Raw genomic sequence first — 450,635 nt, 5'->3', positions numbered from 1 at the left:
ATCGTGCCGATGCCCGCGGCGAGCACCGCCTCGATCTGGTCGAGACGGTCGACCTCGACCTCGATGTGGGCGGTGTGGGGCAGACGCGTCTTGGCCTCGATGATCGCCTCGGTGACCGACAAGCCCGAGCGCGTGAGCACGGCGAGGTGGTTGTCCTTCGCCATCACGGCATCCGACAGCGAATGGCGGTGGTTGGCGCCGCCGCCGCTGCGGACGGCGTGCCGCTCGAAGGCGCGCAGGCCCGGTGTCGTCTTGCGGGTGTCGACGATGCGCACGCCGGTCCCGGCCACCACATCCACGTAGGCGGCGGTCACGGTCGCGATGCCCGACATCCGTTGGACGAAGTTCAGTCCGATCCGCTCCGCCGTCAGGATGGCGCGGGCGGGTCCCGTCACGACGGCGAGGACATCGCCGGGGGAGAAGCGGTCTCCGTCCGGCACCCGGAGATCCGTCTCGACACCGTGGTCGGTGAGGCTGAACGCCGCAGAGAACACGGCGCCGCCGCTGAACACGCCGGCTTCCCGCGCGACGAGTTCGGCCGTCGCGGTGGCGGATGCCGGGATCAGCGCTTCGCTCGTGATGTCACCCCACGGGGCGTCCTCGAGGAGGGCTGCGCGGACAGTGGTCTCGATGACGGCGGGCGAGAGCATCACGCAGCCCCTTCCAGGTCGGGTCGGATGCGCGCATCGGCGGAGGCCGGATCGTCCGTGCGCTGGTGGGAACCCACCGAGCCGGTCCGCGCGAGCGCGGCGGCGACCATGAGCTCCGCGACGAGCAGGAGGTTCGCGTCCTCGTGCTCCGGCAGGGTCACCGGCGGCGTGGCGGAGCCGCGCCACGCGGCGAGGGTGCGTGCCGCACGGCGAAGACCGCCGCCGTCGCGCGTCACGCCGGCATCCGCCCACATGAGCTCCTGCAAAGCGTGCCGGCTGAAGGGCGGGTGCGGGATGCCGTCGGCCGCCGTCTCGCCGACGGTCGGGGCGCCGGCGAGCACGGGCCACGCCGCACCGTCTGTGGCCGCGGCATGACCGGCACGGGCGCCGAAGACGGCGCCCTCGAGCAGGGAGTTCGACGCGAGACGATTCGCCCCGTGGACTCCGGTCCGCGCGACCTCGCCGACCGCGTACAGGCCCGGGACGTCGGTGCGGCCGTCGAGGTCGGTGACCACGCCGCCCATGAGGTAGTGGGCGGCCGGTGTGACGGGGATCGGCTCGCGCGCCCAATCGAGCCCGCGCGAGCGGACGGCGGCGTCGATGGTGGGGAACCGGGCGGCGAGGAACCGTGCTCGCTCGTCGGGGTCGGGGCTGTGGACCGCCGTGGCGTCGAGGAGGACGGGTCGTCCGCCCTGGCTTGCCATCGCGGCCGTGATCGCGCGGGCGACGACGTCGCGGGGCGCCAGTTCGGCGTCCGGGTGGACGTCGACGGCGAATCGGCGTCCGCTCTCGTCGCGGAGGACCGCGCCCTCACCGCGCACGGCCTCCGAGACGAGGAACGCGTCGCCCGTGGCGAGCACCGTGGGGTGGAACTGCACGAACTCGAGGTCCTGGACGGCAGCGCCCGCCCTGGCGGCGAGGGCGATGCCGTCACCGGTCGCCACGGCGGGGTTGGTCGAGTGGGCGAACAGCCGGCCTGCGCCACCCGTCGCGAGGATCACGGCGTCCGCCTCGATGCGCTCGCCGCCGAGGATGTCCACACCGACGACACGTCCGCCCCGGCGGACCAGGTCGGTCACGAAGCAGTGCTCGAGGACACGGATGCCGCTCCGGCGGATCTGCTCGACGAGCGCGCGCTCGATCTCGGCGCCGGTGGCATCGCCCCCGGCGTGCAGGATGCGGGGGAATGAGTGCGCGCCCTCGAGTCCCGCGCGGAGCGTGCCGTCAGCGTCCCGATCGAACTGCACGCCGGCGGCGATGAGGTCCCGGATGCGGTCCGGACCTTCCGTGACGAGGACGTCGACAGCGGCCGGGTCCGCCAGCCCCGCTCCGGCGACGAAGGTGTCGCGGGCGTGATCGGCCGTCCGGTCGGCGGGGGAGAGCGCGCCCGCGATGCCGCCCTGCGCGTACCGAGTGTTGGTTTCGACCAGCTCGCTCTTGGTGACGATGGTCACCGTCGAACTCCCGGCATCCGCGTGGAGGGCTGCGGTCAACCCGGCGATGCCCGAGCCGACCACGACGACGCTGGTCACGGCTTGGCCGCCAGCATTCGCTCGAGGGCGACGCGCGCCGGCTGGGCGACGTCGGCCGGCACCGTGATGCGGTTGCGAACCTCGCCGGCGACGAGCCCTTCGAGGATCCAGGCGAGGTAGCCCGGGTGGATCCGGTACATAGTCGAGCACGGGCAGACGACCGGGTCGAGGCAGAAGATCTCGTGTTGCGGGAACTGCGCCGCCAGACGCTGGACGAGGTTGATCTCGGTGCCGATCGCGAACGTCGTGGGCTCGGTGGCCGCGGCGATGGCCTTCCGGATGTAGTCGGTCGAGCCCGCTTCGTCCGCCGCGTCGACGACCTCCATCGGGCATTCGGGGTGCACGATCACCCGGACGCCCGGGTGATCCGTCCGCGCGGCGGCGATCTGGTCGACCGTGAACCGGCGGTGTACCGAGCAGAAGCCGTGCCAGAGGATGACGCGGGCGTCGGCGAGCTCGCTCTTCGTCGATCCGCCGAGCGCTTTTCGCGGATTCCACATCGGCATCTGCTCGAGGGGGACGCCCATGGCCTTCGCCGTGTTGCGGCCGAGGTGCTGATCGGGGAAGAAGAGCACACGACGTCCGCGGGCGAAGGCCCACTCGAGGACGGTCCGTGCATTCGACGAGGTGCAGACGATCCCGCCGTGGCGGCCGACGAAGCCCTTGATCGCGGCGGACGAGTTCATGTACGTCACGGGGATGACCGGGAGCAACCCCTCGGCATCCGGAGTGTCCATGTCGCCGTAGACATCGGCGAGCTGCTCCCAGCACTCCTCGACCTGGTCGATGTCGGCCATGTCGGCCATCGAGCAGCCTGCGGCGAGGTTGGGGAGGATGACCGCCTGTTCGGGGCGGGAGAGGAGATCGGCGGTCTCGGCCATGAAGTGCACGCCGCAGAAGACGATCGCCTCGGCGTCGGGGTGCTCGAGGGCGGCATTCGCGAGCTGGAAGCTGTCACCGACGTAGTCCGCGTGGGTGACGACCTCTTCGCGCTGGTAGAAGTGCCCGAGTACGACTACGCGCTCGCCGAGGGTCTGTTTCGCCGCGACGATGCGCGCGGCGAGCTCTGACTCGTCCGCCTCGCGGTACTCGGCGGGCAGCTGCCCCTGTCGGGGCGCGCCCGTGGGAATGACGTCGCCCATCGACGAGCCGGGTCCGTAGCCGGGGCGGGTGTCGAAGGTCCAGGGTCCGGCGGCGAGGTCGGTGTTGCACGTCTCGGCGGTGGTCTCGCCGGCGACGATCGCCTGGATCTCGTGATCGACGCTGGGATCTATGGGACGGGGATCGATCGGGCGGGGCTGCAGGGTGACGGGGGTGGCGCTCATGTCGGTTCGGGTCCTTCACTGCGGGAGCGGGCCGCGATCGGCCAACTCGACGTCCTGGTTGTAGCGGTAGAGGCGGGCGGGCCGGTGGCTGCCGGTGCGGAAGTCATCGGTGGGGATGAGGGTCCCCGAGCCCTCCACCTGGCGGCGGAAGTTCGCGGGGTCGAGACGCCGGCCGAGGATCGCCTCGTAGACCTCGCGGAGTTCGGCGAGGGTGAAGCGGTCGGGGAGGAAGCCGTGGGCGATGCGGCTGTAGCCCACCTTGTTCCGCAGCCGCCACAGGGCGTAGTCGACGATGTGGTTGTGGTCGAAGGCCAGCTCCGGCAGGGCCGTGGCGTCGAACCAGGCGACGTTGTGCTGTTGGGTCGCTTCGGTGACGTCCTCGCGCACGAGCGCCCAGTAGACGATCGACACGACGCGGCCGGGGGAGCGCCCGACGTCCCCGAAGGCGTACAGCTGTTCGAGGTAGCTCGGTGACAGTCCGGTCGTCTCCGCGAGGGTGCGGGATGCCGTCGCCTCGACGTTCTCGGCAGGATCGACCCACCCGCCCGGCAGAGCCCACTGGCCTTCATGCGGGTCGCGCGTCCGACGCACGAGCGGCAGCTCGATGCGCGCATCGTCGGCATCCCGCCGCAGGCGGAAGATGACCGTCGACACGGCGACGCCGATGGGGGAGGGAGGCAGTGTTCTTGTCATGATGACCTTAAGTGCTGCTCCGATCTTAGAGTCAAAGTGACAAGAACGGCAACACGAACCGACTTCCCAGGGGGCGCGTCCTACGCTGATCACGAGGAACCGCCGGCTCTCCCGGGCGGACTCGTCAAGGGAGGCCCGCCGTGCTCGTCGTCGACATCATCGTCGTGCTCGTGCTCATCGCGGCACTGTTCGGCGGGCTGCTGCGCGGCCTCGTCGCGACGGCGGGGACCCTCGTCGGCATCATCCTCGGCGCGGTGATCGCGGTCTGGCTCACGCCCGTCATCGCGCCCACCTTCGCCGGCTGGGAGTACCGCAGCCTCGTCCTCGCGATCATCGCCCTCGGGATCGTCGTCGTTCTCGCCTCGATCGGAACCGCCGTCGGCGCGCGCCTGCGCCGTGGGGTCGACCGCGCCAAGCTCGCGCCCCTCGATCGGATCCTCGGCGGGCTCGTGAACACGGTCGCCGCCGCCATCGTCCTCCTCCTCGCGAGCGGTGCGATCGTCGGGTCCGGGATGCCGGTGGTCGCTCCCGCCGTGGCGTCCTCCCGCGTGCTGGGCGCCATCGACGCGATCACCCCGCCCGCGGTCGATTCCGCGCTCGCCGAGCTCCGCGGCTTCATCGTCGACGAGGGCATCCCGCGCGTCGGCGACCTGCTGGCACCCGAGGTCGAGCCCACGGCGCCCCCGGTGTCGCTCGACGATCCGCAGCTCGAGCGGGCCGCGGCATCCGTCGCCCGCATCAGCGGCAACGCGTACGCCTGCGGAGCGTCGCTGACCGGGTCGGGGTTCGTCGTCGCGAACGACCTCGTCGTCACGAACGCCCACGTCGTGGCGGGCGTCGACACCCCGCTCGTCGAGCTCCCGGGTCGGGATGCCGAGGAGGGACGCGTCGTCTACTTCGATCCGATCGATGACATCGCCGTGATCAGCGTCGCCGGTCTCGACGCGCGGCCACTGCCCATCGTGGGCGACGTCGCGGCCGGCACGCCGGTCGCCGTCCAGGGCTACCCCCTCGGCGGACCCTTCACGAGCACCTCGGCGTACGTCCTCTCGGTGGGGAACGCGATCGTGTCGGACATCTACGAGGACAGCTCGCAGCCCCGTGAGATCTACGCGCTCGAGGCGGACGTGCGCCCGGGCAACTCCGGTGGCCCGCTGCTGACGGCGAAGGGCGAAGTGACCGGCCTCGTCTTCGCGCGGGGGCAGGACGACGCGACGCGCGGGTACGCCATGACGACGGAGGAACTCCAGCCTGCGCTCGAGGTCTCGGCCGACGCGGCGACCGTGTCGTCCGGGAAATGCGCGCGCTGAGGCCGTATCGGCGCTGCGGGGGCCGGTGATAGGCTCGCGCTCACAATCGCACACCGGACCATCGCGTCTGCTCGGGAGAAGCCCTCGTGGCTGCCGAAGGAGCAATCCCTCCCCGGAATCTCTCAGGCCCCCGTACCGAGCCGACATGGTCACTCTGAAAAGCGGCACCTTCGGGTGCCCGCCGACGGGGCAAGCGGGCACCGCCCGTGAAATCTCTCAGGCCGATGACAGAGGGGGAGGAACTCACCCGCATCCCGCTGCGCCGTCAGGAGTTCCGTTGTTCCCACCGTCACACCCACCCGCTCGCTCACCGCGATGACCCCGAGCATCGGCGTCTTCGACCTGTTCACCGTCGGTATCGGGCCCTCCAGCTCGCACACGGTGGGGCCGATGCGGGCCGCAGCGGACTACGTGTCGCGGATCGACGCTCGACGTGCTGCCCGGGTACAGGTCGACCTCTACGGTTCGCTCGCGGCGACCGGCCGCGGGCACGGGACGCTCACGGCCGTGCTCCTCGGGTTGGAGGGGCTCGAGCCCGAGGAGGTTCTGCCCGCTGAGGTGGAGGAGCGGACGGCGGCGATCGCTGACGAGCGTCGGGTTCGCCTCGGCGGTACCGGGGATGTGCCCCTCTGCGAGGACGACATCGTCCTGCATCCCCTCACGATCCTCCCCGGCCACACCAACGGCCTGCGACTGCAGGCGTGGGACGCCGACGGGCTGCTGCTGGACGAGGCCGTGTACTACTCGACCGGCGGTGGGTTCATCGTCCGCGACGGCGAGCAGGCGCAGGTGACGACGGCAACCGCAGTGCCGTTCCCCTTCGAGACGGCGGCCGAGCTCCTGGCCCATTGCGACAGCGAAGGGCTCTCCATGGCCGAGATCCAGCGCCGCAACGAGCTCGCCTCACGCGACGAGGTCGAGATCGAGACCGGCATCCTGCATCTCGCCGACGTCATGAGCGAGAGCGTCGCCTCCGGCGCCGCGCGGGAGGGGATGCTGCCGGGCGGCCTGCGGGTCCCGCGCCGCGCGCCCGCCTGGCGGAACCGGCTTCGCCTCGACGACCCGACGGGCGAGGACCCCGCGCTCTGGCAGGAGTGGGTGAACTTCGTCGCCCTCGCGGTGAACGAGGAGAATGCGTCCGGCGGACGGATCGTGACCGCACCGACGAACGGCGCCGCGGGGATCATCCCCGCCGTCCTGCACTACGCGACCCATTACGCGGCGAAGGGGCGATCTCGCGAGGCGGTCGTCATCCCCTTCCTGCTCACCGCCGCCGCGATCGGCGTCCTCTACAAGGCCCGCGCCTCGATCTCGGGCGCCGAGGTCGGCTGTCAGGGCGAGGTCGGCTCGGCATCCTCGATGGCGGCAGCGGGGCTCGCCGAGGTGCTCGGCGGAACACCGCGACAGGTTGAGAACGCCGCCGAGATCGCGATGGAGCACAACCTCGGCCTCACGTGCGACCCGATCGGCGGTCTCGTCCAGATCCCGTGCATCGAACGCAACGCGATCGCCGCGGCCAAGGCGATCAACGCCGCCAAGATGGCGCTGTGGGGCGACGGCACCCACCGCGTCTCCCTCGACGAGGTCATCGTGACCATGCGCGAGACGGGGCGGGACATGAGCAGCAAGTACAAGGAGACGGCGCTCGGCGGCCTCGCGGTCAGCGTCGTGGAATGTTGAGCGGAGACGGCATGACCGAGACCACGACCGAGCCGCGGCGATCGCCGCTGCACGAGCTGCACGAGCGGCTCGGCGCGTCCTTCACCGACTTCGGCGGCTGGCTCATGCCCGTCCGCTACACGTCGGACCTCGCGGAGCACCACGCCGTGCGGGGGAGCGCGGGACTGTTCGACATCTCGCACATGGCGGAGTTCCGCATCGAGGGTGCGGGGGCGGCGGACTTCCTCGACCGTGCCCTCGCGGGTCGGCTCTCGACGATGAAGGTGGGAAAGGCCAAGTACTCCCTCGTCCTTGCGGACGACGGCGGCATCGTCGACGACGTCATCGTGTACCGCATCACCGAGGACGAGTTCCTCGTCATCTCCAACGCGGGCAACCGTGCCGAGGTCGCGGCCGCCTTCGCCGCCGTCGAGGCCGGTGACGCGCGCATCGAGGACATCACCGACCGGATGTCGCTCATCGCCGTGCAGGGCCCGGCGGCCCGCGGCATCCTCGAAGCCACCGCGGGGATCGAGGACGTCGATCCCGCGTTCGCGGACATGACCTACTACTCCTGGGCGCTCGGGTCGTTCCAGGGTCGGAGCCTGTTCGTCGCCCGCACCGGGTACACCGGCGAGGACGGCTTCGAACTCATGGTGCCGAACGAGACCGCCGAGGGCCTCTGGCACGCCGTCTCCGAGGCGGGCGCCGCGCACGGGCTCGTGCCCGCGGGCCTCGCCGCCCGCGACACGCTCCGCCTGGAGGCGGGGATGCCGCTCTACGGCCACGAGCTCTCGCGGGACATCGCCCCCGCGCAGGCCGGGCTCGGCCGCGTCGTCGCCCTCGACAAGGAGGAGTTCGTCGGCAAGGACGGTCTCGCCACCCGCGACCTCGACGGCGCTTCCGTCCTCGTCGGTCTCGCCGCCGAGGGCCGCCGCGCCGGTCGTGCCGGCTACGCCGTGCTCTCCGGCGACGAGACCGTCGGCGAGATCACCTCGGGAGCCCTCAGCCCGACCCTCGGCCATCCCGTCGCGATGGCCCTCGTCCACCCCTCGGCATCCGCTGAGGGCACCGTCCTGACCATCGACGTCCGGGGGACCCGCATCCCCGCGACCGTCACCGCCCTCCCCTTCTACCGGAGACAGAAATGACCGACCTCACCGCCCTGTCCTACACCGCCGAGCACGAGTGGATCGCCTTCGACGGCGACGTCGCGACCGTCGGCATCACCGACTACGCCGCCGAGAAGCTCGGTGACGTCGTCTTCGTCGAGCTCCCCGCCGTGGGCACCGCTGTCACCGCCGGCGACACCTGCGGCGAGATCGAGTCGACCAAGTCCGTCGGCGAGCTCTACGCGCCGCTGACCGGCGAGGTCGTCGAGATCAACGACGCCGTCGTCGACGACCCGTCCTCGGTCAACGCCGGCGCGTTCGACGCCTGGCTCGTCAAGATCAAGGTCGACGGCGCGCCCACCGGAGACCTCCTCGACCGCGACGCCTACGTCGCGCTGACGGGCGGCGACGCGTGAGCTCGGCCTTCCAGAGCCGCCACATCGGCACGGACGCGGCCGCACAGGCCGAGATGCTCCGCGTCCTCGGGCGCGATTCCGTCGAGGCGCTCGTCGACACGGCCGTCCCCGACGCGATCCACGTCGCCGAGGGCGAGAGCATCATCCCGCCCGCCGCGACCGAGGCGGAGGCTCTTGCGGAGCTCCGCGACCTCGCGGCGCAGAACCGTTCGGCGCGCGCGATGATCGGCCTCGGCTACTACGACACGCTGACGCCGTCGGTCATCCAGCGGAACGTCCTCGAGAACCCGTCCTGGTACACGGCGTACACGCCGTACCAGCCCGAGATCTCGCAGGGCCGCCTCGAGGCGCTCATCAACTTCCAGACGATGGTGACCGACCTCACCGGGCTTGCGACGGCGAACGCGTCGATGCTCGACGAGTCCACGGCCGTCGTCGAGGGGATGCTGGTGGCCCGCCGCGCCTCGAAGGCCGCGTCGAACGTGTTCCTCGTCGACGCGGATGCGATGCCGCAGACGAAGGCGCTGCTGCACCACCGCGCCGCCGCCGTCGGGGTCGAGATCCTCGAGACCGACTTCACCGGGGCGCCCGAGGTGCCCGAGGCGTTCGGCGCCTTCGTGCAGTACCCCGGCGCGACCGGTCGGGTCTGGGACCCGTCCGAGGTCATCGCCGCCGTGCAGGCGCAGAAGGGGCTCGTCGTGGTGGCGGCCGACCTCCTCGCGCTCACGCTCCTCCGCTCGCCGGGGTCGATGGGCGCCGACGTCGCGGTCGGGACGACGCAGCGCTTCGGCGTGCCGATGGGCTTCGGCGGACCGCACGCCGGCTACATGGCGGTCCGCGCCGGTCTCGAGCGTCAGCTGCCGGGGCGCCTGGTCGGCGTGTCGATGGATGCCGCGGGTCAGCCCGCCTACCGCCTGTCGTTGCAGACCCGCGAACAGCACATCCGTCGCGAGAAGGCGACGTCGAACATCTGCACCGCCCAGGTGCTGCTGGCCGTCATGGCCGCGATGTACGCCGTCTACCACGGTCCCGACGGGCTCAAGCGGATCGCGGAGGAGACCACCGCGAAGGCATCGCTGCTGCGCGACTGGCTGGTCGGCTCCGGCGCGGACGTCCTGCACGACGCGTTCTTCGACACCCTCGTGGTCCGGACGCCGGGTCGCGCGGAGGACGTCATCGCCGATGCGCGTCGCCGCGGGTACCAGCTGTGGTTCCGCGACAGCGACTCCGTCGGGATCTCCGTCGACGAGACGACGACCGTCGCGGACCTCCAGGCCGTGGCATCCGTCTTCGGCGTCGACTCGTCGAAGGTGTTCGTCCCCCTGCGGGACCGGAACGCCCACCTGCCCGCGGCGCTCCGTCGCACGGACGAATACCTGACGCATCCCGTCTTCAACACGCACCGGTCCGAGACGGCCATGATGCGCTACCTGAAGCAGCTGGCCGACCGCGACTACGCGCTCGACCGGGGCATGATCCCGCTCGGGTCGTGCACGATGAAGCTGAACGCGGCGACCGAGATGGCGGCGGTGTCGTGGCCGGAGTTCGCGCGCGTGCACCCGTTCGCGCCGGCCGAGGACGTCGCGGGCTACCTCGTGATGATCGAGCAGCTCGAGGCGTGGCTCGCCGAGGTCACCGGGTACGACGCGGTCTCGCTGCAGCCGAACGCCGGCTCGCAGGGCGAGCTCGCAGGCCTGCTCGCCATCCGCGGGTACCACCACTCGCGGGGCGACCTGCACCGCGACGTCTGCCTCATCCCGTCGTCCGCGCACGGCACCAACGCGGCATCCGCCGTCCTCGCCGGGATGCGGGTCGTCGTCGTCGCGTGCGACGAGGCCGGCAACGTCGACCTGTCGGATCTGCGCGCCAAGGTCGAGACGCACGCCGACAGCCTCGCGGCGCTCATGATCACGTACCCGTCGACGCACGGCGTCTACGAGCACGACGTCATGGACATCACCGGCGCCGTGCACGCGGCCGGCGGGCAGGTGTACGTCGACGGAGCGAACCTCAACGCCCTGCTCGGGTTCGCACGGTTCGGCGACCTGGGCGGCGACGTGTCGCACCTGAACCTGCACAAGACGTTCGCGATCCCGCACGGCGGCGGCGGACCCGGTGTGGGTCCCGTCGCGGCGAAGGCGCACCTCGCGCCGTTCCTGCCGTCGCACCCGATGGCGCAGCGCGCCGAGCACGCGGGCGGTCATGTGTTCGACGGCGGGCCGGTCTCGGCCGCGCCCTACGGCTCGGCATCCATCCTGCCGATCTCGTGGGCGTACGTGCGGATGATGGGCGCCGAGGGACTCCGGCAGGCGACCGCCGCCGCGGTGCTCGCGGCGAACTACGTCGCGCGCCGGCTCGAGGGTGACTACCCGGTGCTGTACGCGGGGGAGGGCGGGCTCGTCGCGCACGAGTGCATCCTCGACCTGCGTCCGCTCAAGGAGGCCACCGGCATCACGGTCGACGACGTCGCGAAGCGGCTCATCGACTACGGCTTCCACGCCCCGACGATGTCGTTCCCGGTCGCGGGGACGCTCATGGTGGAGCCGACGGAGTCCGAGGACCTCGCCGAGCTCGACCGGTTCGTCGAGGCGATGATCGCGATCCGCGCCGAGGCTGACGCCGTGGCCGCCGGAGAGTGGCCGGCGAACGACAACCCGCTGGTGAACGCGCCGCACTCCGCGGCATCCGTCATCACCAGCGAGTGGGCACACCCGTACCCGCGCGAGACCGCGGTGTACCCCGTGCCCGGCATCGTGCGGACGAAGTACTGGCCGCCCGTCCGCCGCATCGACAACGCCTACGGCGACCGCAACCTCGTCTGCGCCTGCCCCCCGATCGAGGCTTTCGCCTGACGCTGGGCCGCGGTCCGCGAGACTGCACGTGGCCGCCGAGACTGTGGCTTCGGACACCGGTCTCGGCGCGTGCGTGCAGTCTCGCGGCGGGGCGGCATGCGCGGTGGGCAGTCGGACCGCGCGCCATGACCGGGTGCCGCCGCGCTCGCCCGACCTTCCGCGAGACTGCACGCGACGCATGAGACTGCGGGGTCAGACCCCGGTCTCGGCGCCGGCGTGCAGTCTCGGGACGGAGTGGCGCGGGGCGAGCGCGATTCGAGCGGTCGCGAGGCGATACGGGTCGGGAAGTGCGACGCGCGGGAGGCCTGCGCCACGGAGGATGCCGTCCAGCGCGTCGGGGTCGACGAGATCCGACCAGCCCCAGTGCGCGACTGAGCGGATGCCTCGCGACCGCAGACGATGATCCCGCTCGCGGCGCGCGCGCAGCAGAGACACGGGATCACCGAACCGGCCGTCGTACTTGAGGTCGCCGTCCGCCTCACCGGCGATCCCCGATCCTGGCCACCAGAAGTCGGTGCGATCGGTCACGGCTGGCCCGCTCCACTCGGTCTGCAGCTCCGGTTCCTCGTAGCCGAGCAACTCGATGATCGCCCGACTCGCGGACTCGAGAGTGGACTCCGCCTCAGCCCTGGCGCGATGCAGGGGCCACCGGGCGATGCGGCGCCCCGCGAACTCGGTCGCTGCTCGTTCTGTTCGACGAGCGATTCCACGGATGCCGCCGGATCCAGACGGAGCGCGGCATCGGCCGCGATGAGCCCCACGACCACATGGCGAGCCCTCGCGAGGTCGACGGCGCAGTCTGACGGCGCGACGGCGGCGAATCCGCCGAGGTCGAGGACGTCCCGCGCGCCCGTCGTCGTGTGCAGGCGGAGCCCGGCGTGCAGGCGTGCGGTGCGGGTCGGGTCGCCCAGGGCGTGGACGACGCCGGGGTCGCCGAGCACCGGCATCCCCCAGATCGCCGCGGCCGATTCGTGGCTCAGGACGAGTCCGGGGTGCGCGAGGATCGTGGCGTGGATGCGGGCCAGATAGCGGTCCCACGGGAGGAGTGGTCGCCACGACGCCGTCGGCGAGTAGACCCCGCGCACGACCGACACGAGCTCGCCTCGTGACGCGAGGCGGGCGGCGTGGGGCACGTCCCGCGCGCGCAGGAGGGGTACCGGGCAGGCGACGGGAGTGGGGCGGGCGACGGGCAGGAGGTCGGCGTTCGAGGGCATGGCCCCGAGGTTCGCGGCGAGCCGCCAGCCCGTGCACCATCGCACCCCGCCTGGTGGACTCCGCGCCCGACGCGCACGCGGTGGAGGAACCGTCGCCCGCACCGCCCCCACCGCGAGACAGCACGCGGCGCACGAGACCGCGGCGCCGCGCCGCAGCCTCGGCGCGCACGTGCAGTCTCGCGGGATCGGAGCCCGAAACCCGGCCCGCGCGTCCGGTTACGCCGGCGGGCCGAACACGCCGGGCCACCAGGCGGCGGCGAGGGGGTAGCCCACGAACGCGATGATGTCGATGAGCACGTGGGCGACGACGAGCGGCGTGACCCGGCCCCAACGGGAGTACACCCATCCGAAGACGACGCCCATCGCCATGTTCCCGATGAGCGGACCGAAACCCTGGTACGCGTGATACGCCCCGCGCAGCGCCGCCGTCGACAGGATGATCGTCCACGTGTTCCATCCGAGGAGTCGCAGGCGGTCGAAGAGGTAGCCCACCATGACGACCTCCTCCAGAAGGCCCGCGCGGAGTGCCGCGAGGAGGAGGAGCGGAATCGTCCACCAGGACGAATCGAGCGGCGAGGCATCCACCTGCACGGTGATGCCCAGAACGCGGCCGAGCGCATAGAGTCCCAGGCCGGGAACGCCGATGATCAGCACGAGGAGTGCGCCGCCGCCCAGGTTGCGTCCGAATCGTTCGAAAGTCAGGCCGATCTTCGCGAAGCCCGAACGTGCGGGCTCCCACAGCAGGTAGATCGCCAGCGCGACGGGCGCGAACGCGAAGAACGCGTCGAGGAACCGGCCGATGACGTCCCATACGGCCGAGGGCGCCGCCCCGGGGTTCAGGGATGTCTGCTGATCCCCGAGGGGTGCGCGTGTAAGCGCTTCGACGAGAGCGAGCACCGAATAGACCGCAGAACGCCCCAGCGAGAGCGCGAGGACGATTCCGATCTCCCACCACAGCCGCGCGCGGCGTGGGGCGGGGGAGTCCGCGAAAGCTGCCATCCGGTCAGGATGCCACGTCCAGCTCGGCCTCCGGTGCCGATACGCGTGAGCTATCAGACTGCTTTATCCAGAGCTCCCCAAGTAAAGGCTGTGTAACGGTCTTGTGAGGGATTTGTCGCATTGCGCTCAGCCTGCTTAGTGTGCTTCTCATCACGCCTGGGTCTGGAAGCCTCGACCCGGGCTTTCATTAGGTCTCTTGGAGGACACTTTGAAGCGCAACAAGATCGGCGTGGCGGGTCTCGCCCTGCTCGGTGCGACCAGCCTGGTTCTCGCCGGCTGCGCCAGCGGCGGTGGCGACACCAACACGGACGACAACAGCTCCAGCGGTACCACGACCGAGGTCATCTCGACCAACGGATCTGAGCCCCAGAACCCGCTGATCCCCACCAACACGAACGAGACCGGTGGTGGCAAGGTCGTCGACTCGATCTTCGCGGGCCTCATCTCCTACAAGGCGGACGGCGCAGTCGAGAACGACGTCGCCGAGTCGATCACCACCGACTCGCCCACTCAGCTCACGGTCAAGATCCGTGAGGGCCTGAAGTTCACCAACGACGAAGAGGTCACCGCTGACAGCTTCATCAACGCGTGGAACTACGGCGCCCTCGCGTCTAACAAGCAGAACTCCTCGTACTTCTTCGAGGACATCGAGGGCTTCAGCTACGACGAGGACTCGGAGCTGAGCGGTCTGAAGAAGATCGACGACTACACCTTCACCATCACGCTCAACAAGCCGGCCTCCGACTTCGCGCAGCGCCTGGGCTACTCGGCCTACGCTCCGCTTCCGTCGGTCGCGTTCGACGACATGAAGGCCTTCGGCGAGAACCCGATCGGCAACGGCCCCTACAAGCTGGCCGAGGAGGGCGCGTGGCAGCACGACGTCCGCATCGACTTGGTCCCCAACGAGGACTACGACGGGCCGCGTGCTGCAAAGAACGGTGGCCTCGACATCGTCTTCTACGCGACGCAGGATGCCGCGTACCAGGACCTGCAGGCCGGTAACCTCGACGTCCTCGACGCTATCCCCGAAAGCGCGCTCGAGACGTACGAGTCGGACCTGGACGGCCGTGCGGTCAACCAGCCCGCTGCCATCTTCCAGTCGATGACGATCCCCGAGTGGGTCGACGGTTTCCAGACGGACGAAGAGGGCAAGCTGCGTCGTGCGGCGATCTCTCACGCGATCAACCGCGACGAGATCACGAAGGTCATCTTCAAGGACACTCGTACCCCCGCGAAGGACTTCACGTCGCCGGTCATCGACGGCTGGAGCGACTCGGTCCCCGGAAACGAGGTCCTGGAGTACGACCCGGAGCTCGCCAAGGAACTTTGGGACCAGGCCGACGCGATCAAGCCCTACAGCGGTGAAGACTTCACCATCTCGTACAACGCCGACGGCAACCACCAGACGTGGGTCGACGCGGTGTCCAACTCGATCTCTGGTGTTCTCGGCATCAAGGCTGTCGGGAAGCCCTTCCCCGACTTCGCCACGTACCTCGACGCTCGTGACAACGAGAAGGTCGACGCGTTCCGCTCTGGCTGGCAGGCCGACTACCCCGGTCTGTACAACTTCCTCGGCCCGCTGTACGCGACCGGGGCAGGTTCGAACGACGGCAAGTACTCGGACGAAAAGTTCGATGAGCTGCTCGCGAAGGGCATCAGCGAAACGGACGAGGCCGCCCGTAACGCGACGCTCCTCGAGGCACAGTCGGTTCTCTTCGAGGACCTTCCCGCCATCCCGCTCTGGTACTCGAACGTGAACGGTGGCTGGGCTGAAGGCGTGAAGAACGTCGAATTCGGCTGGAACTCCGTGCCGCTGTACTACGAGATCACCAAGTAATCTGTCCACAGCATCACCTCACACGAGGCGGTGACGGTCACCCGTCACCGCCTCGTGGCGTGACCCGACCATCTCACCTTTCTCCCAGGAACGCGGGATGAGTATGGGAGCGTCAGGGGCGCCGCTTTGCGGGGCCCTTCTTCGTGCGTGAGCACCGATTACGTCTTTTCCCTGAAAGGGGGCCGAGGGTGGCCTACTACATCCTCCGACGGATCCTGCAGGTCATTCCGGTATTCATCGGTGCGACGCTGCTGATCTACTACATGGTCTTCGGACTACCTGGCGACCCGGTCGCCGCACTCTTCGGTGACAAGCAGCCGTCGCAGGCGGTCATCGATGCACTCAGAGACCAGTACAAGCTCAACGAGCCGTTCATCGTCCAGTACGCCAACTACCTGAGTGGGGTGCTGCGGTTCGACTTCGGCAACACCTTCTCCGGACAGAGCGTGAACGACGTGATGGCGCGGACGGTCCCCGTGACCATGCGCCTCGCGATCATGTCGGTTGCCATCGCCTTCGTCCTCGCGGTCGTCATCGGTGCGCTGTCGGCCGTGTGGAAGGGATCGATCTTCGACAACGGCGCGCTCGTGACCGCCCTCGTCTTCATCGCGATCCCTATCTTCGTCCTCTGCTTCCTCGCCCAGTACTTCCTCGGCGTCCAGCTGGGTTGGTTCCGTCCGACAGTGGGTGGACGCAACGACTGGGGTGACCTGTGGTTGCCCGCCATCGTCCTGGGGCTCAGCATCTACGCCTCGAGCATGCGTCTGACCCGCTCGTCGATGATCGAGTCGCTCGGTCAGGACTGGGTCCGTACCGCCTACTCGAAGGGTTTGTCGCGTCGCCGCGTCATCCCAGTCCACGTCCTGCGCAACTCGATGATCCCGATGGTGACCGACACGGCCACGCAGTTCGGTGTTCTGATGGTGGGCGCCACCGTCACCGAGGGCATCTTCAATGTGCCCGGCGTCGGCAACACCCTGTTCCAGGCCATCATCCGCCATGAGACCCCGACGGTCGTCTCCTTTGTCACGATCTTCGTCGTCATCTACGTGCTGGTGAATCTGGTCGTCGACCTCTTGTACGGCCTGCTCGACCCGAGGATCCGCTATGTCAAGTAATTCCAGTCACTACGTCGCACCGGTGAAGGCCGACGAGTTGGTCGTCGACCAGCTGCGGCTGAGCGAGAAGAAGAGCAACCTGTGGTTGGACGCCTGGCGTGATCTGCGGCGTCGTCCCATGTTCTGGGTCTCGATCGTTCTCTGCCTGTTCATCATCGTGATCGCGGTCGCTCCCAACCTCTTCACGTCGGTGGCGCCCTCCGGCGGCGCGTGCCAGCTCTCGAAGAGCAACGGCGGACCCGAGCCGGGTCACCCGCTCGGCTTCACGCTGCTCGGCTGCGACATCTGGTCCCGTGTCGTTCACGGAACGAGTGTGTCCATGTCGGTCGGTGTCCTGGCGACCGTCATCTCCACAGTGATCGGCCTGATCATGGGAGCCCTGGCCGGCTTCTACGGCGGCTTCCTCGACTCGCTGCTCTCGCGCGTCGGCGACATCTTCTTCACCATCCCCTACATCGTCGCCGCGGTCGTCGTCATGTCCGTTCTGGCGGAGCAGAAGAACGAGTTCGTCCTCGCCCTGGCGATCGGCGGCTTCTCGTGGGCAAGCACCGCGCGTATCGCTCGCGCAGAGGTCCTCCGCGTTAAGCAGTCGGACTACGTGACGGCGTCCATCGCAATCGGCCTGTCCCGGTTCCGCACCCTGATCACCCACGTCATCCCGAACTCAATGGCACCCGTCATCGTCGTGACCACGCTCGGCCTTGGCACCGCCATCGTCGCGGAGTCGACCCTGTCGTTCCTCGGCGTCGGGTTGGGCGGCGTCTCGTGGGGCGCGGACATCAGTCAGGCCCAGACGTCGATCCGGACGGCGCCGTTGTCGCTGTTCTGGCCGTCGCTCGCGCTGACGATCTCCGTGCTGGCGTTCATCACGCTCGGAGAGCTCCTGCGCGACGCGGTCGACCCCAAGTCGAGGGCGCAGCGATGACGAGCGAAAACGAGAACCTGACCAGCCGCGCGCGTCCGCGCAGCAGCCACAAGGAGAGCGCCGTGTCGCAGCCCCTCTTGCAGATCCGTGACCTGAGAGTCGCCTTCTCCGTCGGCAAGAAAGATCGAGAGGTCCTTCACGGCGTCGACCTCGACGTCTTCCCGGGTGAAACGGTCGCGATCGTCGGTGAGTCCGGATCCGGGAAGTCCACGACGGCAGCCGCCGTCATCGACCTCCTCCCGGGCACCGGCAAGGTGACCAGCGGCTCGATTCTCCTCGACGGCGTCGACCTCACTGCGGCGAACCGTCGTCAGATGGAATCGATTCGCGGGCGGGACATCGGGTACGTCCCGCAGGACCCGATGTCGAACCTGAACCCGGTCTGGTCGATCGGGTTTCAGGTCGAGGAGGCCGTCCGCGCGAACGGGTTGGCTTCCACGCGGAAGCAGACGCGAGAACGTGCGATCGAGGTGCTGAAGCAGGCGGGCCTGTCTGACGCTGAGCGTCGCATGCACCAGTTCCCGCACCAGTTCTCCGGCGGTATGCGCCAGCGGGCGCTGATCGGAATCGGTCTGGCGGCCGATCCGAAGCTTCTGATTGCCGACGAGCCGACCAGTGCGCTTGACGTAACGGTCCAGCGCGTGATCCTCGACCACCTGGCTTCCCTCACGCGAGAGAAGGGCACGTCCGTGCTCTTCATCACGCACGACCTCGGCCTGGCTGCGGAGCGCGCAGACCGCATCGTCGTGATGAACCAGGGCGAGATCGTCGAATCGGGACCGAGCCGAATCATCCTCGAGTCGCCTCAGCATCCGTATACCCAGCGCCTCGTGGCAGCCGCCCCGAGTATCGCCTCGCAGCGGATCCAGTCGGTCGTCGAGCGTCGTGGCCTTGAGCACGCGGATGAGGTGCTCGACGCGGAGCCGGTGGTCGAGGTCCGCGATCTCGTGAAGGACTACAAGATCCGTTCCGGGGGCTTCCGCAGCGAGCCGTTCCGTGCGGTCGACCAGGTCTCCTTCGCGATCCCGCGGGGCAAGACCCTCGCACTGGTGGGGGAGTCCGGCTCGGGGAAGTCCACGGTCGCCAAGATGGTCCTGCAGCTCGAGAAGCCGACTAGTGGTTCGGTTCTCGTGGACGGGGCGGATACCTCGGGCATGAGCCGCAAAGAGGTCTTCGACCTCCGCAGCCGCATGCAGCCGGTGTTCCAGGATCCCTACGGATCCCTCGATCCGCTCCGGAGCATCGGCGCCTTGATCGCGGAGCCGCTGCGTGTGCACGGAGTCGGTGACGAGAAGTCGCGCCGCGAGCGCGTGTTCGAGCTCCTCGAGCAGGTGTCGCTTCCTCGCGAGGTCGCCTGGCGGTACCCGAACGAGCTCTCGGGCGGTCAGCGTCAGCGCATCGCCATCGCGCGTGCGCTCGCACTCAAGCCGTCGATCGTCGTCCTCGACGAGGCGGTGTCGGCCCTCGACGTTCTCGTTCAGGATCAGATCCTCCGCCTGCTCGCCGACCTTCAGTCCGAACTCGACCTGACGTACCTCTTCATCACGCACGACCTCGCGGTCGTCCGTGTCGCCGCGGACATGGTCTGCGTCATGGAGCAGGGGCGCGTCGTCGAGCAGGGAACGGTGGACGAGATCTTCACCACGCCCGCTCAGGACTACACGAAGCGGCTCCTCGCGGCTATCCCCGGGGCGGACATCCCCCTGGGCGGGGCGCGGTGAGCAGCGGCCCTATGAACGGCGGGGCGCGTCCGGGTGATCCCCGGGCGGCCTCGCCGCGGGTCTTCCGGGCTCCCTCGGGGACCGTCGCCCTGATCCTGGCGTCCATCGTGACCCTGTTGCTCCTCGTCGATGCCGTGGTCCGCGCCGGGTGGGGCGAGATGCTCCTGCTGGCTCCCTGGATGCTGCTGGTCCTCTGGTTCATCTACGTCGCCACCTTCGTCTCTCATGTGGCGGTCGATGCCCGCGGTGCGACGGTGCAGAACCTCCTTCGCGTGGTCCGGATTCCGTGGGATCGGGTGAGCGACATCGGCATCCGCTATCAGGTGCGTTTCACACTGGATGACGGTCGTATCGTCAATGCCTTCGGCGGACCCGTCGCGGGGCGGCCGCCGCGGCCGGGTCTCCGGCCTGACCCGAGCCCTCGAGCGCGGATCCCTCCCGCGCTCCGCGATCTCGAGCTCATCCGGGAGCAGTGGCTGTCCGCCAGTGAAACCGGTTCCGGTGCGGGTCGTGTCATCCGTGGCTGGGATCTGCGCGCGATCTTCGCGCTGGTCGTGATCGTCGCCTGGGCACTGAGCGCGGTGATCATCAGCGGCGCCAAGGGCTGAGCGTACTGGCCAATTGCGCGGGGTGTTCACAGTCATTTTGCGAGCAAGTCACGCAATGTTACGTTCATACAAAGAGTTCTCCACACGGTCTTGTCAGCGTTGATGAGCGAGTTAGGGTCGTTGAGGCCGGATCCGGTTCCGGTGATCGAACGCAAACGCAAGAGCGCGTAAGCCCGAGAAAGAGCACCACCATGTCTGTGCCAGCGACCCGAACCACCGGGATTTCCCGGTGACGCTGTACGTCCTCCGCCGGTTCGTCAACTACGCGTTCCTGAGCCTGATCGCCACGTGCATGGCCTACGTCCTGGCCAGCTCGATCTTCCGGCCCGGAGACGCGTTCTACGGCAGGAACCCTCGTCCGCCGCAGGCATCGATCGATGCCTCCCTCGCCCAGCTGGGCCAGAGCCCCGACGTGCCGGTCATCGCCCGCCTGTGGCACTGGCTCGTCGGCCTCTTCACGCAGGGATCGCTCGGCATCACGATCGGCAAGCAGCCCGTCGTCGAGGAGATCATCGCCCGCTCCGGGGCGAGTCTGCGACTCCTCCTCATCGGATCGATCATCGGCGCGGTCATCGGCGTCCTGCTCGGAGTCTGGGGTGCAGTCCGCCAGTACCGCGCCAGCGACCAGATCGTCACGTACGGATCGTTCCTCATCTTCGCCACGCCGACGTTCGTGATCGGCGTTCTCCTGATGATCGGTGCGACGGCCCTCAACAACAGCCTGGGCGTACAACTGATCACCTTCACCGGCGAATACAGTGCCGGTATCAGTGGAAGCTGGTGGGATCTGACGCTCGACAGAGCGGTGCACCTCCTGCTGCCGACGTTGGCGCTCATCCTCATGAGCGCGGCGAGCTACTCGCGCTACCAGCGCAGCGTCATGCTCGACGTCCTGGGAGCCGACTACATCCGTACTGCTCGATCGAAGGGTCTCGAGCGCGGACCGGCGCTGTTCCGCCACGGTGTGCGGATCGCGCTCATCCCGATGTCGACCTTCTTCGCGTACAGCTTCGGCACACTCGTCGCGGGCTCCGCCATGCTCGAGATCGTCTTCAGCTGGCGCGGCATGGGCCAGTTCTTGCTGCAGGCCGTCAACACGAACGACGTCAACGCGGCAGCGGGGAGCACCCTGTTCGTCGCCATTCTCGTGCTGCTCTCCTCGACGTTCTCGGAGATCATCTACGCCGCCCTCGACCCCCGTGTGAGGAGCTGACATGGTTATCGCTCAGCAAGAAGCCGTAGAGGCGAGCCTCGACGACGAACAGACCATCACGAAGCAGCGCCGCCCGCTCTCCCGGAACGGTCTGGTCTGGCGTCGACTGCGCGGGATGCCGCGGTTCTGGGTCGGTGCCATCGCTTTCGCCACCATCGTGCTGTTGTCCATCGTCGGACCGTTCCTGACGCCGTGGTCGATCACCGATCGCGATGTCTACAACATGGGCATGGGGCCCACGCTCCGCCACTGGTTCGGCACCAACAGCATCGGGCAGGACATCTTCGCCCAGACGATGGCGGGGCTGCAGAAGTCCCTCATCATCGGTCTCGTCGCCGGCATCCTCGGGACGCTGCTCGCCGCCGTCATCGGCTCCGTCGCTGGCTACGTCGGGGGAGTGACCGACAAGGTCATCAGCTGGTTCACCCACCTGTTGCTCGTCGTGCCGTCGTTCTTCATCCTGGTGCTGCTCAGCCCGCTGTTCAAAAGCCTGTCGTGGATCGCGCTGACCTTCTTCCTTGCGATCTTCAGCTGGATGATCATGGCGCAGGTGGTCCGCAACCAGACGCGTTCGCTGCGCAATCGCGACTTCGTGCGGGCCGCACGGTACATGGGTCTGCCGACGCGGAAGATCCTGAGCCGCCATATCCTCCCGAACATCGCGTCCTTGCTCATCATCGACGTGACACTCGGGATCGTCTCGATGATCATGTCCGAGACGTCGCTGAGCTACTTCGGCTTCGGCGTGCAGAAGCCGGATGTCTCGCTCGGCACCCTGCTCGCGGACGGCACGTCGGCCGCGCTGACGCGCCCGTGGCTGTTCGTCTTCCCGGCGGGTGTCCTCATCGTCCTTCTATTCGCCATCAGTCTCATCGGCGACGCCCTGCGCGATGCGATCGACCCGACCTCGGGGGCCAACCGTGCCTGAATCCCTTCTCTCGTCGACGCAGTCCCGTCGCACGCCTCTTCTGTCAGTCCGCGACCTCAGCGTCACCTTCCCGCAGCGCGGTTCGGGCGACGTGCAGGCGGTCCGAGGCATCTCGTACGACGTCCACCCGGGGGAGTTCCTCGGCATCGTCGGCGAGTCCGGTTCAGGCAAGTCCGTGTCCTCGCTCGCCGTGATGGGCCTCCTCCCCAGCAACGCGCAGGTGACGGGCGCGATCGAGTTCGAGGGCAAGTCGCTCCTGGGCATGGACGACAAGAAGCTGTCCCGCATCCGCGGCAAGCAGCTGTCCATGGTCTTTCAGGACCCGCTGTCGGCGCTGACTCCGGTCTACACCGTCGGCGACCAGATCGCCGAGGCGCTGCGTCTCCACGATTCGAAGCTCTCGTCTCAGGCGGCGGCCGCGCGTGCCGTCGAATTGCTGAAGACGGTCGGCATACCCGACCCCGACCGGCGCGCCAAAGCCTTCCCGCACGAGTTCTCCGGCGGCATGCGGCAGCGAGCGATGATCGCCATGGCGATCGCGAACGACCCGAAGGTGATCATCGCGGACGAGCCCACGACGGCTCTCGACGTCACCATCCAGGCGCAGATCCTCGAAGTCCTCGAGAAGGCCAAGGAGATCACCGGCGCCGCGGTGGTCCTGATCACCCACGACCTCGGTGTCGTCGCGGGGCACGCCGACCGCGTGGGCGTCATGTACGCCGGCAAGCTCGTCGAACTCGGCACCACGGATCAGGTCTTCCACGAGCCGCAGATGCCGTACTCGATCGGTCTGCTGCGCTCGGTCCCGAACATGCTCACAGCCGGCATCCAGCGGCTCGTCCCTCTCGAGGGGCGCCCGCCGTCCCTCGCGTCGCTCCCCAAGGGATGCCCCTTTGCGGCGCGTTGCCCTATCGCGGTCGACGCGTGCCGCGACGTCGAGCCCGATCTGATCGCCCACGACCCGGCGTCCGGTCCCGAGCACGTCGCCGCCTGCATCCGTGGAGGCGAGATCGCCCGCGGTGAGATCGCGCGGAGCGAAGTCTTCACAGTCGCGGATCCGATCATCGACGGCGAGCTCGTGGATTCCGGTGCTGCGCCGGTCGTCGAGGTCACGGACCTGCGCCGTCACTTCCCCCTCATGAAGGGTGCGGTCTTCCCGCGCCGTGTGGGCACGGTGCGCGCCGTCGACGGCGTCTCCTTCTCGCTCAAGCCGGGCCGCACGATGGGTCTCGTGGGGGAGTCGGGCTGCGGCAAAACGACCACGATTCTCGAGATCATGGAGATGACCGCGCCGCAGTCCGGGTCGATCAAGATCAACGGCAAGGACGTCGGCTCGCTCAGCCCGCGCGAACGCCACGCACTTCGCCGCGACGTGCAGATCGTGTTCCAGGATCCGATGGGCGCCATCGACCCCCGTCTTCCGATCAGCGAGGTCATCACCGAGCCGCTCTGGGCGATCGGCGCCAAGAAGGCCGACCGCGACAAGCGCGCCCTCGAGCTGCTCGATCTCGTCGGTCTCGACCCGTCGATGGCTGACCGCTATCCGCACGAGTTCTCGGGTGGCCAGCGCCAGCGCATCGGCATCGCCCGAGCCCTCGCGACCAACCCGTCCGTCATCGTGCTCGACGAGCCGGTGTCAGCGCTCGACGTGTCGATCCAAGCCGGCGTCATCAACCTGCTCGAAGATCTCAAGGCTCAGCTGGGACTGTCATACCTTTTCGTCGCGCACGACCTCGCCGTCGTCCGTCAGATCGCCGACGACGTCGCCGTGATGTATCTCGGTTCCGTCGTGGAGCAGGGGCCGGTGTCCTCGGTATTCGACAACCCGCAGCATCCTTACACCAAGGCCCTCATCTCGGCGGCTCCGATCCCCGACCCGCGCATCGAGCGCGGGCGGGCGCGGGTGCTCCTGCAGGGAGATCTGCCGAGCCCGACGCAGGAGATCAGCGGATGCCGGTTCCGCACACGCTGTCCCCTGTACAAGCTCCTCGACGAGACGCGCCAGGACATGTGCCGTTCCGTCGAGCCGGAGTTGACGCCTCACGGCCGTGCGCGCGTCGCCTGCCACCACGTCGAGGACTCGACGCTGGTCGACGAGGTCGCGCTGTCGGCCGCGTCCTGAACCCCCTCCGGCGGGCGCACCATTCCGCCGGTGGTCACCAAAAGGTAAACGAGAGGAACAATCACATGAAGATTCGAGGTGCAAAGCCGTTCGGGTCTTTGGCGCTGCTCGGCGCCGCCGCACTCGTGATCTCTGGTTGTGCTGCCGGAAACACCGGTGCGCCCACCCAGAGCGAGTCGGCAGCCCCGGAGCTCCCCGCCACGGCGTGGACCCGTGCCGACGCGGCCCAGGTCAAGGACGGCGGCACGCTGACCCTCGCGGTCGGATCGCTGCCCGTGCAGTTCAACATCAACCAGGTCGACGGCAATGAGGCGGACACCGTCGACATCGTCGAGGGCACCACCGGAGGGCCCTTCAAGATCCAGGAAGACGGGACCCCCGTCGTCGACGAGAACTACGCGTCGTCGGCGGAGCTCACGAGCGATGACCCGCAGGTCGTCGAGATCAAGCTGAACCCGGACGCGAAGTGGGAGGACGGCACGCCCATCACGGCTGCCGATTACATCGCGTACTGGAAGGCGCAGAACGGCTCCAACAAGGAGTTCACCCCCGCCTCCACCGCCGGCTGGGAAGACATCTCTTCGGTCGAGCAGGGTGCGGACGAGTTCGACGTGAAGATCACGTTCTCGAGCATCTACGCGGACTGGCAGGGGCTGTTCACGGGCGGGCTGCTTCCGGCATCCATCTCGAGCGACCCCGCGGCGTACAACGACGGCTACCGCACCAAGGCCGTTCCGTCCTCCGGCCCGTTCAAGATCTCGAAGATCGACACGACCGGCCAGGTCGTCACCCTGGAGCGCAACCCGCAGTGGTGGGGTGCGACTCCGAAGCTCGAAACCGTCCTGTTCCGCGCGGTCAGCCAGGACCAGCAGGGCGCCTCGTTCGCCAACTCGGAGCTCGACGCCCTGTACATCTCGGCCAACGCCGACCTGTACCAGACGGCCAAGACCCGGTCCGACGCGAAGATCGAGACGTCCGGTGGCACCACATGGACGCACGTCACGATGAACGCCAAGGAAGGTCCTCTCTCCGACGTCAACGTCCGTAAGGCCGTCGCGTCGATCGTCAACCGCGAGCAGATCGCCGCCTCGGCGAACACGCCCGTCGACGCTCCTCCGATCACGCAGGGCGATTACATCTTCATGCCCGGCCAGAACGGCTACGAGGACAAGGCGCTCGAGCAGGACAACGCGAAGGCTGCGGAGTACCTCGAGGAAGCCGGCTACGAGGGCAGTGAAGGCGAGTCCTGGACGAAGGACGGCACCGAGCTCAAGCTCACCGTCACGGTTCCCGCCGACACGGCAACGAACATCCAGCGCTCGGAGCAGGTCCAGGCCGACCTGAACGCGTTCGGCATCCCCGTCGAGCTGGTCACGGTTCCCGCCGCGACCTACTTCAGCGACTACGTCATCCCCGGTAACTTCGAGATGGTGTCGTTCTCGTGGGTCGGCACCGCGTTCCCGATCTCCTCGTCGGAGGCGCTCTACTACCCGCTCGACTCCGAGTCGAACTTCACGGGTACGACGGACGACAAGCTGGGCGCTCTGTACGACCAGGCCAACGCCGAGCTCGACCCCGCTAAGCGCATCGAGATCGCCAAGGAGATCAACGATGTGATCTGGAACTACGTCCCCATGTTCCCGATCGCACCGCTCCCCAACGTCTACGCGGTCAAGGACGGTCTCGTGAACTGGGGCGCCACCCAGTTCGAGACCATCGACTGGACGATCGTCGGCTGGGCTGCCGAGTAAGCAGTCCGCACACACAGCACCGGCGGGGCGGGGACCGAAAGGTCCTCGCCCCGTCGGCGTGTCGCGACCTGCGGTAAAGTGGACTGCCGGCATCCCGGCATTACCCTCTCTGCAAGGAATCCCCTTCATGGCGCACGCCCTTCGTCCTGACCTCCGTAACGTCGCGATCGTCGCGCACGTCGACCACGGCAAGACGACGCTCGTCGACGCCATGCTCCGCCAGACCGGCTCGTTCGGTGAGCACGCGCACGTCGAAGAGCGCGCGATGGACTCGAACGACCTCGAGCGCGAAAAGGGCATCACGATCCTCGCGAAGAACACGACGATCACGTACGCCGGCGCCCACTCCGCCGAGCCCGTCACGATCAACGTGATCGACACCCCCGGCCACGCCGACTTCGGCGGCGAGGTCGAGCGCGGTCTGTCGATGGTCGACGGCGTCGTCCTCCTGGTGGATGCCTCCGAGGGCCCGCTCCCGCAGACGCGATTCGTCCTGCGCAAGGCGCTCGAGGCCAAGCTCCCGGTCATCCTGCTGGTGAACAAGACCGACCGTCCCGATGCCCGCATCGCCGAGGTCGAGGAAGAGGCGCACGACCTCCTTCTGGGTCTCGCCTCGGACCTCCAGGACGACGTGCCCGACCTCGACGTCGACGCGCTCCTCGACGTCCCCGTCGTCTACGCGTCCGGTCGCGCCGGTGCCGCCTCGCGCAACCGTCCCGACAACGGATCGCTCCCCGACAACGACGACCTCGAGCCGCTCTTCGGTGCGATCCTCGAGCACGTCCCGGCTCCGTCCTACGACGACGAGGCGCCCCTGCAGGCCTGGGTCACGAACCTCGACTCGTCGCCGTTCCTCGGTCGCCTCGCCCTGCTGCGCGTGTTCAACGGCACGCTGAAGAAGGGCCAGACGGTCGCCTGGGTCCGTGCCGACGGCACGACGAGCAACGCTCGCATCACCGAGCTCCTGAAGACCCGTGCGCTTGAGCGCTACCCGGCCGAGTCCGCCGGCCCCGGCGACATCGTCGCCATCGCCGGTTTCGAGAACATCACGATCGGCGAGACGATCGCCGACCCCGAGGACATCCGCCCGCTCCCGGCCATCACGGTCGACGACCCGGCGATCTCGATGACCATCGGCACGAACACGTCGCCCCTCATGGGCAAGGTCAAGGGTCACAAGCTGACCGCGCGCATGGTGAAGGACCGCCTCGACCGCGAGCTCATCGGCAACGTGTCGCTCAAGGTCGTCGACATCGGCCAGCCCGACGCGTGGGAGGTCCAGGGCCGCGGCGAGCTGGCTCTCGCGATCCTCGTCGAGAACATGCGTCGCGAGGGCTTCGAGCTCACGGTGGGCAAGCCGCAGGTCGTCACACGTCGTGACGAGAACGGCAAGCTCACCGAGCCGTTCGAGCACCTCACCATCGACGCTCCCGAGGAGCACCTCGGCGCGATCACGCAGCTGATGGCGAGCCGCAAGGGCCGTATGGAGACGATGACCAACCACGGCACCGGCTGGGTGCGCATGGAGTTCATCGTCCCGTCGCGCGGCCTCATCGGCTTCCGGAGCGAGTTCCTCACGATCACCCGCGGAACCGGCATCGCCAACGCTATCTCGCACGGCTACGACGAGTGGGCCGGCGCGATCTCGACGCGTCAGAACGGCTCGATCGTCGCCGACCGTTCGGGTGTCGTGACGCCGTTCGCGATGATCGCTCTGCAGGAGCGCATGAGCTTCTTCGTGCAGCCGACCGAAGAGGTCTACGAGGGCATGGTCATCGGCGAGAACTCGCGCGCCGACGACATGGACGTGAACATCACCAAGGAGAAGAAGCTCACGAACATGCGTTCGTCGACCTCCGACTCCTTCGAGTCGATGACGCCGCCGCGTGTGCTCACCCTCGAGGAGAGCCTCGAGTTCGCGCGCGACGACGAATGCGTCGAGGTCACGCCCGAGAAGGTCCGTATCCGCAAGGTCGTCCTCGACGCGACCGAGCGCGGCCGCACGGCATCCCGCCTGAAGCGCCAGGACGCCGGCTCCTGACGGTGACGGGGGAGCAGCCTCCGACTCGTCGGGCCTGGCGTGACTCCCTCGGGGTCGTGCTCGCGACGAGTGCCTACGGCATCTCGTTCGGCGCACTCGCGGTGACGTCGGGTCTCGACGTCTGGCAGACGTGCGTCCTCAGCCTCCTGATGTTCACCGGCGGATCGCAGTTCGCGTTCGTCGGTGTCATCGGGGGAGGCGGACTGCCGGGCGCGGCGATCGCTTCGGCGGGGCTCCTCGGCATCCGCAACGTCGCGTACGGGCTGCGGATGTCCCCGGTCATCGGCGACGGCTTCTGGCGCCGGGCCGCGGCCTCCCACTTCACGATCGACGAATCGACGGCTGTCGCCCTCGCGCAGCCGGATGCCGCGGCTCGCCGCGTCGGCTTCTGGGTGACCGGCATCGGCATCTACCTCGGCTGGAACGTGACGACCCTCGCGGGAGCCCTGCTGGGTGACGTGCTTGGCGACGTGAAGGCGTACGGATTGGATGCCGCGGCCGCCGCAGCCTTCCTCGCCCTGCTCTGGCCGCGCCTGCGTCGTCGTCAGGCGATCGCGGTGGGGGTCGCCGCCGCCGTGGTCGCCGCGGTTCTCACCCCGGCTCTCATGCCGGGCGTGCCGGTCCTGGTGGCCGCGCTGGTCGCCATCGTGGTCGGGTGGACGAACTGGTTCGCGTCGCGCAGCTCCTCGCCTGGAGCCGCCGCGTGACGCTCTGGCATTCCGTTCTCCTGGCCTCCATCGTCTGCGCGGCGCTGAAGACCGCCGGCTACCTGGTTCCGCCCGCCTGGTTCGAGGCGCCTCGGCCGTCGAGGACGATCGACCTGCTCACGGTCGCCCTCCTCTCCGCTCTCGTCGTCGTCCAGACGCTCGGGGTCGGTCAGGCGATCGTGGTGGACGCCCGAGTGCCGGCCGTCCTCGTCGCCGGTGGCCTCTTGGCGCTGCGGGCGCCCTTCCTGGTCGTGGTGCTGGCCGCGGCGGTCGTCGCCGCCCTCCTGCGGCTCCTGGGCCTCGCGGCCTGAGAGCACACAGGTCCCGCGCCTAGACTGTGCGGGTGAACGCCCTCCTCGCCCGCATCGCCACCTGGGTGCTCGCCGCCGTCATCGGCGTCGTCTACGGCGTGGCGGGGACGATCGGGCAGGCCGCCGTCTGGGGAGTCATCCCGGTGGGCCTTCTGGTCGCATCCATCGGCTTCATCGCCCTGCTCATCGCCGTTCGTACCCTCACGAGCGAGCGCACGTCCGCCCTCGCCTGCGGCATCGGTGCCATGCTCGCGACGCTCGTCTTCGCCAACGAGGGACCGGGCGGTTCGGTCGTGGTCCCCGCGCCGCCGGAGGGTGCGGCGATCACCCCCGGTCTCATCTGGACGTTCCTGGTCCCGCTGGCCGCTGCGCTCGTCGTCGCGTGGCCGACGGCATCCCGGCTCCGATCCACGAACTAGACTCGTCCTGTGACGTATGTGATCGCTCTCCCGTGCGTGGATGTGAAGGACCGAGCCTGCATCGACGAATGTCCCGTCGACTGCATCTACGAAGGCGAACGCTCTCTCTACATCCACCCCGATGAGTGCGTCGACTGCGGCGCCTGCGAACCGGTGTGCCCCGTCGAGGCCATCTACTACGAAGATGATCTCCCCGCCGAGTGGCAGGACTACTACACGGCGAACGTCGAGTTCTTCGAGGACCTCGGTTCGCCGGGTGGTGCCGCCAAGGTCGGCGTCATCGCCAAGGATCACCCCGTCATCGCCGGGCTGCCGCCGCAGGCGCACTGATCCGTCGATGAGCGTCCACGATCTCGCCGATTACCCGTGGGACGCCGTGGCCCCGTACGCGGAGCGCGCCCGGCAGCATCCCGACGGCATCGTCGACCTCTCGATCGGCTCGCCGGTCGATCCGACTCCGGCGGTCGTCGCCGACGCGCTGCGAAGCGCGACCGATGCGCACTCCTATCCGCAGACTGTCGGCACGCTCGCCCTGCGCGAGGCCATCGCCGGCTGGTACTCCCGCCGCCGAGGCGTCCCGGGGTTGACTTCGGCGCACGTCATCCCGACGGTGGGCTCGAAGGAGCTCGTGGCCCTGCTGCCGCTTCTTCTGGGCGTCGGAGCGGGCGGCACCGTCGTCCACCCGCGCGCCGCGTACCCGTCCTACGAGGTGGGGGCGCGCCTCGTCGGTGCGACCGCTCTCGCCTCGGACGATCCGGACGAGTGGCCGGAATCGACGCGTCTGGTGTGGCTGAACACGCCCGGGAACCCCGACGGCCGTGTCCTCGGCGTCGACGAGCTCCGTCGCGCGGCAGCCCGGGCGCGGGAGCTCGGTGCCGTGCTGGCCTCGGACGAGTGCTACGCCGAACTGGGATGGGAAGGTCCGTGGGCGGATGCTGCGGTCCCGAGCATCCTCGATCCGCGGGTCACCGACGGCGACCTGTCGGGCCTGCTGTCGGTCTACTCGCTGAGCAAGCAGTCGAACCTCGCCGGTTACCGTGCCGCCTTCCTCGCCGGCGATCCTGCGATCGTCGCGAGCCTCGTCACCGCGCGGAAGCACCTGGGGCTCATGGTCCCCGGTCCGGTGCAGGCCGCGATGATCGCGGCTCTCGGGGACGATGCGCACGTGGATCACCAGAAGGAGCTCTACCGCGCCCGTCGTGCCGTCCTCAAGCCGGCCGTCGAGGCCGCGGGGTTCCGGGTCGATCGGAGCGAGGGCGGTCTGTATCTCTGGGCCACGGCGGGGGAGGACGCGTGGGCGTCGCTCGGCAGGCTCGCCGAGCTCGGCATCCTGGCTGGCCCCGGACACTTCTACGGCGCCCATTTCCCCGAGCACATCCGCTTCTCTCTGACGGCGACCGACCATCGGATCGCGGAGGCCGCCGCACGATTGACGGCAGCCACGTCGTAGGTTTCCTCACACGGATCGCTCGATCCATTGGCGCCGTTCGGAGACGCGCTCACACCCCATTAGGCTGTAAAAACCGCCCCGACGACCGCAAGGAGGCTTCGTGACCAACGCGGACACCCCCCAGATGGCCACTGTGACCATCGGTGACAAGACCGCAGAGCTTCCGCTCGTCGCCGGCACCGAAGGCATCCCGAGCATCGACTTCTCGTCTTTCACGAAGCAGACCGGCCACACGTCGCTCGACTACGGCTTCGTGAACACGGCGTCGACGAAGTCTTCGATCACCTACATCGACGGCGATCAGGGCATCCTGCGCTATCGCGGATACCCGATCGAGCAGCTCGCGCAGCACAGCACGTACCTCGAGGTCGCCTGGCTCCTGCTCTACGGTGAGCTTCCCACGGCCGACGAGCTCGCCGGGTGGGACGAGAAGATCCGTCGCCACACGCTGCTGCACGAGGACCTCAAGCATTTCTTCTCCGCGCTCCCGCACACCGCGCACCCCATGTCGGTGCTGTCGGCGGCCACTGCGGCGCTCTCGACCTACTACGAGGGGCAGAGCGACCCGCACAACCCCGAGCACGTCGAGCTCAACACCATTCGCATGCTCGCGAAGCTCCCCGTCATCGCGGCGTATGCGCACAAGAAGAGCATCGGGCACGCCTTCCTCTACCCCGACAACTCGTTGAGCTTCGTGGACAACTTCCTCAAGCTGAACTTCGGCAACAACGCCGAGCCGTACGAGATCAACCCGGTCATGTCCCGCGCCCTTGAGCGACTGCTCATCCTGCACGCCGACCACGAGCAGAACGCGTCGACCTCGACGGTGCGCCTCGTCGGATCGACCGGAGCGAACCAGTTCTCTTCGATCTCCGCCGGGATCAACGCCCTGTACGGACCGCTCCACGGCGGTGCGAACGAAGCCGTCCTCGACATGCTGGGCCGCATCCGCGACTCCGGTGAGAGCGTGCAGCGCTTCGTCGAGCGGGTCAAGAACAAAGAGGACGGTGTGAAGCTCATGGGCTTCGGACACCGCGTCTACAAGAACTACGACCCGCGCGCGAAGCTCGTGAAGGAGTCCGCGGACGAGGTGCTCCGCGAGCTCGGTGTCGAGGACCCGCTCCTGGCCCTCGCGAACGAACTCGAAGAGATCGCGCTGAGCGACGACTACTTCAAGGAGCGTCGTCTCTACCCGAACGTCGACTTCTACACGGGCGTCATCTACAAGGCGATGGGCTTCCCCACGCGGATGTTCACTCCGCTGTTCGCGATCGGACGCCTGCCGGGCTGGCTCGCCCACTGGCGCGAGATGCAGAACGACCCGCAGACCAAGATCGGCCGCCCGCAGCAGCTGTACACGGGGGCCGCCGAGCGGGAGTACCCGATCTCCCGCTGATCCGCGCCTCGCCCGCTAGGGTGAGCCCATGATGGTCCATGGGGGAGTCGTCGATGCAGTCCGTTCCGCACCGGTGTTGCCGGTGCCGGACGAGGGGGACAGCGGGTTCTTCGATCCCGGGATGCCGGGGCCGGACATGGGTGCGGCCGGAGACGCGTTCGGTGCGGTGTTCGGGCTCGTGGTCGTCGTGATCATCGGCGTCGCCGTGTTCGGGATCGTCGTCGCGGTGCGCAAGCACCGGATTCTGAAGGATGCCGGCGTCGATCCGTTCACGGTGGATGCGGCGATCGCCGCGAAGGTCTTGCGGAGCAACGCGCTCTCCCCGGCGGCGCCCACCCCCGAAGAACCCCGGCCCGCGCCGACGATCGAGATGCGTCTCGCCGAGCTCGACGACCTCCGCTCCCGCGGCGTCATCACCGAGGACGAGCACCGCGACGCACGTGCGGCGGTGTTGCGGGGCTGAATCCCTCAGGCGTGCAGATCGGCGTTCAACGTGACGCCGACGCCGTCGCGGCGCACCGCCTCGACAGCGCCCGTGAGCGAGTTCCGCCGGAACAGGATGCCGTCCTGGCCGGAGAGCTCCGCGCCCTTCGCCGTCGGACGCGTGCCGTCATGGCGCGCGGACTCACCGGCCAGGATGATCTTGGTACCCGCGGTCACGTAGAGGCCCGCTTCGACGATGCAGTCGTCCCCGAGGGAGATGCCGATGCCGGCGTTCGCGCCGAGCAGCGTGCGCCGGCCGATCGAGACGCGGTGGTCACCGCCTCCGGATAGCGTCCCCATGATGGAGGCGCCCCCGCCGATGTCGCTGCCGTCGCCGACGACGACGCCCTGAGAGATCCGGCCCTCCACCATAGACGCGCCGAGGGTGCCGGCGTTGAAGTTCACGAAGCCCTCGTGCATCACCGTCGTGCCGGGTGCGAGGTGCGCGCCCAGGCGCACGCGGGAGGCATCCGCGATCCGAACTCCCGCCGGCACGACGTAGTCGGTGAGCCGGGGGAACTTGTCGAGACCGCTGACCTGGATCCCGGCGCGCTGCAGCCCTGGACGCAGACGCGTGAGGTCGTCGGGGTGGACGGGACCGGCGCTCGTCCAGGCGACGTTCGGCAGGTGACCGAAGATGCCGGTCAGGTTCAGCTCGTTCGGTGCCACCAGGAGGTGGGAGAGGGCGTGGAGACGCAGGTAGGCATCGGACGTGCCGGCGGGTGCGGCGTCGAGGTCGATCTCGACGATGACGACATCGACGGTGACGCCACGGCGGTCGTCCGGCCCGGCGAAGGCGGCGAGCTCACTCGTGTCGGCGTGGGAGGGGGCGCGGCCCGAGGCGGGAGCCGGGTACCACGTGTCGAGCACCGTGCCGTTCTCGCTCGTCGTCGCCAGACCGATACCCCATACCCACCGCGCGTCGCTCATGATTCCAGGCTATCGGCCCGTCGTTAGACTCGACGTCATGCCCCGGCTCGACCTCCGCTCCAGCGCCGTCGATCTGACGCGCACCATCTGCGACATCCCCAGCGTGTCCGACGATGAGACCGTCCTCGCCGACGCGATCTTCGAGGCCGTCTCGGCACTGCCGCACCTCGAGGTGCACCGCGACGGCGACACGATCGTCGCTCGCACCTCGCTCGGTCGCGCGCAGCGCGTGGCGATCGCCGGGCACATCGACACCGTGCCGATCAACGCGAACGTCCCGACCCGGGACATCGACATGGACGGCGAGGCGTTCCTGTGGGGCCGCGGCACCGTCGACATGAAGGCAGGCGTCGCGGTGCAACTGAAGCTCGCCGCGGAACTCACCGACCCCCGGGTCGACATCACCTGGATGTGGTACGACCACGAGGAGGTCGCGGCCGATCAGAACGGGCTGAACCGGCTCGCGGCATCCCGCCCCGACCTCTTCGAGGCGGACTTCGCGATCCTCGGCGAGCCCTCGAACGGCGAGGTCGAGGGCGGCTGCAACGGAACGCTCCGCGCCGTCGTGCGCACCTCCGGCGTCCGCGCGCACAGCGCCCGTGCCTGGATCGGTGAGAACGCGATCCACAAGGCCGCGCCCGTCCTCAGCCGGCTCGCGGAGTACCGGCCCCGCGAGATCGAGGTCGACGGGCTCCTGTACCGCGAGGGACTCAACGCCGTCGCGATCCGTGGGGGGATCGCGGGCAATGTGATCCCCGACGCGTGCGAGGTCGACGTCAACTACCGCTTCGCCCCGAACAAGGATGCCGCGGCCGCCGCTGCGCACGTGCGGGACGTCTTCGCCGGATTCGAGGTCGAGATCGTCGATCTCTCCGAGGGCGCCCGTCCGGGGCTCGACGCGCCGCTCGCGCAGGAATTCGTCGCCGCCGTCGGGGCGGTGCCGAAGCCGAAATACGGCTGGACCGACGTCGCCCGGTTCTCGGCGATGGGCGTGCCCGCCGTCAACTACGGCCCCGGTGACCCGTCCCTCGCCCACCACGACGAGGAGCGGGTGCCGCTCTCGCAGATCGAGGACGTCGAGCGGGGTCTGCGGGCATGGCTGAGCGGCGACTGAGGACCGCAGCCTCCGTCGCCGGCACGGTCGCCGCGATCTACGTCTCGGCGCGTCTGGTCACCACCCTCTTCTTCTGGACCGCCGCGGAGCTGTCGGGCCCGACCTCGCGATTCGGACCGGATGCCACGATCCCGTCGCTCGCTATGGGATGGGACTCCCAGTGGTACTGGGTCATCGCCGATCGCGGCTACCCGGCCCAGCTCCCGGTGTCGGACACCGGCCAGGTCACCGAGAACGCTTGGGCCTTCATGCCGCTGTACCCGTGGCTGGCGCGCGCCCTGGGCACGCTCCTCGGCGGCTACCCCGCGGGCGCCATCGCGCTGGCCGTCGTCGCGGGGTACGCGGCATCCGTCGTCTTGTTCCTCCTGCTCCGCGATCGCATCGGTGACGCGGCGGCTCTGTGGGCGGTGGTGTTCTTCGCCAACGGTCCGCTCGCCGCCCTGTTCCAGATGGGGTACGCGGAATCGCTCCTGTTGCTGTGGCTGTTCCTCGCCCTCTGGGCGCTCGTGCGCCGGCAGTTCGGGTGGATCTATCCGCTCATCGTCGTGATGGGCTTCACGCGGCCCGGGGTGCTGGCTTTCGCGCTGCTCCTCGGGCTGTACGGCATACACCGCTGGGTCCAGCGCAGGCAGGATCCGCTGCCGACGTCGCACATCGTCCACATCATCGCGCTGGGGGCGCTGGCCACCGTTGTCGGCTTCTCCTGGCAAGTGATCGCCGGTGTCGTGACGGGGGATCCCTCTGCATACCTCGACACCGAGCTCGCATGGCGCCGGAGCTGGGTGGGATCGGACGAGCACTTCCTACCCTTCGCGGGATTCGTCCAGGCAGCGGGCATCTGGTTCGGCATCTGGGGCATCCCCGCCCTGTGGGGGCCCGTCGTGCTCATCCTGCTCGTGGCAGGCGCCGCGGTGCTCCTCCTCCGGTCGCCGCAGGTTCGCAGGCTCGGGCCCGAGATCCGGCTGTGGGGGGCCAGCTATCTGGTGTACCTGCTGGCGGTGTTCTTCCCGCAGTCGAGCGTGTTCCGACTGCTCCTCCCGCTGACTCCCGTCGCGGCGGCCGTCGCGGTGCCCCGGGCGCGCTGGTGGCGGACCGGCGTTCTCGTGCTCTGCCTCGGTGCTCAGTGGATCTGGATCCACGAGATGCTCGCCCTCGGGGACACGTTCTTCCGGATTCCGTGACGATAAGCGTCCGCTGAGACGCGCGCGCGCCGAAGGCGTTCACCCCATTAGGTAGACTAATGGGGTAGGCCGAAGACGAAAGGGAGCCCCACAATGGCAGCCATGAAGCCGCGCACCGGAGACGGACCTATGGAGGCCGTCAAGGAGGGCCGTCTCATCATCGTGCGTGTTCCGCTCGAGGGGGGCGGTCGACTTGTCGTCTCGGTGAACGATGACGAAGCGAAAGAACTCCACAGCGTTCTCAGCGGGGTCGTCGGCGCCGCCTGACCCCGGTTCGATGCGAAAGGCCGGCCCTTCGGGCCGGCCTTTTCCGTCGTGATTCGACGGCGGATCAGTTCGGCTCGGCGACGGTAGTCAGCTGGAGCAGACCCTCACCGACGATCGAGAGTGCGCCGAGGACCGCGGGCGAGGCCTGCGTCTCCTGGATCAGCGACCGATACGCGCTTTCGATGGGTCCTCGCTTGACCGGGTCGGCGACCGCCCCGCCGGCGAGGACGCGCGGCACGAGGACGGTGCCCCCGGCGCGCGCGAGACGCAAGCCGTGCTCCACGTACTCGATGACCCCCTCGGGGTCGGCGTCGATGAGGACGATGTCGTACGACGCCTCGTTCATGCGGGGGAGGACGTCGGCGGCGCGACCGGTGATGAAGCGCACGCGAGCAGGCGGGACGCGGGCATCGGTGAACGCCTTCCGCGCGACCGCGAGGTGCTCGGGCTCCTTGTCGATGGTGGTGAGCGTCGCGCGTGGCGATCCGTGCAGCAACCACAGACCCGAGACGCCACCGCCGGTCCCGATCTCGACGATGTTCAGCGCGCGGCTGGTCGCGGCGATGACAGCGCACTGCGCGCCCACCTCGGGACTGATCGGGTTCGCGCCGATCTCGAGGGCGTGGGCGCGCGCCCGTGCGATGGCATCGGTCTCGACCGTCGCCTCGGCAGCGAACCGGCGTACCGCCTCGTGATCTCCCATGTCGTGAACCTCCACGCTCAGCCTAGGGGCGTGATCACCGCTGAACCCCCAGGCGCACGGGTAACCTGGGAACCATGTCATTCGGGCTCGATCTGGAGAAGATCCTCCTCATTGGGTTGATCGCCGCCCTCCTGCTCGGGCCCGAGCGTCTGCCTGGCTACGCCGCGTCGCTGGCGCGCCTCACGCGACGGGTCCGCGAATGGCTCGACGGTGCACGGACGCGCGTCAAAGAGGAGATGGGTGACGACTTCGACGAGATCGAATGGCGCAAGCTCGATCCTCGTCAGTACGACCCGCGGCGGATCATCCGCGAGGCCCTCATCGACGATGCCCCGGTGAAGCCGGTGTCGGCCTCGCCCGCCGCAGCCGTCGCGGTCGCCGAGCCGCTCGCCGGCGTCGAGGAGACGGATGCCGCGCCGGAGACGCCGTCGACGGTGCCGTTCGACTCTGAGGCGACCTGAGCCGACGCATCCGTTTCCGTCAGGTGCGCGACACCGGCAGAGACCGCCCCGCGAGCGAGCGCCGCGTCGACGTGATGGCGTCGGCGATCCTGGAGATCGCGAGGGCCGCGAGGTCGTCCGGTGCACCCACCACCACGGGGACCCCCGCATCTCCGCCGCGGCGGAGCGCGGGGCTGAGGGGGACCGATCCGAGAAGGGGGACGACGACGTCGTCTGTGGCGAGCGCCGCCGCGACGGCTGCACCGCCGCCCTCGCCGAAGAGGTCGACGACGGAGCCGTCGGGCAGAGTGAACGCCGCCATGTTCTCGATGACGCCGAGGATCGACTGACCGGTCTGACGGGCGACGACGCCGCTGCGGACGGCGACCTCGGCTGCGGCCGCCTGCGGCGTCGTCACCACGAGCACCTCCGCGTGCGGCAGCAGCTGTCCCACCGAGATCGCGACATCGCCGGTGCCGGGAGGCATGTCGATGAGCAGGACGTCGAGATCGCCGAAGTGCACGTCCGTGAGGAACTGCTGCACTGTGCGGTGGAGCATCGGTCCGCGCCACGCAACGGCGGGGGAGGCGTCCGGCGGAAGGAACATGCCGATGGAGATCGTCTTCACGCCGTGGGCGACGGGAGGCAGCATGAGGTCGTCGAGCCGCGTGGGCTGTGGTGGCCGACCGTCCGCGTCCGCGAGACCGAGGAGCCCCGGGATCGAGAACCCGTGGACGTCGGCGTCGATGAGGCCCACCGCGAGTCCGCGAGCGGCGAGGGCGACGGCGAGGTTCGCGGTCACGGTGGACTTGCCCACGCCGCCCTTGCCACTCGTGACCGCGATGACCCGGGTCAGGGAGTCGGCGGTGAACGCCATCCGCTTGGTGCCGCGGATGCGCTCGACGAGGGCCGAACGTTCCGCGGGCGTCATGACGCCGACCTCCACGGCGACGTCGCTCACGCCGGCGACGGATGCCGCGGCATCCCGGACGTCCTTCTCGATGCGATCAGCCGCGGGACACCCGACGATGGTCAGCGCGATGCCCACGTGAGCGACGGCACCGTCCACGACGACGTCCCGGACCATGTCGAGCTCGCCGATCGGGCGGCGCAGCTCGGGGTCGATGACCGCGGCCACCGCCCGGCGGACGTCTTCTGCGGCGACGGCGCTCACGAGGTCGGGGAGGCGTCGCCGCGGCGATCGGCGTCGCGCTCGTCGAGGCGGTCCAAGAGCGTTTTGAGCTCCTGGCGGAGGACATCGCGACTCACCACCTCGTTCTGCATGTCGGTGAGGGCCATGCGGAGGGCCACGACCTCGCGGGCGAGGTACTCGGTGTCGGCGAGGTTGCGCTCGGCCCGCTGGCGGTCCTGCTCGATCTGCACGCGGTCGCGGTCGTCCTGACGGTTCTGCGCGAGCAGGATGAGGGGAGCGGCGTACGACGCTTGGAGCGACAGCATGAGCGTGAGGGCCGTGAAGCCCAGGGCGGCGTCGTCGAAGCGGAGCTGATCGGGTGCGGCGGTGTTCCACACGATCCAGGCGACGCAGAACAGCGTGAGGATGAGCAGGAACGCGGGTGTCCCCATGGCCCGCGCGATCCACTCGGTGAAGCGCCCGAAGCGGTCGCGCGAGGGCTGCGGCGCGCGTGTCAGGACGCTCGCCCGCCGCCCGCGCGGAGCCTCGAATCCCGACTTCGGGGCCCGCGCCATCATCGCTGGGCCTCCGGGACGTCGCGGGGCGCATCCTGCGAGCGCCAGTCGTCGGGCAGGAGGTAATCGATGACGTCGTCGACCGTGACCGTGCCGACGAGGTGGCGGGCCTGGTCGACGACCGGCAGCGAGACGAGGTTGTAGCTCGCCAGCAGGCGCGCCACCTCGGCGGCGCTGGCGGCGGTCGTCACGGGCTCCACCGTGTCGTCGATGATCGCGCCGAGGCGCTCGTGAGGCGGGTAGCGCAGCATCCGCTGGAAGTGGACCACGCCGAGCAGGCGTCCGGTCGGTGTCTCGTAGGGCGGGAGGGTCACGAACACCGCGGCCGCGAGGGCCGGATGCAGCTCGTGGCGACGGATCAGGGCGAGCGCCTCGGCGACCGTCGCATCGGCGGACAGGACGATCGGCTCGCTCGTCATGAGACCGCCGGCCGTGTCGGGGCCGTGGACGAGGAGGGCTCGGACGTCCTCGGCCTCTTCTGGTTCCATGAGATCGAGCAGCTGCCCGGCGCGCGCGTCGGACAGCTGACCGAGCACGTCGGCGGCGTCGTCCGGCTCCATCGCGTCGAGGACGTCGGCGGCGCGCTCGTCGCCCAGGGCTTCGAGGATGTGCACCTGGTCGTCCTCGGGCATCTCCTCGAGCGCGTCCGCGAGGCGGTCGTCGGGAAGCTCCTCCGCCACCTCGAGCAGCCGCTCCTCGGGCAGGTCGAGGAGCGTGTTGGCGAGGTCTGCGGGCTTCAGTTCAGAGTACGAGGCGACCAGGAGCTCGGCGGATTGCGTCTGGCCGGCGACCTGCTCCTCGCGGACGTCGTCCCACTGCGCGAAGGTCGTGGGGCCCTTGGCGAACGGCGACGCGCTCGTCTTGGGGCGACGCAGGAACAGCTGACCGACGTGCCATTCGCCGAGACGGTCGCGTTCGATGGCGACGTCCTCGATGACGGCCCGACCCGATCCGTCGCTCAGGTGCACGTTCCGGCCGATGAGCTCGGTCATGACCCGGACCTCGCCGCCGCGCTGCTCGAAGCGGCGCACGTTGATGAGTCCCGTGGTGATGACCTGGCCGCTCGCGATCGAGGTGACCCTTCCGATGGAGAGGAAGACGTTGCGTCTGCCGGGGATCTCGACCACCAGGCCGACCACTCGCGGAGGATCGTCCTTGCGGTAGATGACGACCACGTCGCGGACCCGCCCGAGGCGGTCTCCCGACGGGTCGAAGACGGCGCACCCGGTCAGGCGCGCGACGAAGACCCGCTGCGTACTCACCCGACCAGCGTAGTCGGCGGATCCCTCGCGGTTCCTGCGCCGAGGCAAAGACCACCGTGCGAGACTGAGCGCATGAGCATGATGGGCGGAGCCCCCAAGGAACACGGCGCGACGGTCGCCGAGTACACGGCGTACGAGGCGGCGCAGAAGGCCGTCTCGACCCTGATCGCGGCCGACGTCCCGGCGCAGGACATCGCGATCGTCGGGCGTGGTCTGCGCTCGGTCGAGCGCGTGACCGGTCGTCTCGGCTACGCCACAGCGGCGCGTTCGGGCGCCATCAACGGCGTCCTGCTCGGGCTCCTGTTCGCGGCGATCTTCGTGCTCGGAAGCCCGGGAGCCGTCCTGCAGCTCTTCGTCGGCGTCATGCTCGTCGGTATCGCCCTCGGCATGCTGCTGAGCATCATCAGCTACTCGATCCTCCGGCGTCGGCGCGACTTCACCTCGGTGACCCAGGTGATCGCCGACCACTACGACGTCACCGTGCTGCCGCGCAGCATCGGCCGTGCGAAGCAGCTGCTCGGCGCACCCGCCGCTCCGTCGTCACCGCCGGCGCGGCCCGCCGATCCCTCCGAGCCGCCGCGGTACGGCGAGCGGGTCGATCCCGGCGCGCCGGTGCCGCAGGCGGGCGAACGCGTCGATCCGGCCCCGGCGCCCGTCGCGGGCGAGCGCGTCGACCCGGCGGAGCCGCCGCGGTACGGCGAGCGGGTCGATCCGGCACCGGCGCCGCCCGCGCTGCCTCCGCAGGAGGGCGCGAACCCCGCAGGTCCCGACCCGCAGCGATGATCCCGGTCTCCCTGCCCTCGGGCGGGGTCGAGCTCGACGCCTGGATCGATGAGGCCGCCGATCCGATCGCAGTGATCGCCCTCGCTCACGGCGCGGGTGCGGGCCACGAGCATCCCTTCCTCGAGGGCGTCGCGCACGCGTGGAGCGCAGCGGGCTTCATCACGGTCCGCTTCGACTTCCCCTATCGGCACGCCGGGCGACGGATGCCGGGTCCCGCCGCGCACGCGATCGAGACCTGGTCGGCTGTCGAGACCTACTGCCGAGGGCTGCGGCCCGGCATCCCGTTCGCGGCAGCAGGCAAGTCCTACGGCGGGCGCATGGCGTCGATGGCGGCCGCGGAGGGGAGGATCGGTCCCGAGGCGCTCGTCTACCTCGGCTATCCGCTGCACCCTCCCGGTCGCCCCGAGAACGCGCGCGCGGCGCATCTGCCGTCGGTGTCCGCACCGCAGCTGTTCCTCGCGGGCACGAAGGATCCGTTCCTGCAGCCCCTCGCCGACCTCGAGGCCGCTGTCGCGTCCTGTCAGGTCGCCGACATCGAATGGTTCGCGGGCGGGGGACACTCGTTCGAGGTCGCTGGGAGGAAACTGCCCGCCCACGACGTCGGTGCGTCCACGGCGCGCACCGCCGTCCCGTGGCTCTCAGCGCGGCTTCAGCGTCCCGCCGCGTAGCCATGCACGCCGCGCGGGTCGGCCGCGCCCCACAGGATGCCGGTGCCCCGGTCGACGCCGACCGCTGACAGCCGGCCGAGAGACCAGTCCCCGGCGCGCGTGACGCGGTGACCGCGCTGTGCCAGCCCGTCGAGGACGCTGTCGCCCAGACGGTCCTCGGCGGCGACCCCGGCCGGATCCCACGTCCGCGGCCAGAACGAATCCACCATCGCCGCCGTGTGCAGCGTGGGAGCGTCGATCGCCTGCTGCGCCGTGTACCCGCCGACGAACATGCGCAGCAGCATCGGCAGCTGCCACTGGTCCTGCTGGTCCCCGCCGGGAGTCCCCAGGGCGATCATCCTGTCACCGTCGTGGACGAGCGTCGGCGACAGCGTCGTCCGCGGACGGTGCCCGGGTCGAAGCGCCGCCGGCGACTGGTCGTCGAGCCAGCACATCTGCAGACGTGTACCGAGACAGAACCCGAGCGACGGGACCGTGGGGGAGGACTGCAGCCAGCCTCCTGACGGAGTGACCGAGACGATGTTGCCCCATCGGTCGACGACGTCGATGTGGCACGTGTCCCCACGGGTCTGGCCCGTCCGCGCGACGGTGGGCTCGCCGGTGCCGGCCGCAGCCGCGCCCTCCCGGCGCAGCGGCGGCCGCCAGGGGCGCATACCGGGAGGCTCCGCGGGACGCCACTGCGACGACGCGCGGGCTCCGATCTCGGCGCGTCGCGCCGTGACGACGGAGTCGGCGAGGAGGGGAGCGGCATCCGCACCCTCCCCGAAGTAGGCGTCACGGTCGGCGAGGACGAGCTTCAGAACCTCGATGAGCGTGTGTGCGCCGTCGGCGGTCGAAGGATCGAGCTGCACGTCCGGGAGCGGCTCGAGGATGCGCAGGGCCTCGAGAAGAGCGGGGCCCTGCGACCAGGCATCCGCTTTGAAGACCGTCCGGCCGCGGAAGCCCACGGACAGCGGAGCCTCGTACCGAGCCGGCGGGTCGACCAGATCGGCCGGGGCGAGGACGCCCGCGTGATCGGTGCCGCTGGAATGCCGGTGAGGACGGGCGAGGAACGCGCAGGCGTCGGCGAGAAGCCGCCGCCACTCCGTGCGCGCCGCGTCGATCCGCGCGGCGCGCACATCGGCGGGGTCGCCGGCGCCGGCGAGGCGGCGCAGGACACCGGCGTAGGCGGGGTTGCGGTGCAGGGAGCCTGCCGCAGGGACGTCGCCGCCGGGCAACCACAGGTCCGCCGAGGACGTCCAGTGGTCTCGGAACAGGTCGGCGACGCGGCCGATCGTCGCCGCGGCGGACGGGAGGAGCGGATGCCCTGCTTCGGCGTACTCGATCGCGTACGACACGACGTCGGCGACCGACCACGTGCCGTGGTCGCGGAGCAGGAGCAGCCACGCGTCGACGGCGGCGGGGATCGCCGCGGCCAACCCACCGGCGCCCGGCACGAGATCGAGACCTCGTCCGACGAAATGCTCGATCGTGGCGCCGGCGGGTGCTGCGCCCTGGCCCATGAGCACCGTCGGCGTCGCGGCATCCGCCGGCTGGAACAGCCCCACGAGGTCGCCGCCGGGGCCGTTCAGGTGCGGTTCGACGACGTGCAGCACGAATCCGCCGGCGCAGGCCGCGTCGAACGCGTTGCCGCCGCGCTCGAGGACGGCCTGCGCGACGGCGGTCGCCGTGGCATGGGTGGATGCCGCCATCCCGAACGTTCCCGTCAGTTGAGGGCGCGTCGTGAAGGCGAGCGGCGGCGTGTACCCCGACATCGTCATCGCCGCCCCCTCAGGCGCGGGCGCGTGCGATCCAGGCCTCGATCTCATCGGCGGTGCGGGGGATGTCGGCGGACAGGTTGACCGGACCGTCCTCCGTCATGAGGATGTCGTCCTCGATGCGGACGCCGATGCCGCGGTACTCCTCGGGGACCGTCAGATCGTCGATCTGGAAGTAGAGCCCCGGCTCGATCGTGAAGACCATGCCGGGCTCCAGTTCGCCGTCGTAGTACATCTCGCGACGCGCCTGCGCGCAGTCGTGGACGTCGATGCCGAGGTGGTGGCTCGTGCCGTGGACCATGTAGCGACGGTGCTGTCCGCCGCGGTCCGCGTCGAGCGCCTCCTCGGCGGTCACGGGGAGAAGGCCCCACTCGGCCGTCCGCGCCGCGATGACCTCCATCGCGGCTTCGTGGATCGTGCGGAACTTCACGCCCGGGCGTGCGGCGGCGAAGGCCGCATCGGCCGCATCGCGGACCGTCTCGTAGATCCGCCGCTGGACGGCGGAGAACGTACCCGACACGGGAAGGGTGCGCGTGATGTCGGCCGTGTAGAGACTGTCGACCTCGACGCCCGCGTCGATCAGGACGAGGTCGCCGGGGACGACCGCGCCGTCGTTGCGCGTCCAGTGCAGGTAGCAGGCGTGCGGCCCCGACGCGGCGATCGTGTCGTAGCCCTCGCCGTTGCCGTCTGTGCGTGCGCGGAGGTGGAACACCCCTTCGATCGCGCGCTCGCCACGCGGCGTGTCGATGATGCGGGGGAGTTCGGCGACGATGTCGTCGAACCCGCGTCCCGTCGCCTCGACGGCGAGACGCATCTGCGCGATCTCGTACGGATCCTTCACGAGACGCATCTCGGACACGAAGCGCGTCAGTTCGTCGTCGACCTCGACCGTCCTGTCGCGATCCGACTCCTGGAACGCATCGACGTGCGCGGTCGGGATGCCGAGCTCGGCGGACACCTCATCGAGCGAGGGACGGGGACCGATCCAGAACTCGCCGATCGCGGCATCCGCGTAGAACTCGGTCGTCGTCCGGTCCGCGCGCTCGCGGAGGTGCAGCGTGACCTCGTGGCCGCCGTCGACCGGGTCGAAGACGAGGACGGAGTCGGGGACCGCATCCGCGCCCCACCCGGTGAGGTGCGAGAACGCCGAGTGCGCGCGGAACGGGTAGTCGGTGTCGTTCGACCGCTGCTTGAACGAGCCGGCGGGGATGACCAGGCGCGAACCCGGGAAAGCGGCGGAGAGGGTCGCTCGGCGGGCGGCGGCGTAAGGTGCCTCGGCGCGCTCCGAGGGACGCGACCCGGGGCGTTCGGCCCAGCCCGTCGAGATCGAGTCGAGGAAGCCGGCGGGGAAGGGCTGCTTGCGATTGGTGGTCGCTGCAGCCGGGGTCTCAGGGGTCTCCGTTGCGATGGTGTCGCGCTCGTCGGTGGTCATCGTCTTAGTCTCGCACCGACCGCCTGAGACGTCAGCCCACCGGCTCCAACTGCACGATGACCGGACGGTGGTCGCTGCCCGACCCGTCGAGCGAGGTCACGACGACCGACCCCGTCGCGCGCCACGCGTCCGTCGCCATGACGTGGTCGATGGGAGCGCCCAGCAGAGCGGGCCAGTCGGTGTCCCACGTGCCGACGGCGCCGTTCCCCGTGACCGATGCCGCATCGTGGCAACGACCGAGCGTTCCGCCACCGGTGCCGAAGCGGCTCATATGGTCGACCGTGGCGTTGAAGTCGCCGGCGAGGATCACATCAGGGCTCGCGCACTGATCCGCGACCCACCGGAGGTCGCTGCGCCAGTGGTCCATGTCGTTCGGCCGCGGCGCGACGGCGTGCACGGCGACGATCGTCGGTCCCTTCCCGTTGACGGGCATCGCCACGACGCTGGGGACGACCGACGTGTTGCGCGTTCCGGAGGAGTCGGACGTCACGACGGCGTAATCGCCGAGCTCGGGGGAGATGAGGAGCGTCGTGTACGTGGCATCCCACCCCTGGTAGTTCTCCTCGTGGACCCACATTGGGTTTCCGCGTTCGCGCATCGCGACCGCGATCGCCTTGCCCGTCTCCTCCGTCGTCTCGGGGAGTGCGACGACGTCGACGTCCATCGCGATGGCCGTCTGCACGATCGCGTCGACGTCGGTCGCCGCCCCGGCGGTGTTCCACGTCATCACACGGATGCTGTCGGCGGTGGGTTCCGGGAGCCCCGGCGTCCCGACGCCGCGGAAGGCGAGGATGCCGACATTCGCCGCACAGGCGAGGATTCCGATCATCGCGATCCCCGCGCCGAAACCGCGGGTGCGGCGGCCGAGGCAGACGAGGAGGCCGAGCAGGGCGACGACGGCGAAGCCCACGGCGACGATGGGGCGGAGCGAGACGAGCTGGGCGATCGGGAAGGTCTGCTCGAGGCGGAAGAACTGCGGCCAGGTGAGGATGGCGGCACCGATGGCGGCGGCGATCGTGATGAGGATCCCCGTCAGTCGCAGCACACCACGACACTAAGCGGGCAGGCTGGGGAGTTTCTGCGCGCGGTACGCTCGTGACCATGTCCGCCGGGTCGCACGCTCCATCGGCCCCCCTCGGGCCGGGTGATCTGCACCTGCACTCGGACCACTCGGACGGGACGGAGCCTCCCGCCCGCGGTCATGGCGGCCGCGCATCGCCACGGCATCCGCACCGCCGCCCTCACCGACCACGACACGACGTCGGGGTGGGCCGAAGCCGCGGACGCGGCCGTCTCGCTCGGGATGTCCTTCCTCCCGGGCATGGAGCTGTCCGCGCGGCACGAGTGGCGCAGCGTCCACGTGCTCGCCTACCTCATCGACCCCGAGGATGCGGGTCTGCGCGCATTGACCGATCGCATCCGCGCCTCGCGTCTCACCCGTGCCCGAACCATGGCCGATCGCATCGGCCGCGACTACGACCTGACGTGGGAGGACATCGAGGAGCAGACCGCCGACGGGGCGACGGTGGGACGGCCGCACATCGCGGACGCACTCGTCGCGCGTGGACACGTCCGCGATCGGGGCGAGGCGTTCGGCGGCATCCTGTCACCCGCGAGCGAGTACTACGTCGCGCTGTACGCTCCTGATCCCGTGACGGCCGTCGCCGCGGTCGCGGGGGCCGGCGGCGTGCCCGATCATCGCGCATCCGGCGGGCCGCGCCGGACTGCTGCCCGGCCGGATCGTCCGGGGCATGCTCGACGCGGGCCTCGCTGGATTCGAACTCGGCCACCGTGAGAACGTGGAGCCCGCGCTGAGCGAGCTGCGGCGGCTCGTCGCCGAACGGGGGCTGATCGCCACCGGGTCGAGCGACTACCACGGACGCGGCAAGCCGAACGTGCCGGGGGAGAACACCACGTCCGACGAAGCGATCGCGCGGATCGTCTCCCTCGGGACGGGGAGTTCGCTGGTCACGCCCTCATAGGGCGCCCGACCTCAGGCGCCGGCGACCGGCGCGCCGGATCCCGACCCGCCGCGGCGGCGACGGCGCCGACGCGCGGGAGCGGGCTTGCCGTCGTGGTGCTCCTTGCCGGCGCCGTCGTGGGTGCCCGCGCCGTCGACGGCGCGGTCGGCGCTGTCGGATGCGGCGGGTGCGGCGTCGGCTGTCGACGACTCGCCGTCCGCAGCGAACGTCGAACCGACCTTCGCGTCCGTGCCGCCGGTGCGGCGACGACGGCGACGGCGGGTACCGGCATCCGTCGACTGTTCCGCGGCGGCGTCGGCCGCACGTGCGGGTGCCGCGCTGGTGCGTGCGGGTGCGGCCTTCGGCGCCGTCGCGATCCGACCCTTGGTGCCGACCGGGATGTCGAGGTCCTCGAACAGGTGCGGGCTCGACGAATACGTCTCGAGCGGCTCGGGCTGGCCGAAGTCGAGCGCGCGGTTGATGAGGGCCCACTTGTGCAGGTCGTCCCAGTCGACGAACGTCACCGCGATGCCGGTCTTGCCGGCACGGCCGGTGCGGCCGGCGCGGTGGAGGTACGTCTGCTCGTCGTCGGGGATCGTGTGGTTGATGACGTGGGTCACGTCGTCGACGTCGATGCCGCGGGCGGCGACGTCGGTCGCGATGAGCACGTCGCGCTTGCCCGCCTTGAAGGCGGCCATCGAACGCTCGCGCGCTTCCTGGCTCATGTCGCCGTGCACGGCGCCGGCGCTGAAGCCGCGGTCGCCGAGCTCGTCGACGAGTCGCTGCGCGGCGCGCTTGGTGCGCGTGAAGATGACGGTCTTGCCCCGGCCCTCGGCCTGCAGGATGCGGGCGATGACCTCGTCCTTGTCGAGCGAGTGCGCACGGTAGACCACGTGCTTGATGTTGGCCTGCGTGAGACCCTCGTCCGGGTCGCTCGCGCGGATGTGGATGGGGTTCGACATGAACCGTCGCGCGAGGGCGACGATCGGCCCTGGCATCGTCGCCGAGTAGAGCATGGTGTGACGGACGGGCGCGACCTTCTGGAAGATCTTCTCGATGTCGGGGAGGAAGCCGAGGTCGAGCATCTTGTCGGCCTCGTCGAGGACGACCTCGGTCGCGTGCGACAGGTCGAGCAGGCGCTGGTTGTTGAGGTCGATGAGCCGGCCCGGGGTGCCGACGACGATCTGCGCGCCGGCCTTCAGCTGGTCGATCTGTCCTTCGTAGGCCTTGCCGCCGTAGATGGCGACGACGCTCGTGGCGCGCCCCGAGGTCAGCATGTCCATGTCCTCGTAGACCTGGACGGCGAGCTCTCGCGTCGGGACGACGATGAGGGCCTTGACGCCGGGCTCGGGGTTCAGTCCGAGGCGTTGGACGACGGGGATGCCGAAGCCGAAGGTCTTGCCGGTACCGGTCTTCGCCTGGCCGATGATGTCCTGGCCGGGCAGGCCGAGGGGGATGGTCTGCTCCTGGATCGGGAACGTGTCGACGATCCCCTTGGCGGCGAGGGTGTCGACGATGTCCTGATCGACGCCGAGCTCTGCGAACGTGGTCATGCTTTTCCGTGCCTGTCTGGCGGTGAGATGCCGCCGTGATGAGGGTCCACGCCCTTCACTCAGCCCCAGGCGCGGGGTCCCGATCCGACGCCGGGACGGATCCACCCTACCGGAGGGGTGCCTCCCGCCCCGTAGGCTGGCCCCGTGGTGAGGTGGTTCTGGCAGCGACGGCGACCCCCCGTGGGCGCATCCTGCGGTTGCGGTCCCGCGATGAGGCGAGCGATGTTCGCCGTGTCGACTTCCAGCAGCTCGCTCCCGACGTGGCGACCTACCTCGGACAGGCGGCCTACCTCCAGCTCGGGTACGCCGAGACCCTGAGCTCGGTCATCGAGCGCAGCCCCGAGCTCTCGCACAAGGAATCGCTCTCCCGGGCGACCGGCGCGGCGCTGCTCAAGCATCAGGCGCTGGTCGAGCTCATCCGCGATCGGGGCGACGACCCGCTCGAGCTGATGCTCCCCTTCCGGGAACCGCTCGACGCCTTCCGGATGGCGACACACGGGGTTCGTCCGCTCGAGACGATGCTCACCGTGCACGTCACGGCGGGTCTCCTCGACGACTTCTATCTGTCCCTCTCGGGCAGCTACGGCGACACGGGCCGCCGTTCCGCAGCGATCCTCCGCGCGGATGCCGACCGCTCGCCGCTCGTTGCGATCGTCTCCGAGGCGATCGCGACTGACGACGAGCTGCGCTCACTGCTGAGCCTGTGGGGGCGGCGCCTGGTGGGCGACACGCTCCTGGTCGCGAGGGGCGCCCTGCGTTCGAGCACGACGGAGCGTCGCGGCGCTCTCGACCTCGACGACGAGAAGCAGGTCGAGCCCGTGTTCACCCAGCTCCTGGGGGCGCACTCCCGCCGGATGACGAGCATGGGGCTCGACGCCTGATCCGGCCGAGCCGTGCTCAGGCGATGCCGAGCTCGCGCTGCGTCCGAGCGTCGCGCGCGGCGCGGAGGCGGGAGACCACGAGCAGTGCGATCGGGACGACGATCACCGGGACCACGATGCTCAGGAGCCAGATCCAGCCGCTGCCGGGACCCATGCCGGCCCAGGTGAGCGCGGTCCACGTCCCGGTTCCGAGCAGGGCGCCGAGGATCGGTCCTACGGACGCGCCGCGCATCGAGCGGAGCGGAAGCGCGTAGTGCGCGGCTGCTCCGGCGATCGCTCCGAAGACGAGCGCCAGGACGACGAGCATGTCAGGCGACGAAGCCCACGCGGCGGGACTGGTCGGTGCCGACCTCGACGAAGGTGATGCCCGCGGTCGGGATGAGGTAGGTCGCGCCCTTCGCATCGGCGAGGGTCACGTAGTTCGCGCCGCTGTCGAGCGCGGCGCTGACCGTCTGCTTCACAGCCTCGGCGGTCTCGTTCGAATCGAAGCCGAGCTCGCGCGAGTTGGCGATGCCGATGCGGATCTCCACGGTGATGCCTGCCTTTCCGCGCCCGGGTCTCCGGGCGCGTCTCGAGCCTACGACACCGGCCGGGCGCGGGATGCGGGTGGCCGCTCGCTGTCGGCGAACGAACGCGGGCCCGACGCGCGGGGCGCCGCGCCACGGGTGTCCGCGGTGCCGATTAGCGTGGACGGCATGCCCGCTGTGCCTTCCCGACCCGACCCGGCGCAGCTGGCGGTGATCGCGCTTGACCACACCGCTTCCGGCGTCGTCATCGGGGCGCCCGGAACGGGGAAGACGGCGACCCTCGTGAACCGCGTCGTCACTCTCATCGACGGGGGGATGACGCCCGAGGAACTGCTCGTGCTGACCCCGACGCGGACGGCGGCGACCGGGTTGCGAGATCGCCTCGCGGTGGGTGTCGGCGTCGCGACGAGCGGTCCGCTCGCCCGGTCGGTGGCTGCCTTCGCCTATCAGGTGGTGCGCGCGCATGCCGTCCACACCAGTGATGAGCCCCCGCAACTCCTGACCGGGCCCGACGAGGACCGCATCATCGGCGACCTGCTCGCCGGTGACGCCGAGGACGAGCAGAACGGGCCGTCCCGGTGGCCGGAGTGGCTCGCCTCCGACATCCGCTCCACTCCGGGCCTGCGCGCGGAGATCCGGGCCTTCCTCGCGGAGATGACCACGCTCGGCATCGAACCCGGCCGGCTCGCCGCGCGCGCCGACGCGACGGACAGACCGGTGTGGGCGTCGCTGGCGTCGTTCGCAAGGGAGTATCGCGCCGTCCGCGCGCGCATGCGCGGTGCGCACCGGGATGCCGCCGGCCTCGTGCGTGAAGCGGTGGGGCTTCTTCGCGACGCCCCCGCGGGCTCACCCGCTCTGGGGTCGGTCGCCGGCCTCCGTGCGATCCTCGTCGACGACGCCCAGGAGCTGACTCTCGGTGGCGTCGAGCTGCTTGAGGCATGCCGGACGCGCGGCATCTCCGTCCTGGCCTTCGGCGACCCCGACGTCGGATCGGGGTCCTTCCGCGGCGCCCATCCCGAGAACTTCGCGCGACTCGCCACGACGACGCACGTCCTCGACCGCGTGCACCGCGGGACGGCGGCGCAGCGCGACCTCACTGCACAGGTCACCTCGCGCATCGGCGCGGCCGGCCTCGTGGCGCACCGGCATCCACCCGTCGGCGTCGATCCGGATGAGAGCGTCCGCGCATTCACGCTGCGATCGGGAGCCGAGGAGTTCGACGTGATCGCCCGACTCCTGCGGGAGCGCCACGTGCACGACGGGATCCGCTGGGAGGACTGCGCGGTCATCGCCCATGACTCTCGTCAGGTCACGACCCTCGAGGCGGAGCTGTCGGCGCGCGACGTCCCGACCGCGGCGGTCGGCCCCGCCCGTGCCCTCGCCGAGACGGTGATCGTCCGGGATCTCCTGCGCACCGTCGATCTCGCCGCGGTCGCATCGGCGGAACGTACGGACGACGACGTGCTCGACGCGCTGGTCGGCGGTGGCCTCGACCCGGTGGAACTGCGTCGCCTGCGGGCCGCACTCCGCCACGCGGAGCTCCGGAGCGGCGGCGAGCGGTCCGCCCGGGATCTGCTCGCGTCGGGGATGCGGCATCCGATCGAGTTCGACATGATCGACACCCCTGAAGCTCGCCGCGCCGCGCGCGTGGCCCGCACTCTCGCACACCTGGGAGAGCAGTTGCAGGCCGGTGCGACCGCCCACGAGCTCCTCTGGACCGTCTGGGAGCAGCGCGGCCTCGAACGTCAGTTGCGATCCCTGGCCGACGGTCAGGGATCTATGGCCGACGGAGCCCGTCGCGACCTCGATGCCGTCGTCGCCCTGTTCGAGGCGGCGAAGCGCCATGGGGAGCGCGAGGACGGCACGGCGCCGATCGACTATCTGCGCGCACTGCTGCACTCCGAGGTCGCCGAGGATCGCTTGCGGACCGGGACCGTGAGGAGCGGCGTCCAGATCTCCACGCCGGCTGCAGCCCTCGGCCTCGAGTTCGACACCGTGATCATCTCGGGTGTGCAGGACGGGGTGTGGCCGAACCTCCGACTGCGCGGCAGCCTCCTGGAGACCGCGCGGCTCGCCGAGGAGGACACCGACCGTGACACCGCGGACCGGCGCCGCGCGGTCCTGCACGACGAGCTCCGACTGTTCGCGCGTGCGGTGTCTCGGGCGCGGTCCCGCCTCGTGGTGACCGCGGTGGACGACGACGACTCCGGCCCTAGCGTCCTGTTCGAGCTGCTACCCCCCGCGATGTCCGCTCCGCGCTCGGCAGAGCATCCGCTGACGCTGCGCGGTCTCGTTGCGGCCCACCGTCGCACCCTCACGGATCCGCGCAGTGCGGAATCGGCACGAGCGGGGGCGGCGGGCCAGCTCGCTCTTCTCGCCGAGGCAGGCGTTCCCGGCGCGGATCCGGCGCAGTGGTACGGACTCGCCGAGCCGACCTCGACGTCTCCCATCCGGGACCTCGATGCTGCCCCGCTGCGCATCTCGCCGTCGCGCATCCATGCCCTCGAGCAGTGCCAGCTCGACTGGGTCATCGGCGATCTCGGTGGCGATCCAGGGACTGCGGTCGCGGGACTCGGAACCCTCCTGCACGCTGCGCTGGAACGTGCGGAGGCGGGGGATGCCGAGACGCTGTGGGCCTTCGTCGAGGAAGGCTGGTCGCAGCTCGAGTTCGACGCCGCGTGGATCGACGAGGCCGAGCGCCGTCGCGCCCGCGACCTCGTCGACAGACTCGCCGCCTATCTCCGCGACACGGAGCGGGACGGCACCACCCTCGTGGGCGCGGAGCCGCACTTCGAGGTCACGCTGCCGGTTCCCGATGCCGCGCATCCGGCGATCCTGTCGGGCTACATCGACCGGGTCGAGCGCACGCGGGACGGCCGCGTCGTCATCGTCGACCTGAAGACGGGTCGGTATGAGGCGACGGGGGACCAGGCCGCTGCGGAGAATCCGCAATTGGCTGCATACCAACTGGCCTTCGAGCGCGGAGCTATCCCCGAGGTGGCAGGTGCCGACGGGGGCGGGGCGAAGCTCCTGGTCCTGAAGGGGACGCGGAACGCTCCCTACGCACAGCCGAGGCAGGCACCGTTCGACGACGAGACGCGCGCGGCGTTCCTCTCCCGCGTCGAGGAGGCGGTCCGTGTGATGCGAGGAACCTCGTTCATCGCACCCTTCGAGGAGCACTGCCGCGACGACCACACCCGCGGGCTCTGCCGCATCCACACGATCGGCCCGGTGAGTTCTGCGTGAGTGCCCCGTTCGTCAGTCCTGAAGCCGTCGCGGCGGCCCTCGGCCAGTTCCCGCCGACGACCGAGCAGTCCGCGGTCATCTCCGCGCCCATGTCTCCCGCGCTCGTCGTCGCGGGAGCGGGGAGCGGTAAAACGGAGACGATGGCCGGCCGCGTCGTGTGGCTCGTCGCCAACGGCCTCGTCCGCCGCGACGAGGTGCTCGGACTCACCTTCACCCGCAAGGCCGCGGGCGAATTGGCGGAGCGCATCGGGTCGCGGCTTCGCCGGCTCGCCGAGTTCGAGCGACGAGGACTGCTCCCGCAGCTCGAACGACTCCACGCCGACGGTCGTCTCGCCGTGTTCGGGGAGCTCGAGCGCGCGGGCGCACCCGACTCGGCCCGCCGCGCCGCGCTCGACGCCCTCGCGCCCGATGGCGCCGCGCCGGATGCGGGCGACGCGCTGCTCGAGCGGCCCGCCGTCTCGACGTACAACAGCTTCGCGGATGCGATCGTGCGCGAGAACGCGGTCCGGATCGGTCGTGACGCCGAAGCGGTGGTGCTCAGCGAATCGGCGGCGTGGCTGCTGATGCGCCAGGTCGTGCTGTCCTCCGACGACCCCCGCCTGCCCGATCGCCCGGAGCGACCCTCGACGATCATCGACGCCGCTCTGCGGATCGCTCGGGACAGTGTCGACAACCTCGTCGCCCTCGCCGACCTCGAGGCCTTCGCGGGCGGGTTCCAGGACGTCCTCGACAGGCCGAGTCAGCGCGCCGGGACGACGGTCTATGCGGACGTGCGGACGGCGGCTGAGAAGGTGTCGGGGCTCACGGTCCTGACGGCTCTGGCGCGCACGTACGACGCCGAGAAGCGTCGCCGCGGCCTGATCGACTTCTCCGACCAAGTGGCCGGCGCTCTGCAGGTCGTCCGCGCACATCCGTCGGTGGCCGACGAGGTGAGGCAGCGCTATCGGGTCGTCCTCCTGGACGAGTACCAGGACACGTCCGTCGTGCAGACGGACCTGCTGGCCGCCCTGTTCCGCGGAACCGCGGTCATGGCCGTCGGCGACCCGCATCAGTCGATCTACGGGTGGCGCGGCGCGAGCGCGGGCAATCTCGGCGACTTCGCGCGATCCTTCGATCCGGATGCCGCGGCTCGCACGTACTCGCTCCTGACGAGTTGGCGCAACGGCATCGACGTCCTCCGCGCCGCCGGTGCCGTCCTCGAGCCGCTCGACGCACCCGTGGAGGTCGGAGCTCTCCGCCCTCGCCCGGGAGCCCCCGCCGGACGCGTCGACATCGCCGTCGAAGACGACGTCGACGCGGAGGCGGCCGCCGTGGCCGACTGGTTCCGCGGCGTCCGGGAGGAGCGTCAGCGCGCCGGTCGTCAGACGACGGCGGCCGTGCTCGTGCGGAGCAAGAAGCACATGGTCCGGTTCGCCGACGCGCTGGGGCGGCGCGGCATCCCGCATCGCATCCTCGGGCTGGGCGGTCTCCTCTCGACACCGGAGGTGGTCGACGTGGTGGCCGCGCTCAGAGTGATCAGCGATCCGCGAGCAGGATCCGCCCTCATCCGATTGCTCGCCGGGCCGAGGTGGTCGATCGGGCTCGCGGATCTGCGGGAGCTCGCCCAGGTGGCCTCCCGGCTGGTCCGTCACGACACCGCGCTCCAGCCACTCCCGCCCGAGCTCGCCGAGACGATCCGCTCCTCGGCCGGGGACGAGGGCGGCTCGCTCGTCGCGGCGCTCGACTTCGTCTCGCGGCAGAAGCCCGACCACGGATGGCTGGGCGGGTTCACCCCAGCGGCGCGGACCCGGTTGCGAGAGGCCGGTGCCGTGTTCGCGGGACTGCGCCGCGCATCGGCCCTTCCGATTCCGGAGCTCGTCCGGCTCATCGAGGCGGAACTGCGTCTGGACGTGGAACTGGCCGCGAACGAGTCGCGCGGCCCCGCCCGGACGGCCTCGGATCAGCTGCGCGCCTTCATCGACGAACTGCACGGCTTCCTGCAGACCGACGAACGCGGCTCGCTGCCGAGTCTGCTCGCCTGGTTGGACCGGGCGGAACGCATCGACGAGTTCGCCCCGCGCACGGAGCCCCCCGAGGAGGACGTGGTCCAGCTGCTGACGATCCACGGCTCGAAGGGTCTCGAGTGGGATGCCGTGGCGGTCGTCCGCGGCGTCGAAGAGGAGCTGCCGGCTCGGCTGCAGGACGCGAAGGGCTGGGTGGGGTTCGGGGTGCTGCCGTACTCCTTCCGAGGGGACAGGGATTGGCTCCCCGACCTGAGATGGCACGCGCACGACGCACCCACCCAACAGGACCTCAAGACCGCACTCGGGTTGTTCACCGAGGGGATCCGTGAGCGCCACCTGGCCGAGGAGCGGCGTCTCGCGTACGTCGCCGTCACCCGGGCCCGCGAGCACCTGCTGATCTCCGCCTCACCGTGGGCGGGCACCAAGAAGCCGCGCCGGGTGAGCAGATTCATCACCGAGATCGCCGCTGAGCTCGAGATCCCTCTCCCCGAGGTGGACGACACCGAGAACCCCTACGAGGGTGCGCGAGCCACCCTCGAGTGGCCCATCGACCCGCTCGGCGCACGCGGGCCGAGGGTCCGGGACGCTGCTGCGCGCGTGCGAGAGGCGATGGTTTCGGCCCCGGCGACACCGACCCGCGACCTCGAGCTATTGCTCGCCGAACGGACCGCCCGCGCGGCCGGTCAGAAACGCGCCGCGCCCACCCGCATCCCGGCGTCACGGTTCAAGGACTTCGTCGCCGACTACGACGCGGCAGCGACGGCTGTCGCGCGCCCGCTGCCGGAGCGGCCGTACCGGCAGACACGGCTCGGCACGCTGTTCCACTCCTGGGTCGAGCAGCGCTCCGGGCTCGTGGCGAGGTCCCGTTCCGCGGACGACGTGCTGTGGGACGACGACGAGGACGCCGGCTCGATGTCCTCCGCGGATGCCGACGCGCTGGACCGGCTGCGGGAGGCCTTCCTCGCGTCGGAGTGGGGCCCGCTGCAGCCGATCGAGGTGGAGACCGAGATCGACTTCGTCGACGTGGACGCCTTCGGTGACGGACGCGCGCACATCGTCATCTGCAAGCTCGATGCCGTCTACCGGCGCGGGGACCGCATCGAGATCGTCGACTGGAAGACCGGCCGCCCGCCACGCTCGGCAGCCGAACGGACTGAGCGGATGCTGCAGCTCGAACTGTACCGACGGGCGTACCACGCCAAGCACGGGGTGCCCCTGGAGATGATCGACGTCGCGCTCTTCTACGTCGCGGACGAGCTCATCCTCCGGGCCTGACCGCACGCGGGGCCAGCGGGCGGAAGGGTTCAGGCGGTTCCCGTCCAGCGGCGGAGCGCGTTCTTCGCGGCGTCGTCGGGGTCGCGCTCCTCGGCCGCCGGCGCGTCGTCGGTCCCGGGCCAGTCGCTGAACTCGATCGCTTCGGTCTCGTCGCCCTCTCGGGATTCCACCGGCTCAGGAGCCTCGTCCTCGTAGCCGTCCAGCATTCCGGGGTCGTAGGCGTCGGTCTGCATCGACGTGTCGATGGACTCGGTGGTCGTTGCAGGCACACGGCCGATCGCCGCGATGGCGTCGTCGATGCTCACCGTGCCCGAGCCGATCGGCGGCTCGTCGCGGACGCTCTCGTCGAGGGAGGTGAGCAGCGCGACGGCATCCGTCATCACCGAATCGGACGCGGATTCGTGTCCATGCACGAGCCACTTGGCGAATTCGAGCTCGGCGTGCAGGCGAGCGCGCTCGGCGAGCATCGTGTCGGGCGAGCGTCCCGCGGCCGCGGCATACGCGGCGATGACGTCGGGGGCGGCATCCGGAGCACTGGCGATCCAGCGGAGGTCCTCGGCGGGGTCGCCGACGCTCAGTCCGCCCCAGGCCAGCAAGCCGTCGACGGTCGGGACGCCGTCGACGTCGATCAGGGTGAAGGAGGCGGGGTCGATGCCGCCCAGGACGACCGTGGGCTCGACGTTCCACAGGCCGTCCAGCGCGATGGCGCGGCTCCACCGACGCAGGAGTCCGAACGGCAGACGCCCGGTGGGCTTCGGCGCGGTCGAGGAGGCGCTCGGTGTCGGAACGGACCTGCGCGGCCGTGCGGGACGGAAGGCCCGCGCTCTGGACGATCGAGGTCGGCAGATCGTGGACGCCGGCGATCGCCGTCGCAACGGCTGTCGCCACACCGCGGCCGGCCGGGATGTGCGCCGCGTCGACGCGGTATCCCGGCAGGTGCGTCTCGACACGGGCGGTGCGGCCGTCGATCCGCGCCTGGCCGAGGACCTCGGGGGCGCGGAACGGAAGCATGGTCCGGACACCGGCCGTCAGCGCAGCGAGCGCGGCAGCCTCCCGCGAGGCGTCCGTTTCGGCCTCGTCGCTCTCGGGCACCCGGACGACGAGCCGTGTGCCGTCGTCGAGGTGGACGAGCGCGCTGTCGTACCGTCCGCCGGCCCCTTCGCTCAGCCGTCCCGCTGCGGTGATGCTCGTGCGCACGCCCGAGGCTTGCGAGAGAGCTGCCGTCGCCGCCGCGGCTAGAGTGAGAGGAGAGCGTGCCATGCCCCCCAGGGTAGGCGGGGCCCGCCGCAGCGCATTCGCGCCACGCCCGCAAGAGAGGTCCTCGATGACGACGAAGGACGTCCCGCCGCCACTGGCTCGAGCGGTCATCGACCGTGCAGCCGAAGAGCGTCTCGACGAAGGTCTGCTCACCCGCATCCAGCAGGACGCCGGTACGCGTGTCCTGCTGCTGCACGGCGACCGTGCCCCGCTCGACCAGCATTCCGCCCTCCGGTGGCTCCGTCCGGACGCCGTCCCCGGTGACGCCGTCTGGGCCTTCCTCGGACGCGACGCCGGCCAGCATGCCGTCGCGCTGGCGGCTCTGCCCGCCGCGGCCCCCGAACCGGTCGTGGATGCGGCCGGCTGGGGCAGCCTGCGCGTGATCGGCGGAGAACTCGACCCCGACGACGCCGGACGCGTCGTCCAGGGGCTGAGCCTCGGGCGCTGGCTGATCGATGCGCCGTTCTGCCCGACCTGCGGAGGGTCGACGGAGATCCAGCAGGCCGGCTGGTCCCGGCGATGCGTCGTCTGCGGACGTCAGCACTTCCCCCGGACGGATCCCGCCGTCATCGTGGCTGTCGCGAGTGCGGACGGTGAACGACTCCTGCTCGGGCGCAACGCGGCGTGGGGAGACATCCCGGTGTACTCGACGTTCGCCGGATTCGTCGAGGCGGGGGAGTCCCTCGAGACCACCGTCGAACGCGAGGTCGCCGAGGAGGCGGGCGTGCGCCTGGACCGCATCGTCTATCGCGGTTCGCAGGCGTGGCCGTACCCGCGTTCGCTCATGCTCGGGTTCACCGCCTACGCCGTCGCCGATGACGAGGCGCGTCCCGACGGGGAGGAGATCCTCGACGTCCGTTGGTTCACGCGCGCCGAGATCCGCGAGGCTCTCGCAGGTCGCGGTGAGATCCGCCTCCCGGGGTCCGCGTCGATCGCACGCAGCCTGATCCTCCGGTGGGTGGGGGAGTGAGCTCGGACCCCCTCGCCGATCTCGACGACCGTCAGCGCGAAGCGGCGAGCACCCTCCGGGGTTACGTGTGCGTCCTCGCGGGTGCCGGTACCGGAAAGACGCGTGTCATCACACACCGGATCGCTCACGGCGTCGACACCGGCGCCTACTCGCCGCAGCGCGTCATGGCGGTCACGTTCACGACGAAGGCCGCGGGCGAGCTGCGCGGCCGACTCCGGTCGCTCGGCGTGGAGGGAGTCGCGGCGCGCACGTTCCACGCTGCAGCCCTCGCACAGCTGAACTTCTTCTGGCCCCAGGTCGCGGGAGACACCGCCCCGGCGATCGTCGACAGCAAGGTGCGCCTCCTCGCTCACGCCGCCGACGGGATCGGCCTGCGCCTCGATGCGTCGACGCTGCGTGACGTCGCCTCGCAGATCGAGTGGCGCAAGGTCACGATGCGATCGATCGAGGACTATGCGCAGGTGCGGCCCACCGGCATCCCGGGTCTCTCGATCGACCCCCTCGTCGGCCTGCAGCGCGCGTACGAGAAGCTGAAGGACGAGCGGCGTCAGCTCGACTTCGAGGACGTCCTGCTCGCGTGCGCCGGGATGATCGAGTCGGAGCCGCGCGTCGCGACGGCCGTCCATGAGCAGTACCGGCACTTCACCGTCGACGAGTATCAGGACGTCTCGCCGGTCCAGCACCGCCTGCTCCAGCTGTGGCTCGGCGACCGTAAGGATCTGTGCGTCGTCGGCGACGCGAGCCAGACGATCTACTCGTTCGCGGGTGCCGATCCGCGCTATCTCCTCGAGTTCGCCCAGCGCGACGAGGACGTCACCGTCGTGCGCCTGGAGCGGAACTACCGATCGGATGCCGCGGTCCTGGCCGTCGCGAACGAACTGATGCGCGGGCGGCCCGGGGCGCTCCAGCTCGTGACGCCGGCCCCCGCCGGTCCCGCGCCCGAGGTCACCTCCTACGAGGACGACGCCGCCGAGGCCGACGGCATCGCGGATCGAATCGCCGCGCAGCTGAAGACGGGTATCGACCCGCACGACATCGCGGTCCTCTACCGCTTGAACGCCCAGTCGGCGCCGTTGCTCGCCGCCCTCTCGTCGCGCGGCATCGCTGCGACCGTCCTCGGCGGCAAGAGATTCTGGGACCTGCCCGAGGTCCGCCAGGCGCTTCTCGCGCTTCGCGGTGCATCGGTCGCGCCGATGTCCGGGTCCTTCATCGCGACGGTCCGGGACGTGCTGCGGTCGCTCGGGTTGACGGACGAGGCTCCTCCCGCGGGGGGCGCGCTGCGCGATCAGTGGGAGGCGCGGGCTGCGGTTCTCCGCCTCGCCGAAGAGGCGCCGGAGGGTACGACCCTGCGGGCGTTCACCGACGAGCTGACGGCCCGCGCCAGGGCCCAGCACGAACCGGCGATGCGCACCGTGACCCTCGCGACCCTTCACGCGGCGAAGGGGTTGGAGTGGGCGCACGTGCATCTCATGGGATTGAGCGAGGGGCTGCTCCCGATCTCCTACGCGACGACGTTCGAGCAGGTCGACGAGGAACGCCGCCTGGCGTACGTCGGCGTCACGCGGGCCGCGCGAACGCTGTCACTGTCGTGGGCGCAGCGGTCGGGGAATCGGGAGCGTCAGCGATCCAGATTCCTTCAGGAGATCGGCAGAGGCACGCTCCGTGAGGCCGGTGCTCGCGGAGCTCGCGCCGGTCGTCCGTCGCGCTGACGACGATCGATCTCCCGGCGTCTCCGGTCCGGAGCATGCGCGCGGCGAGCGTCGCCGCCTCGACGAGGAGCAGCGGGTCCGTCGGGACCGACGGGCGGGCGAGCAGTTGAGCGGCGACGAGCGGCCACTCCGGATCACGCTCGCGTCGTTCGGCGTGCACGCACGCCAGGCAGGCGGTGGCGCCGGGGATCACGAGCGGGCCCACCACGACCCGATCGCCCGACAGCTCGATGGGAAGGTGCGGGATGTCGCTCGCCGTCAGGCGCGCAGCGCGATGCGGGTCGACCAGGCGAGCAGCCACGAGGACGATCGGCGCGTACCCCGATTGCAGCGCCCAGCGAGCGGTGTCCTCGACGGTCAGACCGGCGCCCGCCATACCCGCCAGCAGCGTCCGCTCCTCCTCCCGCGCGAGGTCCGCGGGGAGCTCGACGCGCACGGGAGGGCTCGCGATCTCATCGGTGACGAGGGAGTCCTGGATACGGCGGATGAAGGCGTCCGCCTCGGCATCGCTCGCGCCCAGTTCACGTGCGAGCGGACCGAGTCGCGCGTCCGGGATGCCGCTCACGAGTTCGTCGAGCAGTCGCTCCTGCCACGGGCGCAGTCCCGTCAGGGGAGTTTCGTCGTCGATCCCCAACTGGACGCTCGTGGGTGTCCGCCAGAGCGGAGGATGCGAGGGAGCGAGGCGCAGCATGCCGTGATTCTGTCGGCGACCGCCGCGCGGCGTGTGCCCCCTCCACAGCCGCCGCGATCACGATCCGCTGCGGGGCTTCTGTGGAGGAGGCTGTCGGCTCAGACCGGGCGCGGGCCCGTCGGGCCGTCGTCACCCGGCTCGTCGTCGTTCTTCGGGGTTTCTCCGGAGGCGTCGTCCGCCGCGGCTTCCTCGTCGAGCAGCGCCGCGAGGGCGTCGTCGAAGGCATCGCGCTCGGGCTCCTCGCCCCGCTGACGGGCCTGCAGACGGGCGATGAGACCGGCGGGGTCGTCGATGTCCTCTGCGGTGGGCATCAGGTCGGGATAGTCCCACAGCCCATCGCGGACAGCAGGACCGACGGCATCCGTGACGGCCCGCCACATCGCGGCGGCCTCGCGCAGGCGCCGCGGACGCAGCTCCAGACCCACGAGCGAGGCCATCGCCTGCTCGCCGGGTCCACCGACGGCGCGGCGGCGGCGTACCGCCTCGGCGATGCGATCGGCTGACGGGACGCGAGTCGTCGCGTCCGCGGTCACGACGTCGACCCACCCCTCGATCGTGGCGAGGAGGTTCTCGAGCCGGGTGAGAGCGGCGACCTGGGCTTCGGAGCGCTGGGGGAGGAGCGCGCCGCTCTCGATCGCTGACTTCAGCTCCTCGGGTGCCGACGGGTCGAAGCGCGACGCGAGCTCCTCGAGTGCATCCGTGTCCACGTGGACACCGCGCGCGAAGTCGGTCACCTGCGAGATGACGTGCAGGCGCAGCCACCGGGCGTGACGGAACAGGCGGGCGTGTGCCAGCTCGCGGGTCGCCAGGACGAGGGCGAGCTGGTCCTCCTCGATCTCGAGGTCGCGTCCGAAGTCGGCGAAGTTCTGCGGCAGGATCGCGGCGTCGCCCGTGGGCATGAGAGGGATGCCGACGTCACCACCGCTGACGACCTCGAGGGAGAGCTTCCCGATCACCGACCCGAGCTGCCCGGCGAAAAGCGCGCCGCCGACGCGGCGCATGAGGCGTCCCGCGCCCTGGATCGCCGGCCGCATCTCTTCGGGCGTCTGCGATTCGAGGGCCGCCATGAGAGCGTCGCTGATCGACGTGGCCACCGGCTCGGCGAGCTCCTGCCACACCGGGAGCGTGGCTTCGACCCACTGGCCGCGCGTGATGGGCTTCGGCTCCTGGGCGAGCTCGGCGATCGCGGTGACCTCGCTGAGCCAGAGCGAGGCGAGGGCGAACGCCTGATCGAACTCGGTTCGGGCACCGGAACTGATGCCCAGCCCGTCGCGGTTCGCGATGTGCAGCGCCTGCGTCTTCGCGGCGGACCAGTCGAGGCCGTCGTCGTCGCCGTCAGCGGACATCGCGGCCTGGAACTGCCGCATGATGTTCTGCATCATCGCCGGATCGATGCCCATGCTCGAGAGCTGACGGAGCTGCTCAGGGTCGATCCCGCCCTGCCCGCCGAGCATGCGCCGCAGCATCTCGGCGAGGTCGTCGTCACCGGGCAGATCGTCGTCTGCAGGATCGGTCATGTCAGGCGCCTTTCAGCAGGGGGGAGACGTCTCGTTCTACGCTAGTCGCAGGTTTTCTCCGCCCGGTCCGAGCGGGAGACGTCCCGTGTACGCCGGTCGCGAACGAGCACCGGAGGAAGGACCCGCGTGTCGTTCTTCACGCCTGTACCCGAGCGCGCCGAGCGTCGCTCCTCCACCCAATCGCGGCGGTTCGCGGCCGGCGTCTGGGCTCTCGTCGTCGCGCTCGTCGCCCTGCTCGTTCTGAGCTTCCTTCCGACCGGCTACGTCATCCAGCGACAGGGGCCGGTGGTCAACACGCTGGGGACGGCCGAGAACGCCGACGGCGAGGACGTCCCGCTGATCTCGGTGTCGGGTGCGCAGACGTACCCGACGGGAGGCGCGCTGGATCTGACGACGGTGCAGGTCCTGGGGAACCGCGAGCAGACCCCCTCGTGGTTCGAGCTCGCGCTCGCCTGGTTCGACCCCGCCGAAGCGGTCCTCCCGGTCGACAGCATCTTCCCCGCCGGGACGACGACGGAGCAGCGGAACGAGGAGAACGCGGCGCTCATGGTCGACTCCCAGAAGGAAGCGACCGCCGCCGCCCTCACCCAGCTCGGTTACACGGTGCGTGAGCACGTCGGGGTGGGCGCCCTCCCGAAGGACTCTCCCGCGACGGGGATCCTCCAGGTGGGCGATGAGATCGTCTCCGCCGGCGGCACGACGATCACAGACACGGCGCAGCTGCGGTCTGTCATCAATGACGGCGGAGGCGACCCCGTGGACCTCGTGATCCGTCGCGATGGCGAGGAGCGCCCGGTCACGATCACTCCGGCCCGCACCGAGTCGGAGGACGGACCGGTCTGGATCATCGGGATCACCACCGAGCGCGACTTCGACTTCCCGATCGACGTCACGATCCAGCTCGACAGGATCGGCGGCCCGAGTGCGGGTCAGATGTTCGCGCTGGGGATCATCGACACCCTGACACCCGGCGAGCTCAACGGCGGCGAGCAGGTCGCCGGGACGGGGACGATCGACGCGGCCGGCACGATCGGTCCGATCGGCGGCATCCGACAGAAGCTGTACGGTGCGCGGGATGCCGGAGCGAGCTACTTCCTCGCTCCGAAGGAGAACTGCGGTGAGGTCGTCGGACATGTCCCGAGCGGGCTCCGCGTGATCCCCGTCTCGACGCTCGACGACTCGCTGGGTGCGCTCGACGCGATCCGGACCGGCACGGGTGTCGACGAACTGCCCGTCTGCGCTGCGGGGTGAGCGCGCCACCCCTGCGATTCCGCCGAGAGCGCACGGGGGCGAGGCCGGGTCGCAACAGCCGCCGCCTAGGATGAGGGTGTGACCTCGACACCTGCCGGGCCGGCCACGTCCACCCCTCCGAATCCTGTCCGCCGCACGATCGCCATCACCGTTGGCGTGTTGGTTGTGCTGGTGATCGCGTTCTTCGCGTTCGCGAACCTGTACACGGATTGGCAGTGGTACCGGCAGCTCGGTTTCGACGGCGTCCTCGTGACGCAGTGGACCGCGCGGGTCGTCATGTTCGTCATCGGATTCGTGGCGATGGCCGTCCCCGTCTTCGCAGCCATCCAGCTGGCCTACCGCCTGCGTCCCGTGTACGCACGACTGAGCTCGCAGCTGGACCACTACCAGGAAGTCGTCGAGCCCCTGCGTCGCCTCGCGATGTGGGGGATCCCGGTGTTCTTCGGCTTCTTCGCCGGGTTCGCCGCGTCGGCGCAGTGGGAGACGGTGTGGCTTTGGGTCAACGGCGTCTCGACCGGCCAGAAGGACCCGGAGTTCGGTCTCGACACGGGCTTCTACCTGTTCCAGATGCCGTTCTACAGCATCGTGCTCGGCTTCGCGTCGGCGGTGCTCCTCATCTGCCTCCTCGTCACGGTGGTCGTCGCCTACCTCTACGGCTCGGTCCGGGTGGGTCAGCGTGAACTGCGCATCTCGAAGGCGGCTCGCATCCAGCTGGCGGTCGTCGCGGCGCTCTACCTGGCCGTGCAGGCGGTCAGCCTGTGGTTCGACCGCTACAAGACCCTCACGACGCAGGGCGACCGGTTCACGGGAGCCAGCTACGTCGACGTCAACGCCGTGATCCCGGGTCTCGCGATCGTCTCGATCGCCGCCGCCATCGTCGCGGCGCTGTTCATCGTGACGGCCATCATCGGCCGGTGGCGCTTCCCCCTCATCGGTACCGCACTCCTGATCGTCTCGTCCCTCGTGGTCGGTGTGGCCTACCCGTGGGCCGTCAGCCAGTTCCAGGTCGCACCGAACCTCGAGACGTACGAGGCGCCGTTCGTCGACCGCAACCTCGCCGCGACGAAGTTCGCCTACGGGATCAACGGACTCGAGAAGACCGACTACGAAGCGGTGACCACGGCCGAAGAGGGTCAGCTGCGGGCAGACGCCGACACGACCGCGTCGCTGCGCATCATGGACCCCGCCATCATCGGCCCCACCGTCCGTCAGCTCGAGCAGTACCGCTCGTACTACCAGTTCCAGAACCCGCTGGACGTCGATCGCTACGAGATCGAGGGCAAGACGCAGGATGCCGTGGTCTCGGTCCGTGAGCTGAACCTCGGCCAGTTGGGCAACGCGCAGTCCTGGTACAACAACACCCTCGTGTACACCCACGGCTACGGCGTCGTCGCTGCGAAGGGCAACGAGCGGACCGATGACGGCAACCCCGTCTTCATGGAGCGCGGCATCCCGACCTCGGGTGAGTTGACCAAGAGCGAGAACTACGAGCCGCGGATCTACTTCGGCGAATATTCGCCGCCGTATTCGATCGTCGGCGCCCCGAAGGGATCGGATCCCGTCGAGCTGGACTACCCGCGCGGCGAGGACGGGTCGGACCAGACGCGGACGACCTTCACCGGAAACGGCGGACCGGACATCGGCAACCCCTTCAACCGACTGCTGTACGCGCTGAAGTTCCAGTCCACCGACATCCTGTTCTCGGACGGGATCAACGACAGCTCGCAGATTCTGTACGACCGGAACCCGCGCGACCGTGTTCAGAAGGTCGCACCGTACCTCGAGCTCGACAGCGACCCGTACCCGAGCGTCGTGGACGGGCGCGTCGTGTGGATCATCGACGGATACACCCTGAGCAACAACTACCCGTACTCGTCGATCGTGAGCCTCCGGAATGCGATCTCCGACACGACGAACACGCAGCCGCGGGTGGCGCTCGATGACATCAACTACATCCGCAACTCCGTCAAGGCGACCGTCGATGCCTACGACGGTTCGGTGAAGCTGTATGCATGGGACGAGACCGACCCGCTGCTGCAGGCATGGCAGAAGGTCTACCCCTCGACGCTCCGTCCCATCAGCGAGATGTCGGGCGACCTCATGAGTCACGTGCGCTACCCGACGGACCTGTTCAAGGTGCAGCGCGCGATGCTCGGCACCTACCACGTCGACGATGCGCAGTCGTTCATCCGACGCGACAACGCCTGGCGGACCCCGCAGGACCCGGTGGACAACTCGAACCTGCAGCCCCCCTACTACCTGACGATGCAGATGCCCGGGCAGGACAATCCCTCGTTCTCGATGTTCACGTCGTTCATCCCCGCGTCGGAGGGTGACGGAGAGCGGAACGTCTTGCTCGGATACCTGGCCGTGGACTCCAATGCAGGGTCGGAGAAGGGGAAGAAGGGCGCCGACTACGGCAAGCTCCGCATGCTCGAGATCGGCGCTGACGTTTCGGTCCCGGGACCCGGTCAAGTGCAGAACGACTTCCGGTCGAATGCCACCGTGGCGCGGGAGGTCAACCTTCTGCAACAGGGTCAGTCCGATGTCCGTAACGGAAACCTGCTGACTCTCCCGGTCGGCGGCGGTCTGCTCTATGTCCAGCCGGTGTTCGTCCAGGCCTCGAGCGGGACGCAGCTCCCGCAGCTTCGGAAGATCCTGGTCTCGTTCGGTAAGGAGGTCGCCTTCGAGGACACGCTCCAAGAAGCGCTCGACCAGCTCTTCGGCGGCGACTCCGGTGCGACCGCGGGTGACGAAGGGACCACCCCGACGCCCTCGGGCTCGCCCGAGGCGACGCCGTCCCCCGAGGCGACCGACGGCACCGAGCCGCCGACCGCCGGCACCGGCGATGAGACCGCTCGGCTCCTCCAGGAGGCTCGCGACGTCATGATGGCGCGTGATGCCGCGATGCAGAAGGGTGACTGGGCGACCTACGGCCAGGAAGACGAGAAGCTCACCAACATCCTCGACCGGCTCATCCAGCTCGACGGGAACTGATCCCGCGATGACCCGGTGGGGGCTGTTCAGGACAGGAACAGCCCCCACCAGATCATCAGCAGCGTGACGACGAAGCCGGCGAACTGGTTGAGCCAGAGGAACCGGTCCCAGCCGCGGGTGGCGGACGCGGCATCCTCATCGCGAACCGAACGGTACGGCCACACCGTCGCGAGGTAGGGGAGAGCGACGATCGCCGCGAGGGGCCCAGGCCACGTGGTGCCGAGCATCGCGAGTCCCGCCGCCGCGTAGGCGACGAGCGAGAAGCGCACCGTCCAGGCGGCGCCGCGGACCGTCGCGATCGACGAGATCCCCGCTTCGCGGTCGGCGACGACGTCCTGCACCGCTCCGAATGCGTGCGAGGCCGCGCCCCACAGCGCGAACCCGACGATGATGAGGACGAGTTGCGGTGTCCACGTCGCCTCCGTCAGCACGAGCGCGTAGACCGCCGGCGAGAAGAAGTGCATGCTGCTGGTCACCGAGTCGGCGAAGGGCCGCTCCTTCAGACGGAGGGGCGGAGCGCTGTAGAAGACGACGGCGAGCAGGCTCACGAGAAGGACGAGCCAGGACAGCGGCGGACCGACGATCACCAGGAAGACCACGAACGGCGCGCACAGCAGTCCGGAGGCCCAGAGGGTCGGAGCGTGCAGGCTCTTCTCGAGGATGGCGCCGTGCGCGCCGCCCTTGCGGGGATTCCGCAGATCCGATTCGTAGTCGAAGACGTCGTTGATGCCGTACATCGCGACGTTGTACGGAACGAGGAAGAAGATCGTCCCCACCACCAGGACGAGGTCGATCTCCCGCGCACTCAGGAGGTATGCGGCCGCGAACGGGAACGCGGTGTTGATCCAGCTGACCGGTCGGGAGGACACGAAGAGCTGTCGGGCGAAGCGCACCGGTGTCACGCGGCATCCCTTCGTTCGGGAATCAGGGCCGAGATCGCGGGGAGGAGGAAGGCGACGCAGAGCGGATAGGCGAAGTCCTCGACAGGAGCGAGCCCGACGCGGATGCCGCTGATGTGCTCTTCGGGATACGTGAAGAGGTCCGCGGCGATCATGATGTTGTCGAAGATCGCGGTGAGGACGAAGAGAACGGCAGCCGTCCACGCTGAGGCGATCAGTCGTTCGCGACGGCCGGGGCGCCGGAGAGAGGCGAGCGTCACGGTGACCGTGATCACGAGGAACGGGACGACGATGAGCGGGTACGTCACGTCGTCTCCTGTCCGCGGGGCCGGCGTCGTGCGGCGCGGGCGCGCGTCACGCCGGCGTGGATCACGAGGGCGAGGTGACAGAGGAAAGCGAGGAAGACGGGTTCCTCGAGCGGCAGGTGCGGAGCGAGGTCGATCCCGATGAGGAGCGGGCTCTCGCCACGGACGAAGACGCCGGTCGCGATCCCGACGAGATCCCAGACGAGGAGGAATACGGTCCCGCAGAGGACGAGGACAGCGGTCCGTCGCGGGGCCTCTCCGAAAGCGAGTCGGTGACGCAGGTCGACGGCGAGCACGCCGAGCGCCGAGACGATCAGGGCGCCGAGGTAGAGACCCGGCATGGACCTCAGCGCTCCGAGGCGAGGGGCTCGGGGATCTGACCCGTGGAGATGTCGCCGTCGAGGAGTTTGACGACGAGTTCGGCGGAGATGAGGCACATCGGCAGACCGACGCCCGGCAGGACCGTCTGGCCGGCGTAGAGCAGCCCGTCCACCTTCGAGCGCAGACCCGGGCGGAACATGGCCGACTGCCGCAGGGTGTGGGCGAGGCCGAGCGCACCGCCCCGGAAGGAGCCGAAGTCGGCGGCGAAGTCGCCGGGCGAGATGGTGCGGCGCACGCGCACGCGGTCGGCGAGGTCGGCGACACCCGTCCAGGCGGCGATCTGGGCGATGACGGCGTCCGCGGCGGCCTCGATAGGGGCGTCGCCGGCGCCGTCGACGCCGCCGCGACCGAGCTCGGGAGCGGCCGGCATGGGGACGAGGACGAACAGGTTCTCGTGGCCGGCGGGTGCGACGTCGTCATCCGTGGCGCTCGGTCGGCACACGTACAGCGATGCGGGATCGGGGATCGCGCCGGTGGTGTCCTCGCCGAAGATCGCGTCGAAGTTCGCCTTCCAGTCCTTCGTGAACAGGAGGGTGTGGTGCTCGAGCTCGGGCAGTTCGCCTTCGACGCCGAGGAGGATCAGGAGGGCGCCGAACGAGGGGACGCGCTTGTCCCACCAGGCGTCGCTCCGCGAGCGGAGGTCGGGCTCGAGCAGCTCCGTCTCGGTGTGGTGCATGTCGGCCGTGGAGATGACGTGATCGGCTTCGACGCGGGTGCCGTCGGCGAGACGGATGCCGGTGGCCACGTCGCCGACGGTGATGATCCGATCGACTTTGCTCGAGGTCCGGATCACGGCACCGCGCTCCTCGGCCAGGCGGGCGATGGCGCGGATGATCTGCACGAAGCCGCCCCGCGGATACAGCACGCCGTCGTCGAGGTCGAGGTGGCTCATCAGGTGGTACAGGCTCGGAGCGTCGTACGGGGAGCCGCCCAGGAACACTGCCGGGTACCCGAGCACCTGCTGGAGGACCGGATCGGAGAACTGCTTCTCGACGTGGGTCGAGAGCGGGCGCAGCAGGAGCGGCAGGAGCGTCCCGAGCTTGCTGAGGACGTCGGGGTGGGCCAGTCCCTTCACGGAGACGTACGGGTCGTAGAGGAACCGCGAGACGGCGAGGTCGTAGATCTCGCCGGCGGAGTCGAGGTACGCGGCGAGCTTCGCACCGGCGCCGGGTTCGCGCGCCTCGAAGGCCGCGACGGCGGCATCCCGTCCCGACACGACGTCGAACGGCTCACGCTCGCCCTCGTGGTAGACGCGGTAGGCGGGGTCGAGCCGTACGAGGTCGAGCTGCTCCGCAGCAGTCGTGCCGAGGAGAGCGAAGAAGTGGTCGAAGACCTCGGGCATGAGGTACCAGCTGGGGCCCGTGTCGAAGCGGAAGCCGTCCTTCTCCCAGCTGCCGGCGCGACCGCCGACGTCGTCCATAGCCTCGAAAACGGTCACCTCATCCCCGCGGTCGGCGAGGAGCGCAGCGGTCGCGAGACCGGTGATCCCGCCTCCGATGATGGCGATGCGGCGGGTCATGCGGGGGACCTCCGTGAGGGTGCGGACCGTCGGGCGGGGAGCAGGGTGCGGTGCGCGACGGCGGCGCGCACCGCGATCGCGGCTTTGACGGGATTGGGCACGCGGATGCGCGTGTCGACATCCTCGGTGCGGTGCAGCCTCTCGGCGAGCGAGGCGAACAGCCCGTGCGCCGTCGCGACTGCGACACGGCAGTCCGCGGGAAGGAGCGGGATCGTCGCGGCTGCGGCATCCAGATCCGCGTCGATGCGTGCGAGGACGTCGGCGCGTCGCTCGGCGCCGACACCCACGCCGAGATAGTCCCGGCCGAGGCGACCCGCGTCGTCGGCGTGGTCGCGCAGGAAGTTGATGTCCTGGAACGCCGCTCCGAGTCGCCGGGCACCGGAGACGAGCTTCGCGTCGGGATCCCGCGGTGACGCGCTCCCCGCGTTGACGAAGACCTGCAGGCACATGAGGCCGACGACCTCCGCGGAGCCGTACACGTAGTCGTCGTGCGAGGCGTCGTCGTGCTCGGCCCGCTCGAGGTCGGTTCGCATCGACGCGAAGAACGGCTCGATGTGCACCCTCGCGATCCCGCTCTCCCTCGAGGTCCGCGCGAACGCATGCACGACGAGGTTGGCGCTGAAGCCGCGGTCGATCGCCGCGTAGGTCTCCGCCTCGAGTGCGTCGAGGACGCGTCGCTGCTCGTCCAGCGGGACGCCTGCGGCCTCGGCCGCACCGTCGACGATCTCGTCGGCGACCCGGACGAGCGCGTACACGTTCCGCACATGGCCCCGCACGCGCGGCCCGAGAAGAGTGGTGGCGAGTCCGAAGGACGTGGAGTAGGCGCGGATGACGGATGCCGCCGCTGCTGCTGCCGTCTCGTCGTACAGGGAGTCGCTCATCGAGGGATGCGGTCCTCCACGGCAGCCGCGAGGGAGGCGAGCAGAACGACGGCGTCGCGCGGGAGCGCGGCGTCGGCGGCATGGCTGCGTGCGGCGCGGAGCGTTTCGGCGATCATCTCGACAGCACGCTCCCGTGCGCCGCTGGCAGCGAGCTCCCGCTGAGCCTCGGCGATGGCGATGGGACCGGTCGGCGCCATGGCGAGGGCGGACGCGATCCGCGGCCACGCCTCGGTTTCGGCCGCCATGGCTATCAGAGGCGTCCGCTTCGACGCACGGAGATCGGCACCCGGCTCGCGCCCGGCCTCCGCCCGAGACCCGAAGGTGCCGATCAGGTCGTCGGCGAGTTGGAAGGCCACTCCGATCGCCGAGCCCCGCGGATTCGAGTGCCGCGCGCTCGTCGTCGCTGGCTCCCGCGAGGAGCGCACCGGCGGCGAGCGGGGCCTGGAAGGAGTAGAAGGCCGTCTTGTCGCGGGCGGTGCGGATCAGCGAATCGGTGGGCGGGAGGTCCGCGCCGATGGTCTGCTCGACGTCGGCGAGTTCGCCGGCGGCCGAGACCAGCAGGGCGTCGTCGAGGAGGACGAACAGCGCGGCGCGCTGCGGTGCGGTCACGGGCGCGGTGGCGATCAGGCGCGTCGCCTCGAAGAGCAGGAGATCGCCGGCGAGGACCGCCGCAGCGGCCCCGAGGAGGTTCGCGTCATCGGCATCCCCGCCGCGCGCCAGAGCGCGTTCGCGGAACCGTCCGACGACGTTCGGGATGCCGCGACGCTCGACGTCTCCGTCGATCAGGTCGTCGTGCACCACGAATGCGGCGTGCAGGAGCTCGAACGCTGCGGCGACGCGCCACAGTCCGGGGGAGTGGCCGATGTCGCCGCCGAAGGCCTGGAACGCCGCGACGACGAGCGCCGGTCGCAGCTGCTTCCCGCCCGTGGCGGAGGCGGCGGTGGCCTCGCCGAGGGCGGCCGATGCCTCGCCGAGGGCGGCGGAACGGATGCGGAGACGCTCGAGCGCGACCTGCAGGGCATCGTCGATCTCGCGTCGAGCGATTGCGGACAGGGCGATCATGAGGCCCTCCGGACGGACACCGGGTCTGCCAGATCGAACTGCTGCGCCTGGAGGACGAGCCACGGGCTGAACGCCCAGGGCGCCGCCGAGACCGAGGCGGCGAGGTCGGCAGGGTCGACCCATCGTGCTTCGGCGACTTCGTCCGGATTGAGCACCGGCTCCTCGTCCGTGTAGGCGACGTAGACGGGGCAGATCTCGTTCTCGACGATCCCGGATGCATCGACCGCGCGGTAGCGGAAGCCCGGGATGGTCGGCGTCACGTCGCGTACGGCCAACCCGACCTCGTGCGCGGCGCGCCGGTGGACGGCGTCGAGGACCGCTTCGCCCGGGCCGGGGTGACCGCAGAACGAGTTGGTCCATACTCCGGGCCACGCCGCCTTGCTGAGCGCTCGGCGCGTCACCAGGATCTGGCCTTGCGAGTTGTAGACGTGGCAGGAGAATGCGAAATGGAGTGCCGTGTCGGTACCGTGGACCGTTGCCTTGGGAGCCGTCCCGATGTCGCGGCCGTCATCATCCATCAAGACGACGTACTCGATGTCAGACACGATTCCTCCGTAAGTTGCTAGATTATCTAGCGATCATCCGTCATGCTACCTATCGACCCAGGAGGTGTCCAATGGTTGCAGAACCGTGGATCCCGACCACCGAGCGTGGCGCTGTCGTGATGAGTGCACTCGAGGCCGTCCGCGCGTTCTCGGACTCCCTGGATCGAATGTACGCGGGTCTGCGCGGTGACATGGACATGAACGCGACCGATCTCGCGGCGCTGCGGATGCTCATCATCCGGGAGCAGCACGGCGAGGTCGTGAAGCCGAACGACCTGGCGTCGCACCTCGCCATCTCGACGGCGTCGACCACGAAGCTGCTGGACCGGCTTACCGCGGACGGCTACCTGACTCGCATCCCGCATCCGCATGATCGTCGCGCTCGGATCGTGGTGCTGACGGACGAGGCGCGCACGACGTTCCGCCGTCACTTCGGCGACAGGCTGCGTCGGATGCGGACTGCCGCAGACGCCTACACGGACGCGGAGCTCCGCACGATCGTGCGCTTCCTGGCGGACATGGAGACGGCGATGCTGCCGGACTGACCCGCCCTGACACGCGAAGAAGGCGTCCCCTCCGGAGAGGGAACGCCTTCTTTTTTGTTGCGGGGACAGGATTTGAACCTGCGACCTCTGGGTTATGAGCCCAGCGAGCTACCGAACTGCTCCACCCCGCGGCACAAGAGAAAACACTAGCACGCGATTCGGGAGGACGCGAATCGGGGCGCAGACTGCGCCACGAATGGGCAGGATGAGGACATGCCTGCGCGAGACCCCGATGTCACTTCGGACGCCCAACCCGACGGTCGGGACGAGACGCAAGACGAGCGGGCGGACCGAAACTGGAGCGAGGTGCTGCAGGAGCTGCGCGTGCTCCAGACCGGGACCCAGATCCTCACAGGGTTCCTCCTCGCCCTCGCCTTCCAGCCCTCGTTCGGCGACCTGAACGCGACCCAGCGGGGGATGTACCTGGTGTTGGTGGTGCTGTCCGCGTTCAGCGCCGTCGTCGCGCTCGCTCCCGTATCGGTCCACCGGCTCCTCTTCGCGCGCCGTGCGAAGCCCGCGATCGTTCGCTTCGGTCACCTCTGCATGCTGGGCTCGCTCGGGCTGGTGTCCCTGCTCCTGATCGGCGTCGTGGTGTTCGTGTTCGACGTCGTCGTCGGTGGTGCGGCATCCTGGGTGGCGGGTGCCGGTCTCGCCGCCGTCATCGTGGGACTGTGGGTCGTCGCACCCGTGATCGCCCGTCGTCGTTCGGAGAGGACCTCATGACCGTCACGCCCCTCGGCGTCGCCGTGGCCCAGTTCGCTCCGACCGCCGATGAGTCGGCCAACCTCGACACCATCGCCGACCTGGTGGAGCGTGCACGCCGCCGCGGCGCCGACGTCGTGCTCTTCCCGGAGTACTCGAGCTACTTCGTCGACCCCTTCGACGCCTCTCTCGCAGAGCACGCACAGGGCCTCGACGGACCCTTCGTCCGCGCGCTCACCGCGCTGGCGGCGGCGCACGACGTGCACATCGTCGCGGGGCTGGTCGAACGGGCTGCGTCCCCGGGCCGAGTCCGGAACACCGTCGTCGCCGTGGATGCCGGTGGCATCGTCGCGCGGTACCGCAAGCTCCACCTGTACGACGCCTTCGGGCAGCGCGAATCGGACTGGGTCGAGCCGGGCGACATCGACGTCGCGGAGACGTTCGACACCGGCGGCATCCGGTTCGCTCTCATGACCTGCTACGACCTCCGCTTCCCGGAGGTCGCCCGCGTGCTCGCGGACACCGGCGCGCACGTCGTCCTCGTCGCGGCGGAATGGGTGCGGGGCCCCCTGAAAGAGGATCACTGGCGCACGCTGCTGCAGGCCCGCGCCATAGAGAACACCCTGTACGTCGCCGGCGCGGACCACCCGCCGCCGCTCGGCGTGGGGCACTCGGTCGTCATCGACCCGCAGGGCGTGCCGGTCGTGCACATCGGGACGGCCACCGATGTCGCCGTCGCCTTCGTCGACGTGCGTGCCGTCGAGCGGGTGCGCCGCGTCAATCCCGCCCTCGCCCTGCGCCGGTACACGGTCGCTCCGCGCGTGTGACGCGCGCGTCGCGCGTCAACGGGCGGATGCCGCCAACCGCCGCGCAGCCTCTGCGATGACGTCCGTCCGCTTGCAGGACGCGAAGCGGACGAGCGTTGCGTACTCCGCCCCGTGGCCGGGTGTCACGAACGCCGTCACGGGAATCGCCGCCACGCCGACGCGCTCGGAGAGCGCGCGGCAGAAGTCGGCGGCATCCTCCCCCTCGGCGAGCATCGAGCGGACGTCGGCGACCGTGAAGTACGAGCCCGCGGGGGTGCTCACCTCGAATCCCGCGGCGACGAGTCCGGCGCCCAGCAGGTCACGCCGTTCCCGCTGGGTCGCCGCCAGGTCCTCGAAGTATCGGTCGGGCAAGCCGAGGCCGACGGCGATCGCGGGCTGGAACGGTGCCCCGTTCACGTAGGTGAGGTACTGCTTGACGGCGAGGACGGCGTCCACGAGATCAGCGGGCCCGCTGATCCAGCCGACCTTCCATCCCGTCGTGCGGAACGTCTTCCCTCCGGACGAGATCGTGAGCGTCCGCTCGGCTGCGCCGGGCAGTGTCGCGATCGGTGTGTGGCTGCCCGACATCACCAGGTGCTCGTAGACCTCGTCGGTCACGATGAGCGCGTCGTGCAGATGCGCGAGCCGGACGATCTCCTCGCGGACCTCGGCGGAGAACATCGTTCCGGTCGGGTTGTGGGGATCGTTGACGAGGATGATCCGGGTCCGGTCGGTGACGGCCGTCCGGAGGTCGTCCACATCCGGCTCCAGGCCGGGCCACCGCAACGGGACCGGGACGAGGCGCGCCCCGGCGAGCGCGACCGCAGCCGCGTAGGAGTCGTAGAACGGTTCGAAGACGACGACCTCGTCATCGGAGCCGTCGAGGAGCGCGAGGATCGCGGCGGTCAGGGCCTCCGTCGCGCCGGCGGTGACGAGGACTTCGCGGTCGGGATCGAGGTCGACGCCGTAGAACCGGTGCTGGTGGTCCGCGATCGCCTCTCGGAGCACCGGCATACCGCGCCCCGGCGGGTACTGATTGACGCCGCTGCGGATCGCGCCCAGAGCTGCGTCGAGCACCTCGGTGGGCCCGTCCTCGTCGGGGAAGCCCTGGCCGAGATTGACGGCGTCGTGCCGGACGGCCGCCGCCGTGATCTCGGCGAAGATCGTGGGGGTCAGGTCGCCGTCGGGGGACAGGAGGCCCGCTCCGCGGGCTGCGCGTTGCCAGGCGCCGGATATGTGCAGCACGGGCCCAGCGTATCGCCGGGCGACCCGGATGCCCGGCGCACTCCCATAGGCTGATCGGAGGGGTGGCATAGCTGGTCCACAGACTCCGGGAGCACTCTGAAGTCGCCTCGAAAAAGGAGCAGTCCCATGAGCGATTCGAACACCCCCGACCCGAACACGTCCGGAGCGAATGTGCCCCCGCGTCCGCCGCTGCCTGAATCCGGTGCGCCCGGTCACCAGGGTGCCCCGGACGCCCAGGCCACGCCTGCGCATCACTCCGGCCAGGGGTGGTACGGGCACGCGCCCCACCCGCAGGGCGCCCAGGATGCCGGCCAGCACGCCCCGGGCGCGGCGTTCTCGACGCAGCCCCAGCCCGGTGAGCCGGCGGCGGAGCGGTCTCACGACGCGAAGGTCGGCTCGGGCAAGATCGTGGCGGTGCTCGTCGCCGCTGCCATCGTGGGCGCCGTGTCGGGCCTCGGCGGTGCAGCGATCGGGAACGACGTCTTCCAGCCACAGGCGGCCGCGGTCGCGCCCAAGGGGTCGACCCAGATCACGGTCAACGATCCGGACCAGGTCAACCAGACCACGGGCATCGCTACCAAGACGCTTCCCAGCGTCGTGACCATCAGCGCCACGTCGTCGAGCGGCGGCGGTACGGGATCCGGAGTCATCCTCAGCGAGGACGGCTACGTCGTCACCAACACGCATGTGGTGACCCTGGACGGAGCGAGCTCCGACGCGTCCCTCCGGGTCACGACCTCCGACGGCCGCGTCTTCAACGCGAAGATCGTGGGCACCGACCCGATCTACGACCTCGCCGTCATCAAGCTGACGGACGCGACAGACCTCACTCCCATCACCTTCGCCGACTCCGCCAAGCTCAATGTCGGGGACACGACCGTCGCTGTGGGCGCCCCGCTCGGCCTGTCCAACACGGTCACGACCGGCATCGTCAGCGCACTGAACCGCTCCATCCAGATCGCCTCCTCCGCCGTCCCCGACTCGGGCGAGCAGGAGCAGGGACAGGGCCAGAACGGCGAGTCGCCGTTCCAGTTCGATTTCGGCCAGGGCGAGCAGCGCGGTTCGGGTTCGTCGGGAACGATCTCGATCGCGGTCATCCAGACGGATGCCGCCATCAACCCGGGGAACTCGGGTGGCGCACTCGTCGACGATGAAGGCAATCTCATCGGCATCAACGTCGCGATCGCGACCGCGGGCGGCGGTTCGTCCTCCTCCAGCGAGGCGGGCTCCATCGGAGTCGGCTTCTCGATCCCGTCGAACGTGGTCAAGCGTGTTGCAGACGAGATCATCAAGGACGGCAAGGCCACCCACGGCCTGCTCGGCGCGATGGTCGGCAATGCCGCGGACGCGGAGAACAGCACCGTCGCCGGTGCGCTCATCAGCCAGGTGACCCCGGGCGGCGCAGCAGCGCAGGCGGGCCTGAAGGCGGGCGACGTCGTCACGGAATTCGACGGAGTCCCGGTCCGCGACGCCACCGACCTCACGGCCCAGGTCCGCGCTCTGGCGGCAGGCAGCTCGGCGAACCTCGTCTACGTCCGTGACGGCAGATCGCAGAGCGCTGACGTCACGCTCGGCACGCTGACCGACTGATCGCTCCAGCGCCCCCCCGAGGCGCGACCCCATCCCGCGATAGGCTCGCGGGATGGGGTCGTTCTCGTTCTCGTCGGGCAACGCGGCGCAGGTGCTGAGACTCCCGCTCCACGTGCTGGGCCTCGTTGCGACGCGGTTGATCCCGCGGTCCAGGGATCTGTGGGTGTTCGGTTCCGCCGCCGGAATCGGCGAGGGGGCGTGGGCGCTCTGGCAGGTCGCCGCGGCGAACGGGGAGCGCGCCGTCTGGCTGACGGGCTCCGAGAAGGATGCCGCTGCCGCCCGACGCGCCGGTGTGCCTTCTGTGCCGAAGGGCGGTGTGCGCGGGTTCTGGCTCACTGCCAGGGCCAGGGTGGTCGTCGTCACCCACGGCGCCGGCGATGTGAACCGGTACGGGACTGCGGGATCATTCCTCGTCCAGCTGTGGCATGGCATCCCCCTGAAGCGCCTCGGACTCGACTCGCCGGTCATCGCGAAAGCGCCGGTCAACCTGCCGGGACTCGCTCCTCTCCTGCGATACGCCTACCGGCGCACGCAACGACGCATCCGTCTGCTGCCCGCCGCATCCCACCTCGTTCGCGGTCGCCTGGAGTCGGCATTCGGGCTGAGTCACGACAGGATCCCGGTCACCGGTGAACCCCGTGTGGACGTGCTCGCCGACGGCTCGGCAGCAGACGCACGGGCTTCGGTCGAGGCGCTGGTCGGACCGACTTCCGGCGCGCACCTCGTGCTTTACGCACCCACGTGGCGGGACGGGGCGCCGGATCCCGCGATCCCGGGGCCGGCCGAATGGGCGACGATCGTCGAGGCGCTCGAATCGGCGAATGCCGTCCTCGTGATCCGCTCGCACCCCCTCGGCGCGGGGGAGTACGCGCCACCCCCCGGGGACGGACCGCGTCCGGCGGCTGGGAGCGGACCTCATCGCGGACGTCACACCGGTTCTCCCGGCGTTCGATGCATTGATCACCGACTACTCCTCCCTCATCTACGACACGGCGCTCATCCCGCTTCCCGTCGTGTTCTTCGCTCCGGACGAGCGTCGCTACGCCGTCGAACGGGGCTTCTACGGGAGATATCGCGACCTCGCGGGCGAGGATGCGGCGACCACGTGGGGCGAGGTCGCACGCCGACTCGCGATCGTTCTCCTCGACGACTCCGAGCGTGCCCGGCGGATCGCACGGGCACAGGACCTCAGTTCTCGCGTCCACGCCTACCGTGACGGCCGTAACGCCGAGCGCGTTTACCGCGCCATCCGGCGCCGTCTCGCCGCGTCGCGAACGACGAAAGGCAAGGAATGATCCAGGCCGCACTGGCGCCGGGCGATGCGCTCATCCTCGAGGGGGCGGGGCCGGCTCCTGCCGAGATCCGTCTCGAGGGTCCGCGCGCCCGTGTCGCGGGCTCCATCGCCGAAACGGATGCCGGGTGGCGGGCCACGGTCCCGCTGCGCGTCTCGCGGTGGGGCGGCCCGCTGCTCGCCCTCCCGAGCGGGACGTACCGCGTCGTGATGGACGGCCGCGAGGTCCACGCCGCAGATCTCGTGGCGTTCCCGCGGGCGGTGGGCGAGATGCTCGCCGTCGAGGTCCAGGGCGGACGGGTGATCGTCTCGCCCCCGCTGACGGACGCGGATGCCTCCGCCGGCGGCCAGTCCGCACTCGAGAGCACCTACGCCCGCGCATCGTCTCCGCTCGAGAACGCGGTGCTGTTCGAGAGCTTCTACGGCCGGAACGCGAGCTGCAACCCGCGAGCGATCGACGCGGAGCTCGCTCGCGTGGCTCCGGGGGTGGCGCGGTATTGGAGCGTGGCCGACCGCTCCGTCGAGGTACCGGACGGCGCTGTCCCCGTAGTCGAGGGTTCTCCCGAGTGGTGGCGGGTCCGGGGCGCGGCTCGTCTCCTCGTCGTCAACGATTGGCTCCGCAAGCGGTTCGTCCGTCGTCCCGGCCAGCGCGTCCTGCAGACGTGGCACGGTACGCCGCTGAAGCGTCTTGCTCTTCAGCGTCCGGGCTTCGACCCTCGTCGCGTCCTCGCCGTCATCCGCGAGAGCAGGCGATGGGATGTCCTGCTCGCACAGAACCCCTACGCGGCCGGCATCCTCGCCAAGGCGTATGCATTCGGTCGACGACCGATCTGGGTCGAGGGGTACCCGCGCAACGACGTCCTCGCGACGGGCGACAGGGATCGCATACGCCGGGGTCTCGGCGTCTCGCCGGAGGAGCGGGTCCTCCTCTACGCGCCGACGTGGCGGGACGACCGTGATCAGATGGTGGACTTCCTCGACCTCGAACGCCTGGCAGCCGACGCCGGGGCGGTGGTCCTCGTCCGGGGGCACTCGCGCACCCTCGTGCCGGGCACCGATTCGATCGGTTCGCGAGTGATCGACGTCACGGCCTACCCCGACACCTCCGCCCTCCTGCTCGCCGCGGATGCGCTCATCACGGACTACTCCTCGGTGATGTTCGATTTCACCGTCACCGGGAAACCCGTCTACTTCTTCGCTCCGGATCTCGACCACTACCGCGGCAAGCTACGGGGGTTCTACTTCGACCTGGCCGCGCGGGCGCCCGGCCCGCTGACCTCGACGCAGGAGGAGCTCACGGCGGCGCTCACCGACGCGAGCACGCCCGAGCGCTACGCCGAACGCTATGCATCGTGGGTCGCGCGATTCAACGCCCGCGACGACGGGCGGGCCGCCGAGCGCGTCGTGGCCAGGCTTCTCGACCAGGGCATGATCCTGCGCGACTGACAGGCGTCAGGGCAGAGGCGTGTTGCGGTCCAGGCGGGACGTGTCGACGGTGTCGTGAGCGCCTCTAAGGACTCCGATGAGGAAGCCTGCTCCCCACGCGAGGTGCATCGTGGGAAGCACCGCCGCGAGCCATGCGCGTTGAGCGAGGGTCCGTCCGGCGATCGCGCTGAACGCGAGCACTCCCAGGACGTAGAGCGCCACGGGAAGGTGGATGACGGAGAGGACCGCTGCGAAGAGTCCGCTCACGGTACCGGTGACCTGCAGGATGCCGAGGACGATGCTCATCGTGAAAGCGACGACGAGCGCCGGCGGCGCGAAGAAGCGCAGCGAGTTCTGGCGTCCGAACCGGCGGACGAGTTCTCCGCGCCACGTGCCCGTGGCGACGAACTGGCGGGCGAGACGCGCCCAGCTCTCGCGTGGCCAGTAGGTGACGGCGAGTTCCGGGTCGAACCACACACGGTAACCGGCCTGCCGGATGCGGAGATTGAGCTCCCAGTCCTCTCCGCGCCGAATCGACTCGTCGAAGAGCCCGACCTCCTCCAACACGCTCCGGCGCATGACGCCGAGGTATGCGGATTCGGCAGGTCCTTCCGGGGCGCCGCCGTGGTACGCGCCCCCGCCCAGGCCGGCCGGGGAGTTGTACGCGATCGCGACGGCTCGCTGGAACGGCGTGCGTCCGTCCGCACGCATCACACCGCCGACGTTGGCGGCGCGAACGCGGTCCAGGGTGGACAGTGCTCGACGCGTGTACCCCGGCGCGAGTTCGGAGTGGGCGTCGACGCGGACGATGGTGGGATGCCGCGCCGCGCGGATCGCCAGGTTCAGCGCCACGGGGATGTCGGCTCGCGGGTTGTCGACGAGGCGGATGCGCTCGTCGGCCGAGGCCAGCCGCTGTGCGAGCTCGGTCGTCCCGTCGGAAGACGGTCCGAGGGCGAGGATCAGCTCGGCGGGACCGTCGACGTCCTGCTGCAGGACCGTCTCGACCGCGCGTTCGAGGTAATCGCGCTCGTTGAGTACGGGCATCACGAACGTGACGCCGGCGTCGGGCGCCGGAACCGGCGCGTCGACCGTCACTGCGTGCCCGTGGCGTGGGGAGCGCGCACGGGCGCACCCCGCGGGATCAGCGCATCGAACTGCGAGAGCACCTCCGCGGTGTACGCCTCCACGTCGAGCGATGCCGGCGCGACCCGGCCCTCGAGGAATGCGGACATCCCCTCGGCGAGTGCCTCGTCGTCACGGTCGACGATGTGCATGTCATCGCCCGGCAGAGCGCCGCGCGCGGAGCCGAATGCCGTCGAGACGATGGGCAGCCCCAACTGGGCGGCTTCAATGAGGACCATCGGCTGCCCCTCGTAGTCGCTGGAGAGGACGAAGCAGTCGCACCGTCGCATGACGGACACCGGGTCCCGGAGCGGTCCGGTCAGGAAGACCCGTCCGGTCAGACCGGCATCCCGCACCTGCTGCTCGAGCTGCGCGCGCAACGGCCCGCCGCCGACGATGAAGAGCTGGCTGTCGGGAGCTTCCGATGCGAGGCGAGCGAACGCGCGGATGAGACGGGCATGGTTCTTCTCGGTCGACAGCCGGCCCACCGAGACGAACCTCCGGATGCCGGGGGCCGCGAGGGTGGCGTCGAGCACCTGTCCCAGGATCGCGTCGTCCTCGGGTTCGTCACCGTCTTCGTCGCGCTCGTCGACGGCCTCGGCGGAGACGAGATCCGGAAGGTTTCTGAGAGTGACGAAACTGTCCGGGCGGGCGTAGTCGGCGAGCTCGGCGCGATTGAGATCCGTGAGGGCAGGGGAGACGGACACGAGCTGGTCGTAGGCCCGGTACATCGCGAAGACCCGCCCCAGCGAACGCCGGAACGCCTGCTTGCCGTTGACGGTACGGTCGCGGTCGGCGGCCATCTCGTTGTGCAGCCAGATCGCGCGCACCGCGCGTGGCGAATGCAGCATCAGGTGCGCCCAGAACGGGCTGTATCCGCTGAAGTCCGCGACCCAGTCGAACTTGGCCGACCCGAAGATGCGTGTCCACTCGTCCCGCCACAGCGTGCGGTGCCCGAGGCGGCGGTGCGCGCGGAGCGGATCGGTGCTGACGTCCGCGACGCGTCGCATGATCTGACGCGCTTTCAGGCCGTTCATGCCGCCGACGCGGAAGACCTGTCGGATGTTCGGGTTCAGGCGGGTCTGGTTGTGACGGGTCGTCGCCCCCCGGGGGAAGGCCATGAGAGCCGTCACGTCGTAGCGCTCGGTGTCGAGCGAATTCAGGAGGTTCACGGCCGCGGTCGTGATGCCGTTCAGACGCATCCCGCCCAGGTAGAACAGCAGACGGGGACGGTCATCCCGCCGCACGGGGCGCACGCGGCGTCCCTCCTCGCGGCCACGGAACACGACGTCGATGACGCGGGCGGTCGCTCGACCGTCGTCGTACGGGACGAATCGTTCCGCCCATTCTGCGTACCGCGGGTGTGCCGCGGCATCCGGCCGCAGCAGGTCGGCGAGGTCGCGCCCGAGCGCCAGAGGATCGGTCTGCACCGGGCCGGGGAGTTCGTCCAGCGGCATGTAGGTGCCTCGATCGGCGGAGTACGCGTCGCCGTCGGGAACGAGGAAGCCGATGGGTCTGCCGGTCGCCAGGTAGTCGAAGAAGATCGAGGAGTAGTCCGTGACGAGCGCGTCGGCGAGGCCGAGGAGGACGTTCGTTGCGACGATGTTCGGCACGAGGACACGGCGCAGAGCCGGGATGCCGCTGGCCGCCCGGTGCACCACCTGGTGGGTCTTGAGGAGCACAGCGACCTCGTCGCCGAGCTCCCGCTGGAGTCCGGCGACCTGGTCGGCCAGGTGCGCGAGATCCGCATCCGGGGCCTGGAAGGAGTTGCCCCGCCAGGTCGGGGCGAACAGCACGATGCGTTTCCCGGTCAGCGACGTGCCCAACTGAGCGGCGAGCGCACCGACGCGCTGCTCCCGCTCCGCATCCGACATCCACTGCCGGTCGATACGCGGATAGCCCTCTTCGATGATCGCGCCGCGGTAGACGTTGCGGAGCTGGTACGCGTCCTCGTACATGGTCTCGGCCATGAACGGGTTGGCCGCGAGGAGGTAGTCGGCATTCAGGAGGTTGCGCAGGGTGTTGGCGGATTCGCGCGCACCTCCGGGCATGTCGAAGCCCATGAGCTTGAGAGGCGTCCCGTGCCAGGTGTTCAGGTAGACCTGGCCGACGCGCTTGCTGAACGCCGGGGGGAAGGTGGCGTTGTTGACGAGATATCCGGCTGTCGAGACGGCGCGCCAGTACGCGGCACTCCCGCGTGCAACGATGACGACATTGCGGGTGTCGGCGAACTCCGCGCGAAGTGCCGCCGCGGCATCCGGATCACTGATCGACCAGATGTGCGTCAGATCGGCGAACTCGGGGTCGGCGAGCAGCGATCGGAAGATCGCCTCGGGGTTGCAGAGCGCGCCGTTACCGGCGAAGGATTCGTAGACCACCGTCCGATGCCGGATCGGCCGGGACCTCGCCCAGGCGATCTGCTCCGACGTCGGGATGCGCTTCGCGCGGCTCAGCGCCGAGCGGACAGCACGGGTGACGGCGGGCGGAAGGGGCGAACGCATGTATGTGCTGTGCTCTCGTCGACGGCAGGTCAGGGCGCGACTTCACCGGCCCGGCGACGGGCTCGCGCCGCAACAGCTCGGTGGACGCGTCGCGCCGCCTTATGCATTCTAGCTTCGACAACCTCGTAGAACCCCCAGGCCACGAGCAGGCTGATCGGGATGCCGAGAAGGCCGACGAGCCCCCACGCCTCGGAACCGAAGGCGAAGGCGAGGGTCGCAAGCACGGGGACGTGCACGAGGTAGAGGCTGAAGGAGATCTTGCCGAGCCACTGGATCGGGCGCGTCTCGAACAGCCGGATCGCGGGTCCCCACGCGAGCGCGACGAGGACGATCCCCGCAGCGCCGGGGGCGGCGAAGGCCCACAGCACCTGGCTGAGGTCGGTGCCGCTCGGGACGATCGGGCGCGCGAGCCAGCTGCCGATGAGCATGAGGACGCTCACGAGCGTGAACAGCGGCATGAACCACCGAGGTCGCGGGCGTTCGACCCACGCCAGCAGATCGGGCATGCGCGCGGCCATGATCGTGCCGATCACGAAGACGGGGAAGTAGAGGAGTTCGCTCTGCTCGAAGAGGCGACCCGCCACGCTGAGCGCGCAGCAGAGGAGCACCGCGGCCAGGGCGTGCCGCCGGACGAGGAGCGCGAGAGCCGTGGCGAGCGGCAGGACGATGGAATACAGGAGCTCCCAGTGCAGCGACCAGAGGGGGTTGTTCAGGGAGTACTGACGCGGGACGAGGGATGCCTGCGCGAGGAACGACTGCCACGTGACGCTCTCGGCGTGCGTCTCGGCCATCCAGGACCCCGGGGGCATCGTTGACCGGTCGCGTGGAACGAGGAAGATCAGCAGGGCGCTCAGCCCCAGGGAGGCGATGACCGGCCCGTACAGACGGACGACTCGTGCCGAGAGGAATCCCATCCAGGAGAAGTTCTCGCGGAACACGGGCAGGACTACGACGAGCCCCGAGAGGACGAAGAAGACGAGGACCGCCTCGTTGCCGGCCGTGAGGAGCTTCACGGGAGACTCCGAGATCACCGCCCAGCTCACTGTGCCCTCGAGCAGCGGACGTGCAATCAGCAGCCAGTGGTGCAGGAGGACGACCAGAGCCGCGACCCCACGGAGGCCGTCGAGGCTTCGGATGCGGCCTGGCGGGTGCGTCGGGGGAGTCGTTACCACCCGACAACGCTAGTCAGTGTTGCGGGGTGGGCCGAACCACTTGCGCGCGCCCCGCGGGGTGTGCAGGCCGCGCGGGTCAGGTCCACGCGCCGGTCGCGGCGATGACCCCGGCGAGGATCGAGACCGCCGCGAGGATCACTGCCACCGCGATCAACACGGTGTGGACGACGAGGAAGCGGGTGGCGCGACCACGCTCGTCGCGCGAACGTTCGTCGCGCGCCACGCGTCGGTAGAAGGCAGGCCAGACGACGGCGTTGAAGACACCGTTGAGGATGAGCAGAGTGACGAGTACCGGGATCACCCGGCCACGCTACCCGTTGATCTCGTCGCCGTGCCGCGCGCGACGACGCGGTCCACGAAGACGCCGGGGCTTCTCAGCGTCGGGCGGCGTCACGGTCAGTTCCGCGGGGAACACCGGGGGAGGAGCGCCGAAGGCGCGCCGGGCACCCGTGACGACGCGTCGACCCAGGATGTGGTTGCCGCTGCCGCCGACGACGGCGCCGATCCCAAAGGGCAGCGCACGGCCGACCACCGAGACGCCGCCCTGTACGGCGAATCGGCGGATGAAAGCGGATTTCAGCCGGTCGAGGAGAGGTCCGACCATCGCTCGGGGCAATGACGTGGTGACCAGCTCGCCCCAGTAGGCCTGCCGGGGCTTTCCGCCGCCGCTGATCTGCCCGGCGAACTGGCTGACGAGCTCCACACCTTCGCGTCCGACCATCAGCGTGAGAACGAGTGCACGCGCCCGGTCGGGATCGGACAGGCGGATGCCGTGCACCTCTGCGAGTGACTGAGCGAACAGTGCCGTCGCTTCCAGGAATCCGACCGTCTCCGCCCCGGCGAGCGCGAGCGTCACCCCTGTTCCGATACCGGGGACGACCGCCGTGGCACCGACGGCGGCTCCACCGGTCGTGACCGTCGCGAGATAGCGGCGTTCGAGGATCCGGCAGATGTCGGCGGGTGCGGCATCCGGATGCCGCGCCCGGATGCCCCGGAGATGCGTCAAAACTGCCGGGCGCTGGGTGGCGAGGACGCGGTCCAGTATTCGGATGAGCCAGGGATGCTCCGATGACCCGACCGGCGGCAGTCCACCTGCCCAGGCCGAATCATCCGGCAGCGAATGGATGCGGGGGACGTTCGCTGTCACAGGGTTCACGGCGGGCTCCCCGGCTCCGCCTCGAGCGTCAGACGTAGAAGTTCGCCCGGTCGAGGTCCTCGGCGAAGTCCACCTCGACCGCGTAGAGGTCCGAGATGTCGAGGGGGCGCAACTTCAGCCCGTTCTCGGCGACGGCGAGTTCGAGGCCGCGCTCGAAGTAGTCCTGGTTGTCGACGTGGTTGAGCTGGGCGATCAGTGCCGACTTGTCCGCACGCGAGATGTAGTTGATGCCGACCGCTTCGCCGAGACCTCCAGCGACCGTCTTGGACAGCTCCGCGATGTTGCCGTCGGCGTCGACGGTGTACTTCACCTCTTCGTCGCTGACCTTCGAGGTGTTCACGGTGACGAAGGACTGCTCCGCCTCGATGAGGGCGATGGCGCGACCGAGCACACGCGGGTCGAAGACGACGTCGCCATTCATCCAGAGGACGCCGGACTTGCCCGTCGCCTTCAGCGCGCGCAGCAGGCTCTTCGAGGTGTTCGTCTGGTCGTAACGGTCGTTGTAGACGTAGTCGGCGTCGGGGAACGCCTCGACGATCGTCTCGGCGCGGTAGCCGACGACGGTCGTGATGGATGCCGCGGGACCGAAAGCGGCATGGATGTTGTCGTGCTGCTGGCCCATGATGCTGCGGCCGTCGCTCAGCGGCGTCAGCGGCTTGGGCAGGCTGCGGCCGAGCCGCGAGCCCATGCCGGCTGCGAGGATGACGATCTTGGTCACGGGGGTGCTCCTGACGATGTGGTCACTGTCCGTCCATCGGAAAGACACATCCTTGTGCCAGCTAAATGGTAGCCGGGGCGCCTGACAATGACCCGAATCCGCGTATGGCGTTGCGCATTCGTGATAACCGTGCTGCGGGTTACGAGGTCCCAGGAGACGGTGGTCACCCCTTGGTAGGTTTGACGAGTGACGCCTCCGAAGACACGACAGCCCCGCGGTAAGGCACGAGTGTCCGGCGCCGGCACCGCCCTCCCCCCTCCGCCTCCCTTGCCCGCTGATGTCGCCGCAGCCCGAGGGGCGAACGCCCCCGCTGACGAGGAGAAGGCGACCGTAGCCCTTCCGCCGAAGCCCGATCTGCCGGCATCCGTCGCCGCGGCGCAGTTCGAAGGCGCCCGCACAGACCTCGAGGTCCATGTCGGGGACGAAGGAGAGGCAGACACCGAGCGGCAGTCTGAGACCGAGCTGACGGTCGAGCCTGAGCCTGAGCCTGAGCCTGAGCCCGAGCCCGAGCCCACGGTCGAGCCGGTGCCTGTGCCTGAGCCTGAGCCTGAGCCTGAGCCTGAGCCTGAGCCTGAGCCTGAGCCTGAGCCTGAGCCTGAGCCTGAGCCTGAGCCTGAGCCTGAGCCTGAGCCGGACCCGGAGCCGGAGTTCATGGCCGAGCCGGACCCGGAGCCGGAGTTCATGGCCGAGCCGGAGCCCGAACTGGAGCCGGAGGACCCCGCGCCCGTCACGGCCGTGCTGCCCGCGACCGAGGAGGAAGACGTCACTCAGAGTGGCGCGGCACCTGCACTCCGGATGTCGAAGGTATCGAAGTCCTTCGGGCGGACTCTCGCCGTCGACGCCGTCGACCTCGAGATCCCGGCCGGCACGTTCTACGGCATCGTCGGACCGAACGGCGCCGGAAAGACCACGACGTTGTCGATGATCGCGGGTCTCCTGCGTCCCGACGGCGGCTCCATACAGGTCGGCGGCGTCGACCTTCGCCGCGATCCTCGAGGTGCGAAAGCGCTCATGGGGGTCCTCCCGGATCGTCTGCGCACGTTCGACCGTCTCACCGGTCGACAGCTCCTTCACTACTACGGGGTGCTGCGAGGGCTCCGCCCCGCCGTCGTCACCGAGCGCACGCAGGATCTGGCGCGCGCGTTCGACCTGATCGCCGCATTGGCGCGTCCGGTGTCCGACTATTCGGCGGGCATGACGAAGAAGATCATGCTGGCGGGCGCGATGATCCACGCTCCGAGGCTGCTCGTCCTCGACGAGCCGTTCGAAGCGGTGGATCCGGTCTCGAGCGCCGTCATCCTCGACATCCTGTCGGCGTACGTCGCGAGAGGCGGCACCGTCGTCCTCTCGAGTCACGGCATGGAGCTCGTCGAGCGGGTGTGCGACGGGGTCGCGGTCATCGTCGCCGGCCAGGTGCTCGCACAGGGCACGGTCGACGAGGTGCGCGGCGACAAGAGTCTCGCGGAGCGCTTCGTCCAGCTCTCCGGCGGTCTCAGTGATGTGGAAGGCCTGGAGTGGTTGCACACGTACTCCGACTGAGACTCGCCCTCCTCGTCGGCGCGCTGAATGCACGCCCTGCCGTCGTCGTGCGCCGGCTGGTCGCATTCGGCGTCTTGGCGGTGGCCGTCGCCGCCGTCTGCGTCGCCTTCGTCAGACTCGACCGCGTCCCGGCCGACGAAGCGGCGACACTGGCCGTGGTGGGAGGCGCAGCGCTGATCGCGGGCTTCCTGCTGATACCGCTGTTCACCGGGGCCGATGACCCTCTCGATCCGCGCCGCTTCGTCACGACGGGTGCCGAGCCCCGAACCGTCGCATGGACGGTCGCTGCCGCGTCGCCGCTGGGCGTCCCCGGTGTCGTCGTGCTGTCGATCGCCGTGGCGATGGCCGTCGCAGCGACCGGGCACGGTGCCCCGGTCTGGCAGGCCGTCCTCAGCGCCGCCCTCCTCGTCGCCACGACGGTGCTCGCGTCGCGGTGCGCCATGGCCGTGTCGGCCGTCGCCCTGCGAGACCGACGCTCGCCGCAGCTGACCGGGCTGATGGTGACGGCAGCGGGAGTCGTCGTGATCCCGGTGGCGGCTTTCGCGTTCTCCCTCGAGTGGTCGGGCGGACTTCCGTCGCCTCTGACGGAGGCGGCTCAGGTGCTCGCCGTCACTCCCTTCGGCGCGGCGCCCGCGATCGCCGTGCGGGCGGGCGGCCCGCTGGTCGCTTCTTTGCTGGTCGCCGTGGGAACGATCGTTCTTCTGGCCCTCGCGTGGTATCTGCTGGTCCAGCTGATGATGACTCGGACCGAGCGTCCTGTTCCCGTCCGCGAGCGTCGCGGCCTCGGATGGTTCGCCGTCATGCCCGGGCTGCCCGGCGGTGCGGTCGCTGCGCGCAGCATCGTCTACTGGTTCGGCGATGCCCGCTACCTCGCCAACGTGATCGTCGTTCCGATCGCCTCCGTCCTGATCGTGACACCGTTGCTCATCGTCGGCGTTCCGCTGCAGACCGTCGCGCTCATCCCTCCGCCGATCCTCGCGCTCTTCCTCGGATGGCTGATCCACAACGATCTGGCCTATGACTCGACCGGCGTCTGGCTCCACATCTCCGCGGGGGTGCGCGGTGTCGCAGACCGGATCGGGCGGCTCGTGCCCATCCTCATGATCGGCATCCCGCTCCTGGCGCTCATGATCACGGGGTCCATCTGGGTGCACGGCCGGTGGGCCGTGCTTCCGGCGCTCGTCGGTGTCTGCATCTCTCTGTTCGCGGCCGGCCTCGGGCTGGGGTCGATCGCGTCGGTCGCTGCGCCGTACGCCGTCTCGCGTCCTGGCGAGGGGCCGTTCGAGCAGCCGCAGCGGACGGGCGGCGGGGTGCCCCAGGCCGTCGTCCTCCTCGGCGCGATCGTCTTGTCGGCCCCGTCGCTCTGGTGGGGGTGGTTGGCACTGAGTGGCGACGAGGATGCCGCGTGGACGTCGTTCTGGTCCGGCCTCGGCGTCGGGGTCGGTGTCCTGGTCGTCGGCGTCGCCGTCGGCGGAGCGCTCTTCGAGCGTCGCACCGGACGCATCATGGAGTTCGCAGAAACCCTCTGACGCCCGGCCACAGCGGCCCCGACCCCAGTACACTCGGGGGAATGAGCACGCCGATCGACAGCCCTGATCAGGGCGGCCTCGCCACACTCGACCGCGAGCTCGAGGAGCTCATCCGCGAGGAGTCCATCGAGCCGGGCGACCATGAGCGTTTCTCGCACTACGTCAAGAAGGACAAGATCATGGAGTCCGCGATCACCGGCAAGCCGGTGCGCGCACTCTGCGGCAAGAAATGGACGCCGGGACGTGATCCCGAGAAGTTCCCGGTCTGCCCGACGTGCAAGGAGATCTACGCCTCGCTGACCTCGTAGACGGTCGGCAGAGCGGGATCGGCGCGGCTCAGCGCCAGCGCCGTCACGGGCAGTTCCTCGCGGACGCGCAGGTGGTGCGCGCGCGCCGCAGAGACGCCGTCGGGGCCGAGGTGCGCGGCATCCGTCTCGCCGTGATCGACGAGCACGGTCTGCAGCGGGCGGGCGTCGGGGTGGGCCGAGGGGGCGTCGAGCTCTTCGAAGCCGTCGGCGACGGCGATGACTTCAGCAGTCGCGACCCCGTCGGCACGGCGCCGGAATGCGGCCTTGCGACCGCCGATGGATGCCTTGGAGGTCGAGGCCTTCGCCACCGGCACCCAGCCGCCGTCCGAGCCCTGCCGGGCGACGAGCTTGTAGACCATTCCCGCCGTCGGGGTGCCGGATCCTGTGACGACGGAGGTTCCGACGCCGTACGCATCGACGGGGGATGCCGCCAGTGCCGCGATCGCGAACTCGTCGAGGTCGCTCGTCACGGTGATGCGTGTCGCCGTCGCGCCGAGCTCGTCGAGCTGCTGACGCACGGAAGCGGCCACGGTCGGGAGGTCGCCGGAGTCGAGCCGAACGCCGCCGAGCCCGGTGCCTGCGACCCGGACGGCCGTCTCGACGCCCTGGCGGATGTCGTACGTGTCGACGAGAAGTGTCGTTCCCGTGCCGAGGGCCTCGATCTGGCTGCGGAACGCGTCCTCCTCGGTGTCGTGGAGGAGCGTCCAGGCGTGTGCGGCGGTACCCATCGTGGGGATGCCCCACGAGCGTCCCGCTTCGAGATTGCTGGTCGCCGAGAAGCCCGCGATGTAGGCAGCGCGCGCGGCCGCGACGGCGGAGCGTTCCGCAGCGCGACGGGATCCCATCTCAGCGAGCGGACGGTCGCCGGCGGCGATGCTCATGCGGGCGGCGGCTGTCGCGACAGCAGAGTCGTGGTTGAGGATGCTGAGCGCCAGGGTTTCGAGGATGACCGCTTCGGCGAACGTGCCCTCGATCGTGAGGATGGGGGAGCCGGGGAAGTAGAGCTCGCCTTCTCGGTACCCGCTGATCGTCCCCGTGAACCGGTAGCCCTCGAGGTAGCCGACCGTCTCGGGACTGACGATGTCGTTGTCGCGCAGGTAGGCGAGCTCGGCCTTTTCGAAGCGAAAATCCGCGATCTCCGAAAGGAGGCGGCCGGTGCCGGCGACGACGCCGAAGCGGCGCCCGCCCGGAAGACGCCGTCCGAACAGTTCGAAGACGCACCGGCGATTCGCGGTGCCGTCGCGCAGGGCGGCATCCAGCATCGTGAGTTCGTAGCGGTCGGTCAGCAATGCCGTGGACGTGGCCATCCGGTCACTCTATCCAGGCGCGGAGTCGGGTCGGACCGAGACTAGGCTGGTCGATCGTGACGGACGCACCGATCGGGATCTTCGACTCCGGAGTGGGCGGGCTCACCGTGGCCCGTGCCGTCTCGCAGCTTCTCCCGCGCGAGTCGATCCTTTACATCGGCGACACCGCGCACTCCCCGTACGGGCCCAAGCCGATCGCCGACGTCCGCCGCTACGGGCTCGAGGTTCTGGACTCTCTCGTCGACCAGGGCGTGAAGATGCTCGTCATCGCGTGCAACACCGCCTCTGCCGCGCTGCTGCGCGACGCGCGAGAGCGCTACGACGTGCCCGTCGTCGAGGTCATCGGGCCGGCGGTCCGCACCGCCATCTCGACCACGCGCAACGGACGGATCGGCGTGATCGGGACGGCCGGCACCATCGGCTCAGGGGTGTATCAGGACATGCTCGGCGTCAACGAACGCCTCAGCGTCTTCGCGCAGGCGTGCCCGCGCTTCGTCGACTTCGTCGAAGCGGGAGTGACCGACACGACCGACGTCCTGCGCGTCGCGGAGGAGTACCTCGCACCGCTTCGCCACGCCGGCGTCGACACCGTCGTCCTGGGGTGCACCCACTACCCGTTCCTCGAAGGCGCCATCAGCTATGTGATGGGTCCGGATGTGTCGCTCGTATCGAGCGACACGGAAACAGCGAAGGACGTCTATCGGCAGCTCGTCTCCCGCGACCTGCTGGCAGGGCCGGACGCCACCCCGACCCACGTCTACGAGGCGACCGGCGATTCCGCCGACGACTTCATCCGACTCGCCGACCGACTGATGGGCCGCGGCGTCAGCGCCGTCCGGCTCGTGCAGACCGGCGCTATCGATCTACCCAAGGAGACCCCATGAGCGAGACCACCCGTGCCGACGGCCGCGTCGTCGACCAGCTGCGCCCCGTCACGATCGAACGCGGCTGGAGTGCCCATGCCGAGGGCTCCGCACTGATCTCCTTCGGCGGCACGAAGGTGCTGTGCACGGCATCCTTCACCAACGGCGTCCCGCGCTGGCTGACGGGCAAGGGCAAGGGCTGGGTCACCGCCGAGTACGCGATGCTCCCGCGCGCGACCAACTCCCGCAACGACCGCGAGTCGATCAAGGGCAAGGTCGGCGGGCGCACCCACGAGATCTCGCGCCTCATCGGCCGCGCGCTCCGGGCCGTCGTCGACACCAAGGCCCTCGGCGAGAACACGATCGTCATCGACTGCGACGTCCTGCAGGCCGACGGCGGCACCCGCACCGCGGCGATCACCGGTGCGTACGTCGCCCTGGCGGACGCGATCGAGTGGGGCCGTGCCAAGGGCTTCGTCGGCAAGAATGCGAAGGCGCTCCTCGACTCCGTCTCGGCGGTGTCGGTCGGCATCATCGACGGCGAGCCGATGCTCGACCTGGCCTACGTCGAGGACGTCCGCGCCGAGACCGACATGAACGTCGTGGTCACCGGCCGCGGGCTGTTCGTCGAGGTGCAGGGCACGGCGGAGGGTGCGCCGTTCGACAAGCGCGAGCTCGACGCCCTCCTCGAGCTCGGTGTCAACGGGTGCGGCGATCTCCGCGAGGCGCAGCTCGCCGCGTTGGCGCAGGAGCTCGCGTGACGACGCGCCGCATCGTCCTCGCCACCCACAACGCCCACAAGGTCGAGGAGTTCGGGGCGATCGTCGCCTCGACTCGTCCCGATCTAGAGGTCGTCGGTTACGACGGACCCGAGCCTGTCGAAGACGGCGTGACGTTCGCGCAGAACGCGCTCATCAAGGCGCGAGCCGCGGCCGCACACACCGGCCTTCCGGCGATGGCGGACGACTCCGGGATCGCCGTCGATGTGCTGGGCGGCTCGCCCGGGGTGTTCTCCGCCTACTGGGCGGGTCACAAGAAGGACGGCGTAGCGAACTACGAGCTGCTGCTCGATCAGCTGGCCGACATCGCCGATCCGCACCGGACGGCGCAGTTCGTCTCCACGATCGCTCTCGTCGTCCCCGGCGGCGAGGAGCACGTCGTGACCGGTGTCTGGCCCGGGCGTCTCGCGGAGGCGCCCGCGGGCGAGAACGGCTTCGGCTACGACCCCGTGTTTTTGCCGGACGACGCCGCGGGCCGTTCCGCGGCGGAGTTGACCTCGGCCGAGAAGAACGCGTCGTCGCACCGCGCGCGGGCATTCGCCTCGCTCGGACCCCTGCTCGCGACCCTCTGAGGATCCGCCCCCGCCCGCTGAGGCTGAGAATCGGACTCATTCCCGAGTTCGCCGATGGGGCCGGTCGGGGGGACGGCGGGTCCTACCCTCGTAGGTATGCACGATCACGCACCCGCCGGCATCCGGGGAGGACATCCGCGACGCCTGCTCGCGGTCTCCCTGGGGATTACGGCCACGGTGCTCATCGTTCAGCTCGTCGGGGCGATCCTGACCGGATCGCTGGCGCTGCTCGCGGACGCCGGCCACATGTTCACCGACAGCTCGGGGCTCGTCATCGCCCTCATCGCGGCGTCGGTCGCGGCGCGCCCCGCCGACGAACGTCAGACGTACGGATACCAGCGCGCCGAGGTGTTCGGCGCACTGCTCAACGCCGTGATCCTGATCGCCCTCGGAGCGTGGATCGCGGTCGAGGCCGTCGGGCGACTGATCCGCCCCGCTGAGGCCGAGGTGCAAGGTCTGCCGATGCTCGTCGTCGCCATCATCGGCCTGGTCGCCAACGGCGTGTCCCTCTACGTCCTGAGCGTCGCGCAGCGCACGAGCATCAACGTGCGCGGCGCGTACCTCGAGGTCCTCGGCGACCTGCTGGGGTCGGTCGTCGTGATCATCGCGGCGGGCGTGATCTGGCTGACGGGATGGATGCCGGCCGACGCCGTGGCCTCGCTCGTCATCGCCGCCCTCATCGTGCCGCGCGCCATCACCCTGCTGAGGGAGGTCTTCGCCGTGCTGGGGGAGCGGGCGCCGTCGGGGACGAAGGTCACCGACATCCGCGACCACATCCTCGGTACCGAGGGAGTCGTCGACGTGCACGACGTGCACGTCTGGCAGCTCACGCGCGGCGCGCCGGTGTTCACGGCGCACGTCGTCGTCGCGACGGACTACTTCGCCGACGACCGCGCGGGTCTGCTTCTGTCCCAACTGCAGTCCTGCCTCGCCCGCCATTTCGACGTGGAGCACTCGACGTTCCAGCTCGAGCCGGCGGGTCACGTCGAGCACGAGGCCCACGCGTGAGTCGCGCTGGAAAGGATCCCCGATGCCGGATTTCGCCGCTCCCAACCTGTCGTCCCGAGGGTTCGACGCCACTGTCGGGTTCTACGGAGCGCTCGGCTTCGATGTGGTCTACCGCGCCGAGGACTGGCTGATCCTGCGCCGGGAGCAGCTGCAGCTGGAGTTCTTCCCCGATCCGGTCCTCGACCCGGCGGCGAACACGGTCATGTGCTGCCTGCGGGTGGACGACCTCGACGCGTGGTACCGACGGATCTCCGACGCCGGTGTGCCCGAGCGAGCGACCGGCTTCCCGCGGCGGCATCCGCCGAAGACCGAGGCGTGGGGCGGGCGAGTCGCGTATCTCGTGGACCCGGACGGCACTCAGCTGACTCTCGTCCAGAACGGGTGACGGTCCTCGTCAGTCTTCGGTGCGCACGTCCGCGGGAGTCTTATCGGGGCGGAGTCCTCGCCAGCGGGCGTGACGGAGCGTTCCGCTCGGTGTCGCCTCGGCGTACTCCACCTCGCCGACGAGCTCCGGTCTGACCCACAGCGCGTCGGATGCCTCGGCACGGCCGATGTCGATGAAAGGGTTCTCGGCCGTGCGGAGCGGTGCGAATGCGGCATCCAGGCGGGCGAGCGTCGCCTCGCTGAAACCCGATCCGATGCGACCGATGTAGTGCAGACCTCCCTCGGCGGGCACTCCCATGAGCAGTGAACCGATCTCGCCGGTGCGGACGCCCTTGCCCGGTCGGATGCCGCCGATCACCACCTCCTGCATCAGAGTCAGCTTCACCTTGAGCCACTGCTCGCTGCGGACGCCACGACGGTAGACGGACGCGGGATCCTTCACGACCACGCCCTCGAGTCCGAGCATCCGCGCCGTCGCGAGGGCGTCCTCGATGTCGTCCGCGACGGGCGGCACGACGATCGGGCCGATCGTATGCTCGGCGACGCCCTCCAGCAGCTCACGCCGGTGCGAGAGCGGGAGTGGAGCGGCATCCGTTCCATCGACCTCGAGGACGTCGAAGAGCAGGAACTGGACGGGGATCCGCGCCGACTCGCGGTCGATCTCCCCGGCCTTCGTGAGATGCATCCTGTGCTGGAGCAACGAGAAGTTCGGCCGGTTCCGATCGTCGAGGGCGACGATCTCGCCGTCCACGACGCAGGGCGCGGCGCCGAACCCGGGATCGCCGCCGGTCAGCTCGGGATACCGCGCCGTGATGTCCGTTCCGCTGCGGGCGCGGAGGCGGAGCCGCACGCCGTCCCAGATCCCGAGGGCTCGCACCCCGTCCCACTTGAACTCGACCCACGGACCCCACCGGGTCGCCGCCTGCCCCGCGAGGGCTGCGTTCGAGGACGTCGCGAGCATCGGAGCCGGCGCCGAGGCCGGGGCGTCGGAGGGCGGATGTGGGACGGGGGGACCCGCGGCATCCGTCTTCATCCGATGCAGCAGCCACTGCGACTTCTCCCCGTCGCCGCTCGTTCGGATGAGAGCGAGCTTGACGGTACCGAGCGGGCCGTCGCCGCGTCCGGTCGCGGTGAAGATGACCTCGTCCTCGCGCCACTTCTCGAGCTCGAAGGTGCCGGTGTCCCAGATCGACATCGATCCGGCGCCGTACTCACCGGCGGGGATGTCTCCGGCGAAATCCAGGTACTCCATCGGATGCGGCTCGGTCATGACGGCGAGGTGGTTGGTCGAAGGCGACTCCGGGATGCCGCGCGGCACCGCCCAGCTGACGAGCACGCCGTCGTGCTCGAGTCGCAGGTCGTAGTGGAGCCGCCGCGCGTGATGCTCCTGGATGACGAACCGGGAGGATGCCGGGCGAGCGGAGCCGACGGGGGAGTCCGGTACCGGTTCCGGGGTCCTCGCCGCAGTGCGCTTGGCGATGTAGGACGTCAGCGGCCCCGTGCCTGTGGGCGCGAGCGGCGCAATCAGATCGCCGCCCGCAGCGACCCGGTCGAGGACCTCGTCGAAGAGGAGGTGTCGCAGCTCGGGATCGTCGAGCTCCGCCCACGTCCGCGGGGCGGCGACCGTGGGACGTTCACGACCCCGCAGTGAGTACGGCGCGATGGTGGTCTTCTTGCCGTTGTTCTGGCTCCAGTCGAGGAACACCTTCCCCGGCCGGGCGGCCTTGGACATCTGACTCACGACGAGGTCGGGATGATCCGCCTCGAGCGCTCGCGCGAGTTCCTTCGCGAAGGCGCTGATCTCGTCGCTCGTACGGCTGCCGTCGAGCGGGGCGTACAGATGGATGCCCTTGCTGCCGCTCGTGACGGGAAGGGGGTCCATGCCCAGGTCGACGAGGATCTCGCGGGACCACCGGGCGACGTCCGCGCACTCGGCGAGGCCGACACCGGGGCCGGGATCGAGGTCGAGCACGAGCCGGTCGGGGTTGCGTCTCACACCCTCGGCGTCGAAACGCCACTGCGGGACGTGCAGTTCGATCGACGCCACCTGCGCGAGGTAGACGAGGGTCGGGACACCGTCGACGAGCGGGTAGTCCTTCGCGCCGGTCGAATGCTCGATGGGTCTCCGGCTGACCCATGACGGCGCGCCCGCCTCGAGGTGCTTCGCGAAGAACGAGCCCTCGCCCGTGCCGTCGGGCCAGCGGATTCGGGTGACCGGCCGCGCATCGAGGTGGGGGAGGATTGCCGGAGCGATCCGCGTCAGATAGTCGATGACCTCGCCCTTCGTGGTCCCCGTCTCGGGGTACATCACCTTGTCGAGGTTCGTCAGCCGCAGTCGGCGTCCATCGACGACGACCTCCTGCGACGCGGCTGGCATGGGGCCAGATTAGTGCGCAACCCCCATTGGTCGTCGCGTCGGCGGGGTGTGTACTGAGGGCATGAGATCGATCTGGAAAGGCGCGCTGACCTTCGGACTCGTCAACGTGCCCGTCAAGGTGTACTCGGCGACGGAGGACCACGACGTGTCGCTGCACCAGGTGCACGCCGCCGACGGCGGCCGCATCCGCTACCAGCGCATCTGCGAGATCGACGGCGAAGTCGTGCCGTACTCCGACATCGACAAGGCCTACGACGACGGCGAGCGCACCGTCGTCCTGACCTCCGACGACTTCGCAGCGCTGCCGAGCGAGCGCAGCCGCGAGATCGAGGTCGTCGAGTTCGTCCCCACCGAGCAGATCGATCTGCTCACCCTCGACAAGGCGTACTACCTCGAACCCGACTCGAAGAGCCCGAAGGCGTACGTGCTCCTGCGTCAGACCCTCGAGCAGACCGACCGCACCGCGATCGTCCGGTTCGCGTTGCGGCAGAAGACGCGGCTCGCCGCTCTCCGAGTTCGAGGCGACGTGCTGGTTCTGCAGACGCTCCTCTGGGCGGACGAGGTGCGCGAGGCGTCCTTCCCGGTGCTCGATGAGCCGGTGAAGATCTCGAGCAAAGAGCTGGAGCTCTCGGCATCCCTCGTCGACAGCTTCTCGAGCGATTTCGACCCGAGTGAGTTCACCGACGAGTACCAGAAGGAACTGCGCACCCTCATCGACGCGAAACTCGAGAAGGGCGATGCGTTCGACACCGCCGAGACCTTCGGGGAGAAGGCGGATGCCGAGGGTGGCGAGGTCATCGATCTGATGGCGGCCCTGCGGGCCAGTGTCGAGAAGAGCCGGGCGGCGAGAACGGGCAAGGATGCCGGCGGGAAGACGAAGGCCGACGCCGACGGGACGTCGGCGCCGGCCACGAAGGAACCCGCGAAGAAGGCTCCGGTGAAGAAGGCTCCGGTGAAGAAGGCTCCTGCGAAGAAGAAGGCGTCCTGATCAGAGGCGCGGGGCGTCCCCGCCGCGACCGTCGGTCTTGTCGTCGAACGCCTCCGGCTCGAGGACGAGCTCCTGCGCCTCGGAGGCGTCCGTGAGCCCGTCGGGACCGGCAGCCATCTCGCGCTTGACCTTGCGTTTCTCGGCGAAGTAGTGCCAGACGATGAAGACGATGGTGCCCGCCACCGCGACCAGCAGGATGACGTCGATGTACTCGGCGACGAACTGACCGACGCCGGGAATGAGGCTGACGAGGTACCCGATGACGGTGAGGCCGAAGCCCCAGATGACCGCGCCGATCAGGTTGTACAGCGAGTACTTGTGCCAGGCCATCTTGCCGACGCCTGCCGCGACGGGGGCGAAGGTGCGGACGATCGGAACGAAGCGCGCGAGGATCACCGTCACACCGCCGTACCGTTCGAAGAACGCATTCGTGCGCTCGACGTTGCTGCGACTGAACAGTCCCGATTCCTTGCGCTCGAAGACGGCGGGTCCGCCCTTGCGCCCGATGAGGTAGCCCACCTCTCCGCCGAGGAAGGCGGCAAGACCGATGAGGAGACCGACGATCCAGACGTTCACGCCGAAGACGCCGTTCGGTGCATGCGTCACCGGGTTGGAGAGCAGGCCCGCCATGATCAGGAGGGTGTCGCCCGGGAGGAGGAAGCCGACAAGCAGTCCCGTCTCGGCGAAGACGATGAAGCAGACCACGACGAGCGCCCAAGGACCGGCCGCGTTGATGATGGTCTCGGGATCCAGCCAGGGGATCAAGGCGAAGGGGTGCACAGAGGTCCTTCAGATCGCGGCGGAGATCCGCCGACAGATGGGCGCAAGGTGTGAGGCACGTCAGTACCCCGTGCGGAAGGGGGGACTTGAACCCCCACGCCCGAAGGCACAGGAACCTAAATCCTGCGTGTCTGCCAATTTCACCACTCCCGCTGGTGGGTTCAGTCTAGAGCGCGCGGTGGGAGGGACCTGGGAGGGATAACCCCCGAATCAGGTGTGGATAACTCCGGCATCGGCTGCGGCAGGGTTGCGAGGATCCCAGGCCATGAGCTTCCCGCAGACCACGTCGACGACTCGAGGCCTGACCTCGATCGCCGAGCGCGTGCGCGAACGACTGCGGACCGAAGAAGTCGACCCGTCGCGGGACCCCGAGCGGGCGTCCTACATCGCCCGGGCCGAGGTGCGGCGTCACAATGATTTCGCCCTCGCGCGCGGCGTCGACGTCATCGAGGACGAAGCGGCATCCGTTCGAGACATCCTCTCAACGGTCTCCGGTTACGGTCCGCTTCAGGCGCTCCTGGACGATCCGGACGTGGAGGAGATCTGGATCAACGCGCCCGACAAGGTCTACATCGCTCGAGACGGACGCAGCGAACGGGCCCCGATCGTGCTCAGCGACACGGCGGTGCGGGACCTGGTGGAGCGCATGCTTCACGCCACCGGTCGACGGGTCGATCTGAGCCAGCCGTTCGTCGACGCCTCCCTGCCCGACGGATCCCGGCTGCACGTCCTACTGCGCAAACCGACAGTACGCAGGCGCGACCTCTAGACGGATCGGCGCGAAGCTGCGAAGGTCGCGGTATGGCAAGCGAGGGCGAGTCCGGGGCCCACACGGCGGGCGGTCTCATCACGCAGCGGATGGCCGCCGAACGAGGGCGGTTGCAGGCGATCAGCTACATGCTGTTCGGAGCTCTGATGTTCTTGCTCGGTGTGTCGGCGGGGGCGCCGTCCGGCGTAGCGAAGTGGTTGTACGTCGTCGCGGCTGTAGTTGTCGGTATCGGACTGATCGTCATGGGTGTCCTCAGCTTGCGTGCGCGTAAAAGACGTGTTGCCGACTTCGAGGCTCAGCACGGCGTGGGCGCGGGACGCCAGACTCCAGTCGGGCTGTGATCTTTGACCAATTCGCAGCGATGGGGCGGCCTCGCGCTTGGAGGCGTCTTCGTCTCCATCGGCTTCCTGCTCGGTGTGTCGAACAGCTGGAGTGGGGCGGCGGTGGTTTTGGTCATCGGGGGCCTAATCATCGCGGTCGTGCACGCGGTCATGCTGGCGAACGGTCACAGCCGGAGGTGAGCCCCGCCCACTGTCACTCGACAGGCCGAGTTCTCCGCTCCTCGCGTCTACGAGCAGAGTCGTTTTCGGCGAGCTCACCTTTTCGATCATCGAGTATGTACATCGCAGAGGCGGCACCGGTCAACAGGAAGACCCCAAGCCCCATCGCGATGGACCATCCTCCGGCGACGCCGGCCGCGAGTGCGCCGAAGTACGCTGCACTCCCGCTGCCCAGGCCGATCACGCATGTCCAGAACCAAGCCCAAGGCCGCGAGTACATGAGAGCACCCTATTGCCGAGCGATCGATCCCGAGGAGAGGAACCGGGATCTGAACGCACGTCGTGTTGCGCGAACGGATAGTACTCAATCTTCGCCTTGGATCTACTGATCCAACCGAACTCCGAGAGCAACGAGTTCGTCACACCAGGTCTGGACTAAGCGATTGCCTTCCTCTTTGAAGCGTTTGATCTCCAGAGCGAGCTCGGCGAGCTCGCGGAACTTAGCACCGAGATGGCGGCGAGTTTGCCAATGGTCGTGATTCCACCTGACCCCCGGCGTCATATATTTAGCGATCTGCGGCTGCGCCAATCGAACCCCGTCAATCAGAGTTCCCAACGCTGGTAGTACGTCCGGGACGTCGCGCGCCGCGCGTAGCGCGGCAATCACGAACGGATGCATTTCGATGGTGAGCGCGCTGTACGACTTTGCATTTTCGAGTTCGCGGTAGTCCAGCGGCAGGGTTTCCGTCACCATTCGGATTTCGATGGCGAGTCTCTGTCCAGGCTTGGAGCGACTCATGCGCTCCTGATACGCCACTTGGAGGGCCTGCGTCTGAGCCCGAAGCACCGGGTCGTCCTCGATCGCGTCCATCCAGGCTGCGATCCGACTATCGATTTCCGATAACGCTTCGGCCACGCCCCACTCGGCAGGCTCCGCCAATTGCATGGCGGCCTCCGACATCTCCGCCTCGGCTTGCCTCATCTCTTCCCGTCGTTGACTCAGCATCCCGACTACGTCACTGACGGCTCTGCGGTAGGGCTCGGAGTCAGGGTCTGCCAGACGAAGAGATGTCCAGTCGAAGTACTGGATCCGAGAACTGAGGGCGAGCAATTCGTCCGGGCTGGTTTCCTCGAGGCCTGGCACATGCGTGTAGAGAATCGGCATGATCAACTTGGTCAGGCCCCTACTTTGAGCCTGACCATAGAAGTCCATCAGCTCCCGACGGCACTCGGCTCGCTGGAAGTAGCGCGGCGTGAGTACGGGCACGAGGAAGGTGCTTGAATCCAGCGCTTCCTCGATTCGTTCTCGCCAGAGGTCCCCCCAGCGCAAGTTGTCTTCATCGACGAAGAGCTCGACGTCGGTGCCCTGGGTCAAAGAAAACTCAAGCCGGATGTGCTGGGCGAGTGCTAGGAGTCTTCCGCGGTCGCCCACATTGTCGGCGTGCGCGTAGCTCCAGAAGAGGGCAAGAGACATGGCGTCAGGCTAGCGGAGGAGAAGTCGCATCCTGATCGCGGCATGCTTCCCCGAGGTGGCGAGAGTCCGCTTCCACGTCGTCGTGCGCGAACCGGTATGACCCAAGCGACCACGCCCGTGTCCGAGTTGTCCTATAGATTCGGCCCGAAGCGCATCGTCTGGGGGAAACATGGCCGTCAAGTATCAAATCTTCGTCAGCTCGACCTACGAGGACCTCAAGGTTGAGCGAGACCGAGTGATCCAAGGCATTCTCGAGCTTGGCCATATTCCCGTCGGCATGGAGATGTTCAGTGCCGCAGACGAAGCGCAGTGGCAGATCATCGCCCGTCATATCCGAGAGAGTGACTACTACGTGGTGATCCTGGCGCATCGTTACGGTTCACGGGAAGGTGACATCAGTTTCACCCGGAAAGAGTACGAGTACGCAGTCGAGCAGGGCATTCCGACGATCGGATTTGTGCTTGACCCCGAGGCTTCCTGGCCTGGCGATCGGTATGAGAAGGATCCGGAGGCGGTCGCCTTGCTGGACGAATTTCGCGCCCTAGTGAAATCTAAACCAGTGGGGTTCTGGAGCAACGCTGACGATCTGTATGGCAAGGCGAATGTCGCGCTCGTAAAAGCCATGGCGTCGCAGCCGCGCGTGGGGTGGGTCAAAGCTTCTTCGGCGCTCGGGCCCGAGGTGACAGCCGAGATATCACGCCTTAGTTCCGAGAATGCCGAGCTGCGTAGGAAGATCTCCTCACTCGAAAAGACTGCTGAGCGTGAAGCAGCGCATGAGCTGACAGAGCTTTGGGCTCAGATGATGAAGAACGAGTGGGAGTACTCGGCACGGTTCTCCTCAGGGGGGGATTGGATCGCGGCAGACCCGATCACCTACTCGGTGCTGTTCCGGCTACTTGCTCCAAACATGGTCGCAGAGTCCTCCAGTGAGCACATCGACGACATCATCAGGGTGAACACCACCCGTGAGGGTGTCTCGGAAGATGAGCCTGGTCGCGAGAAGGCGATCGCCATCCCGATCAATACCCGGAACGCCATGCTGAGCAACTTCGTGATGCTCGGTCTGATCGAACCCTCGAAACGGCGACACCCAGTTGCGGACAAAGCCGTCTACTGGTCCCTAACGGAGGTGGGCCTCGAGATGCTGAAGCTACAACAGCGGCGAGACTTCGCTCGCGGCGATGTGTCGGAAGTGCGTGAAGGGCCGGAGGCCGCGTAACTGACGCTTAGGCGCTGGGGGCCCCGGGCCCGTGGCTCCGACGGGTGCTCGGTCGGTGCATGCCTCCCATGCGTGTGCGTCAACCGATAGAAGCCGCCCAGGTCGGGGTGATCACGACTCGGTCGCGCCACACCCCTGTGCCTTGCCGGACGGGCTTCACGATCCGCACCTCGTGGATGAGCGCTCGGAGCATGTTTCGGCGTTCGATGACGGTCAGGTCCGCCCAGTCGCTGGCGAGATCCGCGGCCACGCGCTGCGGGTCGATCTCGACGCGGGGGACCGGCGCCGCGCGTCGACGTCGGTCCTTGAGTGCTGCGAGGTCGGCGTCGAGCTGCTGTATGGATGCCGCGTAGGCCGCCTCGGGCAGGTCTCCGGATGACCAGCGGACGGTGATGCGTCCCATCCGGTCGGTGAGGTCGGCGATCTTCCGGTCGAGGGTGCCGATGTTGTCGAGCTGCACGACCTGCCGCTGCCGCTGCTTCGCGAGGCGTTCCATCGCCCCGTCGATGTCGCTCGCGATCTCCTCCACCCATTCGCGGACTCGCTGCTCGACGAGAGCCCGGGTCATGTACATCCCGGGGACGTCGCGGAACTGGCTCGCGCGGGAGCACTTGTAGTCCTTGAGTCCCTGGTTCCCGACGTGCATCGGTGCGCCGCAGTCACCGCACACGATGAGCCCGGTGAGGACGTACTTCGGTTCGACGACGGATGCCGGCTTCGGCGCGTCCATCCGGAGCGCGACGTACGCCTCCCACCCTGCCTCGGTGATGACGGGCGTCTGCGCCCCGGCGTGGAAGGTCGCCTCGCTGATCCGCCAGTCCCGCTTCCCTTGCGACGCGGGGCGCTGGATGATCTTGCCGGCCCCGAACCCAGCGTCGAGCAGGTGAGTGAGGGTGACGCGCGACCAGGTGCCGCCTCGGCGGGTGGTGTGCCCGGACTCGTTGAGCCACTTCACGATCCGGGTGAAGCCCTCGCCGCGGAGGTACCGCCGGTACATCTCGGCGAGGATCGGCGCGTGCGTCGGGTGCGGGTGGTACCAGCCATCGCGCTTCTCGTAGCCGTACCGCTCGCCACCATCTGACGGGAGGCCGAGGCGACGCCGCCGATCGTGTGTCTCTTTCCACTGCTCGCCGATGCGCTCGGACTCGAACGCGGCGAGCTCGGTCATCACACCTCGAGCGAAGCGTCCCGCGGCGGTCGCGTCGTTCGGCTCGGTCGCGGACTCGATGCTCCCTCCGGCGAGGTCGGCTCGGTCGGCCGCGAGCGCCCAGTCCTTCCGCGATCGCGAGAGGCGCGACCACCGCCAGAGGACCACGACGTCGGCGGATCCGTCGTCGATCATTCCCATCACGCGCTGCACCGCGGGGCGCTGCCACGTCCGACCGGAGATCCCCGGGTCGGCTTCCACCGCGATGACGTCGTATCCCTGCCGTGCGCAGTACTCCCGTCCGGCGGACTCCTGCAGCTCGAGCGAGATCGACTCTTCCCGATACGTCGACTGCCGCAGGTACAGGACCGCGCGACGACGGCTGAGGCGCGCGAGAGGGCGTCCGGCCATCTGTCACACCACCCAGCCCACAACGCACGGCAGCGAGGCGCACACAGCCGCGCAGGCGGTCATGCGACGTCCTCTCGGTGCGTCCACATCCCGGCGCCCATCTTCGGCTGCACGTAGACCGTGTCCCCGACCCGGAGCAGCACGCGCTGGTACGCCTCGATGATGCTCCGCACGACGTCGAGGTCGTGAGCGATCGCACCGGCGTGGCCATGGTGGATGGCTTCAGCCGCGGCGTAGTCCTCGTGCCGGATCAGTCGAAGCGCTGCCCACTCGTCCGCGCGCCGCTCTTGCTTCGCGTTCACCGGCCCGAACATGCTCGGCTCGTCCGCGAAGATCGCGTGCGCGCACTCGTGAGCGAGCACAGACCGGTGGAGTCGCCTCGCCATGCCGGCGCGAAGCCGGATCAGGCGCCGCTCGTGAACGTACTCGCCGTCGCGATCGGCAGGTAGGTCGCGGACGTGCTCTATGCGCACGCCCAGCGCGTTGAGGGCGTCATGAATCTGTCGGTCAGGTGTCATTGGTCCTCGCCGCGGTCCGGGTCGGCCTGACGGGCAGCGGCAGGGAGATCCTGACGCGAGGCTCCGACATCGCCTCGCGGACGCAGCTGCGTGACCGGCGCCGTGCCCTCTGCGGCGGCGCGCGTGAAGATTACCTCCGGCTCGACGCCGAGAGCAGCGGCGAGCTTCGCGATGTCGTCGGTGGTTAGGGCGGTCTCTCCGCGCATCTTCACGAAGAAGGTGTTGCGACGGAGTCCGGAGCGGGTGATCACCTCTGCGCGGGTGAGTCCACTTTCGTCGATGAGCTTCTCGATCTGTTCGATCACACGCCAGTTGAAGGTGCGGTTGGTCACGGGGGAGACGCTACCCAATTTCGGTACTTTGGGCAATAAGTACCGATTTCGGTTGTGGTTAAGTACGGATATCGGTACCGTCTCCCGCATGGCAAGCGAACTCACCCCCTTCTCGCTCCGCGTGGCAGGTGCTGTGAGGGCCGAACTGGCCCGCCACAACCTCCCGGGCGAAGTACTCATCCCCGTCCTCGGCATCGGCAAGAACGCCGTCTACGCACGTCTGCGTGGAGAGCGTTCCTTCGAGGTCGACGAGGTCGCGAAGATCGCGACGTTTCTCGGCATCGAGGTCAGCGCGCTCGTCAGCGCACCGGCCGCGATGGCGGTGGCGTCGTGACCCGCCCGACTCGCGAGGAGGCGATCGAGGCTGCGGCCGAGGTCTACCTCGAGGCGAAGCTCCGCATCGAGACCGAGAAGGCGATCGCTGAGGCGACCGAGGTTGTCGAGCACGAGGCCGCCGCATGAGCGCGCGCCGTGCCGCGGCTGCCGTCGCCGTCGCGACCGCCACCGTTCTTTGCGTCGAGCCGATGCTCACGCCTGGCGTCAACTCCGCCGACCTGGTCGTCATGGCCGGCCCCATCACTTTCGTCGCGCTGCTCTGGCCGCGACGCACGCCTCCCGCCGGGGACACCGTTTCCCCCATCGCCGCGACGACCTCCCCCCTCGTCGCTCACCCGGCGGGTTCTACGTCCCAGGAGCAGGACCGATGAGCCACCTTCAGACCGTCGCGGCGACGCTGCCGCGCATCGAGATCAATGTCTGGACCGCTCGCCACGTCCTGCATTACCTCGGCGACCACAACCGCGGCGTCGACGGCGGCCACTTCGTGAACCGGCTGCTCGCCACCGCATCCGCCGCCGACGAGGTGAACCGCGAGAAGCTGCGCGTCGCGTTCCCCGAGCTCGTCGTTGCGTACCTCGCGGCGCAGTACACGAGCTGGGGCCTCGACTGGCTGCGCGCCGTTGTCGGCCTCGACCTCGACGCCGAGTCCGTCGAGGTCGAGCTGCCCGACTCCGGCCACCTCCCCGCGGGGCACATGCAGGTCGGTCGTCACGGCGAGGTCGTGTCGATCCCGCCCGCTCGCGGCCGCCGGTACGTCATCACGGAGTGCTCGGCTGCTGGACCAGAGGGTCGTCACTGCACGCTGCCGCCGGCGCACGACGGTCCGCACTCCGCGACGGTGGGGCGGCGGTGGGCATGAACGCGCTCGACTTCGCTCTCTCGACGGCTACCGCGTTCGCCGCGATCGTGACGTTGGCCGTGCTCGTCCTCGGCCTGGCGGTGTTGTCGTGATCGTCCTCGGCTTCGACACATCCCTCACCGTCTCCGGCTGCGCCCGCGTCGACCTCGGAGTCGGCGAGTCCGGTCAGGTCGCGGCTCTGCACTGGGAGACGTGGCGCGCTCGCGCCTCCCAGCCGACGGACGACTCGGTGCTGGGGGAGCGTCGCCGGATCCGGCAGATGCTCCGCGAGATCCTCGCGCTCGTCCCCGAGCGGTTCGACCTCGCCGTCATCGAGGGCCCTGCGCCCGGTGGGAAGTTCAGCGGCAAGGCGGACGAGCGGTCCGGTCTGCGCTGGATGCTCATCGACCAGCTCTGCGCTCGAGGCGAGGTCGTGCTCGTCGACCCGCAGAGTCGCGCAGTACTCGGATCCGGCCGCGGAGTCCGCCGTCGGAAGAACGAGACCGCTGCTCAGGCGAAAGCGTTCGTGCTGAACGCCGTGCGCCTCCTCGTCCCGGACGCGAACGTCCCGGACCACAACGTCGGCGACGCCGTCGCGCTGGCTCATGCCGGCGCCGTCGCCCTTGGACTACGCGCCGACTACTCGGTCGCGCAGACAGAGGCTCACGCGAAGGTCGCGTGGCCCGTGATGGAAGGAATCCTCGCATGACCGACACCAAGCCCACCACCTTCAAGAACGGAGTCCCCGCCGAGCAGTCGAACGGTTTCTTCGGCCTCGAAGAGGAGCTCATGGCCGACCCGTCGAAGCAGGTCACGGCGGTCGTCACGTTCGAGGTCGACGACATCGTGCACAAGGAACTGACCGGCGACCGCTACCCCGTCGTGAAGATCAAGCACATCGAGCCGATCCGCGAGGAGAAGGCCGAGGCCTCCGTGCTGAAGGTACGCGACGCGGCCTACAAGAAGCGCACCGGCGAGAACGCGCTCGACCTGCCCGAGGTCGACGACTGATGGCCACCGCAGCTTCTACCCTCGCCGGTGTCAGCGCCGGTCGCTTCCGTCGCCGCAACTACGGCCGCAACCACGGCTACCTGCTCGACGGGCAGAAGATCATCTCCGTCACGAAGGCGCTGTCCCTCGGAATGCCGAAGCCGGCGCTCATCAACTGGGCGGCATCCCAGGCCGCGCAGATGGCGTGGGACAAGAAGGATGAGCTCGCGGCCGCGCCCTACTCCGAGTTCATCGCGACGGTCGCGAAGGCTCACGAGAAGGTGCGGAACACCGCCGCCGTGAAGGGCACCGCGGTGCACAACTTCGGGCAGCGACTCGTCCACGGTGAGCGCGTCGACGGCATCCCCGACGAGGTCGCGAAGAAGGTCGACCACTACGTCCGGTTCCTGAACGAGTGGCAGGTCGAGCCCCTCGCCGTCGAGCGCCCGGTGTGCAACCTGGCCGAGCCATACGGCGGGACCTTCGACCTGGTGTTCCGGACGCCGCTGTTCCCGGAGCGGGTGTTCCTCGGCGACATCAAGACGGCGAAGGGCGTCTACGGCGACAACGCGCTGCAGCTCGAGGGGTACGCGCGGGCTGACTTCTACATCGACGAGCACGAGTCCGAGGTGGAGATGTCGACGCTCGGGATCACCGACCACGTCGTGATCCACCTCGAGGACGCGGGTTATCACGTCGTCGAGATGGAGCGCGGGGATGCCGTGTTCGCGGCGTTCCAGAACGCGATCGCCACGGCCCGTCTGTTCGACGGGCCTCGCGGTGAGACCGAGTTGGACGCGCTCGTCGTCGGCGAGATCTTCAAGCCGGGGGAGGCGTGGCTGTGAGCGAACTCGCGACCCTGCCCACCACGGCGGATCCGAACCTCTGGTCGGACGATGAGAAGGCGCTGCTCGAGGCGGCGGGTCTCGTCATCCGGAAGTCGGGCAAGGCCCCCGAGCCGGCGCCCCGTCCGACGGTCGTCGCGTTCCTGGCGCACTGTCATCGGACCGGGCTCGACCCGATCGCGAAGCAGATCTACGCGATCAAGCGCGGCGCGAACTGGGGCATCCAGATCAGCATCGACGGGGCCCGTCTCGTCGCGCAGCGCTCGGGGCAGTACGCCGGGCAGACGCCGGTGCAGTGGACCGCTGACGGTCTGACCTGGGTCGACGTATGGCTGCAGGAGGGCTACCCGAAGGCGGCTCGCGTGGGCGTGCTTCGCCGCGGGTTCGAGCAGCCGCTGTACGCGGTGGCGCGCTGGGACTCGTACGTCGTGATGGACGACGAGTGGGCTGGTGAGTACCCGAACCGCAAGAAGACCGGCAACAAGACGGTCTCGGCGATGTGGGCGCAGATGCCGGACGTGATGCTCGCGAAGGTCGCGGAGATGCTGGCGCTTCGGAAGGCATTCCCACAGGACCTGTCCGGGCTGTACTCCGCGGAGGAGATGGACCAGGCGAACCCGCCGTCGGTCGACCCGGAGCCGCGGCCGCGCGCGGACGCCTCGCTGACGCCTGGCACCCGCTCGGCGCAGCGTGACCTATTCACCCACGACGACGCTGCGGACGCGGCAGCGAGCCCCACGGAGCCGGGCGATGCCGCTCCCGTCGAGATGACGCAGTGCGAGCGGTGCGGGGAGACCGGCGAGCACGACGGTCCGCTGTGCGACGTGTGTGTCGCCGAGGTCGAAGCGGAGATGAACGCGTGAGCGCCTCGACTCGCACCCTGACCTCGGTCCGTGCACGTGAGGTGAAGCCGGGCGACGTCACGCATTTCGGCGATGTGCCGTACACGGTGACCGAGGTCGTGCCCGGCGCGAATGGGCAGATCTACCTCATCATGCGGTCGGAGTCCGGTGGCGTGATCGTCCCTGAGCGGGACCCGGGCGAGATCGCGAGCGTCTGGCGATGACGCGCATCTACGTCGCCGGCCCGATGACCGGCCTGCCCGAGTTCAACTACCCGGCGTTCCGTGACGCGGCCGAGGCGCTGGCTGGCCTGGGCTTCGATGTCGAGGATTCGTCAACCAACGAGAACCCGACCCCGGGTGACTACCACGGGTGGCTTCGTGCCGGCCTCGCGCAGCTCATTCGCTGTGACGCCGTCGCGCTGCTCGCTGGCTGGGAGACGTCGGGCGGCGCGCGCCTCGAGGTGAACGTCGCCGCGACGCTCGGCCTCCGTGTCGCACCGCTCGCGGAGTGGCTCGCCGGGACGGCGGTGGCGGCATGAGCGATCTCCAAGCGGTCGACAACGAGGTCCTGACGTGGCCCGACGGGACGCTCGTCAACGTCGAGTCGATCCGGGCGAACACGGATGCGGCGCAGCAGGTGGCCGAGCCGGATCCGGCCGACCGTGCGCTGCGCTCCCCGGACTGGGTGATCGGTGAGCTCGCGACGGTGTCGCACCACGCTGCTCGGATGGTCGTGGTCATCGCTCGCGCGGAGGAGTTGAAGCGCGCGGCATCCACGGCGCTGGGTCGGCGGAAGGCGCAGCTGCGGTGGGAGCACCGTGCGCTGCCCGCCGCGCAGCTCGCCGCGAAGGTCACCCTCGGGTGCGTCGACGAGCAGGACGAGTACGACCGGACGGTCATCGCTTTCGAGTACGCCCGTCGGATCGGGAATCTGCTTAAGGACTACACCTCCCGGGTGCAGACGATCGGCAAGCAGGTCGAGCTCGTCTACCGCGACGCGGGGAGGCAGTGATGCGCGTGATCTTGTGCGACGCGAAGGTCGCGAAGCTCGGCGGCTGGGTCAAGTGCCCGGAGCAGACGAGCGCGAGCAACACGGACGGCTGGACCCTCGGACGGTCCGGAGACTTCTGCCCCGAGCACACGCGGCTGACCGCGGGACGGGCTGCCTGATGGGCGCCGAGTTCACCCCGAAGCAGGTCCGGCACCTGTTCTTCACCCGTGAGGCGCAGCGGTGCTTCTACTGCCGGCGGCCGCTGTCGTTCCAGCTCCGCGGCTCGATGCTCGCCGGCGGCTGGTCCATCCACCACCGGAAGGGCCGCCGCGCCGGCGACAACAGCTACCCGAACGGACTCGTTCTCTGCGGCACCGGCACGACCGGATGCCACGGGCGAGTCACTGAAGACCCGGAGTGGGCGTACGACTTCGGGCTCGCGATCCGCAGGCTCGCGACGACGCCCGAGTTCTCCCCGGCGCTGTTGCGTGTCCGGGACGGCGCAGGCCGATGGTTTCTGCTCACCGCAAGTGGTCGAGCAGTGGAAGTGGAAGGGATCAACTGATGGGCATTCTGCGAGGAGAGCTGGCCTTCGAGGGCCGGTTCACGCAGGTCCCGAACGAGTGGGCTCGGGACGAATCGCTGTCGCGCCGGGCGCGCGGGCTTCTGACCGAGATCCTGTCGCACCGGATCGGATGGCGGCTTTCGGTCGAGGGCCTCGTGAAGAACGGCACCGAAGGTCGCCACGCGATCCGTGCCGCGATCGACGAGCTGCGCGACGCGGGATACCTCGTCGTCGAACAGGGCCGCGGCGACCGTGGGCAGTTCGGGGAGGTCGAGTATCGCCTCGCCGACCCCGCTGTCCGGAAATCGGACACCGGTCGATTCTCCGACGACGGTTCAGCCGACAGCGGCTCAGCCGACAGCGGAGGATCACCGACTAAAGAAGACCATCTCCAAGAACACCATCCTGAAGAACACGATCTGACAGGAACGGTCGTCGCAGGCGACGCCCGCGCGCCGTACTCCGCTGATGTGCGGCGGCTCAGCGAAGTACTCGCCGAGGCGGTCCGCGCGAACGGCCACAAGGTCGGGACGGTCGGGCAAACGTGGTGGGCGGCGTGCGATCGCCTCATGCGCCTCGACGGCTACACGGCCGCGCAAGTCGAGTGGATGATCGCGTGGGCGACGGCGCACGAGTTCTGGGCCGCGAACATCCGGTCGATGCCGAAGCTGCGGGAGAAGTTCTCGACGCTCGTCCTTCAGGCGAAGCGTGAGGCCGGCCAGTCGTCCGGTCGCCGCGCGGCCTCCGTCGTGGACCTCGGCCGCCGACTTCAGGAGAGCGCCGATGCCGCGGAGCGTGCATCGTGAACCTGGCGCAGACGAGCGTGCTGCTGTCGGAGATCCAGCTTCTCGACAACCGCAGGATCGACGAGAACTCGATCGTCGCGTGGCAGAAGCTTCTCGACGACCTGGACCTCGATGTCGCCCTCGAGGCGGTGCGTCTCCACCGGCGTGAGTCGACGGCGTACCTGCTGCCGGCGCACGTCCGGGACAACGTCGCCCGCATCCTCAACGTCGCCCTCGACCCCGAGGACGAGCACGGGAACAAGCTCGACCGCGATGACGCCGCTCTCGCAGCGCTCGAGCGTGTCGGGCGCGCGCGGCTCGCGATCACGGCAGGGCGGCCTCGTGGCTGACGTGCTCACCACCGCGCAGCTAGCCGAAAGGTACGTGCTGGGCGCGGTCATGGAGAAACCCGAAGTACTCCGCGACGTACAGGCCGAGGTCACCCCGCGCGACTTCGAGGACCTCCGCCTCGGCTCGATCTACGCGGGCATCTGCCGGATGTCGGCGGAGCGGGAACCGATCGACGTCGTCACGGTCTACGACCACCTGACGGACTGGGACGTGCGAGGTGTGGACCTCACCCACCTGTCCGGGTGGGCGTCGGATGTCCCGACGGCGACGAACGCGCCCTACTACGCCCGCCTCGTCCGGGAACGGTCCATCGCCCGGTCGATCGAGCGAGTCGGAACGTCGCTCGTCGGCGCGGCCGAGCCGGGCGTCGCCATGGCGAATGCGATCACCGAGCTGATCGAGATTCGCGACCGCGACTCCGGCGGAGCGCAGCCCGCCCGCACCCTCGGCGACGTCCTATCGGTGCCGCAGGAGGAGGACGTCTACGAGTGGGTGATCCCGAACGTCCTGGAGCGCCGAGACCGGCTCATGCTCACCGCGGGGGAGGGCGTCGGCAAGTCCGTCATGCTCCGTCAACTCGCGGTCCTCACGGCCGCCGGCATCCACCCGTTCGAGTTCACCGAGGTCCCGCCGATCCGTTCCCTCGTCGTCGACGTCGAGAACTCTGAGCGGCAGTGGCGGCGCGCGATTCGTCGCATGGCCGACGAGGCCGCGAACCGGGGCGTCCGGGATCCGCGCGAGCACGTGTTCGTCGAGTTCCTCCCGAAGTCCGACATCACCCAGGCCGCGGTCCTCGGCGACATTCACCGGCGCATCGACGAGGTGAAGCCGGACCTCGTCGTCATCGGCCCGCTGTACCGCCTCGCACCCGGGATGAAGAGCGACGACGACGCCGCCCCGGTCCTCTCCGCCCTGGACAGCATCCGGGAACGCGACGTCGCGATGCTCATCGAAGCGCACGCCGGCCACGAGACGTCGAAGCAAGGCGTCCGCAACCTCCGTCCCCGCGGATCCTCCGCGCTCCTCGGCTGGCCCGAGTTCGGTCTCGGCATCCAACGCGACAAGACCGACGTCGGCGCCCGGGCGAAGTACTCGCTCGTCCGCTGGCGCGGAGACCGCGACGCCCGCCCATTCCCACCGAAGTTCGTCCGCGGCCAGATCTGGCCGTGGGAACCCACCCTCTGACCCCTGGAAGGACACACCACTATGGCCACCCCCACCACACCCCCGAGCGGCGGATCCGGCGCGAGCCGCCCGCGTCGCACCCAGGTCGAAGCGATCGACGACCTCACCGCGGAGCTGCGCACCGCGAACCACCTGAAGGCGCTCGAGCTCGGCGCGAAGGCGTGGAAGCACGACGAGGGACGCAACGTCACCTCGCCGAGCGCGATCGCCGACATGAACGCACGGAACGGTCTACGCGCGCAGGTCCGCGCCGCGCTGAACATCGAGGAGCAGTGATGAGCGTCACGATCGACATGATGGTCGTCGTCGCGGACGTCGAGGTCACCGACGACTACCAGGTGGAACTGCGGACCCCGATCGCGCGCAAGCGGCGCACGGTCCTCGACCTCGCCGCGGCCGAGCGGCTCGGTCTCGATCTGCTGGCGGCCTCAGAGGACGCGCGCCGGATGCTGGCCGAGGACCGCGCGGCCGCGGATGCCGATCAGGCGGCGCACGGTTTCGACGTCGACCCAGTCATCTGCCGGGACTGCCGCGAGGGGAAGCACGGCGCATGCATCGGCTCCGCGCACGTCGAGCGCGGCGTCGAGATCGACGAGGTCGCGTGCCAGTGCACCGCCGAGGGTCACCGGGGGCGGTCGTGACTCAGTCCTCGGCTGGGCGCGCAGCCTCGACCACTCGCTCGAACCGTGCCTGCAGCTGGAGAGGTGTGATCTCGCCTCGGTGCCAGCTCGGCAGCAGACGCGAGATCTCGACGAATGCGGTCGCAGAAAGGTCCGAAGTGACACCGGACACCAATGACCCCGCGCTTTCAGCAGCTTCGAGTACTGGAGTCTCTTCCGAGCTGATTATCAGAGCGAGGTCCGTCAGCGCGGTCTCGCGGCGCGCCAGCAGCCCGCTGCTGCCACCCTCGTCCTCGTACGACTCCGCATATGAGGCGACGAGTTCCCGGATGACTGCGGCCCTCCTAGATCGGAGCGCCGCCGCTTCCGCAGAGGCGGCCTCGCGGCGGCGGGTGATCGTAGGGGCAATCACTCCCGCCAGGGTCGAACCGATCAGTCCGATTACGGCGCCGAGGATCGCCGCCCACCCAGAATCCATGCGTCAGACACTATCGCCGGCGGAGCGGGCAGAAGTCACCCGGTTCGGCATTCACGATGATGACGTCCTGCGCGACATGGAGTCGCGACTGGACGAGGAGATCGGGTGCTCACGAGCCCAGTGTGATGCCGCCGCTTCCTGGAGCATCTCCGCCCGATGCTGCGGCGTCAGCCTTCAGCTGTGCACGGCGCACCTGCAGCTCGCGCGAATCATGACGGACATCGGCTTCTGCGGAACGGGACTCGTCGAGTGCGTCGCGTGCGGCGTCCGCACCAGGATGCCGGTTGCCTTCGACGAGCTGTACCGGGTGGTGCCGCTCTGATGCCCACAGCCGACACCCACGCCGCCGGCACGGGGCTCAACGAGACCACCGGCCGCGCCTACTGCGGTCGCAAGAACAAGGACACCACCAAGATCTGGAAGGCCGTCACCTGCGCGGACTGCCATGCAGCACGACGAGCAGACGAGGAGGCTCAGCGATGAGGGCGAGATCAGGGGTGTTCGAACGCACCCACCTTCGATCAGAGGGGGTTGCCGTCCGCGTCGCCGAAATGGCCGCCGAGGTGACGAACGATCGCGTTCTGCCGACCCTCCAGGGCAGCGATCGCCACGATTGCCGCCTCGATCACCGCCGCGATCGCGCCGTCGCCGCTGCTGTCCTTCGCAGTCCGATTGATCTGCTCGATGAACTCGGTGACGATCGGAAGGTTCGAGCCCATGCCCGGGATGTCCGGCTTAATGATCTGCATACCCGAAACGTAATGGGACGCGCGGCATGAGCGCTATCCCTCTCGACGCGATCGACCCCGAAGCGGGATACCGCGAGTGGGTCGCGCGATACCTCTGGCACGTCGACCAGATCCCTCACGTGATCGACTACTCGGACAGCGGCATCCTGGCGCCCGTCCGGCTGAAGGCGTCCCGCACAGATCAGATCCGCGTCTCCGGCGGCGGGTACATCGACAACGTGCCCGTTGCTGATGGACCCGGCGCACGGGACAACCGAGCCATCTGGGACGCGCTGCGCGCCTACCTTGTCGCCGCTGCGAGCCACCTCGGCGTCGAAGCGCCGATCTTCCCCGCTGCGGTGCCTGGCGACGCCGAGCTTGCGCGGCAGTGGGCCTACGCCGCGAACGAGTGGCTCGCCGCAGTCGTCGAGCACCTCCTCGCCTGGCCCGACCTAAGCGAGCTCGAGGAGCGTCTCTTCGGACTCATCCGACGAGCACGCCGGCGGCAGGGCGGCCCGTCCGTCGTCACCGCCGCACCGCTCGAGCTCTGCGAGACGTGCGGGGCACGGGGCGTGCAGATCGACTGGCTCGACGGAGTCAGGGGAGTGCCAATGCTCTCGAGAGCCTGCCGAGTGTGCGGCGAGGTAGAGGCTGGCGCATGAGGCTTTCTACTTCGCCGATATTCTGCGACGGTGCCGTCCACTTTCAGGGAGATGATCCCGTTCTGGTCTGTAGTCGCGCAGATCATTCCCGTGCTGGCTCTTGCCTTGGTGATCGAGGTGAGGGTATTGGCCCGCCGCCTCAGTCGAGAAGACGGCAAATTGAGCACGCGACAGAACTATCGACGCGGCATGTGGATAGCTGTCTCATGGGTGTCGATGGTCCTGACGTTCATGGCGGCTCTCGGCTTCTTGATCGCGGATCCGAACTTGCGCATGAACAGCGTCTCGCTGTCCGTCGCCATCGCCGCGGCGCTCGCCCTTGTGAATGCCGTGGCTCTCGTCGCGCTAGCGCCTCTCGGGCCTGTAACGCTGAACCTCCTCGCTCTGGCTATACCGGATCTGCTGGGGAGCCCGTGGTCCCCGGCAGTACGAGCGAAGCGGCTCTATCGCAGGCTAGTTGCGGAGATGCGGGTGACTTTGCTGTCCGCGCGAGCGCTCAAGCTGCAGATCCTCGTAGATATCTGCGATCTCGAGCTCGCGCGGGTGCAATCAGAAAGGAAGCTCGAGAAGACGGCTGCAATCGTGAGAGCGGCCGGACGTTACTTCGACACGCGCCTGCCCGCCCTCGCGATGCTGGCGACCGCAACGGAAGAGAGGCATGCGTATCTTCGAGAAATAGACGAAATAATCCAGGACATCGAGGAGCGGCTCGACAAAGCGATCGATCACGCGTCGGGTCCTGCATTGCCGATCGATCTCATCGAGAAGACCGAACGGGCCGCACGTCGCTACTTCGCCAAGGTTGCAGGAGAGCTCAACTCGGGCACGTAGGCGGTGATGTCGAGGCCGCCAGGGCTCCGCGATCATGGCAACCCTGACGTACCGAGAGGCCGCGAAGCGCGTCGGCCGAGCACGCCGCACGATCCGCCATTGGCGGCTCAATGGCATGGAGATGACTTGGGAGATCCGCAACGGCCAACGCGTCCGCGTCGTCGAACTCAAGACCCTCCTCGCCTGGTGGCGTCAGAGGCTCAAGAACGACCCGATCAACCAGCAACGCATCCGAGCGCTCAAAGCCGCAGACGAAGCCGCTGGAGGCCGGAGCAACGATGTGTGAGGTCGAGGGGTGCGAGGCGGTCGCGAGCGTGCGGGGCAAGTGCCGCCGGCACTACAACCGCGAGTACGTCCAGCGGAGGCGGAAGCAACTCCGCGACCGTTGGATCGCGTCGCAGGGCGGCCGATGCGTCGAGTGCGGAGGAACCGACGACCTCGAGGTCGACCACGTCGACCCGCTCGCCAAGAGCAGGGAGATCAGTGACATCTGGACCTCGTCAGAAAACGTCCGTCTCGCTGAACTCGTCAAGTGCCAGGTGCTATGCCATGACTGCCACCTCTCGAAGACTCAGAGCGAGCGCGAGGCTCCGCACGGCAGGCCCGGTCCGTACATGAACGGATGCCGCTGCCAGGCCTGCGTCGAGGGCATGGCGGCATACAAGCGGGAACGGCGACACGCCGGCCTGAAGACGTGAGTTGCACGGATCCCGTTTGCCGCCCCTACATTCATGGTTAGACAGTTCTCACGAACACCGAAGGCCCCGCCGAGCATCACCACTCACGGGGCCTTCGCCGTCACATCTAGACGGTCCCGGCAGGCGCGCCAACGCCACACCGGGACCTGACCCCACCATCGACTTGCATCGATAGGAGGGCTGCCGTGGAGCCTACCCACGGGCTCGGACACGACTACGTCGCCATCAATCGCCGCAACATTGGCCGGCTCCGCGACGACCGTGACCGCGCCGGACTCATCCAGCTCGCCGACATCCTCAGCGGCCGACCCGACTCGCTCCACGCGCAGATGCTCGCCGACGAAGCACGCGCCGCGGCCGCCTGGATCGACACCACCACACCCCGCACCTACGACGTCGACGACGCCGACGGGATCCGCGTCGGTGACGTCCTCCGCTACGCCCGCTACGGGTGCGTCCTCGAGGGCGTCGTCATCGCGATCCACGGGCACACCGTCACCACGAACCTCGGCGACCACGTCGCCACCTAGAACCCTTGGCCGGGAGTTCGAGCCCCCAAGCAGACCGCGACCTCGGGTGGTCGCCCTGCAGCTCCTCCCGGCCGAGGTCAGACCCGGGTGTCAATGCGCTCTGGCCATTGGCGCGAAGGACCCCGCCTCTCGGAGACTCGCCTGACCACTTCCACAGGCGTGGGGTACCTGCACCCGAGAGAGGCGCCGAGCGACCCATCGCCGGCGCCTCTCAGAACTCGGAGGACCATGGCCGACAAACGCACGAACACACGTCTCGACCATCGGCTCCGTGACGAGTTCTTCGAGGAAGGGAAGCGGCTCGACGCGCTCGGCGACCCCGAAGCCGACTGCTGGCTCTGCGGCGAACCGATCGACTACACGGCCGCGCAGAACAGCACGCCCGACTCCCACAACCTCGACCACTTCCACACCGTCGAGGACCGACCCGACCTGCAATCAGACCCCGACAACTTCCGCCACTCCCACGCACTGTGCAACCAGCAGCGAGGGAACCGAGCACCCGCACCACCACTCGGCGACGCAATGCCCGACTGGTGGTGACTACCGCTTCTGACGACTGATCAACTTCTTCGCGTCCGCATAGTGGCCGCTGATGATCTTGTCCGCCATCGCTCGCGCCGTGTCTTCCTTCTCGTACCCCTGACCGCCGTCGGTCGCGATGATGTCGTACCCGTTGTCGCCGATCAACTGCCAGCCCCACTTGCCGTCGCTGCGCTCGACCACGATGCGCTTAGCGCCTGCTGCCGCCATGTCCGTCCCGCCCCTTCACTCGTCCCACCTGGATTGCTCAGTGTAGGGAGGGTCGGCGACACCACCGCAAGAGGAGCTTCGTGAACCGATACGCCGCAGCCGGCATCACCGCCGAAGCCTCACTCGGGAAGCGGATCCTCGTCATCGCGCCCAACGCCATCGAGCTCCGCGAGGGATTCCTCGACCTCATCGACGCAGCCTCGACCACCGAGGGTGCCGTCATCCGCCGTGCCAACGGAGCCGAGCGCATCGACTACCCGAACCGCGGCGGCATCCGCTTCGCCACCACACGCTCGACGCAGCGCGCACGCGGCACATCATTCGACACCATCTACGTCGAAGCCGGAGCAGACCTCACCCCAGACCAGGTCGCCGAGCTGAGCCCATGCTTCGCCACCACAGGCGGCACCTTCGTCCGAGCCTGACCATGGCGCTCGCCATCCCGCTCACCGCAGGCACCCCGCGCCGCCTCGACACCGACTGCCCACACTGCGGATGGGCCGACCTCTGGCAGGTCACACTCCACAGCCTCACCCCTCACGGCGTCGGCACCGTCGCCCGCCTCACTCGCTGCCAGCGCTGCGGACACCGACTCCCACCGGAGAGGGAAGCCCGATGACCCCCGACTTCGAACACGACGCACTCCCACACCAATGGGTGCACCCCGAGACAGGCGTCCGCATCAACTGCGAGGACATGCCCGCAGAGCTCCTGCCGGCCTCCTGACCCGCCCCCCTCGAAAAATCCAGAGGTCGACCTGGGGGCGGACCACGCTCCGGGGGCGCTGTCCTCTCTCCCCGGCGATCTGACCACCCCCATCACGCGCACGCGCGGTAAGGAGTCCCCGATGCTCGAGGTCATCGCGTTCCCGGTCGAGGACCTGCAGGTGTTCCACCGGAACCCTCGGCGCGGGGATGTGCGGGCAATAGCGGCGTCGCTTGAGGCTCAGGGGCAGTATCGGCCGATCGTCGTGAACGTCGGATCGCTGACGGGGCGGCCGAACGAGATCCTGGCGGGCAATCACACCTTCCTGGCGGCGTGCTCGCTCGGCTGGGCGACGGTGCAGGCGACGACGGTCGACGTCGATGAGGCAACGGCGCATCGGATCGTGCTCGCCGACAACCGCCTGGCAGACCTCGGAGCGTATGACGACGCCGATCTCGCCGCTGCGATGGCTGCCGCCGGCGCTCTCGACGGCACGGGCTACACCTCGGGCGATCTGGACGCTCTGCTCGCGTCGCTCGACGAGCCGGTGTCGCTGACGGACCCGGATGACGTCCCGTCGCGGCCGGATGCCGCCGACGCGGTGTCCGGGGTGGGCGATGTGTGGCATCTGGGCCCTCACCGGCTGCTCGTCGGGTCGTCGGGTGACCTCGACGCGGTCCGCGGAGCCATCCCGGAGGGCGTCGAGTTCGAGTGTGTCTGGACGGACCCTCCCTACGGCGTCGAGTACGTCGGCGGGACGGGCCTGAGCATCCAGAACGACGGCGCGGAGGACGCGATCGCGGTGTCGGTCGCCTTCCTGGAGGTCGCCGTGGAGGTGTGCCGTGACGGCGCCCCGGTGTACGTCGCTCACTCGGACGTGCTTCGGGTGCCGCTGCAGGCCGCGATGGACCGTCTCGGCATCCGTTACCGGCAGACGCTGATGTGGGTGAAGGACCGATTCGTCCTCTCACGGGCCGACTACCACTACCAGTCGGAGCCGATCCTCGAGGGCGAGGTCGATCGGGACTTCGAACCGATCGCGTACGGCTTCACGGCCGGCGGCGAGGGCCGTCTGGGTCGTGGCGGGCCGCGCTGGTTCGGCGACAACCGCTCATCGACCGTCTTCGACGTTCGCCGGCCGTCCCGATCGGCTGAGCACCCGACGATGAAGCCCGTCGAGCTCGTCGAACGGATGCTCGTGAACTCCTGCCCTCCCGGAGGGTGGGTTCTCGACGGATTCGCCGGATCCGGGACGACTCTGATCGCCGCGCACCGCCTCGGACGCCGCGCGATGGTCGTCGAGCTCGATCCGACATACGCCGACGTGATCTGCCGCCGCTGGCAGGAGCACACGGGCGTCGTGCCGGTCCGGAACGGGCAGCGAGTCGACTTCTCCGAGGTCGTAAATGCCTGACCTCGACCCGGCGAAGGCGTTCGCGCTGTTCCGAGCCGCGATCCCATTCGACCAGATCGCGACGCAGCTCGATTGCACCACGGAGGAGGCGCGCGAAGCGGTCATGGCCGCGATCGCCGCCTCCCCGGTGGCCCTCGACCAGTCCGCAGCCCGCATCGTCGAGCTCGAGCGGGTCGACGCGCTGCACCGGGCCATGTGGAAGAAGGCGATCGCAGGCGACGTCGCGGCCGCCGACCGCGTCATGCGGCTGTCGGAGATGCGACAGCGGCTCCTCGGCGAGCCCACGCGCGTCAAGGACGCCATCACCGACGCGTTCGAGAGCACGCTCGCCGAGATCACGACGACGAAGGCCGACGAGGCGCTCATCGCGTCCTGCCGGCAGGTCGCTCGGCAGATCGACCACGCCGTGGCGAACGGCACTTCGCTCGAGGCGACGAAGGCGCTGTACCTGCTCCCGCACCTTTGGAACGGGCTCCGCGAGCTCGGCGCGACGCCCGCGGCCCGCGCTGCCCTCGCGGCATCCGTGCCGCCCGCGCCGACGGAACCGTCCGGCGACTCTGCACCCGAAGGGGGTCCCGTTGACCTCGGCGACTTCAAGAGCAGACGACGCGGGGGAGCTGCAGGCTGACTTCTCTGACCTCGTCGGTTCGGAAGTGCCGCGGCTGTGGACTCGCCCGCTCCGCCCACTGACCGAGGAGACGTCGCTCGGTTTCGAGGTCATCGAGTTCGCGCTGGTGTTCCTCGGGATCGACCTGTACCCGTGGCAGAAGTGGCTCCTGATCCACGCGCTCGAGCTGAACCCGGACGGCACGTTCCGGTTCCGTCGTGTCGTGGTCCTCGTCGCGCGTCAGAACGGGAAGAGCCTGCTCGCCGCAGTACTCGCCGCCTGGTGGCTGTTCGTCGACTCTGACCGGTTCGAGGACCGGCTGCCGCCGTTCCGCTTCAAGGTGCTCGGGACCGCGCAGAACCTCGACACTGCGCAGGACGTCTGGAACCTCACCGCCCGGTGGTGCGACGAGGACAACGAAGGGTGCGTGCCGGCGCTCGCGAACGCGCTGCAGAAGATCCAGCGGAAGAACGGCCAGCCCGGCATCTACCTCCGCAGCGGCGCGCACTACGAAGTCCGCGCGGCATCCCGCAAGGGCGGCCGCGGAAAGACCGCCGCGCGCGTCCTGATGGACGAGATGCGCGAGCAGCAGACCTGGGACGCGTGGGACTCCGTCGCGCAGACCACCAAGGCCGTCTTCAACTCCCAGCTGTGGGGCATCTCAAACGCCGGCGACGCGCGCTCGGTCGTGCTCCGCAAGCTCCGCGACAACCTCATCTCCGAGATCGAGGAGTGGCTGGCCCGCGGCATCGACGAGCTCGAGGCGTACGCCAACGGTGAGCTAGCCGCGTCGACGTCGGCGCTCTTCGAGTGGTCCGCGCCGGATGGGTGTCCTCTCGACGATGTCGACGGGATCCTGCAGGCGAACCCGAGTATCGGGTACGGCGAGATCACCGTCGAGATGTGCCTTCAGGACTCTCGCGACATGCTCGAGGCGTCCTACCGGACCGAAGTCCTCTGCCAGTGGGTCACGTCGAAGGTGATCTCGTACATCTCGCCGCGCGACTGGCGGCCGCGGCACACGCCGATCAGTGACATCGAGATCCCGAGGGGGACCCGCACGGTCTGGGCGGTCGACACCGAACCGAAGCACCGCTCTATGTCGTGGGTCGCGGCCGCGGTGCTCACCGCTGACGGGCGCCCCTTCACCACCGTCCGCCTTCGCCGCGCCGGGATGCTGTGGGTCCCGGACTACCTCGCCGAGCTCGCCGAGAAGTCGGGCTGGAACGAGGTCGTAGTCCAGGGTCGCGGCACGCCGGCGATGGAGTTCATCGACCCGCTCCGCGAGCGCGGGCTCCACGTCCACGCTCTTGACGGCGGTCAGTTCGCAGCCGCGACCGGCCGCATGCGGGATCGGGTACTCGACCGGCGCCTGATCGTCATCGAGCAGCCCGCGGTTGACCTCGCGGTCGAGGGCGGCGTGGTCACGCAGTACGCCGAGAACCTCGCGTGGTCGCGGCATAAGTCGCTGCCGGTGGACATTTCCGGTCTGGTCGCGGAGACCGAAGCGCTTTACGGCCTCGAGGTGCTCACGCCGCCTGAGAAGCCGCGGGCAACCCCGCCGCCGCCGGCGGCTCGCATCATCACTCGCGACGCGGTCGCGCTCGACGAAGGGAACCTCGCCACGGCGCGGTTCTGACAGGAGGCCTCGTGTCAGAGATCGGATACCAGGCCGGCGCCGCCATGCCCTCCTGGGGCAGCCTGCTCGCGGAGACCCACGAGACCAACCCGGAGCTCATCTGGCCGAACTCGATCAACGTCTTCGACCGGATGCGTCGCGAGGATCCGCAGGTGAAGTCGGTCCTGCGCGCAGTGACGCTCCCAATCCTCCGGACCGAGTGGTCGATCGACGGGACCGGATGCCGTCCGGAGGTCACGAATCACATCGCGGGCGATCTCGGGTTGTCGATCAAGGGGCAGATGCCGTCCGCACCGCGCCGTCTCAAGGGGCGGTTCTCGTGGAAGGAGTTCCTCCGGCTCGCGCTGCTCGAGCTGCCGTACGGGCACTCGTACTTCGAGCAGGTCTACGACCAGAGCACCGGCCCCACCCATTTGGCGAAGCTGTCGTGGCGCCCGCCGCGGACGATCAGTGAGATCAAGGTCGCTCGCGACGGCGGACTGATCGGCATCCACCAGCACGACGTGAAGCAGCTGATCGGCGTTGACCGGCTGGTCGCTTTCGTCAACGAGCGCGAGGGTGCGAACTGGCTCGGCGAATCGCTGCTCCGGTCCGCGTACAAGATGTGGCTCCTGAAGGACCGTGTGCTGCGGATCCAGGCGCTCACGGCCGAACGCAACGGCCTTGGCCTCCCGACTTACACCAGTGCGCCGCCCCCGGACAATGCGACCTACGAGCAGGTGGTCGCGTGGATGGACGAAGAAATCAAGCGCGGTCTGACGATCGCGAAGGGCGCGCGAGCGGGTGAAGCCGCCGGTGCAGCACTTCCTCACGGGGCGCTCCTGAAGTTCCTCGGCGTCGAGGGCGACCTTCCCGACACGGACGCGCCGATCCGCTACTACGACGAGCAGATCGCCCGCGCCGTGCTCGCCCACTTCCTCAATCTCGGCACCGAGACCGGATCGTGGGCGCTCGGGTCCACCTTCGCGAACTTCTTCACCGACAGCCTCAACGCGGTCGCGCAGCACATCGCAGAGGTCGTGCAGCAGCACGTCATCGAGGACCTCGTCGACAAGAACTGGGGCCCCGAAGAGCCCGCACCGCAGGTGGTCCCCGCCGAGATCGGCGAACGACAGCCCGTCACCGCCGCCGCCCTCGAGGCCCTCGTCCGCGGCGGGATCATCCGCCCCGACGAGCCGCTCGAGAACTTCGTGCGCGACACATTCGGCCTGCCGGTGGCGGACCAGCTCACCCGGCGCGAGGTCGCCGTCCCGAACGCCCCCAAGGAGGCTGCAGCATGACCGACAAACAAGCCACGCTCGTGCGCGAGCGGACACGCGCATCTCGCGCGGACGACCGCGACCGCGAGGCCCGGCGCTACTGGGGAACGACCGAGCCACCGACGGACAAGGCCGAGTTCTTCAGCGCGGTCACTGCGCCGGCCGCTGACGGCGACTCGGACGCGAAGGTCGCGACCATCCGCATGTACGGCCCGATCGACTCGTGGGGCGGATGGTGGGGCATCTCCACGGAGGACATCGGCCGCGTGCTCGACTCGCTGCCAGAGTCCGTGGAGCAGATCGTTCTGCGCATCAACTCGCCCGGCGGCGAGGTCTGGGAGGCCATGGCCATCCAGAACATGCTCGCCGCGCACCGCGCGAGCGTCGTCGCTGTCGTCGACGGCCTCGCGGCATCCGCCGCATCGTTCATCGCCGCGAGCTGCGCCGAGACCGTCATGAGCCCCGGCTCGATGATGATGATCCACTCGCCTTCCTCGATCACCTGGGGCAACGCCCGCGAGATGCGCAAGACTGCCGCCTTCCTCGACACCGTCGAGCGCTCCATGGTCGAGGTCTACGACGCGAAGGCCGGCGCACGCGACTGGGCACCGCTCCTGGCCGAGGAGACGTGGCTCACCGCCACCGAGACCGTCGAGCTGGGTCTCGCGGACCGAACCGGTGTCGTCCCCGACGCCGGCACCGCGACGACAGTCGGCACCGAGGACGACGTGGAGATCGCGATCGTCCCGGTCGAACCCGACGACGACACCGAAGCCGATGCCCGCATTCGCGCCGCCGCCGCCTCCGCACGCGCGGCGGCCCCCAAGCCCCCGAGCTCGTCCGAGCCGGGTGACACCAACCAGAAGGAGAAGCTCCCCATGAGCGACACCATCAAGGCTGGACTCATCGAACGGCTCGGCGTCAAGGACGCCGACATCTCGGACGAGGAGCTGCTCGCAGCGCTCGACGAGACGCTCGAGGAGCAGGCCGACCCGACCGAGACGCCCGCCGCTCGCGCCCTGCCCAAGGGTTTCACCGCGATCGACGAGACCGTTCTCGCGAGCCTCCAGGAGAACGCCCGGCTGGGCGCCGAGGCCCGCACCGAACAGGAGCGCACCCGCCGCGACGGGATCGTGAAGGACGCGCTGCGCGAGGGTCGCATCAGCGCGGCATCCTCGGCCGCCATTCGCGCGCAGCTCGACACGAACGAGGCCGGTACCGTCGCGCTCCTCGCGACCCTGCCGAAGAACACCGCCGTTCCCGTGACCGAGATCGGTCGCGCGGACGACATCACCGACTCCGACGCGGCGCTCTACGCGGCCGCGTGGGGCGACGAGTCCAAGGAGGACTGAGTCATGTCCAGCCACATCCACCTCTTCGAGCCCGGCGCGAAGGTCACCTGCGAAGTGACCGCTGACGTCACCGGTGGTCGTCTCGTCGAGATCACCGGCGCCCGCAAGGTCGCCCACGCGCAGGCCGACTCCGTGAAGGTGTTCGGCGCGGCCGCCACCGACACGAAGTCCGGCGGCGACGTGCTCGTCCTCCGCGGCGGCGTGCAGAAGCTCGTCGCATCCGCGGCCATCGTCGCCGGCGCCCGCGTCAAGGCCGCCGCCGGCGGCAAGGTCGTCACGGTCGGCGCCGGTGAGGCCGGCATCGGGCTCGCAATCTCCGCGGCAACCGCAGCGGAACAGCTGATCCAGATTGCTCTGGACTGAGTCAAGGAGAACACGAGGCATGACTTCCCTCACCTACCCGGTCCCCGCGATCTCGGGGACCGAGAACCTGACCCCGGAGCAGATCCACGCGATCCTGTCTTCGCAGTCGCTGTTCGCCCGCCGTGTCCGCACGGTTGCCGAGCAGAAGTTCATCTCGGACGCGCTGCTGAAGGGCCGCTACAACGTGGTCGGCGGCGCCGTTGTCTACGAGAACGGCGACCCCGTCTTCGCTGACGACGACCCCGAGGTCATCGCCCCCGGCGGCGAGTACCCGCGGTCCCAGATCAACGTCGGCGACCTGGCCGCCGCGATCGCCGAGAAGCTCGGCCGCGACGTGCCCATCACCGATGAGTCGATCAAGCGCCGCGGCATCGACGTCGTCAACAAGGCCATCAGCCAGCTCGTCAACCGGAACGTCAAGTACGTCGACTCGTCGGCTCTCGGCGTCATCGCGTCCAAGGTCACCCAGACCCAGGCTGCCACCGCCGCGTGGACGAGCGCCGAGGCGATCGTCGAGTCCGTCGAACTCGCGAAGGCACAGGCCGAGGAGTCGGGCGAGGGGCACACCCTCGACACGATTGTCCTCAAGCCGTCCGCCTTCGCCCGCGTCATGGCGAAGTTCCTCGCCGCCGGTCTCCTGCCCCGCGAAGCGGCGAACCCGCTCATCACGGGCCAGTGGCCGACGGTCCTGGACCTGACGTGGCTTCGCTCGCCGCACACGCCCACCGCGGCGCCGCTGATCCTCGACACCGAGGAGCTCGGTGGCATGGCGAACGAGACCGGCGTCAGCCCGGGCTACTCGAACGCCGGCAACGGCATCGAGACGAAGTCGATCCGTGAGGAGAAGACCGACGGCTACCTGCTGCGCGCGCGCCGCATCACCGTTCCGGTCGTCACCGACCCCACGGCCGGCTACACCATCACGGGAACGGGGCTCTGAGGATGGCTGAACAGCGCTTCGAAGTCGCTGCGGCGCAGATCGTCGTCAAGGTGCCCGGCGCGGCCGGCGGCGAGACGTACCTGCGACGCGGCCGCCTGCTGCCCGCCACCGTGGAGAAGGCCGAGGTCAAGCGTCTGCTCGAGCTGGGTCTGATCGCCGGCGTGGACGGCGCGGACGACGCGGATGCTGGCGACGAGTCCTACAAGGGCGTCACCGTCACCGACCTGAAGGCCGAGATCGACAACCGCAACAAGGACCGTGAGGACGCGGCAAAGATCGCGCCCGCCGGGACCAACCGTCCCGACCTCGTCGCAGCGCTCGTCGCCGACGACGCGAAGCGGTCCTGACCGAGAGGGGGCGATGATGCCGATCACCCATGCGCATATCTCAACGGACGAGGACCTCGGCCGTCGGGTGCTGGCGCGAGCGCGCGTCATCGCCCCCTGCCTCACCTCCCTCGAGCCGGCGTCGGAAGACGGAAAGACCGCGATCGCCATCTTGAAGGGTGTCGTCGCGGAGCTGCCGGCTCCAGGGGAGGCGAGGCTGCGGTCTCTCAGCAGGAACGGCACCTCTGTGTCGATGGCCGCGATCGCGTCCGCCTTTGAGGGCGACGCGGAGGTCAGTTTGCGCTCGCTGTGCGCCTCATCGGGGCGCGGTGGCCTCCCGGTCGGGTCGTTCCCGACGGGCTCGCCGTTGGGGCGCCTGTGGCCGGAGGGCGAGTACTCGTGAGCTGGCTCCAGCGGTTCCTGTTCCCGCACGCGGTGGCGATCCAGGCAGCGCGACGCGGGGGCGGGATGGGCGGCGGGTTCGCTCAGGCGGTCGACGTCGCCGCGGAGGTGAAGGACGGCAGCCAGCTTGTCCGTACTCCGGATGGCGTCGAGATCGTCTCCACCAGCCAGGTGACTGTGTCGCTCGGCACAGTCGCACCGATCGGCTCTCTCGTCACCGTCTGGGCCGGGACCCCGGCCCAGCGGGAGTCGACGGTCGTGCAGGTCGGGCGGGATGAGAATGACCCGCCGTTGCCGTCGCACCAGATCCTCTACCTGAAGTGAGGGGCCCGTGGTCAAGATCAACAAGCCGCTGCTCACCACAGCGGAGAAGGCCGCGATGGACGGCGCCCGCGCCGCGGGCCGGGCGATCCTGAAACGGTCGAACGAGCTCGCGCCGCGCGACGACGGGGACCTCATCAAGTCCGGCGGGGTGCGCTCCGACGACCTCACCGTGCAGGTCGGCTACGCAGCCCTCCACGCCCGCTTCCAGCACGAGGACCTCGACCTCAACCACGCGAACGGCGGACAGGCGAAATTCCTCGAAGCGGCTGCGGATCAGGTCGACGTGGAGCGCTTCATCGCCGATTCTGTCAGGAAGGCGTTCGGTGGATGACGCAACCCTGACCAAGACCATCTGCGCCGCGCTCGGCCAGATCCCTGGGTGGATCTGGGACGAGGACGCCGAGTACCCGCCCGACCGGGTCGGGGTCTACTACGGCGCGATCCCCGACGAGCCGGACCGGGCTGTCGGCGTGCGGATGTACAGCATCCCCGTCGACGACGAGAACACCGAGCGCATCCGACGCGTGCAAGCGCGTATCCGGGGGTCCCGTCGCGACCGCGCGGACGCCGATCGTCTCGCGTCCATCGCGCGCGCGGTTCTCGTCGCCATGCTGCCGCCCTCTGGCATCAGCGAAATCCTCTTCTACTCCACGGGCGATCTCGGGTCCGACAACCACCAGCGCGAGCAGCGCACCGAGAACTTCACCGTCAGTCTCGACAACCAGGAGTCAGCATCATGAACCGTGTCCCCCTTCCCGCCGGCACCGCGCTGGGCAAGAGCTTCGAATACGGGCTCGACCTCAACCTCGGCCTGTACGCCAGTCCCGTCTGGCAGGCGATCCGTCGTATGTCCGGCTACGCACCGACCTTCCCGCCCACGCGGGAGGACGTCGCGACGTACGACGACGAGGGCGGTCCCAACGAGGACGTCACCGCGCGCAGCTTCGCTGCCGCGTTCACCGTCCAGGTCAACCGACTTCTCTCGTCGGGTCTGTACCTGCCGGAGGTGGAGAAGATCCTCGCCGCCGCGAAGTCGTCCGGCGAGGCAGCCGTCCTCGACATCCGCTGGTACCACAAGCCGGTTCTCGGCACCCCGAACCCCAACGACGCCGGCCGCGCGTTCGTCACGGTCGAGGCATCCCGCCAGAACACCGGCAACTCGAGCAACGAGATCCTCTCGGTCTCGCTGACTGGCAAGGGCTCGTACCTGCCGATCGCGAACCCGTACAACCCGCTCGGGTCCGGCATCCCGACCATCAGCTCGGTCGCCGGAGACGGCGGGGGGATGATCACGATCGACGGCACTGGCATGCTCGACGTCTCGAACGTCACGATCGACGACGTCGCGGTCGAGCACCTGCCCATCAACGCGGGTACCGTCGTCGCTCAGCTTCCCGACGGGGCCACGGGCGACGTCGAGATCGTCGTCACCAACGCCGCCGGCGCGTCGCAGGCCTACACCTACACGCTGCTGTGAGCGCTGTCGACTTCGCCGAGTGGGCAGCGCCCCACCTCGTCCTGACGTTCGGCGAGCACACCTTCCGGGTGACTCCGCCAACCACGGGCGAGGTGACGGCGCGGGTTCTCGCTCTCGCCGTGGTCGCCGAAGTCGAGCTCGGGCTCGTCACCGGGCCGGTCCCCGACGCGATCGAGGAGATCGTGAATGGGATCGGCCCGGACGAGCACCCCGCGCTGCGTGAGGCGTACGGCGAGATGAAGGATCTCGTCCAGCAGCACAAGCTGCTGCCAGCATCGATCGATCGTGCCGCGGTCTACGCGATCTTCTTCTGGGCTCGCGGTCGCGAGTACGCCGACTGGATCGCGGAGCTCATCTGGACCCGGATACCCGACGCCAAGGATGAGGCGGAGCGCCTTCGCCCAAAAGGCTAGAGACGCTGGAGGACTGGGCAGAGTACGGCATCGGCGAGCCCGACGCGGACGGGGTCTACCCCGACTACCGCCCGGTGCCCGCCGATGTCGCACCGGAGAACGTCGCCACCCAGAATTCCAGCGTCCAGCCCGACATCGACGATTCGTGGCTCGCGATCGTGAGCAACTGGCGCCTCGTGGTGGCGGAGCTCGCGCTGCGTGGAATCGATCTGTACGCCGACGACGTGCGTGCCCGGCCGTGGCCCGGCATCCGGACGCTCATCTTCGCCCTCATTGAACAGCCCAACGCGCTGCGGAGGGCACTGACCCGGAGGTGACCCGTGGCCCTTCGCGCCGTCGAAATCGAAGCTCTCCTCACCGTCGACGATAAGGACGTCGCGCGGGCTGAGCGGAACATCAAGAAGACCGGCGAGGACATCGAGCGCAAGCCGGTGACTCAGAAGGTCAAGGGCGACGAGAAGGAAGCGCTCAACGCGATCGGCCGGGTAGCCGCCGAAGGCAAGAAGCTCGTCAGCGAGCGGACCGTCGCCACCGTCGACGCGAACATCGAACGCGCGGAGAAGGGCCTCGACCGCGCTCAGGCCCGGCTCGACTACCTGCGCTCGGTCGAAACCGACCTCGACGTGAAGGCCGACATCGCCCGAGCGGAAGCGAACCTGCAGAAGCTCGAGCGGCAGCGCGAAGCACTCGTCAGTGCGCGCACGAAGATCGAGGCGATCGCTGAGACCGACAAGGCCGAGTCGAACCTGCAGCGGTTCCTGTCGCACTTCAAGCGCGATGCGGAGGCCGCGGGTACCCAGGGCGGTCGTTCGCTCACGAGCGGGCTCGACGCGGCCACGCGTGGCGCGGGAAACGCTGTCGGAGCCGCTGTCGGCGGTGAGATCGAAGACACCCTCGTGTCCGCGCTCGCGGCGATCCCGGTCGCCGGCGGAATCGTGCTCGGCGCCGTTGCGATCGGTAAGGCGATCAACAGTGCGACCGAGCAGGGCTTGTCGGTCGAGGTCGGTTACGACCGGCTGCAGGGCCTCACGGGCATCAGCCCGGAGCAGGCCGGCCGGATTGGTCGCGCCGCGGGGGAGGCCTACGCGAACGTCTTCGGTGACTCGATCGAGTCGAACATGAACGCCGCGCGACTCGGCCTCCAGTTCCGGATCATCGACCCGGCCGCATCGACGCGGGACGCGCAAGCCGTAATCCAGGGGCTCGCCGGTATCGCCGACGTCATGGAGGAGGACGTGCAGCCTGTCGCCACGGCGACCGCCACGCTACTGCGTACTGGGGTCGCCCGCTCGGCGCAGGAAGCATTCGACCTCATCGCTGCTGGCGAGAGGAACGGTGCGAACCGCGCCCAGGACCTCCTCGACACCCTCACCGAGTATCCAGCGCTCTTCGCGCGGCTCGGGCTGACGGGCCCGGAGGCTCTTGGCCTCATCGTGCAGGGCCTCGACGCGGGTGCCCGCAACGGCGATCTCGCCGCGGACGCACTCAAGGAGTTCCAGATCCGGGCGACGGACGCCTCGAGGGCCTCAGCGGACGGATTCAAGGCGCTCGGCCTGAACGCCGAGGAGATGACTTCCAAGATCGCGAAGGGAGGCGAGACCGCCCGGGACGGACTCGGGTTCGTACTCGACCGGCTGCGCGAGACCGAGGACCCTGTAAAGCGGAACGCGGCAGCCGTCGCGCTCTTCGGTACCCAGGCGGAGGACCTCGGCAACGCGCTCTTCGCGATGGATCTCTCGAACGCGGTCGACCAGCTCGACGGCGTCCGCGGATCCGCGCAGCGCATGTTCGACACCCTCGCGGACAACGACGCGGGGAAGCTCGAACAGGCGCAGCGCAACATCGATGTCGCAGTGCAGGGTATCCAGGGAGCTCTGGCCGCAGCGTTCTCTGATCCTCTGTCGGAGGCGGCGGAGTTTGTTGCCCAGAACCGAGGCCCGATCCTGGAGTTCTTCTCCGACCTCGTCAACGGGGCGATCGACTTCGGTATCGCTGCGAGCGAGTCCTTCGGGGAGTTCGTATCTGGTCCGCTCGCCGATGCAGCAGAGGGCGTGATCGCTTTCCTCAAGCTCTCGAACTTCGATCCTTTCAAGGACTGGAGCGACCTTGAGGGCGTGGTCGCCGACATGCGTGGGTTCGATTCCACTACCTCGGACGCCACCTCGACCCTCGAGGGCATGCGCGGCCAGTTCAACGGATTCATGGACGACCAGGTCAAGGTCGGCTACCTCAGCGACGCCTCTCTCCGTCTCGCCGGTGCCATCGACGAGGTCGGCGCCAAGAGCGGCGACATGGAGTCACAGGTCCGCGGGGCGATCGCCGCTCTGGGCGACGAGATCGCCGCCGCGGATGCCGCCGGCGAAAGCCAGTCCGACCTCGCTGGTCGGTATGAGGCGGGCCGGCGCGCTCTCGAGGACCAGATGGTCCAGTCGGGGATGAGCCGTGACGCTGCACGGAAACTGATCGAGACGATCCAGGAGACACCTGCGTCGAAGAGCACTGAGTACTCGTCGAACGTGCGCGACGAAATGGGGAAGGTCAGCGACCTCGCCAGCCGTGTCACTCGTCTACCCGACGGCAGCTTCTACGTCCAGGGCAAGACCGACGACGCGTACAGCCGACTGATGTCGCTGCAGGCAGCCATCCGGCAGGTGACCGGGAACCATTCTTTCCGCATCGCCATGGGGCCGGGCGGTCAGGGCGGCATCACCCAGCATGACGGAGGCGTCGTCGTGCCGATGGCGTCGGGCGGAGTGCTCGGTCGGGGGCTCACACCGATGGCGCCGATCGCTCAGGCAGTCCCGCCGAACACGTGGCGGGTCGTCGGCGACCGGATGAAGGACCGCGAGTTCTTCATCCCTGACGACGGCTCGGAACGTTCGTTGTCGATCCTGCTCGAAGCGATGCGGTCGTTCGGTGTGCTGCCCATGTCGGACGGCGGAGTGGTCGGGTCAGGCAGCGGCGGGTCGGCGCAGTTCTTCGACCAGTCCACGTACATCGCCTACGACATCGAGAAGCTCCAGCGCGACAAGGAGCAGAAGATGCGCAAGCTGCTCGGCGACGCCGGGCTCACTGACACCTAGGAGCCCTCATGTCGATCGTGTTCGCGGCGCCCTACTCCGAGCCGGAGGACTCCGTCCCGGAGTGGGGCGCGCGACCCATGAAGTGGATCGGTGTCGACGGGACGGTGTGGCCGCTCACCGGAGCGGGATCATCGAGCCCCCGGATGCTGCCGGGGGTGAAGGGGCTGCACATGCCCCGCTTCGAGGTGTACACCTCCTCCACTCCTCTGGTGCCGGGGGAGGAGATCCTCGGCTACTCCACCCCTGCGCGCGACGTGGAATGGCGGCTGCTGTTCCGGGCGTCGAGTGCGCCGGATTGGGAGGCGCGGCACGCGGATTTCTTCGATTCGCTGCACCCCGTCGAGACTGGCCGGTGGCTCGTCGGCGAGGGGGACGCGCAACGTCGGCTCGACCTGCGGGGGGAGTTCGACGGGGCGCACTATTTCCCGCGGGATCCGTTCGTCACCGGGCGCGCGCAGATCGGTCTGCGGCTTTCTGCGCCGCGTCCGTTCTGGGTGGGCAAGACCATCTCTCGCAGCTACCAGGCAGAGGCCGAACCAGACTTCATCCCCTCCGACCCGGACGATCAGAACTACTACCCGACGTCAGTGACGGGTTACTCGTCCGCGCGAATCCGGAACCCCGGCAACGAGCCCGCATACGTGCGGTGGACGGTCGCCGGCCCTCACCCGCCCGGGGTGACGCTCGGGGTCGGGACGTTCCTGGTGACGGTCCCATTCGAGATCCCCGAGGGGTCGACCTTCATCCTCAACACGGATCCGACGGCACCGACAACCACCCTGGACGGCGAGGACCGCACGTCTCAACTGGGCTTCCAGGTGTTCGCGCCGGTGCCGCCGGGTGGTGCATCGAAGCTGGTCATCGCCTCGGGCGGGACGGGAGACATCACCGTGGAACTCGACCCGCTCTATTGGCGCGCATTCTGATGCGGTCCCGCTCCTACATCCTCGGAGAGGTCACCGACAGCGAAGGGGTGTTCCTCGGTTCCATCCACCCCGTGGAGGCCGAGTGCTTCCTCCGCCTCAACGCCGCTTCCACGGCGCAGCTCACGGTCAGCGACCGTCACCCGATGGTGCCGACGATCCTGGACCCGGGCGTCGAGGGACTCCGGGCGAGGCTCTGGCTGATTCGCTTCACCGATTCCACGGTCCTGAAGCACAGGCTCCTCGAGGGACAGATCGGCAACCCGACCGGAAGCGGATCCCGCCACGAGGTCACGATCCCCATCGTCGACGACTGGGAGTGGCTCACCCAGATCCAGGCCGTACCCAACCCGGCGTCGCCGATCTCGGCGCAAGGCGCGGAGTACGCGCACTACGTCGGCCCATCCGACACCCGCGCCCTCGAAGCGATCGGTGCCAACGCAACACGCCTGGGACTGCCGTGGAACGTCGCAGCTTCCGAGGGGCTCGGCACGGACGGATCCACCGACCTCCGGATCGAACCATTGGCCACCGTCGCGGAAGCACTCTCGCGCGACCGCCTCCGGCTCGGCTTCGCGCGCCGGATGGATGCGCTCGAGTGGGATGTCACAGTTACCCGCGAGGGCGCCTACCCACGACCCCTCACGCCGCAGTCCGGGATCCTCGCTGACTGGGAGTTTCTGCTGCAGCGGTCGACCCGGACACGGGACATCGTCGGGGGAGCGGGTAGCGGCGCGGCGCGCGAGCTGGCCGTCGTGGTCGACGCTGCACGCGAGGCTGCAGTCGGTCGCGTCATGGAGGGCTTCACGAACGCGCAGGGCGCGCAGGCCGGCGCCGACCTCGCCCCGTACGGACGTGACTCCCTGCGCGATGCGGGCAAGAAGGCGTCGATCGTGACCGAGCTCCGCGAGACGTCATGGTTCCGATTCCCCGACACGTACAACATCGGCACCGGAGTGGTGCTACAGCCGATCCCCACCCTCGCCATCGAGGAAGTGATCACCGAGATCGCGATCACCTACCCGCGGGCTGGCGCGCTGTCGATCGTCCCCAAGGCCGGCACCGCGAACGGCGACCCTGAGGCGCGCCTCGTCAAGCACATCGGCGCGCTCACGGCCGCAGCCCGCCGCGCAGAGAGAAGGTAATCATGCCCATCCAGTCCGTCGGGTACGAACGTGCGATCGCGTACGACGACCTCGGAGAGATCTTCTCCCACGCCGGAGCGGCCTACTCCATCATCGGCGCGGACGCGTTCGAGGTGGCCGCCGGCCCCGCTCCGATGCAGGTCAAGGTCCGCGCCGGCCAAGCCGCCGGCATGGCGATCATCGACACGCTCCCCGCCGACGAGATCCTCACGGCCGCCCCGGGAACACGATGGGACACCGTCGCCATCCGCCGCGACTGGGCCGCGAAGACCAGCACCCTGGTCATCCTGGCCGGCACCGCCGCCGAGAGCATCGTCCGCGACCCCGACGCCATGACGCCCGGCGTACTCGACGACCACCCCGTCGCGCTGGTCCGTTGGGCAGCAGGTCAGACCGTGCCGCAGCAGATCATCGACCTCCGGATCTGGGCCAGCACCGGGGGAGCGTTCGGCGCCGACCCGCGCGTCCGCGACTTCGCAAACGCGCTCGGCACCCGCATCCGGGTGGGCAACTCGCTGTGGGAGCGCACGATCGTCAGCGGCAACCCCACGTGGGTCGACTTCGCTGCGGCGACGAACCTGTTCATCCGCCGCAACAACGCGAACGTCTCCATCCAAGACGGCCTCACGAAGGCGCTCGACGCGATCGAGGGGGCGGGGAGCAGCCCAGCCGCGAACCGGCTCGCCATGTGGAACCCCGAAGGCTACATGGCCATGAAGGATCCGCAGTCCCCAAACCACGCAGCGAATGCGCGGTACGTGGACTCGTCCTTCGAGGTCCTGATGAGGCCTCGCAAGGGTGTCATGCGCGACGCCGTCGGTCGCATCTTCATCGAGGATCCCGTCCTCGACGACCAGGGTGCGACGCTCGGGACGGTCAAGGAGGCGATCCGGGGTTACCGGGTCGGCGACAACCAGCTCACCCCGGCTCTGCGCGACAAGATCCAGGAAGCGAAGGACGGCAAGTTCGCCGAAGGCGTCTACGACCGCGGGATGGGAACCAACACCCGCGCCGCGTACATCCGCGACGACGGCGCACTCGGCTACCGCACCTCATCCCGCCGGTTCAAGACCGACATCGAGACCTTCACTCCGGACGCAGAAGCGCTCCGTCTAATCCGCGCGGTCGTGTACCGCCGAATCGGTGAGGGTGACGGCATCGAGCACGGTGTCATCGCTGAGGAGCTGCACGACCTCGGCCACCACTGGCTGGTCATCTACGACGACGAGGGCGCACCGCTGTCGGTCGCGTACGAGCTCATCGGGCTCGCGGCGCTGACTCTGGCGCAGCAGCAGGCCGACCGCCTCGACGCCCTGGAAGAGCGCCTGCGGGCGCTGGAAGAGGAGAAGGCATCATGAGCGTCCTCGATGAGATTCGTGCGTGGGTGAAGAGCACAGAGCCGCACGACTGGTATGGGCAGTGCGCCGGGCTCACGATGTCGATCTGCCGCCACTTCGGCGAGCTCAACGGGGGACCGTACGCGTCGGCCTATGCCGCGTACCTCGCGTCCGACATCGTGTCGACGGACCCGCGCAAGGCGCCGGCCGGGGCGATCCACTTCTGGGACGGCGAGTTCCGCGGCTCCCAGGGCGGCTACGGCCGGTACGGGCACGTCGCCGTCGACCTCGTCGGCGGGGGCACCTTCATCCTCTCGGCGAGCCGCAAGGGCTTCCAGGCGTGGGGCAAGGGCGCGGCGATCATCACCGTCGCCGAGCAGACCCGCCTCATCGCGGCCAACCCGAAGGGTCGCTACCTCGGGTGGTCGCTCACCTACGGGCGTCACCGCGTCACCGCGCTCACCCCGAGCCCTGCGGCGTCGGGCGGCAACGCGAAGCCCGTCAAGATCCCGGCACCAACCCCAACTGAACCCCCCGAGCAGGAAGAGAGCGACGCCATGGCTTTCCGCATCATCGCCGTACCCAACACCGACAAGGCGAGCAAGCCCCGCAACGACATGTACTTCTGCGGCCCCGGTGGCGTGAAGCACATCAGCGGCACGACCGACCTTGAGCTGCTGCGCCGGTTCCTCGCCGGCGGTGCAGGCAAGGGCAAGGAAGAGGTCTTCCGCGGCCACGAGCTCACCCGGATCACCGGCTACCTCACCGGCCTCGGCAACTACGTGCCGATCCCGGCGGGCACCTGATCGTGCGCACGGGTCGGGGCCACTGGCCTTTCCCGAAGCTCCCCGCACGGCACAGGGCCTGGGTGGCAGCGAAACTCCTCGTGTCCGCCTGGCAGTTGCTCTATGCGGCGTTCACGCCTGCCGTCACTGCATCGTTCCTCGGTGCCTTCATCTGGATCGTGGCATCCGTCACGACCATCGGCGTCCTCGTGTCCATCGCCGGCATGCTGACAGCGATGCGACCGGGCCACGGTCTGTTCGGTCGAGTCACCGAGCTCTCTGGGTTGGCGCTCGCAGGTGCTGGGCCAGCAGTACACGCGATCACCATGGGGTCGATCACCGTCGGGATCCTCATGTTCCCTGACGGGAGCGACCCCACCGCGCGGATAGGCCCGATGCTGCAGTCCGTCGCGATCGCGGCGTTCCTCGCGGTGCGGTACGTGGAGGTGCGCACTCGCGCAACGTCGGGGGTGAGCTGATGGACTTGAACGGCCCCATGCTTCTCGCGATCGCCGCCGTCATCACATCCATCGGCACGGCCATCGTCGTGCCGGTCGTGACCCTCCGGAAGGCGCGCATCGACCGGGAACCGAACTCCACCGAGAAGCAGGTCGCGGATGCCGCGTCGAGCGAATTCCTCCTCACACTCGTGAAGTACTCGAAGGACGAGGTCACCCGCTGGAAGGACGCCTACGACGCCTCGAGCGCGGAGAACGTCGACCTTCGCTCAAAGCTCAGCGCGAACCTCGCGCTCGCTGAAGAGACAGAGCGCCGGATGGCACTGGCCATCGACTACCTCGTAGCGCTGGCTGACCGGAAGCGTTCGGTCACCGCGGGCGAGATCGTCCGCTGGGCGAATATCGCGCTCGACCGCTCCATCCCTCGCGACCAGTTCGAGGAACTCATGCGCGACGCTGACGGCGTCGACGACACAGTCATCCCCACCATCTGACCAGGAGGTCATCATGAAGATCATCCGCCGCGTCACCCTGGGCCTCCTGCTGGCCCTCGGAGCCGTCATCCTGTACGCGGGTCCTGCGCAGGCGCTCGGTCTCGCAGTGAGCGCCGCACAGCCGGAGACAGGCATCCCCGGCGTCGTCGTCACGCTCGACCTGCCGCAGCTCCTGAACATCCTGCTCGCAGTCGTCTTCCCGGTCGCCGTCGGGTTCGTCACGACCCGTGTCACCCGACCCGAGTTGAAGGCCGTCCTGCTCGCCACGATCAGCCTCGTTTCTGGACTCGTCTCGTCCCTGCTCGCCGCTGTCCTGGCCAGCATCCCGTTCGACATCGTCGGCGCGCTGCTCACGGGGCTCGCGGCGTGGATCATCGCCGTGGCGACTCACTATGGCTTCTGGCGTCCCACCGGCATCGCGAACGCGGTGCAGGGCGTGGGCGTCACTCCGAAGGGGGACTGAGCGGATGGCCGTCGAAGACCTCTACGCCGCGCAGGTCGCCGTCGACCCTGAGAGCGACACGCTCATCGCGGATGCCCCGGTCCAGGTGTTCGCGAAGGACGACCGGTCCCGCGAGACCCCGCTCCGGGTGTTCGAGCCGGCATCTGGGGTAGAGATCCCGCTCCTCCGGTCCAACCGGTACGGGATCATCCAGCAGATCCGCGTCGAGGGTGATCCCGCCGAGGTCGTCTTCAAGTCCGGACCCTACGAGGTCGAGGCGCAGTCGAAGTTCGGCGTGCTCTTCGAGTTCGGGCTTACCCCGGAGAACATTGCTGCAGCGGTAGCGGCCCCGAACGCAGCGGCTGAAGCCGGCGCAGCTCAGGTGGCGATCGCAGCATCGCACGCGGCGACTGCAACCACCGCGGCGGCGACGGCGTCCACCGCGTCGGCGGAGGCGCAGGCCGCGAGCACGACAGCGACCTCCGCGGCTGCGCTCGTCGCTGAGGTTGAGGCGACGAGCGATGGCATCATGACAGCCGTCGCCGGCGACCCGACGTCTGCGTTCAACGCTCGACTGTCGACGGGTATCGCTGCGGCCGTCGCCGCCGGGGTCCCGGTCGAGGTCGCTGCCGCTATCGCCGAAGATTCGACTGTCGTGACGGCTGCGGCGGTCGCTGTCAGCGCCGAGGTCGCTGGACGCGACCTGGCGGAGGTGAAGTGGGCTCCGGACGACGTCGCCTTCGCGATCGTCGACGAAGACAACCGCCGCAACTTCCTCGAGTTCGACTTCGCGGGTGCGCCGACGTCCTATTCGCGATCGCTGTTGATGGCGGCGCTCGGGCCGGAACTCCTCGCCCAGGCGAGCGCAGCCACCGGACTGCAAGACCAGGACGCCGCCGTCACCGGGTTGGGCTTCGTGGTCGTGGACGAAGATGGCCGCCGCACCGAGATCGAGGTAGGTGTCGACGGGCGTTTCACGCAGCGCGTCATCGACAGCATCGCGTCCCGCATCGTCGTTCCGACACCCCCGGATCCGATTCGGCTGATCCTGCCCAGCACGCTCCGGCTGCTGCAGGGGCAGACGTACCGGCTGAACTTTTCGTCGGTGATTCGCGCGCTCGGCGCCGATCACCGCATCCGCGTCACTGGGGTGCCGGGGGGATCCGGCAACCTCGGGACGCACTGGCAGCTCACCCCGACCGCCGCGGGCTCGTGGACGATGACGATCGCGGTCCTTGACCGTGCCGGCGCCGTCGTGCTCACCGCGTCGACGCCAGTCGTGGTCTACGCGCCCACGAACGCCCCGACCTGCCGTCTGCTGGCGATCGGTGACTCCATCACCCGTCCGAACGTCTACAACGCGCAGGCCGCGGCGATGGTCGGCGGTGTGACCCGTGGCACCCGGACGTACGACAACGGCGGCAGCCGTGGCGAGGGTCGCGGGGGATGGTCGCTTGCCGGCTACTTCACGAACATCGGGCACGAGCAGTGGGGCGACTCGCCCTTCCTGTTCCCGGTCGGTGTCGCGGGTGAGAAGTTCCTCGGCGCGACCGAGTTCTGGCGGAAGGTCTGCTACGACGACCCGAACGGGTACGACTACCAGGGGTTCCAGAAGATCGCCCGCGGGTGGGGTGAAGCATCCGCGCCGTTCCTGTTCAACGCGCAGGGATACCCGGTCGCGCCGACCGAGGGTGACGTCGTGGTCGATGCGACATTCGCGGAGGCCGACGAGTTCCGGCAGTACGTGTCGGGCGCGTGGGTTCGGATGGATCCGCAGCCGGCGGTCGAGTTCTCGTTCTCGAAGTACATGGCCCGATACGCGGCTGCGTTCGCGGACGGCGCGCCGACGGCCATCTCGATGATGCTGTTCACAAATGACTGGTTCAACCAGCTCACCGACGCCACCTGGCTCGAGTGGGAGACCCGCGTCAAGACCGTGATCACGTCGATCCGAGCATGGAACGCGACGATTCCGATCGTCATCATCGCCGCCCCGACCGGCGGCCCCGACGCGCTGTGGGCTGCGCAGTCCGTGAACAAGGTCGACTTCGACGCTCGCATGCGCGACGCGGCGACCCGCCTCGGCAACGCATTCGACACGTCGGCGATGCGCGCGAACTACGTGCACGTCATCTCGTTCCTCGGCGCAGTCGCCCCGGAGAACATGGCCGACTACGTCCACCCGAAGAGTCCTGAAGGCATGGCACAGTTCGCGCCGTGGCTCGCCGGGAAGCTCGCTCACATCATCAACGGAGGTGCCTGACATGGCGCGCAAGCTGATCGTCCCCGGCCTGAAGATCGACCCGAGCGCACCGAAGCTCGCGACGATCGACCAGGCGATGCCCGAGGCAGGCATGATCGCATTCATCGAGCCAGGTCACCCGTACGCGCCGTTCACGGGTGCCCTCGCGACGGGCAGCTACCTGCCGAACCTTGGCATCGATCAGGCCAAGGCGCAGGCCGCTCTCGCGGCCTCAACGGGCGACAACGCCTACCGGCCGGCACTGTCCTTCCTCGGAGCGGCGCCTACGATTCTCGAGCGGAGCGCGAAGGGCGGCATCCACGTCGCCCCGTCGCGTTCTGTCGCGTCGGGATTGCAGATCGGCTACGTCGGGAACTCCCGTCCGAATAACGAGCAGGCGTTCGGTACGTGGCTCCAGACCGTGGCGGGGCACTCCTTCTACGTCGCGCAATGGGGGCGCTGGACTCGCCTGCTCCCTGCCCTTGGGACGGGCGGGTACCAGCTCTCGCAGATCGGTGGATCCAATAGTCTCGGAGCGTTGTTCGCCCGGGGAGCCGGTCAATCCGGTGAGGTCGCTTACCCGACGGGAGGGACTCAACGTCTCGGCGTCTCAAGCGAGAATGTGGTCCCGGTTGCGCAGTTGTCGCCGTTCTTCGTCGATGCCGCCTGGGTCCCAAACCTCTCGCCAGCTCCGACCAACATTCCCGTCTCGTGGCGCACCCAGATGAACAACGCCGGCGAGGCCGATAAGACCCCCGCCTGGGTGCTCTACGACTGGGTGATCGAGGACCTCACCGTGTCGGGCCGCTCCTACGCACAGGCGCACGCCGCCTGGTTCGCGAAGTACACGCGCGACGTCAAAACAGCAGGAGGCCGATACTTCGGCGACACCGTTCCCACCACACCCGCCGCCTGACCCTGCAGTGAAAACAGCCCCCGACTGGCATCTACGGATGCTGGCCGGGGGCTGTCTGCGTTATCGGGAGAGCTGCGGGAGATCGGCGATGCGACCCTGATCGGTGAGCCCGAGCCCGATCTGCTGTGCGCCGAACGCGAGGAAATGAATCGCCTTTGCGAGCTCGGCGACTGCCGGGTCGGGATGCGTCTTCAGCTTCACTGCCATATTGCTCGCGGTCGCGCAGTTGTTGATTCCTTCTTGGATGATCTCGCGTCGGGTGCTGGTCATGGTTTCCCCCTCCTGGATGGTCACCGATCGTATAGCGGTGAGACGACAGTCAGACGCCTGCAGGGTGTTCGTCGACGGCTCCGACCCAGACCCAGCAGCGGTACTCATGGCCGTCGACGGTGAAGGTGATGCCGACGGCTGAGGGCGTCCATCTCGCGGCGATCGCGTCGACTCGAGTCGGCGTCTCGCCGAACCGGACCCACGCCTTCACCTTCCGCCGCGGCTTCGGGTCGACGGTCAGAGGAACCTCGTGCAGGCGGAGCTCGTCGGGTGTCAGCGACTGCAGGGGTGCGTCCCGTGCAATGCCCTGGAGGATTCGTGCGTCCATGCGCGCGTCGACCGCGGTGGCGTAGCGCCGATTCGTTCCCAATACCGGATGTTTCCTTTCTCCGGCCGAGAGCATCTCATCGTACGCCGACACCCATGTAGCAACCGGCCGCTACGCTCAAGCCATGGAGCCGCTGCCCTGGTCGAAGAACCAGCTCAAGCGGCTCAGCCGGCACATTCGCGAGGGCACCGAGCCTGCGTCCGGTCTGCCGTCCTACGACGAGGTGATGCTCTGGTACAACGACCTAGCCGAGCACGTGCAGACCACCATCTCTGGACTGGACTGGGCGCCCCTCTTGGGTGACCGACCATACGAGGTGACCTCTAGGCCGAAGACGCTGGATACGCTGCGGCAGAAGCTCGAACGGGACCCAACGCTGCCGCTGCCGAGCGTGCAAGATGTGGCTGGCGTCCGGTTCGAGGCTGAAATGACGTTGGACGAGCAGGATGCCGTCGTCAACGCGATCGCTGGTCGATTCAGTCATCGGCTTGATGACAGCGTCCGTGACCTGCGGCGTGATGCACACAGCGGGTATCGCGCCGTCCACGTCTGGCTCAAGCTCGAAGCGAAGGTGGAAGTACAGGTGCGGACGCATCTGCAGGGCGACTGGGCGAACATGTACGAGGTGGCCGCGGACGTCTTTGGTCGAGGTATCCGCTACGACGAACTGCCGGATGACGAACTGGGTAGCTTCATCATTCGGGCGTTGCGAGATCTCTCGACCGAGCGCATCGCGCAGATCGAGAACGACCGGAATGAAATCGCCTCCATCTCGTTGTCCCTCGATGAGACGCCCGTGAACGCGCGCACGCGAGTGCAGCTAAGACAGGTGCGCCGTAGGGTAGAACTATTGCAAGCTCGCAATCGTACGAACGAGGACGAACTGAAGAACTCACTGGAGAGGCTTCGGCAATCTTTGCGTGACGGACAACTGGGCCCAGGGAGAGTGTGAGCATGGCTGGATTCGTAATCGAGTACAACCGTCGCACCGGTGAGCGCCGTGTCCACAGTTTCCCCGGCAGCGAGGGTCACCGTGAGGCCCTGCGGCGACGTCTCGAGTTGGAGAAGGTGCGCTCAGACTTCGACTGGGAGATCGTTTCTCTCAACAGCGACTCAATTGAGACCGTCGAGCGCACTCATGCTCGCTATTTCGAGCGCAACCGTCTCTCTGCCTGACACGGCTCGGCGTTGATCGCGTCTGATCCATTTGAGGGCGGCGAGCAGCCAAACTGCCCTGCCTGCGGGACAGTTATGCGCGATGTCGACGGCGGCTACCAGTGCGGCGGGTGCGGGTGGTTTCAGGACGTCCCGTGGATCGAGCGGCCTGGTGCCGCGGACGATCTGCCCGGCGTTCGCGGTGCGTGACCAGTAGGCTCACCCCATGGAGAAGCTCGGGGGAGTAGCGCTCGTCGTCGCGGTGCTGATGTTCGCTGGATGCTCGTCGACCGAGCCCGCTCCGGCACCGACCGTCACGATCACCACGGAGGCTTCGCCGGCGCCGACGGTCACCGTCGAGGCCACCCCGGAGGCCGAAGCGTCAGACCAGCCGGCAGCGGAGCCGGCCGCCGATGTCGAGACATCCGTCCGCGCGGCATCCGACGCCGTCGAGGGCGTGACCGAGACCGAGCCTGGACGCTGGGAGGTCGAGACCTTGCTGACGGATCCGCGCACCGACGGGAGCGCCGAAGCGGCCGAGGCGATCACCATCTGCGAGGCGGCTGTCGAGGGTGGCGCGGACTTCGTCTACGTCCTCGAGAGCGACGGCACCATCTACGTCGTGTACGGCCACCCGTCCTACGGAGACATCTGCACTGAGGTCTGACCGGGTGTCGGTGGTCGGTGATCGGTGGTCGGTGCGAGCATTTTCCGGATGCCTACTCCGACCACGAGCGAACTGCTCGCTTTCGAATCCCGACACCCGAACCCCCCGCCCGACAAGCAACTCGCGATCGAAGCCGAACTCGGCGTCACCGCAGCGCGCTACTACCAACTCCTCGGTCGCGTCGTCGACGACCCCGCTGCGGCGGAGCTTGAACCGATGTTGGTCCACCGACTCCGCCGACTCCGCCGACTCCGCGACCGCGCTGACGCTCGACGTCGCGCGGAGCGGCGCACGGCCTGACCTGACATTCCACGCCCCGCCGCCCTTCGAGGGATGGTGGGGCGTTTCGTCGTTCCCAGGCTGATGTCGGTTGGCGATACACCGTGCACGTGGTCATCCCCGACATCACGCGCCGCCACTGGGCCGTGAACATCAGGAAGTTCCTGACACGCTTCCGCACCCTCGACGACCTCGTCGCAGCCGGATCGGTGGGCTCTGCGGAGGCTGCGATACTCCGCGCAGCGATGCGCGACGGCACCAGCGTGATCGTGTCCGGTGCGACGCACGCCGGCAAGACGACGCTGCTGGGTGCGTTGATCGCTGCGGCGCCCTCGCACCACCGCATCGTGACGGTGGAGGAGACGTTCGAGCTCACGGCGCAGGCGCCTGACCTGGTCGCGCTCCAGGGACGGCAGCCGAGCCTGGAAGGCACCGGCGAGGTATCCCTCCGACGACTCGTCAAGGAAGCACTCCGCATGCGACCCGACCGGCTGGTGGTCGGCGAGGTCCGCGACGCCGAAGCCCTGGACCTCGTCCTGGCGCTCAACACCGGCGTGCCCGGAGCTGCCACGATCCACGCGAACTCTGCGACCGACGCTCTCCGCAAGCTCGGTTCGCTCCCGCTCCTGGCAGGCCGGAACATCGACCGCGACTTCCTCCTCCCGGCCATCGCCGCCTCCGTCGGGCTCGTCGTCCACTGCCGACGCGATGCCGACGGCCGGCGAGCCGTCGCCGAGATCGTCGCTCCGACCGGTCGGGTGGTCGACGGCGTCATCGAGACCCGTCCCGTGTTCGGGGGCGAGTCGGCATGACGACCGTTCTCGGCGTGACGCTCGCCGCCGGCATCCTCCTCGCCCTCTCACCCTGGTTGTGGCCGCCTCGGACGGTCCGCGAGGAGGGGTATCCGCGTGACGGTCGTGCCACGCGCCTCCTGCAGGATGCCGGGTTCGGTCATGCCACCGTCGGGCATCTCGCGATGGTCTCGCTCGCCGCGGCAGCCCTCGCCGGTGCGGCGGTCTGGCTGGTGACAGCTCTCCCCGCCTTCGCCGCCGTCGCCGCGGTGGCCGGCTTCTTCGCTCCGGCGGCGTGGTTGCGCGGACGCGTGCGTCGCCTGCAGAAGGGACGTCGGCAGCTGTGGCCCGACGTCTGCGACCTCCTCGTCGCCTCGGTCCGTTCGGGGATGTCGCTCCCCGATGCGGTCTCCGCCCTGGGTGAGGTCGGGCCACCGGCACTTCGTCCCGCTTTCGCGGCCTTCGCGTCGGACGTCTCCGCCTCCGGGCATTTTGATTCCAGCTCCCTGCGCCTCAAAGCACGCCTCGCCGATCCCGTCGCGGACCGGATCATCGAGGCGCTCCGGATGGCGCGGCAGGTGGGCGGCACCGAGCTGACGAGCGTCCTCCGGGCCCTGTCGGCGTCCGTCCGTGCCGAGGCGGCGCTGCGGGCGGAGATCGAAGCGCGCCAGTCGTGGATCCGCGGCGCCGCCGTCCTGGGTGTCGTCGCACCGTGGGTGATCCTCGGACTTCTCGCCCTGCGGCCTGAGGGCGCCACGGCGTACAGCAGCCCGGAAGGGGTGACCATCATTATCCTGGGTGCGGCCGTCTCGGTCGTCGCGTTCCGACTCATGCTGGGGATCGGTCGCCTGCCGGAGCCGCGGAGGTGGTTCGCGTGAGCGGCCTCACGCACGTGGCACTGGCGATCGTCCTCGGCGGCGCCTTCGCCAGTGGCCTCGTTCTCGTCGCGACGCGCATTCCGCGTCTCGCCGCCCCGACGCTCTCCCGTCGTATCGCGCCGTACCTGCGCGACATCGCGGATCCGCGCGGCTTGACACCCTTGGCCCCGGTTCCCGGGGACTGGCGTGCGCGCCGCGATCGCCTCATGGCATCGGTCGGCGGGGCGGCGCGACTGGAACATCGACTGCGCCAGGCCGGCTGGACGCAGGATGCCGCAGGATTCCGCGCTCGTCAGCTCACGTGGGTCGTCGTGGGTGGCCTGCTCGGCGGCGTCGTCGTCGTGATCCTCACTGTCAGTAGCAGACTCACGCCCGGAGCCGCCGTCCTGCCGCCGGTCCTTGCCCTGTCGGCGGCGGCACTCGTGGACTTCCGTCTCACGGCGGCCGCCCGTCGTCGTCGGACGCGCGTGGAGGAAGAGCTTCCCACCCTCCTGGAGTTCCTCTCGCTGTGCCTCGCGGCCGGCGAGGGGCTGCGGGACGCGCTTCATCGGGTGGGCGAGATCGGCAGCGGCGAGCTCACCGTGGAGATCCGACGCGCAGTCCTCGACAGCGGCACCGGATCGAATCTTTCCGACGCGCTCCTCGACCTGGGGCGGCGCCTGGATGTGCCCGCGCTGTCGCGAGCCATCGAGCACCTCGTCGCCGCGATCGACCGCGGCGCCCCGCTCGCAGGCGTCCTGCAGGCGCAGGCGGGCGATGCCCGGGAGGACGCCAAGCGTTCGCTCATCGAGCAGGCCGGGAAGAAGGAGATCGCGATGCTCTTCCCGATCGTGTTCCTCCTGCTTCCCATGAGCGTGCTTTTCGCCGTCTTCCCGGGCATCGTCATGCTTCGCCTCGGGGTCGGCTGACCCTCGATCGAAAGGAGATCACCATGATCCATTCCACCCTCGTACGACTGCGGACCGCGTGGGGAACCGTGCAGGCGGACCTTCGAGACGATGAGCGCGGAGATGTGCCCGGCTGGGTGCTGATCACGCTCATGACCGCCGGGCTCGTCGTCGTCATCTGGGCACTTGCGGGGCCGGCGCTCGCGCAACTGTTCCAGCAGGCGATCGACCAGGTCTCGAGCTTCTGAGGCTCTGAGATGCGGCGGCTGCTCTCCGAGGAGCGCGGATCGACGCCGGTCGAGTTCGTGCTCGTCGGCGTGCTGTTGACCGTTTTGACCCTCGGAGTGCTCCAGCTGGGGCTCGCTGTCTACGTCCGGAACGTCGTCCACGATGCCGCTGTCGAGGGCGCCTACCACGCTGCTCTGGCGGATGTGGAGACGTCTGCCGGCGCCGCCCGGGCACGAGAGGTCGTCGATCGTGCGGTCGGCGGTGGGTTCGTCGAGAGCGCGACCGCGACGGAAACCGGTGCCCTCGGGTACGAGACGGTGTCGGTGACCCTGACGACGCGGTTGCCGTTGATCGGTCTCCTCGGCGTCCCGCACGGGTGGGAGGTGACCGTCCATGCGCCCGCGGAGAGCTTCGACTGAGCGCCTCCTCGGCGACGAGGCCGGCTCGGCCGCGCTCGAGTTCATTGTCGGCGGCGTCATCCTGCTCGTGCCGATCATCTACCTCGTCGTGACCCTCGGCATCATCCAGTCGCACGCTCTCGGCGTCGAGTCAGCCTCCCGGCATGTCGCTCGAGCGGTCGCGTCCGCGGAGAGCGTCGAGGATGCCGATGACCGTGCCGCCGCGGTTCTGGACTCCCTCGTGACCGAGTACGACCTCGACCGCGACACGCTGGCGGTCGATGTGTCTTGCGTGGGCGACGCCGTCACCTGCCCCACCGCGGGCGCCATCGTGCGGGTGACGGTCTCCTCGTCGGTCCCGCTTCCGCTGGTCCCACCGGTCCTCGGTCTCGACGACGCGGCCCGGGTCGGGGTGGAGTCTTCCTCGGTGCAGAAGGTCTCGCGGTATTGGACGGACGGATGATCCGGCGCGATGACCAAGAGGGCAGCATCCTGCTGCTGACGATCGGCTACGCACTGCTCGCCCTCGTCCTGATGTTCGTGACGGTCGACGCGACCAGCCTGTACCTCGCGCAGAAACGCACGCAGGCGACGGCGGATGCCGCGGCTCTCGCCGGTGCCGATGGTTTCACCCTCGACGTCGTCGACGGCGAGCCTCGTGCGGAGCTGACGGACGGGGGAGTGCGGGAGCAGGCGCAGGCGATCGTCGCCACCGAGCCTGATGCGAGCATCGTCTCCGCGAGCAGCCCCGACGGGGTGTCCGCGCGGGTCGTCGTCAGCTCGATGTGGCGTCCGCCAATATCGACGCTGTTCGTCCCCGAAGGCATCACCCTGCAGGCGACGGCGACGAGTCGCACCGCGCTCGAATAGCGCCCGGTCAGCGTCCCGCGTGGGGGAGGAACCTCGGCAGCCAGCGGATGAAGGCCACGGCGCCGAGCAGCCCGATCACGCCGACCGCGCCGGCCGCGAACGACAGCGACGAGACAGCCGTGATGCCCGTGACGATCAGCGGGGTGGTGGCGCCACCGGCATCCGTCAGTGTGCGCCACGACCCGAGGAACGGCGCCGGATCGTCCTTCGGCGCGAGATCCGCACCGATCGTCAGCAGGATGCCGCTGGAGAGGCCGTTGCCCACGCCGAGCACTGCCGCGAACATCGCGAACCACATCTCGGCGCTCGCGCTGTCGTGCGTCACCGAGAGGGCGAGGAAGCCGCTGCCCATGAGGAACCATCGCCGGAAGAGCCGCCCACAGCCGTCCGAAGCGGTCCATGACCTGACCGCTCGCGTAGAAAAGGGCGAAGTCGAGGGCGCCGGAGATACCGACCACGAGGGCGATCGACTGCGCGTCCAAGCCGATCGACACTCCCCACAGCGGCAGGACGACCTGACGCGCCGATCGGACGGCCGAGAGGCTCGCCGCCGCGAGTCCGACACGCGACAGCACGCGCCGGTGCAGCCACATCGTGCGGAACACGCCCACCCGCTCTGCGACCGGGATCGAGCCGGTCACGGGTTCGCCCGAGTCCTCAGCCTCGTGACTGCGCACGGTCTTCGCGACGAACTGCTTCTCGGGGTCGGGCCCGAACGTCACCAGGACGATGAGGGCGACGAGACACACCGCGAAGAACCAGATCGTCGACCGCTCGTCGCCGAAGAGTCCGATGAGCGCCGCCGCGATGAAGGGGCCGGTGAACATGCCGAGGCGGAAGGTGCCGCCGAGAAGGGACAGCGCACGCGCGCGGAACATCACGGGTACGCGCGTCGTCATGAAGGAGTGGCGCGCCAGGCCGAACGCCGCGGCGCACGAACCGATGAGGAACACCGCGCCCGCGAAGACCGGCAGGGACGGCACCAGCGCGGCAGCCAGCGAGACGACGAGCGCCACGGAGCCCGCGATCATCATCGTCACCCGCTCGCCGACCCGGGCGACCGCCCAGCCCGCGGGCAGGTTGCCGACCAGCTGTCCGATGACGAGCAGCGAAGCGATGAGTGCCGACAGTGCGACGTCAGCACCCAGGTTGCCTGCCAGGATCGGGATGAGGGGCAGTACGGCTCCCTCGCCGATCGCGAAGAGGACGGTCGGCGCGTAGACCATGGGTCCGAAACGCCAGAGCACCTCCCGGGCAGTGGGGGAGTCGGGTCGGTCGGTCATCGCCATCCACGTTACTCTGGAGTGTCATGCTTGAATTCGATCCGTCTGCGGACATCCAGGCCCTCCGTTCCACCTTCGGTGAGATCAAGGCGGTCGTCGATGTCGACGCGCTCACCGCCGAGATCGCCCGTCTGTCCGACGAGGCGGGCGCCCCCGACCTCTGGGACGACGTGGAGAAGGCGCAGAAGGTCACCAGCGCCCTGAGCCACCGACAGTCCGAGCTGAAGCGCGTCACCGAGGTCGAGCAGCGACTCGACGACGTCGAGGTGCTCGTCGAGCTCGCGCAGGAGATGGACGACGAGGACTCCGCCGAGGAGGCTCGTCGCGAGATCGCCGATCTCGAGAAGGTCATCAGCCAGCTCGAGGTGCAGACGCTGCTCGACGGCGAGTATGACGACCGCGGCGCGGTCGTGACGATCCGTTCGGGCGCCGGCGGCGACGACGCCACCGACTTCGCTGAGATGCTCATGCGCATGTACCTGCGCTGGGCCGAGCGCCACAAGTACTCCGTCAAGGTGATGGACACGTCCTTCGCCGAAGGCGCGGGCATCAAGTCAGCCACGTTCGAGGTCGACGCCCCCTATGCCTACGGCACGCTCTCGGTCGAGGCCGGCACGCACCGACTCGCTCGCATCAGCCCGTTCGGCTCGGCCGACAAGCGTCAGACGAGCTTCGCGGCTGTCGAGGTCATCCCGGTGATGGAGGAGGCCCAGGAGGTCGACATCCCCGAGGGCGACATCCGGGTCGACGTCTTCCGTTCCTCGGGTCCCGGTGGACAGTCGGTCAACACGACCGACTCCGCCGTTCGCCTCACGCACCTTCCGACCGGCATCGTCGTCTCGATGCAGAACGAGAAGAGCCAGATCCAGAACCGCGCTGCCGCCATGCGGGTGCTCCAGACCCGCCTCATGCTGCTGCAGAAGGAAGAGGAAGCGGCCAAGAAGAAGGAGCTCGCCGGAACCATCACGGCGAGCTGGGGCGACCAGATGCGCTCCTACTTCCTCTACGGTCAGCAGCTCGTCAAAGACCTCCGCACCGGCCACGAGGTCGGCAACCCCGCGGTCGTCTTCGACGGCGACCTCGACGGGTTCATCGCGGCCGGCATCCGCTGGCGCAAGCGCAAGGACGACGACGACTGATCCGCCGCGGGCGGTCTGCAGGATTTTCCATCCACCTGCATCCATAACGGGCGTCCCGCAGGAATACCTCTGTGACAGCGCGAGCAGCTCGCGCCGGATCAGAAGGAGTTCCTCATGCGCAAGACACTCTCTGCGGGCGTGGCTCTCGGTGCCGCCGTGGCCCTCGCGGCATTCACCCCCGCCTCGGCCGCCACGGCGGACAACGCGGACCTGTCGGTCCTGCACGCGATCCCCGACACACCCGTCGACGTTTACGTCAACGGTGATCTGACGATCGACGACTTCCAGCCCGGTGATCTCGGCGGACCGCTCGAGCTGCCCGGCGGCACGTATTCGGTCGCGCTCACGGCGGCGGACGCGACCGACGACTCCGACCCGGTGCTCGGCCCGATCGACCTCACCCTCGAGGCGGGCGGGAACTACACCGCCGTGGCCCATCTGGATGCTGCCGGTGAGCCCGCGGCGAACCTGTTCACGAACGACACGTCGAAGACGGCCGCGGGTGAGGGACGTCTGACGGTCCGCCACGTCGCCGCGGCTCCGGCCGTCGATGTGCTGGCCGGCGGAGAAGCCGTGATCAGCGGTCTCGAGAACCCGAACGAGCAGTCACTCGACCTGCCCGCCGGCACTGTCAACGCGTCGGTCGCCCTGGCCGGGACGACGGACCCCGTGATCGGACCCGCCGATGTCGAGGTGGCCGAAGGTGTGCTCACGATCGTCTACGCCTGGGGATCGGCCGAAGCCGGCAACCTCGCGCTGGCAACTCAGACCATCGACGGTCTGCACTCCGGCCCGGGCGGCGTGAACACCGGCTCGGCCGGTCTCGTCGCCGAAAACGGTACCGACGGGTGGGTGTTGGCCGGCGGTGCCGCCCTGATCGCCGGACTCATCGCGGGCGGCATCCACATGACGCGCACTGCCAAGGTCCGTCGCTGAGATCCCGGCGAGGATCACCGCATGCGCCGCCTGCTCGTCATCGCCGTCTCGCTCACGGCCATGATGCTCGCGGCCTGCGCGCCGGTCTCGGAGGCGGGTCCGCCCCCTTCCGAGGCCGGCCCCGGCGCGACCGGGACGGTCTCCCCGACGCCTGCACCCCCCTCACCGCAGGTGTCCGTCCCGGTCGCTCCGGCTACCCCGCGGGCCGCCGCCGACTCGCCCGCACCCGAACGGCTGACGATCCGCTCCCTCGGCGTCGACATGCCCGTCGAACCCGTGGGCGTCGCGGACTCCGGCGAGATGCAGATCCCCGAGCGCCCGACCACCGCCGGGTGGTACCGGTTCGGCTCGGCCCCCGCTGACGGTCAGGGGACGACCGTCGTCGCCGCGCACGTCGACGACCGCGCGTACGGCATCGGACCTCTCGCCGCGTTGCGCGACGTCCGCGTCGGCGATGTCGTGACCGTCACGGATGCCGACGGCGCCGTCACGGAGTACGTCACCGAATCGGTCACCTACATCCCGCGCGCCGAACTCCCCGTCGATCGCCTGTTCACCCGGGAGGGTCGGCGCACGCTGGCCGTCATCACCTGTGGTGGTGATTTCGATCAGCAGACCCGCACCTACAGCGATAACGTGGTGCTCATTGCACGGGCGCAATCGTGAGTCTCACCGAGCCGCGGCTCGCTGCACGGAAGGAGCCGGCCGTCGACGACGACAGTGAACTCGCCATTCGCTTCGCGGCCGGTGATGACACGGCGGTGAAGGCCATGTACGACCGCTGGTCGCGCATCGTCTACACCCTCGCGGTCCGCTCGCTCGGAGACACCGCCGAAGCCGAGGACGTGACCCAGCGCACCTTCGTGTCTGCATGGACGTCGAGGTCATCGTTCCGGCCCGGCCAGGCGCCGCTGGGTGCGTGGTTGCTCGCGATCGCGCGCCGCCGGATCGCGGACGCTCACGAGGCGCGAGCACGCGCGACCCGCCTGGAGGAGGCGCTCAAGGCCGTGGTGCCCGAACAGACGGTGGAGCATGACGTCTCGGATGCGATGGTCGTCGCCGACGAGGTGTCGCAGCTCGAACCGGATGCGCGCGCCGTTCTCGCTCTCGCCTTCTACGAAGACCTGACACATCAGCAGATCTCCGAGAGGCTCGGCATGCCGCTCGGTACCGTGAAGAGCCACATCCGCCGAAGTCTCACCCGCCTGCGAACCCGATTGGAGGCGCACCATGTCACATCTTGACCCCGAGGTCGCCGCCCTCCTCGCAATGGGAGAGCAGCCGTCGGACGCTGACCGGCGCCACCTCGACGCCTGTGCGGACTGCCGCGCGGAGGTCGACTCGTTCGGCCGGGCCGTGCTCGCGGGTCGCGCATCGGGAGCAGGCGAGCCGCTTCTGACACCCCCGGACCGCGTCTGGGAGTCGATCCGTTCCGAGTTGTCGCTGTCGACCCCCATGCCGGACGACGGGGGACAGGACGATGCCGATTCGGCCCCGGCATCCGTCGGCGCGTCCCGCGGCTCCCGTTCACACCTCGCATCGCGCCGCAGGCGGGTCAGCCGCCGACCGGTGTTCTTCGTCCTCGCCGGCGCCGCGGTCGCGGTGGTGGCCATCGTCGCCGGAGTGTGGGCGTCGGGCGGCATCGTTCCGAAGGCCGACGTCATCTCCGAAGCGCGGCTGGACGGACTCCCCGGCTGGTCGGGTGCGGGCGGCGAGGCGCTCCTCGAGCGCGTCGACGGACACGATCGCGTCGTCATCGACCTGGCGGCATCCGTTCCGGACGACGGGTACCGCGAAGTCTGGCTCCTCACCGCCGACGCGAGCGACCTCGTCAGCCTGGGGACACTCGACGGCTCGACCGGGACCTTCGATGTGCCCGACGCGGTCGATCTGTCTCGCTTCACCGTGGTCGACATCTCGCAGGAGGACGTCGACGGCGACCCCGGGCACTCGGGCGATTCCATCGTCAGGGGAACCCTGTCACCCCCCTGAGTGATCGGGAGTGTCGCTGACGGGTGCCGGCGGCTTCCCGCTTAGGCTCGACTGGCCATGATCCGCTTCGAAAAGGTCTCCAAGAAGTACCGCGGCACCAGCAAACCCGCTCTCAGCGACGTCGAGTTCGACGTCCAGCGCGGGGAGTTCGTGTTCCTCGTCGGCGCCTCGGGCTCGGGCAAATCCTCGTGCCTGCGCCTCATCCTCCGGGAGGACACCGCGTCCGACGGCCGTGTCGTCGTCCTCGGACGCGACGTGCGTGGGCTGAGCACTCGCAAGGTGCCGTACTTCCGTCGTCACATCGGGTCGGTCTTCCAAGACTTTCGTCTCCTGCCGAACAAGACCGTCTTCCAGAACGTCGCCTTCTCGCTGCAGGTCATCGGCTCGAGCCGCGCGTTCATCCAGCAGTCCGTGCCCGAGGCCCTCGCGCTCGTCGGCCTCGCGGGAAAAGAGAAGCGCCTGCCGCACGAACTGTCCGGCGGTGAGCAGCAGCGCGTCGCGATCGCGCGGGCCATCGTCAACCGCCCGCAGATCCTCCTCGCCGACGAGCCGACCGGAAACCTCGATCCCGGCACGTCGGTCGACATCATGCAGTTGCTCGCGCGCATCAACGCCGGCGGCACAACGGTCGTCATGGCCACGCACGAGGCGGGCTTCGTCGACCAGATGCAGCGCCGCGTGATCGAGCTGCGCGGCGGTGTCGTCGTTCGCGATGAGCGACACGGCGGGTACGGCGACACCTCCGGTCTCCCGGTCCTGACCCCCGAGACGGTCAAGGGCGCCGCGGCCACCGCTGCGCTGACAGCGGTCCTCGAGTTGCAGAAGCAGATCGCTTCATCGGGTGACACCGGCGACGTCGAGCCGCTGCCGGAGTCCGTAGAGCCGCCCGCGCCGCAGCAGGACGCCGTGCTTCCGGCCGTCCCGGTCGTGCAGGACGAGCCCGTGGCGCCCCAACCGCGCCACGAGGACCGGCCGGCCGCCGAGCCCGATATCGGCACCCGCGGCATCCCGATCACGCCTGCGGACATCGATCTGGCAGACATCGACGGCCTCGGTGCCGCCGACCGGCTGGGACTCGGACGCCGTGACGACGACGAAGTGGGGCCGACCGCATGAGAGTCCGTCTCGTCCTCGGCGAAGCGCTCACCGGCCTTCGCCGCAACGCCTCGATGGTGATCTCGGTCATCCTCGTCACGTTCGTCTCGCTCACCTTCGTCGGCGCTGCGATGCTCATGCAGATGCAGATCGCGAAGATGCAGGGCTACTGGGCCGAACGCGCACAGGTCGCGGTCTTCATGTGCCGCGACGGCTCGACGCAGACGACATGCAGCGACGGCGAGGCCACGGAGGAGCAGCTGAAGGAGGTCGCCGACAAGCTGGACAGCCCCGCGCTGAAAGACATCGTCCGCAGCGTCCGCTTCGAGACGCGCGACGAGGCCTACCAGAACGTCCTCGACCTGATGGGTCAGGACTACAAGGACTTCATCACCCCCGCCCAGCTCAACGAGACCTACTGGGTGAACCTGACCGACCCCACGCAGACGGACGTCATCGACGAGGCGTTCAGCGGCATGAGCGGCGTCGAGGAGGTGAAGGACCAGATGGAGTACCTGCAGCCCCTCTTCTCGGCACTGACGATCGCCACGTACATCGCGGTGGCGATCGCAGGCCTCATGCTCGTGGCGGCCGTCCTCCTCATCGCCACCACGATCCGCCTGTCCGCCTACGCGCGGCGCAAGGAGCTCGGCATCATGCGGCTCGTGGGGGCATCCAATCGGTTCATTCAGACCCCCTTCGTCCTCGAGGGCGTCTTCGCGGCGTTCATCGGGTCGGCGCTGGCGAGCGTAGCCATCTGGTTGGGTGTGCAGTACGGGGTGCGTGGTTACCTGGTCGATGAGATCGACTTCGTGACCACCTGGATCGACGGACGCGATGCTCTCCTGGTGATCCCCGTCATCGTGGGGCTGGGACTCGTCCTCGCCGCTTTGTCGGCGAGCTTCGCGATCCGCAGATGGCTGCGCACCTGAACCGGCGCCTCCGCTAGACTGGCAGGCCGGCCGCGCGCGGAGTGCGGCCGCGTCGAGGAGTCAACATGCCCAGGGAACGCGGAGAGCAGGTCATCGCGACCAACCGTCGCGCGCGCCACGAGTACGCCATCGAGAAGACGTACGAGGCGGGCCTCGTGCTCACCGGAACCGAGGTCAAGTCGCTCCGGCAGGGGCGCGCGAACCTCAGCGACGGCTACGCGTTCATCGACGGAGGACAGGCCTGGCTCGACGCCGTGCACATTCCGGAGTACTCGCAGGGTCATTGGACGAACCATTCGACCAAGCGCACCCGCAAGCTGCTCCTGCACAAGGACGAGATCATCAAGCTGTCCCATGCGATCTCCGCGGGCGGCTACACCCTGGTTCCCCTCAAGCTCTACTTCTCCGACGGTCGCGCGAAGGTCGAAATCGCCGTGGCGAAGGGCAAGCGGGAGTTCGAGAAGCGTCAGACGATCCGCGAGCGCGAGGACAAGCGCGAAGCCGAGCGCGCCATGCGCGGCCGCAACCGTCTGGGGGAATGACCCTCACGGCCGCCGGAGGCGTCGCCGGGGTTCCGGCGGCGGGGGAACGGCCTTCGCCGCGATGATCGCACCGCGCGGGATGCGCACGGTTCCGCGGACGCCGTCGACCACGACGAGGTCCGCCTCGACGCTGACGAGCGGACCCAGAGCGTCGGTGGCGCGTCCATCCGGCAGCACGTAGCGCACCACGACGCGGGATCCGGGTTCGGGAAGAGAGATCACCAGCGGCTGGGGGCGTAGTCCTTGAGGAAGACGCCGAACACATCGTCACCGGCCTCACCCCGAACGATGGGGTCGTAGACGCGCGCGGCACCGTCGACGAGGTCGAGCGGTGCGTGGAAGCCCTCTTCGGCGAGCCGGACCTTCGTGGGGTGGGGGCGCTCGTCGGTGATCCACCCGGTGTCGACGCTCGTCATCAGGATGCCGTCGGATTCGAACATCTCGCGTGCGCTCGTGCGGGTGAGCATGTTGACCGCTGCTTTGGCCATGTTGGTGTGAGGATGCCCCGGCCCCTTGTAGCCGCGTTCGAAGACGCCCTCCATCGCGCTGACGTTGACGATGTAGGTGCGCCGCGCCGGGCTCGCAGCGAGGGACGGCCGCAGCTTCGACACGAGCAGGAACGGAGCGGTCGTGTTCGCGAGCTGGACCTCGAGCATCTCGAGGGGGTCGACCTGCTCGACGCGCTGCACCCAGGAGTTGGAGTGGTCGAGGTCGGGGATCAGTCCGCCCGCATCGATCGCGGTCCCGTCCGCGAGGCGGTCAAGCGAGGTGGATCCGGCGGTCATCGCCTCGCGGGTGAGGATGTCCGCACGGTCGGCTGCGGCAGCCAGGATCGGATGGGCGCTCACGGAGCGCTCGAGGGCCTCGGGATGCCGGTCGTTCGTGTGCCCGAAGGTGACCAGTGCGGGGAGTGGACCGTCGGGCAGTGGTGCGAGTTCGGCGTCGATGAGCGGCTGGTAGGCGCCGGGGGAGCGCCTCACGGTCTGGGTGGCGTTGTTGATGATGATGTCGAGCGGACCGTCCGCGGCGACGTCGTCGGCGAGAGCGATGACCTGTGCGGGGTCGCGGAGGTCGATGCCGACGATCTTGAGTCGATCGATCCAGTCCGCCGAGTCGGGCAGCGCGCGGAAGCGGCGCACCGCGTCACGGGGGAACCGGGTGGTGATGGTCGTGTGGGCGCCGTCGCGCAGCAGGCGCAGCGCGATGTACATGCCGATCTTCGCTCGACCGCCGGTGAGGAGGGCGCGGCGACCCGTCAGGTCGGTGCGTGCGTCGCGCTTGGCGTGGCTGAGGGCCGCGCAATCGGGGCAGAGCTGGTGGTAGAAGGCGTCGACGACCGTGTACGGCTGCTTGCAGATGTAGCACCCGCGCGCTTTCTTCAGCACGCCGGCGATGGGCGCGGCGGTTCGCGCCGCGATGGGGATGCCTCGGGTCTCGTCATCGATGCGGTCGGGTGCGCCGGTCGCCGTCGCATGGACCACATCGCGGTCGGCGTCGGCGATCGCCTGGCGGATCTCGCGCCGCCGCTCCTTCTTGGCCGCCTTGAACATGGCGGCGGTCGCCTGTCGGACCGTGATGAAGTCCGGATGCGTCTGGGGGAGGGACGACAGCGTCGCGAGGACGCGGAGCGTCGTGGCGAGGTCGTCGGGATCGATCCCGGGTTCGTCGGGCAGGGCGTCGGGGAGCACATGAGATTGTACGTCGGCCCGACTGTTAGCGTTTTCGCGTGATGCTCCCCGACGCCGGCTCCGCTCCGTCCATCCGCGTCTCGGCGGCCGTGATCCGTGACGACGCCGGCAGGTTGCTGCTGGTGCGCAAGAGCGGCACGAGCGCCTTCATGCAGCCCGGCGGCAAGCCGGAGCCGGGGGAGACACCGGCCGAGACGCTCGTCCGCGAACTGGGCGAGGAGCTCGGCGTGGCGGTCGGGCTCGAGGATCTCCGAGGGGTCGGTGTCTTCCGCGCGGACGCCGCGAACGAACCGGGTCACGAGGTCGTCGCGGACGTGTTCGAGGTGTCGCTCGGGGGGCAGGTGCCGGTCGCTGCCGCGGAGATCGCGGAGCTTCGATGGGCGTCGCACGGCGATGCCGGCAGGATCGAGATCGCGCCTCTCGCCGCCGAGTATTTCCTCGCCGAGTGATCCCGACACGAGCGGTGGCGACACGAGCGGTGGTAGTCTGGGATGCTCGGACGCTCCGGCATCCGAGATATGACAACTCCACAGTGTGACAACGGTCCATACGCCGCCAGGCGTCTCGGGGATGATCGGTTTCGACATCGCCTGTGACTCTGCGGGAAGCGGGCCGAGGATGCAGGGTTATCTCGTAAACGATCTCTGCGAACCAATAACTGCCAATAAGAAGCAGTCCGACTTCGCCCTCGCTGCGTAAGCAGCCAGCTCGAGTCCGTCAGTCCGTGAGTGATCCCCTCACGGTCCCTGGCGTCATCTAAGGGATCTCGCTGCGTGGCGTCGCCTGAGCGTCACGCGGGACTTTTTCAGGCTGGGCTCGTCGACTTATGTGTCTGTACTAAAGGTCGGAGCCGAGCAGAACGCCTCTTACAGACTGCGCCCGGAGAAGACGCCGTCTCTCAGCGATGGACGGGGGTTCGATTCCCCCCATCTCCACGAACCGTTGTCACGGAGTACAGCCCCCGGTCCGTTCGCGGATGCGGGGGCTTCGTCGTTCCCTCAGCCGAGGTCGATCAAGTCGAGACCTTGTCTCGTGTCCGAGACCTCCACCCATCCGTTGCGGAACAGATAGGTCATCCCATACCCCTGGTCGTCCAGGCGCAGGGCTGCCGACGGATCCTCGGTGATCATCGTGCCGCGAGGATCGTCCTTGCGGAGCCATCCTTCCGTTTCCAGAGCGGCCTCCGCCGCAGACGCGTCGGCCTCGCTGATCGGCGACCACCCGAAGAGGATGAGGTCGTCGTTCGTGGGGGAGCCGAAGTCCCCCCAGGTGCACGCGATCCCCTTCGGCAATTCGAGGTCGAGGATGACGAACGGATCCTCCCGTACCGTCCACCCCGTCGAACCGAACGTCTCGACGGTGTCGGGAGAGAGCATGTTCTCGCAGGTGACGTCGTCCGGATCGATCTGCGCCGGCCCAGGTCCCGCGGTCGACGACGCCTGCGGCGTGCCGTCGGAAGGAGCGGCGCTGGGGGCGCCCCCGGGCACGCAGGCGCTGAGCAGGACGACCGAGCCGACCGCGACGAGGGCGGCGATCCCGGCCGCCCGCAGACGTGCGGAAAGGAGCGTCACGTTCGCAGCATCTCCAGGAAGGAGTCGTGCAGGATGCCGTTGGTCGCCAGCGACGACCGGGCGTCGAGTCGCTCCCCGCCGTCGATGTCGGTGAAGCGACCGCCGGCCTCGATGATGATCGGGACGTGAGCCGCGATGTCGTACTCGCGGACGTCGAACTCCGCGACGAACTCGAGGCGTCCCTCGGCGAGGAGCATGTACGGCCAGGCGTCGCCGTACCCACGGTCCCGCCACACGGCGCGCGTGAGGCGCAGAAGAGCGTCCGTGCGACCCGCGGCATCCCACTGACCGATGCTCTGGAAGCTGATGCTCGCGTCGCCGAGCGAGGTGACGTCCGAGGTCCGGATCGGGCGGGTCGCGCCGTCGGCGGTGCGCGTCCACGCACCGGACCCCGTGGCGCCCCACCAGCGGCGGGAGATGGCAGGCTGGCTGACGACTCCGACGCGCGGGGCGCCGTCGATGACGAGGGCAATGAGGGTCGCCCACATGGGGATGCCCTTGAGGTAGTTCGCGGTGCCGTCGATCGGATCGATGATCCACTGGCGGCGAGTGTCGCCACTCGTGCCGTACTCCTCGCCGAGGATGCCGTCGCCGGGACGCTCCGCGGTCAGGAGGTCGCGGATGGCGCGCTCCGTAGCGAGGTCAGCCTCGGTGACGTGTGTGGCATCGGCTTTCGTCCTGATCTCGAGATCGGGTGCGTCGAAGCGTTCCATCGAGACGTGATCCGCGGCATCCGCGAGGCGAAGGGCGAGCGCGAGGTCGTCACTGAGGTCGTCGCCGAAGGGGGCTGTCCAGTCCGTCGAAGAGGGAGAGGGCGTCACGGTGTCCAGGATACGGCGTGCACCTGAGTGCGCCGACGCGTGCAGGGTGCCTCGATTGGCGCGGGACGCAATCGTGATGCTAGTGTTGACCCTCGGTTCGAGTTCTTCGAATCACGCACCTCTAGCTCAATCGGCAGAGCAACTGACTCTTAATCAGTGGGTTCCGGGTTCGAGTCCCGGGGGGTGCACGGACGGCCCCGATCACTCTCGCCAGTGATCGGGGCCTTCTGCTTTTCCGCAGTCTCCTCAGACGCCGGAGGTGCCGTCAGAGCCAGTGTTTGCGCTTGAACACGACGTAGAGCGCGACGGAGCTTGCGACCATCAGGCCGAGAGCCATCGGGTAGCCGTACGTCCATCGGAGCTCGGGCATGTTCTCGAAGTTCATGCCGTAGATCGTTCCCACCAGGGACGGGCCGAACAGGATCGCCGCCCACCCGGAGATCTTCTTCACCTGATCGTTCTGTTCGAGTGACGTGTCGGTCTGACGCTGGGTGACGAGGGTGGAGTGCACCGTCAACGCGTTCTCGAGGATGGAGCGGAACGCCACGATCCGCTCGTTGAGGCGGATGACGTGATCGAGGACGTCCCGCAGCGACCGCTGGAGTTCGATGTCGACCCCGTACTTGTCCGATCCCTGCAGCAGCCGTTGCAGCATGTCGTCGAGCGGGAGCGTCGACTTGTGGAGCGCGATCACCTCGCGAGCCAAGCCGTAGATGCGCTGCGAGAGGCCGGCATCCGATCCGCCGAAGAGCACCTCCTCGATCTCGTCGATGTCGTTCTCCACGCCCGCGGTGACCGGCGCGTACTCATCGACGACCTGATCGAGGATGGCGTAGAGGATCGCTTCCGGCCCCATGCGCAGGAGCTCCGGCTGCTGCTCCATCCGGGCGCGTACCTGAGCGAGATCGGGCGAGTCCGCTTGCCGCACCGTCACGACGAAATCGGGGCCCACGAAGACGTGGAGCTCACCGAACGCCACCGACTCCGTCCGGTCGTCGTAGCGTGCCGGCCGAAGGACGGCGAACAGGACATCGCCGTACCGTTCGAGCTTGGCGCGCTGATGACCGGTCAAGGCGTCTTCGACGGCGAGCGGGTGCAGCGAGAACTCCGCAGCGACAGCGGCGACCTCGTCCTCGGTCGGGCGGTACAGCCCGATCCAGGCCATCCCGTGATGATTCCGCATGTGCTCGAACGTCTCGCTGAGATTCGAGGGGTCTGTGATGCGATGGCCGTCCACGTACACGGCGTTGTCGACGATGGGCATGGGACGATTCTCCGTCCTCGAGGGAGCGGATGCCGTCGCCGCGCTCGCGTGCCTCAGCCCAGATGTGGGCGCAGGTCCCGCTCGACGGCATCCAGGGTGTCCGGAGTCACCCGCCATCGTGAGGCATCGGAGTCTTCGAGCGTGATCTCATAAGCCCCCACGACGCGGTCAGGCGTGACCGTACGCTGCCGTCAGACTCCCTCCGCCGAAGGTGAGCACTATCGAGAAGCGCCCATCAGGTGGCCCGCGACGGCGCCGATGAGATCGCCGGTCGTATCAGGCGTCATCGCGTCACGACGAGAGTTTCCGCAACGCGGAACCCTTGTGCGCTGCTTTCGCGCCGGTCTTCTCGGATTCCACGATGAAGGCGGGCTCGTCCGATGAGGCGGTGAAGTCCTGACCATCGAAGGTGAAGTCGCTCGTCTTCCGCTCGGTGACGGTGCCCTGCGTCCGTCCCTGCGACGTGTTCCAGCTGACGCGATCGCCCTTCTTCAGATCTGCCATGTCTCTTCCTCCTTGTTCACCGCGACGAGCGCGGACCGGTCGATGGTGACGCGAGTGAGCACGATGCCCGTCAGAAGCGAGCCGAGCCCGCCGACGGCCATATCGCCGATCGTGTCCTGGTACGTGACGAAGATGTCGGGAGCCAGGTAGGTCTTGCCGAGCCATTCGACCATCTCCCACAGGGCGCTGATGGCGAGCCCGATCGTGGGGACGAGGACGACAGTGCCCCGGCGGGAGAGCGTCGGGGGCACCACGCCGACGCGCTGCACGAGCAGAAGCACCATTGCTGCGATCAGTCCGGTGGCGGCGAAGTGCACGACGAGGTCCCACCAGGGGATCGATCGGTACAGATCGAGGACGTTGCTCCAGGCCGCGACGGTGACCGTGGCTCCGTAGAGGAGATCGAAGCCCGGTCTGGCAGCGATTGCTCGGGGGATCAGAAGTGCGGGCAGGGCGAGGGCCAGGATGCCGGCATCCGTCGGAGTCCACCAGATGGCGGCGGCCAGCACGCTCACGAGACCCAGGAGGCGGACGCCGTCGGCCATCCACTCCGTCGCGGTGTGGGCCCGGCGAAGGGGATCGTGTCTCATCTGGGCACCTCGATCGCCGCGTGGATCGCCAGGTGATCCGACGGCGCGATGCCGTCCTCTCGCCGAGCATCGATGCCGATGCGTTCCACCGCGATGCCAGGACTCGTCAGGATCACGTCGATCCGTGCTCCGCCGCGGATCGGGTCGCGGTATCCCGTGTACGTGCCGAACTCGGGCGTCACCCGCTCGTCCGCCGTGGCCCAGGCATCCGTCAGGAGATCGTCTTTCAGAAGCGCACGCTGAGTCGCCGAGTCCACTCCGGCGTTCAGGTCACCCGTCACGACGGCCGGGAAGCCGAGACGCCGGACCTCGTCTCGTACAGCGTCGGCGCCGCGCAGACGGGAACGAGCGGAGAACGGATCCAGGTGGGTGTTGATCACTGCGAACCGTGCGCCGGTGGTCCGATGCCGGAAGACCCCGACGACCATGATCCGGGGGAGGAGGTTGCCCCACGAGCGGGATCCCGGGAGCTCCGGGGTGTCGGAGAGAGCGAGCTGTCGTGTCGCGACGAGCTCGAGTCGCGCAGTGTCGAAGAAGATCGGACAGCCTTCGCCCCGTCCTCCGCGTCCGCGTCCCACGCCGATGCGTGTGTATGACGTTCCCAACGACTGCAGGATGTCGCGAGCAGGTGAGGGCAAGACCTCCTGCGTGGCCAGCACCGCCGGGGCCTCGCGGGCCAGCATCCGCATCATCGCCTGCCGGCGACGGTCCCAGCTGTCAGCGGGAAGGGAGAGAAAGTGGGGGAGGGGACGGCGCACGTTGAACGTCGCGAGGTGAAGGAGACCCCCACCGACATCGCCGAGGAGAGGAGTCATGTCCGCTGCTCCCCGGGACCGCGATGACGGCGTGCGCGGCGCAGGACAGAGCGGGCCACTCGGACAGGCGCGAAGTCCGCGGGCCAGTGCGACACGACCGTACGGAAGCCGCGGACGATCCGCCGCCGGAAGGCCGATGCGGAGGCGAACGGCCGCATCGAGATACCCATTCCTGCCTCGGGGACGAAGCGGATCCGGTGGTGTTCACCCAGGTGGAACGCGAGGTCGAGATCGTCGTGTAGTTCCGGATCGCCGCGGTGCACCGCATCACTGACCCGCCTCCACGCGCTGCGACGCATCGCCAGGTTCGACCCGAAAAGAGGGAGGTGGCCCAGGGTGGGGGTGAGAACCAGTCCGTAACTGCCGAGGTACGCCGCGGCCAGGGGTCGTCGGAGCGGGCGAGGGCCGTCGATGAACCGAGCGCCACCGGCGAAGACGTCGACGTCGGGTCGTCGATGGGCGACGGTACTCATGGTCTCGATCCACGATGCGGCCGGCACGCAGTCCGCGTCGAGCCGGAGGATCAACTCACCCTTCGCGGCGTCGTAGCCGGTCGCGGCGGCGGCGGGGATCCCGGGCTGGGCGCACGCGACGACTCGGGCCCCGCCCTCACGCGCGACACGGGCGGAATCATCGTCCGAGCCGTTGTCGACGACGACGATCTCGTCGGCCGCACGTGTCTGCAGAGCGAGGGCCCGCAGGCATCGCCGGAGTCCTTCGGCGTCGTCCTTCACGGGGATGACGACGCTGACGGATCGGGTGGTGTCCTGCGGGCCCTCGCCTGTCATGACTCAGCCGAGGTTCTCAGCGATCCAGTCCTTGGCGATGTCCGCGCTCGAGCGCTGTCCGTCGGTGGACTCGACGTTCATGGCCACGAGCTCCTCGGGGCTCATCGCCGCGCTCACCTTGTTGATGACGTCCGCGATCTCATCAGCCTTGTCGGCGTTGGCGATGGGGACCACGTTCGCGGCGAGGAAGAGTCCCTTCGGGTCCTGGAGCGTGACGAGATCCTCGGTCTCGATGCGCGGGTCGGCGCTGTACACGTTGGCCACCTGGATGTTGCCCGCGACGAGTTCGTCGACGGTCGTGTCGGCGGTCGCCTCGAACTTGGCGTCGACGCCGTACACCTTCTGGAGGTCGGTGAAGTAGGGGCGCTGCTCCAGCTCGGGCGCGCCGCCGAACGTCAGATCCGTGAGGCTGGCCAGGTCGCCGATCTCGGTGAGGTCGTTCTCCTTCGCGAATGCAGCGGTGACGTTGTACGAATCCTGGTCGGTCGCCGGCGAGTAATCGAGCGCCGTCAAGTTCTCCGGCAGCACCTTCTCCATGGCTGCGTAGACCTCGTCGGCCGATCCCGCCGTCGCCGACTTGTCGTAGTACTGCAGCAGGCTGCCCGTGTACTCGGGGAAGAGATCGATGGAGCCGTCCTCGATCGACGGCATGTACGCGTCGCGCTGTCCGATCGCGAACTTCCGTTCGACCGTGAAGCCGTCGCTCTCGAGCACCTGCGAGTAGATCTCGGCGATGATCTCGTTCGACGGGTACGACTGCGAGCCGACGACGATCGTCTTCGACTGGTCTCCTCCGCCGTCGTTGCCGTTCGAGCCGCTGCCCTCGAGGGAGTCGCTCGAGCCGCAGGCGGAGAGGGCGACGATGGCGACGGCAGCGAGGCCGACGGCTGGCAGGATGCGGGTGCGTGTGATGGACATGGATGCCTCCGGGTGGGGTGGTGGTCGGGACGTCTGGGTCAGGTGGTCGGAACGGCCGTGCGCCGGGTGCGGCGACGCGCAGGGGAAGCGTGCTGGACGGCGACGCCGCGGGGCACGACGATGCGCTGGAAGAGGGCGAAGATCCCGTCCAGTGCGAGGGCGAGGATGACGACGACGATCGACGCACCGAGGATCTGGGCGGCGTTACGGGTCTGGATGCCCTGGATGAGGGCGAAGCCGAGACCGCCCAGACCCACGTATGCCGCGATGGTGACCGTCGCCACGACCTGCAGGACCGCTGAACGGATGCCGCCGATGAGCAGGGGCAAGCCGAGGGGGACCTCGATCTTCCACAGGATCTGCATCGGCGTCATCCCGACGGCGCGTCCCGCCTCCACGGTGGACCGGCTGATCGCTTCGACGCCGGCGTAGGCCCCAGCGAGGATCGACGGGATCGCGAGGAGGACGAAGGCCACCACCGCGGCCTGCTCCTTGAAGTTGACGCCGATGACGAGGTACAGGAGGACGACGAGACCCAGCGAGGGGAGGGACCGGGCGGCTCCCGAGAGGAACACGGCGATCTCACGGCCCTTGCCGGTGTGGCCGATCGCCCACCCGGCGGGGATCGCGATGATCGCGGCAATCGCGACCGAGCCGAAGGTGAAACCGAGGTGCTGAAGGACAGCCTCCCAGAGGGGGAGGTAGCCGGTGGCCCGGTCGGGGGAGAAGATCCACGCGAAGGCCTCGAGGAAGACGTTCATGCCGTCACCTCCTCCGCGCGTGCACGCTCGCGGGGCACTCGTGTCCGGCGGGTCCACGGCATGAGCGCACGCCCGGCGAGCACGAGGACGAGATCGATCACGAGAGCGATGGCCACGACGGCCAGGACACCCGCGAGCACTTCGGGGATGATCCGCCGCTGCGATCCGTTGGTGAAGAGGTACCCGAGGTTCTGCACCCCGATGAGTGCTCCGACCGTGGCGAGCGAGATCGTCGAGACCGCGGTCACCCGCAGACCCGCGAGCATGACCGGGCCGGCGAGCGGGAAGTCCACCGTCCAGAAGCGCTTGACCGGCCCGAACCCGACGGCCACCGCCGCGCTGCGGACCGCGGCATCCACCGATGCGAGGCCGTCGGTCACGGAGCGCGTCATGATCGCGACCGCGTAGATCGTCAGGGCGACGACGAGGTTCGTCTCGGAGAGCAGACCGATGCCCGTCGTCGCGCTGATGAGGGCGAACAACCCGAACGAGGGGATCGTGTAGAGGATGCCGACCACGCCCAGCAGCGTGCCGCGGAGCCTCGTGAACCGGAACGCCGCCCAGCCGAGGGGGATGGCGATGACGAAACCGAGGACGATCGAGATAGCGCTCTGTCGGAGATGGGCGAGAGTCAGCTGTCCGATCAGGTCGAGGTTCTCGGAGACCCAGTTCATCCGGGCGTCACCCTTCGTCACCCGGCGCGCCCGGAAGAAGGACGCCCTGCGTACGGCCGGACCCGTCGACGAGCACCGTGCCCCGGTCGGTCTGCTTGGCGTGGAAGGCCCGCGCACCGCGGTCGGCGCCGATGAAGCTCGCGACGAACTCGTCGGCGGGGGCCTCGATGATCTCCGACGGCGTCCCGCGCTGCGCGATGCGAGCGCCCTTCTGGAGGATGACGACCTGGTCACCCAGGAGGAATGCTTCGTCGATGTCGTGGGTCACGAAGACGATCGTCTTGTCGAGTTCGCGCTGCAGCCGGATGACCTCAGCCTGCAACTCTTTGCGCACGATGGGGTCGACCGCCCCGAAGGGCTCGTCCATGAGCAGGATGTTGGGGTCCGCGGCGAGTGCGCGTGCGACCCCGACGCGCTGCTGCTGACCGCCCGAGAGCTGCGCGGGATAGCGGTCGGCGAACGCCGTGTCGAGGCCGACGACCTCCATCAGGTCCAACGCGCGACGCCGGGCGCTCGCGCGGGTCTGGCCCGTGAGCACCGGCACGGTCGCGATGTTGTCGGCCACGGTGTAGTGGGGGAGGAGACCGGCGTTCTGGAGGACGTAACCGATGCTGCGACGCAACTGCACGGCGTCACGCGAGCGGATCGACTCGCCGTCGATCGTGATGTCGCCGGAGGTCGGTTCGATGAGCCGGTTGATCATTCGGAGCAAGGTCGTCTTGCCGCAGCCGGAGGATCCGACCAGCACCGTCGTCTTGCGAGCCGGCATCTCGAGGGAGACGTCGTCGACGGCGGCTGCTCCGTCGCCGAATCGCTTCGTGACGGATCGGAATTCGATCGCCATGGGGGTCCTTTCGGCCGGTGCTTCAGCAAACCACAGACCTCCGACATCCCGGCAGTCCCGGGCGTCCATTGACGTCATCTGCCCGATATGGCAAGGGGCGGCCTCGGGAGGCGTCCGCTCGGTACGGTGTGGGGCATGACCACACGCGAGTACGACCTCATCGTCATCGGAGCCGGCCCTGTCGGCGAGAACGTCGCCGACAGGGCGGTGCGCGGCGGATTGTCCGCCGTGATCGTGGAGAGCGAACTCGTCGGCGGCGAGTGCTCGTACTGGGCGTGCATGCCGTCGAAAGCGCTTCTGCGGGCACCCGCCGCTCTGCGCGCCGCCCGAGACGTCGCGGGCGCTGCCGAGGCGGTGAGCGGGGGCGTCGACGTCGCGGCCGTCCTCGCGCGACGCGACCGGATGGTGCACGACTACCAGGACACGTCGCAGGTCGAGTGGCTGGAGAGCGCCGGGATCGATCTCGTCCGGGGTCACGGCCGCCTGACGGCGGAGAAGCAGGTCACGGTCGAGGCTGCCGACGGGTCGACGACGGTACTCCGCGCGCGCCACGCGGTCGCCGTGTGCACGGGCTCGGCCGCGTTGCTGCCCGACATCCCCGGACTGCGGGATGCCGCGCCGTGGACGAGCCGCGAGGCGACCGGCGTCACCGACGTGCCGTCCTCCCTCGTCGTGCTCGGTGGCGGCGTCGTCGGGGTCGAGATGGCGACCGCGTTCGCCGCATTCGGATCCGAGGTCACGGTGATCGCCCGGTCGTCCCTGCTGGGCGGCCTCGAGGACTTCGCCGGCGAGGCCGTGGGCACGTCGCTCACCGCTGCCGGCGCGACCGTCCGCACCGGCGTCGGGGTCACCGGCGTCGAGCGTGCCGAGGACGGCGTGACAGTGTCGCTCGACGACGGGTCGACGGTGCGTGCCGAGGAGATCCTCGTCGCTACGGGTCGGGTGCCCCGCACCGAGGACGTCGGGCTCGACGTCGTCGGGCAGAAGGCCGGAGAGTGGATCGAGGTCGACGACACGCTCCGCGTCCCCGGCAGCGACTGGCTCTACGCCGTCGGCGATGTCAACCACCGCGCGCTTCTCACTCACCAGGGCAAGTACCAGGCGAGGATCGCTGGTGACGTCATCGCGCGGCGCGCCGCCTCAACCGACGTCGACACCTCGGCCTGGGGACCGCTCGCAGCGACGGCCGACCATACCGCCGTGCCGCAGGTCGTGTTCACCGACCCCGAGGTCGCCGCCGTCGGGCACACCGAGGCATCCGCGCGAGCCGCCGGCATCGCCGTCCAGGTCGTCGACTACGACCTGTCCTGGGTTGCCGGGGCCAGTACCCACTCGGACCGCTACGAAGGCATGTCGCGGGCCGTCATCGACACCGAGCGGCGCGTCCTCGTCGGAGCGACGTTCGTCGGACCCGACGTCGCCGAGCTCCTGCACGCCGCGACCATCGCGATCGTCGGCGAGGTCCCGCTGGAGCGGTTGTGGCACGCTGTCCCGGCGTACCCGACGGTCAGCGAGGTCTGGCTCCGGTGGCTGGAGTCGGCCGGACTCTGACCCGCGTCACATCCGTCTCGCGGACTGGACGCGCGTCGTCAGCTGGTGCGCGTGGGCGAGTAGCAGCCTGCCCAGTTCCGGCAGCCGGTCTGCGCCGAACCGGAACTCGACCCCGGTGAGGCTGAGCGCCCACGCCGGTCGTCCCGCGTGATCGAAGACGGCCGCGCCCAGCCCCCAGGACCCCGGCACGATGAGTCCGGGATTGACGGCGTACCCGCGGTCGCGTGTGTCGGCGACTCGCCGTGTGAGGGACGCCGCATCGTGGGCCTCACCCCATCGTGCGACGAGTTCGGGATGTCGGACGAGGTAGGCATCCACGTCCTCCTGGGGCAGGAAAGACAGGATGGCGAGTCCGGCGGACGCCACGCCGAGGGGGAACCGGACGCCCTCGCTGAGAACGAAGGACCGGATCGGGAACGAGCCCTCCTCGCGCACCAGGCACACGGTCTCGTCGCCTCTCCGGACGGACAGGAACGCGCTCTCCTCCGTCTTGACCGCGAGGGAGCGGACGATGTCGCCCGCGAGATGGGTGACGTCGTAGCGAGGGGCGGCCGCGGCGCCCATGAGGAACAGCTCCGGGCCTGCGAGCCAGCGCGCACTCCGTTCGTCCTGGTCGACGAGCCCCTCCGCGCGGAGGGCGGACAGGAGGCGGTGGGTGGTCGTGCGTGTGAGGCCGGCGTCGACGGCCAGCTCCCGCACACCCTTGCCCGTCGTCCCCGCCGCGCTCACGAGTCGCAGCAGGTGGGCGGCGCGCGCGATCGCCTGCGTGCCGGGGACGGATGCCGCGGGTCGTTCCACAATGTGGACCCTAGGCGCCGGCTCGCCCACATGGCAATCATCCGTTCCCGCTCCGGCTCACCGAGGGGGGAAGCTGGAGGGCGGACGACACAAAGGAGTGCGCAGTGATCGACAAGACGGTGGCAGGCGCGGCGGAGGCGGTCGCCGACATCCCGGACGGCGCGAGCATCGCCGTGGGCGGTTTCGGGCTCTCGGGCAATCCGATCGCCCTGATCGAGGCCCTGCTCGCGCAGGGCACCACGGACCTCTCGATCGTCTCCAACAACTGCGGGGTCGACGACTGGGGGTTGGGCGTCCTTCTGCGTGCGCGTCGCATCCGGAAGATGACCTCGTCCTACGTCGGTGAGAACAAGGAGTTCGAGCGGCAGTTCCTCTCGGGTGAACTCGAACTCGAGCTGACGCCTCAAGGGACCCTCGCCGAGAAGTTGCGCGCCGGCGGCTCGGGTATCGCGGCGTTCTTCACGCAGACGGGCGTCGGGACGCAGGTCGCCGACGGCGGGTTGCCGCGGCGCTACGACGGCCGGGGCGGGGTGGCGCTGGCATCCCCGGCCAAGGACGTCCGGACGTTCGCGGTCGATGGCGTCGAGAAGGAGTACGTGCTCGAGGAGGCGATCACGACCGACTTCGCTTTCGTGCACGCGCTCCGCGGCGATCGGCACGGGAACCTCGTCTTCGCGAAGTCAGCCCGCAACTTCAACCCGTTGGCCGCGATGGCGGGTCGCGTCTGCATCGCGCAGGTCGAGGAGCTGATCGAGCCGGGCGGGATCGATCCGGATGCCGTCCACCTGCCCGGCGTCTTCGTGCATCGTGTGGTGGAGGTCGGGACCGAGATCGAGAAGCGCATCGAGCGACGTACGGTCGCTGCGGAGGGGGAGTGAGATGGCGCTGACCAGGGATCAGATGGCGGCACGGGCGGCCGCGGAGCTGCAGGACGGCTCCTACGTGAACCTGGGGATCGGGCTCCCGACCCTGGTTCCCAACCTCGTGCCCGACGGCGTCATGGTCGTGCTCCAGTCCGAGAACGGCATCCTGGGGGTCGGGCCCTACCCCCAAGAGGCCGACGTCGATCCCGACCTCATCAACGCGGGCAAGGAGACCGTGACGACGCTCCCGGGGGCTGCGTTCTTCGACTCCGCACTCAGCTTCGGGATGATCCGGGGCGGCAAGATCGACGCCGCGATACTCGGAGCCATGCAGGTCTCGGCGACCGGCGACCTCGCGAACTGGATGATCCCCGGGAAGATGGTCAAGGGACCGGGCGGAGCGATGGACCTGGTCCATGGCGCAGCCCGCGTGATCGTCCTGATGGAGCACGTCGCCCGAGACGGCTCCCCGAAGATCGTCGACGCGTGTTCCCTGCCGCTGACCGGCCGCGGCGTGGTCGACCGCATCATCACGGACCTCGCCGTGATCGACGTCACGGGCGAGGGTCTGGTGCTGGTGGAGACCGCCCCCGGCGTCAACGTGCAGGATGTCCGCGACGCGACGGAGCCGGGCCTCATCGTGTCCGATGCGAAGGTGGAGTCATGAGCGAAGAGATCGTCATCGTCGGTGCGGCCCGCACCCCGCAGGGCAAGTTGAAGGGCGCGCTGTCGTCCTTCTCGGCGCCGCAGCTCGGGTCGTTCGCGATCCGCGGAGCCCTCGAGCGCGGTGGGGTGGATCCCGCTGTGGTCGACGCGGTGATCATGGGGCAGGTCCTGCCTGCCGGTTCGGGTCAGAATCCGGCACGGCAGGCGGCCCTCGGGGCCGGGATCGGCTGGGACGTCCCGGCATCCTCCGTCAACAAGGTCTGTCTGTCGGGTCTGACCGCGGTGATCGACGCCAAGCGCATGATCGCGTCGGGGGATGCCGCGGTCGTCGTCGCCGGCGGGATGGAGTCGATGTCCCGTGCCCCGCACCTTCTGACGGGTTCGCGCGACGGCTGGGCGTACGGCTCGATCGAGGTCCTCGACCACATGGCGCACGACGGACTCACCGACGCCGCCGAGGGGATCTCGATGGGGCTCTCGACCGAGCGGCGCAACCCGGGTCTCGGACTGACGAGGCGGGAGCAGGACTCCGTCGCGGCGCTCTCGCACCAGCGTGCGGCCGCCGCGGCCGAGGCGGGCGTGTTCGGTGCGGAGATCGTGACGGTCGAGGTTCCCCAGCGCAAGGGTGAGCCGCGACGGATCACCGCCGACGAGGGCGTCCGCCCCGATACGACGGTGGAGAGCCTGGCGGCGCTGCGACCGGCGTTCTCACCCGACGGCGACATCACCGCGGGGAACGCCTCGCCGATCTCGGACGGCGCGGCCGCGGTCGTCGTGACGACGCGATCCCGCGCCGAGGCAGAAGGATGGACTGTCCTCGGGGTGATCGGCGCCGCAGGGCAGGTGGCGGGACCCGACAGCTCGCTGCACTCCCAGCCGGCCCGCGCAATCGCTCACGCCCTCGAGCGGCAGGGGCTGTCGGCATCCGACCTGGACGTCGTCGAGATCAACGAGGCCTTCGGCGCGGTCGTCGCCCAGTCGCAGCGCGTGCTCGGCGTCGACGAGGACATCGTGAACATCCACGGCGGCGGTATCGCGATCGGTCACCCGATCGGCGCCTCCGGTGCACGACTGGTCGTCCACGCGGTGCACGAACTCGTTCGTCGAGGGACGGGAATCGCTGCGGTCGGCCTGTGCGGCGGCGGCGGTCAGGGCGAAGCGCTCATCCTGACGCGCTGAATCCGCCGGACGTCAGCGGGAGAGGCGGCGCTTGAGCAGCTTTGTCTTCTCGCCGTCGCGTGGCGAGTCCATCGGGATGAGCTTGCCCCGGGATGCTCGACGTGTGTCGACGACCGAGCCGATCGCAAGCGCAAGGGTGATGCCCCAGCTCAGCCAGGCGAGGGCGGTGCGCCACGTGAACGGCTCCGGGCTGCGCGCGGAGCGCAGCAGCGTGACACCGCCGGTGAGGGCTGACAGCAGTCCGGTTCCGAACAGGTATTTGCGCATACCACCCACGGTACTGCGCCGGACGCATGCCGCGGCGGTTGTTAGCCTGAAGTCATCCATCGAGAGGAACACCGTGACCGTGGCTTCCGACTTCGTCGTCGTGTCCAACCGCCTTCCCGTCGACCGGACCGACGATGAGAACGAACCCTGGCGACGCTCTCCCGGTGGACTCGTCACCGCTCTCGATCCCGTGATGCGCAGCACCAACGGTGCCTGGGTCGGGTGGCCCGGCCAGCCGGGTGTCGAGCTCGACCCATTCGAGTTCGACGGCCTGCACCTGGTGCCCGTCACGCTCTCGGCCGACGACATGCAGCTCTACTACGAGGGCTTCTCGAACGACACGATCTGGCCGTTGTACCACGACGTCATCGCCGCTCCCACCTACCACCGCACCTGGTGGGACGCCTATGTCAAGGTCAACAAGAGGTTCGCCGAGGCAGCGTCGGAGCACGCCGCCGAGGGGGCGACGGTGTGGGTACACGACTACCAGCTCCAGCTCGTGCCGAAGCTTCTCCGCGAGCTCCGCCCCGACCTCACCATCGGATACTTCCACCACATTCCGTTCCCCGCATACGGGCTGTACGCGCAGCTGCCGTGGCGTCGCCAGGTCCTCGAAGGACTGCTGGGCGCCGATGTCATCGGCTTCCAGCGGGTGGCGGATGCCGGCAACTTCGCGCGTGCCGTGCGCCGCCAGTTGGGATTCGACACCAAAGCGGGCGCCATCGCCGTCCCCACGGAGGACGGGGGGGTGCGCACGGCGGTGGCCCGCGCCTATCCGATCTCGATCGACGCCGCGGAGTACGAGGAGCTGGCGAAGCGGCCTGACATCCGGGCGCGCGCAGAGGAGATCCGCTCGAGTCTCGGCAACCCGAAGGCGATCCTCCTCGGCGTGGATCGCCTCGATTACACGAAAGGGATCCGTCACCGTCTGAAGGCGTACGGTGAACTGCTCGCCGACGGCCGACTGTCGGTACACGACGTGATCCTCGTCCAGGTCGCGAGCCCCAGCCGCGAGCGGGTGCAGACGTACATGGAGCTTCGCGACGAGATCGAACTGACCGTCGGTCGCATCAACGGGGACGCGGACGAGCTCGGCTACAGCGCCATCCAGTACCTGCACCACTCGTACCCTCGCGAGGAGATGGTCGCCCTCTTCCTCGCTGCCGACGTCATGCTCGTCACAGCCCTGCGCGACGGCATGAACCTGGTCGCGAAGGAGTACGTCGCGAGCCGGGTCGACGGTGGCGGGACCCTCGTGCTGAGCGAGTTCACCGGCGCGGCGGACGAACTGACCCAGGCGATAAAGGTCAATCCGCACGACATCGCGGGACTGAAGGACGCGATCATGCAGGCGATCGAGATGCCCGAGAAGGAGAAGGACCGCCGCATGCGCGCGCTCCGTCGACGTGTGCGCGAGAACGACGTCGCGAAGTGGTCCGAACGGTTCCTCTCGGACCTGAGCGCCGCGCGCGAGGAGCGTTCATGAGCGACATCAACGCCGTCGCGCGGACGAAGAAGCTGCTCGTCGCGCTGGACTTCGACGGCACGCTCTCGCCCCTCGTCGACGAGCCGATGAGCGCCCGCATGGCGCCGGCCGCACGTGCCGCCGTGGATGGCCTCGTCGCCGCGCCCGCGACGGTCGTCGCGTTCGTCTCCGGCCGCTCGCTCGGCGACCTCCGCATCATCGCGGAGCACAGCGACGATTCCCCGATCCTGCTCGCGGGATCGCACGGCGCGGAGTACCTCCTCCCGGGGGCGGACTCCGAGGCCGCACTGGATCCGGGCGACACCGATCTGCGCGACCGCCTGCGCACCCAGGCCGAGGAATCGGCCCGCGAGGTGCCGGGCGCATGGATCGAGCCGAAGACGTTCGGGTTCGGGGTGCACCTGCGCACCGTCTCGGATCCGTCCGCGGCCGAGCGACTGCGATCTGCGGTGGACGCGCTCGTGGCGGACGCCGCACCCCACTGGCGTCGCCGGCAGGGACACGGCATCGTCGAGTACGCCTTCACGGATGTGGGGAAGGATGCCGCCGTCGCCCACCTCCGCGATGTCGTCGACGCCTCGGCGGTGATCTTCGCCGGAGACGACGTCACCGACGAGGACGCGCTCCGCTCGCTCGGACCCGACGATCTCGGCATCCGGGTCGGAGCGGGGGAGACCGCGGCATCGGTCCGTGTGGGAGACATCGAAGAACTCGCCGCTTTGCTGTCGACTGTCGCACGCGAGCGCGTCGCCGCACAGCAATAGACTTCGAGAATGCCCTCTCCCGACGAGATCATCGACATCAAGCCCCGCAGCCGCGCGGTCACCGACGGCATCGAAGCCACCACCTCCCGCGGAATGCTCCGCGCGGTCGGCATGGGCGATGAGGACTGGGACAAGCCCCAGATCGGCATCGCCTCGAGCTGGAACGAGATCACACCCTGCAACCTGAGCCTCGACCGGCTCGCCCAGGGCGCGAAGGAGGGAGTGCACGCCGGTGGCGGCTACCCCCTCCAATTCGGCACGATCTCGGTCTCGGACGGTATCTCCATGGGCCACGAGGGCATGCACTTCTCGCTCGTGAGCCGCGAGGTCATCGCCGACTCCGTCGAGACGGTCATGATGGCCGAGCGCCTCGACGGCTCGGTGCTGCTCGCCGGCTGCGACAAGTCGATCCCGGGCATGCTCATGGCCTCCGCCCGCCTCGACCTCTCAAGCGTCTTCCTCTACGCGGGCTCGATCGCGCCGGGATGGGTCAAGCTCAGCGACGGCACCGAGAAGGACGTCACGATCATCGACTCCTTCGAGGCCGTGGGAGCGTGCCTCGCGGGCAAGATGAGCGAAGCAGACCTCAAGCGCATCGAATGCGCCATCGCGCCCGGTGAGGGCGCGTGCGGCGGCATGTACACGGCCAACACGATGGCGTCTGTCGCCGAGGCCCTGGGGCTCAGCCTCCCCGGCTCCGCGGCCCCGCCCTCCGCTGACCGTCGCCGCGACTACTTCGCGCACCGCTCCGGCGAGGCCGTCGTCAACCTCCTCCGCCAGGGCATCACGACTCGCGACATCCTCACGAAGGAGTCCTTCGAGAACGCGATCGCGCTCGCGATGGCCCTCGGCGGCTCGACGAACGTCGTGCTGCACCTCCTCGCCATCGCCCGTGAGGCCGAGGTCGACCTGACGCTCCACGACTTCAACCGCATCGGCGACAAGGTCCCGCACGTGGCCGACATGAAGCCGTTCGGCACCTACGTCATGAACGACGTCGATCGGCACGGCGGCATCCCGGTCATCATGAAGGCCATGCTCGACGAGGGCCTGCTCCACGGTGACGCGCTCACCGTCACGGGCAAGACGCTCGCTGAGAACCTCCGCGACCTCGACCCGGACCCGATCGACGGCACCGTCATCCACACGTTCGACGACCCGATCCACGCCACCGGCGGCATCACGATCCTCCACGGCTCGATGGCCCCCGAAGGCGCTGTCGTGAAGACCGCTGGGTTCGATGCCGCCGTCTTCGAAGGACCCGCCCGGGTGTTCGAGCGCGAGCGCGCCGCCATGGACGCGCTGGAGGAGGGACGCATCGCCGCCGGCGACGTCGTCGTCATCCGCTACGAGGGTCCCAAGGGCGGTCCCGGCATGCGCGAGATGCTCGCCGTGACGGCCGCCATCAAGGGCGCAGGCCTCGGAAAAGATGTACTACTGTTGACGGACGGACGATTCTCAGGCGGCACAACCGGCCTGTGCATCGGCCACATAGCACCCGAAGCGGTGGACGCTGGTCCCATCGCCTTCGTGCGCGATGGTGATCTGATACGGGTCGATATCGCGGCTCGTTCTCTCGACCTACTCGTCGACGAAGCTGAGCTGAACTCCCGCCGTGAGGGCTGGGAGCCCCTTCCCCCGCGCTATACCCGTGGCGTGTTGGCCAAGTACTCGAAGCTCGTGCGCTCCGCTGCGGAGGGCGCGACGACGGGCTAGGCCCCACACACTCGTCATCCATCACCACAGAGGTCTCTCTCATGTCTTCTGACACCGTCGCCGCTGTGCCCCGGCCACCGGCCGGAGGCTCGTCCACGCCTGTGCTCACCGGAGCTCAGGCCGTCGTCCGCTCGCTGGAGCTCCTCGGCGTCACCGACGTCTTCGGTCTCCCGGGCGGCGCCATCATCGAGGTCTACGACCCGCTGATGGACTCCACCGATCTGCGTCACATCCTGGTCCGTCACGAGCAGGGCGCCGGCCACGCGGCCGAGGGCTACGCCGCGGCATCCGGTCGCGTCGGCGTCGCGATCGCGACGTCCGGCCCCGGTGCCACCAACCTCGTCACCGCGATCGCGGACGCCTACATGGACTCGATGCCGATCGTCTGCATCACCGGGCAGGTGTACTCGACCCTCATGGGGACGGATGCCTTCCAGGAGGCCGACATCGTGGGCATCACCATGCCGATCACGAAGCATTCGTTCCTCGTGAAGGACCCGGCGGAGATCCCCGGTGCCATCGCGGCGGCGTTCGAGATCGCCTCCACGGGTCGCCCGGGTCCCGTCCTCGTCGACATCACGAAGGACGCCCAGCAGGCCAAGGCGCCCTTCGTCTGGCCGCCCAAGGTCGACCTCCCCGGCTACCGCCCGGTGACGAAGGCCCACGGCAAGCAGATCCAGGCAGCTGCTCAGCTGATCGCAGAAGCCAAGAAGCCGGTGCTGTACGTCGGTGGCGGCGTGGTCCGCGCGGGCGCAGCCGCGGAACTGCGGCGGTTCGCTGAGGCGACGGGTGCGCCCGTCGTCACGACCCTGATGGCGCGCGGCGCGTTCCCCGACTCCCACCCGCAGCAGCTCGGCATGCCAGGCATGCACGGCACGGTGCCGGCCGTCCTGGCGCTGCAGGAATCCGACCTGCTCATCGCGCTGGGTGCGCGCTTCGACGACCGGGTCACCGGCAAGGCGGCCCTGTTCGCCCCCGACGCCAAGGTCATCCACGTCGACATCGACCCCGCCGAGATCTCCAAGATCCGGACGGCGGACGTCCCGATCGTCGGTGACCTGAAGGACGTCCTGGTCGACCTCGACGCGGCGTTCGCGGGGGTGGACAAGCCCGACATCTCGGACTGGTGGTCCTATCTCGAGGGCCTCCGCACCGAGTTCCCGCTGGGGTACGCGCCGACGACCGACGGCCTCATGTCGCCGCAGCACGTCATCCAGCGCATCGGCGAGCTGACCGGGCCCGAGGGCGTCTACGCCTCCGGCGTCGGGCAGCACCAGATGTGGGCGGCGCAGTTCATCGGATATGAGCGCCCCAACGCCTGGCTCAATTCCGGCGGCGCCGGGACGATGGGCTACGCGGTCCCTGCGGCGATGGGCGCCAAGGTCGCCGAGCCGGACCGGACCGTATGGGCGATCGACGGTGACGGCTGCTTCCAGATGACCAATCAAGAGCTCGCCACCTGCGCGATCAACAACATCCCGATCAAGGTCGCGATCATCAACAACTCGTCGCTCGGCATGGTGCGCCAGTGGCAGACGCTCTTCTACGACGGGCGCCACTCCAACACCGATCTCAACACTGGCCACGACAGCATCCGCATCCCGGACTTCGTGAAGCTCGCCGAGGCGTACGGCTGCCTCGGCATCCGCGTCGAGAAGGCGGAGGACGTGGATGCCGCCATCCAGACTGCGCTCGAGACCAACGACCGTCCCGTCGTCATCGACTTCGTCGTGAGCGCCGACGCGATGGTGTGGCCGATGGTGCCGCAAGGCGTCAGCAACAGCTACATCCAGTACGCGCGCGAGCACGCGCCGGCGTTCGAGCAGGGGGACTGACGATGAGCAAGCACGTCCTGAGCCTCCTCGTCGAGGACAAGCCCGGTCTGCTGACCCGCGTCGCGGGCCTGTTCGCCCGCCGCGGATTCAACATCGACTCGCTCGCCGTGGGCGTCACCGAGGTCCCCGGGCTCTCCCGGATCACGGTGGTCGTCGACGTCGAGGAGCTGCCCCTCGAGCAGGTGACGAAGCAGCTGAACAAGCTCGTCAACGTCATAAAGATCGTCGAGCTCGACTACGCGACGTCGGTCCAGCGCGAGCACATGCTCGTCAAGGTCCGCGCCGACAACCAGACGCGCTCGAACGTCATCGAGGTCGTCAACCTCTTCCGCGCCTCGGTCGTGGACTACGCCACCGACGCACTCGTGGTGGAGGTCACCGGCGACCGCGGCAAGGTCGACGCCTTCCTCAAAGCCCTCGAGCCGTTCGGCGTGAAAGAGCTCGCGCAGTCCGGAATGGTCGCCATCGGCCGAGGCGGCAAGAGCATCACCGAGCGCGTCCTGCGCGGCTGACCCGACAACTTCTCTACCGACATCTACAAGGAGACACACACGAACATGGCTGAGATCCTCTACGACGCCGACGCCGACATCTCGCTCATCCAGGGCAAGAAGGTCGCCATCGTCGGGTACGGCTCGCAGGGCCACGCCCACGCCCAGAACCTCCGCGACTCCGGCGTCGAGGTCGTCATCGCCCTCAAGGACGGCTCGAAGTCCGCGCCGAAGGCGGAGGAGGACGGCTTCCAGGTGAAGTCCGTCGCGGATGCCGCCGAATGGGCCGACCTCATCATGATCCTCGCGCCGGACCAGCACCAGCGCGGCATCTTCAACGACGAGATCAAGCCGCACCTCGCCGCAGGCAAGACGCTCGCCTTCGCCCACGGCTTCAACGTGCGCTTCGGCTACATCGAGGTTCCCGACGACGTCGACGTCATCCTCGTCGCCCCGAAGGCCCCGGGCCACACGGTGCGTCGCGAGTTCGTCGCAGGCCGCGGCATCCCCGACATCATCGCCGTCGAGAAGGATGCGTCGGGTCACGCATGGGACGTCGCGCTCTCGTACGCGAAGGCGATCGGCGGCACCCGCGCCGGCGTCATCAAGACCACGTTCACCGAGGAGACCGAGACCGACCTGTTCGGCGAGCAGGCCGTCCTCTGCGGCGGTGTGTCGCAGCTCGTGCAGTACGGCTTCGAGACCCTGTCCGAGGCGGGCTACCAGCCCGAGATCGCCTACTTCGAGGTGCTCCACGAGCTGAAGCTCATCGTCGACCTCATGTGGGAGGGCGGCATCGCCAAGCAGCGCTGGTCGGTCTCCGACACGGCCGAGTACGGCGACTACGTCTCGGGCCCGCGCGTCATCGACCCGAGTGTCAAGGAGAACATGAAGGCCGTCCTCGGGGACATCCAGTCGGGTGCTTTCGCGAAGCGCTTCATCGACGACCAGGACAACGGCGCTGTGGAGTTCCAGGAGCTCCGGGCCAAGGCCGCCGCACACCCGATCGAGGCCGTCGGCAAGGACCTGCGCGCGCTCTTCGCGTGGAAGCAGCAGGACTCGGACTACACCGAGGGGTCGGCCGCGCGCTGACCTTCGGCATCCAGCCCTCGGCGCATCCGCCGGGATCGGCTTGACATGAGCCACGGAGGCCCGACCCTTACAAGGGGTCGGGCCTTCGGCGTCGGTAGACTCGGACCGTGGCTTCCGACCCCCGAGACGACGAGGACGCCTTCCGCTGGGAAGGCGACGATTCCCCGACGCGACCGCCGCGCCCCGAGCGCACCGATGCGGCTCTGCCGAGCGGCTGGCAGGCCGTGGGGAAGGGGAGCGGTGCGGCCGCCACCGAGCCGGCGCCGGCTGATGTCGTCGCAACGGTCGAGGGGGAGCCCCCGGCATCCCTCGGCAACGTCGCACTCGTCTCGCTCGGCTTGCTCGGCGGGATCTACCTGCTCTACACCGTGGGCTGGATCCTGGCGGCGTCCCGCCTGTCGGCAGCGACGTCGTTCTGGCTCGAGCCTGCCTCGGTCGTCCCGGCCTTGTTCGTGGCCGCTGCGGCCCCGGTGCTGTGGTTCGGGGGGACGTTCCTGTTGACCCGGTCCGCTGCAACGTGGATTCGGTTCGCCTGGCTGGTGGTCGGCGTCTTCCTCCTCGTTCCCTGGCCCTTCGTGATCGGACTGTGACGCCGTGATGACTTCGTCTTCTGCTGTCCGTCGCGGACCGTCCTGGGTCCCCGCTGCCATCGCGGGTGTCTTCGGACTCTTCTACGCCTACGCGGTGTGGACGGCGGTTGCCTTCCTCATCGCGCAGGCGAGCGGTGTCGAGGGACTGAACGGCGGCGGATGGGCGATTCTGCTGTTCTCGGTCGTCTTCCCGATCATCGTGTTCGTCGCAGCCGTGGTGCTCGGCCGTCGACGCCCGCTCCTCCAGCTCGCGGTCGTCCTCTTCGTCGGGCTGGGGCTCGTCGCCGTCTTCTGGCTGAACATCCTCACGTACGCGATCACCAACGGGAACTCCCTCATCGGGTCGTGATCGGCGTCACACGGTCGGGGCCGTCCGGTCGAATTCGCTAGGCTGGCCGTGCCGCGTACCGTCGTCGGTCCCAGCCCGGCCGGACTCGTGGCGATCCACACTCGCGTACCCGAAGGTCTGCCGTGCCCAAGCCTGTCGTCCTGATCGCCGAAGAACTCTCTCCCGCCACGATCGAGGCCCTGGGCCCCGATTTCGACGTCCGATCCGTGGACGGCGCCGACCGTGCCGCGCTCCTCCCTGCCCTCGCCGATGCGGACGCTGTCCTCATCCGCTCCGCCACGAAGATGGATGCCGAGGCGATCGCCGCAGCCCCGTCGCTCAAGGTCATCGCGCGCGCCGGGGTCGGTCTCGACAACGTCGACATCAAGGCCGCGACGAGCGCGGGCGTCATGGTCGTCAACGCGCCGACGTCGAACATCATCTCGGCCGCCGAACTCACCGTCGGTCACATCCTGAGCCTCGCCCGTCACATCCCGGCGGCGCACGCGTCGCTGGCGACCGGCGCGTGGAAGCGCTCGTCGTTCACGGGCACCGAGCTCTACGAGAAGACCGTCGGCATCATCGGCCTCGGTCGCATCGGCGCGCTCATCGCGGCGCGCCTGCAGGCCTTCGGGGTCTCCGTCGTCGCCTACGACCCCTACGTCACCCCCACGCGCGCGCAGCAGCTCGGAGTGCAGCTCCTGGGTCTCGACGAGTTGCTGAGCTCCAGCGACTTCGTCACGATCCACATGCCGAAGACCCCTGAGACGACCGGCATGATCGGCGCTGCGCAGTTCGAGATCATGAAGGACACCGCCTACGTCGTGAACGTCGCCCGCGGCGGCCTCATCGACGAGGCGGCGCTGCACACGGCGCTGACGACCGGCCAGATCGCCGGCGCCGGACTCGACGTGTTCACGAGCGAGCCGCCGAAGGAGGACGGCACGGCCTTCCCGCTGCTGTCCCTGCCGAACGTCATCGTCACGCCCCACCTGGGTGCGTCGACCGAAGAGGCCCAGGAGAAGGCGGGCGTGTCGGTCGCGAAGTCCGTCAAGCTCGCGCTCGAGGGCGACCTCGTTCCGGATGCCGTGAACGTCGCCGGTGGCGTCATCGACCCGTTCGTGCGTCCCGGCATCGCGCTCGTCGAGCAGCTGGGTCAGATCTTCACGGGGCTCGCCCCGAGCGCCCTCACGAGCCTCGACGTCGAGGTGCGCGGCGAGCTCGCCGACTACGACGTCAGCGTCTACCGGCTGGCAGCGCTGAAGGGCATCTTCACGAACATCGTGAGCGAGAACGTGTCCTACGTGAATGCGCCGCTGTTCGCCGAGCAGCGCGGCATCGAGACGCGACTGATCGTCGAGTCCGAGAGCCCGCTCTACCGGAACATCACGATCCTCCGGGGGACGCTGTCGGACGGCACCGTCCTCACCGTCGAGGGGACCCTCGCCGGCACGCGCATGGTGCCGAAGGTCGTCGGCATCAACGGCTACGAGGTCGAGGTGCCGATCAACCGCTTTCACGTGGTGATGCGGTACGCCGACCGGCCCGGCATCGTCGCGATCTACGGCCAGAAGCTCGGCGAAGCGGGCATCAACATCGCCGGGCTCCAGGTCGCGCGTCCCGACGCGAGCGGCCGCGCGCTGTCGGTCCTGACCGTCGATTCGCCGATCCCCGAGCCGATGCTCGACGAGCTCCGCGCCTCGGTCCAGGCCGACCTCTTCCGGCAGATCGAACTCACCGAGGTCTGACGCGCTGCGGCATCCTTCGCCCGGTCGGCGGGGGATGCCTCAGCGCGCTGCGCGCTCGACGAGCGCGATCAGTGCGTCGAGGTCGGCGCCTTGCGGGATGGGGCCGGGCACGCCCGTCGTCGCCAGTGCGCTGTTGAAGTAGAGCCCGTCGCTGACGAGCAGCACCAGCTGCAGAGCGCTCTCATCGCGCGTGTGCGGCCGGAGAGCGTCCTCCCATACCCGCCGCACGTCGCGGAGGGCGACGGATGCCGCGTCGTGCCCGGTTTGCGCCAGGCGGGAGGTCGCCACCATCGCGCGGTCCAGGGGAGTGTCGGACTGGACGGAGGTGCGGACGAAGGCGGAGACGATGCCGTCGGGGGAGCGGAGCATGTCCTCTACGTCCGCGTCGACGAGTCGTCGCATCCGCTCGATCAGGGCCGCTTCGAGCGCCTCTTTCGTGGCGTAGTGGTAGAGCAGTCCGCCCTTCGAGACGCCGGCCGCGGCGGCCACGGCATCCATCGTCGCGCCGCGTGCGCCCTCATCGATCAGGGCGGCTTCGAAGGCGTCGAGGACGCTCTCGCGCGCCCGAGGAGGTCTACTCATGTCTCCGATCCTCTCCCGTCCGGCATCCGATTCTGTTACTATACCGGCTGGACGGTGTATAAATCATGACGTTGACAGAAGAGATCCGGGTGGCCGACGCCGCCGGAACGCGCCAGGGATGGCGGGGCTGGGCGGCGCTCGCGGTGCTCATGCTCCCGGTGCTCCTGGTGTCGGTGGACAACACGGTGCTGAGCTTCGCGCTACCCGAGATCGCGCGTGACCTGACCCCGACGAGCGCGCAGCAGCTGTGGATCATCGACGTGTACCCGCTCGTTCTGGCCGGACTGCTGGTGACGATGGGCTCGTTGGGAGACCGTCTCGGTCGCCGGCGGCTCCTGATGATCGGTGCCACCGGGTTCGCGGTCATCTCCGCGCTGGCGGCGTTCGCGCCCTCGGCGGAGCTCCTGATCGTCGCCCGCGCGGCGATGGGTTTCTTCGGGGCGATGCTCATGCCGTCGACGCTGTCGCTCCTGCGGAGCATCTTCACCGACCGGGACCAGCGGCGGCTCGCGATCGCGGTGTGGGCGTCGATGTTCTCGGCCGGTTCGGCCCTCGGCCCGATCGTCGGAGGTGTGCTCCTCGAGCAGTTCGCGTGGGGTTCCGTGTTCCTCCTCGCCGTCCCGGTTCTCGTTCCGCTCCTGGTGCTGGCGCCGATCCTCGTCCCCGAGAGTCGCGATCCGAAGCCGGGCAGGATCGATCCGCTGAGTATCGTCCTCAGCATGGCGACGATGGTTCCGATCGTGTACGCGATCAAGGAGTTCGCGGTCCACGGTCCCGGCGTGCTGCCGGTCGTGCTCGTGCTCGCGGGTCTGGCCTTCGGGTGGATGTTCGTGCGCCGTCAGCTGCGCTCCGACGCCCCGATGCTCGACATGCGGCTCTTCCGGCAGGGGGCGTTCACGGGCGCGCTGCTGGTGAACCTCCTCAGCGTGGTCGCCCTCGTCGGGTTCTTGTACTTCGTGACGCAGCATCTTCAGCTGATCGTCGGCCTCAGCCCGCTGCAGGCCGGTCTCGCCCTCGTGCCCGGGCTCGTGCTGATGATCGTCTCCGGCCTCGCCGTCGTGCCGATCTCGCGCCGGGTATCTCCGCGAGTGGTCGTACCCGTCGCGTTGGCGCTCTCGGTCGCCGCGTATGTGATGATCGCCCTGTCGACGGATGCCGCGGCTCTCGGCACGCTCATCGCCGCCTTCGGGCTCCTCGGTCTCGGCATCGGCGCCGCCGAGACGGTGTCGAACGAACTGATCCTCGCGACCGCTCCGCCGGCCAAGGCGGGTGCCGCGAGCGCGGTGTCCGAGACGGCATACGAGCTCGGCGCGGTCTTGGGCACGGCTGTGCTCGGCGGCATCCTGACCGCTCTCTACCGCTCCGGCATCCGCCTTCCCGAGGGGGTGCCCGCCGATGCTGCGGACGCCGCCCGCCAAACACTGGGCGGCGCGGTGACGGTGGCGGAGGGGCTGCCGGCGGGGCTCGGCCAGCGCGTGCTGGATGCCGCGGCATCCGCCTTCGACTCCGGTGTCGGCGTGACGTCGATCATCGGCGCGGTCCTCGTCGTCTGCGCAGCCGTCATCGCGGCCACTACGCTGAAGGGAACCCGCACTCCGCGCGTCGACCACTGACGACACGCGAGTCCCCCCGACAACGAGGAGAGCGATGTCGCGCGTCGTGAAGCTGGCCGTCATCCCCGGAGACGGCATCGGCCCCGAGGTCGTCGCAGAAGCCGAGAAGGTTCTGGACGCGGTCACCGAAGGCACGGAGGTGACGTTCGAGAGGACCCGCTTCTCCCTCGGCGCCGCACGCTTCCTCGAGACCGGTGACACTCTCACCGACGATGACCTCGCAGCCATCGCGTCCCACGAGGCGATCCTGCTCGGCGCCGTCGGCGGGATGCCGGGGGACCCTCGCCTGAAGGACGCGAACATCGAGCGGGGCCTGCTGTTGAAGCTGCGCTTCGCCCTGGACCACTACGTCAACCTCCGCCCGTCCGTGCTCTACCCGGGCGCCTCCGGGCCGCTCGCGAACCCCGGGGACATCGACTTCGTCGTCGTCCGTGAGGGCACTGAGGGTCCCTACGTCGGCAACGGCGGCTCCATCCGCACGGGGACCCCGCACGAGATCGCGAACGAGACGTCGGTCAACACGGCGTTCGGCATCGAACGGGTCGTTCGGTTCGCCTTCGCGCAGGCCGAGAGGCGTCGCAACAAGCTCACCCTCGTCCACAAGACGAACGTCCTCGTCCACGCCGGGGGAATGTGGAAGCGGATCGTCGACGAGGTGGCGCAGGAGCACCCGGACGTCGCCGTAGACTACCTGCACGTCGATGCGGCGACGATCTTCCTGGTCACGAACCCGGGCCGCTTCGACGTGATCGTCACCGACAACCTCTTCGGCGACATCCTGACCGACTTGGCCGGCGCCGTCACCGGAGGCATCGGCCTCGCCGCTTCGGGGAACATCAACCCCGACGGCGCGTTCCCGTCGATGTTCGAGCCCGTGCACGGTTCCGCGCCCGACATCGCCGGACAGCAGATCGCCGATCCCACCGCCGCGATCCTTTCCGTCGCCCTCCTGCTCGAGCACCTCGGGCTGGGTGACGAGGCCCAGCGCGTCACCCGCGCTGCGCGAGAGGACATCGAGGCGCGGGACGGCTCCGCCCGTACGACCGCGCAGGTCGGCGACGCCATCACCGCACGCCTCCGGGCGTAATCTGACTGGATGCGCGCCGCGCAGACGCCGCGCGAGGAACAGGAATGACATGACCCTCACCGACTCGACCGCAGCCCCCCTCACCTTCTCGGTGACGAAGAACCTGGCCGCGGTCTCGCCGTCCGCCCGCGAGGAGATCCTCGCGAACCCCGGGTTCGGCACGAACTTCACCGACCACATGGTCGACATCTGCTGGTCCTCGAAGGGCGGCTGGCACCGCCCGCGCGTCTCGCCCTACGGACCCATCTCGCTGTCGCCGGCGGCCTCCGTGCTGCATTACGGCCAGGAGATCTTCGAGGGCATCAAGGCATACCGCCACGCGGACGGCTCCATCCACACGTTCCGGCCCGACGAGAACGCCGCCCGCCTGCAGCGGTCGGCGCGACGGATGGCTCTGCCCGAACTCCCCGCCGAGTACTTCCTGCAGTCGCTCCGCGAGCTGATCGCCGTCGACGGCGCCTGGGTTCCGTCCGGTGACGACCAGAGCCTGTACCTGCGTCCGTTCATGTTCGCCAAGGAGGCCTTCCTCGGGGTCCGCCCGGCCGAGAAGGTCGCCTACTACGTGATCGCCAGCCCCGCGGGCGCCTACTTCAAGGGCGGTGTCACCCCCGTCAAGATCTGGCTGAGCGAGGACTACGCGCGTGCCGGCAAGGGCGGCACGGGAGCGGCGAAGACCGGCGGCAACTACGCCGCGAGCCTCCTGCCTCAGGCCGAGGCCTACGAGAAGGGCTGCGACCAGGTCGTGTTCCTGGACGAGGACGGCAACGTCGAAGAACTCGGCGGCATGAACGTCGTGTTCGTCATGAAGGACGGGACGCTCGTGACGCCCGAGTCGGAGTCGATCCTCGCCGGCATCACCCGCAACTCGATCCTGCAGCTCGCGGAGGACCGCGGGCACCGCGTCCAGCGCCGTCCCGTCTCGCTGACCGATTGGCGCGAGGGCGTCGCCTCGGGTGACATCGTCGAGGTGTTCGCGTGCGGAACCGCTGCCGTCGTCACCCCGATCGGAGCGCTGAAGGCGTTCGGATTCGAGGATGTGCAGCCCACGGGCACTCTCGCGCTCGAGCTCCGTCAGCACCTCACCGACATCCAGTACGGTCGCGCCGAAGACGTGCACGGCTGGCTGACGCGGCTGGACGGCTGAGCCGTGCGCATCGTCCGTTACCGCCGCAACGAGGCCATCCGTTACGGGATCATCGACGAGAAGGAGGTCGTCGAGCTCGCCGGTGACCCGATGTTCGCCGGGTTCGAGACGACGGGGGAGCGGATCCCCCTCGCCGAGATCACCCTCCTCGCCCCGTCCATCCCACGCTCCAAGGTGGTCTGCGTCGGCAAGAACTACCGGGACCACGCCGCCGAGATGGGCGGCGAGGCCCCCGGCGAACCGCTGCTGTTCCTGAAGCCGAACACGTCGGTCATCGGTCCCGATGACGCCGTCGTCCGCCCGCCGCAGTCCGAGCGCACCGATTACGAGGGCGAGCTCGCGGTGGTCATCGGCCGCGTCGCCAAGAACGTCCCCGCTGAGAAGGCCCTCGACTACGTCTTCGGCTACACGATCGGCAACGACATCACGGCGCGCGACCTGCAGCGCTCCGACGGTCAATGGTCGCGTGCCAAGGGCTTCGACACCTTCTGCCCGCTGGGTCCGATCATCGAGACCGAGTTCGACCTCGACGGCGGCGCGCGCATCGTCTCCCGGGTGAACGGCGAGGTCCGTCAGGACGGTCCGATCTCCGACATGGTGCACTCCGTGCCCGACATCATCGCCTACGCGTCGGCGGCCTTCACGCTCCTCCCGGGCGACGTGATCCTCACGGGCACGCCGGCGGGGATCGGCGAGTTCCACGCCGGTGACGTGCTCGAGGTCGAGATCACGGGTCTCGGCATCCTGCGCAACACGGCGCGGAATGCCTGACAGGACAGACCCCACCCTCTCCTCGACCGACGTTGCCCGCATCCAGCGGCGGACGGTCGGCGTCCTCGCCGCGGGGCAGGTCCTCGGTGGCGTCGCCTTCGGCTCGACGGTCTCACTGGGGGCGCTGCTGGCGGCCGACCTGTCGGGTGAGGAGTCGCTGTCGGGGTTCGCGACGGCATCCGTCACCCTTGGTGCCGCCCTGTGCGCGATCCCGCTCGCACGACTCGCCTCGGCGCAGGGGCGCCGGCGTGCGCTGACCCTCGGGAACCTGCTGGCCCTCGTCGGGATCGCGGTCGTCATCACCGCGGCGGCGCTCCGCCTCTTCCCGTTGCTCCTCGTCGGCGTCATCCTCATCGGTGCCGGCAATGCGGGCAACCTGCAGTCCCGGTTCGCGGCGACCGACCTCTCGGGTCAGGGGCGTCGCGGACGCGACCTCGGCACCGTGGTGTGGGCGACGACCGTGGGCGGGGTCGTCGGCCCGCTCATGCTGACGCCCGGCGAGGCGGTCGGTCAGTGGCTCGGGATGCCGCCCCTCACCGGCTCGTACGCGTTCTCGATCGTCGCGCAGACGCTCGCCCTCATCCTCTACCTCGTCGCCCTCCGGCCCGACCCCCTGAAGGTCGCGCAGCAGCTCGCTCGCACGAGGGATGCCGGTGCGACCCGCGTCGTGGAAGTGGACCGACCGATCGTGGCCCGCTACGCGGTGTTCGCCGTGGCCGGCTCGCACGTGACGATGGCGTCGGTCATGGCCATGACCCCCGTCCACCTGTCGCACCTCGACCCTCGGAACGTGACCTCGATCGTCGGCGTCACCATAGCCCTGCACGTGTTCGGGATGTACGGCCTGTCGCCGGTCTTCGGCATCCTCGCGGATCGCTGGGGTCGGCTGCAGACGATCCTCCTCGGACAGGCGGTCCTCGCCGCATCGCTCGTCACCGCGGCGATCGCTCCGAACTCGCCCACCGCGGTGCTCATCGCTCTCCTGCTCCTGGGACTCGGGTGGAGCGCGGCGACGGTGGGCGGCGCGGCGCTGCTGACCGAGGCCACGCCGACCGAGCTCCGGCCTCGCCGGCAGGGGCGCAGCGACACGGCGATGACGCTGTCGGCGGCCATCGGGTCCGTGCTGGCCGGCGGCATCCTCAGTCTCATCGGGTACGGCGGGCTCGCGCTCGTCGCTCTCGCGGTCGTCATCGCGATCACCGTGCTCTCTCCCTACGCGCGTCGCTGACCGAGCGGGCCGGTCGAAGGCGCGGCCGTAGACTGGACGGTGATGTCGACTGCACCGCACCCCCTCACCACGACCGCTTCCGGCTCGGACGTCCGCGTCCGCTTCTGCCCCTCGCCGACCGGCCTCCCGCACGTCGGGATGGTCCGCACCGCCCTGTTCAACTGGGCGTACGCGCGGCACACCGGAGGCAAGATGATCTTCCGCGTCGAGGACACCGACGCGGCACGCGACAGCGAGGAGAGCTACCGTCAGCTCGTCGACGCGCTCACCTGGCTCGAGATCGACTGGGACGAGGGCGTGGAGAAGGGCGGACCGCACGAGCCGTACCGCCAGTCGCAGCGCCACGACATCTACCGCGAGGTCCTCGACAAGCTCATCGCCTCGGGCGCCGTCTACGAGTCTTACTCGACGGCCGAGGAGATCGACGCTCGGAACGCCGCGGCGGGCCGCGCGAAGCAGCTCGGGTACGACAACTACGACCGCACACTCACCGACGAGCAGAAGGCCGCCTTCCGCGCCGAGGGACGCGAGCCCGCCTGGCGCCTGCGCGTGCCCGAGGAGGACGTGACCTACGTCGACCTCATCCGCGGCGAGGTCACTTTCCCCGCCGGGTCGTTCCCCGACTTCGTGGTGGTCCGCGCCGGCGGCATCCCGCTCTACACGTTCACCAACCCCGTCGACGACGCGCTCATGGGAATCACCCATGTTCTCCGCGGCGAAGACCTGATGCCCTCGACGGCGCGCCAGCTCGCCCTGTACGGCGCACTGATCGACGCCGGCGTGACCGACTTCGTGCCGCGCTTCGCGCACATGCCGCTCGTGCTGGGCGAGGAGGGCACCAAGAAGCTCTCCAAGCGCGATCCGAAGGCCGACCTCTTCCTGCAGCGCGAGAAGGGCTTCATCCACGAGGGTCTGCTGAACTACCTGTCGCTCCTCGGCTGGTCCATCGCCGCCGACCGCGACGTCTTCACGCGTCAGGAGCTCATCGAGGCGTTCGACATCGTGAACGTCAACCCCAACCCGGCCCGCTTCGATCAGAAGAAGGCCGAGTCCATCAACGGGGACCACATCCGGATGCTGGAGCCGGGCGACTTCGCGTCGCGTCTGGTGCCCTACCTGGTCGGCGCCGGCGTGGTCAGCACGCCTCCCACCGACGTGCAGCGTGAGATGCTTGCGAAGGCCGCACCGCTCGTCCAGGAGCGCATGCAGATGCTCGGTGAGGCGCCGGGCCTGCTCGGCTTCCTCTTTCGCGACGTCGAGACCTACGACGAGGATGCTCTCAAGGGGCTGCCCGCGAACGCCGCCGAGGTCCTGGCCGCGTCCATTGACGCACTCGAGGGGGTGCAGGCCGACGCTTTCCGCGCCGAAACCATCCAGGCGGCCCTCGCGGGCTCACTCATCGACGGACTGGGCCTGAAGCCCCGCGTCGCCTACGGGCCCGCCCGCGTCGCGCTCAGCGGCCGTCGCGTTTCGCCGCCGCTCTTCGAGTCGATGGAGCTCCTGGGCAAGGACGTGTCGATCGCGCGTCTCGAGAAGCTGCGGGCGACACGCGGCTGATGCCTCGGTTTGGCCGGGACCGCGGCGTGGGCTAAGCTTGACCCTCGGAACGGTTCCGGCCGGATCCAGTGGGGTATGGTGTAATTGGCAACACGGCGGTTTCTGGTTCCGTTGTTCTTGGTTCGAGTCCAGGTACCCCAGCAAGATGAAAAACCCCCGCTCCGGCGGGGGTTTTGCTTTTTCTGCAAGAGCTGTCGCGGCTCGCCGCGCAGGCGCACAATGGTCCCATGGGACTCTTCACGCAACGACCCGAAGAACCGACCGAATGGGGCGGTCTTCCGTCCGAGCCTCTCGAACCGATGAACCCGGTCGATCGGCTGGGTGAGGGCCCGGCGGTCGGCGGGTGGACGCCCGATCTGCTGTCGCAGGCGCCCGTAACGGCCACCTGGATCGAGATCCCGGTCGACCCCGCGCCCGAGGCCGATGGCGGAGCCGACGGCGACTGACCCTCAGCGCATCGCGTCGCCGATGTAGGAGTAGATGACGAAGACCTCCGACGCCCAGCCCGCCTCTTCGAGCACGCCCTGGACCGCGGAGAGCATGTACTTGGAATCCCACCCGAGGTACAGGTACTGACCCTCACCCAGCTGGTCCCACTGACCGTTCCACGCCATCGCGGGGTACACCGGACCACCCTGGCGCGCGCTGTAGTCGATGACGCTCTGACGCGAGTCCGCCCACAGCCTCGCGAACACTCGGTTGAAGAGGTAGCGGACGTCCCGCACATCCCAGTGCTCGCCGCGGTACTCGACGTAATCGAACTCCCGCTGCCAGCCGCGCGGCCAGCCGCGCCGCTTCTTGGCATCGAGGATCGGCGTCAGGTTGTCGTCGTCGATCCCCACGACGGCAGGCCGGCGCCAGGCATCCATGAAGCGGGCGGTCAGCTGTTCGGTGCGCGCCGCGATCTGCGCCGTCGACCATGCCTCGGCGCCCGCGACCTCACGGGTCAGCGGGACCGAGCTCGTCTCGTACGCCGTGCGCTTGTGGGGGAACGACGCATCGAACACGCGGTCCGCGAGGTGCTCCTCGAGGAGGGTCAGGTTTCCGAGGGTGTTCACGAGTGCCCGGTGCGCGTTCTGCTCATCGTCGGTGAGAGCCGCCCACCGGCGGACCCCGTCCCCGCTCCAGTCGTCGGAGGGAGCGGTGGGCAGGATGTGCTCGAGGACGAGGTCCGAATCGGGGTCGACTCCCGCGAGGCGCTCGAGGACGAAAGGCGCGTGCGGCAGCTCCCCGTAGCGGAGGCCGACCCGCGTGCGCTCATCGGAGGGCGTGATGCGCGCGATCGCGCGGACGAGCGATTCCATGCCCTCGTCCGCGGCCCGGCAGAAGCGGGCGACCAGGCGGTCGATCGGCAAGCCGACGACCGTCCGACGCAGCAGGAGCGACTCGACGTGGGTGAGGGCCTGAGAGAGATCGGATGCCGACAGCTCGCCCCGCAGGTGGTCGCGATACAGACGCATCGCGATAGGGAACATGCCGCGACCGAGGACGTTGATCGCTCCGAAGTGGCGCGCGACCGCGGGATCCGTCGCTTCGGCCGGTTCGAGCAGGAGTCGGTAGATCTCCGACAGCTCCCGCCACTGCGCCGCGTTCGCACGGAGGGTCTCTCGGTCGAGTCGGGGGAATTCGTGCCGGAACGCGTCGTACACCCCGCGCTCACCCTCGACGAGCACCTCGCGACCGGTGAGCATGACGAGGTAGTCCCGCCAGAACGCGCCGATCTGCTCACCGGTGTTCGCCTCGATCGGGAGCCAGTACTCGTTCTCGATCTCGCTCTGCTCGGCGTGAGAAAGCCCCATGAGGACGTAATTGTGGATGAGCTCATGATCGCGGAGAGGCTCACCCGTCGAGTTGAGGCTTTCGAAGATCTGCTGAGCGTTGGCGCCTACGCCCAGGGTGATCGACACATGTTCGAGCTTGCGCAGACCGCGCCAGATCCCCGCAGCCTCGTCAGGACGGATCTGACTCCGGAAAAACGCGTAGTTGTCGTCGAAGCGCGATGCGCGGTCGGCATCGGAGGGGGCACGGCGGTCCAGGACCACGCTCTCGAAGACGTCCGCCCACGCCCGATGCGGACGCAGTTTCGTCCGGCGGGGATCGTCGCGGCGCACGAGGACGGCCTCGAGCTCCGCCGCGAGGGCCGGATCGTCCTCGCGGAGCGTGTGATGGAGTGCGGCGATGAGCAGCATCAATGTCGTCACGCGCTGCTGTCCGTCGATGAGGACGAGGTGCGCGTCGTCATCGGCCGATGTGCTCGCGGTCGACAGGATGGAACCGATGAAGTGCGTCTGACCGTCGTCGCTGCCGGCGACGGCGCGGATGTCTCCGAGGAGTTGCTCGCACCCCCCGATGTCCCACCGGTACTGCCGCTGGTACACCGGAACGACGATCGTCGTGTCCGAGGCGGAGAGCCAATCGATCGTGTTGACGGCGGTCGCATCGACGTTCGTGGCGCTGCTCATGTTCCTCGAATCGCTCCTCGAATTTTCCCGGTCGAGTCTACTGACGGTCTCAGAGGCGCTAGGTAGGCTGACCTAAGTCGGGCCTGTAAAAACTTCGCTCGCCCGACAGAAAGGTTGATCCGCATGGGTTACATCAAGAGTGCTCTGCTCGAGGAGACCGGCTACGTCGTCCTCGACATGTACGGCAAGGAAATCGATCCCAAGGAATGGCTCGACATCGAGTACGTCGACTGGAAGTCCTCCGGCGACACGCGATTCGCGCCGCTGGCTTCGGCCAAGGGCGAGATCGAGTGCAACGGCTTCTGGAACCACCAGCCGCCGCGCACCGATAAGGACGGCGTCTGGATCCCGTCGCAGACCGAGAAGGCGCCGACCCTCACCGAGCGTGCGCTCGAACCCGGCTCGAACGTCGGACGTTGCCGCATCATCGAGCTGCAGCCGAACACGTACGCCGACGCGCTGTACAACCTGCACCAGGACGACAACAACCGGCTGAACCCCGACGGGACCGGCTGGGTCGTCCGGAGCTTCTTCAACCTCACCGATGACAAGGACAGCTTCTTCGTCCTGCGTGACAACCGCACCGACCCGAACGGTGAGACCCGCATCGCTCTCCCCGCCGGTGCGCAGCTCGTCATCGATACGCAGCGCCTCTGGCACGCCGCCTACCACCCGGGCGACGCCCCTCGCTACTGCCTCATCACGTCGTGGGAGTCGGGCCCCGAGCTCGACGCCTACATGGAGAAGTACAACGGCGTGAACACGGTCGAGAGCGTCCCGCTCGATCAGGAGACGATCGACGCCGGGCAGGCCGAGCAGGAGCGTCGCATCGCCGCTCGTGCCGCCGCACTCGCGGCACGCGGTCAGCGCGAGGTCCTCGCCATGAGCGAGGCCTGAGCCTCCGAACCACGCGACGACGCCCCCGGTCCAGAACCGGGGGCGTCGTCCGTTATCGCATTCTTGTTTCATGTTGGTATCTGTTGTATCGTGTGGACTTGTTCGAGGAGGACCACATGTACGCGACGGAGCGCCAGCAGCAGATCGAGCAGCTGATCGTCAGCGACGGCCGCGTCGCCGTCATGGACCTCGCCGACCGCTTCAGCGTCACGACCGAGACCGTCCGCCGCGACCTCGCCGCCCTCGAACGGGCCGGCATCGTCCGCCGCGTCCACGGGGGAGCGGTCCACCGTGCCCGCGCCAGCACCGCGGAGGCGTCCGTCGCCGAGCGCGCCTCGCAGCGCAGCGGCTCCAAGCAGGCGATCGCCCGTGCGGCGGTCGACCTCCTCGGCTCGGAACTCGACGGTGCCCTGTACCTGGATGCCGGGACCACGACCGGTGCCATCGCACAGCTCCTGGTGACCGGTCCCCATCCCGCCGGCGACCTCGAGGTCGTGACCCATTCGATGTCGGTCGCTCACACACTGGCCGGCGCGCAGGGAATCGGGCTGACCGCGATCGGCGGGCGTGTCCGGGGGCTGACCGCCGCGGCCGTCGGCGCGCAGACCGTGGAGGCGATCGCCCGCCTGCGACCGGACATCGCCTTCATCGGCACGAACGGCGTCGCCGCGGGCTTCGGCCTCAGCACCCCCGATCCCGATGAGGCGGCCGTCAAGCGCGCGATCGTCGCGTCCGCACGCCGGGTCGTCGTGGTCGCCGACGGCGACAAATTCGATGCGGAGCTCCTGGTCTCCTTCGCCTCGCTGTCGGACGTCGACGTGCTCCTGACCGATACGACGCCCGGAAGGATCCTCGCGGAAGCTCTCCGCGAGGCCGATGTGGAGGTCCAGCTCGCATGATCGTCACGCTGACCACGAACCCCTCGCTCGATCGCACCATCTCGGTCGGCGAGCCGCTGCGAGTCGGCGAAGTGCAGGCGGCGCTCGGTGCACGCGAGGATGCGGGTGGGAAGGGCATCAACGTCGCGCGGGTCGTTGCGGCGGCATCCCGTCCCGCTCTCGCGGTCCTGCCGCTCGATGCCGCCGACCCCTTCGCCGTGTCGTTGGCGGCCACCGGCATCCCCGCCCGGATCGTCCCGCATGACGGTGCCACCCGCGCCAACGTCACGATCGCCGACGAGGCGGGCACCACGACGAAGCTCAACCTGCCGGGTGCGGCGTTCACCGAAGCGGATGCCGCGGCCCTCACCGCCGCGGTCGTCGCCGCGACGGAGGGCGCCTCCTGGCTCGTCCTCGCCGGCTCGCTCGCCCCGGGATTGCCGGACGACTACTACGTCACCGTCATCGAGGCTGTCCGTTCGGCGTGGGGCACCGCGGCCCCTCGCATCGCCGTCGACACCTCCGGCCCGGCGCTCGCGGCCGCCGTCGCCTCGGGTCGCCCGGATCTCATCAAGCCGAACGACGAGGAACTGGCCGAGCTCGCCGGGCGGGACCTCGACACCACGGTAGGCCTCGCCGATGCCGTCGCCGCGATCGCCGCGGACCTCGTGCCTGCGCGGGTCGGCACCGCACTCGTGACCCTCGGCGGCGAGGGCGCGGTCCTCGTGACCGGCGACGGGTCCTGGCACGGCTCGCCGCCCCCGACGCGCGTCCGGAGCACCGTCGGCGCGGGGGACAGCTCGCTCGCCGGGTATCTCCTCGCCGAGACGATCGGCGCCGACCCCGCAGAGCGCCTGCGCTCCGGCATCCGCTACGGATCCGCCGCCGCTGCCTTGCCCGGTACGCAACCCCCGACCCCGAACGACCTGTCGACCGGCGAGGTGCCGGTCCGACGACTCCTGCAGCAGGAAAACCCGACCACTGGAGGTCACCGTGACTGAGATCATCACCGCGGAACTCGTCAGTATCGACGAGCCGCTCGGCGCCGACAAGCGCGCCGTCATCGACGCACTCGCGCACCGCGTCGCCGCGCAGGGGAGGGCCACCGACGGTGCCCGCCTGGCCGACGACGCGTGGGCCCGCGAGGAGAAGGACGAGACCGGGCTTCCCGGCGGCATCGCCATCCCGCACGCCAAGAGCGCCGCGGTGACGCAGGCGTCGCTCGCCTTCGCTCGGCTGAACCCCGGCGTCGACTTCGGTGCCGAGGACGGTGGGGCGGACCTCGTCTTCCTCATCGCCGCCCCCGACACCGCGGCCGAGGAGCACCTCGCCGTGCTGTCCAAGCTCGCGCGCAGCCTCATGCGCGATGACTTCACCTCGGGACTCCGTGCGGCCACGAGCGCCGACGAGATCGTCGCCATCGTCCGTGACGCGATCTCCGATGCGCCCGCCGCCGCAGAAGCGCCCACGTCCCGCGCCGAGGCGCGCGCGGCGGCGCCGTCCGCGCCCGCCGTCGACGACGAACTCCTGATCGACGGCCGTCCCGCACGCATCGTCGCGGTCACCGCGTGCGCCACCGGGATCGCCCACACCTTCATGGCCGCCGATGCGCTCACCGCGACCGGCAAGAAGGACGGCGTCGACCTCACGGTCGAGCCGCAGGGCTCGAGCGGCTACAAGGCCATCGACCAGCGGGTCATCGACGAGGCCGACGCGGTCATCTTCGCCGTCGACGTCGACGTCCGCGAGCAGGCCCGGTTCGCCGGCAAGCCCGTCGTCCGCTCCGGTGTGAAGCGCGGTATCGAGCAGCCCGCTCAGATGGTGCGCGAAGCCGTCGCCGCCGCGAAGAACCCGAATGCGGCCCGCGTTCCGGCCGCGTCGGGCGCCGCGACGGCGGGTGACGCCGCGCCGAACTCTCTCGGGGGCGCGATTCGTCGAGCACTGCTCACGGGTGTGAGCTACATGATCCCGTTCGTGGCCGGCGGCGGTCTCCTGATCGCGCTCGGGTTCGCCCTCGCCGGGTACGAGATCGCGAACACCGCCGACGGGAACACCGTCAACAACGCGATCTTCACGCTGCAGAACTTCACCCTCTGGAACCTGCCGCCCGAAGGACTCGTCTACTATCTCGGCGCCGCGGCATTCCAGATCGGACAGTTGTCGTTCGCCTTCCTGGTCCCCGCCCTCGCCGGTTACATCGCCTACGGTTTGGCTGACCGTCCGGGCATCGCCCCCGGTTTCGTCGCCGGTGCCGCGGCCACCTTCATGGGTGCGGGCTTCATCGGCGCCATCGTCGGTGGTCTGCTCGCCGGTCTCGCCGCGTGGTGGCTCAACCGCCTGTCCGTCCCGCGCTGGTTGCGCGGCCTCATGCCGGTCGTCATCATCCCGCTGCTGGGCTCGATCTTCGCGTCGGGGTTGCTGCTGTTCGTCTTCGGCGGTCCGATCGCCGCACTCACGAAGCTTCTCAACGACTGGCTGTCCGGACTCTCCGGCGCCGGCGTCATCCTGCTCGGCGTCATCCTCGGGCTCATGATGTGCTTCGACCTCGGTGGGCCGCTCAACAAGGTCGCCTACGGCTTCGCCACGGCGAACCTCGCGCAGGGCATCGCCGGCGACGAGCGCTACCTCCAGATCATGGCGGCTGTCATGGCGGCGGGCATGGTGCCGCCCCTCGCCATGGCGCTCGCGTCCACCGTCCTCGGCCGGAAGCTCTTCACTGCCCCCGAGCGCGAGAACGGCAAGGCCGCCTGGCTGCTCGGTGCCGCCTTCATCTCCGAGGGCGCCATCCCGTTCGCGGCGGCCGACGTGTTCCGCGTCATCCCCGCCGCCATGCTCGGCGGTGCAGTGACCGGTGCGCTGTCGATGTTCTTCGGGATCACCTCGCGCGCCCCGCACGGCGGCGTCTTCGTGTTCTTCGCCATCGACAACTTCTGGCTGTGGTTGCTGTCCATCGCGATCGGCACCGTCGTCAGCGCAGTCTCGGTCGTTCTGCTCAAGCGCTACGCCCGCCGTCGTCCCGTCGAGGTCGATGCGCCTGCCGTGGCCGTCACGGCATAGTCTCGTCGTACCGACTCAAGGAGGAAGAACCACCATGGCCGAACGGACCGCAACCGTCGCGAGCAGCTCTGGACTGCACGCCCGCCCCGCAAAGCTCTTCGTGCAGGCGGTCAAGGAGACGGGTGTGCCCGTCACGATCGCCGTTCCCGGCGGTCCCGATCAGAACGCCGGCAGCATCCTCACCCTCATGGGTCTGGGCGCGACGCAGGGCACTGTCGTGACGCTCAAGGCCGAGGGCGAGGGCGCCGATGAGGCGCTCGACAAGCTCGTCGCCTTCATCGAGACGGACCACGACGCCGAGTGAGTCTCGACCCCCACGAATGATGGATGCCGCGGAGCGAAAGCCCCGCGGCATCCGTCATTCAGTCGTGTCCGATCAGAGGTCGGCCGACTCTCCCGGTTCGAGTTCGAGGAACTCGCCGCCGTTCTGCTCGGTCGCCCACTTGAGGCGGTCGCGGTGCATCGCGAGCCCGGCGCGCGACAGCGTCATGTCGTGGGTGCCGAACGCGCGGCGGGGCTTCACGGCGAGGACGTAGTCGATCGCCTCGCCGATCTTCAGCCAGGGCGCTCCGACGGGCGCGGCGAGAAGCCCGACGTCGACGCCCTCGGGGACGGCGTACGAGTCGCCGGGGTAGTAGAACTCGTCATTGACGAGCACGCCGAGGTTGTCGATGACCGGGATCGATTCATGGATCACGGAGTGCGTCCCGCCGAAGAACCGCATCCGGAACGGACCGATCTCCACCTCGTCCCCGACTGCCACCGTCGTGACGTCGTAGTCGGATGCCGCGGCCGCCACCCCAGCCGGCCCGAACACCGGCACCGTGGGCGCCTGCGATCGGATCGCGTCGAGCTGGGCGGGAGTCCAGTGATCGGGGTGCTCGTGGGTGAGGACGACACCGACCAGGTTGCCCAGATCGTCGAGGGGGAGGGTGAACGAACCCGGATCGATGAGAAGGGTCTTCCCCTCGCTGTCGAGGCGGAGGCAGGCATGTTCGTGCTTCGTAACGCGCATGCATCCAGTCAACTCAGGACGCGCGGTCATTGGCAAGGGCGCGCCGATTTTGCACGACTGTGAACGTCGTGCATAATTGAACGGTTGCCTCCGCAGGGAGGGAACGAAAAGTACGGCCCCATCGTATAGCGGCCTAGTACGCCGCCCTCTCACGGCGGTAACGCGGGTTCGAATCCCGCTGGGGTCACACAGATGACGAAACCCCCGACCATCAGGTCGGGGGTTTCGTCGTTGCGGCGCTGCGTCACGACTCTTCGGTCGTGGCCCTCGCGCGCCGGTTCCGTCGTGCGCGCCGTGCCGCGCGCACGATGACGATGACGACGGCGGCGACCCCGAGCCAGGGGAGGAGGAATCCCAGCCCGATCACGACGCCGTTGAGGGTCACGAGGAGGGCGTTCCACCCGGTGGCGAGACCGTCACCGAAACCTTCCGGTTCGGCGGCCACCGACTGGCCGGGTCGAGAGATCGTGATCGTCGCGCTCGACAGCGCGACGTCGTCTGAGAAAGCCTTCTCCTGGGCCCGCAGCGAATCGAGCTCGGCCTGGCGTTGCGCCAGGGCGTCCTCAGCCGCGAGGACGTCCGCCGTGGTCGCGGCATCCGAGATCAGTACCCGAAGGCGCTCCGCGGACGTCTCGAGCGACGCGATCCGGGCGCGCAGATCCGTCGTCTCGGCGGTGACGTCGTCCCGCGAGATGTCGGTCGCGCCGACGGTGCCGAGCTCGTCGAGGTCGCGCAGGAACTCCGCGAGGCCCGACGCCGGGACGCGCACGGTGATGCGGGCGTCGTCTGATCGCGTCGTGTTTCCCGTCGTCGCGTCGCTGACGTTCAGGGATTCCACGTAACCTCCCGACGCCTGGGCCCTCGCCGCGATCTCATCTGCGGCGTTTGAGGGGTCCTCGGCCTCGAGGCGGGCTTCGGCACGCGCGATCACGGCTCTCTCGCCGACGGAGGTCGTCGCTGCGTCGGAATCCTCGAAGTCCTGGCTGCCGCCGTTCACCTGCGTGCCGCCGCTCATCTCGCCGCCTCCGTCGTCGGGGCGTGTCATCGACTCCCCGGAGGCGGCACCGTCAGCCAGGGACCCGGCAGAGCCGATACCGGTACCGTTCGCGAGAACCGGACCGATGAAGCCGGCGACCACGATGACGGCCGCCGCCGCTCCGGCGTACGCCCACCCGCGCCGACGCCGACGGCCCGGTGCCTCCCGAGCCGGGCGCGAGGAATCGGCGATCTCGGCGAAGAGCGCCCGCTCGATCTCGTCCTGCCGGGTCCGGGTGAGGGTAGGGAGGTCGATGTCCTCCGGAGTCATGATCCCTCCGTTCCCAGGGCGGTCCGCAACCGGGTACGGACCCGCGAGAGGCGGTTGCGGACGACGGCGTGCGAGATGCCCAACTCCTCGGCCGCAGCGGCGTAGGCGTACCCTTCCGTGGCGCAGAGCCGGAAGATCTGCTGATCGAGGGCCGAGAGCGTTCCGAGCTCCGCGACGACGCGCTCGGCGAGCGCGGAACCGATGACCTGATCCTCGACATCGACGGTCGCGGGGATCGTCTCGTCCGCCGCGGCATCGGTGTTCACGCGGTCGCGCCGCTGTCGCCGCATCCTGTTCGCGCTCTGGAACCGGCAGATCGTGACGAGCCAGGGTAGAAGCGAGTCGCTGACGAGATCGAGCGTCGGCAGGCGCCGCCACGCGACCAGGAAGGTCTCCTGCATGACGTCCTCCGCATCCGATGTGTCTCCGAGGAGGCCGTGGGCGAGCCAGTAGACCGGTCGCGCGTACGCGCGATAGAGCTCGCGGAAGGCCTGCTGGTCGCCGCTCGCCGCGGCTGCCACCAGGTCCGCGTCACTCTTCGCGAGCGGGTCGGCCATGGCATCCTCGTTCGTTCTGTCGCTGGGGGAGTGTCGCCACTGCGGGGATCGTCTCAGACATCTCGAAAGGTACTCTTAGGGTCGCCCCCGCATGAAAGGCCCCCATGGAGCTCCCCCTCTGGTTCGAGGTCGGCTCGCTCGTCGGTCTGACGCTCATCCTCGTCGCCGACCTGCTGTTGATCATCAAGCGCCCGCACGTCCCGTCGACGAAGGAATCCACCCTCTGGGTCGTGTTCTACGTGGCGCTCGCCCTGCTGTTCGCGCTGCTGATGCTCGTCGTCACGAACGGGGAGTACGCGGGGCAGTTCGTCGCGGGATGGCTGACCGAGTACAGCCTCTCCATCGACAACCTGTTCGTGTTCGTCCTGATCATGAGCCAGTTCTCGGTGCCCCGCGCGGCGCAGCAGAAGGTGCTGATGGTCGGCATCATCATCGCGCTGATCCTCCGAGGTATCTTCATCCTCCTCGGCGCGGCCATCATCGAGCAGTTCAGCTGGGTCTTCTACATCTTCGGCGCCTTCCTCATCTACACCGCCTGGAAGCAGGCTTTCGACGGTGACGACGAGGAGGACGAGGAGAAGAAGGAGAGCTTCCTGGTCCGCCTGCTCCGTCGCCGCATGAAGGTCAGCGAGGAGTACGACGGCGCGAAGGTGCGCACCGTCGTCGACGGCAAGAAGGTCTTCACGCCGATGATCATCGTGTTCGCGGCACTCGGCATGACCGACCTGCTGTTCGCGATCGACTCGATCCCGGCGATCTTCGGCATCACCCAGAGCGCCTTCATCGTCTTCACGGCGAACATCTTCGCGCTCATGGGGCTCCGCCAGCTCTACTTCCTCCTCGGAGGGCTGCTGGACCGGCTCAAATACCTCCACTTCGGCATCGCGTTCATCCTCGCCTTCATCGGCGTGAAGCTCGTCCTCCACGCCCTGCACGAGAACGAGCTCCCCTTCATCAACGGCGGCGAGCACGTCGAGTGGGCGCCGGAGATCTCGACATGGGTGTCGCTCGGTGTCATCGTCGGGTCGATGGCCGTCGCGACGGTCGCCAGCCTCGTCGCCGCGCGCCGCGAGGGACTGCGGGAGCCGCTGCCGGCGACGGGTCCCACTCCGGTCCGCCACGCGGAGGACGTCGCCGAACAGCAGGGCACGCCCCGCACGGTCGACCCGCACCCGTCGGACGGCGACACGTCGCGCTGAGAGCAGTCGTCAGAACGGTCGGAGGTTCTTTCGCAGCGTGTCGTCGTACTCGCGGCGGAGGATGCCGCGGCGTCGCAGGATCGGCACCAGCTCGTCCAGCGTGCGGTGCACGGTGACGGGGTGCAGGTCGCCCCACAGGAGCACGCCGTCGTTGCCCCACGTGCCGTACTCCTCGATGCGGTCGGCCAGCTCGCCGGCGGTTCCCACCCAGCCGGACCCGTCTCGGAGGCGGCCGAGCCGAGCGTGCGCGGCGAGGATCGTGCGCAAGGGCGCATCCTCGTCGTGATCCCCGACGAGACGGCGGATGCTGCCGTGCGAGACGTGCTCGCCGAAGATCCCTCGGTCGACGGGGCGGTCCAGGTCGAGTGCGGTCAGGTCGGTCTCGAGGTCGCTCGATTGGCGCTCGGCGATCGCCTGCAGTGTCCTGTCGTCGGGATGCTGCGACGCGGCCACCAGCCTGTCGGCCTCCTCCGGTGAGGAGACGACGACCGGCTGGATGGCGAACAGGATCGTGATGTCGTCGGGCGAGCGTCCGGCCGCGGTCGCCGCGTCGTGGATGCGACCACGGTAGGCCCGCACCGAGTCCTCGGTCATCGGCGCGAGCGCGAGTTGCACGTCGGAGTTCGTCCCGGCGAAGCCGAGACCGCGCGTCGACCCGCCCGGCGAGACGATGACGGGCTCGCCCTGGACGAAGGGGATCGCGTTCAGCGGCCCGTCGAAGGAGTAGTACTCGCCCCGGTGCACGGTTGGCTCCAGCAGCGAGCCGTCCGCGTAGCGACCCGCGGCGGGGTCTGCGATCAGGGCACCCTCGGGCCAGCTGCGCCACAGCGCGGTGACCGCCGACATCCATTCCTCGGCGCGGTCGTACGCGGCGTCGTGACCGAGCTGGGGCGCCGTTCCGAAATGGCGCGCGCTGCCTGTGTCGGTGACGACGTTGAGGCCGAGCCGATGCCCGCTGAGGTGCTGCAGCGTCGCGAACTGGCGGGCAGCGGTGTACGGCAGGGTCGCGGCCGGGTTGACGGTGGGGACGATCCCGATGTGCTCGGTGGCCGCGAAGAGGTACGGCGCGAGCAGGAGGGGGTCGAGCTTCGGCCCGCCGAAGGCATGCCGCACGCGCAGGTCGATCGTCGCGGCCGAGCCGAGCGAGGGTGCGTCCTCGATGATGAGCAGGTCGAATCCGGCCTGTTCGAGGGTGCGGGCCGCCTGCTGGTAGAGCGCGGGCGAGGTCCAGTCGTAGTCCCAGTCGAGGTACGGACGGCCCCAGCCGTGCGGTCCGAATCCGCGGGCGAGGAACCAGCCGAAGTGCTGCGGACGGCTCACGCCACGACCGCCACATCGGGTTCGGCGACGGATGCCGCGGCCTGCAGTCCTCGCGCGAGGTCGCCGATGAGGTCATCGACGTCCTCGATGCCGACCGACAGTCGGACCGTCCCCGGGTGGACGCCGTGCTGCGTCCGCTGCTCCGGTGACCGGCGTGCGTGGCTCGTCGTCGCCGGGTGGAGCACGAGCGAGCGGACATCTCCCAGGTGGGTCATGTGGGTGATGACCGAGAGCTCCTCTATGAACGCCCGCGCCGCGGCCAGACCGCCGTATAGGGTCACAGCGAAGACGGAGCCGTATCCGCCGCGCAGATACGTCCGCGCGAGGTGATGGCCGGGATGCGTCGGCAGGCCGGCGTAGTCGACCGCTGCGACGTCGGGGCGGGCATCGAGCCAGCGTGCCACGGCAAGCGCGTTCTCGGACTGACGCTGTACGCGGAGGCTGAGCGTCTCGATGCCTTGACCCACGAAGAACGCCGTCAGCGGGGACGGCGTCGGCCCGTACCGCGGGGCGACGCGCTCTCGGAGGTGAGCGATCCGCGCGCGCCCCGCGTGGCGTTCCCACGGGCTGGGGGAGCCGTCGGGACCACGCCGCGCGAGCTGGGGGAACAGTCGGCCCGCACGCGTGCCGTCGAACCGACCGTCGTCGACGATGACTCCGCCCAGGACGGATCCGTGGCCCGACAGGAACTTGCTCGCCGAGTGCACGACGATCGCGGCTCCGTGCTCGAGAGGACGCAGGAGGTAGGGAGTCGCGAACGTGTTGTCGACGATCAGCGGGATGCCGGCGGCCTCGCCCACGGCGGCGATGGCCGCGACGTCCAGGACGTCGTTCCGTGCGTTCGCGATCGACTCGCCGAACAGCACGCGGGTCTCGGGCCGGATCGCTCGACGCCAGGCATCCGGATCCGCGATGTCGTCGACGAACGTCGTCTCGATGCCGAGGCGCGCGAGGTTGTCGAGGAGGAGCCCGCGCGTGCCTTCGTAGATGTGCGTCGAGCTGACGATGTGCGATCCCGACTCGAGCAGGCCGAGGAGGGCGACGGCGATCGCTGCTTGGCCGGAGGCGACGAGGAGCGCCTCGGCACCGCCCTCGAGGGATGCGAGCTTCCTTTCGACGGCATCGACCGTCGGGTTGCCGGTGCGGGAGTAACCGAACCCATCGCCCGAACCGAAGTGCGCGGCCGCGTCGTCGAAGGAGTCGAACGTGAAACCGGCGGTGAGGTGGATGGGGAGGGCGCGCGGCGTCGCCGGTGCGGCATCCGCCCCGATGTGCACCTGACGCGTCGTGAATCCGCCCGCGGCTCGTTCGGTCATGCGGCTCTCCTGTCCTCAGACCGACACAGTGCCACGGCCCCGCGCGCGGTGATCGTCGTGAGACGCGGTGTTACGGGCAGCGGCCACGCGGGTCCGGCCGTGCCGGTGATAGTCTGGCGCCGTGCGGACCGCTCGACTCCTTATCGGCCGCGACGAGACCTCGTTCTGAGCCCTCTCTCGTCGCGGAGGCTGTCGCGGGCGCCATCCGACATCAGGAGACATCATGAGCACGATTCCCGACCGTCCGCGGACCCTCGCCGAGAAGGTGTGGGACGACCACCTCGTCGTGAAGGGTGAAGGCGGCAGCCCCGACCTCATCTACATCGACCTCCACCTCGTGCACGAGGTGACGAGCCCGCAGGCCTTCGACGGGCTCCGCGCCGAAGGTCGCCCCGTGCGTCGCCTTGACCTCACCATCGCGACCGAGGACCACAACACGCCGACCCTCGAGATCGACAAGCCGATCGCCGACCTCACGAGCCGTACCCAGATCGAGACCCTCCGACGCAACGCCGAGGAGTTCGGCGTCCGCCTGCATTCGCTGGGCGACAAGGAGCAGGGCATCGTCCACGTCGTGGGGCCCCAGCTGGGTCTGACCATGCCGGGCATCACGGTCGTCTGCGGCGATTCGCACACCTCCACGCACGGCGCGTTCGGAGCCATGGCCTTCGGCATCGGCACGAGCGAGGTCGAGCACGTCCTCGCGACGCAGACGCTGCCGCTCAAACCCTTCAAGACGATGGCGATCACCGTCGAGGGGACGCTGAAACCCGGTGTGAGCGCGAAGGACATCATCCTCGCGATCATCGCGAAGATCGGTGCCAACGGCGGTCAGGGCTACGTGCTGGAGTTCCGCGGATCCGCGATCCGCTCCCTTTCGATGGAGGGGCGCATGACGATCTGCAACATGTCCATCGAGGCGGGCGCCCGCGCCGGCATGATCGCCCCCGACGAGACGACGTTCGCGTACGTCCAGGACAAGCCGCACGCCCCTCAGGGCGCCGACTGGGACGACGCAGTCGCCTACTGGCGCACGCTCCCCTCCGACGAGGGAGCGGTCTACGACGCCGAGGTCTTCCTCGACGCCGACGAGCTCGAACCCTTCGTGACGTGGGGGACGAACCCCGGTCAGGGAGTGTCGCTGAGCGGCGTCATCCCGAACCCCGAGCAGATGACCGACCCCAATGAGCGCGCAGCGGCCGAACGCGCCCTCGAGTACATGGACCTCGCTCCGGGGACGGCGCTCAAGGACGTGTCGGTGGATGCCGTCTTCATGGGCTCGTGCACGAACAGCCGCATCGAGGACCTCCGTCAGTTCGCGTCGATCGTGCAGGGCCGGGCGAAGGCCCCGGGCGTTCGGGTGATGGTGGTCCCGGGCTCCGCCCGGGTGCGCCTCGAGGCCGAGGCCGAAGGGCTCGACAAGGTCTTCATCGACTTCGGAGCGGAGTGGCGCTTCGCCGGTTGTTCGATGTGCCTCGGCATGAATCCCGACCAGCTGGCGCCGGGGGAGCGATGCGCCTCGACGAGCAACCGCAACTTCGAGGGCCGGCAGGGCAAGGGCGGTCGCACACACCTCGTGTCGCCTTTGGTCGCCGCCGCGACGGCCGTCCTCGGCCGCCTCGCGAGCCCCAGCGATCTCGACGCAATGACCCTGACGGAGGCCTGACATGGAGAAGTTCACCCGCCACACGGGCGTCGGCGTGCCCCTGAAGCGCTCCGCCGTCGACACGGACCAGATCATCCCCGCCGTCTACCTCAAGCGCGTCACCAAGACGGGATTCGAGGACGCGCTGTTCGCCAACTGGCGCCAGGACCCCGCGTTCATCCTCAATCAGGATGCCTACCGCGACGGTTCCGTCCTCGTCGCGGGCCCTGACTTCGGTACCGGCTCGAGCCGCGAGCACGCGGTCTGGGCGCTCCGCGACTACGGCTTCCGGGTCGTCCTCAGCACGAAGTTCGCGGACATCTTCCGCGGCAACTCGGGCAAGCAGGGCCTGGTCACCGGCGTCGTCACCGAGGACGTCCTCGAGTCGATCTGGGCGGCGCTCGAGGCTGAACCCGGGCGGGAGATCACGGTGGACCTCGAGACACGGACAGTGGAGGTCGGCGACCTCCAGGCCTCCTTCGACATCGACGATTACACTAGGTGGCGGCTTCTCGAAGGGCTCGACGACATCGGGCTCACGCTGCGCAGCGAAGATCAGATCGCGCAGTTCGAGGCGCGCCGCGAGGCGTGGCGGCCACGGACGCTCCCCGTCCGCTGATCGGCCAGCGCCCCGCACAACGGGGCCGGACCACGCTTCCTCGACACCAGTAATGAGGTCCCACCCATGAACACACTTCTCAGCGACTCCGCGTCGACCCCCGCCAGCGGCGGAAACACCGGCCAGACGCTCCGGATCCGCGGCGGTCGACCGCTGCGGGGCCGCGTCGAGGTGAAGGGGGCGAAGAACCTCGCCACCAAGGCGATGGTCGCCGCTCTCCTTGGTGAGACCGCCAGCATCCTGCGAGACGTGCCGGACATCAGCGATGTGCACGTCGTGCGTTCGCTCCTCGAGGTCCACGGCGTCCGCGTCGAGGACCTCGAGGACGGCGTCCTTCGACTCGACCCGAGCGGCGCGGTCTCGGCGCACATGGAGGAGATCGACGCGCACGCGGGAGCGTCCCGCATCCCGATCCTCTTCTGCGGCCCCCTGCTGCACCTGCTGGGTCAGGCGTTCATCCCGGACCTCGGCGGATGCCGCATCGGCGACCGCCCGATCGACTTCCACCTCGACGCGCTCCGCTCGTTCGGTGCCATCGTCGACAAGCTGCCCAGCGGCATCCGTCTCTCGGCACCCGGTGGCTTGCACGGCGCGAACATCGAGCTCCCGTACCCGAGCGTCGGTGCGACCGAGCAGGTGCTGCTCACCGCGGTCCGGGCGAAGGGCACCACCGAGCTCCGGAACGCAGCCATCGAGCCCGAGATAATGGATCTGATCGCCGTCCTGCAGAAGATGGGCGCGATCATCTCCTACGAGCCCAACCGGGTCATCTTCATCGAGGGTGTCGAGTCGCTCCGCGGCTACGACCACCGGGCGATCTTCGACCGCAACGAGGCCGCCTCGTGGGCCGCCGCGGCGCTCGCGACCGACGGTGACATCTTCGTCGGGGGAGCGAAGCAGCAGGAGATGCTGACCTTCCTCAACGTCTTCCGCAAAGTGGGCGGCGACTTCGACATCGCCGAGGACGGCATCCGCTTCCGTCGTGGCGGCGCACTCAAGCCCGTCATGGTCGAGACCGACGTGCACCCCGGCTTCATGACCGACTGGCAGCAGCCGCTCATCGTCGCTCTGACCCAGGCCGAGGGCGAGTCCGTCGTCCACGAGACCGTGTACGAGAACCGTCTCGGCTTCACGCGCGCCCTCGTCCAGATGGGCGCCGACATCGTCGTACACCCCGACGGCATCGCGAGCTCCGAGCGGCGCGTTCCCCGACGCGCGCTTGAGCAGGCGGCCGTCATCAACGGGCCGACTCCGCTCCGGGGCGCCGACGTCGTCGTGCCCGACCTGCGGGGTGGGTACTCGTACGTGATCGCGGCCCTCGCCGCCGAGGGCGAGTCGACCGTCCGCAACATCGGGATCATCCGCCGGGGGTACGAGAAGTTCCTCGAGAAGCTCACGGATCTCGGCGCCGACTTCGACGTCACGGAGTGACCCGGGTGAGCCCGCGTCGTCGCGCGTCGGCGGAGAAGACGCGCCCCAGCGTGTTCTGGCCCGCCGCCATGATCGTCGTCCCGGCCACGGGGTGGTTCGCGAGGATCGAGATCGAGGGCGCGGAGAATCTGCCGCTCGAGGGCGCGTACGTCCTGGCACCGAACCATTACAGCGAGTTCGACCCCGTGATCATCGCGGTCGCGACCTGGCGCATGGGCCGCGCTCCGCGCTTCATGGCGAAGGAGAGCCTCTTCAAGGTCCCCGTACTGGGCGCCCTGCTGCGTGCGACCGGCATGATCCCCGTCGCCCGGGCGTCGAACTCGGCAGCTGCCACGCAGACGCTCGCGCAGTCGAACGCCCTGGTCGCCGCGCAGCGCGGTGTCATCGTCTACCCGGAGGGCTCGCTCACACGCGACCCCGACATGTGGCCGATGCGCGGCAAGACGGGCGCCGTCCGGCTCGCCCTGGCCGCAGGCCGCCCGCTACCGGTGATCCCGGTCGCGACGTGGGGCGTGCAGGAGATCCTGCCGAGGTACGGCCGTCTTCGGCTGTGGCCCCCCCGTCGCCGTGTGCGCGTCCTCGTCGGCCCTCCCGTCGATCTGACCGCCTTCACCGACACGACGCCCGCCACCCTCACCGCCGCGACGGATGCCGTCATGCGCGACATCTCGATCCTCCTGGGCCGCCTTCGAGGCGAGGAGCCTCCTGCAGAGCGATGGAACCCGGCCAAGCACGGGCAGAACGAGACGGGGCGTCTTGACTCCTAGGGAATCGCCGCGCCGCGACGTCGTCGCTCCTCGCGTCGCCGTTCTCGGTTCCGGGAGTTGGGGGACGACCTTCGGCAAGGTCCTCGCAGACGGTGGCGCCGACGTCATGATGTGGGCACGTCGAGCAGAGCTCGCGCACGAGATCCGCGAGGGCAAGCGCAACACGCAGTACCTCCCGGGCATCAACCTGCCCCGCGGGCTGTCGGCGACCCACCATCTCGCGGAGGCGCTCGACGGTGCGACCCAGGTCTACATCGCGATCTCGAGCCAGGCACTGCGGCAGAACCTGAAGGGCGTCCGCCCGTTGCTCGGCGACAGCGACGCTCCGATCGTCTCCCTCATGAAGGGCGTGGAGAAGAAGACCGGGCTCCGCATGAGTCAGGTGCTCGAAGAAGAGCTCCGCTGCGACCCCGCCCGCATCGCCGTCGCCTCGGGGCCCAACCTCGCCCTGGAGATCGCGCGCCAGCAGCCCACGGCCGCAGTCATCTCGTCCTCCAGCCAGGAGACCGCTGAAGCCGTCGCCCGCGTCGCGCGCAACGGCTACTTCCGCACCTTCGTCAACACCGACGTGATCGGCACCGAGTTCGGCGGTGTGCTGAAGAACCTCATCGCCGTCGCGATCGGGATCGTCGACGGGGTGGGCTACGGCGAGAACACGAAGGCGTCGATCATCACTCGCGGTCTCGTGGAGATGACGGACTTCGCCGTCGCGCAGGGCGCTCAGCCCGAGACGCTGCAGGGACTCGCCGGTCTCGGCGACCTGATCGCGACGTGCCAGTCGCCCCTGAGCCGCAACAACACCGCCGGCCGCCTGCTCGGACAGGGATACAGCTTCACCGAGGTCGTGAAGCAGATGGACCAGACGGCCGAAGGCCTCGCCTCCGTCGCTCCCGTCCTTCAGCTGGCGCGGGCAGCCGGCATCCAGATGCCCATCGTCGAGCAGGTCAAGATGGTGCTCGACGGCACGATGAACCCCCGTGACATCGCTCCGCACCTGACGACGGATGACGATGAGCCCACGGAGGAGAGGACTCAGAATGGTTCAGGCGGTAGTGGTTCTGCTCTTCGGCGGGCGTTCCAGCGAGCACTCGATCAGTTCCGCCACGGCGGGCGGGGTGCTGCGCGCGATCGATCGTGAGCGCTACCGGGTCATCCCCGTCGGCATCACCCGCGACGGCGCTTTCGTCCTCGAGGAGGACGACCCCGACAAGTTCGCGCTGAACCCCGAGCGGCTTCCCGAGGTCGTCGACAACGGCACCCGCATCGTCTGGCCGGATTCCACGGCGACACGCACCCTCTCGGTCCGTCGTCCCGATGGGACCGTTGAAGATCTCGGCGACATCGATGTGGTCTTCCCCATCCTCCACGGCCGCTTCGGGGAGGACGGCACCGTCCAGGGCTTCCTCGAGCTCCTCGACCTGCCCTACGTCGGAGCGGGGCTCCTCATGTCGGCGATCGGCATGGACAAACACACGACCAAGAGCGTCCTGCGCGCCGCCGGCGTCCCCGTGGTCCCGTGGGTGACGGTGACGCGTGCGGCACTGGAGCGCGACGACGACCTGTGGCGTCGCCGCATCCGCGCCCTCGGTCTGCCGGTCTTCGTGAAACCCGCTCGTGCGGGATCGAGCGTGGGGGTGTCGAAGGTGTCCGAATGGAGCGAGTTGGATGCCGCCCTCGACACCGCCTTCGATGAGGACACGAGCGTTCTCGTCGAGCAGGCTGTGTCGGGTCGCGAGGTGGAGTGCGGCGTCCTGCAGGGCCGCGACGGAGCGGAGCCCCGTGTCAGCGTCGCGGGCGAGATCGTCGTCAGCGGTCGGGACTTCTACGACTTCGAGGCGAAGTACCTCGGTGCCCCGGGTATCGATCTCGTCTGCCCTGCGGAGCTGCACGACGGCGAACTCCGCGAGATGCAGCGCATCGCCGCCCAGGCGTTCGAGGCGGTCGGCGGACAGGGGCTCTCCCGTGTCGACTTCTTCTACACGGGATCCGAGTTCTTCGTGAACGAGGTGAACACCATGCCCGGTTTCACGCCGATCTCGATGTTCCCGACGTGCTGGATCCAGAGCGGCCTCAGCTACCCGGACCTCATCACGGAACTGGTCGAACTCGCGCGCTGATCCCGGTCAGGGCTGCGTCTCGGTCGGCGCGACGCACTTCGCTGTCGTCTCGAACCGCTTCGTGATGAGTCGGCTGAGGGCGGAGACGGGACCGCTCGACGAGACGACGTCGTAGTCCAGGATGAGCTCCGCGGCGGGCACCCGGCCGTATGTGGTGATCCGGTAGAGCGGCGCCTTCGAGTCGTCGACGACCCAGTCGACGCCGTCGACGGTGAAGCACGGCAGAGTGGTCGGTCCGAGCGGCTGCACGCCGCAGGCGAACTGCACCGTCGTCGGCTCGCCCCACGCCGCGGTCGACTGCGCATCGGTCCACCGCCGCTGCTGGTCCTCGAGGACGTCCGGCAGCCGGACCATGACCTGCGCGCAGCGCGGATCCTCGGCCTGCGGAGGGGTGTCGACGGCGACCGTCCCGGAGCACCCGGACAGGACGGCCGTTCCCGCCACGAGCAAGGCGAGCGCAGCGGACGAGCGGGTTCGGGGCATCGTTCCAGGCTACCGTGGACGCATGGGTGAGCTCCGTGTGCGCGACGTGTCCGAGAGGGAGCTGCTGGCCCGGATCCTTCGCGTGCTCGGCCCGGCATCGCGTGCCGAGGTCGGCCCCGGCGACGACGCAGCCGTCCTCGCGATCCCCGGCGGCCGGGTCGTCGCCACGACCGACACGCTCGTCCATGGGCCCGACTTCCGGCTCGCCTGGACGTCCCCGTACGACCTCGGATTCAAATCGGCTGCGGTGAACGTCGCCGACGTCGCCGCGATGGGGGCGCGGCCGACGGCGCTCCTCGTCGCCCTCGCGCTCCCGGACTCGCTTCCCGCCGCGTTCGTCGATGCGCTCGCCACCGGCTTCCGCGACGCCCTCGCGGAGCTCTCACCGGGCTGCGCCGTCGAAGGGGGCGACCTCACCGTGTCCGAGACGCTCACGGTCGCCGTCACCGCCCTCGGCGTCCTCGACGGGGTGGAGCCGGTCCGCCGGTCCGGGGCGCGTCCCGGCGACGAGGTCGCCGTCGCGGGCGAGCTGGGTGCGGCGGCTCGAGGCTTGCGCATCCTTTTCGACCGGTTCCGGGATGCCGACGGCATCCCTCTTCCCATCGATGACGATGTGCTGTCGGTCGCCGATCGCCACGACCTCGAGGCCCAGTTGCGGCCGCGGCCGCCCGTCGAGCTCGGCGTGGTTGCCGCCCGCGCGGGCGCGACGGCGCTCATGGACGTCTCCGACGGTCTCCTCCTCGACGCATCGCGGATCGCGGACGCGTCGGGGGTGACGATCTCGATCGACGCCGGTCTCGACGACGATGCCCTCACGGGCGGGGAGGACCACGCGCTTCTCGCGTGTTTCCCGGCGGGATCCACGCCGCTCGGCTTCGACGTCATCGGACATGTCCGTGAGCGGTCGGAAGCCGCCGTCCTCGTTGACGGCGTGGTTCCGTCGGCCCGGGGCGGGTGGGACCCCTACGTCGATTGGGACTCGGCGCTCGGGTGAGGAGCGGCCCCGGTGTCCGCGGGGCTGAGCCACCAGAGCGTCGTGTCGCCGTACTTCTTCGCGCGCTCCGCCACCAGGCCGGCGGGCACATCGGGTTCGCCGGACCGTGTGGCGCGCTCGACGACGACCACCGCGGAAGCGGTGAGTCGAGGGGTGAGGAGCGCGAGGGTCGCCGAGACCTCGGCATCCGTCATGTCGTACGGCGGGTCCACGAACACGAGGTCGAACGACGAACCGCCGCTCCGGAGGAATGCGTCTGCGGCGGACCGGTGCACCGTCAGCCGTCGTCCCGGAAGGCTCCGCGCGACGGAGCGGACGTTCCGTTCGACGACGGATGCCGCGCGCGGCGCGCGCTCGACGAGGTCGGCCGACGCCGCGCCGCGACTGACGGCCTCGAGGCCGAGCGCGCCGGAACCCGCGAAGAGGTCCAGGACGGCCGCACCGTCGACGAGGCCGGCGGACTCCAGCGCGCCGAACAGCGATTCGCGCACACGTTCGCTCGTCGGTCGCGTGCCCGCGCTCGGCACGGCCAGCGGGAGCGACCCGGCGTCACCGGCGATGATCCTCGTCACCCCCACACGATATCCGCGTCGGCGCCCGCTCGTAGACTCGTCGCATGGCCTCGTACTCGCTCGACACGTCCCTCCCGGAGGCCGTCGGCGAGAGTCTGGCGAAAGGGCTGAAGCGCGCCTTCCAGATGACCACGGTCGGGGAGCTGCTGGGTCACTACCCGCGCCGGTATGCGAGCCGTGGGGAGCTGACACCCATCGCGGCGCTCCCGCGGTCGGCGAGCTCGTGACGATCGTGGCCGAGGTCCGCTCCGCGTCGACGAGGCAGATGCGAGGCCGGCGCGGAGAACTCGTCGAGGTCGTCATCGGTGATGGCGAGGGCACCATGTCGCTCACGTTCTTCGGTCAAGCGTGGCGCGTCAAGGATCTCACTGCCGGTCGGCAGGGCATCTTCACCGGCAAGGTGGGGGAGTACCGCGGGCAGAAGCAGCTCACGCATCCCGATTATCAGCTCTTCGACGACGAGGGAACCGCCCGGCTCACGGCGGAGGCATGGCGGAATCGTCCGATCCCGATCTACCCCGCGACGAGCACCCTCTCGAGCTGGCAGGTCAAGAAGTGCGTGGACCTGGTGCTCCCCAAGCTCGGGGCCGTCCCCGAACCCCTGCCCGCCGCCTTCCGTGCCGAACAAGGCCTTCTCGACGCCCGCATGGCGCTGACCCGCATCCACGACCCGGAGTCGTTCGACCAGATCGGTCCGGCGCGGGAGACGCTCCGGATGCACGAGGCATTCGTCCTGCAGGCGGCGCTCCTGCAGCAGCGTCACTTCGTCCGGATGATGTCGGCCACCGCTCGGCCCTCCGGTGAACTCCTGTCGCGATTCGACGCCGCCCTGCCCTTCGAGCGCACTCCCGACCAGGTGACCGTGGGTGACAGGATCGCCGCGGACCTCGTGGCCCCGTGGCCGATGAACCGTCTCGTGCAGGGCGAAGTCGGTTCGGGGAAGACGCTCGTCGCCCTGCGAGCGATGCTGCAGGTCGCCCAGTCCGGTGGGCAGTCCGCGCTCATCGCCCCGACGGAGGTCCTGGCCGCTCAGCACGTGCGTTCCATGGCGCGGATGCTGGGCCCCGAGCTCGCACCCGCGCTCATGCCGACGCTGCTCACCGGGCAGCTGGGCGCGGCCGAGCGCCGCCGCGCGGCCCTGCGCGTCGCATCCGGGCAGTCGCGCATCGTGGTGGGGACGCACGCCCTGCTGAGTCAATCCACGACGTTCGCTGATCTGGGACTGGTCGTCGTCGACGAACAGCACCGTTTCGGCGTCGATCAGCGGGAGACTCTCCGCGCAAAGGGCAGCTCACCGCACGTTCTCGTCCTGACGGCGACGCCCATCCCGCGGACCGTCGCCATGACCGTGTTCGGCGACCTCGACGTGTCGACCATCCGCACCATGCCGGGCGGGAGGGCCGGGATCTCGAGTTTCGTCGCTCCCGTGGGGGAGAAGCCCGCCTGGTTCGCACGCGTCTGGGAGCGCCTAGCCGAGGAGGTGCGTCTCGGAAGGCAGGCCTTCGTGGTGTGTCCGGCGATCGACGCTGCGACCGACACGGACGACGAGGAATCCGTCGAGACGGAAGAACCGGGCCGCACCCGGTGGGGTGTCGTCCAGGCCGCAGCGCTGCTGGCGGGGCATCCCGACTTCCGGGACATCCGCGTCGAGATCCTGCACGGCAAGATGCCCGGTGACGAGAAGGATGCCGTCATGCAGGCCTTCGCCCGTGGAGACATCGACGTGCTCGTCGCCACGACCGTGGTCGAAGTCGGCGTCGACGTTCCCAACGCCTCGACGATGGTGATCCTCGAAGCGGACCGATTCGGCGTATCCCAGCTGCACCAGCTCCGAGGTCGCGTCGGTCGCGGCTCGGTCCCTGGGCTCTGCTTGCTGGTGACCGAGGCCGACCCGTTCGCGCCTGCGCGTCAGCGCGTCGAAGCCGTCGCCGCGACGACGGACGGCTTCGAATTGGCCGAAGTCGACCTCGATCTGCGCGGCGAGGGGGATGTGCTCGGCGATGCGCAGTCGGGTGTTCGATCCTCCCTGCGACTCCTTCGTGTCGTCGCCGACGCGGACCTGATCGCCACGGCTCGCGCCGAGGCGGAGAGCCTGCTCGCGAACGATCCGACGCTGGATGGAACACCGGGTCTCGCCGCCGCCATCGCCGGGCGCGTCAGTCAGCGCGAACGTGCCGCACTCGGAAAGAACTGAGTCGCTGCGCGGGAGGCGCAGGGTGTCGTTAGGCTCGACGACATGAACAACCGGATCGCCGTCGTGCCGGGTTCCTTCGACCCTCCGACCCTCGGGCATCTCGACGTCATCCGCAGGGCTGCAGCACTGTATGACCAGCTGCATGTCCTCGTCGTGCACAACCCCGGCAAAGAGGCGATGCTGCCGATCGCGCAGCGTCTGTCGCTCCTCGAGCAGTCGATCGAGGAGGAAGGCATCGAGGGCGATGTGGTCGTGGCCGCCTGGAGCGTCGGACTCCTCGTCGATTACGCGACCGATGTGGGCGCCGGCGTGCTGGTGAAGGGCATCCGGTCGCAGGTGGACGTCGCGTACGAGACACCGATGGCCATCGTGAATCGGCATCTCGCTCACATCGAGACGGTCTTCCTCCTGCCCGATCCCGCGCATGCTCTGGTGTCCAGTTCGCTGGTCCGTCAGGTCGCCTCGCTCGGGGGCGATGTGTCTCCGTTCGTACCAGGCCCCGTCGCGCGCTTCCTCGACAACGGCGCGCGTACCGGCTGATCCGGCCCGCGGGGTCTCCGTCACGCGTAGCATGGACGACCGTGGTCAGAAAGCGTGTGAACAGCGGTCCCTTCGTCCTCCCCGTCCGGGACATCGTCCGGGCACCCGGGGAGATGCGCGAGTTCGAGGTGACGGTCCCGGCACCCGAGAAGTGGGGCGAGGGGCTGGCATGGGTCGACCAGGGTAGCGACGTCCGTGTCGACGTCCGTCTCGAGTCGGTCCACGAGGGGATCCTGGTCACCGCGGACATCGCGGCGACGTACGAGGGGCAGTGCAGCCGGTGCCTCATGGACCTGACACGCCCGCTCGAAGTCGAGTTTCAGGAACTCTTCGGGTATTCTGGGGACGAAGCGACTGACTTCCAGGTTCAAGACGACCACGTGGATCTTGAAACAGGGGTCAGGGATGCGATCGTCCTGTCGCTTCCGTTCCAGCCGGTGTGTCAGCCGGACTGCCCCGGACTCGATCCGACCACGGGCGAGAAGCTGACCGATGCACCGGTCCCGGAGACTCAGATCGACCCGCGCTGGACTGCGCTGGCCGCCTTGTCGGCCCCATCCACAGACCACGACGACGAGGCAGTACGCCCCGCCGCCGACGACACAGAGAAGAGCTGACCATGGCAGGTAACCCCCCGAAGCGGAAGGTCTCCCGCTCCAACACCCGTTCGCGTCGCGCGCAGTGGAAGGCCGAGGCCCCCACGCTCGTCAAGACCATCGAGAACGGCAAGGTCGTCTACAGCCGTCCCCACCAGGCGAAGGTCGTCACCGACTCGCAGGGCACGGAGTTGTTCCTCGAGTACAAGGGCCGCAAGGTCGCCGACATCTGATCGCCGCGTCGTGACAGACGCAGTGACCGATCACTCGGTACTCACACACAAGCTCGGGGTCGATATCGACCCCGAGCTTGTGTCGCTTGCGCTCACCCACCGCTCGTATGCGTACGAGCATGGCGGGATCGCTCACAACGAGCGGCTGGAGTTCCTCGGCGATTCGATCCTCGGCATGGCCGTGACCGTGCACCTCTACCGGTCGCATCCCGAGCTGGACGAAGGCTCGCTGGCGAAGCGACGCGCGAGCGTCGTATCCACCGTCGCCCTCGCAGAAGTCGCTCGCGGCATGGGTCTCGGCGCCCACCTGCGACTGGGGCGGGGTGAAGATCAGACCGGCGGCCGCGACAAGGATTCGATCCTCGCGGACACGACCGAAGCGCTCATCGGTGCCGCTTACCTCTCCGCGGGCATCGACGAAGCGACCGCGCTCGTGCTCCGTCTCGTGTCGCCGTTGATGGCCGACCCGGAGCGGTACGGCGCAGCGATGGACCCGAAGACCGCGCTCCAGGAGCTCGCGGCACGGCGCGGGATGTCGGCACCGACCTACAGCGTGGATGCCGCGGGGCCCGATCACCATCGGGTCTTCACCGCAACGGTCGCCGTCGGCGACGTCTCCCGCACCGGGGGCGGCTCCAGCAAGAAGCAGGCCGAGATGGCGGCTGCTCTCGCCGTCTGGCGCGTGCTGTCGTCGCAGGCGTGAGGCGCCGTGCCCGAGCTGCCTGAGGTCGAGGTCGTCCGCGCCGGCCTCGAACCGGCTCTGGCGAACTCGCGGATCGACGCCGTGACCGTCTCCGACGCGCGAGCGTTGACACGCCACGCGGGCGACGCCGCCGACTTCGAATCCCGGGTGACCGGTCGACGCATCGACGGTGTCGTCCGTCGCGGCAAGTTCCTGTGGATGCCGCTGGCGACGACAACGGCCGGGACCGACGTCCGTGAGCGTGAGGCGATCGTCGGCCACCTCGGTATGAGCGGCCAGATGCTCCTCCGCGAGTCCGGGACCCCGCCGCTGCGGCACGAGCGCATCCGGCTCGACGTGCGGCATCCGGAACACGGAGATCTCGCCGTCGTCTTCGTCGATCAGCGCACGTTCGGATCATTGGCCGTCGATCGTCTGGATCCCACGCCCGACGGCGCGGCCGGCGGGCGGGGGAGCGACGTCGCGCTGGTGCCGAGCCAGGTCGCGCACATCGCGCGTGATCCGCTCGATCCGGCCTTCGACGAGGACGCCTTCCGGCGCGCGGTGCTCCGCACGCGTTCGGCTGTCAAACGCGTCCTCCTCGACCAGACCGTCGTGAGCGGCATCGGCAACATCTACGCCGATGAAGCACTCTGGGCGTCACGGCTGCACCCGGAGCGCCTCGGAAACGATCTCTCGATCCGGTCGCTCGGGCGCCTCCTCGGCGAGGTCCGGGCGGTTCTGCACCGGGCCCTCGCCGAGGGTGGAACGAGCTTCGACGCGCAGTACGTCAACGTCAACGGTCAGGCCGGCTACTTCGCCCACTCGTTGAACGCGTACGGTCGCACGGGCGAACCGTGTCCTCGATGCGGGACGCCGATCGTCCGGGTGAGCTTCGCCAACCGGTCGAGCCACTACTGCCCGAAATGCCAGCGCCGAGCTTAGGCGAGCACCTTCTTCCAGGCGCCGATGTAGGCGGCGGGGGCGAACCCGATCGCCTCATTGATGCTCAGCATCGGCCGGTTCTCCTCGGCATTCCAGGTGATGATCCGGCGTGACTCGGGAACGATTTCTCGCCACCGCAGGATTCCCGCGCATTTGATGAGCTGGCCCAGACGGTGGCCACGGTGCTTCCGGAGCACCAGGGTGTCCATCTGCTGCGTGGTCGCGGTCGGGTCGGCTCCGGAGCAGAGCTCGTTGAAGGCGACGACATCGCCCGTGGCCTCGTGGACCGCCGCGGTGACCAGGACGGTCTGGCCGGCCTCCAGGTAACGCGCCTCGTGACGCTCGAGGCGATCGAGATCCCACTTCTCCTCGTCGACCTCGAGGCCGGCCGTGGGGGCATCCGTCGACATGCGGGACTTCGCCCAGGCGAAACTCTCGCGATACTGCGCGGGAGTGGGGAGCAGCCACTGTTCGACGCGGTAGCCCGCCGAGTGGGTCTCGGCATCCGCCAACAGTGCGCGGGTGGTCGCGAGCGAGGCATCCAGGTGGAGGATGCTCTTGCGGTCCACCTGTTCGAGGGTGTGCCCGTGGCGCAGGTAGTACCGCGCGGGGCGGTCCTGTGGGATGGTGCCGAACCCTGTCGGTGCGGGGAGTCGTGGGACCGACACGCCGTCCGCGGGTTCCGGGTGCTCCGCCCAGGATTCCAGGACGGTTCGTCCAGCCTGGCGTGCCGTCTCCTCGACGAGTTCGAGAAGGTCGGAACCGATCCCTCTGCCCTGGACGCGTTCGAGTAGTTCGACCGTCCAGTACGCGACCTGTGACCCCTGCTCGGCGGGGATGTCGACGATGACGCGTCCGGCCACCTCGTCGTCGACGAGGACGATCCAGCTGTGTTTGTCGTTGTCGGGGTCTTCCTGGAAGTGGGGCAGCAGCTGGGCCGGTGTCGCGGCTTCATCATCGTTCGCGCTGATCTCGCGGTAGATCTCATTGCGGACGTCGACCATCGCGATGAAGTCCGCCGCGTTCGGTGCATCGAGCGAGGCGGGGACGATGAGCGGGCGGATCTCGTAGGCGGGGGTGGTCATGATCGTGCTCCTGACGTGCGTGGGTCCGGGGCCGCGACGGTGTCGCAGCCCCGGACGGGATCAAAGGCGGGGGCCGAGGAACGCGCGGCGGCGGTCCCACTCGGCTTCCCGCTCGCGGCGAGCGAGGCTCTCGCGGTGTCGAGCCTCGATCTCCTCCCGGTTCGCGCCGGGGCGGGTGCTCCACAGGAGCAGCGCCAGCGCGATCCGGAGGGCGAGTCGGTCGATGAACGTCTGACGGGGAGCGGGCCCCGTCGGGGTCGGATGCTGCAGCGCGGCGAGGACCGCCGTTGTGCGCTGCGGCGCGGTGAGAGTGCGCATGAGTGATCTCATTTCGATCGTTGCAGTGGGTTGTGCCGCGGGCGCGGCGGGGATCGTGCCGCAGCACGAGAGAGCACGACCGTGGGCGGGCCTCGAGGGCCGCCGCACACGGCGGGGAGGGACGATGAGTCCGAGCGGGTTCGACGCAGTCGTCCGTCAGAAGACGGAGCTCAGGGGCGCCGTGGTCAGCGGCCGGTGAGAGCGCGGGTGTCCGCTACGGCGTCGAAGGAGAGGGTCCCCCCTGCGAACGGGAACGCGGTGAACGCTTCTCCGGTGGGCATCATGCGAGTAATCATGTCGGGGACCTCCTTTCTCAGACTTCTGACGCGAGCCCTGACACTAGCGCCGCCCCGGGCGCGCCGTCAAGTGGCGTCCGTGATTCGTCCGCTAGCGTGGACGGGACGACGACCCCGGAGGCCCCGCATGCACCTGAAGAGCGTGACGCTCAAGGGGTTCAAATCCTTCGCCCAGCCGACGACCTTCGCCCTGGAACCGGGGGTGACCTGCATCGTGGGGCCCAACGGGTCGGGCAAGTCGAACGTCGTCGATGCCCTCGCTTGGGTGATGGGTGAGCAGGGCGCGAAGACTCTCCGCGGCGGCAAGATGGAGGATGTCATCTTCGCCGGCACCGCGACGCGCGGCCCGCTCGGTCGTGCCGAAGTGCAGCTGACGATCGACAACGCCGACGGCGTCCTGCCGATCGAGTACAGCGAAGTCACCATCAGCCGGACGCTGTTTCGCAACGGCTCCAGCGAGTACGCGATCAACGGCGAGACCTGCCGTCTCCTCGACGTGCAAGAGCTCCTGAGCGATTCCGGCCTCGGTCGAGAGATGCACGTCATCGTCGGACAGGGCCGGCTCGACACCGTCCTCCAGGCGAGCCCCGAGGATCGCCGCGGATTCATCGAGGAAGCGGCCGGCATCCTCAAGCATCGCCGGCGCAAGGAGAAGACCCTCCGCAAGCTCGAGGCGATGGAAGCGAATCTGACGAGGCTGAGTGATCTCGCCGGCGAACTGCGGCGCCAGCTCAAGCCGCTCGGCAAGCAGGCGGAGATCGCCCGCGAGGCGGCGTCGATCGCTGCGGTGGTGCGCGATGCGAAGGCGCGCCTCTACGCCGACGAACTGGCGCGTCTGCGCGCGGAGCTCGCAGACCATTCCCGCAACGAACAGGAGCGCCACGCCGAGCGTCTCGTTCTGCAGGATCGCGCCGACGGCCTCCGTCGCCGGATCGATGAACTCGAGAACGACCAGCGGGCTGAAGCGGTCGACAGCGCCCGCGCCGTCACCTTCGAGCTCGGTCGTGTGCAAGAACGGCTGCGCGGTCTCTACTCGCTCGCCGGGCAGCGACTGACCCTTCTCGAAGACGACGGAGAGGCTCCCGACGCGAGCGCCACGGTGACGCAAGCCGTCATCGACGAGGCGCGAAGCGAGATCGACGAGATCGGCTCCGGTCTCGGCACAGCTCAGGATGCCGCAGCCGCGGCGGCGCGTGATGTCATCAGGTCCCGCGCCGACCTCGACGCACTCGACACCGACATCGCCGCGCAGAGCGCGCTCGTGTCGGAACACGACATGCGCCTCGCCTCTCTGCGCGGTCGCGCCGAGGCGGCAGCGTCGAAGGCGGAGGCTCTGCGCGCAACCGTCGAACGCCAGCAGAAGGCGCTCGATGCGGCCGAACAGCGTCGCTCCGAGGCGGAATCCGCCTTGGCGGAGATCGCCCCGGCTGCGGAGACGCCGGAGGATTCCGCCGTCGAGTACACGACTGCGTATGAACGCGCCCAGCGGGATGCCTCCGACGCCGAGCGCGAACTGGGATCGATTCGCGAACGGCTGCACGCGGCGGAGCGCGAGCGCGAATCCCTGCTGGCGGAGACGGCTGCACTGGGTCGTGCGTTGGACATCCGGAACGCCGCTGCGGCCGTCGTCGAGCGGGGCGGCGCCGGTATCCGGGGCATCGTCAGTGATGCGATCCGCGTGACTGCGGGGTACGAGGCGGCGGTAGCCGCCGCTCTCGGTGCCCTCGCGGACGGTGTCCTCGTGGACGATCTCGAGACGGCGCGGACGGTCATCAGGACAGCTCGGGACCAGGATCTGGGTGCTGTCGACATCGCCTTGATGGATGGACCGGAATCAGGTGAACCGCCTCTCGACGGAGAGTGGACGTGGGCGGCGGACGTCGTGGACGCGCCCGCGGGCGTGCGAGCAGCGCTGGCGGGCGTCGCCATCGCCGATGACATCGACGGCGCCTTCGCAGCGTGCCGGAGCGCTGCCCGCGCAAGCAGCCGCATCGTCGCCGTCACCCGCGCAGGGGAGACCGTCACCACGAGCACCCTCCAGGCGGGTTCGGGACAGTCTCGATCTCGTCTGGAGCTCGCGGCCGAGCGCGATGCGGCCCGGGAGCGGCTGACGGAGGTCACGGTCATCGCCGACTCCCTGCGCGAGGCCCTCGACGAGGCGCAGTCCGCGTGGGATGCCGCCCGCCAGCGAACCCGCGAGTCGCTGACCGCGCTGCGGGAGCACGACTCGGAGCGCGCGGCGCAGGCGGAGAAGCTCAACCGTGCGACGGTTCGCCTCGAGGCGGCCATCGCCGAGTGCGAGCGCTTGGAGGCCGGAGTCCGGCAGGCGGAGGCTGCGGCGCGGGATGCCGACACGGCTGCGGGGACGGCGCGGGAGGCGTTCAGTGCCGCGGAAGAGACTCCCCGGCCGATCCTCGATGCGTCGGCTCGGGATGGCCTCCTCGATGCGCTCGAGGCTGCTCGTGGTCGAGAGATGGACACGCGTCTGGATGTCGAGACGCTGCGGGAGCGCGTCCGCGCGGCGGAGGCGCGCGTGGTCCAGCTCGAGCGTCAGCGTGAGAAGGAACGTGCGGCGGCAGAAGCGGCCGCACGTCGTGCCGTCGTCCGTCGTGCTCAGCGCACGATCGCGTCCGAGGTCGTGACGGCGCTGCCGCCCGTGCTGGACTCGATCGACCGTTCGACCGCCCAGGCGCGGGTCGAGCTGGAACGTGCGGAGCAGACCCGCACGGCCCTGACCGCGGAGCTCGCGCAGCTCCGGCGTGAGGACGGGCAGGTCCGTGAGCGGCTTTCGCGCGTGACGGAGTCCGTCCATGGGCTGGAACTGCAGATGCACGAGAAGCGTCTGCACGTGCAGAGCCTGCTCGACAGAGTCCAGTCGGAACTCGGCTTCGACGAAAATATTCTCCTCGCGGAATACGGTCCGGACGTGGCGATTCCGGACGAATCCGGCGAAGATTCCGCGCTGTTCGACCGTGCCATCCAGCAGAAACGCCTTCATGACGCCGAGCGCAAACTCGCCCAGCTCGGTCGGGTCAACCCGCTCGCTCTCGAGGAGTTCGCCGCGCTCGAGCAGAGGCATTCCTTCCTGACGGCTCAGCTCGATGACCTGGTGCGTACGCGCACGGATCTGCTCACGATCATCGAAGAGCTGGACGAGCGGATGCAGAGCATCTTCCTCGCCGCGTTCGAGGACACGAAGACGGCCTTCGGTGAGGTCTTCCCGATCCTGTTCCCCGGCGGCACGGGGTCCATCTCCCTCACCGATCCCGATCACCCGTTGACGACGGGCATCGACGTCGCGGTGCGACCAATCGGCAAGAAGATCGAGCGGCTCTCGCTGCTGTCCGGCGGTGAACGCTCGCTTGCCGCGGTCGCACTTCTGACGGCGATTTTCAAGGCGCGTCCGAGTCCGTTCTACATCCTGGACGAGGTGGAGGCGGCGCTCGACGATGCCAACCTCGGGCGGCTGCTCGGCGTCTTCGAGCAGCTCCGGGAATCGAGCCAGCTGATCGTGATCACTCATCAGAAGCGGACGATGGAGATCGCGGACGCGCTCTACGGCGTGTCGATGCGTCAGGACGGTGTATCGGCTGTGGTGGGCCAACGCGTCCGAGAGCGGGCTGCCGTCTGAGAGCCATGGGCTCTGCACCGGGACCGCGTCCTCGGTCTGTGTACTGTGTGCACGGGGACGGGGTGTCCCTCGGGAAAGACTGAGGTCGGGAATGAACGAATCTGTGCGCGCGCGTGCGCGGCGGGCGATGGTTGCTGTGATCGTGGCGGGTGCTCTGGTGGGCGCGCCGTCGGTGGCGTCCGCGGCACCCGTGCCGACGTCATCCGTCACTGCGACCCGCGTGGCTCCGGCGGCGAAACCCGTCGTGAAGAAGTTCGCGAACTGCTCGGCGCTCAACAAGGCCCACAAGGGCGGGGTGGCCAAAGCCGGCGTGAAGTTCAACAAGGTCAACGGCAAGAACAAGGCGTTCAAGGTCAAGCCCACGTTCTCGACGGCCCTGTACAACGCCAACAGCAAGATGGACCGCGACAAGGATGGCATCGCCTGCGAGAAGGGCTGATCGGGTCAACTAGCCTGGGGGCATGGCGGAGAGCTCTTGGTCCCTCGGTCGCGCGCTGCGCGGCCTGTTCGTCAAACCGACGATCGATGAGACGACATGGGATGACCTCGAGACGGCACTCCTGACGGCGGATTTCGGTCCGGACATCACCGAGCGCATCGTCGACGAGCTCCGCGAGAAGGTGGAACGGTTCCGAACGACCGATCCGAAGGACCTCCAGCGCATGCTGCGGGAAACGCTCGAGGAGCACTTCGCCAAGTTCGACACCACCCTCCGCCTCAGCGAACGCCCCGCGGTCGTCCTCGTGGTCGGGGTCAACGGCGTGGGCAAGACGACGACGATCGGGAAGTTCGCCGCCTACCTGCGCCGATTCGGACGGAGCGTCGTCGTGGGGGCTGCCGACACCTTCCGCGCGGCCGCAGTCGATCAGCTCGCAACATGGGCCGAGCGCGGGGGTGCGGCCATCGTGCGTCCTCAGCAGGAGGGTCAGGACCCGGCATCCGTCGCCTTCCAGACGATCGACCACGCCATCCGCACCGGCACCGAGATCGTCCTCGTCGACACTGCGGGTCGTCTTCACACGAAAGCCGGGCTCATGGACGAGCTCACGAAGATCCGCCGCGTGATCGAAAAGCAGGCCCCCATCAGTGAGGTGCTCCTCGTCCTCGACGCCACGACGGGTCAGAACGGGGTCATGCAGGCCGAAGCATTCCTCGAGCACGCCGGTGTGACCGGTCTCGTCCTGACGAAACTCGATGGCTCGGCTCGCGGAGGCTTCGTCCTCGCCGTACAGGAACGCACCGGCATCCCCGTGAAGCTCCTCGGACAGGGCGAGGGCATCGGGGATCTGACCGGTTTCACGCCGCACGTGTTCGCTTCTGCCCTGGTGGATTGACCCGAGCGGTCGCGCAGGGCCGTCAAGGCTGGTTTCATTGAGGCATGGCGATCGAGCACGACTACTTCGGACTTCTGGAGTCCGGACCCGACGGGTCGATCTTCTGGTCGGAAGTCGTCGACTTCGGTGATCAGCGGGTGACCGTCGATCTCACCGCGCCCGATCAGGACGACGTGTCGATCGAAGCGCTCGACGTCGCCGCTGCGATGATCGCCGCGCTGGAGACCATCGACCTCCGCGCGCGGAACGCGATGGTGTCGGAACTCGACGATCGCACCAGCGAAGTGACCGAGTTCATCCTGCAGCAGCAGGAGATGCTGGGGGAGGACATCGAGGACCTCCTCGTCGACGTCTCGGGGCGACACGCACATGGATGTGATCCGTTCCCTCCAACTGATGAGCATGACGATCCTCGCCGACGAGCACAGCGGCAAGGACCCCTTCGCGGTCCTCGAGTACGCGCTCGATCCCGACTCGACCGACGACGTCCTCCTGGTCAACCTCGATGTCGCGGGAGCCGTGCAGTCCGTGACCAGCGCCGACTGAATATCAACCGCGTGACGCGTGCGCCCAGTCGAGGGCATCGCGCAACGTAGCCAGGTCTCGGTACCAGGTCCGCACCTCGGCTCGGCATCTGACACGCTCGATCCGCGTCTCGTACTCGGCGCACTCCGCCATGGCCTCGGAGTCCGTGGGGGGATACTCTCCGGATCCGTCGTAGTAGGTGATCTCGAATCCGTTCGCGGCGTCACCCGTGACGGAGACCACGGTGTCGGCAGCCGGCTCGGCCGGGGGCTGCGCCCCGTGGGTCTGGGGGAGCGCCGCGGCGACCGCGATCGCGGCTCCGAGCAGGGCGGTGAGGGCGAGAGGAGTGCGCATGAGGGCTCTTCCGTTCGTGGTGCCGGTCGGTCCGGCACCACGAAAGTACGAGCGGGAGCACTCCGCGCCTGCGGAAACGGCGGTCCCGGTGGACGGATGCCGCCGCCCGGCGCCTGTGGAGGAATCAGACGGCCTGCGCGAAACCCTCGGCAGCGGCCTCTTCCGCCAGGTGCACCAATTCGATCGGGATGTCGCGGCCCTTGGACTTCATCGATCGCGCCCACAACCGACCTGCGCGGTACGACGAACGGACGAGCGGTCCTGCGAGCACGCCGAGGAAGCCGATCGATTCGGCGAGCTCTCGGAGTTCGACGAACTCCTGGGGCGTCACCCACCTCGCCACCGGCAGGTGTCGGGGCGACGGACGCAGGTACTGCGTCAGCGTGATGATGTCGGTCCCCGCAGCGTGGAGATCGCGCAACGCCTCCTCGACCTCGTGCCGTTCCTCGCCCATGCCCAGGATGAGGTTGGATTTCGTGATCAATCCGGCATCCCGCGCCCGCGTGAGGACACCCAAGGACCGTTCGTACCGGAAGGCGGGGCGGATGCGCTTGAAGATCCGGGGAACGGTCTCGACGTTGTGGGCGAAGACTTCGGGTCGCGAGGCGAAGACGACGTCGAGGAGTTCGGGGTCGCCGTTGAAGTCCGTGGCGAGCAGCTCCACCCCCGTTCCCGCATTCGTCGCGTGGATCTGGCGCACGGTCTCGGCGTTGAGCCACGCACCGCCGTCGGGCAGATCGTCGCGGGCCACGCACGTGACGGTTGCGTACCGCAGGCGCATGCGCATGACGCTCTCCGCGACGCGGCGGGGCTCATCCGTGTCGTAGTCGGCGGGTCTTCCGGTGTCGATCTGACAGAAGTCGCATCGGCGCGTGCACTGCGAACCGCCGATGAGGAACGTCGCCTCCCGGTCCTCCCAGCACTCGAAGATGTTGGGGCACCCCGCTTCCTGGCAGACCGTGTGGAGTCCCTCGTCCTTCACGAGGGCCTGGAGCTCCTGGTACTCGGGTCCCATCCGCGCCTTCGTGCGGATCCACTCGGGCTTGCGCTCGATGGGCGTCTGCGCGTTGCGCACTTCGAGGCGGAGCATCCGCCGGCCGTCGGGCCCGGCCTCGCTCACGCCGCCACCTCCGCGCCGAACTCCGCTGCGAAAGCGGATGCCACCGTGGGAAGGACCTCGCGGGGCGAGACGTCGCGGCCGAGGAGCGACGACAGCGTCGTGACGCCGGCGTCGGCGATCCCGCACGGGATGATTCGAGAGAACGGTTCGAGGGAGTTGTCGCAGTTCAGCGCGAACCCGTGCATCGTGACCCCGCCCTGCACTCGCACGCCGATGGCGGCGACCTTCGCCGTCGCGCCGGCGCGATCGACCCAGACCCCACTTCGCCCGTCGACGCGTTTTCCGTCGACACCGAGCGATCGTGCGACGCGGATGAGAACGTCCTCGAGTCGGCGGACGTGCGCCACGACATCGACCGGATCCGGAAGGCGGACGAGGGGGTAGCCGACGAGCTGGCCCGGACCGTGCCAGGTGATCTTCCCCCCGCGGTCGACATCGATGACAGGCGTACCGTCGACCGGGCGCTCGTCCGGCGCCGTGCGTGCTCCGGCCGTGTAGACGGCCTCGTGCTCCAGAAGGAGAAGCGTGTCGCCGCAGCTCCCGTTCACGATGTCGGCGTGGAGCCCGCGCTGGAGCGCCCAGCCGTCACGGTAGGGGACGAGGTCGGGCGCCATCCCGACCGTGCGGATCTCGATCATGAGGGCCTCTCGCGTTGTTGGACTGCGTGCAACAATACGCCCCCCGATAGGCTGGCGTCATGACGACCGGTCGGCCCCGCGCGTCGTCTCGCGAGGTGTTGTCGGAGGCGGCCTGCGAACTCTTCCTCGAGCGCGGTTTCGACGCGACATCGATCACAGACATCTCGGCGCGCGCGGGGGTCAGCAGGTCGAGTTTCTTCAACTACTTCGAGTCGAAGGAGGCCATCCTCTGGTCCTCGCTCGACGGTCGGATCGAAACGCTGCGGGCAGGCGCACCGGTGGAGGATCCGGCGGCGGCTCTGATGTCCATGTGTCGCGATCTCCAGCCCGACAGCCTCGCCCTCGCCCTGGTCAGTGCTCACGCCATGGGCCTGACGGATGAATTGGAGCGGGGCGCGGCGGTCCGCAGTGCGCGGATCGCCACGGTGGTCTCGGCATCCCTCGTCGCGCACGGTGCGGAGCAGGTGGCTGCCGCGGTCTGCGGCGCTGCCCACGCCGGGGCCGTGATGATCGCGATCGAGCGCTGGGCACGCGCCGGTGCCGGCCGGGCCTCGCTCTCCGACGAGCTCGAGGGTGCCCTCGGGGTAGCCGCGATCACGTTGCCTGCCCGAGGCGCCGGGCGGGCGCTCCCGCTCGACTAAACTCGAGCCATCATGGCTACCTTCGGCACGCTCTCCGATCGTCTCACCGAGACCTTCCGCAACCTCCGCACGAAGGGAAAGCTGTCGCCCGCCGACGTCGACGGCACCGTGCGTGAGATCCGTCGCGCCCTGCTCGACGCGGACGTCGCGCTCCAGGTCGTCAAGGAGTTCACCGGCAAGGTGCGCGACCGCGCGCTCGGCGACGAGGTCAGCCGCGCACTGAACCCCGCTCAGCAGGTCGTCCAGATCGTCAACGAGGAGCTCGTCGCGATCCTCGGCGGCGAGCAGCGTCGCCTGCAGTTCGCCAAGCAGCCGCCCACAGTCATCATGCTCGCGGGGCTGCAGGGTTCCGGTAAGACGACCTTCGCAGGCAAGCTCGCCAAGCAGCTCGAGAAGGACGGGCACACGCCTTTGCTCGTCGCGTGCGACCTGCAGCGCCCGAACGCCGTGAACCAGCTCACCGTCGTCGCGGAGCGCGCCGGTGCCGCCATCTACGCCCCCGAGCCGGGCAACGGCGTCGGGGACCCCGTGAAGGTCGCCCGCGACGGAGTCGAGCATGCTCGTCGCCAGCAGTTCGATACCGTGATCATCGACACCGCCGGCCGTCTCGGTGTGGACGCTGAGCTCATGAAGCAGGCAGCCGACATCCGCACTGCCACGGCGCCCGACGAGGTCCTGTTCGTCATCGACGCGATGATCGGTCAGGATGCCGTGAACACGGCCAAGGCATTCCAGGACGGCGTCGACTTCACGGGCGTCGTGCTGTCCAAGCTCGACGGCGACGCCCGAGGTGGCGCCGCACTCTCCGTCGCGTCGGTCACCGGGCGCCCGATCATCTTCGCCTCGACGGGTGAAGGCCTCGACGACCTCGAGCCCTTCCACCCCGACCGCATGGCGAGCCGCATCCTCGACCTCGGTGACATCCTCACCCTCATCGAGCAGGCTCAGCAGGCGTTCGACGAGGAAGAGGCGCAGCGCGTCGCGGAGAAGCTCGCGACGGAGCAGTTCACGCTCGAGGACTTCCTCGAGCAGCTTCAGCAGGTCCGCAAGATGGGCTCGATGAAGAAGATGCTCGGCATGCTGCCGGGCATGGGGCAGATGAAGCAGCAGATCGAGAATTTCGACGAGCGCGAGATCGATCGCACCGAGGCCATCATCCGCTCGATGACGCCGATCGAGCGTCGCAACCCGAAGGTCTTGAACGGCTCGCGCCGCCTCCGCATCGCGCGGGGGTCGGGCATGACCGTCACCGATGTCAATCAGCTCGTGCAGCGCTTCGATCAGGCCGCGAAGATGATGAAGACGGTCGCCCGCGGTGGCGTCCCATCCATGCCGGGTATGGGCGCCGTCGGCGGAAAGCCGGGCGCGTCCAGCAAGCGTGGGAAGAAGCAGAAGAGCAGCGGAGGCTCGCGGTCGGGCAATCCCGCGAAGCGGGCGGCCGAAAACGCCGGCCTCTCGGCAGCGACGACGGCGGCGTCCGGGTCGGGCTTCGGCCTCGGCGCGCCGACGGAGCCGACCGAGGCGGACCTCGCCGAGATCCAGAAGCTCTTCGGGAAGAACTGACCGCTCTCAGCCGACCGAGACGACCTCGCGGAGGCTCGGGCCGCCCCGGAACTCCCGGATGAGGTGGTGCACGACTTCGCGGAGGTCTCCGTCGGCGGCATCCGCCACTCGGATCTGACGCTGGTAGCTCGCGCCCTGATCCAGGATCTGGGCGATGCCGGCGAACTCCTTTGCGCAGTGAAGCTCGGATGCGACGGGGGAGAGGGACTCCACGAGCTCGCGGAGGTGTTCGGCGACGGGTCGCTGACGCCCCTCGCGGTCGACGATGATGTCGGCGTCGAGGCCGTAGCGGGCTGCGCGCCATTTGTTCTCGCGGACGAACCAGGGCTGGATCGTCGGCAACGGTCTCCCCTCGTCGATCATTCGGGAGAAGTGCTCCGCCAACACCTGGACGAGCGCGGCGACGGCGGCGAGCTCGGGAAGCGTGGACATCCCGTCGCACGCGCGGATCTCGATCGTCCCCCATCGCGGCGCGGGACGGATGTCCCACCGCACCTCGGTGGCGTCCGCCATGACGCCCGTCCGCTCCATGTCGGCGAGGTAGGCCTCGTACTCGGCCCAGGTCTCGAGCGGCCAGGGGAGTCCGGCAGTCGGGAGCTGCTGGAACACGAGCGCGCGGTTCGACGCGTAGCCGGTTCGGTCGCCCGCCCAGAACGGGCTGGATGCGGAGAGCGCCTGCAGATGAGGGAGGTAGGCGGAGAGCGCGTTGATCATGGGGATCACCTTCGACACGTCCTCGACACCGACGTGGACATGGATGCCCCAGATCATCATGTTGCGCCCCCACCACTGCGTGCGCTCGATGAGCTTGTGGTACCGGGTCTTGTCCGTCACCTGCTGGTCGTACCAGCGGGCGAACGGGTGGCTGCCGGCGCACAGGAGTTCGATGTCGCGCGGGTCGGTGACCGTGCGGATCAGGTCGATGGCGTCGCCGATGTCGTCGACGGCGGCGGCGACGGTGTCACCGACCCCGCTCGTCACTTCGATCGTGTTGGTCAGCAGTTCTCCGGTGACGGTGTGACGCTCGTGGCGGGTCTGCTCCTCGATCTCATCCAGGATGCCGGGAGCCGCGGGGACGAGGTCGCCGGTCGACCGGTCGGCCAGCATGATCTCCCATTCGATTCCGACGGACGAACGAGCGGATGTGGCGAAGGTCACCGTCATGGGCTCAGTGTGGCACGCCGGTACGGCGGTTCGCGGCATCCCTCTCCATCTGGCAGAATGGACGGTTGGACCGCCTTGCCCGACCCTCTATCCGGCTCGGAGGTCCACCGCAGAGCTCCCGCCGGGTGTGCACCCCACGCTCCAGGCGACGTTCATCATCACTCGCAACACCATTCAGGAGAATTGTGGCTGTCAAGATCCGTCTGAAGCGCATGGGCAAGATCCGTGCGCCGTACTACCGCATCGTCGTCGCCGACTCGCGCACCAAGCGCGACGGCCGCGTCATCGAGGAGATCGGCAAGTACCACCCGACCGAGCAGCCCTCGTTCATCGAGGTCGACTCGGAGCGCGCGCAGTACTGGCTCTCCGTCGGCGCTCAGCCGACCGAGCAGGTCGCCGCCATCCTCAAGCTCACGGGCGACTGGGGCAAGTTCAAGGGCGACAAGGACGCGGTCTCGACCGTGAAGACCGCCGAGCCGAAGGCCCCCTTCGAGCTCGACTCGTCGAAGAAGTCGGTCATCAAGCCGAAGGCGGAGAAGAAGGCCGAGGCGCCTGCCGCTGACGCCGCGGCCGCCGACGCGACCGAGTCCGAGTAAGACCTTGCTGGCCGCCGCGCTCGAACACATCGTCAAGGGGATCGTGGATCACCCGGACGACGTCACCATCGCTTCCAGCTCCTCGCCTCGCGGCGAGGTGCTCGAGGTGCGTGTGCACCCCGATGACCGGGGTCGTGTGATCGGGCGCGGCGGACGCACGGCGAAAGCCCTGCGCACCCTCATCTCCGCCCTGGCAGACGGCTCGCGCGTCCGCGTCGACGTGGCGGACGACTGACGTGTCGGTCAACCCGGCCCGGACGCAGTTGCGTGTCGGCCGTCTCGTCAAGGCACACGGGCTCAAGGGCGCCCTCAAGCTCGAGCTGTACACCGATGACCCCGACGGCCGTTTCGTGCCCGGTGCGGTCTTCACACTGCAGGTCCCGGAGTCCTCGCCCTGGCACGGGAAGACCGTGACGGTGCGCGAGTTCAAGTGGATGAACTCCCACCCGGTCGTCTTCCTCGACGGGGTCGAGGACCGCGACGGCGCGGAGTCGCTCGTCCGTGCGATCCTCTGGATCGATCAGGATCCGACCGCCCCGGTCGTCGAGGACGACGCCTGGTACGACCACCAACTCGTCGGCCTCGATGTCGTCCGAGACGGCGAGGTCGTGGGGCGCGTCGCCCGCGTCGACCACTTTCCGGCGCAGGACCTGCTGAGCGTCCAGCTCACCGGAGGGGAGGACCGCGAGGTCCTCGTCCCGTTCGTGAAGGCCATCGTCCCCGAGGTCGACATGGCCGCCGGACGACTCGTCGTCACGCCGCCGGCGGGTCTGTTCGAAGACCTGGCCGCCGAGGACGATTCGCCCGCGGTATCGGGCGACGAGGGTACCGCCGGGTCCTGACGTGCGCATCGACGTCGTCACGATCTTCCCCGCGTTCTTCGACGTCCTCGAAGTCTCGCTGCTCGGGCGCGCGCGCGGCGCCGGCCTGCTGGACATCCGTGTACACGATCTCCGCGACCACGCCACCGACCGGCACCGGACCGTGGACGACACCCCTTACGGCGGCGGTGCCGGCATGGTCATGAAGCCCGAACCGTGGGGCCTCGCCCTCGATGAGATCGCGTCTCGACCGGACGACGGCGCGGCGGATCCGGCATCCGGACCCCTGTTCGTGTTCCCGTCTCCGGCGGGGGAGCGGTTCACGCAGGCGACCGCTCGCGAGTGGAGCGCCGAAAGCCACATCGTCTTCGGATGCGGCCGCTACGAGGGCATCGACGAACGTGTCTTCTCGTATGCGGCGACGCTCGGCCGGGTCCGCCTCGTCAGCCTGGGCGATTATGTGCTCAACGGCGGCGAAGTGGCGGCGATGGCGATGATCGAAGCCGTCGGACGGCTCGTCCCGGGAGTCGTGGGAAACCCCGAGAGCCTGGTCGAGGAGTCGCACGAAGACGGACTCCTCGAGTACCCGTCCTATACGAAGCCGGGCTCCTGGCGCGGGTACGACGTTCCGGACGTCCTGTTGAGCGGGCACCACGGTCGCGTCGCCCAGTGGCGCCGTGACCAGCAGGTGGAGCGCACGCGCGCGCGGCGGCCCGACCTGCTGGCCGACTGAGCCTCCTCCCCGAGACCGCCCAGCCCCGGCGGCGTAGCATCGGAGGATGCCACTGCGTCGCGGACTGTTCCACTGGTTGCTGCCGAGCGCCGTCATCCTGCCGCTGTGGCTGTTGATCGGCTGGATCGCCTCGGATGCCGGGGGATGGGCCCTGGCGTGGGTCATCGTCATCGCCATCCCGTCCGTGTTGGTGGGGCAACTCGTCCTCACGCTTCTGATCCGGTCCCGCGGGACGGTACGTCACACGCGGGCGCTGTCGTGGTGGGATGTCGCCGGGATCGGCCTGTGGCATGTTCTGACGATCCTCGTGGGTTTCTTCAGCGAAGCCTGGTTCTGGCCGCTGCTGATCGGCGCGACCCTCGTCTTCTTCGCGGTGTTCTGGTCGTCGCTGTGGCAGCTGTTCCAGGAGGCTCGTCCCTCCGTCATCCTTCGTCGCTACACCGCGCCGGCGCGCGGTCCGCATGCGGACCCGACGGTCGTGGTCCTCGAGGAGAAGCGCGACCCGTTGCGCTGATCCGTGCGTGTTTGGCGGGGGTCGGCATCCATGGCAGAATGGACGCTTGTGCCCTGACAGATCTCTGCCTCAGGGGAGTTCGGAGCCGCATCGGCACCGACGGGGCACCGCATCCTTTCTCCTCTAACTCTCGCGGTCGACCTGGGGCGGTCGCAGGAAGTGATGATCATGCAGATCCTCGACTCCGTCGACGCAGCCTCGCTGCGCTCCGACATCCCCGTCTTCAACGCCGGCGACACCGTCAAGGTGCACGTCAACATCACCGAAGGCAACCGCTCGCGTATCCAGGTGTTCCAGGGTGTCGTCATCGGTCGCTCGGGTGACGGCGTCCGCGAGACGTTCACCGTTCGCAAGATCAGCTTCCAGGTCGGCGTGGAGCGCACGTTCCCCGCGCACAGCCCCGTCATCGACCACATCGAGGTCGTCACCCGCGGTGACGTCCGTCGCGCGAAGCTGTACTACCTGCGCGAGCTGCGCGGCAAGAAGGCCAAGATCAAGGAGAAGCGCGACCGCTGAGCGCCTCTTCGACAGGGATGCCCTGGGACTTCGGTCCTGGGGCATCTTTCGTTCCCGGGTGTTTCGATGCTCCACGCGCACGTCATGTGCGACGCTGGATACCGGTCGCCGAACCCCGGCACCGGTGAAGGACAGCATGACCACCGACTCCCCGTCGTCCGCTCTCGAGAACGACGTCCGCGCACGTCCCCGACGCCGGGGACCCTGGCCCTTCATCCGCGACGTGCTCGTGATCCTGCTGGTCGCGATCCTCGTGTCGTTCCTCGTGAAGACGTTCCTCGTCCGGTCGTTCTACATCCCGTCCGGCTCGATGGAGAACACGCTCCTCAAGGGGGACCGCATCCTCGTCGACGAGCTCACCCCGCGGTTCGGTGACTATGAACGCGGGGATGTCGTCGTGTTCAAGGACCCTGGCGGGTGGCTCCCCACGACCTATCGCCCCGAGGAGCCGCCGCTCACGGCCGCCGTGGACTGGCTCGGCTCGCTCGTGGGGCTGTCCGCGTCGGACAGCGAGGATCACCTGATCAAACGGGTCATCGGACTGCCGGGCGATCATGTCGTCTGCTGCAACACGCTCGGTCAAGTGACGGTCAACGATGTTCCGATCGATGAGACGCCCTACGTCGCCCTGAGCCCATCGCAGTCCGCCCCGGACGAGTTCGATTACGACGTCACGGTGCCGGATGGGTCGGTATGGGTACTGGGCGACAATCGGGACAACTCGCAGGACTCCCGGTATCAGCAGGAGCAGCCGGGCCATGGCTTCGTGCCCATCGACAACATCGTCGGACGCGCGTTCCTCATCACGTGGCCGTTCGACAGGTTCGGCACGATCGATTTCCACCACGAGGTCTACCGCGGGGTTCCCGCGCCATGATGGCGGCCGTCGCTCCGACGCTCACCCTCGAGCGGCGTCTCCTGCGCGAACACACGCTCGTCATCGCGTGCGACGAAGTCGGCCGCGGGGCGCTTGCGGGTCCGGTCGCCGTCGGAGCGGTGGCGGCGGATGCCGCCTTCAGCCGTCGACGCGTGCCCGAAGGGCTGCGCGACTCGAAGCTCATCGTCGAACCGCGCCGGGCGGGAGTGGCGGAGCGAGCGCGCGCCTGGGTGCCGGCCCACGCCGTGGGGTGGGCGACAGCGAACGAAATCGATGAGGTGGGCATCATCCGGGCGCTGGGGCTTGCCGCCGTGAGAGCGATCGACGACCTTCGTGCGCAGGGCGTGGAGGTGGAGGACGCGCTCGTGATCCTCGACGGCAACCACGACTACATCACGCCGATCGCGTCCGTCGGCAGAGGAGTCCGGCCCGTCATCAAGGCGGACCGGGATTGCGCGTCGGCCTCGGCGGCATCCGTCATCGCGAAGGTCGCGCGTGACGAGTACATGGGGGATCTCGACGCGCAGGCACCGGTCTACTGCTGGTCCCGCAACAAGGGATATGCGAGCGCGGAGCACCGCGCCGCGATCGAGAGCCACGGGCTCAGTGCTCACCATCGCGCGTCATGGTCCATCGCGGCCGCCCCAACCCTGTTCTAGGTCTGCGGCGGTCCGACGCCCGCCTAGGATGGAGTCACCATGGATGACGAAGTCTTCGAGGACTATGACCGCGAACTCGAGCTGGCTCTGTACAAGGAGTACCGGGACGTCGTCGGTCAGTTCCAGTACGTGATCGAGACCGAGCGCAGGTTCTACCTCGCCAACGAGGTCAACGTCGTCCGTCGTGACACCGAGCATGATTTCTATTTCGAGATCTCGATGAACGACGTGTGGGTCTGGGACATCTACCGCGCGGACCGGTTCGTGAAGTCCGTGCGGGTTCTCACCTTCAAGGACGTCAACGTCGAAGAGCTCCAGCGGCGCGACTTCCAGCTCCCCGAGGAGTTGTCGCTCGACGGCTGAGCCTTCTCCCCAGGCGCGCGAGGCGTCGGCGGGTCCACGGATCCGAGCGGACGCGGAATCGGAGTGCGCGGTGCCCCGACAGTAGGGGCATGGCAGCGAAAGACGACCTCGGCCGAGCCGGCGAGAATCGTGCGGAGGACTATCTCCGTACCCACGGGTACCGCATCCTCGATCGGAATTGGCGGAGTCCGGGCGGCGAGATCGACATCGTCGCAGAGCAGGGTCGCCACCTCGTCGTCGTCGAGGTCAAGACGCGACGAGGGGAGTGGTTCGGCCATCCGTTCGCTGCGGTGACCGCGCGCAAGCGGGATCGGCTGTGGCGATTGGGAGCGGCGTGGGTCGTGGCGCACCCGGATGCCGCGCGCGGCCGACGGCTCCGGCTCGATCTGATCGGCATCACGGGGCCAGACCCCCGCTCCGCGGTCGTGGAGCACCTGGAGGACCTCCGATGAGCCTCGGTCGGACCTGGTCCGTCGTCTTGTCCGGGCTCGTGGGAGACATCGTCGAGGTGGAGGCCGACCTGTCGAATCAGATTCCCGGGTTCTCGATCATCGGGCTGGCGGACAAGGCTCTCGGCGAAGCGCAGCAGCGGGTCCACAATGCGTGCGCGAACAGCGATCTATCGTTGCCGCGGCGCCACGTCACCGTCAATCTGTCGCCGGCCAATCTGCCCAAACGAGGCTCGGCGCTGGACGTCGCCATCGCGATCGCGGCCGTCGCGACGGAAGCTCCGCTCGACCGTCAGTCGCTGTCGGAGACCGTTCACCTCGGAGAACTGGGGCTCGACGGAAGGCTGCGACCGGTCTCGGGTGTGCTGCCCGCCGTCCTCGCGGCGGCTCGTGCCGGATTCCGACGCGTCATCGTCCCCCACGGCAACCTCGCTGAGGCGGAACTCGTCGACGGCATCGAGGTGCGCGGTGCCGTCACCCTTCGCGATGTCGCGCGAGCGCACGGGTTGGACGTCGCCGACGTCGACGCCGAGCCGGTGGCGGCGCTCGAGGCCGCGGGGACGGACGACACCCAGACCCCTGACCTCGCCGACGTGATCGGTCAGCGGGACGCCGTGGAGGCGCTCATCGTCGCCGCGGCCGGCGGGCACCATCTCCTCATGAGCGGACCGCCCGGCGCCGGCAAGACGATGCTCGCGAAGCGCCTACCAGGGCTCCTTCCGGATCTGGACGACGCCACGGCTCTCCAGGTCGCCTCGATCCGCTCGCTCGCGGGGCTCCCCGTGACCACCCTCCGACGACGTCCCCCGTTCGAGGCTCCGCACCACACCGCGTCCGCGGTCGCTCTCGTCGGCGGCGGCAGTCGCGTCCTCCAACCGGGGGCGATCGCCCGTGCGAGCGGCGGGGTGCTGTTCCTCGACGAAGCGGGCGAGTTCAGCGGCCACGCACTCGACGCGCTGCGTCAGCCGCTGGAGTCGGGCCGCATCGAGATCCACCGCGTCGGATTCCGCGCCGTGCTCCCTGCCCGGTTCCAACTCGTCATCGCGACGAACCCCTGTCCGTGCGGAAACTACGGCATACCGGGCGGTGCGTGCACGTGTCCGTCGCTCGCGATCCGGCGATACCTCGGCCGGCTCTCCGGCCCCCTCATCGACCGTATCGACATCGAACTCGGACTGCAGCGCGTCTCCGCGACGCAGTCCGTCGCGACCGGCGTGACCACCGTCGATGCCCGTGGCCGGGTGATCGAGGCACGCCGTCGCGCGGAGCGACGGTTGTCGGGCACACCCTGGCTAACCAACAGCGAGGTCGACGGGACGTGGCTCCGCTCCGGTCCGCTCCGCGTGGCTCCGGCGATCACGCGGCCCCTCGACGACGCTCTCCATCGCGGGTCCCTCACGCTCCGGGGGTACGACCGCGTCCTCCGCGTCGCCTGGACTCTCGCGGACCTCGCAGGACGAGAACATCCGGATGCCACTGACGTCGGGGGTGCGCTGTACCTCAAGCGCGGGGGATCGGCATGTTGAGGGAAGACATCGAACTCTCGCGGCGGCGCCTGAAGGGGCTCGTTCCGGACGCGGTTCTGGATGATGCGGATGTCGTCGTGCACCATCACGCGCACGCGGTCTGGTCGTGCCTGACCGAGCCGGGCGACGGCGTGGCCGGCACGCTGATCGAGGAGCGGGGACCGGTGTCCGCGCTCCGCACTGCCTTCGATGATGGCGCGGCGATGAGCCCCTCTCTCGACGCCGGCCGACGCCGGTGGCGCTCGCGGCTGGAGTCCGTGGACGACGCGTTCGACCGAGCGCGACGCGTGCGTGCGAGGCTCGTCGTCCCCGGGGGTGCGGGATGGCCTAGCAGCGTCGCCGACCTCGGCGTGCACGGTCCGCGAGCGTTGTGGGTGCGCGGCCGGCTCGATTCGCTCGCTCACGGTGAGACGGCGATCGCCCTCGTGGGAGCTCGTGCCGCGACGGGATACGGCGAACACGTCACGGGGGAACTCGCGACCGGCCTCGCACAGCGGGACATCGCGATCGTCTCCGGCGGCGCGTACGGAATCGACGGCATGGCCCATCGGGCGTCCCTCGCCGCCGGCGGCGTGACGGTCGCGGTGCTGGCGGGCGGCGTCGACCGCGCTTACCCCGCCGGGCATGCCGACCTCCTCGGCCGCATCGCCGCCGGGCCGGGCGCCGTCGTGGCCGAAGTCCCCTGCGGCACACCGCCGACGAAGTGGCGGTTCCTCCAGCGGAACCGGCTCATCGCCGCGCTCAGCGGCGCCACCATCGTCGTCGAAGCCGGGTGGCGGAGCGGCTCCCTGAACACCGCGGGGCATGCCGCCGCCCTGGGGAGGCCCCTCGGAGCCGTCCCCGGGCCGGTGACGAGCGCGGCGTCGGCCGGGTGCCACCGGCTGCTCAGGGAGTATGACGCCCGGTGCATCACGTCGGCAGACGATGCGTGCGAACTCGCCGGCGCGGACGTGCACCTGTCGGAGACCGCCGGCGGACGGACCGACGACCGGACCCGAGTGCTCGACGCCTTGAGCGTGCGCAGCCCCAGATCGCCTGAGGACGTGGCCCGCCGCGCCGGCTTCGCCCTCGAGGAGATCCGTGGCCTGCTCGCGCTCCTGGAGCTCGACGGCAGGGCACGCCGAGGACCGGAGGGGTGGCGCCGCGCACCATCGCCCTGACCCTGTCGCGGCTCGCGTCATCGGCACGCCTCAGCCCGCACTCACGGTCCGGGCGGCATCCTGGGAACGTGCGCGTGTCATCGGCAGCCCTGCTCTACATCGAGCACGTCGAACGCGTGCGCCGATTGTCGCCCGCGACCGCGCGCGCGTATCGTTCCGATCTGACCGATCTGGCGGACTTCCTCCGCGACCCCGAACTCGGCGACGTCGATGTCGAACACCTGCGGGAGTGGCTGTGGGACGCGACGCAACGGGGCATCGCGCGCACGAGCCTCGGGAGGCGGACGGCGTCGGTCCGGGGGTTCTTCGGCTGGGCGACGGACGAGAAGATGCTTCCGGGCGACCCGAGTCTCCGCCTCGTCACTCCCAAGCGAGGACGCACCCTTCCCGCGGTCGCCTCCTCGCAGTCGCTCGCCGACGTCCTCGACACGGCGCGCGCGGCGGCCGACGAGAGCGGAGACGCGCTCGCCCTCCGCGACGCCGCACTCCTCGAGATCCTCTACGGAGCCGCGCTGCGCGTCTCCGAGGCGTGCGGGCTCGACCTCGCCTCTCTCGACCGGTCCGCGGCGACCGTTCGAGTGCTCGGCAAGGGCGGCAAAGAACGCGTCGTGCCCTACGGCGCACCCGCTCAGCGAGCCGTCGAGGCGTGGATCGTCCGCGGACGTCCGGCACTTCTGTCCGACCCGGCGACGACGGCGCTCTTCCTCGGCGCGCGCGGTGGTCGACTCGGCGTCCGCGCGGCGTACGACGTCGTGCGACGTGTCGTCGGGCCGGTCGTGGGGACGGATGCCGTGGGTCCGCACGCGCTGCGGCACTCCGCCGCCACGCACCTCTTGGACGGAGGCGCCGACCTCCGCGCCGTTCAGGAGATGCTCGGGCACGCGAGTCTCGGGACGACGCAGATCTACACGCACGTGTCGACGGAGCGTCTCACCGCCGCCTACCGACTCGCGCATCCTCGGGCCTAAGCGGCACCGTCAGCAGCAGGGGAGGAGCACGGCCCGCGGAACCCGCCCCATCAGCACCAGCGGATTCACGTACTGTCCATCGTGACGGACGCCTACGTGAAGGGCTCCCGGCGGCGCATGGCCGCCGAGGCCGATCGTGCCGAGGGGATCCCCGGCGGATACCACGTCCCCCGCCCCGACGCTCGGGTCGATCGGTTCTACGCTCGTCACCCACCCGTCGCCGTGATCGACCGTGACGACTCCCCGATCCACGACGGTTCCCGCGAAGGCGACGATGCCGTCGGCCGGGGAGAGGACGGTTCCGTCGACCGGGCCGATGTCGATGCCACGGTGACCCGCCGCATAGTCATGGGCGGGTGCCTCGAAAGGTCTCAATACGCTCGCCCCCGGCACGGGGAGTGTCCACGATGGACGGTCTTCTCCGAGCCCCTCGTCGCTCGGGGAGGCCAGCGCAGCGAAGAAGACGATCATGACGGCGAGAACAAGGCGGGACTGCGGCATCCGATCATCGTCGAACAACGCCGACGACGACGGCGCAGAGCGATCCTCGACGTGGATGATCTCCGCGACGGCGGGGCGGGGGAGAAGCCCCTGTTGTTGCTATGCTTGGGGGGCACCTCGCTCGTCGGGGTGACTACGCGTGCCCAGAGCGGCTCGATCCGACCACGTCGATCGACATCGCGGCATCCCACCCAACGGTCTCCTTCGGGAGTGGGTGCGTGCCGGGCACCAGGCTCGCCGCGACCAACGGTCCGGCGCGATCAACCACACAGAACAGGAGAACGGCCATGGCCGTCGTCACCATTCGCCAGCTGCTCGACAGCGGCGTCCACTTCGGACACCAGACCCGCCGGTGGAACCCGAAAGTCAAGCGCTTCATCCTCACCGAGCGCAGCGGCATCCACATCATCGACCTGCAGCAGTCGCTCGGTTACATCGACAAGGCGTACGAGTACGTCCGCGAGACCGTCGCCCACGGTGGCACGGTCCTCTTCGTCGGCACCAAGAAGCAGGCGCAGGAGATCATCGCCGAGCAGGCCACGCGAGTCGGCCAGCCCTTCGTCAACCAGCGCTGGCTGGGTGGCCTCCTCACGAACTTCTCGACCGTCTCCAAGCGTCTCGCACGCATGAAGGAGCTCGAGGAGCTCAACTTCGAGAACCCCTCCGAGAGCGGCTTCACGAAGAAGGAGCTGCTGCTCAAGAAGCGCGAGCTCGACAAGCTGCACAAGTCGCTCGGCGGTATCCGCAACCTGACGAAGACGCCGTCGGCCATCTGGATCGTCGACGCCAAGCGCGAGCACCTCGCGGTCAGCGAAGCGCAGAAGCTCGGCATCCCCGTGATCGGCATCCTCGACACGAACGCCGACCCGGACGAGTTCCAGTTCCCGATCCCCGGCAACGACGACGCGATCCGCTCGGTCAGCCTGCTGACGCGCATCATCGCCGACTCGGCCGCCGAGGGTCTCATCCAGCGCCACAACCCGACCGACGAGTCGGCCGAGGCCGAGCCGCTGGCCGACTGGGAGCGCGAGCTCCTCGAGTCCGCTCCCGCCGAGCAGGCCGACGCTCCGGCTGCCGACGAGTCCGCTCCCGCTGCCGAGGAGGCTCCCGCCGAGGAGGCTCCGGCCGCTGAGTCGACCGAGGCTCCCGCCGAGGCCAAGACCGCCGAGTGATCTTCCCGTCGGCGCCCCGCGACCCGCGGGGCGCCGACGTCCGGATACAACCACCCAACTACTGAGGAGCCGCCACCCATGGCAAACTTCACCATCGCCGACATCAAGGCGCTGCGCGAGCAGCTCGGCACGGGAATGGTCGACACGAAGAAGGCGCTCGAGGAGGCCGAGGGCGACCTCGAGAAGGCCGTCGAGATTCTCCGCCTCAAGGGCGCGAAGGGCAACGCGAAGCGTGCCGACCGCTCCACGAGCGAGGGCCTGATCGCCGCGCGCGAGCAGGACGGCAAGGTGACGCTCATCGAGCTGAACACCGAAACCGACTTCGTCGCCAAGAACGAGCGTTTCATCGCGCTCTCCGAGAAGGTCCTCGACGCGGCTGCCGCTGCCGGTGCGGACTCGGCCGAGGCTGCTCTGGCAGCCGACGCCGGCGGCAAGACGGTCGCCGACCTCATCTCCGACGAGGCCGCGATCATCGGCGAGAAGGTCGAACTGCGACGCGTCCGCACCCTTTCGGGCGACGCCTTCCAGGTCTACCTGCACAAGACGAGCAAGGACCTGCCCCCGCAGGTCGGCGTCGTCGTCGCCTACTCGGGTGACGACGCCGAGACCGCTCGCTCGATCGCGCAGCACATCTCGTTCGCCAACCCGACCTACCTCTCGCGTGACGAGGTCCCCGAGGCCGACGTCGAGAAGGAGCGCGAGATCGTCACCGAGATCTCCCGCAACGAGGGCAAGCCCGAGGCCGCCCTTCCGAAGATCGTCGAGGGCCGCGTGAACGCGTTCTTCAAGCAGGTCGCCCTGCTCGACCAGGACTACGCGAAGGACAACAAGCTGTCCGTCGCCAAGGTCGCGGCCGACGCCGGAATCACGATCACCGGCTTCGCCCGCTTCAAGGTCGGCGCGTAAGCAGATGGACGAGGGGTTCGCATCGCAAGATGCGAACCCCTTTTCCATGCCGTTCGATAGTCTCCCCCTAGACGAGAGGATCCCCGCGTGATCGATGAGAACACCGGACGCCGTCGCGTCCTTCTGAAACTTTCCGGCGAAGCCTTCGGCGCCGGCCAGCTCGGCGTCAACCCCGATGTGGTCAGCCAGATCGCCCGTGAGATCGCGGCAGCAGTCGACCGCGTGGAGGTCGCCGTCGTCGTCGGCGGCGGAAACTTCTTCCGCGGCGCCGAGCTGAGCCAGCGCGGCATGGACCGCGGTCGCGCGGATTACATGGGCATGCTGGGCACGGTCATGAATGCGCTCGCCCTCCAGGATTTCCTCGAGCAGGCCGGCGCCGCTACACGCGTCCAGTCCGCCATCTCGATGACGCAGGTCGCCGAGCCCTACATCCCGCGTCGCGCCGAGCGCCACCTCGAGAAGGGCCGCGTCGTCATCTTCGGCGCCGGCGCCGGCCTTCCCTACTTCTCGACCGACACCGTGGCCGCGCAGCGCGCGCTCGAGATCGGTGCCGTCGAGGTCCTCGTTGCCAAGAACGGCGTCGACGGCGTGTACACGGCGGATCCGAAGGTGGATGCCTCGGCACAGAAGCTCGATACGATCACCTACCGCGACGCCCTGCAGCGCGGACTGAAGGTCGTCGATTCGACGGCCTTCAGCCTGTGCATGGACAACGGGATGGACATGCGTGTGTTCGGCATGGAGCCGGCCGGCAACGTCACCCGTGCGCTCCTCGGAGAATCGATCGGCACGCTCGTCAGCGTCTGAGGTCCACCCCGGCCGACGACTAGACTTAACCGGACGTACCGACGAATGGAGAGACCGTGATCGCCGAGACCCTGGCCGACACGAAGACCCGCATGGACCGCGCCGTCGAGGCCGCGAAAGAGGACTTCTCGACCGTCCGCACAGGGCGCGCGAACCCGCAGCTGTTCCAGAAGGTCATGGTCGAGTACTACGGCACTCCGACCCCGCTGGCCCAGCTCGCCTCACTGAACGCCCTCGAGGCGCGCACTCTCGTCATCACGCCGTACGACAAGTCGGCGTTGAAGAGCATCGAGCACGCCATCCGCGACATGCCGAACCTCGGCGCGAACCCGTCGAACGACGGCAACGTCATTCGCGTGACGATGCCCGAGCTGACCGCGGACCGCCGCAAGGAGTACGTGAAGCTCGTCAAGAGCAAGGCCGAGGACGCGAAGGTCCAGGTGCGCGGCATCCGGCGCAAGTCCAAGGACGAGCTCGACGCCCTTAAGGGCGAAGTGAGCGATGACGACCTCGCTCGGGCCGAGAAGGAGCTCGACGCGGTGACCAAGACGCACGTCGACCTGATCGACGAGGCGTTGAAGCGCAAAGAGGCAGAGCTCCTCGAGGTCTGATATCGCCATGTCCGAAGACGCATCGGGGGACGCGGCCGGACCGGATACCTCGTCGAGTCGATCCGATCTGCGCCGCACAGGGGTGCCCGCGGGCGATCCGTCGTCGTTCCAGGCGCACGTCAAAGCGGCGCGGACCGAGTTCGAGAGTCAGTTCGAGCGGGCTCGAGTCGAGTTCGAAGAAGCGAATGAGCGCCTGAACGCCCGTTCCGGGCGCAACCTGATCATGGCGACCCTCATAGGTCTCGCCATCGGGGCCGTCGTGCTGGGATCGCTCCTGTTCTGGAAGTGGGCGTTCATCGCCTTCGCCGTACCGCTGTGCCTCTTGGGCGCCCTCGAGTTCACCCGCGCACTCCAGGCCGCCGGACGCCGGATCGACCTGGCGGCGCAGCTGTCCGCGGGGGTCGCCGTGCTCGGAGCAGCGTTCGTGGGCTATCTCACGCACTGGTTCGTGATCTTCGCCGCCGTCGTCCTCGTCGTCGTGTGGCGTCTCGTGGCTCAGATGGCGGCCGGCGACGGCCGTCGGTACGGCGACGTGGTGAACGACGTTCTCGCTGGAGCTCTGATCCAGCTGTATGTGGTGTTCCACGGCAGTCTCGCCCTGGTCCTCCTCCGACAGGATCACGGCGAGCTCTGGCTGCTGGCCGTTCTGATCATCGCCGTCGCCGTCGACACCGGGGCATACGCGAGCGGTGTCGCGATCGGGCGGCATCCGATGGCACCCCGCATCAGCCCGAACAAGACGTGGGAGGGGTTCGGTGGCGCCGTCCTCGCGAGCCTCGTCGCCGGCGGACTGCTCGGCGTACTGATGCTGCAGATCCCGCTGTGGGCCGGCCTCGTCCTGGGCGCCGCGATCCTCGTGTCCGCCACGGTGGGAGATCTCGGCGAGTCGCTCATCAAGCGCGACCTCGGCATCAAGGACATGAGTTCGTTCCTGCCCGGACACGGGGGAGTGCTCGACCGGCTCGATTCGATCCTTCCCTCGCTCGTTCCCGGCCTCGCCCTGTACATCCTCCTGAACCCGTTGAGTGCCCTTTCATGACCGAACTGACCTCACCCGTAGCCTTCCCCATGACGTCTGGACGTCGGAAGGGCTACGACCCCGGTGCCGTCGACGACTTCCTCTCCGGCGCGCGCGCGGCCTTCGAAGACGAGGCTGCGACGCTCACCTCGGATGACGTCCGTGCCGCCGCGTTCCCGCTCGTGCGCCACGGGTACGCCGTCGACGCCGTCGACGGCGCGCTCGCTCGGATCGAGGACGCTTTCGCGCAGCGCGAGCGAGCGTCAGCGATGTCTCGGCGAGGTGCGCGTGCCTGGGTGGGCGCATCCCGCGCGCTCGCTCAGGAGATCCTCGACCGTCTGTCCCGCCCCTCGCGTCGTCGCTTCCGGCGCGTCTCGCTCTTTCGTTTCGGCTACCGCATCGATGAGGTCGACCTCGTGGCCGGCCGGATCGCTCGATACCTCGAGTCGGGTGAGAGTCTCACGATCGAGCAGGTCCGCACGGTGGCGTTCCGCATGCAGTTGGGCGGGTACGACGAAACCCAGGTGGATGCGGTTCTGGATGCGGTCGTGGATGTGATGCAGTCGGTCGGATGATCGCGTGGCGACCGCTCACGAGCGCGGATATGATCGGGGGACTGTGACTTCCGGCAACGAGATCCTCCCGACGCGTTCTGCCGTCCAGACGCGTGGCGTGGTCTCACGCCGCCGGCCGGTCTCCGCGCCACGGTGGTCCCGGAGGCGCGGTGTCCTGGCGGCGTTCTCCGTCATGGCGACGGCCGGCTTCGTCGCGGCATCCCTCGTTCCCTTGGCGTCGTTCCCGACGCGGGCGGAGGCGACGGAACTCGATCCCCTGTCGTTGTACGCGACCGCCGTGCACGATGCTCAGCGCTACCAGGCCGGAGACGCGCCGGGCCTGGAGCTGGAGCGGGCGAGCGATTACTCGGTCTATGTGAAGCCGACGCCCACCCCGACTCCCACTCCGACGCCGGTTAAGAAGTCCTCCTCAGGCTCGTCATCGTCGGGATCCTCCTCGTCCGGGTGGAGCCCGCCCTTCGTCACCCCGAACCCCGGCAGCGCGCAGGCGATCGCCTACGACATGGTGACCGCCCGTGGCTGGGGGGACTCGGAGTTCGCCTGTCTCGTCGCGCTGTGGAACAAGGAGTCCGGCTGGCGTGTCAACGCCTTCAATGCCTCCAGCGGCGCGTACGGCATCCCCCAGGCCACGCCGGGGCGGAAGATGGCGTCCGTCGGCTCCGATTGGGAGACGAACCCTGCTACTCAGATCACCTGGGGGCTCGGCTACATCCAGGGACGTTACGGCACTCCCTGTGGCGCCTGGGGGAAGTCGCAGCGCTCGGGCTGGTACTGAGCCGATGCCCCGATCCAACAGGCGTAAGCCCGCCGGTCCCGACGCATCGTTCGATCGCCTCCTCGCGGGGTGGAAGCGGACGGAGAGCCGTCGCGGCGTCGAATGGACGGTGCAGCCGGTGTCCGCCGTCCAGGCGCAGAAGGACTACGTCTGCCCCGGTTGCGGGCGCGTCGTTCCGTCCGGGACGGCGCATGTGGTGGTCTGGCGCGCGGACGGTGTGCTCGGGGATGCCGCCGACCTGGCTGCCCGCCGGCACTGGCACACGGCCTGCTGGCGGATCGCCTGAATCAGAGCTCGTTCTGCCGCGGGATCAGCACCTGGCGGTAGATGATCAGGACGCTCGCGGCCACCGGGATCGCGATGAGCGCGCCGAGCAGGCCCAGCAGGGATCCACCCGCGAGCGCGGCGATGACGACGACCGCTCCGGGAACGGAGACAGCTCGGCTCATGATGCGAGGCGAGAGGAAGTACGCCTCCACCTGCATGTACACCAGGTACCAGATCAGGGCGACCAGCGCCGTCAGCGGTGACGCCAGACCGAGGCAGGCGATCACGATGATCGCGGAGCCGGTCAGCGTGCCGACGAGGGGGATCAGAGAGAAGAAGAAGGCGATGACGGCAAGAACAGCGGGGAAGGGAGCTTTGATGATCGACAGGAAGACAGCACTCAGGATGCCGTTGATCGCCCCCAGGACGACCTGCCCCATGACGTAGTAGCCGACGGACGCGGTGATCTGCTCCGAGAGACCGACGAATCGCTCCCGCTTCGACGCCGGCGCGAGCTGGTACACCGACCGCTTCAGAGACCGCATCGACGCCGTGAAGTAGATGGTCAGGATCAGAACGATGATCGTCCCGGTCGCGAACGCGACGATGCCCGCGCCGAAGGACAGCAGGCCCGTTCCGAGTGACGTGCCGATATCGGCGAAGTCGAGGCCGTTCCACCAGTCGTTCACGTACCCGAGCACCATGTCGACTTGAAGCAGCGGGAAGGTCTGCGAGAGCCAGTCGCTCGCGACGGTGACCGGGTTCCACTGTCCTTCCACCGCGCTCTGGACGAGCTTCTGCGTCTGCTGCACGAGCTTCGCGATCTGATCCACGAGAACGGGCACGACGATGAGGACGAGCGCGGTGGCGATCGCCAGAAGCCCGGCGAACGTCGCGACCAGGGCGCCCCATCGCGGGAGGCCGCGGCGCTCGAAGAAGGAGACCACGGGGTCGAGGCCGAGCGCGAGGAACAGTGCCGTCCCGATGTACAGGAGCACCGTCGAGAGAGTCTCGACCCCGGTCAGGATGAGGATGCCGACGCCCACGCCGAGCGTGGCGACGAGTGCGGTGCGGAACGCATGTTGGATCTTCACGGCTGCCCTTTCCCAGGTCTGCACTCACCCTAGTTCGCTCCGCCTCTCCCTCCGGGCAGCGACTCCCTCCCACGCGTTTGCCAGCGCCGTTCGCTAGGCTGGAATGTCGAAGATCGGCCGCACACCCGTGATGGCGGCTGGAGGAGGGCGGCGGTTCGTGAGATTCGTGTGGGCGATCATCGCCTTCGTACTTGCCACGCTGATGATCGGCGCGGGGGTCGCACAGCGTACTGTCCTCGAGGCACCGACGACGGAAACGGCGGAGATCACCACGGACGGCTCGACGCCGTACGTCCTCATCGACGGCTCCGTCCTCGACAGCCGCCCGGGATCCCAGACCCTGCGTATCCATGGTGACGGGCAGGTGTTCGCCGCCTACGGCCGGACCCAGGACGTCGCCGCGTGGCTCGCTCCCACGGAGTACCAACACGTGACGGTGAACGGCGAAGGCGAGCCGGTGACGAAGACGGTGCCGGCGTCGGTCACCCCGGACGGCGAATCGCCGACCGCGTCGCCGATCGGTTCGGATCTGTGGCTCGACGAATTCCAGCAGGATCGCTCGCTCGCCACGACCCTGAGACTTCCCGCCGACATGAGCGTGCTCGTGGCCACCGACGGCACCTCGGCCGCGCCGTCGTCGATGAGCGTCAGCTGGCCGACGGGGGCGACAACGCCCTGGGCCGGTCCCCTCCTGGTGGGCGGGATCCTGATGGCGCTGATCGGCCTGATCCTCTACATCTTCGCGCTTCGGCACGTGCGACGCTCACGCGGCCCACGTCGGAAGGGACTCCCGTTGACAGCCACACAGCCGATCGACCTGTCCGTGGAAGACGCCGAGAAGGGCGTCATCACGGCGGCGCCCGCACGGCGCCGACTGACGATCGGACGTCGCCCTCTGATCGCGATCTCCGCCGTCGTGCTCGGCGGCATCGCGCTCACCGGATGCTCGCCCGAGGCGTGGCCCGATCTGCAACCCGAGGCGACCCCGTCGCCCACGGCGTCGGTGATCGTTCCCGAAGGTCAGGGCGCACCCGCCGTCACACAGACGCAGGCCGAACGGATCCTGTCGCGCATCTCCGAGCAGGTCACCGCGGCCGACGAAGCCAACGACCCGAAGGCGGCTGCGGTGCGCCTGACCGGGCCGGCGCTCGTCGAGCGGGAGACGAACTACCGCCTTCGCAAGGAGCTCTCGAAAGCGGAATCGCTGCCCGCGATCCCGTCCGGGGACATGACGGCCTTCCTGCCGCAGGCGAAGAACGATTGGCCTCGCATGTTCCTCGCCGTCGTCGAGGACGCCGACGGCGTCGGCACGATGGTGACGGCCACGCAGGAGAATCCGTGGGCGGAGTACAAGGTCGCCTACATCTCGAGCCTTCGCGCGGACGCGAGCATGAACCTCGCCGCGAAGTACGTCGGAGCCGTCGCGGTGGAACCGAACTCCCCGTTCCTGCTCATGCCGCCGAAGGATCTGGCGGCGGCATATGCCGACGTGCTGGACAAGGGCGCGAAGAGCGAGTTCGCCGCGATGTTCGACGAGAAATCCGACACGTTCCGCTCCCTCGTGGCGGAGAACCGGGCCACGCTGCTGAAGAACTTCAACGAAACCGGCGAGAAGACCGGGCGGGTGTCCTTCGCAGCCGAGGCCGGTCCCTCCGAACCCCTGTCGCTGGTGACCCTCGACAGCGGAGCGATCGTGGCGGTCACGGTGACGGAGAACGAGACGATCGTTCCGACGGACAGCGATGCCGTCATCAAGTTGGGCGACAACGTCGTGGTGAAGGCGCTCTCCGGCGTCTCGCAATCGAGCACGGGGTTCCGCACGCAGTACACCGACCAGCTGTACTTCTTCGTCCCCGCTCAGGGGTCCAACGAGAAGATCCAGCTGCTCGCTTCCCGTTCCAACGTCCTCGACGCCAAGGTGGTTAAGAAAGAGTGAGCACTCCCGCACCCGGTGCCGTCATGCGCGGCGCCGTCGACCTCTCGTCCCTCCGCAACCGGCCCGCCGGTCAGCCGGCCTCGCCTGCACCCTCGCCGGACGGGCAGGCACCGGCATCCCGTCTCGTCTTCGACGTCACGGATGCGGATTTCGGCCAGGTTCTCGAACTGTCGAAGACCGTGCCGGTCGTCGTCGACCTCTGGGCGGACTGGTGCGGGCCGTGCACACAGCTGAGCCCCGTGCTCGAGAAGGTCGTCGCCGAGCTCGGCGGGCGCCTCGTCCTCGCGAAGGTCGACGTCGACGCGAACCCTCAGCTCGCCCAGAGCTTCCGAGCGCAGTCGATCCCTCTGGTCGTCGCGCTCGTCGCGGGCCAGCCTGTGCAGCTGTTCACCGGCGCGGTGCCCGAAGCGCAGGTCCGAGAGGTCTTCACGCAGCTTCTGCAGCTCGCCGCCCAGCACGGAGTGACCGGGACGGTCCCGATGGAGGGAGCGCCGGCGGATGCCGAACAGCAGGCGCCCGCCCTGCCGCCGCTTCATCAGGCCGCCTTCGACGCGATCGAGGCGGGTGACTACTCGGCCGCGGCGACCGCGTACGAGCAGGCTCTGACGGAGAACCCTCGCGACGAGGATGCGAAAGCGGGCCTCGCGCAGGTGCAACTGCTCGCGCGGGTCCAGCACCTCGATCTCGCGGAAGCACGAGCGGCCGCCGCGGCGGGGCCGACGGACATCTCCGCCCAATTCGACGTGGCCGATCTCGATCTCGCCGGTGGCCACGTGGACGACGCGTTCGCGCGCCTGCTCGACCTGTTCGCCGCGGTCCCGACCGATGAGCGGGCGCCGGTCCGTGAACGACTGCTCGAGCTGTTCGGTGTGGTCGGGGACGCCGACCCCCGCGTCATCCGTGCACGCGGACGCCTCGCCAGCCTGCTGTTCTGAGAACGGTCGGGGTCCGGGATCGTCCCGGACCCCGACCGATCACCCCTCGTAACGGAGCCAGAGCACACCGAGCGGCGGCAGCGTCACCTGGGCGGTGCCGTCGGCATCCGTCGTCACGCCGCCGAAGTTGCCGACACCGGACCCGCCGAACTCCTGTGCGTCGGAGTTGAGGACCTCCGCCCACGCACCGGTCTCGGGGAGCGTGAGGCGCACGTCGTGCCGCGGTGAGCCGGCGAAGTTGCAGAGGACGACGACGGTCCCACCGTCGTCGTCGCGTCGCGCGAACCCGAGCACATTTCTGTCGGGGGAGTGCGGCCACACTCGGCTGAACGCCGATCCGTCGCTGTCGCGCGCCCACAGGGGGGACTCTGCGCGGTACGTGTGGTTGAGGGCGGAGACGAAGTGCTGCAGCTGCTGGTGCGCCGGCTGATCCAGCATCCACCAGTCGAGGCCGCGACCTTCGGACCACTCCGACATCTGCCCGAACTCCTGGCCCATGAACAGGAGCTGCTTGCCCGGGTGGCCCCACATGTACGCGAGGAACGCGCGCATGTTGGCGAGCTGCTGCCAGTGGTCGCCCGGCATGCGGGTGAACAGCGACCCCTTGCCGTGCACGACCTCATCGTGGCTGATCGGCAGGACGAAGTTCTCGCTGAAGGCGTAGACGAACGAGAAGGAGAGCTCGCCCTCGTGGTGCGAGCGGTACAGCGGGTCGCGGCCGATGTAGACGAGCGAGTCGTTCATCCAGCCCATGTTCCATTTGAAGCCGAAGCCGAGCCCGCCCTGGCTCGTCGGCGCGGTGACGCCGGGGAAGCTCGTCGACTCCTCGGCGATCATCGCGATACCCGGGTAGCGCTTGTAGGCGGTGGCGTTGACTTCCTGCAGGAAGCGGATCGCTTCGAGGTTCTCGCGGCCGCCGTGGATGTTCGGCTCCCACTGGCCCTCTTCGCGCGAGTAGTCCAGGTAAAGCATGGACGCCACGGCGTCGACACGGAGTCCATCGACGTGGAACTCCTCGAACCAGTACAGCGCGTTCGCGACGAGGAAGTTCCGCACCTCGTTGCGGCCGTAGTCGAAGATGTACGTGCCCCAGTCCCGGTGCTCGCCTCGCCGCGGGTCGGGGTGCTCGTAGAGGGGCGCGCCGTCGAAGCGGGCGAGGGCGAAGGCATCCTTCGGGAAGTGACCCGGGACCCAGTCCATGATGACGCCGATGCCCGCCTGGTGAAGACGGTCGATGAGGTACCGGAGCTCGTCGGGCGTGCCGAAGCGGCTCGTCGGCGCGTAGTACCCGGTGACCTGGTACCCCCACGAGCCGCCGAAGGGGTGCTCGGCGAGGGGCAGGAACTCGATGTGGGTGAAGCCCTGTCCGCCGACGTAGTCGACGAGTTCGTCGGCGGCCTCGCGATAGCCGAGTCCCGGACGCCACGAGCCCAGGTGGAGCTCGTACGTCGACATCGGCCGGTCGTGCACCGATCCGCTCGCGCGGTCGGCGAGCCACGCGTCGTCCGACCAGGTGTACTCGCTGTCGGTGACGACGGATGCCGTCGCGGGCGGCACTTCTGCGCGACGCGCCATCGGGTCGGCCTTCATGACCCACTGCCCGTCGGCGGTCAGGATCTCGAACTTGTACGCGGATCCCACGCCGATGCCGGGGACGAACAGCTCCCAGACGCCGGTGGAGCCCAGGGAACGCATGGCGTGCTGAGTGCCGTCCCAGCCGTTGAGGTCGCCGACGACGCGGACGGCCCGGGCGTTCGGAGCCCAGACGGCGAAGGACACGCCGCTCAGCGCGTCGTAGTGGCGCACGTGCGCACCGAGCACCTTCCAGAGCTGCTCGTGCCGTCCTTCACGGATCAGGTGCAGGTCCACTTCCCCGACCGTCGGCAGATGGCGGTAGGGGTCATCGACCCGGTAGTCAGGCGCGCCCTCGTAGGTGGCGACGATGTCGTAAGCGGTGGGCTGGACCGCCGCCTCGCCCTCCCAGACACCCGCGCGGACGTGCTGAAGCTCGACCCGGGCACCGTCGGACAGCACGGCGGTCACCGTCTGAGCGAACGGACGGCGGGCACGAACCACCCAACCCTCGCCGTCCTGGTGGGGGCCGAGCACGTCGTGGGGGGCATGGTAGGAGCCGGCACCGACGGCATCCAGAGTCGAGTCGTCGGGACGGGTCATGAGCGTGCCTTCACGTGGAGGATGTGGACGGGTTCGGCGAACGCGTCGAGGCGGACGTAGTTGTGTTCGTTCCAGGTCCACCGGGCTCCGGTGACGAGGTCCTCGACGTCATAGTCGTGTCCGCGGGGGAGGCCCCAGAGCTCCGAGTCGACGTGGACCGTCGTCTCGCGGGCCGAGTGGGGGTCGACGTTGGCGACGACGATGATCGTGTCGGATTCGCCGGTCGGCGAGAGGGCGGCCGGGAGGTGCTTGGCGTAGGCGACGATCGCGTCGTCGTCGGAGCCGAGGAGGTGGAGCCCGCGGAGCTGCCGGAGCGCGGGGTGCGCGCGTCGGATCTCGTTGAGCCGGCGCAGGTACGGCGCGAGCGAGTCGCCGGCTGCTTCGGCGGCCTCCCAGTCGCGGAACTTGTACTCGTACTTCTCGTTGTCGATGTTCTCCTCGGAGCCCGGGCGTGCGACGTTCTCGTAGAGCTCGTAGCCGGCGTAGACGCCGTAGCTCCCACCCGCGGTCGCGGCGAGCGCGGCGCGGATGCGATACGCCGGCCGTCCGCCGAACTGGAGGTACTCGGTGAGGATGTCGGGCGTGTTGACGAAGAGGTTCGGGCGCATGAAGTCCGCGGTCTCGTCGGAGATCGATGCGAAGAATTCCTCGATCTCGGTCTTCGTGTTGCGCCAGGTGAAGTACGAGTAGCTCTGCTGGAAGCCGCTCTGCGCGAGCGCGCGCATCGGCATCGGGCGGGTGAAGGCCTCTGCGAGGAAGACCACGTCGGGGTGCTCCGCGTTCACCGTGCGGATGAGCCACTCCCAGAACTGCAGCGGCTTCGTGTGCGGATTGTCGACCCGGAAGATCTTCACGCCCTGCCGGATCCAGTGCTGCACGATGCGGAGGACCTCGGTGCGGATACCCACGGGGTCGTTGTCGAAGTTGACGGGGTAGATGTCCTGGTACTTCTTCGGCGGGTTCTCCGCGAACGCGATCGAGCCGTCCGGGAGGGTCGTGAACCACTCGGGGTGCTCGGTGACCCAGGGGTGATCGGGGGCTGCCTGCAGCGCGAGATCGAGCGCCATCTCGAGTCCCTGCTCGGCGGCCGCGTCGACGAACGCGCGGAAGTCCTCGAGCGTGCCCAGGGCGGGGTGGACGGCGTCGTGCCCGCCCGCGGCGGAACCGATGGCCCACGGGGAGCCGGGGTCGCCGGGTCCTGCGTCCAGCGTGTTGTTGGGTCCCTTGCGGTTCACCTCTCCGATCGGGTGGATCGGGGGGAGGTAGAGGACGTCGAAGCCCATCGCCGCGACGGCGGGGAGGCGCTTGGTCGCCGTCCGGAAGGTGCCGCTGCGCACGGTGCCGTCCGGCATCCGCTCCGCGCCCTCGGAGCGCGGGAAGAATTCGTACCAGGCGCCGACACCGGCCCGCTCGCGCTCGACCAGGAGGGTGTTCTCCTCGTGCAACGTGTGGAGGGAGACCGCGGGTCGGTCGGCGAAAGCCCGCGCGAGGCCGGGGTCGCGGACGACGACGAGCGCGGCATCGTCGTCGACGCTCTCGTCCCGCAGGGTATGAGCGGCCGTGGTGAGCGCGGCTCGCTCGTCGGCGGGACGGGTCTTCTCCGCGGCGGCGCCGTCGAACAGGCGCGCACCCATCTCTCGCATGAGGATCGGGTCGACGCCTGCGGCGATCTTCAGTTCCGCGGCGTGACGCCACGTCGCGTAGTCGTCGCCGAAGGTCTCGAAGCGGAACTTCCACGTGCCCTGCTCCAGGAGCGCGACGCTCACCTGCCAGGTGTCGAAGCCGTCCTCGAGCGGCCGCAGCCGGTGCAGCGTCGAGACACCCGAGGGCGAGGTGAGACGAAGGTGGACGCCGATCCGGTCGTGCCCTTCACGGAAGGCCGCGACGGTGAACGGAACGGCTTCGCCGACGAACGCCGACGGCGCGAAACGGCCACCGGGAACGCTGGGACGATGAGAAGCGATCGGGATGCGGCCGTTGCGGACGCCGGCATCCTTTCGCGTCGCCTTCGCCGGGCGAAGCGGGATCTCTGCGGAGCTGCGGACGGAAGCGGGGGAGGTCTGTGAGGCCACGCTCCGAACCTACCGTCGTGGAGCCGACCCGGAAACGGGCCTGGATCACTCGGCTCGGAACAGGTACATTGACGTCCCTTCGGCGGTGAAGGTCTCTCCCGGGCCGCGCACCGGCGCTTCCGCGCACGGACGCTCCTCGATGCTCGACCACAGCGGGACGAAGCGCGTCACCCCGTCGAGCGAGGGGAGCGTGACCTCGACGCCGTGCTCGCGTCCGTGCACGATGAGGAGTGTCCGGTTGGGCGCCTCGTGTTCCGGTGTCGACTGCGCGGCGTACTGGAGCGTGCGATGGGAAGGGTCCGTCCACTGCTCGACCGACATCGTCTGCCCGGTCTCGTCGTACCAGTCGATCACCGAGGCGCCGGGGACGGTCCTGTCGGCATGCGCGAATCGGCCGGGGCGCAGTGCCGGGTTCTCCCGGCGGATGCGGGTCAGGAGTGCGACATGAGCGCGCAGGTCCTCCTGCCACGGTTCGAGCGACCAGTCGTACCAGGTGAGCGCAGAGTCGTGACAGTACGCGTTGTTGTTGCCCCGCTGCGACCTGGCGATCTCGTCACCCGCCGTGATCATCGGGACGCCGGCGGACAGGAGCAGGGTCCCCAAGAGGTTCCGCATGGCGCGGCGACGCGTCGCGAGCACGCCGTCGTCGTCGGTCGGTCCCTCGAAACCGTGGTTGAAGGACCGGTTGGTGCCCGCGCCGTCTCGTCCGTGCTCGCCGTTGGCCTCGTTGCGCTTCACGTCGTAGGACACCAGGTCGTGCAGCGTGAAGCCGTCGTGCGCAGTGACGAAGTTGACCCCGGCGAGCGGTCCGCGCTCCGCGCTGAAAGTGTTGGCGGAGCCGGCCAGACGAGTCGCGAACCCCCCGATCCCGACCGGGGTGACAGCCGCTCGTCGGGCGTAGTCGATGTCGCTCAGCCAGAAGTTGCGGACGCGGTCGCGGTACCGGTCATTCCACTCGGCCCAGCCGTCTCCGAACGCGCCGGTCTGCCAGCCGCCGAGTCCGACGTCCCAGGGTTCGGCGATGAGCTTCACGCCCTGGAGGGCCGGATCCTGGGCGATGGCGCTCAGGAGGGGGTGGTCGGGGGTGAAGGTGTGAGATGCATCCCGACCGAGGGTGGGTGCGAGGTCGAAGCGGAACCCGTCGATCTGCACGTCGTTCGCCCAGTAGCGGAGGGAATCGAGGACGAGGCGGGCCGCGGCATCCGTCGACGTGTTCACCGAGTTCCCGCACCCGGTCACGTCGATGTAGGTGCCGTCATCGGATTGCCGGTAGTACGCGCGGTTGTCGAGGCCGCGGAAGCTCGAGCGGGGTTCGCCGAGGCCCTGCTCCGCGGTGTGGTTGTAGACCACGTCCAGGATGACCTCGATGCCGGCCTCGTGGAGGAGTTTCACCATCCCCTTCACTTCGCGCAGGACCGCGCTCGCCCCCTCCGCCTGCGCGGCGGCGGTCGCGTACGGGGCGTGCGGCGCGAAGAAGCCGACCGAGTTGTACCCCCAGTAGTTCGTGAGCCCCAGCTGGAGCAGGCGCGGTTCGCTCGCGAACGCATGGATCGGCAGGAGTTCGATCGCGGTGACACCGAGGCTCCGATAGTGCTCGATCATGACCGGGTGCGCGATGCCGGCGTACGTGCCGTGGAGCGCCGCGGGGACGCCCGGGTGGCGCTTGGTGAGTCCCTTCACGTGGGCTTCGTAGACGACGGTCCGGTCCATCGGCGTGCGCGGCTTCGCCACACCGCCCCAGTCGAAGCCCTCGTCCACGACGACGGAGCGCCAGGAATGGATGCCGGCGCTCGCGAGTCCGCGTGCGTACGGGTCGATGAGCAGAGTCGCCGGATTGAAGGTCATCCCCGGGCCGTGCGGGCCGTCGACGCGCACGCTGTACGACGCGCCGACGCGGAGCCCGGGCGTCGTCGCCTCCCACACTCCGCCGCCGACGGGCGACAGGGGGAGGGTGTCGACGATCCAGTCAGGGTCGTCGTCGTCGAAGACCACCACCTCGACGGCGGTCGCGTTCTCGGACCATACGCGCAGTGTGCCGACGCCGTCGTGCACGCGCACGCCGAGGTCGTGGAAGGCGTCCGAGAGCAGACCCGGGATGGGGGACTCGGATGCCGCGGTCGTCGGGTCGGCCGGGGCGGAGATCATGAGTTCTACAGTAGTGAGCAGGCGATGACCGACTGCGGCGGGCGGAGGATGAGGATGGTCTACCTCGACCATGCGGCGTCCACACCGCTCCGGGTGGAGGCCCGCGACGCGTGGCTCGCGGCGACGGAATTGACAGGCAACGCGTCGTCCGTGCACGGCGCCGGTCAGGCGTTGCGCCGGGTTCTGGAAGACGCGCGTGAGCGCGTGGCGGCCGTCCTCAGCTGCGACCCCATCGAGGTCGTCTTCACGTCGGGCGGGACCGAATCCGTGAACCTGGGCGTCAAAGGCCTGTGGTGGGCGCGGGAGCGGGACCGTCAGGCGATCGTGATGCCCGACGGGGAGCACCACGCGACGCTCGACACCGTCGACTGGCTCGCGGGCGCGCAGGGCGCGGAGGTGCGGTCCGTGCGTCTGCGGCCGGACGGAGCCATCGACCTCGACGCCTTCGTCGATGCCCTGCCCGGCGCCGCGGTGGCCACGGCACTCGTCGCCAACAACGAGGTCGGCTCGGTGTCGGATGTCGCCGCGATGGCTTCCGCGTCGGCCGACGCGGGCGTGCCTCTCCACCTCGATGCCGTCGGCGCGATCGCGCACGTCGCGCTGGACTTCGGCGATCTGCGGGGCAGCGGGCGGAAATCGGGCGGGCTCGTCGCGCTGAGCGTCGCCGGCCACAAGGTCGGGGCGCCGGTCGGAACGGGCGCTCTCGTCGTCTCCCGGCACGCGCGGATGGGCGCCGTCCTCCACGGCGGCGGGCAGCAGCGCGGACTGCGTTCCGGGACGCCGGATGTCGCCGGGGCGGCCGCCCTCGCGGTCGCGCTCGAACTCACGGCGAGGGAACGGGACGAGGAGGCCCGACGGCTCCGCACACTGGCGGATCGCCTGGGGACCGGCATCCGCGCCGCGATCCCGCAGGCCACTCTGCTCGGCGCCGAGAAGCACCGGCTGCCGGGGCATGTGCACGTCCTCTTCCCGGACGCGCTGGGGGAGACCCTGCTGTTCCTGCTCGATCATTCCGGCGTTCACGTGTCGACCGGGTCGGCCTGCCAGGCCGGCATCGCAGAGCCCAGCCACGTCGTCCTGGCGCTGGGCTACGGCGACCGCGAGGCGCGCTCCGTGCTCCGGATCACGCTCGGCCGCTCCAGCAGCGGCGCGGACGTTGACGCGTTCCTCGACGCTCTCCCGGATGCGTATCGGCGGGCAGCGGCATCCAGCGCCCGTGCGGCATCGCGCTCGTAGACTGGGATGATGCGCGTACTGGCAGCCATGAGCGGCGGGGTCGATTCGGCGGTGGCCGCGGCCCGGGCCGTCGATGCCGGACACGATGTCGTCGGCGTCCACCTCGCGCTGTCACGCGCGGGCGGCACCCTCCGGACCGGGAGCCGCGGGTGCTGCACGATCGAAGACGCCCTCGACGCGCGGCGCGCTGCTGACCTGCTCGGCATTCCGTTCTACGTGTGGGACTTTTCGGAGCGCTTTCGTGACGATGTGATCGACGATTTCGTGAACGAGTACCGCGCCGGGCGCACGCCCAACCCGTGCATGCGGTGCAACGAGAAGATCAAGTTCGCCGCCCTTCTCGAGCGCGCGCTCGAGCTCGGCTTCGACGCCGTCTGCACGGGGCACTACGCGACCCTGGTCGACGGTCCCGAGGGTCGCGAGCTGCACCGCGCGTCGGACGAGGCGAAGGACCAGTCCTATGTCCTCGGCGTGCTGACGGCGGACCAGCTCGCGCACACGTACTTCCCGCTCGGCACGACCCCGTCCAAGGCGGTCGTCCGCGCCGAGGCCGCCGAGCGCGGTCTGACCGTCGCCCAGAAGCCCGACAGCCACGACATCTGCTTCATCCCCGACGGCGACACCCGTGGCTGGCTGGCCGAGAAGGTCGGTGCCGAGCAGGGCGACGTGCTCGACCGGGACGGCGCCGTCGTGGGTCGCCACGAGGGTGCGCACGCGTTCACCGTCGGTCAGCGTCGCGGCCTGCAGCTCGGCGTGCCGGCCGCGGACGGCAAGCCGCGCTTCGTCCTCGAGGTGCGTCCCGTCTCGAACACCGTCGTCGTAGGCCCCAAGGAGGCCCTCGCGACGGCGGAGATCGCCGGGGAACGGCACAGCTGGGCGGGGCGGGCGCCCGCTGACGGTGCGTTCGACTGCCACGTGCAGATCCGCGCGCACGCCGATCCGGTCCCGGCCCGTGCAACGGTCGACGCCGGCACGGTGACGGTGACCCCGGGGGAGCCCTTCGACGGAGTCGCGCCAGGTCAGACAGCAGTCCTCTACGACGGGACGCGGGTCATCGGCCAGTTCACGATCGCGCGGACCGTGTCCGCCGTTCCGCAGCACGCCTGAGCTTCCGCTCCGACTCGACCGAGGCGAGCGCAGCACGAAGGTCGGTGTGCGTGAAGCGGAATCCGGCATCGAGCAGCCTTTCGGGCATGACCCAGCGGCTCTTGAGGATGAGCTCGGGCTCGGTTCGCAGCGCCCACATGGCGAGCTCCAGCATCCAGCGGAGCGAGGGAACACCCACCGGCATCCCGACGACGCTGCGGAGCGATCGCATCAGCGAGCGGTTGTCGGATGCCTGGGGCACCGCGACGTTCAGGACTCCCGCGATGTCGTCCCGACGGACGACGAAGCGGACGGCGTCGAGGACGTCGTCGATGTGCACCCAGCTGAATCGCTGACGGCCGCGTGTGCGGTACCAGGGCGGGCTGTCGCCCGTCGGATCGTCGCCGATGCCGCGGTAGCGGCGGTGCGGCGGCACCCGGCCGTCGTGCTGCGGTCCGCCCAGACCGGTCCGGGCCAGGGTGAGGAGCATGCGCGTCGCGGGACCGTCACCGACCACGATGGCAAGCCGGAGAGCCACCCGCCGGGTCGCGGGGAGGTCTCCCGCGAAGAAGGCCTTCTCCCACGCCTTCGCGACGTCGACGGAGAAGCCGGCGCCGAGTTCGCCGGCGGATTCCGTGTTCGGCCGGTCCGTGGCGTGCCGGTAGATCGTCGCCGTCGATGAGTTGATCCACAGCCGCGGCGGGGCGGATGCCGCCGCCACCGCGTCGTGCAGCGCTCGTGTCGTCTCGACTCGGGACGACAGGATCGCGTTCCGGTTGGCATCGGTGTAGCGGCAGTCGACGGACTTGCCGGCGAGGTTCACGACGAGGTCAGCGCCGTCGACCGCCGCGTGAAGCGCCTCCGGGTCGTCCCAGGACACGGCGGAGGTGCGGCCGACGGGGACGACGTCGTAGCCGTCGGCGACGAGGGCGGCGACGAGAGCCTCGCCGATGAAGCCGCCGGCTCCGGCGACGACGGCACGGGGACGATCGGTGCGCATGTCTCGACCGTACCGGTCGGCGCGGCGGGTAGATTCCGACCATGACCACGGCCGACGGGGGAGCCCCGGCATCCGTCTACCAGTCCGCCCTCGGCGACGCTTTCGCGGAACTGCCGCCCGTGCTCGCACGCTATTTCGGACCGATCTCTCCGGGTCACGTCGGTGTGGGCGAGGGCGTCTACGACATCGTCGGCTCCCGATTCGGGGCGTTCGGGTGGCCGCTGCTGCGCTGGTCGGCCCACCACGAGATGCTGTTCCCCGAAAGCGGCCGCCGTGTGCCCTTCGTCGTCGAGAACCGTCCGAGTCGCGAGGGGCTGGTCGGCGCCCGCTGGTTCGCGTTCCCGCGGGTGGTGCGCGTCATGCGCGACTCGATGCACGCGGACGGCGGGGAGATCGTCGAACGGCTCGGACGTCGAGGCGGCCTCGAGGTGCGCCTGCGCCCGAGCGTCCAGGACGGCGGAATGGTGCTGCGTTCGCGGGCGCTCGCGTGGCGGATCCGGGGCGTGCGCGTACCGCTCCCGCCGCTGGCGCACGTCGAGGTGCGGGAGGACGCGGAAGCCGGTGACAGCGGCCGGCAGCGTGTGGACGTACGCCTCCGGATGCCGCTCCTCGGCGAGGTCTTCCGCTACACGGGATCGTTCGCGTACCGCATCCTGCCCGAGAGCGACACCGTCTCGGGAGTGTCGGCGGCCCTCCCTACACTGTCGATGTGGCTGACGCAGAACTCCCCGCACTGACCCTCGATGAGGCGCGCGCCGCCGCCGAGAGCCTCACCGAGAAGATCCTCGGTGCGCGCGAGGCGTACTACGGCGGCGACGTCGGTCTCGTCGACGACGCGACCTACGACGGGTGGATGCACGAGCTCGAGGCCATCGAACGTGCCCACCCCGAACTGCAGGGCCAGGACTCGCCGACGCAGACGGTCGGAGCCGCGGAGTCGTCCATGTTCGCACCCGTCGAGCACGCCGAGCGGATGCTGAGCCTCGACAACGTGTTCTCGCCGGAGGAGCTGCGGGAATGGTGCACGAAGGCCGAGGCTTCCGCGGGACGCCCGGTGCGGTGGCTGACCGAGCTCAAGATCGACGGACTCGCCATCTCGCTGCGATACGAGGACGGAATCCTGACCTCTGCCGCGACGCGCGGGGACGGCCGCATCGGCGAGGACGTTACGGTCAACGCCGTGCGCGTGGCCGGGATCCCCGAGCGGTTGTCGGGGAAGGGGCATCCCGCGCTCGTCGAAGTCAGGGGTGAGGTCTTCATCCCCGTCGCGGCGTTCGAGGAGCTGAACGCCCTGCAGGCGCGCCTGCGGGAACGTGTGATCGCCGACGCCGCCGCGCGGCCGCGCTACGACGAGGAGAAGGCCCAGAAGAGCGCCGCGCGTCGTTTCCCCGCCTTCGCCAACCCGCGCAATGCGGCCAGCGGCGGGTTGCGGCAGCAGCTCGACAAGAAGTCCGGGCTCGAGCTCGAAGCAGGCGAAGCCCGGCTCGCCTCGCTGCGCATGTACGTCCACGGCATCGGCGCGTGGCAGAACCCTCCCGTCGCTGCGCAGAGCGAGGTGTACGACCTGCTGGCGGCCTGGGGTCTGCCCGTGAGCCCGTACCCTCGCACGTTCGACGACGTCGACGGCGTCCTCGGCTTCGTCACCGAGTACGGCGAGAAGCGGCACTCCGTCGCGCACGAGCTCGACGGGATCGTCGTCAAGGTCGACGAGCTCTCACTCCACGACGAGCTCGGCACGACCAGTCGCGCACCGCGGTGGGCGATCGCCTACAAGTACCCGCCTGAAGAGGTGCAGACGCGGCTCGTCGACATCATCGTGTCGGTGGGGCGCACGGGCCGGGCCACGCCCTACGCGCAGATGGAGCCCGCCCTGGTGGCCGGCAGCGTGGTGCGGCAGGCCACCCTGCACAACCAGGACGTCGTCAAGACCAAGGGTGTGCTGATCGGCGACATGGTCGTGCTGCGGAAAGCGGGCGACGTCATCCCCGAGGTGCTCGGGCCGGTCGCGGAACTGCGCGATGGTACCGAACGGGCGTTCGTCATGCCGACCGAGTGTCCTGAGTGCGGCTCCACCCTCGCCCCCGCGAAAGAGGGCGACATCGACCTGCGCTGCCCGAACACGCGCGGATGCCCCGCCCAGGTCCGCGGCCGCGTCGAGCACATCGGCTCCCGCGGTGCGCTCGACATCGAGGCGCTCGGCGAGGTCACCGCGGCAGCCCTGACGCAGCCGCTCCCGCCGCAGGACCCCGCCCTCGACACCGAGGCGGGACTGTTCGACCTGACGGTCGAGCGGCTCGTCCCGATCGAGGTCATCGTCCGGGACTCCGAGACGGGCGAGGCGCGCGTCGACGAGAAGACCGGTGACGTCGTCCGCCGCGCCCCCTTCCGTCGAAACCCCAGCGCAGCGGAGAAGAAGGAAGGCCTCACCGGCCCCCAGCCGTCGGCTCAGGCGCTCACCCTCATCGACGAACTCCAGAAGGCGAAGACGAAGGATCTGTGGCGGTTCCTCGTCGCCCTCAACATCCGGCACGTCGGCCCCGTCGCCGCCCGTGCGCTGGCGCAGTACTTCGGCTCGCTCGACGCGATCCGTGCCGCGTCGCGGGATGAGCTCGCCGCCGTGGACGGCGTGGGCGGGATCATCGCGGACGCGCTGCAGGACTGGTTCGCCGTGGACTGGCACGTCGACATCGTCGACCGCTGGGTGGCGGCGGGAGCGCGTCTTTCGATCCCGGGTCACCCCGGGCCCGGTGCCGCTGCCGCCGCGGGCGGTGTCCTCGACGGCATCACTGTCGTCGCGACGGGCTCCCTCGAGGGCTATACGCGCGAAGGCGCTCAGGAAGCGATCATGCAGGCCGGCGGCAAGGCGGCATCCAGCGTGTCGAAGAAGACCGACTTCGTCGCAGCGGGGCCCGGAGCAGGGTCGAAGCTCGCCAAGGCGGAAGCCCTCGGCCTCCGGATCATCGATGCCGCGCAGTTCCATCTGCTCGTCACGGAAGGGCCTGGGGCATTGGGCGACGCGCCCGCCGCGGAGTGAGGGTCAGCCCTTCTTCGCGAGCAGCGCGTCACGCACCTGACGGCGGAGGACCTTTCCGATGAGCGACCGGGGCAGGTCGTCGACGGGTTCGATGCGCCGCGGCACCTTGTAGGGCGTCAATCGCGTCCGGGCGAAGGCGCGGATGTCGTCGACGTCCAGCGCGGTGACGCCCGGCGCGGGGATGACAGCAGCGACGACCTGTTCCCCGCTGTGAGGATCGGGGAGTCCGACGACGGCGGCATCCGCGACCTGAGGATGTTGGCGGAGCGTCGCCTCGACCTCGGACGGCGACACGTTGAACCCGCCCGTGACGATCAGCTCCTTGAGGCGGTCGACGACGCGGAAGAAGCCGTCCTCGTCCCGCTCGACGATGTCGCCCGTGTGGAACCAGCCGTCGATGAGAACCTTCTCGGTCTCCTCCGGCTTGCCGTAATACCCCGAGAAGACCTGCGGACCGCGCACCACGAGCTCGCCGGGCTCGCCGACGCCGAGGACCCGCGCCGGGTTCTCCGGATCGACGACACGAGCGTCGGTCCCGGGGATCGGGATGCCGATCGTCCCCGCTTTGCGACTGTCGGCCGGCGGGTTCACCATGAGGACGGGGGAGCATTCGCTGAGACCGTATCCCTCGATGAGGTAGCCGCCCGTGGCGTCTTCGAACGGTTCGACCAGGTCGGGGGACAGAGCCATCGCCCCTGATACGCCGATCTTGATCCCCCGGATCGAGGCGCGCTTCTCGCGGGCGCGCGCCAGCAAGCGCTCCGCGATCGGCGGGACGAGCGGCAGGACGGTCGGCGGATGCTTCTTGATGGCGTCGATCACCATGTCGGCGTCGAACTTGGGGAAGAGCACGAGCCGCGCCCCCATCGACATCGCGAACGTCAAGCACAGCGTGAGCCCATAGGCGTGGAACATCGGCAGGACGGCGTAGAAGACGCATCCGTCCCCGCGGACCACCGCCGGGATGAACGCCTGACTCTGGCGGGCGTTGGCGAGGAGGTTGCGGTGCGTGAGCATTGCTCCCTTCGGGGTTCCGGTCGTCCCCGATGTGTATTGGAGGACGGCGAGATCATCGGTCTGTGGACGGGGGTGGGATGCCGGGAGCGGCTCCTCGCGAATGAGGTCCTCCCACGTGCGCGTCCCGCGTACCGGCGCGGTGAGCGCGTCGCGGGATTCGCGGGCCTTCGCGACGGGGAGCCGCAGGGCGAGTCGCGTGTGCAACGGGAGTGCCTTCGTGATGTCGACCGACACGAGGGCGTCGACGTGGAGGTCCGCGGGGAACTCCTGAACGGTCGCGACGACCTTGTTCCACACGATCGCGTGGCGCGCGCCGTGGTCCTGGAACTGCGTCCGCAGCTCCCGCGGGGTGTAGAGCGGGTTGTGCTCGACGACGACGGCGCCCAGGCGCAGCACGGCATAGAAGGCGACGATGTGCTGCGGGCAGTTGGGGAGGACGATCGCGACCCGGTCGCCTTTGTTCACGCCGAGGCGACGCAACCCCGCGGCGGCTCGGTCCACGGCATCCGCCAACGCGGCGTACGTCGTCTCTCTGCCGAAGAATTGCAGCGCCGGCGCCTGGGGGTAATCGCGCGCGGAATCATCGAGGAGATCCATGAGCGACCCGGTGACGGGCGGGAGATCGAGGGGGACGCCCGTGTCGTAGGACGAGAGCCAGGGGCGATCAGCGGAGATCGAATCGGTCACGTCCTCAGCCTAGGGTGAGCGCTCAGACCGCGAGTGGCCCGAACTAGACTGGGGGAGTGTCTGAAATCACCCCCGATCTCGTGCGCCATCTCGGCGTGCTCGCCCGGATCCAGCTGAGCGACGAGGAGGTGGAACGCCTCACCGGCCAGCTCGACGCGATCGTCGACAACATCGCCAAGGTGTCGGAAGTCGCCACCCCCGAGGTCGCCGCGACGAGCCACCCGATCCCGCTGAGCAACGTGTTCCGTCCCGACGTCCCCGGCGACATGCTGACCGTCGACGAGGTGCTGCAGAACGCGCCGGATGCCGCCGACGGCCGCTTCCGCGTCACCGCGATCCTGGGGGAGGAGCAGTGAGCGACATCCTGAAGCTGACCGCGGCCGACCTGTCGGCGAAGCTCCGTTCCGGTGAACTGTCGAGCGTCGAGGCCACGCAGGCCCACCTCGACCGGATCGCCGCCGTGGACGGCGACGTCCACGCCTTCCTCCACGTCTCGGACCACGCGGTCGAGGTCGCCCAGGACATCGACCGGCGCCGTGCGGCGGGTGAGGAGCTCGGCGAACTGGCAGGCGTCCCGCTCGCGATCAAGGACGTCCTCGTGACGACCGACATGCCCTCGACCAGCGGATCGAAGATCCTCGAGGGGTACATGTCGCCGTACGACGCGACCGTGGTGGCCCGCTCCCGCGCCGCCGGCCTCGTACCGCTCGGCAAGACCAACATGGACGAGTTCGCGATGGGCTCCTCGACGGAGCACTCCGCGTACGGCCCGACGCACAACCCGTGGGATCTCGATCGCATCCCCGGCGGCTCAGGCGGTGGCTCCGCTGCAGCCGTCGCCGCGTTCGAAGCGCCCCTCGCCCTCGGCTCCGACACCGGCGGATCGATCCGACAGCCCGCCCACGTGACGGGAACCGTCGGCATGAAGCCCACGTACGGCGGCGTCAGCCGTTACGGCGCCATCGCGCTCGCGTCGAGCCTCGATCAGGTCGGCCCCGTCTCGCGGACGGTCCTCGACTCGGCGCTCCTGCACGACGTCATCGGCGGGCACGACCCACACGACGCCACGTCGCTCACCGACGCGTGGCCGTCCTTCGCCGCCGCTGCGCGCGAGGGGGCGACCGGCGAGGTCCTGAAGGGGCTGAAGGTCGGCGTCATCCGTGAGCTCGACGACTCCGGCTTCCAGGCCGGCGTCTCGGAGTCGTTCCGCGCCTCCCTCGCCGCGATGGAGGCCGCCGGCGCCGAGATCGTCGAGGTCAGCGCACCCCACTTCGAGTACGGGGTCGCCGCGTACTACCTGATCCTCCCCGCGGAGGCCTCCAGCAACCTCGCCAAGTTCGACTCCGTGCGCTTCGGCATGCGGGTGAACGTGCCCGGTGGCACGGTCGAGGACGTCATGGCCGCGACCCGCGACGCGGGCTTCGGCGACGAGGTCAAGCGGCGCGTCATCCTCGGCACGTACGCCCTGTCGGCCGGCTATTACGACGCCTACTACGGCAGCGCCCAGAAGGTCCGCACCCTCATCCAGCGCGACTTCGACGAGGCGTTCGCGCAGGTCGACGTCATCGCGACGCCCTCGGCGCCGACGACCGCTTTCCGCCTCGGCGAGAAGCTCGATGACCCGATCCAGATGTACCTCAACGACGTGACGACCATCCCGGTCAACCTCGCCGGCGTCCCCGGCATCTCGATCCCCTCGGGCCTCGCGGCAGAGGACGGGCTGCCCGTCGGCATCCAGTTCGTCGCTCCCGCCCGGGAGGACGCACGTCTGTACCGCGTCGGCGCGGCCCTCGAGGCCCTGCTCGTCGACAGCTGGGGCGGTCCTCTGCTGGACCGCGCCCCGATCCTCGGAGGAGCCCGCTGATGGCCAAGGATGCGCTGATGGACTTCGACAAGGCCCTCGAGATGTTCGAGCCGGTCCTCGGCTTCGAGGTGCACGTCGAGCTCAACACCGAGACCAAGATGTTCTCGCCGGCGGCCAACCCGGCGCACGAGTCGAACCACGACGCAGCGCCCAACACGCTCGTCGCCCCGGTCGACATGGGCCTGCCCGGTTCCCTGCCCGTGGTCAACGAGACCGCCGTCCGGTACTCGATCAGCCTGGGCCTCGCCCTCGGCTGCTCGATCGCGCCGTCGAGCCGGTTCGCGCGCAAGAACTACTTCTACCCGGACCTCGGCAAGAACTACCAGATCTCGCAGTACGACGAGCCGATCGCCTTCGAGGGCAGCGTCGAGATCGAGCTCGAGAGCGGCGACGTGGTCGTCGTCCCGATCGAGCGTGCGCACATGGAGGAGGATGCCGGCAAGCTGACCCACATGGGCGGCTCGACCGGCCGCATCCAGGGCGCGGAGTACTCGCTGGTCGACTACAACCGTGCCGGCGTCCCGCTCGTCGAGATCGTCACCAAGCCGATCTTCGGCACCGAGCATCGTGCCCCCGAGGTCGCGAAGGCCTACGTCGCGGCGATCCGCGACATCGTCCGCTCGCTGGGGATCTCGGAGGCGCGCATGGAGCGCGGCAACCTCCGCTGCGATGCGAACGTCTCGCTGCGTCCCCGCGGCCAGGAGAAGCTCGGCACGCGCACCGAGACGAAGAACGTCAACTCGATGCGTTCGGTCGAGCGGGCCGTCCGCTACGAGATCCAGCGTCAGGCGGCCATCCTGGCCGGTGGCGGGACGATCACGCAGGAGACGCGTCACTGGCACGAGGACACCGGACGCACCTCGCCCGGCCGACCGAAGTCGGATGCCGACGACTACCGCTATTTCCCCGAGCCCGACCTCCTGCCCGTCGAGCCGTCGGAGGAGCTGATCGAGGAGCTGCGCGCTGCGCTCCCCGAAGCTCCCTCGCTGTACCGCCGCCGGTTGAAGACCGAGTGGGGCTTCACCGACCTCGAGTTCCAGGACGTCGCCAACGGCGGCCTGCTCGCCGAGGTCGAGGCGACGATCACCGCAGGTGCGTCCCCGGCATCCGCCCGCAAGTGGTGGACGGGCGAGGTCACCCGCGTCGCCAACGCGCAGGGCGCCGAGCCCGCCGCGCTGGTCTCGCCCGAGTCGGTCGCCGAACTGCAGAAGCTGGTGGATGCCGGCACGCTGACCGACAAGCTCGCCCGTCAGGTTCTCGAGGGCGTCATCGCGGGGGAGGGGACCCCGCAGGAAGTCGTCGACGCGCGTGGTCTCGCCGTGGTCTCGGATGACGGTGCGCTGATCGCCGCCATCGACGAGGCCCTCGCCGCGCAGCCCGACGTCCTGGCGAAGATCCAGGACGGCAAGGTGCAGGCCGCCGGCGCCGTCATCGGTGCCGTCATGAAGGCCATGAAGGGCCAGGCGGATGCTGCACGCGTCCGCGAGCTCATCCTGGAGCGCGCCGGACAGGCCTGATTCCGATCGTCGATGCCGCCGCGCCGATGCCCGATCCGGGCTCGGTGTCGGCGGCATCGTCGACAATGGGGGTATGGGACGCGGTGACGGGACGGGACGGATCGTCTCGCTCGACGGCGCCGACGACACCGGCACGCGCATCCTCCACGTCGACATGGACGCGTTCTACGCGTCGGTCGAGGTCCTGTACGACCCGTCGCTGGCGGGTAAACCGCTCATCGTGGGCGGGATGGAGGGGCGAGGCGTCGTCTCCAGCGCGTCGTACGAGGCGCGCCGTTTCGGGGTGAGGTCGGCCATGTCGGTCGGGCGAGCGCTGCAGCTGTGCCCGCAGGCGATCGTCGTGGTCCCGCGTTTCGAGCGGTATTCGGAGCTGTCGAAGAAGGTCATGACGATCTTCCGCGACATCACGCCGCTCGTAGAGCCGCTCTCCATCGATGAGGCCTTCCTCGACGTGAGCGGTGCCCGCCGGCTCTGGGGGAGTCCCGGCGAGATCGCCCGGATGGTCCGTCGTCGCGTGCTGGAGGAGACCGGCCTGACGTGCAGCATCGGCGTCGCGGCCACGAAGCACGTCGCGAAGATCGCGTCGACGGTGTCGAAGCCGGACGGTCTGCTGATCGTCGCCGAGCAGGACACGCAGGCGTTCCTGGCCGCTCGGCCGGTCGGCGCGCTCTGGGGGGTCGGCCCCAAAGCCGCGGAGGCCTTGGAGGCCCGCGGCATCCGGATGGTGTCCGACATCCTGAACACCCCACGGGGCGTCCTCGATCGAGCCCTCGGCCCCGCAATGGGCGCGCGCGTCTCGCAGCTCGCCCGCGGCCACGACCCGCGGTCGGTGCAGACGGAGCACACCGAGAAGAGCGTCGGCCACGAGGAGACCTTCCTGGAGGATGTCACGGACACGGCGATGCTCCGAAGCGAGTTCCGCCGCCTGGCTGACAGGGTCGCTGCGAGGCTCCGTGCGGGCGGCTGGGAGGCGCGGACGATCGCCATCAAGGTCCGGTTCGCCGACTTCACGACGCTCTCACGATCGGTGAGCGTCCCCGAGCCCACGAACGTCGGGCAGCGGATCGGCGACGTCGCCCTCGATCTCTTCGGCAAGATCGACCTCGCCCAACCCGTCCGACTCATCGGCGTCCGCGGCGAGAAGCTGACGGGGGACGGGATGGGCGGGCTCGCGCTGTGGGACGACGACGCCGAGTGGCGGCGAGTAGATGCCGCCCTCGACGACGCGCGTTCTCGTTTCGGCCGCGGCGCCGTGACGAGGGCGAGCACGCTCGGGCCTCGTCGCGACGTCAACGCCCTTCCCACCAACCCGCGCCCCTCGCGAGATTGAGGGGAACCGGCGCAACCCCCTGTTTTCCTCGCCCGCCCCGGCTACCGTGGGCACATGGCAAACCTTCCTCTCGAACTCGGCAAGCAGTTCGCCTCGCTCGGTGTGACCACCGTTTACGGCGAGCAGCAGGACGTCGACGGCATCCGCATCATCCCCGTCGCCCTGACCTGGTCGGGCTTCGGTGCCGGCGAGGACGCCTCCAACGGTGCTGGCGGAGGCGGCGGCGGAGGTGCGGCCGTCCCGATCGGCGCGTACATCCGGAAGGGCGACGACCTGCGCTTCGAGCCGAACCTGGTCTCGCTCGTCGCCGTGGGCATCCCGTTCGTGTGGATCGCGGGACGCGCACTCAGCCGCGTCATCCGTGCGCTCAAGCGCTGAGTCGCTCGGGGACGCCCTCGCCGCTGCTGCGGACGAGGTCGTGCGGGCCGTCGCCGAGGTGCGCCGAGTTCCGGCCATCGTCGTCATCGACGGTCGTTCGGGCGCCGGGAAGTCCACGTTCGCGGACATCATCGCCGCTCTGCTCGGGAGCGCTGCGATCGTGCGTCTGGACGACATCTATCCCGGATGGGACGGGCTGCAGGCGGGCGCGGATACCGCTCGTAAGCGGGTCCTCGCACCGCTCCGCCAGGGGGAGCAGGGGTTGTGGCTCACGTGGGACTGGAGCTCGGATCGGCAGTCGGACCAGGTGCAGAGCGTCGCGCCCGCGCCCGTCGTCATCGTCGAGGGCGCCGGCATCCTGACCCCGGAGTCGGCGGGACTGGCAGACGTCACCGTCTGGCTCGATGCGCCTCGGGGCGCACGACGCGCGCGTGCCCTCCATCGTGACGGAGAGACCTACCGGCCGCACTGGGAACGCTGGGAACGCCAGGAGGACGCTCACCTCCGCGAGCACGACCCCGCGCGGATCGCCCGCTTCGTCTTCCGCCTGCCCTGACCGGCAGCCGTTCAGGAGTCGAGCGCCTGGACGAGCATCTCCAGGCGATACCCGATCCACTCGTACACGCCGAACCGCGCGTCGCCGTCGCCGCGCTGATCTTCGTCGGTGACACCCAGCCGATCCGCCAGGACGAGACGAAGGGCGGCGAGCGTACGAAGCCAGGAACCGGCGGCATCCGGAGTCAGGTCGACGACGAGGATGTCCTCCGCAGCCGCACGGTCGAGCTGATCGGCGTCGACATCGCGCCCATCGCGGCGAAGGGACGACCGGACGACTCCCGCGTCCGCAGCGCGTCGTGAGAGGAGGTCGCCCTCGGTGAGGCGACGGAACTCCGAGGCGGCCTCGGCGTCGTCGGCGTACGCATCAGGGACGAGTCGGCGGAGCGCCGGGTCGGATCCGTCCGCCGACGTCACGAGATCCTCGAACTGTCCGATCAGGTCGGACAGGTGCGCCGCTTCGAGGAGGGTCAACTCCATGACGACCCCGGAACCGGTCACGACCCCGCCTCGCGGACGGTGGCCCACAGCCCGTAGTCGTGCATCGCCTGCGTATGCAGTTCCATCTGCTCCCGCGACCCCTCGGCCACGACCGCGTGTCCGTCGTGGTGCACGGCGAGCATCAGTCGGTGCGCCCTTTCACGGGAGAACCCGAAGTACTGCCGGAAGACGTGCTCGACGTAGCTCATGAGGTTGACGGGGTCGTTCCAGACGACGGTCTGCCAGGGACCGGAGGTGGATGCCCGCAGGTCCGTCTGCTCATCGATCTCGGGCGACGCGATGCTCATCAGGCCCACCCCAGTTCGTGAAGGCGCGCATCGTCGATGCCGTAGAAGTGGGCGATCTCGTGGACGAGCGTCGTGTGCACCTCGTCACGGAGGTGGTCGACGTCGTCGCACACGTCGAGGTGCGGCTCCCGGTAGACGATGATGCGATCGGGCAGATCGCCCATCCCGTACCGGTCGCGCTCGGTCAGCGCGAGCCCGTCGTAGAGACCCAGCAGATCGAGGGAGCCGTCCTCGGGACGGTCCTCGACCACGAACACGACGTTGTCGAGGCCCGCGACCATGTCGTCCGGCAACGCGTCGAGCTCGGACGCAACCAGATCCTCGAATGCCTCGGCATCCATATCGATCATGACCACGCCTCACGCGGAGAAGATATGGGGTGAGTAACGGGACTTGAACCCGCGACCCCCTGGACCACAACCAGGTGCTCTACCAACTGAGCTATACCCACCATGTGCCCGTCTCCGGGCAACCCCCCAAGTGTATTACAGACCGGAGGCGAACGACGACACGGTGGATGCCGCGGCGCTCCGCGCGTCGTCGCTCGAGGGCCCAGGGGCGGCCACGAACACGGTCTCGCGGTAGTAGGCGAGTTCCCGGACGCTCTCACGGATGTCGGCGAGGGCGCGGTGACCGCCGTCCTTCGCAGGAGCGTTGAAGTACGCGCGGGGGTACCACCGCCGCGCGAGTTCCTTCACGCTGGACACATCGACGTTGCGGTAGTGGAGCCAGCGGTCGACACGCGGCATGTATCGCGCGAGGAACATCCGATCGGTCCCGATCGTGTTACCGGCCAGCGGAGCCTTCCCCTCGGGGACGAACCGCTGGATGTACTCGAGCACCTGGAACTCGGCGTCGGCGAGGCTCACGCCGTTCGGGATCTCCTCCAGCAGGCCCGAACTCTCGTGCATCTTCGTCACGAAGTCGTTCATGTGGGCGAGCGCGGAATCGTCCGGCTTGATCACGATCTGGAACCCGGGGTCGAGGACGTTGAGCTCGAAGTCGGTGATGACGACGGCGACCTCCACCAGCTCGTCTACCGACAGGTCGAGACCCGTCATCTCGCAGTCGATCCAGACGAGGCGGTCGTTCTCCGCAGCTGACACGTGGTCTCCTCCCACAGGAGTCGACCGCGGACACGGCGACTCGGAGCCCCTCCAGGAGGATTCGAACCCCCGACCTGGCGGGTAGAAACCGCTCGCTCTATCCACTGAGCTATGGAGGGAAGGATGCTCGGTCCCCAGGCTACCGCTCAGACGGCGATGGCCGCTCGACGCGCGCGCAGGGCGCGCCACCGTGCGGACACGTCGAGTGCGAGGTGGACGGCGGGTCCGATGAGGACGGCGAACAGAACCGTGCCGAGGCCGACGGTGCCCCCGAGGAGCCAGCCGGTGACGAGGACGCTCCCCTCGACCGCGAAGCGGCAGACCCAGATCGGCCAACCGAACCGGGCGTGCAGGCCTGTCATCAGCCCGTCGCGCGGTCCCGGCCCGAGATCGGCCCCGAGATAGATCCCGGATGCCGCCGCGATGAGCGCGATCCCGGACAGGAACACCACGATTCCCCACAGGTAGTTCTCGACCGGCGGGATGACCGCCAGCGCACCCTGCATGACGGTTCCCACGATGAGGATGTTCGCGACCGTGCCGATTCCGGGACGCTGCCGCAGGGGGATCCAGGCGAGGAGGACGAGCGCCCCCGTGATGACGACGATCCATCCGATCCCGATCCCCGTCTGCACGGAGAGGCCCTCGGCGAGGACCGTCCACGGGTCGAGGCCGATGCCGGCCTGGACGAGGACCGCGCAGCCGATGCCGAACAGGGCGAGACCGATGACGAGGCGGAGGAGCCGAAGAAGCATGTGACCATTCCACCGTAGGATTGGCTCCCTACGTGCAGTCCAATTGCGGAAAGGTGGACCATGGATTCGCGAATCGGTGCCCGCGCCCTGGCCGTGACCTTGGGCGGGTGGCGCACGCGCACACCGACCTACGAGGCCCTGGCCGACGGCATCCGTCTGCTCTGCCTCGACAATCGCATCGCCGCGCACACCGCCCTGCCCGCCGAGCGCGAGCTCGCAGGGGCGCTCGGCCTCAGCCGGGCGACGGTTGCGGCGGCGTACCGTTCCCTGCGCGAGAGCGGGCACATCGAGAGCACGCGCGGGTCGGGGAGCATCACGCTCCCGCAGGTTCGCCGAGGAGCCGGGCGGGTCTTCGACGACGGTGACGGGATCGATCTCCAGCAGGCCAGTCCTGCGGCGTGGCCCGGTCTTGCGGGCGTGATGGCCGAGGTCGGGGCGGATGCCGCGTCCCTGGTCGGCCGGCCGGGATACGACATCGTCGGGAGCATCGACCTCCGGGTGGCGATCGCGGATCGCTATTCGGCGCGCGGCATCCCGACCGATCCCGAGGAGATCCTCGTCACGAACGGGGGACAGCACGCGATCCATCTGGTGACGGATGCGCTTCTGCACCCCGGGACGACGGCGCTCCTCGAGACCCCGACGTATCCGCACGCGACCGAGGCGATCAAGGCGACCGGCGCCCGCGTGACGGGCACGCCGGTGACCGTCGAGGACGGCTGGGACCTGGACCGTGCCGTCCAGGCGTTCCGACGCGCACGGCCGGCGCTCGCCTATCTGATGCCGTGGTTCCAGAACCCCACCGGGCGGACGATGACGCCCCTCGACGCGGCGACCTTCCGAGCTGCGGCGGATGCCGCCGGTTCGGTCCTCGTGATCGACGAGACGACGGCGGAGCTCGCGATCGACGCCGCGGCCCCGGTCCCCCTCGACTTCGGGCATCGTGCGGTTCGGATCGGATCCCTCGGCAAGACCGTGTGGGGCGGCCTCCGGGTGGGCTGGGTGCGAGGCGATCGTGCCTTCATCCGCCGTCTCGTGGCCTCGAGACCGCGCCGCGACCTCGGAACCGCCGAGTTCGAGCAGGCCGTCGCCACCCGGTTGCTGCGGATGATGCCCGACATCCTGCCTCAGCGCGCAGCGCTGCTCGGTCGGGGGAGGGATGCCGTCGTCGCGGCGCTCCGGACCTCGTTGCCAGGGTGGAAGGTCCCCGTGCCGGACGGCGGTGTGTCCTTGTGGGTCGGACTCGACGCGCCGCGAAGCGGGTCCCTTGTGCTCGCCGCGCGCCGGGAGGGCGTGTTGCTGTCCGCGGGACCCCGGTTCTCGGTCGACGGGGGCTACGAGTCCTACCTCCGCGTGCCCTTCACGGCCCCTGCCGGCCAGATGCGCGACGCGGTGGCCGTCCTCGCGCGGCTGTGGCCCGAAGTGAGCGGCCACGCTGCGGCTCCCGCCATCGACGAGACGGAGGCCGTCGCCGCGATCGTCTGAGCAGACCCGCTCAGCGCGAGTCGTGGAGAGCGGCGACCGCATCCTCGATCCGACAGAACTCGCCGAGTTCGACGAACCCCCCGATGGAAGCGCGGAATCGGCGCGCGCCGAACCGGTCCGTCCCCTCCCCGCCGATGCGGGCGAGATGGCCGATGACGAGGCCTGCGGCATCCACGACACGCCACAAGCGGTCGGACGCGGGCGCAAGCCGGTACGAGCGGAGCCGGGGATCGGTGCTCACTGAGATGGTGGTCAAGGTGCCTCCTCTACGTCGAGTCGCAGGGTACGCTCGGCCTCCGACACGCACCCCGCCGCGGAACACCGGAGGCGTCGACAGCGTTGTCCTCTTAGACGATCAACAGTGAAAGGAAGGTCTCGAATGCAGACCTATGTGCTTGCCGGCGGATGTTTCTGGTGTCTCGATGCCGCGTACCGCGCGCTCGAGGGTGTCGTCTCGGTCGAGTCCGGCTACGTCGGCGGATCGGTCCCTTCGCCGAGCTACGAGCAGGTGTGCACCGGCACGACCGGGCATGCCGAAGCGGTCAAGGTCACGTTCGACGAAGAGGTCATCCCGTCCGACGTCATCCTCGACGCGTTCTTCACGATGCACGACCCGCGCCAGCTCAACCGGCAGGGGAATGACGTCGGGACCCAGTACCGGTCGGCCATGTTCCCCGCCGATGACGCTCAGCGTGAGACGTTCGAGAAGGCGGCCGAGCGCGCGTCGGATTGGTGGGGCGGCGGACTCGTGACGACGATGGAGCCCCTGAGCGAGTGGTACCCGGCTGAGGACTACCACCAGGACTTCTTCACGAAGAACCCCGGACAGGGCTACTGCCTCGCGGTCGCCGTGCCGAAGGTCAACAAAGTCCGTGCGCGCTTCGGAGAATACGCGCGCCGCTGACGCACACGGAGTCTCCTCCCCAACGCCCCTGCTCCCCACCATCTCCACAGGTCGGGAGCAGGGGCGCTGCATATCCCGCGGGGGCCGCGATCCTGAGTCCGCTCCGACGTCCGCCGGGCACGCGGGCGTCGGAGCATCGATCGGGCACGCCCGTGCCCTCGACAAGTGGAGGAATCGCCATGAAAGACCACATCACGATCGTCGGCAACGTCGCTGCCGACCCCGAGTTCCGGCGCCTGCCGGACGGCACCCCCGTCGTGTCGATGCGGGTAGCCAGCACCGACCGCCGATACGACGCGAAGGCGGGGGCATGGGTCGACGGACTGACCAGCTGGTACCGGGTATCCATCTTCCGGACTCTGGGCGAGCACGTCGCGGCGTCGGTCCGTAAGGGTCAGCGCGTCGTCGTCCACGGGGTGCTCGCGATCAAGCGATGGGAAGCGGGGGAGAAGTCCGGGACGGATGCCGAGATCGACGCCCTCGCGATCGGCCACGACCTCGCCTTCGGCACGACCGTCTTCACCGGTGCCGCGCGAACGCGAAGTGAGGCGCCCCCGGCCGACGCGGAACAGGGATGGGCCCCGGCGGAGGACGTTCCCGCCGCGGACGAGGCGCAGTGGGAGGCCGACCCCGTTCCCACCCCGTTCTGAGCCGGCCTCAGCAGGCTCGGAGGTCGCACCCCCTAGACTCTCGCCCGTGCGCAGACACCAGCCCTCAGTGGGATCCCGCCTGCTTCTTCTCGTGCTCGCGCCCGCTGTGGCGGTGTCTCTCGCCGCGTGTGCTCCAGAGCCGGCTCCTGCGCCCTCCGAGCCCGCGCCGTCGTCGCCCGTCGCGCCGAGCCCCTCCGCGGATCCGTCGCCGACACCGGCGGCTGACACCGCCGAGGCGCAACTGCCTGACTTCGCCGCCGCGATGAACGGCGTGTGGAACGGATCGACGTCGGTCAAGGGCCGCGACTACATCGACGCGCTCGTCTCAGCGGGCTTCCCGAAGGACGCCATGCAGGTGACGCAGGACGAGACATCGGTCGGCGACCCCGCGGACAGCATCCAGTTCTCGGTTCGCGTCGGCGACGAGTGCCTCGTCGGCCAGGTCGGTCCCTCCGTCCCGCGCCCGACTGCGATCGTCATGCCGGGCCTGCCCGAAGGCGAATGTCTCGTAGGACAGACGCGTCGCATCGATTGGTGACGGCCGGACGGTCCCGCCGCCAGGGACGGCACACGTAGACTTGGGCCGTTATGGCCGAATACATCTACTCCATGGTCCGCGCCCGCAAGGCGGTCGGCGAAAAGCTCATCCTCGATGACGTCACGATGGCGTTCCTGCCCGGCGCCAAGATCGGCATGGTCGGCCCGAACGGCGCCGGTAAGTCGACGATCCTGAAGATCATGGCGGGTCTCGACACCCCGTCGAACGGCGAGGCCAAGCTCTCGCCCGGGTTCTCGGTCGGCATCCTCATGCAGGAGCCGGAACTCGACGAGTCCAAGACCGTCCTCGAAAACATCCAGGACGGTGTGGCGATCAAGCCCAAGCTCGACCGGTTCAACGAGATCTCCGCCCTCATGGCCGATCCCGACGCCGACTTCGATGCTCTCCTGGCCGAGATGGGGACGCTGCAGGAGGAGATCGATGCGGCCGACGGCTGGGACCTCGACTCCCAGCTCTCGCAGGCCATGGACGCCCTCCGCACGCCTCCTGCGGACGCCGCCATCGCGCCGCTCTCCGGTGGCGAGAAGCGCCGTGTCGCGCTCGCCAAGCTCCTCCTCCAGAAGCCGGACCTCCTGCTCCTCGACGAGCCCACGAACCACCTCGATGCCGAGAGCGTGCTCTGGCTCGAGCAGCACCTGCAGGCCTACAAGGGCGCGGTCATCGCCATCACCCACGACCGGTACTTCCTCGACAACGTCGCGGAGTGGATCGCCGAGGTCGACCGCGGCCGCCTCATCGGCTACGAAGGCAACTACTCGACCTACCTCGAGAAGAAGGGCGAGCGCCTCGACATCCAGGGCAAGAAGGACGCCAAGCTCGCCAAGCGGCTCAAGGAGGAGCTCGAGTGGGTGCGCTCGAGCGCCAAGGGGCGCCAGACGAAGTCGAAGGCTCGTCTCGCTCGCTACGAGGAGATGGCGGCCGAGGCGGAGCGGACGCGGAAGCTCGACTTCGAGGAGATCTCGATCCCGCCGGGCCCGCGCTTGGGAAGCGTCGTGATCGAGGCGAAGAAGCTCCAGAAGGGCTTCGACGGCCGCTCGCTCATCGACGGCCTCAGCTTCAGCCTGCCGCCGAACGGCATCGTCGGCGTCATCGGCCCGAACGGCGTGGGCAAGACCACGCTCTTCAAGACGATCGTCGGCCTCGAGCCCCTGGACGGCGGCGACCTGAAGATCGGCGAGACGGTCAAGATCAGCTACGTCGACCAGTCGCGCTCCAACATCGACCCGAACAAGACGCTGTGGGAGGTCGTCTCGGACGGCCTCGACATCATCACGGTCGGCAAGACCGAGATCCCGTCGCGCGCCTACGTGTCGAAGTTCGGGTTCAAGGGACCGGACCAGCAGAAGAAGGCCGGCGTGCTCTCCGGCGGTGAGCGCAACCGCCTGAACCTCGCTCTCACGCTCAAGGAGGGTGGCAACCTGCTCCTCCTCGACGAGCCGACGAACGACCTCGACGTCGAGACGCTGAGCTCGCTCGAGAACGCGCTGCTCGAGTTCCCCGGCTGCGCGGTGGTCATCACGCACGACCGGTGGTTCCTCGACCGCATCGCGACGCACATCCTGGCGTACGAGGGCACCGCCGAGAGGCCCGACCAGTGGTACTGGTTCGAGGGCAACTTCGAGGCGTACGAGGCGAACAAGATCGAGCGGCTCGGCGCCGACGCGGCGAACCCCGCGAAGTCGACGTACCGCAAGCTCACGCGTGACTGACGCCCGCATCCGCGTCCCCATCCACCTGCGGTGGGGCGACCTCGACGCGTACAACCACGTCAACAACGCGTCGATGCTCAAGCTCCTAGAGGAGGCGCGCGTCCGCGCCTTCTGGGTGCCGGGAGCGGGGGAGCGGGTCGTCCCCACGGCGGTCATCGACGCGAGCCACGGCGCGGCTCACCTCACCCTCATCGCTCGGCAAGAGATCGAATACCTCGCGCCGGTCCCGTACCAGCGCGACCCGATCGACGTGCAGATGTGGTTCGGCAAGATCGGCGGTTCGAGCGCCGAAGTCCACTACGAGGTCTTCACTCCTGCGGGCCAGGAACCTCGGACGCTGTACGCCCGGGCATCCACGGTCATCGTGCAGGTGGATGCCGTGACCGGGAGGCCCGTGCGACTCGCGCCCGAGACGCGAGCGGCCTGGGAGCCCTACCTCGGCGAACCGCTGCCACCGCTCGGGCGGCGCTGAGGCGGCTCAGCCCCCGTCGGGCATCCGCACCATGATCTCCTGCGCGACGGAGGCGACGAGCAGTCCCTCGCGGGTGAAGATGCGACCGGTGGCGAGTCCGCGGCCCCCTTGCGCGCTCGGGGACTGCTGGACGTACAGCAACCACTCGTCGACCCGCGCCGGTCGGTGCCACCACATGGCGTGATCGAGGCTCGCGACCTTGAGACCCTGAGTCGCCCACGACGCGCCGTGCGCCCGCAGGACCGACTCCTGGATCGTGAGATCGCTCATGTACGCGAGGGCCGCACGGTGCAGCCGCGGGTCATCGGGGACCTCGCCGCGCGTGCGGATCCACACCGACTGGTGAGCGATGCGCTCGCCCCCCACGGTCGCGTAGATCGGATCCTCGACGTGTCGGACCTCCACAGGGCTCTGGTCGAAATGCCGCTTGCTCATCGGGTGCAGCCCGGCCAGGACGGAATCGTCCGAGAGGTGGTCCGGCCCGGGGATGCCGGCGGGCATCTCGTCCTGGTGTTCGAGCCCGGTGGCATCCACTTCGAAGGACGCGATCATCGAGAAGATCGGCACCCCCTCCTGGAAGGCCTGCGTCCGTCGCGTCGAGAAGGAGCGCCCGTCGTGGATGCGGTCCACCGAGAAGGTCATCCCCCGGGTCGAATCGCCGGGCCGGAGGAAGTAGCCGTGCATCGAATGGGCCGCACGGCCCTCGTCGACGGTGCGCTCCGCGGCGATGACCGCCTGAGCGAGGACCTGACCGCCGAAGACCCGCCCCAGGGGCATCGCCTGCGAGACACCGGTGAAGATGTCCTCTGTCGTCCGGGCGTCGCTGGATGCGAGGTCCAGTACCGCCAGGAGCCCGTCGACGTGTCCAGATTCCGGCACGGTGCGTCCCTTCCGGGCGCCCGATGCGATCACGATGCCCCCGGTTGGTAGTTTAGGTCGGATGGCTCCGCACCTCGTCTTCCCCGACCCGCGCACGGCGACCGACCTTCTGACCTTCGCCGCTCGCGCCGCCCGGCTCGGGGATCCTGCGGTCCGCTTGCGCGCCGTCGGTGGGACACTCGCGGTGTCCGCCGCACCGCTGTCCCCCCGGGGGTTCGGTGACGACACACCGACCGTTCTCGGGATGCGCTTCCTACGGATCGATCCCGAGCTCGAGTGCGACCTCGTCGTGGATGCCGGAGCGTTGAGAGCCGGCGGCAGTGCCACCACCGTCGCACTTCCCGACAGCGGCGTCTCGGCCGCGTGGGCCGGGATCTCGCCGCCGCGCGGCGGATGGGTCCCGGGGGAACCGGTCGCGGCGCATGCGCTCGCGCGCGCCGTGCGTCGCGGCGTCGACGCGGTCGCCACGGCCCTGCCCGCCTCACCCGGGGAGGAACTCGTCCGGACCGTGCGCGCGGCCGTGTGGGGCGCTCCCGAACCCGAGCTGAGCGGGCTCGTCGCCGGTGTCGCTTTCGCCGCCGACGCGCTCGGCTTTCTGGGAGAGGACCGCGACGAACAGGCATCCGTCCGTCGAACGGGTACGTGGACCCGCGTGAGCCTGGCCAGAGGCCATGTGCTCGTCAGGGCGGGGAACCCCACGGGGCTCACGACGGTGCGGACGACCGGCGGCCGCTGACCGGCGAGTCGTCAGGACTCGGGGTGCAGCGGCAGCGTCGTGCCGCCGTGCGGCTTCGCCACCGGCCCGATGCCCGTCGGCTCGAAGGTGTTCACCATGGCGTGGGCAGCGCGCTGGAGGTAGTCCCACAGAGTGGCCTCGTGCAACGGCGACAGCTCCGCTTCGTCGACGGCGATGCGCATGGCTCGGAGCCACCGGTCGCGCGCGTCGGGGTTCACGTGGAAGGGCTGATGACGCATCCGCAGGCGCGGGTGTCCGCGCGTCTCGCCGTAGGTGGTCGGGCCACCCCAGTACTGCTCCAGGAAGAGCAGCAGGCGCTCGGCCGCAGGCCCAAGGTCCTCTTCGGGATACATCGGACGCAGGACGTCGTCGGCAGCGACTTCGCGATAGAACGCGTCGACGATGCGGCGGAAGACCTCGTGTCCGCCCACCTCGTCGTAGAAGGTGCTCTGTTCGCTCACGGTGCGGACGTCCCCTCCGGCGCGTCGCCGTCGGTCCGACCGCGCTTCTTCGGCCGCCACGCGAGACGCGGCGGGGTCGCAGGCGGCGTGACCTGCTGCGGCTTGGTCTTGGGAGGGTTGGCTCCTCGCACGCTCTGCGCTGCGTCGGCACCGGTCAGGAAGGTCGATTCCAGCTGGGGCAGCGGGACGCCCAGGTCGTCCAGGGCCTTCTTCAGACGGGTGCGGAGGGCGCGTGACACGTCGTCCTTCGCGTTGGGCCGGGTCCGGACCACAAGGCGGGTGACGATCGTCTCGCCGCTGATCGACTCCAGGCCCCAGACCTCGGGCTTGTCGATGATTCGGGTGCGCCATTTGGGCTCGCGCACGAGGTCTTTCGCCGCGGCCAGCATGGCCTCCTCGACGGCCTCGAGGTCGGCATCGAGCGGGACTCCGACGTCGACGACGACCCTCGCCCAGCCCTGCGACATGTTGCCGATGCGGGTGATCTCGCCGTTGCGGACGAACCACAGGGTGCCGTTGACGTCGCGGACGTGGGTCACGCGGACACTCACGTATTCGACGACGCCCGTGGCCAGCCCCACGTCGACGACGTCGCCGATGCCGATCTGATCCTCAGCGACGATGAAGATCCCGTTGAGGACGTCCTTGACGATGTTCTGCGCGCCGAAACCCAGACCCGCGCCGATCGCCGCGGACAGCAGCGTGAATGACGCGAGGACGCCGGGATTGAGGATGAAGACGATCGTGAGGGCGGCGATGATGACGATCGCGACGTTGACGATATTGGTGAGGATGGACCCGAGGGTCCGCGTGCGCTGCACGATGCGCACCTGAGCCAGCGGCGACATGTCGATCGCGCGGGTGTCCTCCGCCGCGGCCCGGGACTTGGCTCCCGTGACGATGCGATCGACGACGCGGCCGATGAGGCGACGCATGATCCACGACAGCAGCAGTGCGACGACGACGGTCACGGCGACCCAGAGGAGACTCCATCCCGCCGATACGAGGAAGGCGAGGAATCCGTCGCGAATACCCTCCCATCCGCCGGGTGCGGGGGCAGGCGACGAGGAAGAGGACGCGGCGAGATCGGTCGAGGTCATCGTTCCGATCCTATCGAGGCCACCCTTCGTTCACCTGGGCACCGCCGCTGTCGACGGGGTCCGCGAGTCCGTGCGCGATGAGGACTGCGTGCACGCGGTCCCGGGCCGGGAGCTTCGCCAGGATGCGGCCGACGTGAGTCTTCACCGTCGACTCGCCCAGGAACAACTCGTCTGCGATCTCGGCGTTCGTCAGACCCCGCGCCATCGCCCCGAGGACCTCCTCCTCGCGGGCGGTCAGCGAGCTGTGTTCGCGCGCAGCAGGCTCCGCGGAACCTCCCGGAAGGGTTCCGCCGGTGTCCGTGACCAGCTCGATCATCCGTCGAACGATCCGCGGGGCCAGAGTGGCTTCGCCCGCGGCCACGGCGCGGACGGCGGCGACGAGCTCGTCCCGGCCGGCATCCTTCAGTAAGAAGCCTCCTGCTCCGGCGCGCAGCGCGCCGAACGCGTACTCGTCCAGGTCGAAGGTCGTCAAGACCAGCACGCGGACCGCGGGGTGATCCCGCGCGATGCGCGCCGTCGCCTCGATCCCGTCGACTCCCGGCATCCGGACGTCCATCAGCACCACGTCGGGTCGCAGCCGCGCCGTCGCCTCGACGGCGCCGGCTCCGTCGGCTGCCTCGCCCACGACCTCGATCCCGTCCGCGGCTTCGAGCACCATGCGGAAACCGAGGCGGATGAGCGACTGGTCGTCGACGATCAGCACGCGCACGGAGGCGGGGGAGGGGGACGTTCTCACGCGGTGGTCTCCTGTCGGGGGATGTGGGCGGTCACGGACCACCCGTGCGGTTGTCGCGGGCCTGCCGTGACGGTACCGCCGGCGAGCCCGACGCGCTCGCGGAGCCCCCGGAGCCCGAAGCCGCCGGCGTCGGTTCCGACGGTCGTCGGTAGGCCGTCGTCCGTGACGCTGACCGAGACGCCGTCGGGTGCGTGACGGATGGCCACATCGATGTGCGTCGCAGCCGTCGCATGGCGGAGGACGTTGGTGACGCCCTCCTGCACGATCCGTGACACCGCGAGCTGCGTCCGGGAATCGAGATCCCCAGGATCGCCCGAGACGACCAGACGTGTGTCGAATCCGGCGGCGCGCGCCGACGCGACGGTCTCCGCCGTCGTGTCGCGGGCGAGCGGCGAGAGAGGTGCCGCTTCGGGCTCACGGAGGATGCCGAGGGTCGCCCGCATGTCGCGGAGCGCCTCTCTGCCGGTCGCCGCGATGGCTTCGACCCCGGGTCGCGAGCGTTCGGCGTCGCGCGAGGCCGCGACGCCTTCCGCGAGGGCGACCATGACGGTCAGCGAGTGAGCGACGATGTCGTGGAGCTCGCGCGCGATCCGCTCGCGCTCCGACGACGCGGCGAGCTGCGCCTGCTGGTCGCGTTCGACCACGAGGCGCTGCGAGTGGTCGATGAGCGCCTTCACGTAGCGTGCCCGGGAACCGACGTTGGCTCCGATGAGACCGCCGATCACGGCGTTGAGGGTCTCGTTGACGAGGGACCCCCAGACGACAGTCGCCGAGCTGGCCTCGGTTGCGGTGAGAATGAGCCCTGCGCCCGCGAGCGCCGCTGTCCCGATCATGCCGCCGACGAGTGCGGCGCGGGAACCGACGTAGACGGCGACCGAGTACGTGGCGACCAGCAGCAGCGGCCCGGTGATCGGCGCGGGAGCGAACATGTACGCCAGAGCGACGACGTACGAGGTCGCGAGGACGATCAGCGGATGACGGCGCCGCAGGAGAAGAGCTGCGGAACCGAGGACGACGATGACCCCCACAGCCGGCAGCACGTCCCGCCACTCGCGGGCGTTGGTGCCGACACCCTCCGGCAGGATCGGGGTCGCGATCACCGGGATCGTGGACAGGAGAAGGCAGACGATCGCGACGAGGATGTCGGCGAACAGCGGATGCCGCGCCCAGTAACGCCGCAGGAGTCCCGGCGGACGCGGAAGCCGCAGCTCCCCCTCCGGAGAGGAGGCGCTGCGGCTTCGATTCGTCACGCCAAGACCTTACGCGTCCCGAGTTCGCAGGAGCGCCCACCCACCGAGCAGCGCGGCAGCGGGCCAGGCGACGAGTGCGATGAGCGCCGGCAGGGCGTCATCGCCTGCCCCGTTCACGAGCGTCCCGGCCGCGTTGTAGGGAAGGTACTGCGCGAGGTCGGCGATCCAGCGCCAGCTCTCTCCGAAGGCCGCGAAGATGCTCAGGATCAGGGGAGCGACGAACAGCAGACCGACGGTCGCCCCGATTGCGCCAGCCCCGTTGCGGATGATGAACCCGGCGCCCAGACCGAGCAACGTGACACTGGCGATGGCGAGCAGCGAGTACGCGAGCGGAATCCAGGTGAGTTCCGCATCGTCCCACGCAAAGCCGTTGCTGCCGTAGATCGGTGTCAGAACGACGATCGCGATGAGGGAGGTGACGACGGTGGTGGCGACCAGGGTGGCGGCGACGACGATGGTCTTCGCGAGGAGGACGGCGCCGCGCCGCGGCTCGGCGGCGAAGGTGGAGCGGATCATGCCGGTGGAGTATTCCCCGGTGATCGCCATCGCACCGAAGATTCCCGCAACGAGCATCGTCAGCTGCAACGGCGACACTACTGCGGTGACCGGGTTGAGCGGGACCTGCTCGCGGAACTCATCCGGAAGGCTCTGAGTGGCCAGCCCGACGACCAGAGCGATGCCGACAGCGAGCAGAACCGTAATCCCCAAGGACCACCACGTCGATCGGAGGGTGAACAGCTTGAGGGCCTCGCTTCGCAGGAGGCGCCCGAAACCCAGACGGTATGTCGACGACGGCGCCGGGGCGGTACGCGCCGCGGCGCGGGAGTCGGTCGTGGTGGTCATGATGCGGCCCCCTGGGTGCGGTATTCGACGGATCCCTCGGTGAGGGCGAGGTAGGCGTCCTCGAGAGATCCGCTGCGCGGCGTCAACTCGTGGAGGACGATGCCGTGCTGCGCCGCGATCTCGCCGACGGCGGCAGCCGTGGTGCCCGTGATGTCGAGCAGGCCGGACTCCGACGACGTGACGGTGATGTCGGCTCCGGCGACCAGCTGCGCGAGCTCCGCGGCGCGGGGGGAGCGGACGCTCACGGCACTGCGGGTCCACGCCGCGACGAGATCGGAGATGCCGGCGTCGGCCAGCACGCGTCCGCGACCGAGGACGATGACGTGATCGGCCGTCAGGGCCATCTCGCTCATGAGGTGGCTCGACAGCAGCACTGTGCGCCCTGACGCCGCCTGCGCCCGGACGAACTGCCGCACCCAGCGAACGCCCTCGGGGTCGAGACCGTTGACCGGCTCGTCGAGGATGAGCGTCTGGGGGTCGCCGAGGAGAGCTGCCGCGATCCCGAGCCGCTGACCCATGCCGAGGGAGAACTTGCCGGCGCGCCGCTTCGCGACGCTCTGGAGGCCGGTGATCTCGATCACCTCGTCCACCCGTGAGCGCGGGATGCCGTGGGTCGCCGCCATGGCGAGCAGGTGGTTGCGGGCGCTCCGACCGGTGTGGACGGCCTTCGCGTCGAGCAGGATCCCCACCTCGGTCAGCGGGGAGCGCAGCGACCGGTAGTCGCGCCCGTCGAGCGTGACGCGTCCCGCCGTCGGGCGGTCGAGTCCCACGATCATCCGCATGGTGGTGGACTTGCCGGCGCCGTTCGGCCCCAGGAACCCCGTCACCTTGCCGGATTGGACCGTGAAGTTCACGCCATCGACGGCTGTCTTGTCTCCGTACCTCTTGGTGAGGCCTTCTGCAACGATCATGCGCTTCACGCTACGGATGGAGCGGGGTTCGGCGCGTCCCCCTCGAGCAGGAGATCGAGGCGGGCATGTCCTCCCGTGGTACGACATGCCCGCCCGATGCGGTCGTGCTCAGTCCTGCGCGTCGCGCTCCTGGGACGGACAGCGCGCGCTCGACACCGGCGAGGTTCTCGTTCACGAGCCGGCGCAGGGCAGCCGGCGCGTCACGATGATCCGCGAGCCACCCGCGCGTCGCGTCGCGCAGGGTCGCGTCCGCCAGCGGTGCCGGGTACAGGCCCACGATCAGGTACTGCGCGATCTGGTAGGTCCGCGACTCCCACACCGGCAGCAGCATGTCGAAGTACGCCTCGACGAATTCGCCGAGCGCATCGATACCGGACGGGTGAACGAAGCCTGCAGCGGCGGAGCGCACCACGGTGTTCGGCAGATCGTCGCGGTCGATGAGCGAGGACCAGGCAGCTCGCTTCGCCTCGACGGTGGGGAGAGCCGCCCGCGCCTGAGCGGCGAACTCTCCGCCCTTCGCCGTGTTGTCGGCGGCCAACGCCGCGTCGATGTCAGCTGCGGAGACGACGCCGCCGGCCGCGAGCGACACGAGGAGAGCCCACGAGAGGTCCGCGTCGATGTCGAGGCCCGCGAGCGCGAGCTCACCGGAACGCAGCTGAGCGACCCGACCCCACTGAGCCGGGGTCGCCGCGGCGGACGCGAAGGCGGTCACGAACTGCAGCTGGCTGTCGCTGCCGGCTTCGGCGTTCTGTGCGAGATCCCACAGACCATCCGCGACGCGCTGACGTGCGGCATCCCGCGTGTCCGGCGTGACGTAGGAGTTGGCTGCGAGCTGCAGCTGAGCGAGGGTCGTGCGCACCGTCGTCGACTCGGTCTCGGTGCCGATGTTCTGCAGCACGAGGTCGAGGTACTCCGTCGCGGACGCCTCGGCGTCGCGTGTCTGGTCCCACGCCGCTCCCCACACGAGCGAACGCGCGAGCGGGTCGCTGATCCTGCTGAGGTGCGCGGTCGCGGTACGGAGCGACCGCTCGTCCAGACGGATCTTCGCGTACGCCAGGTCGTCGTCGTTCAGGAGAACGAGGTCGGGCTGGGTGAGACCGACGAGCTCCGGGACTTCGGTGAGGTCGCCGTCCACGTCGAGCTCGACGTGGTGCGTCCGGACGAGCGCGTCCCCCTGGAGCGAGTAGAAACCGACCCCGAGGCGGTGCGGACGGATCGTCGGGTAGTCGGCGGGTGCGGTCTGCACGATGGCGAATCGCGTGATGGTGCCGTCGCCGTCGACGCGGATCTCCGGCGCGAGGGTGTTCACGCCCGCGGTCTCGAGCCACTTCTTCGACCAGGTGGTCAGCTCACGGCCGCTCGTGGCCTCGAGCTCGACGAGCAGGTCGCTGAGCTCCGTGTTGCCCCACGCGTTCTTCCGGAAGTACGCCGACACACCGGCGAAGAACGCCTCGATGCCGACCCACGCGGCGAGCTGCTTGAGGACGGATCCACCCTTGGCGTAGGTGATGCCGTCGAAGTTGACCTGCACGTCCTCGAGATCGTTGATCTCAGCGAAGACGGGGTGGGTCGAGGGGAGCTGGTCCTGCCGGTATGCCCAGGTCTTCTCCATGGCGTTGAACGTGGTCCAGGCCTCGGTCCACTCGGTCGCCTCGGCGGTGGCGATGGTAGAAGCCCATTCGGCGAAGGACTCGTTCAGCCAGAGGTCGTTCCACCACTTCATCGTCACGAGGTCGCCGAACCACATGTGAGCGAGCTCATGGAGGATCGTGACGACGCGGCGTTCCTTCACGGCATCCGTCACCTTGGAGCGGAAGACGTAGGCCTCGGTGAACGTCACCGCTCCGGCGTTCTCCATCGCGCCCGCATTGAACTCGGGGACGAAGAGCTGGTCGTACTTCACGAAGGGATAAGGCACGCCGAACTTCTCCTCGAAGTAGGCGAAGCCCTGACGCGTCTTCTCGAAGACGTAGTCGGCGTCGAGGTACTGCCACAGGCTCTTGCGGGCGTACACGCCGAGGGGGATCGTGCGGCCGTCGGCGCTCGTGAGCTCCGAGAACACCTGTTCGTAAGGACCGGCGACGAGCGCCGTGATGTACGAGGAGATGCGCGGGGTCGGTTCGAACGACCATGTAGCGACGCCGTCACCGGCGGGCTGCGGCTCGGGGGTGGGGGAGTTGGAGACGACCTTCCACGCATCCGGAGCGGTCACGGTGAAGCGGAACGTCGCCTTCAGGTCGGGCTGCTCGAAGACCGCGAAGACGCGACGGGAGTCGGGAACCTCGAACTGCGAGTACAGGTAGACCTCGCCGTCCACGGGGTCGACGAAACGGTGCAGGCCCTCGCCAGTGTTCGTGTACTCGCAGTCGGCGACGACGACCAGCTCGTTCTCGTCGGTCAGCCCGTCGAGTGCGACGCGGGAGTCCGCGTAGACCGCACCAGGATCGAGAGAGCGGCCGTTGAGGGTGATCTCGCGGATGCCGCGGGCGATCAGGTCGACGAAGGTCGAGGCGCCGGCGGTCGCGGCGAAGCGGATGACGCTCCGCGAAGCGAAGACCTCGTCACCGGTGGTCAGATCGAGCGTGACGTCGTACGAATGCGTCTCGACGGTCGCGCGGCGCTCCTGCGCTTCGATGCGGGTGAGGTTCTCTCCAGGCACGTTCGTGTCTCCCAGGGGTGAGGGTGGGGTGCCGCGGACGGGCGCTGCTGGCGCCGACGGCAACCGTCACAGCCTACGCCGATGGCTCGCCGGAACGGGGTAGCTGCGTCCCTAGAATCGTCACATGCGCATCCACATCGCGACCGATCACGCGGGCATGGAGTTCTCGACCCGTCTGCAGCACCACCTGGCCGAAGCCGGTCACGACGTCGTCGACCACGGGCCGATCGAGTACGACGCCCTCGATGACTACCCCGCTTTCTGCATCCGCGCGGCACAGGCCGTCGCCGAGGATCAGGCCGACGGCGTCGACACGCTGGGCGTCGTGTTCGGCGGCTCCGGCAACGGTGAGCAGATCGCGGCGAACAAGGTGCGCGGCATCCGTGCCGCCCTCGTCTGGAGCATCGCGACTGCGGAGCTCGCTCGCGAGCACAACGACGCGAACGTCATCGCCATCGGCGCCCGCCAGCACACCTTCGACGAGGCCGTCGGGTTCATCGACCGCTTCATCGCGACGCCGTTCTCGGGCGAGGAACGCCATGCGAGGCGCATCGCGCAGCTCGCGGCCTACGAGACCGACGGCACGCTCCAGGCCGACCCGCGCGCCGTCACGCCCGACGTGCTCGATGCGTCGGAGACGTTCGACCCGGAAGCCGGCTGATGCCCGAGGGCCATTCCGTCCACCGCATCGCCCGCCAATTCGACCGCAACTTCGTGGGGCGGACCGTGTCCGCTTCGAGCCCGCAGGGCCGGTTCGCGGAGGGCGCCGCCGTTCTCGACGGCCGCACGCCGACGCAGGTCCGTGCTGTCGGTAAGCAGATGTTCCTCGCCTTCGACGAGGACGTCTGGCTGCGCGTGCACCTGGGCATCTACGGGGCGTGGGACTTCGCGGGTGAGATCCTCCTCGATCCGACCATCGCGTCGGCGAACGGACGCATGGGGCAGACGAACCAGCGGGGAGTCGACCCCGTCTACGACGACGCCGGTGAGAACTCGCTCTCGTCGATCGGTGCACCCCGGCGAGCTCGCGGCGCCGTCCGGATGAGCGAGCAGACGAGGGGTCTGGCCGAGCAGACGGATGCCGAATGGCCGCCCCCGATCGTCGGGCAGGTGCGCCTGCGGCTGCTGACCGATTCGACGTGCGCGGACCTGCGAGGGCCGACCGCATGCCAGCTGCAGACGACCGATGAGATGCTCGCCACGGTCGCCGCGCTCGGACCCGATCCGCTCGTCGACGACCTCGTCGAGGGCGAGGAGCGCTTCGTCGCCGCGGTGCGCCGCAAGCCGACCCCGATCGGACAGCTGCTGATGGACCAGAAGGTCGTGAGCGGGATCGGCAACGTGTACCGCGCCGAGATGCTGTTCCGGGCGAACCTCAACCCGCACACGCCCGGCCGTGACGTGCCGGAGGAGACCCTCCGGCTGCTCTGGCAGGACTGGGTGCGCCTCCTCGCGATCGGCGTCGAGACCGGTCAGATGATGACGATGGACGACCTCGATCCGGAGGCCTACCGACGTGCGATGGCCAACCGCGACGACCGTCACTGGGTCTATCACCGGGCCGGACTGCCCTGTCGTGTCTGCGGGACGGAGATCGTCCTCGAGGAGATGGCGGCGCGGAAGCTGTACTGGTGCCCGCGGTGCCAGGCCTGAGCGCGGCAGAGGAGCACGAAGAGTGAGACAGAACCCGAGCTTCGCGATGAGCGACGTGGCGGAGATGCGCCGTGTCATCGACGCTCATCCGTGGGTGACGATCGTGAGCGACACCGCGACGGGCCTCGTCGCGTCGCACTACGCCGTCCTGCTCGACCCGACGCGCGACGACCTGACGATCGTCGGCCATATGGGGCGTCCGGACGACCTCATCCACGGCCTGGGGGAGTCCGAGCTCCTGGTCGTCGTGCAGGGCCCGCACGGGTACATCTCGCCCGGCTGGTACGGCGACGGCCCGGCCGTACCGACGTGGAACTTCGTCTCCGTCCACCTGCGCGGAGTGCCCGAGATCCTCTCCGCGGAGGAGAACCTCGACGTCCTCGAGAAGCTCGTCGACCGCTTCGAGTCGGGGCTGCCCGAGCCGCGTCCCATGTGGCAGGCACCCAACGACGCCGAGTTCGTCCGGCGCCTCGAGAAGGGGACTGTCGGCTTCCGACTCACTCCTACGCACGTGACGGCCAAGCGCAAGCTCAGCCAGAACCGTCCCGACGACGTCGTCGACACGATCATCGAGCGATTGGATGCCGGGGCGAGTCCGTACGCGGATCCTCGCCTGGCCGACGAGATGCGTCGCTCGCGTGATGCCATGCGGCGCGCGCGGGAGGCCCGGCCGTGACCCCGGGGCGGGGCGAGGCGGTCAGCGTCGTCGCCGGTGTCCGGCTCACCGGAGCAGACCGTGTCGACCCGTTCGGGGACGACCCCGTCGACGTGCACGTCCGCGACGGTCTGATCATCGACATCGCTCCCGCGGGCGCTCTGCCGGCACGAGGAGTCGTCGTCGACGGCTCCGGCGGCTGGCTCGTGCCGGGTCTGTGGGATCACCACGTCCACACGGTGCAATGGGCCCTCACCGCACAGCGGACCCCGCTCGGTGACGTCGACAGTGCGGCCGAAGCGGCATCCGTCATGGGGCGGTCACCCGTCCTGGACGACGGGAGGCGCGTCGGCACGGGGTTCCGGGATGCCTTCTGGGCCGATGCCCCCAGCCTCACGCTGCTCGACGAGAAGACCGGCGATGTGCCGACGTACCTCATCAACGCCGACGTCCACAGCGTCTGGCTGAACAGTGCGGCCTTCCGGCGGGAGTCCATCGTCCCGACTGCCGACGGCATCCTCCGCGAGGAGCCCGCGTTCGAGATCTCCCGCCGTCTCAACGACCTGGACACCGCCGTGGTCGACCGGTACGTCCTCGCCGCCCTCGACCGCGCGGCGGCACGGGGCGTGACCGGCATCGTGGACCTCGACATGGCCTGGAACGCGGGTGCCTGGACTCGACGCCTCGCGGCGGGCTTCGACGGCATGCGGGTGTCGTTCGGCGTGTATCCCGACCTTCTCGAGCGGGCGATCGCCGAAGGCCTCGCGACGGGCGATGCGCTCGACCCCCTGGGTCTGGTCCGCGTGGGATCGCTCAAGGTGATCACCGACGGATCGCTGGGTACCCGCACCGCCGCGTGCTCTCACCCTTACCCGGACGATCCGCACAACACCGGAGTCATGACTGTCGCCCCGGAGAACCTCCGCGCCCTCATGGTGCGCGCCACCGGATCCGGGCTGTCGTGCGCTATCCACGCGATCGGCGACGTCGCCAACTCCCATGCGCTCGATGCCTTCGCGACTTCAGGTGCGACGGGAACGATCGAGCACGCACAGCTCGTCGCCCACGCCGACATCCCGAGGTTCGCTCGCCTCGGCGTCGGTGCGAGCGTGCAGCCGGAGCACGCGATCGACGACCGCGACCTGACCGACTCGGTGTGGGCTGCGCAGACCGCTCTGCCGTACCCGCTCCGCTCGCTCGCCGACACCGGGGCGAACCTCCTGTTCGGATCGGATGCCCCGGTCTCGCCGCTCGATCCGTGGGCGGCGATGGCTGCGGCCGTGCACCGCACGCGCGGCGGTCGCGAGCCGTGGCGCCCGGATCAGGGCGTCTCCGCAGCCGTCGCGCTCGCGGCATCCACCTCCGGCGGATCGGCGGCCGGGAGTGCGCTCGAGCCCGGGGCAGTCGCGGACCTCGTCGTCGTCGACCGTGATCCGCTCGCGGCGTCGGACGCGGAGATGCGCACGACGCAGGTCGCCGCCACGGTCCTCGCGGGTCGGCTCACCCACATCGCCCCCTGAGGAGAACGATGACCGTCTCACCGCACGCCAGCGTCATCCCCCTGCCCGGTGCGGCGCCCGCCATCGCGGAGTCAGCCTTCGTCGCGGCGGGTGCCCGTGTGGTCGGGGCCGTGACCCTGGGGGAGCTTTCGAGCGTCTGGTACAACGCGGTGCTGCGTGGCGACAGCGCGCGCATCGTCATCGGCGCACGGAGCAACGTCCAGGACGGCGTGGCCATCCATGTCGACGCGGCGCACGGCGTCGAGGTGGGAGACGACGTCTCGATCGGACACAACGCCGTCGTGCACGGATGCCGAATCGGCGAGGGCACGCTCATCGGGATGGGGGCCGTCGTGCTCTCCGGTGCCGTCATCGGGGCAGGATGCCTCGTCGCGGGCGGCGCTGTCGTCCTGGAGGGCACGAGGATCCCCGACGGGTCCCTCGTGGCCGGCGTCCCCGCGAAGGTCCGCCGTGAGCTCACGACGGAGGAGCGAGCGGGCATCCTCCGGAACGCCGAGATCTACCTCTCGCACTCGGAGCGGCACGGGTCGGCCACGTGATCGATGCTCGCTCCGCCTTCAGCGGCGCCATAGCGGGACTCCTCTAGGCTTCGTCCGTGCCCGGCCGTCCTGTCCTCCCGCTCTGGCTCGCGCTTCCCGTGGCGGTCGCCGGTGGCGCGGTGCTGGATCTCGCGTATCCCGACATCGGCATCTGGCCCCTCGCCTTCGTCGGCGCCGCCATGACCCTCCTCACCCTCATCGGTCGGTCTGCCTGGGGCGCCGTGGCCGTCGGCGCCGTCTTCGCCGCTTCGTTCTACCTCCTGCACATCGCGTGGATCACGCGCTATCTCGGCCCCGTGCCGTGGTTCGCCCTCGCAGGCGTCGAGACCGTCCTCAGCGCCCTGGGTGCGATCGCCATCACGCTCGCCTATCGATGGCTGCCTCGGGTGGCGCCGGCGCGCTGGGCGCGCGTGACGCTCCTTCCCGCACTGGTCGCAGCCGTGTGGACGGCGAGGGAGCAGTTCATGGGCTCCTGGCCGTACACGGGCTTCCCGTGGGCCCGACTGGGCATGAGCCAGGCCGATGGACCGCTCGCCGAGCTCGCGTCGTGGCTCGGCGTCAGCGGACTCTCTTTCGTCATGGCTTTCGTCGTGGCCGCCGCCATCGAGGCGGTCCGGATGCGGTTCTGGCGGCGGCCGCGGCTCGCCGCCCCCGCCGTGGCCGCCGCAGCCCTCCTCATCCTCATTCCGCAGTTCCCGACGACGGATGCCGGCACGATGCGCGTCGGGGCGGTGCAGGGAAACGGGCCTTCGGGCTATTTCGACGAGCGGAACTCATACGACGTCTACCGTGCGCAGCTCGCGGCGACCCAGCCGCTCGTCGGCGAGGACATCGACGTCCTGTTGTGGCCGGAGGGCGGTGTCGATTCGGACCCGCTGAATGACGAGTCGATGGCGAAGGCCCTGGATGAGCTCTCGAAGAAGGTCGACGCTCCGCTGATCATCAACGCCGCCACCGAGCGCGGCAGCAAGGTCTACAACTCGTCGATGCTCTGGCAGGCGGGCGCGGAGAACCCGATCGCCACTCACGACAAGACGCACCCGGTCCCGATGGGAGAGTACGTCCCGGACCGCTGGTTCTTCGAGGCGCTCGCTCCAGACCTGGTCGGTCTGATCCAGCGGGAGTACACGCCGGGCACCAACCCGCCGTTCTTCGACGTGAACGGCGTCGGCGTCGGGTTGGCGATCTGCTTCGATGTCATCTACGACGACGTCATCTGGCAGGGCGCTCGCGATGGGGCCGAGGTGTACATGTTCCAGACGAACAACGCTGATTTCCGCGGAACCGACGAGAACGTCCAGCAGCTCGGGTTCGCTCGCATGCGGGCGATCGAGACGGGCCGCGCCGTCGTCAACATCTCGACGGTGGGGACGAGTCAGGTCATCGGCCCCGACGGCTCCGTCATCGACGGCCTGGCCGCGGACACCGCCGGGGCGCTCCTGGTGGACGTCCCGCTGCGCACCGGCCTGACGCCCGCGGTCGTCATCGGTCCTGCGATGCAGTGGGTCCTCGGCTGGTCCGCCCTGCCCGTCCTGGTGCTGCTCGGAGTCTTCGTCCGCAGGCGCACGAAAGCGGCGCCGTCCGCGAAGGACGACGCCGCTGAAGTGTGAGTGTCAGGCGCTCAGCTTGCCGGAGTTCTCGCCGCGTCGGGACCGCAGGAGAGCGAGTCGCTCCTCGAGCAGCTCTTCGAGCTCGGGGATGGTGCGACGCTCCATGAGCATGTCCCAGTGGGTGCGAGCGGCCTTGTCACCGGAGTGATCCACGACGGCGACGGTGTCGCCGATACGGCGGACTGCCTCGGCTCCGCAGGTCCGGCATTCCCAGGCCTCGGGAACCTCAGCGTCTGCAGCGAAGGTCAGAACGGTCTCCCGCTCGCACTGCGTGCAGACGTAGGTGTGGTTGGTGCGCTCTACGAACACGACGCCTTCTTCGCTCTGTAGGCTCGAAGCGCCGAGACGCATGCCGCGAAGGCTGCGATCTGCCATTGTGTGGTCCTCTCGTCGTCCTCAGGTATAACGAACTCACCTGTGCGGATCATCCGAGAAGTCCTCAATCGATGTGGTATTCACAGCCGATCTCCAGGACCGCCGACTATAGGACTCTCGCTCGTTCTGCGACAGCGAGATCCGCCCGGTCGGTGACGATGCCGGTGACGCCCAGGTCGATCAGGCGCCGCATGTCGACGGGCTCGTTGACCGTCCACACGTGCACCTCCGCGCCGGCGCGGTGAGCGACATCCAGCAGGCGGCGCGACAGGATCCTGACGCCGCGGTGGCGTTCCGGGATCTGCAGGGCCTGCACGCCGTCGAGACGTCGCGCGGCGAGCCGGGGGAGTCGGACTGCGAGCGCCGCGAGGACTCCCGCGATCGTGCGCGAGCCGGCCGAGGTCGCCGGGTCGCCGCCGCGATCCCGGGCTGCTCGCAGGGCGACCTCTCGCCGCTGGTCGGAGAAGCTCGTCAGCAGCACTCGGTGCGATTCGCGAGCGATCAGCGCGCCCACAGGCTGAGCGGCGGCATCCGCTTTCACGTCGAGGTTGAAGCGCGCATCGGGGAAGGCTCGCAGGACATCGGGGAGGAGCGCCAGCCCGCCTCGCGTAGACATGATGTCGACGAGCTCGCGTGTGCGAACGTGGGCGACCGGCCGAGGATCGCCTGCGACCCGCTGGAGGTCGTCGTCGTGGAAGAGCACGACATCGCCGTCCGCGGTCAGATGGCAGTCGGACTCGAGATACACCGTCCCCGCCGACCGGCCGGCGGCGAGAGCCGCGACCGAGTTCTCGGCGATGTTCTCGGAATCGGACGGCACGAACCCCCGGTGAGCCAGGATGCGGGGGGTCGACTCACCGAGGAACCACGGATGGGTCATGACGAGGGGGTCGTCCCGCCTGCCGGCTTCGCGGCGTGCTTGTCCGTGCCGCCGAACGCGGTGCTGAACGAGTTGAGTGCATTCGTGAACTCGCTCGGGATGATCCAGAGCTTGTTGGAGGAGCTCTCGCTGATCTTCGGCAACATCTGCAGGTACTGGTAGGCGAGGAGCTTCTCGTCGGGGTCGCCCTTGTGGATGGCGTCGAAGACGAACTGGATGGCCTCCGCCTCGCCCTCGGCGCGGAGCACCGCGGCCTGCTTGTCACCTTCGGCTCGCAGGATCTCGGCCTGGCGTCGACCCTCCGCCTCGAGGATCTGCGACTGCTTGGAGCCCTCCGCCGTGAGGATCGCGGCGCGGCGGTCGCGCTCCGCGCGCATCTGCTTCTCCATCGAGTCCTGGATGGAGACGGGCGGGTCGATCGCCTTCAGCTCCACGCGCGACACCCGGATGCCCCACTTGCCCGTCGCCTCGTCGAGCACGACACGCAGTTGCGTGTTGATGTTGTCTCGACTGGTCAGTGCCTCTTCCAAGTTGAGACCGCCGACCACGTTGCGGAGGGTGGTCGTCGTGAGCTGCTCGACGGCACCCAGGTAGTTGTTGATCTCGTACGTGGCCGCGCGGGCGTCGGTGACCTGGAAGTACACGACGGTGTCGATGGAGACGACGAGGTTGTCCTCGGTGATCACGGGCTGCGGCGGGAAGGAGACGACCTGCTCGCGCATGTCGACGAGCGGCAGCAACCGGTCGATGAAGGGGACGAGGAGGTTGAGTCCGGGGGAGAGGGTCCGCTGATAGCGACCGAGTCGTTCGACCACGCCGGCGTAGGCCTGCGGGATGATGCGGATGGCGCGGAACAGGACGACGACGACGAAGATCGCGACGACGACCAGAAGGACGACGACGAAGATCTGGCCGACGAAGCCGCCGACGTCGACTCTGGCGGGGAGGATCATGCGGGAATCCCTTCTTCGGGTGCCACCACGACGGTGGCGCCGCGGACGGCGGTGACGGTGACACGCTGACCGGGAGCGACGGATGCCGCGGCATCCGCCAACCGTGCGGTCCAGGTCTCACCGTTGTCGAGCTTGACCGAGCCGTCGCCGTCCACGAAGACGGAGACGACCCGCGCGGACATGCCCGTGAGGGCGTCGACGTTGGTCGGGATGTGCTGGCTGGAGCGGTGGAGAGCGCGCAGGAGGAGCGGCCGGATCGTGAACAGGAGCAAGGCGGATACGGCCGCGGCGGCCAGGATCTGAAGCCACCAGACGCCTCCCGCGAGGTTGACCCCCAGGCCGCCGATCAGAGTCCCCGACGCGAGCATGAGGAAGGTGAACTCGAGAGTCAGCAGCTCGATGATGACGAAGAGGACCGCGAGCACCAGCCATCCGATCCACAAGTACTGGATGAGATCCGGGAACATCGTGGGCTCCTTCGGTTGGCGTGTTCTCGCACACTACCAACCGGCTCCGTCGCTCAGGCCCGGCACGCCAGATTGGTAGGCTCGACGGCGCCCCATCCGCCTCGCATCCGCCGAGCACGTCGCAGGAGAGCCCCATGTCGCAGCCCGTCCCCGCCGCATCCCTGACCGGTAAGACCGCCCTCGTCACCGGGTCGTCCCGGGGAATCGGCGCCGACACGGCGCGCTACCTCGCTCAGGCGGGTGCCAACGTCGTGATCAACTTCCGCAACAAAGCCCCCCGCGCGGAGAAGCTGGCCACGGAGCTGCGTGGACTCGGCGTCGAGGTCCTCACCGTCGGCGCAGACCTCACCGATGCGGCATCCGTGTCGGAGATGTTCGCGGCGATCCAGGAGCGTTTCGGCACGCTCGACATCCTCGTGCTGAACGCCTCCGGCGGCATGGAGGGCGGCATGGCCGAGGACTACGCCCTCACGCTGAACCGCGACGCCCAGGTCGGCGCGCTCGAGGCGGCTCTGCCGCTGATCCCGGCCGGTGGCCGGGTCGTCTTCGTCACGAGCCACCAAGCCCACTTCATCCACACGACGCCGACGATGCCGGAGTACGAGCCCGTCGCACGGTCGAAGCGCGCCGGAGAGGACGCGCTGCGCGCTCGCATCCCCGCGCTGACCGAGAAGGGCGTCGAGTTCGTCGTCGTCTCGGGCGACATGATCGAGGGCACCATCACCGCGACGCTGCTGGAGCGTGCGAACCCCGGCGCGATCGCCGAGCGCCGTGAGAGCGCCGGCAAGCTCTACAACGTGTCGGAGTTCGCCGCCGAGGTCGCTCGCGCAGCGGTGGAGCCGGTCCCCGCCGACAACACCCGCCTCATCGGCGACACCGCCTCGTTCGGAGCGTGATCGACGCCCGGGGTCACACCCCGGGGCTCAGCAGCACGACGATGAGGAAGAGCACGGGCACGCATCCGATCGTCGTGAGGAACACCGTGTCGCGCGCGACGGTCTGACCGATCGTGTACCGCTGTGCGTAGTTGAAGACGTTCTGCGCCGTGGGAAGAGCGGCGAGAACCGTCACGACGAGGACTTCGGCGGGGGAGAGACCGAAGGCGAACCGAGACAGCGCCCATGCTGCAAGAGGCATGAGTACGAGCTTGAGGCCGGTAGCGAGAAGGATGTCGCGCCGTCGTCCCGGTATACCGAGCACGCGCTGGCCGTTGAGTGAGATCCCGTAACTGATCAGGAGGACGGGAACGGCGGCTCCGGCGACCAGTTCGAGCGGGTCGATGACGATCTGGGGGAGCGGGATGCCGGTCGCCGAGACGATCGTGCCGAGTACCGAGCCCACGACGATCGGGTTGGTGATGGTCCGCCGCAGGATGGGCCACGGCCTGCGGCGACCGTCCGTCGTCAGCGCTTCGAACATCGCCATGACCACCGGCGTCAGAACGAGGAGCTGGAACAAGATGACGGGGGCCGGATAGGCCGCGCTTCCGAGGAGGTACAGCGAGAGCGGGATGCCGATGTTGTTCGAGTTCACCTGGCCCGCGGACAGCACCCCGATGAGCACCTCACCTGCGGGGCGGCGCCAGACGAACCTCGACACGAGGCCGAAGACGGCGAAAACCGTCACGGCGGCGAGTGCCGACACTGGCAGGAGCGCCGAGAAGAGCGTGGCGACGTCAGCCCGAGCGAGCACGACGAACAGCAGGAACGGGCTGAGGACGAAGAAGGTGAGGCGACTGAGAACGTGCGACCCCGTCGGGCCGAGGAGGTCGATCCGCCCGATGATCCACCCGACCAGGATCGCGACCCCGATGACGACGAATCCGGTCAGCACCTCCAGCACGGTTAGAGCCTACGTCGCGGCATCCCTTGTCGCAGAACCGGGGGAGATGTATCGTTTTTCGATAGATGTCCATCGAAAGGCAATCATGAGTCGTGCCACGATCCTCACCCTTCGCATCGCGATCGCGTTGTCCCTGGTCGGTTCTCTGGCGATCCAGGTCCTGATCCTGCCCACGGTCTGGCGTGACCTCTCCGACGCCCCGACAGGGTGGCGAGTGGCCTCGGTCACCATCGTCGCCCTGTGGCTCGTCTGCCTGCAGGTGGTCGCGATCTGCATCTGGCGGCTCGTCTCGATGGCGGCCGACGATGCGGTCTTCTCTGCAGGTGCATTCCGATTCGTGAATGTCGTGATCGGGGCCATTTCGGCGGCGGCGATCCTGACGGCAGGGTTCGCGACGCTCCTGGTGCCGGGTCAGGTCGCGCCCGGGGCGGTCGGGATCATCTACGGAGCCGCCTTGGCCACCGGGGGAGTCGCGCTCGTCGTCGTCGTGATGAAGTCATTGCTCCGGAAGGCGATCGAGATGCGCTCCGAGCTCGACGAGGTCGTCTGATGCCCATCGTCGTCGACATCGACATCATGCTCGCCCGGCGGAAGATGGCGGTCGGCGATCTGGCTGCGCGCATCGGCATCACCCCGGCGAACCTCGCCGTCTTGAAGAACGGCCGGGCGAAGGCGGTCAGGTTCACGACGCTCGACGCGTTGTGCGAAGCGCTCGAGTGCCAGCCCGGCGATGTGCTGCGCTGGGAGCCCGATTCCGACGCGGACGCCGGTCACTGACGCGTATGCCGGTGAGCGGGGCGGATGCCGATGAGTGAGGTGCGACGGGGGACCCTCGGCATCCGCGTGTCCGCCGCGGTGGTCGCGGTCATGATCGTCGGCGGCATGACGGCCGTCGCAGCACTGACGACCGGGAAGGCGACCGTCCTCGTGGGGACGCTCGACTCACCCCAGATCATGGCTGTCCTCGTCCTGGCGGGCGCCGTCGACGCTGCCGTCGTCGCCTTCAGCCTCCGTGGGCAGAGCATCGCGGGACGCGTGGGAGTGGTCCTGACGCGCGTGATCCTGTCCGGTGCAGTGGTCGTCGCGGGCGCGGGCGTGTCCCTGGCGACGCTGTCCACCACCGTCGTGTCGAGACTCGTCGACGATGACGGGTGCGACACCGGGTACGTCGTCCGGGAGGAGACGCACTGGCTCTCCAGCTCGAGCACGCTCTACCGGATGGATGGGCTCGTCGGCACGCGGGCGGCGACGCTGTCGAACCCCGACGCCGCGATGCCGTTCCACGACGGTGAATACGCGGTGACGACGCAGAACGGAACGTTGCGGGTGTCGTCTGCATCCGCGGAGAACGGGCCCGTCGCCGTACCGAAGCTGAAGCCACGCGCAGCGGACTGCGGACTGAAACGTCCGACGTATCAGGCGGCGCCGCCGGCGCCGACACCGACCGCGGCGGCGCCGATCACCCTGGACCGTGCCGAGGCCCGAGGTGACGGAGATGTACGCGCGGACACGTGCCTCGGTCGCCGGGGCTCACGGCGCGGCGGGCGAGACGCCGACTGCGCCGACGCGAACGGGATGCGACAGCTCGACCGCGCGATCATCGGTGACCTTCACGCTCGCAACACCGGACAACACGGCATCCGTCGCGAAGATCCTCGCGACCTGGGATGCGGCCGGCTACGAGCGCGACCGCGCGATCCAGCTCGACATCCGATTCGACCCGGAGTCGACGGTGTCTCTGCGGCTGGCGGACCGGACGACGATCGATGGCTTCATCCACGCGACGATCACCACAGCCTGCCTCGCCCGGTGATGCCTCGTTCCCTGTTCGCCGATAATGCACATTATGTCAACTCGGATTCGGTGCCGGTTCACAGCGCGAGCGGCAGACGCGTCGTGGAGAGCCCGACATCGCCCAGGAAGCGCTCGAACGCGAGCGTCGCCATCCCGATGGCGACCGAACTCCCCCGCACCGTCGAGACTCCGAGATCGACCGGCGCGGTCGCTCCCACCGGAGCCCGCCGCTGGAGCTCGCGTTTCGTCGGCTCCACCAGATCGTCGCCGAGGATCCACGCGGTCCAGCCGGTCAGCATCAGGACTTCAGGATCGATGATCGAGGCCAGGTCGCCGAGGGCGACACCCAGGTAGTGAGCTGTGCGCGTCAGCACCTCGTCGACGACGGGGTCCCCCCCGGGCTTCCGGTGCGCGCTCGCCAGTCCGTCGACGAACTCGCGCTGCGGAACGATGGCGAGCGGATGATCCGGCGCGATCTCGCGAAGTGTCACCTGGATGCCGGGGGCACCGACGTACGCCTCGACGCAGCCCCGACGACCGCAGCGGCAGGCGCGCCCGTCGAGCACGAGCACGGCGTGACCCCACTCCCCCGCGCTATGCGTCGCACCACGCAGGATCTTGCCTTCCAGGACGATCCCGGCGCCCACGCCGGTACCGAGGTTGGCGATCACCATGGACGACGCCGTTCGGCCGCGTCCGAACCAGAGCTCCGCCGTGGCGATCGCCTTCAGCGGGTTCTCGACCACGAGAGGCAGCCCGATGCGTTCGCGCAGCTGCCTGAGGACCTCCACGTTCCGCGCAGCCCATCGGGGCGCGACGGCGTCTGCGGATTCCTCGGCGCTGATGAGTCCGGGAAGGGCGATCCCTGCTCCGAGAACCCGCTCACGGTCGATGGCCTTCTCGCGGAGCGCCGTGTCGACGGCGCGGACGATGCTCTCGGTGACGCTGCTGGCAGACGGGAGGGACTCGTCCATCGGGACCTCGACGGAGCCGATCTCCTCCAGACTCGCGTCGAACACGATCGCGCGGACGTACGTCTCAGCAACGTCGATGCCGAGGATGCGGCCCCGCTCCCCGTTGACGCGGAGCATGGTCGTCGGCCGCCCCGCGCCGAGAGCGGAACTGCCGGCATCCACCACCAGGTCCTCGCCGCGGAGATCCTGGACGATCGTCGCCACCGTCGCGACGCTCAGCCCCGTGGTCTGCGCGAGCTCGTTGCGGGTGGAGGTCCCCGCGGACAGCAGTGCGTGGAGCACGTCAAGTCGCGACTCGCTGCGGATGTCGCGTGACGATCTCTTGGCGACCACGGTGTCCTCTCCCCTGCGTCCGCATCGTCCTGCGCGAACGCCTGCATGAATACTGCCAGAGAACACGATTCGGTATCAGGTCTAGACCATCCCTTCTTTTAAGCGTTAGATTAAGGGCGATCGGTGCGACGGCGGACCGATCGGACACCTGAATCGCCGTCACCATCCCGCAGAGAGGCGAGAAGGATGACATCACCCAAGCGACGCAAGATCGCAGTCACAGCAGCAATCCTCGGCGCGTCGGCGCTGTTGATCTCCGGTTGCTCGAGCAACGCCGGCGGAGGCGCAGACGGCCCGGTCTCGCAGTTCTACCACCAGTACGGAGAAGCGGGCGTCCAGGAGGCCGTCAACCGCTGGGCCGACGAGGACAAGGACGCGAAGATCGATGTGCAGTGGGTCGAGGGAGACTACGCGCAGCGCGTCAACGCCCTCCTCGCCTCGGGCAAGGGGATCGATCTCTTCGAGTACAACGCGATCAACGTCGAGGCCGCACGCCAGGGCCAGTACGCCGACATGACCGACATCGTCGAGCCGGTCAAGGACCAGATCCTGCCGATCGCCCTCAAGCCCGTGACGATCGACGGCAAGTACTACGGCATCCCGATGATCACGGACGCCCAGCTGTTCATCTACCGCCCGTCCATGTTCGAGGAGGCCGGTGTCGAGGTCCCCCAGACGTGGGACGAGCTGATGGAGGCCGCGAAGAAGCTCACCAACTCGGAGCACAAGGGTCTGTTCCTCGGCAACGACGGCGGCGCGGGCATCCTCGCTGCCAACCTGCCCCCGGCAGCTCCCGGCGGGATCATCGACGACGGCAACACGAAGGTCTCGCTGAACTCGCCCGAACTGGCCGAGGCCCTCACCTCCGCCCACGACCTGTACGACTCGGGGTCGCTCCTCATGGGCGCTCCGACGGACTGGTGGGACCCGACGTCCTTCATCGCCGGTGACGTCGCGATGAGCTGGCAGGGCCTCTGGGCCATCCCGGCCATCAAGGAAGCCCTCGGCGATGACGTCGGCGCGTTCGCGGTGCCGGCGCTCGAGGGCGGACAGCCCATCGTCGGCGTGTCGCAGTGGAACCAGATGGTCGCCGGCAAGTCCGGCAAGATCGAGAAGGCCAAGGAGATCGCCAAGAAGCAGTGGATCGACGACGCCGACTGGCAGATCGAGTTCAGCACCAAGTACGGGTTCCACATCCCGCCGCTGAAGGACGCTCGCGAGCAGGCGGAGACCCTCGGCGACGGCATCGCGAAGGACATCGTCGACCTGACCACTGAGTACGGCTGGACCGGCGGCCCGTACTACACGCCCGCGATGAGCACAGCGCTCACCGACGCGGTCAACCGCATCGTCGTCGAAGGCGCGGACGCGAAGTCGGAGCTGGCTGCGGCTCAGACCACGATGCAGGGCATGCTGGACGCACTCCAGTGACTCAGCTCAACACTCCGGTGGCCCGGGTCTCAGACCCGGGCCACCGGCCCACTCCCCCGCCCTCCGTGCCGCGTCGCCGGCGGCCGATCCGCGGCACGCGCCGTGCCTTCTGGCTCTTCGTCGGCCCCTTCTTCACCGGACTGCTGATCTTCAGCATCATCGCCCTGTTCTGGGGCTTCTACCTGAGCTTCACCCGCGCCGTCGCGACGATCTCACCGACCGAGTTCGTGTGGTTCGACAACTACGTGTCGCTCCTGACCGACCCCAGCTTCCTCTCGTCGCTGCTGTCGTTCACCGTGTTCGCGATCCTCGTGGTGCCGACGACGCTCCTGGTCTCGCTCGTCCTCGCGATGCTGGTCGCCAACCTCCCGGTGGCGCGCGCCTTCTTCCGCTCCGTGTTCTTCCTCCCGACGGCGTTCTCATACGTGATCGCCTCGCTCATCTGGAAGCTCGGCATCTTCAGCGGATCGCCGTCGTCCGTCGCGAACACCGTCCTGTCCTCCGTGGGGCTGCCACCCATCGACGCGTGGCTGACGCAGTCTCCCTACTACTGGGTCGTCATCGTCACCGTCCGCCTCTGGCTGCAGGTCGGCTTCTACATGCTGCTGTTCATCGCAGGGCTCCAGCGGATCCCCGACACACTGTACGAAGCCGCCGCCATCGATGGGCTCTCCCGCGGCCCGCGGCGCTTCTTCGCGATCACGTGGCCCCAGCTCCGGCCCACCACGGCGGCCGTCCTGCTTCTTCTGCTCGTCGCCGCATTCCAGGCGTTCGACGAGTTCTACAACCTCGTGCGGACGATCCCCTCGGCAAGGCCGCCGCTGCTCTACATCTACAACCTGTCATTCCAGCAGCTCGACTACGGGAAGGGTTCCGCCGGTGCGTTCGTCGTCACGGCGGTCGTCGTCCTCGTCGCCCTGCTCCAGTCGCGCTTCTTCGGGTTCGGAGCGGCGGACGAGGCCAAGAAGCCCCGCCGTGGGGCACGGAAGGAGCGCGCCTCATGAGCGTCGTCGGAAACCCGGTGCGACGTCGAGTCGAGCTCTCGCTCCGCTACGCCGTCCTCATCGTCCTCGCGATCGTCTTCCTCCTCCCGCTGTACGTCATGGTGAAGACGGCGGTCTCGCAGCCCGAGGGCGTCACCTCGAAGACCTTCGTCTGGTGGCCCGCCGATCCGAACTGGGGGAAGTTCGCCGAGATCTTCGCCGATGAGCGATTCGGCCAGTCCCTCGTGACGTCGGCGATCATGGCCGTCTCGATGACCGTCGGGCAGATCATCATCGGCGCCCTGGCCGGCTACGGTCTCGCCCGCATCCCGAACCGGGCGTCGAAGCCTCTGCTGGCTCTCACGGTCACGATGCTGCTCATCCCCAGTGCCACGACGTTCCTGCCGAATTACCTCATCGTCTCGTGGCTCGGCTGGACCGAGACCCTGCAGGGCATCGTCGTGCCGACGCTGTTCACGGCGTTCAACGTGTTCCTGTTCCGACAGTTCTTCCTGTCGTTCCCGAAGGAACTGGAGGAGGCCGGGAAGCTGGACGGACTCGGGTACATCGGCACCTTCCTCCGGGTCGTCCTGCCCAACTCGCTCGCGTTCGCCTCCGCCCTCACGGTCCTCGGCTTCCTGGGTGCGTGGAACGCGTTCCTGTGGCCGCTGGTCGTCGCCGGAACCGGCTTCGGCGCGCTGACGGTGCAGGTCTACCTGTCGTCGTTCATCACGGCGCAGACCTTCGACTACACCGGGTTGTTCGCCGCGGGGTTCCTCGCCTCCATCCCCGTCCTGCTCGTCTTCATCCTGCTGCAGCGGTGGCTGCTGCGCGGTGTCGCGGAGACGGGCCTCGGCGGCTCCTGAGCCGAGGTCTGGGAAGAGACCTGCAACGAACATGACCAGGACACGGTCCTCGAGTGAGATCCGCGACGCCTCGCGCCGGGAGATCGTCCGCGCGCTCGTCGTGGGCGGCACGGCGACGAGGAACGACCTCGCCCGGTCGACCGGGCTGAGTGCCGCGACCGTCTCGAACCTCGTCACCGAACTGCGCGAGGCCGGACTGATCGCGGATGCCGGGACCGACAACGCCGGCACCGGTCGGCCGACGACGGTCCTCCGCATCGACGGCGAGGGTGGCTCCTTCCTCGGGATCGACGTCGCGGAGACCTACATCCGCGCGGTCGTCTTCGATGCCGCCCTCACCGAGATCGGCGCGGCGGATGTGGACGTCGACGAAGCCTGGTCCTCCGTCGATCGCGTCGCCGAGGCGCTCGTGAAGGCGGTCGACCAGGCGCTGGACCGGGGCGGGCGGCACCACGACGACATCCTCGGCGTCGGCCTCGGCCTCCCCGGGATCGTGTCGAGGGACCCCCGGGGCGCGGCATCCCCTCAGGGCTGGGCGGCGCAGGTCCGGGAGCTCGAGCATCGCGTGCGGCCTCGCTTGCCGAGTCCCGTGGTGACGGCCAACCCGCTGCAGGCGGTCGGGCACTCGGAGATCTGGTTCGGCACCGCACGGGGCCGCTCGAGCGCGGTCGTCGTCAACCTAGGCACGGGAGTGGGCGCGGGCATCATCGTCGAGGGGCGCGTGCTCCGGGGCGCGACCAGCACCGCCGGAGAGTGGGGCCACACGGTGCTCGAACTCGACGGGCGCATGTGCCGTTGCGGTCGCCGGGGATGTGTCGAAGCGTACGTGGGGGTTCCCGGCATCCGTCACACGCTCCGCGACGTGGAGGCCGCGCATCCGCTCCTGCGTCTGCATCAGCGAGACTTCATCCGCGGCCTCCGGAACGCGGTCGACGACCCGGCCGTGTCCGAGACTCTCGCGCACACCGCGCGGTACCTCGGGATCGCGCTGTCCGACATCGTCGCCGTCCTGAATCCGGAGGTCCTGACCCTCACGGGGTGGACGGCCTGGGCCCTGGGCGACGCCCTCCTGGCAGGGGCGCGCGTCGCTCTGGCGGAGCGCGCACCCGAGCTGACCGCGGCCCGCCTCGACCTGGGCGTCTCCCCCGTGCGGATCAACAGCGTCGCAACCGGCATGGCGGTTCTCGCCTTCGAGAACCACCTCGACTCCCAGGCACTGGCGCGCCGTTCCCGGCCGCGAGCCGACCCGATGATCCCACCCGATGCGCTGACGCCGCCCGCCCTTCCGCAGACCCCGCAGCCGATCGCCGGCTGATCACGACCGACAGGAGCCTCATGGTCCTCGCGCGCCCCGAACGTCCGCCGATGGGATGGAACAGCTGGGACTGCTTCGGCACGACGGTGACCGAAGCAGAGGTGCTCGCCAATGCCCGTTTCATGGCGGAGAACCTGCGGGACTCCGGGTGGGACACCATCGTCATCGATGCGGACTGGGCCGACCCCGACGCACGCTCCCACGGCTACAACGACGACGCGCGTCTGCACCTGGACCCGTACGGCCGGCTCCTGCCCGACCCCGTCCGCTTCCCGTCGTCGGCGGGAGGCGCCGGGTTCGCGCCGCTCGCCGAACAGATTCACGCCATGGGCCTCCGGCTCGGCCTGCACGTCATGCGTGGCATCCCCCGTCGCGCCCTCGCAGAGCGAATGCTCGTGCACGGGACGTCGACACCGCTGTCGGACATCGCCGACCCGGCGAACGATTGCGAGTGGAACCCCCATTTCGTCGGCATCGATCACGGACATCCGGATGCCGCGGCCTACTACCGCTCGACGGTCGCCCTCTACGACTCCTGGGGTATCGACCTGATCAAGGCCGACGACATGCTCTGGCCCTACCAGGAGCGCGACATCACGGCCTACAGCGAGGCGGTGCAGGCGGCCCAGCGGCAGATCGTCCTCAGTCTGTCGCCCGGTCGCGATCTGTCCGCGGCGCACGTGGAGCACCTGGCGGAGCACGCGAGCATGTGGCGCATCTGCGACGACGTGTGGGACCGCTGGGACGACGTCCTCGACAACCTCGGCCGCATGGCGCGGTGGGCGCCCCACGCCCGTCGCGGAGCGTGGCCGGATGCCGACATGCTGCCGCTCGGCCGCATCGGGATCCGCGCCGAACGCGGCGAGCCGCGGGACGACGCGCTCACCGCCGCCCAGCGGCGGAGTCTCCTGACGCTGTGGACGGTCGCGCGCTCACCGCTCATGTTCGGCGGAGACCTCCCGAGCACCGACCCGGCGACGATCGAGCTTCTCCGCAACCCCGCGCTCGCGGACCTGTTGGCGCGAGCCGATCGGAGCGGCGAGATCCGCCGCGAGCACGGACTCGTCCTGTGGCAGGCCACAGGTGGAGGAACGACGTGGATCGCCGCGGTGAACACGACGGACGACGACCTCACGGCGACGCTCGACACCCGCGATCTCGGACTGGGAGCCGAGCCGGCGACCATCGTGGATGTGTGGACGGGGCAACCGGTGCCGGCGCGACCCGGACGCACGGGGGCGACGACGACGCGGGGTGTCGCGCCCGACTCGCACGCGATCGATCTGTCCCTCCTGCCGCACGCGAGCGTCTTCTGGCGACACGACCGCTGAGGCGCGCGGACGTCACACGATCGGCGCGCTCATCAGCCGCGCCTCGCTGAGGCGTGGCGTGCCCGCCTCCGCCCCGGAGACCGTGATCGACCATCGCGCGCGGCCGTCGGCGTACCCGGAGAGGTCGATCTCGATGGCATCCTGATCCCGCGTCGGCGCTACCCGCACATCGGCCGCCACATCCTCATCGACCCGGACGACGAGGCGCCGAGGCGACGTATCACCGAGCCAGCCGATACGCATCGTCGCCGCGGCGGCACCCCAGTCCTGAAGGACGAAGGTCGACTCCGCCCCGAACCGTCGCCAATGCGCCCCCTCGTCGTAGCCGGACTCCGAGTCGGCGAGGGCGAGAGCATGATCGGACTCGGGCTGCTGCTGCCCGAAGGTCACGACGTCGATCGTCCGCGCATCCACCGCGTCTGCGCGCGCATCCTCCGCCGCGAGGTCCGCGCGGCGACCGTCGGCATCCCCGTCCCGGGCATAGGGGAACGCGAGGACGTAACGGTCGTCGTGGAGTGAGGCGAACGGTTCCAGGACGACCTCGCGACGGGTCGCGGATGCCGGCAGGATCACGGTTCCCTCATCGGTGCGGCGGGCGGCCGTCAGGTCCTCCGGCGTGAGGACGGGTGCGTCAGCCAGGGGCAGGAGCGCTCCCCGGGCGATGTGTCCCATGCGGGCGTCGGTCGCCAGCGGGTCGACCGGCGGACCCGCGAGGCGCTCCGCCAGGACGCGCGGCCCGTCGACGAGCGAGACCCAGCCGGAACCGTCCGGTGCCTCCGTGCTGCGGATGACGGGCGGAAGCACGAGCCGAACCGTCGTTCGCCCGTGCCACTCGCGATCGATACGCAGCCATCCGTCAGGTCCCGGCCCGTGGACGGCACCCGCGATGTGCGCTTCGACCCGTTCGGCGTCCACTCCCTCGGGCACCCGGACCCTGACGACGAACGCGCCCGGGTTCGGCACGGTGACGTGCAGGAGCGCGTCGTCGCCGAACGGGCGTTCCGTCTCGATCTCGACGACCGCGTCGCCCCACTGGACGCGCGACCCGAGCAGCATGTTCACGTCGAGCTGTCCCGGACCGGTCGAGAACGCAGACGCAGCGAATCGAGCGGGTGCTTCGAGGCCGGTACCCATGCAGCACCAGAACCCCGTCTCCGACCGGGAGTACACCCGGTGATGGCCGGGGCGGTGCGAGGTGAAGTAGACGATCCCGCCGTGATCGGGATGCTGCATCGAGAGGATGTGTGCGCTCAGCGCCCGCTCGATGAAGGCCAGGTGCTCGAGCTTACCGTCGAGCCGGTACAGCTCGCGCGCGAGTTCGACCATGTTCACGGTGTTGCAGGTCTCAGGGCCCTCACGGGCAGTGAACATGCTCGACCAGTCGTCGCGAGGCGGGAAGTGTTCGCGCACGCTGTTACCACCGATCACCGTCGTGCGGTGCTGCGTCACGCTCTCTCCCAGAACGTACGCGCCGCCGCGGCGAACTCGTCGCCACGGCCCTGTCGCGCGAGGACCGCATGACCCACGACGAGCGGGATCTGCGCGTTCGCGTGCAACCCGTCGAGCGGATCCCGGCCGGCGGCGAGCGGCTCCCACAGCGCCCGCACCGCGAGGCGCGCGGCCAGCGTCGCGGCATCCTCATCGCCGGTGTGGTCCGCCCACCGGGCGAGGGAGGCCGCCAGACCGCCGGATTCGGTCCGGAGGATGAGGTCGACGTCGGCGTCGCTGATGGGGGCGAAGACACGGATCCACCACGCGACGAACTCCGTCGCGATCGTCCGGCCGAGCGCTGATTCCGCGTACACCGTCGCATCGATGACCCCGGTCAGCACCTTGTGGAGGTTGTACAGCGGAACCCAGCGTCCGTCGAGGTCGAAGGTCTGCGGCTCGATCCGGCCGCCGTCGATCTCGTGCCACAGCGCGACACCGTCGGGAACCCCGCCGATGTAACCCGTCCCGAGAGTCACCTGGCATTCACGGAGACCGGTGAGCAGCAGCTCCACGCGATCCCGCGCCGGTGCGGAGCCGCCGGCGGCGTGAGCGGACAGGGCGCTCAGGACGTGCCCGAGCGTGTGCCCGTCGAGGCCCTCCGTCTCCCACCCGCCGTACCCGGGCCCCGTGGGCACGCCGGACTCGCGTCGGTAGGGAGCCAGCAGACGGTCCGGGTCGAGCTCGAGGGCCGTCCGCAGGGCGCGCTGCTGCGCCCGCGCGAACGGCCCCGACGTCAGTGCGACGGCGCCGAGCGGCAGCGGCTCGGCTCTCGTCATCCCGCGGTCCGGACCCGGACGGTGACGATGCTCCGCGGCGGCAGCGGGAGCCGGAGGTCGCTCCCCTCGACGACGGTCCCGGCGAAGTCCGTCGGGGCGACGGCATCCGGCTCCTCGAAGGTGTTGTGAGCGGATGCCGGCGCATGCAGGATCCGTGCGCTCACCACCTCGCCGACGCGCTCGGGCAACCGGAGCGTCAGATCCGCCTCGGCCTCGAGGTCCCAGTTGACCGCGCTGACGGTGTAGACGCCGTCCTTGACGCTTACCGTGTGATCGAGGTGCGCGCCTCCCCGTCCGCTCGCGCGTCCACCGTCGTCGACGGTCTCGACGAAGTCGGCATCCTGATGGTCGACGTACATCCCGAACGCGTGGAACGTCGGGGTCTTCAGCATGCGCGCTCCGTCGGTGAGGAGCATCGCCTGGAGGACGTTCACCATCTGCGCGATGTTCGTCATCCGCACGCGGGCGGCGTGCCGGTGGAAGATGTGGAAGTTGACGGCCGCCACGATCGCGTCGCGCATCGTGTTCTGCTGGAACAGGAAGCCGGGGTTGGTTCCCTGTTCGACGTCGTACCAGGTGCCCCACTCGTCGACGAAGAGTCCGACGCGACGCGACGGGTCGTGCCGGTCCATGATCTCGCCGTGACGGCGCAGGAGCGTGTCCATCGCGCGGGTGCGGTGGATGGTGTCGTACCAGGCGGCATCGTCGAACGTCAACGCGGCGCCCTTCACGTCCCACTCCCCCGTCGGCAGCGTGTAGTAGTGCAGGCTCAACGCGTCCATGTGTCCGGCCGCGCGTGCCATGAGCACCTCGGTCCACTCGTAGTCGTCCGCGTTCGCACCGCACGCGACCTTGGCGACGTGGCTGTCGCCGTAGTCGCGCACGAAGGTCTGGTACTGGCGGTACAGGTTCGCGTAATGCAGCGGGAGCATGTTGCCGCCGCATCCCCAGCTCTCGTTGCCGACACCGAAGAACTGCAGCTTCCAGGGCTGTTCGCGGCCGTGTGCGCGCCGGAGCTCGGCCATCGGGGTGTGCTGGTCGAGGGTCATGTACTCGACCCAGTCCTGCATCTCGGCGACAGACCCGCTGCCGACGTTGCCGTTCACGTAGGCCTCGGCGTCGAGCTGGTGCAGCAGTTCGAAGTACTCGTGCGTGCCGAAGGTGTTCGGGTCGACGACGCCGCCCCAGTGCGTGTTGACCATCGCGCGGCGCTGTTCGCTCGGGCCCACGCCGCCCAACCAGTGGTACTCGTCCGCGAAGCAGCCCCCCGGCCACCGGACGACCGGGACCTGGATCTCGCGGAGCGCCGCGATCGCGTCCACCCGAAGGCCGTTCTTGTGCGGGATCTCGTCCTGCTCCCCGACCCACAGGCCTTCGTAGATACCGCGTCCGAGGTGCTCGGCGAACTGGCCGTAGATGCGGCGGTCGATGCGGTGGGCGCGGGTGGTGGCGGTGATGAGGCTCATGCGGTTCTCTCCGTCGAGGGGTGTGGGGTCGGTCGTATCAAAGCTGGTGGAGATCCGGAAGGGTCGCGAGCCGGGCGAGCGCGGCTCCGACGCGCCCGCCGCGGTGGAACACGGGAATCGACGCGAGTGGGGCGTCGACTGCGACCGTCTGCCCGCCGCGGTGGGTGTTCCCCGTCCGGGCGTCGGTCCACTCCGCCCCGGCGGGGAGGTAGACCTCCCACCGTGTCGCCCCCGGCTCGGTGACCGGGGCGACCAAGATGTCAGGCCCGAACAGGTACTGCCCGGGTGCCGTCCACGCTCTCTCGTCCTCGGGGAACTCGAAGAACATGCCGCGCATGACGGGCGCACCGCGCCGGTGCGCGTCCGCCATGGCCTCGCGCGTGTAGTCCCGCAAGTCTTCGCGCAGGCGGATGTACTCCACGAGGAGTGACTCGATCCGGTCGCCGAAGCTCCACACCTCGTTGTCGGCGCCGGTCCCCACTCGTGCCACGCCCTGCGCGTCGACGATCGGCGTCCCGGGCACGCGGTCGCCGTGCAGACGCATGACGGGGCTGAACGCGCCGAATTGGAACCAACGGACGAGGAGTTCGTGGAATGCCGGCTCACGCACATCCCCACCCGTGAATCCGCCGATGTCGGTCGTGAACCACGGGATGCCGGCGGCACCCATGTGGACCCCCGCAGCGATCTGCGCCTTGAGGTCGTCGAAGGTCGAATGGACGTCGCCCGACCACACGAGCGCGCCGTGCCGCTGCGATCCCGCCCAGGCCGCACGGACCAGCGAGACCGGCTGATCGTTGCCGTCGGCACGAAGGCCGTCCGCGATCGCGCGGGTGAACTCGCGCGGGTAGAGGTTCGCCACCTGAGCGCTCGGTCCTGCCGCCAGCCGGTAGTTCTCGAAGTGGTAGGCGCCGTATTCGGGTTCGGCCTCGTCGAGCCAGAACGCCGTGATGCCGTAGGCGCCGTAGTTCTCGGCGAGCTTCTGCCAGAGGAATTCGCGTGCGCGAGGCTCGGTCACGTCGAGGAAGCGCGTGTACTGGCCGTCGAAGTAGTACTGCACGTCGATGCCGCGCCGGGTGCGCACGAGCATGTTCCCGTCGCGCAGCTCCTCCCAGTTGTCGGACTGCGGCGCCACCTGCGGCCACACCGACACCATCAGTTCGATGCCCAGCTCCCGGAGCTCCGCCGTCATCGCAGCGGGATCCGGCCAGAACTCCTCCTCGAAGCGCCAGTCGCCCATCCACCGCCAGTGGAAGAAGTCGGCCACGATGACATCGATGGGGATGCCGCGCCGCCGGTACTCCCGCGCGACGCCCAAGAGTTCCTCCTGGGTCGAGTACCGCAGCTTGCACTGCCAGAAGCCGAGGCCGTACTCCGGCATCATGGGCGCGTGCCCGGTCGCCTCGGCGTACGCGGCCGCGATCCCCTCGGGACGGGGATCGGCGCATACCCACCAGTCGAACTGCGTCGCGCTCTCCGCCTCCCACTCGGTGCGGTTCGATCCGAACACCGCCCGTCCGATCGCCGGCAGGTTCCAAAGGAAGCCGTACCCGGCGCTCGAAACGACGAAGGGGACGGAGGTCTGCGAGTTCCGGTGCGCGAGCTCGAGCACCGTCCCCTTCAGATCGACGAGATCCTGCTGATACAGGCCCATGCCGACGAGGTGCTCGTCAGCGGATGTGGCGAGGCTCAGACGCAGCCGCTGATCGCCGCCCTCGCTGGGACGGAACTCACGGGCGGAGAGCTTGAGTGCCCCGCCGTCGGTGATTTCCTCGAACAGGAGGCGACCGTCGGCATCCTGCACCCGCAGCCGCAGCCGCGTCGTGTAGAAACCCACCGACCAGTCGTTGAAGTCCGATTCCTCCGCCACTACGCGGACGCCACCGGCCGAGACGGTCGCGACCGCGCCGTCGACCGATACATCAGCGCGGGTGTCGGCGACCTCGACGAGGGCGCCCGGAGCATCGTCGATCGGACCGAGCGCGGCGCGCACGCGGACGCCGCGGCCCCACGCCTCTATCGAGACGGTCTGACCGTCGCCGTACCAGAGGACGCCGGTGTTTGAAGTGTGGAACGTCATGAGATCGCCTTCCGTGGTGCAGCGGCCGTGCTGCCTCGCACGATCAGTCGGGTGGGTACGAGTAGTCGGCGGACCACGTCCGCGTCGTCGATTCGGGCGAGAAGCACATCGACGGCGGCGCGACCGACCTCGTCGAACTCCTGATGGATCGACGTGAGCGGCGGCCAGAACTGGGCGGCCTCGGGCATGTCGTCGAAGCCGACCACACTGACCCGGCCGGGAATGGCTACCCCCGCCTCGTGGAATGCGCGGAGAACCCCGAGCGCCATCTGATCGTTGGCAGCGAACACGGCGGTGACGGCGGGAACCTCGCGCAGGCGGCATCCCGTGTCGAACCCGGACTGCGCGCTCCAGTCCCCTCGCTGGAGGGGCGGAGCCTCGCGTCCCGCGTCGGACAGAGCCGCCCGCCAGCCCTGCTCCCGACGGACCGCCGAGTACGAGCTCGCCGGTCCCGCGACATGGTGGACGGTCTCGTGGCCGAGGTCGAGCAGATGCCTGACGGCCTGCCCCGCGCCCATCGTCTGGTCGGTGTCGACGAAGGAGCGGTCTTCGAGCGCCGACGCGTCGACGACGACGACCGGGAGGTCGTCCGGCAGCGGCAGGTCCTCCCCCGCCGAGAGGTGGTCGCCGATCGCGATGACGAGCCCGTCGACGGCCTGATCGCGTGCGCGTTCGATCGCCTCCGCGACGGCGCTCCGATCGAACCCGGTGGTCGGGACGAGAGCGACGGCGTATCCGGACTCCGCTCCCGCGCGCGAGATGGCCTCCCAGGTGCGAACGCTGCCGTACGAGGTCAGATCGCTCATGACGACGCCGATGCTGCGGTAGCGGGCGGAGCGCAGGGCCCGCGCCGCCCGGTTCGGCCGGTAGCCGAGCTCGAGCATGCTGGCGAGGACCCGATCGCGTGTCGGCTCGTCGACCCGCGCAGCGCCCGTGACGACGCGCGACACCGTCTGCGCGGAGACGCCCGCGTGGCGGGCGACATCGGCCTGCGTGGGCACCCCGTGGGGCGTACCCCCACGACGCACCACAGGCTCATCGAGGGGTGCAACGACACCCGTCTCCGGGGCCGGTCGCGTGCTACGCTGAGGCGACATGATTGCGTAAACATAGCAGTTGGCGCAGCGGCGGAACACCCCTCTCACGACAGCAGGGTGTCTGGACGGACAGCTCCGAGCGGAGATCACATGAGCACTTTCGCCATCGGCGACCGCGACTTCCTCTTGGACGGGCAGCCGCACCGGATCATCTCCGGAGCGATGCACTACTTCCGCATCCACCCCGGCGACTGGGCCGACCGCATCCGCAAAGCACGCCTCATGGGACTGAATACGATCGAGACGTACGTCGCGTGGAACGCGCACGAGCCGGTCGAAGGCGAATGGGATGAGTCCGACGGGCTCGACCTCGGTCGCTTCCTGGATCTGATCGCCGCCGAGGGGCTGCACGCGATCGTCCGCCCCGGACCCTACATCTGCGCCGAGTGGCACAACGGTGGTCTCCCGACGTGGCTCACCGCGACCCCCGGCATCCGACTGCGGCGAACGGATGCCGCCTACCAGGCGGCGCTCGAGACGTACCTCCGCCGCGTGTACCGCGTCGTCGCGCCGCGTCAGATCGACCGCGGCGGCAACGTCGTCCTCGTGCAGATCGAGAACGAGTACGGCGCGTACGGTTCGGACAAGGACTACCTCGCCGAACTCGTCCGCGTCACACGGGACTCGGACATCACGGTCCCCCTCACCACGGTGGACCAACCCGAGCCCGACATGCTCGAGGCGGGATCGCTTCCCGGCCTCCACCTGACCGGCTCCTTCGGCTCGCGGGCTCATGAGCGCCTCGCGACGCTGCGCGAGCACCAGCCCACCGGCCCTCTCATGTGCTCGGAGTTCTGGGACGGGTGGTTCGACTGGTGGGGTGGACCGCACCACACGACGGATGCCGCGACCGCCGCCGCCGAACTGGACGACCTCCTGGGAGCCGGCGCATCGGTGAACATCTACATGTTCCACGGCGGGACGAATTTCGGGACGACCAACGGGGCGAACGACAAGGGCCGCTACCTGCCGATCGTGACCTCCTACGACTACGACGCCCCCCTCGACGAAGCGGGCGACCCGACGGAGAAATACCACGCGTTCCGCGACGTCATCGCGAAGTACGCGGATGTGCCCGCGGAGGCCCCCGCGTCGGCCTCGGCACGGCCGGAAATCACGGTGGCACTGTCCCCCGTGTCCCGGACAGCCGTCACGAGCCTCGCGTCACATCCCGGCCTCGCGACGTTCGAGGCGGCCGAGCACACCGGTTCGCTGTTGCGGCACGAGACCGCTCTGCCGGACGGGTTCGCCGGCGGCGTGCTGTCGATCGGTGAAGTCCGTGATCAGGCCTGGGTGTCCGTCGACGGCATCCGCGTTGGATCGCTCTCACGGACGCGGCACGAGCACGCGCTCCGGTTGCCCCCGGGGAGGAACCTCTCGATCCTGGTGGAGGAACAGGGGCGGGTGAACTACGACGACCGCCTCGGCGAGGCGAAGGGCCTCATCGGGCCGGTGGCCGTCGACGGCCGCCCCCTGTCCGGGTGGCGGACGACGCCCCTCCCCCTCGATCAGGCCGCGGGCGCCCCGGAACTGCTCATGGCCGAGGGGAGCTTCGATCTGGACGCCCCGTCGGACCTGTTCCTCGACACGACCGGATGGGGCAAGGGGTACGTCTTCGTCGGCGGCTTCCTGCTCGGCCGGTACTGGTCGAACGGCCCGCAGCGGACGCTCTACGTCCCTGCCCCGGTGACGCAGGCGGGGTCGAATACGATCACGGTCGTCGAGATCGAGCAGCCGGTGCCGGTTTCGGCGCGATTCGTCGGTGCACCGTCTCTCGGGCCTCTGCACGAGTGACGACGCGCCACGCGGTCACTGACCGACGGTGATCCCCGGCGAGAACGCGACGTACCCGGAGAAGTCGGCGCCGACGCGGTCGAACGCGGACGGGTACGGGTTGGGGTACGACCAGGCGCCGTCGGTCATGCGCTCGGAGCCGGCCTCGACGTGGAAGTACTGGCACTCCCCCTTCCATGGGCACGTGTACGGGGTCGGGCTCTCGACGAGGACACCCTGCTTCACGGATGACGGCGGGAAGTACGCGTTCCCCTCGATCCGGATGATCTCGTCGTCGGCCGCCTCTGCGATGACGGTGTCACCGATGGTCGCTTTCATGTGTTCTCCGATCGCCCGATGGTGTGGGCTCAGAGTACGCCTGCCGGAGAGTAGCGTGGGCGGGTGAGCGGAGCACGTCGGCAGGAGAGCACCCCGACGAACGGCCCCGGCTTCCGCGCCTGGCTGATCTGGGGCACCGGCGTCGCCGCGTACGTCCTCGCCGTGACGAACCGCACGTCGCTCGCCGCCGTCGGCGTCGACGCGGCCGACCGCTTCCAGGCGGATGCCGCGACCCTGTCGCTGTTCGCGGTCGTCCAGCTCGCCGTCTACGGCGGCATGCAGATCCCGGTCGGGGTCCTCCTCGACCGCTACGGGTCGCGGCCGATCATGACGATCGGGATGATCCTCATGGCTGTCGGCCAACTCACAATGGCTCTCTCGCCGAGCGTCGGCGTCGCGATCGTCGCCCGCATGCTGTTGGGCGCCGGGGATGCCGCGGTCTTCCCCGCGGTACTCCGTCTCGTCGCGACCTGGTTCCCCGCCCAACGGGGTCCGCTCATGGTTCAGCTGACGGGGATCCTCGGGCAGGCGGGACAGCTCGTCGCCGTGATCCCGATCGCCGCCGTCCTCCACGCGACGAGCTGGTCGGTGACGTTCGGGGGCATCGCCGGGCTCTGCGTCCTCTTCGCCGTCCTCGTCTTCGCCCTCGTGCGCAACCGGCCGCCGGAGCTCGCCCGCGACATCAGCGTCGACACCGACACCGGCGCGATACGCGTCGTGACCTCCGCGATCGACACCGGTGTCGGGATCCGCGCCGCCCTGGCTCACCCTGGGACACGACTCGCGTTCTGGTCGCACTTCACGACACCCTTCGCCGGCACGGCGTTCATCCTGCTGTGGGGCTTCCCGTACCTCACGGCAGGAGAAGGCCTCACCACAGGACAGGCCGGCGTGCTGACGTCGCTCTACGTCTTCGCGGGGATGGCCCTCGGGCCCGTCCTCGGAGAGCTCTCCCGACGGGCACCGCACCGGCGCTCCCGCGCCCTCGTCCTCCCCGCCGTCGCCTTCCAGCTCGTCGCCTGGACCGCTGTGATCGTCTGGCCCGGCCGGGCGCCGATCTGGCTCCTCGTCGTCCTGCTGGTCGCCCTCGCCATGGGCGGCCCCGCATCGATGATCGCCTTCGACCACGCCCGCACCCACAACCCGTCCCACCGCCTCAGCACGGCGACGGGCGTCACGAACGCGGGCGGGTTCCTCGCCGCGTTGATCGCGATCTTCGCCATCGGCCTCGTGCTGGACCTGCAGGGCGCGGGGACGCCGGACACCTACCGCCTGGACGCCTTCCGGGTCGCCTTCCTCGTCCAGATCCCGCTCTGGCTCATCGGTGCGATCTTCATCAGCATCGAACGGCGACGCACCCGCATCCACATCGGCATGGATCAGCCGCGCCGCCCCCGACGCTGACCGAGACGACGAACGGCCCGCCCCCCCGCGAGGGGAGCGGGCCGTATCGGTGACGCAGCCGTCGTCAGACGGTGCCGTCTCCCGACGTACGGGTCTCGGAGCGGGTGACCCGCTCTCCCGCGACGGGGTCGACCGTTCGGACGGTCGACTCGCTGGAACGTCGACGCAACATCAGCACGAGGCCGAGGAGGAAGACGACGACACCGGCTGCCATCAGGATGTAGCCGATCAGGTTGAGGTCGACGTACTGGACGTCGACGTTCACGGCGAACGCCAGGATGGCGCCGATCACGAACAGCACGATTCCGGATCCGATGCTCATGCGCACCCTCACTTTCTTGGCGGTGTGGTTCCGATCATCGTCGCCCCTGATAGGAAGCTGATAGCCCTTGACAGGCGCGCAGGGTGGTGGATTCAGCCGCGCGGACGAGGTTCGACGCGGAACCAGTCCCCGTACTTCGCTTCGCGGCCGTCCCCCGACGACGTCCCGGTCAGGCGACGCCGCAACCACGGTCCGAGGTGCTCGCGGAAGTATCGACCCCGCGTGAGAGCGACAGCCGAATCCGCCTCGTCCAGGCGCCACCACTCGGCGGGCGCCTTCTCGCCGAGTGCGTCGAGCACCCGAGCCGCGACCCGGTGATGCCCGCGATCGTTCATGTGGAGCCGATCCTCGGACCAGAACGACGGATCCGACAGGTCGGCATCGGGCCAGTTCAGCGCCACGACGACGTCGTCGCGCCCGGCGATGCGGTCGGAGACGGCACGTGAGAGCTCGTCGCCGCGTCGCTGGATCAGGCGCGCGAGGGGCAGCTGAGCCGACGGGTTGGCTCCGGAGAGGACGATCAGGGTGACACCCTCTTCGTCGCAGCGACGGAGGACGCGGGTGAAGACGTCCGCCACGCGTGCGATGGGCGTCCGAGGGCGCAGCATGTCGTTGCCGCCCCCGTTGAAGGAGAGGTGCGTCGGCCTCAGTGCGAGAGCGCGTTCGAGCTGCTCCTCGACGATCGGCTGGATGAGCTTGCCGCGGATCGCCAGGTTCGCGTACGAGATCGCCTCGCCGCGGGAGTCCGCCCAGCCCTGGGCGACGAGGTCCGCCCAGCCGCGGACGCTGCCGTCCGGCAGCTCGTCGCCGACGCCCTCCGTGAATGAGTCTCCGATCGCGACGTAGCGGATGTCCTGCGGCATCCCCTCAGCCTATGACTCACTCCGCGAGCGAACGTCCCCGCGATTCCGAGAGACCCCACGTGGCCGCTGCAGCAATGGCGAAGAAGGCGCTGAGGACGATGAAGACGACCGGGATGCCGCCGACCGCTTGAAGGACCGGCACGATCGGCGGCGCCAGGATCGACGCGATCCGCCCGACGCCGGCGGCCCACCCCGCACCGGTGGCGCGGAGCGATGTCGAATAGGTCTCCGGGGTCACGGCATAGAGCGCGCCCCAGGCGCCCAGGTTGAAGAACGACAGCGCCATGCCGGTCGCCAAGATCATCGGAATCGTCGTGGCCTGCCCGAAGAGAATCGCCGCGACCGCCGATCCGGCGAGGAAGACGGACAGGGTCGCGCGCCTCCCCCACACCTCGATGAGCCACGCGGCGACGGCGTAACCGGGGAGCTGTGCGAGCGTGATCAGAAGCGTGAACTCGAAGCTGCGGACGAGACCGAATCCTTGCGAGACGAGCAGCGTGGGAATCCAGATGAAGGCCCCGTAGTACGAGAAGTTGACGCAGAACCAGACGATCCAGAGGGATGCCGTCCGCCGGCGCATGGCGGGAGTCCACAGTCCCCGCAGTCGTTCCCCGACGGTCGACGCGCGGGCCGATGACGCCTCCACGGCTGCGGCGACAGTCGCTGCGGGACGGCCGAAGAGCACCGGAGAGGATTCCATGCCGGAGACGACGCGTTCGGCTTCTGTCGCGCGACCCCGCGAAGCGAGCCACCGCGGCGACTCCGGCAGAGCCCAGCGCACGATCAGTGCGTACGCGGCGGGGACGGCGCCGATGGCGAGAGCCCAGCGCCAGCCCTCGGGCACGGACGGGATGACGAGGTAGCCGATGAGCGCGGAAGCCGTCCAGCCCACCGCCCAGAACGCCTCGAGCACCACGATGATGCGTCCCCGCATCCGCGCCGGTGCGAACTCGCTGACGTACGTGCTCGCGACGGGAAGCTCCGCCCCGAGTCCCAGCCCGACGACGAAGCGCAACGCGATCAGGGCGACGAGCCCGCCCGCTAACGCGCTCGCCCCGGTCGCGACGCCGTAGACGAGGAGGGTCAGCGCGAAGACCGAGCGGCGACCGATCCGGTCTGCGAGCAATCCGCCCACCGTCGCGCCGATCGCCATCCCCGCGAAGCCCGCCGAGGCGATCCACGACGTCGACGCGGTCGTCAGGTTCCACTCGCTCACGAGCGCGGCGATGACGAAGGAGATGAGTCCGACGTCCATCGCGTCGAGCGCCCAGCCGGCGCCCGAGCCGGTGAGGACGCGCAGGTGCGTGCGGGTGAAGGGGAGGCGATCGAGCCGGCTGGTGACCGAGTCGGTCGTGGTCGTGGTCATCTTCGCATCGTACGAGGCCGCGGGGGCGTCGCGATCACTCGCCGAGCATGTCGCGCACGAGCGGGATCACCCGGGTGCCGTAGAGCTCGACCGAGCGCATCAGCTTGTCGTGCCCGAGGGTGCCGTTGGCGTACTTGAGGTCGAAGCGCCCGGCGCCGAGAGTCGTGATCGTGTCGGCGATCTTGCGTGCCACCGTCTCGGGCGAGCCGGCGTAGATCGATCCTCCCGGACCGACCTCCTGCTGGAACCGCAACCGGCTGTACGCAGGCCAGCCGCGCTCGCGCCCGATCGAGTTGTTCTGCGCTTCGAACCCGGGGTAGGCCTCTTCCCACGCCTGCTCGTCGGTGTCGGCGATGTGCCCCGGCGAGTGGATGCCGATGGGCTGCGCCCCGGTACCGAGTTCGCCGATCGCCCGGTGGTAGAGGTCGACGTAGGGACGGAACCGAGCGGCGGGACCCCCGATGATGGCCAGCATCAGCCCGTAGCCGTACCGCGCCGTGCGGATGACCGACTCGGGCGAGCCGCCGACGCCGACCCAGGCGCGGATGCCGCCCTCGGTCTTCGGGAAGACGTCAGCGTCGGTGAGGGCGGCGCGTGTGGATCCCTGCCACGTGACGGGCTTCTCGCTCCGCAGCAGCGAGAAGAGCTCGAGCCGCTCCTCGAAGAGGGCCTCGTAGTCCGCCAGGGTGAAACCGAACAGCGGGAAGGACTCGGTGAAGGAGCCGCGTCCGAGGATCACCTCGGCGCGCCCGTTCGAGATCGCCGACAGCGTCGCGAAGCGTTCGTAGACGCGGACGGGATCGTCGCTGGAGAGGACCGTCACCGCCGTCCCGACGCGGATGCGCTCGGTTTGGGCGGCGATGGCAGCGAGGACGATCTCCGGACTCGAGACCGAGTACTCGGCCCGGTGGTGCTCGCCCACGCCGATGAAGTCGACACCCACCTGATCGGCGAGAGTCGCCTGTGCGATGAGGTTCCGGATCGCCTGCGCACCCGAGACGCGTTCGCCGCTGTCGTCGACGGTGATGTCACCGAAGGTGTCGAGTCCCAGCTCCACTGCGGCCACGTCGGCCCCTTTCATTCATGTGCATAAAGCCTACGTCGGTAGGAACGACGGAGGGCGTCGGGTATTCCCGACGCCCTCGCCTCGCCCTCTCAGCCGTCGCGCAGAGCGGCGCGGAGGGTGTCGAGACCGACCCCGCCGAGGCGCAGCGCGCGCATGTGGAACTGCTTGATGTCGAACCCGGTCCCCCCGCGCTGGGCGGCCTCGTCGCGGATCTGCTCCCAGATCCGCTGGCCGACCTTGTACGAGGGCGCTTGGCCCGGCCACCCGAGGTAGCGATTCACCTCGAACTGGATGAACTCGTCGGACATGTTGACGTTCCGCCGCATGAACTCCAGCGCGTAGTCGGCGTCCCAGGTGCCGGTACCGTCGAGGCGCGGCTTGCCGAGGTGGACGCCGATGTCGAGGACGACGCGCGCCGCCCGCATCCGCTGACCGTCGAGCATCCCGAGCCGGTCAGCCGGGTCGTCGAGGTAGCCGAGTTCCGCCATCAGCCGCTCGGCGTACAGGGCCCACCCCTCGGCGTGGCCGCTGGAACCCGCGAGGAGTCGGCGCCACGAGTTCAGCTCCGTACGGTTGTACACCGCCTGCGCGATCTGCAGGTGGTGACCCGGGACACCCTCGTGATAGACCGTCGTGAGCTCGCGCCACGTGTCGAACGTGTCGACGCCCTCGGGGACGGACCACCACATACGGCCCGGACGCGAGAAGTCGTCGGTCGGGCCCGTGTAGTAGATGCCGCCCTCGTTGGTCGGCGCGATCATGCATTCGAGTCGGCGGATCGGCTCCGGGATGTCGAAGTGGGTGCGTCCGAGCTCCTCGACGGCGCGGTCGCTCGTCTCCTGCATCCATCGCTGCAGGGCGTCCGTGCCGCGCAGCTTCCGCTCCTCGTCCTGCTCGAGGAAGGCGACCGCCTCCTCGACGGTGGCGCCGGCCTTGATCTCGTTCGCGATGGACTCCTGCTCCGCGACCATCCGCGTCAGCTCTTCGACACCCCAGTCGTAGGTCTCGTCCAGATCGATGGTCGCCCCCAGGAACTGACGCGAGTGGAGCGCGTAAAGCTCCCGACCCACGGCATCCACATCGGAGGCTGCCGGGGCCAGGTCGTCGCGGAGGAACGCGGCCAGCTGGTCGTAAGCGACGCGAACGGCACCCGCGTTGTCGGCGAGCTCACGCGCGAGCGTGGCGGGAAGGTGACCCTCCGCGGGAGCGGCGTCTCCGACGAAGGTCGCGAAGAAGCCGGTGTCGCTCGTGTAGCGGGCGATCTGCGTCACGACTTCCTGCACCTGTCGGCGCGCCGGGACGACGCCCTCCGAGATGCCCTGACGCAGCGTCTCGACGTATCCGGCCAGCGCCGACGGAATCGCCGAGAGGCGCGTCGCCACCACAGACCAGTCGTCGACGGTGTCCGTCGGCATGAGGTCGAACGCCGCGCGGATGTCCTGCGAGGGCGAGGCGATCACGTTGATGTCGCGCAGGTGCGACTTCGCCGCGTGCAGGTCGAGTTGCAGACCGAGCTCCGCAGACAGGTCCATCTTGGTGACCTCGTCGACGGAATCGACGGTCTCGGCGGACTCGAGCGCGCGAAGGGTGTCGGCCGCCGCGACAGCGAGCCGCTCATGCCCTTCGGGAGAGAAGTCGTCGAGACGGCCGTTGTGCTCGGTCCGTCCGATGTACGTCGCGAGGCTCGGGGAGAGCTCGGCCAGCGTGTCGACCCAGCGGTCCGCGATCGTGTCGATCGGAGTGGGCGTGCGTTGTGCGTCGGTCATTCCTCGAGCGTAGAGCGTCGTGCGCTCCGCGTCAGTGAGCCGCCTCGTCCCAGTGGCTGCCACGACCGATCTGCACATCGAGCGGTACGGAGAGCTCCGCCGCGTCACCCATGCGGGTCCGCACGATCTCCTCGACGGCGTCCCACTCGCCCGTCGCCACCTCGACGACGAGTTCGTCGTGGATCTGCAGCAGAACGCGCGACGTCAGATCACGCGCGCGGAGGTCGTCGTGGATCTCGACCAGAGCGATCTTCATGATGTCGGCAGCGCTCCCCTGGATCGGCGCGTTGAGCGCCGCCCGCTCGGCGTTCTCGCGGAGCACGCGGTTCGGGCTCGTGAGGTCGGGGAACGGCCGGCGGCGCCCGAAGATCGTCTCCGTGTACCCATCGATCCGCGCCTGCTCGACCGAGGAGCGCAGGTAGTCGCGCACCGCGCCGAAGCGGGCGAAGTACTCGAGCATCAGCTGCTTCGCCTCGGACTGCTCGATGCGCAGCTGCTTCGACAACCCGAACGCGCTCAGTCCGTAGACGAGACCGTACGACATCGCCTTCACCTTCGTGCGCATCGGCGCCGTGACCTCGGCGGGCTCCACCCCGAACACGCGGGCGCCGACGAAGCGGTGGAGGTCTTCGCCGGAGTTGAACGCCTCGATGAGTCCCGGGTCGCCGGACAGGTGCGCCATGATGCGCATCTCGATCTGCGAGTAGTCCGCGGTCAGCAGCGTCTCGTATCCCTCGCCGACCTCGAAAGCCGCGCGGATGCGGCGCGACTCCTCGTTGCGGATCGGGATGTTCTGCAGGTTCGGATCGGTGCTCGAGAGGCGACCCGTCTGGCTGCCGGTCTGCACGTAGGTGGTGTGGATGCGGCCGTCGTCGGCGATCCCCACGGTCAGCGACTCGATGATCTGACGGAGCTTGGTCGCCTCACGGTGCTGGAGGAGCAGTCCGAGGAACGGATGCGGATGGGAGTCCTGCAGATCGGCGAGGACCGCGGCATCCGTCGAATACCCCGTCTTGGTCTTGCGGGTCTTCGGCAGCTCCAGCTGATCGAAGAGCACCTCCTGCAGCTGCTTGGGCGAGCCGAGGTTCACCTCGCGGCCGATGATGCCGTACGCCTCCTGGGCGATCGCGTCGGCCCGCGCCGCGAGCTCCCCCGAGAACCCACCGAGCTTGTCGCGCGAGACAGAAACACCGGCGAGCTCCATGTCCGCGAGCGCGTCGAGGGTCGGGATCTCGATGTCGCTCAGCACCGCACCGACGGATGCCGGGAGCTCCGCGCGCTCCTGCTCCGCGACGCGCAGGGCGAACCAGGCCAGCTGCCCGGGCGTGGCCCCCTCGGTCTCGGGGACGAGCTGCGAGGGGTCGGCCTCGGGCAGCTTCTCGTCGAGGTAGCGGTCGACGAGATCGGCGAGGGTCTTGTCCGGGAGGCTCGGACGCAGCAGCCAGCCGGCGAGCAGGACATCGAAGGTCAGCCCGCCCAGCCGCACGCCGGCTCGGCGGAGCGCCTTCACCTGCGGCTTCGCGTCGGTCATGATCTTCGCCGCGTCGCTCTCGAGCCACGGCGCGAGCGCCGTACGGGCGCTCTCGTCCCAGTCGAGCTCGTGGACGGTGTCCGAGGTCGCGACGCCGAGGCGCGTCGGGAGACCGCCGGCGACGGTGACCGTCAGGGCCAGTTCGCCTGTCTGCTGCGTCAACCATGCGGCCAGGGCCGCGGCATCCGTCTGCTGCGGGTCGGGCGCTGAGACCTCGGGCGCGGGCGGCTCGTCAGTCGCGTCGAACGCCTCGAACACCCGCGGCAGGAGCGTACGGAACTCCAGGCGCGCGAAGATGTCGCGAACGGCCTGCGTGTCGAGCGGGCGGATGACGAGGTCCTGCGGCGCGTACTCGAGCTCGACGTCGCGGAGCAGCCGGTTGAGCTGACGGTTACGGCGGACGTCGTCGAGGTGCTCGCGGAGGTTGCCGCCCACGACGCCCTTGATCTCGTCGGCGCGCTCGAGGAGGGCGTCGAGGGTGCCGAACTGCGTGATCCACTTGACGGCCGTCTTCTCGCCCACCTTCGGGACGCCCGGGAGGTTGTCGCTCGTCTCACCCACCAGCGCGGCGATGTCGGGGTAGTTCTCGGGCGGGAGGCCGTACTTCTCCACGACCGCGTCGGGGGTGTAGCGCTTCAGCTGCGAGACGCCCTGGACGCTCGGGTAGAGGAGCGTGACCTCATCGGTCACCAGCTGGATCGTGTCGCGGTCGCCCGAGCACACGAGCACGTCGTAGCCGCTCTCGACGCCCTGCGTCGCGAGGGTCGCCAGGATGTCGTCGGCCTCGACGTCCTCCTTCGTCAGAACGGGAACACCCATGGCGGAGAGGCAGTCCTGCAGCAGCGGGATCTGTCCCTTGAACTCGGCGGGCGACTCGGACCGATTGGCTTTGTACTCTTCGTAGACGCGCGTGCGGAACGACTGTCGCGACGTGTCGAAGGCGACGGCCAGGTGCGTCGGCTTCTCGGCCTTGACGAGGTTGACGAACATCGACAGGAAGCCGTAGATCCCGTTGGTGTGCTGGCCGTCCTTCGTCGAGAAGTTGTCGACGGGAAGGGCGTAGAACGCCCGGTAGGCCAGCGAGTGGCCGTCGACGACGAGCAGAGTAGGCTTTCCGGAGTCGCTCACCCGACCAGCCTAGTTCGGGCCTGCGACATCGACTTCCCGCGGATGCCGGGCCGGCACCGCCCGACCGCAAGGTGAACCGCCATGTCTGAGCCCACCCCTGCCCCGTCCGACCCGCTCGAGTGGATGACCAGTCGCGGCATGGGAGCGCTGGCCGAGAAGATGGGCATCGAGTTCGTCGAGTTCAGCCTCGAACGTGCCGTGGCGCGGATGCCGGTGGCCGGCAACACGCAGCCGGTGGGACTCCTCCACGGCGGCGCCTACGTGGTCCTCGGCGAATCGCTCGGCTCGATGCACGCCAATCTGCACGCGGGACCCGACCGCCTGGCCGTGGGCATCGACATCAACGCGACCCACACCCGTTCGGCAACCGAGGGCTGGGTGACAGGCGTCTGCACTCCCCTGCACCTGGGCAGGAGTCTCACCGTCCACGAGATCGTTGTGACCGACGATCAGGGTCGGCGCTGTTCGACGGTCCGCATCACCAACATGGTGCGGGACCTGCCGGCATCCTGATCCTCGCTCAGCGCGCGACGGGGAGCTTGAAGCCGACGTGCGAGTCGACGAACCCCAGCCGCGTGTAGAACCGGTGGGCGTCGGTGCGCGCGGCATCCGACGTCAGCTGAACGATGGAGGCTCCGACGGCGGGAGCCGCGACATCCGCGACCCACGTCATCATCGCCGCGCCGATCCCTGCCGATCGCTCCGCGCTGGCGACCCGGACGGCCTCGACGAGGAGTCTCGTGCTGCCGCGACGCGCCATCCCGGGGATCACCGTCAGCTGCATGGTCGCGACCACGCCGTCGTCGCTCTCCACGACCAGCACGTCGTTGCTCTCCGAGTCCAGGATGCGCAACAGACCTCGGAGGTAGAGGCCCCGGTCGTCTGCGGCCGCCACATCGCCCCGGCCGGCACTGACGGGGTCGTCCGACAGCAGCGCCATGATCGCATCGAGGTCGCCCTGGGTCGCACCGCGCAGCCGCATCGGTCCGCCTCGCGACGAGAGGGCGACGGGAAGATCGAGCTCGTCGATCATGACGGCAGAGTCAGGCCTTCTTGGGGGCCAGCTGCTCGATGATCGCCTTGGCGACGTCCTGCATCGTGAGGCGACGGTCCATCGAGGCCTTCTGGATCCAGCGGAAGGCCTCGGGCTCGGACAGGCCCATCTTCTCGTTGAGCAGGCCCTTGGCCCGGTCGACGAGCTTGCGGGTCTCGAAGCGCTCGACCATGTCGGCGACCTCTGCCTCGAGCGTGATGATCTGCTCGTACCGTGCCAGGGCGATCTCGATCGCCGGCAGCAGGTCGTTCGGGGTGAAGGGCTTGACCACGTAGGCCAGCGCGCCGGCCTCGCTCGCTCGCTCGACGAGCTCCTTCTGGCTGAAAGCGGTGAGGAGGACGACGGGGGCGACGTGGTTCTTGCTGAGCTTCTCGGCAGCACTGATGCCGTCGAGGATCGGCATCTTCACGTCCATGATGACGAGGTCCGGGCGAAGCTCCGTGGCCAGCTGCACGGCGGTCTCACCGTCACCCGCCTCGCCGACCACGTCGAAGCCGCTGTCACGCAGGATCTCGACGATGTCGAGGCGGATCAGCGACTCATCCTCCGCGACGACGACGCGTCGAGGGGCGGGGGCTGCCGGGGGGGCCGTGGAGGGTTCCTGCTCAGTCACTCGTCCATCCTAGGCCAGGGCGCACCCGCATCCTGCGGTATCGTCATTGAGGCGCGCGCCGGTGTGGCGGAATGGCAGACGCGACCGACTCAAACTCGGTTGCCCGAAAGGGCGTGTGGGTTCGACTCCCACCACCGGCACCACAGCGAAACGGCGCCCCCGAAGGGGCGCCGTTTCGTGCATCACAGGCGAGGGATCAGCTCTCCGCCTTGTAGATCGGAGCCTTGCCGTGGACGGCGTCGCCGATCTTGTGGATGCGGATGTCGTTGGTCGCACCGATGATTCCAGGAGGGGACCCGGAGATCACGACGACCTTGTCGCCCTCTTCCAGAAGGCCGCGCGACAGGAAGTAGTCGTCCACCTGGAGGAACATGAGGTCGGTGTGGGCGACGTGCTCGACGAGGGCCGACTGGATGCCCCACGTCATCGCCATGCGGCGACGGATCGCCGGCTCGATGGTGAAGGCGAGCATCGGGATGCCGGAGCGCAGCCGCGACATGCGACGCGCGGTGTCGCCCGACTCGGTGAACAGGCAGATGAACTTCGCCTCGACGAACTCGGCGACCTCGTTGGCGGCGAGGGTGATGATGCCACCCTGCGTGCGCGGCTTCGCCGTCAGCGGCGGGATGCGCTCCAGGCCGTGCGTCTCGGTCGCGTCGATGATCCGGGCCATCGTCTCGACCACGCCGACGGGGTGCTTGCCGACGCTCGTCTCGCCCGAGAGCATGACCGCGTCCGCGCCGTCCAGGACGGCATTGGCGACGTCGCTCGTCTCGGCCCGGGTGGGAACCGGGTTCTCGATCATGGTCTCGAGCATCTGCGTCGCGACGATGACCGGCTTGGCCATGCGGCGGCAGAGTTCGACGGCGCGCTTCTGAACGATCGGCACGGCCTCGAGGGGCAGCTCGACGCCGAGGTCGCCGCGCGCGACCATGATGCCGTCGAAGGCGTCGATGATCTCTTCGAGAGCGTCGACGGCCTGCGGCTTCTCGATCTTCGCGATGACGGGGACCTTGCGGTCCTCCTCCGCCATGATCTCGTGCACGCGGGTGACGTCGGCGGCGTTGCGCACGAACGACAGCGCGATGATGTCGGCTCCGGAGCGCAGACCCCAGCGGAGGTCCGCCTCGTCCTTCTCCGACAGGGCGGGCACGTTGACCGCGACACCGGGCAGGTTGATGCCCTTGTTGTTCGACACGTAGCCGGCGACGATGACCTCGGTCGTGACGACCGGCCCCTCGACACCGGTGACCTGGACGCGGACCTTGCCGTCGTCGATCAGGAGGAAGTCGCCCTTGTTGACGTCCTCCGGAAGGCCCTTGAAGGTCGTGCCGACGATCTCCTTCGTCCCGGCGATGTCTTCGGTCGTGATCTTGAAGACGTCGCCGACGGCGAGGAAGTGGGGACCTTCGGCGAACCGGCCGAGCCGGATCTTCGGGCCCTGCAGGTCGACGAGGACGGCGACGGCACGGCCGGCGTCATCCGCCGCCTTGCGCACGTTCGCCAGTCGGGCGTCGTGGTCGGCGTAGTCGCCGTGGCTGAGGTTGAAGCGGGTCACGTCCACACCGGCATCGATGATGGCGCGAACCATCTCGTAGCTTTCGGTGGCGGGACCCAGAGTGGCGACGATCTTCGCGCGTCTCACAGAAATAGCTCCGTCGGGTAGTGATGTGGGAACGATTCCAGCCTAGGCGTGCTGGAGACCGATCGCGACGTCGGTCGGGCGGACCGGCGCCGGGAGGCTGGTGGACCCCATGAGGTACTCGTCGACTGCCGAAGCCGCCGCGCGCCCTTCTGCGATCGCCCAGACGATGAGGGATTGGCCGCGTCCGGCGTCGCCGGCCACGAAGACACCCGGTGCCGTCGCCTGCCAGTCGTCCGCCCGCTCGACGTTGCCGTTGGAGGTGAAGACGGCGCCGAGCTGCTGCTCGAGCGCTGACCGCTCCGGGCCGGTGAAGCCCATCGCGATCAGGACGAGGTCGGCGGGGATCTCGCGCTCGGTGCCGCTCTTGGGCACACGGCGGCCGTCGACGAACTCCGTCTCGGCGACGCGGAGGGCGCGCACCTCCCCCGCCTCGTTACCGAGGAACTCGACGGTCGAAGCCAGGTAGGAACGGTCACCGCCCTCCTCGTGCGCAGAGGCCACTTCGAAGAGCGTCGGCATCATCGGCCACGGCTGGTGGTCGGGACGCGCCTCGGGGGGCTGCTTTCCGATGGCGAGGTTCGTGACGCTGAGCGCCCCCTGTCGGTGCGCCGTACCGATGCAGTCCGCACCCGTGTCGCCGCCGCCGATGACGATGACGTGCTTGCCCTCGGCGTGGATCTGGTGCGGCACCTGGTCGCCCGCGACGGCCTTGTTCGACTCGACGAGGTACTCCATCGCGAAGTGGACACCGTCGAGGTCGCGTCCGGGGATCGACAGGTCGCGAGGAACGGTCGAACCGGTGGCGACGACGACCGCGTCGTAGCGGGCGCGGAGGTCCGCCCACGACAGGTCCTTGCCGATCTCGACGCCTGCCCGGAACCGCGTGCCTTCGTCGCGCATCTGACGGAGTCTCGTCTCGAGATGGCGCTTCTCCATCTTGAAGTCCGGGATGCCGTAGCGCAGCAGGCCGCCGATGCGGTCGTCGCGCTCGTACACGGCGACGGTGTGCCCTGCGCGCGTCAGCTGCTGCGCGGCCGCGAGTCCCGCAGGCCCCGACCCGACGACCGCGACCGTCTTGCCGGTGAGGCGGCCGGGGGGCTCGGCCTCGACCCAGCCGTGCGCGAACGCCTCGTCGATCGTGGAGACCTCGATCTGCTTGATCGTGACGGCAGGCTGATTGATGCCGAGGACGCACGAGCTCTCGCACGGGGCGGGACACAGGCGACCGGTGAACTCCGGGAAGTTGTTCGTCGCATGGAGCCGCTCGATCGCCGCGCGACCCTCGCCGCGCCAGGTGAGGTCGTTCCACTCCGGGATGAGGTTCCCGAGCGGGCAGCCCTGGTGGCAGAACGGGACGCCGCAGTCCATGCAGCGGCCCGCCTGGCGACGGAGCACTGCCTGGTCGCCCTGCTCGTACACCTCCTTCCAGTCCATGATGCGAACGGGAACGGGCCGGCGCGGCGGGAGCTCGCGCTCGGTGACTTTGAGGAAGCCCTTCGGGTCAGCCACGGGTCACCTCCAGGATGCGGTTCCAGACGACGTCGCTGTCGGGGTCGAGCCCCTCGGCGGCCGCCTCCTGGCGGGTTTTCAGGACGGCCGCGTAGTCGCGCGGCAGGACACGGGTGAAGTTCGCGGCCTCGCTGTCGAGGTCGGCGAGCAGCCCCTCGGCCAGATCGGAGCCGGTCTCCTCGGCGTGCCGTGCCAGGAGATCCCGCAGGATCTCGATGTCGCCGGCGCCGAGCTCGAGGAGCTCGAGCTCGCCGGTGGCGAGGGCTTCGCGGTTGATGAGCGCACGATCGAGCTTGTAGATGTACGCCGATCCGCCGGACATGCCGGCCCCGAGGTTGCGCCCGGTGGCACCGAGGATGACGGCGAGACCGCCGGTCATGTACTCGAGGGCGTGATCGCCCACCCCTTCGACGACCGCGGTCGCGCCGGAGTTGCGCACGAGGAAGCGTTCGCCGACGACGCCGCGCAGGAACATCGACCCCTGGGTCGCGCCGTAGCCGATCACGTTCCCGGCGATGACGTTCTGCGAGGCGTCGAAGGCGGCGTCGCGCGGGGGCCGGACGACGATCTCGCCGCCCGAGAGCCCCTTGCCGACGTAGTCGTTCGAGTCGCCCTCGAGCCGTAGTGTGATGCCCGACGGCAGGAAGGCACCGAACGACTGGCCGGCCGAACCGGTGAGGTTGACCTCGATCGTGCCGGACGGCAGCCCGTTCTCACCGTGCGCCTTCGTGACGTGGTGGCCGAGCATGGTGCCGACAGCGCGCTCGGTGTTGCGCACCGGCAGGTCGATCACGAGATGACCACCGTGCTCCACGACGTCACGTGCCCGGTCCAGCAGCGCGACGTCGAAGTGGTCCTCGAGCTCGTGGTCCTGCTCGCGGACGCGGTGGCGCGGTGCGTCGTCACCGAAAGCCGGTCCGTGGAGGATCGGCGAGAGGTCCAGACCGTATGCCTTCCAGTGGTCGACGGCCGGCTGGACGTCGAGGACCTCGGTGTGGCCGACGGCTTCCTCGATCGATCGGAACCCGAGCTCGGCGAGGTACTCCCGCACCTCCTGAGCGATGAACTCCATGAAGTTCACGACGTGCTCCGCCTTGCCCGTGAAGCGCTTGCGCAGTTCCGGGTTCTGGGTCGCGACGCCGACCGGGCACGTGTCGAGGTGGCACACGCGCATCATGATGCAGCCCTCGACGACGAGCGCGCTCGTCGCGAAGCCGAACTCCTCGGCACCCAGGAGCGCCGCGATGAGGACGTCGCGGCCGGTCTTGAGCTGACCATCGGCCTGGACGACAACCCGACCGCGCATGTCGTTGATCATCAGGGTCTGCTGCGTCTCGGCGAGTCCCAGCTCCCACGGCGTACCCGCGTGCTTGAGCGAGTTCAGCGGGCTCGCGCCCGTTCCACCATCGTGACCGGAGACGAGGATGACGTCGGCCAGGGCCTTGGCGGTGCCCGCCGCGACCGCGCCGATCCCGGACTGACTGACCAGCTTCACGTGCACGCGCGCGGACGGGTTGGCCCGCTTGACGTCGAAGATGAGCTGCTTGAGGTCCTCGATCGAGTAGATGTCGTGGTGCGGCGGCGGCGAGATGAGGCCGACCCCCGGGGTGCCGCCGCGGGTGCGCGCGATCCACGGGTAGACCTTGCCCGGCGGCAGCTGCCCGCCCTCACCGGGCTTGGCGCCCTGAGCGAGCTTGATCTGGATGTCATCCGCATGGGTCAGGTACATGCTCGTGACACCGAAGCGTCCCGAGGCGACCTGCTTGATCGCGCTCCGACGCTCGGGGTCGAGGAGCCGGTCCACGTCCTCGCCGCCCTCCCCCGTGTTCGACTTCGCGCCGAGCCGGTTCATCGCGATCGCGAGCGTCTCGTGCGCCTCCTGCGAGATCGACCCGTAGCTCATCGCACCGGTCGAGAATCGCTTGACGATCGACGACACCGGTTCGACCTCGTCGATCGGGACCGCTGGGCGGGTGCCGTTCTTGAGCCGGAAGAGCCCCCGCAGGGTCTTCAGCTCGCTCGCCTGCTCGTCGATCAGCTGCGTGTACTCGCGGAAGATGTCGTAGCGACGGGTCCGTGTGGCGTGCTGGAGACGGAACACCGTGTCGGGGTTGAACAGGTGGGGCGAGCCGTCGCGCCGCCACTGATACTCGCCGCCCGTCCACAGGCGCTCGTGCGCGCGCGCCGCCTGGTCGGCGGGGTAGGCGAACTCGTGACGGGCGAGGTTCTCACGAGAGATCTCCTCGATCCCGATGCCGCCGAGCTTGGTCTCGGTGCCGGTGAAGTAGGTGTCGATGAACTCCTGCGACAGCCCCACGGCTTCGAAGACCTGCGCCCCGGCGTAGGAGGAGACCGTCGAGATGCCCATCTTCGACATGATCTTCAGCACGCCCTTGCCGAGCGCGTAGATCAGGTTCCGGACGGCTTTCTCGGGCTCGACGCCCGTGATGTACCCGGCCCGCACCAGATATTCGACGGTCTCCATCGCAAGGTACGGGTTGACCGCCGACGCCCCGTAACCGATGAGGGTCGCCACGTGGTGGACCTCGCGCACGTCGCCGGCCTCGACGACCAGCCCCACCTTCATACGGTTCTCGTTGCGGATGAGGTGGTGGTGGACGGCGGAGAGCGTCAGCAGGGACGGGATCGGCACGAGGTCCGACGTCGAGTCGCGGTCGCTCAGGATGATGAACTCCACGCCGTCGGCGATGGCGGCATCCACCTCTGCGCAGATCTCGTCGAGCCGCGAACGGAGCGAATCCGCATCGGCGTCGGCGCGGTACAGACCGCGGATGGTGATCGACCGACGACCGGGCAGAGCACGGTCGATGTTCTGCAGCTTCGCCAGCTCGTCGTTGTCGATGACCGGGAAGTCCAGCGTGATGACACGGGTGTGGTCCGGGCCCGAGGCCAGGAGGTTCCGCTCCGGACCGAGCCCGAGCCCGAGGGAGGTGACGACCTCTTCGCGGATCGAGTCGAGCGGCGGGTTCGTGACCTGCGCGAACTGCTGCACGAAGTAGTCGAACAGCAGGCGGGGACGCTCGCTCAGAACGGCGATCGGCGTATCGGACCCCATCGCTCCGAGGGGCTCGGCGCCCGTCTGCCCCATCGGCGTCAGGAGGATGCGCACCTCTTCTTCGGTGTAACCGAAGGTGCGCTGGCGCCGTGTGATGGAGGCGATCGGGTGCACGATGTGCTCGCGCTCGGGCAGATCCTTCAGGCGCACGCGGCCCTCGTCGAGCCACTCCTGCCACGGGTGGAGAGCGGCCAGGTCGCGTTTGATCTCCTCGTCCTCGACGATGCGACCCTGCGCGGTGTCGACGACGAACATGCGGCCGGGCTGCAGGCGTCCGCGGCGCTTGATGCGCTCCGGCTCGAAGTCGAGCACGCCGGTCTCGCTGCCGATGACGACGAGGCCGTCGGTGGTCTCGGTCCACCGACCCGGACGCAGACCGTTGCGGTCGAGCGTCGCTCCCACGAGCGAGCCGTCCGTGAAGATGAGCGCGGCCGGGCCGTCCCACTGCTCCATCTGCATCGAGTGGTACTCGTAGAAGGCGCGCAGCTCGTCGGAGATGTCGGCCTGCTTCTCGTACGCCTCGGGGACCATCATCATGATGGCGTGGGGCAGGCTCCGTCCCGTGAGCGTGAGGAGCTCGAGAACCTCATCGAAGGATGCCGAGTCGCTCTGGCCCGGGCTGCAGATCGGCAGCAGCGGGCTGATGTCCCCGAGGAGCTCCGACTCGAGCTGGGACTGACGCGCCCGCATCCAGTTGCGGTTGCCGTTGACGGTGTTGATCTCGCCGTTGTGGGCGAGCATCCGCAGCGGCTGCGCGAGCGGCCACGACGGGAAGGTGTTCGTCGAATAGCGCGAGTGCACGACGGCGAGCTCGGTCGCGAACCGCTCATCCTGAAGGTCGGGGTAGAACGGCTCCAGCTGGAGCGTCGTCACCATGCCCTTGTACCCGAGGGTGCGGCTGGACAGCGACACGAAGTAGGCGTCGAGTTCGTGCTGCGCGCGCTTGCGAAGGCGGTACGTTCGGCGATCGAGAGCGATGCCCGCCAGGGCCGGCGCGTCGCCGACCGCGGGGCGCGACACGAAGAGCTGCTCGAACACCGGTCGTGCGTTGAACGCCAGCTTGCCGAGGTTCTCGTCCGCCGTGGGAACCGTGCGCCACCCGAGGACGGTCAGGCCCTCGCTCGCCGCGATCGACTCGACGGCCGCCTTCTGGGCCAGGCGCTCGTCATGATCCGTCGGCAGGAAGGCGAGACCGACGGCGTACTCGCCGACGGCGGGCAGCTCGAAGTCGACGACCGCGCGCAGGAAGGCGTCGGGCATCTGGGTCAGGATGCCGGCACCGTCACCGGTGCCGGCATCCGACCCGATGGCACCGCGGTGCTCGAGATTGCGGAGCGCGGTAAGGGCGAGGTCCACGATGTCGTGGCCCGCCTCGCCGCGCAGAGTGGCGACCATCGCCAGACCGCAGGCGTCCTTCTCGAACGCCGGGTTGTACATCCCCTGCTTCGCAGGGAACGAACCACCGGTGATGGTCGTCGTGGTGTCTTCGTGACGGGAGCTCGAGGGCATGCCTACCGTCCTCACATGGGTGCTCAACCTGGGACGACGTCGGCCCTGCGGTGCTTGCTATCGGGTGGTGAGGGAGCTTGTGGCCCCACCGGAGGATTCTTCAGACGCGGGGGGTGCGCTCACGTCCACGAAGTCATCGGTTCCCTGCGAGTGTACCTCCCCGGAAGGGGTCCACTCGCGACCGGGCTGGTACGGCGAAGGCTCGAAGCCCGGGTGCCGGCGGTTCTGGACGATCATGATGACCAGACCGACCACGACACCGAGGATCGCGGCCCACACGTTGGTGCGGAGACCGAGGAAGATCTCGCTCGGGTCGATGCGGATCGACTCCCAGACGATGCGACCGGCCGAGTACCAGACGAGGTACAGACCGAACAGGCGGCCCCACTGCAGCCGGAAGCGTCGTCCGGCCGCGGCGATGATGATGACGCCCATGACATTCCAGATGACCTCGTAGAGGAAGGTCGGGTGGAAGAGGGTGCTCTCCGGGAGGCCTGCCGGCCACGCGGAGTTCGGGTAGTCGATCTTCAGCCCCCAAGGCAGGTCGGTGGGGAGGCCGTACAGCTCCTGGTTGAACCAGTTGCCGAACCGGCCGAAGGCCTGCGCGAGCAGGAGTGCAGGCGCGAGCGCGTCGGCGAAGCTCCAGAAGCGGATGCCGCTCCACTTGCAGCCGAGCCACGCACCGATGGCGCCGCCGATCAGGGCGCCGAAGATGGCGATGCCGCCCTCCCAGATCCGGAAGATCGCCCAGATGTCCTTGTCCTCGCCGAAGTAGAACCCCGGGTGGGTCAGAACGTGGAAGATGCGCGCGCCGATGATGGCCAGCGGGACCGCGAGCAGGCAGATGTCGATGACGACCCAGGGCTCCGCGCCGCGCTTGGTGAGACGGCGGTTGGTCCAGAACGTCGCCACGACGATGCCCGCCAGGATGCACAGGGCGTAGAAGTGGATCGTCAGCGGGCCGAGCTGGAACGAACTGATCGGCGGGCTGGGAATGCTCGCGACGACGGAGAGGGCTGCAGAAGTCACGACGGCGAGTCTACGCGGTGACGGCGTGCGGTCCTGCGCCCTGCGACAGCTCGCGCGCCGTGGCTGCGAGGCCCTCGACGCCGCCGTCGCGCAGTGCGCGCACGAGAGCCGTACCGACGATGGCACCGTCGGCGTAGTCGAGGACGCCGTCGATCTGATCGGCCGTCGAGATGCCGATACCGACGCACGCGTTCTCGACCCCGTGCGCGCGGAGACGGCCGACGAGGGCGCGCGCCGCGGCATCCAACTCCGCCCGCTCCCCCGTGATCCCCATCGTCGAGACGGTGTAGACGAATCCGGTCGAGTGCTCGGCGATCACCTTCAACCGCTCGTCTGTGGACGAGGGCGCGGCGAGGAAGATCCGGTCGAGGCCGGTGCGCTCCGATGCGGCGATCCAGTCGGCGGCGGCATCGGGGGTGATGTCGGGCGTGATGAGCCCGGCACCGCCGGCCGCGGCGAGGTCGTCGGCGAAGCGGTCGACGCCGTACTGGAACACCGGGTTCCAGTACGTCATGACGACGATCGGCACGTCGACCCGCTCGGCGATCGCGCGGACGGCTGTGAACGTGTCTCGGAACCGGAATCCGGCTGCGAGGGCGGCCTGCGTCGCCTCTTGGATGACGACGCCGTCCATGACGGGATCGGAGTACGGCGGACCCAGCTCGAGGATGTCGGCGCCGTTCTCAGCCAGGGCGACCGCGGCGTCGATGCTCGTCTGCAGGTCGGGGTAGCCGATCGGGAGGTAGCCGACGAAGGCCCCGCGACCCGCGTCCTTCGCGGCGGAGATGGCAGCCGCCACACGGGAGGTCACAGCTCGACTCCTTCGCCGCTGCCGTGCTCGGGGTCGGCGGGGACCTCGACGGGCTCCTTATCGGCGTCGTACAGCTCGAACCACCGGGCGGCGGTGTCCATGTCCTTGTCGCCGCGGCCGGAGAGGTTGATCGCGATCACGCCCTCCGGGCCCAGTTCGCGCCCGATGCGCAGTGCACCGGCCAAGGCGTGAGCGGACTCGATGGCGGGGATGATCCCTTCGGTCCGGCTCAGCAGACGCAGGGCCTCCATCGCCTCGGTGTCGGTCGCGGGGATGTACTGCGCCCGGCCGATGCTCGCGAGCCATGCGTGCTCGGGACCGACGCCCGGGTAATCGAGTCCCGCGGAGATCGAGTGCGATTCCGTCGTCTGACCGTCTTCGTCCTGCAGGACGAACGTCTTCGCGCCGTGCAGGATGCCGGGGCGACCGCGTTCGATGGATGCTGCGTGCTTCGGCGTGTCGACGCCGTCGCCGGCCGCCTCGACGCCGTAGAGGGCCACGCCCTCGTCGTCGAGGAACGCGTCGAACATGCCGATGGCGTTCGATCCGCCGCCCACGCACGCGACGACCGCATCGGGGAGTCTGCCGATCTCGTCGAGCAGCTGCTGACGAGCCTCTTCACTGATGATCTTCTGGAAGTCGCGCACCATGGCGGGGAACGGGTGCGGTCCCGCGGCCGTGCCGAAGATGTAGTTGGTGGTGTCGACGGAGGCGACCCAGTCGCGGTACGCCTCGTTGATCGCGTCCTTGAGCGTGCGCGAGCCTGTCGTGACCGGGATGACCTCAGCGCCGAGCAGACGCATGCGCGCGACGTTGAGTGCCTGGCGCTCCGTGTCCACCTCGCCCATGTAGATCGTGCACTCGAAGCCGAACAGGGCGGCCGCGGTCGCCGTGGCGACGCCGTGCTGGCCCGCGCCGGTCTCCGCGATCACGCGCTTCTTGCCGAGACGCTTCGTGATGAGCGCCTGACCTATGACGTTGTTGATCTTGTGCGAACCGGTGTGGTTGAGGTCCTCGCGCTTGAGGAACACCCGCGCCCCACCGGCGTGCTCGGCGAACCGCGGCACCTCGGTGAGGGCGGAGGGCCGGCCGGCGTAGACGTTCAGCAGGCGCGCGAACTCCGCGGCGAACTCCGGGTCCGCCTTGGCGTCCTCGTACACCGCCGTCAGCTCGTCGATGGCGGCGATGAGGGACTCGGGCATGTACCGCCCGCCGAACTCGCCGAAGAAAGGACCCGCGGCTGCGCGCAGACTCATGAACCTGCCTCCAGGAACGAGGCGAGCGTCGACACGGGGTCGTTCGTGACGAGCGCTTCACCGATGAGGACGACGTCGGCACCCGCGGCGCGGTAGTGCGCGACGTCGGCGGGTGCGAGGACCGCGGACTCGGCGATCTTGATCACACCCTCGGGGATGTCGGAGACGAGCCGGCCGAAGAGGTCGCGGTCGAGCTCGAATGTGGAGAGATTGCGCGCATTGACGCCGATCAGACGTGCGCCGATGTCGTTCGCGCGCGCCAGCTCCTCTGCGGAGTGCGTCTCGACGAGCGGAGTCATGCCGAGTTGCCGGATGAGGCCGTAGAGCTCGGCGAGGACGTCCTGCTCCAGTCCTGCGACGATGAGGAGCACGAGGTCGGCACCGGCAGCGCGCGCCTCGAACACCTGATACGGCGTCGAGACGAAGTCCTTCCGGAGGACCGGGAGGGTGACGGCGGCACGCACGGCCTCGAGGTCGGCGAGGGAGCCTTTGAACTTCCGCTCCTCGGTCAGGACCGAGATGGCGGACGCCCCGCCCAGCTCGTAGCGACGCGCCTGGAGCGCAGGGTCGGGGATGTCGGCGAGGTCGCCGCGGGATGGACTCGCGCGCTTCACCTCGGCGATGATCTTCACGCGATCCGCGGGTGAGAGCGCAGCCAGGGCGTCGATCGCGGCAGGGTGCGCCAGAGCGAGCTTCTCGACGACCGCCAAGGGGCGGACGGACTCCCGCTCTCGTGCATCCTCCACCGCGCCGGCCATGAGGTCGGCGAGCACGTCAGTGCTGCTTCGTGACGGTCTTCGACCCACCGACGCCGTAGCCGGCCTTGGTCATGATGTAGCCGACGATGAGGCCGATGAACAGCAGGACGACCGAAAGCCAGACGAGCAGCGGCATGTCGAAGAAGAAGAAGACGGTGCCGATCGTCACGGCGACGAGCATGATGATGACCGTCGTCCATGCCGCCGGGGAGTGTCCGTGGCCGGGGTCCTCGATGCCGCTCATAGTTCTCCTTCGATGCGAAGCACGGGTTCTCTGGGTCGGCCGGAGCCGCTCGACCAGTCTAGCGGGGCGTGCACGCTGCCCCGCCCCGCCGGGTCAGGTCGTCGGGTCCTCGCCGCGCGACAGGTCGTCCCACGAGTCGATGCTGTCGCGCGGGCCGCTTGCGCGGTCGGTCCGGTACTTGCGACCGGCGCTCGTCCAGCGGTGGGCGGTCGCGAGCGCGACGGCTCCGCCGAGGATGATGAGCACGGATGCCGCGACCGTCACCGCCGGCCATGGCGTCGCCGTGATCTCCGTCACGACCCCGGCGATGCCCTGCGCGCCGCTCAGACCCGTCGCGTCGGTGACGGGTCCCGCGACGGCGTCGACAGGGCGTTGCGAGGCGATCCGGAACGCACCCCACCCGAGGCCCGCGCCGAGGGCGACCGCGATGACCGCGAACGCGTAGCGGAGGACGCGTCCCACGATCGTCAGGGCGAGTGCCAGGGCGAGCGCTGCGAGACTCAGCGGCGCCACGACGGCGAGAGCGTCGGTCCCGGGGATCGGGATCGGGACGGCGGAGCCGTCGTCGACCGTCGCCTCGAGCCACGTCTGGGTCGAGCCGATGATGCCGATCGCTCCGCCGACGAGGATCGCGAGCACCGCCGCGAGCCGCGTCCGGCGCGAGGCCGCCTCGGTCATGAGAACTCGCCGACGACGGGGTCGAGGTCATCCGCGTCGAAGCACGTGCGGTCGCCGGTGTGGCAGGCCGCGCCGACCTGCTCGACGGACACCAGCAGCGTGTCGCCGTCGCAGTCCAGCCGCACGCCCTTCACGAACTGCGCGTGACCGGACGTGTCGCCCTTGCGCCAGTACTCCTGACGCGAGCGGGACCAGAACGTCACGCGACCCTCGGTGAGCGTCCGGCGGAGGGCCTCGGCATCCATCCACCCGAGCATGAGCACCTCGCGCGTGTCGTGCTGCTGCACGATCGCGGGGACGAGGCCGTCTGCGTTGTAGACGACCCGCGCCATGCGTTCGTCGACGGAGCGCGTCATCGCCGCACCTCCACGCCTTCGGCCACCAGGGCATCCTTGACGTCGCCGACCGTCAGCTGTCCGGAGTGGAAGACGGATGCCGCGAGCACCGCGTCGGCGCCGGCGGCGATCGCCGGGGCGAAGTGCGCGGCATCCCCCGCCCCTCCGGAGGCGATCACAGGGACCGAGGACACGTCGCGCATGAGCGAGACGAGCTCGAGGTCGAAGCCGTCCTTCGTGCCGTCGGCGTCGATCGAGTTGACGAGGAGCTCCCCCGCACCGCGCTCGATCGCCTCGCGCGCCCACGCAAGCGCGTCGAGGTCGGTGAGGGTGCGGCCGCCGTGCGTCGTGACGGCGAACCCGGACGGCGTGCCGGGAGCGCGCTTGACGTCGAGGGAGAGGACGAGCACCTGCGCGCCGAAGCGGTCGGCGATCTCGCCGAGGAGTTCGGGCCGGGCGATCGCGGCGGAGTTGACGCCCACCTTGTCGGCGCCGACCCCGAGGAGCCGTGCGACGTCCTCGGCCGAGCGCACTCCCCCGCCCACCGTCAGCGGGATGAAGACCTGTTCGGCGGTGCGCTGCACGACGTCGTACGTCGTGTCGCGCGCGTCGACGGTGGCTGTCACGTCGAGGAAGGTGATCTCATCCGCGCCCTGCTCGTAGTACCGGCGCGCGAGTTCGACCGGGTCGCCCATCTCGCGCAGGTTCTCGAAGTTGACGCCCTTGACGACCTTGCCCGCGGCCACGTCGAGACACGGGATCACGCGGCTGACGAGCGACACGTCAGAGCCTCGCGTTGTGGATCGCGGTCACGAGGATCGCGCGCGCGCCGATCTCGTAGAGGGCGTCCATGACCTGGTTCACGGTCTTCCGTGGGCTCATGACGCGGACGGCGACCCACTCGGGGTCGCGCAGCGGCGAGATCGTGGGCGACTCGATCCCGGGAGCGAGGGCGACCGCCTGGTCGACCAGGTGCGCGGGCAGGTCGTAGTCGATGAGGACGTAGCGCCGGGCGACCATGACGCCGCGCAGGCGCCGGAGGAGCGTCTCGGTGCCGTCGGCCTCGGTCGGCGCGCCGATCAGGACCGCCTCGGACTCCAGCAGCACCGGCCCGAAGATCTCGAGGCCCGCCTGGCGGAGGGTCGTGCCGGTCGAGACGACGTCGGCGACGGCATCCGCCACACCCAGCTGGACGGCGGACTCGACCGCGCCGTCGAGCGGCACGAGGTCGACGGCCACGCCGAGGTCGTCGAGGTAGGCGTCCACGAGGCCGGGATAGGCCGTCGCGACGCGCAGTCCGTCGAGGTCGGCGAGCTCGGTGAAGCGTCCGGGAGGACCGGCGAACCGGAACGTCGAGCCGCCGAAGCCGAGCTTCTCGATCTCTCGGGCACCCGGCATCCGGGCATCCAGCAGCAGGTCGCGGCCCGTGATGCCGACGTCCAACGCACCGGAGCCGACGTAGGTGGCGATGTCCTTGGGGCGGAGGTAGAAGAACTCGACGTCGTTGACGGGGTCGATGGCGTGCAGGTCCTTGGGGTCGCGTCGACCGGTGTACCCGGCCTCGGCGAGCATCCCCGCGGTGGTTTCGGCGAGCATGCCCTTGTTGGGGACGGCGATGCGCAGCATGGAGCGTCTTTCGGTGTGGAGGTGGGCGGACGGGACGAGGGACCGATCAGAGATGTCGGTATACGTCCTCGAGCGTCAGGCCCTTCGCGAGCATCATCACCTGCAGGTGGTAGAGCAGCTGCGAGATCTCCTCGGCCGTCTCGGTGTCGGACTGGTACTCGGCGGCCATCCAGACCTCGGCGGCCTCTTCGACGATCTTCTTGCCGATGGCGTGGACGCCGCGGTCCAGCTGCGCGACCGTGCCCGATCCTTCGGGACGGCTCGCCGCAGTCTCGCTCAGCTCGGAGAACAGTGCGTCGAAGGTCTTCACACCCTCCAGGGTACCGGGCCGTCGCTAGCGGCCGGTCCCCGTGACGCTCCAGTCAGTGCCGGTGAGCGGATGCCGCAGCCGAGCGGAGGGCGCGGATCGCCGCTCCGGGGTCCTCGGCACCGAAGACGGCCGAGCCCGCCACGAACGTGTCGGCACCGGCATCCGCAGCCTGCGCGATGGTCGATTCGCCGATGCCGCCGTCGACCTGGAGCCAGACCTGCGACCCGCGGCGTCGGGCCTCGTCACTGAGCCGGCGGAGCTTGGGCATCTGGTCCGCCATGAAGCTCTGCCCGCCGAAGCCCGGCTCGACGGTCATGACGAGGATCTGATCGAACTCGTCGAGGACGTCGAACAGCTGCTCGACGGGGGTCGCGGGCTTGACCGCGACGCCGGCGCGCGCACCGATCTGTCGGAGCCGACGGGCCAGGGCGACGGGTTCGGCGGCGGCCTCGAGGTGGAACGTGACGGATGCCGCGCCGATCTCGGCGTACTCGGGAGCCCAGCGGTCGGCGTCGCTGATCATGAGGTGGACGTCGAGCGGCACGGGGCTCGTCGCCTGGATCCGCGCGACCATCTGCGGGCCGAACGTCAGGTTCGGGACGAAGTGGTTGTCCATGACGTCGACGTGGACGAAGTCGGCCGACGCGATGCGGGCGAGCTCCGCCTGCATGTTCACGAAGTCGGCGGCGAGGATGCTGGGATTGATGCGTACGTCGGAATCGGCCACGTCAGTCATTATCCCGGTGCCCGCTCAGTTCTTCCGGAGCAGCCAGATCGACATCGCATCGGTGCCGTGGCGGTGAGGCCACAGCTGGGCGCGTCCCGATCCGTCCGCAGGCTCCGCGAGATCGATCGCATCGCCGGCGACCTGCCGGAGGACGGCGCGTGTGTCGAGCTGCGTGAGGGCGTCGCCGAAGTGGCGTTCGACCTCTGACACGACGCCCGCGGTCTCGGCGAGGTGGGGCGAACACGTCACGTAGGCGACGACCCCGCCGGGGGCCAGTGCGTCGAACGCCGCGGTGAGGAGTTCGGTCTGCAGCTGGGTGAGTTCGGGGACGTCGGCCGGGGCCTTCCGCCACCGCGCTTCGGGGCGGCGCCGGAGCGCGCCGAGACCGGTGCAGGGGGCGTCGACGAGGATTCGGTCGTAGACGCCTCGGCCCGCGCGGATACGGCCGTCCTCCTCCGACACGGGGACCTCGAGCGGGACCGCGGCGACGGACTGGCGGACGAGTCGTGCGCGGGCCGCGGACAGCTCGTTCGCCTCGAGGGTCGCGCCGGCGGCCGCCGCCTCGGCGGCGAGCACGGCGGTCTTGCCGCCGGGCGCGGCGCAGAGGTCGAGCCACTGCTCCCCCGCGCGGACCGGGACGGCACGGGAGAGGGCGAGGGCCGCGAGCTGAGATCCCTCGTCCTGCACGCGGACTGCACCGCCCGAGCCTCTGACGATCCGCTCCGGGTCACCACCGGCAAGTCGGAATCCGATGGGCGAGAACGGGGTGCGCTCCTCGTCGTCCGGGATCGACCCGACGCCCGGCAGGGCGGCGAGGGTCACCGTCGGCGCCGCGTTGTCCGCCGCCAGCAGGTCCAGGAGTTCGTCGGCACGTCCCTCGGCGGCCAGCGCGCGCCGGAAGGCGCGGATGATCCAGACGGGGTGCGCGAACCGGACGGCCAGGCGCTCGTCGTCGGAGCGGGCGGCATCCCCGATGCGGGTCAGCCACTCCTCCTCGTCCCGTTCCGACACGCGGCGGAGGACGGCGTTGGCGAACCCCGTCGCGCGCCGACCCGCGACGCGGCCGACGAGGTCGACCGTCTCGTGGACGGCGGCGTGAGCGGGGACGCGGGTCGCGAGGAGCTGGTGCGTGCCGAGTCGGAGGGCGTCGAGGACGGGCGCGTCGATCCCCGAGACGGGTCGGGATGCCGCCATCTCGATGATCGCGTCGTAGGTCCCGACACGGCGGAGCGTGCCGTACGTCAGTTCGGTGGCGAGGGCGGCGTCCGCCGTCGACAGTCGAGCGCGTTCGAGTTCGCGCGGCAGGAGCAGGTTCGCGTAGGCGTCGTCCTCGCCAACCGAGCGGATGACCGCGTACGCGACGTCGCGGGCGGCGCTCACGAGGCCGCTCCGGGGAGGTCGATGCGGGGATCGTCGGAGCGGAGCCCGCGCCACCAGTCAGCCGCCTTCATGGCCCCCTTGCCGGCGGGTTGGACCGTCCGGAGAAGGACGGTTCCCTCCCCCGTCCCGGCGACGACGTCGCGTCCGACGAGCGCGACCTGTCCCGCCTCGAGAGAAGCGTCGGGTCCGCGGAGCGCGGCGAGCACCTTCACCCGCTGACCGTCGAGCGACACGTGGGCACCGGGCTCGGGCGTCGTCCCGCGGAAGCGGTCGAGGACGCGGTCGGCGGGCTCGGCGAGGTCCAGAGCGCCGTCGGTCTGCGAGAGCTTCGGCGCGAGGGTGGCCTCGCCAATCTGGGGCGTCGCGATCGCGGAGCCGTCGGCGATCGCGTCGACGACGGACGTGACGAGTTCCGCACCCGACGCAGCCAGGTCGGCGAGCACGTCTCCCGCCGTGGCACCGCGCGGGACGTCGTAACGGAGCTCCGCGAAGACGTCACCGGCGTCGAGGGCGGGGACCAGCTGGAACACGGCGGCGCCGGTCACGCGGTCGCCGGCGATGAGCGCGTGCTGCACGGGCGCCGCGCCGCGCCAGCGCGGCAGGAGCGAGAAGTGCAGGTTGATCCAGCCGTTTGGCGGTGTCGACAGGAGCGGTTCGCGCACCAGCCCGCCGTAGGCGACGATGACGCCCAGGTCCGCGCCGAGTGCGGCGATCTCGGCCGTCGCGGCGTCGTCGAGGCGGTCCGCCTTGACGACCGGGAGCCCGAGATCTTCCGCCGCGACCGCGACCGGCGAGGGCGTCAGGACGCGCTTGCGACCGATGGGAGCGTCGCGTCGCGTGACGACGCCGACGACCTCGTGGGACGAGGCCGCGAGGGCGCGGAGGGACGGGACGGCCGGTTCGGGGGTTCCGGCGAAAACGACGCGCATGCAGGTCCTTACAGATCGAGCTCGGGCACATCGAGCCGAACCCTGAGTGTAGTCCGGGGCCCCGGACCCCGGCGTCGACCGCGGACCGCGTCCGCCACGACCGAGGCCCGCAGCTGCTCGGCGACCGTACGGCCGTGCGCGTAGTCCACCCGGACGAGGGCGCGCGCGCCGTCCTCGGTGGGCACGGGCCCGAGCACCGACAGCGGACCGAGCTCGGGAACGGCCTCGCGCAGCTCCACGAGGGCACGGTCGACGGATGCCGCGGCCCCGTCGACGGCGGCGACCCGGACGGTCGGGGGCATCAGCAGCGGCGCCCGATCCGCGAGCTCGGCGCGGGCGTAGGCGGCGTGGGTCCACGTCGCGAGGGCGCGGGCGACAGGTCCCGTGACACCGACGAGGTGGACGGGCGAGCCGGGAGCCGCGAGCGCGGCGGCGTTCGACCACCACCGCAGGCACGATTCGCCGATCCGCAACTGCTCGGCCATGAGCATCTTGTCGCCGTCGAGGAGGATGACGGCACGGTAGCCGCCCTCCGCCGGGGGCTCCGCTCCGCGCGTGGCGATGACGAGGGCAGGCCTGCCGTCGACGGACGCGACGGGATGGTCGCCGTCGGCCACGATGACCCGGATGCCGGGGAACGCCCGACCGAGTTCGTCCGCCGTCCGCTCACTCCCCGACGACGCCATCCGGAAGCGTGTGCCGGCGCAGTTGGCGCACGTCCAATTCGGCGCGGACCGGCCGCACCACCCGCAGTCCGGCGTCGCCCCCGGTCGGCGGGCCCGGAGCGGGCCGGAGCAGTGCCGGCACCGGGCGGGGGTGCGGCATTCCGCGCAGACGAGGACGGGCGAGTACCCGGGCCGGGCGACCTGGACGAGCACCGGCCCGTGCTGCAACGCCTCCCGCGCCGCGCCGAAGGCGGCCGAGGGGACCCGGGCACCGCGGTGCTCGGCCTCGTGCGTGGCGGACAGAACGACCCGCGGACTGACCCGGCGCGACGCAGGGAGCTCCCGCACCCACCCGAGCTGGACGAGACGCTCGACGTCGGTCGTGCGCGTGTGCCCCGCGAAGACGAGCGCGGAGTGCTCCTCCTCCTGACGGACGAGCGCGGCATCGCGTGCGTGGACTCCCGGACTGAGCGGCTCGGCAAGGAGCGTGTCGCCGTCGTCCCAGACGAAGACCGCGCCGACATCGTGGGCGGGCGCGTACACGGTGGACCGGTTCCCGACCACGATGCAGGGAGCGGCGCTCAGCATCCGAAGGTACGTCGCGTATCGCTCCGGCCCCGAGCGCCGGGCGTCGTCGCGGACGATCGCGTCTCCAGGGACCAGGGCCGCGAGGGCGTCGAGGAGCTGCGTCTGGTCGCGGTGGTCGGGGACGACGAGAAGCGCACTCCGGCCGCCGTCCAGGACGAGCACGGCGAGGCCCGCGAGCAGGTCCGCCCAGGCTCCGCGGAGGGCTCCGGGAGTCGGATGCGGCGGGGCGTCGATCGCCACCCGCTCCCCCGACAGGACGGCATCGGCGAGCCCGGGATAGGGCGATGCGAGCGCGTGCGCGCGGGTCGCGGCATCCGGATCCACCTGCGGCACCTCGGGCGGAGCGGCGGCGAGCCAGGCCTTCTCGGCCCGCACCATCCGCTTCGGCACCGCGAGGCGCAGGATGTCGCTCGCCGAACCGGCGGCCCGGTCGGCGACACGTCGCGCCAGTGCGTAGAGGGATGCCGGGAGCACCGGCACCGGGGAGACGACGGACGCCACCTCGGACAGCGGCCGCCCGCCGGGTTCGACCTCGGCCCGCTCGATGACCCAGCCCTCGATCATCCGCCCGGCGCTGCGCAGCGGGACCTTCACCCGCACACCTGGCTGGGCGTCGGCGTCGAGGGCGCCCGGTACGGCGTAGTCGAAGAGTCGATCGAGTTGGGGAACCGGCGAATCGAGGAGGATCCGCGCGACGGCGATCACGGGCGTCAGAGCCCGGCGGCGGCCCGCAAGGCGTCGACGCGGTCCGTGCGCTCCCATGTGAACTCGGGCAGTTCGCGCCCGAAGTGTCCGTAGGCGGCGGTCTGGGCGTAGATGGGACGCAGGAGGTCGAGGTCGTCGATGATCGCCTGCGGCCGGAGGTCGAACGACTCCCGGATCGCGGCGGTGATCTTCTCGTCCGAGACGTGCCCCGTTCCGAACGTCTCGACGTACAGCCCCACGGGGGCGGCACGGCCGATGGCGTAGGCGACCTGTACCTCGAGGCGGTCGGCGAGCCCTGCCGCGACGGCGTTCTTCGCGACCCAGCGCATCGCGTACGCCGCCGAGCGGTCGACCTTGGACGGGTCCTTGCCGCTGAAGGCCCCGCCACCGTGACGCGCGGCGCCGCCGTAGGTGTCGATGATGATCTTGCGTCCGGTCAGGCCCGCATCGCCCTTCGGGCCGCCCACGACGAAGGGTCCGGCCGGGTTGATCACATAGCGCACGCCCGAGACGTCGAGCCCCGTCTGCGCGAGGACGGGGTCGATGACCTCGGCCTGCACCGCAGCGCGGAGGGCCGGGAGCGAGATGTCGGGGTGGTGCTGGGTGGAGAGGACGACCGTGTCGACGGTCCGCGGCGTCGTGCCGTCGTAGCCGAGGGTCACCTGCGTCTTGCCGTCGGGACGTAGGAACGGCAGCGCGCCGCTGCGACGCGCGTCGGTGAGCCGCTCGGCCAGCCGGTGAGCCGTCCAGATCGCGGTCGGCATGTACGAGGGCGTCTCGTTCGTCGCGTAGCCGAACATGATGCCCTGGTCCCCCGCGCCGAGCGCGTCGACGGGGTCGACGGAACCGCCCTCGCGGTGCTCGAGCGCGTTGTCGACGCCCGCGGCGATGTCGCCCGACTGCTCGCCGATCGACACCGTCACACCGCACGAGTCGCCGTCGAAGCCGGTCTCGGAGGAGGTGTACCCGATGCGGTTCACGACGCGGCGGACGATCCCCGGGATGTCGACGTACCCGTCGGTGCGGACCTCGCCGGCGACGTGGACGAGTCCGGTGGTCACGAGCGTCTCGACGGCGACGCGGCTGCCGCGGTCGACGGCGAGGAGGGCATCGAGGATGCTGTCGGAGATCTGGTCGCAGATCTTGTCGGGGTGACCTTCGGTCACAGACTCCGACGTGAACAGGCGCAGCGCGCTCATCGGTCCTCCAGAGGGCGGATCGGGGGTGTGAAAACCATCATGCCCGCGGTCCCCGACACGGGGGACACGCGGGCATGAGGATGACGCCGTGTGGCGCCCGGGTCATGAGCTCGAGGTCACTCCGCCGCGCGCAGGCGCAGCTTGTCCTCGTGGATCTCGTGGAGGGCGATCGTCAGGGGCTTGTCCTCGACGTTCGAGTCGACGAGCGGGCCCACGTTGTCGAAGAGGTTCCCCTCGTGGAGGTCCGAGTAGTAGTCGTTGATCTGACGCGCGCGCTTGGATGCGTAGATCACGAGCTGGTACTTCGAGTCGACCTTGTCGAGCAGTGCGTCGATGGGCGGGTCGATGATGCCCTGGTCACGGTTGGCCATGGTGGTCCTCCAGGATCGGTGAGGCGAGTTGTCTGCCTGAGCGCACTCTGAAGCGGCGCGGCATCCACTCAGTCTACAGGTCGCGACGCGCCGGCGCGCGCCGCGTCAGCGGCTCAGCAGCTGCCGCTTCGAGCTGAGAACCCCGGTGTCGAAGCCCGCCAGGTGGAGCCCGCCGTGGAAGCGCGCGTGCTCGATCTTGACGCACCGGTCCATGACGACTGACAGCCCTGCGTCGGCGGCGATCTTCGCGGCGCCCTCGTGCCACGAGCCGAGCTGCAGCCAGAGCGTCGAGGCCCCGGCATCCACCGCCTCCTGCGCGACGCCGGGCAGGTCGTCGTGCTTGCGGAAGACGTCGACGATGTCGGGGACGACGGGCAGGTCCGCGAGCGACGCGTAGGCGGGCTTGCCGAGGATCTCACTCGCCCGCGGATTGACGTAGTACACGTCGTACGGCGAGCTGCCGCTCAGGTAGGTCGCGACGAAGTAGCTCGCGCGCGCCGGGTTGTCGGACGCGCCGACGATCGCGATGGTCTTCGCACGGCGGAGGATCTCGAACCGCTCCTGGGGACCCGCGGCGGGCCAGGTGCGCTTCGCGTGCACGGCCGGAGCCGCGCCGGGAAGCGCACACGCGGCTCCCTCGGTCGGGGCGGGCTGGGGCACGGCGCAGGCGTTCGCGTCGGTCATCGGGAGACTCCTGTCGCGGCGGTGAGGGCCTGATCGAGGTCCCACACGATGTCCTCGGGGTCTTCGAGACCCACCGAGATGCGGATGAGGTCAGCCGGCACACCGGCGGCGACGAGCTGGTCGGCGCTGAGCTGCTGATGCGTCGTCGAGGCGGGGTGGATGACGAGGGTTCGGGCATCGCCGATGTTGGCGAGGTGCGAGGCGAGCTGGAGCGCGTCGATGACGGCCTCGCCCGCTCGCCGACCCGCGGCGACGCGTTCCTCGTCACTCGCGGCATCGCCTCCGGCCTTCACGCCGAACGCGAAGACCGACCCCGGACCGAGCGGGAGGTACTTCTCCGCCCGCTCGCGGTGGGGGTGATCAGGGAGGCCCGCCCACGTGACGAAGGACACGCGCGGGTCGGAGTCGAGCCACTCGGCGACGATCCGCGCGTTCGCACCGTGCGCGTCGATGCGCTGCGGCAGGGTCTCGATGCCCTGCAGCAGCAGGAAAGCCGAGTGCGGGCTGAGGGCGGCTCCGATGTCGCGGAGCTGCTCGCTCCGGAGCTTGGTGAGGAAGCCGTACTCACCGAAGTTGTCCCACCACTTGATGCCGCCGTACGAGGCGACCGGCTCGGTCATCTGCGGGAACTTGCCGTTCCCCCAGTCGAAGGTCCCCTTCTCGATCACGACGCCGCCGAGGGTCGTGCCGTGTCCGCCGAGGAACTTCGTGACCGAGTGGATGACGATGTCGGCGCCGTGCTCGAGCGGTCGCGCGAGGTAGGGAGTCGCGAGGGTCGAGTCGACGACGAGCGGGATGCCGGCGGCATGAGCCACCTCGGCGAGCCCCTCGATGTCGGCGATCTCGCCCGACGGGTTGCCGATCGTCTCGACGTAGAGGACCTTCGTCTCGGGCCGGATGGCCGCCGCATAATCGGCCGGATCGCTGGAGGCGACGAAGGTCGTATCGACCCCGAATCGGCGGAGCGTGACGTCCAACTGCGTGACCGTGCCGCCGTAGAGCTGCGCCGAAGCGACGACGTGGTCGCCGACGCCGACGAGCGCGGCGAACGTGATGAACTCCGCGCTCATCCCCGACGCGGTGGCCACCGCTCCGATGCCGCCCTCGAGCGATGCGAGGCGCTCTTCGAGTGCCGCGACGGTGGGGTTGCCGATGCGCGAGTAGATGTTGCCGTACTTCTGCAGCGCGAACAGGTTCGCGGCATCCGTCGCATCGTCGAAGACGAAGGACGAGGTCTGATAGATCGGCACGGCGCGGGCGCCGGTGGCGGCATCTGGGGTGCCGCCGGCGTGGAGCGCGCGCGTGCGGAAGCCGAAGCGGTGTTCGTCAGTCATGATCTCTTTCTGGCGGATGGATGCGCCGGTCACGCCGCCGCCAGGGCGGCGGCGATACGCGCGACGGCATCGGGGTTCTGCAGCGATGTGGTGTCGCCGAGGGGCGCGGGTTCGCGGCCCGCCCGGCGGTCCTGTTCGGCCTCCCACAGCTGGGCAAGGAGGCGTCGGAGGATCTTGCCCGAGCGGGTCTTGGGGAGATCGGGCACGACGACGACATGCCGCGGCTTGGCGATCGGCCCGATCTCGCGCGCCACGTGCGCGCGGAGCTCCCCGGCATCCGGCTCCCCCGCGCCGGACGGCACGACGAAGGCGGCGACGGCGTGGCCGGTCAGCGAGTCGACCACTCCGGTGGTCCCCGCCTCTCCGACCGCGGCGTGCGCGACGAGGGCGGACTCGATCTCGATCGTCGACAGCCGGTGGCCCGACACGTTCACGACGTCGTCGAGGCGGCCGAGGATCCAGATGTGGCCGTCGGCGTCGCGCGTCGCTCCGTCGCCCGCGACGTAGTACCCACCGTGCTCGCCGTGGCCGGCATAGGTCGACCAGTAGGAGTCGCGGTAGCGCTCGGGGTTCCCCCAGACGGTCCGCGCCATCCCGGGCCAGGGACGACGGACGACGAGCGTGCCGGATCTGCCCGGCTCGACCTCTCGCCCGTCGGGATCGACCACGGCGGCGTCGATCCCGGGCAGCGGCACGGTCGCTGATCCCGGCTTCAGCGTCGTGACTCCCGGCAGCGGCGCGATCATCGCGGCGCCGGTCTCCGACTGCCACCACGTGTCGACCACGGGGACTTCGTCGCGCCCGAAGGCGCGGCGGAACCATGCCCACGCGGCGGGGTTGATCGCCTCGCCGACGGTGCCGAGAAGACGGATGCTCGACAGGTCGTGGCCCTCGGGGAGGCGCTCGCCGAACCAGGTCATGAAGGTGCGGATGAGGGTGGGGGCCGTGTAGTACACGGTCACGCCGTACCGCTCGATGATCTCGAGGTGGCGCTCCCGGTGGGGCGCATCGGGGGTGCCCTCGTAGATGACCTGCGTGAGTCCGTTCGACAGCGGACCGTAGATCTCGTAGGTGTGAGCGGTGACCCACGCGAGGTCGGCGGTGCACCAGTGAACGTCGTCGGGCTTCGCGTCGAAGTGCGCCCAGTGGGCCCAGCTCGCGTGGGTGAGGTATCCGCCCGACGTGTGGACGAGTCCCTTCGGCTTCCCGGTCGTGCCCGACGTGTAGATGATGAAGAGCGGATGCTCGGCATCGAACGCCGCGGCGTCGTGGACCGTCGACGCGGTGTCGACGACGTCGTGCCACCAGACGTCGCGCCCCGGGGTCCACTCGACCTCGTTCCCCGTCCGTCGGACGACCAGGACGTGCTCGAGCTCGGGAAGGCCTGCTGCGGCGGCATCCGCGGCGGATTTGACTTCGACCTCTCCCCCGCGCCGGAACTGCCCGTCGCTCGTGACGAGCAGCTTCGCGCCGGTGTCCTCGAGCCGGAACCGCACAGCCTCGGCCGAGAAGCCCCCGAAGACGAGAGAGTGAACAGCACCGACGCGCGCGCAGGCGAGCGCGATGACGACCGTCTCGACGAGGACCGGCAGGTACACGACGACGCGGTCGCCGGGCTGGATGCCGAGAGCGACGAGCGCGTTCGCCGCCTGGGACACGCGGCGTTGCAGGTCGGCGTAGGTGACCGTCGTGCGATCTCCCGGTTCGCCCTCGAAGTGGAGGGCGACCTTCTGACCGAGGCCGGCAGCGACGTGGCGGTCGACGCAGTTCACGGCCACATTGAGGGTGCCGCCGTCGAACCAGCGCGCGGCGGGGATCGACAGCTCACCGTCTGCGTCGCGGACGGGCGGGCGCCAGTCGAGCGCGGTGTGCCAGGGCGTGACCCAGTCCAGGCGCGCGGCCGCCGTCTCCCAGAACCGGGTCGGATCCGCCGACGCGTCCACGTACGCCGAGGCGGTCACGTTGGCCTGCGCCGAGAAGTCGTCCGGTGCGGGATAGGTGCGGTTCTCGACGAGACGGACCTCGTCGACGTCCGGGCCGCTCACGTCCACTTCCTCAGGACGCGTCGCTGGAGCAGCGTGACCAGGGCGTTGGACAGGGTCCCGAGGGCCGCGAGGATCACGATCGCCAAGAAGATGCGGTCGACACGACCCGTGCTCTGAGAATCGGTCAGCAGGTATCCGAGCCCCATCGAGGCCGAGATCAGCTCCGCCGCGACGAGGAAGAGCCACGCCTGCGCCAGAGCCAACCGCAGACCCGAGACGAGTGCCGGGACGGTCGCCGGCAACTGCACCGAGCGGAACAGCTCCCCGCCGCGCAATCCGAACGAACGCCCCATCTCGACGAGGTGCGGATCGACGTGTCGGAGCGCCCCTGCGACGGTCGTGAAGACCGGGAAGAAGGCGCCGATCGCGACGAGGGTCACCTTCGGCTCTTCGCCGATTCCCATCCAGAGCAGGAGCAACGGGACGAGGGCGAGTGACGGGATCGCGCGGAACGCGGCCAGGATGGGGCTGAGGAGCACGTCGCCCGCTCGGGTCAACCCGACGACGGCCGCGACGGCGAGCCCCACGAGCGAACCGATCGAGAAACCGAGGATCACGCGCTGCACCGAGATCGCGATGTGCCCCCACAGCACACCCGAGTCGCCGAGCTGCACGGCGGCGCCGACGACGTCGATCGGAGCCGGCAGACGATACGTCGGGATGAGGCCGAACGCCGTCACCGCCTGCCAGAGGGCGAGGACGGCCAGCGGGACGACGAGGCCGCCCACGACGCGGACACTCGTCCGGGACCAGAACGGCCGCACCGCCGCAGCACCCGAGGGCGCGGCAGCGGTGGCGGTCGTGTCGACGGATGCCGTCATCGTCAGCCCGCGGCCTTCTCGGCGAATGTCGGCTCGATGATCGTGTCGAGCGCCTGGTCGACGGCGCTCTGACCACCGGTCACGGCATCGGAGTCGACGAGGACCGGAGCGATCTTCTTCAGGACGGCGAGCTGGGCGTCGCCGGGGATGCCGCTGACGTCGAGGTTGGAGCGCTCGCCGATCACGGTCGTCGCGACCTTCGGGTCGATCCCCGCGACGTCCGCGAGGAGCGCCGCGGTCTCGTCGGGGTTCGCGAGCGCCCACTCGCGGGCCTCCTCGTAGGCGTCGACGACGACCTGCGCGACGTCCTCGTGGTCGGTGAGGAACTCTTCCGTCGCGTTGAGGAAGCCGTAGGAGTTGAAGTCGACGTTCCGGTAGATGAGCTTGTCGCCGGACTCGACCTCGGCTGCCGCCATGATCGGGTCGAGACCCGCCCACGCGTCGACGGAGCCGCCGTCGAGGGCGGCGCGCCCGTCCGCGTGCTGCAGGTTCTGCACGTCGACGTCCTTGACGCTCAAGCCCTCGGTCTCGAGCGCCTGCAGCAGGAAGAAGTACGGGTCGGTTCCGCTGGTCGCGGCGACCTTCTTGCCCTTGAGGTCGGCGACCGAGGTGATGTCGCTGTCCGGGCCGACGACGATCGCCGACCACTCCGGCTGCGAGTACACGTCGATGACCTTGATCGGCGAACCGTTCGCCCGCGCCAGGAGCGCAGCCGAACCGGCCGTCGAACCGACGTCGAGCGCTCCGGCGCGGAGGAGCTCGTTGGCCTTGTTCGACCCGGCGGACTGCGTCCACTCGACGTCGACGTCGTCGCCCAGCGCCTTCTCGATGAGGCCCTGGTCCTTCACCACGAGGCTGAGCGGGTTGTAGGTCGCGAAGTCGATCGAGAGGGTGTCGGTCGACCACGATCCGGCGCTCGCGCCGTCGGAGGTCGAGCTCGCGTTCTCGCCGGCGAAGCATCCTGTCGCCATGAGCATCACCACGGCACCCACGGCGAGGGCGGGAACGGTGCGGCGGATGACGGTGCTCATCGGGTCTCCTGAAGGGTTGAGCGGTGGGTGTCGACGCCGAGCCCCGCGAGGAGCTCGGCGCGGAGGTCCGTGAACCCGCGATCGGCGCGGTCACGGGGACGGATGCCGGGGACCTCGATCACGCGGGCGATCGAGTAGTCCTCGGAGTCGGCATCGATCGCGCGCAGCTGGATCACGCGATCTGCCAGGTAGAGGGCTTCCTCCACGTCGTGCGTCACGAGGACGACGGTCGTGGGTTCGGCGGAATGGATGTCGAGGAGCAGGTCCTGCATCCGGAGGCGGGTGAGGGCGTCGAGGGCCCCGAACGGCTCGTCGAGCAGCAGCACCTCGGGTCCGCGCGCGAGAGCCCGCGCGAGCGACGCCCGCTGGGCCATCCCGCCCGACACCTCGCGGGGACGGAGAGAAGCGGCGGCGGTCAGCCCCACGAGTTCGAGGAGCTCGGCCACGCGAGCGGACGCGTCGGAGCGCGCGGTGCCGCGCGGCATCCCGATGGCGACGTTCTGCGAGATCGTGCGCCACGGCAGCAGGCGCGGTTCCTGGAACGCGACCGCGGTGCGCTCGTCCGTGTCGCGCAGTGGTGTGCCGTCGACGGTCACGGATCCGGCCGTCGGCGCGTCGAGACCGGCGAGGAGGCGCAGGAGCGTCGACTTGCCGCATCCCGAAGGCCCGACGATCGCGATGATCTCACCGGGTTCGATGTCGAGGTCCACCCCGCGCAGGACGGGGACGGGCCCGGATGCTCCGGAAAAGGTCCGACGAACACCCGACAGCGACACGGCACCCCGCGGTGCGGTCGTACTCCGGGCAGCGTCGGAGGCGGCGAGCACGGTGGACATGAGTCCAGCTTCCCGGACCCCGGCGCGGCTCCCGCATCGGAGCGTAACGATGTGAAACGAAGCGCCGGGATGCTGCGGCGTGCGTCAGTGTGCGAGTCGGGCGACCTCCGCCGCGGCGCGCGCGACGTCGTCGTTCACGACGCGGTAGTCGAACTCGCCCTGCGACGCGAGCTCGACCCGTGCGGTCTTCAGCCGGCGTGCCCGCTCCTCTTCGCCCTCGGTCCCCCGACCGACGAGCCGGTTCACGAGCTCGTCCCAGCTGGGCGGCAGAAGGAAGACGAGCGTCGCGTCGGGAGCGGCGGCGCGGACCTGGCGTGCGCCCTGCAGATCGATCTCGAGCAGAACGGTCCGCCCTTCGGCGAGGGCCACATCGATCGGGCGACGCGGGGTGCCGTAGCGGTATGCGTTGTGCACCGTCGCGTATTCGAGGAGCTCACCCGCCTCGACCATCCGATCGAATTCGGCGTCGTCGACGAAGAAGTAGTGCTCGCCCTCGACCTCGCCCGGTCGCGGCGGACGCGTCGTCGCGGACACCGAGAGGAGGATCTCGGGGTGGTGCTCCTTGATGTGCGCTGCGACCGTCCCCTTCCCGACCGCAGTGGGGCCGGCGAGCACGATCAGACGGCTCCGTGCCTCGCGCGCGCGCGGCTCGGGCAGGCGACGGTCGAGGTAGTCCTGCAGCACCTGCCGTTGGCGGATGCCGAGACCGCCGATCTTCTTCACCGGGGCGATCTGCAGGTCCGCGAGGATGCGGTCGCGCTTGCCTTCGCCGATGGCAGGGATCGCGGTGAGGAATTCGGTCACGCGCATCGCGGCGGCCGCGGACTGCGGCTCGGCCCATGCGCGCCGCAGCAGGTCCTGCGGGCTGATGACGCGCGTCGACACGTCGCGCTTGAGGGCGGCACGCTCGCGGCGCGCAGCGACGGCACGACGCGACGCGGCGGCGCGGTCGACCTCGGGAGGGGTGCGGGAGTCAGGCATGTCGGGCGTCCTGGAGTTCGGAGTTGTGGGTGTCGATGGCGGTGGCGATCCCGTCGGGACCCGCGCCGAGGATGCTGCGGCTCGCGCTGGCGAGCACCTGCGGCGCCAGGGCACCGAACCGCTCGGAGATGTCGCGAAGGCGGGCACCCTGCGCTCCGAATCCGGGGGCGAGAAGGGACGCGCGGTGCAGCGAGGCATCCGTCAGTCCGAGATCTGCGCGCTCCACTGTAGCCCCGACGACGAAGCCGACCGGACCGAAACGGTCCTCCCCCACCACTGCCGACGAGTTCGCCGCGCCGGCGCGCTGCGCGACCCAGTCCGCCACCGTCTGGCCGCGCTCGGCGTCGACTGCGGTGATCTCAGCGGACTGGAGGCCTGCGGCCTCGGGGTTGCTGGTCGCCGCGAGGACGTAGACGCCCTTGCCCTCTCGAACGGCCGTCGCGATCGTGCCGCGCAGCGAATCCGGTCCGAGGTACGGGCTCACGGTCACCGCGTCGGATTCGAGCGGAGATCCCGCCGACAGCCAGGACTCGGCGTACCCGTCCATCGTGCTCCCGATGTCGCCGCGCTTCGCGTCGGCGATGACGATCAGGCCCGCTGCGCGGGCCGTCCCGATGACGTCCTCGAGTGCCGCGTAGCCCGCTGACCCGAAGCGCTCGAAGAACGCCACCTGCGGCTTGACCACACCGACACGGGTGCGCGCGGCATCCACGACGCGGAGCCCGAAGTCGCGGACGCCCGCAGCGGATGCCGGGAGCCCCCACGCGGCCAGGAGCGACGCGTGGGGGTCGATGCCGACGCACAGCGGACCGCGGGCGTCGAGCGCCGCGGCCAGCCGCGAACCGAATGAGGTCACACCGCCGCCTTCCGGTCGGCGGCGTACTCCTGCAGGCTCCGGACCTCGAACCCGTTCCGCAGGACGGGCATCGCCGACACCGCCGCGCCGAGCACCGCCATCGTGGTGAACAGCGCCTTGTCGGCAGCCACCGCGGCGGCGCGGATCTCGTAGCCGTCGGCCCGCGCGATGCCGCCCGAGGGGGTGTTCACGACGATGTCGATCTCGCCCGCATTGATGAGGTCGACGACGTTCGAGTCACCTGAGTCCTGCGTCTCGGAGTACTTGGAGACGACTTCGACCCGGATGCCGTTGCGCGCGAGGATCTCCGCTGTGCCCTCCGTGGCGATGAGCGTGTACCCGAGCTCCTGCAGACGGTGCGCTGGCAGGATGACGGCTCGCTTGTCGTCGTCGGCGACCGAGAGGAAGACGGTGCCCGAGGTCGGCATCCCGCCGTACGCTGCGGCCTGGCTCTTCGCGAACGCCGTCGGGAAGTCCCGATCGATTCCCATGACCTCACCGGTGGAGCGCATCTCGGGGCCGAGCACGGAGTCGACGGTGCGGCCGTCGGCGGTGCGGAACCGCTTGAACGGCAGCACGGCCTCCTTGACGGCGACGGGGGCGTCGAGCGGCACACGCGAGCCGTCCTGCTGCGGAAGCAGGCCTTCCGCGACGAGCTCGGCGATCGAGGCGCCCGCCATGATGCGGCTGGCGGCCTTGGCCATCGGGATGCCGAGTGCCTTCGAGACGAAGGGCACCGTGCGCGACGCGCGAGGGTTGGCTTCGATGACGTAAAGGACGCCCGCCGACACGGCGAACTGGACGTTCAAGAGGCCTCGCACGCCGACGCCCTCGGCGATGGCGTGCGTCGCGACGCGCACCCGGTCGATCTCGCCCCGGCCGAGCGACATGGGCGGCAGGGTGCAGGACGAGTCGCCGGAGTGGATGCCGGCCTCTTCGAGGTGCTCCATGACGCCGCCGATGTAGAGCTGCTCGCCGTCGAAGAGCGCATCGACGTCGATCTCCACCGCGTCGTCGAGGAAGCGGTCGACCAGGAGCGGAGCATCCTCGCGGATGATCGCCTGGTCGGCGATGCGCACGAAGTAGTCGCGCAGGCTCTCGGTGTCGTAGACGATCTCCATGCCGCGCCCGCCGAGGACGAAGCTGGGGCGGACGAGTACGGGGTAGCCGATCTCCTCGGCGATGGCGATAGCGCCCGCCTCGTCGGTGGCCGTCCCATGACGCGGCGCGGTGAGACCCGCGCGGTCGAGCAGCTGCGAGAAGAGCTCTCGCTCCTCCGCGATGTCGATCGCGGCGGGCTTCGTGCCGAGGATCGTGTACCCGGCCGCCTCGATGCCCTTCGCGAGGCCCAGCGGCGTCTGCCCGCCGAGCTGACAGATGACACCGACGATCTCGCCCGACTGCGCCTCTGCGTGCAGCACCTCGAGGACGTCCTCCAGCGTGAGCGGCTCGAAGTAGAGGCGGTCGCTCGTGTCGTAGTCGGTCGAGACCGTCTCGGGGTTGCAGTTGACCATGATCGTCTCGAAACCGGCATCCGACAGCGCGAACGAGGCGTGGACGCACGAGTAGTCGAACTCGACGCCCTGGCCGATGCGGTTGGGGCCGGAGCCGATGATGACGACCTTGCGTCCTTCGCTCGGCGTGACCTCGGTCTCACGGTCGTACGACGAGTAGTGGTACGGCGTGAGCGCCGGGAACTCGCCCGCGCAGGTGTCGACCGTCTTGTAGACGGGGCGCAGGCCGAAGCCGTGACGGATGCCGCGCACGTCCGTCTCGCCGAGACCGCGGAGTTCTGCGATCTGAGCATCGCTGAAGCCGTGGTCCTTCGCGAGGCGCAGAATGTCCTCGGTCAGCTCGTCCGCGTCGCGGATGTACTCGGCGACCTCGTTGATGAGGATCATCTGGTCGAGGAACCAGGGGTCGATCGCGGTGGCGTCGAACGCCTGCTCGAGCGTCGCGCCCTTGCGGAGCGCCTGCTGCAGGACGACGATGCGGCCGTCGGTAGGCGTCTTCGAGACCTCGAGGAGCTCCTCCATCGAGCGCTCCTCGGGGCCCCAGTGGAAGCTGGAGCCGCGCTTCTCGAGGGAGCGGAGCGCCTTCTGGAGCGCGGTCGTGTAGTTGCGGCCGATCGCCATCGCCTCGCCGACCGACTTCATGGTGGTCGTGAGGGTCGTGTCGGCGGCGGGGAACTTCTCGAAGTTGAAGCGGGGCACCTTGACGACGACGTAGTCGAGCGTCGGCTCGAAACTCGCCGGGGTCGCCTTCGTGATGTCGTTCGGCACCTCGTCGAGGCGGTACCCGATGGCGAGCTTCGCGGCGAGCTTCGCGATCGGGAAGCCGGTCGCCTTCGAGGCGAGGGCGGACGAGCGCGAGACGCGCGGGTTCATCTCGATGACGATGATGCGGCCGGTCGCCGGGTCGACGGCGAACTGGATGTTGCAGCCACCGGTGTCGACGCCGACGGCGCGGATGATGTCGATGCCGATGTCGCGGAGCTTCTGGTACTCGCGGTCGGTCAGCGTGAGCGCGGGAGCGACGGTGATCGAGTCTCCGGTGTGCACACCGACGGGGTCGACGTTCTCGATCGAGCAGACGACCACCGTGTTGTCGGCGGTGTCGCGCATGAGCTCGAGCTCGTACTCCTTCCAGCCGAGGATCGACTCCTCGAGGAGCACCTCGGTCGTGGGCGAGTCGCGCAGGCCCGCGCCGCCGATACGGCGGAGGTCCTCTTCGTCGTACGCGAAGCCGGATCCGAGGCCGCCCATCGTGAACGAGGGCCGGACGACGAGGGGGTAGCCGAGCTCCTCGGCACCGGCGAGCAGGTCGTCCATGGTGTGGGCGATGACGCTGCGCGCGACGTCAGCACCGGACTCGAGGACGAGCTCCTTGAAGACCTGACGGTCCTCACCCTTGCGGATCGCGTCGACCTTGGCGCCGATGAGCTCCACGCCGTACTTCTCGAGGATGCCGCGGTCGTGGAGGGCCATCGCCGCGTTCAGGGCTGTCTGGCCGCCGAGGGTCGGCAGGATCGCGTCGGGCTTCTCCTTGGCGATGATCGTCTCGATCACCTCGGGGGTGATCGGCTCGACGTACGTCGCGTCGGCGAAGTCGGGGTCGGTCATGATCGTGGCCGGGTTCGAGTTGACGAGGATGACGCGGACGCCCTCCTCGCGGAGGACCCGGCACGCCTGGGTGCCGGAGTAGTCGAACTCGCAGGCCTGACCGATGACGATCGGGCCCGATCCGATGACGAGGACGCTCTGGATGTCGTCGCGCTTAGGCATTCTTCGTCTCCTGAGTGGCGACCACGAGGTCGCGGAAGCGGTCGAACAGGTAGTTGGCGTCGTGCGGGCCGGCGGCGGCCTCGGGGTGGTACTGCACGCTGAACGCCGGGAGGTCGAGGGCGCGAAGGCCCTCCACCACGTTGTCGTTGAGGCCCACGTGGCTGACCTCGACGCGGCCGTAGCCGTTCGGGCTGTCGATGACGCCCTCGATGGGCGCGTCGACAGCGAAGCCGTGGTTGTGCGCCGTGATCTCGACGCGGCCCGTGGTCTTGTCGAGGACCGGCTGGTTGATGCCGCGGTGCCCGAAGGGCAGCTTGTACGTCCCGAACCCGAGGGCGCGGCCGAACAGCTGGTTGCCGAAGCAGATGCCGAAGAACGGCAGGCGGGCGTCGAGGACCTCGCGCAGGAGCGCGACGTGACGATCGGATGCCGCGGGGTCGCCGGGGCCGTTCGAGTAGAAGACGGCGACGGGGTCGACGGCCTGGATATCGGCGAACGAGATCGTCTGCGGCAGGACGTGGACCTCGAACCCGCGGGCGGCGAGGTTGTTCACGGTGGCCTGCTTCACGCCGAGGTCGAGGATCGCGAGGTTGCCGATCTTCTCGCCCACGGCGGGGGTCACCTGCGCGGCGGGCACCGAGACGTCCGCGGACAGGTTCTGCCCGCTCATCTCGGGCGCCTCGCGCACGATGCGCAGCTGCTCGTCGTCGCTGAGCGCCGCGTCATCCCCTGAGAACACCCCGCCCCGCATGGAGCCCGCTGATCGCAGCACCCGGGTGACCGCGCGCGTGTCGATGCCGCTGATGCCGACGATGTCGTCGCGGACGAGGGCGTCCTCGAGCGAGTGGTCGGCGCGCCAGTTGGAGACGATGCGCGAGGGGTCGCGCACGACGTACCCCGACACCCAGATGCGGCGGGACTCGTGGTCCTCGCCGTTCATGCCGGTGTTGCCGATGTGCGGTGCGGTCTGGAGAACGATCTGACCCGCGTAGGACGGGTCGGTGATCGTCTCCTGGTACCCGGTCATCGCCGTGGCGAAGACGACCTCGCCGAGGGTGGTGCCGCGGGCGCCGTAGGCGTGCCCGGGGTGTCGGGTACCGTCCTCGAGGACGAGGACGGCGGGTTCGGGAGCTTGGAATCTCTGAATGCTCATGCGTCGCTTCCGGGAATCTGCTGGGGAGAGGTGGGAGAAGAGGTGGCGGGGAGGACCCGGCTGATCGCGTCGCTGAGCGATCGCGCGGAGAGGTCCTGCGGGCGGAGGTAGCTGTCGACGACCGTGCCTTCCGGGGTGGTCCACGCGAGACGAACGAGGCCGTCGCGCTCGACGACCCGGTCGATGGCGACCGTCGCCTGGCCCACGGAGACCAGGGCGTCCGCGGCGAGGAAGATCCGCGGCTGGCCGGTCAGATCGAGAGCCACGCCGGCATCGGTCACGGTCACGTCGACGCGGGACCGGAAGGCGAGCCCGCGGATCGCGAGCCGTTCCAGCGCATCGTCGTGACGGGTCGTGGCGACGTACAGTCCCTCCGAGCGGAGACTCGTGACGGCACCGTCGGGGGCATCGCCGACCGGGGCGGTCAGGCCCGCATCCCGCCTCGATCGTCGTCGCCAGGCAATCAGTCCGATCACGATCAGCAGGACGGCGACCGCCACCATGACGAGGACGGCAGCCTCGCGCGTCACGAGGCGACCTCGGCGACGACCGCGCCGTCGGCGACGGTCTGTCGGCCGCGGAAGAACGTCGCGCGTACCTCTCCCGGAAGCTCCCGCCCCAGGTAGGGCGAATTCACACTGCCGCCCCGCAGGTCGTCCGTGCTGAATGCGCGGATCGGCGCCGGGTCGTAGAGGGCGAGGGATGCCGGCGATCCGACCGCGATCGGGGTCCCGGCATCCGCGAGCCTGCCGATGCGGGCAGGGGCCGATGACATGACACGGACGACGTCGGACCACTCGAGCAGACCCGTTTCGACCATCGCGGCGTGCACGACGCGGAGGGCGGACTCTAGTCCGACCATCCCGTTGGCCGCAGCCTGCCATTCGCAGGTCTTCGCTTCGGCGGGATGCGGGGCGTGGTCGGTGGCGACGATGTCGATCGTGCCGTCCGCGAGTCCCTCTCGGACCGCGCGCACATCCTCGTCCCGCCGCAGTGGCGGGTTGACCTTGAAGCGCGGGTCGTATCCGCGGACGAGGTCCTCGGTCAGCAGCAGGTGATGGGGCGTGACTTCGGCCGTGACGTTGATGCCGCGCTTCTTCGCCCACCGGATCAGGTCGACGGAGCCGGCAGTCGAGAGGTGGCAGACGTGCAGGCGCGAACCGACGTGCTCGGCGAGGAGCACATCGCGCGCGATGATCGATTCCTCGGCGACGGCCGGCCATCCCGTGAGGCCGAGCTCGGCCGAGACGGTGCCCTCGTTCATCTGGGCGCCCTCGGTCAGTCGCGGGTCCTGCGCGTGCTGCGCGACGACGCCGTCGAAGGACTTCACGTACTCCAGCGCCCGGCGCATGATGAGCGGGTCGAAGACGCAGAAGCCGTCGTCGCTGAAGACGCGGACGCGCGCGCGTGATGAGGCCATCGCGCCGAGCTCGGCGAGCCGCTCGCCCTTCTGCCCGACGGTGACGGCGCCGATCGGCTGGACGTGGGCGTAGCCGGCGGCCTCGCCCAGGGCGAGCTCCTGCTCGACGACGCCGGCCGTGTCGGCGACCGGAGAGGTGTTCGGCATGGCGAACACCGTCGTGTAGCCGCCGGCGGCGGCGGCGCGGGAGCCCGACAGGATTGTCTCGGACGCCTCGTAGCCCGGCTCTCGGAGGTGGGTGTGCAGATCCACCAAGCCGGGCAGTGCGATCAGGCCGTCGCCATCCACCGTCCGTGCGCCGTTCTCGCTGAGGCCCGTGCCGAGCTCGGCGATGACACCGTCTCGGATCAGGATGTCCGCGGCGATGCCGCCGTCGATCCGCGCCCCGCGGATGAGGATGATCTCGCTCATCGGGCCTCCTCCTGTGGGTGGGTGGTGGGTCGCTCCCCCGCCAGGAGCAGGTAGAGCGCCGCCATGCGGACCGAGACACCGTTCGCGACCTGCTCGAGCACGGTCGAACGTGGTGAATCGGCGGCGTCGGCGGAGATCTCCAGACCCCGGTTCATGGGTCCGGGGTGCATGACAATGCTAGCGGTCGGAAGAGATCCCATCCGCGCGGCATCCAAGCCCCAGCGGCGTGAATACTCCCGTTCAGTGGGGAAATAGGCCGCATTCATCCGCTCCAGCTGGATGCGGAGCATCATGACGGCGTCCGGCGCCGACGCGATGGCCTGATCGAGGTCGTAGGAGATCGTCACCGGCCAGGCCGAGACGTCCTGCGGGACCAGCGTCGGAGGTGCCACCAGGGTGACCCGGGCCCCGAGCGTCGTCAGCAGCCAGACGTTCGACCGCGCGACGCGCGAGTGCAGGACGTCGCCGACGATCGCGACGTGGAGCCCCGCGAGGTCGCGGCCCCGGCTGTCGTCGCCGAAGACGCGCTTGCGGATGGTGAACGCGTCCAGCAGAGCCTGCGTCGGGTGCTCGTGCGTTCCGTCGCCGGCGTTGAGCACCCCTGCGGATATCCATCCGCTCGTCGCGAGCGTGTGCGGGGCTCCCGAGGCACCGTGACGGATCACGACCGCGTCGGCGCCCATCGCCTGCAGGGTTTGCGCGGTGTCCTGAAGGGACTCTCCCTTGGAGACCGAGGACCCCTTCGCGGAGAAGTTGATGACGTCGGCCGAGAGCCGCTTGGCAGCCGCTTCGAAGGAGATCCGGGTGCGCGTCGAGTCCTCGAAGAAGAGATTGACGACGGTCTTGCCGCGGAGGGTGGGGAGCTTCTTGACCTCGCGGGACTGCGTGTCGCGCATGTCCTCGGCGACGTCGAGGATGCGGAGCGCGTCGTCCCGACTGAGGGTGCGGGTGTCGAGGAGGTGTCTCATGACGCGATCGTCACCTCTTCGGCGCCGTCGACGTCGGCCAGCCGCACGTTGACGCGTTCCTCACGCGAGCTCGGCAGGTTCTTGCCGACGAAGTCCGGCCGGATGGGGAGTTCGCGGTGACCGCGGTCCACGAGGATCGCGAGGCGCACGACGGCGGGCCGGCCGATGTCCTGCAGCGCGTCGAGGGCGGCACGGATGGACCGGCCCGAGAACAGCACGTCGTCGACGAGGACCACGGTCTTCGCGTCGATGCCGCCGGGCGGGATCTCGGTGGGGCGCGGCGTCCGCGTGGGATTGCGGTGCAGATCGTCGCGGTACATCGTGACGTCGAGCGATCCGACCGGGACGGTCACGCCCGTGAACGACGCGATGAGCCCCGCGATGCGTTCGGCGAGAGTGACGCCGCGAGTGGGGATCCCGAGGAGCACGAGCCCGTCGGGGCCCTTGTTCGACTCGAGGATCTCGTGAGAGATGCGCGTGAGTGCGCGGGCGATGTCAGCGTCGTGCAAGACGATGCGCGAAGTCATCCGCCGCTCCCTTCTCCGCCTCACAGGACGGTGTTAAAGGTTGCTTGTACGAGACCACTCTAGCGGGGCCGGGCGGTGAGCCGCGGCATCCGGTCGCTCTCCAGGACTCCCCCGCCGACGAGAGACGGCATCGCGGCCGAGACTCGACGCGAAGCCGCGTATCTCGGACGGGATGCCGTCTGTCGGTGGATGTGCCGGGTCGCCGGCCCTCGGGTCAGGAGCGCGCGATGCGGGCGAGGACGCCGTGCACGAACGAGCCGGAGTCGTCGGTGGAGAACTCCTTCGCGAGCTCCACCGCCTCGTCGATGGCGACCGCGGTCGGGATCTGGTCGTTGTGCAGGATCTCCCACACCCCGATGCGGAGGATCGCGCGGTCGACCGCCGGCATCCGCTCGAGCTTCCAGTCACGCGCGTGCGTGACGATCTGCTCGTCAATCTCGCTCTGCGCGTCGATGACGCCGTCCACGATCTCGCGGGCGTATAGCCAGGAGGCCTCGCGCGCCGGCTCGTTCGCCGCGCGCTTGGCCTCGGCGGCGAGGGTGACGCCGAGGTCATCGCCCCGGATGTCGGACTGGTACAGGATGTCGAGGGCGCGCTTGCGCGCCTTGCTCCGAGCGCTCATCGGGCGGTCAGTTCACGCGGCCGAGGTAGTCCCCGGTGCGCGTGTCGACCTTGACCTTGGTGCCCTGGTCCACGAACAGCGGGACCTGGATCTCGTAGCCGGTCTCGAGGGTCGCGGACTTCGTGCCGGCCGAGGAGCGGTCGCCCTGCAGGCCCGGCTCGGTGTACGTGATCTCGAGGACGACCGAGGCGGGCATCTCGACGTAGAGCGGGTTGCCGTTGTTGAGCGCGATCTGCACCTGCTGGTTCTCGAGCAGGTAGTTGGCCGCGTCGCCGACGACGGTGGCCGAGACGTTCAGCTGGTCGTAGTCGGCGACGTCCATGAAGACGTAGCTGTCCCCGTCGTTGTAGAGGTACGTGAAGTCGCGACGGTCGACGTTCTCGATCTCGATCTTCGCGCCCGCGTTGTAGGTGCGGTCGACGACCTTGCCCGAGACGACGTTCTTGAGCTTCGTGCGGACGAAAGCGCCACCCTTACCGGGCTTCACGTGCTGGAACTCGACGACGTTCCAGAGCTGTCCGTCGATGGACAGGACGACGCCGTTCTTGATGTCTGCAGTGGATGCCATGAGAGTGCGATTTTCCGTTCGGTGGGTTCGAGGCCGATGCGGCCGACGATCGATTCTACGGGATGCCGCGGCACCCGCCCCGGAAAGCGGTCAGCCGTCGAGGGTCGAGAGCAGTTCGCGGGTGGCGTCGGCGTATCCGGCGACCCCGCGGCCGACGACATGCACCACCGCGACGTCGGCGACGTACGAGTGGTGGCGGAACGATTCCCGGGCCATCACGTCGGAGATGTGGACCTCGGCGACGGGGAGCGCGACGCCCGAAAGAGCGTCGCGCAGCACGACGGACGTGTGCGTCAGCCCGCCCGGGTTGATGACGATCGCAGCGCAGTCCGTGCGGGCCGCGTGGATCGCGTCGATCAGGACGCCTTCGTGATTGCTCTGCACCGCGCGCACCTCGTAACCGGACTCCGCGGCTGTCCGCTCGACGAGCGCCTCGACGTCGGCGAGGGTGTCGTGCCCGTAGACGTCGGGTTCGCGGATGCCGAGGAGGTTCAGGTTCGGTCCGTTGACGAGCAGCAGGCGGCGGGGGGTCGACACGTGACGACCCTACTGGGACGGGCGGTGCATCTGGATCTCGCGGCCGACCTCGGTGTCGAGGGCAAGTCCCGTCGCGATGAATCCGAGCCGGCGGTAGGCCGCCTGCGCGCGGGCGTTGTCGATGTGGACGTCGAGGGTGAGCCCGTCGGCGTCGACGGCCTCTGCCCAGGCGGATGCCGCGGCGACGAGCTCGTCGAGGACGCCCCGCCCGCGGTGCTCGGCATCGACGAAGACACCGACGAGCTCGGCCCGCGGGGCGGCGACGCGGCGGCCCAGGGCGTCGTCAGCACCGGCATCCCGGATGAGGACCGTCGCGGAGCCGACCCACCGCTCCCCCGCGATCGCGACGAACTGCGCCGCGTTCTGACCCAAGGCGGCGTCGGCGGTCCGCGACTGCCAGTGCACGTCGTCGCGGGCGAGCTCCTGCTCGCGGGTGGTCAGAAACGCGATGGACGCGACCGGATCGCTGACCGCGCGGATGCGGAGGTCGCGGACCTCGCGCCACTCGTGCAGGCGAACGCGGCGGACCGCGGCATCCGTCACCCGGCGATCTCCTGGTACGCCGCGAACAACAGCGACTCGTCGGGAGCCTGCATGACGGTGGGCTTGCCGATCGCGTCGAGGACGATGAAGCGGAGCATGCCGGCGCGCGACTTCTTGTCGCGCTGCATGACGCCCAGCAGGTGCTGCCAGCCATCCATCCGATAGCTCGTGGGAAGGCCCAGGAGGTCGAAGATCCGGCGGTGGCGCGCGACGTCGTCGTCCGAGAGCCGCCCGGCGAGGCGCGAGAGCTCGGCGGCGTACATCATGCCGATCGAGATGGCGGCGCCGTGGCGCCAGCGGTACCGCTCGGCGTGCTCGATCGCGTGACCCAGGGTGTGGCCGTAGTTCAGTACTTCACGCAGGCCTGCCTCGCGGAAGTCCTCGCTCACCACGCGCGCCTTCATCTCGATCGCGAGCTCGATGCACCGGCGGAATTCGTCCGTCGTCGGGTCGACCGCCGCCTCGGGGTCGCGCTCGACGATGTCGAGGATCTCGGGGTACCAGATGAAGCCGGCCTTCACGACCTCCGCGAAACCGGCGACCGTCTCGTTGCGCGGCAGCGTGTCGAGCACGTCGAGGTCGCAGATCACCGAACGGGGAGCCCAGAACGCGCCGACGAGGTTCTTCCCCTCGGCCGTGTTGACACCGGTCTTGCCGCCGACAGCGGCATCCACCATCCCGAGGACGGTCGTCGGGATCTGCACGACCTGCACTCCGCGCAGCCAGGATGCCGCCACGAACCCCGCGAGGTCCGTCACGGCGCCGCCGCCGAAGCCGATGACCGCGTCGGTGCGGGTGAAGTCGGCCTGCCCCATGACCTGCCAGCAGAAGGCGGCGACCTCGATGCGCTTGCCGTCCTCGGCGTCGGGGACCTCGGCGGTGAGCACCTCGAGCGAGCCGTCGGCGAGGAGCAGTTCACGGAGGTCGGCCGCCTTCGCACCCAGGCGCGGGGTGTGCACGATCAACACCTTCTTGACGGTGGGGGCGAAGTGCTCGCGGACACCGGCGAGCAGGCCCCGACCGACGTGGATGTCGTAGGGCGAGGCCCCGGTGACGCTGATGGTGGTGTGGGTCATGGGGTGACTCCCGAGGTGTCGGCGGCGGGCCCTGCCCAGTCCGCGATGGCGGTCACGATGTTCTCGAGCGGCCCCGACGACGTGTCGAAGGTCGCATCGGCGACGGCCTCGTAGACGGGCCGCCGTTCCGCATAGATGCGCTCCCAGCGCTGGATCGGCGTCTCGTCGTCCCCCGACAGCAGGGGGCGGGATGCCGCTTCGCCCAATCGACGGGCGACGACGCGCGGCGCGACGGTCAGCAGGGCCACACGGTGTGAGCGCAGTCGCTCCCGGGTGGCCTCGTCGAGCACGGCTCCTCCGCCGAGCGAGACGACGCCGCCGCTGCTCAGGGCTTGCGCGACCGCATCCCGTTCGAGAGAGCGGAAGTGCGGCTCACCGTGTGTCGCGAACAGGTCCGCGATGGGCCCGTGAGCGCGGACGATCATCGCGTCGGTGTCGTGGAAGGTGCGCCCGAGTCGCTTCGCCACCCGTTTGCCGACGCTCGTCTTGCCGGCCCCCATGGGACCGATGAGCACGATCGCCCGGGCGTCAGGCGAGGTCATGCGTGAGGAGTGCCGCCTCGGACGCAGGGGTCGTCTTCAGCGTCTCGGGGATCGCCTCGAGGTAGGTCTCGAGGTTGCGACGCGTCTCACGGACGCTGTCGCCGCCGAACTTCTCGAGGACCGCGTCGGCGAGCACGATCGCGACCATCGCCTCGGCGACGACGCCGGCTGCCGGCACCGCGCAGACATCCGAGCGCTGGTGGTGGGCAGCGGCCGTGTCACCGGTGGCGACGTCCACGGTACGAAGCGCGTGCGGGACGGTGGCGATGGGCTTCATCCCGGCGCGGACGCGGAGGACGGTGCCCGTCGACATCCCGCCTTCGGTGCCGCCGGCACGGTCGGACGCGCGCGTGATGCCGTCCTCGGTCGCGAAGAGTTCGTCATGAGCCGCCGAGCCGCGACGACGCGTGGTCTCGAACCCGTCCCCGACCTCGACGCCCTTGATCGCCTGGATGCTCATGAGGGCCTGGGCGAGCTTGCCGTCGAGGCGCCGATCCCAGTGCACGTGCGATCCGAGCCCCGGAGGCAGGCCGTAGGCGAGCACCTCGACGATCCCGCCGAGGGTGTCGCCGTCCTTCTTGGCGGCATCCACCTCGGCGACCATGCGCTCGGACGTGGCCGGGTCGAAGCAGCGGAGCGGATCGGCGTCGAGCGCATCGACATCGTCGGGTCCGGGGAGCTCCGCCCCCTCGGGCACCTGGACGGGACCGATCGACAGCGTGTGGCTCACGAGGCGGATGCCGAGCTCCGAGAGGAAGCCGCGGGCGATCGCACCGAGCGCGACGCGCGCGGCTGTCTCGCGCGCGCTCGCGCGCTCGAGGATCGGCCGCGCCTCGTCGAAGTCGTACTTCTGCATGCCCACGAGGTCGGCGTGACCGGGACGGGGGCGCGTGAGCGCGGCACCGCGGCCGCGGGAGCGTTCGCTCAGCTCGGTGGGCTCGGGGTTCATGACCTCGACCCACTTCGGCCACTCGGTGTTGCCGATGCGCAGGGCGATCGGGCTGCCGAGCGACAGGCCGTGCCGGACGCCGCCCGAGAGGTTCAACTCGTCTTCCTCGAACTTCATCCGCGAGCCACGGCCGTAGCCGAGCTTGCGGCGGGCCAGGTCGGCGCGGATCGCGTCGAGCGAGACGGGGACGCCGGAGGGCAGACCCTCCATGATGGCGACGAGTTCGGGGCCGTGGGATTCGCCGGCGGTGAGCACGCGGAGCATTGCTCTAGTCTCCCACGAGCGCGCGGCGCATGACGGCCACGACCTCGGCCTCTCGCGGCAGCGGCTCGTCGACCCCGCCGGTCGCGAACGCGCGGATCTGCAGCACGGCCTGGTGCAGCAGCATCCCCTCCCCTCCACGCGCCGAATCGCCCGCGCGATCCCACGCCCGCGAGAGATCGGTCGGCCAGTGACCGTACACGACGTCCATCAGCGGACCGCCGGTCGCCGCCAGAGCGCCAGCGACGGAATCCTCCACCGACACGCCTCCGGGCAGGGTCGCGATCGTGACGTCGACGCGGCGCTCCACAGGCTCGCTCAGGAGCGCCGTCGTCACGTGGACACCGACGCGGTGGCCGAGGTCCACGAGCGTCGCCGCGGCCTCCGGGCGCCGAGCGACGATCTCGACCTCGCCGACCCCGAGCTCCGCCAGCGCGACGAGGGCAGCGGATGCCGTCGCCCCCGCGCCGACGATGCGCGCCCGATGGGCGGACACGATGCCCTGCTCGCCCAACGCAGCGACGATTCCGCCGACATCGGTGTTGAAGGCACGCCATCCGTCGCCCGTCCGCACGAGCGTGTTGGCCGCACCGGTCAGCATCGCGCGCGCGTCCCGATCGGCCGCCGCGGCGAATGCGGCGTGCTTCAGCGGCATCGTGAGCGAGAGGCCGCGGTGTGCGGCATCCAACCCGGTCAACTCCGCGTGGAAGGAACGCTCATCCACGCGCCGTCGACCGTACGTCCAGTCCCAGCCGAGGAAGCCGTAGGCCGCCGTGTGCATCGCCGGTGACAGGCTGTGGTCGATCGGATCGCCCCAGACCTCCAGGGCGACGTCGCTCATCAGGAGCAGCCCCCGTCCGGGTTGTCCCGGCACCACTGCTGGTACTGCGCGACGGCCTTCTCGTGCTCGGCGAACGTCGCCGAGAAGACGGTCTCGCCCGTCTCGAGGTTGACGGTGACGAAGTACTGCCAGGGCCCGTCCGCGGGTTCGAGCGCCGCCTTCATCGCGAGCTCGCCCGGGTTCGCGATCGGGGTGACCGGGAGACCCTTCTTCTTGTAGGTGTTCCAGCCGTTGTCGTCCTCGAGCTCCTCCGCCCGCGAACTCGTGCCGCCCTCGCGGTCCTGGAAGGGGTACTGCGCGGTCGAGTCCATCTGCAGCAGCCCGTCGGTGTCGCTGATGGCCGGGTCGAGCCGGTTCTCGATGACACGCGACACCTTGTAGAAGTCGTCGGCGTACCGCGCCTCCTTCTCGATGATGGACGCGACCGTGAGGATCCGTTCCCGCTGATCGGTGGGGACACCGGCGTCGTCGAGCGCTTGCACGGTGCGGTCGACCATCCTCTGGATGACCTCTTTCGCCGTCACGTCAGGATCGAAGGTGTAGGTGGCCGGGAAGAGCCACCCCTCCAGCGTCTCCGCCTTCACGCCGTACGCGCTCGGGTCCTTCACGGCGTTCTCGACGTCCTCCAGGGGAAGACCGATCCCCTCCGCGATGCGCGGAACGGATTGTGCGACCGTCAGCCCCTCGCGGAGCTGCGCGGTGTACTCCTGCTTGTTCGTCGGGTCGAGCAGAGCCTGGTAGGCCGCCTCCGAGGTCATCTTCTTCTGCAGCGCATAGACGCCGGGCTTGAGCGCGCTGGGATCCTCGGCGCTCTCGATCAAGTACGAGTAGAACGCGTCGGACGTCTTCGTCACGCCCGCGTCGAACAGCGCGCGGGAGATGTCCGCGCCGGTCTGTCCCGACAGCACCGTCACGCTGGCCTCGCCCTCTGCCATCCCCGCCTCGAAGTCCTTCGGCTCCTCCCAGCCGAGGACCTTCCGGATCTGATCCTCATAGGTGGTCCACACGGCGACGCCGCCGCCGACGAGCCCGCCGATGATCGCGAGGACGATCGCGAACACGCCCCATGCCGCCACGCGGCTCTTCCGACGGTCCTTGTCGTGGCGCTTCGACGAGCTCGACGGGGCCTTCAGGCCCTTCTCCTCGAAGAGCGCGTCGATCGGCGCCGTCGTCGACGCGAGAGGCCGATCCGCCACGGGCGTGCGCCGAGGGACAGCGGATGCCGGGGGCACAGCCGCGACGGGCTCGCTGACCGGCTGCCGGTCGCCCTGCAGGTTCTCCGCGGCAGGAGCGTCGTCGACGCCAGAAACACTCTGCGTGTTCTGGCGCTGCGCCTCTCGTGCCGCACGACGCGACGTCGGCGCCTCGGGAAGGTCGCCAGGCGACGGGGTCTCGGGCATCGATGGACTCCTGCGTCTTTTACAGCGCCGCACCGGCCGGGTTGCCGGTGCTCTTCTCGACATCGATCGCCTGCTGGAGGAGAACGACCGCGGCGATCTGGTCAACGATCCTACGAGACGACTTCTGCGAACGCCCGTTCTGACGGAGCACGGCGTTCGCCGACACGGTGCTCAGCCGCTCGTCCACCAGTCGGATGGGCACATCGACAGCGGCCGAGAGCTCAGTGGCGAACTCGCGCGCATCGGTCGTCGACGCGGTCTCGGATCCCCCCAGGCTGATCGGGAGACCGACGAGGATCTCGATCGGGTCGTACTCGCGCGCGATCTCGACGATGCGCGCGACCGAGGTCTCGGAGCGGGGAACGGTCTCGACCGGGACGGCGAGCATCCCGTCCGGATCGCACCGTGCGACCCCGACGCGGGCTCGCCCGACGTCGATGCCGAGACGGATCCCGCGACGGAAACCGCTCACGCGGTCGCACCCTCCAGTGCCGCGACGATCCCGGTCAGCGCAGCCGGCAGAGCCGAGGCATCCGTCCCGCCTCCCTGTGCCACGTCATCACGGCCGCCGCCACCGCCGCCGAGCACTCCGGCAGCGGTCTTCGCCAGGAGTCCCGCCTTGGCACCCGCGGCGCGCGCGGCCTCGGTGGTTGCGACGATGACGATCGGACGCCCACCGGCCTCACCCGCGAGGGCGACGACACCGGCGTCGGAACCGAGACGCTCGCGCACCTGCAGGGCGAGCGTCCGAAGGTCGTCGGCGGAGGCGACCGGGCCGATCGACTGCGCCACCACGCGGTAGGAGCCGGCCGAGACGGCGGATGCCGCAAGAGTCGGCACCCGCTCACCGAGGGCCTTCGCCTCGAACTGAGCGATCTTCTTCTCGGCCGCCTTGAGGCTGGCCTGCAGCTCCGCGATACGCGCGGGCAGCTGGTCGCGCGGGATCTTCAATCCCGACGTGAGCTGCGACACGATGGCACGCTCGGCTGCGAGCTCGCGGAAGGCGTCCTGGCCCACGAGTGCCTCGACGCGGCGGTTGGAGGCGCCGACGGACGACTCCCCCACGAGGTTGATGAGCCCGACCTGGGCGCTGGAGGACACGTGGGTGCCGGCGCAGAGCTCGCGCGACCACGGGCCGCCGATGTCGACCATCCGCACGGTGTCGCCGTACTTCTCGCCGAACAGCGCCATGGCGCCCGCCGCCTTCGCCTCGTCGAGCGACATGACGCGGGTCGTGACCTCGAGGTCGTCGCGGACGGCGTTGTTGGCGATCTCCTCGATCTCGCTGCGGGTCTCGGGCGAGAGCGCCTGGCCCCACGAGAAGTCGAACCGGAGGTATCCCGCACGGTTGAGGGAGCCCGCCTGCGTCGCACTCTTGCCGAGCGTGTCGCGGAGAGCCGCGTGCACGAGGTGGGTCGCGGAGTGGGCCTGCGCAGCCGCGCGGCGGTTGGCGGCATCCACCACCGTCGTCGCGGCGTGACCGACGGCGACCTCGCCCGTGGTCACCTCGACCGTGTGGCTGATGAGGCCGGGGACGGGCTTCTGCACGTCGAGGACCTCGAGCTCGTAACCCGGACCGACGATGACGCCCTTGTCGGCGACCTGGCCGCCCGACTCCGCGTAGAGGGCGGTCTCGGCGGTGATCACCTCGGCGATCTGCCCCTGCGAGGCACGGTCGGCCGGAGCGCCGTCGACGAGGATGCCGAGGATCCGGGACTCGGTCTCGAGATCGGTGTATCCCGTGAAGACCGTCTCACCCAGCGCGCGGAAGTCGCGGTAGACGCTCGTGTCGGCGAGCTGACGCTTGCGGGAGCGGGCGTCGGCCTTGGCGCGGTCGCGCTGCTCCTTCATGAGGGTATCGAAACCGGCGCGGTCGACCGAGAGACCGGCCTCTTCGGCGATCTCGAGCGTGAGGTCGATCGGGAAGCCGTAGGTGTCGTGCAGGAGGAATGCCTGCGAGCCGCTCAGCGCGGTCGACTGCGTGGACTTGGCGGACTCGATCGACGTGTCGAGGATCTCCGATCCGCTCGCGAGGGTGCGGAGGAAGGTCGCCTCCTCGGCCAGCGCGTACTGCGACAGCCGAGCGTAGTCGGTCTCGACGACCGGGTAGGACTCCCTCATCGCGTCGCGCGACACCGCGAAAAGCTCCGCGAACGTCGGGCCTTCCACGCCCAGCAGGCGCATCGACCGGATCGCGCGGCGCATGAGGCGGCGCAGGATGTAGCCGCGACCGTCGTTCGCCGGCGTCACACCGTCGGAGAGCAACATCAGCGACGAGCGGATGTGGTCGGCCACCACGCGGAAGCGGACGTCGTCGTCGTGGTTCTCGCCGTACCTCTTGCCCGAGAGCTCCACAGCCTTGTCGAGGACGGGACGGACCTGGTCCGTCTCGTACATGTTGTCGACGCCCTGCTTGATGAACGCGACGCGCTCGAGGCCCATGCCGGTGTCGATGTTCTGTGCCGGGAGGTCGCCGATGATGTCGAACTCGTACTTCGAGCGCACGTTCGTGATCTCGTACTGCATGAACACGAGGTTCCAGATCTCGACGTAGCGGTCGTCGTCCGTGGCGGGCCCGCCGTCGACGCCGTATTCGGGACCGCGATCGAAGAAGATCTCGGAGCACGGGCCGGCGGGACCGGGAAGCCCCGTGGTCCAGTAGTTCGTGTCCTTGCCCAGGCGCTGGATGCGCTCCTCGGGAAGGGTCGAGTGCTCGAGCCAGAGCTGGATCGCCTCGTCGTCCTCCTCGTAGACGGTGACCCAGAGATCCTTCGGATCGAATCCGAGTCCGCCGTCTTCGTCGGGGGTGGTGAGGAGCTCCCACGCGTACCGGATCGCGTCCTTCTTGAAGTAATCGCCGAACGACCAGTTGCCCAGCATCTGGAAGAACGTGCCGTGACGCGGGGTCTTGCCGACCTCCTCGATGTCGTTCGTGCGGATGCATTTCTGGTTGTCCGCCGCGCGCTTGTAGGGCGCGGGGACGTCGCCCGAGAGGTACGGGATGAAGGGGACCATGCCGGCGACCGTGAACAGCAGCGCCGGGTCATCACTGACGAGGGATGCCGAGGGCACGATCGTGTGCCCGCGCTTCTCGAAGTAGTCCAGGTAGCGCCGGGCGATCTCAGCGGTCTTCATCGTGTGTCCTCAAACTGCATGCGGGATCGGTCGCGTCCCAGGGGCCGCGACCGGGAGATGGGGAAGTGGGTCAGTCGCCCTGCGGGGCGGACGCGGCATCCTTCGACACGGCATCCTTCGACAGGGCGTCCTGCGCGTCGGCGACGATGCCCTCGATCTTCGCCTCCTGCGTCCGGTAGGCCTCGCCCATCCGGTCGGTGAACTCGGAGATGCGGAGGTCGACCTCGGAGAGGAGCTCCTGGCCTCGCGGATCCTTGTTCACCAGGTGCGCGGCGACGAAGCCGGCGACGATGCCCATCAGGAACCAGAGGACTTTCTTCATGGGTCCATGTTAGGTGCAAAGCAGAAGGGGCGCCGGGTGAACCCGACGCCCCTCCGAACCGCGTGATCCGAGGATCAGCGCGCGGCGTAGTACTCGACGACGAGCTGGACTTCACAGGTGACCGGGACCTCGGCGCGCTTGGGGCGACGCTCGAGACGGGCCTGGAGCTTGTCGAGCTCGACCGACAGGTAGCCGGGAACCGGGGGCAGGACCTCGGCGTGACCGCCGGCGGCTGCGACCTGGAACGGCTCGAGAGCCTCGCTCTTGGCCTTGACGTGGATCGTCTGGCCCGGCTTCACGCGGAAGGACGGGCGGTCGACGAGCTGTCCGTCGACGAGGATGTGACGGTGCACGACGAGCTGACGCGCCTGTGCCGTCGTGCGGGCGAAGCCCGAACGGAGCACGAGCGAGTCGAGACGCATCTCGAGGAGCTCGACGAGGTTCTCACCGGTCAGACCCTCCGTGCGGCGGGCCTCGTTGAAGGTGTTGCGCATCTGCTTCTCGCGGATGCCGTACTGCTCGCGCAGACGCTGCTTCTCGCGAAGACGGACGGCGTAGTCGCTGTCCTGCTTGCGCTTGGTGCGGCCGTGCTCACCGGGAGCGTAGGGACGCTTCTCGAGGTAGCGGGCGGCCTTGGGGGTCAGCGCGACGCCGAGGGCGCGCGAGAGGCGCACCTTGCGGCGGTCCTGGGACTTCGTTGCCACGAAATCTTCCTTCCATGACGTGGCCATGTCTTTCACGGCTCACGGGCGTATCGCCTTCTCTCGCCCTTGCGGACTGCACGCCGGGGCACGCCGAAAGGTGGGAAAGAGAGAAGAGGATGCCCGAAAACACGGTTTCGAGCCGATTAAGCCTAACAGACGGGTCGGATCATCCCTGGCCGCGCCCCAGATCGAGCGCACCGGGCGGATAGAAGGGCAACGCATCAGCGTCGAGGTCGTCGATCCGGTACCAGCCGACCGATGTGTCGCCGTCGAGCACCTGGATCCGCTCGTCGACGCCCAGGTCGTCGAGCTCCGGGCTGCGCACCGCGAAGACGTAGGCGATCTCGTGCCCGGGGCGGCCGTCGTTGTCGAAGATGTTCTCGAGGACCCCGAGGAGCCGCGAATCCGTCATGGTCGCCCCGAGCTCCTCCGCGAGCTCCCGGCGGACCGCAGCATCAGCCGTCTCCCCCGGCTCGACACCGCCGCCCGGAGCCCGCAGGAATGCCGGACGCTCCGGCGTCGCCGAGTACAGCTCCCCGAGGACGTACCCGTCCCTGACGACGACGGCGACAGCGATGACGCGGATGCGGGGGCGCGATCGGACCTCCGCCGCATACGCTCGCAGCGCGCGGCCGTAGAGAGGTATCTCGTCCGCGAGAGCTCGAAGGGCGGTGCGGAGCGCGCGGACGGGCTTGTCATCGTCGTACAGGGCGAGCGCTCGGAATCCCGCCGCCGCGCCCGCCAACGGGTCGGTCGGCGGGACGTCCTTCAGGACGGCGATCGCGCCCGAAGCATCCCCCACATTCCGCAGGGAGCTCGCGAGTTGGATCCTCGCCTGCGTCGCGAAGGGCGCCTCCAGTCCCCCAGCGAGCGCCGCACGATAGAGCGGGATCGCCGCCGACTCTTGTCCGAGGAAGTCCTCAACCGACGCGCGCTCGAACAGGGCTCGAGGGTCACCCTCGGGTCGCCCGGTGAGCGCCTCTCGCATCGCGATTCGGAGGGCGTCGGGATTCTCTTCGTCGGCGGCCGCCCACACGTCGTCGATGCGGCGGTCCACCTGCCCCGGCGCCTCAGTCACCGAGGATCTTCCGGATCTTCTCGAGTCGGGCGGAGATGTCGCGCTCCATACCCCGACCGGTCGGCGCGTAGTAGCGGCGTCCTCGCAGTTCGTCAGGCAAATACTGCTGCGTCGCGACACCGACCTCGAGGTCGTGCGGGTACACGTATCCCTTGCCGTGACCCAGGCGCTTCGCCCCGGCGTAGTGCGCGTCCCTCAGATGGATCGGCACCCGCCCGAACCCTCCCGCACGGACGTCCGCGATCGCCGCATTGATGGCGTTGTAAGCGGCGTTCGACTTCGCGGTGGTCGCGAGATAGGCGGTGGCCTCCGCGAGTGGGATGCGCCCCTCCGGCATCCCGATGAACGCCACCGCGTCAGCGGCCGCCACGGCGATCTGAAGAGCCTGCGGGTCGGCGAGCCCGATGTCCTCCGCGGCTGAGATGACCAGGCGCCGGGCGATGAATCGCGGATCCTCGCCGGCTTCGATCATCCGGGCGAGGTAGTGCATCGCGGCGTCCGGATCGGACCCTCGGATCGACTTGATGAAGGCGCTGATGACGTCGTAGTGCTCATCGCCCTGTCTGTCGTACCGCAGCAGTGCGCGATCGACGGCTTGCGCGACGTGCTCGGCCGTGATGACGGGCGGCTCCGGCGGGGCATCCTCGCTCTCTTCCTTCGACGGCTCGACCGGCTCGGCCATCGACGCCGCGGCCTCGAGCGAGGTCAACGCACGACGCGCATCCCCTGAAGCGAGGTGAACGAGGGCGGCCCGCGCCTCATCCGAGAGGGTGACGGCGCCGGCAAGGCCTCGGGCGTCGGTGACGGCGCGGTCGACCAACATGCCGAGGTCCGCATCGGTGAGTGGCTGCAGAGTGAGGAGGAGAGACCGCGACAGCAGGGGCGAGATCACCGAGAAGGACGGGTTCTCGGTCGTCGCCGCGATGAGGATGACCCACCCGTTCTCGACGCCCGGGAGCAGGGCGTCCTGCTGCGCCTTGGTGAAGCGGTGGATCTCATCGAGGAAGAGGATCGTGGAGGCGCCGTACAGGTCGCGCTGGGTCATCGCCTCTTGCATGACCTCACGGACGTCCTTGACGCCGGCGGTGACGGCCGAGAGCTCCACGAACCGACGGCCGGAGGTCCGCGCGATCGCCTGCGCCAGCGTCGTCTTGCCGGTCCCCGGCGGCCCCCAGAGGATCACCGAGACTGCGCCGGTGGTCGCGCGCCCGGGGTCGGCGAGGGCGACGAGCGGCGACCCCGGACGGAGCAGGTGGGTCTGGCCGGCGACCTCGTCGAGGGATGCCGGGCGCATCCTCACGGCCAGAGGCGTCGCTCCGCGAAAAAGCGCATCACTCTGTGCCATCCCTCCAGGCTAATCGCCCCCACCGACATCACGCCCCGACCGGTGCCGCCGGGTTTTGCCCCGGGCGCGGGGCCGAATAATCTGCAGAAGGCTGCGCTCTCGCTCAGCCTCGACGGGAGGAACGCCGTGGCAGCGGGCAAGGACAAGGGTCGCTCGAGCGCACAGGAGCGCGAGCGCGCACGTCTCTACGAAGCGCGACGACGCTTCCACGCCTCCGTCATCCAGCGACGCCGCCGCGACAACGTGATCGCCGGCGTCGCCGGTGGTGCGCTTCTGCTCGCGGTCCTCGGCGGGCAGGTCGCCTACTACACGCTCGGGCCCGGCACTCCTGAACCCGCGCCGTCCCCGTCTCCGTCGCAGAGCCCGGGTGCGACCCCCGCTCCCTCCCCCGAGCCGTCTGAATCCCCGACTCCCACTCCGACTCCGTGACCGGCGCGTACTAGGCTGAGTCACTAATCCGACCCCCATGCGGCGCATGCCGCCGACGAGGTGACCCCCGTGAGTTCCGCCACCCCCGAATCCGCCGAGACCCAGCCGTGGGGCCGCGTCGACGACGACGGCACCGTCTCCGTCCGCGAGGGCGATCAGTGGCGTGTTGTCGGCCAGTACCCCGACGGCACCCCCGAAGAGGCTCTCGCCTACTTCGAGCGCAAGTACGCCGACCTCGCCTCTGAGGTGACCCTCCTCGAGGTGCGCCACCGGCGCGGCGGGGCGTCGGCATCCGATCTGCGCAGCACCGCCCGCACCATCCGCGAACGTCTCGACGGCGCTGCCGCCGTCGGCGATCTCGCCTCGCTGGAGGCCCGCGTCACGTCGCTCGAGGGCGCGCTGTCCGAGGCGAGCGCCGAAGAGGCGCAGGCTCAGCGCGCAGCGGTGGATGCCGCCGTCGCCGAACGCGAGGGCATCGTCACCGAGATCGAGGCGATCGCCGCCAAGGACCCGCGCTCCATCCAGTGGAAGCAGACGACAGCCGACGTGGCAGCCCTGTTCGCACGCTGGCAGGAGCACCAGAGCACTGGACCCCGTCTGCCCAAGGCGGTCGGTCAGCAGCTCTGGAAGCGATTCCGCGACGCCCGCGCCATCGTGGACAAGAACCGCCGCGAGTTCTACTCGAGCCTCGACGAGCAGCACAAGAGCGCCCGCGACGCGAAGACGCGCCTCGTCGAGCGCGCCGAGGCACTGGCGCCGAGGGGCGAGGGACGGCATCTCGGCGTACCGCGAGCTGCTCGACCAGTGGAAGAGCGCCGGCCGCGCCGGAAAGAAGGCGGACGACACGCTCTGGGCCCGCTTCAAGGCTGCGGGTGACGTCCTCTACGGCGCGCGCATCGAACGCGAGAACGCGGACGTCGAAGCATCGAAGGAGAAGATCGAGGCCAAGCGCGCTCTGCTCGACGAAGCCGCCGCCGTCGCGAAGGAGAAGGACAACGCCAAGGCGCGGACCCTCCTCACGAACATCCAGCGCCGCTGGGACGAGATCGGTCGTGTGTTCCCGCGCGACACCGAGCGTGGCCTGGACGACCAGCTCCGCAAGGTCGAGACCGCGATGAAGTCCCGTGAAGACGAGGACTGGAAGCGCAACAACCCCGAGACGAAGGCGCGTCAGAACGACATGACGAGCCAGCTCCAGGATGCGATCTCGAAGCTCGAGGACGAGCTCACGGCCGCAGAAGCCACGAAGGATAAGGCCGCCATCGCAAAGGCGAAGGACGCGCTCGAAGCCCGCAAGGGCTGGTTGCGGGCCCTCGGCGGCTGACACGTCGGATCTGACGAGAGCGGAGCACCCTCCCGGGTGGTCCGCTCTCGTCGTTTCTCCACAGCCGGAATTCGACTCCGGCCCGACGCGCCCGTATGACGCAGACTGCCCTCATGTGGCCGTTCCTCTATTTCGCCGATGACCGCCTGTCGACCGCGGAGCTGACGGCGGCTCGCCTGGACGGCGATCTCGTGGAGATCGGCGAGGCCTTCATGCCGGCGGACGCCGTCGAAACACGCGAGCTGCGCGCGGCATCCTTCCGCTCGGTCGGCGGACCGGAGCGCGCGGTCACGCACGCCAGCGCCGCCTGGGTGCACGGTGCCATCCCGGAGCCGCCGCTCATCCAGAGCCTGCAGCGGGCGGGGAGACGGCGTGCGGCATTTCCGGTCGACGCTCGCATCCGGTTCCGCGACGTCGCCCTCCCGGCCCGTGACGTCGAGCTCATCAGCGGCGTCGCCGTGACGACCCCGGTCCGCACTCTGGTGGACCTCATCCGCGAGGCCGCCGTGGGTACCTCTCCACGCCACCTGGTCGATGACATGCTCGCGTGGCGACCGGACCTGCTCGACGATGCCGTGACCTGGATCGGGCAGGCAGGACCCGTCCATCACAAGCGCGCGGCGGCTGCCGAACTGCGACGGCGTCAGGAAGAGGTGACCCGGTAGACGTCGTAGACCGCGTCGATGCGCCGGACGGCGTTCAGCACGCGGTCGAGGTGGACCGTGTCGCCCATCTCGAAGACGTACCGGCTGAGCGCGAGACGGTCATTCGTCGTCTGGACGGATGCCGAGAGGATGTTCACGTGGTGCTCGCTGAGCACCCGCGTGATGTCGCTCAGCAGCCCCGAGCGGTCGAGGGCCTCGACCTGGATGTGGACGAGGAAGACGCTCTTGGACGTCGGCGCCCACGAGACCTCGATGAGCCGGTCCGGCTGGTCGCGGAGCGCGCCGGCGTTCGTGCAGTCGGCGCGGTGCACGGAGACGCCGCTGCCGCGCGTGACGAAACCGACGATCTCGTCCCCCGGGACCGGCGTGCAGCACTTGGCGAGCTTCACGAGGATGTCGGGCGCACCCCGGACGAGGACGCCCGAGTCTCCGCCGCGCGGCGCTTTGGACCGGCCGACGGCAGGAAGGTCGATGGGACCGGTGGAGGTGTTCTCCTCCTCCGTGCGGACGAGGGCGGTGACCTTCTCGATGACCGACTGGGTCGACACGTGCCCTTCGCCGACCGCGGCGTAGAGGGCGGTGACATCCTCGTAGCGGAGCTGGTGCGCGACCGCGGTGAAGGAGTCCTGATTCATCAGACGCTGAAGCGGCAGGTTCTGTCGGCGCATCGCGCGCGCGATGGCGTCCTTGCCCTGCTCGACGGCTTCGTCGCGCCGCTCCTTCGTGAACCACCCGCGGATCTTGTTGCGTGCTCGGGTGCTCTTGACGAACGCCAGCCAGTCCTGGCTGGGGCCGGCATCCGGGTTCTTCGAGGTGAACACCTCGACGACGTCACCGGAGTGCAGCTCCGATTCGAGCGGCACCAGGCGACCGTTGACCTTCGCACCCATCGTCCGGTGGCCGATCTCGGTGTGCACGGCGTACGCGAAGTCGACGGGGGTCGCACCGGCGGGGAGCCCCACGACGCGCCCCTTGGGGGTGAAGACGTAGACCTCCTTCGCGCCGATCTCGAAACGGAGGGAATCGAGGAACTCGCTCGGATCGGCGGTTTCGGCCTGCCAGTCCGAGATGTGCGCCAGCCACGCCATGTCCTGGTCGATGGCCTTGGAGTCCGCCTTGCCGCCGGAGATCTGCTCCTTGTACTTCCAGTGCGCGGCCACGCCGTACTCGGCCTGCTGGTGCATCTCGTGGGTGCGGATCTGAATCTCGACCGTGCGACCGCCGGGACCGATGACCGTCGTGTGGAGCGACTGGTACAGATTGAACTTCGGCGTCGCGATGTAGTCCTTGAACCGGCCCGGGATCGGCGTCCACCGTGCGTGGATAGCGCCCAGGACCGCGTAGCAGTCGCGAACCGTGTTCACCATGACGCGGATGCCGATGAGGTCGTAGATGTCGTCGAACTCGCGACCTCGGACGACCATCTTCTGATACACGGAGTACAGCTGCTTGGGTCGTCCCATCACGCGACCTCGGATACGCAGATCCCGCAGGTCGGCTTCGACGTTGTCGATCACCGTGTGGACGTACTGCTCGCGCTGCGGAGTGCGCTGCTTGACGAGTGAGTCGATCTCGGCGTAGAGCTTCGGATGAAGCACGGCGAACGACAGATCTTCCAGCTCGCTCTTCGCGGTCTGGATGCCGAGGCGATGCGCCAGCGGAGCGTAGATCTCGAGCGTCTCGCGCGCCTTCTTCGCGGCCTTCTCAGGCGGCACGAACCCCCAGGTGCGCGCATTGTGCAACCGGTCTGCGAGCTTGATCAGGAGGACGCGGATGTCCTTCGACATCGCGACGATCATCTTGCGGACGGTCTCGGCCTGCGCCGCGTCGCCGTACTTGACCTTGTCGAGCTTCGTCACACCGTCGACGAGCATCGCGACCTCGTCGCCGAAGTCCGCCGTCAGCTGGTCGAGGGAGTAGTCGGTGTCCTCCACGGTGTCGTGGAGGAGGGCTGCGGCGATGGCGCGCGGACCCAGGCCCAGTTCCGCGAGGATCTGCGCGACCGCGAGCGGGTGCGTGATGTAGGGCTCACCGCTCTGCCGCTTCTGGGACGCATGCGCCTTCGCGGCGGTCCGATATGCACGCTCGACGATCGCGATGTCGCCCTTGGGGTGGTGCACGCGCACCGTTCGCATGAGCTCCTCGAGCGCGTCGCGCGACGGCGCACGGGAGAAGATGCGCGGGACGAGGCGACGGAGGGACTGCCCGCCCGTCGCCGACCCTGTCGGAGTGACCGCTTCAGCCATGCGATCGCCTCCTGTCTGCCCGTACGCGCGTGGAACTGGAGGTCAATCCTACGCTCGCGGCCATGCCGCTCAGACCGCGGCTACTGCGGCCGAACGGGACTCGAGGATGCGCTGATCGCGAGCCTTCAGGTCGCCCTCGTTCTCGCGCAGGAGCGAGTAGAGCGGCGCAGCGACGAACAGCGTGGAGTACGCCGCGACGATCGTTCCGACGAAGATCGACAGCGAGATGTCCGTCAGAGTCTGCGCACCGAGCCACAGCGCGCCGATGAAGAGGATCGCACCGGTCGGGAGCACTGCCACGACCGTCGTGTTGATGGATCGGACGAGGGTCTGGTTCACCGCGAGGTTCACCGATTCCCCGAAGGTGCGGCCGGACTTCTCGCCGTCCTCGAAGGTGTTCTCACGGATCTTGTCGAAGACGACGGTCGTGTCGTAGAGAGAATACGACAAGATCGTGAGGAAGCCGATCACGGCCGCCGGTGAGATCTCGAACCCGAAGAGGGCATAGACGCCGACGGTGACGACCAGAACGTCGACGAGACCGATCATCGCGGCAACGGACATCTTCCACGTCCGGAAGTAGAGCGCCAGGATCAGGAACGTGAGGACGAGGAAGATCGCCAGGCCCCACAGCGATTGACGCGTGACGCTCTCACCCCAGCTGGGGCCGATGAACGAGGAGCTGACGCTGTCGTCCGACACGCCGTAGGCGGTGACGAGCGCATCGGTGACTTCGCGCGTCTCGATCTCGCCGAGCTGGTCGGTCTGGATGCGGAGGCTGTCGTCGCCGACCGTCGTGACGCGGGTCGCGGCATCCGGGACCACGGACTGGACCGCCTCGGTCGCGAGCAGCTGATCGGGCTTCGCGACGTCGTTCACGGTGAACTGCGACCCACCGGTGAACTCGATCGAGAACTGGATGGGACGGAAGACGGGAACCAGCGCGGACCCGATCACCAGGATCGCGGCGATGAGGAACCAGAGCCGGCGGCGTCCGACGAACGGGAAGGAGACCTTCCCGGTGTAGAGGTCGTTTCCGAAGTCACTCATGGAACGCATCAGTCGTCCCCCTCCCCTGCCGAGCGCGTATCGCTGCTCTGCTGCGCGAGCTTGCGCTCGGCGATGGTCTGGCGGCGAACCGCCTCGTTGCGAGAACGCGACGACCGCTTCTCGGCTTGCGACGTACCTCCGGCAGCCACGGGCGTCCGGAACTGCGCACGCCCGCGGTAGACCGCGCCGAGCGCCGTCGGGTCGAGCCCCGAGAGCGTGTGTCCACCGCCGAAGAAGCGCGTCCGTGCGAGAAGCTGGAGCACGGGGTGGGTGAAGAGGATGAAGATCAGGATGTCGATCACGGTCGTGAGGCCGAGGGTGAACGCGAAGCCCTTCACCGTGGCGTCGGCGAGGATGTAGAGCACGACGGCGGCCAGGATGTTGATCGACTTCGAGATGTAGATCGTGCGCTTCGCGCGCGCCCAGCCGTCCTCGACGGCGCCGGTGATCGACTTGCCGTCGCGGAGCTCGTCTCGGATGCGTTTCGAAGTAGACGATGAACGAGTCCGCCGTGAAGCCGATCGTGACGATGAGGCCCGCCACACCGGCGAGCGACAGCCGGAAGCCCATGCGCCACGCGAGGATGCACAGCGTGATGTAGGTCAGGATGCCCATGACCGCGAGAGACGCGATGATCACGAAGCCGAGCGCGCGGTAGACCGTCAGCGAATAGATCGCCACGAGCGCCAGACCGATCAGGCCGGCGACGAGACCGATCAGGAGCTGCTGTGATCCGAGCGTCGCGGAGATGGAGTTGCTGCTCTGCACCTCGAAGCTGAGCGGGAGCGCACCGTACTTCAGCTGGTCGGCGAGGGTCTTCGATGTCTCCTGGTCGAAGTTTCCGGTGATCTGCGGCTTGCCGTCGGTGATCACCGCGTTCATGGAGGGCGCGGAGATGACCTCGCCGTCCAGCACGAAGGCGAACTGGTTCTGCGGGGACTGCAGGTTGAACAGTCGCTGGCTGATGTCGCCGAAGGTCTTCGTGCCCTCGCCGTTGAACACGATGTTCACGGCCCACTGGCCGTTCTGCGAGTTCAGCCCGTTGGTCGCGTCCGAGATGGCGGACCCATCGAGCTCCACCGGGCCGAGCAGGTACTTGGCCGCTCCGTCGGTGTCGCACGTGATGAGCGGCTCGTTCGCCGGCTCCTGAGCCGGGTCGGTCGCCGGGTTCGCGCAGTCGTAGGCGAGGAACTGCGCCTGCACCTCTTCGGTCGCCCACGACAGGTCGCTGCCGTTGGTCGGGGCCGGGGTGGGCGTCGCGTTCAGGGACGGTCCGGGAGTCGGGTACGGCGTCTGCTTGCCGTCGTCTCCGACGAAGGTGTTGCTGGGCGCCGCCGTGTAGAGCACCGCGCGCAACTGCATCTGCGCGGAGCGACCGATGCGGTCGCGGGTCTCCTCGTCGGCGATGCCGGGAAGCTGGACGACGATCTGGTTGCCCGCCTGCGTGGTGATGTCCGTCTCACCCACACCCGAGGCATCCACACGCTGACGGATGATCGAGACAGCCTGCTGCATCTGCTCCGGAGTCGGAGGCGTGCCCGCCTCCGTCTGCGCCTGGAGGATGATCTGCGTGCCGCCCTGCAGGTCGAGCGCGAGCTCGGGAACCCAGGAGCTCCTCTCGAAGAGGTACACGCCCGCGGCGTTCACCCCGAAGAGGACAGCAGTCAGAGCGAGGAGTCCGATCAGTGCGCGCCAGGCGCGGCGGACAGGGGTGGATGAGGCCACGGAGGGAACTTTCGTCAGGGACCGCCGAAGCGGGAAGGTCAGGCCTTGGGCTTGTCGTCCGCGTCGGGGGCGCCGTCGGCAGGACGCGAGTCGAGGATCGTCTCATCGCGCGAGACGATGACATCGTCGCCGGCGACCTGCTCGGTCTCCTCGACGACGGGCTCCTCGTCCTCGACGATGCGCAGGATCGCCTGGCTGTGGACCTCGACGACCATGCCGGGGGCGAGCTCGACGTGCGCGGGCTTGGAGAGATCGGTGGGCGTCGTACTCGACGATCGTGCCGTAGAGGCCGCCCTGGAGCAGGACCTTCACGCCCGGGACCATCTGCTGGGCCTTCTGCTCCTGCTGTTCCTTCATCTTCTTCGTGCGACGACGCGAGCTGATGAACATGAAGACCAGCAGGGCCGCCAGCAGGATGAGCAGGCCGTAGTCCGTGAAGAAGTTTCCTCCGGTGGGGGCCTGCGGGGTGTTCTGCTGGGCAAGAAGCAACATGGACGCGGGTCCGCCTTTCGAGAGGGCACGCCGCATCGATGCGGCGAAGAGGGTGGGAGGCCGGAGCCTTCAGCGATTATAGGTCATCGAGGGTGAGCGCCCCGTCGTGGCGGGGGATGCCCAGGTGCGCGTACGCCTCAGGGGTCGCCACACGGCCCCGGGGGGTGCGTCCCATGAAGCCGATCCGGACGAGGTACGGCTCGACGACCGACTCGATCGTGTCCGCTTCCTCCCCCACCGTGACGGCGAGCGTATTGAGTCCGACGGGACCGCCTCGGAAGCGGCGGACGAGCGCATCGAGAACCGCGCGGTCGAGCCGGTCGAGCCCCAGGTCGTCGACGTCGTAGAGCTCGAGCGCGGCCGAGACGTCAGCGGTAGAGGCCTGCGTCGATGATCCACCGTGCACGACGACGTAGTCGCGCACACGCCGCAGCAGCCGGTTCGCGATGCGGGGGGTGCCGCGCGAGCGCCGGGCGATCTCCTCACGGGATGCCGCGGGCACGTCGACGTCGAGCATGACCGCGGAGCGGGCGATGACCTGCTCGAGCTCGACGGGCTCGTAGTACTCGAGGTGCGCGGTGAACCCGAACCGGTCGCGGAGCGGGTTGGGGAGCAGCCCGGACCGCGTGGTCGCTCCGACGAGGGTGAAGGGCGCCAGGTCGAGCGGGATGCTGGTCGCACCGGCGCCCTTGCCGACCATGATGTCGATGCGGAAGTCCTCCATCGCGAGGTACAGCATCTCCTCGGCGGAGCGCGCCATGCGATGGATCTCGTCGATGAAGAGCACCTCACCCGGGACGAGGCTCGACAGCAGTGCGGCCAGGTCGCCGGCGTGCTGGATCGCCGGGCCGCTCGACATCCGAAGGGGTCGCTCGCTCTCGTGCGCGACGATCATGGCGAGCGTCGTCTTTCCGAGCCCGGGAGGGCCCGACAGGAGGATGTGGTCGGCCGGGCGCTGCTGGATGCGGGCGGCATCCAGCAGCAGTTGCAGCTGACCGCGCACCTTCATCTGACCGATGAACTCGGCGAGCGAACCGGGCCGGAGCGCGCCCTCGACGGCCAGCTCGGTCTCGTCCTCGGGAAGACGCTGGTCGCGGGCGTCAGACACCGCTGCGCTCCGCACGAGCAGGACCGAGCTGGGCCAGGGCGAGCTTCAGGAGCGCCGGCACGGTCGCACCCGCCGGCGCGTCGGCGAGCACGCTCTCCGCCGTCTCGACGGCGACGCGCTCGTTCCACCCGAGCGCCATGAGGGCGGCCGACACCTGCGCACCGAGTCCCTGCGGGATCGGCGCGCCCACGGCGGTGCGCGCGGGGGCCGTCAACTTGCCCGCGAGCTGCACGACGATCAGCTTCGCGGTCTTCGGGCCGATCCCCGACACCCGCCGGAACGGTGCATCGTCCTCGTCGGCGACGGCCGTGGCGATCTGGTCGACCGTGAGAGACGAGAGGACGCCGAGAGCGGACTTCGGCCCCACCCCCGAAACGCTGAGGAGCTGACCGAACACGTCGAGCTCGGAGCGCTCCTCGAAGCCGAAGAGCAGCATGGCGTCCTCCCGGACGATCATCGCGGTGTGCACGAAGACGTCGTCGCCCAGGTGCAGCTGCCGCGCGTGCTGCGCGGTGACCGCCACGGCGTAGCCGACGCCGTGCACGTCGATGACGACGGAGTCGGGTTCGAGGTGCAGCACGCGGCCCCGCAGCGAGGAGATCATGAGTCGAGCCTACGGGAGCATTCGGAGGTATGTTCGAGCGACACGCGTCAGCGCCGTGTCGCCTTCTCCGCTGCGGCCCACGCGCGTTGCGCCGGCGTCAGCGCGGCGTCGGCGCCGACGGGTGCGGCACCGCGACGCCATGCGTGGCAGAGCGCGAGCGCGAGGGCGTCGGCGGCATCCGCCGGCTGCGGCAGCGCATCCAGACGGAGGACGCGCGCCACCATGGTCTGGACCTGGAGCTTCTCGGCGTTCCCGTACCCGGTGATCGCCGCCTTCACTTCCGAGGGAGTGTGCGTTGCGGCGGGCAGGCCGTGCTCGGCCGCGAGGAGGAGAGCGATGCCGCTCGCCTGGGCCGTGCCCATGACGGTGCTCCGGTTCTGCTGGGCGAAGACGCGCTCGACGGCGACGACGTCGGGTCCGTGCTCGGCCAGGACCGCCCGGATGCCGGCAGCGATCGTCGCGAGGCGCTGCTCGATCGGCGCTTCGGGCGAGGACCGGACGACACCCACGTGGACGAGCGACGCCGATCGGTCGCGCCGGACGTCGACGACGCCGACGCCGCATCGGGTCAGTCCCGGGTCGATGCCGAGAACGCGAAGAGCGGATGCCACTCCCCCACGCTAGGCGGGAGGTGCGGCATCCGCTCGTCGGCGCGCCCTACTCTTGCTCGTCGTCCTCGAGTTCCGCCTGCACCTCGGCCGTGAGGTCGAAGTTGGCATAGACGTTCTGGACGTCTTCGCTGTCCTCGAGGGCATCGATGAGCCGGAAGACCTTGCGCGCCGTGTCGGCGTCGATCTCGACCTTGAGGTTCGGGACGAATTCGACATCCGCGGACTCGTACTCGATGCCCGCATCGGTGAGCGCGGAGCGGACGGCGACGAGATCGGATGCCTCGGTGACGACCTCGAAGCCCTCGGAGTGCGGCTCGATCTCCTCGGCGCCGGCCTCGAGAGCGGCCATCATCACGTCGTCCTCGGTGGTACCTTCGCCCGAGACGACGATGACGCCCTTGCGCGCGAAGTTGTACGCGACCGAGCCCGGGTCGGCGAGCGTGCCGCCATTGCGGGTGAGGGCCGTCCGGACCTCAGCGGCGGCGCGGTTCTTGTTGTCGGTCAGACACTCGACCATGAGCGCGACACCGTTGGGACCGTACGCCTCGTACATGATCGAGGTGTACTCGACCGACTCGCCGCCGATGCCCGCGCCGCGTTTGATCGCGCGGTCGATGTTGTCCTTCGGGACCGACGTCTTCTTGGCCTTCAGAACGGCGTCGAAGAGCGTCGGGTTGCCCTGCAGGTCGGCGCCGCCGAGCTTGGCGGCGACCTCGATGTTCTTGATGAGCTTCGCCCACGACTTCGCGCGACGCGAGTCGATGATGGCCTTCTTGTGCTTGGTGGTCGCCCACTTGGAATGTCCGCTCACGGGACTCCTCTCGGAAAAAGCGCAGGGTCCAGTCTAGGACCGAGGCCACGCCCCTTCGCTACGCGTCGCGCGCGGAGTCCAGGAGGAGCTCGTGGAAGCGCGTCTCGCCGTCGAGCTCGGGATGGAACGAGAGGCCCACGACGCGACCCTGGCGGACCCCGACGACCCCGCCGCCCGGAAGACGAGCGATCACCTCCGCGGACGGACCGACCTCGCTCACGATCGGCGCGCGGATGAACGTGGCCCGTACGCGCGGCTCCCCCACCACCGGAGCGTCGATGTCGGTCTCGAACGAGTCCGCCTGCGATCCGAACGCGTTCCGTCGCACGGTCACGTCCAGCCCGCCGAACGTCTGCTGGCCGGCGATGCCGTCTTCGAGCCGGTCGGCGAGCAGGATGAGGCCGGCGCACGTGCCGAGGACCGGCATCCCGTCAGCGATCGCCGTCCGGATGGGATCGCGCATCCCGAAGGCGCGCGACAGCTTGTCGATGACGCTCGACTCGCCGCCGGGCAGGACCAGGCCCACGACCGCCGCGAGATCCTCGGGTCGCCGGACGAGGACGACGTCGGCGCCGAGACCCGCGAGCGTCCTGGAGTGCTCCCGGACGTCGCCCTGGAGGGCGAGGACGCCGATGCGAGGTCTCGTCACCAGCCCCGGTCCGCCAGCCGGTGCGGAGCGGGGAGGTCCGACACGTTGATGCCGACCATGGCCTCGCCGAGTCCTCGCGACACGTCCGCGACGACCTTGGGGTCGTCGAAGAAGGTCGTCGCCTTCACGATCGCCGCGGCGCGCTCCGCGGGGTTGCCGCTTTTGAAGATCCCGGACCCGACGAACACCCCGTCGGCCCCGAGCTGCATCATCATCGCCGCATCCGCCGGAGTCGCGACGCCACCGGCCACGAACAGGACGACGGGGAGGGTGCCCGTCTCGGCGATCTCGGCGACGAGCTCGTACGGCGCCTGCAAATCCTTCGCCGCGACGTAGAGCTGATCCTTCGACAGCGCCGACAGGGCGGCGATCTCGCCACGGATCTTGCGGATGTGCTTCATGGCCTCCGACACGTCGCCTGTGCCGGCCTCGCCCTTGGAGCGGATCATCGCCGCCCCCTCGGTGATGCGGCGCAGGGCTTCACCCAGGTTCGTCGCACCGCAGACGAAGGGCACCGTGTATCCCCACTTGTCGATGTGGTTCACGTAGTCGGCGGGCGAGAGGACCTCGGACTCGTCGATGTAGTCGACGCCGAGCTCCTGCAGCACCTGCGCCTCGACGAAGTGCCCGATGCGCGCCTTGGCCATCACGGGGATCGAGACCGACGCGATGATGTCATCGATGAGATCGGGGTCGCTCATCCGCGCGACGCCGCCCTGGGCGCGGATGTCGGCCGGCACACGCTCGAGCGCCATGACGGCGACGGCGCCGGCGTCCTCGGCGATCTTGGCCTGGTCGGCGGTGACGACGTCCATGATGACGCCGCCCTTGAGCATCTCGGCGAGGCCCCGCTTGACGCGCGCCGTTCCGGTCGAATTCGTTGGCATAGGCCAAAAGTTAGCATGACCCGGACATAGACTCGACGGCATGACGAACGATGTCCTGGCGATCAGCGGCGACACCGCCGCGGAGATCGCCGACAGCATCCGTTCCCTCATCGACCGCGGCGACCTCGGCCCCGGCGCTGCGCTTCCTCCGGTGCGCGCGCTCGCCGACACGATCGGCGTCAACCGGAACACCGTCGTCGCGGCCTACCGCCACCTCGCCGCTGCGGGCGCCGTGGAGACCGCCGGTCGAGCCGGAACCCGCGTCGCGCCGCGCTCGGACCCTGCCCAGGAGGGATTCGCCGCCGACACGGTCCTCCGCGATATCGCGACGGGCAACCCCGACCCCACCCTCATCCCCGATCCGTCCCATGCCCTGTCGAGCCTCGCCGGCCGCCCCGTCCTCTACGGCGAGCCGACCATCGACCCCGACCTCGAGGAGTGGGCAGCCCGGTGGATCGAGAACGACCTCCCTGGCCGGGACGATCTCCGGCTGACGATCACCGGCGGCGCCGTGGACGCGCTGGAGCGCCTGTTCGCCGACGCCCTCACCCGCGACGACGGTGTCGGACTCGAGGACCCGTGCTTCCTGTCGGCGTTGCGGACCGTGAAGATCGGCGGCTACCGACCCGTCGCCATCCCCGTCGACGAGCACGGGATGACGGTGGCCGGCCTCCAGGCCGCGCTCGATGCGGGCGTCCGCGCCATCGTCTGCACGCCCCGCGCGCAGAACCCCACCGGCGTGAGCCTGACCGCCGAGAGGGCGGCGGAGCTGCGAGCCGTGCTGGCGCGGCATCCGTACGTCCTGGTCATCGAGGACGACCACTTCTCGATGCTCTCGCGGGAGCCGTACCACTCGATCATCGGACCGGATCATCGTCGGTGGGCGCTGATCCGATCGGTCTCGAAGTTCCTGGGGCCCGACATGTGCCTCGCCGTGACCGCGAGCGACCGTGAGACCGCGGACCGCCTGGCGCGGCGGCTGAGCCCCGGCTCCACCTGGGTGAGCCACCTGCTGCAGCGGCTCGTCGTCACGCTGGTGTCCGATGACGAGGTCATGGCCGGCGTCGAACGCGCGGCCCGGCACTACCGGTCACGCAACGAGGCGTTCGCCGACGAGCTGACCCGCCACGGGGTCCCCACGACGGCGGGCGACGGCCTCAGCCTGTGGGTCCGGGTCCCGGCTCCCGCCCGAGCCGTCGCCGAGCAGTTGATGCGACGCGGCTGGCTGGCCCGGCCCGGCGACGAATTCTTCCTCGCCGACGACGACGCCCGCCATCGCCTGCGCCTGACCGTCCACGACCTGTCCGACATCGACCTCGCGCGGCTCGCCGCCGACGTCGCCGCCTCGGCGCGAGCGATCGTGCCCTCACCGGAAGCGAGTACCGCCCCGTGAAGATCCTCTCCATCCAGTCCGCCGTCGCGTACGGTCACGTCGGCAACTCCGCCGCCGTGTTCCCGCTGCAGCGCATCGGCGTCGAGGTCTACCCGGTCTACACAGTGAACTTCTCGAACCACACCGGTTACGGCGCCTGGCGCGGCCCGCTCATCAGCCCGCAGGATGTCGCCGACGTCATCACCGGCATCGAGGAACGCGGCGCCTTCGGCGAGATCGACGCCGTCCTCTCGGGCTACCAGGGCGGCGAGGGGATCGGCGACGTCATCCTCGACGCCGTCGCGCGCGTCAAGGCCGCCAATCCGAACGCGATCTACGCCTGCGACCCGGTCATGGGAAATGCGAAGAGCGGATGCTTCGTGGCCCCCGCCATCCCGGTCCTCCTCCGCGAGCGGGTCGTCCCCGCCGCCGACCTGATCACGCCGAACCAGTTCGAGCTCGGCTTCCTCACCGGCACCGACCCCGCCGACCTCGACTCGACCCTGGCCTCCGTCGACGCGGCGCGTGCGATGGGACCGTCGACCGTGCTCGTGACGAGCGTCGAGCGGCCCGACCGACCCGAGGGGACGATCGAGATGCTCGCCGTGACGGATGACGGTGCGTGGATCGTCCGCACGCCGCACATCCCGATGAAGGCGAACGGCTCCGGCGACGTCACCGCCGCCCTGTTCACCGCGCACTTCCGCGAGAGCGGGAATGCCGCCGATGCGCTCGCGAGGACCACCTCGAGCGTGTTCGACCTGCTCCAGAACACCTACGACGCGGGCACGCGAGAACTGCAGCTCGTCGAGTCGCAGGAGGCGTACGCGCACCCGCGGATGCAGTTCGAGGTCACGCAGGTCCGGTGATCCCCGCGGACGGCGGGCCTGTCAGAGAACGGGCCAGCCGTCCGCCACCGACTGGCGGACCTCTCCGAGCAGCTGCGGCAGTGCCTTCGTCTTCGCGATGATCGGGAAGAAGTTCGCGTCCGTCGCCCAGCGGGGCACGATGTGCTGGTGGAGGTGCGCCGCAACGCCCGCGCCGGCGACCTCGCCCTGGTTCATCCCCAAGTTGAAGCCATCGCAGTTGGCGACCTTCCGCAGCACCCGCATGGCCACCTGGGTCAGCGCGCCGATCTCGGCGACCTCTTCGGGCGTCGCCTCGTCGTAGGTGCCGAAGTGACGGTACGGGCACACGAGCAGGTGCCCCGAGTTGTACGGGAACAGGTTCAGCAAGACGTACGCCGTCTCGCCGCGGGCGACGATGAGCCCCTCCTCGTCCGACTTCCCGGGCGCCGCGCAGAACGGGCAGTCGTGCTTGAGCGGTTCCGGTCCCGCCTGGATGTAGGCCATCCGATGCGGCGTCCAGAGCCGTTGGAACTCATCCGGAACCCCGGCGAAGTCGATCGACGACTCGGGGCCCACCTCGCCGGCATCACTCATACGAGGTCCTCGGCCGTGTTGATGAGCAGCCGGCCCGAGATCGCCGCGACGATCTTGTCGATCGCCTCGTCCACCGGGATGCCGTTGGTCTGCGACCCGTCGCGGAACCGGAACGACACCGTGCCGCCCGATCGGTCCTGCTCCCCTGCGATGAGCTGGAGCGGCACCTTCTGGGTCGTGTGGGTACGGATCTTCTTCGGCATGCGGTCGTCCGAGTGATCGACCTCTGCGCGGACGCCGGCGGCGCGCAGACGCGCGACGATGTCGTCGAGATACGGACCGTATTCCTCGGCGACGGGGATGCCGACGACCTGGACCGGTGCGAGCCAGACGGGGAAGGCACCGGCGTAGTGCTCGAGCAGGATCGCGAAGAAGCGCTCGATCGATCCGAAGAGCGCGCGGTGGATCATGACCGGGCGGTGCTTCTCGCCGTCGGGGCCGGTGTACTCGAGCTCGAACCGCTCGGGCTGGTTGAAGTCGAGCTGGATCGTGGACATCTGCCAGGTGCGGCCGATCGCGTCGCGTGCCTGGACCGAGATCTTCGGGCCGTAGAACGCCGCCCCACCCGGGTCGGGCACGAGCTCGAGACCGGAACCCTCGGCGACCTCGCGGAGGGTCTGCGTCGCCTCGTCCCACAGGCGGTCGTCGCCGATGAACTTGGGGTTCCCCTCCTCCTTCGTCGAGAGCTCGAGGTAGAAGTCGTTCAGCCCGTAGTCGCGCAGCGTCTGCAGCACGAACTCGAGGCTGTGCTCGAGCTCACCCTTGACCTGATCGGCGGTGACGTAGATGTGGGTGTCGTCCTGTGTCATGCCCCGCACACGGGTGAGACCGGCGAGCGTGCCGCTCTTCTCGTAGCGATAGACCGAACCGAACTCGCTGAGCCGCAGCGGCAATTCGCGGTAACTGCGTCCGCGCGAGCGGAAGATCAGGTTGTGGAACGGGCAGTTCATGGGCTTCAGGTAGTATTCCTGGCCCTCGCGCGAGACGTGACCGTCGGCATCCACCACCTCATCGAGCACCATCGGGGGGTACATGCCGTCGGCGTACCACTGCAGGTGGCCGCTCGTCATGAACAGGTCACCCTTGGTGATGTGGGGCGTGTTCACGACCTGGTAGCCGTTGGCGAGGAGGCGTTCGCGCATGTAGCGCTCGATCTCGTAGCGGATGATGCCGCCCTTGGGGTGGAACACCGAGAGGCCGGGCCCGATCTCCTCGGGGAAAGAGAAGAGGTCGAGGTCCTTGCCGAGCTTGCGGTGGTCGCGCTTGGCGGCCTCCTCGAGTCGGTGCTGGTAGGCGCGGAGTTCGTCCTTCGTGGGCCAGGCGGTGCCGTAGATGCGCTGCAGCTGCGGGTTCTTCTCGCTGCCGCGCCAGTAGGCACCGGCCACGCGGGTGAGGTCCCAGCCGTTGCCGGCGATACGGGTGCTCGGCACGTGGGGTCCGCGGCACAGGTCTTTCCACGCGGTCTCACCGTCGCGGGTGACGTTGTCGTAGATCGTCAACTCGCCGGCGCCGACCTCGACGGAGGCGCCCTCGGCCGCCTCCTGGGACCCGCCCTTGAGCCCGATGAGCTCGAGCTTGAACGGCTCGTCCGCGAGCTCGGCGCGAGCCTCGTCATCCGTGACGACGCGACGAACGAAGCGCTGCCCCTCCCGGACGATCCGCTCCATCTCCTTCTTGATGGCCTTGAGGTCCTCCGGGGTGAACGGGTCGTCGACGCCGAAGTCGTAGTAGAACCCGTCCGTGATCGGCGGGCCGATCCCGAGGTTCGCCTGCGGGCGGACGCGCTGCACGGCCTGCGCGAGGATGTGGGCGGTCGAGTGCCGGAGGATGTTCAGCCCGTCGGGGCTCGACACCGTCACGGGCTCGACGCCGTCGAGGGAGCCGACGACAGTCGCGAGGTCCTTCAGCTCGCCAGCGATGCGGAGGGCGACGACGGAGCGGTCGGGGAACAGGGCGAAACCGTCGGCAGGAAGGTCGACGTCCGCCGGGGCGATCAGATCAGTCAAGGGGAGAACTCCAGGAAGTGGCTCGGATCAGGAAAGTCAGCTTCGAGCGCACACTGCGCTCCGCCCGCTCAGGCCCGCGGCGTTCGCGTGCCGGCGAGGTGGGATGACCGGCCGTTCTGCATCCTGCGAGTCTACTGGGCACCGGACAGGCGCGATGATGGATGCCGTGAAGCTCGCTCTCGCGGGAGTCGCCCTCCTGCTGGGGGCGGTGGCCGCCCTCGCCACCGGCGTCCTGCCCCTGGCCGACCTCGGGGATGTCGCCGAGCGCGTCCTGCCGATCCTCGCATTCGTCGTGGCGGTCACGATCGTCGCCGAGCTCGCCGCGAAGGCAGGCGTGTTCGACGTCACCGCATCGTGGCTCGCACGCCTGTCGCGCGGACGGACGATGCTCCTGTGGGTCCTAGTCGTGGTGCTCGCCGTCGTGACGACGGCGTTCCTCTCGCTCGACACCACGGCCGTGCTCCTGACGCCCGTCGTCATCGCCGTCGCGCGCGCCAACGGCCTGCCGCCGCTTCCCTTCGCGCTCACCACCGTCTGGCTCGCGAACACCGCGTCACTCCTGCTGCCGGTGTCGAACCTGACGAACCTCCTCGCCCTGGCACGGATGCCGGGCGGCGGCGATCCGGCATCCTTCGTCCTCCTACTGGGTCCGTCCGCTGCCGTCGCCGTCCTCGTGACGGTCGCCCTGCTGTGGGCGTTCCACCGCCGATCGCTCGTCGGGATGTTCACGGTCGCGGCGCCGCCGCGGGTGAGTGACCGGGTGCAGCTGGTCGCGGCATCCGTCGTGGTCGTCGCGCTTCTGCCTCTGCTCGTCAGCGGGGTCGAGCCGTGGATCCCGGCGACGGGAGCAGCGCTCGCGCTGCTCGGGCTGTTCGCGTGGCGCTCGCCGAAGGCCCTGAGCGTCGGGCTCGTGCCGTGGTCGCTCCTCGTCTTCGCCACCGGACTGTTCTCCGCGGTCGCGGCCCTCGAGGCGTGGGGATCCGGTCAGCTCGCCGCCACGCTGGCCGGGACGGGCTCCGAACCGCTCGACCTGCTCCGCATGTCGGGAACCGCGCTGGTCGCCGCGAACGGTCTCGACAACCTGCCCGCCTACCTGCTGCTCGAGTCGACCGCGGATACGCCGGAGCGACTCGCGGCACTCCTGATCGGTGTCAACGCAGGGCCGCTCATCACACCGTGGGCATCGCTCGCCACCCTGCTGTGGCACCAGCGACTGGTGGCCGCGGAGGTCCACCTGCCGTGGCGTCGCTTCATCCTCTGGGGTCTCGTCGCGGCTCCCGCCATCGTGGCAGCCGCGACGCTCCCGCTGTTCCTGCGCTGACGCGTCAGAGGTGCTTCAACGCCTCGCGAAGACTGAGCGGGCTGAGCGCGTGCGCGGCGACATACGCCTCCACCCACTCGGGGTACGAACGAGCGGCGTCGCGGAGCGCCCAGCCGATGGCCTTCCGGATGAAGAACTCTCCGTCGCGGAGGTTCGGCCGGAGCGCATCAGCCAGCAAGTGCAGGTCCGTCTGCCCGCGACGGCCGAGCTGGCTGAGGATCGCGAGTCGGCGCAGCCACATCTCCTCGCTGACGCACCACCCGCGCACGAGCGCCTCCCCGTCGCGGGGGTGGGCCTCCAGGAGTTCCCGGATGCGGCCGCTCAACTCGTCGGTGATGTCCCACCACCGGCCGGCCCGCACCATGCGTTCGATCAGCGGGACGATGCGCAGGTCCGCCCGGGCAGGCGGCACCGCGAGGAGCATCATCGCCGCGTATCTCTCTTCGCGGTGGGATGCCACGTCCCACAACTGCTGAGCATCCTCGATGATGACCGCGGCGTCCGGCTCCCCCGCGACGACGGCACGAGCGATGCGTCGGGTGTCCGGCACGCGGACGCCGAGGAACGGCAGGTCGGACTTCATATAGGCCTGCTGGCCGGCGGCACGCGAAGGATCCGCCGCCGCCCGCAGGCGGGCGCGGATCTCGTCGACGCGGCTCACGTCAGGCGACGGTCAGGTCCACCTGGATCTCGCCGGCGAGCTCTTCCAACGCGTGGGTCACGGTGGCGGCATCCGCTCCGACCGGCAACCGGAAGGCGACGGTCGCCTCGAAAAGCGTCCCTCCGGCCATAGGAGCGTCGAGCGTGCGGCTGCGGAAGGTGTCGATGCTGAGTGCGTGGTCCGCGATGGCCGCGGTGACGTCGCGGACGATCCCGGGCCTGTCGTTGCCGAGGACGGTCACCTCGAGCGAGCGCTCGGCCGCCTCCGGGGCGACCGCGGCGCGTCCGCCGTGGACGCCGACCCGCAGCATCCCGTCGAGCCCTTCGAGGGCGGAGACGAGGTCGGCCTGGCGGTCGTCGTCGATCGTGACGAGCACGATGCCGGCGAACGCGCCGGCGAGCTCGGCGAGCTCGCTGCGTTCCCAGTTGCCGCCGACGGCGGACACCTGCTCGGCGAGGGCGTTGACGAGTCCGGGACGGTCGTCGCCGACCACAGTGAGCACGAGGTGGGCCATGGCCGGATCCTATCTCCCCGGCTGCACGAGCGCAGGGCCGTGCGTGCGACGACGGTCGGCGCGTAGCGTGCCCGGCATGAAGGCACTCCAATACACACGAATCGGTTCCCACCCTGAAGTCGTCGAGATCGAGAAGCCCTCTCCCGGACCCGGACAGGTGCTCCTGAAGGTCACCGCCGCGGGTGTGTGCCACTCGGACGAGTTCATCATGAGCCTGAGCGAGGAGGAGTACACCGCCGCTGGGTACCCACTCCCGCTCACCCTCGGGCACGAGGGCGCCGGCATCGTCGAGGCACTCGGCGACGGCGTCGAGCACCTCCAGGTCGGCGACGCGGTCGCGGTCTACGGGCCGTGGGGATGCGGTCGGTGCCGCAACTGCGCGCAAGGCAAGGAGAACTACTGCACGAACGCGCAGGCCGAGGGGATCATGCCTCCGGGCCTCGGCGCTCCCGGATCGATGGCGGAGTACATGATCGTCGACAGCGCACGGCACCTCGTGCCGCTGGGCGACCTCGATCCCGTGCAGAACGTGTCGTTGACGGATGCCGGTCTGACGCCGTATCACGCGATCAAGACCTCCTTGCCGAAGCTCGGCGCCGGGACGACGGCGGTCGTCATCGGCACGGGTGGGCTGGGGCACGTCGCCATCCAGATCCTCCGCGCCGTGTCGGCGGCGACGGTCATCGCGCTCGACGTCACCGATGAGAAGCTCGCGTTGGCGCGCGAGGTCGGCGCCCACCACACCGTCATCAGCGATGAGAACGCCGTCGATCGGATCCGTGAACTCACGGGCGGCCTGGGAGCGAACGCCGTGTTCGACTTCGTCGGCGCCGAGCCGACGATCGCGACCGCCGTCGGGTCGGCCGCGCTCGATGCGGATGTCACGATCGTCGGCATCGGTGGTGGCACGGCTCACGTCGGCTTCGGGTCGATCGCTTACGACGCGGCTCTTCGCCTCCCCTACTGGGGCTCACGTAGCGAACTGGTCGAGGTTCTCGACCTCGCGCGCTCCGGTCAGGTCGGGGTCGAGATCCAGCGGTACTCCCTCGACGACGGCCCGAAGGCCTACGAGGCACTCGCTGCCGGGACGGTCCGCGGCCGCGCGGTCATCGTCCCCTGAGGCGACCCGGGGTCGCGATCATCCCTCCGACGTCTCGGTGACGACCGGCGCGAGGATGATGATCGCGGCCCCGACGAGGGCGATCGCCGATCCGACGTAGTCCCACACGGTCGGCCGGAACCCGTCGACGACGATCCCCCAGGCGAGCGATCCGGCGATGAACACGCCTCCGTAGGCGGCGAGGACCCGACCGAAGTTCGCGTCGGGCTGGAACGCCGCGACGAAGCCGTACGCACCGAGTGCGACGATCCCCAGCAGTGCGAACCACCACCCGCGGTCCTCCCGCACGGCCTGCCAGATCAGCCAGGCGCCGCCGATCTCGGCGAGGGCGGCGACGATGAAGAGGGTGACGATCCGCGCGGTGGTCATGTCGTCAGTCTGGCAGCGACCGATGACGCGGATATGACACGGCGGACCCGGCACGGGAACGCGTGTGCCGGGTGAGACAATGGCGGAGGAGACCGCAGCTCCACCCTCTCTGTACGCCTAGACCTGGGTCGGTTCCATGGGACTCCTCTCTTACAACGCCACGACGCGATTCGACATCGACGACCGGACGCTCGTCCACCTCGAGGCGGTCATCTACGCCAAGCTCCGCCGGGGTGAGTCGTTCCTGTTCACCTGGTCGCGCGCGACAGGAGAAGGCACCGGACGCACGACCGTTTGGATGAACCGCGCGGCGCGCCTGGCGTTCCGACGCCGCCACGACACGCGCATCGCCCTCAACCACGAGTGGATCGCGCGGCTGATGACGGCGGCGAACTCCCCCGCCGGCCTGCACGAGCTTCCGGAGTCCGAGAGCGCCGACGCCGTCGGCTGAGCTCTCCGCATGGGCAACAAAAAACCCCCGGGTGACCGGGGGTTTGTCTGTGCGCGATACTGGGATCGAACCAGTGACCTCTTCCGTGTCAGGGAAGCGCGCTACCGCTGCGCCAATCGCGCCTGTGAAGGCTGTTGAGTTGTGAGTGGAGGTGGCGACGGGATTCGAACCCGTGTGGACGGCTTTGCAGGCCGCTGCCTAGCCACTCGGCCACGCCACCGTGTGTGGTTTGACCCACGTGACGCGATCTCCCCGGAGGAAGATCCCCACACTCGAGCGGATGACGAGATTCGAACTCGCGACCCTCACCTTGGCAAGGTGATGCGCTACCACTGCGCTACATCCGCATTTCGTTCCGGATCTCTCCGGCACTCGTAAAACATTAGACGATTCCTGCGCCAGTGCAAAACCGGCGCCGCCCCGCGCGTGTCTCACCGTCGCAGGCCGTGCCGGTTCGGTCGGGGCCGCCGGATCCGGTATGCTCGGTCATCGGCCCGAGTGTCATTCGGGCGATTGGCGCAGTTGGTAGCGCGCTTCCTTCACACGGAAGAGGTCGTCGGTTCGAGTCCGGCATCGCCCACCGAGAAGCCCCCGAGAATTCGGGGGCTTTCGTCGTTCTCCGGCGTCACGCCGACCAACGGTACCGAGTCCTCAGTGCAGCTGCGACGCGGTCGAAACGGGCGCGGTCGAGCGCTGCTCCCTCGCGGCGCATCGCGGTCCGAGGGACGCTGTAGAGGTGACCGAGGTCAACCCACGACGGGCGACCTGCGGCATCCCACTCCCCTGGACCGAGGGCGAGGTGCTCCCCGTCGCGGTCGTGCGGTTTGCTCGTGAGTCGCACTGCGTACAGCCGGTCCCGACCGTGGAGGCCGATGACGAGGACCGGCCGGTCCTTGCCGCGGCCGTCGGCCTCGTCGAACGGGACCCAGGTCCAGACGATTTCACCCGCATCAGGATCGCCGTCGGGCTCGGGTCGATAGCTGATGCGGAGGTCTCGGAGGTCGGCGGGCATCACTCTCACGGTCCCGGCCGCCGGGGTCTTGCCGTTCGACGGCCGGAACAGACGGACGAGGGCTGAGATCAGGCGCGATGTCACGCCGTCACCCTAACCCTCGTCCGCGGATACCGTCAGTTGTTGAGGATCACGTCCGCTTCGGCGAAGAACTCGTCGACGGCGGCATCCACCGTCTTCGTTCCGAGTCCGAGTTCCTTACCCAGGTCCCAGAACTTCTGCTCCAGCGAGCCGTAGCCGACGACCGCGGGCGGCGGCGCGTCGCCGATGCGGTCCGACACCGACTCGATGTAGTCCGCCACCTGCTGATCGGGGCCTTCGAGCTTCGTGCCCTCCAGCTTGCTGCTGGATGCCGGGAACCCGAGCGTCGTGCCGAAGATCTCTCCCGCCTCGGGGCTGTTCACGGCGTAGTCGAGGAAGATCGCAGCGGCCTCAGGGTGCTTCGTGCGCGAGGAAATCGCCACCTGCAGACCGCCCTGGCGGTAGAGGTCCTTCGCACCGGCATCCGTCGTCGGCGGAGCCACGATTCCGATCGACGATGCTCCGGAGTCGGCCAGGTAGCCGCCGAGGAAGTTGCTCCAGCTCATCTCACTCAGCGTCCGGGTCGAGCCGAAGCCCGAGATCGGGCTGATCTCCTCGAGCTGCTGCTGCGGGATCGTGATGCCGTCGCGCAGCGTCGCGCCAGATTCCCAGAAGTCCGCCAACTCGTCCTTCGTGAACCCGAGCTCGCCCTCCTCCGTGTAGAGCGCCTTGCCGGCGGCGCGCAACTGCAGCTCGAGCACCTGGATGCGCTGCGTGTAGTCGGTGCCGCCGAACGGATCCCCGCCCGTCATTGTCGGTGACCTCGGCGAGCCAGTCGTTGAACTCGTCGAACGACGAGCCCGCCGCGGGCAGCTCGAGACCGTGCTCCTTCAACAGGTCTTCGTTGACGAAGTTCGCCCAGAGGCTGTACCCCGTCGGCAGGGAGTACTGCGTGCCGTCCAGACGCCCGGTGCCGAGCAGGCTGTCGTCGAACGTCGTGAAATCGATCTGATCGGCCACTTCATCCAAGTCGAGGATCGCGCCACTCTCGCCGTACTGGCGCAGGTAGCTGTCGGAGAACTGGAAGACGTCGGGCAGACTGCCGCTCGCCGCCTCGACCTGCCGCTGCTCCCAATAGCTCGGGAAGTCCGTGAAGGTCGTCTTGATGGTGATGTTCGGGTGCTCTTCGTTGAAGGCCTCGATGAGCGTCGCGTAGCGAGCGGCGCGGTCATCGTTTCCCCACCACGCGAAATCGAGGGACACCTTCTCGTCGGGGTCGAACGAGCCGCCCGAATCGGAGGCGGCGGGACTGCAACCGACCAGCGAGACAGCGAAGACGGCTGCGGCCGCCCAAGCGGCGGTCGTACGGATGCGGGACATCGTCGTCCTTTCTCGTCCAGCACTGGACGGAATCAGGGAGGGAAAGCGCTTCCCGCTCAACGTAGGGCAGCGCACCGCGGCGGCACAAGCACGAAATGAAACGACTCAGTGTCGCCCGACGATGCGAGCCCTCTGCACCGCGGTCGCGATCCCCCGCGTCCACGGTTCGCCGTGCCCGGGCAGAACGACAGTCGCATCCGTCTGCTCGAGCACCCCCAACGATCGGAGGGATGCCGCAGCGTCCGCCGTTGCCGCGTCGGCAACGATCTGCGGGCCGCTGACGCCGGTGTACGGGTCCAGGGTCACGAGGGCATCGCCCGAGACGAGGACGTCGTTCGACGCGAACAGCAGCGCGCAGTGGCCGCCGGTGTGCCCGGGAGTGTGTAGCACCGTCGGGCGGCCCGGGACGTCGACGGTCTCCCCGTCGCGCATCGCGTGATCAGCGTCGACACCCCGGACCGCGAGTGCCCCCGCCACTGCCATCCGTCCGATGAAGGGGAGACCGCCGGGGTGGCCGATCAGGTACGGCACCCTGGCCACCGCAGGGCGATAACTGTAGGGATGCCGAGCCAATCGGTGGTCGCCGGGGTGAACATGGACGGGAACTCCCTCCGCGCTCAACGCGCGGGCGAGCCCCACATGATCGAAATGTCCGTGGGTGAGAATCAGCGCATCGATGTTGCGACGTGTGAGACCGAGGTGTCGGAGAAGGTCATCGAGCGGCCCGCCGGTGGCCGGGAGACCCCCGTCGATGAGCGTGACGCCGTCCGCAGTCGTGACGAGATAGCAGTTGGTCGCGGCGACGGTGAGTCGGAAGAACCCGGGTCGGTCTTCGACCCACCGGGATGCCGGAGCCACGATCAGTCCTCCGGCCCGCGGCCGGCATCGAACGCGGTCGCGTATCGACGAGCCGCCTCGTCGAGCAGAGCGGCATCCAGGATCGCGACCGCCTCCGCGTCAGCGATCAGCGGCTCGCAGTCGGGACCCCGCCCGACGTGCTCGCCGCGAAGGACCCAAGCGATCCGCTCCGGGTTTTCGGCCGCCAGGTGCCGGTACTGCGACAGTTGACGCGCCAGCCAGTCTTCGAGCGGCCTCGTCCACCACGCCTCCGCATCCAGCGGATTCACCGAGAGACCGGGCAGGCGAAGACCGCTCTCGCTGTCGACGCTCGTGCAGGCGGCATCCCTCTCCGGCCCTTCGGACCACCGGACGTGCAGTCCCGGGAACGCATGCACGAGAGACGCCAGCTCCGCGAGGCGGAGGATGACGGGCAGATCGGCGTCGACGGATGCGGTGTCGATGTGGGACATGTCCCGGACGCTACGAAATTCACCGTGGGCGACCGGAGGGCCTTGACACCGTCAGGAGGCTTCGCCCAACACACCGACGGAGGGCGCCGCGGGTACTCCCGCGACGCCCTCCGTGTGAGGTGACGGATCAGGCCTTGGCGTCCTCCAGCACGTAGCCGGCCTCGCCGTGCACGACCGTGTCGATACCGGCGATCTCGTCTTCGTTCTTCACGCGGAATCCGATTGTCTTCTCGATCGCGAACCCGATGACGAAGGCGACCACGAAGGAGTAGCCCAGCACCGCGAAGGCTGCGATCGCCTGGACGATGAGCTGCGATGCGTCGCCCCCCATGAACAGGCCGGTGTCGCGGGCGAAGAAGCCGAGGTAGAGCGTTCCGATGAGGCCACCGACGAGGTGGATGCCGACCACGTCGAGCGAGTCGTCGAAGCCGAGCTTGTACTTCAGCTCGATGGCCAGGGCGCAGACGGCACCGGCGATGAGGCCGAGGACGATCGCCCAGACCGGGTCGAGCGAGCCGCACGCCGGGGTGATCGCGACGAGACCGGCGACGGCACCGGAGGCCGCGCCGACGGATGTCGGCTTGCCGTCCTTGATCTTCTCGACCAGGAGCCAGGCGAGCAGAGCGGCGGCGGGAGCGGCGATCGTGTTGACGAAGGCAAGCGCCGCGGTGTTGTCGGCAGCCAGCTCCGAGCCGGCGTTGAAGCCGAACCAGCCGAACCACAGGAGGCCTGCACCGAGGAGGACGAACGGCGGGTTGTGCGGGACGTGGACGCCCTTCTGGAAGCCGACGCGCTTGCCGAGGACGAGTGCCAGGGCGAGAGCGGCCGCACCGGCGTTGATGTGGACAGCCGTGCCGCCGGCGAAGTCGATGGCTCCGACGCCGAACACGTCCTGCAGGCCGTGGGTGATCCAGCCGCCGTACTCGAACGAGCCGTCCTCCGCGAGACCGAAGTTGAAGACCCAGCTCGCGACGGGGAAGTAGACGACCGTCGCCCAGACGCCCGCGAAGATCATCCACGCACCGAACTTGGCACGGTCGGCGATGGCGCCGGAGACGAGCGCGACGGTGATGATCGCGAAGGTGGCCTGGAAGGCGACGAAGGCCAGCGGCGGGTACGTGGCACCCTCTGCGGGCTCGAGGACGCTCGTCAGGCCGACCGCAGCCCCGTCGATCGACCACGGCCCCAGAGTGCCGCTGCTGCCCGGGAACGCGATGGCGTAGCCGTAGAGCACCCAGAGCACCCCGATGAGGCCGAGTGCGCCGAAGGACATCATCATCATGCTGATGACGCTCTTCGCCTTGACGAGACCGCCGTAGAAGAACGCGAGACCTGGGGTCATCAGCAGGACTAGTGCGGCCGCGATGAGTATGAATGCGGTGTTGCCTTGATCCATCTCGAAGGGAACCTCTCTGCAGGGACGCAGGTGTAGCGTCGGGTGCCCCCAGTGTCGAGGTCCGTGGTTTCGCCCGACGGCGCACGGGTGTTTCGCGCTGGTTACGAGGGTGCCGAGAAGGTAAACATCAGGTTTCCCGTGCCTCCGAGAAACGCCTGATGCCGCTTACGAGTGGGTGAGAGCGACCAGGCGCGAGACGGCGCGCAGGTACTTCTTGCGGTATCCGCCGGCGAGCATGTCCTCGCGGAACACCGAGTCCAGGGAGACGCCGGTGGCCCGGATCGGGATCTGCGCGTCGTACGCGCGGTCGACGAAGGCCACGAACCGCAGCGCGGCCGCCTGGTCGTCGAACCCGACGACGTCCCGCAGTCCGATCGTCCCGACCCCCTCGATGAGGCGGATGTAGCGGGACGGGTGCACCGAGGCGAGGTGGCGGATGAACCCGGCGAAGTCGTCATCGGAGACGAGAGTGGATGCCGCGGCATCCCTCATCGCGTTCTGGTAGGCGGTGTCGTCCAGAACCACCGCGTGCCCGTCGACGGCCCGCTGGCGGTAGTCCGTGCCGTCGATCCGGATCGTCTGGAAGTGCTCGGACATCGCCTGGATCTCGCGCAGGAAGTCCTGGGCGGCGAAACGCCCTTCACCGAGGGCGTTCGGCGGCGTGTTCGACGTCGCGGCGAGCTTCGTGCCGGTGGGCACCAGCTCGGCGATCAGCCGGGTCATCACCATCGTGTCGCCCGGATCGTCGAGCTCGAACTCGTCGATGCAGAGGAGGTCGGCGCCGCGGAACAGCTCCACCGTCTTCTGATAGCCCAGCGCGCCGACCAGGGCCGTGTACTCGATGAACGAGCCGAAGTACTTCCGGCGGGCGGGCATCGCGTGATAGATCGCTGCGAGGAGGTGGGTCTTACCGACGCCGAAGCCGCCGTCGAGGTAGACACCCGGCTTCATCGGAGCCTCGCGCTTGGCGCGCCGGAAGAAGCCACCGCGCGCCGCAGCGGCGGTACGGCCCGAGCTGAAGGTCTCGAGCAGGTCCTTCGCCTCCTGCTGCGAGGGGTACGCCTCGTCCGCCCGATAGGTGGCGAAGGTCGCCTCGTCGAACTGAGGCGGAGGAACGAGTGCGGCGACCATCTCGGCTCCGCTCACCTTCGGATCGCGTTCGCTCAGATGAGTGGTTCCGGAGGAGGTCACAGGCACCCGCCAAGCCTAGCCGCCGCGCCGGCGACCCTCGCCGCGGCGACCGGCCGTGGGAGGATGGCGGCGTGTGGCTGACAGAGGTGCTTCCGACCGCGGGTGAGCGAGTGGATGCCGCGACCCCGGAAGGCCGTCGCTGGATCGCCGACCGCTACGCGCCGCCCCGGGAGGACTGGGTGCGGCTCAACATGATCACCTCGTTGACCGGATCGGCCGTCGGTCCGGACGGGACGAGCAACACCCTCACCAACCGCGCCGACCGGGCGATCCTCGGCGTGATCCGCGCGAGCGCCGACGCCATCATCGTCGGTGCGCAGACCGTCCGAGCCGAGGGCTACCTCCTCCCCCGCCGTTCCCGGCTGGCCATCATCACCGGCTCCGGTGATCTCGCGGGCCACCGGCTCGACCCGGATCCCGACGGACCGGACGATCAGGTCCTCTTCGTGATGCCCGAGGGAGCCGACGCACCGCCGGTCGAGCGTGGAATCACCGTCGTGCACGTGCCCACGCACGGCGGACGGATGCCTGCCACCGGCATCCTCTCGGCGCTCACCGAACGCGGCCTGCGTCACATCGTCTGCGAAGGCGGCCCGATGCTGGCGGCGCAGTTCGCTGCCGACGATCTCATCGACGAGTACTGCGTGACGGCTGCACCGCACCTCGTGCCCACGGCGGGGCCATTCCTGCCCTTGCGTCGCCCCATCGACACGTCACCGGCGGGCGTCCTCATCGACGACGACGGGTTCAGTTATCTGAGGCTCCGGCGCCGCTGATGCCCTGCGCGGTCACCCACTCGCGGATGCGAGACGTCCATCGCTCCTCGTCGTAGTTCCAGAGCTTCGTGTGGCGCGCTCCCTCGAACTCCTCGAGGTCGATGAGGTCCGGCCGGAGATCGCGCAGCGCGCGTGACGCGCCGACGGGGACGAAGTCATCCGCGTCGCTGTGGAGGATGAGGGTGGGCGCGACGAGTTCATCGGCCCGCGTGAGCAGGTCGAGACGGTCCCAGGGGATCGGGTCCGCCGCGCCCGTCAAGGGCGACGCCCACCGCTGCGCCAGCGCGTCGAGGGCCGCCCGGGCGAGCGGGTTCGGGATGCCCATGAGTCCGGCGTGATGGGTGAGCACCTGTCGCCAGTCGACGACCGGCGAGTCGAGCACGAGTCCCACGATGCGATCCCGGTGCGCCGAGTTCACGGCGAGCTGCAGGGCGATCGCCCCGCCCATCGACCAGCCGACGAGTACGATTCGCTTCGCACCGGAGCGACGCGCGTGACCGATCGCTCGGTCGACGTCGCGCCATTCGGTCGCCCCGAGGGCCGACGCTCCTCCCCTGCTGCGCGGGGCGTCACCGTCGTTCCGGTACGACGCGAGCATCGACGTGATACCCGCCGCGCGGAATGCCGGGACGCCGCGGAGAGTCTCGGAACGCGTGGTGCCGCGTCCGTGGATGTGGATCGCCCAGATGTCCGTGGGCGCATCGGCGGGGAAGACCCAGGCCGGGCAGGAGCCGAGCGCCGTCGAGACCGAGACGTTCTCGAACGGCAGATGCAGCTCTCCGGGCTCGGAGAAGTACCAGCCACTGAAGGCGGCGGCCGAGGTCAGCCTGTCGGTCTCATCGATCTGCGTCAGGAGCTTGCGTGTGACGGATTCCGCCCGGGTCGTCAAGACCGTGCCGAGCTTCACGTAGGACTGCGTCCCCGTGGTGAACAGCCCGTACCGCCCCGGCAGGACCGTGTCGGCCGAACGCGACAGGGTGATGGTCTGCGCGGCGGTGTCGACGTCCACGATGGTGGTGTCGGGCGCCCGTCTGGCGGGGGTCACGACGCGGCGCGCGACACGCCCGGCGAGAAGGGCGAGCAATCCCGTGGCACTGATGAACGCCGTGGCCAGTGCGACGACGGTGCTTCGGACCGCGACGACGGTTCCCGGCCGGGCGTCGTCGGGAACGGCGCGCCTGGAAGCCTTCATGGTGCCCTCACTCTAGTCTGTCGCCGTGACCGAACCCCCGTCCGGGCCGCCGGAATTCCTCGCCGTCGGCGACGCGCTGCGCGGCCTGCATTTCCGCGACGACTTCGTGGTGCGCGAGATCGCCGCACCGTCGTCGCTTGCGCCGGACGCCATCGCGTTCGCCGGAGACGTCCGTCCGGAGGAGGACGGCGAATCGATGTACGGCACGGGACGCATCGTGATCCTCCACGATGCGTCCGAACCGGATGCCTGGGGCGGCCCCTGGCGGATCGTCTGCTTCGCGCAGGCGCCGCTCGAACCCGAGATCGGCACCGATCCCCTGCTGGCCGACGTAGCCTGGTCATGGCTGGTCGACGCCCTCGCCGCACGTGGAGCAACGTTCCATGCGGCATCCGGCACAGCGACCAAGACCCTCTCGAAGGGTTTCGGGACGCTGGCCGCGGAGGGCGATGGTGCGCAGATCGAGCTCCGCGCATCATGGTCCCCCGAGGGAGACCTCACCAGTCATATGGATGCCTGGGGTGAGTTGGTCTGCATGCTGGCAGGTCTTCCCCCGGGCTCGGAGAACATCGCCGTGTTCGGCGGGCAGCGGAGTACACGTGGCTGAATACGAGGTCATCGCCGATCAGGAAGCGGCGGCGGCCGCAGCGTCGCGCCTGGCGGCCGGGCACGGTCCGGTCGCGGTCGATGTGGAGCGGGCATCCGGATTCCGGTACTCGCAGCGCGCCTATCTCATCCAGGTCTATCGCCGCGGGAGCGAGGTCTTCCTCTTCGATCCGCCCGCGATCGGCGACATGTCTGCCCTGCAGGCGGCGATCGGCGACGAGGAATGGGTCCTCCACGCCGCGAGCCAGGATCTGCCTTCTCTTCGTGAAGCCGGGCTCGAGCCGCCTCGCATCTTCGACACCGAACTCGCCGCCCGCCTGCTCGGGCATGAGCGGGTCGGCCTCGGTGCGGTCGTGGAGCAGACCCTGGGGATCACCCTCGCCAAGGCGCACTCCGCTGCGGACTGGTCTACTCGGCCTCTGCCGCAGGGATGGTTGGAATACGCGGCTCTCGACGTGCTGCACCTCATCGACGTCCGCGATGCCCTCGCCGCAGAGCTCGACGAGCAGGGCAAGACCGCTTTCGCCGACGAGGAGTTCGAGGCCGTGCGCACGCGCGCACCGAAGCCTGCACGCGAGGAGCCGTGGCGTCGCCTCAGCGGACTGCACACGGTACGCGGTCGCCGCGCTCTGGCCGTTGCCCGCGCCCTCTGGACTGCCCGCGAGGAGTACGCCCGCGAGGAGGACGTCTCCCCGGGTCGCCTCGTACCCGACCGCTCCCTCGTCGCCGCCGTCATCGCCGATCCGGCGTCGAAGCAGGACCTCGCGCGGGTCAAGGACTTCACCGGTCGCGCGAGCCGCAGCCAGCTCGACCGCTGGTGGTCGGCGATCGAGGCCGGGCGCGCCGACCCCGTCCTCCCGCCCGAGCGCGGTCCTGGCGATGGGATGCCGCCGCCGCGCGCCTGGGCGGACCGCAACCCCGCCGCGGACGCGCGACTGAAGACCGCCAAGCCTCTCGTCGATGCGCGTGCAGAAGAGCTGCACATGCCGACCGAGAACCTGCTGACGCCTGATCTGCTTCGTCGCGTCGCGTGGAATCCCCCCACCGAGATCACGGCGGAATCGGTCGGTCGGGCCCTGATCGACCTCGGTGCACGGGCATGGCAGATTGAACAGACTGCACAGGTGATCGCCGCGGCTTTTGTCGATTCCGTGCAGAGCCCCGACGCGGTGTCCGAGACCGCTTCGTAGGTTCGAACCAACCGATTTTCGCGGCTTCGCGGCCTCTCTAGGCTGGGTGGGAACCCAATCTTTGGAGGCAGTGTGGCCGAGCTTTCGGACGTCTATTTCGTCGACGGAATGCGCACCCCGTTCGGGCGTGCCGGCGAAAAGGGCATGTATTGGAACACTCGGGCCGACGACCTCGCCGTCAAGGCGACGATCGGTCTGATGGAGCGGAACCCGGGCGTCCCGGCTGAGCGCGTCGACGACGTCGCGATCGCCGCGACGAGCCAGACCGGGGAGCAAGGACTCACCCTCGGTCGATCGGTCGCGATCCTCGCCGGCCTCCCGCAGACGGTCCCCGGCTTCGCGATCGACCGCATGTGTGCAGGCGCCATGACGAGCGTCACGACGATGGCCGCATCGATCGGCGTCGGAATGTACGACGTCGCCCTCGCCGGCGGTGTCGAACACATGGGGCACTATCCGATCGGCGGCAACGCCGACCCGAACCCCCGATTCGTCGCGGAGAAGATGGTCGACCCCGGTGCCCTCAACATGGGCGTGACCGCAGAGCGCATCTTCGACCGGTACCCGCAGCTGACCAAGGAACGCTCGGACCGCTTCGGCATGCTCAGCCAGCACAAGGCGCAGGCCGCCTACGAGGCCGGGAAGTTCCAGCCCGATCTCGTGTCCATCGCGGTGAAGGATGCCGCCGGGGCCTGGGGCCTGGCGACCGAGGACGAGGGACGCCGTCCGCAGACGACGATGGCTGACCTCGCCGCGCTGAAAACCCCGTTCCGCCCGCACGGACGCGTCACGGCGGGCACGTCCTCGCCGCTCACGGACGGCGCCACGATGTCGCTCCTCGCCGGCGGCGGTGCGGTGAAGGAACTGGGCCTCGCTCCCAAAATGCGGCTCGTCTCCTTCGCGTTCGCGGGTGTCCAGCCCGAGATCATGGGCATCGGCCCCATCCCGTCGACCGAGAAGGCTCTCAAGAAGGCCGGCCTGACGATCGATGACATCGGCCTTTTCGAATTGAACGAGGCGTTCGCCGTGCAGGTCATCTCGCTCCTCGACCACTTCGGCATCGCCGACGACGACCCGCGCGTCAACCCCTGGGGCGGCGCGATCGCGCTCGGACACCCGCTCGCGGCATCCGGCGTCCGTCTCATGATCCAGCTGGCAGCCCACTTCGCCGAGCGCCCCGACGTCCGCTACGGCGTCACCGCCATGTGCGTCGGCCTTGGTCAGGGCGGCTCGGTCATCTGGGAGAACCCGCACTACAACGGCAAGAAGAAGAAGTGAGGCAGCCGACGATGACGAACTACGACCAGATCGACTTCTCGCCCCTGCTCGCCCTCTCCGACACCGAGGTCGTGACGAACTCGCCCGTCCGCGACGTCACGCTCGCCAGCGGCAAGGTGCTCGCTCTCATCACGCTGGACAACGGCCGCGACCACACCCGCCCCAACACGCTGGGACCGGCGACGCTGACCGCTCTGAACGCCACCCTCGACGCACTCGCGGCTCGTGCTCGCGTCGGCGAGATCGACGCCGTCGGCATCACCGGGAAGCAGTACATCCTCGCCGCCGGCGCCGACCTCAGCGAAGTCAGCAACGTGGGCTCCGTCGACAACGCGCGGCTCATCGCGCAGCTCGGTCACCACGTCCTCGGCAAGCTGTCCGATCTCGGCGTGCCGTCGTTCGCCTTCGTGAACGGGCTCGCCCTGGGCGGCGGCCTCGAGATCGCGCTGAACTCCACCTACCGCACGGTGGATGCCTCCGCCGCCGCAATCGCGCTGCCCGAGGTCTTCCTCGGCATCATCCCCGGCTGGGGCGGCGCGTACCTCCTGCCGAACCTGATCGGCATCGAGAATGCGCTCGAGGTCGTCATCTCGAACCCGCTCAAGCAGAACCGGGTCCTCAAGCCGCAGCAGGCCTTCGAGCTCGGCATCATGGATGCGATCTTCCCCGCCTCCAGCTACCTCGAGTCGTCGCTCCGGTGGGCTGACGGCGTGCTGAACGGCTCCGTCAAGGTCGAACGCAAGAACGCACCCGGGAAGATCGAGCGGCTCACGAAGTGGCCCATCGCCATCAAGATGGCGCGCGGCATGCTCGAGTCGAAGATCGGAACCGTTCCCCGCTCCCCCTACGTCGCGCTCGACCTGCTCGACAAGGCCAAGAGCGGCACGAAGGAAGAAGGGTTCGCGCGCGAGGACGAGGCGCTCGCCTCGCTCGTCACCGGCGACCAGTTCGCGGCATCCATGTACGCGTTCGACCTCGTGCAGAAGCGCGCTAAGCGTCCCGTGGGTGCGCCCGACAAGGCGCTCGCGAAGAAGGTCACCAAAGTCGGCATCATCGGCGCGGGCCTCATGGCCAGTCAGTTCGCGCTGCTGTTCGTGCGCAAGCTCCAGGTGCCCGTGCTGATCACCGACCTCGATCAGGCGCGCGTCGACAAGGGCGTCGCCTACATCCACGACGAGATCGGAAAGCTCGAGGCGAAGGGCCGGCTCGACGGCGACACCGCCAACAAGCTGCGGGTCCTCGTGACCGGGACGACCGACAAGACCGCGTACGCCGATTGCGACTTCGTCATCGAGGCGGTCTTCGAAGAGGTCGGGGTGAAGCAGTCCGTCTTCGCCGAGATCGAGGCCGTCGTGGCCGAGGACGCGATCCTCGCGACCAACACCTCGTCGCTGTCGGTCGAGGAGATCGGCGCGAAGCTCGCGCACCCCGAGCGCCTGGTCGGCTTCCACTTCTTCAACCCGGTCGCGGTCATGCCGCTCATCGAGGTCGTGAAGACGCCGCAGACGTCGGATGCCGCCCTCTCGACCGCCTTCGTCGTCGCCAAGGGGCTGGGCAAGAACGCTGTCCTCACCGCCGATGCGCCCGGCTTCGTCGTGAACCGGCTCCTCGCCAAGGTCATGGGAGAGGCCGCGCGCGCCGTCTACGAGGGCACGCCCGTCGCAGACGTCGAGAAGGCGTTCGCGCCCCTCGGGCTGCCGATGGGACCGTTCCAGCTCATCGACCTCGTCGGCTGGAAGGTGGCAGCCCACGTGCAGGACACGATGGTCCGCGCCTTCCCCGACCGGTTCTACGCGAACGAGAACTTCCACGAGCTCGCCGCGCTGGACGAGGTCGTCGAGAAGGATAAGGGCGGTCGCGTGACCGGGTTCACGAAGGCCGCCGAGAAGGTCGCGAAGAAGGCGACGCGATCGACACCGGCATCCGCCGACGAGATCCTCCACCGCGTGCAGGACGGCCTCGCGCAGGAGATCAAGCTCATGCTCGACGAGGGCGTCGTGCCCGAGGTCGAGGACATCGACCTCTGCCTCATCCTCGGGGCCGGTTGGCCTTTCATCGACGGCGGGGCGACGCCCTACCTCGACCGGGAGGGCGCCAGCGATCGCGTGTTCGGCGACACGTTCCACCACCCGCCGATCCGCGGCATCGCCTGACGCACGCACCTACGAGAACGGCCCCCGGGATGTCCGGGGGCCGTTCTTGCGAGTCAGGGTCGCGGCTGCGCCGCGCGGACCCGGAGATCGCGCGCGAGGTGGTCGCGTTGCTCGATCACGATGCGCCGGAGCGATCCGGGTGCGTCGGTGTGGGCCTCGAGCCACGCGTCGACAGCCGCGGTGTCGTCCGTGGCCGGGAAGAGGCCTCGCACGAGGCGCGCGGCGATCTCGATGCTGCGCGAACGCCACGCGGGCAGGATCCGCTCGAAGTACGCGCCGTCGAACTCCGCAACGAGGTCACGGCTCTTCCCCGCCCGCGCGCCGCGGATGGTGGCATCCAGGTGGTCGTTCGTCAGCGTCTCGTCATCCCACGCGTCGTCCCACGCGTCGCGACGGACGGATGCCTCCGGCCGTGCCGCGAGCGCCGCGAGACGCGCCGTGCGGCCCGACGCGGTTGCATCCCGCTCCGCCTCGGCCTCGATCCGCGCGGCGTCCGCATGACCGGAGGCAGCGAGACCGAACAGCCACCCCCACCGGAGATCGGGATCGAGGGCCAGGCCCGCCGGTGCCGGCGCCTCCCCCGCCAGGATTGCGGACATCTCGCCCGCCCGGTCCGTGCAGAGCTCCGCGGCAGCACCGACCGCGCGTGCCCAGATGAGCTGAGCGTCGGACCCGGCGTCGGCAGCCGACATGGCGCGCCACGCTCCCTGCAACCAGGCGACCGACGTCTCCCCGGCGTCCGAGACGTAGTGGCGGATCGCGAAGGCGGCGTGGGCGAGGACGTCGCTCAGGAGCGCCGGGTGGGACTCGCGGGGAGCGTGCTCCGCCGCGATCGCGAGATAGGCGGATGCCGCGAGCTCGCCATCGCGTACGGCGTTCCAGAGCGCCGCCCAGACGACGCCTCGCGCGACCGCATCCGGCATCGTCGACAGGCCCGCCCTGACGGCGGCGAGCGATCGGTCGTCGAGCCGCACCTTCGCGTAGGAGCGATCGTCCACGTTGGCGATGACCAGGGCCGCGTCGGGGAGGACGGGCGCGTCGACGACGGTGCGCTCACCGAACAGGTCGACGGCGACGTCGCCGCGCGCGACGAGACGCCCGGCCTCGTCGTCCCAGAGACCGACGCGGACCGCGTGCGGTCGCGCGACGTCCTGCACGACCGTCAGGGGGCCGCGCTCGACCGTGAGGGTCGGCAGCCCGGTCGTCTCGAGCCACGCCGTGCTCCACGACCGGAGATCGCGGCCCGACGCCTCTTCGAGCGCGACGAGGAGATCCTCGAGCGTCGTGTTGCCGTAGGCGTGCGCCGCGAAGTACCGCTGCGCTCCGCGGAAGAAGGCGTCCTCGCCGACGAACCCGACGAGCTGCTTCAGCACCGACGCCCCCTTCGCGTACGTGATGCCGTCGAAGTTGAGCTTGGCCGCCTCGAGGTCCGGGATGTCGGCGACGATCGGGTGCGTCGTGGGCAGCTGGTCCTGGACGTACGCCCACCCCTTCCGCCGGCTCGCGAACGTGACCCAGGCATCCGGGTGCAGCCCTGTCGCGACGTTCGCGTGCGTCCCCATGAAGTCGGCGAACGACTCCTTGAGCCACAGGTCGTCCCACCATCGCATCGTGACGAGATCGCCGAACCACATGTGCGCCATCTCGTGGAGGATCGTGTTCGACCGCGCCTCGCGCTGCGCGGCGGTCGCCGCTCCGCGGAAGACGTACGCCTCGGTGAAGGTGACCAGGCCCGGGTTCTCCATCGCGCCGAGGTTGTACTCGGGGACGAAGATCTGGTCGTACTTGCCCCACGGGTAGTCCTGGTCGAAGGCTCTCGTGAAGAAGTCGAGACCGCGGCGGGTGATGTCGAGGATCTCGTCCGCGTCGAGGTGTTCGGCGAGAGAGGCGCGGCAGAGCACACCGAGGTCGACACTCTGCCGTTCCCCCTGCCAGAGACCGTCGACGCGATGGTACGGACCGACGGCGACCGCGGTGACGTAGCTCGACAGCAGCGGCGTCTCGGCGAACGACACCCGGACGCCGCCGTCGACCTCGGCGCGGGCGGCCTCCGCGCCGCCCGACAGGATGACACCGTCACGCGACGCCGTGATGTGGAACGTCCACCGCGCCTTCAGGTCGGGCTGCTCGAAGCACGGGTAGACGCGACGGCTGTCGGCCGGCTCGTACTGCGTGTAGAGGTAGACCGCGCCGTCCACCGGGTCGGTGAAGCGGTGCAGGCCCTCACCCGATCGGCTGTACCGACCGCGCGCACGAACGCGGACCGTGTTCTCCTCGGCGAGTCCCGACAGGCGGATGCGGGCGCCGTCCCACTCCACCGGTTGCGGTGCGCCGTTGACCTCCACCTCGTCGACGGAGATGCCGAGGAAGTCGATCCACGTCTCCGTCGACGACGCGCGGAAGCGCAGGGTGCTCTGCGTCGCGAAGTCCTCGCGTGACGCATCGGGGGCCGAGCGGAGGTCCAGGTCGACCTCGATCGTGTCGAGGACGATGACGGATGCCCGGGCCGCGGCATCCTCTCGACTCAGGTTCTCATCGCCGGGATGCTGCGGTGTCTGCATCCCTCCATGCTGTCACGCGGTCACTCGGAACCCGCGTCGGTCGGGCCGCGCAGTTCGACCTCGTGCGAGGTCCACACCGCGTCGTCGGCCGACTGCCGCGCAACGGGTACGCGCGTGCCGAGCACCTGCGCGACGACGTCCTGCGCGATCTTCGAGGCCGTCAAACCCGCATCGGCGAGGATCTGCTCGCGGGTCGCGTGATCGATGAACTCGTCCGGGAGGCCCAGTTCGTCGACAGCCGTGGAGACGCCCGACTCACGGAGGACCTGACGCACGCGCGTCCCGACACCACCGACGCGGATACCGTCCTCGATCGTGATCACCAGGCGGTGGGATGCCGCGAGCTCGACGATCGCGGGACGGATCGGTACCGCCCACCGGGGATCGACGACGGTCGAGCCGATTCCCTGGGCGCGGAGTCGTTCGGCGACCTCGACGGCCATGTGGGCCATCGGGCCGATCCCGACGATGAGGACGTCCTCCGCACCGCTTCGGTACAGCACGTCGGTGCCGTCCTCCCGCCGCTCGATCGCATCGAGAGCGTCCGGCACGGACCCCTTCGGGAACCGGACCACGGTCGGGGCGTCCTCGACGGTGACCGCCTCGTCGAAGAGCTCGCGGAGCCGCTCCGCGTCTCGTGGCGCGGCGATCTGAATGCCGGGGACGAGCTGCAGCATCGCGAGATCCCAGATGCCGTGGTGGCTGGGACCGTCGGGCCCGGTGACGCCGGAACGGTCGAGGACGAAGGTCACCCCCGCCTTGTGCAGCGCGACGTCCATCATGACCTGGTCGAACGCACGGTTCATGAAGGTGGCGTAGATCGCGACGACCGGGTGAAGACCGCCGAACGCCAGGCCCGCAGCAGAGGCGACGGCGTGCTGCTCGGCGATGCCGACGTCGTAGACCCGCGTCGGGAACCGCTGCGCGAAGTCCTGCAGGCCGGTCGGTCGCAGCATCGCGGCGGTCATCGCGATGATGTCCTCGCGACGCTCACCCGCGGCAACGAGCGCCTCGGAGAAGACGTCCGTCCAGGCAACGGCATCCGAGGAACCGATCGGCTCCCCCGTGACGGGGTCGATCTTCCCGACCGCGTGGAACTGGTCGGCCTCATCACGACGGGCCGGCTCGAAGCCGCGTCCCTTGTCGGTGATGGCGTGGACGATGACGGGGGCGCCGTACTCCTTCGCGAGGCGGAGCGTCTCTTCCATCGCGTCGAGGTCGTGCCCGTCGACGGGTCCGAGGTATTTGATGTCGAGGTTGGAGTACAACGCGACGTTGTTCGTGAAGCGCGACAGGAAGCCGTGCGTGCCACCCCGGACGCCGCGGTACACCGCGCGCCCGATCGGACCGAGAAGACGGGAGACGTGAGCGGAGCTCTGCCGCAGCGTCTTGTAGCTGTCCGCGGTGCGGACGCGATTCAGGTAGCGCGCCATGCCGCCGATGGTGGGGGCGTACGAGCGGCCGTTGTCGTTGACGACGATGACGAGGTTGCGGTCGTTGTCGTCGGAGATGTTGTTGAGGGCTTCCCACGTCATGCCGCCCGTGAGGGAACCGTCGCCCACGACGGCCACGACGTGACGGTCCTTGCGCCCGGTCACCGTGAGGGCGCGCGAGACGCCGTCCGCCCAGCTCAGCGAGCTCGACGCGTGCGACGACTCGACGACGTCGTGCGGGCTCTCGGACCGCTGCGGGTAGCCCGCCAGACCCCCGCGCGAGCGGAGCTGAGAGAAGTCCTGACGGCCCGTGAGGAGCTTGTGGACGTAGGACTGGTGACCGGTGTCGAAGATGATCGGGTCGTTCGGGGAGTCGAAAACGCGGTGCAGGGCGATCGTCAGCTCGACGACTCCGAGGTTCGGACCGAGGTGGCCACCTGTGCGCGAGACGTTCTCGACCAGGAAGGTCCGGATCTCGTCAGCCAGAACGTGGAGCTCCTCGCTCGAGAACCGATCGAGGTCGCGCGGACCGGAAATTCCCTCGAGAAGACTCATGTCAGGAGTCTACGTGCCCGCATGCGAGAGGACCCCAACTCCACGCGGAGCCGGGGTCCTCTTGACAAGCAGGGTCAGACCAGCGAACGCAGCACGTACTGCAGGATGCCGCCGTTGCGGTAGTAGTCCGCCTCACCGGGGGTGTCGATCCGGACGACCGCGTCGAACTCGATCGTCTGCTTGCCCTCGGGCGAGAACTCGCTCGGCTCGGCGACGACCTTGACCGTCTTCGGCGTGACGCCCTCGTTCAGCTGCTCGAGGCCGGTGATCGAGACGATCTCGGTACCGTCGAGGCCGAGCGAGCTCCAGCTCTCGCCGGCGGGGAACTGCAGCGGGACGACGCCCATGCCGATGAGGTTCGAGCGGTGGATGCGCTCGAAGCTCTCGGTGATGACCGCCTTGACGCCCAGCAGGCTCGTGCCCTTGGCCGCCCAGTCGCGGGACGAACCGGAGCCGTACTCCTTACCGCCGAAGACGACGAGCGGGGTGCCCTGTGCCTGGTAGTTCTGGCTCGCGTCGTAGATGTACGACTGCGGGCCACCCTCCTGGGTGAAGTCGCGGGTGAAGCCACCCTCGACGACCTTGCCGTCGTTGACCGCGGCGACGATCTCGTTCTTCAGGCGGATGTTGGCGAACGTGCCGCGGATCATGACCTCGTGGTTACCGCGACGCGAGCCGTAGGAGTTGAAGTCCTTCTGCGCCACGCCGTGCTCGGTGAGGTACTGAGCCGCGGGCGTGCCGGCCTTGATGTTTCCGGCGGGGCTGATGTGGTCGGTCGTGACCGAGTCGCCCAGGGTCGCCATGACACGCGCACCGGAGATGTCGGTGACGGGCGCCGGCGTGCTCTCCATGCCGTCGAAGTACGGAGCCTTGCGGACGTACGTCGAGTCCTCGTCCCATTCGAAGATGGGACCGGTGGGCGTCGGAAGGTTCTGCCAGCGCTCGTCGCCGTCGAAGACGGTGGAGTACTGCTTGATGAACTGCTCGCGCGAGATCGAGTGGTCGATGACCTCCTGAACCTCGTCGGGCGAGGGCCAGATGTCCTTCAGGAACACGTCGTTGCCGGCCTCGTCCTTGCCGAGCGCGTCGGTCTCGAAGTCGAAGTTCATCGACCCGGCGAGAGCGTAGGCGACGACCAACGGGGGCGACGCGAGGTAGTTCATCTTCACGTCGGGGCTGATGCGGCCCTCGAAGTTGCGGTTGCCCGAGAGGACGGCCGTGACGGCGAGGTCGTTCTCGTTGATCGCGGCCGAGACCTCTTCGATGAGCGGTCCGGAGTTGCCGATGCAGATCGTGCAGCCGTAGCCGACTGTGTAGAAGTCGAGGCCCTCGAGTGCCTTGTCGAGGCCGGACTTCTCGTAGTAGTCGGTGACGACCTTCGAGCCGGGGCCGAGCGTCGTCTTGACCCACGGCTTGCGCTTCAGGCCCTTGTCGACGGCCTTCTTGGCGAGCAGGCCCGCCGCGATCATGACCGACGGGTTCGACGTGTTGGTGCACGAGGTGATGGCCGCGAGGGTGACCGCACCGTTGTCGAGGAGGTACGACTGGCCCTCGGGCGTCGTCACCTTGACGGGCTTGGATGCCGCGTGGCGCGCGCCGCTCGAGATCATCGAGGGGACGTGCTCGTGCTCGTGCTGGTGCGAGACACCCTCGGCCGAGACCGTCTCGTGCTCGACGCCCGGGGCGGAACCGGGGTCGGACGCGGGGAAGGTTCCCTCGATCTCGACGGAGTCCTCAGCCGCGGCATCCGCGTAGTTGAGGATGTCCTTCTCGAACTGGTTCTTCGCGTCGGACAGGAGAATGCGGTCCTGCGGACGCTTGGGACCTGCGATGGAGGGGACGACCGTCGAGAGGTCGAGCTCCATGAACTCGCTGAAGCTGAGCTCACGGGAGGCGTCGTGCCACAGCGACTGCGCCTTGGCGTAGGCCTCGACGAGGGCGACGGTCTGCTCGTCACGACCCGTGAGGCGGAGGTAGTCGAGGGTCACGTCGTCGACGGGGAACATCGCCGCGGTCGAGCCGAACTCGGGGCTCATGTTGCCGATGGTGGCGCGGTTGGCCAGCGGCACCTGCGCGACGCCCTCGCCGTAGAACTCGACGAACTTGCCGACGACGCCGTGCTTACGCAGCATGTCGGTGATCGTGAGGACGACGTCGGTCGCGGTCACGCCGGCGGGGATCTCACCGGTCAGCTTGAAGCCGACCACGCGCGGGATGAGCATGGAGACGGGCTGGCCGAGCATGGCCGCCTCAGCCTCGATGCCGCCGACACCCCAACCGAGGACACCGAGGCCGTTCACCATCGTGGTGTGCGAGTCGGTGCCGACGCAGGTGTCGGGGTAGGCACGCAGGACACCGCCGACCTCGCGGTCGTAGATGACCTTCGCGAGGTGCTCGATGTTCACCTGGTGGACGATGCCGGTTCCCGGCGGGACGACCTTGAAGTCGTCGAAAGCGGTCTGACCCCAGCGCAGGAACTGGTAACGCTCGCCGTTGCGCTCGTACTCGATCTCGACGTTGCGCTCGAGGGCGTTGTCGGAACCGAAGAGGTCTGCGATGACCGAGTGGTCGATGACCATCTCGGCCGGAGACAGCGGGTTGATCTTGCTCGGGTCGCCGCCGAGGGCGGTGACGGCCTCGCGCATGGTGGCGAGGTCGACGATGCACGGCACACCGGTGAAGTCCTGCATGACCACGCGTGCGGGCGTGAACTGGATCTCGGTGTTCGGCTCGGCGTCGGGGTTCCAGTTCCCGAGAGCCTCGATCTGCTCCTTGGTGACGTTCGCACCGTCCTCGGTGCGAAGCAGGTTCTCGAGGAGGATCTTGAGGCTGTACGGAAGCTTCTCGAAACCGGGAACGGTCTCGATGCGGAAGATCTCGTAGTCGGTGTCGCCGACTGTGAGTGTGCTCTTGGCACCGAAGCTGTCAACAGTGGACACGTGTGCTCTCCTTCGTCGGCGGGCGCGGCGTCAGCCGGCCCTCCCATCTTCGCCCCGCCCGGTCCCGGTGACTAGTGAGGTCCGCCTTACCCCGGCGGGCGAAATTTATCTTGATATCAAGATACCTCACTTCGCCCGGCGGCGAGGACTCAGAGCTCGTCACCGTCCGACTCGGCGACATCCGCCGCCCGGGCGACGAGGACCGGCTCCTCTTCAAGACACAGGTCGATCAGCCTTGTGAGGAGCTCCGTCAGCGTCGTCGAACCGAGCAGTCGGAACCTGTCGTACTCGCCGAGAGGCGCCATCGCGGCGAGCTGCCAGGATGACTCCACGGGGTCGTCCGAGATCTCGGTGTCGGGATCCCACCGCGCTTCGTCGAGGACGGCCGCAAGAGTCGCGACCCGACGCACGACCCGTTCCGCCTCCCGACGCAGCGGAAGAAGGTCGTCGCTCCACCTCAGCGGCTCGACCGTCGTGACGTCCGCGACGGGATGCGGGTCATCGGCGCCCCACCGGTCGACCGTGATCCGCTCCCTGCCGACGGCGATGACGAACAGATCAGCGGCGCCGGCCTCGATCCGGACGATGCGAGCCATCGTGCCGAGCGCACTGCGTTCGTCGCCTCCCCCGGATTCCAGCCCTCGCTCGATGAGGACGACGCCGAATGATGGATCCTCCGCGTCGAGGAGGCGACCCATCATCGTCAGGTACCGCGGCTCGAACACCCGCAGTGCCAGCGGCGTGTGCGGGAAGAGCACACTGCCGAGCGGGAACATGGGGACGGCGTCCATGCGGCCCAGTCAACCACTCGGCACGTCTGGTCGCGCGGCTTGTCAGCTCTCGCCGGGAGCTTCGGCGCGCCGCGGGTAGAGCGCTCGGACGGCCAGCCAGGTGACCGCCACCATCGGCGCGAAGAGGGGAAGGCCCATGATGAGCTTCAGGGTGCCGAGCGCCGCTGTCTGATCGGCGAGGTACAGCGGGAGCTGGACGGCGAGGCGCACGTAGAAGAGAGCAGCCCACGCGATCGCGAGCCAGAAGAAGACCCGACGCTTGCGCCGATCGGCCCGCCATGCCGTGCCCTCGTTCATGAGGAAGCCGACGGCCAACCCGATCAGCGACCAGCCGACCAGTGCCGACACCAGGAACCCGGTCCCGTAGGCGGCGTTGGTGATGAGCCCGGGGACGAAGTTGTCGACGCCGCGCCCCGTGAACAGGGCCAGGGCCGCGGCGACACCCGTCGCCACGAGACCGCCGAAGGCAGCCGCAGCAGGCGAACGCTGGATGAGCCTGATCACGGTGAAGACGGCCGCCAGCCCCACCGAGGCCACCAGCGACAGCACGAGATCCTGTCCGGTGACGGTGAAGAGTACGACGAACACGAGCCCGGGAAGGACCGACTCGGCGATGCCGCGCCATCCGCCCATCGCGCGCCACACGACGTGGCCGGTCGTCGCGTCCTCCGCCGGATCGAGACCTGCACGCTTGGCTGCGCCGCCGATAGCCTGACCGAGAAGACCGGATGCCGTCGGCTCCCCCGCCGGCGGTGGCACGAGGTCTCCCCTCGTCGGCTGGGGGTCCCCCGATTCGGGACGGTCCTGCGAGGTGGTCATGCGCTGCCGGGGGATGCCGGCATCTTCAGCGGGATGAGGTCGCGCGGCGGCATGGGCGTGTTGCCGCGGACGACGACGATCGAGCGGAAGAGGTCTTCGACCTGCTCGGCGGCCGCGATGTCGCTCGCCGCAGCTCCTCCGATGACACCACGCAGGAACCAGCGCGGACCATCGACGCCGACGAAGCGCGCGAGGCGCTTCCCGGCGGCGCCGTCCGCACCGGCGACGGGCACCTCGGCGAGCAGCTCGGGGCCGAGCGGCCCTTCCCGCTCCTCGACGCGCCCGCCCTGCTGACGGACCTGCTGGCGGATCTGCTCGCGCGTCTCCTCCCACAGGCCGCTCGACCGCGGCGCGGCGAACGGCTGCACCTGCAGTGTCGAGCCGACGTAGTCGAGCCCGACGGCGACGATGCGTTTCGTCTGCTCTTCGACTTCCAGCCGGAGGTTCAGACCCTCGCGAGGCAGGACCTTGACCCCGCCGAGGTCGATGTACGGACGGACGGGGTTCGCCTCCGCCTCGTCGAACGGACCGTTCTCGGCCCGATCGCTCGGTGCCGACTTGGGTGCGAGCTCGTCGCTCATGCGGTTGTTCCTGTCGTGTAGCCGGTGGATCCGAAGCCCCCGTCGCCGCGCACGCTGTCGGGAAGCGCGTCGACGGGGAGGAAGGTCGCCCGCGAGACGGGCATCACGATGAGCTGGGCGATGCGGTCGCCCGGAGCGATGTCGAAGGGCTCCGCGGCATCCGTGTTCAACAGCGTGACCTTGATCTCGCCCCGGTACCCCGCGTCGACCGTGCCCGGTGAGTTGACCACGGTGATGCCGTGCTTGGCGGCCAGACCGCTGCGAGGGACGACGAAAGCGACGTAGCCGTCGGGCAGCGCGATGCGCACTCCCGTACCGATGAGGGCGCGCTGACCGGGGGCCAGACGCACCTGCTCTGTGGAGACGAGGTCGGCGCCGGCATCGCCCGGGTGCGCGTAGACGGGCACATGAGCCGAGATAATGGGAACGTCCACGGTATCCATCACCCCCCGAGGCTAATGCACAACCCCGACCGCACCGTCCCCTCCTCGTACCGCGAACGGCTCAGCCCTTCGCTGTGGCTCCTGGTGAGCGCCGCGGTCTGCGCGCCCATGGCGGCGGTGGTCTTCTCGCCGATCGACACGACCCTCGCCCTCGTCATCGGACTCGCCGTCGGCGTCGTCCTGGTGTCGTCTCTGATCCTGACTGCTCCCGTCGTCACGCTCGCAGACGGCGTGCTCCGCGTCGGGCGGGCGCACATCCCGGTCACCGACCTCGGCGATCCCGAGGTGCTGACGGGGGAAGAGGCGCGGGCTGCCCGAGGCGGCGGCCTCCGACGCGACGACTGGCATCTGCTTCGCGGCGGGATCGACGGCGTCGTGCGCGTCCCCGTCTCAGACGACGACGACCCCACAGCACGCTGGGTGTTCTCGTCCCGCACCCCTGATCGGGTGGCGGCGATGATCACCCGCGCGCAGCGGGGTCGCTGATATCGGCGCTGCTTACGCGGCGCACTCGGTGCAGATCGCGCCGATCGAGGTCTGGTGGTCGATCTGGGTCCGGTGCTTCACGAGGAAGCATTCGACACAGGTGAACTCGTCCTCCTGCGGGGGCAGGACGACGACGTCGAGGTCGACGTCGGAGAGGTCAGCGCCGGGGAGCTCGAAACCGCTGGGGTTGTCAGAGTCTTCGACGTCGACCGAGCCGGACATCTTGTCCGGGACGCGTTCCTTGAGAGCCTCGATCGACTCGCTGTCGTCTTCGGTCTTGCGGGGGGCGTCGTAATCCGTGGCCATTCGAGAACGTCTCAACTTTCGGGGTGGTGCTGTGGGTGCGGCCCGTTCGGGCGGCCATAGTTTGCATCACCTGTCGGTGAATCGCAAATGAGCCGTCGGGTCGCCGCCGCCTTTCGGAGGTGCCCCACCGCAAACTCGCGGCACGCCCCGGATATTCCCGCCCTCGACCGTTCGCCGTGACACCATGAACCCACCCGCTGGATCTGGAGGACGTCCGCATGGAACAGCTCAAAGTGATCGGCACCGAAGACGGTCGCCTGATGCTCGCGACCGACGCCGGCGACCGATTCTCACTCGCCGTCGACGAGGCTCTGCGCGCCCAGCTGCGACGCCTGCAGCGCGACGCCGAGCCCCGCACCACGCGTCCGAACCCGCGTGACATCCAGTCCCACATCCGCGCCGGCATGACCGCGGAGGACGTCGCGCAGCTCCTCGGAGTGCGCGTCGAGGACGTCCAGAGATTCGAAGGCCCCGTTCTCGCCGAGCGCGAGCACGTCGTGGGCCAGGCCCTCGCCGTGACGGTGCTCATCGGCGGGGAACTCGACCCGGGTGCGCAGCCGACGTTCGGGAACGCCGTCCGAGCCAAGCTCACCGAAGCCGGCGCCACCGGCGAGCGGTGGACGAGCTGGAAAGACCAGAACGGTTGGACCGTCAAGCTCGAGTTCACGGTGGGCGAGGTCGAGCACGACGCCCGTTGGTCGTTCGACCCGCGTCGTTCGTCCCTGGCTCCGCAGAACTCCGACGCGACCCAGCTGTCGCGCCAGGGTTCCCTCCCGGAGGGACTCATCCCGCGTCTGCGCGCCCTCGACTCCGCGCCGCAGAAAGATGCCACGCGATTCGACACCGGCGCGTTCGGTCCCCGCGCCGTGACCGAGCCGGAAGCGGACTTCGACACACCCGAAGCACGCCCGTCGTCCTCCCCCGCCGTTCAGCAGGCCGCCATCAAGCGCGCCCCGGACGCGCCGGTGACCTCCGCCGAGACCGCGGACCTTCTCGAAGCGCTCCGTCGCCGTCGCGGCCAGCGCGAGCCGATGCCCGCCGAGCACAGCGAAGAACCCTCGTCGACCCCCGTCGCGCTCTTCGACGCTCCGGAAGCGGACGTCGACCAGGCGACGCCCGCAGAACCGGCGGATGCCGAGGCCGCTGCCGAACCGCCCGCGGAGCAGAGCCGCCGCCGCGGACGCACGTCGATGCCGTCGTGGGACGAGATCGTCTTCGGCGCACGCACCGAAGACGGCTGAGCTCAGCCGAAGGCTCCGAGCCGCACCAGGGGGACGACGCGTTCCTGGTCGGTGAGCGAGCCGTGCTGTCCGATCATGTTCTGCGGCTTCTTGTCGGCCTCTCGATCGTCGTAGTACGCAACGGCGGATCGGGCGGCGACGAGGACGTCGCCGATCCGCGGCAGGACCTCCGGGTCGGGCGACGTGCCGAACAGCCCAGCGGCGACCGCCTCGTCGCGTGACATCACCCAGGAGCGGGAGGACTCGGCATCCCGCCACCGGTTCAGGACCTCGTCCGCTGTGCCCTCCTCGGTATAGAGATGCAGCATCCGCGGCTCACCGCCGACGATGTTCACGCCCTCCACCAGCGGATCGCCCTCTCGGAGCAGGACCTGGCGATGGCGCGGGACGTCGACGATGCCGTGATCGGCGGTGAGGATCGCCGCCGCGTGGGAGCCGATGGCTGCGTCGAGGTCACGGGCGGCGCCGTCCACGCGCTCGAGTCCGGCTGCCCACTCGTCGCTCTCCCATCCGCGGGCATGGGCGATCGTGTCTAGTTCCGGGACGTACGCGTAGACGAGGGCGCCGGGATGCCGGAGGGCGAGGTCCGCGGCGCGTTCCACCCGCTCGGCGATCGAGGCGGCGCCGACGAACTCCGCACCCCGCTGGAGGGCGGCCGTGAAGCCGGTCCCGGCGTAGCGCGGCTGCGAGACGACGAAGCAGGGACGCCCGGCGGCGGCCTCGCGTTCGAGCAGCGGGACCGACCGCTGCCAGGTCAACGGGTCCAGCCCGTCGGTCTCCCATCCTTTGAGCTGATTGGGCGCCAGGTCCGTACCGGGGATGCGGACCCGGTAGCCGACGAGGCCGTGCGTCCCGGGCGTCTCGCCGGTCAAGAGACTCGCGAGCGCGACCGCCGTGGTCGAGGGGAAGACGGTGCGGATGGCATCCTTCTTCGTCATCCGTCCGGTGAGGAATCGGGCGTACCCGGCGCGGGCGGTCAGGTTCGCGCGACCGAGACCGTCGACGAGCAGCACGATCGCCGACCGGGTGGGCGGGAACCACTTACCCCGGCCCTCGAGAGAGGCCAGGATCTGCGGCACGACACCGGTGAGGCTCCGGGCTGACGGCGGGTCCGCGGGTAGGCTGAGTGACACCCGGGTCAGTCTTCCACACGGTGCTCCGCCGCCGTTTCTGGCCCCCGCAGCATCTCCCGAAGACCGATCGAGGCCATGGCATCGCGCACTCCCCCTCCCCCGCCCGCTGTTGAACGCATCGAGGACGTCGACCTCGCTGACGAGATGCAGGGCTCGTTCCTGGAGTACGCCTACTCGGTCATCTACTCACGTGCCCTTCCGGATGCCCGTGACGGGCTGAAGCCCGTGCAGCGCCGCATCCTCTTCCAGATGTCCGAGATGGGTCTACGCCCCGACCGTGGCCACGTGAAGAGCGCGCGCGTCGTCGGCGATGTGATGGGCAAGCTGCACCCGCACGGCGACTCCGCGATCTACGACGCGCTCGTCCGCCTCGCGCAGGACTTCGCGCTCCGCGTGCCGCTCGTCGACGGACACGGCAACTTCGGGTCGCTCGATGACGGCCCCGCGGCCGCTCGCTACACCGAGGCTCGACTCGCGGCATCCGCTCTGGCCCTCACGGAGAACCTCGACGAGGACGTCGTCGACTTCATCCCCAACTACGACGGCCAGTTCCAGCAGCCCGAGGTCCTCTCCGCCGCCTTCCCGAACCTGCTCGTCAACGGCGCGACCGGTATTGCCGTGGGCATGGCGACGAACATGGCACCGCACAACCTCATCGAGGTCGTCTCAGCCGCCATCCACCTGCTCGAGAACCCCGGCGCGACCCTCGAGGAGCTCATGGAGTTCGTGCCGGGACCGGACCTTCCCGGCGGCGGCGTCATCGTCGGACTCGACGGCATCAAAGAGGCTTACCAGACCGGCCGCGGGACGTTCCGCACCCGCGCGAAGACCTCGATCGAATCCCTCGGCCCGCGCCGCACGGGCATCGTCGTCACGGAGCTCCCCTACATGGTGGGACCGGAGCGCGTCATGGAGAAGATCCGCGACGCCGTCTCGTCGAAGAAGCTCACCGGAATCTCCGACCTCACCGACCTGACCGACCGCAACAACGGCCTGCGCCTTGTGATCGGGATCAAGACCGGCTTCGATCCGAACGCCGTCCTGGAGCAGCTCTACCGCCTCACACCGCTCGAGGACTCGTTCGGCATCAACAACGTCGCGCTCGTCGGCGGTCAGCCGCAGACCCTCGGGCTCACGGAACTGCTGCGCGTCTACCTGGATCACCGCATCCAGGTCGTCACCCGACGCAGCCGCTACCGCCTCGCGCGCAAGCAGGAACGCCTGCACCTCGTCGAGGGCCTCCTCATCGCGATCCTCGACATCGACGATGTCATCCAGGTCATCCGCACATCCGACGACAGCGAGCAGGCGCGCACACGCCTCATGGACGTGTTCGACCTGTCCCAGCTGCAGGCCGAGTACATCCTCGAGCTGCGGCTGCGCCGGCTCACGAAGTTCTCGCGCGTCGAGCTCGAGGCCGAGCAGAACACGCTCAAGACCGACATCGCCGCACTGGAGGAACTCCTCGGCAGCGACGTGCTCCTTCGCCGCCAGGTCGCAACGGAGTTGGACGCCGCGGCCGACGCCTTCGGCACGCCGCGACGCACGCTGCTCATGAACGGCGGTCCCGTCGCCCCGCGCGGCCGCGCCGCAGCGCCGGCGGACCTGCAGATCGCCGATGCGCCGTGCCGCGTCTACCTCTCGGCGACCGGACGCATGGTGCGCGCGGAGCTCGTCGCGGATGCGCCCGGAGGCGGCGTCGTCACGCCGACGCGACGCTCGAAGCACGACGCCATCCGGTCGTCCGTCGACGGCACGACGCGCGGTGACCTCGGAGCGGTGACCACCCTGGGCCGGCTGGTGCGCTTCACGCCCGTCGACCTCCCGTCTGTGCCGGCGAACTCGGTGCAGCTCGCGGCGGGCACCCGCGCCGACCAGTATCTCGGCCTCGCCCCGACCGAGCACGTCGTCGCGATCGTCCCGCTGACGGCCGACGCCCCGATCGCGCTCGGAACGGCGCAGGGCGTCGTCAAGCGCGTCGCCGCGACAGAGCTGCCCCCCGGCAAGCCGGACGTCGAGATCATCTCCTTGAAGCCCGGCGACACCGTGGTCGGCGCCGCACTCGCCCCCGACACCACGGAGCTCGTGTTCGTATCGAGCGATGCCCAGCTCCTGCGCTTCGATGCGTCTTCCGTTCGCCCGCAGGGCCGATCTGCGGGCGGTATGGCCGGGATCCGACTGTCGGATGGCGCTCGTGTCATCGCATTCTCAGCGATCAGCACGACGGACGACACCGTGGTGGCGACGGTCGCCGGGGCGAGCGCCGCGTTGCCGGGCACGGATCCGGGATCGGCGAAGGTCTCGCTGTTCTCCGAGTTCCCCGCGAAGGGCCGGGCGACCGGCGGGGTCCGCGCGCAGCGTTTCCTCCGGTGGGAGGATGCACTGCTCGTCGCGTGGGTCGGCGATCAGCCGCGCGCCGTCGGCATCGACGGTGCGGTCCGACCGCTGCCGGAGACCGGTGCGAAGCGGGATGCCTCGGGCCAGGCGCTCGACGCCGCGATCGGGGCCATCGGCACGACGGTGGACTGAACCGGCCTCAGCCGGCGAGCTTCGCCTTCACGTAGGCGACGATGGCATTGGCGTGTCCGTGCCCGAGACCGTGCTCGTTCTTCAGGACGGCCACCGTCTCCATGTGCGTGCGGGTGTCGAGGCTGTCCGCGGCGATGTCGAGCCAGCGCTGCACCGGCTGTCCGTAGGTCTTCTCGATGCTTGGAAAGTACGAGGCAGGGCCTTTCGGCTTCTCCCCCGGGGCGATGACCGGCGCAACGACACGATGGGCTTCCATACCCGTCACGCTAGCGCCGCGGGCGTCAGGCGTCGATGCGCTCGCGATCGAGGCGTTCGCTCGAGGTGACGATGAAGTCGCGACGCGGCGCGACCTCGGAGCCCATCAGCAGCTCGAACACCGTCGATGCGACCTCGGCGTCCTGCACGCGGACCCGGCGGAGCGTCCGGCCCGCGCGGTCCATCGTCGTGGTGGCGAGCTGGTCGGCATCCATCTCGCCGAGACCCTTGTACCGCTGGACCGGCTCCTGCCAGCGCTTACCGGACTTCGTCAGCTTCGCGAGCAGCGTGTGCAGCTCCTGCTCGCTGTAGGTGTAGATCGTCTCGTTCGGCTTCGTGCCGGGATTCATGACCACGACGCGGTGCAGCGGCGGGACGGCAGCGTAGACGCGGCCCTCTTCGATCAGCGGACGCATGTAGCGGAAGAACAGCGTCAGCAGCAGCGTGCGGATGTGAGCGCCGTCGACATCGGCGTCGCTCATCAGGATGATCTTGCCGTAGCGAGCGGCTTCGAGGTCGAAGGACCTTCCCGACCCCGCTCCGATCACCTGGATGATCGCGGCGCACTCCGCGTTCGACAGCATGTCGCTGATCGAGGCCTTCTGCACGTTGAGGATCTTGCCGCGGATCGGCAGGAGCGCCTGGTACTCGCTGTTGCGCGCGAGCTTCGCGGTGCCGAGCGCCGAGTCGCCCTCGACGATGAAAAGTTCGGACTCGGCCACGTCGTTCGTGCGGCAGTCGGCGAGCTTCGTCGGCAGCGACGACGACTCGAGCGCGTTCTTGCGGCGCTGCGTCTCTTTGTGGGTGCGCGCGGAGATGCGCGCCTTCATCTCCGAGACGACCTTCTCGAGCAGGAGCGCGGTCTGCGCCTTGTCGTCGCGTTTCGGCGAGGCGAACTTCGCGGCGAGCTCTTTCGAGACGACGGATGCAACGATGTTGCGGACCGCCGGAGTGCCGAGGATCTCCTTCGTCTGCCCCTCGAACTGCGGTTCGGGCAGGCGCACCGTGAGCACGGTCGAGAGCCCGGCGAGGATGTCGTCTTTCTCGATCTTCTCGTTCGCCCCGACCTTGAGCTTGCGCGCGTTCGACTCGATCTGACCCCGAAGGGTTTTCATGAGCCCCTGCTCGAAGCCCTGCTGGTGCGTGCCGCCCTTGGGCGTCGCGATGATGTTGACGAACGAACGGGCGACCGTCTCATACCCCGTGCCCCACCGGAGGGCGATGTCGACCTCGCACTCGCGCTCCACCTCGGTGGGCACCATGGCGCCGGAGGGCTGCAGGACGGGGACCGTCTCCGTGAAGGTGCCCGTTCCGGACAGCCGCCAGGTGTCCGTGATGGGCGCGTCCGGTGCGAGGAAGTCCGCGAATTCCGAGATGCCGCCGTCGTAGCGGAAGCTCGTTTCGATCTCCTCGTCGGTCCGGCGGTCGACGATGACGATCTCGAGACCGGGGACGAGGAACGCGGTCTGCCGCGCGCGCTGCTCGAGCTCGCTCAGATCGAAAGCGGCATCCTTCGTGAAGATCTGCCGGTCCGCCCAGTAGCGGATGCGGCTTCCGGTGACACCGCGAGGCGCCTTGCCGACGACTCTGAGCTCGCTGGACTTCTCGAAGGGACGGAACGGCGATGCCGGACCGTCGCCGTCGAACAGTCCGGGTTCTCCGCGATGGAACGACATGGCATACGTCTTGCCGCCCCGGTCGACCTCGACGTCGAGCCGCTCAGACAACGCGTTCACGACGGACGCGCCGACACCGTGGAGACCACCGGATGCCGCGTAGGACCCGCCGCCGAACTTGCCTCCCGCGTGGAGCTTGGTGAAGACGACCTCCACGCCCGACAGTCCGGTGCGGGGTTCGATGTCGACCGGGATGCCGCGGGCCCGGTCGCGGACCTCGACGCTGCCGTCGGCGTAGAGCAGGATCTCGATCCGGTCGCCGTGCCCACCGAGCGCCTCGTCGACGGAGTTGTCGATGATCTCCCAGAGGCAGTGCATGAGACCGCGGGAGTCCGTCGAGCCGATGTACATGCCCGGCCGCTTGCGCACGGCTTCGAGCCCTTCCAGGACCTGGAGATGATGGGCGGAATACTCGGCGGTCACGATCTCCCATCGTATTCGGCACGACCGACAGTCGCCTGACCGACACACGAGCACGGGAGCCGACGCGGACGCGGCGGGCACATACCGTACGCCCGGAGCGAAATGTCATGCAATGGCGGCATACCCACAACATCCGCGTGGTTGTATGACATGACAGTTCACCCGTCATGAGCAGTACGAGGAGGCACCTGACATGAGCACGTCGACCACCACCGAGCCCGGAGCCGTCCTCGAACACCGCCTGACGGCGATGGATCGCTGCGACTCCTGCGGAGCCCAGGCCTACATCGCCGCCGAGGTCAACGGGAGCGAGCTCCTGTTCTGCGCCCACCACGGCCGCAAGTACGAAGAGAAGCTGCGCGCCGTCGCCACCTCGTGGCACGACGAGACCGCTCGCCTGACCGAGGCGGTCTGAGCCGCGGCATCACGATCACGACGAAAGCCCCCTGCATCATGCAGGGGGCTTTCGCGTGAGAGCTCGAGTCAGAACCCGACGGCCGCCTGGTAGACAGGCAACAGGCCGGTGCGGACACCCGAGGCCGAGGGCTTCGGCTGGAAGACGCTCGAGTTGTGGTTCCCCTCGATGACGACCGGGCCGGCCGGGGTGATCGCGATGTCCCACCCCACGTACGGCGCTTCGGGCGTGCGGCGTGCGAGCGCGGCGACGAGGTCGAGGACGCGGCCGTACTCGGGCACCTGGAATCCGACGATCGGCGTCCCGGTCACCGGGTGCTCACGGTAGACGTTGCTGTTCTTGTCGACTCCCGGATACATGGCGATCCCGTCGTCGTCGAGCATCGTGAACATCCCGCCCGAGGCGAAGTTGTCGATCACGTCCCCGTTGCCGATGCGGAGCACCGCCGCCAGCAGGTGGACGCGGTCCTCCTCGTCGAGGAACGTGATGAGGCGGACGGTGTTCACGGCGTCCGGGTAGAGCGCCGACATCTCGGGGTGCTGGACGATGAACTCGTCGAGGACGGTCTGCCCCTTGGCTGTGACCTCGGCGCGGAAGCGTGCTGCGTCGACGTCGGGGGCGACTGCGTGCAAATCGATCCCGCCGCCGCCGTGCCCCTCGTTCGGCTTCGCGAGGACGCGTGGATGGCGAGCGAGGAAAGCCGCCAACTGGGTGTCGTCGACGTCGCGGAGGTCGATCGTCTCGCGGCCGAGGAGGTCCGCGTACTCCCGGGCGAAACGACGCTTGTCCTCGAGCTTCGAACGCCCTTCGGGCGTGTTGTACATCTTCGTGATCCGGAACGACTTGGGGTGCGTCATCCACGTCTTCCGCTCCTGCGCGTTCAGCAGGCGGATGTCCCAGACGGCGTAGTCGCGGAAGGCCATGTCGTAGCGCACCGAGCACCACAGCATGTCGGCGATGATCACCGGCAGGGGCGCCCTCGACACGCGCTGCACGGTGCGCGCGAACTCGACGAGGTTGCCCGGTCGGATCTTCCGCGCGCGTCGGATCAGGTACTGCAGGCGGACGCGGATGCGGCGCATGGCGGTCCCTTCGGTTCGGGTCGGTCAGAAACGCATCGCGGCGCGGTACCGAGGCAGCAGGCCACGGCGGATGCCGGAGACGGACGGCTTCGACTGGAACACACCCGAGTTGTGGTTGCCCTCGATGACGACCGGACCCTCGGGCGTGATGGCGATGTCCCACCCGATGTACGGGAACGCGGGCACGCGTCGCGCAAGCCGGTCCACCAGTGCCAGGACCTCGTCGTACAGGGGGACCTGGAAGCCCGTGATGGGCGTGCCGGTGGCGGGGTGCTCCGCGAACGGGCGCCCCTCCTCGTCGCTGGCGGCGTGGAGTGCGCGGCCGCTGTCGTCGAGCATCGTGTACATGCCGCCGTTGCTGAAGTTGTCGATGACGCCGCCGTTGCCGATCTTCAGGACGCCCGCGAGCACATGCACCTCGCCGTCGGGGTCGAGGTACGACACCATCCGGAGCGAGTTGACGCTGCCCGGATAGAGCGCAGCCATGTCGGGGTGCTGGACCAGCACCTCTTCGACCAGGTTCTGCCGGTCCGACAGAAGCTGCTCGCGGAACGCGGCGGTGTCGCCGATCTCGGCGGAGTCGATCAGCGTGATGCCGTTACCTCCGACGCCGCCGGGGTTCTTCGCGATGATGCGCGGATGCCGGTCCACGAAATCGGCGAACGTCGCGGCATCCGTTTCGTCGAGATCGATCCACTCGCGGCCGAGCTCCGGACCGAACCGCGTCGCGAACTGGAGCTTGTCGTCGAAGACGGCACGCTGCGCGTTGTCGTTGAGACGTCGCGACAGGTGGAACGACTTCGGGTCGGTCATGTACGTCTTGCGCTCGCGCCCCTTGAGGATGCGGAAGTCCCACTCCGAGTAGTTCTCGAACGTGGTCTCGTAGCGCACCGAGCACCACGCCATGTCGGCCACGACCCACCACAGCGGAGCCTTCGAGAGCCGCGCGGACTGGCGGGCGAACTGGAGCACCCGATCGGTGTCGAAGTTGACGACGCGCTTCACGAAGAAGCGTCCGCGACGATAGAGCCTGTTCACGGCACCCATGATCAGGCCTTCGTGGAACGGATGATGCCGAGCGGCGTGGACTGGTGTCCCTGACCGAGCGGATTGTCCGAGAGGATGCGGACGAGCCGCTGCTCCCCCGCCTTGTCGAGCGTCGACCCGAGGATGTTGCCACCGATGTCGTTGATGTCGACGACGGCGACCTCGTAGGACCCACCGAGACGGGTCTTCAGTCGCGCCGCCACGGCAGCCGGATCCTTCGGACCGAGCACGACCGCCTTGTTGTACGGCGGGATCGTGTGCGGCGTGGGCCCATCGATGGAGCGCGCCTTGTCGCCGGCGATCCGGTAGAAGTCACCACGGCGTCCGAAGAGCTTCGTCACAGCTGCGACACCGGCCGCGAACACGATCCGAGGCGTCCCGCACTCGCGCAGCGCCATCTCCATCGTCTCGGGCATGCCGAGGCCGATGCCGTACTTCGTCTTCACGACGTAGCGCGACAGGAACCGTGCGAGCGGCCTGGGCGTGATGTCCTCGACGAGGTACGAGCGCCCCTGCGTGATCGCGACGATCTTCTCGGTCACGAAGAGCAGGTCGCCGGGCTGGAGCTCCGGAGCGGCGTAGGTTGCGACGATCTCGTCGATGTCCTCGCCCGGCATGACCACGTGCGTCCGGATGGGGATCCGGGCGTACGTCGCGCCGTCGACCGCTCGCGTGAGCTCCTTGCCCTCGTTCGCGGCGTCGCTCATTCGAGGTAGTCCCGGAGCGACTGCGACCGCGACGGGTGCCGCAGCTTCGCCATCGTCTTGGACTCGATCTGACGGATCCGCTCACGCGTCACCCCGAACGTGTCGCCGATCTGGTCGAGCGTCTTGGGCTGACCGTCGCCGAGGCCGAAGCGCATCCGGATCACGCCCGCCTCGCGCTCGCTCAGCGAGTCGAGGAGGGATTCCAGCTGCCGCTGCAGCATCGTGAAGCCGACGGCGTCGGCGGGGACGACCGCCTCGGTGTCCTCGATGAGGTCGCCGAACTCGCTGTCGCCGTCCTCACCCAGGGGGGTGTGGAGCGAGATCGGCTCGCGACCGTACTTCTGCACCTCGATGACCTTCTCGGGGGTCATGTCGAGCTCGCGGCTGAGCTCCTCGGGCGTGGGCTCACGGCCCAGGTCCTGGAGCATCTGACGCTGCACGCGGGCGAGCTTGTTGATGACCTCGACCATGTGGACCGGGATGCGGATCGTCCGTGCCTGGTCGGCCATGGCGCGCGTGATGGCCTGACGGATCCACCACGTCGCGTAGGTCGAGAACTTGAAGCCCTTCGTGTAATCGAACTTCTCCACGGCGCGGATGAGACCGAGGTTGCCCTCCTGGATGAGATCCAGGAACTGCATGCCGCGGCCGGTGTAGCGCTTGGCGAGCGAGACCACGAGGCGGAGGTTGGCGCCGAGCAGGTGGCTCTTCGCACGCTGTCCGTCACGTGCGACCCACTGCAGGTCGAGACCGAGCTGCGCCGACTTCTCGGCCGCCGTCATGTGGGAGAGCTTCTCCTCGGCGAACAGGCCGGCCTCGATGCGCATCGCCAGCTCGACCTCTTCGGCGGCGTTGAGGAGCGGGACCTTGCCGATCTGCTTCAGGTAGTCCTTGACCGGGTCGGCGGTCGCGCCGGTGATCTGCGTCGAGTAGACCGGGACCTCGTCGTCGTCCGACGACGAGATGACGATCGCGCCCGTCGGAAGCGGCTCGGTGAACGCCGGCTTGGTCGGCTCGTCCTCGTCGTCGCCTTCGGCCTTGTCTGCGTCCTTCTTGGCGTCGTCCTCCGGTGCCTCATCGGTCGCGTCGAGCTCGACCTCCTCCGACTCGCCGTCCTCGTCGTCGTCCTCATCAGCGGACTTCTTCGCGCGGGTCTTCGCCGGGGACGCCTTCGTCGCAGCCGGCTTCTTCGCGGGGGCCTTCTTCGCTGCGGCCTTCTTCGCCGGAGCCTTCTTGGCAGGTGCCTCGGTCTCAACAGGCTCGACGACGTCAGCTTCGTCGACCGCTTCTGCCGCTCGTGTACGGGTGGTCCTCGTGCTCGAAGTCACGTCTCGCCTTTCACCGACGGCACTCCGCCGGGTTTCGGACACTAGTAAGACCCTTGTCAAGTCCCGTGGACACGCACAACGACGTTCCTTCGGACCGGACAACGGGTCATTTCGTCCATTCTCTCACAGGTGTGGGATGCATGAAGGACGCACCGGTGTCAACACCGAAAACCGTATGGGCATTCCCGCGAGACGACGATCGCGGGCGAGGGACGAGAGGGGGCAGGCGCCTCAGCCGAGGCCGGGACGACGATCGTCGTCGCCCGACGGCCGGTTGGCGAGGAAGCGTTCGAGTTCTGCGGCCAGCTCGTCGGCGGAGGGGAGGTCGCCGGTGTGGATGATGGGCTGCGCTTGCGTCGCTCCTGCCATGTAGGCGTCGTAGCGCGTCTCGAGGTTGTGCAGCATGGTGGTCAGCTCATCGCTCGACGACACCTGGTCCTCGACCTTCTCGAGGTACTCGCGGTTCTCGTCGCGCAGCGTGTCGCTGTCGAAGACGAGGCCCGTGGCGATCGAGACGCTGTCGAGGGCGGCGATCGCCGCAGCGGGGAAATCGGTCTCCGCCAAATAGTGCGGAATGAGGAGCGCGAAGCCCGACACCGACATCCCGGCATCCGACAGGCGGTATTCGAGGAGGTGCCCGGCGGTCGACGGCACCTGCGTGCGCGGCTTCCACACCGAGTGGGCTTCGGTCAGATCGCTCCGGTTGCCGCTCACCGTCGTTCCGAGCGGCCGGGTGTGCGGGACGGGCATCGGGATCGCGTGGAACCACGTCACCGATCGGACCTGGAGTCCCTCGGCGAGTCCCACCACGGTGTCGACGAACGCCTCCCACGCGAAGTCGGGCTCGTACCCGGAGAGCAGGACGAACGGCTGCCCCAACGCGTCGTGCACGAGGGCGAGGTCGAGACGGGGCGCCTGATAGTCGGTCAGGTGGTCGCCGTCGAACGTGATGATCGGGCGACGGGCGCGGTAGTCGAAGAGGACATCCGGGTTGAAGGTGACCACCGGCTGCGGGTCGTGCTCGGTGTGCAGGTGATCGACGACTCGCGTCACCGCGGATCCGGCATCGGTGAAGCCGGTCAACGCGACGACCAGAGGCAGACCCGCTGGGACGGGCGGAGCGGTTGTTATGCGCTCGTACAGGGGACCAGACAGGGGCATGTCTCCACTGTAGGAGCAGGCTCCAAGGGGTCGGCGCGCCCGGCGTCCCGCTCTGAGCGAACGCCGCCCTCCATAGGATGGAGGCATGCCGTACCCCGAGCTGACCGTGTCCACCTCTCCTGCACGCGACGGCGGCGCCGACGCGATCGTCCTGGCTCTTCCGCCACTCGATGAGGCGACGACGGTCCTCGCAGACTGGCCGGGCGTAGAAGACGTGCTGCGAGGCGTGGGGTACACCGGCGCCGCCGGCACCACGGTGCGTGTCTTCGCGCCGGCATCCACCGATCTGCCCCTCTTCGTCGTCGGCACCGGAGCGACCCCCTCCGCCGATGCGATCCGGGATGCCGTCGGCGCCGCGGTCCGCACGACCACCGGATTCGCGCGCCTCGCCGTCGCCGTTCCCCACGCCGAGGATCACTGGCGTGCTGCTGCCGAGGGCGCCGTCCTCGGCGGATATCGCTTCGAGGGCTACAAGTCGGGTGAGCCCGGCAAGACGCGCGCCGCTCACGTGACCCTCCACCTCGCCGCCGACGTCGACCCGGCCGATGTGCGCGGCGTCGACATCACCGGTTCCGCCGTCGCTCTCGTGAAGGACCTCGTCAACATCCCCGCCGAGTGGCTCGGCCCGGCCGATCTCGCGGAGCGCGCGATCGAGGCCGTCGCAGGGCTGCCCGTCGACGTCGAGGTCCTCGACGAGTCCGAGCTCGCCGCGCAGGGCTTCGGCGGCATCCTCGGGGTCGGTCAGGGCTCGGACCGCCCGCCGCGTCTCGTCCGCCTGACCTACTCCCCCGCCGGCGCCGACCGCCATGTCGCGATCGTCGGCAAGGGCATCACCTTCGACACCGGCGGCCTGTCGCTGAAGCCGCCGGCATCCATGGTCGGCATGAAGTTCGACATGGCCGGTGCGGCGACGGCTCTCGCGGTCGTGCGGGCGGCCGCGCAGCGCGAGCTGCCCGTCGGGGTCACCGCCTGGCTCTGCATCGCCGACAACATGCCCTCCGGACGCGCGACCCGCCCGGGCGACGTGCTCCGCATGCTCGACGGGACGACCGTCGAAGTGCTCAACACGGATGCCGAGGGCCGCCTCGTCATGGCTGACGGTCTCGTCGCGGCGAGCCGAACGCAGCCCGACGTCATCGTCGATGTCGCCACTCTGACGGGCGCCGTCATCGTGGCGCTCGGCAACCGGCACACCGGCGTCATGGGCGACGACGACGCCGTGGCGCGCTACCTAGAGGCGGCCGGCTCCGTCGGCGAGGCCGCCTGGCGGCTGCCTCTCCCCGAGCACATGGAGGACGAGCTCGACTCCCCCATCGCCGACCTGCGCAACGCCAAGGTCGGCGATCCTGCGGGAGGCACGATGTTCGCAGGGCTCTTCCTGCAGCGGTTCGTCGGACGGATGTCGGAGGATGCCGACGCACCCCGCATCCCCTGGGTCCATCTCGACATCGCCGGAAGCGGTGAGAACAAGGCGTCACCCTTCGGTCCGACGGACAAGGGCCCGACGGCGGCGACGGTGCGATCGCTCCTCGCCTTCCTCGAGGCGGAATCGCGATGACCCGTCACGAGTTCGACCTGGTCGTCCTGGGTGGCGGCAGCGGCGGGTATGCAGCGGCGATCCGCGCCAGCGAGCTCGGCAAGACCGTGGCACTCGTCGAGAAGGACAAGGTCGGGGGGACCTGCCTGCATCGAGGCTGCGTGCCGACGAAGGCGCTGCTGCACACGGCCGAGATCGCCGATCACGTGCGCGAAGCGGCGTCCGTGGGTGTCGACGCAACGTTGTCGGGTTTCGACACGTCGCGGATGACCGCGTACCGCGAGGGCATCGTCGCCAAGAAGTACCGAGGCCTGCAGAGCCTGCTGTCGACGCGCGGGATCACCGTCGTGCCCGGCGAGGGACGGCTGACCGCCGACCGGACGATCGTGGTGGGCGACGATGAGTACGCCGGTGCGGACGTGATCCTGGCGACGGGCTCGCGGACGCGGTCCCTCCCCGGGATCGAGCCCGGCGGACGAGTCCTCACGAGCGAGACGGCGCTCACCCTCGACGAGGTGCCGTCGTCGGTCGTGATCCTCGGCGGCGGGGTGATCGGCGTCGAGTTCGCCAGCGCGTGGCGTTCGCTCGGCGCCGAGGTCCTCATCGTCGAAGCACTGGACCGTCTGCTGCCTGCGGAAGAGGCCGCCTCGAGCAAGGCTCTCGAGCGCGCCTATCGCAAGCGCGGCATCCAGACCGCCCTGTCGACCCGGTGCGACGGCGTGACCGCGCGCGCGGACGGCGTCGCGGTGACACTCTCGGACGGTCGGGTCGTCGACGCGGACTACGTCCTCGTCGCCGTGGGACGCGGACCCGTCACGGACGGACTCGGCCTGGCTGAGGCCGGAGTCTCGCTCGATCGGGGCTTCGTGACCGTCGACGCCGACCTCCGGACCACGGTCCCCCACGTCTGGGCCGTCGGCGACATCGTTCCCGGACTGCAGCTCGCCCACCGCAGCTTCCAGCAGGGCATCTTCGTGGCGGAGCGGATCGCGGGGCTTTCACCCGTTCCGGTGCCGGAATCGACGATCCCGCGTGTCTCGTACTCGCATCCCGAGGTCGCCTCGGTGGGGTTGACGGAGGAGCAGGCGCGGGCTGCGCACGGCGACCGGGTCACCGCATTCGAGTTCAACCTCGCGGGCAACGCGAAGAGCGAGATCCTCGGGACCGCCGGGTTCGCCAAGGTCGTCCGGATCACGGACGGGCCGGTCGTCGGCGTCCATCTGGTGGGCGACCGCGTGGGCGAACTCATCACCGAAGGGCAACTCGCCATCGGATGGGAAGCGCACCCCGAGGACATCGCCCCCTTCGTCCACGCTCACCCCACCCAGAGCGAAGCCCTCGGCGAGGCGTTCCTCGCTCTCGCGGGCAAGCCCCTCCACACCATCTGACCCCGTCGCACTCGCGACACTAAGCTAGAGAGCACATCGCTTTTTCTTGAAGGAGACACAGTCATGAGCACATCCGTGGTCCTCCCCGCGCTCGGTGAGAGCGTCACTGAGGGAACGGTCACCCGCTGGCTCAAGAAGGTCGGTGATTCGGTCCAGGCCGACGAAGGTCTCCTCGAGATCTCGACCGACAAGGTCGACACCGAAATCCCCTCGCCCGTCAGCGGCGTGATCGAGGAGATCCTCGTGGACGAGGACGAGACCGTCGAGATCGGTGCCGTTCTGGCCAAGATCGGTGACGGATCGTCGACTCCCGCTGAGTCGGCACCCGCCGAGGAGTCGGCACCCGCCGAGGAGCCGGCCGCCGAAGAGCCCGCCGCCGAGGCGCCCGCACAGGAGGAGGCACCGGCCGAGTCCGCACCGGCATCCTCCGCCCCCGCCTCGTCCGGTGACGCGAAGGACGTCGTCCTCCCCGAACTCGGCGAGAGCGTCACCGAAGGCACCGTCACCCGCTGGCTGAAGCAGGTCGGCGATGACGTCGCCGTCGACGAGCCCCTCCTCGAGATCTCGACCGACAAGGTCGACACCGAGATCCCCTCGCCGATTGCCGGAACCCTGACCGAGATCCTCGTCCAGGAGGACGAGACCGTCGAGGTCGGTGCCGTGCTGGCTCGCGTCGGCTCCGGCGCCGCTGCACCGGCCGAGGCGGCCCCCGCCGCGCCCGCCGAGGAGAAGGCTGCCGAGCCCGAGGCCCCGAAGGCCGAAGAGCCCAAGGCCGAAGCACCCAAGGCCGAAGAGCCCAAGGCCGAAGAGCCCAAGGCTGCAGAGCCCGAGGCGGAAGCGCCCAAGGCCGAAGAGTCGAAGGCTCAGGAGCCTCAGGCCGCCCCGGCCGAGGATGGCGTGACCTACGTCACCCCGCTCGTCCGGAAGCTCGCTCAGCAGCACGGCGTGGACCTGTCGACGGTCACCGGCAGCGGTGTCGGCGGGCGCATCCGCAAGGAAGACGTCCTGAAGGCCGCCGAGGCTCCGAAGGCCGACGCCGCTCCGGCGGCGACGCCGGCACCCGTTGCCGTCGAGGTGTCGCCGCTGCGCGGCACGACGCAGCCGATGTCGCGTCTGCGCAAGGTGCTCGCCAGCCGCGCCGTCGAGTCCATGCAGCAGACCGCTCAGCTGACCACGGTCGTCGAGGTCGACGTCACGAAGCTCGCGAACTACCGCGACTCCGTGAAGGCGTCGTTCCTCGAGAAGACGGGCGACAAGCTGTCGTTCCTGCCGTTCTTCGCACTGGCCGCCGCCGAGGCTCTGAAGACGTTCCCGATCATCAACTCGACCGTTGACGGCGACCAGATCGTGTACCCGGCGAGCGAGAACCTCTCGATCGCGGTCGACACCGAGCGTGGCCTCCTGACGCCGGTCCTGCGCGACGCGGGCGACAAGAACATCGCTCAGATCGCTCATGAGATCGCCGACCTCGCCGGGCGCACCCGCAACAACAAGCTGAAGCCCGACGAGCTCGCCGGCGGCACCTTCACGCTGACCAACACGGGTTCGCGCGGTGCCTTGTTCGACACCCCCGTCGTGTTCCTGCCGCAGTCCGCGATCCTCGGAACCGGCGTCGTCGTCAAGCGCCCGGGCGTCGTGTCGGTCGACGGGAAGGACGCCATCAGCGTCCGCTCCTACGTCTACCTCGCCCTGTCGTACGACCACCGTGTCGTCGACGGTGCGGATGCCGCGCGGTTCCTCAGCACGATGAAGGCTCGCCTCGAAGCGGCGCAGTTCGAGGGCCAGCTCGGCGCCTGACGCTGACAGCTCGACCGGTCATGGCTGGTCCGCGAGGTCGTACACCTCGCGGGCCAGCCATTTCTCTTGCACCCGGACCATGACGAGCACCTGCGTCCGTTCCGCACCGACGATCTTCACCGCGGCCGCACCGCCGTACTCGTCGACGACCTCGATCGCATAGTCGCCTCCGGCGGAGGGCAAGGCTGCGGGCGCCGACGAGTCCTCCCAGAGCCGAGAACGGCAGGCGTCGTCCGAGCACGACCCCATCTCTGCGATCAAACCGCGCGCAGCGGTGACGATGGCTTCAGGCCCGGCATCCCTCTTCACCGGACGCTGGTCCGTCACAGGAGACACCTCCGCCGTCTGAGGTGGTGCTGACATAGACGGGCTCCGCGGCGGGGTGGCCGGCGCTTCGGACCCGGGCGCATCGGCGGCAGCGGGGCTCTCAGCTTCCCCGCTCGGCCAGAGGGCGCCGCCGAGGATCACCGCGGTCGCGGCCGCACCGGCGACGAGCACGACGCGTCGGCGCCGGGGGCGCGGTTTGGGCCGCGCACGGTCCGGCCGACGAGGGTGTCGCACCGCGGAGGCCACCGCGCCCAGTGCGGTGGCCACGCGGTGCGCCACGCCGACATCCACCAGACGGCCGAGCAGGTCGCGCACCGTCGTCGCGAACCCGGTCGGCCGTGTCTGCGCCGCCCCCGCCCGCGTCCTTTCAGGTGGACCGGCGGGGGTCCCCTGACGATCGGTCGGAAGGGGTTCGGGCTCCGCGGCCGCGAACAGCGCGCTTTCGATCTCTTCCGTCTCACGACGCAGTCGACGCGGTTCTTCGATGGCGGCCGCGGCGCGTTCGAGAGCAGCGTCGAGAACGGCGGCCCCCGAGTCCGGAGTGCGCCGGGCGACCGCCTCCCGGAGCAGAGCTACGGTGTCGTGACGCCAGGCCAGCGCGCCTGTCAGGGCGAGGACGGGTCGCCCCTCGGCCGTCACCCACCAGCGTCCCGTCTCCGCGCCCAGCCGATCGGCTTCGGCGGCGCCTCGCAACGCGCTGATGGCGACCGTGACGAGTGCACCGTCGGACGGAGCACCGTGCCGCACGACCTCGTCGAGGGTGACGGGGCAGTGAGGAAGGATGACGCAGGATCCGTCGGGCGTACCGGCGGAGTCGAGTGGCGCGAGGATGTGCTCGGTGCCGCCGGCCGCCCAGGCGGGCGAGGTGCCGAAGTCGTTCCGCGCCGACCCAGACGGCCGGCGTCGCCCCGCCGCGCAGTACACCCGCGAACGGGGCTTCGGCGGTGGTCAGTTCGCGGAGCGCGGGGGGCACCTCGAGTGAGAGCGGATCCATCCCCTCAGGGTGCGCGTCGTCGCCGCCCCAGGGCGGGGATGCGAGGGGGTCGTGGACAGCCGGCAGCCGACGAACCGTGTGAAGAAGTCTGCGAGCCGCGAAGGTAGGCTGATCCCATGGCATCCCGCAGTACCGCACCAGAGAAGCGCCCTGGATTCTTCTCGCAGATCCGCTCGCTCTACACGTTCACCAAGAACGAGTTCCGGTGGCTGCCGTGGGCATTGGCCGGCACGGTGCTCGTCGGTATCGGCATCGGCATCGGCATCGGGTTCCTCGTGCAGCCCGTGCAGCTCTGGAGCATCATCCTGTGGGGCGTCAGCGGCGTGCTCATGGGCGTCCTGCTCGCCATGATCCTGCTGACGCGACTGTCGACTCGGGTTATGTACCGGAAGCTCGACGGGATGCCGGGTGCCGTGGGCCACGTGCTGTCGACCGGTCTCGGCCGCAGCTGGGTGACGTCGGAGATGCCCGTCGGCGTCAACCCGCGCACGCAGGACGCCGTCTACCGCGCCGTCGGTCGCGGCGGCGTCGTCATCATCGGCGAGGGTGCTCGCGGACGTCTGACGCGACTCATCAACGATGAGCGCAAGAAGGTGTCGCGAGTGGCATCCGGAATCAACGTCGAGGTCCTCTACGTCGGCGACGAAGAGGGTGACATCCACATCTCGAAGCTCGGCAAGACGATCAAGTCGCTGCCCAAGACCGTCGATCGCGCCACTCTCGCCGCCGTCGTCAAGCGGATCGACTCGGTGTCGCAGTCGGTCACGTCGCTGCCGATCCCCAAGGGCATCGATCCGGCGCGCGCGCGGGCTCAGCGTCCGCGGTGATACCGCTCAGCCTCTGACGAGGACGGTTCCCACGACCTTGTCGTGGAGACCTCGCTGATCGGCGTCCCAGATGACCGCCGGCAGCACCAGCACGAGCAGCGCCGTCCGCACGATGGGGCGCCACAGACCAGGCCAGCCTCCGCGGGCCAGTTCGACCCGCATGCCGAGGATGCGGTGCCCGGGGCTCCCGCCGATGGTCGGGATGAAGAGGATCTGCAGGACGGCGAAGACGATCATCGGCGCGAAGAGGGTCCATCCGGCTTTCTCGGGCAGCGCGAACTGGTCGTATCCGAAGAACGCCGTGGCGAGGATCGTGGCCGCGGCGTAGTCGATGAAGAGGGCGCCGATGCGGCGGCCGGGACGGCCGATGCTGCCGCGGCCGGTGGCGGGACGGCCGAGCCGCTCGCCGGGATAGTCGGGCAGGGTCGAAGACACCCCATCAGCGTAATCGCGCCCACGTAACATCCTCGAAACATCGGAGACACTGCCGGGCAACTGCTGCCCGATAGGTTCGAGGGGCGCCTGATCCGACGGGCGTCGACATCGCACCCGATCTTGGAGACTCCATGTTCAAAGATTCTTCCGAGGTGCTCGCGTTCATCAAGGACGAGGACGTCAAGTTCCTCGACATCCGTTTCACGGATCTCCCTGGTGTCCAGCAGCACTTCAACATCCCGGCCTCGACCGTTGACGAGGAGTTCTTCACGGTCGGCCAGCTCTTCGACGGCTCCTCGATCCGCGGCTTCGCGAACATCCACGAGTCCGACATGCAGCTCATCCCGGATGTCACGACGGCCTACCTGGACCAGTTCCGCGAAGCGAAGACGCTCGTCATGATCTTCGACATCTACAACCCGCGCACGGGCGAGATCTACCACAAGGACCCGCGCCAGGTCGCCAAGAAGGCGGAGAAGTACCTCGCTTCGACCGGGATCGCCGACACGGCGTTCTTCGCTCCCGAGGCGGAGTTCTACATCTTCGACGACGTGCGCTACGAGGTGAAGCAGAACTCGAGCTTCTACTCGGTCGACTCCGAGGAAGGCGCCTGGAACACCGGCCGCGTCGAAGAGGGCGGCAACCTCGCCAACAAGACCCCGTACAAGGGTGGGTACTTCCCGGTCAGCCCGGTCGACAAGACGGCCGACCTGCGCGACGACATCACCCTCAAGCTGATCGAGTCCGGCTTCGTGCTCGAGCGCTCGCACCACGAGGTGGGCACGGGCGGCCAGCAGGAGATCAACTACCGTTTCGACACGATGGTGCACTCGGCGGATGACATCCTGAAGTTCAAGTACATCGTCAAGAACACCTGCGAGGAGTGGGGCAAGGTCGCGACCTTCATGCCCAAGCCCCTCTTCGGTGACAACGGCTCCGGAATGCACACGCATCAGTCGCTGTGGCTCGACGGCAAGCCCCTCTTCTACGATGAGAAGGGCTACGGCGGGCTCTCGGACACCGCTCGCTGGTACATCGGCGGCCTGCTCGCGCACGCTCCCGCGGTCCTCGCCTTCACCAACCCGACGATCAACTCGTACAAGCGCCTGGTCAAGGGCTACGAGGCTCCCGTCAACCTGGTCTACTCGGCCGGTAACCGTTCGGCTGCGATCCGCATCCCGATCACCGGCTCGAACCCGAAGGCCAAGCGCATCGAGTTCCGCGCTCCGGATGCCTCCGGCAACCCGTACCTCGCCTTCGCGGCGCAGATGATGGCCGGCCTCGACGGCATCATCAACCGCATCGAGCCGCACGAGCCGGTCGACAAGGACCTGTACGAGCTGCCCCCCGAGGAAGCGAAGAACATCCCGCAGGTGCCGAACTCGCTCCTCGACTCGCTCGAGGCTCTGCGTGCCGACCACGAGTTCCTCACCCGCGGCAACGTGTTCACGCCCGAGCTCATCGAGACGTGGATCGAGTACAAGATCGAGAACGAGATCAAGCCGATCGCGGCACGTCCGCACCCGTTCGAGTACGAGCTGTACTTCGGGGTCTGATCACCGAATCATCGCGAAGGGCCCGTCGGCATGCGCCGGCGGGCCTTTCCGCATCTGTCCGTCCGGGAGGCGCGACGCCGTCCTTCAGGCGAGGGCGGCGTCGATGATCGCCCGCACCCGGTCCGCGGGCACGGCGCTCTCGCGCGAGACCTCGACGAGCTGCGCGGCGAGCTCCTGCACGCGACGCTCACCGGCATCCGGAGACCACGCCACGACGGTGCCGTTGCGCCCGCGGGTCTCGATCGCTCCGGCCACCTCGAGCTCTTTGTAGGCGCGCGCGACGGTACCGGGCGCCACGCCGAGGTCTGCAGCGAGGTGCCGTACGGTCGGTAGCCGGGTCCCCGCGGGCAGCTCGCCCTCCCGCATCCGGTCCAGCAACTGGGCGCGCAGCTGCTCGAACGGCGGCACCGGTGACGCGGGCTCGATCCTGACGTTCGGCTCCATCGCGCTCCTCCGTTCGACTCTCATCTCATCGTATCGATACAGAGGTCGCGCTTCCGCGTCTCGCCGACCCTGCTAGCCCATTCGACCGAAGGCGTGGAGTCCGAGCTCTGCGCTGAGGATGTCGGCCGCAGCGTGTCCACGCACGCTCGTCCCCCGCTCATCGAGCGGCGGGCTGATCGTCGCGGCGCCCAAGACGCCCGGCACCGACATGACGAGGGCCCCGGACACGCTGGACTTCGCAGGAATGCCGACGCTCCGCATCCATCGCCCGGAGCCGTCGTAAACCCCGCACGTGGCCATGACGGACACGACGTCGCGTGCGACCGCCTCGGGGACCACCCGCTCCCCCGTCACGGGATTGGTGCCGCCGTTCGCAAGCGTGGCGCCCATGACCGCCAAGGCCCGGGCGTCGACGAGAACCGCGCAGGCGCGGGCGTAGACGGCGACGGCGTCATCGGCGGTGACCTTCAGCGTGCCCTCCGACCGCATCAGGTGGGCGAGCGCGTGGTTCCGGTCGCCGAGAAGATGCTCGTCCCGCGCGATCTCCTCATCGACCTCGAGCGATCGGCCCGCGAAGGCCGACAGCCCGCGGAGGATCCGTTCGTCGCGCGCAGCGACATCCCCGCCCTCGACCAGGGATGCCGTCAGGAGCGCCCCCGCATTGACCATCGGATTCGGCGGACGTCCCGTGCCGCTCTCGAGCTTGATCGCATCGAAGGCCTCGCCGGTCGGCTCGATCCCGACACGGTCGAGCGCGGCCCCGTCGGTGTCTGCGAGGGCGAGCGCGAACAGAAACGGCTTCACGGCGGACTGCAGGCTGAATCGAACGTCGGCCTCCTCGGATGCCGAGATCTCCCCGTCCGTGCCGACGATCGCGACGGCGACCAGGTCAGGGTCGGCGGACGCAAGCGCGGGAATGCTGCGATCCAGCTCCCCGCCGGTGTGCGTCCTGACCCTCGCCACCAGGGTCGCGAGGTCGCCCGACGACGGGATGCTCAAAAGCCCGGGAGGTTGATGTCCTTCGGGTCGACCTCGACCTCGCCCACGTCGTCCGGCCCACCCGTCCCGGGTGCCACCTGCACCTGGGACTCATCGACATCGCCGGCTACCTCGTCGGACACGTGTTCACCCTGCTTCTGCTGGGTCTCGGTCTCACTCCCGGGACTGTACGCGGTGTCCTGATCGACCTGGTCGTTCTGCGAGTGAGCGGTATCGGTGGCCGGGGTCGGCTCGTCGGCGGAGCTGTCGTTGTGACTCATCATGATCGGACGCTACGCGCGGGACGGTTCGCCGGCGGCCCCCTTGACAGTGCCGCGGCTCGGCGACCGACGTCCCCAGCGGTCTCAGTGCGCGGCAGCCGAGTCCTTCTCGCCGTGCGCGCGGTCCCCGCCCCGAAGGCGGCCGATGAGCATGATCACACCGACGATCACGAGCCCCAGGATCAGTCCGGCGACCGCGGACACGAGAGTCTCGCCGACCCACACGATGACGGGACCTGCGGCTTCGAGGAGATGCTCGA

At 69.1% G+C, this 450,635-nt stretch carries 457 protein-coding genes, 12 tRNA genes, 1 other RNA gene, 11 pseudogenes and 2 riboswitches (2 of these 483 running past the window's edge); of the genes and pseudogenes, 259 read left to right on the top strand and 222 right to left on the bottom strand.

Going from position 1 to position 450,635, the window contains the following annotated elements:
• The 4 genes in view from nadC to QE428_RS13815 are tightly spaced (at most 15 nt apart) and all read right to left on the bottom strand, a layout consistent with a single transcriptional unit that may run on beyond the window.
• Positions 1 to 650, bottom strand: the 5' portion of a protein-coding gene (gene nadC, locus QE428_RS13830) for a carboxylating nicotinate-nucleotide diphosphorylase (protein WP_307470329.1). The gene continues 205 nt to the left of window position 1, outside the view; 650 of the gene's 855 nt are visible here — the first part of the coding sequence; its start codon is at positions 648 to 650; its stop codon lies off the left edge, out of view.
• Entirely contained in the window at positions 650 to 2,182 is a 1,533-nt protein-coding gene (nadB, locus tag QE428_RS13825; RefSeq protein ID WP_307470327.1) for an L-aspartate oxidase, read from the bottom strand. Before nadB ends, nadC begins: the two co-directional genes overlap by 1 nt.
• Positions 2,179 to 3,507: a quinolinate synthase NadA gene (nadA, locus tag QE428_RS13820; RefSeq protein ID WP_307470325.1), complete on the bottom strand. Its 1,329-nt coding sequence runs from the start codon at positions 3,505 to 3,507 to the stop codon at positions 2,179 to 2,181. The genes nadB and nadA overlap by 4 nt, the downstream gene beginning before the upstream one ends.
• A gap of 15 nt (positions 3,508 to 3,522) precedes the next feature.
• On the bottom strand, positions 3,523 to 4,200 hold the full coding sequence (locus QE428_RS13815) for an NUDIX domain-containing protein (protein WP_307470323.1): 678 nt from the start codon (positions 4,198 to 4,200) through the stop codon (positions 3,523 to 3,525).
• 140 nt (positions 4,201 to 4,340) lie between these two features.
• On the opposite strand from QE428_RS13815, the gene QE428_RS13810 reads away from it, so the two are divergent.
• The 5 genes from QE428_RS13810 (at position 4,341) to gcvP (ending at position 11,549) form a co-directional block, all read left to right on the top strand.
• Positions 4,341 to 5,510, top strand: a complete 1,170-nt coding sequence (locus QE428_RS13810) for a MarP family serine protease (RefSeq protein WP_133399790.1) — start codon at positions 4,341 to 4,343, stop codon at positions 5,508 to 5,510.
• Between the two features lie 62 nt (positions 5,511 to 5,572).
• Positions 5,573 to 5,658: riboswitch (glycine riboswitch) on the top strand.
• A riboswitch (glycine riboswitch) is annotated at positions 5,659 to 5,751 on the top strand.
• Positions 5,752 to 5,825: 74 nt separating this feature from the next.
• Positions 5,826 to 7,190, top strand: a complete 1,365-nt coding sequence (locus QE428_RS13805) for an L-serine ammonia-lyase (RefSeq protein WP_307470319.1) — start codon at positions 5,826 to 5,828, stop codon at positions 7,188 to 7,190.
• Between the two features lie 11 nt (positions 7,191 to 7,201).
• Complete coding sequence (gene gcvT, locus QE428_RS13800) at positions 7,202 to 8,320, top strand: glycine cleavage system aminomethyltransferase GcvT (protein ID WP_307470317.1); 1,119 nt, start codon at positions 7,202 to 7,204, stop codon at positions 8,318 to 8,320.
• Positions 8,317 to 8,697 carry a glycine cleavage system protein GcvH gene (gene gcvH / locus QE428_RS13795; RefSeq protein WP_091354502.1) on the top strand — a complete coding sequence of 127 codons (381 nt, stop codon included), beginning with the start codon at positions 8,317 to 8,319 and terminating at the stop codon, positions 8,695 to 8,697. Before gcvT ends, gcvH begins: the two co-directional genes overlap by 4 nt.
• A 53-nt stretch (positions 8,698 to 8,750) precedes the next feature.
• Positions 8,751 to 11,549 (top strand): aminomethyl-transferring glycine dehydrogenase, encoded by a 2,799-nt coding sequence (gene gcvP / locus QE428_RS13790; protein WP_373457722.1) that lies wholly within the window; start codon positions 8,751 to 8,753, stop codon positions 11,547 to 11,549.
• Between the two features lie 192 nt (positions 11,550 to 11,741).
• On the opposite strand, the gene QE428_RS13785 is transcribed toward gcvP, so the two are convergent.
• The 3 genes from QE428_RS13785 to QE428_RS13775 form a co-directional block, all read right to left on the bottom strand.
• The gene (locus tag QE428_RS13785; RefSeq protein ID WP_307470312.1) at positions 11,742 to 12,077 is read right to left on the bottom strand and encodes a hypothetical protein; all 336 of its coding nucleotides are present in this window, start codon (positions 12,075 to 12,077) and stop codon (positions 11,742 to 11,744) included.
• Positions 12,074 to 12,763: a hypothetical protein gene (locus QE428_RS13780; protein WP_307470310.1), complete on the bottom strand. Its 690-nt coding sequence runs from the start codon at positions 12,761 to 12,763 to the stop codon at positions 12,074 to 12,076. Before QE428_RS13780 ends, QE428_RS13785 begins: the two co-directional genes overlap by 4 nt.
• A 216-nt stretch (positions 12,764 to 12,979) precedes the next feature.
• Positions 12,980 to 13,762, bottom strand: coding sequence for a CPBP family intramembrane glutamic endopeptidase (locus QE428_RS13775; protein ID WP_307470308.1), 783 nt, complete (start codon positions 13,760 to 13,762; stop codon positions 12,980 to 12,982).
• 208 nt (positions 13,763 to 13,970) lie between these two features.
• Here QE428_RS13775 and QE428_RS13770 point away from each other — a divergent pair, with 208 nt between their 5' ends.
• From QE428_RS13770 to QE428_RS13690, 17 genes are all read left to right on the top strand, one after another.
• Positions 13,971 to 15,599, top strand: coding sequence for an ABC transporter substrate-binding protein (locus tag QE428_RS13770; protein WP_307470306.1), 1,629 nt, complete (start codon positions 13,971 to 13,973; stop codon positions 15,597 to 15,599).
• 188 nt (positions 15,600 to 15,787) lie between these two features.
• Positions 15,788 to 16,717 carry an ABC transporter permease gene (locus QE428_RS13765; protein ID WP_307470304.1) on the top strand — a complete coding sequence of 310 codons (930 nt, stop codon included), beginning with the start codon at positions 15,788 to 15,790 and terminating at the stop codon, positions 16,715 to 16,717.
• A complete protein-coding gene (locus tag QE428_RS13760) occupies positions 16,707 to 17,642 on the top strand; it encodes an ABC transporter permease (RefSeq protein ID WP_307470302.1) in 936 nt (311 codons plus the stop codon). The genes QE428_RS13765 and QE428_RS13760 overlap by 11 nt, the downstream gene beginning before the upstream one ends.
• Positions 17,639 to 19,363: an ABC transporter ATP-binding protein gene (locus QE428_RS13755; RefSeq protein ID WP_307470300.1), complete on the top strand. Its 1,725-nt coding sequence runs from the start codon at positions 17,639 to 17,641 to the stop codon at positions 19,361 to 19,363. The genes QE428_RS13760 and QE428_RS13755 overlap by 4 nt, the downstream gene beginning before the upstream one ends.
• Complete coding sequence (locus QE428_RS13750) at positions 19,360 to 19,971, top strand: PH domain-containing protein (RefSeq protein ID WP_307470297.1); 612 nt, start codon at positions 19,360 to 19,362, stop codon at positions 19,969 to 19,971. Before QE428_RS13755 ends, QE428_RS13750 begins: the two co-directional genes overlap by 4 nt.
• A 229-nt stretch (positions 19,972 to 20,200) precedes the next feature.
• Positions 20,201 to 21,184, top strand: coding sequence for an ABC transporter permease (locus tag QE428_RS13745; protein WP_091354473.1), 984 nt, complete (start codon positions 20,201 to 20,203; stop codon positions 21,182 to 21,184).
• 1 nt (position 21,185) lies between these two features.
• A complete protein-coding gene (locus QE428_RS13740) occupies positions 21,186 to 22,112 on the top strand; it encodes an ABC transporter permease (RefSeq protein WP_307470294.1) in 927 nt (308 codons plus the stop codon).
• Entirely contained in the window at positions 22,105 to 24,234 is a 2,130-nt protein-coding gene (locus QE428_RS13735; protein WP_133399782.1) for an ABC transporter ATP-binding protein, read from the top strand. Before QE428_RS13740 ends, QE428_RS13735 begins: the two co-directional genes overlap by 8 nt.
• A gap of 65 nt (positions 24,235 to 24,299) precedes the next feature.
• A complete protein-coding gene (locus QE428_RS13730) occupies positions 24,300 to 25,985 on the top strand; it encodes an ABC transporter family substrate-binding protein (protein ID WP_307470292.1) in 1,686 nt (561 codons plus the stop codon).
• A 127-nt stretch (positions 25,986 to 26,112) separates the two neighbouring features.
• Positions 26,113 to 28,026, top strand: coding sequence for a translational GTPase TypA (gene typA / locus QE428_RS13725; RefSeq protein WP_133399781.1), 1,914 nt, complete (start codon positions 26,113 to 26,115; stop codon positions 28,024 to 28,026).
• Positions 28,027 to 28,028: 2 nt separating this feature from the next.
• Positions 28,029 to 28,733 (top strand): AzlC family ABC transporter permease, encoded by a 705-nt coding sequence (locus QE428_RS13720; protein WP_307470290.1) that lies wholly within the window; start codon positions 28,029 to 28,031, stop codon positions 28,731 to 28,733.
• Positions 28,730 to 29,044 carry an AzlD domain-containing protein gene (locus QE428_RS13715; protein ID WP_307470762.1) on the top strand — a complete coding sequence of 105 codons (315 nt, stop codon included), beginning with the start codon at positions 28,730 to 28,732 and terminating at the stop codon, positions 29,042 to 29,044. Before QE428_RS13720 ends, QE428_RS13715 begins: the two co-directional genes overlap by 4 nt.
• Positions 29,045 to 29,076: 32 nt before the next feature.
• The gene (locus QE428_RS13710; RefSeq protein ID WP_307470288.1) at positions 29,077 to 29,463 is read left to right on the top strand and encodes a DUF6113 family protein; all 387 of its coding nucleotides are present in this window, start codon (positions 29,077 to 29,079) and stop codon (positions 29,461 to 29,463) included.
• A 9-nt stretch (positions 29,464 to 29,472) separates the two neighbouring features.
• Positions 29,473 to 29,793: a ferredoxin gene (gene fdxA, locus QE428_RS13705; protein WP_018188277.1), complete on the top strand. Its 321-nt coding sequence runs from the start codon at positions 29,473 to 29,475 to the stop codon at positions 29,791 to 29,793.
• A 7-nt stretch (positions 29,794 to 29,800) separates the two neighbouring features.
• A complete protein-coding gene (gene dapC / locus QE428_RS13700) occupies positions 29,801 to 30,913 on the top strand; it encodes a succinyldiaminopimelate transaminase (protein WP_307470284.1) in 1,113 nt (370 codons plus the stop codon).
• Between the two features lie 124 nt (positions 30,914 to 31,037).
• Positions 31,038 to 32,309, top strand: a complete 1,272-nt coding sequence (locus QE428_RS13695; RefSeq protein WP_373457721.1) for a citrate synthase — start codon at positions 31,038 to 31,040, stop codon at positions 32,307 to 32,309.
• Positions 32,310 to 32,337: 28 nt separating this feature from the next.
• Positions 32,338 to 32,772 (top strand): SHOCT domain-containing protein, encoded by a 435-nt coding sequence (locus QE428_RS13690; RefSeq protein WP_307470280.1) that lies wholly within the window; start codon positions 32,338 to 32,340, stop codon positions 32,770 to 32,772.
• A 5-nt stretch (positions 32,773 to 32,777) separates the two neighbouring features.
• Here the strand turns inward: QE428_RS13690 and dapD are convergent, their stop codons facing one another.
• Positions 32,778 to 33,722: a 2,3,4,5-tetrahydropyridine-2,6-dicarboxylate N-succinyltransferase gene (gene dapD, locus QE428_RS13685; protein ID WP_307470278.1), complete on the bottom strand. Its 945-nt coding sequence runs from the start codon at positions 33,720 to 33,722 to the stop codon at positions 32,778 to 32,780.
• A gap of 37 nt (positions 33,723 to 33,759) precedes the next feature.
• On the opposite strand from dapD, the gene dapE reads away from it, so the two are divergent.
• From dapE to QE428_RS13670, 3 genes are all read left to right on the top strand, one after another.
• A complete protein-coding gene (gene dapE, locus QE428_RS13680; RefSeq protein WP_307470277.1) occupies positions 33,760 to 34,836 on the top strand; it encodes a succinyl-diaminopimelate desuccinylase in 1,077 nt (358 codons plus the stop codon).
• Positions 34,818 to 36,017, top strand: a complete 1,200-nt coding sequence (locus QE428_RS13675) for a hypothetical protein (RefSeq protein ID WP_307470275.1) — start codon at positions 34,818 to 34,820, stop codon at positions 36,015 to 36,017. Before dapE ends, QE428_RS13675 begins: the two co-directional genes overlap by 19 nt.
• A gap of 93 nt (positions 36,018 to 36,110) precedes the next feature.
• Entirely contained in the window at positions 36,111 to 36,284 is a 174-nt protein-coding gene (locus tag QE428_RS13670; RefSeq protein WP_064506455.1) for a DUF3117 domain-containing protein, read from the top strand.
• Between the two features lie 64 nt (positions 36,285 to 36,348).
• Here the strand turns inward: QE428_RS13670 and QE428_RS13665 are convergent, their stop codons facing one another.
• Entirely contained in the window at positions 36,349 to 36,987 is a 639-nt protein-coding gene (locus QE428_RS13665; RefSeq protein ID WP_091354430.1) for an O-methyltransferase, read from the bottom strand.
• A gap of 74 nt (positions 36,988 to 37,061) precedes the next feature.
• Between QE428_RS13665 and QE428_RS13660 the strand changes: the two genes are divergently transcribed.
• Positions 37,062 to 37,448, top strand: a complete 387-nt coding sequence (locus tag QE428_RS13660) for a Sec-independent protein translocase TatB (RefSeq protein ID WP_307470271.1) — start codon at positions 37,062 to 37,064, stop codon at positions 37,446 to 37,448.
• A 19-nt stretch (positions 37,449 to 37,467) separates the two neighbouring features.
• On the opposite strand, the gene QE428_RS13655 is transcribed toward QE428_RS13660, so the two are convergent.
• From QE428_RS13655 to QE428_RS13645, 3 genes are read right to left on the bottom strand one after another with little or no spacing between them, the layout of a single operon-like run.
• Complete coding sequence (locus QE428_RS13655) at positions 37,468 to 38,601, bottom strand: Mrp/NBP35 family ATP-binding protein (RefSeq protein WP_307470269.1); 1,134 nt, start codon at positions 38,599 to 38,601, stop codon at positions 37,468 to 37,470.
• The gene (locus QE428_RS13650; RefSeq protein WP_091354419.1) at positions 38,598 to 39,134 is read right to left on the bottom strand and encodes a DUF1003 domain-containing protein; all 537 of its coding nucleotides are present in this window, start codon (positions 39,132 to 39,134) and stop codon (positions 38,598 to 38,600) included. The genes QE428_RS13655 and QE428_RS13650 overlap by 4 nt, the downstream gene beginning before the upstream one ends.
• Complete coding sequence (locus tag QE428_RS13645; RefSeq protein ID WP_091354415.1) at positions 39,134 to 40,396, bottom strand: magnesium transporter MgtE N-terminal domain-containing protein; 1,263 nt, start codon at positions 40,394 to 40,396, stop codon at positions 39,134 to 39,136. Before QE428_RS13645 ends, QE428_RS13650 begins: the two co-directional genes overlap by 1 nt.
• A 72-nt stretch (positions 40,397 to 40,468) precedes the next feature.
• On the opposite strand from QE428_RS13645, the gene QE428_RS13640 reads away from it, so the two are divergent.
• Positions 40,469 to 41,179: a general stress protein gene (locus QE428_RS13640; RefSeq protein WP_307470266.1), complete on the top strand. Its 711-nt coding sequence runs from the start codon at positions 40,469 to 40,471 to the stop codon at positions 41,177 to 41,179.
• Positions 41,176 to 41,847: an alpha/beta family hydrolase gene (locus QE428_RS13635; protein ID WP_307470264.1), complete on the top strand. Its 672-nt coding sequence runs from the start codon at positions 41,176 to 41,178 to the stop codon at positions 41,845 to 41,847. Before QE428_RS13640 ends, QE428_RS13635 begins: the two co-directional genes overlap by 4 nt.
• On the opposite strand, the gene QE428_RS13630 is transcribed toward QE428_RS13635, so the two are convergent.
• Genes QE428_RS13630 through QE428_RS13620 form a run of 3 tightly spaced genes read right to left on the bottom strand, consistent with a single transcriptional unit; the run spans position 41,829 to position 46,081 of the window.
• On the bottom strand, positions 41,829 to 43,607 hold the full coding sequence (locus tag QE428_RS13630) for a gamma-glutamyltransferase family protein (protein ID WP_307470262.1): 1,779 nt from the start codon (positions 43,605 to 43,607) through the stop codon (positions 41,829 to 41,831). The two genes, QE428_RS13635 and QE428_RS13630, sit on opposite strands and share 19 nt — an antisense overlap.
• 10 nt (positions 43,608 to 43,617) lie before the next feature.
• Positions 43,618 to 45,036 carry an aminopeptidase P family protein gene (locus QE428_RS13625; RefSeq protein WP_307470260.1) on the bottom strand — a complete coding sequence of 473 codons (1,419 nt, stop codon included), beginning with the start codon at positions 45,034 to 45,036 and terminating at the stop codon, positions 43,618 to 43,620.
• A 31-nt stretch (positions 45,037 to 45,067) separates the two neighbouring features.
• The gene (locus QE428_RS13620; RefSeq protein WP_307470258.1) at positions 45,068 to 46,081 is read right to left on the bottom strand and encodes an endonuclease/exonuclease/phosphatase family protein; all 1,014 of its coding nucleotides are present in this window, start codon (positions 46,079 to 46,081) and stop codon (positions 45,068 to 45,070) included.
• A 56-nt stretch (positions 46,082 to 46,137) separates the two neighbouring features.
• Between QE428_RS13620 and QE428_RS13615 the strand changes: the two are divergent.
• Positions 46,138 to 47,018, top strand: a pseudogene (locus QE428_RS13615) (PHP domain-containing protein).
• An 11-nt stretch (positions 47,019 to 47,029) separates the two neighbouring features.
• On the opposite strand, the gene QE428_RS13610 reads toward QE428_RS13615, so the two are convergent.
• Positions 47,030 to 48,550 (bottom strand): DEAD/DEAH box helicase, encoded by a 1,521-nt coding sequence (locus tag QE428_RS13610; protein WP_307470256.1) that lies wholly within the window; start codon positions 48,548 to 48,550, stop codon positions 47,030 to 47,032.
• A 152-nt stretch (positions 48,551 to 48,702) separates the two neighbouring features.
• Here QE428_RS13610 and QE428_RS13605 point away from each other — a divergent pair, with 152 nt between their 5' ends.
• Positions 48,703 to 49,431, top strand: a complete 729-nt coding sequence (locus QE428_RS13605) for a ferritin-like fold-containing protein (RefSeq protein ID WP_307470254.1) — start codon at positions 48,703 to 48,705, stop codon at positions 49,429 to 49,431.
• A 16-nt stretch (positions 49,432 to 49,447) separates the two neighbouring features.
• Here QE428_RS13605 and QE428_RS13600 read toward each other — a convergent pair whose 3' ends face one another.
• Positions 49,448 to 49,738: a hypothetical protein gene (locus QE428_RS13600; RefSeq protein ID WP_307470252.1), complete on the bottom strand. Its 291-nt coding sequence runs from the start codon at positions 49,736 to 49,738 to the stop codon at positions 49,448 to 49,450.
• Between the two features lies 1 nt (position 49,739).
• On the bottom strand, positions 49,740 to 49,961 hold the full coding sequence (locus QE428_RS13595) for a DUF3107 domain-containing protein (RefSeq protein ID WP_091354373.1): 222 nt from the start codon (positions 49,959 to 49,961) through the stop codon (positions 49,740 to 49,742).
• 165 nt (positions 49,962 to 50,126) lie between these two features.
• Between QE428_RS13595 and QE428_RS13590 the strand changes: the two genes are divergently transcribed.
• Together QE428_RS13590 and QE428_RS13585 are read left to right on the top strand one after the other, a co-directional pair.
• Entirely contained in the window at positions 50,127 to 53,204 is a 3,078-nt protein-coding gene (locus tag QE428_RS13590) for an ATP-dependent DNA helicase (RefSeq protein WP_307470250.1), read from the top strand.
• On the top strand, positions 53,201 to 56,482 hold the full coding sequence (locus QE428_RS13585; protein WP_307470248.1) for an ATP-dependent DNA helicase: 3,282 nt from the start codon (positions 53,201 to 53,203) through the stop codon (positions 56,480 to 56,482). Before QE428_RS13590 ends, QE428_RS13585 begins: the two co-directional genes overlap by 4 nt.
• Before the next feature lie 29 nt (positions 56,483 to 56,511).
• Here the strand turns inward: QE428_RS13585 and QE428_RS13580 are convergent, their stop codons facing one another.
• On the bottom strand, positions 56,512 to 57,357 hold the full coding sequence (locus QE428_RS13580) for a hypothetical protein (protein WP_307470246.1): 846 nt from the start codon (positions 57,355 to 57,357) through the stop codon (positions 56,512 to 56,514).
• A 449-nt stretch (positions 57,358 to 57,806) separates the two neighbouring features.
• Between QE428_RS13580 and nudC the strand changes: the two genes are divergently transcribed.
• Positions 57,807 to 58,709 (top strand): NAD(+) diphosphatase, encoded by a 903-nt coding sequence (nudC, locus tag QE428_RS13575; protein WP_307470244.1) that lies wholly within the window; start codon positions 57,807 to 57,809, stop codon positions 58,707 to 58,709.
• A complete protein-coding gene (locus tag QE428_RS13570; RefSeq protein ID WP_307470242.1) occupies positions 58,706 to 60,418 on the top strand; it encodes an ATP-dependent helicase in 1,713 nt (570 codons plus the stop codon). Before nudC ends, QE428_RS13570 begins: the two co-directional genes overlap by 4 nt.
• Before the next feature lie 789 nt (positions 60,419 to 61,207).
• Here the strand turns inward: QE428_RS13570 and QE428_RS13565 are convergent.
• Positions 61,208 to 62,626, bottom strand: a complete 1,419-nt coding sequence (locus QE428_RS13565; RefSeq protein WP_307470240.1) for a zinc-dependent metalloprotease — start codon at positions 62,624 to 62,626, stop codon at positions 61,208 to 61,210.
• A gap of 126 nt (positions 62,627 to 62,752) precedes the next feature.
• Here QE428_RS13565 and QE428_RS13560 point away from each other — a divergent pair, with 126 nt between their 5' ends.
• Positions 62,753 to 63,877, top strand: a complete 1,125-nt coding sequence (locus QE428_RS13560; protein ID WP_307470238.1) for a PDZ domain-containing protein — start codon at positions 62,753 to 62,755, stop codon at positions 63,875 to 63,877.
• 78 nt (positions 63,878 to 63,955) lie between these two features.
• Entirely contained in the window at positions 63,956 to 66,874 is a 2,919-nt protein-coding gene (locus tag QE428_RS13555) for a UPF0182 family protein (protein ID WP_307470236.1), read from the top strand.
• A gap of 26 nt (positions 66,875 to 66,900) precedes the next feature.
• On the opposite strand, the gene QE428_RS13550 is transcribed toward QE428_RS13555, so the two are convergent.
• The 8 genes and pseudogenes from QE428_RS13550 to idi form a co-directional block, all read right to left on the bottom strand.
• Positions 66,901 to 67,776, bottom strand: coding sequence for a prenyltransferase (locus QE428_RS13550; RefSeq protein WP_133399763.1), 876 nt, complete (start codon positions 67,774 to 67,776; stop codon positions 66,901 to 66,903).
• Positions 67,773 to 68,081 carry a lycopene cyclase domain-containing protein gene (locus QE428_RS13545; RefSeq protein ID WP_091354342.1) on the bottom strand — a complete coding sequence of 103 codons (309 nt, stop codon included), beginning with the start codon at positions 68,079 to 68,081 and terminating at the stop codon, positions 67,773 to 67,775. Before QE428_RS13545 ends, QE428_RS13550 begins: the two co-directional genes overlap by 4 nt.
• Positions 68,078 to 68,419, bottom strand: coding sequence for a lycopene cyclase domain-containing protein (locus QE428_RS13540; RefSeq protein ID WP_091354339.1), 342 nt, complete (start codon positions 68,417 to 68,419; stop codon positions 68,078 to 68,080). Before QE428_RS13540 ends, QE428_RS13545 begins: the two co-directional genes overlap by 4 nt.
• A 5-nt stretch (positions 68,420 to 68,424) precedes the next feature.
• Positions 68,425 to 69,978, bottom strand: a complete 1,554-nt coding sequence (gene crtI / locus QE428_RS13535) for a phytoene desaturase family protein (RefSeq protein ID WP_307470233.1) — start codon at positions 69,976 to 69,978, stop codon at positions 68,425 to 68,427.
• Positions 69,975 to 70,748, bottom strand: a pseudogene (locus QE428_RS13530) (phytoene/squalene synthase family protein); the annotation flags it as partial. The pseudogene QE428_RS13530 and the gene crtI, both read right to left, overlap by 4 nt.
• A 107-nt stretch (positions 70,749 to 70,855) precedes the next feature.
• Positions 70,856 to 71,215, bottom strand: a complete 360-nt coding sequence (locus QE428_RS13525; RefSeq protein ID WP_307470757.1) for a hypothetical protein — start codon at positions 71,213 to 71,215, stop codon at positions 70,856 to 70,858.
• Between the two features lie 94 nt (positions 71,216 to 71,309).
• Positions 71,310 to 71,921 (bottom strand): annotated as a pseudogene (locus QE428_RS13520) (polyprenyl synthetase family protein); the annotation flags it as partial.
• The gene (idi, locus tag QE428_RS13515) at positions 71,918 to 72,466 is read right to left on the bottom strand and encodes an isopentenyl-diphosphate Delta-isomerase (protein ID WP_091354324.1); all 549 of its coding nucleotides are present in this window, start codon (positions 72,464 to 72,466) and stop codon (positions 71,918 to 71,920) included. The pseudogene QE428_RS13520 and the gene idi, both read right to left, overlap by 4 nt.
• A gap of 71 nt (positions 72,467 to 72,537) precedes the next feature.
• Here idi and QE428_RS13510 point away from each other — a divergent pair, with 71 nt between their 5' ends.
• The gene (locus QE428_RS13510; protein WP_307470229.1) at positions 72,538 to 73,011 is read left to right on the top strand and encodes a MarR family winged helix-turn-helix transcriptional regulator; all 474 of its coding nucleotides are present in this window, start codon (positions 72,538 to 72,540) and stop codon (positions 73,009 to 73,011) included.
• A gap of 57 nt (positions 73,012 to 73,068) precedes the next feature.
• Here QE428_RS13510 and QE428_RS13505 read toward each other — a convergent pair.
• Positions 73,069 to 73,142: transfer RNA gene (locus tag QE428_RS13505), tRNA-Met, on the bottom strand.
• Positions 73,143 to 73,224: 82 nt separating this feature from the next.
• Between QE428_RS13505 and QE428_RS13500 the strand changes: the two genes are divergently transcribed.
• Together QE428_RS13500 and QE428_RS13495 are read left to right on the top strand one after the other, a co-directional pair.
• Complete coding sequence (locus QE428_RS13500) at positions 73,225 to 73,734, top strand: DUF6328 family protein (RefSeq protein ID WP_307470227.1); 510 nt, start codon at positions 73,225 to 73,227, stop codon at positions 73,732 to 73,734.
• Positions 73,731 to 74,540 (top strand): carbon-nitrogen hydrolase family protein, encoded by an 810-nt coding sequence (locus QE428_RS13495; RefSeq protein WP_307470225.1) that lies wholly within the window; start codon positions 73,731 to 73,733, stop codon positions 74,538 to 74,540. Before QE428_RS13500 ends, QE428_RS13495 begins: the two co-directional genes overlap by 4 nt.
• Before the next feature lie 15 nt (positions 74,541 to 74,555).
• Here QE428_RS13495 and QE428_RS13490 read toward each other — a convergent pair whose 3' ends face one another.
• Positions 74,556 to 75,764 carry an aminotransferase class I/II-fold pyridoxal phosphate-dependent enzyme gene (locus tag QE428_RS13490; protein WP_307470223.1) on the bottom strand — a complete coding sequence of 403 codons (1,209 nt, stop codon included), beginning with the start codon at positions 75,762 to 75,764 and terminating at the stop codon, positions 74,556 to 74,558.
• 126 nt (positions 75,765 to 75,890) lie between these two features.
• Between QE428_RS13490 and QE428_RS13485 the strand changes: the two genes are divergently transcribed.
• From QE428_RS13485 to QE428_RS13470, 4 genes and pseudogenes are all read left to right on the top strand, one after another.
• The gene (locus QE428_RS13485; RefSeq protein ID WP_307470220.1) at positions 75,891 to 77,354 is read left to right on the top strand and encodes a S1C family serine protease; all 1,464 of its coding nucleotides are present in this window, start codon (positions 75,891 to 75,893) and stop codon (positions 77,352 to 77,354) included.
• A gap of 52 nt (positions 77,355 to 77,406) precedes the next feature.
• Positions 77,407 to 78,159, top strand: a pseudogene (locus tag QE428_RS13480) (CDP-glycerol glycerophosphotransferase family protein); the annotation flags it as partial.
• A 151-nt stretch (positions 78,160 to 78,310) separates the two neighbouring features.
• Positions 78,311 to 78,649, top strand: a complete 339-nt coding sequence (locus tag QE428_RS13475; RefSeq protein ID WP_307470218.1) for a CDP-glycerol glycerophosphotransferase family protein — start codon at positions 78,311 to 78,313, stop codon at positions 78,647 to 78,649.
• A complete protein-coding gene (locus tag QE428_RS13470; RefSeq protein ID WP_307470216.1) occupies positions 78,646 to 80,091 on the top strand; it encodes a CDP-glycerol glycerophosphotransferase family protein in 1,446 nt (481 codons plus the stop codon). Before QE428_RS13475 ends, QE428_RS13470 begins: the two co-directional genes overlap by 4 nt.
• A 6-nt stretch (positions 80,092 to 80,097) precedes the next feature.
• Here the strand turns inward: QE428_RS13470 and QE428_RS13465 are convergent, their stop codons facing one another.
• From QE428_RS13465 to QE428_RS13440, 6 genes are all read right to left on the bottom strand, one after another.
• Positions 80,098 to 81,165 (bottom strand): glycosyltransferase family 2 protein, encoded by a 1,068-nt coding sequence (locus QE428_RS13465; protein WP_307470214.1) that lies wholly within the window; start codon positions 81,163 to 81,165, stop codon positions 80,098 to 80,100.
• Positions 81,162 to 83,693 carry a glycosyltransferase gene (locus QE428_RS13460; protein WP_307470212.1) on the bottom strand — a complete coding sequence of 844 codons (2,532 nt, stop codon included), beginning with the start codon at positions 83,691 to 83,693 and terminating at the stop codon, positions 81,162 to 81,164. The genes QE428_RS13465 and QE428_RS13460 overlap by 4 nt, the downstream gene beginning before the upstream one ends.
• 29 nt (positions 83,694 to 83,722) lie before the next feature.
• A complete protein-coding gene (locus QE428_RS13455; protein ID WP_307470210.1) occupies positions 83,723 to 84,865 on the bottom strand; it encodes an acyltransferase in 1,143 nt (380 codons plus the stop codon).
• Positions 84,866 to 84,941: 76 nt separating this feature from the next.
• Positions 84,942 to 85,166 carry an SCO4848 family membrane protein gene (locus QE428_RS13450; RefSeq protein WP_091354286.1) on the bottom strand — a complete coding sequence of 75 codons (225 nt, stop codon included), beginning with the start codon at positions 85,164 to 85,166 and terminating at the stop codon, positions 84,942 to 84,944.
• 9 nt (positions 85,167 to 85,175) lie between these two features.
• Positions 85,176 to 86,012 carry a hypothetical protein gene (locus QE428_RS13445; RefSeq protein WP_307470754.1) on the bottom strand — a complete coding sequence of 279 codons (837 nt, stop codon included), beginning with the start codon at positions 86,010 to 86,012 and terminating at the stop codon, positions 85,176 to 85,178.
• Positions 86,013 to 86,049: 37 nt separating this feature from the next.
• Positions 86,050 to 86,739, bottom strand: coding sequence for an NTP transferase domain-containing protein (locus QE428_RS13440; protein WP_091354280.1), 690 nt, complete (start codon positions 86,737 to 86,739; stop codon positions 86,050 to 86,052).
• A 267-nt stretch (positions 86,740 to 87,006) separates the two neighbouring features.
• Here QE428_RS13440 and QE428_RS13435 point away from each other — a divergent pair, with 267 nt between their 5' ends.
• From QE428_RS13435 to QE428_RS13425, 3 genes are read left to right on the top strand one after another with little or no spacing between them, the layout of a single operon-like run.
• A complete protein-coding gene (locus tag QE428_RS13435; RefSeq protein ID WP_373457708.1) occupies positions 87,007 to 88,278 on the top strand; it encodes an ABC transporter ATP-binding protein in 1,272 nt (423 codons plus the stop codon).
• Entirely contained in the window at positions 88,254 to 89,807 is a 1,554-nt protein-coding gene (locus tag QE428_RS13430; protein WP_307470204.1) for a hypothetical protein, read from the top strand. Before QE428_RS13435 ends, QE428_RS13430 begins: the two co-directional genes overlap by 25 nt.
• A 41-nt stretch (positions 89,808 to 89,848) precedes the next feature.
• Positions 89,849 to 90,115 carry a DUF3039 domain-containing protein gene (locus QE428_RS13425; protein WP_091354268.1) on the top strand — a complete coding sequence of 89 codons (267 nt, stop codon included), beginning with the start codon at positions 89,849 to 89,851 and terminating at the stop codon, positions 90,113 to 90,115.
• Here QE428_RS13425 and QE428_RS13420 read toward each other — a convergent pair.
• Positions 90,094 to 91,422 carry a nicotinate phosphoribosyltransferase gene (locus QE428_RS13420; protein ID WP_307470202.1) on the bottom strand — a complete coding sequence of 443 codons (1,329 nt, stop codon included), beginning with the start codon at positions 91,420 to 91,422 and terminating at the stop codon, positions 90,094 to 90,096. The genes QE428_RS13425 and QE428_RS13420 overlap by 22 nt on opposite strands.
• A gap of 56 nt (positions 91,423 to 91,478) precedes the next feature.
• On the opposite strand from QE428_RS13420, the gene murI reads away from it, so the two are divergent.
• From murI to QE428_RS13395, 5 genes are all read left to right on the top strand, one after another.
• Positions 91,479 to 92,306 (top strand): glutamate racemase, encoded by an 828-nt coding sequence (gene murI / locus QE428_RS13415; RefSeq protein ID WP_091354261.1) that lies wholly within the window; start codon positions 91,479 to 91,481, stop codon positions 92,304 to 92,306.
• Positions 92,303 to 93,046, top strand: coding sequence for a ribonuclease PH (gene rph, locus QE428_RS13410; RefSeq protein WP_307470199.1), 744 nt, complete (start codon positions 92,303 to 92,305; stop codon positions 93,044 to 93,046). Before murI ends, rph begins: the two co-directional genes overlap by 4 nt.
• Complete coding sequence (rdgB, locus tag QE428_RS13405; RefSeq protein WP_307470196.1) at positions 93,043 to 93,636, top strand: RdgB/HAM1 family non-canonical purine NTP pyrophosphatase; 594 nt, start codon at positions 93,043 to 93,045, stop codon at positions 93,634 to 93,636. The genes rph and rdgB overlap by 4 nt, the downstream gene beginning before the upstream one ends.
• 96 nt (positions 93,637 to 93,732) lie before the next feature.
• Positions 93,733 to 94,644: a cation diffusion facilitator family transporter gene (locus QE428_RS13400; protein WP_133399748.1), complete on the top strand. Its 912-nt coding sequence runs from the start codon at positions 93,733 to 93,735 to the stop codon at positions 94,642 to 94,644.
• A 22-nt stretch (positions 94,645 to 94,666) separates the two neighbouring features.
• Positions 94,667 to 95,029, top strand: coding sequence for a VOC family protein (locus QE428_RS13395; RefSeq protein ID WP_307470193.1), 363 nt, complete (start codon positions 94,667 to 94,669; stop codon positions 95,027 to 95,029).
• Between the two features lie 9 nt (positions 95,030 to 95,038).
• Here QE428_RS13395 and QE428_RS13390 read toward each other — a convergent pair whose 3' ends face one another.
• Positions 95,039 to 97,405 carry an ATP-dependent DNA ligase gene (locus QE428_RS13390; RefSeq protein ID WP_307470191.1) on the bottom strand — a complete coding sequence of 789 codons (2,367 nt, stop codon included), beginning with the start codon at positions 97,403 to 97,405 and terminating at the stop codon, positions 95,039 to 95,041.
• Positions 97,406 to 97,466: 61 nt separating this feature from the next.
• Between QE428_RS13390 and QE428_RS13385 the strand changes: the two genes are divergently transcribed.
• Positions 97,467 to 98,393, top strand: a complete 927-nt coding sequence (locus QE428_RS13385) for a Ku protein (RefSeq protein WP_307470189.1) — start codon at positions 97,467 to 97,469, stop codon at positions 98,391 to 98,393.
• Here QE428_RS13385 and QE428_RS13380 read toward each other — a convergent pair whose 3' ends face one another.
• Both QE428_RS13380 and QE428_RS13375 read right to left on the bottom strand, forming a co-directional pair.
• The gene (locus tag QE428_RS13380) at positions 98,394 to 99,173 is read right to left on the bottom strand and encodes a DedA family protein (RefSeq protein ID WP_133399745.1); all 780 of its coding nucleotides are present in this window, start codon (positions 99,171 to 99,173) and stop codon (positions 98,394 to 98,396) included.
• A gap of 71 nt (positions 99,174 to 99,244) precedes the next feature.
• Positions 99,245 to 99,326: transfer RNA gene (locus QE428_RS13375), tRNA-Leu, on the bottom strand.
• Positions 99,327 to 99,438: 112 nt separating this feature from the next.
• Between QE428_RS13375 and QE428_RS13370 the strand changes: the two genes are divergently transcribed.
• The gene (locus tag QE428_RS13370) at positions 99,439 to 99,942 is read left to right on the top strand and encodes an ATPase, T2SS/T4P/T4SS family (protein WP_307470186.1); all 504 of its coding nucleotides are present in this window, start codon (positions 99,439 to 99,441) and stop codon (positions 99,940 to 99,942) included.
• A 32-nt stretch (positions 99,943 to 99,974) separates the two neighbouring features.
• Positions 99,975 to 100,283: a hypothetical protein gene (locus tag QE428_RS13365; RefSeq protein WP_307470183.1), complete on the top strand. Its 309-nt coding sequence runs from the start codon at positions 99,975 to 99,977 to the stop codon at positions 100,281 to 100,283.
• A 541-nt stretch (positions 100,284 to 100,824) separates the two neighbouring features.
• Here QE428_RS13365 and QE428_RS13360 read toward each other — a convergent pair.
• On the bottom strand, positions 100,825 to 101,916 hold the full coding sequence (locus tag QE428_RS13360) for a toll/interleukin-1 receptor domain-containing protein (RefSeq protein WP_307470180.1): 1,092 nt from the start codon (positions 101,914 to 101,916) through the stop codon (positions 100,825 to 100,827).
• 169 nt (positions 101,917 to 102,085) lie between these two features.
• Between QE428_RS13360 and QE428_RS13355 the strand changes: the two genes are divergently transcribed.
• Positions 102,086 to 103,135, top strand: a complete 1,050-nt coding sequence (locus QE428_RS13355; protein ID WP_307470177.1) for a DUF4062 domain-containing protein — start codon at positions 102,086 to 102,088, stop codon at positions 103,133 to 103,135.
• 79 nt (positions 103,136 to 103,214) lie between these two features.
• On the opposite strand, the gene QE428_RS13350 is transcribed toward QE428_RS13355, so the two are convergent.
• Genes QE428_RS13350 through QE428_RS13340 form a run of 3 tightly spaced genes read right to left on the bottom strand, consistent with a single transcriptional unit; the run spans position 103,215 to position 105,543 of the window.
• A complete protein-coding gene (locus tag QE428_RS13350) occupies positions 103,215 to 104,693 on the bottom strand; it encodes a recombinase family protein (RefSeq protein ID WP_307470176.1) in 1,479 nt (492 codons plus the stop codon).
• A gap of 59 nt (positions 104,694 to 104,752) precedes the next feature.
• Positions 104,753 to 105,211 carry an ImmA/IrrE family metallo-endopeptidase gene (locus tag QE428_RS13345; RefSeq protein ID WP_307470171.1) on the bottom strand — a complete coding sequence of 153 codons (459 nt, stop codon included), beginning with the start codon at positions 105,209 to 105,211 and terminating at the stop codon, positions 104,753 to 104,755.
• On the bottom strand, positions 105,208 to 105,543 hold the full coding sequence (locus QE428_RS13340) for a helix-turn-helix transcriptional regulator (RefSeq protein ID WP_307470169.1): 336 nt from the start codon (positions 105,541 to 105,543) through the stop codon (positions 105,208 to 105,210). The genes QE428_RS13345 and QE428_RS13340 overlap by 4 nt, the downstream gene beginning before the upstream one ends.
• An 88-nt stretch (positions 105,544 to 105,631) precedes the next feature.
• Here QE428_RS13340 and QE428_RS13335 point away from each other — a divergent pair, with 88 nt between their 5' ends.
• From QE428_RS13335 to QE428_RS13250, 18 genes are all read left to right on the top strand, one after another.
• Positions 105,632 to 105,877: a hypothetical protein gene (locus QE428_RS13335; RefSeq protein WP_307470166.1), complete on the top strand. Its 246-nt coding sequence runs from the start codon at positions 105,632 to 105,634 to the stop codon at positions 105,875 to 105,877.
• Positions 105,874 to 106,005, top strand: a complete 132-nt coding sequence (locus QE428_RS13330) for a hypothetical protein (protein ID WP_307470162.1) — start codon at positions 105,874 to 105,876, stop codon at positions 106,003 to 106,005. The genes QE428_RS13335 and QE428_RS13330 overlap by 4 nt, the downstream gene beginning before the upstream one ends.
• Positions 106,002 to 106,250, top strand: coding sequence for a hypothetical protein (locus tag QE428_RS13325; RefSeq protein ID WP_307470159.1), 249 nt, complete (start codon positions 106,002 to 106,004; stop codon positions 106,248 to 106,250). The genes QE428_RS13330 and QE428_RS13325 overlap by 4 nt, the downstream gene beginning before the upstream one ends.
• Positions 106,247 to 106,741, top strand: a complete 495-nt coding sequence (locus QE428_RS13320) for a hypothetical protein (RefSeq protein ID WP_307470155.1) — start codon at positions 106,247 to 106,249, stop codon at positions 106,739 to 106,741. The genes QE428_RS13325 and QE428_RS13320 overlap by 4 nt, the downstream gene beginning before the upstream one ends.
• 88 nt (positions 106,742 to 106,829) lie before the next feature.
• Positions 106,830 to 107,429 (top strand): hypothetical protein, encoded by a 600-nt coding sequence (locus QE428_RS13315; RefSeq protein ID WP_307470151.1) that lies wholly within the window; start codon positions 106,830 to 106,832, stop codon positions 107,427 to 107,429.
• Positions 107,426 to 107,731, top strand: coding sequence for a hypothetical protein (locus QE428_RS13310; RefSeq protein WP_307470147.1), 306 nt, complete (start codon positions 107,426 to 107,428; stop codon positions 107,729 to 107,731). The genes QE428_RS13315 and QE428_RS13310 overlap by 4 nt, the downstream gene beginning before the upstream one ends.
• Complete coding sequence (locus QE428_RS13305) at positions 107,731 to 108,555, top strand: hypothetical protein (protein ID WP_307470144.1); 825 nt, start codon at positions 107,731 to 107,733, stop codon at positions 108,553 to 108,555. Before QE428_RS13310 ends, QE428_RS13305 begins: the two co-directional genes overlap by 1 nt.
• A complete protein-coding gene (gene bet / locus QE428_RS13300; protein WP_307470141.1) occupies positions 108,552 to 109,418 on the top strand; it encodes a phage recombination protein Bet in 867 nt (288 codons plus the stop codon). Before QE428_RS13305 ends, bet begins: the two co-directional genes overlap by 4 nt.
• Complete coding sequence (locus QE428_RS13295) at positions 109,415 to 109,621, top strand: hypothetical protein (RefSeq protein ID WP_307470138.1); 207 nt, start codon at positions 109,415 to 109,417, stop codon at positions 109,619 to 109,621. The genes bet and QE428_RS13295 overlap by 4 nt, the downstream gene beginning before the upstream one ends.
• Positions 109,618 to 109,938 carry a DUF4406 domain-containing protein gene (locus QE428_RS13290; RefSeq protein ID WP_307470135.1) on the top strand — a complete coding sequence of 107 codons (321 nt, stop codon included), beginning with the start codon at positions 109,618 to 109,620 and terminating at the stop codon, positions 109,936 to 109,938. The genes QE428_RS13295 and QE428_RS13290 overlap by 4 nt, the downstream gene beginning before the upstream one ends.
• Positions 109,935 to 110,411: a hypothetical protein gene (locus QE428_RS13285; protein ID WP_307470132.1), complete on the top strand. Its 477-nt coding sequence runs from the start codon at positions 109,935 to 109,937 to the stop codon at positions 110,409 to 110,411. The genes QE428_RS13290 and QE428_RS13285 overlap by 4 nt, the downstream gene beginning before the upstream one ends.
• A complete protein-coding gene (locus QE428_RS13280) occupies positions 110,411 to 110,569 on the top strand; it encodes a hypothetical protein (RefSeq protein WP_307470129.1) in 159 nt (52 codons plus the stop codon). Before QE428_RS13285 ends, QE428_RS13280 begins: the two co-directional genes overlap by 1 nt.
• Entirely contained in the window at positions 110,569 to 110,955 is a 387-nt protein-coding gene (locus QE428_RS13275; protein ID WP_307470124.1) for a hypothetical protein, read from the top strand. Before QE428_RS13280 ends, QE428_RS13275 begins: the two co-directional genes overlap by 1 nt.
• Positions 110,955 to 111,761 carry a hypothetical protein gene (locus QE428_RS13270; protein ID WP_307470122.1) on the top strand — a complete coding sequence of 269 codons (807 nt, stop codon included), beginning with the start codon at positions 110,955 to 110,957 and terminating at the stop codon, positions 111,759 to 111,761. The genes QE428_RS13275 and QE428_RS13270 overlap by 1 nt, the downstream gene beginning before the upstream one ends.
• Positions 111,758 to 112,090: a hypothetical protein gene (locus QE428_RS13265; protein ID WP_307470119.1), complete on the top strand. Its 333-nt coding sequence runs from the start codon at positions 111,758 to 111,760 to the stop codon at positions 112,088 to 112,090. Before QE428_RS13270 ends, QE428_RS13265 begins: the two co-directional genes overlap by 4 nt.
• A complete protein-coding gene (locus QE428_RS13260) occupies positions 112,083 to 113,276 on the top strand; it encodes an AAA family ATPase (protein WP_307470116.1) in 1,194 nt (397 codons plus the stop codon). Before QE428_RS13265 ends, QE428_RS13260 begins: the two co-directional genes overlap by 8 nt.
• A gap of 21 nt (positions 113,277 to 113,297) precedes the next feature.
• Positions 113,298 to 113,552 carry a hypothetical protein gene (locus QE428_RS13255; RefSeq protein ID WP_307470113.1) on the top strand — a complete coding sequence of 85 codons (255 nt, stop codon included), beginning with the start codon at positions 113,298 to 113,300 and terminating at the stop codon, positions 113,550 to 113,552.
• Positions 113,552 to 113,917, top strand: a complete 366-nt coding sequence (locus QE428_RS13250; protein WP_307470110.1) for a hypothetical protein — start codon at positions 113,552 to 113,554, stop codon at positions 113,915 to 113,917. The genes QE428_RS13255 and QE428_RS13250 overlap by 1 nt, the downstream gene beginning before the upstream one ends.
• A gap of 1 nt (position 113,918) precedes the next feature.
• On the opposite strand, the gene QE428_RS13245 is transcribed toward QE428_RS13250, so the two are convergent.
• A complete protein-coding gene (locus QE428_RS13245; RefSeq protein WP_307470107.1) occupies positions 113,919 to 114,374 on the bottom strand; it encodes a hypothetical protein in 456 nt (151 codons plus the stop codon).
• Here QE428_RS13245 and QE428_RS13240 point away from each other — a divergent pair.
• Positions 114,373 to 114,696 carry a hypothetical protein gene (locus QE428_RS13240; RefSeq protein WP_307470105.1) on the top strand — a complete coding sequence of 108 codons (324 nt, stop codon included), beginning with the start codon at positions 114,373 to 114,375 and terminating at the stop codon, positions 114,694 to 114,696. The two genes, QE428_RS13245 and QE428_RS13240, sit on opposite strands and share 2 nt — an antisense overlap.
• Complete coding sequence (locus QE428_RS13235) at positions 114,696 to 114,857, top strand: hypothetical protein (RefSeq protein WP_307470102.1); 162 nt, start codon at positions 114,696 to 114,698, stop codon at positions 114,855 to 114,857. The genes QE428_RS13240 and QE428_RS13235 overlap by 1 nt, the downstream gene beginning before the upstream one ends.
• 38 nt (positions 114,858 to 114,895) lie before the next feature.
• Here QE428_RS13235 and QE428_RS13230 read toward each other — a convergent pair whose 3' ends face one another.
• Positions 114,896 to 115,123: a hypothetical protein gene (locus QE428_RS13230; protein ID WP_307470099.1), complete on the bottom strand. Its 228-nt coding sequence runs from the start codon at positions 115,121 to 115,123 to the stop codon at positions 114,896 to 114,898.
• 26 nt (positions 115,124 to 115,149) lie between these two features.
• On the opposite strand from QE428_RS13230, the gene QE428_RS13225 reads away from it, so the two are divergent.
• The 6 genes from QE428_RS13225 to QE428_RS13200 all read left to right on the top strand — a co-directional run bounded on the left by QE428_RS13225 (position 115,150) and on the right by QE428_RS13200 (position 118,366).
• Positions 115,150 to 115,764 (top strand): hypothetical protein, encoded by a 615-nt coding sequence (locus QE428_RS13225; RefSeq protein ID WP_307470096.1) that lies wholly within the window; start codon positions 115,150 to 115,152, stop codon positions 115,762 to 115,764.
• A 30-nt stretch (positions 115,765 to 115,794) separates the two neighbouring features.
• On the top strand, positions 115,795 to 116,595 hold the full coding sequence (locus tag QE428_RS13220) for a hypothetical protein (protein ID WP_307470094.1): 801 nt from the start codon (positions 115,795 to 115,797) through the stop codon (positions 116,593 to 116,595).
• 34 nt (positions 116,596 to 116,629) lie between these two features.
• Positions 116,630 to 116,881, top strand: a complete 252-nt coding sequence (locus QE428_RS13215; protein ID WP_307470090.1) for a hypothetical protein — start codon at positions 116,630 to 116,632, stop codon at positions 116,879 to 116,881.
• Positions 116,874 to 117,293 (top strand): HNH endonuclease, encoded by a 420-nt coding sequence (locus QE428_RS13210; RefSeq protein ID WP_307470088.1) that lies wholly within the window; start codon positions 116,874 to 116,876, stop codon positions 117,291 to 117,293. Before QE428_RS13215 ends, QE428_RS13210 begins: the two co-directional genes overlap by 8 nt.
• A 185-nt stretch (positions 117,294 to 117,478) precedes the next feature.
• Positions 117,479 to 117,823, top strand: a complete 345-nt coding sequence (locus QE428_RS13205) for a hypothetical protein (RefSeq protein ID WP_307470085.1) — start codon at positions 117,479 to 117,481, stop codon at positions 117,821 to 117,823.
• 228 nt (positions 117,824 to 118,051) lie between these two features.
• The gene (locus tag QE428_RS13200; RefSeq protein WP_307470082.1) at positions 118,052 to 118,366 is read left to right on the top strand and encodes a hypothetical protein; all 315 of its coding nucleotides are present in this window, start codon (positions 118,052 to 118,054) and stop codon (positions 118,364 to 118,366) included.
• On the opposite strand, the gene QE428_RS13195 is transcribed toward QE428_RS13200, so the two are convergent.
• Positions 118,367 to 118,576: a hypothetical protein gene (locus QE428_RS13195; protein WP_307470081.1), complete on the bottom strand. Its 210-nt coding sequence runs from the start codon at positions 118,574 to 118,576 to the stop codon at positions 118,367 to 118,369.
• A gap of 80 nt (positions 118,577 to 118,656) precedes the next feature.
• On the opposite strand from QE428_RS13195, the gene QE428_RS13190 reads away from it, so the two are divergent.
• From QE428_RS13190 to QE428_RS13065, 26 genes are all read left to right on the top strand, one after another.
• On the top strand, positions 118,657 to 119,001 hold the full coding sequence (locus QE428_RS13190) for a hypothetical protein (protein WP_307470079.1): 345 nt from the start codon (positions 118,657 to 118,659) through the stop codon (positions 118,999 to 119,001).
• A gap of 422 nt (positions 119,002 to 119,423) precedes the next feature.
• Positions 119,424 to 120,695, top strand: coding sequence for a DNA methyltransferase (locus QE428_RS13185; protein ID WP_307470077.1), 1,272 nt, complete (start codon positions 119,424 to 119,426; stop codon positions 120,693 to 120,695).
• Positions 120,688 to 121,323, top strand: coding sequence for a hypothetical protein (locus QE428_RS13180; RefSeq protein ID WP_307470074.1), 636 nt, complete (start codon positions 120,688 to 120,690; stop codon positions 121,321 to 121,323). Before QE428_RS13185 ends, QE428_RS13180 begins: the two co-directional genes overlap by 8 nt.
• A complete protein-coding gene (locus QE428_RS13175) occupies positions 121,274 to 122,941 on the top strand; it encodes a hypothetical protein (protein WP_307470070.1) in 1,668 nt (555 codons plus the stop codon). The genes QE428_RS13180 and QE428_RS13175 overlap by 50 nt, the downstream gene beginning before the upstream one ends.
• Before the next feature lie 11 nt (positions 122,942 to 122,952).
• A complete protein-coding gene (locus QE428_RS13170; RefSeq protein ID WP_307470067.1) occupies positions 122,953 to 124,221 on the top strand; it encodes a hypothetical protein in 1,269 nt (422 codons plus the stop codon).
• Positions 124,218 to 125,552, top strand: coding sequence for a head maturation protease, ClpP-related (locus QE428_RS13165; protein ID WP_307470064.1), 1,335 nt, complete (start codon positions 124,218 to 124,220; stop codon positions 125,550 to 125,552). The genes QE428_RS13170 and QE428_RS13165 overlap by 4 nt, the downstream gene beginning before the upstream one ends.
• A 3-nt stretch (positions 125,553 to 125,555) precedes the next feature.
• Positions 125,556 to 125,915: a capsid cement protein gene (locus QE428_RS13160; protein ID WP_307470061.1), complete on the top strand. Its 360-nt coding sequence runs from the start codon at positions 125,556 to 125,558 to the stop codon at positions 125,913 to 125,915.
• 19 nt (positions 125,916 to 125,934) lie between these two features.
• Positions 125,935 to 126,855 carry a hypothetical protein gene (locus QE428_RS13155; protein WP_307470058.1) on the top strand — a complete coding sequence of 307 codons (921 nt, stop codon included), beginning with the start codon at positions 125,935 to 125,937 and terminating at the stop codon, positions 126,853 to 126,855.
• 2 nt (positions 126,856 to 126,857) lie between these two features.
• A complete protein-coding gene (locus QE428_RS13150) occupies positions 126,858 to 127,202 on the top strand; it encodes a hypothetical protein (protein WP_307470055.1) in 345 nt (114 codons plus the stop codon).
• Positions 127,203 to 127,215: 13 nt separating this feature from the next.
• On the top strand, positions 127,216 to 127,584 hold the full coding sequence (locus tag QE428_RS13145) for a hypothetical protein (RefSeq protein WP_307470053.1): 369 nt from the start codon (positions 127,216 to 127,218) through the stop codon (positions 127,582 to 127,584).
• Entirely contained in the window at positions 127,581 to 127,907 is a 327-nt protein-coding gene (locus tag QE428_RS13140) for a hypothetical protein (protein WP_307470050.1), read from the top strand. Before QE428_RS13145 ends, QE428_RS13140 begins: the two co-directional genes overlap by 4 nt.
• Before the next feature lie 7 nt (positions 127,908 to 127,914).
• Positions 127,915 to 128,238 carry a hypothetical protein gene (locus QE428_RS13135; RefSeq protein WP_307470049.1) on the top strand — a complete coding sequence of 108 codons (324 nt, stop codon included), beginning with the start codon at positions 127,915 to 127,917 and terminating at the stop codon, positions 128,236 to 128,238.
• Positions 128,231 to 128,647 carry a minor capsid protein gene (locus QE428_RS13130; protein ID WP_307470047.1) on the top strand — a complete coding sequence of 139 codons (417 nt, stop codon included), beginning with the start codon at positions 128,231 to 128,233 and terminating at the stop codon, positions 128,645 to 128,647. The genes QE428_RS13135 and QE428_RS13130 overlap by 8 nt, the downstream gene beginning before the upstream one ends.
• Positions 128,644 to 129,384 (top strand): phage tail tube protein, encoded by a 741-nt coding sequence (locus QE428_RS13125; protein ID WP_307470044.1) that lies wholly within the window; start codon positions 128,644 to 128,646, stop codon positions 129,382 to 129,384. The genes QE428_RS13130 and QE428_RS13125 overlap by 4 nt, the downstream gene beginning before the upstream one ends.
• Entirely contained in the window at positions 129,381 to 129,797 is a 417-nt protein-coding gene (locus QE428_RS13120) for a hypothetical protein (RefSeq protein ID WP_307470043.1), read from the top strand. The genes QE428_RS13125 and QE428_RS13120 overlap by 4 nt, the downstream gene beginning before the upstream one ends.
• Positions 129,798 to 129,871: 74 nt before the next feature.
• A complete protein-coding gene (locus tag QE428_RS13115; protein WP_133399832.1) occupies positions 129,872 to 130,114 on the top strand; it encodes a hypothetical protein in 243 nt (80 codons plus the stop codon).
• Between the two features lie 3 nt (positions 130,115 to 130,117).
• On the top strand, positions 130,118 to 132,880 hold the full coding sequence (locus QE428_RS13110) for a phage tail tape measure protein (RefSeq protein WP_307470037.1): 2,763 nt from the start codon (positions 130,118 to 130,120) through the stop codon (positions 132,878 to 132,880).
• Positions 132,881 to 132,888: 8 nt separating this feature from the next.
• Entirely contained in the window at positions 132,889 to 133,806 is a 918-nt protein-coding gene (locus tag QE428_RS13105) for a hypothetical protein (RefSeq protein WP_307470035.1), read from the top strand.
• Entirely contained in the window at positions 133,806 to 134,948 is a 1,143-nt protein-coding gene (locus QE428_RS13100) for a hypothetical protein (protein ID WP_307470032.1), read from the top strand. The genes QE428_RS13105 and QE428_RS13100 overlap by 1 nt, the downstream gene beginning before the upstream one ends.
• Before the next feature lie 2 nt (positions 134,949 to 134,950).
• Positions 134,951 to 136,306, top strand: a complete 1,356-nt coding sequence (locus QE428_RS13095; RefSeq protein WP_307470029.1) for a tail fiber domain-containing protein — start codon at positions 134,951 to 134,953, stop codon at positions 136,304 to 136,306.
• Positions 136,303 to 137,091, top strand: a complete 789-nt coding sequence (locus tag QE428_RS13090) for a hypothetical protein (protein ID WP_307470027.1) — start codon at positions 136,303 to 136,305, stop codon at positions 137,089 to 137,091. Before QE428_RS13095 ends, QE428_RS13090 begins: the two co-directional genes overlap by 4 nt.
• Before the next feature lie 62 nt (positions 137,092 to 137,153).
• Positions 137,154 to 137,549 (top strand): hypothetical protein, encoded by a 396-nt coding sequence (locus tag QE428_RS13085; RefSeq protein WP_307470024.1) that lies wholly within the window; start codon positions 137,154 to 137,156, stop codon positions 137,547 to 137,549.
• Positions 137,549 to 138,022, top strand: coding sequence for a hypothetical protein (locus QE428_RS13080; RefSeq protein ID WP_307470022.1), 474 nt, complete (start codon positions 137,549 to 137,551; stop codon positions 138,020 to 138,022). Before QE428_RS13085 ends, QE428_RS13080 begins: the two co-directional genes overlap by 1 nt.
• Before the next feature lie 13 nt (positions 138,023 to 138,035).
• Positions 138,036 to 138,485, top strand: a complete 450-nt coding sequence (locus tag QE428_RS13075; protein WP_307470017.1) for a hypothetical protein — start codon at positions 138,036 to 138,038, stop codon at positions 138,483 to 138,485.
• A gap of 4 nt (positions 138,486 to 138,489) precedes the next feature.
• The gene (locus QE428_RS13070) at positions 138,490 to 140,727 is read left to right on the top strand and encodes a hypothetical protein (protein WP_307470015.1); all 2,238 of its coding nucleotides are present in this window, start codon (positions 138,490 to 138,492) and stop codon (positions 140,725 to 140,727) included.
• 1 nt (position 140,728) lies between these two features.
• On the top strand, positions 140,729 to 141,622 hold the full coding sequence (locus QE428_RS13065) for a hypothetical protein (RefSeq protein ID WP_307470013.1): 894 nt from the start codon (positions 140,729 to 140,731) through the stop codon (positions 141,620 to 141,622).
• Between the two features lie 60 nt (positions 141,623 to 141,682).
• On the opposite strand, the gene QE428_RS13060 is transcribed toward QE428_RS13065, so the two are convergent.
• A complete protein-coding gene (locus tag QE428_RS13060; protein ID WP_307470009.1) occupies positions 141,683 to 141,892 on the bottom strand; it encodes a hypothetical protein in 210 nt (69 codons plus the stop codon).
• Positions 141,893 to 141,941: 49 nt separating this feature from the next.
• Complete coding sequence (locus QE428_RS13055; protein ID WP_307470005.1) at positions 141,942 to 142,220, bottom strand: hypothetical protein; 279 nt, start codon at positions 142,218 to 142,220, stop codon at positions 141,942 to 141,944.
• Positions 142,221 to 142,344: 124 nt separating this feature from the next.
• Between QE428_RS13055 and QE428_RS13050 the strand changes: the two genes are divergently transcribed.
• The 11 genes from QE428_RS13050 to QE428_RS13000 all read left to right on the top strand — a co-directional run bounded on the left by QE428_RS13050 (position 142,345) and on the right by QE428_RS13000 (position 148,373).
• Positions 142,345 to 143,172, top strand: a complete 828-nt coding sequence (locus QE428_RS13050; protein ID WP_307470003.1) for a hypothetical protein — start codon at positions 142,345 to 142,347, stop codon at positions 143,170 to 143,172.
• A 2-nt stretch (positions 143,173 to 143,174) separates the two neighbouring features.
• Positions 143,175 to 143,396, top strand: a complete 222-nt coding sequence (locus tag QE428_RS13045) for a hypothetical protein (protein ID WP_307469999.1) — start codon at positions 143,175 to 143,177, stop codon at positions 143,394 to 143,396.
• 205 nt (positions 143,397 to 143,601) lie between these two features.
• Positions 143,602 to 144,042: a hypothetical protein gene (locus tag QE428_RS13040; RefSeq protein WP_307469996.1), complete on the top strand. Its 441-nt coding sequence runs from the start codon at positions 143,602 to 143,604 to the stop codon at positions 144,040 to 144,042.
• A 48-nt stretch (positions 144,043 to 144,090) separates the two neighbouring features.
• Positions 144,091 to 144,342 carry a DUF3263 domain-containing protein gene (locus tag QE428_RS13035; RefSeq protein ID WP_307469993.1) on the top strand — a complete coding sequence of 84 codons (252 nt, stop codon included), beginning with the start codon at positions 144,091 to 144,093 and terminating at the stop codon, positions 144,340 to 144,342.
• Between the two features lie 89 nt (positions 144,343 to 144,431).
• On the top strand, positions 144,432 to 145,133 hold the full coding sequence (locus QE428_RS13030; protein ID WP_307469990.1) for a CpaF family protein: 702 nt from the start codon (positions 144,432 to 144,434) through the stop codon (positions 145,131 to 145,133).
• Positions 145,130 to 145,990: a type II secretion system F family protein gene (locus QE428_RS13025; RefSeq protein WP_307469988.1), complete on the top strand. Its 861-nt coding sequence runs from the start codon at positions 145,130 to 145,132 to the stop codon at positions 145,988 to 145,990. The genes QE428_RS13030 and QE428_RS13025 overlap by 4 nt, the downstream gene beginning before the upstream one ends.
• Entirely contained in the window at positions 145,987 to 146,898 is a 912-nt protein-coding gene (locus tag QE428_RS13020; protein ID WP_307469986.1) for a type II secretion system F family protein, read from the top strand. Before QE428_RS13025 ends, QE428_RS13020 begins: the two co-directional genes overlap by 4 nt.
• Positions 146,899 to 146,921: 23 nt before the next feature.
• A complete protein-coding gene (locus QE428_RS13015; protein WP_091354225.1) occupies positions 146,922 to 147,125 on the top strand; it encodes a hypothetical protein in 204 nt (67 codons plus the stop codon).
• A gap of 9 nt (positions 147,126 to 147,134) precedes the next feature.
• Complete coding sequence (locus QE428_RS13010; protein WP_091354221.1) at positions 147,135 to 147,524, top strand: TadE/TadG family type IV pilus assembly protein; 390 nt, start codon at positions 147,135 to 147,137, stop codon at positions 147,522 to 147,524.
• Complete coding sequence (locus tag QE428_RS13005) at positions 147,499 to 147,966, top strand: TadE/TadG family type IV pilus assembly protein (protein WP_307469977.1); 468 nt, start codon at positions 147,499 to 147,501, stop codon at positions 147,964 to 147,966. The genes QE428_RS13010 and QE428_RS13005 overlap by 26 nt, the downstream gene beginning before the upstream one ends.
• A complete protein-coding gene (locus QE428_RS13000; protein ID WP_307469974.1) occupies positions 147,963 to 148,373 on the top strand; it encodes a pilus assembly protein TadG-related protein in 411 nt (136 codons plus the stop codon). Before QE428_RS13005 ends, QE428_RS13000 begins: the two co-directional genes overlap by 4 nt.
• Positions 148,374 to 148,380: 7 nt before the next feature.
• On the opposite strand, the pseudogene QE428_RS12995 reads toward QE428_RS13000, so the two are convergent.
• Positions 148,381 to 149,656: pseudogene (locus QE428_RS12995) on the bottom strand (MFS transporter).
• A gap of 26 nt (positions 149,657 to 149,682) precedes the next feature.
• Between QE428_RS12995 and prfB the strand changes: the two are divergent.
• From prfB to smpB, 8 genes are all read left to right on the top strand, one after another.
• The gene (gene prfB / locus QE428_RS12990) at positions 149,683 to 150,795 is read left to right on the top strand and encodes a peptide chain release factor 2 (RefSeq protein WP_065570373.1); all 1,113 of its coding nucleotides are present in this window, start codon (positions 149,683 to 149,685) and stop codon (positions 150,793 to 150,795) included.
• Positions 150,796 to 150,909: 114 nt separating this feature from the next.
• The gene (locus QE428_RS12985; protein ID WP_307469972.1) at positions 150,910 to 151,731 is read left to right on the top strand and encodes a DUF4397 domain-containing protein; all 822 of its coding nucleotides are present in this window, start codon (positions 150,910 to 150,912) and stop codon (positions 151,729 to 151,731) included.
• A gap of 21 nt (positions 151,732 to 151,752) precedes the next feature.
• Positions 151,753 to 152,397 carry a class F sortase gene (locus tag QE428_RS12980; protein WP_307469969.1) on the top strand — a complete coding sequence of 215 codons (645 nt, stop codon included), beginning with the start codon at positions 151,753 to 151,755 and terminating at the stop codon, positions 152,395 to 152,397.
• Positions 152,394 to 152,975 (top strand): RNA polymerase sigma factor, encoded by a 582-nt coding sequence (locus QE428_RS12975; RefSeq protein WP_091354202.1) that lies wholly within the window; start codon positions 152,394 to 152,396, stop codon positions 152,973 to 152,975. Before QE428_RS12980 ends, QE428_RS12975 begins: the two co-directional genes overlap by 4 nt.
• The gene (locus QE428_RS12970) at positions 152,962 to 153,723 is read left to right on the top strand and encodes an anti-sigma factor domain-containing protein (protein ID WP_091354198.1); all 762 of its coding nucleotides are present in this window, start codon (positions 152,962 to 152,964) and stop codon (positions 153,721 to 153,723) included. The genes QE428_RS12975 and QE428_RS12970 overlap by 14 nt, the downstream gene beginning before the upstream one ends.
• A gap of 57 nt (positions 153,724 to 153,780) precedes the next feature.
• Positions 153,781 to 154,839 carry a cell division ATP-binding protein FtsE gene (ftsE, locus tag QE428_RS12965; protein WP_091354195.1) on the top strand — a complete coding sequence of 353 codons (1,059 nt, stop codon included), beginning with the start codon at positions 153,781 to 153,783 and terminating at the stop codon, positions 154,837 to 154,839.
• Complete coding sequence (gene ftsX, locus QE428_RS12960; RefSeq protein ID WP_307469958.1) at positions 154,836 to 155,750, top strand: permease-like cell division protein FtsX; 915 nt, start codon at positions 154,836 to 154,838, stop codon at positions 155,748 to 155,750. Before ftsE ends, ftsX begins: the two co-directional genes overlap by 4 nt.
• A 65-nt stretch (positions 155,751 to 155,815) precedes the next feature.
• Positions 155,816 to 156,292 carry an SsrA-binding protein SmpB gene (gene smpB, locus QE428_RS12955; protein WP_091354186.1) on the top strand — a complete coding sequence of 159 codons (477 nt, stop codon included), beginning with the start codon at positions 155,816 to 155,818 and terminating at the stop codon, positions 156,290 to 156,292.
• Positions 156,293 to 156,295: 3 nt separating this feature from the next.
• Here smpB and QE428_RS12950 read toward each other — a convergent pair whose 3' ends face one another.
• Both QE428_RS12950 and QE428_RS12945 read right to left on the bottom strand, forming a co-directional pair.
• A complete protein-coding gene (locus QE428_RS12950; RefSeq protein WP_307469953.1) occupies positions 156,296 to 156,514 on the bottom strand; it encodes a hypothetical protein in 219 nt (72 codons plus the stop codon).
• The gene (locus tag QE428_RS12945) at positions 156,511 to 157,980 is read right to left on the bottom strand and encodes an SDR family oxidoreductase (protein ID WP_307469950.1); all 1,470 of its coding nucleotides are present in this window, start codon (positions 157,978 to 157,980) and stop codon (positions 156,511 to 156,513) included. Before QE428_RS12945 ends, QE428_RS12950 begins: the two co-directional genes overlap by 4 nt.
• Before the next feature lie 41 nt (positions 157,981 to 158,021).
• On the opposite strand from QE428_RS12945, the gene QE428_RS12940 reads away from it, so the two are divergent.
• Positions 158,022 to 158,429, top strand: a complete 408-nt coding sequence (locus QE428_RS12940) for an NUDIX domain-containing protein (RefSeq protein WP_307470746.1) — start codon at positions 158,022 to 158,024, stop codon at positions 158,427 to 158,429.
• 117 nt (positions 158,430 to 158,546) lie between these two features.
• Positions 158,547 to 158,918, top strand: a transfer-messenger RNA (tmRNA) gene (gene ssrA, locus QE428_RS12935).
• Positions 158,919 to 158,978: 60 nt separating this feature from the next.
• Here ssrA and QE428_RS12930 read toward each other — a convergent pair.
• Both QE428_RS12930 and QE428_RS12925 read right to left on the bottom strand, forming a co-directional pair.
• Positions 158,979 to 159,551 carry a hypothetical protein gene (locus QE428_RS12930; RefSeq protein ID WP_307469948.1) on the bottom strand — a complete coding sequence of 191 codons (573 nt, stop codon included), beginning with the start codon at positions 159,549 to 159,551 and terminating at the stop codon, positions 158,979 to 158,981.
• Complete coding sequence (locus QE428_RS12925; protein ID WP_307469946.1) at positions 159,548 to 160,372, bottom strand: inositol monophosphatase family protein; 825 nt, start codon at positions 160,370 to 160,372, stop codon at positions 159,548 to 159,550. The genes QE428_RS12930 and QE428_RS12925 overlap by 4 nt, the downstream gene beginning before the upstream one ends.
• Positions 160,373 to 160,487: 115 nt before the next feature.
• On the opposite strand from QE428_RS12925, the gene QE428_RS12920 reads away from it, so the two are divergent.
• Positions 160,488 to 160,560 (top strand) — tRNA-Lys (locus tag QE428_RS12920).
• A 77-nt stretch (positions 160,561 to 160,637) separates the two neighbouring features.
• Here QE428_RS12920 and corA read toward each other — a convergent pair.
• From corA to QE428_RS12875, 9 genes are all read right to left on the bottom strand, one after another.
• Positions 160,638 to 161,636 carry a magnesium/cobalt transporter CorA gene (gene corA / locus QE428_RS12915; protein ID WP_307469943.1) on the bottom strand — a complete coding sequence of 333 codons (999 nt, stop codon included), beginning with the start codon at positions 161,634 to 161,636 and terminating at the stop codon, positions 160,638 to 160,640.
• 291 nt (positions 161,637 to 161,927) lie between these two features.
• Positions 161,928 to 162,140 (bottom strand): DUF2945 domain-containing protein, encoded by a 213-nt coding sequence (locus tag QE428_RS12910; protein ID WP_091354169.1) that lies wholly within the window; start codon positions 162,138 to 162,140, stop codon positions 161,928 to 161,930.
• Positions 162,128 to 162,730, bottom strand: a complete 603-nt coding sequence (locus tag QE428_RS12905) for a DUF2238 domain-containing protein (RefSeq protein WP_307469940.1) — start codon at positions 162,728 to 162,730, stop codon at positions 162,128 to 162,130. The genes QE428_RS12910 and QE428_RS12905 overlap by 13 nt, the downstream gene beginning before the upstream one ends.
• Positions 162,727 to 163,545 (bottom strand): endonuclease/exonuclease/phosphatase family protein, encoded by an 819-nt coding sequence (locus QE428_RS12900; RefSeq protein WP_307469938.1) that lies wholly within the window; start codon positions 163,543 to 163,545, stop codon positions 162,727 to 162,729. The genes QE428_RS12905 and QE428_RS12900 overlap by 4 nt, the downstream gene beginning before the upstream one ends.
• Positions 163,542 to 164,333 carry a glycosyltransferase family 2 protein gene (locus tag QE428_RS12895; RefSeq protein ID WP_307469935.1) on the bottom strand — a complete coding sequence of 264 codons (792 nt, stop codon included), beginning with the start codon at positions 164,331 to 164,333 and terminating at the stop codon, positions 163,542 to 163,544. Before QE428_RS12895 ends, QE428_RS12900 begins: the two co-directional genes overlap by 4 nt.
• 3 nt (positions 164,334 to 164,336) lie before the next feature.
• Positions 164,337 to 165,251 carry an ABC transporter substrate-binding protein gene (locus tag QE428_RS12890; protein WP_307469932.1) on the bottom strand — a complete coding sequence of 305 codons (915 nt, stop codon included), beginning with the start codon at positions 165,249 to 165,251 and terminating at the stop codon, positions 164,337 to 164,339.
• Positions 165,252 to 165,289: 38 nt separating this feature from the next.
• Positions 165,290 to 166,012 carry an ABC transporter permease gene (locus tag QE428_RS12885; protein ID WP_307469930.1) on the bottom strand — a complete coding sequence of 241 codons (723 nt, stop codon included), beginning with the start codon at positions 166,010 to 166,012 and terminating at the stop codon, positions 165,290 to 165,292.
• A complete protein-coding gene (locus tag QE428_RS12880; protein WP_307469928.1) occupies positions 166,009 to 166,686 on the bottom strand; it encodes an ABC transporter permease in 678 nt (225 codons plus the stop codon). Before QE428_RS12880 ends, QE428_RS12885 begins: the two co-directional genes overlap by 4 nt.
• 7 nt (positions 166,687 to 166,693) lie before the next feature.
• Positions 166,694 to 167,530 carry an ABC transporter ATP-binding protein gene (locus QE428_RS12875; RefSeq protein ID WP_307469925.1) on the bottom strand — a complete coding sequence of 279 codons (837 nt, stop codon included), beginning with the start codon at positions 167,528 to 167,530 and terminating at the stop codon, positions 166,694 to 166,696.
• 135 nt (positions 167,531 to 167,665) lie between these two features.
• Here QE428_RS12875 and QE428_RS12870 point away from each other — a divergent pair, with 135 nt between their 5' ends.
• The gene (locus QE428_RS12870) at positions 167,666 to 169,081 is read left to right on the top strand and encodes an NAD(P)/FAD-dependent oxidoreductase (protein WP_307469922.1); all 1,416 of its coding nucleotides are present in this window, start codon (positions 167,666 to 167,668) and stop codon (positions 169,079 to 169,081) included.
• 6 nt (positions 169,082 to 169,087) lie between these two features.
• Here the strand turns inward: QE428_RS12870 and QE428_RS12865 are convergent, their stop codons facing one another.
• On the bottom strand, positions 169,088 to 169,879 hold the full coding sequence (locus QE428_RS12865; protein WP_307469919.1) for an IclR family transcriptional regulator: 792 nt from the start codon (positions 169,877 to 169,879) through the stop codon (positions 169,088 to 169,090).
• Positions 169,880 to 169,983: 104 nt separating this feature from the next.
• Between QE428_RS12865 and QE428_RS12860 the strand changes: the two genes are divergently transcribed.
• The 3 genes from QE428_RS12860 to QE428_RS12850 are packed head-to-tail and all read left to right on the top strand — an operon-like array spanning position 169,984 to position 172,587.
• Positions 169,984 to 170,757: a CoA transferase subunit A gene (locus tag QE428_RS12860; RefSeq protein WP_307469917.1), complete on the top strand. Its 774-nt coding sequence runs from the start codon at positions 169,984 to 169,986 to the stop codon at positions 170,755 to 170,757.
• Between the two features lies 1 nt (position 170,758).
• Positions 170,759 to 171,409 (top strand): 3-oxoacid CoA-transferase subunit B, encoded by a 651-nt coding sequence (locus QE428_RS12855; protein WP_307469914.1) that lies wholly within the window; start codon positions 170,759 to 170,761, stop codon positions 171,407 to 171,409.
• Positions 171,406 to 172,587 carry an acetyl-CoA C-acetyltransferase gene (locus QE428_RS12850; protein WP_307469911.1) on the top strand — a complete coding sequence of 394 codons (1,182 nt, stop codon included), beginning with the start codon at positions 171,406 to 171,408 and terminating at the stop codon, positions 172,585 to 172,587. The genes QE428_RS12855 and QE428_RS12850 overlap by 4 nt, the downstream gene beginning before the upstream one ends.
• A gap of 12 nt (positions 172,588 to 172,599) precedes the next feature.
• Here QE428_RS12850 and QE428_RS12845 read toward each other — a convergent pair whose 3' ends face one another.
• Positions 172,600 to 172,854, bottom strand: coding sequence for a hypothetical protein (locus QE428_RS12845; protein WP_091354127.1), 255 nt, complete (start codon positions 172,852 to 172,854; stop codon positions 172,600 to 172,602).
• Positions 172,855 to 172,927: 73 nt separating this feature from the next.
• Here QE428_RS12845 and QE428_RS12840 point away from each other — a divergent pair, with 73 nt between their 5' ends.
• The 9 genes from QE428_RS12840 (at position 172,928) to serA (ending at position 182,904) form a co-directional block, all read left to right on the top strand.
• Positions 172,928 to 174,340 carry a trehalose-6-phosphate synthase gene (locus QE428_RS12840; RefSeq protein ID WP_091354123.1) on the top strand — a complete coding sequence of 471 codons (1,413 nt, stop codon included), beginning with the start codon at positions 172,928 to 172,930 and terminating at the stop codon, positions 174,338 to 174,340.
• The gene (gene otsB / locus QE428_RS12835; RefSeq protein ID WP_307469905.1) at positions 174,337 to 175,104 is read left to right on the top strand and encodes a trehalose-phosphatase; all 768 of its coding nucleotides are present in this window, start codon (positions 174,337 to 174,339) and stop codon (positions 175,102 to 175,104) included. Before QE428_RS12840 ends, otsB begins: the two co-directional genes overlap by 4 nt.
• Before the next feature lie 9 nt (positions 175,105 to 175,113).
• Positions 175,114 to 176,820, top strand: a complete 1,707-nt coding sequence (gene ilvD, locus QE428_RS12830; RefSeq protein ID WP_307469901.1) for a dihydroxy-acid dehydratase — start codon at positions 175,114 to 175,116, stop codon at positions 176,818 to 176,820.
• Between the two features lie 41 nt (positions 176,821 to 176,861).
• On the top strand, positions 176,862 to 178,655 hold the full coding sequence (locus tag QE428_RS12825; RefSeq protein WP_307469899.1) for an acetolactate synthase large subunit: 1,794 nt from the start codon (positions 176,862 to 176,864) through the stop codon (positions 178,653 to 178,655).
• Positions 178,656 to 178,657: 2 nt separating this feature from the next.
• A complete protein-coding gene (ilvN, locus tag QE428_RS12820) occupies positions 178,658 to 179,167 on the top strand; it encodes an acetolactate synthase small subunit (RefSeq protein WP_020097174.1) in 510 nt (169 codons plus the stop codon).
• A gap of 45 nt (positions 179,168 to 179,212) precedes the next feature.
• A complete protein-coding gene (gene ilvC, locus QE428_RS12815; protein WP_307469888.1) occupies positions 179,213 to 180,238 on the top strand; it encodes a ketol-acid reductoisomerase in 1,026 nt (341 codons plus the stop codon).
• Between the two features lie 107 nt (positions 180,239 to 180,345).
• Entirely contained in the window at positions 180,346 to 180,828 is a 483-nt protein-coding gene (locus QE428_RS12810; RefSeq protein WP_307469885.1) for a hypothetical protein, read from the top strand.
• A 7-nt stretch (positions 180,829 to 180,835) separates the two neighbouring features.
• Positions 180,836 to 181,177, top strand: a complete 342-nt coding sequence (locus tag QE428_RS12805; protein ID WP_231916573.1) for a hypothetical protein — start codon at positions 180,836 to 180,838, stop codon at positions 181,175 to 181,177.
• 122 nt (positions 181,178 to 181,299) lie between these two features.
• Positions 181,300 to 182,904: a phosphoglycerate dehydrogenase gene (serA, locus tag QE428_RS12800; protein ID WP_307469880.1), complete on the top strand. Its 1,605-nt coding sequence runs from the start codon at positions 181,300 to 181,302 to the stop codon at positions 182,902 to 182,904.
• A gap of 39 nt (positions 182,905 to 182,943) precedes the next feature.
• Here serA and QE428_RS12795 read toward each other — a convergent pair whose 3' ends face one another.
• Positions 182,944 to 183,486, bottom strand: a complete 543-nt coding sequence (locus tag QE428_RS12795; RefSeq protein WP_091354094.1) for a TetR/AcrR family transcriptional regulator — start codon at positions 183,484 to 183,486, stop codon at positions 182,944 to 182,946.
• 65 nt (positions 183,487 to 183,551) lie between these two features.
• Here QE428_RS12795 and QE428_RS12790 point away from each other — a divergent pair, with 65 nt between their 5' ends.
• From QE428_RS12790 to QE428_RS12755, 8 genes are all read left to right on the top strand, one after another.
• On the top strand, positions 183,552 to 185,099 hold the full coding sequence (locus tag QE428_RS12790; protein ID WP_307469874.1) for an MFS transporter: 1,548 nt from the start codon (positions 183,552 to 183,554) through the stop codon (positions 185,097 to 185,099).
• A 34-nt stretch (positions 185,100 to 185,133) separates the two neighbouring features.
• On the top strand, positions 185,134 to 186,186 hold the full coding sequence (locus QE428_RS12785; protein ID WP_307469870.1) for a 3-isopropylmalate dehydrogenase: 1,053 nt from the start codon (positions 185,134 to 185,136) through the stop codon (positions 186,184 to 186,186).
• 49 nt (positions 186,187 to 186,235) lie between these two features.
• Positions 186,236 to 187,330, top strand: a complete 1,095-nt coding sequence (locus QE428_RS12780; RefSeq protein ID WP_307469867.1) for a branched-chain amino acid aminotransferase — start codon at positions 186,236 to 186,238, stop codon at positions 187,328 to 187,330.
• A 3-nt stretch (positions 187,331 to 187,333) separates the two neighbouring features.
• A complete protein-coding gene (locus tag QE428_RS12775; protein WP_018188089.1) occupies positions 187,334 to 188,101 on the top strand; it encodes a fumarylacetoacetate hydrolase family protein in 768 nt (255 codons plus the stop codon).
• Positions 188,094 to 189,329 carry an MFS transporter gene (locus QE428_RS12770; protein ID WP_307469862.1) on the top strand — a complete coding sequence of 412 codons (1,236 nt, stop codon included), beginning with the start codon at positions 188,094 to 188,096 and terminating at the stop codon, positions 189,327 to 189,329. Before QE428_RS12775 ends, QE428_RS12770 begins: the two co-directional genes overlap by 8 nt.
• Positions 189,330 to 189,371: 42 nt before the next feature.
• Complete coding sequence (gltX, locus tag QE428_RS12765) at positions 189,372 to 190,886, top strand: glutamate--tRNA ligase (RefSeq protein WP_307469858.1); 1,515 nt, start codon at positions 189,372 to 189,374, stop codon at positions 190,884 to 190,886.
• 69 nt (positions 190,887 to 190,955) lie between these two features.
• A tRNA-Gln gene (locus tag QE428_RS12760) sits at positions 190,956 to 191,027 on the top strand.
• 86 nt (positions 191,028 to 191,113) lie between these two features.
• Positions 191,114 to 191,332 (top strand): hypothetical protein, encoded by a 219-nt coding sequence (locus tag QE428_RS12755; RefSeq protein WP_307469855.1) that lies wholly within the window; start codon positions 191,114 to 191,116, stop codon positions 191,330 to 191,332.
• A 3-nt stretch (positions 191,333 to 191,335) separates the two neighbouring features.
• Here QE428_RS12755 and QE428_RS12750 read toward each other — a convergent pair whose 3' ends face one another.
• A complete protein-coding gene (locus QE428_RS12750) occupies positions 191,336 to 193,348 on the bottom strand; it encodes a DUF262 domain-containing protein (RefSeq protein ID WP_307469851.1) in 2,013 nt (670 codons plus the stop codon).
• A gap of 123 nt (positions 193,349 to 193,471) precedes the next feature.
• Between QE428_RS12750 and QE428_RS12745 the strand changes: the two genes are divergently transcribed.
• The 5 genes from QE428_RS12745 (at position 193,472) to QE428_RS12725 (ending at position 198,484) form a co-directional block, all read left to right on the top strand.
• Positions 193,472 to 194,245 (top strand): hypothetical protein, encoded by a 774-nt coding sequence (locus QE428_RS12745; RefSeq protein WP_065570413.1) that lies wholly within the window; start codon positions 193,472 to 193,474, stop codon positions 194,243 to 194,245.
• Positions 194,246 to 194,361: 116 nt separating this feature from the next.
• Positions 194,362 to 195,144, top strand: a complete 783-nt coding sequence (locus tag QE428_RS12740; protein WP_133399709.1) for a DeoR/GlpR family DNA-binding transcription regulator — start codon at positions 194,362 to 194,364, stop codon at positions 195,142 to 195,144.
• Positions 195,141 to 196,124, top strand: coding sequence for a 1-phosphofructokinase family hexose kinase (locus tag QE428_RS12735; protein ID WP_307469849.1), 984 nt, complete (start codon positions 195,141 to 195,143; stop codon positions 196,122 to 196,124). The genes QE428_RS12740 and QE428_RS12735 overlap by 4 nt, the downstream gene beginning before the upstream one ends.
• Complete coding sequence (locus tag QE428_RS12730) at positions 196,117 to 198,180, top strand: fructose-specific PTS transporter subunit EIIC (RefSeq protein WP_307469846.1); 2,064 nt, start codon at positions 196,117 to 196,119, stop codon at positions 198,178 to 198,180. The genes QE428_RS12735 and QE428_RS12730 overlap by 8 nt, the downstream gene beginning before the upstream one ends.
• Before the next feature lie 34 nt (positions 198,181 to 198,214).
• Positions 198,215 to 198,484 (top strand): HPr family phosphocarrier protein, encoded by a 270-nt coding sequence (locus tag QE428_RS12725; RefSeq protein WP_018188079.1) that lies wholly within the window; start codon positions 198,215 to 198,217, stop codon positions 198,482 to 198,484.
• A gap of 72 nt (positions 198,485 to 198,556) precedes the next feature.
• Here the strand turns inward: QE428_RS12725 and QE428_RS12720 are convergent, their stop codons facing one another.
• Positions 198,557 to 199,195 (bottom strand): MBL fold metallo-hydrolase, encoded by a 639-nt coding sequence (locus QE428_RS12720; protein ID WP_307469843.1) that lies wholly within the window; start codon positions 199,193 to 199,195, stop codon positions 198,557 to 198,559.
• Positions 199,196 to 199,309: 114 nt separating this feature from the next.
• Here QE428_RS12720 and QE428_RS12715 point away from each other — a divergent pair.
• A tRNA-Glu gene (locus QE428_RS12715) sits at positions 199,310 to 199,382 on the top strand.
• Between the two features lie 57 nt (positions 199,383 to 199,439).
• On the opposite strand, the gene QE428_RS12710 is transcribed toward QE428_RS12715, so the two are convergent.
• Complete coding sequence (locus QE428_RS12710) at positions 199,440 to 200,501, bottom strand: DUF4349 domain-containing protein (protein WP_307469840.1); 1,062 nt, start codon at positions 200,499 to 200,501, stop codon at positions 199,440 to 199,442.
• Positions 200,498 to 201,058, bottom strand: coding sequence for an RNA polymerase sigma factor (locus tag QE428_RS12705; protein ID WP_133399704.1), 561 nt, complete (start codon positions 201,056 to 201,058; stop codon positions 200,498 to 200,500). The genes QE428_RS12710 and QE428_RS12705 overlap by 4 nt, the downstream gene beginning before the upstream one ends.
• 104 nt (positions 201,059 to 201,162) lie before the next feature.
• On the opposite strand from QE428_RS12705, the gene QE428_RS12700 reads away from it, so the two are divergent.
• Positions 201,163 to 202,257, top strand: coding sequence for a TerC family protein (locus QE428_RS12700; protein ID WP_307469834.1), 1,095 nt, complete (start codon positions 201,163 to 201,165; stop codon positions 202,255 to 202,257).
• Positions 202,258 to 202,266: 9 nt separating this feature from the next.
• On the opposite strand, the gene QE428_RS12695 is transcribed toward QE428_RS12700, so the two are convergent.
• Positions 202,267 to 203,577, bottom strand: coding sequence for an LLM class flavin-dependent oxidoreductase (locus QE428_RS12695; protein ID WP_307469831.1), 1,311 nt, complete (start codon positions 203,575 to 203,577; stop codon positions 202,267 to 202,269).
• Positions 203,574 to 204,893 (bottom strand): O-acetylhomoserine aminocarboxypropyltransferase/cysteine synthase family protein, encoded by a 1,320-nt coding sequence (locus QE428_RS12690; protein ID WP_307469826.1) that lies wholly within the window; start codon positions 204,891 to 204,893, stop codon positions 203,574 to 203,576. Before QE428_RS12690 ends, QE428_RS12695 begins: the two co-directional genes overlap by 4 nt.
• Before the next feature lie 223 nt (positions 204,894 to 205,116).
• Between QE428_RS12690 and leuC the strand changes: the two genes are divergently transcribed.
• The 6 genes from leuC to QE428_RS12660 all read left to right on the top strand — a co-directional run bounded on the left by leuC (position 205,117) and on the right by QE428_RS12660 (position 211,472).
• On the top strand, positions 205,117 to 206,559 hold the full coding sequence (gene leuC, locus QE428_RS12685; protein WP_307469822.1) for a 3-isopropylmalate dehydratase large subunit: 1,443 nt from the start codon (positions 205,117 to 205,119) through the stop codon (positions 206,557 to 206,559).
• Between the two features lies 1 nt (position 206,560).
• On the top strand, positions 206,561 to 207,157 hold the full coding sequence (leuD, locus tag QE428_RS12680; protein WP_091354030.1) for a 3-isopropylmalate dehydratase small subunit: 597 nt from the start codon (positions 206,561 to 206,563) through the stop codon (positions 207,155 to 207,157).
• Positions 207,158 to 207,223: 66 nt separating this feature from the next.
• Positions 207,224 to 208,588 carry a UDP-N-acetylglucosamine 1-carboxyvinyltransferase gene (gene murA / locus QE428_RS12675; RefSeq protein ID WP_133399699.1) on the top strand — a complete coding sequence of 455 codons (1,365 nt, stop codon included), beginning with the start codon at positions 207,224 to 207,226 and terminating at the stop codon, positions 208,586 to 208,588.
• Positions 208,585 to 209,355, top strand: coding sequence for a 1-acyl-sn-glycerol-3-phosphate acyltransferase (locus tag QE428_RS12670; protein WP_307469819.1), 771 nt, complete (start codon positions 208,585 to 208,587; stop codon positions 209,353 to 209,355). Before murA ends, QE428_RS12670 begins: the two co-directional genes overlap by 4 nt.
• Positions 209,345 to 210,493, top strand: coding sequence for an NAD(P)H-dependent glycerol-3-phosphate dehydrogenase (locus QE428_RS12665; RefSeq protein ID WP_091354015.1), 1,149 nt, complete (start codon positions 209,345 to 209,347; stop codon positions 210,491 to 210,493). The genes QE428_RS12670 and QE428_RS12665 overlap by 11 nt, the downstream gene beginning before the upstream one ends.
• Positions 210,393 to 211,472, top strand: coding sequence for a D-alanine--D-alanine ligase family protein (locus QE428_RS12660; RefSeq protein WP_091354010.1), 1,080 nt, complete (start codon positions 210,393 to 210,395; stop codon positions 211,470 to 211,472). The genes QE428_RS12665 and QE428_RS12660 overlap by 101 nt, the downstream gene beginning before the upstream one ends.
• Positions 211,473 to 211,478: 6 nt before the next feature.
• Here QE428_RS12660 and QE428_RS12655 read toward each other — a convergent pair whose 3' ends face one another.
• On the bottom strand, positions 211,479 to 211,955 hold the full coding sequence (locus QE428_RS12655; RefSeq protein ID WP_091354006.1) for a DUF3515 family protein: 477 nt from the start codon (positions 211,953 to 211,955) through the stop codon (positions 211,479 to 211,481).
• 22 nt (positions 211,956 to 211,977) lie between these two features.
• On the opposite strand from QE428_RS12655, the gene thiL reads away from it, so the two are divergent.
• The gene (thiL, locus tag QE428_RS12650) at positions 211,978 to 212,949 is read left to right on the top strand and encodes a thiamine-phosphate kinase (protein ID WP_307469810.1); all 972 of its coding nucleotides are present in this window, start codon (positions 211,978 to 211,980) and stop codon (positions 212,947 to 212,949) included.
• On the opposite strand, the gene rsmD is transcribed toward thiL, so the two are convergent.
• Positions 212,919 to 213,527: a 16S rRNA (guanine(966)-N(2))-methyltransferase RsmD gene (gene rsmD / locus QE428_RS12645; protein ID WP_091353999.1), complete on the bottom strand. Its 609-nt coding sequence runs from the start codon at positions 213,525 to 213,527 to the stop codon at positions 212,919 to 212,921. The two genes, thiL and rsmD, sit on opposite strands and share 31 nt — an antisense overlap.
• A 38-nt stretch (positions 213,528 to 213,565) precedes the next feature.
• Here rsmD and QE428_RS12640 point away from each other — a divergent pair.
• From QE428_RS12640 to mutM, 6 genes and pseudogenes are all read left to right on the top strand, one after another.
• Positions 213,566 to 215,715: pseudogene (locus QE428_RS12640) on the top strand (ATP-dependent DNA helicase RecG).
• A 42-nt stretch (positions 215,716 to 215,757) separates the two neighbouring features.
• Positions 215,758 to 216,255, top strand: coding sequence for a pantetheine-phosphate adenylyltransferase (coaD, locus tag QE428_RS12635; RefSeq protein WP_133399695.1), 498 nt, complete (start codon positions 215,758 to 215,760; stop codon positions 216,253 to 216,255).
• A gap of 113 nt (positions 216,256 to 216,368) precedes the next feature.
• Positions 216,369 to 216,872, top strand: coding sequence for a DUF177 domain-containing protein (locus QE428_RS12630; protein WP_307470744.1), 504 nt, complete (start codon positions 216,369 to 216,371; stop codon positions 216,870 to 216,872).
• Between the two features lie 2 nt (positions 216,873 to 216,874).
• On the top strand, positions 216,875 to 217,084 hold the full coding sequence (rpmF, locus tag QE428_RS12625) for a 50S ribosomal protein L32 (RefSeq protein WP_018188062.1): 210 nt from the start codon (positions 216,875 to 216,877) through the stop codon (positions 217,082 to 217,084).
• A gap of 10 nt (positions 217,085 to 217,094) precedes the next feature.
• Positions 217,095 to 217,787 (top strand): ribonuclease III, encoded by a 693-nt coding sequence (rnc, locus tag QE428_RS12620; protein ID WP_091353988.1) that lies wholly within the window; start codon positions 217,095 to 217,097, stop codon positions 217,785 to 217,787.
• A 6-nt stretch (positions 217,788 to 217,793) separates the two neighbouring features.
• Complete coding sequence (mutM, locus tag QE428_RS12615) at positions 217,794 to 218,711, top strand: bifunctional DNA-formamidopyrimidine glycosylase/DNA-(apurinic or apyrimidinic site) lyase (RefSeq protein ID WP_307469805.1); 918 nt, start codon at positions 217,794 to 217,796, stop codon at positions 218,709 to 218,711.
• Here mutM and QE428_RS12610 read toward each other — a convergent pair.
• Together QE428_RS12610 and QE428_RS12605 are read right to left on the bottom strand one after the other, a co-directional pair.
• A complete protein-coding gene (locus QE428_RS12610) occupies positions 218,708 to 219,796 on the bottom strand; it encodes a GNAT family N-acetyltransferase (RefSeq protein ID WP_307469801.1) in 1,089 nt (362 codons plus the stop codon). The two genes, mutM and QE428_RS12610, sit on opposite strands and share 4 nt — an antisense overlap.
• Positions 219,797 to 219,856: 60 nt before the next feature.
• A complete protein-coding gene (locus tag QE428_RS12605; protein ID WP_133399692.1) occupies positions 219,857 to 220,114 on the bottom strand; it encodes a hypothetical protein in 258 nt (85 codons plus the stop codon).
• A 423-nt stretch (positions 220,115 to 220,537) separates the two neighbouring features.
• Between QE428_RS12605 and smc the strand changes: the two genes are divergently transcribed.
• The 4 genes and pseudogenes from smc to QE428_RS12585 all read left to right on the top strand — a co-directional run bounded on the left by smc (position 220,538) and on the right by QE428_RS12585 (position 225,921).
• Positions 220,538 to 224,041 (top strand): chromosome segregation protein SMC, encoded by a 3,504-nt coding sequence (gene smc, locus QE428_RS12600; protein ID WP_307469793.1) that lies wholly within the window; start codon positions 220,538 to 220,540, stop codon positions 224,039 to 224,041.
• A gap of 91 nt (positions 224,042 to 224,132) precedes the next feature.
• A complete protein-coding gene (locus QE428_RS12595) occupies positions 224,133 to 224,480 on the top strand; it encodes an excalibur calcium-binding domain-containing protein (RefSeq protein ID WP_307469790.1) in 348 nt (115 codons plus the stop codon).
• A 22-nt stretch (positions 224,481 to 224,502) separates the two neighbouring features.
• Positions 224,503 to 225,375 carry a signal recognition particle-docking protein FtsY gene (gene ftsY, locus QE428_RS12590; RefSeq protein ID WP_091353967.1) on the top strand — a complete coding sequence of 291 codons (873 nt, stop codon included), beginning with the start codon at positions 224,503 to 224,505 and terminating at the stop codon, positions 225,373 to 225,375.
• A 44-nt stretch (positions 225,376 to 225,419) separates the two neighbouring features.
• Positions 225,420 to 225,921 (top strand): annotated as a pseudogene (locus tag QE428_RS12585) (DUF2004 domain-containing protein).
• Between the two features lie 3 nt (positions 225,922 to 225,924).
• On the opposite strand, the gene QE428_RS12580 reads toward QE428_RS12585, so the two are convergent.
• The 3 genes from QE428_RS12580 to lipB all read right to left on the bottom strand — a co-directional run bounded on the left by QE428_RS12580 (position 225,925) and on the right by lipB (position 228,012).
• Positions 225,925 to 226,254, bottom strand: coding sequence for a hypothetical protein (locus QE428_RS12580; protein WP_307469786.1), 330 nt, complete (start codon positions 226,252 to 226,254; stop codon positions 225,925 to 225,927).
• Positions 226,255 to 226,378: 124 nt separating this feature from the next.
• The gene (gene lipA / locus QE428_RS12575; RefSeq protein ID WP_307470741.1) at positions 226,379 to 227,344 is read right to left on the bottom strand and encodes a lipoyl synthase; all 966 of its coding nucleotides are present in this window, start codon (positions 227,342 to 227,344) and stop codon (positions 226,379 to 226,381) included.
• Between the two features lie 26 nt (positions 227,345 to 227,370).
• Positions 227,371 to 228,012, bottom strand: a complete 642-nt coding sequence (gene lipB, locus QE428_RS12570) for a lipoyl(octanoyl) transferase LipB (RefSeq protein ID WP_307469784.1) — start codon at positions 228,010 to 228,012, stop codon at positions 227,371 to 227,373.
• A 59-nt stretch (positions 228,013 to 228,071) separates the two neighbouring features.
• Between lipB and QE428_RS12565 the strand changes: the two genes are divergently transcribed.
• Positions 228,072 to 228,653, top strand: coding sequence for a TetR/AcrR family transcriptional regulator (locus tag QE428_RS12565; RefSeq protein ID WP_307469780.1), 582 nt, complete (start codon positions 228,072 to 228,074; stop codon positions 228,651 to 228,653).
• A 12-nt stretch (positions 228,654 to 228,665) separates the two neighbouring features.
• Complete coding sequence (gene ffh, locus QE428_RS12560) at positions 228,666 to 230,216, top strand: signal recognition particle protein (RefSeq protein ID WP_091353948.1); 1,551 nt, start codon at positions 228,666 to 228,668, stop codon at positions 230,214 to 230,216.
• A gap of 6 nt (positions 230,217 to 230,222) precedes the next feature.
• Here ffh and QE428_RS12555 read toward each other — a convergent pair whose 3' ends face one another.
• The gene (locus QE428_RS12555; protein WP_091353944.1) at positions 230,223 to 231,380 is read right to left on the bottom strand and encodes a glutamate--cysteine ligase; all 1,158 of its coding nucleotides are present in this window, start codon (positions 231,378 to 231,380) and stop codon (positions 230,223 to 230,225) included.
• A 185-nt stretch (positions 231,381 to 231,565) separates the two neighbouring features.
• Between QE428_RS12555 and rpsP the strand changes: the two genes are divergently transcribed.
• The 13 genes from rpsP (at position 231,566) to QE428_RS12490 (ending at position 240,562) form a co-directional block, all read left to right on the top strand.
• Positions 231,566 to 231,976: a 30S ribosomal protein S16 gene (rpsP, locus tag QE428_RS12550; protein WP_307469773.1), complete on the top strand. Its 411-nt coding sequence runs from the start codon at positions 231,566 to 231,568 to the stop codon at positions 231,974 to 231,976.
• A gap of 4 nt (positions 231,977 to 231,980) precedes the next feature.
• Positions 231,981 to 232,211: an RNA-binding protein gene (locus QE428_RS12545; protein ID WP_018188045.1), complete on the top strand. Its 231-nt coding sequence runs from the start codon at positions 231,981 to 231,983 to the stop codon at positions 232,209 to 232,211.
• A 1-nt stretch (position 232,212) separates the two neighbouring features.
• On the top strand, positions 232,213 to 232,818 hold the full coding sequence (gene rimM / locus QE428_RS12540; protein WP_133399686.1) for a ribosome maturation factor RimM: 606 nt from the start codon (positions 232,213 to 232,215) through the stop codon (positions 232,816 to 232,818).
• 1 nt (position 232,819) lies between these two features.
• Positions 232,820 to 233,530, top strand: a complete 711-nt coding sequence (gene trmD, locus QE428_RS12535; protein ID WP_307469769.1) for a tRNA (guanosine(37)-N1)-methyltransferase TrmD — start codon at positions 232,820 to 232,822, stop codon at positions 233,528 to 233,530.
• Positions 233,531 to 233,576: 46 nt separating this feature from the next.
• Positions 233,577 to 234,044 carry an MFS transporter permease gene (locus tag QE428_RS12530; RefSeq protein ID WP_307469764.1) on the top strand — a complete coding sequence of 156 codons (468 nt, stop codon included), beginning with the start codon at positions 233,577 to 233,579 and terminating at the stop codon, positions 234,042 to 234,044.
• 168 nt (positions 234,045 to 234,212) lie between these two features.
• Positions 234,213 to 234,560: a 50S ribosomal protein L19 gene (gene rplS / locus QE428_RS12525; RefSeq protein ID WP_307469759.1), complete on the top strand. Its 348-nt coding sequence runs from the start codon at positions 234,213 to 234,215 to the stop codon at positions 234,558 to 234,560.
• Positions 234,561 to 234,696: 136 nt separating this feature from the next.
• Positions 234,697 to 235,437 carry a signal peptidase I gene (lepB, locus tag QE428_RS12520; RefSeq protein WP_307469756.1) on the top strand — a complete coding sequence of 247 codons (741 nt, stop codon included), beginning with the start codon at positions 234,697 to 234,699 and terminating at the stop codon, positions 235,435 to 235,437.
• Positions 235,437 to 236,096, top strand: a complete 660-nt coding sequence (locus tag QE428_RS12515) for a ribonuclease HII (RefSeq protein WP_307470738.1) — start codon at positions 235,437 to 235,439, stop codon at positions 236,094 to 236,096. Before lepB ends, QE428_RS12515 begins: the two co-directional genes overlap by 1 nt.
• A 39-nt stretch (positions 236,097 to 236,135) precedes the next feature.
• On the top strand, positions 236,136 to 236,459 hold the full coding sequence (locus tag QE428_RS12510; RefSeq protein ID WP_036309185.1) for a DUF2469 family protein: 324 nt from the start codon (positions 236,136 to 236,138) through the stop codon (positions 236,457 to 236,459).
• 89 nt (positions 236,460 to 236,548) lie between these two features.
• Positions 236,549 to 236,911 carry a YraN family protein gene (locus QE428_RS12505; protein WP_091353921.1) on the top strand — a complete coding sequence of 121 codons (363 nt, stop codon included), beginning with the start codon at positions 236,549 to 236,551 and terminating at the stop codon, positions 236,909 to 236,911.
• A complete protein-coding gene (locus QE428_RS12500) occupies positions 236,908 to 238,434 on the top strand; it encodes a YifB family Mg chelatase-like AAA ATPase (RefSeq protein WP_307469743.1) in 1,527 nt (508 codons plus the stop codon). Before QE428_RS12505 ends, QE428_RS12500 begins: the two co-directional genes overlap by 4 nt.
• Positions 238,428 to 239,594: a DNA-processing protein DprA gene (dprA, locus tag QE428_RS12495; protein WP_307469740.1), complete on the top strand. Its 1,167-nt coding sequence runs from the start codon at positions 238,428 to 238,430 to the stop codon at positions 239,592 to 239,594. Before QE428_RS12500 ends, dprA begins: the two co-directional genes overlap by 7 nt.
• Before the next feature lie 68 nt (positions 239,595 to 239,662).
• Positions 239,663 to 240,562: a tyrosine-type recombinase/integrase gene (locus tag QE428_RS12490; RefSeq protein ID WP_307469738.1), complete on the top strand. Its 900-nt coding sequence runs from the start codon at positions 239,663 to 239,665 to the stop codon at positions 240,560 to 240,562.
• 9 nt (positions 240,563 to 240,571) lie between these two features.
• Here the strand turns inward: QE428_RS12490 and QE428_RS12485 are convergent, their stop codons facing one another.
• Complete coding sequence (locus tag QE428_RS12485) at positions 240,572 to 241,063, bottom strand: murein hydrolase activator EnvC (RefSeq protein WP_307469736.1); 492 nt, start codon at positions 241,061 to 241,063, stop codon at positions 240,572 to 240,574.
• Between the two features lie 287 nt (positions 241,064 to 241,350).
• Between QE428_RS12485 and rpsB the strand changes: the two genes are divergently transcribed.
• The 8 genes from rpsB to QE428_RS12445 all read left to right on the top strand — a co-directional run bounded on the left by rpsB (position 241,351) and on the right by QE428_RS12445 (position 247,213).
• The gene (gene rpsB, locus QE428_RS12480; protein ID WP_307469733.1) at positions 241,351 to 242,235 is read left to right on the top strand and encodes a 30S ribosomal protein S2; all 885 of its coding nucleotides are present in this window, start codon (positions 241,351 to 241,353) and stop codon (positions 242,233 to 242,235) included.
• Between the two features lie 78 nt (positions 242,236 to 242,313).
• Positions 242,314 to 243,141: a translation elongation factor Ts gene (gene tsf, locus QE428_RS12475; RefSeq protein WP_091353907.1), complete on the top strand. Its 828-nt coding sequence runs from the start codon at positions 242,314 to 242,316 to the stop codon at positions 243,139 to 243,141.
• 87 nt (positions 243,142 to 243,228) lie between these two features.
• Positions 243,229 to 243,948, top strand: coding sequence for a UMP kinase (pyrH, locus tag QE428_RS12470; RefSeq protein WP_091353904.1), 720 nt, complete (start codon positions 243,229 to 243,231; stop codon positions 243,946 to 243,948).
• Positions 243,949 to 244,004: 56 nt separating this feature from the next.
• Positions 244,005 to 244,559: a ribosome recycling factor gene (gene frr / locus QE428_RS12465; protein ID WP_091353901.1), complete on the top strand. Its 555-nt coding sequence runs from the start codon at positions 244,005 to 244,007 to the stop codon at positions 244,557 to 244,559.
• A 7-nt stretch (positions 244,560 to 244,566) separates the two neighbouring features.
• Positions 244,567 to 245,598 (top strand): phosphatidate cytidylyltransferase, encoded by a 1,032-nt coding sequence (locus QE428_RS12460; protein ID WP_307469728.1) that lies wholly within the window; start codon positions 244,567 to 244,569, stop codon positions 245,596 to 245,598.
• 29 nt (positions 245,599 to 245,627) lie between these two features.
• Entirely contained in the window at positions 245,628 to 246,152 is a 525-nt protein-coding gene (locus tag QE428_RS12455; protein WP_373457707.1) for a DivIVA domain-containing protein, read from the top strand.
• A 43-nt stretch (positions 246,153 to 246,195) separates the two neighbouring features.
• Positions 246,196 to 246,927, top strand: coding sequence for a phage tail tip lysozyme (locus QE428_RS12450; RefSeq protein ID WP_307469722.1), 732 nt, complete (start codon positions 246,196 to 246,198; stop codon positions 246,925 to 246,927).
• A gap of 4 nt (positions 246,928 to 246,931) precedes the next feature.
• Positions 246,932 to 247,213, top strand: a complete 282-nt coding sequence (locus QE428_RS12445; RefSeq protein ID WP_091353888.1) for a hypothetical protein — start codon at positions 246,932 to 246,934, stop codon at positions 247,211 to 247,213.
• A gap of 1 nt (position 247,214) precedes the next feature.
• On the opposite strand, the gene QE428_RS12440 is transcribed toward QE428_RS12445, so the two are convergent.
• On the bottom strand, positions 247,215 to 248,288 hold the full coding sequence (locus tag QE428_RS12440) for an AI-2E family transporter (RefSeq protein ID WP_091353885.1): 1,074 nt from the start codon (positions 248,286 to 248,288) through the stop codon (positions 247,215 to 247,217).
• Positions 248,289 to 248,445: 157 nt separating this feature from the next.
• Between QE428_RS12440 and QE428_RS12435 the strand changes: the two genes are divergently transcribed.
• Together QE428_RS12435 and QE428_RS12430 are read left to right on the top strand one after the other, a co-directional pair.
• On the top strand, positions 248,446 to 250,224 hold the full coding sequence (locus QE428_RS12435) for a glycosyl transferase (protein ID WP_307469718.1): 1,779 nt from the start codon (positions 248,446 to 248,448) through the stop codon (positions 250,222 to 250,224).
• Positions 250,221 to 251,159: a tetratricopeptide repeat protein gene (locus QE428_RS12430; protein ID WP_307469715.1), complete on the top strand. Its 939-nt coding sequence runs from the start codon at positions 250,221 to 250,223 to the stop codon at positions 251,157 to 251,159. Before QE428_RS12435 ends, QE428_RS12430 begins: the two co-directional genes overlap by 4 nt.
• Before the next feature lie 39 nt (positions 251,160 to 251,198).
• Here QE428_RS12430 and glgB read toward each other — a convergent pair whose 3' ends face one another.
• From glgB to glgX, 3 genes are read right to left on the bottom strand one after another with little or no spacing between them, the layout of a single operon-like run.
• Positions 251,199 to 253,334 (bottom strand): 1,4-alpha-glucan branching protein GlgB, encoded by a 2,136-nt coding sequence (gene glgB, locus QE428_RS12425; RefSeq protein ID WP_307469713.1) that lies wholly within the window; start codon positions 253,332 to 253,334, stop codon positions 251,199 to 251,201.
• Complete coding sequence (locus tag QE428_RS12420) at positions 253,331 to 255,406, bottom strand: alpha-1,4-glucan--maltose-1-phosphate maltosyltransferase (RefSeq protein ID WP_307469710.1); 2,076 nt, start codon at positions 255,404 to 255,406, stop codon at positions 253,331 to 253,333. Before QE428_RS12420 ends, glgB begins: the two co-directional genes overlap by 4 nt.
• Positions 255,407 to 255,451: 45 nt before the next feature.
• Entirely contained in the window at positions 255,452 to 257,551 is a 2,100-nt protein-coding gene (glgX, locus tag QE428_RS12415) for a glycogen debranching protein GlgX (RefSeq protein ID WP_307469707.1), read from the bottom strand.
• Between the two features lie 54 nt (positions 257,552 to 257,605).
• On the opposite strand from glgX, the gene QE428_RS12410 reads away from it, so the two are divergent.
• Positions 257,606 to 258,787, top strand: coding sequence for a cysteine desulfurase family protein (locus QE428_RS12410; protein ID WP_373457706.1), 1,182 nt, complete (start codon positions 257,606 to 257,608; stop codon positions 258,785 to 258,787).
• Between the two features lie 9 nt (positions 258,788 to 258,796).
• Positions 258,797 to 259,894 carry a tRNA 2-thiouridine(34) synthase MnmA gene (gene mnmA / locus QE428_RS12405; RefSeq protein WP_307469702.1) on the top strand — a complete coding sequence of 366 codons (1,098 nt, stop codon included), beginning with the start codon at positions 258,797 to 258,799 and terminating at the stop codon, positions 259,892 to 259,894.
• Here mnmA and QE428_RS12400 read toward each other — a convergent pair.
• Positions 259,851 to 260,873, bottom strand: coding sequence for an epimerase (locus QE428_RS12400; RefSeq protein ID WP_307469699.1), 1,023 nt, complete (start codon positions 260,871 to 260,873; stop codon positions 259,851 to 259,853). The genes mnmA and QE428_RS12400 overlap by 44 nt on opposite strands.
• 41 nt (positions 260,874 to 260,914) lie before the next feature.
• On the opposite strand from QE428_RS12400, the gene QE428_RS12395 reads away from it, so the two are divergent.
• Both QE428_RS12395 and ligA read left to right on the top strand, forming a co-directional pair.
• Entirely contained in the window at positions 260,915 to 261,610 is a 696-nt protein-coding gene (locus QE428_RS12395) for a DUF4166 domain-containing protein (RefSeq protein ID WP_307469697.1), read from the top strand.
• Entirely contained in the window at positions 261,583 to 263,907 is a 2,325-nt protein-coding gene (gene ligA, locus QE428_RS12390) for an NAD-dependent DNA ligase LigA (RefSeq protein WP_307469694.1), read from the top strand. Before QE428_RS12395 ends, ligA begins: the two co-directional genes overlap by 28 nt.
• Positions 263,908 to 263,910: 3 nt before the next feature.
• On the opposite strand, the gene QE428_RS12385 is transcribed toward ligA, so the two are convergent.
• Positions 263,911 to 265,611, bottom strand: a complete 1,701-nt coding sequence (locus QE428_RS12385; protein WP_307469691.1) for a long-chain-fatty-acid--CoA ligase — start codon at positions 265,609 to 265,611, stop codon at positions 263,911 to 263,913.
• A 56-nt stretch (positions 265,612 to 265,667) separates the two neighbouring features.
• Here QE428_RS12385 and gatC point away from each other — a divergent pair, with 56 nt between their 5' ends.
• The 6 genes from gatC (at position 265,668) to QE428_RS12355 (ending at position 271,256) form a co-directional block, all read left to right on the top strand.
• Positions 265,668 to 265,967, top strand: a complete 300-nt coding sequence (gatC, locus tag QE428_RS12380) for an Asp-tRNA(Asn)/Glu-tRNA(Gln) amidotransferase subunit GatC (protein ID WP_091353844.1) — start codon at positions 265,668 to 265,670, stop codon at positions 265,965 to 265,967.
• Entirely contained in the window at positions 265,964 to 267,475 is a 1,512-nt protein-coding gene (gene gatA, locus QE428_RS12375) for an Asp-tRNA(Asn)/Glu-tRNA(Gln) amidotransferase subunit GatA (protein WP_091353841.1), read from the top strand. Before gatC ends, gatA begins: the two co-directional genes overlap by 4 nt.
• The gene (gene gatB, locus QE428_RS12370; protein WP_307469686.1) at positions 267,475 to 268,992 is read left to right on the top strand and encodes an Asp-tRNA(Asn)/Glu-tRNA(Gln) amidotransferase subunit GatB; all 1,518 of its coding nucleotides are present in this window, start codon (positions 267,475 to 267,477) and stop codon (positions 268,990 to 268,992) included. The genes gatA and gatB overlap by 1 nt, the downstream gene beginning before the upstream one ends.
• A 73-nt stretch (positions 268,993 to 269,065) precedes the next feature.
• Positions 269,066 to 270,322, top strand: a complete 1,257-nt coding sequence (gene dinB, locus QE428_RS12365) for a DNA polymerase IV (protein WP_133399645.1) — start codon at positions 269,066 to 269,068, stop codon at positions 270,320 to 270,322.
• Positions 270,323 to 270,376: 54 nt separating this feature from the next.
• Positions 270,377 to 270,700, top strand: coding sequence for a hypothetical protein (locus QE428_RS12360; RefSeq protein WP_091353834.1), 324 nt, complete (start codon positions 270,377 to 270,379; stop codon positions 270,698 to 270,700).
• Entirely contained in the window at positions 270,684 to 271,256 is a 573-nt protein-coding gene (locus QE428_RS12355) for a hypothetical protein (RefSeq protein WP_307469678.1), read from the top strand. The genes QE428_RS12360 and QE428_RS12355 overlap by 17 nt, the downstream gene beginning before the upstream one ends.
• 11 nt (positions 271,257 to 271,267) lie before the next feature.
• On the opposite strand, the gene QE428_RS12350 is transcribed toward QE428_RS12355, so the two are convergent.
• From QE428_RS12350 to QE428_RS12320, 7 genes are all read right to left on the bottom strand, one after another.
• A complete protein-coding gene (locus QE428_RS12350) occupies positions 271,268 to 271,756 on the bottom strand; it encodes a DUF2017 family protein (RefSeq protein WP_307469675.1) in 489 nt (162 codons plus the stop codon).
• Positions 271,753 to 272,052 (bottom strand): ATP-dependent Clp protease adapter ClpS, encoded by a 300-nt coding sequence (gene clpS / locus QE428_RS12345; RefSeq protein ID WP_091353827.1) that lies wholly within the window; start codon positions 272,050 to 272,052, stop codon positions 271,753 to 271,755. The genes QE428_RS12350 and clpS overlap by 4 nt, the downstream gene beginning before the upstream one ends.
• Positions 272,043 to 272,393, bottom strand: a complete 351-nt coding sequence (locus QE428_RS12340; protein ID WP_091359555.1) for a metallopeptidase family protein — start codon at positions 272,391 to 272,393, stop codon at positions 272,043 to 272,045. The genes clpS and QE428_RS12340 overlap by 10 nt, the downstream gene beginning before the upstream one ends.
• A gap of 25 nt (positions 272,394 to 272,418) precedes the next feature.
• Positions 272,419 to 272,494, bottom strand: a tRNA-His gene (locus QE428_RS12335).
• 34 nt (positions 272,495 to 272,528) lie between these two features.
• The gene (gene orn / locus QE428_RS12330) at positions 272,529 to 273,149 is read right to left on the bottom strand and encodes an oligoribonuclease (RefSeq protein WP_133399643.1); all 621 of its coding nucleotides are present in this window, start codon (positions 273,147 to 273,149) and stop codon (positions 272,529 to 272,531) included.
• A gap of 46 nt (positions 273,150 to 273,195) precedes the next feature.
• Positions 273,196 to 273,268: transfer RNA gene (locus tag QE428_RS12325), tRNA-Arg, on the bottom strand.
• 27 nt (positions 273,269 to 273,295) lie between these two features.
• Positions 273,296 to 273,904, bottom strand: coding sequence for a YitT family protein (locus QE428_RS12320; RefSeq protein WP_133399642.1), 609 nt, complete (start codon positions 273,902 to 273,904; stop codon positions 273,296 to 273,298).
• A 60-nt stretch (positions 273,905 to 273,964) separates the two neighbouring features.
• Here QE428_RS12320 and QE428_RS12315 point away from each other — a divergent pair, with 60 nt between their 5' ends.
• On the top strand, positions 273,965 to 275,389 hold the full coding sequence (locus QE428_RS12315) for a PLP-dependent aminotransferase family protein (RefSeq protein ID WP_307469665.1): 1,425 nt from the start codon (positions 273,965 to 273,967) through the stop codon (positions 275,387 to 275,389).
• Positions 275,390 to 275,399: 10 nt separating this feature from the next.
• Here the strand turns inward: QE428_RS12315 and QE428_RS12310 are convergent, their stop codons facing one another.
• Positions 275,400 to 275,645: a hypothetical protein gene (locus tag QE428_RS12310; protein WP_307469662.1), complete on the bottom strand. Its 246-nt coding sequence runs from the start codon at positions 275,643 to 275,645 to the stop codon at positions 275,400 to 275,402.
• A gap of 123 nt (positions 275,646 to 275,768) precedes the next feature.
• Here QE428_RS12310 and msrA point away from each other — a divergent pair, with 123 nt between their 5' ends.
• The 5 genes from msrA to QE428_RS12285 all read left to right on the top strand — a co-directional run bounded on the left by msrA (position 275,769) and on the right by QE428_RS12285 (position 279,683).
• A complete protein-coding gene (msrA, locus tag QE428_RS12305; RefSeq protein ID WP_091353812.1) occupies positions 275,769 to 276,293 on the top strand; it encodes a peptide-methionine (S)-S-oxide reductase MsrA in 525 nt (174 codons plus the stop codon).
• Between the two features lie 179 nt (positions 276,294 to 276,472).
• On the top strand, positions 276,473 to 276,943 hold the full coding sequence (locus QE428_RS12300; protein ID WP_307469657.1) for a single-stranded DNA-binding protein: 471 nt from the start codon (positions 276,473 to 276,475) through the stop codon (positions 276,941 to 276,943).
• Between the two features lie 46 nt (positions 276,944 to 276,989).
• On the top strand, positions 276,990 to 277,481 hold the full coding sequence (locus tag QE428_RS12295; protein ID WP_240741334.1) for a hypothetical protein: 492 nt from the start codon (positions 276,990 to 276,992) through the stop codon (positions 277,479 to 277,481).
• Positions 277,482 to 277,531: 50 nt separating this feature from the next.
• The gene (gene ettA / locus QE428_RS12290) at positions 277,532 to 279,211 is read left to right on the top strand and encodes an energy-dependent translational throttle protein EttA (protein WP_307469653.1); all 1,680 of its coding nucleotides are present in this window, start codon (positions 277,532 to 277,534) and stop codon (positions 279,209 to 279,211) included.
• Positions 279,204 to 279,683, top strand: a complete 480-nt coding sequence (locus QE428_RS12285) for a thioesterase family protein (RefSeq protein WP_091353800.1) — start codon at positions 279,204 to 279,206, stop codon at positions 279,681 to 279,683. The genes ettA and QE428_RS12285 overlap by 8 nt, the downstream gene beginning before the upstream one ends.
• Before the next feature lie 6 nt (positions 279,684 to 279,689).
• Here QE428_RS12285 and QE428_RS12280 read toward each other — a convergent pair whose 3' ends face one another.
• A complete protein-coding gene (locus tag QE428_RS12280) occupies positions 279,690 to 280,562 on the bottom strand; it encodes an acyl-CoA thioesterase II (RefSeq protein ID WP_307469650.1) in 873 nt (290 codons plus the stop codon).
• 61 nt (positions 280,563 to 280,623) lie between these two features.
• On the opposite strand from QE428_RS12280, the gene QE428_RS12275 reads away from it, so the two are divergent.
• Entirely contained in the window at positions 280,624 to 281,298 is a 675-nt protein-coding gene (locus tag QE428_RS12275; protein ID WP_307469646.1) for a hypothetical protein, read from the top strand.
• 11 nt (positions 281,299 to 281,309) lie between these two features.
• Here QE428_RS12275 and QE428_RS12270 read toward each other — a convergent pair whose 3' ends face one another.
• The 7 genes and pseudogenes from QE428_RS12270 to pepN (QE428_RS12240) form a co-directional block, all read right to left on the bottom strand.
• Positions 281,310 to 281,759, bottom strand: coding sequence for a globin (locus QE428_RS12270; RefSeq protein WP_091359548.1), 450 nt, complete (start codon positions 281,757 to 281,759; stop codon positions 281,310 to 281,312).
• A complete protein-coding gene (locus tag QE428_RS12265; RefSeq protein ID WP_091353790.1) occupies positions 281,756 to 282,859 on the bottom strand; it encodes a mechanosensitive ion channel family protein in 1,104 nt (367 codons plus the stop codon). Before QE428_RS12265 ends, QE428_RS12270 begins: the two co-directional genes overlap by 4 nt.
• Positions 282,860 to 282,869: 10 nt before the next feature.
• The gene (locus QE428_RS12260) at positions 282,870 to 283,517 is read right to left on the bottom strand and encodes a response regulator (protein WP_373457720.1); all 648 of its coding nucleotides are present in this window, start codon (positions 283,515 to 283,517) and stop codon (positions 282,870 to 282,872) included.
• A gap of 74 nt (positions 283,518 to 283,591) precedes the next feature.
• The gene (locus tag QE428_RS12255) at positions 283,592 to 284,845 is read right to left on the bottom strand and encodes a sensor histidine kinase (RefSeq protein ID WP_231916568.1); all 1,254 of its coding nucleotides are present in this window, start codon (positions 284,843 to 284,845) and stop codon (positions 283,592 to 283,594) included.
• Positions 284,846 to 284,854: 9 nt separating this feature from the next.
• Complete coding sequence (locus QE428_RS12250; protein ID WP_307469638.1) at positions 284,855 to 285,688, bottom strand: ABC transporter permease; 834 nt, start codon at positions 285,686 to 285,688, stop codon at positions 284,855 to 284,857.
• A complete protein-coding gene (locus QE428_RS12245) occupies positions 285,685 to 286,599 on the bottom strand; it encodes an ABC transporter ATP-binding protein (protein WP_091353779.1) in 915 nt (304 codons plus the stop codon). The genes QE428_RS12250 and QE428_RS12245 overlap by 4 nt, the downstream gene beginning before the upstream one ends.
• Positions 286,600 to 286,707: 108 nt before the next feature.
• Positions 286,708 to 289,258, bottom strand: a pseudogene (pepN, locus tag QE428_RS12240) (aminopeptidase N).
• Positions 289,259 to 289,382: 124 nt separating this feature from the next.
• Here pepN (QE428_RS12240) and QE428_RS12235 point away from each other — a divergent pair.
• From QE428_RS12235 to lnt, 6 genes are read left to right on the top strand one after another with little or no spacing between them, the layout of a single operon-like run.
• Complete coding sequence (locus tag QE428_RS12235) at positions 289,383 to 289,919, top strand: ribose-5-phosphate isomerase (protein WP_091353773.1); 537 nt, start codon at positions 289,383 to 289,385, stop codon at positions 289,917 to 289,919.
• Positions 289,919 to 290,911, top strand: a complete 993-nt coding sequence (locus tag QE428_RS12230) for an Fpg/Nei family DNA glycosylase (RefSeq protein WP_307469635.1) — start codon at positions 289,919 to 289,921, stop codon at positions 290,909 to 290,911. Before QE428_RS12235 ends, QE428_RS12230 begins: the two co-directional genes overlap by 1 nt.
• A 22-nt stretch (positions 290,912 to 290,933) precedes the next feature.
• Complete coding sequence (locus tag QE428_RS12225; RefSeq protein ID WP_307469632.1) at positions 290,934 to 291,587, top strand: FMN-binding negative transcriptional regulator; 654 nt, start codon at positions 290,934 to 290,936, stop codon at positions 291,585 to 291,587.
• Complete coding sequence (locus QE428_RS12220) at positions 291,584 to 293,086, top strand: amidohydrolase (RefSeq protein WP_091353766.1); 1,503 nt, start codon at positions 291,584 to 291,586, stop codon at positions 293,084 to 293,086. Before QE428_RS12225 ends, QE428_RS12220 begins: the two co-directional genes overlap by 4 nt.
• An 8-nt stretch (positions 293,087 to 293,094) precedes the next feature.
• Positions 293,095 to 293,625 carry a gamma carbonic anhydrase family protein gene (locus QE428_RS12215; protein ID WP_307469628.1) on the top strand — a complete coding sequence of 177 codons (531 nt, stop codon included), beginning with the start codon at positions 293,095 to 293,097 and terminating at the stop codon, positions 293,623 to 293,625.
• A 56-nt stretch (positions 293,626 to 293,681) separates the two neighbouring features.
• Positions 293,682 to 295,235 (top strand): apolipoprotein N-acyltransferase, encoded by a 1,554-nt coding sequence (gene lnt / locus QE428_RS12210; RefSeq protein ID WP_307469626.1) that lies wholly within the window; start codon positions 293,682 to 293,684, stop codon positions 295,233 to 295,235.
• Positions 295,236 to 295,238: 3 nt separating this feature from the next.
• Here lnt and QE428_RS12205 read toward each other — a convergent pair whose 3' ends face one another.
• The 4 genes from QE428_RS12205 to QE428_RS12190 form a co-directional block, all read right to left on the bottom strand.
• Positions 295,239 to 295,610, bottom strand: coding sequence for an RNA polymerase-binding protein RbpA (locus QE428_RS12205; protein ID WP_091353755.1), 372 nt, complete (start codon positions 295,608 to 295,610; stop codon positions 295,239 to 295,241).
• Positions 295,611 to 295,716: 106 nt separating this feature from the next.
• The gene (locus QE428_RS12200) at positions 295,717 to 296,490 is read right to left on the bottom strand and encodes a glycerophosphodiester phosphodiesterase family protein (RefSeq protein ID WP_307469622.1); all 774 of its coding nucleotides are present in this window, start codon (positions 296,488 to 296,490) and stop codon (positions 295,717 to 295,719) included.
• Positions 296,487 to 297,443 (bottom strand): SPFH domain-containing protein, encoded by a 957-nt coding sequence (locus QE428_RS12195; protein WP_091353749.1) that lies wholly within the window; start codon positions 297,441 to 297,443, stop codon positions 296,487 to 296,489. Before QE428_RS12195 ends, QE428_RS12200 begins: the two co-directional genes overlap by 4 nt.
• On the bottom strand, positions 297,440 to 297,910 hold the full coding sequence (locus QE428_RS12190; RefSeq protein WP_091353746.1) for an NfeD family protein: 471 nt from the start codon (positions 297,908 to 297,910) through the stop codon (positions 297,440 to 297,442). The genes QE428_RS12195 and QE428_RS12190 overlap by 4 nt, the downstream gene beginning before the upstream one ends.
• Positions 297,911 to 298,044: 134 nt before the next feature.
• On the opposite strand from QE428_RS12190, the gene QE428_RS12185 reads away from it, so the two are divergent.
• A complete protein-coding gene (locus QE428_RS12185) occupies positions 298,045 to 298,806 on the top strand; it encodes an SDR family oxidoreductase (RefSeq protein ID WP_307469608.1) in 762 nt (253 codons plus the stop codon).
• 13 nt (positions 298,807 to 298,819) lie between these two features.
• Here the strand turns inward: QE428_RS12185 and QE428_RS12180 are convergent, their stop codons facing one another.
• Positions 298,820 to 299,752 (bottom strand): AEC family transporter, encoded by a 933-nt coding sequence (locus QE428_RS12180; protein WP_307469605.1) that lies wholly within the window; start codon positions 299,750 to 299,752, stop codon positions 298,820 to 298,822.
• A gap of 85 nt (positions 299,753 to 299,837) precedes the next feature.
• Here QE428_RS12180 and QE428_RS12175 point away from each other — a divergent pair, with 85 nt between their 5' ends.
• Both QE428_RS12175 and QE428_RS12170 read left to right on the top strand, forming a co-directional pair.
• Positions 299,838 to 300,302, top strand: coding sequence for a DUF2975 domain-containing protein (locus QE428_RS12175; RefSeq protein ID WP_307469602.1), 465 nt, complete (start codon positions 299,838 to 299,840; stop codon positions 300,300 to 300,302).
• Positions 300,302 to 300,529, top strand: coding sequence for a helix-turn-helix transcriptional regulator (locus QE428_RS12170; protein ID WP_307469600.1), 228 nt, complete (start codon positions 300,302 to 300,304; stop codon positions 300,527 to 300,529). The genes QE428_RS12175 and QE428_RS12170 overlap by 1 nt, the downstream gene beginning before the upstream one ends.
• Here QE428_RS12170 and QE428_RS12165 read toward each other — a convergent pair.
• Both QE428_RS12165 and QE428_RS12160 read right to left on the bottom strand, forming a co-directional pair.
• Complete coding sequence (locus QE428_RS12165) at positions 300,523 to 300,708, bottom strand: hypothetical protein (RefSeq protein WP_307469599.1); 186 nt, start codon at positions 300,706 to 300,708, stop codon at positions 300,523 to 300,525. The genes QE428_RS12170 and QE428_RS12165 overlap by 7 nt on opposite strands.
• Positions 300,695 to 300,940, bottom strand: a complete 246-nt coding sequence (locus QE428_RS12160) for a hypothetical protein (RefSeq protein ID WP_307469596.1) — start codon at positions 300,938 to 300,940, stop codon at positions 300,695 to 300,697. Before QE428_RS12160 ends, QE428_RS12165 begins: the two co-directional genes overlap by 14 nt.
• Before the next feature lie 283 nt (positions 300,941 to 301,223).
• Here QE428_RS12160 and QE428_RS12155 point away from each other — a divergent pair, with 283 nt between their 5' ends.
• Positions 301,224 to 301,565: a hypothetical protein gene (locus tag QE428_RS12155; RefSeq protein ID WP_307469594.1), complete on the top strand. Its 342-nt coding sequence runs from the start codon at positions 301,224 to 301,226 to the stop codon at positions 301,563 to 301,565.
• Positions 301,566 to 301,623: 58 nt separating this feature from the next.
• On the opposite strand, the gene QE428_RS12150 is transcribed toward QE428_RS12155, so the two are convergent.
• Complete coding sequence (locus QE428_RS12150; RefSeq protein WP_091353727.1) at positions 301,624 to 302,853, bottom strand: ROK family transcriptional regulator; 1,230 nt, start codon at positions 302,851 to 302,853, stop codon at positions 301,624 to 301,626.
• A gap of 186 nt (positions 302,854 to 303,039) precedes the next feature.
• Here QE428_RS12150 and QE428_RS12145 point away from each other — a divergent pair, with 186 nt between their 5' ends.
• From QE428_RS12145 to QE428_RS12125, 5 genes are all read left to right on the top strand, one after another.
• The gene (locus QE428_RS12145) at positions 303,040 to 304,284 is read left to right on the top strand and encodes an ABC transporter substrate-binding protein (RefSeq protein WP_091353724.1); all 1,245 of its coding nucleotides are present in this window, start codon (positions 303,040 to 303,042) and stop codon (positions 304,282 to 304,284) included.
• Between the two features lie 65 nt (positions 304,285 to 304,349).
• A complete protein-coding gene (locus tag QE428_RS12140; RefSeq protein ID WP_172824721.1) occupies positions 304,350 to 305,288 on the top strand; it encodes a carbohydrate ABC transporter permease in 939 nt (312 codons plus the stop codon).
• Positions 305,285 to 306,133: a carbohydrate ABC transporter permease gene (locus tag QE428_RS12135; protein WP_307469586.1), complete on the top strand. Its 849-nt coding sequence runs from the start codon at positions 305,285 to 305,287 to the stop codon at positions 306,131 to 306,133. The genes QE428_RS12140 and QE428_RS12135 overlap by 4 nt, the downstream gene beginning before the upstream one ends.
• Before the next feature lie 31 nt (positions 306,134 to 306,164).
• The gene (locus QE428_RS12130) at positions 306,165 to 307,448 is read left to right on the top strand and encodes an ROK family transcriptional regulator (protein WP_307469584.1); all 1,284 of its coding nucleotides are present in this window, start codon (positions 306,165 to 306,167) and stop codon (positions 307,446 to 307,448) included.
• A 20-nt stretch (positions 307,449 to 307,468) separates the two neighbouring features.
• Positions 307,469 to 308,779, top strand: coding sequence for a glycoside hydrolase family 27 protein (locus QE428_RS12125; protein WP_307469581.1), 1,311 nt, complete (start codon positions 307,469 to 307,471; stop codon positions 308,777 to 308,779).
• A 12-nt stretch (positions 308,780 to 308,791) separates the two neighbouring features.
• Here the strand turns inward: QE428_RS12125 and QE428_RS12120 are convergent, their stop codons facing one another.
• Genes QE428_RS12120 through QE428_RS12100 form a run of 5 tightly spaced genes read right to left on the bottom strand, consistent with a single transcriptional unit; the run spans position 308,792 to position 315,593 of the window.
• Entirely contained in the window at positions 308,792 to 310,228 is a 1,437-nt protein-coding gene (locus QE428_RS12120) for a beta-L-arabinofuranosidase domain-containing protein (RefSeq protein WP_307469579.1), read from the bottom strand.
• Entirely contained in the window at positions 310,225 to 311,046 is an 822-nt protein-coding gene (locus QE428_RS12115) for a beta-L-arabinofuranosidase domain-containing protein (protein WP_307469574.1), read from the bottom strand. Before QE428_RS12115 ends, QE428_RS12120 begins: the two co-directional genes overlap by 4 nt.
• Positions 311,043 to 312,512: an alpha-N-arabinofuranosidase gene (locus tag QE428_RS12110; protein WP_307469569.1), complete on the bottom strand. Its 1,470-nt coding sequence runs from the start codon at positions 312,510 to 312,512 to the stop codon at positions 311,043 to 311,045. The genes QE428_RS12115 and QE428_RS12110 overlap by 4 nt, the downstream gene beginning before the upstream one ends.
• 37 nt (positions 312,513 to 312,549) lie before the next feature.
• The gene (locus tag QE428_RS12105) at positions 312,550 to 314,592 is read right to left on the bottom strand and encodes a TIM-barrel domain-containing protein (RefSeq protein ID WP_307469566.1); all 2,043 of its coding nucleotides are present in this window, start codon (positions 314,590 to 314,592) and stop codon (positions 312,550 to 312,552) included.
• Positions 314,589 to 315,593 (bottom strand): LacI family DNA-binding transcriptional regulator, encoded by a 1,005-nt coding sequence (locus QE428_RS12100; protein WP_307469563.1) that lies wholly within the window; start codon positions 315,591 to 315,593, stop codon positions 314,589 to 314,591. The genes QE428_RS12105 and QE428_RS12100 overlap by 4 nt, the downstream gene beginning before the upstream one ends.
• Before the next feature lie 186 nt (positions 315,594 to 315,779).
• On the opposite strand from QE428_RS12100, the gene QE428_RS12095 reads away from it, so the two are divergent.
• Entirely contained in the window at positions 315,780 to 317,483 is a 1,704-nt protein-coding gene (locus QE428_RS12095) for a beta-galactosidase family protein (protein WP_307469561.1), read from the top strand.
• 15 nt (positions 317,484 to 317,498) lie between these two features.
• Here the strand turns inward: QE428_RS12095 and QE428_RS12090 are convergent, their stop codons facing one another.
• Positions 317,499 to 317,801 (bottom strand): DUF427 domain-containing protein, encoded by a 303-nt coding sequence (locus QE428_RS12090; protein ID WP_091353688.1) that lies wholly within the window; start codon positions 317,799 to 317,801, stop codon positions 317,499 to 317,501.
• A gap of 63 nt (positions 317,802 to 317,864) precedes the next feature.
• Between QE428_RS12090 and QE428_RS12085 the strand changes: the two genes are divergently transcribed.
• Positions 317,865 to 319,205: a nitrate/nitrite transporter gene (locus QE428_RS12085; protein WP_091353684.1), complete on the top strand. Its 1,341-nt coding sequence runs from the start codon at positions 317,865 to 317,867 to the stop codon at positions 319,203 to 319,205.
• 64 nt (positions 319,206 to 319,269) lie between these two features.
• Here the strand turns inward: QE428_RS12085 and QE428_RS12080 are convergent, their stop codons facing one another.
• From QE428_RS12080 to polA, 6 genes are all read right to left on the bottom strand, one after another.
• Positions 319,270 to 319,527 carry a DUF6458 family protein gene (locus QE428_RS12080; protein ID WP_091353681.1) on the bottom strand — a complete coding sequence of 86 codons (258 nt, stop codon included), beginning with the start codon at positions 319,525 to 319,527 and terminating at the stop codon, positions 319,270 to 319,272.
• Positions 319,528 to 319,619: 92 nt separating this feature from the next.
• On the bottom strand, positions 319,620 to 320,390 hold the full coding sequence (locus QE428_RS12075; RefSeq protein WP_307469553.1) for an SGNH/GDSL hydrolase family protein: 771 nt from the start codon (positions 320,388 to 320,390) through the stop codon (positions 319,620 to 319,622).
• A 16-nt stretch (positions 320,391 to 320,406) separates the two neighbouring features.
• The gene (locus tag QE428_RS12070) at positions 320,407 to 321,756 is read right to left on the bottom strand and encodes an MFS transporter (protein WP_307469550.1); all 1,350 of its coding nucleotides are present in this window, start codon (positions 321,754 to 321,756) and stop codon (positions 320,407 to 320,409) included.
• A 34-nt stretch (positions 321,757 to 321,790) separates the two neighbouring features.
• Positions 321,791 to 322,837: an LLM class flavin-dependent oxidoreductase gene (locus tag QE428_RS12065; protein WP_307469547.1), complete on the bottom strand. Its 1,047-nt coding sequence runs from the start codon at positions 322,835 to 322,837 to the stop codon at positions 321,791 to 321,793.
• Between the two features lie 74 nt (positions 322,838 to 322,911).
• Positions 322,912 to 324,588: a DUF885 domain-containing protein gene (locus tag QE428_RS12060; protein ID WP_307469544.1), complete on the bottom strand. Its 1,677-nt coding sequence runs from the start codon at positions 324,586 to 324,588 to the stop codon at positions 322,912 to 322,914.
• A 31-nt stretch (positions 324,589 to 324,619) separates the two neighbouring features.
• Positions 324,620 to 327,247: a DNA polymerase I gene (gene polA, locus QE428_RS12055; protein ID WP_133399612.1), complete on the bottom strand. Its 2,628-nt coding sequence runs from the start codon at positions 327,245 to 327,247 to the stop codon at positions 324,620 to 324,622.
• 81 nt (positions 327,248 to 327,328) lie between these two features.
• On the opposite strand from polA, the gene QE428_RS12050 reads away from it, so the two are divergent.
• Positions 327,329 to 327,760, top strand: a complete 432-nt coding sequence (locus QE428_RS12050; protein WP_065570526.1) for a PaaI family thioesterase — start codon at positions 327,329 to 327,331, stop codon at positions 327,758 to 327,760.
• Between the two features lie 7 nt (positions 327,761 to 327,767).
• On the opposite strand, the gene QE428_RS12045 is transcribed toward QE428_RS12050, so the two are convergent.
• A complete protein-coding gene (locus tag QE428_RS12045; protein ID WP_065570527.1) occupies positions 327,768 to 328,280 on the bottom strand; it encodes a GNAT family N-acetyltransferase in 513 nt (170 codons plus the stop codon).
• Between the two features lie 10 nt (positions 328,281 to 328,290).
• Positions 328,291 to 328,914 (bottom strand): ANTAR domain-containing response regulator, encoded by a 624-nt coding sequence (locus tag QE428_RS12040; protein WP_065570528.1) that lies wholly within the window; start codon positions 328,912 to 328,914, stop codon positions 328,291 to 328,293.
• 57 nt (positions 328,915 to 328,971) lie between these two features.
• On the opposite strand from QE428_RS12040, the gene QE428_RS12035 reads away from it, so the two are divergent.
• Positions 328,972 to 329,057, top strand: a tRNA-Leu gene (locus QE428_RS12035).
• A 53-nt stretch (positions 329,058 to 329,110) separates the two neighbouring features.
• Here QE428_RS12035 and pyk read toward each other — a convergent pair.
• The 48 genes from pyk to QE428_RS11795 form a co-directional block, all read right to left on the bottom strand.
• Positions 329,111 to 330,559: a pyruvate kinase gene (pyk, locus tag QE428_RS12030; RefSeq protein WP_307469537.1), complete on the bottom strand. Its 1,449-nt coding sequence runs from the start codon at positions 330,557 to 330,559 to the stop codon at positions 329,111 to 329,113.
• A 42-nt stretch (positions 330,560 to 330,601) separates the two neighbouring features.
• Positions 330,602 to 332,068, bottom strand: a complete 1,467-nt coding sequence (locus tag QE428_RS12025) for a glutamate synthase subunit beta (protein WP_307469534.1) — start codon at positions 332,066 to 332,068, stop codon at positions 330,602 to 330,604.
• Positions 332,061 to 336,653: a glutamate synthase large subunit gene (gene gltB, locus QE428_RS12020; RefSeq protein ID WP_307469530.1), complete on the bottom strand. Its 4,593-nt coding sequence runs from the start codon at positions 336,651 to 336,653 to the stop codon at positions 332,061 to 332,063. The genes QE428_RS12025 and gltB overlap by 8 nt, the downstream gene beginning before the upstream one ends.
• A gap of 57 nt (positions 336,654 to 336,710) precedes the next feature.
• Positions 336,711 to 337,682, bottom strand: a complete 972-nt coding sequence (lgt, locus tag QE428_RS12015; protein WP_091353638.1) for a prolipoprotein diacylglyceryl transferase — start codon at positions 337,680 to 337,682, stop codon at positions 336,711 to 336,713.
• Positions 337,683 to 337,692: 10 nt separating this feature from the next.
• Entirely contained in the window at positions 337,693 to 338,493 is an 801-nt protein-coding gene (gene trpA, locus QE428_RS12010) for a tryptophan synthase subunit alpha (protein WP_307469525.1), read from the bottom strand.
• Positions 338,490 to 339,749 (bottom strand): tryptophan synthase subunit beta, encoded by a 1,260-nt coding sequence (gene trpB, locus QE428_RS12005; protein ID WP_091353632.1) that lies wholly within the window; start codon positions 339,747 to 339,749, stop codon positions 338,490 to 338,492. The genes trpA and trpB overlap by 4 nt, the downstream gene beginning before the upstream one ends.
• Complete coding sequence (gene trpC, locus QE428_RS12000; protein ID WP_307469521.1) at positions 339,746 to 340,522, bottom strand: indole-3-glycerol phosphate synthase TrpC; 777 nt, start codon at positions 340,520 to 340,522, stop codon at positions 339,746 to 339,748. The genes trpB and trpC overlap by 4 nt, the downstream gene beginning before the upstream one ends.
• A gap of 1 nt (position 340,523) precedes the next feature.
• Positions 340,524 to 340,751: a DUF6704 family protein gene (locus QE428_RS11995; RefSeq protein WP_091353625.1), complete on the bottom strand. Its 228-nt coding sequence runs from the start codon at positions 340,749 to 340,751 to the stop codon at positions 340,524 to 340,526.
• A gap of 93 nt (positions 340,752 to 340,844) precedes the next feature.
• Positions 340,845 to 341,429: a Trp biosynthesis-associated membrane protein gene (locus tag QE428_RS11990; RefSeq protein ID WP_307469516.1), complete on the bottom strand. Its 585-nt coding sequence runs from the start codon at positions 341,427 to 341,429 to the stop codon at positions 340,845 to 340,847.
• Positions 341,426 to 341,785, bottom strand: coding sequence for a phosphoribosyl-AMP cyclohydrolase (gene hisI / locus QE428_RS11985; protein ID WP_091353618.1), 360 nt, complete (start codon positions 341,783 to 341,785; stop codon positions 341,426 to 341,428). Before hisI ends, QE428_RS11990 begins: the two co-directional genes overlap by 4 nt.
• Positions 341,782 to 342,546 carry an imidazole glycerol phosphate synthase subunit HisF gene (gene hisF, locus QE428_RS11980; RefSeq protein WP_091353614.1) on the bottom strand — a complete coding sequence of 255 codons (765 nt, stop codon included), beginning with the start codon at positions 342,544 to 342,546 and terminating at the stop codon, positions 341,782 to 341,784. The genes hisI and hisF overlap by 4 nt, the downstream gene beginning before the upstream one ends.
• A gap of 1 nt (position 342,547) precedes the next feature.
• A complete protein-coding gene (hisG, locus tag QE428_RS11975; RefSeq protein WP_018186765.1) occupies positions 342,548 to 343,390 on the bottom strand; it encodes an ATP phosphoribosyltransferase in 843 nt (280 codons plus the stop codon).
• A 46-nt stretch (positions 343,391 to 343,436) separates the two neighbouring features.
• The gene (locus QE428_RS11970) at positions 343,437 to 343,700 is read right to left on the bottom strand and encodes a phosphoribosyl-ATP diphosphatase (protein WP_018186764.1); all 264 of its coding nucleotides are present in this window, start codon (positions 343,698 to 343,700) and stop codon (positions 343,437 to 343,439) included.
• A 52-nt stretch (positions 343,701 to 343,752) separates the two neighbouring features.
• Positions 343,753 to 344,436, bottom strand: coding sequence for a ribulose-phosphate 3-epimerase (gene rpe / locus QE428_RS11965; RefSeq protein ID WP_307469507.1), 684 nt, complete (start codon positions 344,434 to 344,436; stop codon positions 343,753 to 343,755).
• Positions 344,437 to 344,451: 15 nt separating this feature from the next.
• Complete coding sequence (locus tag QE428_RS11960) at positions 344,452 to 345,807, bottom strand: RsmB/NOP family class I SAM-dependent RNA methyltransferase (RefSeq protein ID WP_091353607.1); 1,356 nt, start codon at positions 345,805 to 345,807, stop codon at positions 344,452 to 344,454.
• Entirely contained in the window at positions 345,804 to 346,736 is a 933-nt protein-coding gene (fmt, locus tag QE428_RS11955; protein WP_307469503.1) for a methionyl-tRNA formyltransferase, read from the bottom strand. Before fmt ends, QE428_RS11960 begins: the two co-directional genes overlap by 4 nt.
• Positions 346,737 to 346,744: 8 nt before the next feature.
• Positions 346,745 to 348,694: a primosomal protein N' gene (locus QE428_RS11950; protein ID WP_307469499.1), complete on the bottom strand. Its 1,950-nt coding sequence runs from the start codon at positions 348,692 to 348,694 to the stop codon at positions 346,745 to 346,747.
• A 5-nt stretch (positions 348,695 to 348,699) separates the two neighbouring features.
• On the bottom strand, positions 348,700 to 349,893 hold the full coding sequence (gene metK / locus QE428_RS11945) for a methionine adenosyltransferase (RefSeq protein ID WP_018186759.1): 1,194 nt from the start codon (positions 349,891 to 349,893) through the stop codon (positions 348,700 to 348,702).
• Between the two features lie 116 nt (positions 349,894 to 350,009).
• Positions 350,010 to 350,264 (bottom strand): DNA-directed RNA polymerase subunit omega, encoded by a 255-nt coding sequence (rpoZ, locus tag QE428_RS11940; protein WP_064002061.1) that lies wholly within the window; start codon positions 350,262 to 350,264, stop codon positions 350,010 to 350,012.
• Positions 350,265 to 350,369: 105 nt separating this feature from the next.
• Positions 350,370 to 350,948, bottom strand: coding sequence for a CoA-binding protein (locus QE428_RS11935; protein WP_307469489.1), 579 nt, complete (start codon positions 350,946 to 350,948; stop codon positions 350,370 to 350,372).
• On the bottom strand, positions 350,945 to 352,282 hold the full coding sequence (locus tag QE428_RS11930) for an O-acetylhomoserine aminocarboxypropyltransferase/cysteine synthase family protein (protein WP_307469486.1): 1,338 nt from the start codon (positions 352,280 to 352,282) through the stop codon (positions 350,945 to 350,947). The genes QE428_RS11935 and QE428_RS11930 overlap by 4 nt, the downstream gene beginning before the upstream one ends.
• Positions 352,283 to 352,311: 29 nt before the next feature.
• Positions 352,312 to 354,327, bottom strand: coding sequence for an acetate--CoA ligase (acs, locus tag QE428_RS11925; protein WP_307469483.1), 2,016 nt, complete (start codon positions 354,325 to 354,327; stop codon positions 352,312 to 352,314).
• Positions 354,324 to 355,148: an ABC transporter permease gene (locus tag QE428_RS11920; protein ID WP_307469480.1), complete on the bottom strand. Its 825-nt coding sequence runs from the start codon at positions 355,146 to 355,148 to the stop codon at positions 354,324 to 354,326. Before QE428_RS11920 ends, acs begins: the two co-directional genes overlap by 4 nt.
• 2 nt (positions 355,149 to 355,150) lie before the next feature.
• Positions 355,151 to 356,179, bottom strand: coding sequence for an aliphatic sulfonate ABC transporter substrate-binding protein (locus QE428_RS11915; RefSeq protein WP_307469477.1), 1,029 nt, complete (start codon positions 356,177 to 356,179; stop codon positions 355,151 to 355,153).
• Positions 356,176 to 357,015, bottom strand: coding sequence for an ABC transporter ATP-binding protein (locus QE428_RS11910; RefSeq protein WP_307469475.1), 840 nt, complete (start codon positions 357,013 to 357,015; stop codon positions 356,176 to 356,178). Before QE428_RS11910 ends, QE428_RS11915 begins: the two co-directional genes overlap by 4 nt.
• 84 nt (positions 357,016 to 357,099) lie before the next feature.
• Positions 357,100 to 357,996, bottom strand: coding sequence for a guanylate kinase (gene gmk / locus QE428_RS11905; protein WP_091353583.1), 897 nt, complete (start codon positions 357,994 to 357,996; stop codon positions 357,100 to 357,102).
• Positions 357,989 to 358,852, bottom strand: coding sequence for an orotidine-5'-phosphate decarboxylase (gene pyrF, locus QE428_RS11900; RefSeq protein WP_091353580.1), 864 nt, complete (start codon positions 358,850 to 358,852; stop codon positions 357,989 to 357,991). Before pyrF ends, gmk begins: the two co-directional genes overlap by 8 nt.
• Positions 358,849 to 362,136 (bottom strand): carbamoyl-phosphate synthase large subunit, encoded by a 3,288-nt coding sequence (carB, locus tag QE428_RS11895; protein ID WP_307469472.1) that lies wholly within the window; start codon positions 362,134 to 362,136, stop codon positions 358,849 to 358,851. The genes pyrF and carB overlap by 4 nt, the downstream gene beginning before the upstream one ends.
• On the bottom strand, positions 362,129 to 363,289 hold the full coding sequence (carA, locus tag QE428_RS11890) for a glutamine-hydrolyzing carbamoyl-phosphate synthase small subunit (RefSeq protein ID WP_307469469.1): 1,161 nt from the start codon (positions 363,287 to 363,289) through the stop codon (positions 362,129 to 362,131). The genes carB and carA overlap by 8 nt, the downstream gene beginning before the upstream one ends.
• Entirely contained in the window at positions 363,286 to 363,819 is a 534-nt protein-coding gene (locus QE428_RS11885; protein ID WP_091353572.1) for a hypothetical protein, read from the bottom strand. Before QE428_RS11885 ends, carA begins: the two co-directional genes overlap by 4 nt.
• A complete protein-coding gene (locus tag QE428_RS11880; RefSeq protein ID WP_307469464.1) occupies positions 363,816 to 365,120 on the bottom strand; it encodes a dihydroorotase in 1,305 nt (434 codons plus the stop codon). The genes QE428_RS11885 and QE428_RS11880 overlap by 4 nt, the downstream gene beginning before the upstream one ends.
• Positions 365,117 to 366,088, bottom strand: coding sequence for an aspartate carbamoyltransferase catalytic subunit (locus QE428_RS11875; protein ID WP_307469461.1), 972 nt, complete (start codon positions 366,086 to 366,088; stop codon positions 365,117 to 365,119). Before QE428_RS11875 ends, QE428_RS11880 begins: the two co-directional genes overlap by 4 nt.
• Positions 366,085 to 366,615, bottom strand: a complete 531-nt coding sequence (gene pyrR / locus QE428_RS11870; protein ID WP_133399591.1) for a bifunctional pyr operon transcriptional regulator/uracil phosphoribosyltransferase PyrR — start codon at positions 366,613 to 366,615, stop codon at positions 366,085 to 366,087. The genes QE428_RS11875 and pyrR overlap by 4 nt, the downstream gene beginning before the upstream one ends.
• Before the next feature lie 214 nt (positions 366,616 to 366,829).
• A complete protein-coding gene (nusB, locus tag QE428_RS11865; RefSeq protein ID WP_091353558.1) occupies positions 366,830 to 367,237 on the bottom strand; it encodes a transcription antitermination factor NusB in 408 nt (135 codons plus the stop codon).
• Positions 367,238 to 367,244: 7 nt separating this feature from the next.
• Positions 367,245 to 367,805 (bottom strand): elongation factor P, encoded by a 561-nt coding sequence (gene efp, locus QE428_RS11860; RefSeq protein ID WP_091353554.1) that lies wholly within the window; start codon positions 367,803 to 367,805, stop codon positions 367,245 to 367,247.
• Between the two features lie 90 nt (positions 367,806 to 367,895).
• Positions 367,896 to 368,342 carry a type II 3-dehydroquinate dehydratase gene (locus tag QE428_RS11855; RefSeq protein ID WP_307469452.1) on the bottom strand — a complete coding sequence of 149 codons (447 nt, stop codon included), beginning with the start codon at positions 368,340 to 368,342 and terminating at the stop codon, positions 367,896 to 367,898.
• A 9-nt stretch (positions 368,343 to 368,351) separates the two neighbouring features.
• Positions 368,352 to 368,885: a GNAT family N-acetyltransferase gene (locus QE428_RS11850; RefSeq protein ID WP_307469448.1), complete on the bottom strand. Its 534-nt coding sequence runs from the start codon at positions 368,883 to 368,885 to the stop codon at positions 368,352 to 368,354.
• The gene (aroB, locus tag QE428_RS11845; protein WP_091353542.1) at positions 368,882 to 369,961 is read right to left on the bottom strand and encodes a 3-dehydroquinate synthase; all 1,080 of its coding nucleotides are present in this window, start codon (positions 369,959 to 369,961) and stop codon (positions 368,882 to 368,884) included. Before aroB ends, QE428_RS11850 begins: the two co-directional genes overlap by 4 nt.
• The gene (locus QE428_RS11840; RefSeq protein ID WP_091353539.1) at positions 369,958 to 370,503 is read right to left on the bottom strand and encodes a shikimate kinase; all 546 of its coding nucleotides are present in this window, start codon (positions 370,501 to 370,503) and stop codon (positions 369,958 to 369,960) included. The genes aroB and QE428_RS11840 overlap by 4 nt, the downstream gene beginning before the upstream one ends.
• A complete protein-coding gene (gene aroC, locus QE428_RS11835) occupies positions 370,490 to 371,716 on the bottom strand; it encodes a chorismate synthase (protein WP_307469443.1) in 1,227 nt (408 codons plus the stop codon). Before aroC ends, QE428_RS11840 begins: the two co-directional genes overlap by 14 nt.
• 4 nt (positions 371,717 to 371,720) lie before the next feature.
• Positions 371,721 to 372,554 carry a shikimate dehydrogenase gene (locus QE428_RS11830; protein WP_307469440.1) on the bottom strand — a complete coding sequence of 278 codons (834 nt, stop codon included), beginning with the start codon at positions 372,552 to 372,554 and terminating at the stop codon, positions 371,721 to 371,723.
• Positions 372,554 to 373,954, bottom strand: coding sequence for an endolytic transglycosylase MltG (gene mltG, locus QE428_RS11825; protein WP_307469437.1), 1,401 nt, complete (start codon positions 373,952 to 373,954; stop codon positions 372,554 to 372,556). Before mltG ends, QE428_RS11830 begins: the two co-directional genes overlap by 1 nt.
• Before the next feature lie 19 nt (positions 373,955 to 373,973).
• Positions 373,974 to 374,426, bottom strand: a complete 453-nt coding sequence (ruvX, locus tag QE428_RS11820) for a Holliday junction resolvase RuvX (protein ID WP_091353529.1) — start codon at positions 374,424 to 374,426, stop codon at positions 373,974 to 373,976.
• Positions 374,423 to 377,089, bottom strand: a complete 2,667-nt coding sequence (gene alaS / locus QE428_RS11815; protein WP_307469431.1) for an alanine--tRNA ligase — start codon at positions 377,087 to 377,089, stop codon at positions 374,423 to 374,425. Before alaS ends, ruvX begins: the two co-directional genes overlap by 4 nt.
• A 70-nt stretch (positions 377,090 to 377,159) precedes the next feature.
• Positions 377,160 to 377,411 (bottom strand): ATPase, encoded by a 252-nt coding sequence (locus QE428_RS11810; RefSeq protein ID WP_091353521.1) that lies wholly within the window; start codon positions 377,409 to 377,411, stop codon positions 377,160 to 377,162.
• A gap of 74 nt (positions 377,412 to 377,485) precedes the next feature.
• Entirely contained in the window at positions 377,486 to 378,142 is a 657-nt protein-coding gene (gene rpsD, locus QE428_RS11805; protein WP_018186731.1) for a 30S ribosomal protein S4, read from the bottom strand.
• A 139-nt stretch (positions 378,143 to 378,281) separates the two neighbouring features.
• On the bottom strand, positions 378,282 to 379,193 hold the full coding sequence (locus tag QE428_RS11800) for a tetratricopeptide repeat protein (protein ID WP_307469424.1): 912 nt from the start codon (positions 379,191 to 379,193) through the stop codon (positions 378,282 to 378,284).
• A complete protein-coding gene (locus QE428_RS11795) occupies positions 379,186 to 380,538 on the bottom strand; it encodes a replication-associated recombination protein A (protein WP_307469422.1) in 1,353 nt (450 codons plus the stop codon). Before QE428_RS11795 ends, QE428_RS11800 begins: the two co-directional genes overlap by 8 nt.
• A 126-nt stretch (positions 380,539 to 380,664) precedes the next feature.
• Here QE428_RS11795 and QE428_RS11790 point away from each other — a divergent pair, with 126 nt between their 5' ends.
• From QE428_RS11790 to QE428_RS11770, 3 genes and pseudogenes are all read left to right on the top strand, one after another.
• On the top strand, positions 380,665 to 380,967 hold the full coding sequence (locus QE428_RS11790) for a dioxygenase (protein WP_133399582.1): 303 nt from the start codon (positions 380,665 to 380,667) through the stop codon (positions 380,965 to 380,967).
• Positions 380,968 to 381,027: 60 nt separating this feature from the next.
• Positions 381,028 to 382,291, top strand: a pseudogene (locus QE428_RS14705) (DUF349 domain-containing protein).
• Between the two features lie 95 nt (positions 382,292 to 382,386).
• Positions 382,387 to 382,956: an SAM-dependent methyltransferase gene (locus QE428_RS11770; RefSeq protein WP_307469410.1), complete on the top strand. Its 570-nt coding sequence runs from the start codon at positions 382,387 to 382,389 to the stop codon at positions 382,954 to 382,956.
• Here the strand turns inward: QE428_RS11770 and QE428_RS11765 are convergent.
• The 11 genes and pseudogenes from QE428_RS11765 to pdxS all read right to left on the bottom strand — a co-directional run bounded on the left by QE428_RS11765 (position 382,935) and on the right by pdxS (position 393,139).
• On the bottom strand, positions 382,935 to 385,202 hold the full coding sequence (locus tag QE428_RS11765; protein ID WP_307469407.1) for a bifunctional (p)ppGpp synthetase/guanosine-3',5'-bis(diphosphate) 3'-pyrophosphohydrolase: 2,268 nt from the start codon (positions 385,200 to 385,202) through the stop codon (positions 382,935 to 382,937). The genes QE428_RS11770 and QE428_RS11765 overlap by 22 nt on opposite strands.
• A 69-nt stretch (positions 385,203 to 385,271) precedes the next feature.
• Entirely contained in the window at positions 385,272 to 386,261 is a 990-nt protein-coding gene (gene secF / locus QE428_RS11760) for a protein translocase subunit SecF (RefSeq protein WP_091353499.1), read from the bottom strand.
• A pseudogene (secD, locus tag QE428_RS11755) lies at positions 386,261 to 387,977 on the bottom strand (protein translocase subunit SecD). The gene secF and the pseudogene secD overlap by 1 nt, the downstream one beginning before the upstream one ends.
• A 38-nt stretch (positions 387,978 to 388,015) precedes the next feature.
• Positions 388,016 to 388,192: a hypothetical protein gene (locus QE428_RS11750; RefSeq protein ID WP_307470788.1), complete on the bottom strand. Its 177-nt coding sequence runs from the start codon at positions 388,190 to 388,192 to the stop codon at positions 388,016 to 388,018.
• 103 nt (positions 388,193 to 388,295) lie between these two features.
• Positions 388,296 to 388,367, bottom strand: a pseudogene (locus tag QE428_RS11745) (preprotein translocase subunit YajC); the annotation flags it as partial.
• A 178-nt stretch (positions 388,368 to 388,545) separates the two neighbouring features.
• Complete coding sequence (ruvB, locus tag QE428_RS11740; RefSeq protein ID WP_091353488.1) at positions 388,546 to 389,577, bottom strand: Holliday junction branch migration DNA helicase RuvB; 1,032 nt, start codon at positions 389,575 to 389,577, stop codon at positions 388,546 to 388,548.
• Positions 389,570 to 390,181 (bottom strand): Holliday junction branch migration protein RuvA, encoded by a 612-nt coding sequence (gene ruvA / locus QE428_RS11735; RefSeq protein ID WP_133399581.1) that lies wholly within the window; start codon positions 390,179 to 390,181, stop codon positions 389,570 to 389,572. The genes ruvB and ruvA overlap by 8 nt, the downstream gene beginning before the upstream one ends.
• A 47-nt stretch (positions 390,182 to 390,228) precedes the next feature.
• Positions 390,229 to 390,792 (bottom strand): crossover junction endodeoxyribonuclease RuvC, encoded by a 564-nt coding sequence (ruvC, locus tag QE428_RS11730; protein WP_133399580.1) that lies wholly within the window; start codon positions 390,790 to 390,792, stop codon positions 390,229 to 390,231.
• Between the two features lie 46 nt (positions 390,793 to 390,838).
• Positions 390,839 to 391,603, bottom strand: coding sequence for a YebC/PmpR family DNA-binding transcriptional regulator (locus tag QE428_RS11725; RefSeq protein ID WP_091353478.1), 765 nt, complete (start codon positions 391,601 to 391,603; stop codon positions 390,839 to 390,841).
• A 58-nt stretch (positions 391,604 to 391,661) separates the two neighbouring features.
• Positions 391,662 to 392,252, bottom strand: coding sequence for a pyridoxal 5'-phosphate synthase glutaminase subunit PdxT (pdxT, locus tag QE428_RS11720; RefSeq protein WP_307469398.1), 591 nt, complete (start codon positions 392,250 to 392,252; stop codon positions 391,662 to 391,664).
• A complete protein-coding gene (gene pdxS, locus QE428_RS11715) occupies positions 392,249 to 393,139 on the bottom strand; it encodes a pyridoxal 5'-phosphate synthase lyase subunit PdxS (protein WP_018186716.1) in 891 nt (296 codons plus the stop codon). The genes pdxT and pdxS overlap by 4 nt, the downstream gene beginning before the upstream one ends.
• Before the next feature lie 40 nt (positions 393,140 to 393,179).
• Between pdxS and QE428_RS11710 the strand changes: the two genes are divergently transcribed.
• Entirely contained in the window at positions 393,180 to 394,532 is a 1,353-nt protein-coding gene (locus QE428_RS11710; protein ID WP_307469393.1) for an aminotransferase class I/II-fold pyridoxal phosphate-dependent enzyme, read from the top strand.
• The gene (gene pdxY / locus QE428_RS11705; RefSeq protein ID WP_133399577.1) at positions 394,529 to 395,380 is read left to right on the top strand and encodes a pyridoxal kinase PdxY; all 852 of its coding nucleotides are present in this window, start codon (positions 394,529 to 394,531) and stop codon (positions 395,378 to 395,380) included. Before QE428_RS11710 ends, pdxY begins: the two co-directional genes overlap by 4 nt.
• 21 nt (positions 395,381 to 395,401) lie before the next feature.
• On the opposite strand, the gene QE428_RS11700 is transcribed toward pdxY, so the two are convergent.
• Both QE428_RS11700 and thrS read right to left on the bottom strand, forming a co-directional pair.
• Positions 395,402 to 395,953, bottom strand: coding sequence for an HIT domain-containing protein (locus tag QE428_RS11700; RefSeq protein WP_307469388.1), 552 nt, complete (start codon positions 395,951 to 395,953; stop codon positions 395,402 to 395,404).
• Positions 395,950 to 397,959, bottom strand: coding sequence for a threonine--tRNA ligase (gene thrS / locus QE428_RS11695; RefSeq protein ID WP_307469385.1), 2,010 nt, complete (start codon positions 397,957 to 397,959; stop codon positions 395,950 to 395,952). Before thrS ends, QE428_RS11700 begins: the two co-directional genes overlap by 4 nt.
• A gap of 154 nt (positions 397,960 to 398,113) precedes the next feature.
• On the opposite strand from thrS, the gene QE428_RS11690 reads away from it, so the two are divergent.
• On the top strand, positions 398,114 to 399,280 hold the full coding sequence (locus QE428_RS11690) for an SLC13 family permease (RefSeq protein WP_307469382.1): 1,167 nt from the start codon (positions 398,114 to 398,116) through the stop codon (positions 399,278 to 399,280).
• Positions 399,281 to 399,284: 4 nt separating this feature from the next.
• Here QE428_RS11690 and QE428_RS11685 read toward each other — a convergent pair whose 3' ends face one another.
• On the bottom strand, positions 399,285 to 399,941 hold the full coding sequence (locus QE428_RS11685) for a DNA alkylation repair protein (protein WP_307469378.1): 657 nt from the start codon (positions 399,939 to 399,941) through the stop codon (positions 399,285 to 399,287).
• Between the two features lies 1 nt (position 399,942).
• Positions 399,943 to 400,455 (bottom strand): glycine cleavage system protein R, encoded by a 513-nt coding sequence (locus QE428_RS11680; protein ID WP_307469376.1) that lies wholly within the window; start codon positions 400,453 to 400,455, stop codon positions 399,943 to 399,945.
• 76 nt (positions 400,456 to 400,531) lie between these two features.
• On the opposite strand from QE428_RS11680, the gene QE428_RS11675 reads away from it, so the two are divergent.
• Positions 400,532 to 401,575: an NAD(P)-dependent alcohol dehydrogenase gene (locus QE428_RS11675; protein WP_307469374.1), complete on the top strand. Its 1,044-nt coding sequence runs from the start codon at positions 400,532 to 400,534 to the stop codon at positions 401,573 to 401,575.
• A gap of 18 nt (positions 401,576 to 401,593) precedes the next feature.
• Here QE428_RS11675 and QE428_RS11670 read toward each other — a convergent pair whose 3' ends face one another.
• Positions 401,594 to 401,944, bottom strand: a complete 351-nt coding sequence (locus QE428_RS11670) for a YnfA family protein (protein WP_091353446.1) — start codon at positions 401,942 to 401,944, stop codon at positions 401,594 to 401,596.
• Positions 401,945 to 402,080: 136 nt separating this feature from the next.
• Between QE428_RS11670 and QE428_RS11665 the strand changes: the two genes are divergently transcribed.
• Positions 402,081 to 402,395, top strand: a complete 315-nt coding sequence (locus tag QE428_RS11665; protein ID WP_307469366.1) for a hypothetical protein — start codon at positions 402,081 to 402,083, stop codon at positions 402,393 to 402,395.
• A 50-nt stretch (positions 402,396 to 402,445) separates the two neighbouring features.
• Here QE428_RS11665 and QE428_RS11660 read toward each other — a convergent pair.
• The 3 genes from QE428_RS11660 to QE428_RS11650 form a co-directional block, all read right to left on the bottom strand.
• Positions 402,446 to 402,517: transfer RNA gene (locus QE428_RS11660), tRNA-Val, on the bottom strand.
• A 24-nt stretch (positions 402,518 to 402,541) separates the two neighbouring features.
• Positions 402,542 to 402,615, bottom strand: a tRNA-Cys gene (locus QE428_RS11655).
• A gap of 55 nt (positions 402,616 to 402,670) precedes the next feature.
• Positions 402,671 to 402,742 (bottom strand) — tRNA-Gly (locus QE428_RS11650).
• 160 nt (positions 402,743 to 402,902) lie between these two features.
• Between QE428_RS11650 and QE428_RS11645 the strand changes: the two genes are divergently transcribed.
• A tRNA-Val gene (locus tag QE428_RS11645) sits at positions 402,903 to 402,975 on the top strand.
• Positions 402,976 to 403,020: 45 nt separating this feature from the next.
• Here QE428_RS11645 and QE428_RS11640 read toward each other — a convergent pair.
• From QE428_RS11640 to zapE, 7 genes are all read right to left on the bottom strand, one after another.
• Entirely contained in the window at positions 403,021 to 403,491 is a 471-nt protein-coding gene (locus QE428_RS11640; protein ID WP_307469363.1) for a type II toxin-antitoxin system PemK/MazF family toxin, read from the bottom strand.
• Between the two features lie 32 nt (positions 403,492 to 403,523).
• Positions 403,524 to 403,994 (bottom strand): hypothetical protein, encoded by a 471-nt coding sequence (locus tag QE428_RS11635; protein ID WP_307469360.1) that lies wholly within the window; start codon positions 403,992 to 403,994, stop codon positions 403,524 to 403,526.
• A 1-nt stretch (position 403,995) separates the two neighbouring features.
• Positions 403,996 to 404,808, bottom strand: a complete 813-nt coding sequence (locus QE428_RS11630; protein WP_307469358.1) for an ABC transporter substrate-binding protein — start codon at positions 404,806 to 404,808, stop codon at positions 403,996 to 403,998.
• Positions 404,809 to 404,913: 105 nt separating this feature from the next.
• The gene (locus tag QE428_RS11625) at positions 404,914 to 405,666 is read right to left on the bottom strand and encodes an MBL fold metallo-hydrolase (RefSeq protein WP_307469356.1); all 753 of its coding nucleotides are present in this window, start codon (positions 405,664 to 405,666) and stop codon (positions 404,914 to 404,916) included.
• Positions 405,667 to 405,668: 2 nt separating this feature from the next.
• Positions 405,669 to 406,118: a DUF6098 family protein gene (locus QE428_RS11620; RefSeq protein WP_307469352.1), complete on the bottom strand. Its 450-nt coding sequence runs from the start codon at positions 406,116 to 406,118 to the stop codon at positions 405,669 to 405,671.
• 127 nt (positions 406,119 to 406,245) lie between these two features.
• Positions 406,246 to 407,514, bottom strand: a complete 1,269-nt coding sequence (locus QE428_RS11615) for an ammonium transporter (RefSeq protein ID WP_307469349.1) — start codon at positions 407,512 to 407,514, stop codon at positions 406,246 to 406,248.
• A 165-nt stretch (positions 407,515 to 407,679) separates the two neighbouring features.
• Entirely contained in the window at positions 407,680 to 408,711 is a 1,032-nt protein-coding gene (zapE, locus tag QE428_RS11610) for a cell division protein ZapE (protein ID WP_307469345.1), read from the bottom strand.
• 65 nt (positions 408,712 to 408,776) lie between these two features.
• Between zapE and QE428_RS11605 the strand changes: the two genes are divergently transcribed.
• Positions 408,777 to 409,481, top strand: coding sequence for a dihydrofolate reductase family protein (locus tag QE428_RS11605; RefSeq protein WP_307469342.1), 705 nt, complete (start codon positions 408,777 to 408,779; stop codon positions 409,479 to 409,481).
• Here QE428_RS11605 and QE428_RS11600 read toward each other — a convergent pair.
• The gene (locus QE428_RS11600) at positions 409,453 to 410,673 is read right to left on the bottom strand and encodes a S9 family peptidase (protein WP_307469339.1); all 1,221 of its coding nucleotides are present in this window, start codon (positions 410,671 to 410,673) and stop codon (positions 409,453 to 409,455) included. The two genes, QE428_RS11605 and QE428_RS11600, sit on opposite strands and share 29 nt — an antisense overlap.
• A 25-nt stretch (positions 410,674 to 410,698) precedes the next feature.
• Here QE428_RS11600 and QE428_RS11595 point away from each other — a divergent pair, with 25 nt between their 5' ends.
• The 4 genes from QE428_RS11595 to QE428_RS11580 all read left to right on the top strand — a co-directional run bounded on the left by QE428_RS11595 (position 410,699) and on the right by QE428_RS11580 (position 415,900).
• Positions 410,699 to 411,280 carry a DUF3000 domain-containing protein gene (locus tag QE428_RS11595; protein ID WP_307469337.1) on the top strand — a complete coding sequence of 194 codons (582 nt, stop codon included), beginning with the start codon at positions 410,699 to 410,701 and terminating at the stop codon, positions 411,278 to 411,280.
• Complete coding sequence (locus tag QE428_RS11590; RefSeq protein WP_307469335.1) at positions 411,273 to 412,469, top strand: ribonuclease D; 1,197 nt, start codon at positions 411,273 to 411,275, stop codon at positions 412,467 to 412,469. The genes QE428_RS11595 and QE428_RS11590 overlap by 8 nt, the downstream gene beginning before the upstream one ends.
• 72 nt (positions 412,470 to 412,541) lie before the next feature.
• Positions 412,542 to 413,747: a thiolase family protein gene (locus QE428_RS11585; protein WP_091353416.1), complete on the top strand. Its 1,206-nt coding sequence runs from the start codon at positions 412,542 to 412,544 to the stop codon at positions 413,745 to 413,747.
• An 11-nt stretch (positions 413,748 to 413,758) separates the two neighbouring features.
• Positions 413,759 to 415,900: a 3-hydroxyacyl-CoA dehydrogenase NAD-binding domain-containing protein gene (locus QE428_RS11580; RefSeq protein ID WP_307469330.1), complete on the top strand. Its 2,142-nt coding sequence runs from the start codon at positions 413,759 to 413,761 to the stop codon at positions 415,898 to 415,900.
• A gap of 53 nt (positions 415,901 to 415,953) precedes the next feature.
• On the opposite strand, the gene pepN (QE428_RS11575) is transcribed toward QE428_RS11580, so the two are convergent.
• The 7 genes from pepN (QE428_RS11575) to dut form a co-directional block, all read right to left on the bottom strand.
• Positions 415,954 to 418,461 (bottom strand): aminopeptidase N, encoded by a 2,508-nt coding sequence (pepN, locus tag QE428_RS11575; protein WP_307469327.1) that lies wholly within the window; start codon positions 418,459 to 418,461, stop codon positions 415,954 to 415,956.
• Between the two features lie 20 nt (positions 418,462 to 418,481).
• On the bottom strand, positions 418,482 to 420,449 hold the full coding sequence (gene dxs / locus QE428_RS11570; protein WP_307469324.1) for a 1-deoxy-D-xylulose-5-phosphate synthase: 1,968 nt from the start codon (positions 420,447 to 420,449) through the stop codon (positions 418,482 to 418,484).
• Positions 420,450 to 420,523: 74 nt separating this feature from the next.
• On the bottom strand, positions 420,524 to 423,388 hold the full coding sequence (locus QE428_RS11565) for an aconitate hydratase (RefSeq protein WP_307469322.1): 2,865 nt from the start codon (positions 423,386 to 423,388) through the stop codon (positions 420,524 to 420,526).
• Positions 423,389 to 423,537: 149 nt separating this feature from the next.
• A complete protein-coding gene (locus QE428_RS11560; RefSeq protein ID WP_091353399.1) occupies positions 423,538 to 424,179 on the bottom strand; it encodes an LON peptidase substrate-binding domain-containing protein in 642 nt (213 codons plus the stop codon).
• Positions 424,180 to 424,221: 42 nt separating this feature from the next.
• Positions 424,222 to 424,998 carry a DUF3159 domain-containing protein gene (locus QE428_RS11555; protein WP_307469318.1) on the bottom strand — a complete coding sequence of 259 codons (777 nt, stop codon included), beginning with the start codon at positions 424,996 to 424,998 and terminating at the stop codon, positions 424,222 to 424,224.
• Complete coding sequence (locus tag QE428_RS11550) at positions 424,995 to 425,579, bottom strand: DUF3710 domain-containing protein (protein ID WP_091353392.1); 585 nt, start codon at positions 425,577 to 425,579, stop codon at positions 424,995 to 424,997. The genes QE428_RS11555 and QE428_RS11550 overlap by 4 nt, the downstream gene beginning before the upstream one ends.
• On the bottom strand, positions 425,576 to 426,025 hold the full coding sequence (gene dut / locus QE428_RS11545; RefSeq protein WP_172824654.1) for a dUTP diphosphatase: 450 nt from the start codon (positions 426,023 to 426,025) through the stop codon (positions 425,576 to 425,578). The genes QE428_RS11550 and dut overlap by 4 nt, the downstream gene beginning before the upstream one ends.
• A gap of 12 nt (positions 426,026 to 426,037) precedes the next feature.
• Between dut and QE428_RS11540 the strand changes: the two genes are divergently transcribed.
• Positions 426,038 to 426,508 carry a DUF3093 domain-containing protein gene (locus tag QE428_RS11540; protein WP_091353388.1) on the top strand — a complete coding sequence of 157 codons (471 nt, stop codon included), beginning with the start codon at positions 426,038 to 426,040 and terminating at the stop codon, positions 426,506 to 426,508.
• Between the two features lie 12 nt (positions 426,509 to 426,520).
• Here QE428_RS11540 and QE428_RS11535 read toward each other — a convergent pair whose 3' ends face one another.
• A complete protein-coding gene (locus tag QE428_RS11535) occupies positions 426,521 to 426,814 on the bottom strand; it encodes a DUF4193 domain-containing protein (RefSeq protein ID WP_018186686.1) in 294 nt (97 codons plus the stop codon).
• Positions 426,815 to 427,032: 218 nt separating this feature from the next.
• Here QE428_RS11535 and sepH point away from each other — a divergent pair, with 218 nt between their 5' ends.
• A complete protein-coding gene (gene sepH / locus QE428_RS11530; RefSeq protein ID WP_091353383.1) occupies positions 427,033 to 428,055 on the top strand; it encodes a septation protein SepH in 1,023 nt (340 codons plus the stop codon).
• A gap of 2 nt (positions 428,056 to 428,057) precedes the next feature.
• Here sepH and QE428_RS11525 read toward each other — a convergent pair whose 3' ends face one another.
• Positions 428,058 to 429,188: an alkaline phosphatase family protein gene (locus tag QE428_RS11525; protein WP_307469313.1), complete on the bottom strand. Its 1,131-nt coding sequence runs from the start codon at positions 429,186 to 429,188 to the stop codon at positions 428,058 to 428,060.
• Between the two features lie 75 nt (positions 429,189 to 429,263).
• Between QE428_RS11525 and QE428_RS11520 the strand changes: the two genes are divergently transcribed.
• Positions 429,264 to 431,717, top strand: coding sequence for a DNA topoisomerase (ATP-hydrolyzing) subunit A (locus tag QE428_RS11520; RefSeq protein ID WP_307469310.1), 2,454 nt, complete (start codon positions 429,264 to 429,266; stop codon positions 431,715 to 431,717).
• 7 nt (positions 431,718 to 431,724) lie between these two features.
• On the opposite strand, the gene QE428_RS11515 is transcribed toward QE428_RS11520, so the two are convergent.
• Together QE428_RS11515 and QE428_RS11510 are read right to left on the bottom strand one after the other, a co-directional pair.
• Positions 431,725 to 431,973, bottom strand: coding sequence for a DUF4287 domain-containing protein (locus QE428_RS11515; protein WP_091353374.1), 249 nt, complete (start codon positions 431,971 to 431,973; stop codon positions 431,725 to 431,727).
• Positions 431,974 to 431,998: 25 nt separating this feature from the next.
• Positions 431,999 to 434,071 (bottom strand): type IIA DNA topoisomerase subunit B, encoded by a 2,073-nt coding sequence (locus QE428_RS11510; RefSeq protein ID WP_133399554.1) that lies wholly within the window; start codon positions 434,069 to 434,071, stop codon positions 431,999 to 432,001.
• Between the two features lie 193 nt (positions 434,072 to 434,264).
• Here QE428_RS11510 and QE428_RS11505 point away from each other — a divergent pair, with 193 nt between their 5' ends.
• Positions 434,265 to 434,486, top strand: coding sequence for a hypothetical protein (locus tag QE428_RS11505; RefSeq protein ID WP_091353368.1), 222 nt, complete (start codon positions 434,265 to 434,267; stop codon positions 434,484 to 434,486).
• A 68-nt stretch (positions 434,487 to 434,554) separates the two neighbouring features.
• Here QE428_RS11505 and QE428_RS11500 read toward each other — a convergent pair whose 3' ends face one another.
• The 5 genes from QE428_RS11500 to QE428_RS11480 all read right to left on the bottom strand — a co-directional run bounded on the left by QE428_RS11500 (position 434,555) and on the right by QE428_RS11480 (position 439,811).
• The gene (locus tag QE428_RS11500) at positions 434,555 to 435,568 is read right to left on the bottom strand and encodes a sugar-transfer associated ATP-grasp domain-containing protein (RefSeq protein ID WP_133399553.1); all 1,014 of its coding nucleotides are present in this window, start codon (positions 435,566 to 435,568) and stop codon (positions 434,555 to 434,557) included.
• Positions 435,569 to 435,592: 24 nt separating this feature from the next.
• On the bottom strand, positions 435,593 to 436,615 hold the full coding sequence (locus tag QE428_RS11495) for a sugar-transfer associated ATP-grasp domain-containing protein (RefSeq protein ID WP_307469302.1): 1,023 nt from the start codon (positions 436,613 to 436,615) through the stop codon (positions 435,593 to 435,595).
• Positions 436,616 to 436,617: 2 nt separating this feature from the next.
• On the bottom strand, positions 436,618 to 437,322 hold the full coding sequence (locus QE428_RS11490; RefSeq protein WP_091353357.1) for a coenzyme F420-0:L-glutamate ligase: 705 nt from the start codon (positions 437,320 to 437,322) through the stop codon (positions 436,618 to 436,620).
• Positions 437,319 to 438,650, bottom strand: coding sequence for an RNA polymerase sigma factor (locus tag QE428_RS11485; protein ID WP_091353354.1), 1,332 nt, complete (start codon positions 438,648 to 438,650; stop codon positions 437,319 to 437,321). The genes QE428_RS11490 and QE428_RS11485 overlap by 4 nt, the downstream gene beginning before the upstream one ends.
• 231 nt (positions 438,651 to 438,881) lie before the next feature.
• On the bottom strand, positions 438,882 to 439,811 hold the full coding sequence (locus QE428_RS11480) for a proteasome assembly chaperone family protein (RefSeq protein WP_133399552.1): 930 nt from the start codon (positions 439,809 to 439,811) through the stop codon (positions 438,882 to 438,884).
• Positions 439,812 to 439,896: 85 nt separating this feature from the next.
• On the opposite strand from QE428_RS11480, the gene QE428_RS11475 reads away from it, so the two are divergent.
• The 3 genes from QE428_RS11475 to sucB all read left to right on the top strand — a co-directional run bounded on the left by QE428_RS11475 (position 439,897) and on the right by sucB (position 444,533).
• Positions 439,897 to 441,369, top strand: a complete 1,473-nt coding sequence (locus QE428_RS11475; protein ID WP_091353346.1) for a leucyl aminopeptidase — start codon at positions 439,897 to 439,899, stop codon at positions 441,367 to 441,369.
• On the top strand, positions 441,366 to 442,736 hold the full coding sequence (gene lpdA / locus QE428_RS11470) for a dihydrolipoyl dehydrogenase (protein WP_307469290.1): 1,371 nt from the start codon (positions 441,366 to 441,368) through the stop codon (positions 442,734 to 442,736). Before QE428_RS11475 ends, lpdA begins: the two co-directional genes overlap by 4 nt.
• A gap of 63 nt (positions 442,737 to 442,799) precedes the next feature.
• The gene (gene sucB / locus QE428_RS11465) at positions 442,800 to 444,533 is read left to right on the top strand and encodes a 2-oxoglutarate dehydrogenase, E2 component, dihydrolipoamide succinyltransferase (RefSeq protein ID WP_307469288.1); all 1,734 of its coding nucleotides are present in this window, start codon (positions 442,800 to 442,802) and stop codon (positions 444,531 to 444,533) included.
• An 18-nt stretch (positions 444,534 to 444,551) separates the two neighbouring features.
• Here sucB and QE428_RS11460 read toward each other — a convergent pair whose 3' ends face one another.
• On the bottom strand, positions 444,552 to 445,607 hold the full coding sequence (locus QE428_RS11460) for a hypothetical protein (protein WP_307469285.1): 1,056 nt from the start codon (positions 445,605 to 445,607) through the stop codon (positions 444,552 to 444,554).
• A 91-nt stretch (positions 445,608 to 445,698) separates the two neighbouring features.
• On the opposite strand from QE428_RS11460, the gene QE428_RS11455 reads away from it, so the two are divergent.
• Complete coding sequence (locus QE428_RS11455) at positions 445,699 to 445,842, top strand: hypothetical protein (RefSeq protein WP_307469283.1); 144 nt, start codon at positions 445,699 to 445,701, stop codon at positions 445,840 to 445,842.
• A 128-nt stretch (positions 445,843 to 445,970) separates the two neighbouring features.
• On the top strand, positions 445,971 to 446,681 hold the full coding sequence (locus QE428_RS11450) for a DUF4191 domain-containing protein (RefSeq protein WP_091353335.1): 711 nt from the start codon (positions 445,971 to 445,973) through the stop codon (positions 446,679 to 446,681).
• A gap of 6 nt (positions 446,682 to 446,687) precedes the next feature.
• On the opposite strand, the gene QE428_RS11445 is transcribed toward QE428_RS11450, so the two are convergent.
• A complete protein-coding gene (locus tag QE428_RS11445) occupies positions 446,688 to 447,116 on the bottom strand; it encodes an RDD family protein (RefSeq protein ID WP_091353333.1) in 429 nt (142 codons plus the stop codon).
• Positions 447,117 to 447,247: 131 nt separating this feature from the next.
• Here QE428_RS11445 and glnA point away from each other — a divergent pair, with 131 nt between their 5' ends.
• Positions 447,248 to 448,672, top strand: a complete 1,425-nt coding sequence (gene glnA, locus QE428_RS11440) for a type I glutamate--ammonia ligase (RefSeq protein WP_018186667.1) — start codon at positions 447,248 to 447,250, stop codon at positions 448,670 to 448,672.
• 84 nt (positions 448,673 to 448,756) lie between these two features.
• Here the strand turns inward: glnA and QE428_RS11435 are convergent, their stop codons facing one another.
• From QE428_RS11435 to QE428_RS11420, 4 genes are all read right to left on the bottom strand, one after another.
• The gene (locus tag QE428_RS11435; protein WP_307469276.1) at positions 448,757 to 449,116 is read right to left on the bottom strand and encodes a GntR family transcriptional regulator; all 360 of its coding nucleotides are present in this window, start codon (positions 449,114 to 449,116) and stop codon (positions 448,757 to 448,759) included.
• 72 nt (positions 449,117 to 449,188) lie between these two features.
• Positions 449,189 to 450,115, bottom strand: coding sequence for a glutaminase A (gene glsA, locus QE428_RS11430; protein WP_307469273.1), 927 nt, complete (start codon positions 450,113 to 450,115; stop codon positions 449,189 to 449,191).
• Positions 450,112 to 450,378 (bottom strand): hypothetical protein, encoded by a 267-nt coding sequence (locus tag QE428_RS11425; RefSeq protein ID WP_307469270.1) that lies wholly within the window; start codon positions 450,376 to 450,378, stop codon positions 450,112 to 450,114. Before QE428_RS11425 ends, glsA begins: the two co-directional genes overlap by 4 nt.
• An 81-nt stretch (positions 450,379 to 450,459) precedes the next feature.
• Positions 450,460 to 450,635 carry the final stretch of a DUF808 domain-containing protein gene (locus tag QE428_RS11420; protein WP_091353323.1) on the bottom strand. The gene runs 733 nt beyond the window's last position, so only the last 176 of its 909 coding nucleotides appear in the window; the start codon falls outside the window, past its right edge; it ends in the stop codon at positions 450,460 to 450,462.

Origin of the sequence: Microbacterium sp. SORGH_AS_0505, assembly GCF_030818715.1 — a bacterium.
In the GTDB taxonomy this organism is placed as follows: domain Bacteria; phylum Actinomycetota; class Actinomycetes; order Actinomycetales; family Microbacteriaceae; genus Microbacterium.
This window is presented reverse-complemented; position numbering and strand designations above follow the sequence as displayed.

Bases quoted from the DNA above. Each gene is read 5' to 3' on its own strand.
- QE428_RS13760 (WP_307470302.1), top strand. From the start codon at position 16,707: ATGTCAAGTAATTCCAGTCACTACGTCGCACCGGTGAAGGCCGACGAG.
- QE428_RS13200 (WP_307470082.1), top strand. From the start codon at position 118,052: ATGGCCGACAAACGCACGAACACACGTCTCGACCATCGGCTCCGTGAC.
- QE428_RS12845 (WP_091354127.1), bottom strand. From the start codon at position 172,854: ATGCGCAAATACCTGTTCGGAACCGGACTGCTGTCAGCCCTCACCGGC.
- QE428_RS13065 (WP_307470013.1), top strand. From the start codon at position 140,729: ATGGCGCGCAAGCTGATCGTCCCCGGCCTGAAGATCGACCCGAGCGCA.
- pyrR (WP_133399591.1), bottom strand. From the start codon at position 366,615: ATGACTTCGCGCATCGTCTTGCACGACGCTGACATCGCCCGCGCACTC.
- QE428_RS12260 (WP_373457720.1), bottom strand. From the start codon at position 283,517: ATGGTGCTCGAAGCCGCGGACGGGATCGAGGTCGTGGGCGAGGCAGCC.
- rpsD (WP_018186731.1), bottom strand. From the start codon at position 378,142: ATGGCCACGTCATGGAAGGAAGATTTCGTGGCAACGAAGTCCCAGGAC.
- QE428_RS11480 (WP_133399552.1), bottom strand. From the start codon at position 439,811: ATGCCCCTGTCTGGTCCCCTGTACGAGCGCATAACAACCGCTCCGCCC.
- mnmA (WP_307469702.1), top strand. From the start codon at position 258,797: ATGCGCGTACTGGCAGCCATGAGCGGCGGGGTCGATTCGGCGGTGGCC.
- QE428_RS13320 (WP_307470155.1), top strand. From the start codon at position 106,247: ATGAGCCACCTTCAGACCGTCGCGGCGACGCTGCCGCGCATCGAGATC.
- QE428_RS11615 (WP_307469349.1), bottom strand. From the start codon at position 407,514: ATGGATCAAGGCAACACCGCATTCATACTCATCGCGGCCGCACTAGTC.
- dinB (WP_133399645.1), top strand. From the start codon at position 269,066: ATGGGACGCGGTGACGGGACGGGACGGATCGTCTCGCTCGACGGCGCC.
- QE428_RS12515 (WP_307470738.1), top strand. From the start codon at position 235,437: ATGGCGGCCGTCGCTCCGACGCTCACCCTCGAGCGGCGTCTCCTGCGC.
- QE428_RS13650 (WP_091354419.1), bottom strand. From the start codon at position 39,134: ATGGCGCGGGCCCCGAAGTCGGGATTCGAGGCTCCGCGCGGGCGGCGG.
- dprA (WP_307469740.1), top strand. From the start codon at position 238,428: ATGTTGAGGGAAGACATCGAACTCTCGCGGCGGCGCCTGAAGGGGCTC.
- QE428_RS12725 (WP_018188079.1), top strand. From the start codon at position 198,215: ATGGCCGAACGGACCGCAACCGTCGCGAGCAGCTCTGGACTGCACGCC.
- QE428_RS12900 (WP_307469938.1), bottom strand. From the start codon at position 163,545: ATGACTCCTCTCCTCGGCGATGTCGGTGGGGGTCTCCTTCACCTCGCG.
- QE428_RS13095 (WP_307470029.1), top strand. From the start codon at position 134,951: ATGCCCATCCAGTCCGTCGGGTACGAACGTGCGATCGCGTACGACGAC.
- QE428_RS12395 (WP_307469697.1), top strand. From the start codon at position 260,915: ATGACCACGGCCGACGGGGGAGCCCCGGCATCCGTCTACCAGTCCGCC.
- glgX (WP_307469707.1), bottom strand. From the start codon at position 257,551: ATGATCTCCGCCCCGGCCGACCCGACGACCGCGGCATCCGAGTCCCCC.
- QE428_RS13400 (WP_133399748.1), top strand. From the start codon at position 93,733: ATGCACGATCACGCACCCGCCGGCATCCGGGGAGGACATCCGCGACGC.
- QE428_RS11995 (WP_091353625.1), bottom strand. From the start codon at position 340,751: ATGAGCGGCATCGAGGACCCCGGCCACGGACACTCCCCGGCGGCATGG.
- QE428_RS12130 (WP_307469584.1), top strand. From the start codon at position 306,165: ATGACCAGGACACGGTCCTCGAGTGAGATCCGCGACGCCTCGCGCCGG.
- QE428_RS12095 (WP_307469561.1), top strand. From the start codon at position 315,780: ATGAGCACTTTCGCCATCGGCGACCGCGACTTCCTCTTGGACGGGCAG.
- QE428_RS12360 (WP_091353834.1), top strand. From the start codon at position 270,377: ATGGCAAACCTTCCTCTCGAACTCGGCAAGCAGTTCGCCTCGCTCGGT.
- QE428_RS13350 (WP_307470176.1), bottom strand. From the start codon at position 104,693: ATGGCCGGACGCCCTCTCGCGCGCCTCAGCCGTCGTCGCGCGGTCCTG.
- QE428_RS13305 (WP_307470144.1), top strand. From the start codon at position 107,731: ATGGCCACCGCAGCTTCTACCCTCGCCGGTGTCAGCGCCGGTCGCTTC.
- lipA (WP_307470741.1), bottom strand. From the start codon at position 227,344: ATGCTCCGCCTCGAAGTGCGCAACGCGCAGACGCCCATCGAGCGCAAG.
- dxs (WP_307469324.1), bottom strand. From the start codon at position 420,449: ATGAGTCTTCTCGAGGGAATTTCCGGTCCGCGCGACCTCGATCGGTTC.
- pdxS (WP_018186716.1), bottom strand. From the start codon at position 393,139: ATGCCAACGAATTCGACCGGAACGGCGCGCGTCAAGCGGGGCCTCGCC.
- QE428_RS12850 (WP_307469911.1), top strand. From the start codon at position 171,406: ATGAGCGAAGAGATCGTCATCGTCGGTGCGGCCCGCACCCCGCAGGGC.
- QE428_RS12580 (WP_307469786.1), bottom strand. From the start codon at position 226,254: ATGCGCACTCCTCTCGCCCTCACCGCCCTGCTCGGAGCCGCGATCGCG.
- gltB (WP_307469530.1), bottom strand. From the start codon at position 336,653: ATGCCCTCGAGCTCCCGTCACGAAGACACCACGACGACCATCACCGGT.
- metK (WP_018186759.1), bottom strand. From the start codon at position 349,893: ATGAGCGCGCTGCGCCTGTTCACGTCGGAGTCTGTGACCGAAGGTCAC.
- QE428_RS13160 (WP_307470061.1), top strand. From the start codon at position 125,556: ATGTCCAGCCACATCCACCTCTTCGAGCCCGGCGCGAAGGTCACCTGC.
- QE428_RS13005 (WP_307469977.1), top strand. From the start codon at position 147,499: ATGCGCCCGCGGAGAGCTTCGACTGAGCGCCTCCTCGGCGACGAGGCC.
- QE428_RS13235 (WP_307470102.1), top strand. From the start codon at position 114,696: ATGCCCACAGCCGACACCCACGCCGCCGGCACGGGGCTCAACGAGACC.
- secF (WP_091353499.1), bottom strand. From the start codon at position 386,261: ATGCGTTCCATGAGTGACTTCGGAAACGACCTCTACACCGGGAAGGTC.
- QE428_RS13815 (WP_307470323.1), bottom strand. From the start codon at position 4,200: ATGACAAGAACACTGCCTCCCTCCCCCATCGGCGTCGCCGTGTCGACG.
- lpdA (WP_307469290.1), top strand. From the start codon at position 441,366: ATGACCCGTCACGAGTTCGACCTGGTCGTCCTGGGTGGCGGCAGCGGC.
- QE428_RS12805 (WP_231916573.1), top strand. From the start codon at position 180,836: ATGACTTCGTCTTCTGCTGTCCGTCGCGGACCGTCCTGGGTCCCCGCT.
- QE428_RS12755 (WP_307469855.1), top strand. From the start codon at position 191,114: ATGGGACTCTTCACGCAACGACCCGAAGAACCGACCGAATGGGGCGGT.
- QE428_RS13590 (WP_307470250.1), top strand. From the start codon at position 50,127: ATGCCCGCTGTGCCTTCCCGACCCGACCCGGCGCAGCTGGCGGTGATC.
- thiL (WP_307469810.1), top strand. From the start codon at position 211,978: ATGGGTGAGCTCCGTGTGCGCGACGTGTCCGAGAGGGAGCTGCTGGCC.
- QE428_RS13150 (WP_307470055.1), top strand. From the start codon at position 126,858: ATGGCTGAACAGCGCTTCGAAGTCGCTGCGGCGCAGATCGTCGTCAAG.
- QE428_RS13125 (WP_307470044.1), top strand. From the start codon at position 128,644: ATGAACCGTGTCCCCCTTCCCGCCGGCACCGCGCTGGGCAAGAGCTTC.
- QE428_RS12275 (WP_307469646.1), top strand. From the start codon at position 280,624: ATGGCTCCGCACCTCGTCTTCCCCGACCCGCGCACGGCGACCGACCTT.
- QE428_RS11830 (WP_307469440.1), bottom strand. From the start codon at position 372,554: ATGAGCGACGTCGCCCTGGAGGTCTGGGGCGATCCGATCGACCACAGC.
- QE428_RS12315 (WP_307469665.1), top strand. From the start codon at position 273,965: ATGGATTCGCGAATCGGTGCCCGCGCCCTGGCCGTGACCTTGGGCGGG.
- QE428_RS12660 (WP_091354010.1), top strand. From the start codon at position 210,393: ATGGTTCAGGCGGTAGTGGTTCTGCTCTTCGGCGGGCGTTCCAGCGAG.
- QE428_RS11810 (WP_091353521.1), bottom strand. From the start codon at position 377,411: ATGAAGAAAGTCCTCTGGTTCCTGATGGGCATCGTCGCCGGCTTCGTC.
- trpB (WP_091353632.1), bottom strand. From the start codon at position 339,749: ATGAGTCTGCGCGCAGCCGCGGGTCCTTTCTTCGGCGAGTTCGGCGGG.
- QE428_RS12170 (WP_307469600.1), top strand. From the start codon at position 300,302: ATGCCCATCGTCGTCGACATCGACATCATGCTCGCCCGGCGGAAGATG.
- QE428_RS11665 (WP_307469366.1), top strand. From the start codon at position 402,081: ATGGGACTCCTCTCTTACAACGCCACGACGCGATTCGACATCGACGAC.
- QE428_RS13035 (WP_307469993.1), top strand. From the start codon at position 144,091: ATGCCTACTCCGACCACGAGCGAACTGCTCGCTTTCGAATCCCGACAC.
- QE428_RS11495 (WP_307469302.1), bottom strand. From the start codon at position 436,615: ATGGGTGCCGTGAACAGGCTCTATCGTCGCGGACGCTTCTTCGTGAAG.
- QE428_RS13195 (WP_307470081.1), bottom strand. From the start codon at position 118,576: ATGGCGGCAGCAGGCGCTAAGCGCATCGTGGTCGAGCGCAGCGACGGC.
- gcvH (WP_091354502.1), top strand. From the start codon at position 8,317: ATGACCGACCTCACCGCCCTGTCCTACACCGCCGAGCACGAGTGGATC.
- ruvA (WP_133399581.1), bottom strand. From the start codon at position 390,181: ATGATCTCCTCGCTGCGGGGCCGCGTGCTGCACCTCGAACCCGACTCC.
- QE428_RS13000 (WP_307469974.1), top strand. From the start codon at position 147,963: ATGATCCGGCGCGATGACCAAGAGGGCAGCATCCTGCTGCTGACGATC.
- QE428_RS12555 (WP_091353944.1), bottom strand. From the start codon at position 231,380: ATGACGGTGACCTTCGCCACATCCGCTCGTTCGTCCGTCGGAATCGAA.
- QE428_RS12190 (WP_091353746.1), bottom strand. From the start codon at position 297,910: ATGTTCCCGGATCTCATCCAGTACTTGTGGATCGGATGGCTGGTGCTC.
- QE428_RS11550 (WP_091353392.1), bottom strand. From the start codon at position 425,579: ATGAGCGACGAGCTCGCACCCAAGTCGGCACCGAGCGATCGGGCCGAG.
- QE428_RS13390 (WP_307470191.1), bottom strand. From the start codon at position 97,405: ATGCCAGCCGCGTCGCAGGAGGTCGTCGTCGATGGACGCCGACTGCGG.
- murA (WP_133399699.1), top strand. From the start codon at position 207,224: ATGAACACACTTCTCAGCGACTCCGCGTCGACCCCCGCCAGCGGCGGA.
- QE428_RS13210 (WP_307470088.1), top strand. From the start codon at position 116,874: ATGTGTGAGGTCGAGGGGTGCGAGGCGGTCGCGAGCGTGCGGGGCAAG.
- QE428_RS11875 (WP_307469461.1), bottom strand. From the start codon at position 366,088: ATGAGACACCTCCTCGACACCCGCACCCTCAGTCGGGACGACGCGCTC.
- QE428_RS12705 (WP_133399704.1), bottom strand. From the start codon at position 201,058: ATGGCCGACCCGCTCGCGAAGAGTGACGCGGACCTGGTGGCAGCCGCG.
- QE428_RS11690 (WP_307469382.1), top strand. From the start codon at position 398,114: ATGATGGATGCCGTGAAGCTCGCTCTCGCGGGAGTCGCCCTCCTGCTG.
- QE428_RS11770 (WP_307469410.1), top strand. From the start codon at position 382,387: ATGACGCAGACTGCCCTCATGTGGCCGTTCCTCTATTTCGCCGATGAC.
- QE428_RS12740 (WP_133399709.1), top strand. From the start codon at position 194,362: ATGTACGCGACGGAGCGCCAGCAGCAGATCGAGCAGCTGATCGTCAGC.
- QE428_RS13230 (WP_307470099.1), bottom strand. From the start codon at position 115,123: ATGCAGATCATTAAGCCGGACATCCCGGGCATGGGCTCGAACCTTCCG.
- QE428_RS13180 (WP_307470074.1), top strand. From the start codon at position 120,688: ATGCCTGACCTCGACCCGGCGAAGGCGTTCGCGCTGTTCCGAGCCGCG.
- prfB (WP_065570373.1), top strand. From the start codon at position 149,683: ATGCTTGAATTCGATCCGTCTGCGGACATCCAGGCCCTCCGTTCCACC.
- leuC (WP_307469822.1), top strand. From the start codon at position 205,117: ATGAGCACGATTCCCGACCGTCCGCGGACCCTCGCCGAGAAGGTGTGG.
- QE428_RS13250 (WP_307470110.1), top strand. From the start codon at position 113,552: ATGAGCGTCACGATCGACATGATGGTCGTCGTCGCGGACGTCGAGGTC.
- QE428_RS12855 (WP_307469914.1), top strand. From the start codon at position 170,759: ATGGCGCTGACCAGGGATCAGATGGCGGCACGGGCGGCCGCGGAGCTG.
- QE428_RS13495 (WP_307470225.1), top strand. From the start codon at position 73,731: ATGACCGTCACGCCCCTCGGCGTCGCCGTGGCCCAGTTCGCTCCGACC.
- QE428_RS13630 (WP_307470262.1), bottom strand. From the start codon at position 43,607: ATGACGATGTCGGGGTACACGCCGCCGCTCGCCTTCACGACGCGCCCT.
- rph (WP_307470199.1), top strand. From the start codon at position 92,303: ATGAGCGAGACCACCCGTGCCGACGGCCGCGTCGTCGACCAGCTGCGC.
- QE428_RS12090 (WP_091353688.1), bottom strand. From the start codon at position 317,801: ATGAAAGCGACCATCGGTGACACCGTCATCGCAGAGGCGGCCGACGAC.
- QE428_RS12320 (WP_133399642.1), bottom strand. From the start codon at position 273,904: ATGCTTCTTCGGCTCCTCCGCCTCGTCATCGGTCTCGCCCTGTTCGGC.
- QE428_RS12105 (WP_307469566.1), bottom strand. From the start codon at position 314,592: ATGACGTTCCACACTTCAAACACCGGCGTCCTCTGGTACGGCGACGGT.
- QE428_RS12700 (WP_307469834.1), top strand. From the start codon at position 201,163: ATGGAGCTCCCCCTCTGGTTCGAGGTCGGCTCGCTCGTCGGTCTGACG.
- QE428_RS12905 (WP_307469940.1), bottom strand. From the start codon at position 162,730: ATGAGACACGATCCCCTTCGCCGGGCCCACACCGCGACGGAGTGGATG.
- QE428_RS12880 (WP_307469928.1), bottom strand. From the start codon at position 166,686: ATGAACTGGGTCTCCGAGAACCTCGACCTGATCGGACAGCTGACTCTC.
- QE428_RS12790 (WP_307469874.1), top strand. From the start codon at position 183,552: ATGACGTTGACAGAAGAGATCCGGGTGGCCGACGCCGCCGGAACGCGC.
- QE428_RS12750 (WP_307469851.1), bottom strand. From the start codon at position 193,348: ATGAGCAGCGCCACGAACGTCGATGCGACCGCCGTCAACACGATCGAT.
- ftsE (WP_091354195.1), top strand. From the start codon at position 153,781: ATGATCCGCTTCGAAAAGGTCTCCAAGAAGTACCGCGGCACCAGCAAA.
- nadA (WP_307470325.1), bottom strand. From the start codon at position 3,507: ATGAGCGCCACCCCCGTCACCCTGCAGCCCCGCCCGATCGATCCCCGT.
- QE428_RS13240 (WP_307470105.1), top strand. From the start codon at position 114,373: ATGCGTCAGACACTATCGCCGGCGGAGCGGGCAGAAGTCACCCGGTTC.
- rpe (WP_307469507.1), bottom strand. From the start codon at position 344,436: ATGACTGACGTGGCCGATTCCGACGTACGCATCAATCCCAGCATCCTC.
- rpsB (WP_307469733.1), top strand. From the start codon at position 241,351: ATGGCCGTCGTCACCATTCGCCAGCTGCTCGACAGCGGCGTCCACTTC.
- QE428_RS13055 (WP_307470005.1), bottom strand. From the start codon at position 142,220: ATGGACGCACGAATCCTCCAGGGCATTGCACGGGACGCACCCCTGCAG.
- QE428_RS11920 (WP_307469480.1), bottom strand. From the start codon at position 355,148: ATGACGGCATCCGTCGACACGACCGCCACCGCTGCCGCGCCCTCGGGT.
- QE428_RS12205 (WP_091353755.1), bottom strand. From the start codon at position 295,610: ATGGCAGATCGCAGCCTTCGCGGCATGCGTCTCGGCGCTTCGAGCCTA.
- QE428_RS13075 (WP_307470017.1), top strand. From the start codon at position 138,036: ATGAAGATCATCCGCCGCGTCACCCTGGGCCTCCTGCTGGCCCTCGGA.
- dapE (WP_307470277.1), top strand. From the start codon at position 33,760: ATGCCCCGGCTCGACCTCCGCTCCAGCGCCGTCGATCTGACGCGCACC.
- QE428_RS12410 (WP_373457706.1), top strand. From the start codon at position 257,606: ATGGTCTACCTCGACCATGCGGCGTCCACACCGCTCCGGGTGGAGGCC.
- QE428_RS12735 (WP_307469849.1), top strand. From the start codon at position 195,141: ATGATCGTCACGCTGACCACGAACCCCTCGCTCGATCGCACCATCTCG.
- QE428_RS12185 (WP_307469608.1), top strand. From the start codon at position 298,045: ATGTCGCAGCCCGTCCCCGCCGCATCCCTGACCGGTAAGACCGCCCTC.
- rplS (WP_307469759.1), top strand. From the start codon at position 234,213: ATGCAGATCCTCGACTCCGTCGACGCAGCCTCGCTGCGCTCCGACATC.
- QE428_RS13385 (WP_307470189.1), top strand. From the start codon at position 97,467: ATGAGATCGATCTGGAAAGGCGCGCTGACCTTCGGACTCGTCAACGTG.
- QE428_RS13090 (WP_307470027.1), top strand. From the start codon at position 136,303: ATGAGCGTCCTCGATGAGATTCGTGCGTGGGTGAAGAGCACAGAGCCG.
- ilvD (WP_307469901.1), top strand. From the start codon at position 175,114: ATGCCCTCTCCCGACGAGATCATCGACATCAAGCCCCGCAGCCGCGCG.
- QE428_RS13060 (WP_307470009.1), bottom strand. From the start codon at position 141,892: ATGACCAGCACCCGACGCGAGATCATCCAAGAAGGAATCAACAACTGC.
- gltX (WP_307469858.1), top strand. From the start codon at position 189,372: ATGTCGACTGCACCGCACCCCCTCACCACGACCGCTTCCGGCTCGGAC.
- QE428_RS11670 (WP_091353446.1), bottom strand. From the start codon at position 401,944: ATGACCACCGCGCGGATCGTCACCCTCTTCATCGTCGCCGCCCTCGCC.
- QE428_RS13165 (WP_307470064.1), top strand. From the start codon at position 124,218: ATGACCGACAAACAAGCCACGCTCGTGCGCGAGCGGACACGCGCATCT.
- QE428_RS13270 (WP_307470122.1), top strand. From the start codon at position 110,955: ATGGGCATTCTGCGAGGAGAGCTGGCCTTCGAGGGCCGGTTCACGCAG.
- QE428_RS12940 (WP_307470746.1), top strand. From the start codon at position 158,022: ATGCTCCCCGACGCCGGCTCCGCTCCGTCCATCCGCGTCTCGGCGGCC.
- leuD (WP_091354030.1), top strand. From the start codon at position 206,561: ATGGAGAAGTTCACCCGCCACACGGGCGTCGGCGTGCCCCTGAAGCGC.
- QE428_RS11500 (WP_133399553.1), bottom strand. From the start codon at position 435,568: ATGCGCCGCATCCGCGTCCGCCTGCAGTACCTGATCCGACGCGCGCGG.
- ilvN (WP_020097174.1), top strand. From the start codon at position 178,658: ATGAGCAAGCACGTCCTGAGCCTCCTCGTCGAGGACAAGCCCGGTCTG.
- QE428_RS13365 (WP_307470183.1), top strand. From the start codon at position 99,975: ATGGCAAGCGAGGGCGAGTCCGGGGCCCACACGGCGGGCGGTCTCATC.
- dapC (WP_307470284.1), top strand. From the start codon at position 29,801: ATGAGCGTCCACGATCTCGCCGATTACCCGTGGGACGCCGTGGCCCCG.
- QE428_RS12890 (WP_307469932.1), bottom strand. From the start codon at position 165,251: ATGTCCATCACACGCACCCGCATCCTGCCAGCCGTCGGCCTCGCTGCC.
- ffh (WP_091353948.1), top strand. From the start codon at position 228,666: ATGGCTACCTTCGGCACGCTCTCCGATCGTCTCACCGAGACCTTCCGC.
- QE428_RS13010 (WP_091354221.1), top strand. From the start codon at position 147,135: ATGCGGCGGCTGCTCTCCGAGGAGCGCGGATCGACGCCGGTCGAGTTC.
- QE428_RS13740 (WP_307470294.1), top strand. From the start codon at position 21,186: ATGGTTATCGCTCAGCAAGAAGCCGTAGAGGCGAGCCTCGACGACGAA.
- gatB (WP_307469686.1), top strand. From the start codon at position 267,475: ATGGCCAAGGATGCGCTGATGGACTTCGACAAGGCCCTCGAGATGTTC.
- QE428_RS11700 (WP_307469388.1), bottom strand. From the start codon at position 395,953: ATGAGTGATGCCGGCGAGGTGGGCCCCGAGTCGTCGATCGACTTCGCC.
- smpB (WP_091354186.1), top strand. From the start codon at position 155,816: ATGCCCAGGGAACGCGGAGAGCAGGTCATCGCGACCAACCGTCGCGCG.
- QE428_RS12060 (WP_307469544.1), bottom strand. From the start codon at position 324,588: ATGACCGACGCACAACGCACGCCCACTCCGATCGACACGATCGCGGAC.
- mltG (WP_307469437.1), bottom strand. From the start codon at position 373,954: ATGCCCGAGACCCCGTCGCCTGGCGACCTTCCCGAGGCGCCGACGTCG.
- QE428_RS12780 (WP_307469867.1), top strand. From the start codon at position 186,236: ATGACCCTCACCGACTCGACCGCAGCCCCCCTCACCTTCTCGGTGACG.
- QE428_RS12510 (WP_036309185.1), top strand. From the start codon at position 236,136: ATGGATGACGAAGTCTTCGAGGACTATGACCGCGAACTCGAGCTGGCT.
- QE428_RS12870 (WP_307469922.1), top strand. From the start codon at position 167,666: ATGACCACACGCGAGTACGACCTCATCGTCATCGGAGCCGGCCCTGTC.
- QE428_RS11515 (WP_091353374.1), bottom strand. From the start codon at position 431,973: ATGGAAGCCCATCGTGTCGTTGCGCCGGTCATCGCCCCGGGGGAGAAG.
- QE428_RS12770 (WP_307469862.1), top strand. From the start codon at position 188,094: ATGCCTGACAGGACAGACCCCACCCTCTCCTCGACCGACGTTGCCCGC.
- QE428_RS12175 (WP_307469602.1), top strand. From the start codon at position 299,838: ATGAGTCGTGCCACGATCCTCACCCTTCGCATCGCGATCGCGTTGTCC.
- QE428_RS12530 (WP_307469764.1), top strand. From the start codon at position 233,577: ATGCCACTGCGTCGCGGACTGTTCCACTGGTTGCTGCCGAGCGCCGTC.
- QE428_RS13625 (WP_307470260.1), bottom strand. From the start codon at position 45,036: ATGACCACCGACGAGCGCGACACCATCGCAACGGAGACCCCTGAGACC.
- QE428_RS13670 (WP_064506455.1), top strand. From the start codon at position 36,111: ATGGCAGCCATGAAGCCGCGCACCGGAGACGGACCTATGGAGGCCGTC.
- QE428_RS13635 (WP_307470264.1), top strand. From the start codon at position 41,176: ATGATCCCGGTCTCCCTGCCCTCGGGCGGGGTCGAGCTCGACGCCTGG.
- QE428_RS13285 (WP_307470132.1), top strand. From the start codon at position 109,935: ATGAGCGATCTCCAAGCGGTCGACAACGAGGTCCTGACGTGGCCCGAC.
- rpmF (WP_018188062.1), top strand. From the start codon at position 216,875: ATGGCAGGTAACCCCCCGAAGCGGAAGGTCTCCCGCTCCAACACCCGT.
- QE428_RS11540 (WP_091353388.1), top strand. From the start codon at position 426,038: ATGCACAACCCCGACCGCACCGTCCCCTCCTCGTACCGCGAACGGCTC.
- QE428_RS11450 (WP_091353335.1), top strand. From the start codon at position 445,971: ATGGCATCCCGCAGTACCGCACCAGAGAAGCGCCCTGGATTCTTCTCG.
- ftsY (WP_091353967.1), top strand. From the start codon at position 224,503: ATGGCGGAGAGCTCTTGGTCCCTCGGTCGCGCGCTGCGCGGCCTGTTC.
- QE428_RS13345 (WP_307470171.1), bottom strand. From the start codon at position 105,211: ATGACACCTGACCGACAGATTCATGACGCCCTCAACGCGCTGGGCGTG.
- QE428_RS11620 (WP_307469352.1), bottom strand. From the start codon at position 406,118: ATGTCCCACATCGACACCGCATCCGTCGACGCCGATCTGCCCGTCATC.
- alaS (WP_307469431.1), bottom strand. From the start codon at position 377,089: ATGAAGACCGCTGAGATCGCCCGGCGCTACCTGGACTACTTCGAGAAG.
- QE428_RS12630 (WP_307470744.1), top strand. From the start codon at position 216,369: ATGCGCGAGTTCGAGGTGACGGTCCCGGCACCCGAGAAGTGGGGCGAG.
- QE428_RS11930 (WP_307469486.1), bottom strand. From the start codon at position 352,282: ATGACTGACGAACACCGCTTCGGCTTCCGCACGCGCGCGCTCCACGCC.
- QE428_RS13695 (WP_373457721.1), top strand. From the start codon at position 31,038: ATGGCCACTGTGACCATCGGTGACAAGACCGCAGAGCTTCCGCTCGTC.
- QE428_RS12265 (WP_091353790.1), bottom strand. From the start codon at position 282,859: ATGACCTCGACCGATCTCGCCGCGTCCTCTTCCTCGTCGCCTGCCCCC.
- QE428_RS13325 (WP_307470159.1), top strand. From the start codon at position 106,002: ATGAGCGCGCGCCGTGCCGCGGCTGCCGTCGCCGTCGCGACCGCCACC.
- QE428_RS13510 (WP_307470229.1), top strand. From the start codon at position 72,538: ATGGTTGCAGAACCGTGGATCCCGACCACCGAGCGTGGCGCTGTCGTG.
- QE428_RS12110 (WP_307469569.1), bottom strand. From the start codon at position 312,512: ATGAGCCTCATCACCGCCACCACCCGCGCCCACCGCATCGACCGCCGC.
- QE428_RS13370 (WP_307470186.1), top strand. From the start codon at position 99,439: ATGAGCTTCCCGCAGACCACGTCGACGACTCGAGGCCTGACCTCGATC.
- QE428_RS13665 (WP_091354430.1), bottom strand. From the start codon at position 36,987: ATGGGAGATCACGAGGCGGTACGCCGGTTCGCTGCCGAGGCGACGGTC.
- QE428_RS13335 (WP_307470166.1), top strand. From the start codon at position 105,632: ATGGCAAGCGAACTCACCCCCTTCTCGCTCCGCGTGGCAGGTGCTGTG.
- QE428_RS13280 (WP_307470129.1), top strand. From the start codon at position 110,411: ATGCGCGTGATCTTGTGCGACGCGAAGGTCGCGAAGCTCGGCGGCTGG.
- QE428_RS12505 (WP_091353921.1), top strand. From the start codon at position 236,549: ATGGCAGCGAAAGACGACCTCGGCCGAGCCGGCGAGAATCGTGCGGAG.
- QE428_RS12825 (WP_307469899.1), top strand. From the start codon at position 176,862: ATGTCTTCTGACACCGTCGCCGCTGTGCCCCGGCCACCGGCCGGAGGC.
- QE428_RS13395 (WP_307470193.1), top strand. From the start codon at position 94,667: ATGCCGGATTTCGCCGCTCCCAACCTGTCGTCCCGAGGGTTCGACGCC.
- QE428_RS12690 (WP_307469826.1), bottom strand. From the start codon at position 204,893: ATGACCGAACGAGCCGCGGGCGGATTCACGACGCGTCAGGTGCACATC.
- QE428_RS11520 (WP_307469310.1), top strand. From the start codon at position 429,264: ATGGCATCGCGCACTCCCCCTCCCCCGCCCGCTGTTGAACGCATCGAG.
- crtI (WP_307470233.1), bottom strand. From the start codon at position 69,978: ATGACCCGCCGCATCGCCATCATCGGAGGCGGGATCACCGGTCTCGCG.
- QE428_RS13470 (WP_307470216.1), top strand. From the start codon at position 78,646: ATGATCCAGGCCGCACTGGCGCCGGGCGATGCGCTCATCCTCGAGGGG.
- QE428_RS11935 (WP_307469489.1), bottom strand. From the start codon at position 350,948: ATGACCGACGCGAACGCCTGCGCCGTGCCCCAGCCCGCCCCGACCGAG.
- QE428_RS12565 (WP_307469780.1), top strand. From the start codon at position 228,072: ATGACGACCGGTCGGCCCCGCGCGTCGTCTCGCGAGGTGTTGTCGGAG.
- QE428_RS12795 (WP_091354094.1), bottom strand. From the start codon at position 183,486: ATGAGTAGACCTCCTCGGGCGCGCGAGAGCGTCCTCGACGCCTTCGAA.
- hisI (WP_091353618.1), bottom strand. From the start codon at position 341,785: ATGACGCGCTCCGTCGACGAACGCATGGCGCGGGTCGTCTACAACGCA.
- QE428_RS12455 (WP_373457707.1), top strand. From the start codon at position 245,628: ATGACGTCTGGACGTCGGAAGGGCTACGACCCCGGTGCCGTCGACGAC.
- dapD (WP_307470278.1), bottom strand. From the start codon at position 33,722: ATGAGCGACGCGCGGTGGGTATGGGGTATCGGTCTGGCGACGACGAGC.
- QE428_RS11880 (WP_307469464.1), bottom strand. From the start codon at position 365,120: ATGAGCGAGATCATCCTCATCCGCGGGGCGCGGATCGACGGCGGCATC.
- QE428_RS13460 (WP_307470212.1), bottom strand. From the start codon at position 83,693: ATGCGTTCGCCCCTTCCGCCCGCCGTCACCCGTGCTGTCCGCTCGGCG.
- QE428_RS12075 (WP_307469553.1), bottom strand. From the start codon at position 320,390: ATGCCGCAGGACATCCGCTACGTCGCGATCGGAGACTCATTCACGGAG.
- QE428_RS12445 (WP_091353888.1), top strand. From the start codon at position 246,932: ATGCCCCGATCCAACAGGCGTAAGCCCGCCGGTCCCGACGCATCGTTC.
- typA (WP_133399781.1), top strand. From the start codon at position 26,113: ATGGCGCACGCCCTTCGTCCTGACCTCCGTAACGTCGCGATCGTCGCG.
- hisG (WP_018186765.1), bottom strand. From the start codon at position 343,390: ATGCTGCGCATCGCCGTCCCCAACAAGGGCATGCTCGCCGAAACCACC.
- QE428_RS12080 (WP_091353681.1), bottom strand. From the start codon at position 319,527: ATGAGCATCGGATCCGGAATCGTGCTGTTCGTGATCGGCGCCATCCTG.
- QE428_RS11560 (WP_091353399.1), bottom strand. From the start codon at position 424,179: ATGGACGCCGTCCCCATGTTCCCGCTCGGCAGTGTGCTCTTCCCGCAC.
- QE428_RS13660 (WP_307470271.1), top strand. From the start codon at position 37,062: ATGTCATTCGGGCTCGATCTGGAGAAGATCCTCCTCATTGGGTTGATC.
- aroC (WP_307469443.1), bottom strand. From the start codon at position 371,716: ATGCTCCGCGTGCTCACCGCCGGCGAATCCCACGGCCCCGAACTCGTC.
- aroB (WP_091353542.1), bottom strand. From the start codon at position 369,961: ATGACCCACACCACCATCAGCGTCACCGGGGCCTCGCCCTACGACATC.
- QE428_RS12250 (WP_307469638.1), bottom strand. From the start codon at position 285,688: ATGACCACCACGACCGACTCCCGCGCCGCGGCGCGTACCGCCCCGGCG.
- QE428_RS12065 (WP_307469547.1), bottom strand. From the start codon at position 322,837: ATGAAAGGGGCCGACGTGGCCGCAGTGGAGCTGGGACTCGACACCTTC.
- QE428_RS13105 (WP_307470035.1), top strand. From the start codon at position 132,889: ATGTCGATCGTGTTCGCGGCGCCCTACTCCGAGCCGGAGGACTCCGTC.
- QE428_RS12200 (WP_307469622.1), bottom strand. From the start codon at position 296,490: ATGACCCATCCGTGGTTCCTCGGTGAGTCGACCCCCCGCATCCTGGCT.
- QE428_RS11795 (WP_307469422.1), bottom strand. From the start codon at position 380,538: ATGGCACAGAGTGATGCGCTTTTTCGCGGAGCGACGCCTCTGGCCGTG.
- otsB (WP_307469905.1), top strand. From the start codon at position 174,337: ATGAGCGACATCAACGCCGTCGCGCGGACGAAGAAGCTGCTCGTCGCG.
- QE428_RS12875 (WP_307469925.1), bottom strand. From the start codon at position 167,530: ATGGCGATCGAATTCCGATCCGTCACGAAGCGATTCGGCGACGGAGCA.
- QE428_RS13425 (WP_091354268.1), top strand. From the start codon at position 89,849: ATGAGCACGCCGATCGACAGCCCTGATCAGGGCGGCCTCGCCACACTC.
- QE428_RS12195 (WP_091353749.1), bottom strand. From the start codon at position 297,443: ATGATCCTCCCCGCCAGAGTCGACGTCGGCGGCTTCGTCGGCCAGATC.
- QE428_RS13215 (WP_307470090.1), top strand. From the start codon at position 116,630: ATGGCAACCCTGACGTACCGAGAGGCCGCGAAGCGCGTCGGCCGAGCA.
- QE428_RS11680 (WP_307469376.1), bottom strand. From the start codon at position 400,455: ATGGCCCACCTCGTGCTCACTGTGGTCGGCGACGACCGTCCCGGACTC.
- QE428_RS11750 (WP_307470788.1), bottom strand. From the start codon at position 388,192: ATGGTCGTCGAGGTCCACAGCCAGGCGATCCTGCGCATCGTCGAGGAC.
- QE428_RS12115 (WP_307469574.1), bottom strand. From the start codon at position 311,046: ATGACGAGAGCCGAGCCGCTGCCGCTCGGCGCCGTCGCACTGACGTCG.
- QE428_RS13050 (WP_307470003.1), top strand. From the start codon at position 142,345: ATGGAGCCGCTGCCCTGGTCGAAGAACCAGCTCAAGCGGCTCAGCCGG.
- smc (WP_307469793.1), top strand. From the start codon at position 220,538: ATGCACCTGAAGAGCGTGACGCTCAAGGGGTTCAAATCCTTCGCCCAG.
- QE428_RS12985 (WP_307469972.1), top strand. From the start codon at position 150,910: ATGCGCAAGACACTCTCTGCGGGCGTGGCTCTCGGTGCCGCCGTGGCC.
- QE428_RS11675 (WP_307469374.1), top strand. From the start codon at position 400,532: ATGAAGGCACTCCAATACACACGAATCGGTTCCCACCCTGAAGTCGTC.
- pepN (WP_307469327.1), bottom strand. From the start codon at position 418,461: ATGCAGACACCGCAGCATCCCGGCGATGAGAACCTGAGTCGAGAGGAT.
- ftsX (WP_307469958.1), top strand. From the start codon at position 154,836: ATGAGAGTCCGTCTCGTCCTCGGCGAAGCGCTCACCGGCCTTCGCCGC.
- QE428_RS11765 (WP_307469407.1), bottom strand. From the start codon at position 385,202: ATGGCTGAAGCGGTCACTCCGACAGGGTCGGCGACGGGCGGGCAGTCC.
- nusB (WP_091353558.1), bottom strand. From the start codon at position 367,237: ATGAGCGCTCGGAGCAAGGCGCGCAAGCGCGCCCTCGACATCCTGTAC.
- QE428_RS11425 (WP_307469270.1), bottom strand. From the start codon at position 450,378: ATGATGAGTCACAACGACAGCTCCGCCGACGAGCCGACCCCGGCCACC.
- QE428_RS12655 (WP_091354006.1), bottom strand. From the start codon at position 211,955: ATGCCCCGAACCCGCTCGTCCGCTGCGCTCGCCTTGCTCGTGGCGGGA.
- QE428_RS13100 (WP_307470032.1), top strand. From the start codon at position 133,806: ATGCGGTCCCGCTCCTACATCCTCGGAGAGGTCACCGACAGCGAAGGG.
- QE428_RS13755 (WP_307470300.1), top strand. From the start codon at position 17,639: ATGACGAGCGAAAACGAGAACCTGACCAGCCGCGCGCGTCCGCGCAGC.
- QE428_RS13540 (WP_091354339.1), bottom strand. From the start codon at position 68,419: ATGCCGGGTCTCTACCTCGGCGCCCTGATCGTCTCGGCGCTCGGCGTG.
- QE428_RS13780 (WP_307470310.1), bottom strand. From the start codon at position 12,763: ATGCCCTCGAACGCCGACCTCCTGCCCGTCGCCCGCCCCACTCCCGTC.
- ettA (WP_307469653.1), top strand. From the start codon at position 277,532: ATGGCCGAATACATCTACTCCATGGTCCGCGCCCGCAAGGCGGTCGGC.
- QE428_RS13500 (WP_307470227.1), top strand. From the start codon at position 73,225: ATGCCTGCGCGAGACCCCGATGTCACTTCGGACGCCCAACCCGACGGT.
- QE428_RS12605 (WP_133399692.1), bottom strand. From the start codon at position 220,114: ATGCGCACTCTCACCGCGCCGCAGCGCACAACGGCGGTCCTCGCCGCG.
- QE428_RS12235 (WP_091353773.1), top strand. From the start codon at position 289,383: ATGCGCATCCACATCGCGACCGATCACGCGGGCATGGAGTTCTCGACC.
- QE428_RS13420 (WP_307470202.1), bottom strand. From the start codon at position 91,422: ATGGCCACGTCCACGGCATTGCTGACCGACCGCTACGAACTCACGATG.
- QE428_RS13310 (WP_307470147.1), top strand. From the start codon at position 107,426: ATGACCGACACCAAGCCCACCACCTTCAAGAACGGAGTCCCCGCCGAG.
- QE428_RS13600 (WP_307470252.1), bottom strand. From the start codon at position 49,738: ATGCTCGTCGTCCTGGCGCTCGTCTTCGGAGCGATCGCCGGAGCAGCC.
- QE428_RS12300 (WP_307469657.1), top strand. From the start codon at position 276,473: ATGAAAGACCACATCACGATCGTCGGCAACGTCGCTGCCGACCCCGAG.
- QE428_RS12710 (WP_307469840.1), bottom strand. From the start codon at position 200,501: ATGACTCCGGAGGACATCGACCTCCCTACCCTCACCCGGACCCGGCAG.
- QE428_RS12485 (WP_307469736.1), bottom strand. From the start codon at position 241,063: ATGCCGCAGTCCCGCCTTGTTCTCGCCGTCATGATCGTCTTCTTCGCT.
- gcvT (WP_307470317.1), top strand. From the start codon at position 7,202: ATGACCGAGACCACGACCGAGCCGCGGCGATCGCCGCTGCACGAGCTG.
- QE428_RS13025 (WP_307469988.1), top strand. From the start codon at position 145,130: ATGACGACCGTTCTCGGCGTGACGCTCGCCGCCGGCATCCTCCTCGCC.
- QE428_RS13015 (WP_091354225.1), top strand. From the start codon at position 146,922: ATGATCCATTCCACCCTCGTACGACTGCGGACCGCGTGGGGAACCGTG.
- QE428_RS11490 (WP_091353357.1), bottom strand. From the start codon at position 437,322: ATGAGCGACGCCGCGAACGAGGGCAAGGAGCTCACGCGAGCGGTCGAC.
- QE428_RS13145 (WP_307470053.1), top strand. From the start codon at position 127,216: ATGATGCCGATCACCCATGCGCATATCTCAACGGACGAGGACCTCGGC.
- QE428_RS13675 (WP_307470275.1), top strand. From the start codon at position 34,818: ATGGCTGAGCGGCGACTGAGGACCGCAGCCTCCGTCGCCGGCACGGTC.
- QE428_RS11505 (WP_091353368.1), top strand. From the start codon at position 434,265: ATGAGCACGTCGACCACCACCGAGCCCGGAGCCGTCCTCGAACACCGC.
- QE428_RS11990 (WP_307469516.1), bottom strand. From the start codon at position 341,429: ATGACCGAGGCGGCCTCGCGCCGGACGCGGCTCGCGGCGGTGCTCGCG.
- QE428_RS13155 (WP_307470058.1), top strand. From the start codon at position 125,935: ATGACTTCCCTCACCTACCCGGTCCCCGCGATCTCGGGGACCGAGAAC.
- QE428_RS12230 (WP_307469635.1), top strand. From the start codon at position 289,919: ATGCCCGAGGGCCATTCCGTCCACCGCATCGCCCGCCAATTCGACCGC.
- QE428_RS13080 (WP_307470022.1), top strand. From the start codon at position 137,549: ATGGACTTGAACGGCCCCATGCTTCTCGCGATCGCCGCCGTCATCACA.
- QE428_RS12215 (WP_307469628.1), top strand. From the start codon at position 293,095: ATGACCGTCTCACCGCACGCCAGCGTCATCCCCCTGCCCGGTGCGGCG.
- QE428_RS12340 (WP_091359555.1), bottom strand. From the start codon at position 272,393: ATGATCGATATGGATGCCGAGGCATTCGAGGATCTGGTTGCGTCCGAG.
- QE428_RS12610 (WP_307469801.1), bottom strand. From the start codon at position 219,796: ATGACCACCCCCGCCTACGAGATCCGCCCGCTCATCGTCCCCGCCTCG.
- QE428_RS12895 (WP_307469935.1), bottom strand. From the start codon at position 164,333: ATGACAGGCGAGGGCCCGCAGGACACCACCCGATCCGTCAGCGTCGTC.
- gcvP (WP_373457722.1), top strand. From the start codon at position 8,751: ATGCTCCGCGTCCTCGGGCGCGATTCCGTCGAGGCGCTCGTCGACACG.
- tsf (WP_091353907.1), top strand. From the start codon at position 242,314: ATGGCAAACTTCACCATCGCCGACATCAAGGCGCTGCGCGAGCAGCTC.
- QE428_RS13565 (WP_307470240.1), bottom strand. From the start codon at position 62,626: ATGACCGATCCTGCAGACGACGATCTGCCCGGTGACGACGACCTCGCC.
- QE428_RS13275 (WP_307470124.1), top strand. From the start codon at position 110,569: ATGGGCGCCGAGTTCACCCCGAAGCAGGTCCGGCACCTGTTCTTCACC.
- carB (WP_307469472.1), bottom strand. From the start codon at position 362,136: ATGCCTAAGCGCGACGACATCCAGAGCGTCCTCGTCATCGGATCGGGC.
- QE428_RS13290 (WP_307470135.1), top strand. From the start codon at position 109,618: ATGACGCGCATCTACGTCGCCGGCCCGATGACCGGCCTGCCCGAGTTC.
- QE428_RS12980 (WP_307469969.1), top strand. From the start codon at position 151,753: ATGCGCCGCCTGCTCGTCATCGCCGTCTCGCTCACGGCCATGATGCTC.
- coaD (WP_133399695.1), top strand. From the start codon at position 215,758: ATGAACAACCGGATCGCCGTCGTGCCGGGTTCCTTCGACCCTCCGACC.
- QE428_RS13070 (WP_307470015.1), top strand. From the start codon at position 138,490: ATGGCCGTCGAAGACCTCTACGCCGCGCAGGTCGCCGTCGACCCTGAG.
- QE428_RS12245 (WP_091353779.1), bottom strand. From the start codon at position 286,599: ATGATCGTTGCAGAAGGCCTCACCAAGAGGTACGGAGACAAGACAGCC.
- QE428_RS11630 (WP_307469358.1), bottom strand. From the start codon at position 404,808: ATGTCCCGCATCCGTACGACCGCCGCTTGGGCGGCCGCAGCCGTCTTC.
- QE428_RS12720 (WP_307469843.1), bottom strand. From the start codon at position 199,195: ATGCGCGTTACGAAGCACGAACATGCCTGCCTCCGCCTCGACAGCGAG.
- gmk (WP_091353583.1), bottom strand. From the start codon at position 357,996: ATGCCTGACTCCCGCACCCCTCCCGAGGTCGACCGCGCCGCCGCGTCG.
- QE428_RS11915 (WP_307469477.1), bottom strand. From the start codon at position 356,179: ATGAGCACCGTCATCCGCCGCACCGTTCCCGCCCTCGCCGTGGGTGCC.
- QE428_RS12135 (WP_307469586.1), top strand. From the start codon at position 305,285: ATGAGCGTCGTCGGAAACCCGGTGCGACGTCGAGTCGAGCTCTCGCTC.
- lepB (WP_307469756.1), top strand. From the start codon at position 234,697: ATGACCACCGACTCCCCGTCGTCCGCTCTCGAGAACGACGTCCGCGCA.
- QE428_RS13185 (WP_307470077.1), top strand. From the start codon at position 119,424: ATGCTCGAGGTCATCGCGTTCCCGGTCGAGGACCTGCAGGTGTTCCAC.
- carA (WP_307469469.1), bottom strand. From the start codon at position 363,289: ATGAGCATTCAGAGATTCCAAGCTCCCGAACCCGCCGTCCTCGTCCTC.
- QE428_RS12910 (WP_091354169.1), bottom strand. From the start codon at position 162,140: ATGGCAGATCTGAAGAAGGGCGATCGCGTCAGCTGGAACACGTCGCAG.
- QE428_RS12045 (WP_065570527.1), bottom strand. From the start codon at position 328,280: ATGATCGACGAGCTCGATCTTCCCGTCGCCCTCTCGTCGCGAGGCGGA.
- QE428_RS12145 (WP_091353724.1), top strand. From the start codon at position 303,040: ATGACATCACCCAAGCGACGCAAGATCGCAGTCACAGCAGCAATCCTC.
- QE428_RS13360 (WP_307470180.1), bottom strand. From the start codon at position 101,916: ATGTCTCTTGCCCTCTTCTGGAGCTACGCGCACGCCGACAATGTGGGC.
- QE428_RS12400 (WP_307469699.1), bottom strand. From the start codon at position 260,873: ATGCGCACCGATCGTCCCCGTGCCGTCGTCGCCGGAGCCGGCGGCTTC.
- glnA (WP_018186667.1), top strand. From the start codon at position 447,248: ATGTTCAAAGATTCTTCCGAGGTGCTCGCGTTCATCAAGGACGAGGAC.
- corA (WP_307469943.1), bottom strand. From the start codon at position 161,636: ATGCCCATCGTCGACAACGCCGTGTACGTGGACGGCCATCGCATCACA.
- QE428_RS12970 (WP_091354198.1), top strand. From the start codon at position 152,962: ATGTCACATCTTGACCCCGAGGTCGCCGCCCTCCTCGCAATGGGAGAG.
- ilvC (WP_307469888.1), top strand. From the start codon at position 179,213: ATGGCTGAGATCCTCTACGACGCCGACGCCGACATCTCGCTCATCCAG.
- QE428_RS11840 (WP_091353539.1), bottom strand. From the start codon at position 370,503: ATGACCTCGCCTGACGCCCGGGCGATCGTGCTCATCGGTCCCATGGGG.
- QE428_RS13690 (WP_307470280.1), top strand. From the start codon at position 32,338: ATGATGGTCCATGGGGGAGTCGTCGATGCAGTCCGTTCCGCACCGGTG.
- QE428_RS12500 (WP_307469743.1), top strand. From the start codon at position 236,908: ATGAGCCTCGGTCGGACCTGGTCCGTCGTCTTGTCCGGGCTCGTGGGA.
- QE428_RS12050 (WP_065570526.1), top strand. From the start codon at position 327,329: ATGTCTGAGCCCACCCCTGCCCCGTCCGACCCGCTCGAGTGGATGACC.
- QE428_RS12070 (WP_307469550.1), bottom strand. From the start codon at position 321,756: ATGACCACGACCACGACCGACTCGGTCACCAGCCGGCTCGATCGCCTC.
- QE428_RS13610 (WP_307470256.1), bottom strand. From the start codon at position 48,550: ATGACCACGTTCGCAGAGCTCGGCGTCGATCAGGACATCGTCGACACC.
- QE428_RS11635 (WP_307469360.1), bottom strand. From the start codon at position 403,994: ATGAGCTGGAGCAACTTCCTCGGCGGCTACCTGGCCGACTCCGGAGCA.
- QE428_RS12460 (WP_307469728.1), top strand. From the start codon at position 244,567: ATGTCCGAAGACGCATCGGGGGACGCGGCCGGACCGGATACCTCGTCG.
- msrA (WP_091353812.1), top strand. From the start codon at position 275,769: ATGCAGACCTATGTGCTTGCCGGCGGATGTTTCTGGTGTCTCGATGCC.
- rpoZ (WP_064002061.1), bottom strand. From the start codon at position 350,264: ATGGCCAACCGTGACCAGGGCATCATCGACCCGCCCATCGACGCACTG.
- QE428_RS11580 (WP_307469330.1), top strand. From the start codon at position 413,759: ATGACGAACTACGACCAGATCGACTTCTCGCCCCTGCTCGCCCTCTCC.
- efp (WP_091353554.1), bottom strand. From the start codon at position 367,805: ATGGCATCCACTGCAGACATCAAGAACGGCGTCGTCCTGTCCATCGAC.
- QE428_RS13355 (WP_307470177.1), top strand. From the start codon at position 102,086: ATGGCCGTCAAGTATCAAATCTTCGTCAGCTCGACCTACGAGGACCTC.
- QE428_RS13805 (WP_307470319.1), top strand. From the start codon at position 5,826: ATGACCCCGAGCATCGGCGTCTTCGACCTGTTCACCGTCGGTATCGGG.
- QE428_RS11435 (WP_307469276.1), bottom strand. From the start codon at position 449,116: ATGGAGCCGAACGTCAGGATCGAGCCCGCGTCACCGGTGCCGCCGTTC.
- QE428_RS13245 (WP_307470107.1), bottom strand. From the start codon at position 114,374: ATGGATTCTGGGTGGGCGGCGATCCTCGGCGCCGTAATCGGACTGATC.
- QE428_RS11710 (WP_307469393.1), top strand. From the start codon at position 393,180: ATGACGAACGATGTCCTGGCGATCAGCGGCGACACCGCCGCGGAGATC.
- glgB (WP_307469713.1), bottom strand. From the start codon at position 253,334: ATGACCCGTCCCGACGACTCGACTCTGGATGCCGTCGGTGCCGGCTCC.
- QE428_RS13040 (WP_307469996.1), top strand. From the start codon at position 143,602: ATGGAGAAGCTCGGGGGAGTAGCGCTCGTCGTCGCGGTGCTGATGTTC.
- QE428_RS11600 (WP_307469339.1), bottom strand. From the start codon at position 410,673: ATGAAGGCTTCCAGGCGCGCCGTTCCCGACGACGCCCGGCCGGGAACC.
- QE428_RS12785 (WP_307469870.1), top strand. From the start codon at position 185,134: ATGTCGCGCGTCGTGAAGCTGGCCGTCATCCCCGGAGACGGCATCGGC.
- QE428_RS11910 (WP_307469475.1), bottom strand. From the start codon at position 357,015: ATGTCCACCGTGCTCGCCGCCTCCGACGCTGCCCGGAGTACGACCGCA.
- nudC (WP_307470244.1), top strand. From the start codon at position 57,807: ATGACGACGAAGGACGTCCCGCCGCCACTGGCTCGAGCGGTCATCGAC.
- QE428_RS13045 (WP_307469999.1), top strand. From the start codon at position 143,175: ATGGCTGGATTCGTAATCGAGTACAACCGTCGCACCGGTGAGCGCCGT.
- QE428_RS13640 (WP_307470266.1), top strand. From the start codon at position 40,469: ATGAGCATGATGGGCGGAGCCCCCAAGGAACACGGCGCGACGGTCGCC.
- QE428_RS11535 (WP_018186686.1), bottom strand. From the start codon at position 426,814: ATGGCCACGGATTACGACGCCCCCCGCAAGACCGAAGACGACAGCGAG.
- QE428_RS11555 (WP_307469318.1), bottom strand. From the start codon at position 424,998: ATGACCACCTCGCAGGACCGTCCCGAATCGGGGGACCCCCAGCCGACG.
- QE428_RS12885 (WP_307469930.1), bottom strand. From the start codon at position 166,012: ATGAACGTCTTCCTCGAGGCCTTCGCGTGGATCTTCTCCCCCGACCGG.
- QE428_RS13485 (WP_307470220.1), top strand. From the start codon at position 75,891: ATGAGCGATTCGAACACCCCCGACCCGAACACGTCCGGAGCGAATGTG.
- QE428_RS13255 (WP_307470113.1), top strand. From the start codon at position 113,298: ATGGCCACCCCCACCACACCCCCGAGCGGCGGATCCGGCGCGAGCCGC.
- QE428_RS12745 (WP_065570413.1), top strand. From the start codon at position 193,472: ATGGGTTACATCAAGAGTGCTCTGCTCGAGGAGACCGGCTACGTCGTC.
- QE428_RS13730 (WP_307470292.1), top strand. From the start codon at position 24,300: ATGAAGATTCGAGGTGCAAAGCCGTTCGGGTCTTTGGCGCTGCTCGGC.
- sepH (WP_091353383.1), top strand. From the start codon at position 427,033: ATGGAACAGCTCAAAGTGATCGGCACCGAAGACGGTCGCCTGATGCTC.
- lipB (WP_307469784.1), bottom strand. From the start codon at position 228,012: ATGATCGAGATCCGCACGGTCGGGATGGCGCCCGACCTCGTCCCCTAC.
- sucB (WP_307469288.1), top strand. From the start codon at position 442,800: ATGAGCACATCCGTGGTCCTCCCCGCGCTCGGTGAGAGCGTCACTGAG.
- fmt (WP_307469503.1), bottom strand. From the start codon at position 346,736: ATGCGCGTCGTTTTCGCCGGAACCCCCGAACCGGCCGTCCCGTCCCTC.
- QE428_RS12165 (WP_307469599.1), bottom strand. From the start codon at position 300,708: ATGATCTGGGGTGAGTCGAGCGTCCCCACGAGGACGGTCGCCTTCCCG.
- QE428_RS12595 (WP_307469790.1), top strand. From the start codon at position 224,133: ATGAACGAATCTGTGCGCGCGCGTGCGCGGCGGGCGATGGTTGCTGTG.
- QE428_RS12125 (WP_307469581.1), top strand. From the start codon at position 307,469: ATGGTCCTCGCGCGCCCCGAACGTCCGCCGATGGGATGGAACAGCTGG.
- QE428_RS13225 (WP_307470096.1), top strand. From the start codon at position 115,150: ATGAGCGCTATCCCTCTCGACGCGATCGACCCCGAAGCGGGATACCGC.
- QE428_RS13775 (WP_307470308.1), bottom strand. From the start codon at position 13,762: ATGGCAGCTTTCGCGGACTCCCCCGCCCCACGCCGCGCGCGGCTGTGG.
- QE428_RS11475 (WP_091353346.1), top strand. From the start codon at position 439,897: ATGCCGTACCCCGAGCTGACCGTGTCCACCTCTCCTGCACGCGACGGC.